310 protein-coding genes, 1 tRNA gene, 1 other RNA gene and 2 pseudogenes are annotated in these 335,199 nt (G+C 64.2%); 131 read left to right on the forward strand and 183 right to left on the reverse strand.

The window, feature by feature from the left end; translation table 11 throughout:
- Nucleotides 1–142: 142 nt before the first annotated feature.
- A pseudogene (locus tag Q7C30_RS11480) lies at nucleotides 143–1,397 on the forward strand (IS66 family transposase); the annotation flags it as partial.
- Complete coding sequence (locus tag Q7C30_RS11485; protein ID WP_317871575.1) at nucleotides 1,294–1,740, forward strand: tyrosine-type recombinase/integrase; 447 nt, start codon at nucleotides 1,294–1,296, stop codon at nucleotides 1,738–1,740. The pseudogene Q7C30_RS11480 and the gene Q7C30_RS11485, both read left to right, overlap by 104 nt.
- A gap of 183 nt (nucleotides 1,741–1,923) precedes the next feature.
- Here the strand turns inward: Q7C30_RS11485 and Q7C30_RS11490 are convergent, their stop codons facing one another.
- Both Q7C30_RS11490 and Q7C30_RS11495 read right to left on the reverse strand, forming a co-directional pair.
- Nucleotides 1,924–2,328 (reverse strand): hypothetical protein, encoded by a 405-nt coding sequence (locus Q7C30_RS11490; protein ID WP_317871576.1) that lies wholly within the window; start codon nucleotides 2,326–2,328, stop codon nucleotides 1,924–1,926.
- A gap of 13 nt (nucleotides 2,329–2,341) precedes the next feature.
- Nucleotides 2,342–3,142 carry a hypothetical protein gene (locus tag Q7C30_RS11495; RefSeq protein ID WP_317871577.1) on the reverse strand — a complete coding sequence of 267 codons (801 nt, stop codon included), beginning with the start codon at nucleotides 3,140–3,142 and terminating at the stop codon, nucleotides 2,342–2,344.
- 347 nt (nucleotides 3,143–3,489) lie between these two features.
- Between Q7C30_RS11495 and mutS the strand changes: the two genes are divergently transcribed.
- A complete protein-coding gene (gene mutS, locus Q7C30_RS11500; protein WP_317871726.1) occupies nucleotides 3,490–6,060 on the forward strand; it encodes a DNA mismatch repair protein MutS in 2,571 nt (856 codons plus the stop codon).
- A gap of 136 nt (nucleotides 6,061–6,196) precedes the next feature.
- The gene (gene fdxA / locus Q7C30_RS11505; protein WP_029613446.1) at nucleotides 6,197–6,520 is read left to right on the forward strand and encodes a ferredoxin FdxA; all 324 of its coding nucleotides are present in this window, start codon (nucleotides 6,197–6,199) and stop codon (nucleotides 6,518–6,520) included.
- 511 nt (nucleotides 6,521–7,031) lie between these two features.
- On the opposite strand, the gene rpoS is transcribed toward fdxA, so the two are convergent.
- The 8 genes from rpoS to Q7C30_RS11545 all read right to left on the reverse strand — a co-directional run bounded on the left by rpoS (nucleotide 7,032) and on the right by Q7C30_RS11545 (nucleotide 14,339).
- Entirely contained in the window at nucleotides 7,032–8,039 is a 1,008-nt protein-coding gene (gene rpoS / locus Q7C30_RS11510) for an RNA polymerase sigma factor RpoS (protein WP_317871578.1), read from the reverse strand.
- 109 nt (nucleotides 8,040–8,148) lie between these two features.
- A complete protein-coding gene (locus Q7C30_RS11515) occupies nucleotides 8,149–9,009 on the reverse strand; it encodes a peptidoglycan DD-metalloendopeptidase family protein (RefSeq protein ID WP_317871579.1) in 861 nt (286 codons plus the stop codon).
- A gap of 199 nt (nucleotides 9,010–9,208) precedes the next feature.
- A complete protein-coding gene (locus Q7C30_RS11520) occupies nucleotides 9,209–9,847 on the reverse strand; it encodes a protein-L-isoaspartate(D-aspartate) O-methyltransferase (protein WP_162889596.1) in 639 nt (212 codons plus the stop codon).
- Nucleotides 9,848–9,888: 41 nt separating this feature from the next.
- Entirely contained in the window at nucleotides 9,889–10,638 is a 750-nt protein-coding gene (gene surE, locus Q7C30_RS11525; protein WP_317871580.1) for a 5'/3'-nucleotidase SurE, read from the reverse strand.
- On the reverse strand, nucleotides 10,626–11,684 hold the full coding sequence (truD, locus tag Q7C30_RS11530) for a tRNA pseudouridine(13) synthase TruD (RefSeq protein WP_317871581.1): 1,059 nt from the start codon (nucleotides 11,682–11,684) through the stop codon (nucleotides 10,626–10,628). The genes surE and truD overlap by 13 nt, the downstream gene beginning before the upstream one ends.
- Nucleotides 11,681–12,154, reverse strand: coding sequence for a 2-C-methyl-D-erythritol 2,4-cyclodiphosphate synthase (gene ispF, locus Q7C30_RS11535; protein WP_039579552.1), 474 nt, complete (start codon nucleotides 12,152–12,154; stop codon nucleotides 11,681–11,683). The genes truD and ispF overlap by 4 nt, the downstream gene beginning before the upstream one ends.
- Before the next feature lie 218 nt (nucleotides 12,155–12,372).
- The gene (fghA, locus tag Q7C30_RS11540) at nucleotides 12,373–13,218 is read right to left on the reverse strand and encodes an S-formylglutathione hydrolase (protein WP_317871582.1); all 846 of its coding nucleotides are present in this window, start codon (nucleotides 13,216–13,218) and stop codon (nucleotides 12,373–12,375) included.
- 8 nt (nucleotides 13,219–13,226) lie between these two features.
- Complete coding sequence (locus tag Q7C30_RS11545; protein ID WP_039579556.1) at nucleotides 13,227–14,339, reverse strand: S-(hydroxymethyl)glutathione dehydrogenase/class III alcohol dehydrogenase; 1,113 nt, start codon at nucleotides 14,337–14,339, stop codon at nucleotides 13,227–13,229.
- A 104-nt stretch (nucleotides 14,340–14,443) separates the two neighbouring features.
- Here Q7C30_RS11545 and Q7C30_RS11550 point away from each other — a divergent pair, with 104 nt between their 5' ends.
- Nucleotides 14,444–15,340: a LysR substrate-binding domain-containing protein gene (locus Q7C30_RS11550; protein ID WP_029613439.1), complete on the forward strand. Its 897-nt coding sequence runs from the start codon at nucleotides 14,444–14,446 to the stop codon at nucleotides 15,338–15,340.
- Between the two features lie 26 nt (nucleotides 15,341–15,366).
- On the opposite strand, the gene ispD is transcribed toward Q7C30_RS11550, so the two are convergent.
- The 23 genes from ispD to rpsB all read right to left on the reverse strand — a co-directional run bounded on the left by ispD (nucleotide 15,367) and on the right by rpsB (nucleotide 41,245).
- The gene (gene ispD, locus Q7C30_RS11555) at nucleotides 15,367–16,074 is read right to left on the reverse strand and encodes a 2-C-methyl-D-erythritol 4-phosphate cytidylyltransferase (protein ID WP_317871583.1); all 708 of its coding nucleotides are present in this window, start codon (nucleotides 16,072–16,074) and stop codon (nucleotides 15,367–15,369) included.
- Complete coding sequence (gene ftsB / locus Q7C30_RS11560; RefSeq protein WP_029613437.1) at nucleotides 16,071–16,352, reverse strand: cell division protein FtsB; 282 nt, start codon at nucleotides 16,350–16,352, stop codon at nucleotides 16,071–16,073. The genes ispD and ftsB overlap by 4 nt, the downstream gene beginning before the upstream one ends.
- Before the next feature lie 163 nt (nucleotides 16,353–16,515).
- Nucleotides 16,516–17,805, reverse strand: coding sequence for a phosphopyruvate hydratase (gene eno / locus Q7C30_RS11565; protein ID WP_039579560.1), 1,290 nt, complete (start codon nucleotides 17,803–17,805; stop codon nucleotides 16,516–16,518).
- Between the two features lie 153 nt (nucleotides 17,806–17,958).
- Nucleotides 17,959–18,804 carry a 3-deoxy-8-phosphooctulonate synthase gene (gene kdsA / locus Q7C30_RS11570; RefSeq protein ID WP_029613435.1) on the reverse strand — a complete coding sequence of 282 codons (846 nt, stop codon included), beginning with the start codon at nucleotides 18,802–18,804 and terminating at the stop codon, nucleotides 17,959–17,961.
- Nucleotides 18,805–18,807: 3 nt separating this feature from the next.
- A complete protein-coding gene (locus Q7C30_RS11575) occupies nucleotides 18,808–20,436 on the reverse strand; it encodes a CTP synthase (protein ID WP_295485757.1) in 1,629 nt (542 codons plus the stop codon).
- Between the two features lie 269 nt (nucleotides 20,437–20,705).
- Complete coding sequence (gene tilS, locus Q7C30_RS11580) at nucleotides 20,706–21,989, reverse strand: tRNA lysidine(34) synthetase TilS (RefSeq protein WP_317871584.1); 1,284 nt, start codon at nucleotides 21,987–21,989, stop codon at nucleotides 20,706–20,708.
- Nucleotides 21,990–22,029: 40 nt separating this feature from the next.
- Nucleotides 22,030–22,977 (reverse strand): acetyl-CoA carboxylase carboxyl transferase subunit alpha, encoded by a 948-nt coding sequence (accA, locus tag Q7C30_RS11585; protein WP_039579571.1) that lies wholly within the window; start codon nucleotides 22,975–22,977, stop codon nucleotides 22,030–22,032.
- 106 nt (nucleotides 22,978–23,083) lie between these two features.
- Nucleotides 23,084–26,608, reverse strand: coding sequence for a DNA polymerase III subunit alpha (gene dnaE / locus Q7C30_RS11590; protein WP_317871585.1), 3,525 nt, complete (start codon nucleotides 26,606–26,608; stop codon nucleotides 23,084–23,086).
- Between the two features lie 92 nt (nucleotides 26,609–26,700).
- Entirely contained in the window at nucleotides 26,701–27,324 is a 624-nt protein-coding gene (gene rnhB / locus Q7C30_RS11595) for a ribonuclease HII (RefSeq protein WP_317871586.1), read from the reverse strand.
- Between the two features lies 1 nt (nucleotide 27,325).
- A complete protein-coding gene (gene lpxB, locus Q7C30_RS11600) occupies nucleotides 27,326–28,453 on the reverse strand; it encodes a lipid-A-disaccharide synthase (RefSeq protein ID WP_317871587.1) in 1,128 nt (375 codons plus the stop codon).
- A 1-nt stretch (nucleotide 28,454) separates the two neighbouring features.
- Nucleotides 28,455–29,231 (reverse strand): acyl-ACP--UDP-N-acetylglucosamine O-acyltransferase, encoded by a 777-nt coding sequence (gene lpxA, locus Q7C30_RS11605; RefSeq protein ID WP_029613428.1) that lies wholly within the window; start codon nucleotides 29,229–29,231, stop codon nucleotides 28,455–28,457.
- Nucleotides 29,228–29,668 carry a 3-hydroxyacyl-ACP dehydratase FabZ gene (gene fabZ / locus Q7C30_RS11610; protein ID WP_029613427.1) on the reverse strand — a complete coding sequence of 147 codons (441 nt, stop codon included), beginning with the start codon at nucleotides 29,666–29,668 and terminating at the stop codon, nucleotides 29,228–29,230. The genes lpxA and fabZ overlap by 4 nt, the downstream gene beginning before the upstream one ends.
- 113 nt (nucleotides 29,669–29,781) lie before the next feature.
- Nucleotides 29,782–30,837, reverse strand: coding sequence for a UDP-3-O-(3-hydroxymyristoyl)glucosamine N-acyltransferase (lpxD, locus tag Q7C30_RS11615; protein WP_039579583.1), 1,056 nt, complete (start codon nucleotides 30,835–30,837; stop codon nucleotides 29,782–29,784).
- Between the two features lies 1 nt (nucleotide 30,838).
- Complete coding sequence (locus tag Q7C30_RS11620) at nucleotides 30,839–31,342, reverse strand: OmpH family outer membrane protein (protein ID WP_029613426.1); 504 nt, start codon at nucleotides 31,340–31,342, stop codon at nucleotides 30,839–30,841.
- 43 nt (nucleotides 31,343–31,385) lie between these two features.
- Nucleotides 31,386–33,734: an outer membrane protein assembly factor BamA gene (gene bamA / locus Q7C30_RS11625; protein ID WP_029613425.1), complete on the reverse strand. Its 2,349-nt coding sequence runs from the start codon at nucleotides 33,732–33,734 to the stop codon at nucleotides 31,386–31,388.
- Nucleotides 33,735–33,810: 76 nt separating this feature from the next.
- A complete protein-coding gene (gene rseP, locus Q7C30_RS11630; protein WP_116888827.1) occupies nucleotides 33,811–35,163 on the reverse strand; it encodes an RIP metalloprotease RseP in 1,353 nt (450 codons plus the stop codon).
- 45 nt (nucleotides 35,164–35,208) lie between these two features.
- A complete protein-coding gene (gene ispC / locus Q7C30_RS11635; RefSeq protein WP_317871588.1) occupies nucleotides 35,209–36,399 on the reverse strand; it encodes a 1-deoxy-D-xylulose-5-phosphate reductoisomerase in 1,191 nt (396 codons plus the stop codon).
- Nucleotides 36,396–37,211: a phosphatidate cytidylyltransferase gene (locus Q7C30_RS11640; protein ID WP_317871589.1), complete on the reverse strand. Its 816-nt coding sequence runs from the start codon at nucleotides 37,209–37,211 to the stop codon at nucleotides 36,396–36,398. Before Q7C30_RS11640 ends, ispC begins: the two co-directional genes overlap by 4 nt.
- Nucleotides 37,211–37,966: a polyprenyl diphosphate synthase gene (gene uppS / locus Q7C30_RS11645; protein WP_029613421.1), complete on the reverse strand. Its 756-nt coding sequence runs from the start codon at nucleotides 37,964–37,966 to the stop codon at nucleotides 37,211–37,213. The genes Q7C30_RS11640 and uppS overlap by 1 nt, the downstream gene beginning before the upstream one ends.
- A gap of 15 nt (nucleotides 37,967–37,981) precedes the next feature.
- Nucleotides 37,982–38,539 carry a ribosome recycling factor gene (frr, locus tag Q7C30_RS11650; protein WP_029613420.1) on the reverse strand — a complete coding sequence of 186 codons (558 nt, stop codon included), beginning with the start codon at nucleotides 38,537–38,539 and terminating at the stop codon, nucleotides 37,982–37,984.
- Complete coding sequence (gene pyrH / locus Q7C30_RS11655; protein WP_029613419.1) at nucleotides 38,536–39,279, reverse strand: UMP kinase; 744 nt, start codon at nucleotides 39,277–39,279, stop codon at nucleotides 38,536–38,538. Before pyrH ends, frr begins: the two co-directional genes overlap by 4 nt.
- A 178-nt stretch (nucleotides 39,280–39,457) precedes the next feature.
- On the reverse strand, nucleotides 39,458–40,321 hold the full coding sequence (gene tsf, locus Q7C30_RS11660; protein ID WP_029613418.1) for a translation elongation factor Ts: 864 nt from the start codon (nucleotides 40,319–40,321) through the stop codon (nucleotides 39,458–39,460).
- Between the two features lie 186 nt (nucleotides 40,322–40,507).
- Nucleotides 40,508–41,245 (reverse strand): 30S ribosomal protein S2, encoded by a 738-nt coding sequence (rpsB, locus tag Q7C30_RS11665; RefSeq protein ID WP_039579597.1) that lies wholly within the window; start codon nucleotides 41,243–41,245, stop codon nucleotides 40,508–40,510.
- Between the two features lie 408 nt (nucleotides 41,246–41,653).
- On the opposite strand from rpsB, the gene map reads away from it, so the two are divergent.
- The 3 genes from map to dapC are packed head-to-tail and all read left to right on the forward strand — an operon-like array spanning nucleotide 41,654 to nucleotide 46,380.
- On the forward strand, nucleotides 41,654–42,436 hold the full coding sequence (map, locus tag Q7C30_RS11670; protein ID WP_029613416.1) for a type I methionyl aminopeptidase: 783 nt from the start codon (nucleotides 41,654–41,656) through the stop codon (nucleotides 42,434–42,436).
- 23 nt (nucleotides 42,437–42,459) lie between these two features.
- Nucleotides 42,460–45,159 carry a [protein-PII] uridylyltransferase gene (locus tag Q7C30_RS11675; RefSeq protein WP_039579599.1) on the forward strand — a complete coding sequence of 900 codons (2,700 nt, stop codon included), beginning with the start codon at nucleotides 42,460–42,462 and terminating at the stop codon, nucleotides 45,157–45,159.
- Between the two features lie 21 nt (nucleotides 45,160–45,180).
- A complete protein-coding gene (gene dapC / locus Q7C30_RS11680; protein WP_317871590.1) occupies nucleotides 45,181–46,380 on the forward strand; it encodes a succinyldiaminopimelate transaminase in 1,200 nt (399 codons plus the stop codon).
- A 9-nt stretch (nucleotides 46,381–46,389) separates the two neighbouring features.
- On the opposite strand, the gene Q7C30_RS11685 is transcribed toward dapC, so the two are convergent.
- Nucleotides 46,390–48,036 (reverse strand): Na+/H+ antiporter, encoded by a 1,647-nt coding sequence (locus tag Q7C30_RS11685; protein WP_317871591.1) that lies wholly within the window; start codon nucleotides 48,034–48,036, stop codon nucleotides 46,390–46,392.
- 270 nt (nucleotides 48,037–48,306) lie between these two features.
- On the opposite strand from Q7C30_RS11685, the gene Q7C30_RS11690 reads away from it, so the two are divergent.
- The 4 genes from Q7C30_RS11690 to Q7C30_RS11705 all read left to right on the forward strand — a co-directional run bounded on the left by Q7C30_RS11690 (nucleotide 48,307) and on the right by Q7C30_RS11705 (nucleotide 51,433).
- Nucleotides 48,307–48,654 carry an ArsC family reductase gene (locus Q7C30_RS11690; protein ID WP_039579606.1) on the forward strand — a complete coding sequence of 116 codons (348 nt, stop codon included), beginning with the start codon at nucleotides 48,307–48,309 and terminating at the stop codon, nucleotides 48,652–48,654.
- Nucleotides 48,655–48,689: 35 nt separating this feature from the next.
- Nucleotides 48,690–49,724: a 2,3,4,5-tetrahydropyridine-2,6-dicarboxylate N-succinyltransferase gene (gene dapD, locus Q7C30_RS11695; RefSeq protein ID WP_039579608.1), complete on the forward strand. Its 1,035-nt coding sequence runs from the start codon at nucleotides 48,690–48,692 to the stop codon at nucleotides 49,722–49,724.
- Nucleotides 49,725–49,820: 96 nt separating this feature from the next.
- Nucleotides 49,821–51,026, forward strand: a complete 1,206-nt coding sequence (locus tag Q7C30_RS11700) for a cysteine desulfurase (RefSeq protein ID WP_317871592.1) — start codon at nucleotides 49,821–49,823, stop codon at nucleotides 51,024–51,026.
- Nucleotides 51,023–51,433 (forward strand): SufE family protein, encoded by a 411-nt coding sequence (locus tag Q7C30_RS11705; RefSeq protein WP_317871593.1) that lies wholly within the window; start codon nucleotides 51,023–51,025, stop codon nucleotides 51,431–51,433. Before Q7C30_RS11700 ends, Q7C30_RS11705 begins: the two co-directional genes overlap by 4 nt.
- Before the next feature lie 24 nt (nucleotides 51,434–51,457).
- Here Q7C30_RS11705 and tcdA read toward each other — a convergent pair whose 3' ends face one another.
- A complete protein-coding gene (tcdA, locus tag Q7C30_RS11710) occupies nucleotides 51,458–52,267 on the reverse strand; it encodes a tRNA cyclic N6-threonylcarbamoyladenosine(37) synthase TcdA (RefSeq protein WP_029614932.1) in 810 nt (269 codons plus the stop codon).
- A gap of 235 nt (nucleotides 52,268–52,502) precedes the next feature.
- Here tcdA and Q7C30_RS11715 point away from each other — a divergent pair, with 235 nt between their 5' ends.
- From Q7C30_RS11715 to Q7C30_RS11730, 4 genes are all read left to right on the forward strand, one after another.
- Complete coding sequence (locus Q7C30_RS11715) at nucleotides 52,503–55,094, forward strand: glycosyltransferase (RefSeq protein ID WP_039579615.1); 2,592 nt, start codon at nucleotides 52,503–52,505, stop codon at nucleotides 55,092–55,094.
- Between the two features lie 103 nt (nucleotides 55,095–55,197).
- Nucleotides 55,198–56,349 (forward strand): succinyl-diaminopimelate desuccinylase, encoded by a 1,152-nt coding sequence (dapE, locus tag Q7C30_RS11720; RefSeq protein ID WP_039579616.1) that lies wholly within the window; start codon nucleotides 55,198–55,200, stop codon nucleotides 56,347–56,349.
- Nucleotides 56,349–57,161, forward strand: a complete 813-nt coding sequence (locus Q7C30_RS11725; protein WP_039579619.1) for a putative RNA methyltransferase — start codon at nucleotides 56,349–56,351, stop codon at nucleotides 57,159–57,161. The genes dapE and Q7C30_RS11725 overlap by 1 nt, the downstream gene beginning before the upstream one ends.
- A 19-nt stretch (nucleotides 57,162–57,180) precedes the next feature.
- A complete protein-coding gene (locus tag Q7C30_RS11730) occupies nucleotides 57,181–57,555 on the forward strand; it encodes a hypothetical protein (RefSeq protein WP_029614931.1) in 375 nt (124 codons plus the stop codon).
- A 118-nt stretch (nucleotides 57,556–57,673) separates the two neighbouring features.
- Here the strand turns inward: Q7C30_RS11730 and Q7C30_RS11735 are convergent, their stop codons facing one another.
- Nucleotides 57,674–57,883 carry a cold-shock protein gene (locus Q7C30_RS11735; protein ID WP_029614930.1) on the reverse strand — a complete coding sequence of 70 codons (210 nt, stop codon included), beginning with the start codon at nucleotides 57,881–57,883 and terminating at the stop codon, nucleotides 57,674–57,676.
- 231 nt (nucleotides 57,884–58,114) lie between these two features.
- On the opposite strand from Q7C30_RS11735, the gene plsB reads away from it, so the two are divergent.
- The 5 genes from plsB to Q7C30_RS11760 all read left to right on the forward strand — a co-directional run bounded on the left by plsB (nucleotide 58,115) and on the right by Q7C30_RS11760 (nucleotide 64,575).
- Entirely contained in the window at nucleotides 58,115–60,592 is a 2,478-nt protein-coding gene (gene plsB, locus Q7C30_RS11740) for a glycerol-3-phosphate 1-O-acyltransferase PlsB (protein WP_317871594.1), read from the forward strand.
- Between the two features lie 91 nt (nucleotides 60,593–60,683).
- The gene (locus Q7C30_RS11745; RefSeq protein WP_029614929.1) at nucleotides 60,684–61,370 is read left to right on the forward strand and encodes a DUF4197 domain-containing protein; all 687 of its coding nucleotides are present in this window, start codon (nucleotides 60,684–60,686) and stop codon (nucleotides 61,368–61,370) included.
- 237 nt (nucleotides 61,371–61,607) lie between these two features.
- A complete protein-coding gene (locus Q7C30_RS11750; RefSeq protein WP_317871595.1) occupies nucleotides 61,608–62,489 on the forward strand; it encodes an alpha/beta hydrolase in 882 nt (293 codons plus the stop codon).
- A gap of 110 nt (nucleotides 62,490–62,599) precedes the next feature.
- Nucleotides 62,600–62,673, forward strand: a tRNA-Gly gene (locus tag Q7C30_RS11755).
- 210 nt (nucleotides 62,674–62,883) lie between these two features.
- On the forward strand, nucleotides 62,884–64,575 hold the full coding sequence (locus Q7C30_RS11760; protein WP_317871596.1) for a SulP family inorganic anion transporter: 1,692 nt from the start codon (nucleotides 62,884–62,886) through the stop codon (nucleotides 64,573–64,575).
- Between the two features lie 35 nt (nucleotides 64,576–64,610).
- Here the strand turns inward: Q7C30_RS11760 and Q7C30_RS11765 are convergent, their stop codons facing one another.
- Complete coding sequence (locus tag Q7C30_RS11765) at nucleotides 64,611–65,675, reverse strand: glycerophosphodiester phosphodiesterase family protein (RefSeq protein ID WP_317871597.1); 1,065 nt, start codon at nucleotides 65,673–65,675, stop codon at nucleotides 64,611–64,613.
- 122 nt (nucleotides 65,676–65,797) lie between these two features.
- On the opposite strand from Q7C30_RS11765, the gene Q7C30_RS11770 reads away from it, so the two are divergent.
- The 4 genes from Q7C30_RS11770 to Q7C30_RS11785 all read left to right on the forward strand — a co-directional run bounded on the left by Q7C30_RS11770 (nucleotide 65,798) and on the right by Q7C30_RS11785 (nucleotide 71,058).
- On the forward strand, nucleotides 65,798–66,817 hold the full coding sequence (locus tag Q7C30_RS11770; protein ID WP_317871598.1) for a DUF4917 family protein: 1,020 nt from the start codon (nucleotides 65,798–65,800) through the stop codon (nucleotides 66,815–66,817).
- Nucleotides 66,818–66,901: 84 nt separating this feature from the next.
- Nucleotides 66,902–67,426, forward strand: a complete 525-nt coding sequence (locus tag Q7C30_RS11775; protein WP_029614926.1) for a sigma-70 family RNA polymerase sigma factor — start codon at nucleotides 66,902–66,904, stop codon at nucleotides 67,424–67,426.
- Complete coding sequence (locus Q7C30_RS11780) at nucleotides 67,426–68,376, forward strand: FecR domain-containing protein (RefSeq protein WP_317871599.1); 951 nt, start codon at nucleotides 67,426–67,428, stop codon at nucleotides 68,374–68,376. Before Q7C30_RS11775 ends, Q7C30_RS11780 begins: the two co-directional genes overlap by 1 nt.
- A gap of 114 nt (nucleotides 68,377–68,490) precedes the next feature.
- Entirely contained in the window at nucleotides 68,491–71,058 is a 2,568-nt protein-coding gene (locus Q7C30_RS11785; protein ID WP_317871600.1) for a TonB-dependent hemoglobin/transferrin/lactoferrin family receptor, read from the forward strand.
- Nucleotides 71,059–71,070: 12 nt separating this feature from the next.
- Here Q7C30_RS11785 and Q7C30_RS11790 read toward each other — a convergent pair whose 3' ends face one another.
- Together Q7C30_RS11790 and Q7C30_RS11795 are read right to left on the reverse strand one after the other, a co-directional pair.
- Nucleotides 71,071–72,279, reverse strand: a complete 1,209-nt coding sequence (locus Q7C30_RS11790; protein WP_317871601.1) for an SAM-dependent methyltransferase — start codon at nucleotides 72,277–72,279, stop codon at nucleotides 71,071–71,073.
- 68 nt (nucleotides 72,280–72,347) lie between these two features.
- Nucleotides 72,348–72,965 carry a membrane protein gene (locus Q7C30_RS11795; RefSeq protein WP_029615033.1) on the reverse strand — a complete coding sequence of 206 codons (618 nt, stop codon included), beginning with the start codon at nucleotides 72,963–72,965 and terminating at the stop codon, nucleotides 72,348–72,350.
- Between the two features lie 185 nt (nucleotides 72,966–73,150).
- On the opposite strand from Q7C30_RS11795, the gene bglX reads away from it, so the two are divergent.
- The 5 genes from bglX to Q7C30_RS11820 all read left to right on the forward strand — a co-directional run bounded on the left by bglX (nucleotide 73,151) and on the right by Q7C30_RS11820 (nucleotide 80,888).
- On the forward strand, nucleotides 73,151–75,442 hold the full coding sequence (gene bglX / locus Q7C30_RS11800; RefSeq protein WP_317871602.1) for a beta-glucosidase BglX: 2,292 nt from the start codon (nucleotides 73,151–73,153) through the stop codon (nucleotides 75,440–75,442).
- A gap of 80 nt (nucleotides 75,443–75,522) precedes the next feature.
- Nucleotides 75,523–77,283, forward strand: a complete 1,761-nt coding sequence (locus tag Q7C30_RS11805) for an ATP-binding protein (RefSeq protein ID WP_116888905.1) — start codon at nucleotides 75,523–75,525, stop codon at nucleotides 77,281–77,283.
- Nucleotides 77,277–78,611 (forward strand): sigma-54 dependent transcriptional regulator, encoded by a 1,335-nt coding sequence (locus Q7C30_RS11810; protein WP_295485670.1) that lies wholly within the window; start codon nucleotides 77,277–77,279, stop codon nucleotides 78,609–78,611. Before Q7C30_RS11805 ends, Q7C30_RS11810 begins: the two co-directional genes overlap by 7 nt.
- Before the next feature lie 222 nt (nucleotides 78,612–78,833).
- Nucleotides 78,834–80,153 carry an MFS transporter gene (locus Q7C30_RS11815; RefSeq protein ID WP_039579642.1) on the forward strand — a complete coding sequence of 440 codons (1,320 nt, stop codon included), beginning with the start codon at nucleotides 78,834–78,836 and terminating at the stop codon, nucleotides 80,151–80,153.
- A 129-nt stretch (nucleotides 80,154–80,282) separates the two neighbouring features.
- On the forward strand, nucleotides 80,283–80,888 hold the full coding sequence (locus Q7C30_RS11820; protein ID WP_029615038.1) for a flavin reductase family protein: 606 nt from the start codon (nucleotides 80,283–80,285) through the stop codon (nucleotides 80,886–80,888).
- On the opposite strand, the gene Q7C30_RS11825 is transcribed toward Q7C30_RS11820, so the two are convergent.
- On the reverse strand, nucleotides 80,889–81,122 hold the full coding sequence (locus Q7C30_RS11825) for a hypothetical protein (protein WP_039579645.1): 234 nt from the start codon (nucleotides 81,120–81,122) through the stop codon (nucleotides 80,889–80,891).
- Between the two features lie 61 nt (nucleotides 81,123–81,183).
- Complete coding sequence (locus Q7C30_RS11830; protein WP_029615039.1) at nucleotides 81,184–81,477, reverse strand: antibiotic biosynthesis monooxygenase; 294 nt, start codon at nucleotides 81,475–81,477, stop codon at nucleotides 81,184–81,186.
- A gap of 203 nt (nucleotides 81,478–81,680) precedes the next feature.
- On the opposite strand from Q7C30_RS11830, the gene Q7C30_RS11835 reads away from it, so the two are divergent.
- Complete coding sequence (locus Q7C30_RS11835) at nucleotides 81,681–82,604, forward strand: AraC family transcriptional regulator (RefSeq protein WP_039579648.1); 924 nt, start codon at nucleotides 81,681–81,683, stop codon at nucleotides 82,602–82,604.
- A gap of 7 nt (nucleotides 82,605–82,611) precedes the next feature.
- On the opposite strand, the gene Q7C30_RS11840 is transcribed toward Q7C30_RS11835, so the two are convergent.
- A complete protein-coding gene (locus Q7C30_RS11840) occupies nucleotides 82,612–83,226 on the reverse strand; it encodes an NAD(P)-dependent oxidoreductase (protein WP_029612883.1) in 615 nt (204 codons plus the stop codon).
- Nucleotides 83,227–83,255: 29 nt separating this feature from the next.
- Nucleotides 83,256–84,131 (reverse strand): MBL fold metallo-hydrolase, encoded by an 876-nt coding sequence (locus Q7C30_RS11845; protein ID WP_317871603.1) that lies wholly within the window; start codon nucleotides 84,129–84,131, stop codon nucleotides 83,256–83,258.
- 104 nt (nucleotides 84,132–84,235) lie between these two features.
- Here Q7C30_RS11845 and Q7C30_RS11850 point away from each other — a divergent pair, with 104 nt between their 5' ends.
- Together Q7C30_RS11850 and Q7C30_RS11855 are read left to right on the forward strand one after the other, a co-directional pair.
- On the forward strand, nucleotides 84,236–85,138 hold the full coding sequence (locus Q7C30_RS11850) for a LysR family transcriptional regulator (RefSeq protein WP_317871604.1): 903 nt from the start codon (nucleotides 84,236–84,238) through the stop codon (nucleotides 85,136–85,138).
- Between the two features lie 90 nt (nucleotides 85,139–85,228).
- Nucleotides 85,229–85,402 carry a hypothetical protein gene (locus tag Q7C30_RS11855; protein ID WP_162889558.1) on the forward strand — a complete coding sequence of 58 codons (174 nt, stop codon included), beginning with the start codon at nucleotides 85,229–85,231 and terminating at the stop codon, nucleotides 85,400–85,402.
- Between the two features lie 15 nt (nucleotides 85,403–85,417).
- Here the strand turns inward: Q7C30_RS11855 and Q7C30_RS11860 are convergent, their stop codons facing one another.
- On the reverse strand, nucleotides 85,418–86,287 hold the full coding sequence (locus Q7C30_RS11860; protein WP_317871605.1) for an oxaloacetate decarboxylase: 870 nt from the start codon (nucleotides 86,285–86,287) through the stop codon (nucleotides 85,418–85,420).
- Nucleotides 86,288–86,672: 385 nt separating this feature from the next.
- Between Q7C30_RS11860 and Q7C30_RS11865 the strand changes: the two genes are divergently transcribed.
- Nucleotides 86,673–88,127 carry an MDR family MFS transporter gene (locus tag Q7C30_RS11865; RefSeq protein ID WP_317871606.1) on the forward strand — a complete coding sequence of 485 codons (1,455 nt, stop codon included), beginning with the start codon at nucleotides 86,673–86,675 and terminating at the stop codon, nucleotides 88,125–88,127.
- Between the two features lie 71 nt (nucleotides 88,128–88,198).
- On the opposite strand, the gene Q7C30_RS11870 is transcribed toward Q7C30_RS11865, so the two are convergent.
- Nucleotides 88,199–88,831 carry a TetR family transcriptional regulator gene (locus Q7C30_RS11870; protein ID WP_029612890.1) on the reverse strand — a complete coding sequence of 211 codons (633 nt, stop codon included), beginning with the start codon at nucleotides 88,829–88,831 and terminating at the stop codon, nucleotides 88,199–88,201.
- 253 nt (nucleotides 88,832–89,084) lie between these two features.
- On the opposite strand from Q7C30_RS11870, the gene Q7C30_RS11875 reads away from it, so the two are divergent.
- The 5 genes from Q7C30_RS11875 to Q7C30_RS11895 all read left to right on the forward strand — a co-directional run bounded on the left by Q7C30_RS11875 (nucleotide 89,085) and on the right by Q7C30_RS11895 (nucleotide 97,035).
- Nucleotides 89,085–90,239, forward strand: a complete 1,155-nt coding sequence (locus Q7C30_RS11875) for an efflux RND transporter periplasmic adaptor subunit (RefSeq protein ID WP_039579661.1) — start codon at nucleotides 89,085–89,087, stop codon at nucleotides 90,237–90,239.
- 3 nt (nucleotides 90,240–90,242) lie between these two features.
- The gene (gene ttgB, locus Q7C30_RS11880; RefSeq protein ID WP_295485646.1) at nucleotides 90,243–93,395 is read left to right on the forward strand and encodes a multidrug efflux RND transporter permease subunit TtgB; all 3,153 of its coding nucleotides are present in this window, start codon (nucleotides 90,243–90,245) and stop codon (nucleotides 93,393–93,395) included.
- Complete coding sequence (locus Q7C30_RS11885) at nucleotides 93,392–94,846, forward strand: AdeC/AdeK/OprM family multidrug efflux complex outer membrane factor (protein ID WP_039579666.1); 1,455 nt, start codon at nucleotides 93,392–93,394, stop codon at nucleotides 94,844–94,846. Before ttgB ends, Q7C30_RS11885 begins: the two co-directional genes overlap by 4 nt.
- A 307-nt stretch (nucleotides 94,847–95,153) precedes the next feature.
- On the forward strand, nucleotides 95,154–96,407 hold the full coding sequence (locus tag Q7C30_RS11890; protein WP_317871607.1) for an OprD family porin: 1,254 nt from the start codon (nucleotides 95,154–95,156) through the stop codon (nucleotides 96,405–96,407).
- Between the two features lie 103 nt (nucleotides 96,408–96,510).
- Nucleotides 96,511–97,035 carry an Mpo1-like protein gene (locus Q7C30_RS11895; RefSeq protein ID WP_317871608.1) on the forward strand — a complete coding sequence of 175 codons (525 nt, stop codon included), beginning with the start codon at nucleotides 96,511–96,513 and terminating at the stop codon, nucleotides 97,033–97,035.
- 47 nt (nucleotides 97,036–97,082) lie between these two features.
- Here Q7C30_RS11895 and pcaC read toward each other — a convergent pair whose 3' ends face one another.
- From pcaC to pcaR, 9 genes are all read right to left on the reverse strand, one after another.
- Nucleotides 97,083–97,475, reverse strand: a complete 393-nt coding sequence (pcaC, locus tag Q7C30_RS11900; RefSeq protein WP_116888925.1) for a 4-carboxymuconolactone decarboxylase — start codon at nucleotides 97,473–97,475, stop codon at nucleotides 97,083–97,085.
- 10 nt (nucleotides 97,476–97,485) lie between these two features.
- Nucleotides 97,486–98,277: a 3-oxoadipate enol-lactonase gene (gene pcaD, locus Q7C30_RS11905; protein WP_317871609.1), complete on the reverse strand. Its 792-nt coding sequence runs from the start codon at nucleotides 98,275–98,277 to the stop codon at nucleotides 97,486–97,488.
- A gap of 11 nt (nucleotides 98,278–98,288) precedes the next feature.
- On the reverse strand, nucleotides 98,289–99,650 hold the full coding sequence (locus Q7C30_RS11910) for a 3-carboxy-cis,cis-muconate cycloisomerase (protein WP_317871610.1): 1,362 nt from the start codon (nucleotides 99,648–99,650) through the stop codon (nucleotides 98,289–98,291).
- Between the two features lie 9 nt (nucleotides 99,651–99,659).
- On the reverse strand, nucleotides 99,660–100,949 hold the full coding sequence (locus Q7C30_RS11915; RefSeq protein WP_317871611.1) for an MFS family transporter: 1,290 nt from the start codon (nucleotides 100,947–100,949) through the stop codon (nucleotides 99,660–99,662).
- 140 nt (nucleotides 100,950–101,089) lie between these two features.
- Nucleotides 101,090–102,295, reverse strand: a complete 1,206-nt coding sequence (pcaF, locus tag Q7C30_RS11920) for a 3-oxoadipyl-CoA thiolase (RefSeq protein WP_317871727.1) — start codon at nucleotides 102,293–102,295, stop codon at nucleotides 101,090–101,092.
- Complete coding sequence (locus Q7C30_RS11925) at nucleotides 102,292–103,071, reverse strand: CoA-transferase subunit beta (protein ID WP_039579685.1); 780 nt, start codon at nucleotides 103,069–103,071, stop codon at nucleotides 102,292–102,294. The genes pcaF and Q7C30_RS11925 overlap by 4 nt, the downstream gene beginning before the upstream one ends.
- A complete protein-coding gene (locus Q7C30_RS11930; RefSeq protein ID WP_317871612.1) occupies nucleotides 103,068–103,916 on the reverse strand; it encodes a CoA transferase subunit A in 849 nt (282 codons plus the stop codon). Before Q7C30_RS11930 ends, Q7C30_RS11925 begins: the two co-directional genes overlap by 4 nt.
- A gap of 202 nt (nucleotides 103,917–104,118) precedes the next feature.
- Nucleotides 104,119–105,465, reverse strand: coding sequence for an MFS transporter (locus tag Q7C30_RS11935; protein WP_317871613.1), 1,347 nt, complete (start codon nucleotides 105,463–105,465; stop codon nucleotides 104,119–104,121).
- 271 nt (nucleotides 105,466–105,736) lie between these two features.
- A complete protein-coding gene (gene pcaR, locus Q7C30_RS11940; RefSeq protein ID WP_295485625.1) occupies nucleotides 105,737–106,606 on the reverse strand; it encodes a pca regulon transcriptional regulator PcaR in 870 nt (289 codons plus the stop codon).
- A gap of 439 nt (nucleotides 106,607–107,045) precedes the next feature.
- Here pcaR and Q7C30_RS11945 point away from each other — a divergent pair, with 439 nt between their 5' ends.
- A complete protein-coding gene (locus tag Q7C30_RS11945) occupies nucleotides 107,046–107,252 on the forward strand; it encodes a hypothetical protein (protein ID WP_029613952.1) in 207 nt (68 codons plus the stop codon).
- 306 nt (nucleotides 107,253–107,558) lie between these two features.
- A complete protein-coding gene (locus tag Q7C30_RS11950) occupies nucleotides 107,559–109,031 on the forward strand; it encodes an inorganic phosphate transporter (RefSeq protein WP_029613953.1) in 1,473 nt (490 codons plus the stop codon).
- Between the two features lie 45 nt (nucleotides 109,032–109,076).
- On the opposite strand, the gene Q7C30_RS11955 is transcribed toward Q7C30_RS11950, so the two are convergent.
- Nucleotides 109,077–110,552, reverse strand: coding sequence for a helicase HerA-like domain-containing protein (locus tag Q7C30_RS11955; protein ID WP_317871614.1), 1,476 nt, complete (start codon nucleotides 110,550–110,552; stop codon nucleotides 109,077–109,079).
- Nucleotides 110,553–110,722: 170 nt separating this feature from the next.
- Between Q7C30_RS11955 and Q7C30_RS11960 the strand changes: the two genes are divergently transcribed.
- From Q7C30_RS11960 to Q7C30_RS11975, 4 genes are all read left to right on the forward strand, one after another.
- Nucleotides 110,723–112,597, forward strand: coding sequence for a methyl-accepting chemotaxis protein (locus tag Q7C30_RS11960; protein WP_039579697.1), 1,875 nt, complete (start codon nucleotides 110,723–110,725; stop codon nucleotides 112,595–112,597).
- 156 nt (nucleotides 112,598–112,753) lie between these two features.
- The gene (locus tag Q7C30_RS11965; RefSeq protein WP_317871615.1) at nucleotides 112,754–113,875 is read left to right on the forward strand and encodes a glycosyltransferase family 1 protein; all 1,122 of its coding nucleotides are present in this window, start codon (nucleotides 112,754–112,756) and stop codon (nucleotides 113,873–113,875) included.
- Nucleotides 113,868–114,632 carry a DUF2334 domain-containing protein gene (locus tag Q7C30_RS11970; RefSeq protein ID WP_317871616.1) on the forward strand — a complete coding sequence of 255 codons (765 nt, stop codon included), beginning with the start codon at nucleotides 113,868–113,870 and terminating at the stop codon, nucleotides 114,630–114,632. The genes Q7C30_RS11965 and Q7C30_RS11970 overlap by 8 nt, the downstream gene beginning before the upstream one ends.
- Nucleotides 114,629–115,621: a lysylphosphatidylglycerol synthase transmembrane domain-containing protein gene (locus Q7C30_RS11975; protein ID WP_317871617.1), complete on the forward strand. Its 993-nt coding sequence runs from the start codon at nucleotides 114,629–114,631 to the stop codon at nucleotides 115,619–115,621. Before Q7C30_RS11970 ends, Q7C30_RS11975 begins: the two co-directional genes overlap by 4 nt.
- A 158-nt stretch (nucleotides 115,622–115,779) precedes the next feature.
- Here Q7C30_RS11975 and purU read toward each other — a convergent pair whose 3' ends face one another.
- Nucleotides 115,780–116,631, reverse strand: a complete 852-nt coding sequence (gene purU, locus Q7C30_RS11980; RefSeq protein WP_039579703.1) for a formyltetrahydrofolate deformylase — start codon at nucleotides 116,629–116,631, stop codon at nucleotides 115,780–115,782.
- A 297-nt stretch (nucleotides 116,632–116,928) separates the two neighbouring features.
- Here purU and mvaT point away from each other — a divergent pair, with 297 nt between their 5' ends.
- Nucleotides 116,929–117,306, forward strand: a complete 378-nt coding sequence (gene mvaT / locus Q7C30_RS11985; protein ID WP_029613774.1) for a histone-like nucleoid-structuring protein MvaT — start codon at nucleotides 116,929–116,931, stop codon at nucleotides 117,304–117,306.
- A gap of 62 nt (nucleotides 117,307–117,368) precedes the next feature.
- Here the strand turns inward: mvaT and sbcB are convergent, their stop codons facing one another.
- The 3 genes from sbcB to Q7C30_RS12000 all read right to left on the reverse strand — a co-directional run bounded on the left by sbcB (nucleotide 117,369) and on the right by Q7C30_RS12000 (nucleotide 119,707).
- Nucleotides 117,369–118,805: an exodeoxyribonuclease I gene (gene sbcB / locus Q7C30_RS11990; protein WP_317871618.1), complete on the reverse strand. Its 1,437-nt coding sequence runs from the start codon at nucleotides 118,803–118,805 to the stop codon at nucleotides 117,369–117,371.
- A 49-nt stretch (nucleotides 118,806–118,854) separates the two neighbouring features.
- Entirely contained in the window at nucleotides 118,855–119,214 is a 360-nt protein-coding gene (locus Q7C30_RS11995) for a PilZ domain-containing protein (protein WP_029613776.1), read from the reverse strand.
- 109 nt (nucleotides 119,215–119,323) lie between these two features.
- Nucleotides 119,324–119,707, reverse strand: coding sequence for a hypothetical protein (locus Q7C30_RS12000; RefSeq protein WP_029613777.1), 384 nt, complete (start codon nucleotides 119,705–119,707; stop codon nucleotides 119,324–119,326).
- 289 nt (nucleotides 119,708–119,996) lie between these two features.
- On the opposite strand from Q7C30_RS12000, the gene pyk reads away from it, so the two are divergent.
- Nucleotides 119,997–121,451, forward strand: coding sequence for a pyruvate kinase (gene pyk, locus Q7C30_RS12005; RefSeq protein WP_039579708.1), 1,455 nt, complete (start codon nucleotides 119,997–119,999; stop codon nucleotides 121,449–121,451).
- A 71-nt stretch (nucleotides 121,452–121,522) separates the two neighbouring features.
- Here pyk and Q7C30_RS12010 read toward each other — a convergent pair whose 3' ends face one another.
- On the reverse strand, nucleotides 121,523–122,440 hold the full coding sequence (locus tag Q7C30_RS12010; RefSeq protein ID WP_317871619.1) for an iron-sulfur-binding ferredoxin reductase: 918 nt from the start codon (nucleotides 122,438–122,440) through the stop codon (nucleotides 121,523–121,525).
- A 328-nt stretch (nucleotides 122,441–122,768) separates the two neighbouring features.
- Between Q7C30_RS12010 and Q7C30_RS12015 the strand changes: the two genes are divergently transcribed.
- The gene (locus Q7C30_RS12015) at nucleotides 122,769–124,292 is read left to right on the forward strand and encodes a fumarate hydratase (RefSeq protein WP_039579712.1); all 1,524 of its coding nucleotides are present in this window, start codon (nucleotides 122,769–122,771) and stop codon (nucleotides 124,290–124,292) included.
- A gap of 60 nt (nucleotides 124,293–124,352) precedes the next feature.
- On the opposite strand, the gene Q7C30_RS12020 is transcribed toward Q7C30_RS12015, so the two are convergent.
- Both Q7C30_RS12020 and Q7C30_RS12025 read right to left on the reverse strand, forming a co-directional pair.
- A complete protein-coding gene (locus Q7C30_RS12020; protein WP_317871620.1) occupies nucleotides 124,353–125,225 on the reverse strand; it encodes a carbon-nitrogen hydrolase family protein in 873 nt (290 codons plus the stop codon).
- Nucleotides 125,222–125,812: a GNAT family N-acetyltransferase gene (locus tag Q7C30_RS12025; protein ID WP_029613781.1), complete on the reverse strand. Its 591-nt coding sequence runs from the start codon at nucleotides 125,810–125,812 to the stop codon at nucleotides 125,222–125,224. Before Q7C30_RS12025 ends, Q7C30_RS12020 begins: the two co-directional genes overlap by 4 nt.
- A 115-nt stretch (nucleotides 125,813–125,927) precedes the next feature.
- Here Q7C30_RS12025 and Q7C30_RS12030 point away from each other — a divergent pair, with 115 nt between their 5' ends.
- Nucleotides 125,928–126,326, forward strand: coding sequence for a nuclear transport factor 2 family protein (locus Q7C30_RS12030; RefSeq protein WP_029613782.1), 399 nt, complete (start codon nucleotides 125,928–125,930; stop codon nucleotides 126,324–126,326).
- A gap of 16 nt (nucleotides 126,327–126,342) precedes the next feature.
- Here the strand turns inward: Q7C30_RS12030 and Q7C30_RS12035 are convergent, their stop codons facing one another.
- The 5 genes from Q7C30_RS12035 to Q7C30_RS12055 form a co-directional block, all read right to left on the reverse strand.
- A complete protein-coding gene (locus tag Q7C30_RS12035) occupies nucleotides 126,343–126,921 on the reverse strand; it encodes a DJ-1/PfpI family protein (protein WP_317871621.1) in 579 nt (192 codons plus the stop codon).
- Nucleotides 126,922–126,999: 78 nt separating this feature from the next.
- Nucleotides 127,000–128,157 (reverse strand): phosphatidylserine/phosphatidylglycerophosphate/cardiolipin synthase family protein, encoded by a 1,158-nt coding sequence (locus Q7C30_RS12040; protein ID WP_317871622.1) that lies wholly within the window; start codon nucleotides 128,155–128,157, stop codon nucleotides 127,000–127,002.
- Nucleotide 128,158: 1 nt separating this feature from the next.
- Complete coding sequence (locus Q7C30_RS12045; RefSeq protein ID WP_317871728.1) at nucleotides 128,159–128,740, reverse strand: YceI family protein; 582 nt, start codon at nucleotides 128,738–128,740, stop codon at nucleotides 128,159–128,161.
- Nucleotides 128,741–128,780: 40 nt separating this feature from the next.
- Complete coding sequence (locus tag Q7C30_RS12050) at nucleotides 128,781–129,086, reverse strand: hypothetical protein (RefSeq protein WP_029613785.1); 306 nt, start codon at nucleotides 129,084–129,086, stop codon at nucleotides 128,781–128,783.
- On the reverse strand, nucleotides 129,083–130,171 hold the full coding sequence (locus tag Q7C30_RS12055; RefSeq protein ID WP_317871623.1) for a serine hydrolase: 1,089 nt from the start codon (nucleotides 130,169–130,171) through the stop codon (nucleotides 129,083–129,085). The genes Q7C30_RS12050 and Q7C30_RS12055 overlap by 4 nt, the downstream gene beginning before the upstream one ends.
- 187 nt (nucleotides 130,172–130,358) lie before the next feature.
- On the opposite strand from Q7C30_RS12055, the gene olsB reads away from it, so the two are divergent.
- On the forward strand, nucleotides 130,359–131,114 hold the full coding sequence (gene olsB, locus Q7C30_RS12060; RefSeq protein ID WP_039579723.1) for an L-ornithine N(alpha)-acyltransferase: 756 nt from the start codon (nucleotides 130,359–130,361) through the stop codon (nucleotides 131,112–131,114).
- The gene (locus Q7C30_RS12065; RefSeq protein WP_317871624.1) at nucleotides 131,114–131,902 is read left to right on the forward strand and encodes a lysophospholipid acyltransferase family protein; all 789 of its coding nucleotides are present in this window, start codon (nucleotides 131,114–131,116) and stop codon (nucleotides 131,900–131,902) included. The genes olsB and Q7C30_RS12065 overlap by 1 nt, the downstream gene beginning before the upstream one ends.
- 21 nt (nucleotides 131,903–131,923) lie before the next feature.
- On the opposite strand, the gene Q7C30_RS12070 is transcribed toward Q7C30_RS12065, so the two are convergent.
- On the reverse strand, nucleotides 131,924–132,496 hold the full coding sequence (locus tag Q7C30_RS12070; protein ID WP_317871625.1) for an ACP phosphodiesterase: 573 nt from the start codon (nucleotides 132,494–132,496) through the stop codon (nucleotides 131,924–131,926).
- A 152-nt stretch (nucleotides 132,497–132,648) separates the two neighbouring features.
- On the opposite strand from Q7C30_RS12070, the gene Q7C30_RS12075 reads away from it, so the two are divergent.
- Nucleotides 132,649–132,951: a helix-turn-helix transcriptional regulator gene (locus Q7C30_RS12075; RefSeq protein WP_029613789.1), complete on the forward strand. Its 303-nt coding sequence runs from the start codon at nucleotides 132,649–132,651 to the stop codon at nucleotides 132,949–132,951.
- Nucleotides 132,952–133,023: 72 nt separating this feature from the next.
- Nucleotides 133,024–134,073 carry an alkene reductase gene (locus tag Q7C30_RS12080; protein WP_317871626.1) on the forward strand — a complete coding sequence of 350 codons (1,050 nt, stop codon included), beginning with the start codon at nucleotides 133,024–133,026 and terminating at the stop codon, nucleotides 134,071–134,073.
- Between the two features lie 54 nt (nucleotides 134,074–134,127).
- On the opposite strand, the gene Q7C30_RS12085 is transcribed toward Q7C30_RS12080, so the two are convergent.
- The 3 genes from Q7C30_RS12085 to Q7C30_RS12095 form a co-directional block, all read right to left on the reverse strand.
- Entirely contained in the window at nucleotides 134,128–134,943 is an 816-nt protein-coding gene (locus tag Q7C30_RS12085) for an ATPase (protein ID WP_317871627.1), read from the reverse strand.
- Nucleotides 134,944–135,029: 86 nt separating this feature from the next.
- Nucleotides 135,030–136,025 carry an NAD-dependent epimerase/dehydratase family protein gene (locus Q7C30_RS12090; protein ID WP_317871628.1) on the reverse strand — a complete coding sequence of 332 codons (996 nt, stop codon included), beginning with the start codon at nucleotides 136,023–136,025 and terminating at the stop codon, nucleotides 135,030–135,032.
- A gap of 49 nt (nucleotides 136,026–136,074) precedes the next feature.
- Nucleotides 136,075–136,965, reverse strand: a complete 891-nt coding sequence (locus tag Q7C30_RS12095; RefSeq protein ID WP_039579736.1) for a LysR family transcriptional regulator ArgP — start codon at nucleotides 136,963–136,965, stop codon at nucleotides 136,075–136,077.
- Between the two features lie 125 nt (nucleotides 136,966–137,090).
- Here Q7C30_RS12095 and Q7C30_RS12100 point away from each other — a divergent pair, with 125 nt between their 5' ends.
- The 7 genes from Q7C30_RS12100 (at nucleotide 137,091) to Q7C30_RS12130 (ending at nucleotide 146,141) form a co-directional block, all read left to right on the forward strand.
- Nucleotides 137,091–137,690 (forward strand): LysE/ArgO family amino acid transporter, encoded by a 600-nt coding sequence (locus tag Q7C30_RS12100; RefSeq protein WP_039579738.1) that lies wholly within the window; start codon nucleotides 137,091–137,093, stop codon nucleotides 137,688–137,690.
- A 201-nt stretch (nucleotides 137,691–137,891) separates the two neighbouring features.
- Complete coding sequence (locus Q7C30_RS12105) at nucleotides 137,892–138,488, forward strand: Fe-Mn family superoxide dismutase (protein ID WP_029613794.1); 597 nt, start codon at nucleotides 137,892–137,894, stop codon at nucleotides 138,486–138,488.
- A 308-nt stretch (nucleotides 138,489–138,796) separates the two neighbouring features.
- Nucleotides 138,797–140,848, forward strand: a complete 2,052-nt coding sequence (locus Q7C30_RS12110) for an EAL domain-containing protein (RefSeq protein ID WP_317871629.1) — start codon at nucleotides 138,797–138,799, stop codon at nucleotides 140,846–140,848.
- Between the two features lie 160 nt (nucleotides 140,849–141,008).
- Nucleotides 141,009–142,343, forward strand: a complete 1,335-nt coding sequence (locus Q7C30_RS12115; RefSeq protein ID WP_116888948.1) for an imelysin family protein — start codon at nucleotides 141,009–141,011, stop codon at nucleotides 142,341–142,343.
- 187 nt (nucleotides 142,344–142,530) lie between these two features.
- Nucleotides 142,531–143,955, forward strand: a complete 1,425-nt coding sequence (locus Q7C30_RS12120; protein ID WP_317871630.1) for a di-heme oxidoredictase family protein — start codon at nucleotides 142,531–142,533, stop codon at nucleotides 143,953–143,955.
- 18 nt (nucleotides 143,956–143,973) lie between these two features.
- Nucleotides 143,974–145,038 carry an imelysin family protein gene (locus tag Q7C30_RS12125; RefSeq protein WP_029613797.1) on the forward strand — a complete coding sequence of 355 codons (1,065 nt, stop codon included), beginning with the start codon at nucleotides 143,974–143,976 and terminating at the stop codon, nucleotides 145,036–145,038.
- A gap of 2 nt (nucleotides 145,039–145,040) precedes the next feature.
- Nucleotides 145,041–146,141 (forward strand): DUF1513 domain-containing protein, encoded by a 1,101-nt coding sequence (locus Q7C30_RS12130; RefSeq protein ID WP_317871631.1) that lies wholly within the window; start codon nucleotides 145,041–145,043, stop codon nucleotides 146,139–146,141.
- A gap of 96 nt (nucleotides 146,142–146,237) precedes the next feature.
- On the opposite strand, the gene Q7C30_RS12135 is transcribed toward Q7C30_RS12130, so the two are convergent.
- The 5 genes from Q7C30_RS12135 to colR all read right to left on the reverse strand — a co-directional run bounded on the left by Q7C30_RS12135 (nucleotide 146,238) and on the right by colR (nucleotide 149,993).
- Complete coding sequence (locus tag Q7C30_RS12135; protein WP_317871632.1) at nucleotides 146,238–146,468, reverse strand: hypothetical protein; 231 nt, start codon at nucleotides 146,466–146,468, stop codon at nucleotides 146,238–146,240.
- Nucleotides 146,468–147,166, reverse strand: a complete 699-nt coding sequence (locus tag Q7C30_RS12140; RefSeq protein ID WP_029613800.1) for a lipopolysaccharide kinase InaA family protein — start codon at nucleotides 147,164–147,166, stop codon at nucleotides 146,468–146,470. Before Q7C30_RS12140 ends, Q7C30_RS12135 begins: the two co-directional genes overlap by 1 nt.
- 7 nt (nucleotides 147,167–147,173) lie before the next feature.
- A complete protein-coding gene (locus tag Q7C30_RS12145; protein WP_295485540.1) occupies nucleotides 147,174–147,854 on the reverse strand; it encodes a class I SAM-dependent methyltransferase in 681 nt (226 codons plus the stop codon).
- A 155-nt stretch (nucleotides 147,855–148,009) separates the two neighbouring features.
- Nucleotides 148,010–149,320: a HAMP domain-containing sensor histidine kinase gene (locus tag Q7C30_RS12150; RefSeq protein ID WP_317871633.1), complete on the reverse strand. Its 1,311-nt coding sequence runs from the start codon at nucleotides 149,318–149,320 to the stop codon at nucleotides 148,010–148,012.
- Nucleotides 149,310–149,993: a two-component system response regulator ColR gene (colR, locus tag Q7C30_RS12155; protein ID WP_039579755.1), complete on the reverse strand. Its 684-nt coding sequence runs from the start codon at nucleotides 149,991–149,993 to the stop codon at nucleotides 149,310–149,312. The genes Q7C30_RS12150 and colR overlap by 11 nt, the downstream gene beginning before the upstream one ends.
- Nucleotides 149,994–150,181: 188 nt before the next feature.
- On the opposite strand from colR, the gene Q7C30_RS12160 reads away from it, so the two are divergent.
- Nucleotides 150,182–150,907, forward strand: coding sequence for a phosphatase PAP2 family protein (locus tag Q7C30_RS12160; RefSeq protein ID WP_039579757.1), 726 nt, complete (start codon nucleotides 150,182–150,184; stop codon nucleotides 150,905–150,907).
- Nucleotides 150,908–150,923: 16 nt separating this feature from the next.
- On the opposite strand, the gene gspK is transcribed toward Q7C30_RS12160, so the two are convergent.
- Nucleotides 150,924–151,889 carry a type II secretion system minor pseudopilin GspK gene (gspK, locus tag Q7C30_RS12165; RefSeq protein ID WP_317871634.1) on the reverse strand — a complete coding sequence of 322 codons (966 nt, stop codon included), beginning with the start codon at nucleotides 151,887–151,889 and terminating at the stop codon, nucleotides 150,924–150,926.
- A 133-nt stretch (nucleotides 151,890–152,022) separates the two neighbouring features.
- Here gspK and tatA point away from each other — a divergent pair, with 133 nt between their 5' ends.
- From tatA to Q7C30_RS12185, 4 genes are all read left to right on the forward strand, one after another.
- The gene (tatA, locus tag Q7C30_RS12170) at nucleotides 152,023–152,226 is read left to right on the forward strand and encodes a twin-arginine translocase TatA/TatE family subunit (RefSeq protein ID WP_029613804.1); all 204 of its coding nucleotides are present in this window, start codon (nucleotides 152,023–152,025) and stop codon (nucleotides 152,224–152,226) included.
- On the forward strand, nucleotides 152,226–152,489 hold the full coding sequence (gene tatB / locus Q7C30_RS12175; protein ID WP_039579763.1) for a Sec-independent protein translocase protein TatB: 264 nt from the start codon (nucleotides 152,226–152,228) through the stop codon (nucleotides 152,487–152,489). Before tatA ends, tatB begins: the two co-directional genes overlap by 1 nt.
- Nucleotides 152,486–153,241: a twin-arginine translocase subunit TatC gene (gene tatC / locus Q7C30_RS12180; protein WP_317871635.1), complete on the forward strand. Its 756-nt coding sequence runs from the start codon at nucleotides 152,486–152,488 to the stop codon at nucleotides 153,239–153,241. The genes tatB and tatC overlap by 4 nt, the downstream gene beginning before the upstream one ends.
- Nucleotides 153,242–153,327: 86 nt before the next feature.
- A complete protein-coding gene (locus tag Q7C30_RS12185) occupies nucleotides 153,328–155,343 on the forward strand; it encodes an HET-C-related protein (protein WP_317871636.1) in 2,016 nt (671 codons plus the stop codon).
- A 133-nt stretch (nucleotides 155,344–155,476) separates the two neighbouring features.
- On the opposite strand, the gene Q7C30_RS12190 is transcribed toward Q7C30_RS12185, so the two are convergent.
- Both Q7C30_RS12190 and purL read right to left on the reverse strand, forming a co-directional pair.
- Nucleotides 155,477–155,788, reverse strand: coding sequence for a YqfO family protein (locus Q7C30_RS12190; RefSeq protein WP_039579771.1), 312 nt, complete (start codon nucleotides 155,786–155,788; stop codon nucleotides 155,477–155,479).
- The gene (gene purL, locus Q7C30_RS12195) at nucleotides 155,789–159,688 is read right to left on the reverse strand and encodes a phosphoribosylformylglycinamidine synthase (RefSeq protein WP_317871637.1); all 3,900 of its coding nucleotides are present in this window, start codon (nucleotides 159,686–159,688) and stop codon (nucleotides 155,789–155,791) included.
- A 310-nt stretch (nucleotides 159,689–159,998) separates the two neighbouring features.
- Between purL and mltF the strand changes: the two genes are divergently transcribed.
- Nucleotides 159,999–161,456: a membrane-bound lytic murein transglycosylase MltF gene (gene mltF / locus Q7C30_RS12200; RefSeq protein WP_317871638.1), complete on the forward strand. Its 1,458-nt coding sequence runs from the start codon at nucleotides 159,999–160,001 to the stop codon at nucleotides 161,454–161,456.
- 12 nt (nucleotides 161,457–161,468) lie between these two features.
- Here mltF and Q7C30_RS12205 read toward each other — a convergent pair whose 3' ends face one another.
- From Q7C30_RS12205 to Q7C30_RS12260, 12 genes are read right to left on the reverse strand one after another with little or no spacing between them, the layout of a single operon-like run.
- Nucleotides 161,469–162,128 (reverse strand): hypothetical protein, encoded by a 660-nt coding sequence (locus Q7C30_RS12205; RefSeq protein ID WP_317871639.1) that lies wholly within the window; start codon nucleotides 162,126–162,128, stop codon nucleotides 161,469–161,471.
- The gene (gene gspM / locus Q7C30_RS12210) at nucleotides 162,125–162,511 is read right to left on the reverse strand and encodes a type II secretion system protein GspM (RefSeq protein ID WP_317871640.1); all 387 of its coding nucleotides are present in this window, start codon (nucleotides 162,509–162,511) and stop codon (nucleotides 162,125–162,127) included. The genes Q7C30_RS12205 and gspM overlap by 4 nt, the downstream gene beginning before the upstream one ends.
- Nucleotides 162,508–163,572, reverse strand: a complete 1,065-nt coding sequence (locus Q7C30_RS12215; RefSeq protein WP_317871641.1) for a type II secretion system protein GspL — start codon at nucleotides 163,570–163,572, stop codon at nucleotides 162,508–162,510. The genes gspM and Q7C30_RS12215 overlap by 4 nt, the downstream gene beginning before the upstream one ends.
- Nucleotides 163,569–164,159 carry a prepilin-type N-terminal cleavage/methylation domain-containing protein gene (locus Q7C30_RS12220; protein ID WP_317871642.1) on the reverse strand — a complete coding sequence of 197 codons (591 nt, stop codon included), beginning with the start codon at nucleotides 164,157–164,159 and terminating at the stop codon, nucleotides 163,569–163,571. Before Q7C30_RS12220 ends, Q7C30_RS12215 begins: the two co-directional genes overlap by 4 nt.
- Nucleotides 164,156–164,524, reverse strand: coding sequence for a type II secretion system protein (locus tag Q7C30_RS12225; RefSeq protein ID WP_029613812.1), 369 nt, complete (start codon nucleotides 164,522–164,524; stop codon nucleotides 164,156–164,158). Before Q7C30_RS12225 ends, Q7C30_RS12220 begins: the two co-directional genes overlap by 4 nt.
- A complete protein-coding gene (gspH, locus tag Q7C30_RS12230; protein ID WP_317871643.1) occupies nucleotides 164,521–164,958 on the reverse strand; it encodes a type II secretion system minor pseudopilin GspH in 438 nt (145 codons plus the stop codon). The genes Q7C30_RS12225 and gspH overlap by 4 nt, the downstream gene beginning before the upstream one ends.
- Before the next feature lies 1 nt (nucleotide 164,959).
- Nucleotides 164,960–165,394 (reverse strand): type II secretion system major pseudopilin GspG, encoded by a 435-nt coding sequence (gene gspG, locus Q7C30_RS12235; RefSeq protein WP_317871644.1) that lies wholly within the window; start codon nucleotides 165,392–165,394, stop codon nucleotides 164,960–164,962.
- Nucleotides 165,395–165,408: 14 nt separating this feature from the next.
- On the reverse strand, nucleotides 165,409–166,611 hold the full coding sequence (gene gspF / locus Q7C30_RS12240; RefSeq protein WP_317871645.1) for a type II secretion system inner membrane protein GspF: 1,203 nt from the start codon (nucleotides 166,609–166,611) through the stop codon (nucleotides 165,409–165,411).
- Nucleotides 166,612–166,613: 2 nt separating this feature from the next.
- Nucleotides 166,614–168,023: an ATPase, T2SS/T4P/T4SS family gene (locus Q7C30_RS12245; protein ID WP_295485956.1), complete on the reverse strand. Its 1,410-nt coding sequence runs from the start codon at nucleotides 168,021–168,023 to the stop codon at nucleotides 166,614–166,616.
- 38 nt (nucleotides 168,024–168,061) lie between these two features.
- Nucleotides 168,062–170,017 carry a type II secretion system secretin GspD gene (gene gspD / locus Q7C30_RS12250; RefSeq protein WP_317871646.1) on the reverse strand — a complete coding sequence of 652 codons (1,956 nt, stop codon included), beginning with the start codon at nucleotides 170,015–170,017 and terminating at the stop codon, nucleotides 168,062–168,064.
- A 3-nt stretch (nucleotides 170,018–170,020) separates the two neighbouring features.
- The gene (locus tag Q7C30_RS12255; protein ID WP_317871647.1) at nucleotides 170,021–170,446 is read right to left on the reverse strand and encodes a pilus assembly protein PilZ; all 426 of its coding nucleotides are present in this window, start codon (nucleotides 170,444–170,446) and stop codon (nucleotides 170,021–170,023) included.
- Nucleotides 170,443–172,083 (reverse strand): lipoprotein UxpA, encoded by a 1,641-nt coding sequence (locus tag Q7C30_RS12260; RefSeq protein WP_317871648.1) that lies wholly within the window; start codon nucleotides 172,081–172,083, stop codon nucleotides 170,443–170,445. Before Q7C30_RS12260 ends, Q7C30_RS12255 begins: the two co-directional genes overlap by 4 nt.
- A gap of 224 nt (nucleotides 172,084–172,307) precedes the next feature.
- On the opposite strand from Q7C30_RS12260, the gene Q7C30_RS12265 reads away from it, so the two are divergent.
- Nucleotides 172,308–174,371: a PhoX family phosphatase gene (locus tag Q7C30_RS12265; RefSeq protein WP_304483770.1), complete on the forward strand. Its 2,064-nt coding sequence runs from the start codon at nucleotides 172,308–172,310 to the stop codon at nucleotides 174,369–174,371.
- 166 nt (nucleotides 174,372–174,537) lie between these two features.
- Here the strand turns inward: Q7C30_RS12265 and groL are convergent, their stop codons facing one another.
- The 5 genes from groL to Q7C30_RS12290 all read right to left on the reverse strand — a co-directional run bounded on the left by groL (nucleotide 174,538) and on the right by Q7C30_RS12290 (nucleotide 179,217).
- Nucleotides 174,538–176,181, reverse strand: coding sequence for a chaperonin GroEL (groL, locus tag Q7C30_RS12270; protein WP_029614824.1), 1,644 nt, complete (start codon nucleotides 176,179–176,181; stop codon nucleotides 174,538–174,540).
- A gap of 48 nt (nucleotides 176,182–176,229) precedes the next feature.
- Nucleotides 176,230–176,523, reverse strand: a complete 294-nt coding sequence (locus Q7C30_RS12275) for a co-chaperone GroES (RefSeq protein WP_029614823.1) — start codon at nucleotides 176,521–176,523, stop codon at nucleotides 176,230–176,232.
- Between the two features lie 264 nt (nucleotides 176,524–176,787).
- Nucleotides 176,788–177,249 carry an FxsA family protein gene (locus tag Q7C30_RS12280; RefSeq protein ID WP_029614822.1) on the reverse strand — a complete coding sequence of 154 codons (462 nt, stop codon included), beginning with the start codon at nucleotides 177,247–177,249 and terminating at the stop codon, nucleotides 176,788–176,790.
- A gap of 66 nt (nucleotides 177,250–177,315) precedes the next feature.
- The gene (locus Q7C30_RS12285; protein WP_039579798.1) at nucleotides 177,316–178,047 is read right to left on the reverse strand and encodes a DUF2470 domain-containing protein; all 732 of its coding nucleotides are present in this window, start codon (nucleotides 178,045–178,047) and stop codon (nucleotides 177,316–177,318) included.
- A gap of 162 nt (nucleotides 178,048–178,209) precedes the next feature.
- Entirely contained in the window at nucleotides 178,210–179,217 is a 1,008-nt protein-coding gene (locus Q7C30_RS12290; RefSeq protein WP_029614820.1) for a DUF481 domain-containing protein, read from the reverse strand.
- A gap of 151 nt (nucleotides 179,218–179,368) precedes the next feature.
- Between Q7C30_RS12290 and Q7C30_RS12295 the strand changes: the two genes are divergently transcribed.
- Nucleotides 179,369–179,722: an MGMT family protein gene (locus Q7C30_RS12295; RefSeq protein ID WP_029614819.1), complete on the forward strand. Its 354-nt coding sequence runs from the start codon at nucleotides 179,369–179,371 to the stop codon at nucleotides 179,720–179,722.
- A 43-nt stretch (nucleotides 179,723–179,765) separates the two neighbouring features.
- Nucleotides 179,766–181,313 carry an AmpG family muropeptide MFS transporter gene (locus Q7C30_RS12300; RefSeq protein ID WP_317871649.1) on the forward strand — a complete coding sequence of 516 codons (1,548 nt, stop codon included), beginning with the start codon at nucleotides 179,766–179,768 and terminating at the stop codon, nucleotides 181,311–181,313.
- A 63-nt stretch (nucleotides 181,314–181,376) separates the two neighbouring features.
- Here Q7C30_RS12300 and Q7C30_RS12305 read toward each other — a convergent pair whose 3' ends face one another.
- The 3 genes from Q7C30_RS12305 to Q7C30_RS12315 all read right to left on the reverse strand — a co-directional run bounded on the left by Q7C30_RS12305 (nucleotide 181,377) and on the right by Q7C30_RS12315 (nucleotide 184,263).
- Complete coding sequence (locus tag Q7C30_RS12305; protein ID WP_317871650.1) at nucleotides 181,377–182,621, reverse strand: MFS transporter; 1,245 nt, start codon at nucleotides 182,619–182,621, stop codon at nucleotides 181,377–181,379.
- Nucleotides 182,622–182,819: 198 nt separating this feature from the next.
- Nucleotides 182,820–183,662: a mechanosensitive ion channel domain-containing protein gene (locus Q7C30_RS12310; RefSeq protein WP_295481178.1), complete on the reverse strand. Its 843-nt coding sequence runs from the start codon at nucleotides 183,660–183,662 to the stop codon at nucleotides 182,820–182,822.
- A gap of 115 nt (nucleotides 183,663–183,777) precedes the next feature.
- On the reverse strand, nucleotides 183,778–184,263 hold the full coding sequence (locus tag Q7C30_RS12315; protein ID WP_039579816.1) for a YajQ family cyclic di-GMP-binding protein: 486 nt from the start codon (nucleotides 184,261–184,263) through the stop codon (nucleotides 183,778–183,780).
- Between the two features lie 98 nt (nucleotides 184,264–184,361).
- On the opposite strand from Q7C30_RS12315, the gene Q7C30_RS12320 reads away from it, so the two are divergent.
- The 3 genes from Q7C30_RS12320 to Q7C30_RS12330 are packed head-to-tail and all read left to right on the forward strand — an operon-like array spanning nucleotide 184,362 to nucleotide 187,908.
- On the forward strand, nucleotides 184,362–185,279 hold the full coding sequence (locus Q7C30_RS12320; protein WP_317871651.1) for a putative 2-dehydropantoate 2-reductase: 918 nt from the start codon (nucleotides 184,362–184,364) through the stop codon (nucleotides 185,277–185,279).
- Nucleotides 185,280–185,309: 30 nt separating this feature from the next.
- A complete protein-coding gene (locus Q7C30_RS12325; RefSeq protein WP_317871652.1) occupies nucleotides 185,310–187,340 on the forward strand; it encodes an ATP-binding protein in 2,031 nt (676 codons plus the stop codon).
- A gap of 1 nt (nucleotide 187,341) precedes the next feature.
- Nucleotides 187,342–187,908 carry a cob(I)yrinic acid a,c-diamide adenosyltransferase gene (locus Q7C30_RS12330; protein ID WP_317871653.1) on the forward strand — a complete coding sequence of 189 codons (567 nt, stop codon included), beginning with the start codon at nucleotides 187,342–187,344 and terminating at the stop codon, nucleotides 187,906–187,908.
- A 63-nt stretch (nucleotides 187,909–187,971) separates the two neighbouring features.
- Here the strand turns inward: Q7C30_RS12330 and Q7C30_RS12335 are convergent, their stop codons facing one another.
- The 4 genes from Q7C30_RS12335 to secA all read right to left on the reverse strand — a co-directional run bounded on the left by Q7C30_RS12335 (nucleotide 187,972) and on the right by secA (nucleotide 193,721).
- The gene (locus Q7C30_RS12335; protein ID WP_039579828.1) at nucleotides 187,972–188,916 is read right to left on the reverse strand and encodes a Nudix family hydrolase; all 945 of its coding nucleotides are present in this window, start codon (nucleotides 188,914–188,916) and stop codon (nucleotides 187,972–187,974) included.
- The gene (locus tag Q7C30_RS12340; protein ID WP_317871654.1) at nucleotides 188,913–189,545 is read right to left on the reverse strand and encodes a glutathione S-transferase family protein; all 633 of its coding nucleotides are present in this window, start codon (nucleotides 189,543–189,545) and stop codon (nucleotides 188,913–188,915) included. The genes Q7C30_RS12335 and Q7C30_RS12340 overlap by 4 nt, the downstream gene beginning before the upstream one ends.
- A gap of 54 nt (nucleotides 189,546–189,599) precedes the next feature.
- Nucleotides 189,600–190,817: a bifunctional glutamate N-acetyltransferase/amino-acid acetyltransferase ArgJ gene (argJ, locus tag Q7C30_RS12345; RefSeq protein ID WP_295481182.1), complete on the reverse strand. Its 1,218-nt coding sequence runs from the start codon at nucleotides 190,815–190,817 to the stop codon at nucleotides 189,600–189,602.
- A 168-nt stretch (nucleotides 190,818–190,985) separates the two neighbouring features.
- The gene (secA, locus tag Q7C30_RS12350) at nucleotides 190,986–193,721 is read right to left on the reverse strand and encodes a preprotein translocase subunit SecA (RefSeq protein ID WP_039579835.1); all 2,736 of its coding nucleotides are present in this window, start codon (nucleotides 193,719–193,721) and stop codon (nucleotides 190,986–190,988) included.
- A 313-nt stretch (nucleotides 193,722–194,034) separates the two neighbouring features.
- Here secA and Q7C30_RS12355 point away from each other — a divergent pair, with 313 nt between their 5' ends.
- Nucleotides 194,035–194,490 carry a DciA family protein gene (locus Q7C30_RS12355; protein WP_317871655.1) on the forward strand — a complete coding sequence of 152 codons (456 nt, stop codon included), beginning with the start codon at nucleotides 194,035–194,037 and terminating at the stop codon, nucleotides 194,488–194,490.
- Between the two features lie 59 nt (nucleotides 194,491–194,549).
- Here the strand turns inward: Q7C30_RS12355 and lpxC are convergent, their stop codons facing one another.
- From lpxC to rsmI, 18 genes are all read right to left on the reverse strand, one after another.
- The gene (gene lpxC / locus Q7C30_RS12360; RefSeq protein WP_029612152.1) at nucleotides 194,550–195,461 is read right to left on the reverse strand and encodes a UDP-3-O-acyl-N-acetylglucosamine deacetylase; all 912 of its coding nucleotides are present in this window, start codon (nucleotides 195,459–195,461) and stop codon (nucleotides 194,550–194,552) included.
- A 112-nt stretch (nucleotides 195,462–195,573) separates the two neighbouring features.
- Nucleotides 195,574–196,770 (reverse strand): cell division protein FtsZ, encoded by a 1,197-nt coding sequence (ftsZ, locus tag Q7C30_RS12365; RefSeq protein ID WP_029612151.1) that lies wholly within the window; start codon nucleotides 196,768–196,770, stop codon nucleotides 195,574–195,576.
- A gap of 57 nt (nucleotides 196,771–196,827) precedes the next feature.
- On the reverse strand, nucleotides 196,828–198,084 hold the full coding sequence (gene ftsA, locus Q7C30_RS12370) for a cell division protein FtsA (RefSeq protein WP_039579839.1): 1,257 nt from the start codon (nucleotides 198,082–198,084) through the stop codon (nucleotides 196,828–196,830).
- 14 nt (nucleotides 198,085–198,098) lie between these two features.
- A complete protein-coding gene (locus Q7C30_RS12375) occupies nucleotides 198,099–198,968 on the reverse strand; it encodes a cell division protein FtsQ/DivIB (RefSeq protein ID WP_039579840.1) in 870 nt (289 codons plus the stop codon).
- Between the two features lie 5 nt (nucleotides 198,969–198,973).
- The gene (locus Q7C30_RS12380; protein WP_029612149.1) at nucleotides 198,974–199,930 is read right to left on the reverse strand and encodes a D-alanine--D-alanine ligase; all 957 of its coding nucleotides are present in this window, start codon (nucleotides 199,928–199,930) and stop codon (nucleotides 198,974–198,976) included.
- Entirely contained in the window at nucleotides 199,927–201,381 is a 1,455-nt protein-coding gene (murC, locus tag Q7C30_RS12385) for a UDP-N-acetylmuramate--L-alanine ligase (protein WP_317871656.1), read from the reverse strand. Before murC ends, Q7C30_RS12380 begins: the two co-directional genes overlap by 4 nt.
- On the reverse strand, nucleotides 201,374–202,453 hold the full coding sequence (gene murG / locus Q7C30_RS12390; RefSeq protein WP_317871657.1) for an undecaprenyldiphospho-muramoylpentapeptide beta-N-acetylglucosaminyltransferase: 1,080 nt from the start codon (nucleotides 202,451–202,453) through the stop codon (nucleotides 201,374–201,376). Before murG ends, murC begins: the two co-directional genes overlap by 8 nt.
- Nucleotides 202,443–203,654, reverse strand: a complete 1,212-nt coding sequence (ftsW, locus tag Q7C30_RS12395; RefSeq protein WP_205419333.1) for a putative lipid II flippase FtsW — start codon at nucleotides 203,652–203,654, stop codon at nucleotides 202,443–202,445. The genes murG and ftsW overlap by 11 nt, the downstream gene beginning before the upstream one ends.
- A complete protein-coding gene (gene murD, locus Q7C30_RS12400) occupies nucleotides 203,654–205,000 on the reverse strand; it encodes a UDP-N-acetylmuramoyl-L-alanine--D-glutamate ligase (protein WP_317871658.1) in 1,347 nt (448 codons plus the stop codon). Before murD ends, ftsW begins: the two co-directional genes overlap by 1 nt.
- 6 nt (nucleotides 205,001–205,006) lie before the next feature.
- On the reverse strand, nucleotides 205,007–206,089 hold the full coding sequence (mraY, locus tag Q7C30_RS12405) for a phospho-N-acetylmuramoyl-pentapeptide-transferase (RefSeq protein WP_029612145.1): 1,083 nt from the start codon (nucleotides 206,087–206,089) through the stop codon (nucleotides 205,007–205,009).
- The gene (gene murF / locus Q7C30_RS12410; RefSeq protein ID WP_317871659.1) at nucleotides 206,089–207,456 is read right to left on the reverse strand and encodes a UDP-N-acetylmuramoyl-tripeptide--D-alanyl-D-alanine ligase; all 1,368 of its coding nucleotides are present in this window, start codon (nucleotides 207,454–207,456) and stop codon (nucleotides 206,089–206,091) included. Before murF ends, mraY begins: the two co-directional genes overlap by 1 nt.
- Nucleotides 207,449–208,936: a UDP-N-acetylmuramoyl-L-alanyl-D-glutamate--2,6-diaminopimelate ligase gene (locus Q7C30_RS12415; protein ID WP_317871660.1), complete on the reverse strand. Its 1,488-nt coding sequence runs from the start codon at nucleotides 208,934–208,936 to the stop codon at nucleotides 207,449–207,451. The genes murF and Q7C30_RS12415 overlap by 8 nt, the downstream gene beginning before the upstream one ends.
- On the reverse strand, nucleotides 208,936–210,666 hold the full coding sequence (locus tag Q7C30_RS12420; protein ID WP_162889597.1) for a penicillin-binding protein 2: 1,731 nt from the start codon (nucleotides 210,664–210,666) through the stop codon (nucleotides 208,936–208,938). Before Q7C30_RS12420 ends, Q7C30_RS12415 begins: the two co-directional genes overlap by 1 nt.
- Nucleotides 210,666–210,959 (reverse strand): cell division protein FtsL, encoded by a 294-nt coding sequence (gene ftsL, locus Q7C30_RS12425; RefSeq protein WP_029612141.1) that lies wholly within the window; start codon nucleotides 210,957–210,959, stop codon nucleotides 210,666–210,668. Before ftsL ends, Q7C30_RS12420 begins: the two co-directional genes overlap by 1 nt.
- Nucleotides 210,956–211,897, reverse strand: coding sequence for a 16S rRNA (cytosine(1402)-N(4))-methyltransferase RsmH (gene rsmH, locus Q7C30_RS12430; protein WP_317871729.1), 942 nt, complete (start codon nucleotides 211,895–211,897; stop codon nucleotides 210,956–210,958). Before rsmH ends, ftsL begins: the two co-directional genes overlap by 4 nt.
- A gap of 2 nt (nucleotides 211,898–211,899) precedes the next feature.
- On the reverse strand, nucleotides 211,900–212,355 hold the full coding sequence (gene mraZ / locus Q7C30_RS12435; protein WP_029612140.1) for a division/cell wall cluster transcriptional repressor MraZ: 456 nt from the start codon (nucleotides 212,353–212,355) through the stop codon (nucleotides 211,900–211,902).
- Nucleotides 212,356–212,665: 310 nt separating this feature from the next.
- An RNA gene (gene rnpB, locus Q7C30_RS12440) (RNase P RNA component class A) lies at nucleotides 212,666–213,025 on the reverse strand.
- A 67-nt stretch (nucleotides 213,026–213,092) separates the two neighbouring features.
- Nucleotides 213,093–213,968, reverse strand: coding sequence for a 16S rRNA (cytidine(1402)-2'-O)-methyltransferase (rsmI, locus tag Q7C30_RS12445; protein WP_317871661.1), 876 nt, complete (start codon nucleotides 213,966–213,968; stop codon nucleotides 213,093–213,095).
- Nucleotides 213,969–214,155: 187 nt separating this feature from the next.
- Here rsmI and Q7C30_RS12450 point away from each other — a divergent pair, with 187 nt between their 5' ends.
- The 5 genes from Q7C30_RS12450 (at nucleotide 214,156) to Q7C30_RS12470 (ending at nucleotide 217,898) form a co-directional block, all read left to right on the forward strand.
- Nucleotides 214,156–215,973 carry a penicillin-binding protein activator gene (locus Q7C30_RS12450; RefSeq protein WP_317871662.1) on the forward strand — a complete coding sequence of 606 codons (1,818 nt, stop codon included), beginning with the start codon at nucleotides 214,156–214,158 and terminating at the stop codon, nucleotides 215,971–215,973.
- The gene (locus Q7C30_RS12455; protein ID WP_029612138.1) at nucleotides 215,973–216,344 is read left to right on the forward strand and encodes a YraN family protein; all 372 of its coding nucleotides are present in this window, start codon (nucleotides 215,973–215,975) and stop codon (nucleotides 216,342–216,344) included. Before Q7C30_RS12450 ends, Q7C30_RS12455 begins: the two co-directional genes overlap by 1 nt.
- Nucleotides 216,345–216,432: 88 nt before the next feature.
- Nucleotides 216,433–217,026, forward strand: coding sequence for a phosphoheptose isomerase (locus tag Q7C30_RS12460; RefSeq protein ID WP_029612137.1), 594 nt, complete (start codon nucleotides 216,433–216,435; stop codon nucleotides 217,024–217,026).
- Complete coding sequence (locus Q7C30_RS12465; protein WP_039579865.1) at nucleotides 217,023–217,601, forward strand: BON domain-containing protein; 579 nt, start codon at nucleotides 217,023–217,025, stop codon at nucleotides 217,599–217,601. The genes Q7C30_RS12460 and Q7C30_RS12465 overlap by 4 nt, the downstream gene beginning before the upstream one ends.
- A gap of 78 nt (nucleotides 217,602–217,679) precedes the next feature.
- Nucleotides 217,680–217,898 (forward strand): YgdI/YgdR family lipoprotein, encoded by a 219-nt coding sequence (locus Q7C30_RS12470; RefSeq protein ID WP_029612136.1) that lies wholly within the window; start codon nucleotides 217,680–217,682, stop codon nucleotides 217,896–217,898.
- A 47-nt stretch (nucleotides 217,899–217,945) separates the two neighbouring features.
- Here Q7C30_RS12470 and Q7C30_RS12475 read toward each other — a convergent pair whose 3' ends face one another.
- The 7 genes from Q7C30_RS12475 to rplM all read right to left on the reverse strand — a co-directional run bounded on the left by Q7C30_RS12475 (nucleotide 217,946) and on the right by rplM (nucleotide 222,817).
- The gene (locus Q7C30_RS12475) at nucleotides 217,946–218,380 is read right to left on the reverse strand and encodes a ClpXP protease specificity-enhancing factor (RefSeq protein ID WP_029612135.1); all 435 of its coding nucleotides are present in this window, start codon (nucleotides 218,378–218,380) and stop codon (nucleotides 217,946–217,948) included.
- A 10-nt stretch (nucleotides 218,381–218,390) separates the two neighbouring features.
- A complete protein-coding gene (locus Q7C30_RS12480) occupies nucleotides 218,391–219,014 on the reverse strand; it encodes a glutathione S-transferase N-terminal domain-containing protein (protein WP_029612134.1) in 624 nt (207 codons plus the stop codon).
- A gap of 122 nt (nucleotides 219,015–219,136) precedes the next feature.
- Nucleotides 219,137–219,916: a cytochrome c1 gene (locus tag Q7C30_RS12485; protein ID WP_039579871.1), complete on the reverse strand. Its 780-nt coding sequence runs from the start codon at nucleotides 219,914–219,916 to the stop codon at nucleotides 219,137–219,139.
- Nucleotides 219,916–221,127: a cytochrome bc complex cytochrome b subunit gene (locus Q7C30_RS12490; RefSeq protein ID WP_029612133.1), complete on the reverse strand. Its 1,212-nt coding sequence runs from the start codon at nucleotides 221,125–221,127 to the stop codon at nucleotides 219,916–219,918. The genes Q7C30_RS12485 and Q7C30_RS12490 overlap by 1 nt, the downstream gene beginning before the upstream one ends.
- Nucleotides 221,127–221,720, reverse strand: coding sequence for a ubiquinol-cytochrome c reductase iron-sulfur subunit (gene petA / locus Q7C30_RS12495; RefSeq protein ID WP_029612132.1), 594 nt, complete (start codon nucleotides 221,718–221,720; stop codon nucleotides 221,127–221,129). The genes Q7C30_RS12490 and petA overlap by 1 nt, the downstream gene beginning before the upstream one ends.
- 261 nt (nucleotides 221,721–221,981) lie before the next feature.
- Nucleotides 221,982–222,374, reverse strand: coding sequence for a 30S ribosomal protein S9 (gene rpsI, locus Q7C30_RS12500; RefSeq protein ID WP_029612131.1), 393 nt, complete (start codon nucleotides 222,372–222,374; stop codon nucleotides 221,982–221,984).
- A 14-nt stretch (nucleotides 222,375–222,388) separates the two neighbouring features.
- Nucleotides 222,389–222,817: a 50S ribosomal protein L13 gene (gene rplM, locus Q7C30_RS12505; protein WP_029612130.1), complete on the reverse strand. Its 429-nt coding sequence runs from the start codon at nucleotides 222,815–222,817 to the stop codon at nucleotides 222,389–222,391.
- Between the two features lie 261 nt (nucleotides 222,818–223,078).
- Here rplM and Q7C30_RS12510 point away from each other — a divergent pair, with 261 nt between their 5' ends.
- Nucleotides 223,079–224,119, forward strand: coding sequence for an NADP(H)-dependent aldo-keto reductase (locus Q7C30_RS12510; protein WP_317871663.1), 1,041 nt, complete (start codon nucleotides 223,079–223,081; stop codon nucleotides 224,117–224,119).
- 315 nt (nucleotides 224,120–224,434) lie between these two features.
- Nucleotides 224,435–225,331, forward strand: a complete 897-nt coding sequence (locus Q7C30_RS12515; protein ID WP_162889598.1) for a GlxA family transcriptional regulator — start codon at nucleotides 224,435–224,437, stop codon at nucleotides 225,329–225,331.
- Nucleotides 225,332–225,465: 134 nt separating this feature from the next.
- On the opposite strand, the gene zapE is transcribed toward Q7C30_RS12515, so the two are convergent.
- The 3 genes from zapE to Q7C30_RS12530 all read right to left on the reverse strand — a co-directional run bounded on the left by zapE (nucleotide 225,466) and on the right by Q7C30_RS12530 (nucleotide 228,699).
- Nucleotides 225,466–226,560 (reverse strand): cell division protein ZapE, encoded by a 1,095-nt coding sequence (gene zapE / locus Q7C30_RS12520; RefSeq protein ID WP_029612127.1) that lies wholly within the window; start codon nucleotides 226,558–226,560, stop codon nucleotides 225,466–225,468.
- 128 nt (nucleotides 226,561–226,688) lie between these two features.
- Entirely contained in the window at nucleotides 226,689–228,038 is a 1,350-nt protein-coding gene (locus Q7C30_RS12525) for a tryptophan--tRNA ligase (RefSeq protein ID WP_317871664.1), read from the reverse strand.
- Nucleotides 228,039–228,063: 25 nt separating this feature from the next.
- Nucleotides 228,064–228,699, reverse strand: coding sequence for an alpha/beta fold hydrolase (locus Q7C30_RS12530; RefSeq protein ID WP_317871665.1), 636 nt, complete (start codon nucleotides 228,697–228,699; stop codon nucleotides 228,064–228,066).
- A 135-nt stretch (nucleotides 228,700–228,834) separates the two neighbouring features.
- Between Q7C30_RS12530 and Q7C30_RS12535 the strand changes: the two genes are divergently transcribed.
- Nucleotides 228,835–229,272, forward strand: coding sequence for a DUF1043 family protein (locus tag Q7C30_RS12535; protein ID WP_029612124.1), 438 nt, complete (start codon nucleotides 228,835–228,837; stop codon nucleotides 229,270–229,272).
- 63 nt (nucleotides 229,273–229,335) lie between these two features.
- Here the strand turns inward: Q7C30_RS12535 and Q7C30_RS12540 are convergent, their stop codons facing one another.
- Nucleotides 229,336–230,532 carry a methionine gamma-lyase gene (locus Q7C30_RS12540; protein WP_317871666.1) on the reverse strand — a complete coding sequence of 399 codons (1,197 nt, stop codon included), beginning with the start codon at nucleotides 230,530–230,532 and terminating at the stop codon, nucleotides 229,336–229,338.
- 127 nt (nucleotides 230,533–230,659) lie between these two features.
- Between Q7C30_RS12540 and Q7C30_RS12545 the strand changes: the two genes are divergently transcribed.
- Nucleotides 230,660–231,139 carry an Lrp/AsnC family transcriptional regulator gene (locus Q7C30_RS12545; protein WP_029612123.1) on the forward strand — a complete coding sequence of 160 codons (480 nt, stop codon included), beginning with the start codon at nucleotides 230,660–230,662 and terminating at the stop codon, nucleotides 231,137–231,139.
- A 195-nt stretch (nucleotides 231,140–231,334) separates the two neighbouring features.
- Here the strand turns inward: Q7C30_RS12545 and cysN are convergent, their stop codons facing one another.
- The 4 genes from cysN to Q7C30_RS12565 form a co-directional block, all read right to left on the reverse strand.
- Nucleotides 231,335–233,236 carry a sulfate adenylyltransferase subunit CysN gene (gene cysN, locus Q7C30_RS12550; protein WP_317871667.1) on the reverse strand — a complete coding sequence of 634 codons (1,902 nt, stop codon included), beginning with the start codon at nucleotides 233,234–233,236 and terminating at the stop codon, nucleotides 231,335–231,337.
- Between the two features lie 53 nt (nucleotides 233,237–233,289).
- Complete coding sequence (locus Q7C30_RS12555) at nucleotides 233,290–233,631, reverse strand: four helix bundle protein (protein ID WP_029612122.1); 342 nt, start codon at nucleotides 233,629–233,631, stop codon at nucleotides 233,290–233,292.
- A gap of 101 nt (nucleotides 233,632–233,732) precedes the next feature.
- Nucleotides 233,733–234,650 carry a sulfate adenylyltransferase subunit CysD gene (gene cysD / locus Q7C30_RS12560; RefSeq protein ID WP_029612121.1) on the reverse strand — a complete coding sequence of 306 codons (918 nt, stop codon included), beginning with the start codon at nucleotides 234,648–234,650 and terminating at the stop codon, nucleotides 233,733–233,735.
- Nucleotides 234,651–234,798: 148 nt separating this feature from the next.
- A complete protein-coding gene (locus Q7C30_RS12565; RefSeq protein ID WP_317871668.1) occupies nucleotides 234,799–235,557 on the reverse strand; it encodes a Nif3-like dinuclear metal center hexameric protein in 759 nt (252 codons plus the stop codon).
- Between the two features lie 181 nt (nucleotides 235,558–235,738).
- On the opposite strand from Q7C30_RS12565, the gene algW reads away from it, so the two are divergent.
- Entirely contained in the window at nucleotides 235,739–236,899 is a 1,161-nt protein-coding gene (gene algW / locus Q7C30_RS12570; protein WP_039579893.1) for a Do family serine endopeptidase AlgW, read from the forward strand.
- A gap of 54 nt (nucleotides 236,900–236,953) precedes the next feature.
- On the opposite strand, the gene Q7C30_RS12575 is transcribed toward algW, so the two are convergent.
- The 4 genes from Q7C30_RS12575 to Q7C30_RS12590 form a co-directional block, all read right to left on the reverse strand.
- Nucleotides 236,954–237,718 (reverse strand): amino acid ABC transporter ATP-binding protein, encoded by a 765-nt coding sequence (locus Q7C30_RS12575; RefSeq protein WP_039579896.1) that lies wholly within the window; start codon nucleotides 237,716–237,718, stop codon nucleotides 236,954–236,956.
- A 10-nt stretch (nucleotides 237,719–237,728) separates the two neighbouring features.
- On the reverse strand, nucleotides 237,729–238,826 hold the full coding sequence (locus tag Q7C30_RS12580) for an amino acid ABC transporter permease (RefSeq protein ID WP_317871669.1): 1,098 nt from the start codon (nucleotides 238,824–238,826) through the stop codon (nucleotides 237,729–237,731).
- A 10-nt stretch (nucleotides 238,827–238,836) separates the two neighbouring features.
- Entirely contained in the window at nucleotides 238,837–240,015 is a 1,179-nt protein-coding gene (locus tag Q7C30_RS12585; RefSeq protein ID WP_039579901.1) for an amino acid ABC transporter permease, read from the reverse strand.
- A 67-nt stretch (nucleotides 240,016–240,082) separates the two neighbouring features.
- The gene (locus tag Q7C30_RS12590) at nucleotides 240,083–241,111 is read right to left on the reverse strand and encodes an amino acid ABC transporter substrate-binding protein (RefSeq protein WP_317871670.1); all 1,029 of its coding nucleotides are present in this window, start codon (nucleotides 241,109–241,111) and stop codon (nucleotides 240,083–240,085) included.
- 335 nt (nucleotides 241,112–241,446) lie between these two features.
- Here Q7C30_RS12590 and Q7C30_RS12595 point away from each other — a divergent pair, with 335 nt between their 5' ends.
- Both Q7C30_RS12595 and rhlB read left to right on the forward strand, forming a co-directional pair.
- Nucleotides 241,447–242,103 (forward strand): alpha/beta fold hydrolase, encoded by a 657-nt coding sequence (locus tag Q7C30_RS12595; protein WP_039579906.1) that lies wholly within the window; start codon nucleotides 241,447–241,449, stop codon nucleotides 242,101–242,103.
- Nucleotides 242,104–242,205: 102 nt separating this feature from the next.
- Complete coding sequence (gene rhlB, locus Q7C30_RS12600; protein ID WP_317871671.1) at nucleotides 242,206–243,657, forward strand: ATP-dependent RNA helicase RhlB; 1,452 nt, start codon at nucleotides 242,206–242,208, stop codon at nucleotides 243,655–243,657.
- Nucleotides 243,658–243,667: 10 nt separating this feature from the next.
- On the opposite strand, the gene moaE is transcribed toward rhlB, so the two are convergent.
- The 5 genes from moaE to Q7C30_RS12625 all read right to left on the reverse strand — a co-directional run bounded on the left by moaE (nucleotide 243,668) and on the right by Q7C30_RS12625 (nucleotide 247,763).
- The gene (gene moaE / locus Q7C30_RS12605; protein WP_029614992.1) at nucleotides 243,668–244,117 is read right to left on the reverse strand and encodes a molybdopterin synthase catalytic subunit MoaE; all 450 of its coding nucleotides are present in this window, start codon (nucleotides 244,115–244,117) and stop codon (nucleotides 243,668–243,670) included.
- 2 nt (nucleotides 244,118–244,119) lie between these two features.
- The gene (locus tag Q7C30_RS12610) at nucleotides 244,120–244,365 is read right to left on the reverse strand and encodes a MoaD/ThiS family protein (RefSeq protein WP_029614993.1); all 246 of its coding nucleotides are present in this window, start codon (nucleotides 244,363–244,365) and stop codon (nucleotides 244,120–244,122) included.
- A complete protein-coding gene (moaC, locus tag Q7C30_RS12615) occupies nucleotides 244,365–244,835 on the reverse strand; it encodes a cyclic pyranopterin monophosphate synthase MoaC (RefSeq protein ID WP_039579913.1) in 471 nt (156 codons plus the stop codon). The genes Q7C30_RS12610 and moaC overlap by 1 nt, the downstream gene beginning before the upstream one ends.
- Before the next feature lie 102 nt (nucleotides 244,836–244,937).
- The gene (locus tag Q7C30_RS12620) at nucleotides 244,938–246,332 is read right to left on the reverse strand and encodes a PhoH family protein (protein ID WP_039579916.1); all 1,395 of its coding nucleotides are present in this window, start codon (nucleotides 246,330–246,332) and stop codon (nucleotides 244,938–244,940) included.
- Between the two features lie 303 nt (nucleotides 246,333–246,635).
- Nucleotides 246,636–247,763 carry a polysaccharide deacetylase family protein gene (locus Q7C30_RS12625; protein ID WP_317871672.1) on the reverse strand — a complete coding sequence of 376 codons (1,128 nt, stop codon included), beginning with the start codon at nucleotides 247,761–247,763 and terminating at the stop codon, nucleotides 246,636–246,638.
- Nucleotides 247,764–247,897: 134 nt separating this feature from the next.
- On the opposite strand from Q7C30_RS12625, the gene yaaA reads away from it, so the two are divergent.
- The 15 genes from yaaA to Q7C30_RS12700 all read left to right on the forward strand — a co-directional run bounded on the left by yaaA (nucleotide 247,898) and on the right by Q7C30_RS12700 (nucleotide 267,211).
- Nucleotides 247,898–248,677 carry a peroxide stress protein YaaA gene (gene yaaA, locus Q7C30_RS12630; RefSeq protein ID WP_039579921.1) on the forward strand — a complete coding sequence of 260 codons (780 nt, stop codon included), beginning with the start codon at nucleotides 247,898–247,900 and terminating at the stop codon, nucleotides 248,675–248,677.
- A 918-nt stretch (nucleotides 248,678–249,595) separates the two neighbouring features.
- A complete protein-coding gene (locus Q7C30_RS12635; RefSeq protein WP_317871673.1) occupies nucleotides 249,596–250,912 on the forward strand; it encodes a UDP-glucose/GDP-mannose dehydrogenase family protein in 1,317 nt (438 codons plus the stop codon).
- Nucleotides 250,913–250,975: 63 nt separating this feature from the next.
- Complete coding sequence (alg8, locus tag Q7C30_RS12640; RefSeq protein WP_317871674.1) at nucleotides 250,976–252,457, forward strand: mannuronan synthase; 1,482 nt, start codon at nucleotides 250,976–250,978, stop codon at nucleotides 252,455–252,457.
- Nucleotides 252,458–252,492: 35 nt separating this feature from the next.
- On the forward strand, nucleotides 252,493–253,659 hold the full coding sequence (locus Q7C30_RS12645) for an alginate biosynthesis protein Alg44 (RefSeq protein WP_317871675.1): 1,167 nt from the start codon (nucleotides 252,493–252,495) through the stop codon (nucleotides 253,657–253,659).
- Between the two features lie 11 nt (nucleotides 253,660–253,670).
- Entirely contained in the window at nucleotides 253,671–255,197 is a 1,527-nt protein-coding gene (algK, locus tag Q7C30_RS12650) for an alginate biosynthesis TPR repeat lipoprotein AlgK (RefSeq protein ID WP_317871676.1), read from the forward strand.
- Nucleotides 255,194–256,669: an alginate export family protein gene (locus tag Q7C30_RS12655; RefSeq protein ID WP_317871677.1), complete on the forward strand. Its 1,476-nt coding sequence runs from the start codon at nucleotides 255,194–255,196 to the stop codon at nucleotides 256,667–256,669. The genes algK and Q7C30_RS12655 overlap by 4 nt, the downstream gene beginning before the upstream one ends.
- An 18-nt stretch (nucleotides 256,670–256,687) precedes the next feature.
- On the forward strand, nucleotides 256,688–258,244 hold the full coding sequence (algG, locus tag Q7C30_RS12660; protein WP_317871678.1) for a mannuronan 5-epimerase AlgG: 1,557 nt from the start codon (nucleotides 256,688–256,690) through the stop codon (nucleotides 258,242–258,244).
- Between the two features lie 13 nt (nucleotides 258,245–258,257).
- A complete protein-coding gene (locus Q7C30_RS12665) occupies nucleotides 258,258–259,700 on the forward strand; it encodes an alginate O-acetyltransferase (protein WP_317871679.1) in 1,443 nt (480 codons plus the stop codon).
- Nucleotides 259,701–259,707: 7 nt separating this feature from the next.
- Nucleotides 259,708–260,811, forward strand: a complete 1,104-nt coding sequence (locus tag Q7C30_RS12670; protein ID WP_317871680.1) for a mannuronate-specific alginate lyase — start codon at nucleotides 259,708–259,710, stop codon at nucleotides 260,809–260,811.
- Nucleotides 260,812–260,928: 117 nt separating this feature from the next.
- A complete protein-coding gene (locus Q7C30_RS12675) occupies nucleotides 260,929–262,389 on the forward strand; it encodes an MBOAT family protein (protein WP_116889038.1) in 1,461 nt (486 codons plus the stop codon).
- Nucleotides 262,390–262,398: 9 nt separating this feature from the next.
- On the forward strand, nucleotides 262,399–263,556 hold the full coding sequence (locus tag Q7C30_RS12680; RefSeq protein WP_039579944.1) for an alginate O-acetyltransferase: 1,158 nt from the start codon (nucleotides 262,399–262,401) through the stop codon (nucleotides 263,554–263,556).
- Nucleotides 263,557–263,573: 17 nt separating this feature from the next.
- Nucleotides 263,574–264,221 (forward strand): alginate O-acetyltransferase AlgF, encoded by a 648-nt coding sequence (locus Q7C30_RS12685; RefSeq protein ID WP_039579947.1) that lies wholly within the window; start codon nucleotides 263,574–263,576, stop codon nucleotides 264,219–264,221.
- 33 nt (nucleotides 264,222–264,254) lie between these two features.
- Nucleotides 264,255–265,709 (forward strand): mannose-1-phosphate guanylyltransferase/mannose-6-phosphate isomerase, encoded by a 1,455-nt coding sequence (locus tag Q7C30_RS12690; protein WP_295487420.1) that lies wholly within the window; start codon nucleotides 264,255–264,257, stop codon nucleotides 265,707–265,709.
- Between the two features lie 194 nt (nucleotides 265,710–265,903).
- The gene (locus Q7C30_RS12695) at nucleotides 265,904–266,368 is read left to right on the forward strand and encodes a hypothetical protein (RefSeq protein ID WP_029615254.1); all 465 of its coding nucleotides are present in this window, start codon (nucleotides 265,904–265,906) and stop codon (nucleotides 266,366–266,368) included.
- A gap of 30 nt (nucleotides 266,369–266,398) precedes the next feature.
- Nucleotides 266,399–267,211, forward strand: a complete 813-nt coding sequence (locus Q7C30_RS12700) for an SDR family oxidoreductase (protein WP_317871681.1) — start codon at nucleotides 266,399–266,401, stop codon at nucleotides 267,209–267,211.
- A 21-nt stretch (nucleotides 267,212–267,232) separates the two neighbouring features.
- On the opposite strand, the gene Q7C30_RS12705 is transcribed toward Q7C30_RS12700, so the two are convergent.
- The 4 genes from Q7C30_RS12705 to Q7C30_RS12720 all read right to left on the reverse strand — a co-directional run bounded on the left by Q7C30_RS12705 (nucleotide 267,233) and on the right by Q7C30_RS12720 (nucleotide 272,432).
- Nucleotides 267,233–268,666, reverse strand: coding sequence for an efflux transporter outer membrane subunit (locus Q7C30_RS12705; protein WP_317871682.1), 1,434 nt, complete (start codon nucleotides 268,664–268,666; stop codon nucleotides 267,233–267,235).
- Complete coding sequence (locus Q7C30_RS12710) at nucleotides 268,663–269,724, reverse strand: HlyD family secretion protein (RefSeq protein ID WP_295487411.1); 1,062 nt, start codon at nucleotides 269,722–269,724, stop codon at nucleotides 268,663–268,665. Before Q7C30_RS12710 ends, Q7C30_RS12705 begins: the two co-directional genes overlap by 4 nt.
- A gap of 21 nt (nucleotides 269,725–269,745) precedes the next feature.
- Nucleotides 269,746–271,278 (reverse strand): MFS transporter, encoded by a 1,533-nt coding sequence (locus Q7C30_RS12715; RefSeq protein WP_317871683.1) that lies wholly within the window; start codon nucleotides 271,276–271,278, stop codon nucleotides 269,746–269,748.
- Between the two features lie 257 nt (nucleotides 271,279–271,535).
- Entirely contained in the window at nucleotides 271,536–272,432 is an 897-nt protein-coding gene (locus Q7C30_RS12720) for a LysR family transcriptional regulator (RefSeq protein ID WP_029613960.1), read from the reverse strand.
- 175 nt (nucleotides 272,433–272,607) lie between these two features.
- Here Q7C30_RS12720 and Q7C30_RS12725 point away from each other — a divergent pair, with 175 nt between their 5' ends.
- Entirely contained in the window at nucleotides 272,608–273,057 is a 450-nt protein-coding gene (locus tag Q7C30_RS12725) for a universal stress protein (protein ID WP_317871684.1), read from the forward strand.
- 112 nt (nucleotides 273,058–273,169) lie between these two features.
- Here the strand turns inward: Q7C30_RS12725 and Q7C30_RS12730 are convergent, their stop codons facing one another.
- Genes Q7C30_RS12730 through Q7C30_RS12745 form a run of 4 tightly spaced genes read right to left on the reverse strand, consistent with a single transcriptional unit; the run spans nucleotide 273,170 to nucleotide 277,859 of the window.
- A complete protein-coding gene (locus tag Q7C30_RS12730) occupies nucleotides 273,170–274,033 on the reverse strand; it encodes an HlyD family secretion protein (RefSeq protein ID WP_317871685.1) in 864 nt (287 codons plus the stop codon).
- Between the two features lie 10 nt (nucleotides 274,034–274,043).
- Entirely contained in the window at nucleotides 274,044–274,244 is a 201-nt protein-coding gene (locus Q7C30_RS12735) for a DUF1656 domain-containing protein (protein WP_029614886.1), read from the reverse strand.
- Nucleotides 274,234–276,393: an FUSC family protein gene (locus Q7C30_RS12740; RefSeq protein WP_039579969.1), complete on the reverse strand. Its 2,160-nt coding sequence runs from the start codon at nucleotides 276,391–276,393 to the stop codon at nucleotides 274,234–274,236. Before Q7C30_RS12740 ends, Q7C30_RS12735 begins: the two co-directional genes overlap by 11 nt.
- Nucleotides 276,390–277,859 carry an efflux transporter outer membrane subunit gene (locus Q7C30_RS12745; RefSeq protein WP_317871686.1) on the reverse strand — a complete coding sequence of 490 codons (1,470 nt, stop codon included), beginning with the start codon at nucleotides 277,857–277,859 and terminating at the stop codon, nucleotides 276,390–276,392. Before Q7C30_RS12745 ends, Q7C30_RS12740 begins: the two co-directional genes overlap by 4 nt.
- 179 nt (nucleotides 277,860–278,038) lie before the next feature.
- Between Q7C30_RS12745 and Q7C30_RS12750 the strand changes: the two genes are divergently transcribed.
- Entirely contained in the window at nucleotides 278,039–278,971 is a 933-nt protein-coding gene (locus tag Q7C30_RS12750) for a LysR family transcriptional regulator (RefSeq protein WP_039579983.1), read from the forward strand.
- A gap of 66 nt (nucleotides 278,972–279,037) precedes the next feature.
- Nucleotides 279,038–280,012 carry a D-glycerate dehydrogenase gene (locus Q7C30_RS12755; protein ID WP_039579986.1) on the forward strand — a complete coding sequence of 325 codons (975 nt, stop codon included), beginning with the start codon at nucleotides 279,038–279,040 and terminating at the stop codon, nucleotides 280,010–280,012.
- Nucleotides 280,013–280,027: 15 nt separating this feature from the next.
- On the opposite strand, the gene Q7C30_RS12760 is transcribed toward Q7C30_RS12755, so the two are convergent.
- The 4 genes from Q7C30_RS12760 to Q7C30_RS12775 form a co-directional block, all read right to left on the reverse strand.
- Entirely contained in the window at nucleotides 280,028–280,990 is a 963-nt protein-coding gene (locus Q7C30_RS12760) for a glycosyltransferase family 2 protein (RefSeq protein ID WP_039579988.1), read from the reverse strand.
- Entirely contained in the window at nucleotides 280,987–281,373 is a 387-nt protein-coding gene (locus Q7C30_RS12765; protein WP_317871687.1) for a GtrA family protein, read from the reverse strand. Before Q7C30_RS12765 ends, Q7C30_RS12760 begins: the two co-directional genes overlap by 4 nt.
- Entirely contained in the window at nucleotides 281,370–282,881 is a 1,512-nt protein-coding gene (locus Q7C30_RS12770; RefSeq protein WP_317871688.1) for a glucosyltransferase domain-containing protein, read from the reverse strand. Before Q7C30_RS12770 ends, Q7C30_RS12765 begins: the two co-directional genes overlap by 4 nt.
- Before the next feature lie 85 nt (nucleotides 282,882–282,966).
- A complete protein-coding gene (locus tag Q7C30_RS12775; protein WP_317871689.1) occupies nucleotides 282,967–283,872 on the reverse strand; it encodes a DMT family transporter in 906 nt (301 codons plus the stop codon).
- 172 nt (nucleotides 283,873–284,044) lie between these two features.
- Between Q7C30_RS12775 and Q7C30_RS12780 the strand changes: the two genes are divergently transcribed.
- Nucleotides 284,045–284,917, forward strand: coding sequence for an AraC family transcriptional regulator (locus Q7C30_RS12780; protein WP_317871690.1), 873 nt, complete (start codon nucleotides 284,045–284,047; stop codon nucleotides 284,915–284,917).
- 21 nt (nucleotides 284,918–284,938) lie between these two features.
- On the opposite strand, the gene Q7C30_RS12785 is transcribed toward Q7C30_RS12780, so the two are convergent.
- From Q7C30_RS12785 to Q7C30_RS12810, 6 genes are all read right to left on the reverse strand, one after another.
- Complete coding sequence (locus Q7C30_RS12785; protein ID WP_317871691.1) at nucleotides 284,939–287,332, reverse strand: TonB-dependent receptor; 2,394 nt, start codon at nucleotides 287,330–287,332, stop codon at nucleotides 284,939–284,941.
- A gap of 130 nt (nucleotides 287,333–287,462) precedes the next feature.
- On the reverse strand, nucleotides 287,463–288,440 hold the full coding sequence (locus Q7C30_RS12790) for a FecR domain-containing protein (RefSeq protein WP_317871692.1): 978 nt from the start codon (nucleotides 288,438–288,440) through the stop codon (nucleotides 287,463–287,465).
- Complete coding sequence (locus Q7C30_RS12795; RefSeq protein WP_029615014.1) at nucleotides 288,437–288,994, reverse strand: sigma-70 family RNA polymerase sigma factor; 558 nt, start codon at nucleotides 288,992–288,994, stop codon at nucleotides 288,437–288,439. The genes Q7C30_RS12790 and Q7C30_RS12795 overlap by 4 nt, the downstream gene beginning before the upstream one ends.
- The gene (locus tag Q7C30_RS12800) at nucleotides 288,991–289,317 is read right to left on the reverse strand and encodes a DUF3325 domain-containing protein (RefSeq protein WP_295487375.1); all 327 of its coding nucleotides are present in this window, start codon (nucleotides 289,315–289,317) and stop codon (nucleotides 288,991–288,993) included. The genes Q7C30_RS12795 and Q7C30_RS12800 overlap by 4 nt, the downstream gene beginning before the upstream one ends.
- Nucleotides 289,317–290,885: a PepSY-associated TM helix domain-containing protein gene (locus Q7C30_RS12805; RefSeq protein ID WP_317871693.1), complete on the reverse strand. Its 1,569-nt coding sequence runs from the start codon at nucleotides 290,883–290,885 to the stop codon at nucleotides 289,317–289,319. The genes Q7C30_RS12800 and Q7C30_RS12805 overlap by 1 nt, the downstream gene beginning before the upstream one ends.
- Nucleotides 290,882–291,187: a DUF3649 domain-containing protein gene (locus tag Q7C30_RS12810; RefSeq protein ID WP_295487369.1), complete on the reverse strand. Its 306-nt coding sequence runs from the start codon at nucleotides 291,185–291,187 to the stop codon at nucleotides 290,882–290,884. The genes Q7C30_RS12805 and Q7C30_RS12810 overlap by 4 nt, the downstream gene beginning before the upstream one ends.
- A 258-nt stretch (nucleotides 291,188–291,445) precedes the next feature.
- Between Q7C30_RS12810 and Q7C30_RS12815 the strand changes: the two genes are divergently transcribed.
- Nucleotides 291,446–291,790, forward strand: a complete 345-nt coding sequence (locus Q7C30_RS12815; protein ID WP_029615012.1) for an HPF/RaiA family ribosome-associated protein — start codon at nucleotides 291,446–291,448, stop codon at nucleotides 291,788–291,790.
- 160 nt (nucleotides 291,791–291,950) lie between these two features.
- Nucleotides 291,951–292,250, forward strand: coding sequence for a DUF3509 domain-containing protein (locus tag Q7C30_RS12820; RefSeq protein WP_039580015.1), 300 nt, complete (start codon nucleotides 291,951–291,953; stop codon nucleotides 292,248–292,250).
- Between the two features lie 3 nt (nucleotides 292,251–292,253).
- On the opposite strand, the gene Q7C30_RS12825 is transcribed toward Q7C30_RS12820, so the two are convergent.
- Nucleotides 292,254–292,727, reverse strand: coding sequence for a phosphate-starvation-inducible PsiE family protein (locus tag Q7C30_RS12825; RefSeq protein WP_037028783.1), 474 nt, complete (start codon nucleotides 292,725–292,727; stop codon nucleotides 292,254–292,256).
- A gap of 272 nt (nucleotides 292,728–292,999) precedes the next feature.
- Between Q7C30_RS12825 and Q7C30_RS12830 the strand changes: the two genes are divergently transcribed.
- Nucleotides 293,000–293,269 carry a YebG family protein gene (locus Q7C30_RS12830; protein WP_317871694.1) on the forward strand — a complete coding sequence of 90 codons (270 nt, stop codon included), beginning with the start codon at nucleotides 293,000–293,002 and terminating at the stop codon, nucleotides 293,267–293,269.
- 9 nt (nucleotides 293,270–293,278) lie between these two features.
- Here Q7C30_RS12830 and Q7C30_RS12835 read toward each other — a convergent pair whose 3' ends face one another.
- Nucleotides 293,279–294,298 (reverse strand): Glu/Leu/Phe/Val dehydrogenase dimerization domain-containing protein, encoded by a 1,020-nt coding sequence (locus Q7C30_RS12835; protein WP_317871695.1) that lies wholly within the window; start codon nucleotides 294,296–294,298, stop codon nucleotides 293,279–293,281.
- Nucleotides 294,299–294,522: 224 nt separating this feature from the next.
- Here Q7C30_RS12835 and Q7C30_RS12840 point away from each other — a divergent pair, with 224 nt between their 5' ends.
- Nucleotides 294,523–295,329 (forward strand): tetratricopeptide repeat protein, encoded by an 807-nt coding sequence (locus Q7C30_RS12840; RefSeq protein WP_029614663.1) that lies wholly within the window; start codon nucleotides 294,523–294,525, stop codon nucleotides 295,327–295,329.
- A gap of 1 nt (nucleotide 295,330) precedes the next feature.
- Here Q7C30_RS12840 and maiA read toward each other — a convergent pair whose 3' ends face one another.
- From maiA to hmgA, 3 genes are read right to left on the reverse strand one after another with little or no spacing between them, the layout of a single operon-like run.
- On the reverse strand, nucleotides 295,331–295,957 hold the full coding sequence (gene maiA, locus Q7C30_RS12845) for a maleylacetoacetate isomerase (RefSeq protein ID WP_317871696.1): 627 nt from the start codon (nucleotides 295,955–295,957) through the stop codon (nucleotides 295,331–295,333).
- A gap of 13 nt (nucleotides 295,958–295,970) precedes the next feature.
- Nucleotides 295,971–297,263 (reverse strand): fumarylacetoacetase, encoded by a 1,293-nt coding sequence (gene fahA, locus Q7C30_RS12850; RefSeq protein WP_317871697.1) that lies wholly within the window; start codon nucleotides 297,261–297,263, stop codon nucleotides 295,971–295,973.
- A 3-nt stretch (nucleotides 297,264–297,266) separates the two neighbouring features.
- Nucleotides 297,267–298,568 (reverse strand): homogentisate 1,2-dioxygenase, encoded by a 1,302-nt coding sequence (hmgA, locus tag Q7C30_RS12855; protein ID WP_317871698.1) that lies wholly within the window; start codon nucleotides 298,566–298,568, stop codon nucleotides 297,267–297,269.
- Nucleotides 298,569–298,761: 193 nt separating this feature from the next.
- Between hmgA and Q7C30_RS12860 the strand changes: the two genes are divergently transcribed.
- A complete protein-coding gene (locus Q7C30_RS12860; RefSeq protein WP_317871699.1) occupies nucleotides 298,762–299,541 on the forward strand; it encodes an IclR family transcriptional regulator in 780 nt (259 codons plus the stop codon).
- Nucleotide 299,542: 1 nt separating this feature from the next.
- Here Q7C30_RS12860 and Q7C30_RS12865 read toward each other — a convergent pair whose 3' ends face one another.
- From Q7C30_RS12865 to Q7C30_RS12885, 5 genes are all read right to left on the reverse strand, one after another.
- The gene (locus tag Q7C30_RS12865) at nucleotides 299,543–302,761 is read right to left on the reverse strand and encodes a DUF6543 domain-containing protein (RefSeq protein ID WP_317871700.1); all 3,219 of its coding nucleotides are present in this window, start codon (nucleotides 302,759–302,761) and stop codon (nucleotides 299,543–299,545) included.
- 288 nt (nucleotides 302,762–303,049) lie between these two features.
- Entirely contained in the window at nucleotides 303,050–303,967 is a 918-nt protein-coding gene (locus tag Q7C30_RS12870; RefSeq protein WP_317871701.1) for an SDR family oxidoreductase, read from the reverse strand.
- Nucleotides 303,968–304,084: 117 nt separating this feature from the next.
- The gene (locus tag Q7C30_RS12875; RefSeq protein WP_039580039.1) at nucleotides 304,085–304,990 is read right to left on the reverse strand and encodes an alpha/beta hydrolase; all 906 of its coding nucleotides are present in this window, start codon (nucleotides 304,988–304,990) and stop codon (nucleotides 304,085–304,087) included.
- A gap of 188 nt (nucleotides 304,991–305,178) precedes the next feature.
- Complete coding sequence (locus Q7C30_RS12880; protein ID WP_039580041.1) at nucleotides 305,179–305,865, reverse strand: LrgB family protein; 687 nt, start codon at nucleotides 305,863–305,865, stop codon at nucleotides 305,179–305,181.
- The gene (locus Q7C30_RS12885; RefSeq protein WP_317871702.1) at nucleotides 305,855–306,241 is read right to left on the reverse strand and encodes a CidA/LrgA family protein; all 387 of its coding nucleotides are present in this window, start codon (nucleotides 306,239–306,241) and stop codon (nucleotides 305,855–305,857) included. Before Q7C30_RS12885 ends, Q7C30_RS12880 begins: the two co-directional genes overlap by 11 nt.
- 96 nt (nucleotides 306,242–306,337) lie before the next feature.
- On the opposite strand from Q7C30_RS12885, the gene Q7C30_RS12890 reads away from it, so the two are divergent.
- Nucleotides 306,338–307,231 carry a LysR family transcriptional regulator gene (locus tag Q7C30_RS12890; RefSeq protein ID WP_317871703.1) on the forward strand — a complete coding sequence of 298 codons (894 nt, stop codon included), beginning with the start codon at nucleotides 306,338–306,340 and terminating at the stop codon, nucleotides 307,229–307,231.
- A gap of 3 nt (nucleotides 307,232–307,234) precedes the next feature.
- Here the strand turns inward: Q7C30_RS12890 and Q7C30_RS12895 are convergent, their stop codons facing one another.
- The gene (locus tag Q7C30_RS12895; protein ID WP_317871704.1) at nucleotides 307,235–307,690 is read right to left on the reverse strand and encodes a flavodoxin; all 456 of its coding nucleotides are present in this window, start codon (nucleotides 307,688–307,690) and stop codon (nucleotides 307,235–307,237) included.
- Nucleotides 307,691–307,889: 199 nt separating this feature from the next.
- On the opposite strand from Q7C30_RS12895, the gene Q7C30_RS12900 reads away from it, so the two are divergent.
- The 5 genes from Q7C30_RS12900 to Q7C30_RS12920 all read left to right on the forward strand — a co-directional run bounded on the left by Q7C30_RS12900 (nucleotide 307,890) and on the right by Q7C30_RS12920 (nucleotide 310,598).
- On the forward strand, nucleotides 307,890–308,495 hold the full coding sequence (locus Q7C30_RS12900; protein ID WP_029615005.1) for a hypothetical protein: 606 nt from the start codon (nucleotides 307,890–307,892) through the stop codon (nucleotides 308,493–308,495).
- 123 nt (nucleotides 308,496–308,618) lie between these two features.
- Complete coding sequence (locus Q7C30_RS12905) at nucleotides 308,619–309,191, forward strand: antibiotic biosynthesis monooxygenase (protein WP_317871705.1); 573 nt, start codon at nucleotides 308,619–308,621, stop codon at nucleotides 309,189–309,191.
- A gap of 32 nt (nucleotides 309,192–309,223) precedes the next feature.
- Nucleotides 309,224–309,958 carry a dihydromonapterin reductase gene (gene folM / locus Q7C30_RS12910; RefSeq protein ID WP_317871706.1) on the forward strand — a complete coding sequence of 245 codons (735 nt, stop codon included), beginning with the start codon at nucleotides 309,224–309,226 and terminating at the stop codon, nucleotides 309,956–309,958.
- Nucleotides 309,959–309,967: 9 nt separating this feature from the next.
- Nucleotides 309,968–310,264, forward strand: a complete 297-nt coding sequence (locus Q7C30_RS12915) for a DUF1244 domain-containing protein (protein ID WP_029615006.1) — start codon at nucleotides 309,968–309,970, stop codon at nucleotides 310,262–310,264.
- The gene (locus tag Q7C30_RS12920; RefSeq protein WP_317871707.1) at nucleotides 310,257–310,598 is read left to right on the forward strand and encodes a HopJ type III effector protein; all 342 of its coding nucleotides are present in this window, start codon (nucleotides 310,257–310,259) and stop codon (nucleotides 310,596–310,598) included. Before Q7C30_RS12915 ends, Q7C30_RS12920 begins: the two co-directional genes overlap by 8 nt.
- A gap of 25 nt (nucleotides 310,599–310,623) precedes the next feature.
- On the opposite strand, the gene Q7C30_RS12925 is transcribed toward Q7C30_RS12920, so the two are convergent.
- From Q7C30_RS12925 to Q7C30_RS12945, 5 genes are all read right to left on the reverse strand, one after another.
- Complete coding sequence (locus Q7C30_RS12925; protein WP_317871708.1) at nucleotides 310,624–311,310, reverse strand: N-acetyltransferase; 687 nt, start codon at nucleotides 311,308–311,310, stop codon at nucleotides 310,624–310,626.
- A gap of 160 nt (nucleotides 311,311–311,470) precedes the next feature.
- Nucleotides 311,471–312,682, reverse strand: coding sequence for an enoyl-ACP reductase FabV (gene fabV / locus Q7C30_RS12930; protein ID WP_029614389.1), 1,212 nt, complete (start codon nucleotides 312,680–312,682; stop codon nucleotides 311,471–311,473).
- 139 nt (nucleotides 312,683–312,821) lie between these two features.
- Nucleotides 312,822–314,498, reverse strand: coding sequence for a phosphoethanolamine transferase (locus tag Q7C30_RS12935; RefSeq protein WP_317871709.1), 1,677 nt, complete (start codon nucleotides 314,496–314,498; stop codon nucleotides 312,822–312,824).
- 14 nt (nucleotides 314,499–314,512) lie between these two features.
- Complete coding sequence (locus Q7C30_RS12940; RefSeq protein ID WP_317871710.1) at nucleotides 314,513–315,049, reverse strand: cytochrome b/b6 domain-containing protein; 537 nt, start codon at nucleotides 315,047–315,049, stop codon at nucleotides 314,513–314,515.
- Nucleotides 315,049–315,315 (reverse strand): PepSY domain-containing protein, encoded by a 267-nt coding sequence (locus tag Q7C30_RS12945; protein WP_116889088.1) that lies wholly within the window; start codon nucleotides 315,313–315,315, stop codon nucleotides 315,049–315,051. Before Q7C30_RS12945 ends, Q7C30_RS12940 begins: the two co-directional genes overlap by 1 nt.
- Nucleotides 315,316–315,465: 150 nt before the next feature.
- Here Q7C30_RS12945 and Q7C30_RS12950 point away from each other — a divergent pair, with 150 nt between their 5' ends.
- The 3 genes from Q7C30_RS12950 (at nucleotide 315,466) to Q7C30_RS12960 (ending at nucleotide 318,756) form a co-directional block, all read left to right on the forward strand.
- Nucleotides 315,466–316,131: a response regulator transcription factor gene (locus tag Q7C30_RS12950; RefSeq protein ID WP_039580070.1), complete on the forward strand. Its 666-nt coding sequence runs from the start codon at nucleotides 315,466–315,468 to the stop codon at nucleotides 316,129–316,131.
- Complete coding sequence (locus Q7C30_RS12955) at nucleotides 316,128–317,477, forward strand: ATP-binding protein (RefSeq protein WP_317871711.1); 1,350 nt, start codon at nucleotides 316,128–316,130, stop codon at nucleotides 317,475–317,477. Before Q7C30_RS12950 ends, Q7C30_RS12955 begins: the two co-directional genes overlap by 4 nt.
- A gap of 100 nt (nucleotides 317,478–317,577) precedes the next feature.
- A complete protein-coding gene (locus Q7C30_RS12960; RefSeq protein WP_317871712.1) occupies nucleotides 317,578–318,756 on the forward strand; it encodes an acetyl-CoA C-acetyltransferase in 1,179 nt (392 codons plus the stop codon).
- On the opposite strand, the pseudogene Q7C30_RS12965 reads toward Q7C30_RS12960, so the two are convergent.
- Nucleotides 318,756–319,868, reverse strand: a pseudogene (locus Q7C30_RS12965) (5-methyltetrahydropteroyltriglutamate--homocysteine S-methyltransferase); the annotation flags it as partial. The gene Q7C30_RS12960 and the pseudogene Q7C30_RS12965 sit on opposite strands and share 1 nt — an antisense overlap.
- A 231-nt stretch (nucleotides 319,869–320,099) precedes the next feature.
- Here Q7C30_RS12965 and Q7C30_RS12970 point away from each other — a divergent pair.
- The 7 genes from Q7C30_RS12970 (at nucleotide 320,100) to Q7C30_RS13000 (ending at nucleotide 328,798) form a co-directional block, all read left to right on the forward strand.
- Entirely contained in the window at nucleotides 320,100–321,581 is a 1,482-nt protein-coding gene (locus Q7C30_RS12970; RefSeq protein WP_317871713.1) for a methylenetetrahydrofolate reductase C-terminal domain-containing protein, read from the forward strand.
- Between the two features lie 81 nt (nucleotides 321,582–321,662).
- Complete coding sequence (locus tag Q7C30_RS12975; RefSeq protein ID WP_317871714.1) at nucleotides 321,663–322,616, forward strand: bile acid:sodium symporter; 954 nt, start codon at nucleotides 321,663–321,665, stop codon at nucleotides 322,614–322,616.
- A gap of 112 nt (nucleotides 322,617–322,728) precedes the next feature.
- Entirely contained in the window at nucleotides 322,729–325,200 is a 2,472-nt protein-coding gene (locus Q7C30_RS12980) for a PAS domain-containing protein (protein WP_317871730.1), read from the forward strand.
- Between the two features lie 181 nt (nucleotides 325,201–325,381).
- Complete coding sequence (locus Q7C30_RS12985; protein ID WP_240326881.1) at nucleotides 325,382–326,248, forward strand: hypothetical protein; 867 nt, start codon at nucleotides 325,382–325,384, stop codon at nucleotides 326,246–326,248.
- Nucleotides 326,199–327,257, forward strand: coding sequence for a GGDEF domain-containing protein (locus Q7C30_RS12990; RefSeq protein WP_080754760.1), 1,059 nt, complete (start codon nucleotides 326,199–326,201; stop codon nucleotides 327,255–327,257). The genes Q7C30_RS12985 and Q7C30_RS12990 overlap by 50 nt, the downstream gene beginning before the upstream one ends.
- A gap of 120 nt (nucleotides 327,258–327,377) precedes the next feature.
- Entirely contained in the window at nucleotides 327,378–327,875 is a 498-nt protein-coding gene (locus Q7C30_RS12995; protein ID WP_317871715.1) for a hypothetical protein, read from the forward strand.
- 137 nt (nucleotides 327,876–328,012) lie between these two features.
- Nucleotides 328,013–328,798 (forward strand): EAL domain-containing protein, encoded by a 786-nt coding sequence (locus Q7C30_RS13000; protein ID WP_317871716.1) that lies wholly within the window; start codon nucleotides 328,013–328,015, stop codon nucleotides 328,796–328,798.
- Between the two features lie 177 nt (nucleotides 328,799–328,975).
- Here Q7C30_RS13000 and Q7C30_RS13005 read toward each other — a convergent pair whose 3' ends face one another.
- Complete coding sequence (locus Q7C30_RS13005) at nucleotides 328,976–329,311, reverse strand: hypothetical protein (RefSeq protein WP_317871717.1); 336 nt, start codon at nucleotides 329,309–329,311, stop codon at nucleotides 328,976–328,978.
- Between the two features lie 171 nt (nucleotides 329,312–329,482).
- On the opposite strand from Q7C30_RS13005, the gene Q7C30_RS13010 reads away from it, so the two are divergent.
- Nucleotides 329,483–330,391 carry an NAD synthetase gene (locus Q7C30_RS13010; protein ID WP_317871718.1) on the forward strand — a complete coding sequence of 303 codons (909 nt, stop codon included), beginning with the start codon at nucleotides 329,483–329,485 and terminating at the stop codon, nucleotides 330,389–330,391.
- Nucleotides 330,388–330,825, forward strand: coding sequence for a hypothetical protein (locus tag Q7C30_RS13015; RefSeq protein ID WP_317871719.1), 438 nt, complete (start codon nucleotides 330,388–330,390; stop codon nucleotides 330,823–330,825). The genes Q7C30_RS13010 and Q7C30_RS13015 overlap by 4 nt, the downstream gene beginning before the upstream one ends.
- Before the next feature lie 156 nt (nucleotides 330,826–330,981).
- Here the strand turns inward: Q7C30_RS13015 and Q7C30_RS13020 are convergent, their stop codons facing one another.
- Nucleotides 330,982–331,206 carry a hypothetical protein gene (locus Q7C30_RS13020; RefSeq protein ID WP_317871720.1) on the reverse strand — a complete coding sequence of 75 codons (225 nt, stop codon included), beginning with the start codon at nucleotides 331,204–331,206 and terminating at the stop codon, nucleotides 330,982–330,984.
- 559 nt (nucleotides 331,207–331,765) lie between these two features.
- On the opposite strand from Q7C30_RS13020, the gene gstA reads away from it, so the two are divergent.
- Together gstA and Q7C30_RS13030 are read left to right on the forward strand one after the other, a co-directional pair.
- Nucleotides 331,766–332,377 carry a glutathione transferase GstA gene (gene gstA / locus Q7C30_RS13025; RefSeq protein WP_317871721.1) on the forward strand — a complete coding sequence of 204 codons (612 nt, stop codon included), beginning with the start codon at nucleotides 331,766–331,768 and terminating at the stop codon, nucleotides 332,375–332,377.
- A gap of 130 nt (nucleotides 332,378–332,507) precedes the next feature.
- Nucleotides 332,508–333,548: a DMT family transporter gene (locus Q7C30_RS13030; protein ID WP_317871722.1), complete on the forward strand. Its 1,041-nt coding sequence runs from the start codon at nucleotides 332,508–332,510 to the stop codon at nucleotides 333,546–333,548.
- Nucleotides 333,549–333,757: 209 nt separating this feature from the next.
- On the opposite strand, the gene Q7C30_RS13035 is transcribed toward Q7C30_RS13030, so the two are convergent.
- Nucleotides 333,758–334,192: a helix-turn-helix domain-containing protein gene (locus tag Q7C30_RS13035; RefSeq protein ID WP_317871723.1), complete on the reverse strand. Its 435-nt coding sequence runs from the start codon at nucleotides 334,190–334,192 to the stop codon at nucleotides 333,758–333,760.
- Between the two features lie 82 nt (nucleotides 334,193–334,274).
- Here Q7C30_RS13035 and Q7C30_RS13040 point away from each other — a divergent pair, with 82 nt between their 5' ends.
- Both Q7C30_RS13040 and Q7C30_RS13045 read left to right on the forward strand, forming a co-directional pair.
- Nucleotides 334,275–334,787 carry a DUF2938 domain-containing protein gene (locus Q7C30_RS13040; protein WP_317871724.1) on the forward strand — a complete coding sequence of 171 codons (513 nt, stop codon included), beginning with the start codon at nucleotides 334,275–334,277 and terminating at the stop codon, nucleotides 334,785–334,787.
- Nucleotides 334,788–334,855: 68 nt separating this feature from the next.
- Nucleotides 334,856–335,199, forward strand: a 344-nt coding sequence (locus Q7C30_RS13045; protein ID WP_317871725.1) for a transposase, incomplete at its 3' end; no start/stop codon positions are given.

Here is a 335,199-nt window from a genome sequence, read left to right on the forward strand (position 1 = left end):
CTACGGGTTTGGGATAGAGGTACACCTTTTCGACTTTGCTGTCGGGTCGCATCATGGTGGACGGGCTCCAGAAGGAAATCGGGAGCGCAGCATCGGGCATCAGTTATCTGCTTGGAATGTGGGGTTCATGGAGCGGATACGTAAACGCAAACCACTGCCGGCTGATTTGCCACGTATCGAAGTTGTCCACGAACTGCCCGAGCATGAACTGACCTGCGCTTGCGGCTGCCGCAAACATGCCATCGGTGAAGAAGTCAGCGAACAGCTTGAAATCGTCCCGATGCAGATTCGCGTCATCAAACATGTTCGCAAGGTGTATGGCTGCCGCGACTGCGAGTCAGCGCCCGTAACGGCGGACAAGCCCGCCCAGGTGATTGAGAAAAGCATGGCCAGCCCGAGTGTGCTGGCCATGCTACTGACCACCAAGTACGTTGACGGCTTGCCGCTTCACCGCTTCGAAAAAGTGCTGGGGCGCCACGGTATCGATATCCCGCGCCAAACCCTGGCACGCTGGGTGATTCAATGCAGCGAGCACTTCCAACCGCTGCTGAATCTGATGCGCGAAAGCCTGTTGAGCAGTCGGATCATCCACTGTGATGAAACACGTGTGCAGGTGTTGAAAGAGCCTGGGCGTGAGCCCAGTAGCCAATCCTGGATGTGGGTACAAACCGGCGGCCCACCTGATCGGCCAGTGATCCTTTTCGACTACGCCACCAGCCGAGCGCAGGAAGTGCCGACGCGCCTGCTGGATGGCTATCGCGGTTATGTCATGACCGACGACTACGCCGGTTACAACGCGCTGGCTGCACAGGACGGCGTGGAGCGGTTGGGCTGCTGGGCGCACGCACGTCGTAAGTTCGTCGAAGCGCAGAAAGTGCAGCCCAAGGGTAAAACTGGGCGGGCAGACATCGCACTGAATTTGATTAACAAGCTGTATGGTATCGAGCGCGACCTCAAGGACGGCAGCGATGAAGATCGTAAGGCTGCCCGCATGGAGCGCAGCCTGCCATTGCTGGCTCAGCTGAAAAGCTGGGTAGAGAAAACGCAACCTCAAGTCACGACGCAGAACCTTGGGCAAGGCCATCGGCTACTTGGCCAGCAACTGGAGCAAGTTGGAGCGCTACGTCGAGCACGGCTACTTGCCGATGGACAACAACGCGGCCGAGCGTGCGATCCGCCCGTTTGTCATCGGGAGAAAGAACTGGTTGTTCAGTGACACGCCCAGAGGGGCGACGGCCAGTGCGCAACTTTACAGCCTGGTCGAGACGGCCAAAGCCAACGGCCAAGAGCCCTATGCGTGGCTGCGCCACGCACTGGAACGCCTGCCGCAGGTGTCCTCAGTGGAAGACTACGAAGCGCTGCTGCCGTGGAATTGCACACCTCAAATACATAGCTGAGTGCTCTGCCCATCGTTGGTTAGGTGGGGTTCATGGAGCACTTACGGCAAGGAAGCGGGTGATCAATGAGTGGTTCGTGTCGACCGCCTGGAATACGAAATGGGCTGGCATCCAGCGCCGGGCAGGCATCCGGCAGAGGCGCCCGTACCAGACACGGCACACCTATGCCTGCTGGTGCCTCACGGCAAGGGGCAACCTGGCATTCATTGCCAAGCAGATGGGACACAAAGACTTCACGATGCTGGTGGAGGTCTATGCGAAATGGATGGATGACGAGTCGCCTACCGAGCTTGCTCGGATTTGGGATGGCATTCGGCGATCAGCGTCAGAGAGGGACAATTAAGCTACGCTACAAGAAGCTCACTAGGTAGCCGTCGCGGCTTCGCCGCTAGGCTACCTAGTGAGCGAATTGAAACGAGGAATGAGCCTTGGCTCCAATTAAGTATCATGTCAAGCCTTGGAGTCAATAGCCCGATGAGACCAAGCAAAAAAAGGCCCGTAAGGGCCTTTTTTTATCGCCTCAGGATCACGCGGCGCGTGCAGCTCTCAACTCTTCTACGAGAGCGATCATCAGCTCGCACCGCTTCAGGTGAGCATCAGCATCCAAAGCGGTAACATTGCTACCCAGTTGATAATCAGCCTTGCACCTCGCCTCATGCAGTGCCTTCAAGGCATACCCTACCCTCTTCATTTTGACTTGCAAGGTCTTATCTGAATAGAGGCCATCCGCGTAATACGCACGCAGGTTTTTGTGGGTCGGCCCAGTCTGACTACTAACTGGCGGCAACTTGACTTCATCAGCGTGCTGGAGCGCAACATGATAAAGAGAGTAGTATGCACGGGAGACACTATTGCGGAATCTAATTTCCGATGCGCCGTGGCTCAAAAAATCTTTTGCATCGTCAAGAAAATCCTTGTACGAGACGGACACAATTCTCTCCTATTTAAGCGGCGGTATGTTCGTACTCTTCAAGATCGAGCTGATCTTGATCACGTCGAACAACGTTGATGACGACCTTATCCCAGCTTTCTAGGCTCTCATCACTGAGAATACGATCCATCAGAGTCTCATTGACTCCCACCAGCACATCGGCGGAATTAACTTCTACATGATATTCAGCATAAATGTGCGGAACACCATCGAAGCTTGATACGCGCTGTACAATGTGAGTTGCACTCAAGTCAAACTCAAGCAGCGCTTGCTCTGCATGCTGCCCGAATCGACGATATTCCCCCAAAGAAACACCCATACCACTCAACTTATCAATGATACCTTGAGCAACTTGCACTTCGGGAATCTCCTGCGCATTGAAATCGGGATGGATCTTTTGCAGTTTACCCACCACATCTTCAAACCCTTCATAATCAAGAAGGAAATTCATAGTTTGAAAACGATGGGATGCAATCTGAATATCGCCAGGAGAAAATGCATCTGCGCGAGAAAAAAGCTCTTTGGCCAATGTAAGGTTGTTAACCTTTTTCATTGATACGCCGTAATTGAAAAGCCCTACTACATCGCACTTCAACTTCAAACTTTTCTCATGCAAAGCTTGCGCATCAGCACGGTTACCAGTCATGGCTGCCAACATGCCACCAAGCATATACGCTTCAGCAGCATCTACAGCCATAAGCTTTTCAATATCTCTTTGAAGAGACTTAACTTCAAAAGGGGATATTTCCGAACGTTTTGAGAGTTCCTCAATACGTTTGGTGATATCTTCACCTTTAGAGTTAGGAACGGGCATAAACCCTCCTCCGTGATGGCATTCCATGCCTCATAAACAGGCCCAGCGCGACCAAGATCTGTGGCGACAAACAACCCTCGCCAAGCTAGCTCGCGGGTGGCGATTTACTCATGGCCACACGTCACCAGTCAAGCAACGCTCCTTGCTTCAGAGAGAGGCGCCCCTATAAAGGTCCCGAAACCCGATGAAAGGTAGGGCGCTATCTGATACCCTTACAGGCCTTTTATTGGAGCCTAGCAAGCGACCTAGAAATAGGAAGGACTCCTCTCGAAAAAAGTACAGGGCTTAGCCCCGATTTTGCCCCAGCCGACGCCCTGACCGCAGCTAATCAACTGATGAATAAAGCAATTTCAGATTTTTCAGCACACACCCCGATGATGCAGCAGTATTGGAAGCTGAAAAACCAGCATCCAGACCAGCTGATGTTCTACCGCATGGGCGACTTCTACGAAATCTTCTACGAAGATGCGAAAAAAGCCGCGAAACTGCTGGATATCACCCTGACCGCTCGGGGCCAGTCGGCAGGTCAGTCGATTCCCATGTGCGGGATTCCCTTCCACTCGCTCGAGGGTTATCTGGCCAAGTTGGTCAAGCTCGGCGAGTCGGTGGTGATCTGCGAGCAGATCGGTGATCCGGCCACCAGCAAAGGGCCGGTCGAGCGTCAGGTGGTGCGTATCATCACGCCCGGCACCGTCAGCGACGAGGCTTTGCTGGACGAGCGCCGCGACAACCTGATCGCCGCCGTTCTGGGCGATGAACGCCTGTTCGGGCTGGCCGTGCTGGACATCACCAGCGGCAACTTCGGCGTTCAGGAAATCAAAGGCTGGGAGAATTTACTGGCCGAGCTGGAGCGTCTGAATCCGGTCGAGCTGCTGATTCCCGACGATTGGCCGCAAGGCCTGCCGGCGGAGAAGCGTCCAGGCGCGCGGCGCCGTGCCCCTTGGGACTTCGATCGCGATTCGGCGCGCAAAAGCCTGTGCCAGCAGTTCGCGACCCAGGACCTGAAAGGCTTCGGCTGCGACAAACTGACCTTGGCCATCGGCGCTGCCGGTTGCCTGCTGGCCTACGCCAAGGAAACCCAGCGCACCAGCCTGCCGCACTTGCGCAGCCTGCGCCATGAGCGCATGGACGACACCGTGATCCTCGACGGCGCCAGTCGCCGTAACCTGGAGCTGGACATCAACCTGGCTGGCGGCCGCGACAACACCTTGCAGTCGGTCATCGACCGCTGTCAGACGGCCATGGCCAGTCGCCTGCTCAGTCGCTGGCTGAACCGTCCTCTGCGCGACCTCAAGGTGCTACAGGCGCGCCAGGACTCGATTCGCTGCTTCCTCGATGGCTACCGTTTCGAAAAGCTGCAACCGCAGCTCAAGGAAATCGGTGACATCGAGCGCATCCTCGCGCGGATCGGCCTGCGCAATGCGCGTCCGCGCGACCTGGCGCGACTGCGTGACGCCCTCGGCGCCCTACCAGAATTGCAGAACGCCATGGCCGAACTGGAGGCGCCGCACCTGGCGCGTCTGGCGGCGATCACCGGCACCTACCCCGAGCTGGCGAGCCTGCTCGAACGGGCGATCATCGACAATCCTCCCGCAGTGATCCGTGATGGCGGCGTACTCAAGACCGGCTATGACAGCGAGCTCGACGAACTGCTGGCCATCAGCGAAAACGCCGGGCAATTCCTGATCGACCTTGAAACCCGCGAGAAAGCCCGCACCGGCCTTGCCAACCTGAAGGTGGGTTACAACCGCGTACACGGTTACTTCATCGAGCTGCCAACCAAGCAGGCCGAACAGGCTCCAGCCGACTACATCCGTCGCCAGACGCTCAAGGGTGCCGAACGCTTCATCACGCCTGAACTCAAGACCTTCGAGGACAAAGCTCTGTCGGCCAAGAGTCGCGCCCTGGCACGCGAGAAGATGCTCTACGACGGGCTGCTTGAAACCTTGATCAGCCACCTTGCTCCGCTGCAGGACAGCGCGGCCGCGTTGGCCGAGCTGGACGTGCTGAGCAACCTCGCCGAGCGTGCGCTGAACCTCGACTTGAACTGCCCACGCTTTGTCGACGAGCCGTGCATGCGCATCGAGCAGGGTCGCCACTTGGTGGTCGAGCAAGTGCTGACCACGCCCTTCGTGGCCAATGACCTGGGGTTGGATGATCGCACCCGGATGCTGATCATCACCGGACCGAACATGGGTGGTAAATCCACCTACATGCGCCAGACCGCACTCATCGTGCTGATGGCCCACATCGGCAGCTTTGTCCCAGCCGCGCGCTGCGAGCTGTCGCCAGTGGACCGCATCTTCACCCGTATCGGCTCGAGCGACGACCTCGCCGGCGGTCGTTCGACCTTCATGGTGGAGATGAGCGAAACCGCGAACATTCTGCATAACGCGACCGAGCGCAGCCTGGTACTGATGGACGAGGTGGGCCGCGGTACCAGCACCTTCGATGGCCTCTCCCTGGCATGGGCTGCCGCCGAGCGCTTGGCGCAATTACGCGCCTACACGCTGTTCGCGACCCATTACTTCGAGCTCACCGTATTGCCGGACAGTGAGCCGCTGGTGGCCAACGTGCACCTCAATGCCACTGAGCACAACGAGCGCATCGTCTTCCTGCACCATGTCCTGCCAGGTCCAGCCAGCCAGAGCTACGGCCTGGCAGTGGCGCAGTTGGCAGGCGTGCCGACGCCGGTCATCCAGCGCGCCCGCGAACATCTCGGTCGCTTGGAAACCGCGAGCCTGCCCCACGAACCGCCGATGACTCGGAGCACGAGCGAGCCGCAGGTACCGCATCAGAGCGATCTGTTCGCCAGCCTCCCGCACCCCGCCATCGAGAAGCTGGGCAAGCTGGATCTGGACGACATGACGCCGCGTCAAGCTATCGAAATGCTATATCAACTGAAAAACCTGTTATAACGGCGATCCGCGCAAGCTGGTAGAATCCGCCGCGGTTTGCCGGAGCTGCAGGTTATTAGCCTGGCCAGCAGTCACCGTGAACCGCGCCGCCCTCAAAGGAAGGGTGCGCCGCCGTCGCCTGAGGAGAGAATTAGAAATGACCTTCGTCGTCACCGACAACTGCATCAAATGCAAGTACACCGACTGCGTGGAAGTCTGTCCGGTGGACTGCTTCTACGAAGGCCCGAATTTCCTGGTCATCCACCCGGACGAGTGCATCGACTGCGCACTGTGCGAACCCGAGTGCCCGGCCCAGGCGATCTTCTCCGAAGATGAAGTGCCATCGGGTATGGAGAACTTCCTCGAGCTCAACGCCGAGCTGGCCGAAATCTGGCCGAACATTACCGAGCGTAAGGATCCGCTGCCAGATGCCGAAGAGTGGGATGGCAAGACGGGCAAGATCGCTGATCTGGAACGTTGATCCACTCAGCGTTGCAGAACGAAAAAAGGCCCGCCAGGGCCTTTTTTGATGTCTCGGATTCGGAATTACACCGGATCGGAGGCTGAATCGCAGACAAAAAAAGGGGCGGTTTGACCCGCCCACATTTTTTCCGTAGTCCCTGCTTGTCCCTTTCATCATCCTGATGAATCGCATCCTGCGATGTCCTTGGCGATCATCCTTGAAAGCCTGCGCCAGTCCGTCGGCGCAGTTCAGATACTACTGTTTTCCCTGAGGGGAGCAACCAGCGCACCTTACAAGATGCTACGACAGCAACACATTTACATACCTATAAAGTACTTATAAATCATAGAGTTATAAAAATACCCAAGCTGCAAACGACAATACTTTACTTACACTACGCATGAAGGCTTACAGCTTTGGTAAGTGATCTCCTACAGCCCAAACTGCAAAGCGACCAGCATGAAACATTTCCATCGCGCACAAAAATGCCCCGGAATCAGCGGGGCATTGTCGACTGGCCTGCAGGCGGTTACTGGAACAAGGATTCGCTGGAGAGCCCATTCTTCTCAAGAATTTCACGCAGACGCTTGAGACCTTCGACCTGGATCTGGCGAACCCGCTCCCGGGTCAGACCAATTTCCAAGCCAACATCCTCCAGCGTACTGCTCTCGTGGCCACGCAGGCCGAAGCGGCGGATCACGACTTCACGCTGTTTGTCGGTGAGTTCGCCCAGCCATTGGTCGATGCTCTGGGAGAGGTCATCATCTTGCAGCAGTTCGCAAGGATCGGTGGGGCGGTCATCGGTGAGCGTATCGAGCAGGGTTTTGTCCGAATCAGGACCCAGTGACACGTCCACAGAGGAGACCCGTTCGTTGAGGCCCAGCATGCGCTTGACCTCGGCCACCGGCTTTTCCAACAACCCGGCGATTTCCTCTGGGGATGGCTCGTGATCGAGCTTCTGAGTAAGTTCGCGCGCCGCCCGAAGATATACGTTGAGCTCTTTGACCACGTGGATTGGAAGACGAATGGTGCGGGTCTGGTTCATGATCGCCCGCTCGATGGTTTGGCGAATCCACCACGTGGCGTACGTGGAGAAGCGGAACCCACGCTCGGGGTCGAACTTCTCGACCGCGCGGATAAGGCCCAGATTACCCTCTTCGATGAGATCCAAAAGCGAAAGGCCACGATTGACGTAACGCCGAGCGATCTTCACCACCAAACGCAGATTGCTCTCGATCATGCGCTTGCGACCTGCAGGATCACCCTTCTGGGAAAGACGCGCGAAATGCACCTCTTCTTCAGGAGAGAGCAGCGGTGAAAAACCGATTTCGTTGAGGTACAGCTGCGTAGCGTCGAGCGCACGGCTGTAATCGATGTACTTGTGCTGTTTGAGCGATGGGCCGGACTTGGCCCTGGTCCGAACCGGAGGTACTACAGGTTCGTCTGACACCACATCCGTTTCCAAAACGATGCCTGTCTCCATCACTAGGAGGTCATCGTCGATGTCAAACTCCGGCGCTTCTTTGCTGAGAGCCATTGTTATAGTCCTTTGCTGAGTTCGAACCTCAGACTCTAGCGTCACCTGATTCCCTGGTAGCGCTAAAGCCTGTCCCCGTTACGTCCTCAGGAACAGGCTGGTGCAACAATCAACGGCGTGGCAGAAATTGTAGAGGGTCGACGGGTTTGCCCTGGCGGCGAATTTCGAAATGCAGCTTTACCCGATCAGTGCCTGTGGACCCCATTTCCGCGATCGTCTGCCCTGCCTTGACCTGCTGCCCCTCCCGAACCACGAGCCTGCGGTTATGGCCGTAGGCACTGACGTAGGTATCGTTGTGCTTGATGATGATGAGCTCGCCGTAGCCCCTCAAACCGCTCCCGGCGTAAACCACAGCACCGTCAGATGCAGCAAAAACAGGCTGTCCCAAATCCCCGGCGATATCAATGCCTTTATTCAAACTACCGTTTGAAGCAAATTTTCCAATCAACACACCGTTGGCCGGCCAGGTCCAGCCACCGACAGCACGTTCAGCCGCTGGCACTTGAGTCACGACCGGCGCAGTGGCAACAGAGGGGGCAGTTGCCGACTTGTCACGATTTGTTGCTGGAGAAGAGGATGCGCTGACAGGACGCCGAGTGACCGTGGTACGGCTCGACGACGATGGGCCTGAAGTGACTACCGTGGTACTGCCACCAGAGCCGCTGCTGAAGCGAATCGGCTGACCAGGACGAATGGTGTAAGGCGGCGCGATACCGTTGCGCGCGGCCAGCTCTTTGTAATCCCAGCCATAACGGAATGCGATGGAGAACAAGGTGTCACCCGGCTTGACCACATACTGGCCGGACGTCACGGTGGGACGCTTGGGCGCCGCGCTATTGCGATCGACCACCCGGGCGCCACTGGAACCGGAGCTGGAGCATCCCGCCAGCAGGGTTCCCATGGCCAGCGCAATCACCAGTAGCTTGAAACCCGACCAATCCTTGCGCTGCCGAATGATTGTGTGACCCACCCGCGCTCCCCTCATGGTGCCGAAATCTGGATAAGACGATATGCAATATTGTTGCAATTATAACCGAGGCCAACGTGATTGGCTGCTGCGCTCACGCGTGCGGCAATTGTAAGTGGGATTGCCTCATACCGCCTGATAGACAGGCAGGCGCCGCAAGAATTCGTTACGGATGCAAATATTGACGATTCGACGCTGGCCCTCAGGCCAGCGGACCATTGAGCAAAGGCACGAAACGCACAGCGCCCAGCGCCCGTCGAGAGAAACCGTGCTCCTCACGCACGATGAGCAGCAGTTGCTGAGCCTCCCCCGCTGGACCGACCGGAATCACCAGACGGCCACCCGGTGCCAACTGATCGAGCAGCGCCTGCGGCACTTCCGCTGCCACTGCGGTGACGATGATGCCGTTATAGGGCGCCAAAGCAGGCCAGCCCTCGCACCCATCCCCCCAACGGAACACCACGTTGCGCAGGTTCAATTCGACCAGTCGCTCCTTGGCGCGATCCTGCAGTACCTTGATGCGCTCGACCGAAAACACCCGCTCCACCAACTGCGCCAGAATGGCGGTCTGATAGCCCGAACCGGTGCCAATCTCCAGCACCTTGTCCAGCGGGCCGGCCTCGAGCAGCAATTCGCTCATATGCGCAACCATGAATGGCTGAGAGATCGTCTGGTTATGGCCGATAGGCAGCGCGGTGTCTTCGTAGGCCCGGTGCGCCAGGGCTTCGTCGACGAACAGATGGCGCGGTGTGCGGCGGATGGTCTCGAGCACTTGCGTGTTGGACACGCCCTCCTCGTACAGGCGCTGAATCAGCCGCTCGCGGGTACGCTGCGAGGTCATGCCGATACCGCCGCGGCGTTGCAGATCGTCCTGATCGCGCATCAGAGCAAGCCCTCCAGCCAGCTCTCCAGGCCTTCGAAAACCTCCTTGAAGGTTCGATCCAACTGCAACGGGGTAATCGAGACGTAGCCCTGCATCACAGCATGGAAATCGGTGCCCGGACCACCATCCTCGGCGTCACCGACCGCTGCGATCCAATAACCCTCCTTGCCCCGTGGGTTGATCACCTGGGTCGGGACTGCCGCACGCGCACGATGACCCAGGCGGGTCAGGCGCACACCACGGATATGCTCAAGCGGCAGATTGGGAATGTTGACGTTGAGCACGGTGCGTGGCGGCAGTTGCAGACGCGACTGCGCCGCCACGACCCGTCGAGCCACATGGGCCGCCGTCGGCAAGTTGTCTGGCTGGCGCGACAACAGGGAGAACGCCAGCGACGTACCGCCGAGAAAGCGTCCCTCCAGCGCAGCGCCGAGCGTACCGGAATACAGCACGTCGTCCCCCAGGTTCGCGCCCAGATTAATGCCGGACACCACCATGTCGGGGGTTTCTGGCAACAGGCCATTGATCCCCAAGTGAACGCAATCGGTCGGCGTGCCGTTGAGGCTGATGAAGCCGTTGCCCAGTCGCGTGGGGTGCAGCGGGCGGTCGAGCGTCAGCGAACTGCCAGCACCGCTCTTGTCTTGGTCCGGGGCGATCACCGTGCATTCGGCATGATCCTTGAGCGCATCGTAGAGCGCAGCGAGGCCGGGAGCGGTGACACCGTCGTCGTTGGAAATCAGAATACGCATGGGCTGTCCGTCTGCCCTGCCGGCACCAGATCCACAAGCTCGCGCACCACGACGGTGGCGAAGCATCCGGCCGGAAGGACGAATTCCAGTTGCAGGATATCAGGCTCGGGATAATGCCACGTCAGGCGCGCAATAGGGAGCCGCAGTATGCGCCGTTCGTGATCCAGTCCCGCCTTGCCCAGCCACTGACACAGCGCCGGTTGCCGTGCACCGACGGCGCTTTCCAGCGCCGCCACGGCGTCGCGGGTCGGCGGCAGCCCTGCGCCCCACATCGGTCCAGTGGGATGCAGATCCAGAATGGCCAGCCTTGGATCAGAACATTCCGCTTCGCTCGCCGGAAAGAAACTACGGCTATCGGTGAATGCCAGCAGGTCCCCGACCTGAGCGAGGTTCCAGGTCCCCTCGGTCACTCGCGCAGCCAGCACCTGATTGAACAGATAACTGCGCGCCGTGGAGAGCAACCGCGAACGCACGTTGCGCTGTTCCGGCAACGCTTCGCGAGCGGCCCAGCTCAGGGCGTCGTGGACATTGCCACCGGCATGACCAAAGCGCTGGCTACCGAAATAATTCGGCACGCCGTGCGTCTTGATCCGTTCCAGACGCGCATCCAGCGCCGAATGATCGGCATTGAGCGCCGTGAGCCGCAACCTGAAACCATTGGCCGAATGCGCACCACGCTGCAGCTTGCGCTGATGGCGAACCCGCTCGAGCACCCGCAGGCTCTCATCCTCGGCCCGGGACAGGTCCGGGTCGGCCTTGCCCGGCAGGTGAAGACTGAACCACTGGCGGGTCAATGCCTGGCGGTCTTTCAGCCCGGCATAGCTGATGGCACGCAACGGCACGCCTGCGGCACGAGCCAGGCGGCGAGCCGCCTCCTCGGTATTGAGCTCACGCTTTTCCACCCACAGCCACAGGTGCTCGCCCTGGCCAGACAGGGGAATGTCCAAGACTTCGTCGACTTGAAAGTCTTCGGCGGTCGCCTTGAGCACCGCGCAGCCCAGGGCCTCGCCGCTGGCGCGCGGGCCCAGCAGTTCCAATTCGGTCATGAGGCCAGCAGCAGGGCGACCGCATGCACGGCGATCCCCTCCTCCCGCCCGGTGAAGCCCAGCTTCTCGGTGGTGGTGGCCTTGACGTTGACCTGGTCGAGTTCGACCTGCAGGTCTTCGGCGATCAACTGGCGCATGGTTTCGATGTGCGGCGCCATCTTCGGCGCCTGGGCGACGATGGTGGCGTCGACGTTACCGACCTTCCAGCCCTTGGCCTGCACGACGGCGAGGACGTGACGCAACAGCACGCGGCTGTCCGCCCCTTTGAATTGCGGGTCGGTGTCGGGAAAGTGTTTGCCAATGTCGCCCAACGCGGCCGCGCCGAGCAAGGCATCGCTCAGGGCATGCAGCAGCACGTCGCCATCGGAATGGGCCAGCAGGCCGTATTTATGGGCAATACGCACCCCACCCAAGGTAATGAAATCACCGTCGGCAAAACGGTGCACATCGTAGCCGTGGCCAATACGCATAGAAAAACGCCCTGATTGAGTCAGGGCGGGATTCTACCTGTATTTGCAGCCGCAGGCTGCTCGGAAACGGCACGCTGCAAGCTACAAGCTACAAGCTGCAAGCTGCAAGCTGCAAGCTGCAAGCTACAAGCTACAAGCTACAAGAAGAAGCCAAGCCTAGCGCGGGCTGCTTCTCTCTTGCAGCTTGCAGCTTGCCGCTTGCCGCTTGCCGCTGTTTTTCAACCGTGCAAGGCACGGGCGTGATGGCGCAGGTGGTCATCGATGAGGCTGGCGATGAAGTAGTAGCTGTGGTCATAGCCCGGTTGCAGGCGCAGGGTCAGGGCATGCCCGGCCTTGCGAGCGGCCTGCTCGAGCGCCTGGGGCTTGAGCTGTTTGTCGAGGAAATCGTCACGATCGCCCTGATCGACCAGCAGCGGCGGGCAGTCGCTCGACTCTGCCAGCAAGACGCTGGCGTCCCACTCGCGCCAGCGCGAGCGGTCTTCGCCCAGGTAGCGGGAGAAGGCCTTCTCGCCCCAGGGGCAGTCCATGGGATTACTGATCGGCGAGAACGCCGAAATCGAGCGATAGCGCCCCGGATTGCGCAGCGCGCACACCAACGCGCCGTGCCCGCCCATGGAATGACCACTGATGCTGCGCTGCTCGGAGGCCGGGAAATGCGCCTCGATCAAGGCCGGCAACTCATGCACCACGTAGTCGTGCATCCGGTAATGCTGAGCCCATGGCTGCTGGGTGGCATTGAGGTAGAAACCGGCACCGAGGCCGAAGTCCCAGCCCCCATCAGGGTCGCCCGGCACCTGCTCGCCACGCGGGCTGGTATCCGGCGCGACGATGATCAACCCCAGCTCGGCGGCCAGGCGCTGGGCGCCGGCCTTCTGCATGAAGTTCTCGTCGGTGCAGGTCAGGCCACTGAGCCAGTACAGCACCGGCAGTTTCCCGCCCAGCTCAGCCTGAGGAGGCAGATAGACGGCGAATACCATGTCGCAGCCCAGCACTTTGGACGTGTGCCGATAGCGCTTGTGCCAGCCGCCGAAGCTTTTTTGACAGGAGATGTTATCCAGGCTCATGGCTGACCTCAGAAGTGGATCACGCTGCGAATGCTCTTGCCTTCATGCATCAGGTCGAAGGCTTTGTTGATGTCTTCCAGACCCATGGTGTGGGTGATGAAGGTGTCCAGCGGAATTTCGCCCTTTTCGGACATTTCCACGTAGCTCGGCAGCTCGCTGCGGCCGCGCACGCCGCCGAACGCCGAGCCGCGCCAGACGCGCCCGGTGACCAACTGGAATGGCCGGGTGGCGATTTCCTGGCCAGCGCCAGCGACACCGATGATCACCGACTCGCCCCACCCTTTGTGGCAGCATTCCAGCGCCGCACGCATCAACTGGACATTGCCGATGCACTCGAAGGAGAAGTCCACACCACCATCGGTGAGATCGACGATCACTTCCTGGATCGGACGATCGTATTCCTTGGGGTTGATGCAATCGGTGGCGCCCAACTGGCGAGCGATCTCGAACTTGGCCGGGTTGATGTCGATCGCGATGATGCGCGAGGCCTTGGCCTTCACCGCACCGATGATTGCCGACAGACCAATGCCGCCCAGACCGAAGACGGCCACGGTATCACCCGGTTTGACCTTGGCGGTGTTCAGTACCGCGCCGATACCCGTGGTTACGCCGCAGCCCAGCAGGCAGACCTTCTCCAGCGGAGCCTCCTTCTGGATCTTGGCCACCGAAATCTCCGGCAGCACGGTGTACTCGGAGAAGGTCGAGGTGCCCATGTAGTGGAACAGTTGCTGGCCTTTGTAGCTGAAGCGAGTGGTGCCGTCCGGCATCAGGCCCTTGCCTTGCGTGGCACGGATGGCCTGACACAAGTTGGTCTTGCCGGAGAGACAGAATTTGCATTTGCCGCACTCAGGCGTGTACAGCGGAATGACATGATCGCCCACGGCAACCGAAGTGACGCCCTCACCTACCGCCTCGACGATGGCGCCGCCTTCGTGGCCAAGGATCGAGGGGAAAATACCTTCCGGATCCGCGCCGGAGAGGGTATAGGCGTCGGTGTGGCAAACGCCACTGGCCACCACGCGCAGCAGCACTTCGCCCGCCTTGGGCATGGCCACGTCGACTTCGACGATTTCCAGGGGTTTCTTCGCTTCGAAGGCAACGGCAGCGCGGGACTTGATCATCAGGCTCTCCAGCAGGGTTCTATTGAGAGAGGCAGTGTAATTCACCACCTTTTGATAAATAATCCCAGCACTAGCAAAACATTATTGCCATGCAGGGATAATCAATGAGCAGCCGCTGGGAAGGGATCGATGAATTCGTAGCCGTTGCAGAGGCCGGGCAATTCACCGCAGCGGCCGAGCGCTTGGGTGTGTCTTCTTCACATATCAGCCGACAGATCGTCCGACTGGAAGAGCGTCTACAGACCCGCCTGCTATATCGCAGCACGCGTCGAGTGACCCTGAGCGAAGCCGGGCAAACTTTTCTACAGCACTGTCAGCGCCTGCAGGACGGACGTGAAGAGGCGCTGCGGGCGATGGGCGATCTGGCCAGCGAACCCAAGGGCTTGCTGCGTATGACGTGCGCCGTGGCCTATGGCGAACGCTTCATCGTGCCGCTGGTGACACGCTTCATGGCGCGCTACCCACAGCTGCGGGTGGACGTGGAATTGAGCAACCGTACCCTCGACCTGCTACACGAAGGCATGGACCTGGCCATCCGCCTGGGTCGCCTGCAGGACTCCAGGCTGATCGCCACGCGGTTGGCACCGCGGCGCATGTACCTGTGTGCCTCGCCGGCCTATCTGGAACGCTATGGCCGTCCCCACAGCCTGTCGGAACTGGCCCGACACAACTGCCTGGTCGGCAGTTCGGACCTGTGGGTGCTGCAGCAGGATGGACGAGAAATCAGCCAGCGCGTGCAAGGCAACTGGCGCTGCAACAGCGGTCAGGCAGTGCTGGACGCTGCGCTACAGGGCATGGGGCTGTGCCAACTGCCGGACTATTATGTGCTCGAACATCTGCACAGCGGCGCGCTGGTGTCACTGTTGCAGGCGCACCAGCCACCCAATACTGCCGTGTGGGCGCTGTACCCGCAGCAGCGGCATCTCTCGCCGAAGGTTCGACGATTGGTGGATTACTTGAAAGAGGCGTTGGCGGGATTACCGGAGTATCGACAAGACTGACGCACGGCGTTTGGAGCGCAGGCGCCTCAGCGCCGACCAGCCCAGCGCTGGCGCAACCATTCCAGATCCTCCGGGCGAGTGACCTTGATATTGTCACTGCGCCCTTCGACCAGGCGTGGAGCCAGCCCGGCCCACTCGACGGCGGACGCTTCGTCGGTCACCGCCACATCCGCGACCAGACACTCGGCCAGTGCACGATGCAGCAGACCGAGCCTGAACATTTGCGGTGTATAGGCTTGCCACACGGTACTGCGATCGATCGTGGCACTGACGCGGCCTTGGGCGTCAGCACGCTTGAGGGTGTCGCGAGCCGGTACAGCCAGCAGTCCGCCGACAGGATCTTCAGCCAGTTCCGACAGCAGTTTGTCCAGGTCACTACGAGCCAAGTTCGGCCTGGCCGCATCATGTACCAACACCCAGTCATCATCGGCAGCGCCTTGCGCATGCAACAGCAGCAACGCATTGAGCACCGAATCGGCACGCTCGCGCCCGCCTGTCGCGCGGCGGATGCGCGGGTCGCGGGCGCAGGGCAAGCCTGGCCAGAAGGGGTCGTCTTCGGTAACGCTGACCACCACGCCCTTGAGCAGCGGGTGGTCGAGAAAACAGTCGAGGCTATGCTCGAGGAGTGTCTGCCGACCCAGTTGCAGATACTGCTTGGGACGGTCGGCAGCCATGCGGGCGCCAACGCCCGCGGCAGGAATCACGGCCCAGAAGGCTGGCGTCTGTTGGGTCATTTCTGTGGCAACTGGTAGAGGGTTTCGCCCTCCTTCACCATTCCCAATTCGTGGCGAGCCCGTTCTTCCACGGTTTCCATACCTTTCTTCAACTCCAGCACTTCAGCGTCGAGCACGCGATTGCGCTCCAGCAGCCGCTCATTTTCAGCATGCTGGTCGGCGATCTGCTGCTGCAACTCGGCCACTTGCGCCAGACTGCCATTGCCTACCCACAGGCGATACTGCAAGCCTGCAAGCAACAACAGCAGAACGAGGAACAACCAATAGGGACTGCGCATGAAGGTATCCAGGATAAAAGGCCGCCGCAGGCCGCAGCGAGCTTCCGATAGCACGAAGCCTGGCCGAGGCCAGGCTTCGATGACAGAAACCAGTCTGAAAGCGCTGAAAGCTCAGTAAGAGCGTTCAGACAGCCACGGCTGCTGCCTTTTTACCATCTCTCGCTCAGCCGCGAAACTCGGCGCGGCCACGGTAGACGGCCTTGGCACCCAATTGTTCCTCGATACGCAGCAGCTGGTTGTACTTCGAGACGCGGTCGGACCGGCACAGCGAGCCGGTCTTGATCTGGCCAGCAGCAGTGCCCACAGCCAGGTCGGCGATGGTGGAGTCTTCGGTCTCACCGGAACGGTGCGAAATGACCGCAGTGTACCCAGCCGCCTTGGCCATCTGGATGGCTTCCAGGGTTTCGGTCAGCGAGCCGATCTGGTTGAACTTGATCAGGATCGAGTTACCGATGCCTTTCTCGATGCCTTCCTTGAGGATCTTGGTGTTGGTCACGAACAGGTCGTCGCCGACCAGTTGCACCTTGGCGCCGATCTTGTCGGTGAGAATTTTCCAGCCCGCCCAATCGGACTCGTCCAGGCCGTCTTCGATCGAGATGATCGGGAAGCGCTCGGTGAGACCTTTGAGGTAGTCGGCGAAGCCTTCGGCGTCGAACGACTTGCCTTCACCAGACAGGTTGTACTTGCCGTCTTCGTAGAACTCGGAAGCGGCGCAGTCCAGGGCCAGGGTCACATCGGTGCCGAGGGTGTAGCCCGCTTTCTCGACTGCTTCGGCGATGGCGGCCAATGCATCTTCGTTCGAGGCCAGGTTCGGGGCGAAGCCACCTTCGTCACCCACGGCGGTGCTCAGACCACGGGCCTTGAGCACGGCTTTGAGGTGGTGAAAGATCTCGGTACCCATGCGCAGACCGTCGGAGAAGGTCTTGGCGCCGACCGGCTGGACCATGAACTCCTGAATGTCGACGTTGTTGTCGGCGTGCTCGCCGCCATTGATGATGTTCATCATCGGCACCGGCATGGAGTACTGACCTGGGGTGCCATTGAGGTTGGCGATGTGCGCGTACAGCGGCAGGTCCTGGTCCTGTGCAGCAGCCTTGGCAGCCGCCAGCGACACGGCGAGGATGGCATTGGCGCCGAGTTTTGCTTTGTTCTCGGTGCCGTCGAGTTCGATCATCGCACGGTCGAGTGCTTTCTGGTCGCAAGGGTCCTTGCCCAGCAACAGATCACGGATCGGACCGTTGATGTTGCCGACGGCTTTGAGCACGCCTTTGCCCAGGTAACGGCTCTTGTCGCCATCACGCAGCTCGAGCGCTTCGCGCGAGCCGGTGGAAGCACCGGACGGCGCACAGGCGCTGCCGATGATGCCGTTGTCGAGCAGTACATCGGCTTCCACGGTGGGGTTGCCACGCGAGTCGAGAACTTCACGACCTTTGATGTCGACGATCTTTGCCATTGTTGTAAGCACTCCAGAATTGACGAAAACAACGCAGCTTGAGGAATTCTTGCCTTGCGCCAGGCGGACATGCGATCGGCAGGCCGGGCCAAGGACGCCTCCGACCGGCAGGTCGGAGGCGGAACGGGCGGTACTTTACCCGAGAAATGGGTTTTACGCGGTTTCTACCGTCGGAAAACTCTTCACCAGGTCGTCCAGTTGCTTGAGCTGCGCCAGGAACGGCTCCAGTTTGTCCAGACGAAGCGCGCAAGGACCATCGCACTTGGCGTTGTCAGGATCCGGGTGCGCCTCGAGGAACAGTCCGGCCAGGCCCTGGCTCATGCCCGCCTTGGCCAGGTCGGTGACCTGGGCACGACGGCCACCGGCCGAGTCGGCGCGACCGCCCGGGGTCTGCAGCGAATGGGTGACGTCGAAGAACACCGGGTACTCGAACTGCTTCATGATGCCGAAGCCGAGCATGTCGACCACCAGGTTGTTGTAGCCGAAGCTCGAACCACGCTCGCACAGAATGAGCTGATCGTTGCCGGCCTCCACGCACTTGGCGAGGATGTGCTTCATCTCGTGCGGCGCCAGGAACTGCGCCTTCTTGATGTTGATCACCGCGCCGGTCTTGGCCATGGCCACCACCAGGTCGGTCTGGCGCGAGAGAAACGCCGGCAACTGAATGATGTCGCAGACCTTGGCTACCGGTTCGCACTGGTAGGGCTCGTGCACATCGGTGATCACCGGCACGCCGAAGGTGCGCTTGATCTCTTCGAAGATCTTCAGCCCTTCTTCCATGCCCGGGCCTCGATAGGACGTGACCGAGGATCGGTTGGCCTTGTCGAAGCTGGCCTTGAACACATAAGGGATACCGAGTTTCTCGGTCACCCGTACATATGCTTCGCAGACCTTCAGAGCCAGGTCACGGGACTCCAGAACGTTCATGCCGCCGAACAGGACGAACGGCTTGTCGTTGGCGATCTCGATGTTGCCGACGCGAATGATCTTCTGGGTCATGGATCAGGCCTTGTTCTTCTGCTTCAGGGCAGCCTTGACGAAACCACTGAACAGCGGGTGGCCGTCGCGCGGGGTCGAGGTGAACTCCGGGTGGAACTGACAGGCGACGAACCATGGGTGATCCTTGGACTCGACCACTTCGACCAGTGCGCCATCTTCGGAACGACCGGAAACCACCAGACCCGCATCAACCAATTGCGGCAGCAGGTTGTTGTTCACTTCGTAGCGGTGGCGGTGACGCTCGGTGATCACGTCCTTACCGTAGCAATCGTGCACGTTGGAGCCGGCCGCCAGTTGGCAGTCCTGCGCACCCAGGCGCATGGTGCCGCCCAGGTCGGAGGCTTCGCTGCGGGTTTCGACTGCACCGGTGGCATCGGCCCACTCGGTGATCAAGCCCACGACCGGGTGGCCGCTGTTGCGATCGAACTCGGTGGAGTTGGCATCCTTCCAGCCCATCACGTTACGGGCGAACTCGATCACAGCCACCTGCATCCCCAGGCAGATACCCAGGTACGGCACCTTGTTCTCTCGGGCGTACTGCACCGCAGTGATCTTGCCTTCCACGCCGCGCAGGCCAAAACCGCCCGGTACCAGAATGGCATCGGCGCCTTCGAGCAGGCGGGTGCCCTGGTTCTCGATGTCTTCGGAATCGATGTAGCGCAGGTTGACCTTGGTGCGATTGGTAATGCCGGCGTGGCTCATCGCTTCGATCAGCGACTTGTAAGCATCCAGCAGTTCCATGTACTTGCCGACCATGGCGATGGTGACTTCGTGCTCAGGGTTGAGCTTGGCATCCACCACCTTGTCCCACTCGGACAGATCGGCACCGTTGCACTGCAAGCCGAAGCGCTCGACGACGAAATCGTCCAGCCCCTGGGCATGCAGCACGCCTGGGATCTTGTAGATGGTGTCGACGTCTTCCAGAGAGATCACCGCGCGCTCTTCAACGTTGGTGAACAGGGCGATCTTGCGACGCGAAGACGCATCGACCGGATGGTCGGAGCGGCAGATAAGGACGTCAGGCTGCAGGCCAATGGAGCGCAGTTCCTTCACCGAGTGCTGGGTCGGCTTGGTCTTGGTCTCGCCGGCCGTGGCGATGTATGGCACCAGGGTCAGGTGCATCAGCATGGCGCGCTTGGAGCCCACTTCGACGCGCAACTGGCGAATCGCTTCGAGGAACGGTTGCGACTCGATGTCGCCCACGGTACCGCCGATTTCCACCAGGGCCACGTCGGCATCGCCGGCACCCTTGATGATGCGGCGCTTGATCTCGTCGGTGATGTGCGGAATGACCTGGATGGTGGCGCCCAGGTAATCACCACGGCGCTCCTTGCGCAGCACGTGCTCGTAGATACGGCCGGTGGTGAAGTTGTTGTTCTGGGTCATGGTGGTGCGGATGAACCGCTCGTAGTGGCCCAGGTCGAGGTCGGTCTCGGCGCCATCCTGGGTGACGAATACTTCACCGTGCTGGAACGGGCTCATGGTCCCCGGATCGACGTTGATGTACGGGTCCAGCTTGAGCATGGTGACCTTGAGCCCCCGCGCTTCCAGGATGGCCGCCAGGGAAGCCGAGGCAATGCCTTTCCCCAATGAAGAAACAACACCGCCCGTGACGAATATGTAGCGCGTCATGAAAAACCCTAGAAGTCTGCGTTAAGGCGGTCAGCACCGCCGGAGAAAGCGAAGGAAGGCCGAAGCCCCCGATCACCTGCGTCAATTACAGTGCATCTCGAACAACTGCCGCGTCTGTACAGACCGGGGGTATCCCCAGTGTGGAGTTCGCTCGTCATTTTAAGAATCAGCCCAGCAAAAAACTGCTTGGTAATCGGCAACCGCTGTGATTTCGAGGAAGCCACAGAAGTTGTATCAAGAAGGGAGGGTAGTCTACCGGAATGTCGGCATCAGCTCAAACCTTGCACGCGGCCCGGCGGCTGCCACTGCAGTTGCCAGTCGCTCTGCACAAGCTCTGGCAGGTTGGCCACGGCCAACAGGCGTGGGCCTTGATAGAGTAGCGGCAGGCGTTGGCGGACGAAGTGCGGAAGCTGGCGCTCATTGAGCAGACGCTTGAGGTCGCGCTCGCCGCGCCCGGGCACATTCAGCCGCTCGCCGCCCTGGCGATAGGCAATGCGCAGCCCTTCGAGCGGTTTTGCCCCCTGCAGCCAAACCACGCCATTGCCAGGCAGGATCAACGGCTGATCGGGATCAGGCCAATACCATTGGCCTGACTTCCACTGACGCCAATCATCGGCCAGCCACCAGAGCCGCCCGTGGCTGCGCTGCAACTCGCCATCGGTCAGGCGCCAGATCGGCTGGGCATCAGGCGCAGCGTCGCGCAGCGCGTTCCAACCGGCCCAGTGCCTGGCGTCAGGCAGCCGGGTACGGCGACTGAGCCAGTACTGCAACGCATTGCGCTGACGCGCCGGCGACAACGCACGCACGGCGCCCAGATCCAGAGACGCGAGCCCCAGCCAAGCGAAGGGCGCGCCCTGCTCGGCCGAACGCAAATCCTCGGCAGCCAGTTCATCGAGCAGCCCCAGCGCCTCGCCCAGGTGCTCGGCACTGCGGGCCATCTGCTGACTGGCTTGCGGCCAACGCTGGCGCAGTTGCGGCATCACCTGAGCCCGCAGGTAGTTGCGCGAAAATCCGGCATCCTGATTCGAGGGGTCGTCGATCCAGCTCAACCCCTGCGCCTCGGCGTAACGCTGCAAGTGCTCGCGTGAGTCGGCCAGCAGCGGCCTGACCAACCTCCCCTGCCCCAACGTCCGCGACGACGGCATGGCCGTCATTCCACGCAACCCCGCCCCACGCAGGAGCCTGAACAGCAGGGTCTCGGCCTGATCGTCGAGGTGCTGGCCAGTGAACAGGACATCGCCCGGGCCAAGGCGACTGGCCAACGCGGCGTAGCGCGCGTCGCGTGCAGCCTGCTCCAGGCTGGCACCCGCTGCGACCACCACTGGGATGACCTCCAATTCGACGCCCAGGGCATCGCACACAGCGCGACAGTGCTCGGGCCAGGCATTGGCGGCAGTCTGCAGACCATGGTGAATATGGAGGGCGCGCAAGGGCGGCGCAGGATGACGACGACAGTGAGCCGCCAGGCGATGAAGCAGAACGGTCGAGTCGAGTCCGCCAGAGAAGGCGACGAACCAGGTGGGGGCGCTGAGCCAGGGGGTGAGGTCGAGCATCACAGCCTCACAAGGGGCGCATGGCGCCCCCGGGATCCTATCAGAGACCGTAGCTCATCAGGCGGTCGTAGCGGCGCTTGAGCAGGGCGTCCTGGTCAAGCTTGCCCAGCATGCCCAATTGCTCGAGCAGGTCGGCACGGATGCTGGCAGCCATGGCAGCCGGGTCACGGTGGGCGCCGCCCAGCGGTTCGCCGATCACTTTGTCGACGATGTTCAGGCTCTTCAGGCGCTCTGCGGTGATGCCCATGGCTTCAGCAGCGTCTGCGGCTTTGTCGGCGGTCTTCCACAGGATCGAGGCACAGCCTTCCGGCGAAATGACCGAGTAGGTGGAGTACTGCAGCATGTTGAGTTGGTCGCACACGCCGATGGCCAGCGCGCCGCCCGAACCACCCTCACCGATCACGGTGGCGATGATCGGCGTTTTCAGACGCGCCATGACCCGCAGGTTCCAGGCAATCGCTTCGCTCTGGTTGCGCTCTTCGGCGTCGATGCCGGGATAAGCGCCCGGGGTGTCGATGAAGGTCAGGATCGGCATCTTGAAGCGTTCGGCCATCTCCATCAGACGGCACGCCTTGCGGTAGCCCTCCGGACGCGGCATGCCGAAGTTGCGCCGCACCTTTTCCCGCACCTCACGACCTTTCTGGTGACCGATGACCATCACCGGTTTGCCGTCCAGGCGCGCGGTGCCGCCAACGATGGCAGCGTCGTCGGAGAAATGACGGTCGCCGTGCAATTCCTCGAACTCGGTGAAGATGTGCTCGATGTAGTCGAGGGTGTAAGGACGACGCGGGTGACGCGCCAGGCGCGCGATCTGCCAGCTGGTCAGGTTGCCGAAGATACTTTCGGTCAGGGTGCTGCTCTTGTCTTGCAGACGGGCAATTTCATCGCTGATGTTCAGCGAGTTGTCGTTGCCAACCAGGCGCAGGCCTTCGATCTTGGCTTGCAGGTCGGCAATCGGCTGTTCGAAATCGAGAAAATTCGGGTTCATAGGCATCCGTCTTGGGTCTACGGCCAGGCGGCCGGCCGGTTGATCCGTTTTGGCGCCATACCTTACGGGATGTGGCGCCTTGAGGTCGAGATTAAAATGCGTCGTTTCAACGGTATTGCAGGAAGACGTTCTCACGCCCGAACTGGTCACGCAGTGTCTGAATCAAGCCATCAGCGGGATCGATCGACCATTCGTCGCCAAACTGCAGCATGGCCTTGGCGTCGCTGCCGGTGTACTCGAGGGTGATCGGGCAGCCACCGCGATGACGCGTGATCAGCTCACCCAGCCACGTCAGGCGATCGCCCTTGAGCGCCTCATGGGCAATTTTCAGGCGCAGGCTCTCGGCCAGCTTGGTGCGCGCGTCTTCGAGCGTCATCACCTGCTTGACCCGCAGCCGCAGGCCACCGGAGAAGTCATCGTTGCTGACCTCGCCCTCGACCACCACCATTGCGTCGTTTTGCAGCAGCGCCTGGGCGGCCATGAAGGCGTCGGCGAACAGCGAGGCTTCGATGCGCCCGGAGCGGTCGTCGAGGGTGACGAAGCCCATCTTGTCGCCTTTTTTGTTCTTCATGACCCGCAGGGCAATGATCATCCCTGCTATGGTCTGAGTCTCGCGCGACGGCTTGAGATCGACGATGCGCTGGCGGGCGAAGCGGCGGATCTCGGCTTCGTATTCATCGATCGGGTGACCGGTGAGGTAAAGCCCAAGGGTGTCCTTTTCGCCTTTCAGGCGCTCCTTGAGCGTCAGGTCGCGCACCCTGTGGTGGTTGCCATAAACGTCGGAGTCCTCTTCGACGAACAGCCCGCCAAACAGGTCGATGTGACCGCTGTCGGCGGTGCGTGCAGTCTGCTCGGCCGCCTTGATCGCCTCTTCGAGCGCCGAGAGCAACACGGCGCGGTTGCGGTCGATGTTGGCGTGGTAGGCCTTGATCTCGTCATGGAAGTGCGGACCGAGACGGTCGAGCGCACCGCTGCGGATCAAGGCGTCGAGGGTGCGCTTGTTGATGCGCTTGAGGTCGACGCGGGCGCAGAAATCGAACAAGTCCTTGAACGGCCCGCCCTCGGCGCGCGCCTCGACGATGGCTTCCACCGGTCCCTCGCCCACGCCTTTGATCGCACCCAGGCCATAGACGATGCGCCCGTCCTCGTTAACGGTGAACTTGAAGTCGGAAAAATTCACGTCCGGGGCGTCGAGGCGCAGCTTCATGCTGCGTACTTCCTCGACCAGCACCACCACCTTGTCGGTGTTGTGCATATCCGCCGACAGCACCGCCGCCATGAACGGCGCCGGGTAGTGGGTCTTGAGCCAGGCGGTCTGGTAAGAAACCAGGCCATAGGCAGCGGAGTGAGACTTGTTGAAACCGTAGCCGGCGAACTTCTCTACCAGGTCAAAAATGTTTCCTGCGAGGTCCGCATCGATGCCGTTATTGGCACAGCCTTCGATGAAGCCGCCACGCTGCTTGGCCATCTCCTCGGGCTTCTTCTTGCCCATGGCCCGACGCAACATGTCGGCGCCCCCCAGGGTGTAGCCGGCCATCACCTGTGCAATCTGCATCACCTGCTCTTGATACAGGATGATGCCGTAGGTCGGCGCCAGCACCGGTTGCAGACCGTCGTACTGATAGTCAGGGTGCGGATAAGCCAGCTCGGCGCGACCGTGCTTGCGGTTGATGAAGTCGTCGACCATGCCCGATTGCAGCGGGCCAGGGCGGAACAGCGCCACCAGTGCGATCAAGTCTTCCAGGCAGTCGGGCTTGAGCTTCTTGATCAGCTCCTTCATGCCGCGCGATTCGAGCTGGAATACGGCCGTGGTTTCAGCCTTTTGTAACAGCTCGTAGGTCTTGCGGTCATCGAGCGGGATGAAGTCGATGTTGACCTCGGGCAGGTCCTTCTTGGCCTGCTCGCGGTTGATGATCTCCATCGCCCATTTGATGATGGTCAGGGTACGCAGGCCGAGGAAGTCGAACTTCACCAGGCCGGCGGCCTCGACGTCATCCTTGTCGAACTGGGTAATCAGGCCGCCGCCTTCTTCATCACAGGCGATCGGCGAGAAGTCGGTGAGCTTGGTCGGCGCGATCACCACACCCCCGGCGTGCTTGCCGGTGCCGCGGGTGACCCCTTCGAGCTTGAGCGCCATGTCCCAGATTTCTCGGGCGTCCTCATCGCCCTTGAGAAAGTCGCGCAGGATTTCTTCCTGCTCGTACGCCTTCTCCAAGGTCATGCCCACTTCGAACGGAATCATCTTCGACAGGCGATCGGCCAGGCCATAGGACTTGCCCTGCACCCGCGCTACGTCACGCACCACCGCCTTGGCAGCCATGGTGCCGAAGGTGATGATCTGGCTGACCGCATTGCGCCCATAGGCTTCGGCCACGTAGTCGATCACCCGGTCGCGGCCGTCCATACAGAAGTCGACGTCGAAGTCGGGCATGGAAACACGTTCAGGGTTGAGGAAACGTTCGAACAGCAGGTCATAGGCCAGCGGGTCGAGGTCGGTGATCTTCAGGACATAGGCCACCAGCGAGCCGGCACCCGAACCACGGCCAGGCCCCACCGGGACGCCGTTGTTCTTGGCCCACTTGATGAAGTCCATGACGATGAGGAAGTAACCCGGGAAACCCATCTGGATGATGATGTCCAGCTCGAACTTCAGCCGGTCCAGGTAGACCTGGCGCTTCTCATCGTAGTCAGGCGTGGTTTCCTTCGGCCAGAGTACCGCCAGACGCTCTTCCAGGCCTTCGTGGGACACGTGGCGCAGGTAGTCGTCGATACCCATGCCATTGGGCGTCGGAAAATCGGGCAGGAAGTATTTGCCCAACTGCACGGTGATGTTGCAGCGCTTGGCGATCTCCACGGTGTTGGCGATCGCGTCTGGCAAGTCGCTGAACAGCTCGGCCATTTCCTCGGCCGACTTGAGGTATTGCTGATCGCTGTACAGGCGTGGACGGCGCGGATCGTCCAGGGTCCAGCCTTCGCCGATGCAGACACGGGTTTCATGGGCGTCGAAGTCGGACTGCTTGATGAAGCGCACATCGTTGGTTGCCACCAGCGGCGCGCCGAGCTTGTCTGCCAGGGCCACGGCGGCGTGGACATATTCTTCGTCACGCGCGCGATTGGTGCGCTGCACCTCGACATAGAAGCGCTCGGGCAGCATCTGCATCCAGTCGCGCAGCAACGCCTCGGCCTCATCCTGACGGCCGGCCAACAGCGCCATGCCGATGTCGCCTTCACGCGCGGCGGACAAACCGATCAGCCCTTCGCTGGCCGGGACGATCCACTCGCGCTGGATGATGACCAGACCGTTGCGCTGACCATCGGTCCATCCACGAGAAATCAGCTCGGTGAGGTTGCGATAGCCTTCCGGGCTCATGGCCAGGAAGCAGATGCGCGACAGCGGCGCTTCCGGCTCGGCGCCGGCCAGCCACAGGTCGGCACCACAGATCGGCTTGATGCCAGCCCCCATGGCAGACTTGTAGAACTTGACCAACGAGCACATGTTGCTTTGATCGGTGATCGCCACCGCCGGCATGTTCATTCCGGCCAGGGCCTTGGCCAGCGGCTTGATCCGCACCAGGCCATCGACCAGGGAGAATTCGGAATGCACGCGAAGGTGAACGAAGGAGACCGGCATGGAGGATCCTGTGACAGCGATGAACGACAAAGGCGCGATTGTAGCGTAATTGGCCGCAAGGATTGCGACCGCTGCTCGCGCGGCGGGAGCGGTTAGATCAACGAAGAGATGCGCCCGACCCGCGCCTCATAGGCGGCACGAACCGGCGCGAAGGAACGCCGATGAATCGGCGTCGGGCCCAGCCGCGCCAAGGCTTCGAGATGTACTGGCGTTGGGTAACCCTTGTGTCCGCCGATGCCGTATCCCGGATAGATCAGCTCGAACGCGCTCATTTCGCGATCACGGGTAACCTTGGCCAGGATCGACGCGGCGGCGATGCCCGGCACTTGCGAATCGCCCTTGACCACCGGCGAGGCAGGCACGGCCAGCTGCGGACAGCGGTTGCCGTCGATCAACGCCAGTTTCGGCTGAATGCTCAGTCCTTCGACGGCACGCTGCATGGCCAGCATCGTGGCATGCAGGATGTTCAGTCGATCGATTTCTTCGACACTGGCGCGAGCGATACAGAAGGCCAGCGCCTTTTCGCAGATTTCCTCGAACAGCGCCTCGCGGCGTGCTTCGGTCAGTTTCTTGGAGTCGTTCAAGCCGAGAATCGGCCGATTCGGATCGAGGATCACCGCGGCAGTGACCACGTCACCGCACAGCGGACCCCGACCCACTTCGTCGACACCGGCAACGAGTTCCTCGACCAGCTTGAAATCCAGTCCCATCTGCATATCAGTGCTTCCCGAGCAAGGCCAGCACGGCCTCGGCAGCCTGGTTGGAGGCGTCGCGGCGTAAGGTGCGGTGGATCCGGTCGAAACTGTCGGTCTGCTCGCCACCCTCGCGCACCAGCGGTGCCAAGGTCGTGGCAAGGGCCTCAGGCGTGGCGGCGTCCTGCAACAACTCAGGCACCAACAGGCGCTGGGCGAGCAGGTTGGGCAAGGACACGTAGGGGCTGCGAACCATTCGCTTGAGAATCCAGAACGTCAACGGTGCCAAGCGATAGGCCACCACCATCGGACGCTTGTACAACAAGGCTTCAAGGGTGGCCGTGCCGGAAGCGATCAGCACCGCATCACACGCCGCCAGCGCCAGGTGAGACTGACCGTCGAGCAGCGTCAGTGGCAGATCGCGGCCTTGCAGCATCTGCTCGAGCTGCGCACGGCGTGCCGGGTTGGCACAGGGAGAGACGAAGTGCACTCCAGGAATCAATTGCTGCAAGCGCTTGGCCGTGTCCAGGAACACCTCACCCAAGCGTCCGACCTCACCACCGCGACTGCCCGGCATCAGTGCCACCAGCGGTCCATCGCCAAACCCCAGAGACGCGCGCGCAGCACTGCGATCGGCTTGCAGGGGAATAGTGTCGGCCAGCGGATGACCCACGAAGCGTACAGGCACGCCTTGCTCTTCGTAGAACTTCGCCTCGAAGGGCAGCAGGGTGAGCATCAGGTCGCAGCCTTCGCGGATCTTGAACACCCGCTTCTGCCGCCAAGCCCAGACGGAGGGACTGACGTAATGCACGGTCTTGATCCCGGCCTGACGCAGCTTCAATTCGATGGTGAGGGTGAAGTCCGGTGCGTCGATGCCGATGAACACGTCGGGCTTCTCGCCGATCAGCGTCTGGATCAGGTCCTTGCGGCGCTTGAGCAGTTCGCGCAAACGTCCCAGCACCTCGACCAGACCCATCACCGACAGTCGCTCCATGGGGAAGTAAGACTGCAGCCCTTCGGCCTCCATCAGAGGACCACCGACGCCAATGAACCGGACGTCGGGGTGACGTGCCTTGAGCGCACGCATCAGACCCGAGCCTAGGATGTCGCCGCTGGCCTCACCGGCGACCAGCGCTACGCAAAGTGAGGCCATGTCAGCGCGTGATGCCGCGGGCGGAACTGAGGATCGACTGACGGAACAACTCGACTTCAGGATTCAGAGCCGCCAACTCATCCAGTTCCTTGACTGCGTCCTCCACCGTCAAGCCCTGACGGTAAACGATCTTGTAGGCGCGTCGCAGGTTCTGGATCACGTCATCGCTGAAACCACGACGGCGCATGCCTTCGAAGTTCATGCTGCGCGCTTCGGCCGGGCTGCCGAACACCGTGACGAATGCCGGCACATCCTTGCCAATGGCCGTGCCCATGCCGGAAAAGGCGTGGGCGCCGATGTGGCAATACTGATGCACCAGGGTATAGCCAGACAGGATCGCCCAGTCACCTACATGCACATGGCCGGCCAGCGCCGTGTTATTGACCAGGATGCAGTGATTGCCGATCACGCTGTCGTGGCCGATATGGGCATAGGCCATGATCAGGTTGTGGTCACCCAGCGTAGTCTCGAAGCGGTCCTGAACGGTTCCACGGTGAATGGTGACGCCTTCGCGGATCACATTGTGATCACCGATCACCAGACGGGTAGGCTCGCCCTTGTACTTGAGGTCCGGGGTGTCTTCACCGATGGAACTGAACTGGTAGATGCGGTTGTGCCGGCCGATTCGGGTCGGCCCCTTGAGCACTACGTGCGGGCCGATGACGGTGCCCTCCCCGATTTCGACATCAGGGCCTACGATCGACCAGGGGCCAATCTCGACACCGTCAGCCACCTTGGCCGACGGATCGATGATCGCCCGCGGATCAATCGAACTCATAGGGAGCGTTCCGCACAGGTGATCTGGGCCGAGCAGACCGGCTTGCCGTCGACCAGAGCGCGGCACTCGAACTTCCAGATCATGCTTTTACGGCTGAGGAACGTGGCTTCGAGTACCAACTGATCGCCAGGCAGCACCGGCTGGCGGAAGCGCAGTTTGTCGGAGCCGACGAAGTAATAGAGCGTGCCATCGGCAGGCTTCGCATCGAGCATCTTGAACCCGAGAATCCCGGCTGCCTGGGCCATCGCTTCGATGATCAGCACGCCAGGCATGATCGGATGCGCCGGGAAGTGACCGTTGAAGAACGGTTCATTGATGCTGACATTCTTGTAGGCACGAATGCTCTGGGCCTCGAAGTCCAGGTCCGTGACCCGGTCCACCAGCAGGAACGGATAACGGTGAGGCAGGTATTCGCGAATCTCGTTGATGTCCATCATTTCGGGGGGAAGCCTGTAATAAGAATAGGGAGCGCAGGTGCTGACCACACGCTCCTTTTGCAGTCCAAAGAGGAGCCAGCGAGCGACTGTTCACTCTTGCTCAGGAAATGGTATCAGCCTTCTGATGCCGGCTGGCCACCTGAGGTCACGGTGTCGACACGTTTTTCCAGTTGCTGCAACCGTTTGGACATGTCGTCAAGCTGCCGAATCCGCGCAGCGCTCTTGCGCCATTCGGCCAGAGGCTGCATGGCGGTGCCGGAAGAATAGCCACCGGGCTCGGTAATCGAGCGGGTCACCATGGTCATGCCGGAGACGAAGACGTTGTCGCAGACATCGATGTGACCGACCATCCCGACGCCACCTGCGATCATGCAGTGCTTGCCGATCCGGGTGCTGCCTGAAATACCGACACAGGCAGCCATCGCGGTGTGGTCACCAACCTGCACGTTGTGAGCGATCTGGATCTGGTTGTCGAGCTTGACCCCATTGCCGATGCGCGTATCGGACAGCGCCCCTCGGTCCACCGCAGTATTGACACCGATTTCTACATCGTCGCCGAGCGTGACACCACCAATCTGCGCGATCTTTTGCCAGATGCCTTTCTCAGTGGCGAAACCGAAGCCTTCACCGCCAATCACTGCGCCGGACTGAATCACGACGCGCTTGCCGATGGTCACATCGTGGTACAGCGTGACCCGCGGCGCCAACCAGCCGCCCTCACCGATAACGCAACGAGCACCTACGAAACAGTGGGCACCGATGGTGACGTTCGCCGCGATGCGTGCGCCACTCTCGATCACCGCGAACGCGCCGACGCTGGCACTTTCATCCACCTGTGCATCCTCTGCCACCACGGCGCTAGGATGTATACCTGCCACAGCCTTGGGCTTCGGATCGAACAGGTGGGAGATGCGCGCGTAAGCCAGATAGGGATCAGGCACGATCACTGCGTTGCCGGTGAAGCCCTCGGCATCCTCGGCCGTGATCAACACAGCCGCCGCCTGACTCTCGTCGAGGAATTTGCGGTACTGACGATTAGCCAGGAAGCTCAACTGCCCGGGCCCGGCTTCCTGCAAGGTCGCCAGACCGGTGATCGCAAGCGACTCGGGGCCACTGAGTGTGGCCCCGAGGGTGTCGGCCAACTGGCCGAGCGTGATGGTCAGGGTCATATCAACGCGCTTGATTCATGCGCTCGATAACCTGGCGGGTGATGTCGTACTGAGGTTTGACATCGATTACCGCGCCACGCTCGAGCACCAGGTCGAAACCGCCTTTCTTGATGACTTCTTCCACAGCGCCATCGAGCTTGGGCTTGAGCTGCTTGAGCATGTCGCGGTCAGCAACGGCCTTGGCTTCGTTCAGTTCCTTGGACTGGAACTGGAAGTCGCGAGCCTTCTGCTTGAATTCAAGCTCCAGGCGCTCACGCTCGGGCTGCTGCATCTTGTCGCCGCCCTTGATCAAGCGGTCTTGAATGCCTTTGGCGCTGCTTTCGAGGGTCTTGAGCTGGTTGAGCTGTGGACCAAACTTTTTCTCGGCGTCAACGGCGTACTTCTTAGCCGCATCGGACTCGAGCAGCGCCATCTGGTAGTTCAGAACGGCAACCTTCATTTCGGCGAAAGCCGGGGTGGCGACCAGCGCCGCGGCCACTACGGCCAGTTGAGTCAACTTACGCACGATGCACTCCTGGATAAACCGTTGTCGTTAAGCAAGGGCCTGCTTAGAAAGTCTGGCCCAGAGAGAATTGGAATACCTGGGTTTCGGCGTTGTCCGGCTTCTTGACCGGCATCGCCAGGCTGAAACTCAGCGGGCCCAGCGCGGTGATCCAGGTTACCCCCAGGCCCACCGAGCTTGCCATGTCCGAGAAGCCGACCTTGGCGCAGTCCGGTTTGGAGCCACAATTGGTGTCGAAGACGTTACCCACATCCCAGAATACCGAGGTGCGCAGCGAGCGCTGATCCTTGACGAACGGCAGCGGGAACAGCAACTCGACACCGCCCTGCACCAGGACGTTACCACCGAAGGCCAACGGATCCTGATCGGGATCACGAATGGTGCCAGGGTTTCGACCCGAGCTAGGCGTGCTTCGTGGCCCAAGGGTGTTGTCTTTGAAGCCACGCACGGAGTTGAAACCACCCGCGTAGTAGTTCTCGTAGAACGGTAGACCCGAAGTGCCACCAAATCCATCGCCATAACCCAGCTCGGTGTGCAGACGCAGGGTGTAGTCATTGCTCAGAGGCTTGAACACCTGGCCGCGGTAGTCGAGCTTGTAGAACGACAGATCGCTGCCCGGAACGGTGGTTTCCAACGTCAGGCTTTGAGAGTGACCACGGGTCGCCAGGACACCTTTGTTCAGGGTGGATTCGGACCAGCCGATCGACGCCTTGAAGTTCAGGAAGCTATCGCCTTCCTTGTTGAGGAAGTCGAAGATCTCATCCACGGTATAGCGACCGGTTTTGATCTTGTCCTGCTGCACGGTCAGGCCGTAGGTCAGGCGCGAGGTTTCGCTGATCGGATACCCCAGGCTGACACCGGCACCCAGGCTGTCCACCGCATAGCTGGCCACGTCGACGTCGAGGTCGTCATAGTCGGTCTTGCGATAGAAGGCGTTGTAGCCCAGGCTCACGCCGTCTGGCGTGAAGTAGGGATCGACGAAACCGAAGTTGTAGCGGGTCTGGTACTGGCTGCGGGTCAAACCGATGGAGACCTTGTTACCGGTACCGAGGAAGTTGCTCTGGCTGATCGAGCCACCGAGAATCAAGCCGGCGCTCTGGGCGAAACCAACGCTGGCGGTGATCGAGCCGGACGCTTGCTCCTCGACCGCATAGTTGACGTCGACCTGGTCATCGGTGCCCGGCACAGGCGGAGTCTCGACGTTGACTTCCTTGAAGAAGCCCAGGCGCTCGAGACGGGTCTTGGACTGGTCGATGAGGTAAGTGGAGGCCCAGCCGCCCTCCATCTGACGCATCTCACGACGCAATACTTCGTCTTCGGTCTTGGTGTTGCCGCGGTAGTTGATGCGGTTGACGTAGGCACGCTTGCCCGGATCGACGACGAACATGATGTCGACGGTGTGATCCTGATCGTTGGGCTGCGGAACGCCATTGACGTTGGCGAAGGTGTAGCCTTCGTTACCCAGGCGTCGGGTAATCAGGTCGGACGTGGTGGTCATGACCTTGCGCGAGAACACCTGACCGGGCTGGACCAGCATCAGCGACTTGACCTGGTCTTCCGGCACCTTGAGGTCGCCGGACAGTTTCACGTCACGAACGGTGTACTTTTCACCTTCGTTGACGTTGACGGTGATGTAGACGTGCTTCTTGTCCGGCGTGATGGACACCTGAGTGGAGGCGATGTCCATGTTGATGTAGCCGCGGTCCAGGTAGTAGGAACGCAGGCGTTCCAGGTCACCGGACAATTTCTCGCGTGCATACTTGTCATCGTTCTTGAAGAACGACAGCCAGTTGGTGGTCTTCAACTCGAACAGTTGAGACAGCTCTTCATCGCCGAATACGGTGTTGCCCACCACGTTGATGTGCTGGATGGCAGCAACCGTACCTTCGTTGATCTTGATCTTCAGGCTGACGCGGTTGCGTGGCTGCGGCACCACTTCGGCGTCCACCTCAGCCGAGTAGCGACCCTGGGCCACGTACTGGCGCTGCAGCTCGTTACGAACGCCTTCGAGGGTCGCGCGCTGGAAGATCTCGCCTTCGGACAGACCGGACTGCTTGAGGCCTTTCATCAGGTCGTCGGTGCTGATCGCCTTGTTGCCTTCGATCTCGATGCTCGACACCGATGGGCGCTCGACCACGTTGATGATCAGGACATTGCCATCGCGATCCAGTTGAATGTCCTGGAAGAACCCGGTCTTGAACAGGGAACGGGTGGACTCCACCAAGCGCCGGTCATCGACCTGGTCGCCCACATTCAACGGCAACGCGCCGAACACACTGCCGGCGGAAACCCGCTGCAGGCCGTTGACACGAATATCGGAGATGGTGAAGGACTCGGCGTGAACTTCAGCGATCATCAGTGCGGAGAGCACCGCAGTTAGCAGCAGACGTTTCATGAAGTCCTTTTATTCCAACTGGCAATAAACAACCCGCCACCGCAGTACGGCGGCAGGTTCGCAATAGAGCGAAGCGTTAAAGTCGACCCAGATCGTTGATCAGGGCGAGCAACATCACCCCTATGACCAAACTGATACCGATCTGGACCCCCCAACCTTGCACCCGATCGGAAAGCGGACGACCGCGCGCCCACTCAATCAGGTAAAACAGCAAATGCCCCCCATCCAGTACCGGGATGGGCAGCAGGTTCAGAACCCCCAGGCTTATGCTCAGGTAGGCCAGGAAATTCAGGAAATCCCCAACGCCCGACTGGGCTGAAGCGCCCGCCACTTTAGCAATGGTTATCGGTCCGCTCAAGTTTTTTACCGAGAGCTCGCCGAAGAGCATTTTCTTCAGCGATTCGAGGGTCAGGACACTCATGTTCCAGGTCCGCGACAAGCCCTCGCCGACCGCTTCGAGCGGTCCATAGCTGACCTCGCGGAGCATGTTTGCCGGCCACTCGCCACCTTTGACGCCCGCACCGAGGTAGCCTGCTGCCGCCTGGCCCTCGCCCTTGCTGGCAAGGGTCACCGGCAGCTCCAACTGCGCGCCGTCTCGCTCGAGGCGCACCTGAACCTGGGTCTTGGGATGGGCACGGACCCGGTCGACGACTTGCTGCCAGTCGCTCACGGCCGTCCCGTCCAGCGCCAGCAGCCGATCGCCGGTCTTCATGCCCGCCGCGGCTGCCGGCCCTTTCGGATCGATCTCGGCCAGCACCGGCGGCAATACCGGACGCCATGGGCGCAAACCCAGTGACTGGATCGGATCAGGCTCGTCGGCCCCTTTGAGCCAATGGTCCAGGCTGATCTCATGCTGACGCTCGAGCGTGGCGCCCTCATCGCGCACACCGACGCGCAAGCTTCCGCTCTCGCCGAGGCGCCGAACCAACTGCAAGTTGACTGCAGACCAACCGTTGGTCGGCTTGCCATCGATGGAAACAATTTCCTGCCCAGGCATCAGACCCGCTGACGCCGCCAGGCTGCCCGACTCCACCGCACCGATGACCGGACGCACCTGTTGACTGCCGAGCATGGCGACCAGCGAAAAGAACAGGATCGCCAGCAGGAAATTGGCGATCGGACCGGCAGCGACGATCGCGATACGCTGCCCCACCGGCTTGCGATTGAACGACTGCCCGAGCAGTGCAGGTGGAACGTCGCCTTCGCGTTCGTCGAGCATCTTGACGTAACCACCCAGCGGAATCGCCGCGACGACGAACTCAGTGCCGTGGCGATCATGCCAGCGCAGCAGCGGCGTGCCGAAGCCCACCGAAAAACGCAGCACTTTGACCCCGCACTTGCGCGCCACCCAGAAGTGGCCGAACTCATGAAACGTGACCAGTACACCCAACGCCACCAAGGTGCCGATGATCATGTAGAGCGCTGTCATATCCATCTCCGAATGCTGTTCAGCCGGGCTTTTGGCCGACAGGGGTCAGCGACCGTGGCGCCTCAACCATGCCTGGGCATGCTCCCGGGCACGCTGGTCGGCGGCGAACACAGCCTCCAGCGAAGCCAGCGCGACGACCGGCTCCTGCTCGAGGACCTGCTCGATCATACTCGCGATTTCCGGGAAGCGGATACGCCCCTGGAGGAATGCCTCCACCGCCACTTCGTTGGCCGCATTGAGCACGGCCGGAGCGCTATTGCCGGCTTCGGCTGCCGCACGCGCCAGTCGCAAACACGGGAAGCGCTGCTCGTCGGGCGCCTGGAAATCCAGGCGCGCTATCGCGAACAGGTCCAGCGGCGCGACACCCGAATCGATTCGCTGCGGCCAAGCCAGCGCATTGGCGATCGGGGTACGCATGTCAGGATTGCCCAACTGCGCCAGTACCGAGCCGTCGACGTAGTCGACCAGCGAATGAATGACGCTTTGCGGATGCACCACCACTTCCACAATCGAAGGGGCGGCATCGAACAGCCAGCACGCCTCGATCAGCTCGAGTCCCTTGTTCATCATGCTGGCCGAATCGACGGAAATCTTGCGCCCCATCGACCAATTGGGATGAGCACAAGCCTGCTCGGGCGTGACATCCCTCAACGCGGCCGCCGAGGTTTCGCGGAAGGGCCCGCCGGACGCCGTCAGCAGGATGCGACGCACCCCCACCTGCGCCAGACCTCGGGAATAATCCCCAGGCAGGCACTGAAAAATTGCGTTGTGCTCGCTGTCGATGGGGAGCAGCACGGCGCCGCTGTCGCGCACCGCTTGCATGAACAGCGCGCCGGACATCACCAGCGCTTCCTTGTTGGCCAGTAACACCTTCTTGCCGGCGCGCACGGCTGCCAGGGTGGGACGCAATCCCGCTGCACCGACGATGGCGGCCATTACCGCGTCCACTTCGCTGGCGCAGGCGACCTGACAGAGCCCAGCCTCTCCTTCCAGCACTTCGCAGTCGCAACCTGCCGCCGCCAGCCCGTCACGCAGGCGAGACGCGGAACGGGCATCGGGCACGACCGCATAGGCTGGACGGTGTCGCAGGCAGAGTGCCAGCAACTCGTCCAGACGCGAGTAGCCCGTCAAGGCGAACACTTGATAGCGGTCGGGATGACGGGCGATCACGTCCAGGGTGCTCAGGCCGATCGAACCGGTCGCCCCGAGTACGGTGATGCGCTGCACTTGGCTCACATCACACCCCATTCGGCCGCCCAGAGCAGCACGGCGAACATGGGAATCGCCGCCGTCAGGCTGTCGATACGGTCGAGCACGCCGCCATGCCCAGGCAGTAGATTACTGCTGTCCTTGATGCCTTCGCGGCGCTTGAACATGCTTTCAGTCAGATCCCCAACCACCGACGACATGACCACGATCAGCGCGCCGACCAGGCCGAGCAGAATCTGTCCTATGCCCCAGTCGCGCACCAGACCGACCACCAGCGTAATCAGCAGGCTCACCGCCATGCCGCCGTAGACACCTTCCCAGCTCTTGCCAGGACTCACCTGCGGCGCCAGCTTGCGCTTGCCGAAGGCACGCCCGGAGAAATAAGCGCCAATATCCGCCGCCCAGACCAGCACCATCACCGACAGGATCAAGCCGTTACCCAGCGGCCAGTGCTTGAGCAGCACCAAGCCTTGCCAGGCCGGCAGCAGCACCAGCAGGCCGATCAGCAGCCGGCAGGCGGCACTGCCCCACAGTTCGCTGCTGCGTGGATAGGTCAGCACCAGCCAGGTCGCCAACCCCCACCAGATCACCGAAGCGCCCAGCACCCAGGGCGCCAGGTCGGGCATGAGGTAGAGCAGCATCAGCGCCCCGGCGACCACGGTGGCGTAGGCCAGACGCAGCGGCTGGGCGGTCAGCCCGGCCAGACGTGCCCATTCCCAGGCGCCGACGGTGACCACGAAACCGATGAACAGCGCGAAGTCGGCGCCGCCGAGCAGGAAGAATCCGCCCAGCGCGACCGGCAGCAGGATCAGCGCGGTAATGATGCGTTGTTTAAGCATTAAGCACGGGCTCCAGCTTCGACCTGCTCGCTGGTCTTACCGAAGCGGCGCTGGCGCGAAGCGAAATCGGCCAGCGCGGTGCGCATGGCCTCGTGTTTGAAGTCCGGCCAGTAGAGGTCGGAGAAATACAGTTCGGCGTACGCCAACTGCCAAAGGAGGAAGTTGCTGATGCGGTGCTCGCCACCGGTGCGGATGCACAGGTCGGGCAGCGGCAAATCGCCGGTCGCCAGGCAGGTCTGCAACAACTCAGGGGTAATGTCATCGGCCCTCAGGTGGCCAGCCTGCACTTCGCGTGCGAGACGTTGAGCCGCCTGGGCGATATCCCATTGCCCGCCATAGTTGGCCGCGACCTGAAGAATGAAGCGGTCATTGCCGGCTGTCAGCGCCTCGGCTTCGCGCATTGCCGCCTGCAATTCCGGATGAAAACGCGAACGATCGCCGATGATGCGCAGGCTGATGTTGTTGTCGTTCAGGCGCTTGGCTTCGCGGCGCAAGGCCGAAAAGAACAGCTCCATCAACGCCCCCACTTCATCGGCCGGACGCTGCCAGTTCTCGCTGGAGAAGGCGAAGAGCGTGAGCACTTCGACCTTCGCCTCGGCACAGACCTCGATCACCGCACGTACCGCATCGACGCCCGCCTTGTGCCCGGCAACACCGGGCAACAGGCGCTTCTTCGCCCAGCGGTTATTGCCGTCCATGATGATCGCGACATGACGCGGCACCACAGACGGTGCCGCCAGCTTGGTCTTATCCATGAAAAAACCCCGGCCTCAGACGGCCATCAGGTCCTTTTCCTTGTCTTCCGTAGCCTTGGCGATCTGCGCCTCGAAATCCTTGATCAGCTTGTCGATGTCGGCGCTGGCGCGACGCTCTTCGTCCTCGCTGATCGCCTTGTCCTTGGACAGCTTCTTCAAGTCGCCCAGCGCATCACGACGAATGTTGCGCACTGCCACACGTGCATCTTCAGCGGCCGCTCGGGCCTGCTTGGTGAAGCCCTTGCGGGTCTCTTCGGTCAGCGGCGCCATCTTGACCAGCAGCAGCTCGCCCAGGTTGGTCGGGTTGAGGTTCAGACCGGCACTGCCGATAGCCTTGTCGATTGCGGCCAGCATGTTGCGCTCGAAAGGCACCACTTGCAGCGTCTGGTTGTCCTTGACGGTCACGTTCGCCACGCCGGTCAGCGGGGTATCGGTGCCATAGTAGGGCACCATCACGCTACCGAGTACGCTTGGATGCGCCTTGCCGGTACGGATCTGGCCAAAGGCATGGGCCAGCGACTCCAGCGACTTCTTCATCCGCTCCTGAGCGTCTTTCTTGATTTCGTTGATCATTTTTGAACTTCCTCGATCAGAGTTCCTTCAGCACCACCATGCACGATATTCAGCAGGGCGCCGGGCTTGTTCATATTGAAGACACGCAGCGGCATCTTGTGATCACGGCAAAGGCAGATTGCCGTCAGGTCCATCACGCCCAGCTTGCGATCCAGCACTTCATCGTAAGACAGATGATCGAACTTCTCGGCATGCGGGTCTTTGAATGGGTCTGCAGTGTATACGCCATCCACCTTGGTTGCCTTCAATACCACGTCGGCATCGATTTCGATGGCGCGCAGGCAAGCGGCGGAGTCGGTGGTGAAGAAGGGGTTGCCGGTGCCGGCGGCGAAGATCACCACTTCCTTGGCGTTCAAGTGGCGCATGGCCTTGCGACGATCATAATGATCGGTCACGCCCACCATGGAAATCGCCGACATGACGACGGCGGTGATGTTCGCCCGCTCCAAGGCATCGCGCATGGCCAGAGCGTTCATCACGGTAGCCAGCATGCCCATATGGTCGCCAGTCACTCGGTCCATGCCGGCAGCACTGAGGGCCGCACCACGGAACAGGTTGCCGCCACCGATCACCAGGCCGACTTGAACGCCGATGCCGACCAGCTGGCCGACTTCCAGCGCCATGCGATCCAGGACCTTGGGGTCGATCCCGAACTCTTCCGAGCCCATCAGGGCCTCGCCGCTAAGTTTGAGTAGAATGCGTTTATAGCGAGCCTGATGACCACTACCCTGCTGAGCCATTGCGAATCTCTCCTGCGGCGTTTGTAAAAAATCTGGCGGGCTGTATCAGCCTACGCGTAACTCTAACGTGACGCAGCGTATGCGTCAGCGAACAGCGGCCTGATAAACCGCGCGCGCTTTGACAAAGAGGCTGCGCGCGTGAGCGGGCAGCCTCTTCGGGGCGACAGACGGGGCTGTCTTACTGCTTGGCGGCAGCGACCTGGGCGGCAACTTCTTCAGCGAAGTTGTCGACCGGCTTCTCGATGCCTTCGCCGACTTTGAAGTAGGTGAAGGAAACGATTTCGGCGCCGGCTTTCTTGGCCAGATCACCGACCTTGACTTCCGGGTTCATGACGAACGCCTGCTCTTTCAGCGAGGCTTCTGCCTTGAACTTGGTGATACGGCCGTTGATCATGTTCTCGACGATGTTTTCCGGCTTGCCGGCGATCTTGTCGGCGTTGAGTTGCAGGAAGACACCCTTCTCGCGCTCGATGGCCTCGGCGGAGATTTCCGACGAATCCAGGAACTCGGGGTTCGAGGCTGCAACGTGCATGGCAATGTTCTTCGCCAGCTCAACGTCACCGCCTTTCAGAACGACGACAGCGCCGATCTTGTTGCCGTGCAGGTAAGCACCCACGACGTCACCTTCAACGCGCACCAGGCGACGGATGTTGACGTTTTCGCCACACTTGGCGACCAGGGCCTCACGAGCAGCCTCACGCGAAGCGATCAGCGGAGCAGCGTCGGTCAGTTTCTGAGCGAAGGCCTCTTCCAGGCTTTCGGCGACGAAGTGCTTGAAGTCGTCTTGCAGGGCCAGGAAGTCGGTCTGCGAGTTCACTTCCAGCAGAACGGCGGATTTACCGTCGGTCTTGACTGCGATGGCGCCTTCAGCGGCGACGTTGCCGGCTTTCTTGGCGGCCTTGATGGCGCCCGAGGCACGCATGTCGTCAATGGCTTTTTCGATGTCGCCGCCGGCCTTTTCCAGGGCCTTCTTGCAATCCATCATGCCTTCGCCGGTACGCTCGCGCAGTTCTTTGACCAGCGCTGCAGTAATTGCTGCCATTTCAAAATCCTCTTGGAAAGTTTTTCAACCATTCCACCCGTGCATCACGGGCGTTCTAAATCTGCAAATCCACTGTCTTCACACCTGCCCGGCACATGATGCGCCCGTCTGCTGACAGGAGGATTTCAGGTGGCAAAAAGGGGGCCAAGCCCCCTTTTCGCGTACCAAGTAGACGCTGGGCGTCAATTACTCGGCCGCTGGTGCCGCCGCTTCTTCAGCGTAGACTTCGGTGCCGCCAGCAACGTTGTTGCGGCCGCGGATGACAGCGTCAGCCATCGAAGTCATGTACAGCTCGATAGCGCGAATGGCGTCATCGTTACCTGGAATGATGTAGTCGACGCCTTCCGGGCTGCTGTTGGTATCGACGACGCCGATGACCGGGATGCCCAGCTTGTTGGCTTCGGTGATCGCGATGCGCTCGTGATCAACGTCGATGACGAACAGTGCGTCAGGCAGACCGCCCATGTCCTTGATGCCGCCCAGGCTGCGATCCAGTTTTTCCAGATCACGCGAACGCATCAGGGCTTCTTTCTTGGTCAGCTTGGCGAAGGTGCCATCGTCGGCCTGGGTTTCCAGGTCGCGCAGACGCTTGATCGAAGCACGGATGGTTTTGTAGTTGGTCAGCATGCCGCCCAACCAGCGGTGGTCGACATACGGCGAACCGCAGCGTGCTGCTTGCTCGGCGACCAGTTTGCCGGCCGAACGCTTGGTGCCGACGAACAGGATCTTGTTCTTGCCCTGGGCCAGGCGCTCGACGAACGACAGTGCGTCGTTGAACATCGGCAGGGTTTTTTCCAGGTTGATGATGTGGATCTTGTTGCGCGCGCCGAAAATGTACTTGCCCATTTTCGGGTTCCAGTAACGGGTCTGGTGGCCGAAGTGCACACCGGCCTTCAGCATATCGCGCATGTTGACTTGGGACATGATAGTTCCTTGATAAGTCGGGTTGGGCCTCCACGTATCCCAATGACCAACCCACGAATCCTGAGATCCCGGGCACCCAGGCCATCGTGTCGACACGTGTGTGGGTTAGAGCTGACGGGGACACCCCCGAAAGCGGCGCATGTTATACCACAGACTCCCACGGGTAGAAAGAGCCGCGAGCTACAAGCTGCAAGCTGCAAGCTACAAGCTGCAAGCTGCAAGCTGCAAGCTGCAAGCTGCAAGCTGCAAGCTGCAAGCTGCAAGACGAAGCGCCGGGGATGACTCACCTGCTTGCGGCTTGCGGCTTGCGGCTTGCGGCTTATCGCTGCCGCGTGCCGCTGGCGGCTCTGATAGAATGCCGGTTTTCCCGTTTTGTTGGGCGCCGCTCGGCGCCGTAGAGAGCCTGTCATGACCGTTACCATCAAAACCGCAGAAGACATCGAGAAGATGCGCATCGCCGGCCGCCTGGCCGCCGAAGTTCTGGAGATGATCGAAGAGCACGTCAAGCCCGGCGTGACCACCGAGGAACTCAATCGCCTCTGCCACGACTACATCGTCGATGTCCAGCAAGCGATCCCCGCTCCGCTCGACTACAAGGGCTTTCCCAAGTCGATCTGCACCTCGATCAACCATGTCGTCTGCCACGGCATTCCCAACGACAAGCCGCTCAAGAACGGCGATACGCTGAACATCGACGTGACCGTGATCAAAGACGGCTTCCACGGCGACACCAGCCGCATGTTCCATGTCGGCAGCGTCGCGCCCTGGGCCGAGCGGCTGTCCAAGGTCACCCAGGAATGCCTGTACAAAGCCATTGAACTGGTCAAGCCAGGCTGCCGCCTGGGCGACATCGGCGAAGTGATCCAGAAGCATGCGGAAAAGAACGGCTTCTCCGTGGTGCGCGAGTTCTGCGGTCACGGCATTGGCCGAGTGTTCCATGAAGAGCCGCAGATCGTGCACTACGGCAAGGCCGGCACGGGCATGGAGCTCAAGGAAGGCATGACCTTCACCATCGAGCCGATGATCAACCAAGGCAAAGCCGACACCAAGGTGCTGGGCGACGGCTGGACGGCGGTGACCAAGGACCACAAGCTCTCGGCACAGTGGGAGCACACCCTCGTGGTGACCGCCACAGGCTACGAAATCTTCACCCTGCGCAAAGACGACACCATCGCCCGAACCTCGGCGTAAATTCAATTCAGGAAGGCGACCCGATGCCCCAGGTGGATCCCGAGTTGTTCGATCGCGGCCAGTTCCAGGCGGAGCTGGCGCTCAAGGCAAGCCCCATCCCCGCCTTCAAGAAAGCCTTGCGCCAGGCCGGCGAGGTGTTCGACAGGCGCTTTCGCGAAGGCGCCGAGATTCGCCAACTGATCGAGGATCGCGCCTGGTTCGTCGACAACATCCTGCAGCAGGCCTGGAATCAGTTCGACTGGGGCAACCTGAACGGCATCGCCCTGGTGGCGGTGGGCGGCTATGGCCGCGGCGAACTGCACCCCTGGTCGGACATCGACCTGCTGATCCTGCTCGACTGTGCCGAGCACGAACAGTACCGCGATGCTATCGAGCGCTTCCTGACTCTGCTGTGGGACATCGGCCTGGAAGTCGGACAGAGCGTTCGCACGGTCGAGGAATGCGCCGAACAGGCGCAAGCGGACCTGACGGTGATCACCAACCTGATGGAAAGTCGCACCGTGGCCGGCCCTGAATCCCTCCGTCAGCGCATGCTGGAAGTCACCAGTACCGCGCACATGTGGCCGAGCAAGGCGTTCTTCCTGGCCAAGCGCGCCGAACTTCAGGCCCGGCACCACAAATACAACGACACCGAATATAACCTCGAGCCCAACGTCAAAGGCTCGCCCGGCGGTCTGCGCGATATCCAGACCGTGCTCTGGGTCGCGCGCCGTCAATACGGCACGCTCAACCTCAACGCCCTGGCCGGCGAAGGCTTCCTGCTGGAAAGCGAGAACGAACTGCTGGCCTCCTCCCAGGCCTTTCTCTGGCGCGTGCGCTATGCCTTGCACATGCTCGCCGGGCGCGCCGAGGATCGCCTGCTGTTCGACCACCAGCGCAGCATCGCCACGCTGCTCGGCTATGGCGACGACAACCCCAAGCGCGCCATCGAGCAGTTCATGCAGCAGTACTACCGGGTGGTGATGAGCATCAGCCAGCTGTGCGACCTGATCATCCAGCACTTCGAGGAAGTGATCCTGGCCGATGACAGCGGTAGCACTCAGCCGCTCAATGCGCGCTTTCGCGTGCACGATGGCTATATAGAAGCGGTCAGCCCCAACGTGTTCAAGCGCACGCCCTTCGCCATGCTCGAAGTGTTCGTGCTGATGGCCCAGCACCCGGAAATAAAAGGCGTTCGCGCCGATACCGTGCGCTTGCTGCGCGAGCATCGTCATCTGATCGACGACAAGTTCCGCCACGACATCCGCAACACCAGCCTGTTCATCGAGCTGTTCAAGTGCGAGATCGGCATCCACCGCAACCTGCGCCGCATGAACCGCTACGGCATCCTTGGCCGCTACCTGCCGGAGTTCGGCCTGATCGTCGGGCAGATGCAGCACGACCTGTTCCACATCTATACGGTCGATGCGCACACGCTCAACCTGATCAAGCACCTGCGCAAGCTGCAGTACACCCCGGTGTCGGAGAAATTCCCGCTGGCCAGCAAGCTCATGGGGCGCCTGCCCAAGCCTGAGCTGATCTACCTGGCAGGCCTCTACCACGACATCGGCAAGGGCCGTCAGGGCGATCACTCCGAGCTTGGCGCCGTCGACGCCCAAGCCTTCTGCGAACGCCATCAGTTGCCGGCGTGGGACTCCAGACTGATCGTCTGGCTGGTGCAGAACCACTTGGTGATGTCCACCACCGCCCAGCGCAAGGACCTCTCCGACCCTCAGGTCATCCACGATTTCGCCTTGCACGTGGGCGACGAAACGCGCCTGGACTACCTCTACGTGCTCACCGTGGCCGACATCAACGCCACCAACCCGAGCCTGTGGAACTCCTGGCGCGCCAGCCTGCTGCGCCAGCTCTACACCGAGACCAAGCGGGCGCTGCGCCGAGGCCTGGAAAACCCGCTGGACCGCGAAGAGCAGATCCGGCAAACCCAGAGCGCCGCGCTGGACATCCTGATTCGCGAGGGCACCGACCCGGATGACGTGGAACAGCTCTGGTCGCAACTGGGCGATGACTACTTCCTCAAGCACACCGCCGCCGACGTGGCCTGGCACAGCGATGCGATCCTGCAGCAGCCGGCCGACGGTGGCCCGTTGGTGCTGATCAAGGAAACCACCCAGCGCGAATTCGAAGGGGGCACGCAGATCTTCATCTACGCCCCCGACCAGCATGATTTCTTCGCCGTGACCGTGGCAGCGATGGCCCAGCTCAACCTGAACATCCACGATGCGCGCATCATCACCTCCAGCAGCCAGTTCACCCTCGATACCTACATCGTGCTCGACAATGACGGGGGCTCGATCGGCGACAACCCGCAGCGGGTCAAGCAGATCCGCGAAGGGCTGACCGAAGCCCTGCGCAACCCCGAGGACTATCCGACCATCATCCAGCGTCGCGTGCCGCGCCAGCTCAAGCACTTCAACTTCGCTCCGCAGGTGACCATCCACAACGACGCCCAGCGGCCGGTGACCATCCTCGAGATCATCGCCCCGGACCGCCCCGGTCTGCTGGCGCGCCTGGGGCGAATCTTCCTGGAGTTCGACCTGTCGCTGCAGAACGCCAAGATCGCCACACTCGGCGAGCGCGTGGAAGACGTGTTCTTCATCACCGACGCCGACAACCAGCCCTTGTCCGACCCGCACCTGTGCAGCCGCCTGCAGGAAGCCATCGTCCAGCAGTTGCAGGCCGGCCAGACCCACGATAGCAGCGCCACCCGCGTGACCTTCTGACGATTACGAGACCTTGCGCCGATGAACCATGCCTTGACCCAGCTTCAGCCCTACCCCTTCGAAAAGCTGCGCGCCCTGCTGGGCAGCGTGAAGCCTGCGGCGGACAAACGCGCCATCGCCCTGTCGATCGGTGAGCCGAAGCACGAATCCCCGGCGTTCGTCGCCAAGGCCCTGGCCGACAACCTTGACAAGCTCGCGGTCTACCCCAGCACCCTGGGCCTGCCCGCCCTACGCCAGGCCATCGGCCAATGGTGCGAGCGGCGCTTCGGCGTACCGGCTGGCTGGCTGGACGCCGAGCGGCACATCCTGCCGGTCAACGGCACCCGCGAAGCACTGTTCGCCTTCACCCAGGCGGTGGTGAACCGGGCTGACGACGGCCTGGTGGTCAGCCCCAACCCCTTCTATCAGATCTACGAAGGCGCAGCGTTGCTGGCCGGAGCCACCCCGCACTACTTGCCGTGCCTGGAAAGCAACGGGTTCAACCCGGACTTCGGCGCCGTGCCAGCCGAGGTGTGGCAGCGTTGCCAGATCCTGTTCCTGTGCTCGCCGGGCAACCCGACCGGCGCACTGGTGCCGATGGACACCCTCAAGCAGTTGATCGCGCTGGCCGACGAGCATGACTTCGTGATCGCCGCCGACGAATGCTACAGCGAGCTGTACTTCGACGAAGAGGCGCCGCCACCGGGTCTGCTCAGCGCCTGCGCGGAGTTGGGTCGCAACGACTTCAAGCGTTGCGTGGTGTTCCACAGCCTGTCCAAGCGCTCCAACCTGCCAGGGCTGCGCTCAGGCTTCGTGGCGGGCGACGCCGAGATCATCAAGCCCTTCCTGCTGTACCGGACCTACCATGGCTGCGCCATGCCGGTGCAGACCCAACTGGCCAGCATCGCCGCCTGGCAGGACGAAGCCCATGTGCGTGCCAACCGCGACCAGTACCGCGCCAAGTACGAAGCGGTGCTGCAGATTCTGCAGCCGGTGATGAATGTCCAGCGCCCCGATGGCAGCTTCTACCTGTGGGCCAAGGTGCCGGGCTGCGATGCCGACTTCACCCGCGACCTGTTCCAGGCCGAGCACGTGACCGTAGTGCCGGGCTCCTATCTGTCCCGTGACGTGGACGGCGTCAATCCTGGAGCCGGGCGCGTGCGCATGGCGCTGGTGGCACCGCTGGCCGAGTGCATCGAGGCGGCGCAGCGGATCCGCGCGTTTCTCCAGGCTCGCGGCTGAAATGCTGCGCTAGCGCACCGTTCCCAGATTCGCCTCACTCATGTCCAGCTCGCCCAGCACCTGACGCACCACTTCATCGCCGACCAGGTGCTGGCGATGCAGGCTGTAAAGCTCCAGGCGCTGAGCGCGCAACGCGCGCAGGCGCAGGCGACGCTCCAGCAGGTCCATCTGCTCGGCCAGGGCGCGGGCTTCGGCCGTGTCACTGTAGCTTTTCAACTGGTCGCGGTACTCGGCCATCAGCCGTGCCTTGAGCTCGACGGCCTGGGTGGCCAGGGCCGCGTCCTGCTCGGCACCGGCGTCCACCACATCCTCGGCCTCCAGCGCATGCACAGCGGCCTCGGCGGTGCGTCGCCACGCCTCCTTCACCTCCTCATGCAGGCGCTCGTCGGGGCTCAGCGTGACACCGCGCAACAGCAGCGGCAGCGCGATGCAGGCACTGACCAGCGACAGCAAGATCACGCCGGCGGCAATGAAGATCAGCAGGTCGCGCTCGGGGAAAGGCTGGCCGGCACTGATCAGCAGCGGCACCGACATGACACCGGCCAGGGTCACCGCACCGCGCACGCCGCCGAGGGTCAACAGCCAGCAGGAGCGTGCACTGGGCACCATCACCAATGCCGGCTTGCCACGCCAGCGCCGCACCGCGCCGATGGCGCGCCAGACGCTCTGCACCCAGATGTAACGCAGCAGCACCAGCGCCACGAAGATCGCCACCACGTCCAGGCAACGCCAGGCCAAGGTCAGCCACAGCGACGTCTCGTGGCTGACGACCGCCTTGATGATGTCCGGCAGTTGCAAGCCCAGCAGCAGGAAGATCAAGCCATTGAAGGCGAATTCCAGCAGCGACCAGACACTGCGGTTGAGCAAGCGTGTACTGGTCTGGCGCGGCAGCAGGTCGAGCCAGCTCTGCATCATGCCCGCCGCCACCGCCGACAGAATACCCGACACGCCCAGGCGCTCGGCCAGCACATAGGCGGCGAAGGGCAACAGCAGCATGAACACCACGTGGGTCGCCGGATCGTCCCAGCCACGGGCGATCATCCAGGCGCGCAAGCGCCCCACCAGCCAGCTCAGCGCAACGCCCGCCGCCAGCCCGCCTATGGCCACCAGGACGAAGCTCAGGCTGGCGTCAGCCAGGGAAAACACGCCGGTGATGGCCGCCGCCAGGGCGAACTTGAAGGTCACCAGGCCCGAAGCGTCGTTCATCAAGGCCTCGCCCTGGAGCATGTGCATCAGCGGCTTGGGCAGACGGTCCTGGGTGATCGCCGAGACGGCCACGGCGTCGGTGGGCGACAGCACGGCGGCCAGGGCGAAGGCCACAGGCAAGGGAATGCTCGGCAGGATCCAGTGAATGAAGTAGCCCGCGCCCACCACGGTGAACAGCACCAGCCCGACCGCCAGCCCCACCACCGGCCCGCGCAGGCGCCACAGCTCGCGCTTGGGCATGCGCCAGCCGTCGGCGAACAGCAGCGGGGGCAGGAACAGAAACAGGAACAGCTCGGGATCGAGGGCCACATGCAGGCCCAGGGTCGGCCAGGCCAGCAGCGCTCCGGCGCCGATCTGCACCAACGGCAGCGGCAGCGGCAACAGGCGCCCGAGCAACTTGGAAACGCTCACCAGCATCAGCAGGATGAGGACGGTATAGGCTGATTGCATCGCAAGGTTTCCTGACTGCAGGGTGAAGAACTGACCAACGGATCGGCCATGGCCGATGTTACCGGCTCGCGGCCAGCGCTGCCGCTGAACGATGGTCGCAGGCGCATGGCGCGCTCTGGCCCCTGCTACTCGACCGGGCATGACATAAAGGGTTCCAAAGCACAGGGCAGCCAGCCGTGGCGCCCTCGGCATCGATCCCGCATAATCGCCCCACCCATTCTTCGAGGAGTATAGGGTCGGCTCGGCCAGCGCCGACGGCCCAGGCATTCAATGGCATACACTCTCTACGGCATCAAAGCCTGCGACACCATGAAGAAGGCTCGTACCTGGCTTGACGAACAGGCCATCGACTACGCCTTCCACGACTACAAGACCCAAGGCATCGACCGTGACAGCCTCGAGCGCTGGTGCGACGAGCATGGCTGGCAGGTCGTGCTCAACCGCGCTGGCACCACCTTCCGCAAACTCGACGACGCCAGCAAGGCCGATCTGGATCAGGCCAAGGCCGTCCAGCTGATGCTGGCGCAACCGTCGATGATCAAGCGTCCGGTGCTCGATCTGGGCGAGCGCACGCTGGTCGGCTTCAAGCCGGACCAGTACGCCGCAGCCCTCACCTGAATTCGCTCCATACCCTTTTCGTACGAGGTAATTGCATGTCCACCACTTTGTTCAGCCTGGCCTTCGGTGTCGGCACCCAGAACCGCCAGGGCACCTGGCTGGAAGTCTTCTACGCACAGCCATTGGTCGCACCGAGCGCCGAACTGGTCGCCGCCATCAGCCCGATCCTCGGCTACGAGGGTGGCAACCAGGCCATCGCCTTCAGCCCGGCCCAGGCCGCGCAACTGGCTGACGCCGTAAAAAGCGTGGACGCCAACCAGCATGCACTGCTGACCCGCCTGGCCGAAAGCCACAAGCCGCTGGTGGCGACGCTGATCGCCGAAGACGCCGCGCTCACCTCCACCCCCGAGGCGTACCTCAAGCTGCACCTGCTGTCGCATCGCCTGGTCAAGCCGCATGGCGTTTCCCTGGCCGGCATCTTCCCGCTGCTGCCGAACGTCGCCTGGACCAACCTGGGCGCCATCGACCTGAGCGAACTGGCCGAGCAGCAACTCGAAGCACGCCTGAAAGGCGAACTGCTGGAAGTCATCTCGGTGGACAAGTTCCCGAAGATGACCGACTACGTGGTGCCGAGCGGCGTGCGCATCGCCGACACCGCCCGCGTGCGCCTGGGCGCCTACATTGGCGAAGGCACCACCATCATGCACGAAGGCTTCGTCAATTTTAACGCCGGCACCGAAGGCCCAGGCATGATCGAAGGCCGCGTGTCGGCCGGTGTGTTCGTCGGCAAGGGCTCGGACCTGGGCGGCGGCTGCTCGACCATGGGCACCCTCTCCGGCGGCGGCAACATCGTCATCAAGGTCGGCGAAGGCTGCCTGATCGGCGCCAACGCCGGCATCGGTATCCCGCTGGGCGACCGCAACACCGTCGAAGCCGGCCTGTACATCACCGCAGGCACCAAAGTGAACCTGCTGGATGAACACAACGAGCTGGTCAAGGTGGTCAAGGCCCGTGACCTGGCTGGGCAAACCGACCTGCTGTTCCGCCGCAACTCGCTCAACGGCGCCGTGGAGTGCAAAACCCACAAGTCGGCGATCGAGCTGAACGAGGCACTGCACGCACACAACTGAGTGGCAGGCCGCGCGCCCACCCCCAGCGGTTCGAAGTGCTAAGATCGGGTCTGGCAATTACTGTCAGACCCGATTTTCATTCCAGGCCCCGCACTCATGTTCCAGCCCTCCCCCTGGCGTGCTGATTTTCCCGCCATCGCCGCCCTGCAACGCCAGCACCAGACCTATCTGGACAGCGCTGCCACCACGCAAAAGCCCCAGGCGCTGCTCGACGCCATGAGCCACTACTACACCCAGGGCGCCGCCAACGTTCATCGTGCCCAACACCTGCCCGGGGCCCTGGCGACCCAGGCGTTCGAGTCCAGCCGGGCCAAGGTCGCTGCCTGGCTCAATACGGGCGATGCCGGGCAGATCATCTTCACCCACGGCGCCACCTCCGCGCTCAATCTGCTGGCCTACGGTCTGGAGCATGGCCTGCAGCCGGGTGACGAAATCGCCGTCAGTGCACTGGAACACCACGCCAACCTGCTGCCCTGGCAGCAACTGGCGCAGCGTCGCAACCTGCGTTTGGTGGTCCTGCCGCTGGACGCCCAAGGCCAGATCGACCTGAACCAGGCACTGCAACTGATCGGCCCGCGCACCCGCCTGCTCGCGGTCAGCCAGTTGTCCAACGTACTCGGTACCTGGCAACCGCTGCCGGCTCTGTTGGCACATGCCCGCGCCCAAGGTGCGTTGAGCGTGGTCGACGGCGCTCAAGGGGTGGTCCACGGCCGTCACGACGTCCAGCAGCTGGACTGCGATTTCTACGTATTCTCCAGCCACAAGCTCTATGGCCCCGATGGCGTCGGCGTGCTCTACGGCCGCACCGAGGCCTTGCGCCAAGTACGTCATTGGCAATTCGGCGGTGAGATGGTTCAGGTGGCCGACTACGACCAGGCCAGTTTCCGCCCGGCGCCACTGGGCTTCGAAGCCGGCACCCCGCCGATCGCCGGGGTGATCGGGCTGGGCGCGTCCCTCGATTACCTTTGCACTCTCGACCCCGCCGCAGTGGCCGCCCATGAAGGCCTGCTGCACCGGCACCTGCTGCGCGGCCTGACCGAGCGCGACGGTGTCCGCCTGCTGGCCAGCCCGCAGGTCGCCCTGGCGAGTTTCGTCGTGGAGGGCGTGCATAACGCCGATATCGCCCACCTGCTCACCGAACAAGGTATCGCCGTGCGTGCCGGGCATCACTGCGCCATGCCGCTGTTGAAAAGCATGGGACTGGAAGGCGCGATTCGGGTGTCACTGGCGCTGTACAACGACAGCGACGACCTGCAGCGCTTCTTCGACGCCCTCGATCAAAGCCTGGAGTTGCTGCGATGAGTCTGCCGCAACAAGCCCATGAGGCACTCGAAACGTTCAACCGCTGCCAAGGCTGGGAGCAGCGTGCCAGGCTGCTGATGCAGTGGGGCGATCGGCTGCAACCCTTGGACGATGAGCACAAGGTCGAGGCCAACCGCGTGCATGGCTGCGAAAGCCGGGTGTGGCTGGTGGCCGAGCGCGTCGACGACCGCTGGCAATTCAAGGCCAGCAGCGACGCCCGCCTGTTGCGCGGTCTGCTGGCCTTGCTGCTGGCGCGCGTACAAGGCCTTGGCAACCACGCGCTGGCCGACGTGGACCTGCGCGCGTGGTTCACCCAACTGGGCCTGGAACGCCAACTGTCGCCCTCGCGCAGCAACGGGCTGCATGCCGTGTTGCAGCGCATGGCCGAACTGAGCGCCCACGCCTGAGGCGCACTACGCGCACCGCAACGGTCAGTCGGGCTTGGTCCGCTCCGACGGCCGTCGAGCACCGGCCACCAGCTTTTCCACGGCCTTGCTGACCGCCACCATGGCGAAGGTCGCGGTCACCATCATCACCGCGCCGAAGCCGCCGGCACAGTTCAGGCGCACGCCGTCGCCGACGAAGCTCTTTTGCAGGCACACGCTGCCATCGCCCTTGGGGTAACGCAGTTGCTCGCTGGAGAACACGCAGGGCACGCCATAGTTGCGGCTGACATTGCGCGAAAAGTTGTAGTCGCGGCGCAGGGTGGAACGCACCCGCGAAGCCAGGGGATCGTTGAAGGTCTTGTTGAGGTCGCCGATCTGGATCTGCGTCGGATCGATCTGCCCGCCTGCACCACCGGTGGTGACGATGGCAATCTTGCGCCGCCGGCACCAGGCGATCAGCGCAGCCTTGGCCTGCACACTGTCGATGCAGTCGATCACGCAGTCCAGGTCTTCGGTGATGTGTTCGAGCAGGGTCTCTCGGGTGACGAAGTCTGCCACCGCATGCACCGTACAAGCCGGATCGATGGCGCGCAGACGCTCGGCCATGACCTCGACCTTCGGCCGACCCACCTGGCCCTCCAGGGCATGGGCCTGACGGTTGGTGTTGCTGACGCAGACGTCGTCCAGGTCGAACAGGCTGATTTCGCCGACGCCACTGCGCGCCAGCGCCTCCGCCGCCCAGGAGCCGACGCCGCCGATGCCGACCACGGCCACATGGGCCTGGCGCAGGCGCTGCAGCCCTTCGTCGCCGTACAGCCGGGCGACGCCGGCGAAGCGTGGATCTTCTGTGCTCATGCTGCTACCCCGAAAAAACCGGGGCGCATTATAGGCCATGCGCGCCCGTCAGCCAGGTCTTGTCGACGCGATGCGTCCCCGGCAGCCCAGCATTAGGAAAGAGCCTGTCAATCCTGCTTTAATGTCCAATCGTAAGTCGGCTGTGGCCGGCTCGGGGCTGTTTCTGCACCGCCCACACTCGAACCTGGATTCGCCCTGGCTCTTGCCTGCACCTTGCCTGGAAGCTCACGCACTTATGTCATCACGCAAATTCGGTCTCAACCTGGTGATCGTCCTGGCCATCGCCGCGCTGTTCACCGGCTTCTGGGCGCTGATCAATCGCCCGGTATCGGCGCCGGCCTGGCCGGAACAGATCTCTGGTTTCTCCTATTCACCCTTCCGCCTCGGGGAGAGCCCGCAGAAGGGCCAATACCCCAGTGAAGACGAGATGCGCCAGGACCTGGAGCAACTGAGCAAGTTCACCGACAACATCCGTATCTATACCGTCGAGGGTACCCAGGCCGAGATTCCGCACCTGGCCGAAGAACTGGGCCTGCGCGTGACCCTGGGCATCTGGATCAGCACCGACCTGGAGCGCAACGAACGCGAGATCGAGAAAGCCATCGGCCTGGCCAACAGCTCGCGCAGCGTGGTGCGGGTGGTGGTAGGCAACGAAGCGCTGTTCCGCGAAGAGATCACCCCCGAGGCGCTGATCCAGTACCTGGACCGCGTGCGCGCGGCGGTGAAGGTGCCCGTGACGACCAGCGAACAGTGGCACATCTGGAAGGCGCACCCTGAGCTGGCCAAGCATGTCGACCTGATCGCCGCGCACATCCTGCCGTACTGGGAGTTCGTGCCGATGAGCGACTCGGTGCAGTTCGTCCTGGACCGCGCCCGCGACCTGCGTCATCAGTTCCCCCGCAAGCCCCTGCTGCTGTCGGAAGTGGGCTGGCCGAGCAACGGCCGCATGCGTGGCGGCGCCGATGCCACCCAGGCGGATCAGGCCATCTACCTGCGAACCCTGGTCAACACCCTGAACCGCCGCGGCTTCAACTACTTCGTGATCGAAGCCTACGACCAGCCCTGGAAAGCCAGCGACGAAGGCTCGGTCGGCGCCTACTGGGGCGTGTTCAACGCCGAGCGCCAGCAGAAATTCAACTTCGAGGGGCCGGTGGTGGCCATCCCGCAATGGCGCGCCTTGGCGGTGGCCTCGGTGGTGCTGGCGATGATCGCCCTGGCCGTGCTGCTGATCGACGGCTCGGCGTTGCGTCAGCGCGGTCGCACGTTCCTCACCTTCATCACCTTCCTGTGCGGCTCGGTGCTGGTGTGGATCGCCTATGACTACAGCCAGCAATACAGCACCTGGTTCAGCCTGACGGTGGGCGTGTTACTGGCCTTGGGCGCCATCGGCGTGTTCATCGTGCTGCTCACCGAGGCCCATGAGCTGGCCGAAGCGGTCTGGACTCACAAACGACGAAGAGAATTCCTGCCGGTACAAGGCGACACCGCCTACCGGCCCAAGGTGTCGGTGCACGTGCCCTGCTACAACGAGCCACCGGAGATGGTCAAGCAGACCCTCGACGCCCTCGCCGCCCTCGACTACCCGGACTACGAAGTGCTGGTGATCGACAACAACACCAAGGACCCTGCGGTCTGGGAGCCGCTCAAGGCCCACTGCGAAAAGCTCGGTGAGCGCTTCCGCTTCTTCCACGTCGCGCCGCTGGCCGGCTTCAAGGGCGGTGCACTGAACTACCTGATCCCGCACACGGCCAAGGATGCCGAGGTGATCGCGGTGATCGACTCGGACTACTGCGTGGATCGCAACTGGCTCAAGCACATGGTGCCGCACTTCGCCGATCCGAAGATCGCCGTGGTGCAATCCCCCCAGGACTACCGCGACCAGCACGAAAGCGCTTTCAAGAAGCTGTGCTACAGCGAATACAAGGGCTTCTTCCACATCGGCATGGTCACTCGCAACGACCGTGACGCGATCATCCAGCACGGCACCATGACCATGACCCGGCGTAGTGTGCTGGAGGAACTGGGCTGGGCCGAATGGTGCATCTGCGAAGACGCCGAACTCGGCCTGCGGGTGTTCGAGAAAGGCTTGTCGGCCGCCTATGCCCACAACAGCTACGGCAAGGGCTTGATGCCCGACACCTTCATCGATTTCAAGAAACAGCGCTTCCGCTGGGCCTACGGCGCCATCCAGATCATCAAGCATCATGCCGGCGCCCTGCTGCGCGGCAAGGGCAGCGAACTGACCCGTGGCCAGCGCTACCATTTCCTCGCCGGCTGGCTGCCCTGGGTGGCCGATGGCATGAACATCTTCTTCACCGTCGGGGCGCTGTTGTGGTCGGCGGCGATGATCATCGTGCCGCACCGCGTCGATCCGCCGCTGATGATTTTCGCCATCCCGCCGCTGGCGCTGTTCTTCTTCAAGGTCGGCAAGATCATCTTCCTCTACCGCCGCGCGGTGGGGGTGGACCTGCGCGACGCCTTCGCCGCCGCCCTGGCGGGCCTGGCGCTGTCGCACACCATCGCCAAGGCGGTGCTCTACGGCTTCTTCACCAGCAGCATGCCGTTCTTCCGCACACCAAAGAATGCCGACAGCCATGGTCTGCTGGTGGCCATCTCCGAAGCCCGCGAAGAGCTGTTCATCATGCTCTTGCTGTGGAGTGCGGCGGCCGGCATCTGCCTGGTGCAAGGCCTGCCCAGCTCCGATATGCGCTTCTGGGTGGCGATGCTGCTGGTGCAGTCGCTGCCGTACCTGGCGGCCTTGATAATGGCCTTCCTGTCCTCGCTGCCCAAACCGGCGCACACCGCGGTCGAGCCGCAGCAGGCTTGAGGCCCTGTGCAGCGCAGGGGTGCATCGCGCCCCCTGCGCCGGCCCGTTTGATATAAGATAACGCCCCCAGATTTTTCGCCTTGCCTTGCCCCCGGAGTTCTCCATGACGGCCCCAGCCGAGCTCTCGCCTACCCTTCAACTGGCCTGCGACCTGATCCGCCGCCCCTCGGTGACGCCGGTCGATGCCGACTGTCAGACCCAGATGATGAATCGCCTGGGTGCGGTCGGCTTCCAGCTCGAGCCGATGCGCATCGAAGATGTCGACAACTTCTGGGCCAGTCACGGCCAGCAGGACGGTCCGGTGCTGTGCTTCGCCGGTCACACCGACGTGGTGCCCACAGGTCCCGTGCAGCAATGGCAGCATGAGCCCTTCGACGCGCTGATCGATGCCGACGGCATGCTCTGCGGCCGCGGCGCCGCCGACATGAAGGGCAGCCTGGCCTCGATGGTGGTCGCCAGCGAACGCTTCGTGCGCGACTATCCCGATCACCGCGGCCAGGTCACGTTCCTGATCACCAGCGACGAAGAAGGGCCGGCGCATCATGGCACCAAGGCTGTGGTCGAGCGCCTCAAGGCACGCCAGCAGCGTTTGGACTGGTGCATCGTCGGCGAACCCTCGAGCACGTCCCTGCTCGGCGACGTGGTGAAGAACGGCCGGCGCGGCTCGCTCGGCGCGCACCTCACCGTGCGCGGCAAACAGGGCCACGTTGCCTATCCACACCTGGCGCGCAACCCGATCCACCTGGCGGCGCCCGCGCTGGCCGAGCTGGCGGCCGAGCATTGGGACCAGGGCAATGCCTTTTTCCCGCCGACCAGCTTCCAGATCTCCAACCTCAATGCCGGCACCGGCGCTACCAATGTCGTGCCGGGCGAATTGACCGCGCTGTTCAACTTCCGCTTCTCCACCGAGTCGACCGTAGAAGGCCTGCAGCAGCGCGTGGCGGCGATCCTCGACAAGCACCAGTTGGACTGGTCGATCGACTGGGCACTCTCGGGCCTGCCGTTTCTCACCGAGCCGGGCGAGTTGCTCGATGCGGTGTCGTCGAGCATCAAGGCCGTCACCGGCCGTGACACCCAGCCTTCGACCAGCGGCGGCACCTCCGATGGCCGTTTCATCGCCACCCTGGGCACCCAGGTGGTCGAGCTGGGGCCGGTCAACGCCACCATCCACCAAGTGGACGAGCGCATCCTGGCCAGTGACCTGGACCTGTTGACGGAAATCTACTACCAGACCCTGGTGCGGTTGCTCGCCTGATGCTGGCCTGCCCCCTCTGCCAGGCGCCACTGGCGCAGCTCGACAACGGCGTGGCCTGTGCGGCCGGCCACCGTTTCGACCGCGCTCGCCAGGGCTACCTGAACCTGCTGCCGGTGCAGCACAAGAACAGCCGTGACCCGGGCGACAACCAGGCCATGGTCCAGGCCCGCCGCGATTTCCTCGACGCCGGCCACTACGCGCCGGTGGCCGCGCGACTGGCGCAACTGGCTGCCGAACGCACACCCGGCGCGTGGCTCGACATCGGCTGTGGCGAAGGCTACTACACCGCACGAATCGCCGAGGCGCTCCCTGCCGCCGACGGCTACGCCCTGGACATTTCCCGGGAGGCGGTCAAGCGTGCGTGCCGGCGCGCCCCGCAGCTCACCTGGATGGTCGCCAGTATGGCCCGTGTGCCCATGGCCGATGCCAGCTGCGACTTCATCGCCAGCGTCTTCAGCCCCTTGGACTGGCGGGAAGCGAAACGCCTGCTGGCGCCGGGCGGCGGACTGATGCGCGTGGGGCCGACCAACGGCCACCTGATGGAACTGCGTCGCCTGCTCTACGATGAAGTGCGCCCTTACGCCGACGACAAGCACCTGGCTCTGGTACCAGCAGGCATGCAGCACGCCCACGGCGAGGTCCTGGAATTCACCCTGACCTTGCCCGAAGCCCAGGCCCGTGCCGACCTGCTGGCCATGACCCCGCACGGCTGGCGCGCCAGCGCCGAAAAGCGCACTCGCGTGATCGAGCAGCCCGCGCCACTCGAGGTCACGGTATCCATGCGTTATGACTATTTTGTGCGCCAAGACTGAGCACACCAGGAGCCCTGAAATGCGCCAACCCGATATCGAAATCTACCTCAAGGACGCAGACGTCGATCACAAGCAGATTGCCGCCTGGCTGACCGAGGCCCTGGGCCCGTGCAGCGAGTGGAAGCAGAAAGGCCAGACCTTCAAGTGCATGGCCGGTAACATCCCGGTCACTTGGTTACCCAAGGCTGTAGGGAAATGGAACAGCCTCTACCTGGAAAGCGACCAGACCCCATGGGTCGATGACATCGCCTGCGCCCGCGCCGCCTTCGCCGCGCTCAACGTGGAAGTGCGCTGCGCGCCGGGCAGTTGGGCCGAAGAAGACGGCGAAGAAGACGCCGACCGCTGGATCCGCATCAGCACTGACGGCGAAGAAGAAATCACCTGGCGCACGTGAAAGCAGCGGCGCGCTTCAGGAAAGCAGCGGCGAGCTTCAAGCTTCAAGCGGCAAGACCGGTGAACTCACGTCGGTATTGGCATCGCTTGCAGCTCGTCGCTCGCCACTCGTAGCGGTCTTAGAGGCCGACGACGTCCTCGGCCTGCAGGCCTTTCTGGCCCTGCACCAAGGAGTATTCCACCTGCTGTCCCTCGACCAGGGTGCGGTGACCCTCACCGCGGATGGCGCGGTAGTGGACGAAGACATCGGCTCCACCCTCGCGCTGAATGAAGCCAAAGCCCTTGGCATCGTTGAACCACTTCACGTTCCCAGTCTCACGAGACGACATCTGCAACACTCCGGATTTTTATTTTCAAGATCGCCGTGCAGACAGAGGATTTTCTTCCTCTGGCTACGCAGCTTGCGGAAATTTCCTGCAAAGTGCGGACCGAGTATCTGTCGGATAACAAAGATTTTTATGACATGGCTTCAAATGGCCGATTTTTGCTGAACTTATGCCGATACGGCAGCCTAACTTGCTGGTATATCTCCTGAAACATTTTCCCAGGGCAATCACCCCATGACCCGTTCTCCCCTGCGCCGCCTGATTTTCGGTGCCCTGCGTCGCGTCCTGTACCTGTGGGTGCGTTCCGAGACCATCAACCAGTCCTCGCTGACGCTCAACCTCGACCGCAGCCGACCGGTGTTCTACGCCCTGCCTTCACCCTCGCTCACCGACCTGGCGGTGATCGACCGCGAGTGCACCAAGGCGGGGCTGCCCCGCCCGGTACTGCCCGTGGCCGTCGGCCCGCTGCACGAGCCTGCGGCGTTCTTCTACTTGACCCCCGACCCGGACTGGCTCGGTCGCCAGGACAAGCGCGGCGCACCGCCGACCTTGCAACGGCTGGTGACCACCCTCAGCGAACACGCCGAGGAAGATGCACAGATCATCCCGGTCAGCGTGTTCTGGGGGCAGACGCCCGCGAGTGAGAACAGCCCGTGGAAACTGCTGTTCGCCGACAGTTGGGCAGTTACCGGGCGGTTGCGCCGGCTGCTGACCGTGCTCATCCTCGGACGCAAGACCCGCGTGCAGTTCTCCGCACCCATCCACCTGCGCGAACTGGTGCAGCACAACAAAGGCCATGAACGCACGGTGCGCATGGCCCAGCGCGTGATGCGGGTGCATTTTCGCAATCTGCGCACGGCGGTCATCGGCCCGGATATTTCCCACCGGCGCAATCTGGTCAAGGGCCTGGTCCACGACCCGCTGGTTCGCCAAGCCATCAGCGACGAGGCCGAGCGCGAGAAGATCCCCTACGCCAAGGCCGAAGCCAAGGCCCTGCACTATGGCAACGAAATCGCCTCGGACTATACCTACACCGCGATTCGCTTCCTTGAAGTGGTGCTGAGCTGGTTCTGGAACAAGATCTACGACGGCATCAAGGTCAACCACATCGAGCAGGTGCAGGAACTTGCCCCCGGCCATGAGGTGATCTATGTCCCCTGTCACCGCAGCCATATCGATTATCTGCTGTTGTCCTACCTGCTGTTCCGCAACGGCCTGACGCCCCCGCACATCGCCGCGGGCATCAACCTCAACATGCCGGTGATCGGCAGCCTGCTACGCCGTGGCGGCGCCTTCTTCATGCGCCGCACCTTCAAGGGCAATCCGCTGTACACCGCCGTCTTCAACGAGTACCTGCACACCCTGTTCACCAAGGGCTTCCCGGTGGAGTACTTCGTCGAGGGCGGACGCTCGCGCACCGGGCGCATGCTGCAACCGCGCCCCGGCATGCTGGCGATCACCCTGCGCAGCTTCCTGCGCTCCTCGCGCACGCCGATCGTCTTCGTACCGGTATACATCGGCTACGAGCGCGTGCTCGAAGGCCGCACCTACCTGGGTGAGTTGCGCGGGGCAAGCAAGAAGAAGGAGTCGATCTTCGACATCTTCAAGGTCATCGGCGCGCTCCGGCAGCGCTTCGGCGAGGTCTACGTCAATTTTGGCGAACCCATTCACCTGAATGGCTTCCTCGACCAACAACAGCCGGGTTGGCGCGAACAGGACCTGGCGCCGCAGTTCCGCCCGACCTGGCTCAACGACACCACCACGCACCTGGGCGCGAAGGTGGCCCAGCACCTGAACGGCGCGGCGGCGATCAATCCGGTCAACCTGGTGGCCTTGGCGCTGCTGTCGACCAGCCGCCTGGCCCTGGACGAGCGGGCGCTGATCCGCGTGCTCGACCTGTACCTGGCGTTGCTGCGTCAAGTGCCCTACTCCGCGCACGTCACCCTGCCGGAGGGCGACGGTCGCGCGCTGATCGAGCACGTCAGAGGCATGGAGCTGCTGTCCGAACAGAAAGATGCGCTGGGCCGCATCCTGTACCTGGACGAAGCCAACGCGGTGCTGATGACCTACTACCGCAACAACATCCTGCACATCTTCGCCCTGCCGGCGCTGTTGGCGAGCTTCTTCACCAGCAGCGCACGGATGAGCCGTGAGTTGCTCGGGCAGTACGTGCACGCGCTGTATCCGTACCTGCAGGCCGAACTGTTCCTGCGCTGGACACCCGAAGCGCTCGACGAAGCCATCGATCAATGGCTGGCTGCGCTGGTGGAGCAGGGGTTGCTGCGCGAAGAGCACGGGGTGTACCTGCGTCCGGCGCCGAGCTCACGGCAGTTCGTGATGCTCACCCTGCTGGCCCGCGCCATCACCCAGACCCTGCAACGCTTCTACATGGCCACCTCGCTGCTGCTCAACAGCGGCCAACACAGCCTGGACGCCGAGGAACTGGAAGCGCTGTGCGTGATGATGGCCCAGCGCTTGTCGATCCTGCATGGCCTCAATGCACCGGAGTTCTTCGACAAGACGCTGTTCCGTCACTTCATCCAGACCCTGGTCAGCGAAGGCGTACTGCAACCGGACGACAGCGGCAAGCTGGGCTACCACGACAAGCTCGGCGAACTGTCCGAAGGGGTGGCCAAGCGCGTGCTGTCGGCGGAGCTGCGCCTGTCGATCCGCCAGGTGGCGCTGCATCGGGACGATACCTCCGTCGCGTGATAGGGTGCATGTCTGATGCCCATCGGTGCGCGGATCGGAGCCGATCCGCTGCACCGAGTTCGATTCACTTTCTGCCCTCAAGGACGCCTTCATGATTCGTTCCTCCCTGCGCTTGACCACCCTGTGCGCCGGTCTGCTGCTGTCGGCCAGCGCCCTCGCCCTGTCGCTGGGCAACCTGTCCCAGCAAGATGCTGCCGGCGGCCTCAAGGACGCCCTGACCCAAGGCGCGCAGATCGCCGTCAAGCAACTGAGCACGCCCGGCGGTTTCAGTGACAATCCCGATGTGCGCATCGAGTTGCCCGGCAAGCTCGGCAAGGCGGCCCAGGCCATGAAAATGTTCGGCAAGGGCGACCAGGTCCAGGCTCTGGAAACCAGCATGAACAAGGCGGCCGAAGCCGCTGTGCCGCAGGCCCAGGCGATTCTGGTGGACGCGGTGAAGAAGATGAGCGTGACCGATGCCAAGGGCATCCTCAGCGGCGGCGACGAAGCGGCGACGAAGTATCTGGACAAGAGCAGCCGCGAGCAGATCCGCGCCAAGTTCCTGCCGATCGTCAAGCAGGCCACCGACAAGGTCGGCCTGGCCCAGCAGTACAACAGCTTCGCCGGCCAGGCCAAAGGCCTGGGCCTGATCAAGGACGACGCCAACATCGAGAACTACGTGACCGAAAAAGCCTTGGACGGTCTGTTCGAGATGATCGGCAAGCAGGAGCAGAGCATCCGCCAGAACCCTGCGCAAGCGGCCACCAGCCTGGCCAAGAAGGTCTTCGGCGCGCTCTGAGCCTCCCCGCATCCCTTTCGCGGCGTCCTCCCCGCGAAACACCGCCAGTCACCGCCCGGCCGACTGGCGCTGAGGCTGATCGCACACGATCGACCGCGGACGCCCACTTCCTTTCCAGGCGAATGCCTACCTGTCACATGCGACCTGCACCCTAGGGCTCTGTGCAGCGTGTTCGCGCGTTCGAGCCGACCGCCGCTACATGACGCGAGTGCCCTTTTTGCGCCAGGAGTCGATGACATGAGGCCAGAAATCGCTGTACTTGATATCCAAGGTCAGTACCGGGTGTACACGGAGTTCTATCGCGCGCAGACCGCAGAGCGGACCATCGTTCTGGTCAATGGCTCGCTGGCCACCACCGCCTCCTTCGCCCAGACCGTGCGCAGCCTGCATCCGCACTTCAACGTGGTGCTGTACGACCAGCCCTACGCCGGCAAGTCCAAGCCGCACAACCGCCATGAGCGGCTGCTGAGCAAGGAGACCGAAGCGCATATCCTGCTGGAGTTGGTCGAGCACTTCGGCGCCGACCACGTCATGTCCTTTTCCTGGGGCGGCGCTTGCACGCTGCTGGCTCTGGCGCACCAGCCGCAACGGGTGAACAAGGCGATCATCAGTTCGTTCTCGCCGGTGATCAACGGCCCCATGCGCGACTACCTGGAGCGGGGCAGCCAATACCTGTCGGCCTGCGACCGCCCTGGAGTGGGCAATCTGGTCAACGACACCATCGGCAAGCACCTGCCCTCGCTGTTCAAGCGTTTCAACTATCGCCACGTCAGCAGCCTGGACAGCCACGAGTACGCGCAGATGCACTTCCATATCCACCAAGTGTTGGATCATGACCTGCAGCGGGCATTGAACGGGGCGCGCAACATCGATATTCCGGTGTTGTTCATCAACGGCGAGCGTGACGAATACACCACGGTCGAGGACGCCAGGCAGTTCGCCCGGCATGTGGACAGGAGCGCGTTCAGCGTGATTCGCGACGCCGGGCACTTCCTGGACATGGAGCACAAGGCAGCCTGCGAAGACACCCGCAGCGCGATGCTGGGTTTTCTGCAACCGGCCCGTACACCTCGGCAGCGCTATGGCTATGAGGCGGGTCAGCAGGCGTTGGCGGGGTGAGTACAGCGTGGGGTGGGGCCTGCCAGCCGTAGACAAGCGCTGCTGCAAGGCTTTTTTGCTGCTTGGACTTTCCAGGACACCTGGATTCTGGTAAAAAGTCGGGCTGCGAAGCGGGTATAGTTTAGTGGCAAAACGAAAGCTTCCCAAGCTTTAGTTGAGGGTTCGATTCCCTCTACCCGCTCCACATTCTTCGCCCTGCGCATCTGATTGCAGCCCCCCAAAGAGCCCTCGGCTCTTTTTTCATTTCTACGCCCTTCGTTGACCTGCCCCATCGCTTTGCTCGCCGCAATCGGCTTGAATGCAGCCCCCACGACACGCTGCATGAGACTTGCAAGCGAAGCGGCTTCAGGTGCATATCGCGACTGCGCACCCAGAAAACATCAAAGGACTGCCCATGTTTCTTTCCCGCTGGCTGCCGGGCCTGGCCAACCTCCTGCACTACCGCCGCGAATGGTTCCGCGCTGATCTGCAAGCCGGCCTGTCGGTGGCGGCGATCCAGATCCCGATCGCCATCGCCTATGCCCAGATCGTCGGTTTGCCGCCGCAGTACGGTTTGTATGCCTGTGTACTGCCGATGATGGTCTATGCCTTGATCGGCAGCTCACGGCAACTGATGGTCGGCCCCGATGCGGCCACCTGTGCGATGATCGCTGGCGCCGTGGCGCCCTTGGCGATGGGCGATCCGCAGCGGATCGCCGAGTTGTCGGTGATCGTCACGCTGCTGGTCGGGGTGATGCTGATCGCTGCCGGCGTGGCCCGCGCCGGCTTCATTGCCAGTTTCTTCTCGCGGCCGATCCTGATCGGCTACCTCAATGGCATCGGCCTCAGCCTGATCGCCGGGCAACTGTCCAAAGTGGTGGGCTTCAGCATCGAGGGTGACGGCTTCATTCTCAGCCTGATCAATTTCGTCGAGCGCCTGGGCGAGATCCACTGGCTGACCCTGGTCGTCGGCCTGGGCGCACTGGCGCTGCTGATCTGGCTGCCGTGCCGCTATCCGAAACTGCCCGCAGCGCTGGTCACCGTCGCCGTGTTCACCCTGCTGGCGGGGCTGTTCGGGCTGGACCGCTTCGGCGTGGCCATCCTCGGCCCGGTGCCGGCCGGCATGCCCGAACTGGCCTGGCCGCAAAGTACCTTGGCCGAGACCAAGAGCCTGCTGCGCGACGCGCTGGGGATCGCGACGGTCAGCTTCTGCAGCGCCATGCTCACGGCACGCAGCTTCGCGGCCCGGCACGGCCATGCGATCAATGCCAATCACGAATTCGTCGCCCTGGGCGTAAGCAACCTGGCGGCGGGGCTCTCCCAGGGCTTTGCCATCAGTGGCGCCGACTCGCGCACCGCGGTCAACGACATGGTCGGCGGCAAGAGCCAACTGGTGGGCATCATCGCCGCCTTGGTCATCGCGTTGATCCTGCTGCTGTTCACCGCCCCCATGGCCTGGATTCCTCAGGCGGCACTCGGCGCGGTGCTGCTGATGGCGGGCTGGGGGCTGATCGACGTGAAGTCCCTGGGCAAGATCCGACGCCTGAGTCGCTTCGAATTCTGGTTGTGCCTGCTGACCACGCTCGGCGTACTCGGCCTCGGCGTGCTGCCGGGCATCGTCTTCGCCGTGACCCTGGCCATCCTGCGGCTGCTCTACACCATCTACCAGCCCACCGACGCCGTGCTGGGCTGGATGCCCGGCATCGAAGGCCAGGTCGATGTGCGCCAGCACCCGCAGGCCCGCACTGTGCCCGGCTTGGTGGTGTACCGCTTCGACGATGCCGTGCTGTTCTTCAATGCCGACTACTTCAAGATGCGCCTGCTCGAAGCCGTGCAACGCGAGCCCGATCCACAGGCGGTACTGTTCGACGCCGAAGCGGTGACCAGCATCGACGTCAGTGGCATTGCCGCCTTGCGGGAGGTGCGCGATACGCTCCAGGCACAAGGCGTGCACTTCGCCATCGCCCGCGCCCGCGGCACCTTCCTGCGCATGCTGGTGCGCTCGGGCATGGCCCACGAGATGGAGGACCGCTTGCTGTTCGGCTCGGTGCGCGCCGGGATTCGGGCGTATCGGGTTTGGCGCAATCGGGAGCGACGCGACCGCTGATCACGATCGCGCGCACCCGCGATTCATTCAGGCAATCAAAACCCTAACCCCTGCAACACCTGCCCTTCATCCGCCACCGCCGGTCGCTGGTAAAAGCGCAGCAACGCCCCGGCCCGGTTGGTGAAAATGCCATCCACCCCGGCGTCCATCGCCTTGGCGAAGTCTTCGCGATCGTCCAGGGTGTAGGCATGCACCAGCAGGCCACGCGCGTGGCTGGCCTGGTTCATCCACGGCTGGATCAGGTCGGTGTAACTCTGCTCGCCCAGGCGGCTACGCTGCGCGGAGGGACCGGTGCCGATGGCGCCGCCGGCCTTGGCGGCATCCAGCCAGCGCAGCAGCTCCTTGCGGTCCTTGGGCGCCTGACGCGCATAGAAACGTGCTTTGTCCTGCTCGCCCGAGTCGGCGAAGTCCTGGCCCGACTTGGGTTCGATGCTGCCCTTGCCTACCCACAGCAGCAGAATCTTCGGCACCTGCGGCATCTCCTGGTGCAGCAGGGCCAGGCTGTCGCGGTCGAAGGTCTGCAGGATCACTCGCCCAGGTCTGTCGAGCCAGCCACGGGCCTGAAGCCGTGCCTTGAGCTGTCGTTCGATGCCGGGAAACTGCTTGGGCACCTTGGTTTCGATGTACAGCCCCGGCTGACGCTCGGGATTGCCCTCGGCGATGTCGATCACTTCATCGAGGGTCAGGATCTGCTGCCCGGCGAAGCTCGCCCTGGCGCGCTGCGGGTAGGCCTGGTTGAACCAACTGCCAGCGTCCAGCGCTTTCAACTCGGCCAGGGTGAAGTCGCTGACCGGACGCCCGGCACGCCCAGGGAAGCGCGAGGCTACATCGCTGGTGCGCGCCAGCACATCGTCATGCACCACCACCAGCACATTGTCGCGGCTGCGTTGCAGGTCCAGTTCCAGGTAATCGGCGCCCAGCTCGCGCGCCAGCAGATAGGCCGCAGCGGTGGATTCAGGCGCGTCGAAGGACGCGCCACGGTGAGCGATCACCGCTGGATAGGGGATGGACTGGGCCTTGGCCAGGGCCGCACCGTCATCGGCTCGGACATCCATCGTCGACAACAGCAAGCCCAGCAGGGGCGCTACGCGTATACGCATGTTCAGATCCTCTCGGGCCGCACCCCGCACGCGCGGCGCAGCGGATTCCTTGGAGGGCCAAGCCTCTCACAGCTTCGATGACATGCTAAAGTCCCCGCTCACCGCTGCCCCACGGATGCTCGATGCCCTCTCTCGATTCTCAGCTCGCCCAATGGTCCGATCTCGATGCCCGCCACCCCTGCACCGCCCTGCTGCTGGGCAACGGCGCCAGCCGCGTGTTGTGGAAGCCGTTCGGCTATTTCTCGCTGTACGAGCAAGCGCAGAAGGCCGGGCGCAAGAGCGGTCTGGCGATCAGCGACCAGGCGCTGTTCAAGTCGCTGGGCACCGAGCTGTTCGAGCCGGTGCTGAGCATGCTCAATACCACGGTGCGCACCAATGCCGCCCTGGCGATCAACTCCACCGCGCCGCTGAACCGCTACTACTCGATCAAGGAAGCGCTGATCCACGCCCTGCGCGCCGTGCACCCGCCGCATGCGTTGTTGTCCAGCGCCACAATGGCCACGATCAACGCGGCCCTGCGTCAGTACCGCAGCGTCTACACCAGCAACTACGACCTGATTCTGCTGTGGGCGATGGAACAGGCACCGCAGGGTTTTGCCCGGCTGTTCGATGACGAAGGCTTCTTCGATGTGCGCCGCACCGCCAGCCCCGGCACCCGTGTCCTGCACCTGCATGGCGGCCTGCACCTGCTCAAGCTGCCCGACGGCAGCACGCGCCAGCGCAGCGCTATCGGCGCCGAACTGCTCGAAGGCGTTGCCGTGAACATTCCCGGCGAGGTGCCGCTGTTCGTCAATGAAGACCGCAGCGAGCACAAGCTGCGGGCCATCCGCCAGTCGGACTACCTGTCCTGGAGCCTGGCCCAGCTTGCGGGCGAACAGGGTGGCCTGTGCCTGTTCGGCCAGCACTTGGACAGCAGCGACGAGCACCTGCTGCTGGCCATTCGCCAGGCCAGGCCGAAACACCTGTGCATCGCCATCCGCCCTTTGAACGACGCCTCGATCCTCAACCAGAAGCAGCATTTCACCGAGCGCCTGGCCGGTGCGGTCGATGGCGCCCTGCACTTCTTCGACGCCAGCAGCCATCCGCTCGGCGCCGCCGAACTGGCCCTGCCCGTGCCCCTGACCCACGCCCGGCGCCTCTGAACGAGGCGTCACGCCTGGCTAGCAAATGTAAATAATTCTCGATAAGATCCGCACCCTTTCTCCAGGCCAGCCCGGAAAGCGTGCATGCAGCGCCTCAAGCCCGATCCCGCCACCGCCGACACCTGCCGCAGTTTCTACGCCGAAATCCTGCATTTCCTGCGCAAGCGCATGGACAACGCCAGCGATGCCGCAGACATGACCCAGGACGTGTTCGCCCAATGGCTCGGCTACCGTGACCGGACCAAGGTCGAGCAACCGCGTGCCTTCCTGTTTCGCATGGCACGCAACCTGCTGAGCGATCACTGGCGCCGGCAACAGGTGCGTCAGAGCGTGCTGGAGGAGACGACCATCGACCCCGCCACCAGCGCCAACGACCCCTTCGATCACGCCCAGCGCCGTCAGCGCTTGGAACAATTGCGCCAAGTCCTCGCCGAGCTCTCGCCGCGGCGACGAGAAGCCCTTATGCTGCACCGCTTTGAAGGCCTGACCCAGGCGCAGATCGCCGAACGCATGAATATTTCCGTAAGCATGGTCGAAAAGCACATCGCTGCGGCCCTGCTGCACTGCAAGCAACGGCTGGACAGTGAAGATGGCAGGGAGCAGCCGTAATGAGCCTCACCGACGAGACCGATCCACGCCCGCTCGACGCCCAAGCCGCCAGTTGGTTCACGCGTAACCGCAACGCGACAACGCGCGAGCAACGCAAGGCCTTCGCCCAGTGGATTCGCCATCCCGAGCACGCCCGCGCCTACCGTCAGTTCGAGCAACTGTGGGCAGACATGGCCGCGCTCAAGCAGGTCAACCACCCCGTCGCGCGGGTGCAGTACCGATCGCCGCGTTGGCGTCCACTGATCGCCACGGCGGCGGCGCTGCTGTGCGCGCTGCTGGCGGGTAACCTGGGCAGCGGCAGCACGCCGATACGCGAAACCCTGGTCGCCAGCACGATGCGCAGCCTGCACTTGCCCGACGGCAGCCAGCTGTACGTCAATGCCCGCACCCGTGTGCAACTGGACTTCACCGCGCAGCGACGGCTGATCACGCTGGAACAGGGCCAGTTGTACATCGACGTGGCGCCAGACAAGGAGCGGCCGCTGTTCGTCGATGCCGGCAGCGCGCTGGTGCGCGTGGTCGGCACCGGCTTCGACCTGCGTCGTGGCGCACGCGAGTTGACCCTGAGTGTCGCCCATGGCCAGGTCGCCTTCGAAACCTCCGGCGAGAACCAGGCGCCCATGCTGGTCGAGGCCGGCCAGCGCGTCACCTACGAGCCATCTCGTGGCAGCCTGCTGCGCCAGAACCTGGGCGAGCAGCGCGTGGCCGACTGGCGCGACGGTCATGTCAGCTTCAGGAACCGCGAACTGGCCAGCCTGATCGACGAACTGAGCCTGTACCGCCAGCAGCCGGTGCTGCTGGCCGATCCGAACCTGGCTCGCTACAAGGTTTCGGGCAATCTCGACGTACACGACCCCGACGCGCTGCTCAACGCGCTGCCTGCCTTGCTACCGGTGAAAACCGTGCGCCTGGGCGATGGCCGTTTGCGCATCGAGCACCGCGCGCATTAATTTGAGAATTTTTATCATTCGCAGGTGAGGATTTTTCCCAACACCGCGTCTCCTTCCCCGCCTGCCGGATGAACGGTGGGCTTTTTTCCGGCCATTTGCCGTTTGGGGGAATCCATGTCGTCTGCGTTGCGTCCGCTGCAAACCTTGCCCGTCCGTCCTACCCTGCTGGCCTTGTGCCTGAGCCTGAGCCTGGCCGCCCAGGCCGCGCCTGTGCAATTGGACCTGCCAGCGCAACCGCTGGCCCAGTCGCTGAGCCAACTGGCGCAGCAGGCGCAGGTTCAGTTGCTGTTCGATGAAGCGCTGCTCAGCGGTGCGCGTGCGCCGGCCCTGCGCGGCACCTTCGAGCCACAGGACGCCATCGCCCGCTTGCTGGCCGGCAGCCGCTTCGCCCTGGTGCGCGTGGGCGAGACTTTCGTGGTGCGTCAGCACGAGCCTGTCGCACCTGGCGAAGCCGCACAGGCGGATAACAGCATTCAGCTCGGCGCCCTGAGCATCGTCGGCGACGGACAGCAGATCGGCCCGCAGAACGTCGGGCGTTCGACCCTGGACCAGGAGCAGATCGACCGCTACCAGCCCAGCAACATCCCCAGCGTGATCGCCACCCTGCCCGGCGTGAACATGGGCGGCTCGGCCAAGCCGGGCGGTCAGACCATCAATATCTGGGGCCTGGGCGATGCCGAAGACGTGCCGATGACCGTCGATGGCGCGACCAAGAGCGGCTTCGAGCGCTACCAGCAAGGCACCGTATTCATCGAACCCGAGCTGATCAAGCACATCGAGGTGGAGAAAGGTCCGCACTCGGTCAAGACCGGCAACGGTGGCTTTGGCGGCAGCGTCAACATGACCACCAAGGATGCCGGCGACCTGCTTCAGGACGGCCGCAACAGCGGTGCCATGCTCAAGTACGGCTATGCCAGCAACGATCACCAACAGGTGTACAGTTCCGCGCTGTTCGGGCGCAGCGACGACGGCCGTATCGACGGCCTGGCCTACCTGACCAAGCGCGACGGCGGCGACATGAAGCTGGCCAGCAACCTGCCCGATCCCGACGGCGCTTACCCGATCAATCCTACCCGCCTGCCCAACAGCGCGCTGGACCTGGAAGGCGCACTGTTCAAGGGCAACCTGCACTTGAGCGACGAACACAGCCTGGGCTTCTCCTGGTCGCGCTCGCAGAGCGAACGCTGGGCGCCGTTCTCCTCCACGGCCTATCCGACACCGCCGAGCGCCGCCAATATCAGCCGCTACGGCTACGCCGCCGCACTGACCCGCTTCCTGGCCAACCGCACCACCACCGACACCACATGGTCGAGCACCTACGCTTATCAGCCGTTGGATAACCGTTGGGTCGATCTGGAGGTCAAATACTCCGACTCCGACACTCAGCAGACCGACGAGCGACCTGCGACCGCGTTCTTCCAGCCGGCCACCGGCGGGCGCAAGATGGATACCGAGTACCGCGACCGCATGCTTGCGGTCACCAACACCAGCCTGTTCGAGACGGCAGCGCTGGAGCACGCGCTGACGGTTGGCGCGCAGATCCGCCGGCACAACCGCGACACGCAGATGTGGATGCCTGGCAGCCTCTACGAAACTGCACGCTACAACTACGGCCACTACCAGCCCTACTTCATGCCCAGCGGCACGGTGCGCAGCCAGGGCTATTACCTGCAAGACGCCATCACCCTGGGCGATGTCACCCTCACCCCATCGCTGCGCTACGACCAGGTGACCAACGACGGCAAGCCCAACGATGCGCCGCTGTACGACAACCCCGCCGCCGGCCACGACTACAGCGCCAAGACCTACCGCGGCTGGTCGCCGCGCCTGGCACTGTTCTGGAAGGTGACGCCCAATGCCGCACTGTTCGCCGACTACAGCAAGACCTGGCGCGCGCCGGTGCTCGACGAGCAGTACGAAGTGCAGGGCAGCGGCAGCCGGACCGCCACCAGCCGCGACCTGGATCCTGAACGCATCACCGCATTGCGCGTGGGCAGCGTGTTCGACTTCGACAACCTGCTGTCGGCCAACGACAGCGCCCAGGTGCGCACCACCCTGTTTCGCAACCATATCGAGGACGAAATCTTCAAAGCCACCGGCATCGGCTGCCCACAGCAGTTGCTCACGGGCGGCTCCATCGCCAACACCTGCGGCGGCGGCCTGATGTCCAACTACCGCAACATCGGCGATGTGGTGATCAAGGGCTTCGAGATCGAGAGTTTCTACGACTCCACCTACCTGTTCGGCTCGGCGTCGTTTTCCTGGATCACGGGTCGGCACCAGGGCGCCTACACCAACCCCTGGGGACCGGACGTGTGGGCCAAGGACATCCCTGCGCCCAAGTGGATCACCACCCTGGGCGTGAAAATTCCGGCCTGGGACGCACGGGTCGGCTGGACCGCGCAGTTCGTGCGCAAGACCGACCGCCTGCCCAGCGACCGCTACTACAGCGGACCCGGCAGTGTGCTGGGCGACCGCTACTACGACCAGTACGCCAATGACCGCTATCAGATCCACGGCCTGTTCGCCAACTGGAAACCGCAGCAGGCCTACCTCAAGGGCACCGAGGTGAACCTCACGGTGGACAACCTGTTCAACGAGTCGGCCCGGCCTGAGCTGTCAGGGGAGAATGCGCTGATGCAGGGGCGCAATGCCAAGGTCAGCGTGACGCGGTTCTTCTGAGTGACGATACGCTCAGCCGGGGATCAGGCCGTCGGCACGCAGCAGGGTTTCCAGGCAGTGCTCCTGCACGCCGTAGAACGCCTTGAGCTGCGCGATCTTCTCCAGCAGCGTTGCGTTATCGCCGGCCTGGCGGCGCTTGACCGCCAGGATCATCTTGTTCTTGTTGGTGTGCTCCAGGGAGATGAACTCGAACACCTTGGTCTCGTAGCCGCAGGCCTCCAGGTACAGCGCACGCAGGCTATCGGTGAGCATTTCGGCTTGCTGGCCCAGGTGCAGGCCGTACTGCAGCATCGGTTGCAGCAAACCCGGGCTGTGCAACTGCGGGCGGATCTGCTTGTGGCAGCACGGTGAGCACATGATGATCGACGCGCCGCAGCGGATGCCGGTGTGGATGGCGTAGTCAGTGGCGATGTCGCAGGCATGCAGGGCGATCATCACCTCGATGGCCTCGGGCACCACGCTGCGCACGTCGCCGCACTCGAATACCAGGCCCGGATGCTGCAGACGCGCCGCGGCGGCGTTGCACAGTTCGACCATGTCCGCGCGCAGCTCCACGCCGGTCACCTGCGCTTCGCGGCCCAGGGTATTGCACAGGTAGTCGTGCATGGCGAAGGTCAGGTAGCCCTTGCCCGACCCGAAGTCGGCCACCCGCAGTGGTTGCGTCTGGGTCAGCGGCGCACTGGCCAGGGCATGGTCGAAGACTTCGATGAACTTGTTGATCTGCTTCCACTTGCGCGACATCGACGGAATCAGGGCGCCTTGCCCGTCGGTCACGCCCAGGTCGCGCAGGAACGGCCGCGACAGCTCCAGGTATCGCTTCTTCTCCCGGTCGTGGCCGCTGCTGGCCTGCTGGCTCGGCGCCTGGGCAGCGTGGCGCTGCAGCAGCGCCTTGCCTTTCTTGCTGAAGCCCAGTTGCACTTCGCCCTCGGCGGTGAACAGGTGAGCATTGCGAAACTGCTCGGGCAGCAGCTCGGCCACCAGCGTCAGCGCCGCGTCCAGGGGCAGGTTGCGGGTGATGTCGCGGGTCTGGTGGCGATACACCAGCGACAGGCAGGCCTGGCCCTTGAGCTGCACCGGTTTGGCAATGATGCGCTGCAGGCTGCCGTCGGCCCCGACAGGGCGCGCCAGCACCAGCTTGAGCAGGTGCTGGCGGTGCAGGGCGTCGCTCAGCAGGCTGAGAAATTGGTCGCGGGCGTCCGGCGCAGGTGTGGCGGAAGACATGAAAGGAGCAGCCTCGAAAATGCGTGATGGCCGGCATTCTACAGGGTTTACCGGCCGGCGCCCGAGGCTCAGTCCAGGACCACCAGTTGATTGGTCAGTTGATTACGCCGCCCGATCGAAGGCAGCGTGCGCCCCAGCAGTTCGCCACAGGCATCGATGCACTCGACGAAACCTTGCAGGGTGCTGCCCTGGTTCACCCGCTCGCTCAAACGCGCCACCAGTGCCGCACGGGCGGCATCGTCGAGGTGTCGGGCGGTGCCTTGATCGGTGAGGATGGTGACGAAGCGCTCGGCCTCGCAGACGAAGATCAGCACGCCACTGGTGCCGGCGGTGCGCTGCAGGTGCTGCTCGTGAAACTGCTGCTGGGCGAAAGCGGCGGCGCGGCGGCGGCGCAGCAGGCGCGGTGCCAGGCGGGCGGCCAGCCAGGGCGTGCGCAGCAACAGGCAGAAGGCGACGAACAGCAGCACTTGGGTCACCAGCAAGCCGCGCAGGCCCGGCCAGCCGAGCAACCACTGCAGCAGCGCCGGCAGCAGTACGGCCAACAGCGCGGCCCACAGCAGGGGCAGGTAAGGATAGTCGTCGGCGCGACGGGCCAGCACGGCCACCAGTTCGGCATCGGTGCGCTGTTCGGCGCGGGCGATGGCTTCGGCCACCTGGCGGCGTTGATATTCGTCGATGGGGATCATGCCCGGGGGTACTCGCTCGTTCTTATTGTCGTGGTCCCGGCGACGGGACGCCGGCAGTGTATCTCATCGGCACGCGCTTATAGGGCATAATCCGCCGCAGCCGCAGGGCGCAGTACGGCCAGCGCACCACAACAACAGTCGCCGCGAAGCCACAGCGGCGAGCAAATCGATGGATGATGGAATTGATGATCAAATTGCCGTTGCTGGGCCTGGCCATGGGCCTGGTCAGTCACGTGGCCCTGGCCGCCCCCTCCGCCCCGCCCCTGGAAGACAAGGCGGCCTTCATCGACCACCTGATCGGCCAGATGAGCGTCGAAGAAAAAATCGGCCAGTTGCGCCTGATCAGCATCAGTCCGGAAATGCCGCGCGAGAAAATCCGTGAGGAAATCGCCGCCGGGCGCATTGGCGGCACCTTCAACTCGCGCACCGCCCCGGAAAACCGCCCGATGCAGGACGCGGCGCTGCGCAGCCGGCTGAAGATCCCGATGTTCTTCGCCTACGACACCATTCACGGCGAACGCACGATCTTCCCGATCAGCCTGGGCCTGGCCGCGACCTGGGACATGGACGCGATCGCCAAGGTCGGCCGCACCTCGGCCATCGAAGCCTCGGCCGACGCCCTGGACATGACCTTCGCGCCGATGGTCGACATTGCCCGCGATCCGCGCTGGGGCCGCACCAGCGAAGGCTTCGGTGAAGACACCTACCTGACTTCGAAGATCGGTCAGACCCTGGTCCGCGCCCTGCAGGGCAAGAGCCCGGCCGAGCCGGACAGCATCATGGCCATCGTCAAGCACTTCGCCCTGTATGGCGCCGTGGAAGGCGGGCGCGACTACAACACGGTCGATATGAGCCTGCCGAAAATGTACAACGACTACCTGCCGCCGTACCGCGCCAGCCTCGACGCCGGTGCAGGCGGGGTGATGGTGGCGCTGAACTCGATCAACGGCGTGCCGGCCACTGCCGACACCTGGCTGATGAACGACCTGCTGCGCAAGCAGTGGGGCTTCAAGGGCGTGACCATCAGCGACCATGGCGCGATCCAGGAATTGATCCGCCACGGCGTGGCCCGTGACGGCCGAGAGGCGGCCAAGCTGGCGATCAAGGCCGGCATCGACATGAGCATGAACGACACGCTCTACGGCCAGGAATTGCCGGGTCTGTTGAAGTCCGGCGAAGTCACCCAGGCCGAGCTCGACCAGGCCGTGCGCGAGGTGCTCGGCGCCAAGTACGACATGGGTCTGTTCAAGGATCCCTACGTGCGCATCGGCAAACCCGACACCGACCTCAAGGACTACTACGGCGAAGACCGTCTGCACCGCGAGGCCGCCCGCGACGTGGCTCGACGCAGCCTGGTGCTGCTGGAGAACCGCGATCAGACCCTGCCGCTGAAGAAGGCTGGCACCATCGCCCTGGTCGGCCCGCTGGCCGACGCCCCCATCGACATGATGGGCAGTTGGGCCGCCGACGGCCGGCCCGAACACTCGGTGACCGTGCGCGAAGGCCTGCGCCGTGCCACCGAGGGCAAGGCCAAGCTGGTGTATGCCCGCGGTTCGAACATCAGCGGCGACAAGGCCATCGTCGACTACCTGAACTTCCTCAACTTCGCCGCCCCGGAAATCGTCGACGATCCGCGTCCGGCCGCCGTGCTGATCGACGAAGCGGTCAAGGCCGCGCGTCAGTCCGATGTGGTGGTGGCCGTGGTCGGCGAGTCGCGTGGCATGTCCCACGAGTCCTCCAGCCGCACCACCCTGGAAATCCCGGCCGTGCAGCGCGAACTGATCAAGGCCCTGAAAGCCACCGGCAAGCCGCTGGTGCTGGTGCTGATGAACGGCCGTCCGCTGTCAATCGCCTGGGAGCGCGAGCAGGCCGACGCCATCCTGGAGACCTGGTTCAGCGGCACCGAGGGCGGCAATGCCATCGCCGATGTGCTGTTCGGCGACTACAACCCGTCGGGCAAGCTGGCGATCACCTTCCCGCGCTCGGTCGGGCAGATCCCGATGTACTACAACCACCTGAGCATCGGTCGCCCCTACACCCCAGGCAAACCCGGCAACTACACCTCGCAGTATTTCGAGGAGCCTAATGGGCCGCTGTATCCGTTCGGCTACGGTTTGAGCTACAGCCAGTTCGAGCTGTCGGACCTGGCCCTGTCCAAGACGGCCCTCAAGCGCGGCGACACCCTGCAGGCGGAGGTGACGGTGAAGAACACCGGCAAGTTCGACGGCGAGACCGTGGTGCAGCTCTATGTCCAGGACGTCAGCGCGTCCATGAGCCGCCCAGTCAAGGAGTTGAAGCACTTCCAGAAGGTGCTGCTCAAGGCCGGCGAAGCGCGCACCCTGACCTTCGCCATCAGCGAGGACGACCTGAAGTTCTACAACGGCCAGTTGCAGCATGTCGCCGAGCCGGGACAGTTCAACGTCCAGGTCGGACTGGACTCGCAAGCGGTGCAGCAGCAGAGCTTCGAGCTGCTGTAGCGCGCAGGTACCGCTCCTGCAAGGGATCTGCAGGAGCGGCCTAGGTTCGACACGGCCAACAGCCCCCCCAGGATCCACCCATGCCCTCACCCCTGCGCGCCCTACGTCTGGGCCTGATCATCCTGCTGATCCTGATCGGCACCGCCCTGAGCGCCAGTTGGGCCATGCAGCACGCCAAGCGCCAGGCGATGCAGGCCGATGCACGGCGGGCCAGCGAACAGTTGACGCTCTACGCCAATGGCCTGCACACACTGATCGAACGCTACCGCGCCCTCCCCGCAGTGCTGGCGCTCGACCCGCAGTTGATCGACGCGCTGCGCGGCCCGGTCGGCGAACCCCTGCAGCGCGTGCTCAACCACAAGCTCGAACGCATCAACGGCGCGGCCAATTCCTCCACCCTGGAGCTGCTGGACCATACCGGACTGGCGGTGGCCGCCAGCAACTGGCGCCTGCCGACCACCTACGTCGGCTCCAACTACGGCTTTCGCCCTTACTTCAAGCAGACCCGCGTGAAGGGGCGCGGCAGCTTCTATGCCGTCGGCGTGACCAGTGGCGTGCCCGGCTACTTCCTCTCCAGCGCCGTGACCGACGAACAGGGGCGCTTCCTCGGTGCGATGGTGGTCAAGCTCGAATTTCCCGAGCTGGAACGCGAATGGCGGCAAGGCAACGACGACGTGCTGCTGGTCAGCGACGCGCGCGGGATCACTTTCATCGCTAACCAGAATGGCTGGCGCTACCGTGAGCTGCTGCCGTTGAGCGACGACGACCGCGCCGAACTGGCGCAGACCCGCCAGTACGACAAACAACCGCTGATACCGCTGCAGCATCAGTTGCTCAGCCGCTTCGACGAGCGCAGCACGCTGCGCCGGGTGAAGGGGCCGGAGGGCAGCGCCGACTACCTTTGGGAAAGCCTGCCGCTGACCACCGAGGGCTGGACCCTGCACCTGCTGCGCAAACCCCAGGTGAGCGAGGACGCCCGCAACGCCGCCTTGCTCGGCGCAGCGGTGTGGTTGAGCCTGGCCTTTGCCGTGCTGTTCGTCAGCCAGCGCCTGCGCATCGCCCGCCTGCGCCAACGCAGCCGCGAGGAACTGACGCGTCTGGTGGAAGCCCGCACCCGCGAACTGCGCACCGCCCAGGAAGGTCTGGTGCAGTCGGCCAAACTGGCCGCGCTGGGGCAGATGTCGGCGGCCCTGGCCCATGAAATCAACCAGCCACTGACCACCCAGCGCATGCAACTGGAGACCCTGCGCCTGCTGCTCGACCACGGTCGTATCGAACAGGCGCGCCAGGCACTGGAGCCGCTGGAACACATGCTCACGCGCATGGCCGCGCTCACCGGCCACTTGAAGACCTTCGCCCGCAACAGCCCCGGCGGGCTGCGCGAACGGCTGGACTTGGCCGGTGTGGTCGACCAGGCGCTGGAACTCATGGACACGCGTCTACGCAGCGAGCAGGTCGAGGTGGCGCTGTATCTGGCGCGCCCGGCCTGGGTGCGCGGCGATGCAATCCGTCTGGAGCAGGTGTTGATCAACCTGCTGCGCAACGCCCTCGACGCCATGCTCGACAAGCCTTACAAGCGCCTGGAAATCCGCATCGAAGCCGGCGACGGGCAGTGGCGCCTGAGCGTGCTCGACTCCGGCGGCGGCATCGCCCAGGCCGATCTGGCCAAGGTTTTCGACCCGTTCTTCACCACCAAGCCCGTGGGCGAAGGCCTGGGCTTGGGCCTGGCGATTTCCTATGGCATCGTCCATGAGGCGGGCGGTCAGTTGCAGGTCGACAATCTGCCTGGCGGCGCCCGCTTCACCCTGACCCTGCCCCGCGACCTGGAGCCTGCATGTTGAATTCAGTGATCGTCGTCGACGACGAAGCGAGCATCCGCACGGCGGTCGAGCAGTGGCTGAGCTTGTCCGGCTTCAGCGTGCAACTGTTTGCCCGAGCCGAAGAGTGCCTGGCGCAACTGCCCCCTCACTTTCCCGGGGTGGTCATCAGCGATGTGCGCATGCCGGGCATGGATGGCCTGCAGTTGCTCGAACGCTTGCACGCACTGGACGCCGAACTGCCGGTGATCCTGCTCACCGGCCACGGCGACGTGCCCATGGCGGTGGACGCCATGCGCAACGGCGCCTACGACTTCCTGGAAAAGCCCTTCACACCGCAGCACCTGCTGGGCAGCTTGCGCCGGGCGCTGGAGAAACGCCAATTGGTGCTGGCCAACCGCGCATTGCACCACCAGGCCGATTTGAAGGAACGCCTGCAAGGCACCTTGCTCGGCATGTCGCAAGGCTTGCAGCAGTTGCGCCGCCAGGTGCTGGAGTTGGCCGCACTGCCGGTCAACGTGCTGATTCGCGGCGACACCGGCAGCGGCAAGGAACGTGTGGCGCGCTGCCTGCATGACTTCGGTCCACGGTCAGAAAAACCCTTCGTGGCACTGAACTGCGCCGCCATCCCCGAAGCGCTGTTCGAAGCCGAACTGTTCGGCCACGAGAGCGGTGCGTTCACCGGCGCCCAGGGCAAGCGCATCGGCAAGCTGGAATATGCCAATGGCGGCACGCTGTTTCTCGATGAAATCGAAAGCATGCCGCTGGCCCAGCAGGCCAAGCTGCTGCGAGTGATTCAGGAGCACACACTGGAACGCCTGGGTGGCAATCAGAGCATCCGCGTCGACCTGCGGATCATTGCCGCGACCAAACCCGATCTGCTCGAAGAGGCCCGCGCCGGGCGCTTTCGCGAAGACCTGGCCTATCGCCTGAACGTCGCCGAGCTGCGGCTGGCGCCCTTGCGCGAACGGCGCGAGGACATTCCCCTGCTGTTCGAGCACTTCGTGCGCACCGCCGCCGAGCGTCTGGGCCGCAGTGCCCCGCCGCTGTCTGGCGCGATGCTGGCGCAGTTGCTGGCGCGCGAGTGGCCGGGCAACGTGCGGGAACTGGCCAATGCCGCCGAACGCCATGCCCTGGGTCTGGACTCGACACCGGTCGAACCTGCGCCGGGCGCGCACTCGCTCAGCGAGCAAATGGAGGCCTTCGAGGCACAGTGCCTGCGCGCGGCGTTGCGTCAGCATGGGGGGGAAATCAAGGCGGTGATGGAGGCATTGCAGCTACCGCGACGCACGCTCAACGAGAAAATGCAGCGTCATGGCCTGACCCGTGAGGATTTTCTCGATCCTCAATGAGCGGATTATTGCCCACGACTGCGCTTCGATAAGCGGAAATCCGCTCATGACGGGCGATACGTGCCATGTAGAGGTGCAGCGGGAAATCCTGCCAAGGCCTCAGCCACGAGGCCTAGCGCCCTGAAACGGCGCAGCGTGCTCCCATTTGGCACAGCTTCTGCAATCCCTTTTTCAAGCGCGACCCTGCGCGTCTCACAAAAACAACGAAAAAGGTATCCCCTGATGGATAACGCCACCACCCTGCCCACTGGGGCGGCCACTGCGCCCGCTGCCGAAAAGACCACCGCCAGTCGACTGAAATCGATCTTCAGCGGATCGATCGGCAACATGGTCGAATGGTACGACTGGTACGTCTACGCCGCCTTCTCGCTGTACTTCGCCAAGGCCTTCTTCCCGGCTGGCGACACCACCGCACAATTGCTCAATACCGCCGCCATCTTCGCCGTGGGCTTCCTCATGCGTCCGATCGGCGGTTGGCTGATGGGCCTGTACGCCGACCGCAAGGGCCGCAAGGCGGCGCTGATGGCCTCGGTCCTGCTGATGTGCGCCGGCTCGCTGGTCATCGCCTTGACTCCCGGCTATGAAACCATCGGCGTCGCAGCGCCCGTGCTGCTGGTCATCGCGCGCCTGATGCAGGGGTTGTCGGTCGGCGGCGAATACGGCACTTCCGCCACCTACCTCAGCGAAATGGCCAGCAAGGAGCGTCGCGGCTTCTTCTCCAGCTTCCAGTACGTGACCTTGATTTCCGGCCAGCTGATCGCCCTGGCGGTGCTGATCATCCTGCAGAACACCCTGACCACCGAGCAGCTGTACGCCTGGGGCTGGCGCGTACCGTTCGTGATCGGCGCGCTGTGTGCAGTGGTGGCGCTCTACCTGCGCCGCGGCATGGAGGAGACCGCCTCCTTCACCAAGAAGGAGAAATCCAAGGAAAGCCTGATGCGCACCTTGATGCGTCATCCCAAGGAACTGCTGACCGTGGTCGGCCTGACCATGGGCGGCACCCTGGCCTTCTACACCTACACCACCTACATGCAGAAGTACCTGGTCAACACGGTGGGCATGAGCATCAGCGACTCGACGACGATCTCGGCCGCGACGCTGTTCCTGTTCATGTGCCTGCAACCGATCATCGGCGGGTTGTCCGACAAGATCGGTCGACGTCCGATCCTGATCGCCTTCGGCGTGCTCGGTACGCTGTTCACCGTGCCGATCCTCAGCACCCTGCACACCATCCAGAGCTGGTGGGGCGCGTTCTTCCTGATCATGGCAGCACTGATCATCGTCAGCGGCTATACCTCGATCAACGCGGTGGTCAAGGCCGAGCTGTTCCCCACCGAGATTCGCGCCCTGGGCGTGGGCCTGCCGTATGCACTGACCGTGTCGATCTTCGGCGGCACGGCCGAGTACGTGGCGCTGTGGTTCAAGAGCATCGGCATGGAGACCGGCTTCTACTGGTACGTCACCGGCTGCATCGCGTGCTCGCTGCTGGTCTACGCGACCATGAAGGACACCAAGCAGCACTCGCGCATCACCACTGACTGAGTGACAGTGCTCGGGGCCGGGGTCGCACTCGCGATTCCGGCCTGCGTTTCAGACCATTCCCACCCCAGCCAAGGCTTGGCACACTAGGCGCTTCGTTCATCCCAGAGGAAGGGCCGCGGCCCTGTACCGATGTACTACTACGAACCCGCCCTAGGCCACGGCCTGCCCCATGACCCCTTCAACGCCATCGTCGGTCCCCGCCCCATCGGCTGGATCTCCTCCCATGATCGCGACGGCCGCCTGAACCTGGCGCCTTACAGTTTCTTCAATGCCTTCAACTACATCCCACCGATCATCGGCTTCTGCAGCGTCGGTCGCAAAGACAGCCTGAACAACATCGAACAGACGGGCGAGTTCGTCTGGAACCTGGCCACCCGTCCTTTGGCCGAGCAGATGAACCAGAGCTGTGCAGCGGTCGCGGCCGACGTCGATGAGTTCGACCTGAGCGGCCTGACACCCGCCGCCTCGAAGGTGGTGAGCGTGCCGCGTGTGGGCGAAAGCCCGGTGAACTTCGAGTGCAAGGTCACGCAGATCGTGCAGCTCAAGCGCGCCGACCAGGCGCTGGTGCCCAGCTGGTTGATCCTGGGCGAAGTGGTCGCCGTGCACATCGCCGAGCACCTGCTCAAGGACGGTCTCTATGACACTGCCGCCGCCGAGCCTATCCTGCGTGGCGGCGGCCCGGCGGACTACTTCGAACTGGGCAAGCTGTTCCAGATGCGTCGCCCACAGGCCTGATCACCAGATCAGTTCACCCGCGTCATCGACGCCCTGCAGGCGCTCCAGTTCAGCGCTGGCGGCCGCATCGGTCGCCACTGCCGAGGCCAGTACCTGGCCCTCGAGGATCTTGTGAAAACGCGGTGCACCGCCGCCGTTCAGGGCTTTCACCGCGATTGCCGGGTGATAGCCACCGCCCTCGGCTGGAACCATCGCCGAAACGGCTTCGAAACCTGGGAATTCTCTGCGTGCCATTACTGCCCTCCAGCAGTCGATCGAAGGGCGCGATTCTACTGCAAGCGCAAGACCGATGCGGTCAGTCGAAGGTGTGCAGGTCCATGCTTGCCACCACCCGCTCCTGCACCAGGTCGCCGAACAGCGTGAGGGTGGGCGAGGCGAAGTAGCGACTCATGGCCTGCTGGTCCTGCCAACTGCCGGTGAGCAGCCAGAGGTCGGCATCGGCCTGCGAGCGCTGCACGCTGAAGGCCAGGCAGCCGGGGCTGCGCTGCGAAGGCTCGAGCAGATCGCGCAGGCGCATGCCGAGTTCTGCCGAGCGGCCGCGGCTGGCACGGATGAAAGCCAAGTGGGTGACCGGTTGCTGCAGGGTCATGATCGATCTCCTTGAAAGCCGGCGAGACGGGAAAGCCAGGCTGCCAAGATTAGGATCCGCCCGATGCGGGGCGTTAGGCCAAAACTGCCGGTCGATTGCCTGATCCTGTCAGCGTGCAGGATCAGGCAATCGACAGGCAGTATCCGGCTAGCGCTTGGCGTTGCCCAAACCTATGCTGGCCCCGTCCCTGAAGGAATTCGACCATGACCACAGCCCTCGCCGCCCTCGATCCGACCCTGGAGCGCCAGCGTCAGGAACTCGCTGACCTGATCCTGCGGCACGCCGGCGATCCTCATGGACCGCCCTCGGCCATCGAGCAGTTGTACCTGTCACGCTACACCGACAACATCCGCTCCAAGCCCGGACTGGCGCTGCCCGCGCTGTGCGTGATGGCCCAGGGCAGCAAGAGCCTGTTCCTGGGTGATCAGCAGTATGCCTACGACCCCCTGCACTACATGGTGGTGTCGGTGGCCATGCCGATCAGTCGGGTGCGCCTGGACGCCAGCCCGCAACAGCCGGTGCTGGGCCTGCGCATTGACCTGGACGCCGCCGAGATCAGTCAGTTGATCGCCGAAAGCGGCCCGATGCTGGTGCCCAACGTGCAGTCCGGGCTCGGGCTGTACGTGGAGCGCACCGACCCGTCGCTGCTCGATGCCCTGCTGCGCTTGGTGCGCCTGCTCGACACCCCGCGTGATATCCCGATGCTTGCTCCGTTGTTTCGCCGCGAGATCCTTTATCGTCTGCTGCGCGGCCCGCAGGGGCATCGGCTGTACGAAATCGCCCTGGCCAACAGCCAGACGCACCGGGTGAGCCAGGCGATCACCTGGCTCAACCAGCATTTTCACTTACCGCTGCGCATCGAGGAGTTGGCCCGGGAAGTGAACCTGAGTACCTCGACCTTGCACCATCGGTTCAAGGCCGTGACCTCCATGAGCCCGCTGCAGTATCAAAAGCAACTGCGCCTGCAGGAGGCGCGGCGGCTGATGATCAACGATGGCCTGGAGGCCGCGGTGGCAGGTTACCGAGTGGGCTATGAAAGCCCTTCGCAGTTCAGCCGTGAGTACAGCCGGCTCTACGGCGCACCGCCGATCCGCGACATGGCGCGCTTGCGCTCGGGTGCCAGCTAGCGGCGAATCAGTAACCGACGGTGAAACGCTGACGCGAATGGGCCGGCTTCTCCAGTTCGTCGATCAGGGCGATGGCATAGTCGGCGAAGGTGATCCAGCTCCTGCCGTCGGCGCCGATCAGCAGATGGTCCAGGCCCAAGGTGTAGCGCCCGCTGCGCTCGCCTTCGACGAATTCGGCCGAGGGCGAGAGGAAGGTCCAGTCCAGCTCCGACGCTTGGCGCAGTGCGTCGAGAAAGCGTACCCCGGCACTCGCTTCGGCCTTGTAGGCGTCCGGAAAGTCAGGGCTGTCGATCACCCGTTGCCCGGACGGCAGCAGCAAACTACCGGCACCGCCGACCACCAGCAGGCGCTTGACCCCGGCGCGCTTGACCGGGCCGATGATTGCCTGGGGTTCGAGGGTGGAGAAATGCGCGGCACTCAACACCGCATCGACGCCGCTGACGGCCGCTTGCAGTGCGTCACCGTCTTTGGCGTCCAGCGCCTTGACCGTGACGCCTGGACGTCCTTGCAGCGACGACGGGTCGCGGGCGATGGCGACCACCTGATGGCCCCGGCGCACGGCCTCTTCCAGCAACTGGCTGCCGGCGCGGCCGGTGGCACCGATGATTGCGATCTTGCTCATGGGAAACACTCCATCAAGGTTGTAAGGGGTTACCACTTCATTTCACCTTTCGCGACCTTGGCGCTGAGCTCGAGCGAGCTTTCATCGGCCAGGTTCGGATAGCGCTGCTTCATGGCTGTGATCAGCGTCGCCGCATCGGCAGCCTTGGCGGTTTCGCTGTCGAAGGCGCGGATGTAATCGGCCGTGAAGCGCACGGCCTCCAGCGAGCGACTGCCCTGTCCCAGGTAATGGCCAGGGATCACCGTACGCGGCGCCAGGTGCTCGATGTGCGCCAAGGTCGCCAGCCAGTCGGTGTGGGATTGGGCTGACTGGGTGTCGGCCATCCACACATGGATGCCCTCGGACACCACCACACCGCCGACCACCGCTTTGATCGAAGGAATCCACACGAAACTACGGTCCGGCTGCGGCCCATCCAGGCCCATCACTTGCAAGGTCTGACCTTCCAGTTCCAGGCGATCGCCTTGCAGCACGTGCGGCACGATCAGCTTCGCAGGCTTGTCGTTGCCCATCTGCGGCCCCCAGTAAGCGAGCTTGGCTTCTCGGGTCTGGCGGATGTGCGCAACGGTAGCGGCGGAGGCTACCACCTTGGCCTTGGGGAAGGCGCGCGTCAGGGTGTCGAGACCGAAGTAGTAGTCCGGATCGCCATGGCTGATGTAGATGGTGGTCAGGCGCTTGCCGCTGGCGCGCAGTCGCTGCACCACCTGCTCGGCCTGCGACTTGCCGAATTGGGCGTCGATCAGCACCGCGTCGTGTGCACCGCTGACGATCACCGAGCTGACCGGAAACAGTCCATCGTGGCCGGGGTTGTAGACGTCCAGTTGCAGGGCTGGTCCGGCCTGGGCGTACCCAGTCAAGGCGGCGCAGGCCAACAGCAGGGCGCGGAGGGAAGAAAGAACGGACATGCGAAGATCCTGTGAATGAGAAGGATTGCGCACAGCTTAGTTGCCCAATTCGTTACAAAAAATGCGATGCTTGGACATAGTTTGTTTCTGAAATCGAGCGAATCATGGACCGTCTTACCGCCATGCGGGTGTTCGTCAATGTCGTCGATCTCGGCAGCCAATCGGCGGCTGCCGAGTATTTGCAACTGTCCAGGCCGGTCGTCTCGCGCTACCTGGCCGAACTGGAGACTTGGGTCGGCGCCCGCCTGATGCAACGCACCACGCGCAAACTGAGCCTGACGGCGGCGGGCCAGGAAACCCTGCCGCGCTGTCGGCAAATGCTGGAGTTGGCGGGGGATCTGCAAAGCGCCGTGCGTCAGCCCGACCAAGCCCCTCGTGGCGAGCTGCGCATCAGCGTCAGTACCTCGTTCGGCTACGCGCAACTGGCCGACGCAGTCGCCGACTATGTGCAGCGCTATCCCGGAGTGAAGGTGGAACTGCAGATGCTCGACCGTACGGTCAATCTGATCGAAGAGCGCATCGACCTGGCCATCCGCACCAGCAATGACCTGGACCCGAACCTGATCGCACGACGCCTGACCGTCTGCCGCTCGGTGGTCTGCGCCAGCCCCGCCTATCTCAGCGCCCACGGCGTACCCCAGCAGGTCGAGGATCTGGCCGCGCACAATTGCCTGACCCATGCCTACTTCGGCCATGGTGTGTGGCATTTCGAGGTGAACGGGGAGTCGGTGGCGGTGCCCGTGCAAGGCAATATCAGCGCCAACGAGGCACTGACCTTGCAGCGGGCGGCGCAGGCGGGTGCGGGCATCGCCATGCTGCCGACCTATCAGGCCGCCTCGGCCATACGCAGCGGCGAACTGGTCAATGTGCTGCCCCAGGCGCGTCCACGTGAGCTGAACCTGCATGCGGTGTACACCTCGCGCAAGCACATGCCGGCGACCTTGCGCAGCATGCTGGACTTTCTTGCGCAACGCTTCGGCGACGACTCGGAATGGGACTGCGACTGAACTGAATAGAGGATCATTCAGCAGGAGTGGTAGGGCTCATCTGACCTATGCTTGCAGGTATCCCTGTAAGCATTGCAGGAGGTCGACAAGATGGGCATCAAATCCAGACGCTGCGTCATCGTCCTGGCCCTGGTGGCCGTGGCCGGGCTTTACGCCTCGGCCTGTTGGCGCGTCGAACTGCTGCGCAGCCAGCCCGCTAGCGCAGCCAGTTGCAGCCACGCACACTGCATACCGCACACCGCGACCTTGAGCGCTCTCAGGTAGCGCGGCAGTTGCCGCTCACTCCTCGACGCTCATGTACTCCTTGGCCCAGCGGATGTATTCCTCGGGCTGCGTATAGGTGTGCGAAAGCTCGGTGGCGCTGAGGTTCTCGGACTTGTTCTGCTGACCGCGCTGCAGGCGCAGGCAGTCGTAGGTTGCCTTGATGGCAGCGAAGTACGCCGCGTGACCGTCCACCACGATGCGCACGCCCAGGCGCGCCAGGCGCTCGTCGTCGCGCAGATTGGGGTTGCCGTAGCTGACCAGCATCAGCGGCACGCTCAGGTGCTGGCTGATCTGCTCCAGTTGCTCGAAATCCTTCACGCCAACCATGCAGATGCCATCGGCACCCGCCTTCTGGTAGCTCTGGGTGCGGAAGATGATTTCTTCGGTGCTCAGTACCCCGGCATTGGTACGGGCGATGATCGACAGCGAGGTGTCGACCCGCGCTTCGAGCGCCGCACGAATCTTGCCAACGCCCTCTTCCACGGAAATCAGGTCGGTGGACTTGCGACCGAATTGGGCCGGCAGCAGGGTGTCTTCGATGGTCAGCGCAGCGACACCGGCACGCTCCAGCTCAGTGACCGTGCGCATCACATTCAACGCATTGCCGTAGCCGTGGTCGGCGTCGGCCAGCACTGGCAGTTGAGCGACGCGGCCGATGCGGGTGGCCTGCTCGACGAATTCGCTGAGGGTGATCAGGGCGAAGTCAGGCGCGGCCAGTACCTGCAACGAGGCGACGGAACCACCGAGGATGCCGACCTCGAAGCCCAGGTCGGCGGCGATGCGCGCAGACATGGGATCGAACACGGACGCTGTGTGATAGCACGAACCTGAGGCGAGGAGTTCGCGAAAGGCAAAACGCAGATCTTGGTGGGACGCTTTGGGCATGGTCACTCCGCATGAAGATGGAATTCGAACTGGCTGACTACCGACTCCTGCCGGGAAACACGCTGCCGGGTGTGGCGATGATCACAGGCACCATGCAGAGAGTGGAATAGACGGCGTGGGAATACGGCGATGCGGAAACCTGGAGCAATGTGCACCAAATGGGTGCAATCCAGTGTATTTCGGCTGCTTTGATCGCCCACGATATCACGCTGCCCTGATACTCCGGGTGAAAGCAGGTATGCCGATCGCGCATAGGCGATGCAGGTAGTACATAGGAAGCTACCTAACTCAGGTTACACTTTGCGACACGCTCGCCACGGCCCCGCACTTTGCATGAAGGCTGGCGACGCGCTTTTCTTCATCACCCGACCAGAAGGTGTGAACCGTGACCGCCGCCCTGCCCCCCGCCGTCTTGCGCAGCGTGCTCAGCGCGCTGATGCTGGCGATTCTTCTCGGTGCCCTGGACCAGACCATCGTCGCTGTCTCCCTGCCCGCCATTTCCGCGCAGTTCAACGACGTGGGCCTGCTGGCCTGGGTGATTTCCGGCTACATGGTGGCCATGACCGTGGCGGTGCCCATCTACGGCAAGCTCGGCGACCTGTATGGTCGGCGCCGGATGATCCTCACCGGTACCGCCGTGTTCACCCTGGCCTCGATCGGCTGTGCCCTGGCGCAGAATATGGAGCAACTGGTGCTGGCGCGCGTGCTGCAAGGCATCGGCGCAGGCGGCATGGTCTCGGTGAGCCAGGCGATCATTGGCGACTTCGTGCCGCCGCGTGAACGCGGGCGCTATCAAGGCTACTTCAGCAGCATGTATGCGCTGGCCAGCGTTGCCGGCCCGGTGCTGGGCGGCTGGCTCACCGCGTATCTGTCGTGGCGCTGGGTGTTCTGGATCAACCTGCCGCTGGGCGTGTGCGCCTGGTGGGTGATCCGCCGCGCGTTGCAGGGAATGCCGGTCAGACGGCGGCAGGCGCAGGTCGACTACCTCGGCGCGCTGTTGCTGACCGTCGGGCTGGGCAGCCTGCTGCTGGGCATCACCCTGGTCGGCCAGGGCGCAGCCTGGACCGCACCGGCGGTGCTGGTCCTGTTCGGCTGCGCAGCGCTGGGCGTGTCACTGTTCATCGCCCATGAACGGCGCTGCCCTGAGCCGCTGTTGCCCTTGAAACTGTTCGGCAATCGGGTGGCGGTGTTGTGCTGGTGCGTGATTTTCTTCGCCAGCTTCCAGTCGATTTCTTTAACCATGCTCATGCCGCTGCGCTTGCAGAGCATTACGGGGGCCGGGGCCGACAGCGCAGCACTGCATCTATTGCCGCTAGCCATGGGACTGCCGCTGGGGGCGTTCACCGGCGGCCGCCTGACCAGCCTCACCGGGCGCTATAAACCGCAGATTCTGGCTGGTGCGGTGCTGATGCCGCTGGCCATCGTCGGCATGGCCCTGACCGCGCCGCAGTCCGTCTGGCTGAGCGGGGCGTTCATGCTGCTGACCGGCATCGCCTGCGGATTGCAGTTTCCCACTTCGCTGGTGGGCACGCAGAGCGCGGTGGACATCAAGGACATCGGCGTGGCCACCAGCACCACCAATCTGTTCCGCTCGTTAGGCGGTGCAATGGGCGTAGCCTGCATGTCCAGCCTGTTGCTGGCGCTGTTGCAGGTCGGCGGATTGCACAGCGTCGGTAATCCTTTGCTCGGCAGCCTTCAGGGTAGCGTGGCCGATGCGTCGAATCAGGCGCACCTGACGCAGACGTTCAGCTATCTACTGCTGGCCAGTGCAGGGGTCGCGGTGCTGGGGCTGGTCGCGGCGCTGGTATTGCCGGATCGACAGCTGCGCGGTCATGACTGAGAGCGCATCAGGATCGATAATCCCCCGTTAATCCTGCGGGGAAAGACTTCCTCACAAACCTTCACAAAGTCTTATTTGCGCAGCGCGGGGCTCAAGCGCAGCATATCCAGCCCTGCATCGACCCATTTGTCCGCATCGCGCAACAACTCGAAGCTGTCCGGCAGTAGCAGCCAGCGCCCGATCAGACCGTCGATGTAGGCAAACATGGCGATGGCCGCCCGCTCGGTATCCAGATCGACGGGTAACTGGCCGCGCCGAGCGGCATTGGCCAAGGTTCTGCTGATGCCATCGTGGCATTCGGCGACAGCCTGCTGCCGTTGCTGGCGGATTTCACACATTTCATCGGTGAACTCGCACTTGTGATGCAAGATCTCATTGATGCGCCGGGTCCGGGCGTCGAGCACCAGCTCGCTGAACACTTGCACCAGCAATTTGCGCATGCAGCCGAGCGGGTCGGGTTCGTCCTCGCTCTCGCCAGCGCGTGCCAGGTGGTCATGGGTTTCGTGCAGGCTGTCGAGCAGTGCCTGCACCAGGTCGGCTTTGTTGCTGAAGTGCCAGTAGATCGCACCGCGGGTCACGCCGGCGATCTCGGCGATATCGGCCAGGGTGGTACGAGCGACGCCACGCTTGTAGAAGGCGCGCTCGGCCGCGTCGATGATCTGCGCGCGAGTCTCCTGTGCTTCCTCTTTGGTACGACGAACCATGGCAGCTCAACCTCATCAGAACCCCACGCGATGGGCGCGCGGGTTGTACCGGGCGCGCCTCTGCAGGGCGGGTCCCGAATGCATTGATCACGTATTGCGGTAGTAGCCAGATACCACCACCGCGCTATTTACAAACAACCATGAATGTAAGTATATTCGTTAGTAAGCTACTTATCCACCGGATAGCGTTTTTTCTGACAATACTCTTCCACTATTCTTGAGCTCCCCCTGCTCCTGCGACCCGAGGATCCTCATGCACTTCAAGCCAGCCGTTACCGCCCTGGTATCCGCCGTCGCCTTGGCCACCCTGCTCAGTGGCTGCAAGAAAGAAGAGGCCCCGCCTGCCGCGCAGACGCCTCAGGTCGGCGTCGTCACCTTGCAGCCCCAAGCCTTCACCCTGACATCGGAACTGCCGGGGCGTACCAGCGCCTACCGCGTGGCCGAAGTTCGGCCACAGGTCAACGGCATCATTCTCAAGCGCCTGTTCAAGGAAGGCAGCGACGTCAAGGAAGGGCAGCAGCTCTACCAGATCGACCCTGCGGTGTACGAAGCCAACCTGGGCAATGCCCAGGCCAACCTGCAGGCCACGCGCTCGCTGGCCGGGCGCTACAAGCAGTTGATCGATGAACAGGCGGTGTCCAAGCAGGAATACGACGACGCCAATGCCAAGCGTCTGCAGGCCGAGGCCACGCTCAAGAGCGCGCAGATCGACCTGCGCTACACCAAGGTACTGGCACCGATCAGCGGCCGCATCGGTCGCTCGGCGGTCACTGAAGGCGCGCTGGTGAGCAATGGCCAGAGCAACGCCCTGGCCACTATTCAGCAACTCGACCCGATCTACGTCGACGTTACCCAGTCCACCGCCGAACTGCTCAAGCTGCGCCGCGACCTAGAGAGCGGGCAGTTGCAGAAAGCCGGCGAGAACGCCGCCAAGGTCCAGCTCATTCTCGAAGATGGCAGCACGTTCGCGCGCGAAGGTCGCCTGGAGTTTTCCGAGGTCTCGGTCGACGAGTCCACCGGTTCCGTGACCCTGCGCGCCGTCTTCCCCAACCCGGACCACACGCTGCTGCCAGGCATGTTCGTGCATGCGCGCCTGCAGGCTGGGGTCAACGCCAATGCGATCCTGGCGCCCCAGCAAGGGGTGACCCGCGACCTCAAGGGCGCGGCCACCGCGCTGGTGGTGAACCAGGACAACAAGGTCGAACTGCGCCAGCTCAAGGCGACCCGCACCTTGGGCAACGAGTGGTTGGTCGAGGACGGCCTGAAGGCAGGTGACCGCCTGATCACCGAAGGTCTGCAGTACGTGCGTCCAGGTGCCGAGGTCAAGGTCAGCGAGGCCACCAACGTCAAGAAGCCGGGCAGCCCTGACCAGCCCAACTCGGCGAAAGCAGACGCCAAAGCGGAGTAAACCATGTCGAAGTTCTTTATCGATCGCCCGATCTTCGCCTGGGTGATCGCCTTGGTGATCATGCTGGTCGGGGCCCTGGCAATCCTCAAGCTGCCGATCAACCAGTATCCCAGCATCGCGCCGCCGGCCATCGCCATCGCCGTGACCTACCCGGGCGCCTCCGCGCAGACCGTGCAGGACACCGTGGTGCAGGTCATCGAGCAGCAGCTCAACGGCATCGACAACCTGCGTTACGTGTCCTCGGAGAGCAACTCCGACGGCAGCATGACCATCACCGCGACGTTCGAGCAGGGCACCAACGCCGACACGGCGCAGGTCCAGGTGCAGAACAAGCTGAACCTGGCCACGCCCCTGCTGCCACAGGAAGTACAACAGCAAGGTATCCGCGTCACCAAGGCGGTGAAGAACTTCCTGCTGGTGATCGGCCTGGTGTCCGAAGACGGCAGCATGACCAAGGACGACCTGGCCAACTACATCGTCTCCAACATGCAGGATCCGATCTCGCGTACCGCCGGTGTCGGTGACTTCCAGGTGTTCGGTGCACAGTACGCCATGCGTATCTGGCTCGACCCGGCCAAGCTCAACAAATACCAGATGACCCCGGTGGACGTGCGCACGGCCGTGACCGCGCAGAACGTCCAGGTGTCCTCAGGGCAACTGGGCGGCCTGCCTGCCATGCCTGGCACCCAGCTCAACGCGACCATCATCGGCAAGACCCGCCTGCAGACCGCCGAGCAGTTCGAGAAGATCCTGCTGAAGGTCAACAACGACGGTTCGCAGGTGCGCCTGGGTGACGTGGCCAAGGTTGGCCTGGGCGGCGAAAACTATGCCGTCAGCGCCCAGTTCAATGGCAAGCCGGCCTCCGGACTGGCAGTCAAGCTGGCTACTGGCGCGAACGCCCTGGATACCGCCAAAGCGCTGCGCAAGACCGTGCAGGACCTGGAGCCTTTCTTCCCGCCAGGGGTCAAGGCGGTTTTCCCGTATGACACCACCCCGGTGGTCACCGAATCGATCAGCGGCGTGATCCACACCCTGATCGAAGCGGTGGTGCTGGTGTTCCTGGTGATGTACCTGTTCCTGCAGAACTTCCGCGCCACCATCATCACCACGATGACGGTACCGGTGGTCCTGCTGGGCACCTTCGGCATCCTTGCCGCCGCAGGTTTCAGCATCAACACCCTGACCATGTTCGCCATGGTGCTGGCCATCGGCTTGCTGGTGGACGACGCCATCGTCGTGGTGGAAAACGTCGAGCGGGTGATGTCCGAGGAAGGGTTGCCGCCCAAGGAGGCGACCAAACGCTCGATGGAGCAGATCCAGGGCGCCCTGGTGGGTATCGCCCTGGTGCTGTCGGCGGTATTGCTGCCCATGGCCTTCTTCGGCGGTTCCACCGGGGTGATCTACCGGCAGTTCTCCATCACCATCGTCTCGGCCATGGGCCTGTCGGTGCTGGTGGCACTGGTCTTCACCCCGGCGCTGTGCGCAACCATGCTCAAGCCCCTGAAAAAAGGCGAGCACCATACCGCCAAGGGTGGATTCTTCGGCTGGTTCAACCGCAACTTCGATCGCAGCGTACAAGGCTATGAACGCAGCGTCGGCGGTATCCTGCGCAACAAGATCCCGTTCCTGCTGGCCTACGTGTTGATCGTGGTGGGCATGATTTGGCTGTTCATGCGTATCCCCACCGCATTCCTGCCTGAAGAAGACCAGGGCGTGCTGTTCGCCCAGGTGCAGACGCCGGCCGGCTCCAGTGCCGAGCGCACCCAGGCGGTGGTCGACCAGATGCGCGAGTACCTGCTCAAGGACGAAGCCGACACCGTGTCATCGGTGTTCACCGTGACCGGCTTCAACTTCGCCGGCCGTGGCCAGAGCTCGGGCATGGCCTTCATCATGCTCAAGCCTTGGGGCGAGCGCTCGTCGGAGAACAGCGTCTTCAACCTGTCGACCCGTGCGCAGCAGCACTTCTTCGGCTTCCGCGATGCCATGGTATTCGCCTTCGCCCCGCCTGCGGTACTGGAGCTGGGTAACGCAACCGGCTTCGACGTCTTCCTTCAGGACCGTGCTGGTGTCGGCCACGAGAAACTCATGGAAGCGCGCAACCAGTTCCTCGCCAAGGCCTCGCAGAGCAAGATCCTGGCCGGGGTACGCCCGAATGGCCTGAACGATGAACCGCAGTACCAACTGATCGTCGACGACGAACGCGCCAGCGCTTTGGGCGTGACCATCGCCGACATCAACAACACCCTGTCGATCGCCCTCGGCGGCAGCTACGTCAACGACTTCATCGATCGCGGTCGGGTCAAGAAGGTGTACATCCAGGGTGAAGCCAATGCCCGCATGAGCCCGGAAGACCTGCAGAAGTGGTACGTGCGCAACGGCAAGGGCGAAATGGTGCCGTTCTCCTCCTTCGCCAAGGGTGAATGGACCTACGGCTCGCCGAAACTCTCGCGCTATAACGGTGTGGAAGCGGTCGAGGTGCTCGGTGCACCGGCGCCCGGCTACAGCACCGGTGAGGCGATGGCCGAGGTCGAACGCATCATTGGCGAGTTGCCAAGCGGTGTGGGCTTCTCCTGGACCGGCATGTCCTACGAGGAAAAACTCTCTGGCTCGCAAATGCCCGCGCTGTTCGCCCTGTCGCTGCTGTTCGTGTTCCTCTGCCTGGCAGCGCTGTACGAAAGCTGGTCGATTCCGATCGCCGTGGTCCTGGTGGTGCCCCTGGGCATCATCGGTGCGCTGATCGCCACCAGCTTGCGCGGCCTCTCCAACGACGTCTATTTCCTGGTTGGACTGCTGACCACGATCGGCCTGGCGGCGAAGAACGCCATCCTGATCGTCGAGTTCGCCAAGGAGCTGCACGAACAGGGCAAGAGCCTGTACGACGCGGCAATCGAGGCGTGCCGCATGCGTCTGCGTCCGATCATCATGACCTCGCTGGCGTTCATCCTCGGCGTGGTACCGTTGACCATCGCCAGCGGCGCCGGTGCAGGCAGCCAGCATGCCATCGGTACCGGTGTGATCGGCGGCATGATCAGCGCAACCGTGCTGGCGATCTTCTGGGTACCGCTATTCTTCGTCGCAGTGTCGTCGCTGTTCGGCAGCAAAGAGCCGGAACACGACTTCACCCCTGAAACTCCACGTAATGAGGCTGGGCAATGACCAAGTCTTTGCTGTCCCTGACAGTCACCGCGTTCATTCTCGGCGGCTGCTCGCTGATTCCCGATTACAAGACCCCGGACGCTCCGGTGCCCGCGCAGTGGCCACAAGGCCCGGCCTACTCGCCGACCGAGTCGGCCGACGTGGCCGCCGCCGAGCAGGGCTGGCGCCAGTTCTTCAACGACCCGGCGCTGCAGAAGCTGATCCAGACCGCGCTGGTCAACAACCGCGACCTGCGCGTGGCGGCGTTGAACATCGACGCCTACCGTGCGCAGTACCGCATCCAGCGCGCCGACCTGTTCCCGGCGGTGTCGGCCACCGGCAGCGGCAGTCGCCAGCGGGTGCCAGCGGACATGTCGCAGACTGGCAGCTCGAACATCAACAGCCAGTACTCGGCGACCCTCGGGGTCAGCGCTTACGAGCTGGACCTGTTCGGCCGCGTACGCAGCCTCAGCGAGCAGGCCCTGGAAATCTACCTGTCCAGCGAACAGGCACGGCGCTCCACGCAAATCAGCCTGGTGGCCAGCGTGGCCAATGCCTACTACACCTGGCAGGCCGATAAGGCGCTGCTGGTGCTGACCCAGGACACGCTGAAGAACTACGAAGAAAGCTTCAACCTGACCCGTCGCAGCAACGAGGTGGGGGTGGCGTCAGCGCTCGACCTGAGCCAGGCGCGCACCGCCGTCGAAGGCGCACGGGTCAAGCTGTCGCAGTACCAACGCCTGGTGGCGCAGGACCTCAACAGCCTGACCGTGCTGCTGGGTACCGGCGTGCCGAGCGATCTGCCGGCTCCGCTCAAGCTCGATGCCGACCAGCTCGCCCAAGTGCCGGCAGGCCTGCCGTCGGACCTGTTGCAACGCCGGCCTGACATCCAGGAAGCCGAGCACCAGCTCAAGGCCGCCAACGCCAACATCGGCGCGGCGCGCGCGGCGTTCTTCCCGAGCATCAGCCTGACCGCCAATGCTGGCACCCTGAGCCCGGACATGGGCGGCCTGTTCAAGGGCGGCTCGGGCACCTGGCTGTTCCAGCCGCAGATCAACCTGCCAATCTTCAACGCCGGCAGCCTGCGCGCCAGCCTGGACTACTCGAAGATCCAGAAGGACATCAACGTCGCCAAGTACGAAAAGACCATTCAGACGGCCTTCCAGGAAGTCTCCGATGGCCTGGCGGCACGCAAGACCTTCGAGGAACAGTTGCAGGCCCAGCGCGATCTGGTGGCCGCCAACCAGGACTACTACCGCCTGGCCGAGCGCCGCTACCGCATCGGTATCGACAGCAACCTGACCTTCCTCGACGCCCAGCGCAACCTGTTCAGTGCCCAGCAGTCGCTGATCAGCGATCGTCTGTCGCAGTTGACCAGCGAGGTCAACCTGTACAAGGCCTTGGGCGGTGGCTGGTACGAGCGCACCGGTCAGGCCAATCAACAGGCTTCGATGCAGGCGCCCAAGGGCTGAGTGATCAGCCTTCGACACAGAGCCCACCCTTGCGGTGGGCTTTTTGTTGTCCGGTTGTCAGCGACCGCCTGCCGCCTGTGACCGCGGTTCGCCGCAGCGATGTCTGCGCGTCGACGCCCTGACGCGCTGGAGCGCAACAATACGTTCGATTACCGCCCCATTCCGCTCGACACGAATTGCCTGGCGCCAAGCCCATCACGCACCATCGGCTACGCAACGTTGCACAAGTTCATCAAGAAAAGCGTCGACCTATGGGCACTCCCGTAGGGCCTCGGCTCGCCCAATAAAAACAAGAGATCCAAGACAGATGAGCATTCTGCAACCTGCACGCCCGTTGCTGCCGGGCCTTCTGGCCCTGTCCTGCACCCTGCCCGCCTTCGCTGACGACGGCGGTTTCGCAGAGGATGCCAAGGCCACTCTCAACCTGCGCAACTTCTACATCAACCGCAATTTCGTCGATCCGGCCAGAGCTCAGGGCAAGGCCGAGGAATGGACGCAAAGCTTCATCCTCGATGCCCGCTCGGGCTTCACCCAAGGAACCGTGGGCTTCGGTGTCGATGTGCTGGGGCTGTACTCGCTCAAACTCGATGGCGGCAAGGGCACGGCCGGCACGCAGCTGCTGCCGGTGCACGACGATGGCCGACCGGCGGATGACTTCGGTCGCCTGGGCGTAGCGCTGAAGGCGCGGGTTTCGCAAACTGAACTCAAAGTCGGTGAGTGGATGCCGGTATTGCCGATCCTGCGTTCGGACGACGGCCGCTCGCTGCCGCAGACGTTCCGCGGCGGTCAGATCACCTCCAAGGAGATCGCCGGCCTGACCCTCTACGGCGGCCAGTTCCGCGGCAACAGCCCGCGCAATGATGCCAGCATGGAGGATATGGCGCTGTTCAGCCGCCCTGGCTTCACCACCGACCGCTTCAACTTCGCCGGCGGCGAGTACAGCTTCAACGACAAGCGCACCCAAGTCGGGCTGTGGCATGCCCAGCTCAAGGACATCTACCAGCAGCAGTACCTCAACCTGATCCACAGCCAACCCCTGGGCGACTGGACCCTGGGCGCCAACCTGGGCTACTTCATCGGCAAGGACGACGGTGCCGCCCGCGCCGGCAGTCTGGACAACCGCACGGCGTCGGCGATGCTCTCGGCGCGCTACCAGGGCCACACGTTCTATGTCGGCCTGCAGAAGGTCAGCGGCGACACCGAGTGGATGCGGGTCAACGGCACCAGCGGGGGCACCCTGGCCAACGACAGTTACAACGCCAGCTTCGACAATGCCAAGGAGCGCTCCTGGCAGGTCCGTCACGACTTCAACTTCGCCACCGTCGGGATCCCTGGGCTGACCCTGATGAACCGCTACATCAAAGGCGACAACGTACAGACCGGCACGGTCACCGATGGCAAGGAATGGGCGCGGGAAACCGAGTTGGCCTACGTCATCCAGTCCGGCACTTTCAAGGACCTCTCGCTGCGCTGGCGTAACTCCAGCATGCGACGTGACTTCAACACCAACTCGTTCGACGAGAACCGTCTGATCCTCAACTATCCGTTGAGCCTGCTCTGACAGGCGCGAAATCGCTACAGCGAGTCGCAAGCAGGCTATTCTGATGGGCAGCACTCACTTGTCCTAAAGGCACAAGGGATCCTGCCCTGATGGAGGCACAACCATGAAGACCCTCGTCGAACACCTGAGTCAGTACGCGGCCTACCACCGTGACCCGCGCAACATCACCACCCACTTCGTCGGCATTCCGCTGATCGTGCTGGCGGTCAGCATCCTGTTGTCCAGACCCGGCTGGAGCGTGGTGGGCCTCTGGTTGTCTCCGGCATTGCTGGTCGCGGCGGCTTCGGTGTGGTTCTACTTGCGCCTGGACCTGCGCTGGGGGCTGCTCATGGGCACATTGCTGGGGCTGTGCCTGTGGGCAGGGCAATGGCTGGCGCAACAGCAGACCGGCCTGTGGCTGAGCATTGGCCTGGGCCTGTTCGTGGTGGGCTGGATGATCCAGTTCATCGGCCACGCCTACGAAGGACGCAAACCGGCCTTCGTCGACGACCTGAGCGGCCTGATCATCGGGCCGCTGTTCGTGGTGGCGGAATTGGCCTTCATGCTTGGCCTGTGCCCCGACCTGAAACGCGCCGTGGAGGCCAACGCCGGGCCGGTGGCGATACGCCGCAAACCCGCAGCGACGTAACCGTTCAATGGCGTCGGCTGGCAAGCACGCATGGCCGACGTTGCGCCCTACTCGCGCGATTCAACGCCCAGCTCGTCCCACACCGACTCGGCCAGGTGGAACGTGGCATTGGCCGCCGGAATGCCGCAGTAGATTGCGCTCTGCATCAGCACTTCCTTGATTTCCTCACGGGTCACGCCGTTGTTGGCGGCCGCGCGCAGGTGCAGCTTGAGTTCGTCATTGCGGTTCATGCCGATGAGCATGGCGATGGTGATCAGGCTGCGGGTGTGGCGCGGCAGCCCTGGGCGGGTCCAGATGTCGCCCCAGGCGTGCCGGGTGATCATTTCCTGGAACTCGCCGTTGAAGTCGTTGAGCTTCTCCAGACTGCGGTCCACGTGGGCGTCGCCCAGCACCGCGCGGCGCACGTGCATGCCGGCGTCGTAGCGTTGTTTTTCGTCCATGGGGCGCTCCTCAGCGGGCCAGCAGAAAGTCGAGCACGCACCGGCTGAACGGCTCGCCGACCTCGACGTTGGACAGGTGCGCGGCCTGGAAGCCAGCGTACTGCGCGCCCGCGACATGCGCCTGGATGAACTGCCCGCCCGACGGTGGCGTGACCGCATCGGCTTCGCCGGAAATCACCAGCAGCGGCACCTCGATGGCGCCCAACTGGTCACGGAAATCGGCATCGCGCACGGCCGCGCAATTGGCCGCATACCCTTGCGGCGAGGTGCTGGCCAGCATCTCGGTGATGCGTGAAACCTGCTCGGCATGGGCCGCCGACCACGCCGGCGTGAACCAGCGCTCGATGGAGGCATCGCGCAGGCCACGCATGGCCGCCGCGCCGTCTCGCAGCACCGTTTCGATGCGCGGGTTCCAGGTGTCCGGCGAGCCGATCTTCGCCGCCGTATTGCACACCACCAGGCGCAGCAGGCGCTCACCGGCGTGAATGCCCAGCCACTGGCCGATCAACCCGCCCATCGACAGGCCGCAGAAGTGCGCGCGCTGGATGTTCAGGCCATCGAGCAAGGCCAGCACATCATGGCCCAGTTGTTCGATGCTGTACGGGCCTTCGGTGACCTGCGAGTCGCCGTGGCCGCGGGTGTCGTAGCGCAACACGCGAAAATGCGGGGTCCACAACGGCATCTGGGTGTCCCACATGTGCAGGTCGGTGCCCAGCGAGTTGGACAGCACCAGCACCGGGGCGTGCTCGGGGCCGTCGAGTCGGTAGTTCAGTACGCCATCGGGCAGTTGCAAATGCGCCACAGCGGTCTCCTTCAGACAGTCAAACGTTGATGTTCAGCCACCGCGCGCGCCACCCAGACGCGGGCCTGACCGAGGTAATGGGCGGGATCGAGCAAACGGTCGAGTTCTTCGTCGCTGAGCTGCTCGGTCACCTGGCGCTCATCGCCGAGCACGGCGCGCAGGTGGCGCCCCTCGGCTACGGCGCGCTGGCAGCACTGCTCCAGCAGATGGTGGGCGGTATCGCGCCCCAGGCGTTGCGCCAGCACGATGCTCACCGCCTCGGCCAGCACCAGACCTTGGGTCAGTTCCAGGTTGCGGCCCATACGCTCGGCGTCCACCTCCATGCCCTCGGCGATCAGCCGTGCCTGCTGCAGCGCGCCAGACACCAGGCAGCAGATCTCCGGCAGGGTTTCCCACTCGGCATGCCACAAGCCAAGGCTACGCTCGTGCTCCTGGGGCATGGCGGCGAACAGCGTCGAGAGCAGGCCGGGCACGCGGGTCGCGGCGCCGATCAACACCGCCGCGCCTACTGGATTGCGCTTGTGCGGCATGGTCGAGGAGCCGCCTTTGCCGGGCGCCGAAGGCTCGAACAGTTCACCGGCCTCGGTCTGCATCAGCAGGCTGACGTCGCGGCCGAACTTACCCAGGCTGCCGGCGATCAGGCCCAGCACCGAGGCGAACTCCACCAGCCGATCGCGCTGGGTGTGCCAAGGCTGTTCGGGCAAATTCAGGCGAAGTTGCGCGGCCAGCGCTTCGGCCACCGGCAGCGCCTTGCTGCCCAGCGCGGCCAGGCTGCCGGAGGCGCCACCAAACTGCAGGCAGGTCAGGCGCGGGCGCAGCTCGCGCAGGCGCTGGCGGTGACGCGTCAGCGCACCCAGGACACCGGCCAGTTTCATGCCCAGGGTCACAGGCGTTGCATGCTGCAGCCAGGTGCGCCCCACCAGCGGCGTATCGGCATGCTGCAGGGCCTGCCGGGCCAGGGCCTCGGCCAACCCAGCCAGCTCGACTTCGATCAGGTCCAGCGCGTCACGCAATTGCAGCACCAGGCCAGTGTCCATGGCGTCCTGGCTGGTGGCGCCTAAGTGGACGTAACGCTCGGCCTCGGGCACACCGCTGGCGACCACTTTGCCCAGCGCCTTGACCAACGGAATGGCCGAATTGCCGGCCACCGCGATGGCCTGGGCCAGGGCCTGGACATCGTAGCGCTCGGCCTTGCACGCGGCTTCGATGGCCGGCACCGCCGTGTGCGGCACCAGCCCGACACTCGCCTCGGCGCGGGCCAGGGCCGCCTCGAAATCGAGCATGCCCTGTAGCCGGCCACGGTCGGAGAAAATCGCGCGCATCGCCGGGGTGGTGAAGTAAAGATCGAACAGCTGATTATCCGCCTGACTCATCGAAACGCCTCAGTGATCGTGGTGCAGGTACGCCGCCTGCTTGGGCAGGCGCAGGCTGAACAGGAAGGCGATGGCCATCATTGCCGTCACGTACCAGTAGAAGGTGTTCTCCATGCCCAGGCTCTTCAAGCCCAAGGCCACGTACTCGGCGGAACCGCCGAACACCGCATTGGCCACCGCGTAGGCCAGGCCGACGCCAAGGGCACGCACCTGCGGCGGGAACATCTCGGCCTTCACCAGGCCGCTGATGGAGGTGTAGAAACTGACGATGCACAGTGCCAAGGTCACCAGCACGAACGCCATGAACGGACTGCTTATCGTTTTGAGCGCCATCAGCAGCGGCACGGTGAACAGCGTACCCAACGCACCGAACCACAGCATCGAGTTACGTCGACCGATGCGGTCGGAGAGCATGCCGAACAGTGGCTGCAGGATCATGAATAGAAACAGCGCGCCGGTCATCACGAAGCTCGCGCTCTTGGCGTCCATGCCGGCCGTGTTGACCAGGTACTTCTGCATGTAGGTGGTGAAGGTGTAGAAAATCAGCGAGCCACCCGCGGTGTAGCCCAGCACCGTGATGAACGCGGCGGTATGGTTGCGGAACAGCCCGGCGATGCTGCCGGCGTCCTTGTCCTGACGGGTCTCGGCGCTGCTGGTTTCCTTGAGCGAACGGCGCAGCATCAGCGAAATCAGCGCAGCGACGGCGCCGACCACGAACGGAATGCGCCAGCCCCAGGCGCGCAGCTCTTCATCGCTGAGCAGTTGCTGCAGGATCACCACCACCAGCACCGCCAGCAATTGGCCGCCGATCAGGGTGACGTACTGGAACGAGGCGAAGAAGCCGCGTTGGCCGCGCAGCGCCACCTCGCTCATGTAGGTCGCGGTGGTGCCGTACTCGCCGCCCACCGACAGGCCCTGTACCAAGCGGGCGAACAGCAGCAGTGCCGGGGCCCAGGCGCCGATGCTGGCGTAGGTCGGCAAACAGGCGATCAGCAGGGAACCGGCGCACATCATCAGCACCGAGATCATCAACGAATGCTTGCGTCCGTGACGGTCGGCCAGGCGACCGAAGATCCAGCCGCCGATCGGTCGCATCAGAAAGCCCGCCGCGAACACGCCGGCGGTGTTGAGCAGTTGAACGGTGGGATCGTCCGAGGGGAAGAAGGCGGGGGCGAAATAGATGGCGCAGAAGGCGTAGACGTAGAAGTCGAACCATTCCACCAGATTGCCCGAGGAGGCACCGACGATGGCGAAGATGCGGCTTTTGCGCTCTTCGCCCGTGTAATGAACTGAGGTCATGGGTTGCTTGCTCCTGGAGGGATACCGTGAAGTCTAGACATACCCGGTAACAGTCTCGTTCCGCCTCGGGTCTGACCAGTGGCCATGCGTCGTATTGACCGGCCCCATCACGGTTGAATCCGCGATGAGGCCGACGCGCATCAGACCCGCTCGATCGCCAACGCCAGGCCTTGCCCCACGCCTACGCACATGGTCGCCAGGCCCTTGCGCCCGTCGCTCTTCTCCAATTGATGCAGCGCAGTCAGCACCAGACGCGCGCCGCTCATGCCCAGCGGATGACCCAGGGCGATGGCGCCGCCGTTGGGATTGACCTGCGGCGCATCGTCGGCCACACCAAGCTCGCGCAGTACCGCCAGTCCTTGGCTGGCGAACGCTTCGTTGAGCTCGATGACATCGAAGTCGGCCACGGCGATGCCCAGGCGCTCGCACAGCTTGCGCACCGCCGGCACCGGGCCGATGCCCATCACACGGGGCGCGACACCCGCACTGGCCATGCCCAATACCCGGGCGCGCGGGGTGAGGCCATGTTTTTTCACCGCCTCGGCGGAGGCCAGAATCAATGCCGCTGCACCATCGTTGACCCCCGAGGCATTGCCGGCCGTGACGGTCTTGTCGGGCCCGTTGACCGGTTTGAGCCGGGCCAGCGCTTCCAAGGTGGTGTCAGGACGCACGTGCTCATCCTGCTCGACCCAGGTCTCACCCTTCTTGTGGGCGATGCGCACTGGCACGATCTCCTCAGCGAAGAAGCCGGCGGCTTGGGCGGCGGCCGCTTTCTGCTGGCTGCGCACAGCGAAGGCATCCTGGTCGGCGCGCGACACCTGATAGTCGTCGGCCACGTTATCGGCGGTCTCGGGCATGGCATCGACGCCGTACTGGCTTTTCATCAAAGGATTGACGAAACGCCAGCCGATGGTCGTGTCTTCCAGCTTCATGGCACGCGAATAGCCGCTTTCGGCCTTGCCCATGACGAACGGCGCGCGCGACATCGACTCCACGCCACCGGCAATGGCCAGCTCCATCTCACCACTGGCGATGGCACGGAACGCTGTGCCGACCGCGTCCATGCCCGAGGCACACAGGCGGTTGAGGGTGACCCCGGGAACGTTCTCCGGCAGCCCGGCCAGCAGCAGCGCCATGCGTGCGACGTTGCGGTTGTCTTCGCCGGCCTGATTGGCACAGCCGAGGAACACTTCGTCGAGCTGCGCCCACTGCACCTGTGGATTGCGCTCGATCAGCGCCTTGAGCGGGACGGCCGCCAGGTCGTCGGCGCGAACGCTGGCCAGGGCGCCGCCGAAGCGGCCGATGGGCGTGCGGATGGCGTCGCAGATGAATACCTCACGCATCAGGCTTCTCCTGCGGTTTGGCCGTGGGCGGCGGCGGTACGCGCTTCCAGGTCGCGCAGCGCGGTCAGTTCGTGGTCGCTCGGCGCTTGCGTGGTCTGCACGCTGTCGGCAAAACGGATGGCCCAGCCAGTGGCGGCGACGATCTGCTCGCGCGTCACGCCTGGATGAATCGAGGTCACCACGAACTCATGGCTGCCGGCTTCCGGCTCCATGATGCACAGGTCGGTAATGATCCCCACCGGGCCCTCGCCCGGCAGGCCCAGGCGCTTGCGCGAGTCGCCGCCTTCGCCATGGCCGACCGACGTCATGAAGTCGAGCTTGTCGACGAAGGCGCGCTTGGACTGCTTGAGGATGATCAGGACCTGCTTGGCGGAACCGGCGATCTCCGGCGCGCCGCCCGCGCCCGGCAGGCGGGTCTTGGGTGCATGGTAGTCGCCGACCACGGTGGTGTTGATATTGCCGAAGCGGTCGACCTGCGCGGCGCCGAGGAAGCCGACGTCGATGCGTCCGCCCTGCAGCCAGTAACGGAAGATCTCGCCAGTCGGCACCACGGTGTCGGCGGTCTCGGCCAACTCACCGTCGCCGATCGACAGCGGCAACACGCTAGGCTTGGCGCCGATGGGGCCGGACTCGTAGATCAGCACGACGTCGGGCGAAGAGGTCAACCGTGCGAGGTTGGCGGCCTTGGACGGCAGGCCGATGCCGACGAAGCAGACCGCGCCGTTACGCAGGCGTCGGGCGGCAGCCACGGTCATCATTTCCGAGGTGGAGTAGCTCATTGTGCGGCCTCCAGCGTGCGCTTGAATTCGGTGAAATCGGCGGTGCCGCGGATGTAGGTGTCGATCCAGGCGGTGAAGGCTTCGCGGTCGCGCGCGATCGGATCCCAGGCCTGGTAGAAGCGATTGTCACGCTCGTAGTAGCCGTGGGCATAGGACGGGTGCGCACCGCCCGGCACCAGGCACACGGCGCTCAGGGCCCAGTTCGGCAGCACGCAGGCGTTCATCGGTGCCTGCAGGTCGTCGACAATCTCCTCGACGGTGACGATGCAGCGCTTGGCCGCCAGCGCGGCTTCCTTCTGCACACCGAGGATGCCCCACAGCAAGACGTTGCCCTTGCGGTCGGCTTTCTGCGCATGGATCACAGTGACGTCCGGGCGCACCGAAGGCACGGCCGCCAGTACTTCGCCGGTGAACGGGCAGGTGACCGACTGGATCAGCGGGTTGACCTTCGGCAGGTCGGAGCCGGCGTAGGCGCGCAGCACCGCGAACGGCAGGCCGGAGGCCCCGGCGACGTAGGCATTGGCCAGGTCAGCGTGGCTGTGCTCTTCGATTTCCAGGGCGTGCGGCCATTGCTTCTCGACCGCGTCGCGCAGGCGGTGGAGCGAGCCGACACCGGGGTTACCGCCCCAGGAGAAGATCAACTTGCGGGCGCAGCCAGCGCCGATCAGTTGGTCGTAGATCAGGTCTGGGGTCATGCGCACCAGGGTCAGGTCACGCTTGCCCTGGCGAATGATCTCGTGGCCGGCGGCGGTGGGAATCAGATGGGTGAAACCTTCGAGGGCAACACAGTCGCCGTCGTTGACGAACTGCTTCACGGCGTCGTGAAGCGAGAGGATTGCTGCCATTGCAGACTCCTGGTCAGGCTGAGTCGGGTACGGGTGCAGCGGGGCTGCGATGGGTTCAGAGTAAGGAGGCTGGTGGAGCGCTACAATCCGATAATCGACCTTTTGGGCGGTTATCGAACGGTTTGAATGGTGAGTCCGTGCTATCGATGCAGGCCCGTATCGAAGGTGAGACGGCGCGCTCACCCTCGACCGGCGCCCTCGATCACGTCGCGTCGGCGTGACTCACCAGTCCTTTCACGATCACGCCCACGGCCGCCAACGCAGCAGGCACCAGCAAGGCGGTGAGCACCTGCTCGAAGGTCCAGCCGAGCCCCAGCAAGGTCGCGCCGCTCCAGGCCCCGAGAATCGCACCGAAGCGACCGATACCCAGCATCCACGACACGCCCGTGGCGCGCCCCTGGGTCGGATAGAAGCGCGCCGCCAGCGACGGCATGGCCGACTGTGCACCGTTCACGCACATGCCCGCGACCAGCACCAGCACGGCCAGCAGGGTGATGTTGCCCAGGCTCTGGCCGACGGTGTAGGCGAAGACCCCGGCCAGCAGGTAGAACAAGCCGATCACCTTGTGCGGATTGAAGCGGTCCATCGCCCAACCCACGGCGACCGCGCTGAGCACACCACCGAACTGGAACAACGCGCCGATGAAGGCGGCCTGCTCCATGCTCGCGCCGCTGTCGCGCATCAGCGTCGGCAGCCAACTGGTCAGCAGGTAGACGATCACCAGGCCCATGAAGTAGGTCAGCCACAGCAGCACCGTCCCCAGCCCATAGGTGCCGGAGAAAATCACCGCGAAGACGTTGCGCGTGGCCACGGCCTTTTGCTCCGGCACGCTGAAGCTCGCCGCCTGGGCCACCACGGCCGGGGCAATCGGCGCCAGGGTGCGGCGCACCTTGTCGGTGCCACGATTGCGCACCACCAGAAAGCGCGCCGACTCCGGCAGCCACACCAGCAATACCACGGCAAGCAACAGCGGCAGCACGCCGCCGAGCACCAGCAGGCTGTGCCAGCCGTAGGCCGGGATCAGCTTGGCAGAGACGAAGCCACCGCCAGCCATGCCCAGGTTGAAGCCGCAGAACATGCTGGTGACCAGCAACGACTTCAGGCGCTCAGGGGTGTACTCGGACAACAGCGTGGTGGCATTGGGCATGCCGGCGCCCAGGCCCAAGCCGGTGAGAAAGCGCAGCACCAACAACTGGTCGACGTTGGTGGCGTAGGCCGAGGCCAAGCTGAAGCCGCCAAAGACCAAAACGGCGCCTACCAGCACGCCCTTGCGGCCGAAACGATCAGCCAGCGGCCCCGAGCCCAGCGCACCGAAGACCATACCGATCAGTGCCGCGCTCATCACCGGACCCAGACTGGCCCGATCGATACCCCACTCTTGGGACAACGCCGGGGCGATGAAGCCCATGGCGGCGGTATCCAGTCCGTCGAGGAAGACGATGAGGAAACACAGGATCACCACCCGCCACTGATAACGCGACAGCGGCTGGGCATTGATGAAGGACTGGACGTCGAGGCACTGGCCGACGGCGGATTGCGGTGTGTTCATAGTGGTTATCCAGAAGAGGGGCGCAAGTACACCGCTGCGCCAGGCAAGGCACAGGGCTGGTGGGACCGGGTACGGGCGTTGCGATCAACTGGGTCGGCGGGCAACTGCGCCAGGCAGCGAGGGGACAATGGTCATGGAGGTCTCTCGTGTTGTTATTGTGCGGTCGGCGCTGCCGACCGTTGCGAGAAACAGTAATCAGCGCCAGACGGGGGCGCAATCGCTGCACAGCGACATTGTGCGTTTATCGAACAGGAACTGCTGCGTTGGTCATTCAACCGAACAACTGATGGCAGAGGTCGCGACTGGCCGCCAGCAGGATCGGCAGAAAGCGCTGCTCCAGCTCGTTACGAGTAACCCGGCCGACATGGGTGCTGACGTTCAGCGCCGCCAGCACCTGCCCGGACGCGTCGTAGATGGGCACGGCGATCGAACGCAGGCCCTGCTCCAGTTCCTGATCGACCACGCACCAGCCTTGGGCGCGGACCTGCTGGATGCAGGCGAACAGCGACTCCGGGTCGTTCAGCGTACGGGTGGTACGGGCCTTGAGGTCGGCGCGCTCGAAGTATTCGCGAAGGCTGGTGTCATCCAGCGCGGCGAGGAGGATACGACCCATCGAGGTGCAGTAGGCCGGTAGACGACCACCGACCGAGAGGTCGACCGATATCAGACGCTCCACGGTCGCCGAGCGGGCGATATAGAGAATATCGTCGCCTTCCAGCGTGGCCATGTTCGCCGCTTCGTGAAGCTGCTCGCTGATGCGGTCCAGATAGGGTTGGGCAGAAACGGCCAGGGGTGTGGAGGACAAATAGGCATGGCCGAGTGTCAGCACCTTGGGCAGCAGCGAATACGTGCGCCCGTCGGAGGTGGCGTAGCCCAGTTTCATCAGGGTATGCAGGCAACGGCGCACGGCGGCGCGGGGAATTTCTGTGCGGTGGCTGATCTGCGCGATGGTCAGGTGGCGCTTGCGCTCCTGAAACGCCTGGATGACTGCCAGGCCGCGCGCCAGCGAGGTCATGAAGTCGGGATCGCCCGTGAATGCCTGGATACGTTTGGCCGGGGACGCCACGATGGGCGGAGCCAGCGCGGGAGCCACTGGCGGCAGTGGATCGCTGGGCGGGAAAGACGGGGTTTCATCGTTCATCGGCAGACCTCAAAAAAACGGCGCTTTGTGCGATTATCGAACAAACGGCCGATAATCGCAATTGACCGCCGACACGTTTGCTTATACCTTTCCAGTGCCCTTGTGGCTTCTTTGGAGAGACTGGTCAGGTACCCACCGTTGAAGACTCGAGGCAGCGGCCTTGCCCCACGGCGAGGCCGTTTTTATTTGGGCGACTCAGCGCTCGAACTTTTCCAAGACGTCCTCCTCAAACTTTCCAACACACGTGTGCCTTGGCCGACGCGTTAGTTCGACGTACTTCACAGCCTCCGGCAAGTTCACCAGGAACTGCGTGTGCGGGCGTGGAGCACTGGTTATACTCCGCGGCGCCGGCCCTGCTCGGTGTTGAACATGGAACCCAAAGCCTTTCGCAGCCGCAGCGCTCGCCCCAGGCTATTTCAACTTAATTCAGGTCGATACTGTGACGAAAGATGAACTGCGCGCCGAACTCGAGCGCCAGGCAGAACGTTACAAGGATGTTTATGGTGGCGAAGTCACCACCTATGCTGCCCAACCGGAACCGGAACGCAAACCTTGGCGCAAACGTGCCAGCTTGCTGGACCAGGCATTTTCCGAAGAACTGGAAAAGATGGAAAAGGAACTGCGTCCAGTTGAACCGGAGCGTTGATCCTGCGTTCACCGGACGTCTGTTTTTTACGGAAGCTGACGTCCGGTGAGGCAATTCAAACGGCTCAGAAATACGTGCACATAAATTTCATACGACCGTTTTAAACGACAGATACCCTCCGGTGCTTGAGCGTTACCCTCCGATTCGCTGGATTTTGCGCTTTTTAGCGCAGTCGCCAGGAATTGATACGCATCAACGCTTTTCTGGATTCGAGGGTGAAATCGTTCCGCCAACGCGTCAGGGGTGCATCGATTGCCATGGTTTTCTGGCATAATCCGCCCCCCCTACGACCGCCAGACAACCTTCATGATCGATTTATTCAGCGGACTGGATGCCTGGGTAGCCGTGAGCCTGGTGCTCGCCCTTACCTTCGTGCTTGCCTTCGAGTTCATCAATGGCTTTCATGACACCGCCAACGCGGTGGCGACCGTCATCTACACCAAAGCCATGCCGCCGCACCTGGCCGTGTTCTTCTCGGGTGTCTTCAACTTCCTCGGCGTATTGCTCGGCGGTGTCGGGGTGGCCTATGCCATCGTCCACCTGCTGCCGGTCGAACTGCTGATCAACGTCAATACCGGGCACGGACTGGCGATGGTGTTCTCGTTGCTCGCAGCCGCCATCACCTGGAACCTGGGCACCTGGTACTTCGGTATCCCGGCTTCCAGTTCCCATACCCTGATCGGCTCGATCCTCGGTGTGGGCCTGGCCAACGCGCTGCTCAACGACATCGCGCTGGGCGATGGCGTCAATTGGCAGAAGGCGATCGACATCGGCCTGTCGCTGGTGGTTTCGCCGATCGCTGGCTTCGCCATCGCCGCCCTGGTGCTGATCGGCCTGAAATGGTGGCGCCCGCTGTCGAAAATGCACAAGACCCCGGACCAGCGCCGCAAGCTCGACGACAAGAAGCACCCGCCTTTCTGGAATCGCCTGGTGCTGGTGATCTCGGCCATGGGCGTAAGCTTCGTGCACGGCTCGAATGATGGCCAGAAAGGCATCGGCCTGATCATGCTGGTACTGATCGGCATCGTGCCGGCCAAGTTCGTCCTCGACCTGAACAGCACCACCTACCAGATCGAACGCACCCGCGACGCGACCCTGCACATGAGCCAGTTCTACCAGCGCAATGCCGCCACCCTCGGTGAGTTCCTGGCGTTGGGCAAGGCCAAGTCGACCGATCTGCCGGAGCAATTCAGTTGCAACCCGCAGCAGACCGAGCCGACCATCGCGGCGCTGCAGACTTCGCTGCAAGGCGTGACCGACTACCGCGACCTGAGCGCCGAGCGCCGGGTCGAGGTGCGCCGTTACCTGCTGTGCCTGGACGACACCGCGAAGAAGGTCGGCAAGCTGCCGGGCCTGGACAGCCGCGAGAAGTCCGATCTGGACAAGCTGCGCAAGGACCTCACCGCCACCACCGAGTACGCGCCGTTCTGGGTGATCGTCGCAGTGGCGCTGGCGCTGGGCCTGGGCACCATGGTCGGCTGGCGCCGCGTGGTGCTCACCGTCGGCGAGAAGATCGGCAAGCAAGGCATGACCTATGCCCAGGGCATGTCGGCGCAGATCACGGCGGCCTGCGCCATCGGCATGGCCAACGTGTTCAGCCTGCCGGTGTCGACCACCCATGTGTTGTCCTCGGGTGTCGCCGGCACCATGGTCGCCAACAAGAGCGGCCTGCAGAGCAGCACGGTGAAGACCATCCTGATGGCCTGGGTGCTCACCCTGCCCGCCTCCATGGGACTGGCCGCCGGCCTGTTCTGGCTGGCGTCCAAGGCCATCGGCTGAAGCGTATTGCGATAGGAACGGCGCTCGGCCGTTCCTATCGTCTGCTCAACGCTTCTTGCCGCCCAGCAACGACCCCATCAACCCCCGCACCAACTGCCGACCCAACTGGTTGGCGGCTTGGCGTACCGCCGATTTGATCGCCTGCCCCGCTGCGCCCTGCAGAAACTCCCCGGCCTTGTCGGCGAAGCTCTCCTGCTCGGCCTGGGGCTGTGGTGCCGGCTCGACCGGCTCACCCTTGCGCTGGGTGAGCCGTTCATAGGCCGACTCGCGATCGATCGGCTGGTCATAGCGCCCGGCCAAGGGCGAAGCGGCGATCAGCGCGCTGCGTTCGGCCGCCGTCAGCGGCCCGATGCGCGATTGCGGCGGGGCCACCCGCACACGCTGCACCACCTCGGGCGTGCCCTTGTCCTGCAGCGTGCCCACCAAGGCCTCGCCAATGCCCAACTCGGTCAACACCGCCAAGGTGTCGAACGCCGGGTTCGGGCGAAAACCCTCGGCCACGGCGCGCAGCGCCTTCTGCTCGCGGACGGTGAAGGCCCGCAGCCCGTGCTGGATACGCAAGCCCAGCTGGGCGAGCACCGCATCCGGCAGATCGCTCGGTGACTGGGTGACGAAGTACACCCCGACGCCTTTCGAGCGGATCAGCCGCACCACTTGTTCCAGCCGGTCCTGCAAGGCCTTGGGCGTGCCGTTGAACAGCAGGTGCGCTTCGTCGAAGAACAGCGCCAGCACCGGTTTGTCCGCGTCGCCGCGCTCTGGCAGTTGCTCGAACAGTTCCGCCAGCAACCAGAGAAGGAACGTCGCATAGACCTTGGGCGCTTCGTGCACCAGGCGACTGGCGTCGAGCAGGTGAATGCGCCCGCGACCGTCGGCATCGACCCGCAACAGGTCCTCCAACTGCAGTGCCGGTTCGCCGAACAAGGCCTCGGCGCCCTGCTGCTCCAGGGTTGCCAGGCGCCGCAGCAACGCCTGGGTGGAGCCTGTGGTCATCAACGCCCGGTCATCGCCGAGCAGTTGCGGGTTGTCCCTCAGGTGCGCGAGCAGCGCCTTGAGGTCCTTGAGGTCGAGCAGCAGCAAGCCTTCTCGATCGGCGACCTTGAACGCGGCATACAGCGCCGCTTGCTGGCTGTCGGTGAGCTCCAGCAGGTTGCCCAGCAGCAACGGCCCCATTTCGCTCAAGGTAGTGCGCAGTGGATGACCGCTTTGCCCCGCGATGTCCCACAGCGTCACCGGATAAGCCCGCGGTTGGTGCTGCAGCCATGGCATGTCGGCGATACGCTCGGCCACCTTGCCCACAGGCGCCCCGGCAGCGCCCAGCCCGCACAGATCACCTTTGATGTCGGCGGCGAAGACCGCCACCCCGGCATCGCTGAACACCTCGGCCAGGCGCTGCAGCGTGACCGTCTTGCCCGTGCCGGTGGCCCCGGCGACCAGGCCGTGACGGTTGGCCAGACGCATGGCCTGGCCAACGGGCAGGCCGTCAAGACCGGCACCTACAACGATTTGCGAAGAATCTGACATCTTCTTTGTTCCTCTTCTCAAGCTTTGCCCCAAGGCGGCCGATAGCCAGAGGCGTTAATGGCCCAACTGCAGGAAGCAACCCACCAGGCCCGCAAAATTGTTGCGCTGTTCTTTCTGCTGCTGTGCGTTGTGCGAGCGACCCGATAAACCTTAGCGGACCGGATTACGTCATGAACAAAAGCCTTCGTTTCAGCCACAAGATTCTCTTGGCGGCGTCCCTTATCGTGATACTGGCCTTCGCGCTGTTCACTCTGTACAACGATTACCTCCAGCGTAATGCCATTCGCGAAGACCTGGAGAACTACCTGGTGGAAATGGGTCAGTCCACCTCGACCAACATCCGCAGCCTGTTCGAAGGGCGTATCCGCCTGGTAGAGAACCTGGCGCAGAACATTGCCCAGAGCCCCAGCGACGCCGAAACCCTGATGGGTCAAAAAGCCCTGATCTCCAGCTTCCTCACGGTTTACCTGGGCAAGGTCGACGGCGGCTTCAGCGTGCGCCCCGACAGCAAGATGCCGGACGGATACGATCCGCGCGTGCGCGGCTGGTACAAGGACGGCATGAATGCCGGCGGCCCGATCCTCACCGAACCCTACATCGACGCCACCACCGGCAAGATGGTGATCGGCGTGATCGACAAAGTCTCCACCAGCGTCGGCGTGGTCGGCGGCGACCTGGCGCTCGATGGTCTGGTGCAGATCATCAACTCGCTGAACTTCGGCGGCCTGGGCTATGCCTTCCTGGTCAACGACCAGGGCAAGATCCTGGTGCACCCTGACAACGCCCTGGTGATGAAGCCGCTGACCGAAGCGTTCCCGCAAAACACCCCGAAATTGACCGGCAAACTCACACAAGTCGAGGTCGACGGCCACCAGCGCCTCATTACCTTCACCCCGATCCAGGGTCTGCCGTCGGCCAACTGGTACATCGGCCTGTCGGTGGATAAAGACAAAGCCTTCAGCATGCTCAGCACCTTCCGCACTTCTGCGGTGATCGCCACCGTGGTGGCGGTGGTGATCATCATCGCCCTGCTCGGCCTGCTGATCCGCGTCCTCATGCAGCCGCTGATGACCATGACCCGCGCCATGGAAGACATCGCCGAGGGTGAAGGCGATCTGACCAAACGCCTGACGATCCATAATCACGACGAATTCGGCGTGCTGGGCAGTGCCTTCAACCGCTTCGTCGAACGCGTGCATGGCTCGATCCGCGAAGTGTCGTCGGCCACAGAGCAGGTCAACGAGGTGGCCATGCGGGTGATCAGCGCCTCCAACTCGTCGATGCACAACAGCGACGAGCAGGCCAACCGCACCAACAGCGTGGCCGCCGCCATCAATGAACTGGGCGCCGCGGCCCAGGAAATCGCCGGCAACGCCGCCCAGGCCTCGCAGCATGCCAGCTCGGCACGGCTGCTGGCCGAAGAAGGTCAGCAGGTGGTGGAGCGCAACATCCAGGCGATGAATCGCCTGTCGGACCTGATCGTCAGTTCCAGCGCCAACATCGAAACCCTCAACGACAAGACCGTGAACATTGGTCAGATCCTCGAAGTCATCACCAGCATCTCCCAGCAGACCAACCTCCTGGCACTGAACGCCGCGATCGAAGCGGCACGTGCGGGCGAAGCGGGACGAGGGTTCGCCGTGGTCGCCGACGAAGTGCGCAATCTCGCCCACCGCACCCAGGAGTCGGCGCAGCAGGTGCAGTCGATGATCGAAGAGCTGCAAGTCGGCGCCCGCACTTCAGTGGAGACCATGGACCAGAGCCAGCGCCACAGCCAGGACAGCATGCAGATCGCCAACCAGGCCGGTGAGCGCCTGGGCAGCGTGACCCAGCGCATCGGCGAGATCGACGGCATGAACCAGTCGGTCGCCACCGCCACCGAGGAACAAACTTCCGTGGTGGAGTCGATCAACATGGATATCAGCGAAATCAACATGCTCAATCAGGAAGGCGTGGAAAACCTGCAGGCTACCTTGCGTGCCTGCTCCGACCTTGAGCAGCAGACCGTCCGCCTCAAGCAGTTGGTCGGCAGCTTCCGCATCTGATCCGCCACTCGCCGCGCTGTCTGCGACACCCGTCGCAGGCAGCGCAGCGTGCCCCACCCCGATCGAACGAACCCGTCCCAGCCAAGGTCAATCATTAGGCGCGTCACCCCCGGCCTGTTACCGCCGGATGACAGACCCGAAGACGATCCCGGAGGGATGCTGATCGTGCACATCGCTGACATCACCATGTTCTATGCCCCCGCCAGCGGCGGCGTACGGACCTATCTTGATGCCAAACACCACCGTCTCGATGCCATGGCCGGCGTGCGTCACAGCCTCCTCATTCCCGGGGCCCACGCCCGCCATGCCGACGGCATCTATCACGTGCCGGCGCCGCCGCTGCCGTTCGGCAAGGGCTACCGTTTCCCCGTGCGTCTGGCGCCCTGGTGCAATGTGCTGCGGCGCTTGCAGCCAGACCTGATCGAAGTCGGCGATCCCTACCTCACCGCCTGGGCGGCGCTGGAGGCGCGGCGGCAGTTGGATGTGCCGGTGATCGGCTTCTACCATTCCGACCTGCCCCTGTTGGTCAGCAACCGCATGGGCAACTGGTTCACCCCCAACGTCGAGGCCTATGTCAGCAAGCTGTATGGCAACTTTGATCGGGTGTTGGCGCCCAGTCAGGTGATGGCCGACAAACTGCGCCGTCTTGGCGTACGCGAAGTGCATGTGCAGCCACTGGGTGTCGATCTGCAGATGTTCCATCCGAGCAAACGCGACGATCAGGTTCGCGCCGAACTGGGCTTGCCCGATACCACGCGCTTGCTGGTGTTCGCGGGTCGCGGGTCGCGGGAAAAAAACCTGCCGGTGCTGCTCGAGTGCATGCGCCAACTCGGCAGCCCCTATCATCTGTTACTGGTGGGCTCGGGCATGCCGGCCAGCGTGCCGGAGAATGTCAGTGTGATCGACCACTTCTGCCCGGCCGATGAAGTCGCGCGCCTGCTCGCCAGCGCCGACGTGCTGGTGCATGCCGGCGATCAGGAAACCTTTGGCCTGGTGATTCTCGAGGCCATGGCCAGCGCCATACCCGTGGTCGCGGTGCGCGCAGGTGCGTTCGGCGAAATCGTCAACGACCAGTGCGGCCGCCTGTGCCGCCCAAACGATGCCCGCGCCATGGCCGATGCCGTGCGTGAAACCTTCGAGGGGGACGTGCGCGCCCTGGGCGCGCAGGCCCGGCGCCATGTGGAGCAGCACTATGCCTGGGACTGCGTGGTCGATGGCCTGTTGCAGCACTACCAGGCGGTGCTCGGTCACCAACCCCAGGTGCGTGCCCATGCGTGACGCCCACACCTCTGCGCGCAGCCTCATGCTGGTGCTGCACGACGTCGCCCCGGAAACCTGGCCGGACTACCAGCCCTTCGTCGAGGCCATCGACGCCCTGGGCGAGGTGCCCATGACCTGGTTGGTGGTGCCGGACTTCCATCACCGCAATGCCCTGTATCGCTCACCGACCTTCTGTCGCTTGCTCGACCGTCGCCTGACACGCGGTGACGAGCTGGCGCTGCACGGTTTCTACCACGCTGATGACGGCCCCGCACCGCGCGGGCCAGGCGAATTCTTCATGCGCAGGATCTACACCCATGAAGGTGAGTTCTATGCGCTGGAGCAGCAGGAGGCGATGCAGCGCCTGGAGGCAGGCCTGGAGTTGTTCACGGCCTTGGGCTGGCCGGTGTCCGGCTTCGTCGCCCCGGCCTGGCTGATGAGCGAAGGCACGCGCCAGGCCCTGCGCCAATTGCCCCTGCGCTACACCAGTACCCCGCAGCATCTGTACAGCCTGCCGGATTTCACCGCGATCGAAGCACCGGGCCTGGTCTGGAGTGCGCGCAGTGCCTGGCGCCGGGGTCTGTCGCGAGTGCTTTGCGACTGGCAGGTGCGGCGTTGGCACAAGGCCGAGACATTGCGCCTGGGCCTGCATCCAGTGGACATGCGCCACGCCAGTTCGCGCGACTACTGGCTGCGCACCGTGCGCGAGCTGGTCGAGCAAGGGCGCCAACCTTTGACCAAATCCGCCTGGCTGGAGCGCAGGTTGTCTGCATGAACCGCCTGCTCTGGCTAGGCCTGGCGTTGCTGGTGGCTGTGCTGGTGCCCGCCTGGCTTGGCGGCGGCGAGCTGTTGCCGCGTCTGCAGCGATTCGATCCCGGACTGATGATGACCCTGCTGGGCATGATCGTGCTGTGCTGGATCATCAACGCGGCGCGCCTGCGCCTGCTGCTCGGCCAGCAAGGCGCGCAACTGGGCAGACTGCGCAGCCTGGGCGTGGTGATGGCCACGGAATTTGCCATCTGCACCACCCCCGGCGGCAGCGGTGGCCCGCTGACGTTGATGACCCTGCTGGCGCGCGAGCGCATCGGTGCGGCGCGCAGTGGCGCGGTGTTCGCCATGGACCAGTTGAACGACCTGCTGTTCTTCTTCTGCGCCATGCTGGCCATCGCCGGCTATGCCCTGTTCCACAGCCTTGGGCGTAGCCAGGAAGGCATGTTGCTGGGCAGTGCGGCCTTGCTGTGCGTGGCGTTGGCGGTGATCGTGCTGCTGTCGCGCTATCGGCGCGCGATGATGCGCGGTAACGGGCGTCTGCTGCGGCGTCTGGGCGTCTCGGCAGCGCGGCGGCGGCGCTGGGCGCGCAAGCTGTTGCATTTCGTCCACGCGCTGATCGACACCTGGCGCTTGCCCAAGCGCATCCTGGTGCTGGTCTTTGCGCTCACCTGCGTGCACTGGAGCCTGCGCTACAGCGTGCTGTATCTGGTGCTCAAGGGGCTGGGTGTGGACCTGGCGTGGATTCCGAGCTTTCTGGTGCAGATGCTCTCGCTCAGCGCCGGTCAATTCAGCCTGCTGCCAGGCGGTGCGGGGGCCGCCGAGCTGACCTCGGCCACCCTGCTGTCACCGCTGGTAGGTAGCTCGACGGCGGCGGCGGCGATCCTGATCTGGCGCGCCATCACCTACTACTTCTACCTGCTGGCCGGGGGGCCGGTGTTCGTCTGCCTGCTGGCGCGTCCGCTGCTGGAGCGCTGGCGTCGTCAGGCCGGTTGAGCTGCGCCCAGAGCTGGGCGGCGCCCTCGAACGCCGTGCCGAGCTCATCGCTCAGCGCATCGGGGTCATAGCGGGCCAGACAGCCTTCGCCAAGGGTTGGCGGGGGCTGGGCAGCGGCTTTGTCACGCGGATCGGCCATCGACGCCCCTGCGCCTAAGTCAGTCGAACACCACGGTCTTGTTGCCATGGACCAACACGCGGTCTTCCAGGTGGTAGCGCAGGCCACGGGCCAGCACCATTTTCTCCACGTCACGGCCGAAGCGAACCATGTCCTCGATGCTGTCGGCGTGATTCACCCGCACCACGTCCTGCTCGATGATGGGACCGGCGTCCAGCTCTTCGGTCACGTAATGGCACGTGGCACCGATCAGCTTGACCCCGCGCAAGGCCGCCTGATGATAAGGCTTGGCGCCGACGAACGATGGCAGGAAGCTGTGGTGGATGTTGATGACCCGCTGCGCATAGTCCTGGCAAAGTTGCGGCGGCAGGATCTGCATATAGCGCGCCAGCACCACCACGTCGGCACCGTACTCGGCGACCAGACGCGATACTTCGGCGAAGGCCGGTGCCTTGTCCTTCGGATCGACCGGCACGTGATGGAATGGAATGCCATGCCACTCGACCATGCTGCGCAGGTCGTCGTGGTTGGAAATCACGCAGGGAATGTCGCAGTCCAGCTCATCGGTGTGCCAGCGGTGCAGCAGATCAGCCAGGCAGTGGGACTCGCGGCTGGCCATCAGCACCACGCGCTTCTTCTGCGCCGAATCGGTGATGTGCCACGCCATGGAGAACTCGTCGGCGATCGGCGCGAAGGCTTCGCGGAAGGCTTCCAGGCCGAACGGCAAGGATTCGGCGCGGATTTCATGGCGCATGAAGAACCAGCCGCTCTGCTCGTCGGAATGGTGGCTGGCTTCGGTGATCCAGCCGTTGTACAGGGCCAGGAAGTTACTGACCTTTGCCACGATGCCGACACGGTCGGGGCAGGCAATCGTCAGGCGATAGGTGCGCATCAATGAAAACTCCGAATACTTCGCAAAGGCGCATATTCTAGCCACCTGCCGAGAAAAACGCAGTAGTCATCGACGGGGCGGTCGCCGCTGGGGTAGCGCTTGATGCAGTGTCGACGCGCGACCCTGCGCATAGAAAAAGGCGCAGCATTACCCGGTTAAATTTTCTTAATCTTCACCGTGTTAATTGTTGCTTCAACACATTTCAACATGCCCACTGATTATTACTTGTTTACTTGCGAGTATCGCCTGTCTATTATTGACGCACTGTCTCCCTGTACATTTACCAAGGAACACCCCATGTCCCTGATCAACGAATACCGCGCCACTGAAGAAGCCATCAAGGAACTTCAAGCTCGTCTGGCCAACCTGTCGCAAGATGACAAGCTGAAAAAAGAGCTGGAATTCGAAGGCAAACTGCGCACGCTGATGGGCGAATACTCCAAGTCGCTGCGTGACGTCATTGCCCTGCTCGACCCAGAGTCCAAACTGAGCAAAGCCCCACGCGGCGCGGTCAAGACCACCGGCACCAAGCGTGCACGCAAGGTCAAGCAGTACAAGAACCCGCACAATGGCGAAGTCATCGAAACCAAAGGTGGCAACCACAAGACCCTGAAAGAGTGGAAAGCCAAATGGGGCGGTGATGTGGTCGAAGGTTGGTCCACGTTGCTGGACTGATCCTGCAGTTGCTGATCCCGTACAAAAAACGCCAGCGCATTGCTGGCGTTTTTTATTGTCTATCACTCTGTCAGGCTGTAGTCCGAACGCAATTGCCGCGCATGCACCAGCCACGCCTCGAGCACCGCGCGTCCGCCCTCGCCAGCCCCCTCCATGTGCGCTCCCGCCGCCTGCTCGAAAGCCTTCAACGTGTTGGGTGCGCCCATTCCGGGATCCATCAGGCGTTGCTGACAGAAACGTTGCCAGCGCTGCTGCTCCTGCGCATTCAGTGTCTCGTTGAAGTTGCGCGCCCGATAACGGAACAGCAATTCAGGCAGGCGCTGATCGTCGAACATCCACTGCCCGTCGGCCAAGTGCCGCGGCTCACTGAGTCGAACTTGCTCGCACAGGCGTCGATCACGGTCGCCAATAAATCCGTCATACAGTTGTTGTTCGGGATCTTCGCTCGGGGCAAATTCCTCGGCGCCGTAGATCTCCACAAGCTTGTCTTGCCACGCCCCCTGCTGCTGAATCAATCGTTCGGCGCGCTCGTTCACGTGCGACATATCCAGGCCTAATCGTTGTTGATCGACCGGGCGTAACACACTCAAGGGTGCCACCACTGGGCATTTATTGATGTGCACCAACTTCAGGGGAACGGGTAGTTCTCCGTCAGCCATTTCGTCGCGACGCCGGTACAAACGGCGACGCAATGCTTCGGCACTTTCCCCTATCAAAGGCAGGGTTTCCATGTGCAGGTCGCACACTATCAGGGCATTACGGTTGCGCGGATGCCAAGCCAACGGTAATACCACGCCCAAATAACTGCGCTCGCTGGAGAAGCGACCCGAAATATGCACCAGGGGTTGCAGCAGTTGAATCTGCTCCATCACCTTGTGCTTGCTACGCAACTGGAACAGCCAGTCGTAAAGCCTGGGCTGTCGTTCACGTACTCTTCGCGCCAAGGCGATGGTAGCCCGCACATCGGACAGCGCCTCATGGGCCTGACCATGTTCGATGCCATTGGCCTGGCTGAGCAACTCCAGGCGCAAGCTGGTGCGGCCGTCCTGCTGTGGCCAGACGATGCCCTCCGGGCGCAAGGCATACGCGGTGCGCAGCACGTCGATCAGGTCCCAGCGGCTGTTGCCGCCCTGCCACTCGCGCGCATAAGGATCGAAGAAATTGCGGTACAGGCTGTAACGCGTCACTTCGTCGTCGAAGCGCAAGGTGTTGTAACCGGCGCCACAGGTGCCCGGGCGCGCCAACTGGGCGTGCACGCGGGTCATGAAATCCGCTTCGCACAGGCCTTCGTCGGCCAACTGTCGCGGGGTGATGCCCGTGACCAGGCAGGCCGCCGGATGCGGCAGGATGTCGTCGGAGGGACGGCAATACAGGTTGACCGGTTCCTCGATCTCGTTCAGGTCGAAGTCGGTGCGCACCCCGGCGACCTGCAGCGGTCGATCGCAGCGCGGGTTGATGCCGGTGGTTTCGTAATCGTGCCAGAAGATGCTGGAGCTCACGGTGTCGTCCTGTACAAAGTTCGCGGACGAGTCTACCGTACGAACAACCTCAGGCCGACTCGTTGAGCGGCCTGAAGCTGAAGAACTCGCGCAGCGAGCGCACGAACTCGTCGTACTCGCGCGGCGCCTGCAACAGCATGAAGCCTGCATCGTAATAGCCGGGGGTCTGATCCTCGCGGCTCCACAGGCAACTGGCGGTCAGGTTGATGAACTGGTGACCGCCCCCTGCAAGCGGCACGCGCAGTTGCAGCTCGAAATCCGGGCCGACCATGATGGGCAGTTGGCTGATCACCATGACGCCATGCTCGGAGGCGTTACCCAGAAAACCGATCTCCTGATCGGTGAACCGGTTGAACACTCTGAGCACGTAGGGCAGTTGGTGTCGATCGATCTGTCGTTCGGTGAACATGATTCTCCGTACCTTTGCCAAATGAGCAGGTACCGTCGGCGCGTTGAAGGTACTGTAGAGCCTAGCTCAGCCTGCGGCGCAGGCACGTTGAAATCATCGGTCGAGGCAATCAGCGCCAGGGCGCGGCGGGTGCTGCCTGTGTGACAGCCGCTTCGCCCCGCAGATGGCCAAGCTGCTGCAACGTCTGCAGACGCGCCTGGGCGCGATAGGCGTACTCGTTCTGCGGGTAGCGCTGGATCAGGAACTGATAGGTCTGCGCCGCATCGACGTAGAGTTTCTGCCGCTCCAGACACTGCCCACGCAGCATCGCCACTTCGGGGTGAATGAACGGCCGCGCCCGGCTGGTGCGGTCGACCTGCGACAGCTCCAGCATCACACGTTGGCAGTCGCCGCGGTCATAGGCCCGGTAGGCATTGTTCAGATGGTGGTCCATGGACCAACGGGTGCAGCCAACGACACTGGCCGCCATGACTAAAACGATCAGGGCTCGCATGGGAATCTCCTTTGCTGCACAGCCTATCGGCCGCGTCCAAGGATTCTTCAGCCGCAAGCGACAAGCTGCAAGCTGCAAGCTGCAAGCTGCAAGCGACAAGCGACAAGCGACAAGCGACAAGCGACAAGCGACAAGCTGCAAGCTGCAAGCAAAACCAGCCCCCGCCGCCACCCGCGCTTTTTCTTGTAGCTTGCCCCTTGTAGCTTGCAGCTTTTCCCCCCGCCTCCTGAGTGACTACAGCCAAATTCAGGAGTAGCCTTTCGCTGCGCTTCACTATAGGAGTCTGTGCATGACCATCCGCCGTACCAAAATCGTCGCCACCCTGGGCCCCGCCAGCAACTCGCCCGAAGTGATCGAACAACTGATCCTCGCTGGCCTGGACGTGGCACGTCTGAACTTTTCCCATGGCACTCCGGACGAGCACAAGGCCCGCGCCCGGCTGATCCGTGACATCGCCGCCAAGAATGGCCGCCATGTCGCGCTGCTCGGTGACCTGCAAGGCCCGAAGATCCGTATCGCCAAGTTCAGCAACAAGCGCATCGAGCTGAAGATCGGTGACACCTTCACCTTCTCCACCGCTCACCCGCTCACCGAAGGCAACCAGGACATCGTCGGCATCGACTACCCCGACCTGGTCAAAGACTGCGGCGTGGGTGACGAGTTGCTGCTCGACGACGGCCGTGTGGTCATGCGCGTCGAAACCGCCACTGCCGATGCCCTGCATTGCGTGGTGATCGTCGGCGGTCCGCTGTCCGACCACAAAGGCATCAACCGCAAAGGTGGCGGCCTGACCGCTCCGGCGCTGACCGAGAAAGACAAGGCCGACATCAAGCTGGCCGCCGAAATGGACCTGGACTACCTGGCCGTGTCCTTCCCGCGCGATGCCAAGGACATGGAATACGCTCGCAAGCTGCGTGATGAATCCGGCGGCAGCGCTTGGCTGGTGGCCAAGATCGAACGCGCCGAAGCCGTGGCCAACGACGAAACCCTCGACGGCCTGATCGCCGCCTCCGACGCGGTGATGGTCGCCCGTGGCGACCTGGGCGTGGAAATCGGCGACGCCGAGCTGATCGGTATCCAGAAGAAGATCATCCAGCACGCCCGCCGCAACAACAAAGCGGTGATCGTCGCGACCCAGATGATGGAGTCGATGATCCAGAACCCGATGCCGACCCGTGCCGAAGTGTCCGACGTGGCCAACGCCGTGCTGGACAACACCGATGCGGTGATGCTGTCGGCCGAAAGCGCCGCCGGTGCCTACCCGATCGAAGCCGTGCAAGCCATGGCGCGCATTTGCCTGGGCGCCGAAAAGCACCCGACCAACCAGCGCTCCAGCCATCGCCTGCACACCACGTTCGAGCGCTGTGACGAGAGCATCGCCCTGGCGGCCATGTACACCGCCAACCACTTCCCGGGCGTGAAGGCGATCATCGCCCTCACCGAAAGTGGCTACACCCCGCTGATCATGTCGCGCCTGCGCTCGCACGTGCCGGTGTTCGCCATGTCGCCGCACCGCGCCACCCAGGCTCGCGTCTCGATGTTCCGCGGCGTCTACCCGATCGCCTTCGATCCGGCTTCGCAGCCGGCCGACAAGGTCAGCCAGGCAGCGGTCGACGAGCTGCTCAAGCGTGGGCTGGTCGAGCAAGGTGACTGGGTGATCCTGACCAAAGGCGACAGCTACCACACCATCGGTGGCACCAACGGCATGAAGATCCTGCACGTCGGTGATCCGCTGGTCGGCTGACCCTCAGCCCGAGGCGCTCTTACGGCCCATCGCGAGTAACGCCGCGATGGGCCGTAAGGCGCGCCATCCCTTCAAGCCCTCTCGCTGAACACTTCGGCCAGCACCTGGTTCCTCGGCACCCCGGCCAGGAACAGCCGACGCGCCACCTGCTCCACCCACTGCGGCGAACCACACACCAGCGCCACCGTCTGGCGCGACGACACCTGAAACCCCGCCAGCGCCTGCTCCGCACCTTCTCGGCTCACCTGCTCGACGTGCACCCGCTCCCCAGCCAATGCCTGCAATGCCTCGGCCAGGTAAGGTGTGCGCGCCACATGCAGGATCCTGATCGGCCCCTCATGCCCCTGACGCAGTGCTTCGCGCAGGATGCTCCACAACGGCGCCAGTCCCGTTCCCGCCGCCAGCAGCCACAACGGCCGCGTCTGCCAGTCTGGATCGTACTGCAGCGCGCCACCGCTCAATGCGCCCAATGCCAATGCATCACCCACCTTCAGGCCCCGCGCCTGGTCGCAGAACGCACCGGGTCGGCGGCAGTCGATGTGGAACTCGAGCAAGGCGTCTTCGCCTGGCAGGCTCGCCAGCGAATAGGGCCGCGCCACCGGGCCCAACCACAGCAGCAGATGCTGGCCGGCGCGGTAACGCAGCGCCCGCGCCGGACGCAGGTGCAGGCGCAGCACATCACCCAGCCAGTGCACCGCGCTCACCTCAGCCGGCACGCCATCGGTCTGCGGGTCGAACACCGCCACTCGAAGGTCGCCCGTCACCTGACACTGACAGGCCAGGCGCCAGCCCTGTTCACGGGCGTCCGTGCCCAGCGCCTCGGGCCGCGCATCGTCGGGTAGCCCGTCCAGGCAGCGCACCAGGCACGCCTGGCAACTGCCGGCGCGGCAGCTATAGGGCACGTTCAGGCCGGCGCCGTTGAGGGCGTCGAGCAGGTTGCTGCCGGAGGGCACCGCCCAGCAGCGGTGGCCCACGCAGAGTTCGGGCATTCGGGGTTTCTCCGCCGATTGAGTGGTCATCGTCGCGCCATAGGAGCGCCCGGATGACGCTGTTCGTGTAAGAGCGGCCTGGTATCGCGACACCGCGGCAACGATTCTAAGCCCCCTCGCCTGCTTGGCGCTGCAAAACTGCGGCCAGCATCCGACCGACCTTGGTCCAGCGCGCGTGCAGGTGTACCGCGCCAGGATGCGCGCTATACTGCCGCGCCCTTTTTGCGCCGGCCTGACCTGCCGGCGCGCCTTGCAAGGTGATTCGACGCGCTGGTCGGCGGTGTCGAGGCCTTTACGAATGTTCCCGTCTTCAAGAGGAGCGCGCAGCATGACCGTGATCAAGCAAGACGACCTGATTCAGAGCGTGGCCGACGCCCTGCAATTCATCTCGTACTACCACCCCGTCGATTTCATCCAGGCGATGCACGAGGCCTACCTGCGCGAAGAGTCGCCAGCAGCCCGCGACTCGATCGCCCAGATCCTGATCAACTCGCGCATGTGCGCCACCGGCCACCGGCCGATCTGCCAGGACACCGGCATCGTCACCGTGTTCGTGCGCGTGGGCATGGACGTACGCTGGGACGGCGCGACCCTGAGCCTGGACGACATGATCAACGAAGGCGTGCGCCGCGCCTACAACCTGCCGGAGAACGTCCTGCGCGCCTCGATCCTGGCCGACCCGGCCGGCGCGCGCAAGAACACCAAGGACAACACCCCGGCAGTGATCCACTACTCCATCGTGCCCGGCGACAAAGTCGAAGTGGACGTGGCCGCCAAAGGCGGCGGCTCGGAGAACAAGTCGAAGATGGCCATGCTCAACCCGTCCGACTCGATCGTCGACTGGGTGCTCAAGACCGTGCCGACCATGGGCGCTGGCTGGTGCCCGCCCGGCATGCTCGGCATCGGCATCGGCGGCACCGCCGAAAAGGCCGCGGTGATGGCCAAGGAAGTGTTGATGGAATCCATCGACATCCATGAACTGAAAGCCCGTGGCCCGCAGAACCGCATCGAAGAGATCCGCCTGGAGCTGTTCGAGAAGGTCAACCAACTGGGCATCGGCGCCCAGGGCCTGGGCGGCCTGACCACCGTGCTCGACGTCAAGATCATGGATTACCCGACCCACGCCGCCTCCCTGCCGGTGTGCATGATCCCCAACTGCGCGGCCACCCGTCACGCCCACTTCGTGCTCGACGGCTCCGGCCCTGCGGAACTCGAAGCGCCGTCGCTGGACGCCTACCCGGAAATCGTCTGGGAAGCGGGTCCGAGCGCGCGCCGGGTCAACCTCGACGACATCACCCCGGAAGAAGTCGCCAGCTGGAAGCCAGGCGAGACCGTCCTGCTCAACGGCAAGATGCTCACCGGCCGCGACGCCGCGCACAAGCGCATGGTCGAGATGCTCAACCGTGGCGAAGAACTGCCGGTGGACCTGAAAGGCCGCTTCATCTACTACGTGGGTCCGGTCGATCCGGTCGGTGACGAAGTGGTCGGCCCAGCCGGCCCGACCACTGCCACGCGCATGGACAAGTTCACCCGCCAGATCCTCGAACAGACCGGTCTGCTGGGCATGATCGGCAAGTCCGAGCGTGGCCCGACCGCCATCGAGGCGATCAAGGACAACAAGGCCGTGTACCTGATGGCCGTCGGCGGCGCGGCCTACCTGGTGGCCCAGGCGATCCGCAAGTCCAAGGTCCTGGCATTCGCCGAACTGGGCATGGAAGCGATCTACGAGTTCGAGGTCAAGGACATGCCGGTCACCGTGGCGGTGGACAGCAACGGCGAGTCGGTGCACATCACCGGTCCCGCCTTGTGGCAGAGCAAGATCGCCCAGAGCCTGGCGGTGGAAGTGAAGTGATACAGCGGTAACAGCGGCGTAGCCATTGCGGATCAATCCGCAGTGGCTATCGCTTCACCCTCACCCCAGCCGCTCGACCTGCTCCGGCCAATCTCGCCTGGTAAAGACCTGCCCCTCTCGCCGCACCCGCCTCACCTCGTCCACATCCACATCGCACACCAACCACTGGCTCTGCTCAGGACACAGCGTGACGCTCTGGGCCAGCACCCCATCGCTGGGCATGCCATGGTCCGGCGGCACATATAAACCGGCGCGGCCGATGTTCTCGTCCAACGCTGGCGACCAGGGCGCCAGCCCCACCGTCGGGCTCTGCAACACCGCCACCTGGTTCTCCAGCGCCCGTGCCTGGGCGCCGATGCGCACGCGGTGATAACCGGCCTCGGTGTCGGTGCAACTCGGCGCCAGGAGCAAGTCGGCACCCTGCTCGGCCAGACGCCGTGCCAACAGGGGAAATTCAGTGTCGTAGCAGATCAAGATGCCCAGGCGCCCCAGCGCCGTATCGAACACCTTCAGGCCCTGCCCGGCGGCAATGTTCCAGTGCTCGCGCTCGAAGCGGGTCATCATCAGCTTGTCCTGAAAACCCAGCGCACCGCTTGGACCGAACAGCCAGGCACGGTTGCGATAGCGGCCATCGGGGTCGAGCACCGGCAGCGTGCCAGGTTGCAGATACACACCCAAGTCTTTGGCGAGGCCCTCGCACAACGCCCACCAAGGCGCGACCAAAGGCTGGATACCGACGATCGAACCATGCAGGTCACTGCGCTGGTCAGGCGGTAACTGGCCACTGAGCGCCAGCCCTGCGTACTCGGGCAGCAGCAACAGTTGGGCACCGCTGCGCGCCGCTTCGACGCACAGGTCGCGCAGATGGTCGGCGTAGGCATCCCAGGTTTCATGCAGTTCGATGGCGTACTGGCACGCTGCGAGCCGAATCATGGCAACAGGTCCTTGAGCCAGAACGACAGGGTCTTGTCCGACGCATCGTCCTGATCCAGGTCGCGCCAGGCATAGGTGGTGCGCAACGAAGGCTGATGAAGAAAGCCGCGGTTGCGCCAGAAACCATGCAGTGGCTTGTAGTCATCGGGCCGCAGCGGGTGTCCGTTGGGACGCTCCACGGTGCAGAACGTGCAGTAGTGAAAACCGCCGAGCTTGTGCGCATAGGATTCGCGCTCGATGAAGAAGCGCACGCCCAGCCCGCGCCCCCGATAGGCCGGCAACAGCACGGACTCACCGAAGTAGTAGACGGTATCCGGGTCGCGGCCTTGATCCAGAAAAGGCTGGCGAAAGGCATCGGTTTCGTCGCCCAGGGGCAGGCCGGTGGAGGCGCCCACCACCTGGCCGTCGTCCACCGCCAGCACCACCAGGCTGCGCTCGGAGGCCATGTAGGTGGCGAGGTAGTCGGATTCGTACTCCGGCGTGCCGTCATAGAGGTAGGGAAACTCGCGAAACACCGTCAGGCGCAGGCGAGCGAGGTCATCGAGGTAAGGCGCGATGGCAGCGCCGTGCAGCAGGCGTATTTCCATGCGGGACGGTCGTTTTGTCGATAGGGATGACGCGCTCGGCTAAGCCGGGCCTGAAGGGAAACCCTATCATCGGCGGCACGCTCGGCCCTTTCCCCTCCGCGACAGGTATTTCTCCATGACCGCTACCGAACTCGTCACCGCCTACTACGCCGCCTTCAACGCCGGTGACATGCCGGCCTTCCTCGCCCTGCTCAGCGAAGACGTGATCCACGACATCAACCAGGGCGAGCGGCAGATGGGCAAGGCCCGCTTCGCCGCCTTCATGGACAAGATGAACCGCTGCTACCGCGAGCGCCTGGCCGACATCGTGGTGATGCAGAACGCCGACGGCAGCCGCGCCGCCGCCGAGTTCACCGTGCACGGCGAGTACCTGGCCGACGACGAAGGCCTGCCCGCCGCCAACGGTCAGACCTACGTGTTGCCGGCCGGGGCGTTCTTCTATATTCACTGCGGCAAGATCGCCCGGGTGAGCAACTACTACAACCTCAACGATTGGCTCGAGCAGGTGAGCTGAAGCCGGTCACCCCCACTCACGAAATGCGCGTACCCAGCACCTTGAGAAACGCTGCCAGCCAGGCCGGATGCGCAGGCCAGGCGGGCGCGGTGATGAGGTTGCCATCGACATGGGCCTGGTCCACGGCGATGTCCACGAATTGCCCACCGGCCAGCTTCACGTCCGGCGCACACGCCGGGTAAGCACTGCACTGCCGTCCCTGTAGCACGCCGGCAGCGGCCAGCAGTTGCGCGCCATGGCACACCGCGGCAATGGGTTTGCCGGCCTGGTCGAACGCTCGCACCAAGGCCAGCACGCGTTCGTCCAGGCGCAGATATTCCGGGGCGCGTCCGCCAGGGATCACCAGGGCGTCATAGCGTTCGGCACGCACCTGGACGAAATCGAAGTTCAGGGCGAACTGGTGACCCGGCTTCTCGCTGTAGGTCTGGTCGCCTTCGAAGTCGTGGATGGCCGTGCGCACCGTCTGCCCGGCGATCTTTTCCGGGCAGACCGCATGCACGGTGTGGCCCACCATCTGCAGGGCCTGGAACGGCACCATCGCCTCGTAGTCTTCGACGTAATCACCCACCAGCATGAGAATCTTCTTGGCCGTCATCGCATCCACTCCTTCGTGTGCAGGGAACATTCCCTGCACCATAGTCGGCTTCGTCGATGACCGATACTGCGCGCCGCGTCAGCTGCGCCGGTCGAGCAGAATCACCACCAGTCGGTCGAGCCAGCCCCAGAGCCGCTGCTGCACCCGACGCCACAGTGGCCGGGCTTTCCAGTGATCCAGGTCGACCTCTTCGCTCAGCGCGAAGTCGCGCTGGAAGCTGGCCACCACCGTTTCGGTGAACGGCCGATCCAGTGCTTCCAGATTGGCTTCCAGGTTGAAGCGCAAGTTCCAGTGATCGAAGTTGCATGAGCCGATGCTGACCCAGTCGTCCACCACCGCCATCTTCAGGTGCAGGAAGCACGGCTGGTACTCGAAGATGCGCACGCCGGCGCGCAGCAGGCGTGGATAGTAACGATGGCCGGCATAGCGTACCGACGGGTGATCGGTGCGCGGGCCGGTGAGCAGCAGGCGCACGTCGACGCCGCGTTGCGCGGCGCGGCGCAACGAGCGCCGCACGCTCCAGGTCGGCAGGAAGTACGGTGTGGCTAGCCAGATGCGCTGCTGGCCACCACTCACGGCGCGCACCAGCGCGCGCAGGATGTCGCGGTGCTGGCGGGCATCGGCGTACGCCACCCGGCCCAGGCCCTGACCCTGCGCAGGCATCCTCGGCAGGCGCGACAGACCGAAGCCTTGGGGCGGACGCCAGGCTGTGCGGCGGTGGTTGGCATGCCACTGGCGGTCGAACAGCAGTTGCCAGTCGAGCACCACCGGGCCCTGCATGCGCACCATCACCTCGTGCCACTCGCTGGTGGCATGACCCGGCGTCCAGAACTCATCGGTGACCCCGGTTCCCCCGACAGCCGCCCACTGCTCGTCCACCAACAACAACTTGCGATGATCGCGGTACAGGTTGCGCAGGCCGCGGCGCCAGTGCAGAGGGTTGTACAGCCGCAGTTCGACGCCCGCGGCGTGCAACCGCTGGCGCAGGGCCGTCGCAAAGGCCAGGGCACCGTAGGCGTCGAACAGGCAGCGCACGCGCACGCCGCGTGAAGCTGCATGCTCCAGTGCCTCCACCACCGCCTGGGCGCAGGCGCCCGCTTCGACCAGGTAGAGCTCAAGGTCGACCTGACGCTCGGCGCGCTCGATCGCCGCGAGCATGATAGGAAAGAACTCGGGGCCGTCGACCAGCAGTTCGAACTGGTTGCCATCCCGCCAGGGGAAGACCGGCCCTGGCATGTCAGCGGGCGGTGAAGATCAGCACCGCATTGACCGGTACCGACGGGTTGATCGACTTGAGCCCGGCGAAACTGCGCAGCGTTTCCAGACTCGGCAGCAGGTCGAAATCCCGGGCCTGCAACACCAGCGGTTCCAGGGTCACCACCTGAAAGCGGCGCTCGTCCAGACGCGTGACCAGCAGCAAGGCATTGTAGGTGTGGGATTGGCCGCGCAGCGTCACTGTCACCGGCAGGCGCAGCTCCAATTGGGCGCCATTGGCCAAGTCGCTGACCGGGCGCAGGTCCAACTGGGCGCTCACCGTCGCCTCGGGAAAGCGCGCCACCTCGAACAGACCGTCACGCATGCGTTCGTCGCGCAGCGGGATGCCGCTGCTGACCGAATCCATCTCGATGCTCAGCCCCGCCGCGCCCTTTCGGTCGATGGTGCCGTGCAACACCAGGAAGCGGTGCACGTCGGCGGTGTCGCCGTTGTTACCGGTGATGAACGACAGGCGCGAGGACTCACCGTCCAGGTGCCAGTTGGCGTGGGCAGGCAAGCACAGGGCCAGGAACAGCGCGGGCAGCAGACGCAGCAGCATGGAGATACCTCGGAAAGCGAGACCGCCAACCTTACCGCGTGGCCATTCACGGCAGCAAGCGACAACCCTCGCGCGGCCCCTGCCACGCCGCCTGGCTCTGACGGCCCAGCCCTTGGGCGAGCACGCGGCGGGTGTCGGTGTGCTCCTCCAGGCGCGTGAGCGGCAGGTACTGCTTCACATAGCCCCGGCAATAGCCCTCGTCCAAGCCCATGACGAAGCGGCATGAGCAGTACTCCTTGGCCGAGTAGGCCGGCAGGATGCCGGGGAAATCCACCAGTGCCTGGCGCTCGAACCAGGCCCAGATCGCCATGCCCAGCAGGGCTATCGACAGCACCCCGTACCGACGCTTCATCGAACTTCCTCCCCCAGTGCGGCCAGCACACGCTTGAGCAACTCGTCATGGCGGTAGCTGCCATCGCGGTCGTCCGCGTAGCGAACGATCACCAGTTTCTGCGTCGGCAGGATGTACAACGCCTGCCCCCAGTGGCCGAGCGCGGCGAAGGTGTCGGTGGGGGCGTGAGGCCAAGAACGCGGCTGGGCGGGCAGCGGCTGATTCAGCCACCAGTGACCACCCGGGTTGGCCTCGCCTGGCACCGGCTCGGCCTGGGGGAACAGCGTACGGTTGAACGTCACCCAGTCGGCGGGCAGCAACTGCCGGTCGCGCCACCGCCCCTCGCGCAGCATCAGCAGGCCGATGCGCGCCAGGTCGCGGGCGCTGAGGTAGAGGTAGGAGGAGCCCACGTAGGTGCCAGCGCCGTCGCGTTCCCACACCGCATGGGCAATGCCGAGGGGCTCGAACAGTGCCTGCCAGGGATAGTCGGCGTAGCGCTCCGGCGCCAGCATGCCGCGCAGCGCGGCGGCCAGCAGGTTGCTGTCGCCGCTGGAGTAGACGAAGCGCCGCCCGGGCGTCTCGGCCTGCGCCTGGCCCGCCGCATAGGCGGCCATGTCGTGGCGGCCGCGGGTATAGAGCATGGCCACCACCGAAGAGTTGAGCGGCGCGTACTCGTAGTCTTCCTGCCAGGCAAGACCACTGGCCCAGTGCAGCAGATCCTGCAGACGCACCTGCGGGTGCGCCGCGAGTGCCGGGTAGTAGCGCGCAGCCGGATCGCCGAGCTGGAAGCGTCCTTCCCCCTGGGCGATGCCCAGCAGCGTGGCCAGCACACTCTTGCTGATCGACCAGGTCAGGTGTGGCGTGTCGGCGGTGGTGGGCGCTGCGTAGCGTTCATGCAGGATGTGGCCATCGCGCACGATCAACAGGGCGTCGCTGCGCACGCCACGGCGCTCGACGTCATCGCGCGGGGCGAAGGCGTAACGATCCACCGCTTGCCAATCATAGTGTGCGGGATCTTCCAGCCATTGGCTGTCGGGCCACGCCGTGGCCAGCGCCGGCAAGGCGAACAGCTGCAAATAGCACCACAACCCTCTGTTCCAGAACATCAGCATCTCCCGCCGCAGGCACTGCGTGCAGCCTCCCATCTGCGCATGACAATCCGGCGGCGGCGCACCGCCCAGCCTGTCACGCAAGCATCACCAAAGCGTCATGGAGGTGACACTGCCTCTACCTAGGCTGACCTTGCACAACAAAGCCGACCGGCCGCCCTTGGCTGGCTTATGGAGACTCGCAATGACTCGGATCGCTCGCTCTGGCGACAACAGCACTGAACGCCGTCTGCAAGCCGAACGCCTGGTCGGCGCCGCGGCCCTGCAGGAAGCCCAGGCCCTGCGCTACAAGGTGTTCAGCGCCGAATTCAAGGCCAAGCTCAAGGGCGCCGAACACGGCCTGGACATGGACGACTACGACATCCATTGCCGCCACATCGGCGTGCGCGATCTGGCCACCGGGCAGTTGGTCGCCACCACCCGCCTGCTCGACCACCAGGCCGCCAGCAGCTTGGGGCGTTTCTACAGCGAAGAAGAATTCAGCCTGCACGGGCTGCTGCAACTGCAAGGCCCGATCCTCGAGCTGGGCCGCACCTGCGTCGATCCGGGTTACCGCAATGGCGGCACCATCGCCGTGCTCTGGGGCGAGTTGGCCGAGGTGCTCAACGAGGGCCGCTACAGCTACCTGATGGGCTGCGCCAGCATCCCCATGCAGGATGGCGGCGTTCAGGCCCATGCGATCATGCAGCGCCTGCGCGAACGCTACCTGTGTAACGAACACCTGCGCGCCGAACCGAAGAAGCCGCTGCCGTCGCTGGCTTTGCCGAACAACGTCATCACCGAGATGCCGCCGCTGCTCAAGGCCTACATGCGCCTGGGGGCGAAGATCTGCGGCGAACCGTGCTGGGACGAAGACTTCCAGGTGGCCGACGTGTTCATCCTGCTCAAGCGCGACGACCTCTGCCCGCGCTACGCCCGTCACTTCAAGGCGGCGGTCTGATGCCGAGCGTGCGGGCCAGTGCCCGCCTGGTGCGCCTGATGCTGGTGCTGCTGCTGGGCGTGGCCATGGCCACGCTCATCGCCGTCGGCGAACGTCTTGGCCTGCGCGCCGGCAGCGAACGCCGCCAGCGCTGGAGCTGCTGCTTCATGAAACAGCTGGTCGGCGCCCTGCCCTTCGAAGTGCGGGTGGTCGGCACCTTGCCGCAGCAGCCGATGCTGTGGGTCAGCAATCACATTTCGTGGACCGACATCCCATTGCTGGGCATGCTCACGCCGCTGTCGTTCCTGTCCAAGGCCGAAGTGCGCCAGTGGCCGCTGGCCGGCTGGTTGGCGGAGAAGGCCGACACCTTGTTCATCCGTCGCGGCGGCGGCGACAGCCAGCGCCTGCGCGAGCAGATCGGCGCGCGCCTGGGCCAGGCCTGCCCGCTGCTGATCTTCCCCGAAGGCACCACCACCGATGGCCGCGCCCTGCGTACCTTCCACGGGCGCCTGCTGGCGGGCGCCATCGATCACGGCACACCGGTCCAGCCAGTAGCGATTCAATACCTGCGTGAGGGCGAGCCGGACCCGATTGCGCCGTTCGTCGGCGACGACGACTTGCTGTCGCACCTGCTGCGGCTGTTCGGCCAGGCGCCTGGTCAGGTGCTGATCCACCTGCTGCCGCCCTTGCACAGCCAAGGCAAGGAACGCGCGGTGCTGGCATTGCAGGCTCAGCAGGCGATCCACCTGGCGCTGTATGCCGAGCATGACAGCGAGCCGCTGCCGCAACGCCAGGCCAGGGCGGCGTGAGGCATCGCGGGCGCGGCGCGCTCAGCGTCGCGTTGCCGCGAATGCCTGCAACTGCGGGTAGAAGGCGCGGAAATCAGCCGTCAGTGGCTCGTACAACGCTTCCAGTTCAGCCATCACGCCGAGCAGCGCTTCGGGCCGCGACAGCCGTCGCCCAATGCCTCGAAACACCGCCTCCAGCGTCGCGAAATCGGCATAGGCCCCCAACCAGTCATCTGCGGCCATGAACGGCGCAATCCGCGCCAGGCGTCCTGGCAACTCGGGCTCGGCTAGCAGCACCTGGTAGAAGCGCTCGGTGAACAGCGCCAGCGGCTGCTGGGCGTAATCCTGCCAATGCAGGGCCAGGCAATGGTCGAAGAACACGTCGAGCACGATGCCGGCAAAGCGCCGCCGCGCTTTGGGAAAGCGCGCCAGCGCGGCCAGCACCAGGGGATGGCTGTCGGTATAGGTATCGATGTGACGGTGCAGCCTGATCGCCGCTTCGAGTTCGGGAGCGAAGCGGCCTTGCAGCGAACCTTTGACGAAATCGCCATACAGGCTGCCGAGCAGTTGCTGGGGCGAAGGGCCGCCCAAGTGGAGGTGTGCCAGATAATTCATGGCGGCAGTCTAGCACCGCCGCCGCACATATCGTTATAACGCGATATAACGATTTCGAACCAACTCAGAACGGCTCGGTCTTTGTATATCGTGAGCAGACGATCTATATTTCGCTCTATCGCGATATATCGCTACAGACCACGAGCCCAGCCATGCCCCTCGACCTCGACGACATCATCAAAGCCCTGGCCCATCCGGTCCGCCGAGACATTCTCAATTGGCTCAAGGACCCCGCCGCGCATTTCCCAGAACAGCATCACAGCACCGAGTTCGGCGTGTGCGCCGGGCAGATCGACCAGCGCTGCGGCCTGTCCCAATCGACCGTGTCGGCGCACCTGGCCACCTTGCAGCGCGCTGGCCTGATCAGCAGCCAGAAGGTCGGGCAATGGCATTTCTTCAAACGCAACGAGTCGACCATCCAGGCCTTCCTCGAACAGATGAGCCAGGAGCTTTGACCGTTACCCCACTTGTGCGGCGCCCTCGGGCGCTGCCTTCACCGTCCACCCTACCCTTGCGAGGCTTCTGACATGACCACGCTTTTCGATCCGATCACCCTGGGCGACCTGACCCTGCCCAACCGCATCATCATGGCCCCGCTGACCCGCTGCCGCGCCGACGAAGGCCGCGTGCCCAATGCGCTGATGGCCGAGTACTACGTGCAGCGTGCCAGCGCTGGGCTGATTCTCAGCGAAGCCACCTCGGTGACGCCCATGGGCGTCGGCTACCCGGACACCCCCGGCATCTGGTCCACCGAGCAGGTGCGCGGCTGGCTCAACGTGACCCAGGCGGTGCACGCTGCCGGCGGGCGAATCTTCCTGCAACTGTGGCATGTCGGGCGCATCTCCCACCCGTCCTACCTCAACGGCGAACTGCCGGTGGCGCCCAGCGCGATCAAGCCTGAAGGCCATGTGAGCCTGGTGCGTCCGCTGAGCGACTACCCCACGCCGCGCGCGCTGGACACCGAAGAAATCGCCGACATCGTCGAGGCCTACCGGGTGGGCGCAGAGAACGCCAAGGCCGCCGGCTTCGACGGCGTGGAGATCCACGGCGCCAACGGCTACCTGCTCGACCAGTTCCTGCAGAGCAGCACCAACCAGCGCACCGACCAGTACGGCGGTTCGCTGGAAAACCGTGCGCGGTTGATGCTGGAAGTCACCGATGCGGTGATCGAGGTGTGGGGCGCTGCGCGCGTCGGCATGCACCTGGCGCCACGGGCCGATGCCCATGACATGGGCGACGCCAACCGCAGCGAGACCTTCACCTACGTTGCGCGGGAGTTGGGCAAGCGCGGCATCGCCTTCATCTGCTCGCGCGAGAAGGAATCCGACGACAGCCTCGGCCCGCAGATCAAGGCAGCGTTCGGCGGTCCTTACATCGTCAACGAGCGCTTCACCAAAGCCAGCGCCAATGCCGCCCTGGCCAGCGGCAAGGCCGATGCCGTGGCGTTCGGCGTACCCTTCATCGCCAACCCGGATCTGCCAGCGCGTCTGGCGTCCGATGCTGCGCTGAACGAGCCGCACCCTGAAACCTTCTACGGCAAAGGCCCGGTGGGTTACATCGACTATCCACGCCTGTGAGCCGTCGCCACACGTCAGGGCCGCTTGACGGTCCAAGCGTGTGGCATGCGCCCGTCAGGGCCGGGCGTTGATCTGCTGCTGCAGGTTCTGGATCTGGCTCTGCAAGGTGTTGAGACTGCGGGTGGTCTGGCCACGGAAGGCATCGAATTCCTGCACGGACGCCCCCGCAGCCTGCGCGGCCGGACGGTTGTCGGCCTGGCTCTTGAGCACCAGCACATCCTGGGCGAGGCTGTCGATGGCCGCGCCTTGCTTCTTCAGGTTGGCCACCTCGCCACTGAGACTCTTGAGCTGACCATCGAGCTTGCCACCGTCCACCTGACCCGACTTGAGCGCCGCCAGCTCGCCATTCACCGCCTTGAGCTGCTCTTGCAACTGGGCCTGCATCTCGGTGAGCGCTTTCTGCTGCGCGGCGGTCTGCTCCAGCACCTGCTCCAGACGCTTGCCCATATCACCCGCCTGACCAGCGACACCTTCCTGCTGCTTGCCCTGCTCGGCCAACGCCGCCTGCAACTGGCTGATCTGCTGCTTCAGGGCTTCGCTGCCAGAGCTGTTGCTCGACTCGCTCGCCTCCACTTTGCCGCTGATCACCTGCAACCGACCCGCCGCTTCTTCGCTGATGCGGGCGAAACTTTCCTGGGTGGCGACCAGTTGCTGCTCCATCAGCGAAATCTGCTGATAACTCCACCAGCCAAGGCCGCCGAGGGCAACGAACGAGGCCACCAGCAGCGCCCACAGTGGCCCGCTGCTGGCGGGACGTTCGGCCTTCTGGCGCACGCGGGCCACACGGGTCGGCAGCAGTTCGTCATCGTCGGGCGTACCGGCTCTGAGAACAGGAACGTCATCGAAATCATCGTGGGCATCGTTGCGCATGGGTTAGGTCGACCGAACTGATAGCAAAAAGGCGCATTATAAACAGAGCAGGCGACGTCGTGATGACCGTGACCGGTTCGGCGGATTCAGCGCGAGCCCGGCAGGTGCTGCCACCACGTGCAGAATTCATCCAAGGCGGTCCACAGACTGACCTTGGGGCGATAGTCCAGATTATGCCGGGCGCGGCTGATATCGAGGGTGAAATCCTGGCTCATCACCTGCACCGCCGTGCGGCTCAAGGTGGGTTGCGGGCGGCCAGGCCAGAGCAGGCAAGCGGCCTCGTTGACGGCGGCCATGCTGTAGGCCAAGCCGTAGGAGCGGTAGCGGGTGACCTGCGGCAGTTGCATCTGGCGCATCACGTAATTGACCACATCCCACACCGGCAATGGCTGGCCGTTACTGATGTTATAGACCTGGCCGAGGGCCGGCGCGTCGGCGAACAGGGCGCTGAGCAACGCCTCGTTGAGGTTGTGCACGCTGGTAAAGTCGACCTTGTTCAGACCATTGCCGATGATCGCCAGGCGACCCTTCTGCTGCAGGCGCATCAGCCGCGGGAAGATGCTGGCGTCGCCGGCCCCGGTGACCAGGCGCGGGCGCAGAGCCAGCACCTCGAGACCGAACTCCTGGGCACCGAAGACTTTCTGTTCGGCCAGGTGCTTGGTCAGCGCGTAGTGGTCGTGGAAGCGCCGCGGCACCTGGTCCTCACGCACCTCCAACCGCGAGCGGCCGGTGAAGCAGATCGACGGCGAGGACAGGTGCACCAGGCGCCGTACATGCTCTTTCAAGCAACCTTCGACCACGTTCTCGGTGAGCACCACGTTGCCGTGATGGAAGTCCTGATAACGCCCCCAGGTGCCCACGGCCCCGGCGCAATGCACCACCGCCTCGACGCCCTGACACAACCGCCGAGCCACCTCGGCATCGCCCAGGTCACCCGGAATGAACTGCGCGCCGCGCTTGACCAGATGCTCGACGCCCTCGGCGCGACGGCCGTTGACCCTTACCTGCAGGCCCTGCTCCAGGGCGAAGCGCGCAAAGCGCCCGCCGATGAAGCCGCTTGCGCCGGTGACCAGAATTCGCATGTAAGACTCCGCCTTGCCAGATTACAGATGCAGTTGACGCTGCCCGTGCCTACAAGGGCACCAGCCACGCCGGCGCCGCCTGGCGCAGGTGTTCGGTCAAGTCGCCGAGCAGTTGCCCGCCATTGCGCCAATGATGCCAGTACAACGGCACGTCGATGGGGGTATCGCTGCAGATTTCCACCAACTGGCCGCTGGCCAACGGCTCGCGCGCTTGCAACTCAGGCACCAGTCCCCAGCCAAGTCCGGCTTCGGTCAGACGCAGAAAACCTTCGGAGGATGGACACAGGTGATGGATGAAGCCGTCGCCCAGGCCCAGGGACGCGAGGTAACGGTGTTGCAGGAAGTCGTCGGGGCCGTAGACCACGGCGGGCGCGCGGGCCAGGCGCGCGACCTCGAAGCCGCGAGGGAAATATCGGGCCATGAAGGCCGGACTGGCCAGCGCGCGGTAACGCATCGCTCCTAGCGCCAGACTGCGTGCGCCGGCCACTGGCCGTTCGCTGCCACACAGGCAGGCCGCCACTTCGCCGGCGCGCATGCGCCGCAGGCCGACGTCCTGGTCCTCCACCACCAGGTCCAGCAGCACCTGCTGGCCAGCGCAGAAATCGCCCACCGCACCTGCCCACCAGGTGGCCAGGCTGTCGGCATTCAACGCAATACGCAGGCGCTCAGGGATGCCCTGCTCGTCCAGTGCCGGCACCTGACGCTGCAGGTCGCGCTCGAGCAGGCGCACCTGCTGGACATGGTTGAGCAATTGCCGCCCGACCTCGGTCGGGCTTGGCGGCGTGGCGCGCACCAGCACTGGCTGGCCGACCCGCGCCTCGAGCAGTTTGATGCGTTGCGACACCGCCGATTGCGACAGGCCCAGCACCTGAGCAGCCCGCTCGAACCCACCCTGCTCGATGACGGCCGCCAGTGCGGCGAGCAATTTGTAGTCGAACATCGATTTCACTAATGCCTAATCAGCTTTATTTGTTTTTCTTATACCTCTGCGCTCCGCACAATGGCCAGCCTCTTCTCATGTAACCCGCGTCGCACCGTGCAGTGGCGCTCTTGGAGTCTATGGCCATGTGGCAAAGTTATATGAACGGCATGTTGGTGGCCTTCGGCCTGATCATGGCCATCGGTACGCAGAACGCGTTCGTCCTGGCCCAGAGTCTGCGCCGCGAACACCATGTGCCCGTGGCGCTGCTGTGTGTGGCCTGCGACGCGCTGCTGGTGGCCGCGGGTGTGTTCGGGCTGGCCACCGTGCTGGCCCACAACCCGATGTTGCTGGCGGCGGCGCGTTGGGGCGGCGCGCTGTTCCTGATCGGGTACGGCGCCAAGGCGCTGCAGCGCGCCTGCTCGAAACAGAGCCTGGCGCAGCAGGAGGGCCAGGGCCTGCGCTCACGGCGCGCGGTACTGCTCAGCGCCCTGGCGGTGACCCTGCTCAACCCCCATGTGTACCTCGACACCGTGCTGCTGATCGGCTCGCTGGGCGCCCAGCAGAGCGTCCCCGGCGCCTATGTGGCAGGGGCTGCGAGCGCTTCGCTGGTGTGGTTCTTCACCCTCGCGCTGGGCGCCGCCTGGCTCGCGCCCTGGCTGGCGCGCCCAACGACCTGGCGACTGTTGGACCTGATGGTCGCGGTGATGATGTTCGCGGTGGCAGCGCAGTTGATTCTCGGCTGATCGCCACGCGGCCTCCTGTCGCTGTCGCCACCCTCGCGCCGGAACCCTTAATCCCTATAGTTGTTGCGTGGTTATGCGCGGGGGCCGGTGCTATGATCGAACGCTTACGTCGCAAAGAGTAAAGACTCGCCGACGTACAAAGGGCCGCCCGTGATCGGCCCTGCGCAAACCGCGAACTAGACCTGAATCAGGAGATCCACCATGGCTTTTGAATTGCCGCCGCTGCCCTACGCCCACGATGCCCTGCAGCCGCACATCTCCAAGGAAACCCTGGAGTATCACCACGACAAGCACCACAACACCTACGTCGTGAACCTGAACAACCTGGTCCCAGGTACCGAATTCGAAGGCAAGTCGCTGGAAGACATCGTCAAGACGTCGTCGGGCGGCATCTTCAACAACGCCGCGCAGGTCTGGAACCACACCTTCTACTGGAACTGCCTGGCGCCCAACGCCGGCGGCCAGCCGACTGGCGCCCTGGCCGATGCCATCAACGCTGCCTTCGGTTCCTTCGACAAGTTCAAGGAAGAGTTCACCAAGACGTCGGTCGGCACCTTCGGCTCCGGCTGGGGCTGGCTGGTGAAGAAGGCTGACGGCTCCCTGGCCCTGGCCAGCACCATCGGTGCCGGCAACCCGCTGACCAGCGGCGACACCCCGCTGCTGACCTGCGACGTCTGGGAACACGCCTACTACATCGACTACCGCAACCTGCGTCCGAAGTACGTCGAGGCGTTCTGGAACCTGGTCAACTGGGCCTTCGTGGCCGAGCAGTTCGAAGGCAAGACCTTCAAGGCCTGATCAGCTCCAGCTCCACGAAAACCCGGCATTTGCCGGGTTTTTCGTTTTCGGGTGTGCGCCCTTGCAGCCGTACTGCACGGAGGGAGGCATTATCCGCCCCTCACGCTCTTGCCCCGCGCCCATAGCGCGCTAACATCAACCATCTGGAAAGTTGACGCAGGACATTCAAGTCCCCGGGTCGCTTAACCGATACAATCATCAGGGTGCATCCAGCGACGGGCTCCTCGCCTGCCGCGGCAATCGGTCGATAGTGTATTGCCAGGGTTGATGGCAAAATAATGGCATGCGCATGGATTAAGGAACCCCCTTTGAAGCTGGAATTTCGGAACAGCTTGTCCGTCAAGTTGCTCAGGGTCGTGCTGCTGGCGGCGCTCGCGGTGGGCGTGGTGCTCAGTTGCGCGCAGATCGTCTATGACACCTACAAGACCCGCCAGGCCGTCGACAACGACGCCCAGCGCATCCTCGACATGTTCCGCGATCCGTCCACCCAGGCGGTCTACAGTCTCGACCGAGAGATGGGCATGCAGGTCATGGAAGGTCTGTTCCAGGACCAGTCGGTGCGCATGGCCTCCATCGGCCACCCCAACGAGACCATGCTCGCGCAGAAATCCCGCCCGCTGCAGGACATGCCACTGCGCTGGCTGACCGACCTGATCCTCGGCCAGGAACGCACCTACACCACGCAACTGGTCGGTCGTGGCCCCTACAGCGAGTACTACGGCGACCTCAGCATCACCCTCGACACCGCCAGCTATGGCGAGGGCTTCCTGGTCAATGCGGTGATCATTTTCATCTCCGGCGTGCTGCGCGCCCTGGCCATGGGCCTGGTGCTTTATCTGGTCTACCACTGGCTGTTGACCAAACCGCTGTCGAGGATCATCGAGCACCTAACCCAGATCAATCCGGATCGACCCAGTCAGCACCAGATTCCCCAGCTCAAGGGCCATGAACGCAACGAACTGGGGCTGTGGGTCGACACGGCCAACCAACTGCTGGCCTCCATCGAGCGCAACACCCACCTGCGCCACGAAGCCGAGACCAGCCTGCAGCGCATGGCTCAGTACGACTTCCTCACCGGCCTGGCCAATCGTCAGCAACTGCAGCAGCAGTTGGACAAGATCCTGGCCGATGCCGGACGTCTGCAGCACCGGGTGGCGGTGCTGTGCGTGGGACTGGACGACTTCAAAGGCATCAACGAGCAATTCAGCTACCAAGTGGGCGACCAATTGCTGCTGGCCCTGGCCGACCGCCTGCGTGCCCACAGCGGTCGGCTCGGTGCCCTGGCGCGCCTGGGCGGCGACCAGTTCGCCCTGGTCCAGGCCAATATCGAACAGCCCTACGAAGCGGCGGAACTGGCGCAGAGCATTCTCGACGACCTGGACACCCCGTTCGCCCTCGACCACCAGGAAATCCGCCTGCGCGCCACCATCGGCATCACCCTGTTCCCCGAAGATGGCGACAGCACCGAAAAGCTGCTGCAAAAAGCCGAGCAGACCATGACCTTGGCCAAGGCCCGCTCGCGCAACCGCTACCAGTTCTACAGCGCCAGCGTCGACAGCGAAATGCGCCGCCGCCGCGAGTTGGAAAAGGACCTGCGCGAGGCGCTGCCGCGTAACCAGCTGTACCTGGTGTACCAGCCGCAGATCAGCTACCGCGACAACCGCGTGGTGGGCGTCGAGGCGCTACTGCGCTGGCAGCATCCAGAGCTGGGCATGGTGCCGCCGGACCAGTTCATTCCCCTGGCCGAGCAGAACGGCAACATCATCAGCATTGGCGAATGGGTGCTCGACCAGGCCTGCCGTCAACTGCGCGAATGGCACGACCTGGGCTTCAGTGACCTGCGCATGGCCGTCAACCTGTCCACCGTGCAATTGCACCACGCCGAGCTGCCACGGGTGGTCAACAACCTGTTGCAGGCCTATCGCTTGCCGCCGCGCAGCCTGGAATTGGAGGTCACCGAAACCGGCCTGATGGAAGACATCAGCACCGCCGCCCAGCACCTGCTCAGTCTGCGCCGCTCCGGCGCGCTGATCGCCATCGACGACTTCGGCACCGGTTATTCCTCGCTCAGTTACCTGAAGTCGCTGCCGCTGGACAAGATCAAGATCGACAAGAGTTTCGTCCAGGATTTGCTCGACGACGATGACGACGCCACCATCGTTCGCGCCATCATCCAACTGGGCAAGAGCCTGGGCATGCAGGTCATCGCCGAAGGCGTGGAAACCGCCGAGCAGGAAACCTACATCATCGCCCAAGGCTGTCACGAAGGTCAGGGCTACCACTACAGCAAGCCGCTGCCGGCGCGTGAACTCACGGCCTTCCTCAAGCAGGCCCAGCGCAACCAGGTGTCGGTGCTCTGATCGGCAGCGACCTCGAAGGTCGCGGCAACGCCATTTTCGCGAAAAGCGCGACTGACGCTTTACATCAAATGCAAATCTTTCGCATCATGTGCCGGTTCAGCGTGCCATCACGCACCGGCCGCACCACATGGTCCAACCACACGACGCAGGGATACTCACAATGATTCGAATGCCTCTGGCCTCCGCCAGTCTGCTGGCCATCGCCATCGCTCTCGCCGGTTGCGGCGAAGGCAAGGACGACAAGGCTGCCGCCCCGCAAGCCCAGGCACCGGCTGCCAGCACCGCTGCCAGCGCGCCGGCAGCGGTCGACGAGGCAGCGGCCAAGGCCGTGGTCAAGCAGTATGCCGACATGGTCCACGCGGTCTACAGCGACTCGCTGAGCACCGCCAAGCACCTGCAAACCGCCATCGACGCATTCCTCGCCCAACCCAACGACGACACCCTCAAGGCCGCCAAGCAGGCCTGGGTCGATTCGCGCGTTCCGTACCTGCAAAGCGAGGCCTTCCGCTTCGGCAACACCATCATCGACGACTGGGAAGGTCAGGTGAACGCCTGGCCGCTGGACGAAGGCTTGATCGACTACGTCGACAAGAGCTACGAGCACGCCCTGGGCAACCCGGCAGCCAACGCCAACATCATCGCCAACCCGGAAATCCAGGTGGGCGAAGACAAGATCGACGTCAAGGACATCACCCCCGAGAAGCTCGCCAGCCTGAACGAGCTCGGCGGTTCGGAGGCCAACGTCGCCACCGGCTACCACGCCATCGAATTCCTGCTCTGGGGCCAGGACCTCAACGGCACCGGCCCTGGCGCCGGCAACCGTCCAGCGTCGGACTACCTGGAAGGTCCAGGCGCCACCGGTGGTCACAACGACCGTCGCCGCGCCTACCTCAAGGCGGTGACCGATCTGCTGGTCAGCGACCTGCAGGAGATGGTCGACAACTGGGCACCGAACGTCGCCGACAACTACCGCGCCTCGCTGGAAGCCGAGCCGGTCAAGGACGGCCTGCGCAAGATGCTGTTCGGCATGGGCAGCCTGTCGCTGGGCGAACTGGCGGGCGAGCGCATGAAAGTCTCGCTGGAAGCCAACTCGCCTGAAGACGAGCACGACTGCTTCAGCGACAACACCCACTGGTCGCACTTCTACGACGCCAAGGGCATCCGCAACGTCTATCTGGGCGAGTACACCCGTCCCGACGGCTCCAAGGTCAGCGGCCCGAGCCTGTCGTCGCTGGTGGCCAAGATCGACCCGGCCACCGACGCTACGCTCAAGGCCGACCTGCAGGACACCGAGGCGAAGATCCAGGTGATCGTCGACCACGCGCTCAAGGGCGAGCACTACGACCAACTGATCGCTGCCGACAATGCCGCCGGCAATCAGATCGTGCGCGACGCCATCGCCGCCCTGGTCAAGCAGACCGGCGCCATCGAGCAGGCCGCCGGCAAGCTGGGCATCGACAACCTGAACCCGGATACCGCAGACCACGAGTTCTGATTCGGGCAAGGTGACTAAAAAGGGCGGCCTTCGGGTCGCCCTTTTTCATGGAGCAGGCGTGGCGGGCGATCCTGGTCCTGTGCACTGGCAACAGGCTTTTCACCCGGTAGTTGCAAATTGCTCTTATTCAAACATCCCCGTTTTGCTAAGCTTGCCGCCGGTTTTTCGCTCATGCTCAGGATTGTCGATGTCCTCGCCGCTGTCCCGACTGCCCCTCTTGCTGCTGGCTAGCGTCCTGGCCGCCTGTGACGACGCCCCGCGCTTCACCCAGGCCGAGCCCGGCGAAGCCCTGTCCGGCGGCCAGGCGACGGTGCTGCGCAGCGACCGCAATGCCTATTCCATGCCATCGGCCAATCTCACGCCCGAGCGGCGCCTGGATTTCAGCGTCGGCAACAGCTTCTTCCGTAATCCCTGGGTCATCGCGCCGTCCACCACCACCGCACGCGACGGCCTGGGCCCGCTGTTCAACACCAACGCCTGCCAGAACTGCCATGTGCGCGACGGTCGCGGGCACCCGCCCGAGGCCGATTCGAACAATGCCGTGTCGATGCTGGTGCGCGTGTCGATTCCTGACCAACCCGCCTACGTCAAGGAAATCCAGCGCCTGGGCGTGGTGCCCGAGCCGGTCTACGGCACTCAATTGCAGGACATGGCCATTCCCGGCGTGCGCCCCGAGGCCAAGGTGCGGGTGGACTACAGCGTCGAGCCGGTCACTTTCGAGGATGGCTACCAGGTCGAATTGCGCCGCCCGCGCCTGCAGATCACCCAGCTCGGGTACGGCCCGATGCACCCCGACACCCGTTTCTCCGCGCGCATCGCGCCACCGATGATAGGCCTCGGCCTGCTCGAAGCCATTCCCGAAGCCGCGATCCTGGCCAACGAAGACCCGCAGGACCGCAACGGCGACGGCATTCGTGGCCGCGCCAATCGGGTCTGGGACGACGCCCAGGGCAAGACCGTGGTCGGCCGCTTCGGCTGGAAGGCCGGGCAACCGAACGTCAACCAGCAGAACGTGCACGCCTTGGCCGGCGACATGGGCCTGACCAGCACCCTCAAGCCCGAGGACGACTGCACAGCAGCGCAGGTCGAGTGCCTGGCCGCGCCCAACGGTGACGGCCTGAACGGCGAGAAGGAAGTCAGCGACAACATCCTGCGGCTGCTCACCTTCTACACCCGCAACCTCGCCGTGCCCGCGCGGCGCAAGGTCGATGCACCCCAGGTCCTGACCGGCAAGACCTTGTTCTTCCAAGCGGGCTGCCAAGGCTGCCACACCCCGCAATTCACCACCGGCAGCAACAGCGAGCCGGAGTTGGCCAATCAGCTGATTCGCCCCTACAGCGACCTGCTGCTGCACGACATGGGGCCGGGCCTGGCCGACAACCGCAGCGAGTTCGCTGCCGGTGGTCAGGACTGGCGCACCCCGCCGCTGTGGGGCATCGGCCTGAGCGAAACCGTCAGCGGCCACACCCAGTTCCTGCATGATGGCCGCGCGCGCAACCTGCTCGAAGCCGTGCTCTGGCACGGGGGCGAAGCCGAGGCCGCACGCCGTCACGTACTGACCTTCGATGCCGAGCAGCGCGCCGCGCTGCTGGCGTTCCTGAACTCACTGTAATCGCGCAAGGAGCCGGGCATGTTCCGACCCAAACTGTTGTTCACCAGCCTCGCCGCCATCGCCCTGGGCGCCTGCTCGCCGCAGGATCCGCAAGCCGTCACCTCGGCCGCCATCGCCCAGCAGGTGATCCTGCCCACCTACAGCCGCTGGGTCGAAGCCGACCGTCAGCTGGCCGCCAGCGCGCTGGCCTACTGCGAAGGCAAAGAGAGCCTGGACAGCGCCCGCGCCGACTTCCTCAACGCGCAGAAAGCCTGGGCTGAACTGCAGCCGCTGCTGGTCGGACCGCTGGCCGAAGGCAACCGCGCCTGGCAAGTGCAATTCTGGCCAGACAAGAAGAACCTGGTCGGTCGCCAGGTCGAGCAACTGGTGGCTGGCGACACGCCGGTCGATGCCCAGGCGCTGAGCAAGGCCAGCGTGGTGGTGCGTGGCCTGTCGGCCTACGAGTACATTCTCTTCGACAGCAAGCCGGACATCGCCAGCGCCGAGCAGAAGGCGCGCTACTGCCCGCTGCTGGTGGCCATCGCCGAGCACCAGAAAGCCCTGGCCGAGGAGATCCTCAAGAGCTGGAACAGCACCGACGGCATGCTCTCGCAGATGACCAAGTTCCCCAACCAGCGCTACGCCGATTCCCACGAGGCCATCGCCGATTTGCTGCGGGCCCAGGTCACCGCACTGGACACGCTGAAGAAGAAACTCGGTGCCCCCATGGGTCGCCAGAGCAAAGGTATCGTCCAGCCACTGCAAGCCGAGGCCTGGCGCAGCCATTCCTCGCTCAAGAGCTTGGAAGCATCGCTCAAGGCGGCTGAAACGGTCTGGACCGGCGTCGACAACAAGGGCCTGCGCGGACTGCTGGGCAAGGACCAGAGCGCGCTGGCACAAAAGATCGACGATGCCTACGCCACTTCAGCCAAGCTGCTGGCCGACAATCAAAAGACCCTGGGCGAACTGCTCGCGGACGATACCGGCAAGCAAACCCTCAACCAGATCTACGACAGCCTCAACGTTGTCCACCGCCTGCACGAAGGCGAATTGGCCAAGGCGTTGAACATTCAGCTGGGCTTCAATGCCAACGACGGTGACTGATCATGCTGCGACGCCAGGCCCTCAAACTCGGTAGCGTACTGCTCAGCGCCCTGACGCTCGGCGGCTGGACGCTGATGCGCAACAAGGGCAGCGAGCCGCTGTTGCTGTCGGCGCGCGACGACACCGAGGGCGGCCACTATGCCGTGGCCTATCGCCTCGACGGCACTCAAGTGTTCGCCACCCAAGTGGCCCAGCGTTGCCATGCCATCATCCATCACCCCGAACAGCCGATCGCGCTGTTCGTGGCCCGCCGTCCCGGCACCGAGAGCTACCTGATCGACCTGCGCGACGGACGCCTGCTGCAAACCCTCGCCTCGCAGCCGAACCGGCATTTCTATGGCCACGCGGTCATCCACAAGGACGGCCAATGGCTGTACACCACCGAGAATGACACCCGCGATCCTGGACGTGGCGTGCTGGGGGTGTACCGGTTCGAGGGCGAGCGTCTGGTGTACACGGGTGAACTGTCCACCCACGGTATTGGCCCTCACGAGGTGGCCTGGATGCCCGACGGCGAAACCTTGGTGGTGGCCAACGGCGGCATTCGCACCGAGGCCGAAAGCCGGGTGGAAATGAACCTCGATGCCATGGAACCGAGCCTGGTGCTGATGCAACGCGACGGCACGCTGCTGAGCAAGGAAACCCTGAACCAGCAGATGAACAGCGTGCGCCATTTGGCGGTGGGCACCGACGGCACCATCCTGGCCTGCCAGCAGTTCATGGGCGGTGCCGAGGAGACCGCCGAGCTACTGGCGATCAAGCGCCCCGGTCAGCCGTTCCAAGCGTTTCCGGTAGCGGATCGGCAGTTGCAGTCGATGGCCCAGTACACCGCCAGCGTCGCGGTGCACAGCGACCTTCGCCTGGTAGCGCTGACCGCGCCGCGGGCCAATCGACTGTTCATCTGGGACATGGACAGCGGCGCGGTGAAACTCGATGCGCCGATGCCTGACTGTGCCGGCGTTGGCGCTGTCGCAGACGGTTTTGTGGTGACCTCCGGGCAAGGGCGTTGCCGGTTCTACGACTGCCGACAGCGCGAGCTGGTGGGTCAGCCGCTGAACCTGCCTTCAGGATTGTGGGATAACCACCTGCATCTGGTGGGATGATCCAGGCCTGCCCGGGCCACGTTGCTGAGACAGCATGTTTTCGGCAAAAACGCAAAGGGCCGCGAAGCGGCCCTGAAGTGCTGGAAAATCCAGGCGTCAGCCAAACGGCCTCAAGCCTTGGCGCATGCCGAACAGAAACAGCAATAGATCATTATCCGGTTTCGCCTGCCGCTGCTCCGCCTTGGCCACACGCGGCAACGCGCACTGGCCGGCAGCATCGCTCTTGCTGAACACCGTGGGCCGCGCTTCGCCCCAAGAGGCAGCAGCGACGGTGGTCACACCCAACGCCCCGACCAGGAACAAAGCTCGAGCTATTTCTAGTTTCATTACCCTAACCCTTTGACAGCGCTGCCAAACGCACTCTGATAAAAGTAGAGCAGAGTTTCAAATTCTGCCGTGTTCAGCGACGAATGGCGCCGAAGCTGGCGCAAGTCGTTGTAGGCAGCACGCTGACAACTGATGCGTCGGCGGCATTTTTCCAGATCCAGCAACGCCACTTCAGCGCGCATCTGATCATCCTCGCCGATCACCTTTACAAAAACATGCTTGCCGTACAGGCAGCCGTGTTGCCAATGCCCCAGGTGCATGCGCGCCAGATTGGCCGCCAGTTCTTCGAGCATGCGCTCGTGCAGCACCTGCGGGTAACGCTCACGGGCGCCCTCGGCATGCCACGTATCCAGGTCGACGAACCCGTCCAGCGCCTCGCTGACCAACAGCGCACGCCATTGCTGGTCGGCGTCGCGCTCGGCACCGGCGAACACGATGCGCGGAACACGTACCCCCAGTTGTTCGAAACTGGTGAGCGCATCCAGCTCGCGCAACACCGTCGGACGGCCAAACGGGTGCAACAGGCTGCGATAGATATGGCCTACCTGACGCTTGGCGTAGAGCAGGTGACCGCTACCATCGTCCAGACGCTGAACGCCGCTTTCGCCACCGCGGCGCTGGTTCGGCGCTTCGACCCACTCGCCCTGCTGCTGCCAGTAATAGTCGAACCGCGACGTCTGATCCCGAACTGTTGCCATGAAGCCGTTACCCCTTGCGTAATACATAAACTCGCCACATGGCATAGAACGGGAGGAAGTCCAGTCGTTCCTGAATCCTGAAGCCCGCCGAAACAAATTCCTGCTCAACCGTAGCAGCAGGTAACACAAAGCGATTCTGGTAACTGTCCTGCTCCACCTTGGCGCGGCGGCGTGCCTCGAGCTTCTGCCGGCGCCAGGCTTTGAAGTTGCCATCCACCCACAGCGAAAGTATCACGCTGTCGCGACTAACCCGCTGAAATTCAGAAAGAATCTGCTTGCGGTGAGCGGGATCGCCGATGTGGTGCAGCAGACGCATACAGAAGATGCTGTCAACCGCGTTATCAGGCAAATCGATGGCAAAGGCGGAAGTCTGCAAAGGTCGTACCCGCGCCACTACCTCTGGCGATTGCGCGGCACAGGCTGTCTCGATCATCGCCGCCGAGTTGTCGGCGCCAATGATCACGCGGTTGGGCTTTTCTGCCAGCAACGGCCAGAAGCGGCCGGCACCGCACGGCAAATCGAGCACCAGACCCGGTTCACCGGCCAGCGTCAGGGCGCGCCGGGCGAGTTGCTCGTCGCGCGCGTGGGACAGCCGCCGGGCCAGCCCTTCCTGGTGCTTGAGCAAGTACTCCCGCGCGTGTTGCTGATCGTACTTTTCGGAAAACGCGAGTTTGATAGGGCTACGCATGGACGGTCTCCTGAATCGATGCCGGCCACCTTAGGCGGGCAAGCGTCGGCATCAGGTCATGACCGTGTGAAAAATCTGTCACACCAAGGAGATAGGTCTTACGAGATATGTCGAAGAGGGTATGAGATCAGCGGGGCTTGAACAGCCCCGCGCTGCTACTGGGCCGGCTCTTGCTCTTGGAGCACCGGGCTGCCCTGGCTGAGATCGACCTGAAAGCGACAGCCGTGGGGCGAGGTCGCGGTGAGGGTCACCCGCCAGCCCTGGTCATCGCAGATCCGCTGTACCAGCGAAAGGCCCAGGCCGAGCCCTTCGCCACGCCGCTCGTCGCCGCGTACGAAGGGCTTGAACATGGCCTCGCGCTGTTCCTCCGGAATGCCCACACCGCTGTCCTCGACGCTGAAGCCACTGGCTTCCAGGCTCAGGCGGATATAGCCGCTGTCGGTGTAGTGCGCCGCATTGCGCAGCAGGTTGCCCATCACCGATTGCAGGAAGGTGGCGTTGTACAGGGTGGCACTGGCGCTGACCCGACCGTCGTAGTACAGCGTCAGGCCTTTCTGCTCGATGGTGTCGCGCCAGACACCGATCAGGTCGTCGCCCACCTCGCGCAGGCTCGCCCGCGAGGCCACCGCCCCTTCGTCGCGCTGGGCACGCGCCAACATCAGGAAGGTCTTGACCAGCTCGCGCATTTCCTCGGTGGCCCGCGCGATGCGCTCCACCTGGCTGCGTGACCGGCTGTCCAACCCTGGATTTTCCATCAGCAACTCGCACGAGGTGGCCAGCACCATCAGCGGGGTGCGCAACTCATGGCTGACGTCGCTGGTGAACAGGCGCTCGCGGGTCAACGCATCGCGCAGCCGACCCAGGGTGTCGTCGAAGGCCACGGCCAATTGGCCGACTTCATCGGCCGCGTAGTCCGGTGCCAGCGGCGGTGCCAGGCCGAGCAGTTGATCGCGATGACGCACCTGGCGAGCCAGGCGGATCACCGGCGCCATCACCCGGCGCGCCAGCAGCCAGCCGAGGAAGGCCGCCAGCGCCAGGCTGAGCACGAAGCCCACGGTCACCACGGCGAACAGCACCCGTTCGCGCTCCTCGAAGTCACTCTGGTCCTGCAGCAGGACGTAGTGGCGGCCGTCCACCACCTCGACCATGGCGTGGTAGGACAGTTGGTCGCGGAACACCTCATGGAAGCCGGCTTCCAGATGGCGCAGGTCCTTGGGCAACTCGAAATCGTCGCGCCCGCCGTCGAAGTAGAACAACTGGTCCGGACGCGGGCGATGGCTCCAGTCGCTGACACTGTCCATGCGCAGCAGGCGCTGCAGATCGCCACCGAGCACCGAGGAAATAAGGCGCTCTTCGACCAGGTGGACGGTGGCGACGATGCCGAAGGCGAACGCCCCGGCGACCAGCGCGCTCATCAACGCGAAGGCGATGATGATGCGCTGGGCAAGGCTTTGCTTAAACTCCATCGCGACCCTCGGCGAGGCGATAGCCGACGCCATGGACGGTATGCAGCAGGGGCTTTTCGAACGGTTTGTCGATCACTTGGCGCAACTGGTGCACATGGCTGCGCAGGCTGTCGCTGTCGGGGCAGTCATCGCCCCACAGGGCCTCTTCGAGCACCTCGCGGCGCAGCACGTGCGGGCTTTTCTGCATGAGCACCGCCAGCAGTTTCAGGCCCACGGGGTTGAGTTTGAGCAGCTTGCCCTGCCGGGTTACCTCCAGAGTGTCCAGGTCGTAGCTCAGGTCGGCCACTTGCAAGGTGCGCCGCCCGCCGCCCTGGGCGCGACGCAGCACCGCTTCGATGCGCGCCGACAGCTCGGACAGGGCGAACGGTTTGAGCAGGTAATCGTCGGCCCCGGAACGGAAGCCCTGCAGGCGGTCGTCCAACTGGTCGCGGGCGGTGAGCATGATCACCGGGGTGTCGCGGCGGGCGTCTTCGCGCAGGCGCTTGCACAGGGTATAGCCATCGATGCCCGGCAGCATGATGTCGAGCACGATCAGGTCGTAGTGTTCGGTGGCGGCCAGGTGCAGGCCCGACAGGCCGTCCTGGGCGCAGTCGACGGTGTAGCCTTTCATGCCCAGGTAGTCGGCCAGGTTGGCGAGGATATCGCGGTTGTCTTCAACCAGTAGAATGCGCATCGGGGTCTCCTGTGCGGCGCTTCGCTGTGCGCGGCAGGCGCAGCTTACGGCCAATGGCCAGGCATCGCCAGCCTTGACGAACATTCAAGGCAACTGACGTTTTTTTCACGCAAGCTTCACGCACCCAGCATAGCGACAGCCCGAGAATGCCCGATCTTTTGCCTTAAGCCCGTGCCTCAGGAGCCGCCATGCACCCCACCCGTCCCCGTCCGATCAATCTCTGGCTGTACCTGGGTGTTCCGCTGGCGGTCGCGGTGGCGCTGCTGTTGCTCGAACTCACCTCCCTGGACATGGACCTGGCCAAGCTGATGTTCGATCCCTCGGCCGGTCAATTCATCGGGCGGCGCAGCTACTTCCTGGAGACCGTGCTGCACGACTGGGTCAAGCAGGCAGTGATCGGCGTAGGACTGCTCTCGGTCGGTGCGTTGATCCTCAGCTTCCTCTGGTCGGGCCTTTCCAGTTGGCGCCGCGAGTTGGGTTGCCTGGTGCTGGCGCTGGCCATCTCCACCGGCATGGTCACCCCGCTCAAGCAATTGACGGGCGTGCAATGCCCATGGAGCCTCACCGAATTCGGCGGCAAGGAAACCTACAGCAAGCTGCTCGAAACCCGTCCGGCCACCGACAAGCCAGGCCTGTGCTGGCCGGGCGGGCATGCCACCACCGGTTTCAGCCTGTTCGCCCTGTTCTTCGTGCTGCGCGACCGCAAGCCACGCCTGGCCCGCGCCGCATTCGGCCTGGCCGCAGGCCTGGGCATCGTGCTGTCACTGGGCAGGATGATGCAGGGCGCGCATTTCCTCTCGCATAACGTCTGGACGGCGGTGTTCTGCTGGCTGATCGGCCTGGGCTGCTATTACCTGCTGCTGTATCGCCGTGGGTCGACGCAAGCCGCGCTGGCCGAACGCCGGTTGGCATGAGGCCGGGCCGACTCACTCAGGGCAGGGGCTCGCGCGCCCTGACCCGTACCTGCTGCGCCGGCACCCGGGCATGCCATTGCACCACGCCGAGCGCCTCCACCTGGAACTGGCTGCGCACCACCTGCCCCGCTTCCTCGAAGGACAACTGCAACAGGAAATGCCCGCTGTTGAGCAGCAACCCTTCGCTGAGCCGGGTGAAGGTCTCGTCGTCCACCGCCCCCAGCGCCTGACGCAGCGCCGAAGCATCGACATACCCAGAAGGCGGACGATTGCTGACGATCCGGCTCAGCAGCGCGCGTGAAAAGCGGCCTTCGTAGAGTGCTTCGAGCAAGGGCAGGTGTTGCAGGTCGAGGGCGTTGGCATTCAGCCGCCAAGCGCTGGTCAGCGGCAGCGCGCAGAGCATCGGGTAGCGCGCCTGGCGCAGCGCATCGGGTTCGAGCAGCAGGTTGAGCTCACTGGTATCGAGCATGGGCTGGTTGGCGGCCAGGCGCGGCGGGCGCTGACGCAGGTACTGCGCACTCTCGGCGCCGTGCAGGCGGCTGTCGCTGTCGGGGTCCAGCCAGTCGGCCAAGGCATCGACCAGCCGCTCGGCGGCCAGGTCGTCACCGAGCAGGCGCCGCAGTTGCCGTTCGGCGCGCTCGGCATCCTCGCCGAGCAGCGCGTTGACATTGAAGCAACTGTGCTGGTCGCGCACCTGCAAGCGCGCCGTGCCTGCACCGAAGTCATAGCTCAGTGCCTGACCGCGCAGGGCCTGCCAGAACAGCGGACTGGCGCGCCAGGCTGGATCGCGCAAGGCCTGGCTGGCATAGGCCAGGCCCGCCTGTTCCATGGCGCGGATCTGCACGCGCTGGCGCAGCAAGCGGGTTTCGTCCACCTGGCGCCGTCCCTCCTCCACCAGCCAGGCCAGACCCGCCGCCAGCATGCCCAATGCCAGCATCACCATCAGCAGGGCCACGCCCCGTTGTCGTTCGGCACTGTTCACAGGGCGCCTCGTCGTTCATCGAAGGCGACAGTCAACAGGGCGGGTGTTGCAGAGAGATGGCAGCCGTCACCTGAGCGTCATCTGAGCCAGGCAGGATTGGCGCTCTTTTCGCGACCTGACGGAGTTTTCGCACATGGGTGGTATTGGCATCTGGCAACTGGTGATCGTGCTGTTGATCGTCTTCCTGCTGTTCGGCACCAAGCGCCTCAAAGGCCTGGGCAGCGATGTCGGCGAGGCCATCCAGGGCTTTCGCAAGTCGATGGGCGGCGAGAGCGACAGCAAAGCTGCAGCCGACACCCAGGTTCAGGCGCAACAGTCGACGGAACGCCAGGGCTGATGTTCGAGGTCGGCTTCAGCGAGCTGCTGCTGGTGGGCATCGTCGCGCTGCTGGTACTCGGTCCCGAGCGATTGCCGGTGGCGCTGCGTAGCGTCGGTCGCGGTCTGGGCCAGGCGCGCCGGGCGATGAACCAGTTGCGCGCCCAGGTCGAGCGGGAGATCGACCTGCCGGCACTGGACAGCGCGCCGCTGCGCGCGCTCGAACAGGAGATCCGTGAAGGCGTGCGCCTGACCGAGGCCCCGGCCAAGGAGCCCACGCCATGAGCCTGGTACTGCCCGAACACAGGGCCCTGCCGCTGACCGAGCACCTGCGCGATCTGCGCCGGCGCCTGCTGCGCATGCTGCTGGCCCTGGCGCTGGCGTTCGCCGCGCTGTTCCCCTTCGCCCAGACGCTCTACACCCTGGTTTCCGAACCCCTGCGGCGCTACCTGCCCGAAGGCGCGAGCATGATCGCCACCAGCGTCACATCACCCTTTCTCACGCCGTTCAAACTGACCGCGGTGTGCGCCGTGTTCATCAGCATGCCGCTGCTGCTGCATCAGGTCTGGGGCTTCATCGCCCCGGGTCTGTACCGGCGGGAAAGACGCATTGCCGTGCCGCTGCTGGTGTCGAGCATCCTGCTGTTCTACGGCGGCATGGCGTTCGCATTCTTCCTGGTGTTTCCACTGATGTTCGCGTTCTTCGCCAGCGTGACACCGGACGGGGTGGCGATGATGACCGACATCGGCCAGTACCTGGACTTCATCCTGGCACTGTTTCTGGCGTTCGGCCTGGCATTCGAAATCCCGGTGGCCACCTTCATCGTGGTCTGGGCGGGGCTGACCGATGTCTCCAGCCTGCGCCGCAGTCGCCCTTACGTGATCGTCGGGTGCTTCGTGGCCGGGATGATCCTGACGCCGCCCGATGTGTTTTCCCAGACCCTGCTGGCCGTGCCGATGTGGCTACTGTTCGAGGCGGGCCTGCTGGCCTGCGCCGCGCTGCGCTCGCCGCAGCCCGCCGGCGAAACCTCGGCATAGCCTGCACAGCGGGAAGGGGTTGCAGGCTCCAAGCAGCCCAGCGCTACTCACATGCTGGAGACTTCACCTGCCGATGAGTCTCCCCCATGACCGCCGCGACCCTGCACACCACCTTCGCCCTGGACCGTCTGACGCAACTGGCCGAGCACCTTTCTTCGACGCAGTTCCACTCGCTGCTAGCCCCGGTGTTCGGTGACGACCTGCCTGCCACGTGCTACCAGCGACTGCATGACGCACTGCGCAACGGCACTGTGCGTAACCCCAGTCACCGGATCGACCCTGAATTGCCCGGCAAAGCCTGCTACGACAACCTCACCCGCTGCATCCACCTGCACCCACAACTGATCGCCGATGCGCGCCAGGCGCCGCAGATGAGCTGCGAGCTCGCCACCGTGCTGCTCCACGAGTTCGGCCATCATCTGGACAACCTGCTGCGCCACGATTACGCGCCGCTGCGCGAGCAGGGCACAACGCTGGCCGAGGACGCCGCGCTCGAGGAAGGCGCACGTTTCGCTCATCTGTTCAGCTCGGCTGCGCATAGCCAGCCTGGGCTGCACTGGGTCGCACGACTGGTCGAAGGCCAACGCAGCCTCAGCTTCGAAGTCGAGGGGCAGGCATTGCAGGTGTACCTAAGTCAGCACCAGGGTGAACAGGCGCAACGGATCGAAGCCGCCACCAGTTCGCGCGAAGGCTTTTCGGCTGGACGTGGCGACAAGAACCGTCCAGAGCTGTCATGGGGTCACGAGTCGATCGAGGAGGACCTGAAGCTGGCCGGTTTCAACGCCCAGCAACGCCACGCCATCTACTTCGGCAACTGGCTGCGCGACTATTCGCAGTTGCTCGACCCCAAGCTGGTCAGAGCAATCGACGCGCCCAAGGACTTCCCGGCCAAGCTGTCGCGGGAGGTGCTGACGCAATTGGTCGACCTGCTCGCGCTCAGGGCCTTTCCCAAGCTGCAAGAGACGCCGCAAGGGCGCAGCGAGTACACCGTCACCCCACAGATGCTGGGGGTCTATCGGCCCAGCGAACACATCGACAACCCGTTCAACCCCAGTCCTGCAGCCTCGGATCCACGCCGCATCGACCCGGATTTCGAAGCACCTGTGGGCAAGGACGATGCGTTGTTGCAGGTCGATGCGAAGACCTCGATGAAGCGCTACATCAGCACATCGGTCGAATTCATGTGCGAACGCCTGGGTGTGGCCATGGCCGAAGGCCCGACCGCCAAGGGATTGCGTGAGTTCGGCGCTGCCTTGCATGTGCTGGAGGACTACTTCGCCCACTCCAACTACGCCGAACTGGCCCTGCGCCAACAAGGCCACGACACGGTGCTGACCTGGACCGCACAGGCCGACTGCACCCACGGCTGGCCAGTGGTGACCGGCATGTTCGGCGGCAGCGATGTGATCGCCAGCCTCGCCGAGCCCATGGCCAAGGTGCTGTTCCCGGTGTCCGCCGGCTTCAAGGAGATCACCCCCGGCCAGCGTGCCGACGAAGAACTGGCGCTGCTGATCCTGCTGCGCGATCACCCCGATCCGAAGTGGCAGGAATACCTCAAGACCTCACTGGAGGTGCGCGACACCCTGGCAGATATCCCCGGCTTCAATGGCGTGCGCCTGGTGTCATGGATTCTCGGCTCCCCCCTGCGCGGGGTAGCGGACCTGACCAAACTCGGCTACCAGGCCATTCTCAACCTGGCCGGCAACACGGTGGACGACATCCAGACCCTCACCCAGGGCAACCCGATGCTCACCGGCTCCACCCACCCGACCCACTCGCAATTGGCCAAGGACCATGACGTCCACCCACTGCACACCTTGGCGACACTGATGGCCCGCGTGGCGGTGCGCGAGGTCGGCTTTGCGCTGTACAAATACTGGGAGGGGGGCCGCCTGCGCGATCCGGTGAAGGTCGCTCGCGCCTTTTTCACCCATCCCAACGACAGCGACTGGCAGCACGAGCTGGTCCGTAAATGGGCCAGCGAGCATCCCGACAACATTCGTCAGGCCAGCGACGCCAGCGTGTTCGAAAAGCTCCAGATTCCCCACACCCCAACCGTGGACAAATCGGTCTGGGAACGTCTGGCCGGGCTGTTCGACTGACCGCCTGAAAACGACAAGCCCCGGCAGAAGACTGACGGGGCTTGTCGATTGCAGTGCGTCAACGCGAGAACGACGACGCTAGGCTCTGTTTTCAACGCAGGATGAACGAGTATCAAGGCTTTTCAGACAGAGCCTAGTAGTCGGCCAGCGGCCAGACCTCGTACGCCGGCGTCTGGTAAGGATGGCTGTGCTTCAGTGCGGCGACCACCTGAGCGACATGCTCATCGGCCACCACCAACTCGACCTTCCACTCCTCCACCGCCTCGACCTGACCGGCTCGCCCGATGAACGGCTGGCTGCCATCCAGCGGGCGAAACTGGCCCTGGCCCAGGGTTTGCCAGGCGCAGTGGTCATAGTCGCCGATACGCCCGCCACCGGCAGCGAACACAGCGGCCTTGACCACCTCGACATGGCTGGCAGGCACGAAAAAGGCCAGCTTGAACACTCAGTTCACCCACACCCGCGCGTTGCGGAACATGCGCATCAGCGCGGCATCTTCCTGCCACTCGTCCGGGCGCCAGGAGTTCTGCACGGCACGGAACATCCGCTCAGGGTGCGGCATCATGATGGTCACGCGGCCGTCGCGGCTGGTCAGGCCGGTGATACCCCGGGGCGATCCGTTCGGGTTCGCCGGGTATTGCTCGGTCACCTTGCCGTGGTTGTCGACGTAGCGCAGGGCCACGCAACCGGACACGTCGGCTTCCAACAGTGCCTCTTCGCTGGCGAACTCGGCATGGCCCTCGCCGTGGGCGATGGCGATCGGCATGCGCGAACCGGCCATGCCCTGCAGGAAGATCGAGTTGGACTTCTGCACCTCGACCATGGCCACCCGCGCTTCGAACTGCTCCGAGCGGTTACGCACGAAGTGCGGCCAGTACTCGGTGCCGGGAATCAGCTCATGCAGGTTGGACATCATCTGGCAGCCGTTGCACACGCCCAGGGCGAAGCTGTCGGTGCGCTCGAAGAACGCCTGGAAGGCGTCGCGGGCGCGGCTGTTGAACAGCGCCGACTTGGCCCAGCCTTCACCGGCACCGAGTACGTCGCCATAGGAGAAGCCGCCACAGGCGACCAAGCCCTTGAACGCCTCGAAGTCGACGCGACCGGCGAGGATGTCGCTCATGTGCACGTCGATGGCCGCGAACCCGGCGCGGTCGAAGGCCGCCGCCATCTCGACCTGACCGTTGACGCCCTGCTCGCGCAGGATCGCCACTTGCGGACGCACGCCCTTCTTGATGTACGGGGCGGCGACATCCTCGTTGACGTCATAGCCCACCTTGACCGACAGCCCGGGGTTGTCTTCCTCGAGCAGCGCGTCGAATTCCTGGTCGGCGCACTCGGCGTTGTCGCGCAGGCGCTGGACCTGGTAGCTGGTCTCGGCCCACTGGCGCTGCAGCAGGCGACGGTCGTCGTCGAACAGCACTTCGCCATTGAGGCTGATGGACACCTGGCCATTGTTGACCGGCTTGCCGATCACCGCCACGCACTGCTCGCCGATGCCGGCAGCGCTGAACTGGGCCAGCACATCCGGGGTGGCGTCCTGGCGTACCTGGATGACGGCACCGAGTTCTTCGTTGAACAGGATGGCGGCGACGTCGCTACGGCTGTCGGTCAGCGGATCGAGGTGCAGGTCGAGGCCGCAGTGGCCGGCGAAGGCCATTTCCAGCACGGTGACCAGCAGTCCGCCGTCGGAACGGTCGTGGTAGGCCAGCAGGTGGCCGTCCTCATTCAGGCCCTGGATCACCGCGAAGAACGCCTTGAGGTCTTCGGCGTCGTCCAGGTCCGGTGCCTGGGCTCCGAGCTTGCCGAAGGTCTGCGCCAGGATCGAGGCGCCCATGCGGTTCTTGCCACGGCCCAGGTCGATCAGGATCAGGTCGGTCTCGCCCTTGTCCATGCGCAACTGCGGGGTCTGGGTCTTGCGGATGTCGGTCACCGGGGCGAAGCCGGTGATGATCAGCGACAGGGGCGACGTCACGCTCTTGTCGACGCCTTCATCGGTCCACTGGGTCTTCATCGACATCGAGTCTTTACCGACCGGAATGGTGATGCCCAGTTCCGGGCACAGCTCCATGCCGACGGCCTTGACGGTGTCGTACAGGCGGGCGTCTTCGCCGGGATGGCCGGCCGCGGACATCCAGTTGGCCGACAGCTTGATGTCGGACAGCTTGTCGATACGCGAAGCGGCCAGGTTGGTGACCGTCTCGCCGATGGCCATGCGCCCGGACGCCGGGGCATCGAGCAGGGCCAGCGGGGTGCGCTCGCCCATGGCCATGGCTTCGCCGGTGTAGACGTCGAAGCTGGTGGCGGTGACCGCGCAGTCGGCCACCGGCACCTGCCATGGCCCGACCATCTGGTCGCGGGCCACGAGCCCGGTGATGGTGCGGTCGCCGATGGTGATCAGGAAGCTCTTGCTGGCCACCGCCGGGTGGTGCAGGACGCGCTCGACGGCGTTGTCCAGGTCCAGCTCGCTAGGGTCGAAATCATCGCCCAGTTCGGCTTCGCGGGTGACCGAACGGTGCATGCGCGGCGGCTTGCCCAGCAGCACGTCGAGCGGCATGTCCACCGGGGTGTTGTCGAAATGGCTGTCGGTGACGGTCAGGTGCGGCTCGGCGGTGGCTTCGCCGACCACGGCGAACGGGCAGCGCTCGCGCTCGCAGATGGCCTGGAAGCGCTCGAAGTCTTCGGCGCTGACCGCCAGCACGTAGCGTTCCTGGGATTCGTTGCTCCAGATTTCGTGCGGGGCCATGCCCGGCTCGTCGTTGGGCACGTTGCGCAGCTCGAAACGACCACCACGGCCGCCGTCGTTGACCAGTTCGGGGAAGGCGTTGGAGATGCCGCCGGCGCCCACGTCATGGATGAAGGCGATGGGGTTGGCGTCGCCCAACTGCCAGCAGCGGTCGATGACCTCCTGGCAGCGCCGCTCCATTTCCGGGTTTTCCCGCTGCACGGAGGCGAAGTCCAGATCGGCCGAGCTGGCGCCGGTGGCCACCGACGAGGCAGCGCCGCCGCCCAGGCCGATGAGCATGGCTGGGCCACCGAGCACGATCAGCTTGGCGCCGACGGTGATCTCGCCTTTTTGCACGTGGTCTTCGCGGATGTTGCCCATGCCGCCGGCGAGCATGATCGGCTTGTGGTAACCGCGCACCTCTTCACCGTGGTGAGTATTGACGGCCTGCTCGAAGGTCCGGAAGTAGCCGGTCAGCGCCGGACGACCGAATTCGTTGTTGAACGCCGCGCCGCCCAGCGGACCCTCGACCATGATGTCGAGGGCATCGACGATGCGCTCCGGCTTGCCGTAGGCCTGCTCCCACGGCTGCTCGAAGCCGGGGATACGCAGGTTGGACACGGTGAAGCCGGTGAGACCGGCCTTGGGCTTGGCGCCACGGCCGGTGGCGCCTTCGTCGCGAATCTCGCCGCCGGAACCGGTGGAGGCGCCGGAGAACGGGGCGATGGCGGTCGGGTGGTTGTGCGTCTCGACCTTCATCAGGATGTGCACCGGCTCCTTCACCGCGCCGTACTGGCGGGTTTCAGGGTTCGGGAAGAAGCGGCCGGCGACGCTGCCGACGATGACCGAGGCGTTGTCCTTGTAGGCCGACAGCACGCCTTCGCTGTGCATCTGGTAGGTGTTCTTGATCATGCCGAACAGGCTCTTTTCCTGAGCCTGGCCGTCGATGTCCCAACTGGCGTTGAAGATCTTGTGACGGCAGTGTTCGGAGTTGGCCTGGGCGAACATCATCAGTTCGATGTCGTTCGGGTTGCGCTTGAGGCCTTGGAAGGCGTTGACCAGGTAATCGATCTCGTCTTCGGCCAGGGCCAGGCCCAGCGCGACGTTGGCTTTGGCCAGGGCGTCGCGACCGCCAGCGAGGATGTCCACCGAGGTCATGGGCTTGGGCTGGGCATGGCTGAACAGGTCGGCGGCCTGCTCCAGTTGGCCGAGCACGCGCTGGGTCATGCGGTCGTGCAGTTCAGCCGCGACACACGCGGCATCGGCCTCGCTGAGGTTCCCGGCGACGTAGTAGGCGATGCCGCGCTCCAGGCGCTGGATCGACTGCAGGCCGCAGTTGTGGGCGATGTCGCTGGCTTTGGAGGCCCAGGGCGAAATGGTGCCCAGGCGCGGCACGACCAGGAACAGGCGGCCGTTGGGCTCCTGTACCGGTACGCTCGGACCGTACTTGAGAAGACGCCCCAGCACCTGCTGCTGGTCGACGGTCAACTCGCCGTCAACGTCGGCGAAGTGGGCGAATTCGGCATACAAACCAGAAACAGCGGGGACTTTCTGGCTCAGTTGCTCGAGTAATTTACCGTGGCGAAAGGCAGAAAGGGCAGGAGCGCCGCGCAGGATCAACATCGTCGGGACAGCCTCAGGAAGGGGTGTACTTGGAGGCCGTGCATTCTAGCCTAAATGAATGGCTTTCGGCACCCGCTGTACGCCATGCCGGCCGGGCGGTTGAACCGGACTTTCGGGTCAGAAAAGCAGCTGCAAGCTACAAGCTATAAGCGGCAAGAAAGAGCGAATTGTGCCGCGCCCGCTTTTCTTGCAGCTTGCCGCTTACCGCTTGTAGCTTGCCCCTTGCTGCTTGCAGCTCACAAGCTGCTATCAGACTCCCTGGTCGTTGTCGAGATATGGCGCCAGCAGTGCTTTGCGTATACTGCACCCCATGTTCGCCCACACTGCTTTGCGCCAGCGTTGCGCCAGATGGCTTTTCGCAACCGGACTCTTCCTGATGCTCGGTGCCTGTGTTGAAAAACCCAGCACTCTCGAGCGTGTGAAGGAGGACGGTGTGCTGCGCGTGGTCACTCGCAACAGCCCGGCCACCTACTTCCAGGACCGCAACGGCGAAACCGGCTTCGAGTACGAATTGGTCAAGCGTTTCGCCGACGATCTCGGCGTGAAGCTGGAGATCGAGACCGCCGATAACCTCGATGACCTCTTCGCCCAGCTCGGCAAGCCGGCCGGCCCGGTGCTGGCCGCCGCCGGGCTGGTCAGCGGTGCGCAGCGCCAGACCCAGGCCAAGTTCTCCCATCCGTACCTGCAAGTCACCCCTCAGGTCATCTACCGCAACGGCCGCTCGCGTCCCACCGAACCCAAGGATCTGGTAGGCAAGAAGATCATGGTGCTCAAGGGCAGCAGCCATGCCGAACAACTGGCCGAGCTGAAAAAACAGTATCCGACGCTGGAATACGAAGAATCTGACGCGGTCGAGGTGGTGGACCTGCTGCGCATGGTCGACGAGGGCCAGATCGACCTCACCCTGGTCGATTCCAACGAGCTGGCGATGAACCAGGTGTACTTCTCCAACGTGCGCGTGGCCTTCGACCTGGGCGACGCTCGCGACCAGCGCTGGGCGGTGGCGGCCGGCGAGGACAATAGCCTGCTCAACCAGATCAACGACTTCATCGACAAGGCGCAGAAGAACGGCACCCTGCAACGCCTGAAGGACCGTTACTACGGCCATGTCGACGTGCTCGGCTATGTGGGCGCCTACACCTTCGCCCAGCACCTGCAGCAACGCCTGCCCAAGTACGAAAAGCACTTCAAGAGCTACGCCAAGACCGAGCAGGTCGACTGGCGCCTGCTGGCAGCGATCGGCTATCAGGAATCGATGTGGCAGCCGGAGGTCACCTCCAAGACCGGCGTGCGCGGCCTGATGATGCTGACCCAGCGCACCGCCCAGGCGATGGGCGTGTCCAACCGGCTCGACCCACGGCAGAGCATCATGGGCGGCGCCAAGTACTTCATGCTGATCAAGGAGCAACTCGACGACAGCATCGCCGAGCCGGATCGGACCTGGTTCGCGCTGGCCGCCTACAACGTCGGCACCGGTCACCTGGAAGACGCCCGCACCCTGGCCAAGCGCGAAGGGCTGAACCCGAACAAGTGGCTGGACGTCAAGAAGATGCTGCCGCGCCTGTCGCAGAAGCAGTGGTACAGCAAGACCAAGTACGGTTATGCCCGCGGCGGTGAACCGGTGCACTTCGTGGCCAACATCCGCCGCTATTACGACATCCTCACCTGGGTGACCCAACCGCAGCTCGAAGGCCAGGTCGCCGAGGGCAACCTGCATGTACCGGGCGTGAACAAGGACAAGCCGGCCGAACAGTCGCCGCCGATGTAACCCGCGCCCGCGCTACCAGCGCCACTGCCGCTCGCCACTGCTGGCCTCAGGCCCCAGCCATTGGGCGCCACGCAGCAAGGGTGTCAGCGCCGCCTGGGGCTGCACCGCGAAAGTCAGCCGACCCCGCCGAGCCCCCAGGAAAGCCTCCAGATCGATCCGGTGCTGCCCCGCCAGCGCCAGCGCCCCCTGCACCCGCCAGTCGTCGTCGCACTGCAACTGTAACCAACCCTCCCCCAACGCCATCGACCAAGGCGCGACCAGGGCCAGCGACTGCGTCTGCAGCCGTCCTGCCGCGTGTTGGCAGCGGCGCCAGGCACCGTCGATGTCCAGCCGTCCTTGCCAATGACCGGCCAATCGATAGTCCGCCGCAACGCTCGCCGTAGCACCCAGCGCCGCCAACTGCGCGTGCCAACGCCAGGGCCAGCCGGCGATCTGCACCTGCCAATCCTGACCTTGATACCCCAGGCGCATCTGCGCCCGCAGTCGCCACGGCTGAACCTGCCACTTCAGCGGACCGGCATCGCCCACTTGCGCAGCCTCTCCATGCCACAGGCTGCCGCTCACGCCCTGGGCCGGTAGCCCAGCCATCGCCGCCAGCCAGCGAGCAGGCCACTCGGCCACCAGCGTCAGCGCAAAAACCAACAGCGGCCACAGCAGCACGCGCGCCTTCATGGCCGTAACCGCAGGTCGAAGCGCAAGCGTTTGCCGTCCTGCTCCAGCCCCCACTGCAACGGCTGCACACCTTCGGCCTGCAAGGCCTGCAGCCAGGCCAGCAACGGCTGCGCGTCGTCGACGTTACCGCGCACTCGCCAGTCGCCGTCCTGCGGTTCGATCTCGCAAAGGCTGATGGCGCGGCTCTCGGCCGATTGGCGCAACGCGTCCAGGCCCATGGGCGGACCGTGTTGCAGGCGCACGGCAGACTCGGCCAATGCGCGCCATTGGCGCAGCTCGGCCCAGCGGGCCAGGCCCTCGCGCACCAGCAGCACACCGACCAGCAGGCCAATCAGCAGCCAGGCAAACAGCAGGCGTTGACCACGGGTGAAGGTGAGACTCATGCGCGGCTCCCCAAATCGAATATCACCGCCGGGCTTTGCACCTGAACGGTGGCACCGACCGCAGCGGCCATGTCCTGCCACGGCGGCGCCGCGCCCTCGCCCTCCAGTTGCACGGACCAGCGCTGGCCATCGAAGCGCACGGCGCGCAAGCGCCAGTGCGGATGAGCAAGCAGCCAAACGTTGACCTGCTCTTGCAGCACCTGCAGACGGCGCAGGCGCAAGGCCGCGTCATCATCATCCTGCTGCAGGGTTCTGAGCCGCTGCGCGGCCTGGCGCGGCGAGGCTTGCGCGCCGGTCACGGCCAGCACCTGTTGACGAAAGACCTCGGCCTGACGCCACTGCTGACCCAGCCACAGTCCGCCCCAGACCACGGCAAGCGCCGCACAGGCGATCAGCGTACGGCGCTGCAACGGCGTCGATTGCAGCGACCGGCGCGCTCGACGCAGTGGCCGCAGGCTCGGCAAACGCTCCAGATCCGCCCAGTGCGGTGGCCAGTCGCCTGTGAAGCGCAAAACCCCGTCATCGTCCCAAGGCACGTCGCCCAGCGCCTGCGGCCAGGCCAGCCACTGCTCGCGACCCTCCTGGGAGATCCGCGCGCATAGGTCCTGCGTGCCCTGCTGCCAATGCCAGCCCTGCCCTGGCCGTGGCGCCGACGGCAGTTGAAATTCAGCCCAGCAGCGCTCGACCTGCAAGCCCCAGGCCGCGCACTGCGACAGCCATTCATCGAGCCGATGGCGAGCGGTCACCACCAGACGCAGTTGCCCCGCCGTCCGGCCGATGCACGCACAGTCAACGGCGTCCAAGTCCTGCACCAGGCGATCCTCCAGCAGCAGCGGCCATTCTTCACGCTTGAGCCCAGGCGGCGCCGCCAACTGGAAATGACTGCACGCCTCACCCGGCACCACCAGGGCTACCCGGGCACCGGGGATCTGCGGCGCACGCCCCTGCCCCTCGACGCGTCCTTCACCAGGTTCCTGCAATCGCCAGCGCCAGCCGTGCTCGCCGGGACACAGCAACAACCAGGGACGCGGCGCTGCCCGCCAGCGGCGTTTAACCTTCATGAGCGCCCCCAGGGCAGAACGAATGTGCAGACATACGGTGCTCCGTCACGTTGCAGATGCAGGCGCACGCCTCGTCCGGGGTGCGTCGGCTGATCAGCCGGCCAGGTCAGCCAACTGCCGGCCTGGAAGTACAGGATGTTCATTTCGCTGACCCGCTCCAGGTGCTCGCGCAGCACCCACAAAGGGCGCTCGGCGGCGTACAGGTCGGCGGAGGTTTCCACCAGCAGACGTTGCGCCTTGTCGTCGAAACGCAGGCGCTGGCGCTGCAACCGCGAGCCGCCCTCGGCCTGTGGCCAGGCGGCCGCAGCGACCCACAGCAACTGCTGGTTCTGGGCCTGCCAGTCGAGCCAGCGCGTGGCCAGCGGCAAGCGCTGCTCGTACAACTGACGCAGTACCGGGCTGTCGAAACGGCGCTCCAGCGCCAGGCAGAACTCCAGCACATCGCTGTCATCGGACTGTCCGGCCAGGCGCTCGCGCACGCTGAGCCAGCCCTGCACAAGGGCGGCCAGCAGCAAGCCGAGGACCACCGTCAAGGCCAGCGCCACCATCAGCTCGATCAGGGTCAACCCCGCCTGGCGCCGCTTCATGGACGCTCCAGGAACAGCGTGTATTGCCCCAACGGCAGACGCTGGTCGCGGTCGGCGAACAACCGTAATTCGCCACGACGCAGGTCGCGCACACCCGTGCTGCGCAGTTGCAGGTGCCAATGGCACACCTGCCCGCCCTGCTGCAGTTGGCCACTGCCGACATCGCTCGACGGCCAATACTGTTCCACGCTGAACCGCGCCAGCAGCTCGCGGGCGCACAGTGCGCCGAGCCGATGCTGCTGCACGCCTGCCTGCACCGCCAGGCGCTGACGCAGCACCTGGCTGGTCATCACCGCCAGTACCGCCGCAATGCCCAGCGCGACGCACACCTCCAGCAACGTGAATCCCCGCTGCCGCGCTTTCATGGAAGCGCCACCACCTGCAAACGCCCGTCCCGGGCCCAACTCCAGCGCTGCGCGCCTTCGGGCCAGCGCCACTGCAACGTGCCGGGCCGAGCCCAGCCGTCAGGGGTGAACACCAGTTGCGGCGCCTCGGCGGCCAGCCAGTCCGGGCGTAACTGCGCGGGCCACTCGCCCAACGCCACCGGTTCCACTCTCCAGCCATTGCCATCATGGCGAACGAACTCCGGGCGTTTGCCGCTCCAGCGCAAGCCGCGCAACTGCCCACCGTGGCGGGCCAGGCCAGACTGCTCGCGCACCGCCGCCGCCAAACGCTGCAAGGCCTGCTCGGCGGCCGAATGACCGTTGTCGAGCCAGACCACGCTCAGCCCGCTCATCAGCCCGGCAATGGCCAGCACCACCAGCAGTTCGAGCAGGCTGAAGCCGCGTTGGCCCGGCATCTCAGAGCGCCCAGTTGCCCAGGTCGGCGTCCATCCCTTCGCCCCCGGCCGCGCCATCGGCGCCGAGCGAATAGACATCGACCCGGCCATGCTCACCGGGCATGCGGTACTGATAAGGCGTGCCCCAAGGGTCTTCAGGCAGACGGCGAATGTAGCCATCGCTGCGCCAGGCGCGGGGCAGCGGTTCCTGGGTCGGCTTCTTCACCAGCGCAGCCAACCCCTGCTCGGTGCTGGGAAAGCGCAGGTTATCCAGACGGTACATGTCCAAGGCCTGTTCCAACGTGGCCAGGTCGGCCATGACTTTCTGGCGCATGGCCTTGTCCTGGTTGCCCAGCACGCTGGGCGCGACCACGGCGATGAGCAGGCCGATGATGAAGATCACCACCATGATTTCCATCAGGGTGAAACCGCGCTGGCGCTTGGCGCGTGGGGGCATGAGGGGACTCCTTTTCACAGTTGCAGACCCTGGTTGAGCTGCATGATCGGCAACAGCACCGCCAGCACGATGAACAGCACCACGCCGCCCATCACCAGGATCATCAGGGGTTCGAAGAGCGCCATGGCGGTGTCCACCTGGCGCGCGAAACCGCGCTCCTGGTCGTCGGCCACGCGCTCGAGCATGTCGGACAGGGTGCCGCTGGCCTCACCGCTGCCGACCATGTTCACCAGCAGCGGCGGGAACTGGCCGCAGGCATCGAGCGCCCGGTGCAGGCTGGTGCCGCCCTGCACCTGCAGGCGCACCTGCTCCAGGGCCAGGCGGATGCGCTGGTTGGCCACCGTGTCGCTGGCCACCTGCAAGGCTTCGAGCAGCGCCACGCCGCTGCCGCAGAGAATCGCCAGACTGCGCGCCAGGCGCGCGCTTTCCAGCACCTGCAACAACGCGCCGATCCGCGGCAGACGCAGCAACCACTGGTCACGACGCAGGCGCCAGTGCGGCTTGCGCAGCAGCCAAGCGCCCAGTACGGTCGACGCCATTGCCGCGCCCAGCAGCCAGGGGCCGGCGCTGACCAGCCCCTGGCTGAGGCCAATCAGCAGCGAGGTGATCAACGGCAAGGCTTGCCCGGAGTGGGCGAACTGCTCGGTCAACTTGGGGACGACGAATGTCATCAGGCCGACCACCACGGCCAGCGACACGCCCATCAGCACGCAGGGGTAGATCAGCGCAGTGCGGGCCTTGTGCTGCTGGCGCTGGACCTGCTCGAGATGATCGGCCAGGCGCGTCAGCACCTGGGCCAGGCGCCCGGAGCGCTCGCCGGCCTCGACCAGGGCACAGTACAAGCCGCTGAACGGTGCGCCCTGCCGGGCCAGGCTACGGGCCAGGCCGAGGCCTTCGGCGAGGGCGCCGCGCACCGCCACCAGCACCGCCTGCAACGCCGGGGCACGCAGTTGCCGTTCGAGGGTGGCCAGGGCGTCGACCAGCGCGATGCCCGCGCCGGTCAGCGTGGCCAACTGCCGGGTCAGCTCGCACAGTTGGGCACGGGTCAGGCGCTGACGACGCGGTTGCAGCGCTGCGCCTTGATGACGCTGCAACGACCGCGCGAACAGACCCTGGTCGCGCAGCAACTGCCGGGCATGGCGTTCGCTGTCGGCCTGCACGCTGGCCTTGTGGGTCTTGCCCGCCATGTCCACGGCCTGGTAGCGATAGGTCGGCATGCTCAGCCCTGCACCACGCGCAGCACTTCGGCCAGGCTGGTGTCGCCGCGCGCCAGGCAGTCGCTGGCCATGGCCACCAGGCTCTGGCGCCGGGAGGCCAGGTAGTGCTGCATCGCGACTTCGCTGGCGCCTTCGTACAGCAGCGCGACCAGTCCTGCATCCAGCTCGATGAATTCGTACAGCCCCAGGCGGCCGACATAACCACTGCCCTGGCACGACGCGCAGCCCACCGGATGATGGGTGCTGTGCAACGCCGCCAACTCCGGCCACAGGCGTTGCTCGGCCGGCTGTAGCGGTCGGGCCTCGGCACACGAACACAGCCGCCGAACCAGACGCTGGGCCAGCACGCCGCGCAGGCTGGAGGCGATCAGGAAAGGTTCCACGCCCATGTCGCGCAGCCGCGTCACCGCGCCGACGGCGCTGTTGGTGTGCAGGGTCGAAAGCACGAGGTGCCCGGTGAGGCTGGCCTGCACCGCGATCTGTGCGGTCTCCTGGTCGCGAATCTCGCCCAGCATGATCACGTCCGGGTCCTGGCGCAGGATCGCGCGCAGGCCGCTGGCGAAGGTCAATCCGGCGCGTGGGTTGATGGCCGTCTGGCCAATGCCGGCGATGGCGTACTCCACCGGGTCTTCGACGGTGAGGATGTTGCGGCTGCCGTCATTGAGGCTGTTGAGGCTGGCGTACAGCGTGGTGGTCTTGCCCGACCCGGTCGGCCCGGTGGACAGCACGATGCCATTGGGCCGCGCCAGGCAGGTGCGCAGCCCGTGCAGGGCAGCCGCCGGCATGCCCAGGTTGTCCAGCGCCAGCAGGCTGGCCTGCTTGTCGAGCACGCGCATCACCACGCGTTCGCCATGGATGCCCGGCAGCGTCGACACCCGCACATCCACCTCGCGACCGGCCGCACGCAGGCTGATCCGCCCGTCCTGGGGCTGGCGCTTCTCGGCGATGTCCAGGCGCGCCATCACCTTGATCCGCGACACCAGCATCGCCGACAGCGCACGCGGTGGGCGCAACACTTCGCGCAGATGGCCGTCGACCCGCAGACGCACCACCAGGGTCTGTTCGAAGGTCTCGATATGAATGTCCGATGCACGCAGACGCAGGGCCTGGCCGAACAGGCCGTTGATCAGGCGAATCACTGGCGCCTCGTCGTCGCTTTCCAGCAAATCCTCGATGCGCGGCATTTCGCTCATCAGGCCGTCGAGGTCGACCTGTTCGCCGATGCCTTCGATCAACGCCGCGGTGGCCGAGTCGCCGGCCTGGTACAACTGGCCGAGACGCTCGTCGAACGCCGCGCGGTCCAGGTGCTGTACAGCGCTGGGCTGGCCGTGCACGCGCAGCAGTTCCTGTACCTGGTCGCTGTCGGCATCCTCGCGCAGCCAGAGCTGCCAGCCTGGCTCGTCGCTCGCCATCGCCACGCCGCTGTGCCGCGCTACGCGGTAGGCCAGCCTCACCAGTTGCCGCCTTCCAGGCGCGCGCGGCTGGCGGGAAAGGCCTGCAACAGACCACCGCCCTCGGCCAGTTCGGGCATCTGCAGCGGCGTGTCGCGTTGCAGGCTGCGGTACTTCTCCTGGCTCAGGCCGGCGAGGCTCGGCCCGTCGCGCAGGATGCGCGGGCGGATGAACACCATCAGGTTCTGCTTGACGTTGCGCCGGCTGTCGGAGCGAAACAGCCGGCCCACGCCTGGAATGTCGCCGAGCACTGGCACGCGTTGGTCGCTGGCAGTGGATTCGTCGCTGATCAGGCCGCCGAGGATCACCAGGCCATTGTCGTCGACCATGACCTTGGTCCTGATCTCGCGCTTGTTGGTGATCACATCGCTGGCAGCGCTGGAATCGGCGAGGGACGACACCTCCTGGACGATGTCCAGGCGCACGCTGTTGTCGCTGTTGATCTGCGGCTTGATGCGCAGCTTCACCCCCACTTCCTTGCGCTCGATGGTCTGGTAAGGGTTGGCGTTATTCTGGGTCACGGACCCGGTGACGAACGGCACTTCCTGGCCCACCAGGATCGACGCCTCGGCGTTGTCCAGGGTCAGCAGGGTCGGGGTGGACAGCAGGTTGAACCCGGTCTTGCCCTTGAGCGCGTTGATCAGCATGGCGAAGTTGAAGCCACCACCGAAGTGGCCGATACCGGCCGTCGCGCCGGTGGTGGCCGACAGCAGCTTGCCCAGTCCCTGGTTGTCTCCGGCGGCAGCCGCTCCAGCGATATTGGCGATGTTCACCCCATTGCTGCCGAAGTTGACGATACCTGCGCCGAACTTCTGGTCGGCGAACAGCCATTGCACCCCCAGCTCCTGGGCACTGCTGTCGGAGATCTCGGCGATGATCGCCTCGACCACCACTTGGGCACGGCGAATGTCCAACTGCTCGACGATGTTGCGGTAAGCGGCCAGCTCGCTGTCCGGGCCGACCATGACCACGGCGTTGGCGCCTTCTTCATATTCCAGGCGAACCCCTGCATCGCTGGTCGTGCGCACGGCCGCCTGCTTGCCCTCGCCCACCGCCGCCTCGGGCACTGCGCCGTCCTGACCGAGGCCGCGCAGCACTTTCACCACCTCGCCCGCATTGGCATGGCGCAGGTAGATCACCTGGGTATTGCTGCTGCGCAGGTTGTCGCCGGGCCGGTCGAGTTGGCCGAGCAAGGCGCGCACGCGCTCGCGGCTGTCGGCGCTGCCGCGCACCAGCAGGGCATTGCTGCGTGGATCGGCCACCACCTGGGCGCTGTCGGCCCCCTGCTCGCGGGCCAGCAGACGGGTGAGCAGCGGCGCGGTGTCGGTGGCGCTGGCGTGCTGCAAGGGCATGACCTGCAACGGCTCGTCGCTGACCTGGTCGAGCTGACGCAGCAATTTATCGATACGCTCCAGGTTGCTGCGCCAGTCGGTCACCACCAGCAGGTTGGCCGCCGGATACGGCGTGATCACGCCCACGCGCGGGTCGATCAGCGGCTTGAGGATGCCGAGCATCTGCTCGCTGGCGGCGTTGCGCACATTGAATACCCGTGTGGCCACACCGTCACTGTTCTTGCCCTGTTTACCGGCATGCTCCACCGGCACCGGTTCCAGTCGCGCCGCTTGGTCGGGGACGATCTTCACGCTGCCGTTGGGCAGGTCGACGGCAGCGAAGCCCTGGGCCCGCAGTTGCGCCAGGAAGATATCGTAGATGGCCTCGGCATCGTGCCGGTCCACGGTGCGCACCGTGACCTTGCCGGTGACCCGTGGATCGACGATGAAGGTGGTGCCGGTGATGCGCGAGACGCTGTCGATGAACTCGCCCATGTCGGTGTCGACGAAGTTCACCTCGTACTGCGGCACGCCGTCATCGTCCACCTCCGGCGCCTCGGCCCACACCGAAGCACACCACAGGCCCAGGCTCAGCACGCTGGCCACACAGCATCTTGCGATCATCGCTCACCCTTGCCGCTTGAAGCCGGTCACGGCAGGCCGTGGCGGCCAGGGCAGGCGCTCACGCCGCCCCTGGTTGTCGAAAATCAGGCCATCGGCGTCGATGGCCTGCAACACGATCCCCGGCGCCAGGCGCTGGCCACGACCGAGGGTGCGCACCTGCTGACCGAAGCGCAGCACCACCACGCTGGCCGACAGTGGCTCGGCCTTGAGCCCACCCAGATACTGCAACGGCAGGCGCGTCAGCGGGATACCCCCCTGCTCCGCCGGCGCGTGCCAGTGGCCGACAAGCAGGCCCGGCAGTTCGCTGGGTGACTGGCGCGCGGCAGTCACAGGCTGCGGCTCGCGGCTCAGTTGCAACAGGCACTGGGCCGCGAGCCAACCGGCGAGGGTCAGCAGCACGACGCTGCTCAGTCGCGGGCGTAGGCTCACGCGACGTCCTGACGGGGGTGCCAGCCCGGGTGGCCCTGGACATAGCGCATCTGCGGCAACTGCAGCGGTGCCAACTGCCAGTCCGGCGTCTGCCGCGCCAGCCAGGCCTCGACCTTCTGCCACAGCGGCTCGCCGGCCTGGGCGTCGAAATGCAGGCCGAAGGTGCGGCACAGGCCCTGTACCGTCGTCAGCCCGGCGATGCGTTTGCCCGAAGGGCTGTAGCTGACCTGCCAGGCCTGCCCCTGCCAACGCGGCAGATCCTGGCTGTTGTCCAAGAGCAGCGGGTCGCCGAACAACTGCTCGGCGGCGTTTTCCAGCACCTGTTCCACCTGGCGCGCCGGTGCCTCGACCACGGGCGCCGGGTAACCTCCGGTGAGACTGATCAGGTGCTCGCGGGTGATCGCCTGGCCGGCGCCCAGGGGATAGTCGTAACGCAAGCCGGGCAACAGCACCGGCATGCTCGAATCGTCGGCCAGGGCCTGGTGCAGCAGGCGGTCCCAACTGCCACCACGGGTGTCGCGCCGCCACAGGGCTTGAGGCGCGCGGGCCAGCGGCTGGTCGAGCCAGGCGGCGTGCCCGGCGCGCTGTTGTTCGAGCGCGGCGCGTAACTGATGGGCCCGGGTCTGGGCGGCAGCATTCAACTGGTTGAAGAAGGTGGGGATGAAGCGGGCGTCGAAGCGCCACTCGCCGGCTTGCTGCCGGCATTGCAGGCGATAGACGCCGCTGGCGCGACACCCGGCGAACAGCACGGGTACCTGACGGCCGGACGCTTGCGTCACCTTCACCGGGGCGGGCCACAGGTCCTGGCCACGGGCGCAGAGCATCACGTCGATCTGACCGATCCGTTCGGCCAGCCACAGACCTGGGCCGGTGCCGACATCGGCCAGCGCAATCACCAGATCCGCCTCGCGCCGGGCCTGCTCGAAGCTGGGCAGCAGCGATTGATACCACTGTTTGAGCGAGGCTTTCTGATCCTGGGCGTAGGGATCCGTCACGCCGACCACGGCGATCCGTGCGCCGCCGCGCTGGAAGATCCGCAGCGGCTCCAGGCCCAGTGCGCTAGCCTGCTCGGCCGCGAGGCCGGCACCTAGGGTCACGGCCGAGGATTGTCGATACAGCGCCGCGCAGCGTTGAGGCCACAGCACGCGTTCATCGCTGCTCACCCGCACGTCGCTGGCCAGCAGGCGACTGCCCTGCACGCCGCTTTCGCCCTGAGTGAGGTAGGCCAGGCCGCTGCCGTTCCAGCCCTGGCCGTTTTCCAGGGTCAGGCAGCGCTCGTCGCCGGCTTCGCGGCGCAGTTGCTCCAGCAACGCGGCAAGCACCGCATAACCGCCCGTTGGGGTCTGACCGGCTCTATCGGCGTCGAGCAACGGCGCCAGTTCGGCATGACCGCTGCTGGCCTGGCGACCGGTCATCCACGGTGCGCGGCCCAGATGGCTGACCGGTCCCAGGCGGGTCGCCGGCACCACCGGCAGACTTGGCTCGCGGGCATCGAGGGTATCGGCAACGTACAACAGCTCCACCGAAGCCTCACGGCTGCGCGCTTCAGGGAATGCCGAGCAGGCGCCGAGCAAAGGCGCCAAGGCCCCGACACCCATCCACCCCATGACTTCGCGCCTGCCCATACTGCTTGCCATCGACACCGTCATCCTCGACCCACTTCATGTTGGGCCACGGATATTGGGCAGGCTGCGTGACAGTTTGATGGCAGACATCGGACACGCCTGGCGAAAAGGTTAGACAAATCTTGTTACTAATAGCGCCAGGTTTTAAGCGGTCATTAACATTTCTGCCAATGAATCATCACACTTGCCGCCTAGAGTCGCGGTTCCCTCTGTTCAACCACTACAAGGAACCCCTGATGAGTCGAGAAAGCGGCGACAACCTGGACCGGAACCCCAGCAGCAACCTGCCGATGGCCAGCGTGATGGATGCCTACCTCAGCCGTCGCACGGTGATGCGCGGCAGCCTCGGTGCGGCCATCGCGATGATCGCAGGAACCGGCCTGACCGCCTGCTTCGACGGGGGTGGCGGCAGCTCCCACCATGACGCGCCGACCACTCCGCCGCCGACCACCGAACCCCCGGCCAAGCTCAAGCTGGGCTTCCAGTCGATCGCCGGCTCGCGCACCGACGCCTGCGTGGTCGCCGCTGGCTACAGCGCTTATGTGATCGCGCCGTGGGGCACCCCGCTCAACAGCAATGGCAACCCGTGGAAGTCCGACGGCAGCAACACCTCGACCGACCAGGCCAATGCCATGGGCATGAACCATGACGGCATGCACTTTTTCCCCATCAATGGCAGCTCCGACGACGGTCTGCTGGCGATCAACTTCGAGTACATCGAAACCGACGCCTTGCACCCGAACGGTCCGACCGTGGATGCCGCAGGCAAGCGGCCGGTGGAGGAAGTGCGCAAGGAGATCAACGCCCATGGCGCCGGCGTGGTGCGCTTGAGCAAAGTCAACGGGCGCTGGCAGGTGGTGCAGAACGACCCGCTCAACCGGCGCTTCACCACCGCCTCGCTGATGGATATCGCCGGGCCGATGCGCGGCACCGATCACGTCAAGACCAAGTTCTCGCCGACCGGCACCCAGGCCCGCGGCACCAACAACAACTGCGGCAACGGCTACACCCCGTGGGGCACTTACCTGACCTGCGAGGAGAACTGGCCGGGCATTTTCGTCAACAAGGCCACGCGTCCGGCCGATCAGGTGCGCATCGGCGTCAGCGCCACGCGGGGCCAGTACCGCTGGGAAACCGCTGCGGGCGATGCCAGTGAAGTGCAGGACGAATTCACCCGTTTCGATGTCACCCCGACTGGCGCCAGCGCCACCGACGACTACCGCAACGAAGCCAGCACCTATGGCTATATCGTCGAGATCGACCCCTACAACAGCGCCACGCTAGCGGTGAAGCGCACCGCCTTGGGCCGCTTCCGCCACGAGGGCTGCTGCCCGGGACTGCCGGTGGCCGGTAAGCCGCTGGTGTGGTACACCGGCGACGACTCGAACAACGAGTACCTGTACAAGTTCGTCTCCGAGGCGGTCTGGGATCCGGCGGACGCCAAGCCCGCCGACCGCCTGGCCACCGGTGCCAAGTACCTGGACAAGGGCAAGCTCTACGTGGCGCGCTTCAATGCCGACGGTTCGGGTGTCTGGCTGCTGCTGGACGTGGCCACGCCAACCATCGCTGGCAGCACCTTGGGCGCGCAGTTCGGCGACCTGCCGGGCATCATCCTCAATACCCGTGGCGCAGCGGACGCGGTGGGCGCAACGCCCATGGACCGTCCGGAATGGACTGCGGTCAACCCGCTCAATGGCGACGCCTACCTGACCTTGACCAACAACAGCGCGCGTACTGCGGCCAAGGTCGATGCGGCCAACCCGCGCGGGCCGAACCGTCATGGGCACATCATTCGCTGGCACGACAGCGACGATCACCAGCGTTTCACCTGGGATATCTTCGTGTTCGGCGCCAATGCGGGCGGGGCACCTGAGATCAACCGGTCCGGGCTGACCGAACTGAACCAGTTCGCCAGTCCCGACGGCATGAGCTTCGATAGCCGGGGGGTGTTGTGGTTCGAGACCGATAACGGTGAGAGCAGTGTCACCAGTTACACCAACGATCAACTGCTGGCGGTGATTCCGACTGACCTGGTCGATGCGGCCGGTAAGCAGGTGCCGGTCAATGCGCAGAACCAGGTGGACTTGCGGCGGTTCTTCGTTGGGCCCAATGGGTGTGAGGTGACGGGGATTACCTTTACGCCGGATAACAAGACGTTGTTCATCAATATTCAGCATCCGGGGAATTGGCCTTATACCGATAAGGCGACCGATGTGACGCCGGCGGGGGGGAAGGTTCGGCCGCGGGCCTCTACGGTGGTGATTCAGCGGGATGATGGGGGGGTGATTGGGACGGCTTGAGGTTTCTGAGGTTTTGGGTTTTTTGGGGTGATTATCCGTTGGCTTTGGTGGGGTTTAGTCACCGGATATTCACCCAAAACCACCTCCCAGAAATCCCTCAACCAGAGAAAACGAAAAAGCCCCACACAAGGCGGGGCTCTTCGTTTACAGCAAGGTGGGGAGGACCTTACATCATGCCGCCCATACCACCCATGCCACCCATATCCGGCATGCCACCACCGGCCGGCTTGTCTTCCGGCAGATCAGCAACCATCGCCTCGGTAGTGATCATCAGACCACCGATCGAAGCAGCCGCTTGCAGGGCCGAACGAGTCACCTTGGCAGGATCCAGAATACCCATCTCGATCATGTCGCCGTACTCGCCAGTCGCAGCGTTGTAGCCGTAGTTACCCGAACCCTGCTTGACCTTGTCGGCCACCACGCTCGGCTCGTCACCGGCGTTGGCGGTGATCTGACGCAGCGGTGCTTCGACAGCGCGACGCAGCAGTGCGATACCAACGTTCTGGTCTTCGTTGTCACCTTTCAGGTCGGCGATCGCAGCCAGGGCGCGAACCAGGGCAACACCGCCGCCAGGCACCACGCCTTCTTCGACGGCAGCACGGGTAGCGTGCAGGGCGTCTTCGACACGGGCCTTCTTCTCTTTCATTTCGACTTCGGTGCCAGCACCGACCTTGATCACGGCAACACCGCCGGCCAGCTTGGCCAGACGCTCTTGCAGCTTCTCACGGTCGTAGTCGGACGAGGTCTCTTCGATCTGCGCACGGATTTGCTTGACGCGTGCTTCGATGTCGCCGTCTACACCCGCACCGTCGATGATGGTGGTGTTTTCCTTGGACAGGATCACGCGCTTGGCGTTACCCAGGTGCTCCAGGGTAGCGGTTTCCAGCGACAGGCCGATTTCTTCGGAGATGACCTGGCCACCAGTCAGGACAGCGATGTCCTGCAGCATGGCCTTGCGACGGTCGCCGAAGCCTGGGGCCTTGACCGCAGCGACCTTGACGATGCCGCGCATGTTGTTGACCACCAGGGTAGCCAGTGCTTCGCCTTCGACGTCTTCGGCGACGATCAGCAGCGGACGACCCGCTTTGGCCACGGCTTCCAGAACCGGCAGCAGTTCACGGATGTTCGAGATCTTCTTGTCGACCAGCAGCAGCAGCGGGCTGTCCAGCTCGGCGACCATGGTGTCAGGCTTGTTGACGAAGTACGGCGACAGGTAGCCACGGTCGAACTGCATGCCTTCGACGACGGACAGTTCGTTTTCCAGACCCGAACCTTCCTCGACAGTGATCACGCCTTCCTTGCCGACTTTTTCCATGGCTTCGGCGATGATTTCACCGATGGAGTTGTCGGAGTTGGCGGAGATGGTGCCGACCTGAGCGATGGCCTTGGAATCGGCGCACGGCTTGGACAGGTTCTTCAGCTCGGCGACGACGGCGGAAGTGGCCTTGTCGATACCGCGCTTGAGGTCCATCGGGTTCATGCCGGCAGCGACAGCCTTCAGGCCTTCGTTGACGATGGCCTGGGCCAGAACGGTGGCGGTGGTGGTGCCGTCACCGGCCGCATCGTTGGCCTTGGAAGCGACTTCCTTGACCAGTTGCGCGCCCATGTTCTCGAAGGCGTCTTTCAGTTCGATTTCCTTGGCGACCGAAACACCGTCTTTGGTGATGGTCGGCGCGCCGAAGCTCTTGGCCAGGACCACGTTGCGGCCTTTCGGGCCGAGAGTCGCTTTTACCGCGTCAGCCAGAACGTTGACACCAACGAGCATTTTCTTGCGAGCGGAATCGCCGAATTTTACGTCTTTAGCAGCCATGATCGTTTAATCCTTGGAATTCTGTGGAGTAACGGGAAGTCGGGGAAATCAGCCTTCGATGACGGCCAGGATTTCGTTCTCGGCCATGACCAGCAGGTCTTCGCCATCGACTTTCACGGTGTTGCTGCCCGAGTACGGGCCGAAAACCACTTTGTCACCCACTTTCACGGCCAGCGCGCGCACTTCGCCGTTATCCAGGACACGACCGGTGCCAACGGCGACGACTTCGCCACGGTTGGGTTTTTCAGCGGCCGAACCTGGCAGGACGATACCGCCAGCGGTTTTCGATTCTTCTTCGCTGCGACGGATGACGACGCGGTCATGCAGAGGACGAAGCTTCATTGTCGATCTCTCCTAATGTGTGGTTTTCATCGGCCGGTGTGACACCGGCGGGTTGAGCTATCCGGCGTTGCCGGTGGGGGCCCGCACCGGGCGAGCCCCGCATGTCATGTCTGGTGTCGCCACCAGAAACCTTGCGGTGACCACTACATGAGGTCGCGCAGTTCGATTACAAGGGTGAAGCTGGAAATTTTTTTCTCCCAGCCGCCTATAAATGAACAAGCCCGCGCCACCGAAATGGCACGGGCTTGATAGACAGGGGCCTGGTTACTGATCGCGGCGCTCGTACTCGCCCTCGATGACATTGGGGCGATGACCGCCATCACGCGGCTGCCCATGCAGCGGGTCATCCTGGAACGCACGCTGGCGGGTGGCCTGGGCCTCGGCACGCTGGCGCAGTTTGCGCGCCGCCAGATGGCGAGTGAAGGGCAGCAAGCACAGCAGACCCAGCACGTCGCTGATGAAACCCGGCAGCAGCAGCAAGCCACCACCGACCGCCAGCATCATGCCCTGGAACATGTCTTCGGCAGGCAACTCGCCACGCTGCAGGCTCTCACGGGCACGTAGCGCCGTGGCCAGGCCCGCGATGCGCATCACCAGCAGCCCCAGGGCCGAGCCGGCAACGATCAGCAGCAAGGCTGGGAAGAAGCCAATCGCGGCGCTGACTTTGACGAAGACGAACAACTCCAGCACCGGAAAAATCAGGAACAGCAATAGAAAAGCACGCATCAAGGATTCCTCGACGGAAGTGAACCTTCCAGTAAGACCATCAGATGGATGCCGATGCTGCGGATTTCAACCCCGATTCATTTCGTAAACCGGCCAGCGGTCAGCACGCGCCAGCAAAACCAAGGCTTCGCGTACTTGTGTCGGGGTATTGCAAATGCTGGGAAACGCCAGCCAATGGACCGCATGGCCGATGCGCAGGTGCAGCCCTTCGCTGTCGATGCCGACCAGTTCGGCAGGCACACGGCGCGGCAGGCCACAGAGCTCGACATAATGCGCGATGGCGCTGGCATGGTCGCTGTTCATGTGCGCAATCATGCTGGCCTCGACCGCGCCCGCGAAGGGGTTGGCCAGGGTCACCTGATCGAGCCAGTGAATGGCGCCAAAGCCGCCGATGTAGCGGTGACGCACCGGCTCCAGCACCCAGAAATCGAAGTCGTGGGCCTTGTGGTAGTCGCTGGCATCGGGGAAGTAGCGGTAGTAGCGGTCGGCAGCAGCCTCGATGGCTGCCGACTCGACCAGCTTGCGCGCCTCGGCCATCACCGTCAGGCGCCCCACGGCCTGCACATCCTCGGCCTCGCGCTCGCCCACCAGCAACGAGCACTTGGGGTCTTGCTGCAGGTTATGGGTGTGCTGGGCAATGCGGCTGATCAAGAGCAGCGGCCGCCCTTGCTCATCAAGGCAATAAGGCACCACCGAACCGAAGGGAAAGCCGGGCATGGACTTGGACAGGGTCGACAGCACGCCGCGGTATTCCTTGAGCAGCAGCTCCCGAGCGGGTCGAATGGCGTGGGTACTCACAGCGGGTCTCCTTGGCGGTCAGCTACGGGAAGCAGCTGCAAGCTATTAGCTACAAGCGGCAAGAAAAAGCAAGCGTGGGACGTGCCTCGGCGGCCCCCCACCACTCTTCTTGCCGCTTGCAGCTTACCGCTTATGGCTTGCCGCTTGTGGCTTGCCGCTGCCTTACCAGGCGACGCCGAAGCCTGCGGTGTAGCGGGTCTTGTCCAGGTCGCTGTCGCGGGTGCCGCGGATCAAGTCTTTCTCGGCCTTGAGGTTGAGGGAGGCCCAATCGGTGACCTTGTAGCGCAGGCCCATTTCGGCATCCAGCGAGTAATCGGCCACCGAACCGATCGGCTTGCCAAGCTCGCCGTTGGTGAAGAACTCGACCTTCTTGCCGATCAGGTAGCGGTTGTAGTCCCACTTCACGGCGGCGGAATAGAAGTTGTCCTTGCCGCCGTCGCTGTACTCGTAGTCGGTGCGGTTGATCAGCGTTCCGAGCGAGAAGGCGCCCAGTTCGTTGTCCCAGAACTGATAGCCCGGGCCGGTACCGACCGTGCGCTGGCGCGCCAGGTCTTCGATCATGTCGCGCTTGTACTCCAGGCGACCCTGCCAGAACCACTTCTCGGTGAGGAAGCGGTCCAGCGCGTACTCGGCGCTCCAGTTGTTGGTGGTGGTCACGTCATCCTTGGTTTCGCGGTTGTACTCGCCTTCGGCGGTATGCCGCCAGCGGCCGTGGCGGGCGGTGGTCTTGAAGTCGATGTCGTAGTCGTCGGTGTTCTTCTCGGCGCGCTTGTAGTCCAGCGCCAGGTCCACGTTGCCCTTCCACATGAAGTCTTCCACCAGCGGGCGCGGCTTCATGATCTGCTCGATGCTGGCGAGCTCGACGGTCTTGGGCGCCTCGCCGTTGGCCAGGATCACCTTGCCGGACTCGGCAGGCTTGAGCGACTTGGCTTTCTCGCCGGTCTCGGCATCCTGCTTGACCAGCAACTCCTGGTCGCTTTCCAGGGTCTTGATCTGCTTCCAGTCCAAAGCGATGTTGCCGCCATAAGGCGTCTGCAGTAGCAATTTGCCGCCATCGAAGACCTTGATCTTGCCGGTCAGGCGGTCACCGTTTTTCATCCAAACGGTATCGGCGAGGACGGGCGCTGAAAGGGAAGCGGCGAAGACGCACAGCAGGGCTCTAGAATACATAGGCAAATTTGCGTTCGATTGGCTGGAAACGTCGGGCATTATCCAGATACCCGAGATCGGAGCAAGGAAAGACCAGACCTATGCCTACGAGTTCAATTCTCATTTCGCTCATTCATTTGGGTGCTTTCCTTCGCAGCCCAGGAATAGCCTGATGTTGGAACAATCGATTCCGCACAATGGGGACCCTCAAGTCCGACGAACGGCACTCTATGTGGTGCTCGATCAAGTGCCCGCAGGCAAGGTGGTCAGCTACGGCCAGTTGGCGGAAATGGCCGGTCTGGGGCGAGCGGCGCGCTGGGTCGGGCGTACCTTGGGCCAGTTGCCGAGCGACACGCGTCTGCCCTGGCACCGCGTGCTGGGCGCCGGCGGACGACTGAGCCTGGCACCGGGCACCCCCTCTGGCGACGAGCAGCGCGCCAGGCTGCGCGCAGAGGGCGTGAATGTCGCCAACAATCGCGTGGATATGTCGCGCCATGGCTGGCGCCCGATGGAGCACAGCGGTTAGAGTGCGCGCTTTGTTTTCGCAAATTTGAGGCAGATGTTGGCCCATGCCCCGTAAAACCTGGCGCGCTGCGCTCGCTGCCTATGCCAGCCCGTCAACGCTGGTGCTGTTGTTGCTCGGCTTTGCCGCTGGCCTGCCCTACATGCTGGTGTTTTCCACGCTCTCGGTGTGGCTGCGCGAAGCGGGAGTCGCCCGCGAAACCATCGGCTACGCCAGCCTGATCGGTCTGGCCTATGCCTTCAAGTGGGTCTGGTCACCGCTGCTGGACCAATGGCGTCTGCCGGTACTGGGCGGCATGGGCCGACGTCGCTCCTGGTTGTTGCTGTCACAAGTGCTGGTGGTGGTGGGGTTGATAGGCATGGGCCTGTGCGACCCGCAGAAGCACCTGTCTTGGCTGATTGCCCTGGCGGTGCTGGTGGCGTTCGCCTCGGCCACCCAGGACATCGCCGTCGATGCCTACCGCCTGGAAATCGCCGACGACCAGCGCCAGGCCGCCTTGGCGGCCAGCTACATGGCCGGCTATCGGGTCGCTGCACTGCTGGCCACCGCAGGCGCGCTGTTCTTCGCCGAATGGTTTGGCTCCACCGGTTTCAGTTATCTGCACAAAGCCTGGACCGGCACCTATGTCCTGTTCGGCGCGCTCATGCTGCCCGCGCTGTTCACCACCTTGGTGATGCGCGAACCGGCGGTGCCGCTGCGCACCCAACTGTCGGCCGCGCGCTATGGCCTGATGCACCAGTTGGCCTCGGTGTTCGTGCTGATCATCCTGTTGGTGTCGGTACCGGCAAGCTTCACCCAGATGTTCAACACCGACTGGGCCAGCGTGGTGTTCGGCAATGCGACGATGCTCGACCTGCTGCGCGAAGACCGTGCCTTCCTGCGCCTGATCCTGTACGCGCTGCTGACCTGGGCCTGCCTGTCGTCCATGGGCCGGCGTGGCCTGGCGCCGGTGCTGACGCCGGTCAACGACTTCATCGTCCGCTACCGCTGGCAGGCCCTGCTGTTGCTGGGGTTGATCGCTACCTATCGGATGTCGGACACGGTGATGGGCGTGATGGCCAACGTGTTCTACATCGACATGGGTTTCACCAAGGATCAGATCGCCAGCGTGAGCAAGATCTTCGGCCTGATCATGACCTTGGTGGGTGCTGGCGTCGGCGGGCTGCTGATCGTGCGCTTCGGCATCTTGCCGATCCTGTTCATCGGCGGCATCGCCTCGGCGGCCACCAACATCCTGTTCGTGATGTTGGCCGACATGGGACCGAACCTGGAGATGCTGGTGGTGACCATCTCGCTGGACAACTTCAGCTCAGGGATGGCCACCTCGGCCTTCGTCGCCTACCTGTCGAGCCTGACCAACCTGAAGTTCTCTGCCACCCAATACGCGCTGCTGAGCTCGATCATGCTGCTGCTGCCACGCCTGATCGGCGGCTACTCGGGCGTGATGGTGGAGAAGTTCGGTTACCACAACTTCTTCATCATCACCGCCCTGTTGGGCGTGCCGACGCTGATCCTGATTGCCCTGCACTGGCATCAGGAGATCAAACGCGGCAAGCAGGTCGAGGCGCAAACCCAGACGAGCGAGCAGCCCTGATCGATCGCCGCGCCGGCCCCGGCAGGCGCGGCGCCGCGCAGCAGCGATCGATTCACGCGCGCCTCAACCCGCGACGACCCCTTCCCCGCCCCGCCAGCCAACGATGAACCACAGCGGCCAGATCGCCAGTGCACCGGCGATCCCCGCCGCCAGCGCGAAGTGCAGCAAGCTGGCGCCGGCGCCGATCATCGCCAGCAACGCGCCGCCGAGCCCCAGCAGGGCGATGGTGATCATGCCCAGCATGGCCGAAACCAGCCCCTTGCTCTGCTCGCTGGCAAACAGCGTCATGCGGTACAGCACCGCGTTGGCCACACCCAGGCCCAATGCGTACAGCGACATGCCGGCCACTACGCTGATCACCGTCGGTCGTAGCCAGGTCGCCAGCACCAGCAACCCCAGACCCGCCAGGTAAGGCCACAGCGCACCGCGCACCAACGCGGGTAGCGGGTAACGGTCGGCAATCCGGTTGATGATCAGATTGCCCAGGATCAACCCGCCGAACACCGGCAATTGCCACAGGGCGTAATCCAGAGTGCTCAGCCCTTCGTCATGGATCAGCAGCACCGGCGACAAGCCGATCCAGCCGATCAGTGGCAGCCCCACCAGACCCAATGCCGCGCTGCCAGCAACGAACTGACGGTTCTTCAGCAGTTGCCCGTAGCCGGCCAGCAGCGGCAGCAGATGGATCGGCGTGAACGCCAGGCGCGAGCCATCGCGACGTTCCACGCCCAAGGTTTCGGGCATCAGCCGGTACAACAATCCCCAGCACAGCAAGGCACCGACGGCGAAGACCACGAACAGCCAGCGCCAGTCCAGCCATTGCAGCAGCAAGGTGCCGACCAGCGGTCCGAGCAACGGCGATAGCAGCGCGATGTTGGCCAGCAGCGCCATCATCCGCACCGCGTCCGCCTCGCTGAAGGCTTCGTTCAGCGCCGGATAACTCACCGTCACCACGAAGCCCAGGCCGATGCCCTGCAGCAGGCGCAGCAGGTTGAACAGACCAATGTCCTGGACCCAGAAGGTCGCCAGGCAGGCAATGCCGAAGAACATGCAGCCACCCAGCAGCAGCGGGCGACGGCCATAGCGGTCGGCCAAGGGTCCGATCAGCCACTGCAGCAGCACGCCGCCGAGCAGGTAGAGGTTCAGCGCATGGGGAATGAACTCGGGACTGGCCTGCAGGTGGTCGACCACCACCGGCATGGCCGGCATCACGGCGTCGCTGGCCAGGTAGGTGAGCAACTCGAACAGCGCCAGGGTGAGGCCGAAGAGCAGCGCGCGCAGAGGGGTGATGTACAGCAGTGGTTTCATGGTGGGGTATCGCGGCAAGGCCAAGGGAGGGCCAGGGTATATGCCATAAACGGCGGGCCAGTGTTGTGAGCAAGTGTAAAGGTGCGATTCGCTGACCCTGCTGAGACGGCAAAAGGCCGCGCTGGCTAGGGAAGATTCCCTGCAAGCGCGGCCTCGTGCCGCTGCGAAGCCGGCTATGCGCCGGCCTTGGAGACGCGCTTATTGCGCAGCCGCCTCCTGCACCACGCGAATCACCCGCTGCGGGAACGGGATGTCGATGCCCTCGGCCTTGAGTCGGTCACGGGCCTGCTCGTTGAGCATGAACATCATGTCCCAGTAGTCGGAGGTCTTGGTCCACAGGCGCAACGACACGGTGATCGAACTGTCGCCCAGGTTCGACACCACCGCCACCGGCGCAGGATCGGCCAGTACGCGCGGATCCTTGGCCAGCTCCAGCAACACATTGCGCGCTTTCTGCAGGTCGGCTTCGTAATCGACGCCGACATCGAACACCACCTTGCGCGTCGGCTGGCGGTTGGTGTTGGTGATGATGCCGTTGGACAGGCTGCCGTTGGGCAGGATCACCGTCTTGTTGTCACCGGTGCGCAGCACGGTATGGAAGATCTGGATGCTGTCGACGGTGCCGCTGACGCCCTGGGCTTCGATCCAGTCGCCGATGCGGAACGGTCTGAACAGCAGGATCAACACGCCGCCGGCGAAGTTCGCCAGGCTGCCCTGCAGCGCCAGACCGATGGCCAGTACCGCACCCCCCATGGCAGCGACGAACGAGGTGGTTTCGATGCCGATCATCGAGGCCACGCTGATCGCCAGCATCACTTTCAAGGCGATATTGGCCAGGGTGCGAATGAAACCCTGCAAGGCCGGATCGGCGACGCGCAAGCCCACCAGCCGTCCCAGGCGGTCACTGATCTTGCTGGTGACCCACCAGCCGATCGCGAGTGTGAGCAGCGCCAGCAACAGGCGGCTGCCGTAGGCCATGATCAAGGGAATCCAAGTCTGGGACTGGCGAACCAGTTGGTCGACTTCGGCGTTCAAATCCATGTTCTTCTCCTGAATGCCTGACGGCAGGTCTTGAATGAAGCAGGCCGCCGTGCGTCCAGCGGCCCGGAACCGATGGACCGCTCATGCCGCCATCGGGTTCCTGGGAAAAGCCTGATCAATCGCGGAAGTTGTTGTACTGCAACGGCATCTCGAATTCCTTGGTGCGCAGCAGGGCAATGGCTTCCTGCAGGTCGTCACGCTTCTTGCCGGTGATGCGGACCTGCTCGCCCTGGATGGCGGCCTGGACCTTGAGCTTGGCATCCTTGATGGTGGCGACGATCTTTTTCGCCAGGTCCTTGTCGATGCCCTCGCGGAACTTGGCTTCCTGCTTCTTCTCCTTACCGGAGGCGTAGGGGTCTTGGGTTTCCAGGCACTTCACGTCGATCTTGCGCTTGACCAGTGCCAAGCGGAGGATCTCCAGCATGGCCTCGAGCTGGAACTCCTCCTCAGCAGTCAGCAGTATGGTCTGATCTTTGTCCTTGAACTCGAAGGTGCCCTTGCCCTTGAGGTCGTAGCGGCGGTCCAGATCCTTGATAGCGTTGTCGACCGCGTTCTTCACTTCGTGCTTGTCCAGTTCCGATACCACGTCGAACGACGGCATGGGTGTTCTCCATAAAAAAGCGCGCTCGATGCGAAGATGGAGCGCGTCGGGTTTGACGGTTAAAATGCCCGCTCATTATAACGGGTTGCGAAACGCAGATGAGCAGCACCTGGCACATTCTCGGCGCCGGCAGCCTCGGTAGCCTCTGGGCCTGCCGCCTGGCGCGGGCGGGCAAAGCCGTTCAGTTGCTGCTGCGCGACCACCAGCGCCTGGCCGCCTACCGGGCCGCCGGTGGGCTGACGCTGGTCGAAGCGCAGCAGACCACCTCGTTCGCCATTCCCGCGCAGTGTTGCGACGACAGCGGCCCGATCCATCGTGTGCTGGTGGCCTGCAAAGCGTATGACGCTGCGGCTGCCGTCGCCTGCATCGCCCCACGGCTGGCGAGCGACGCGCAGTTGATCCTGTTGCAGAACGGCCTGGGCAGCCAGGACGAGGTGGCGGCGCTGGTCCCCCAGGCGCGTTGCATTTTCGCTTCCAGCACCGAAGGCGCGTACCGTGAGCAGGACTGGCAGGTGCGCTTCGCCGGCCAAGGCTTCAACTGGCTGGGCGACCCGCTGAATCCAGCCCAACCGGACTGGTTCGTCGACCTGCAAGACGCCGGCATCCCCGCCGAGTGGACCGTGGACATCCTCACTCGCCTGTGGCGCAAGCTGGCCCTGAACTGCGCGATCAACCCGCTGACAGTGCTGCACGACTGCGCCAACGGCGGCCTGCTCGGGCACCTGGACGCAATCGACAGCCTGTGCCGGGAGCTCGGCGAGTTGCTCGAACAGGCCGGCCAACCCCAGGCCGCGCAGGATCTGGCCGAGGATGTGCAGCGGGTGATCCTGGCCACCGCTGCCAACTATTCTTCCATGTACCAGGACGTGCAGGCCGGACGCCGCACCGAGGTGCACTACCTGCTCGGCTACGCCTGCCGGGTCGCCAAGCGCCATGCCGTGGCGACACCTGCCCTGGAACGCCTGCACCAGCGGTTGGTCGATAAGCTGCAGGCGCGCAACCTGCCCTGCGACTGACGTCGCCCACCCTTCCACACGGACCTTGCCATGACCTTGCGCCAACGCCTGGAAAACCTCCCGGTCGGGCAGAAACTGCTGGCCGCGCTGCTGGTGCTTTTGGTGACCATTCTGCTGGTAGCCAACCTGGCCTTCATCAGCGCCGCCTACTGGATCACTCAGGACAGCATGGGCCCGCAAGCCCTGCAGACCATCGGCCGCCTGGTGGCCAATCCACAGCTTTCGGCGCAGGCCAGCGAATCCGCGGAGGACGCCCATTCCCTGCTCAAGGAATTGGACAGCTACACGCCACTGCGCGCCGCGGTCGTCTATGGCAGCGATGGCAAGCTACTCGCCCAGCTCCAGCATGGCCAACCGCTGAGCCTGCCCAAGCGCTACCGCAACATCGACGGCTGGCGCCTGACCGAATTTCGCAATACCCAGTTGATCGCCCTGCCGCGCCCCGGCCACCCGCCCGCGCACCTGCTGCTGGTGGCCAGCAGCGAGCTGCCAATGGCCTTCTACACCGGCACCCTGTCGGCGAGCCTGGCGATCCTGGTGTTCAGCGTGCTGCTGTGGGTGGTCATCGCCCGGCAGATCAAACGCCTGATCACCCAGCCGATCAACCGTCTGGAAGAGTTGTCGCGCCAGGTCACCCGTGAAGAGAGCTACGCCCTGCGCGCCCAGCGCGGCAACGACGACGAGATCGGCAGCCTGGCCGCAGCCTTCAATACCATGCTGTCGCGCATCGAGGCGCGCGAAGACCAGCTCAAGCGTGCCCGCGACGAGTTCCAGTCGGCCTATGACCAGGCCCAGGGCCTGGCTGAGGAGACCCGCCACACCAACCGCAAGTTGGAGCTGGAAGTGCAGGTGCGCAGCAAGATCGAGAAGAAGCTCACCGGCTTTCAGAACTACCTCAACAGCATCATCGACTCCATGCCTTCGGCGCTTATCGCCCTTGACGAACAGCTCTACGTCACCCAGTGGAACCAGGAGGCCACGGCGCTCTCCGGCACGCCGCTGCACGAGGCGCTGAACCAGCCGATCTTCATCGCCTTCGAGCCACTCAAGCCGTTCCTGCCGCAACTCAAGGACACCGTGCAGAAGCACCGGGTGGCCAAGATCGACCGGGTCACCTGGCCCAAGGACGACGAGCCGCGCCACTACGCCCTGACCTTCTATCCCCTGACCGGCGGCGGCGGACGCGGCGTGGTGATCCGAATCGACGACATCACCCAGCGCCTGTCGCTGGAGGAAATGATGGTGCAATCGGAAAAGATGCTCTCGGTGGGCGGTCTGGCGGCGGGCATGGCGCACGAGATCAACAACCCGCTTGGCGCGATCCTGCACAACGTGCAGAACATCCGCCGGCGATTGTCGCCGGAGTTGCCGCGCAATCAGCAGCAGGCCGAGGAGTTGGGCATCGAACTGGCTACCGTCAACCGCTACCTGGACAGCCGCGAGGTGCCGCAACTGCTCGAAGGTATTCGTCAGGCAGGCGCGCGCGCAGCGAAGATCGTCACCCACATGCTCAGTTTCAGCCGCCGCAGCGATCGACAACTGGCGCCCTGCGACCTGCCCGCCCTGATCGACCAAGCGCTGGAAATTGCCGGCAACGACTTCGACCTGACCGGCGGCTTCGACTTCAAGGGCCAGGCCATCGTCCGCCAGTTCGATCCCGAGTTGGGGCCAGTACCGTGCACGGCGAACGAACTGGAGCAGGTGCTGCTCAACCTGCTGAAGAACGCCGCGCAGGCCATTCACCAGCGCCCGGCGCCCAGCGAGCCGGGGCGCATCGTGTTGCGCACACGGCTCAATCCCCCGTGGGCCGAGATCCAGGTGGAAGACAACGGCGTGGGCATGCCCGAGTCGGTGCGCAAGCGCACTTTCGAGCCGTTCTTCACCACCAAGGAGATCGGCCAGGGTACGGGCCTGGGACTGTCGGTGTCGTACTTCATCATCACCAACAACCACAAGGGGCAGATGGAGGTGCACTCCACCCCGGGCCAGGGCACCTGTTTCACCCTGCGCCTGCCCCTCAGTCAAGCGGGCGCGCACCGCTCGCAGCAGACGGAGGCATGACATGGGCTATCGCCTGTCGAAGATCTACACCCGCACCGGTGACCAGGGCGAAACCGGCCTGGGCGATGGCCGCCGCGTGCCCAAGGACCACCCGCGCATCGAGGCCATCGGCGAGGTGGACATGCTCAACAGCCAGTTGGGCCTGCTGCTGGCGGGACTGGCTGAACACGGATTGGTCGAACTGAGCGAGGTGCTCGAACCTTGCCAGCACCGGCTGTTCGACCTCGGTGGCGAACTGGCTATGCCCAGTTACCAGGCGCTGAACCAGGCGGAGGTGGGCCGACTTGAAGCGGCCATTGACCGTTGGAACGACGAACTGGGACCGTTGAAGAACTTCATCCTGCCCAGCGGCTCGGCCTTGGTGGCCCAGGCCCACGTGTGCCGGGCGCAGGCCCGTAGCGCCGAGCGGCGGTGTCAGCAGCTCAACGCCCTGGAGCCGTTGGAAGGGGTGGGGTTGGCGTACATCAATCGGCTGTCCGATCTGCTGTTCGTGGCGGCAAGGATTATCGGAAGACGCCAGGGTATTGCTGAGGTGCTGTGGCAGGCGGCGGAGAAACCGCAGGGCTAGACGGGCGGCGGCAGAACGTGGGCCGCAGCGCGGCCCTGCCCTGCTGCACCAGAGCCAAACTCGTCAGACCTCAGGCCAGAACGCCCGAATGCCTGCAACGCCCTGCCCGCCCACCTGCCAGGCACGCGCTCGGTCCTCAGGACCGACGCCACCCAACAGAAACACCGGATGCTCGAACCCAGCGATCAACCGCTGCGCTTCGCCCCAACCGATTGGCGTCGCGTCGGGGTGCGTTTGCGTCGGCTGCACCGGCGACAGGGTGACGAAGTCCACCCCCATCTGCCGGGCCAGTTCCAGCTCCTCGGCGCCATGGCACGAGGCCGCCAGCCAACGGTCGGTGGGAAACGGACGGCCTTTGGCAGCGTACTTGCGCAACTGCGCCGCAGTCAGGTGCCAACCAGCGGAAGGAAAGTCGCCCAGCCACTCCAACGGCCCCTTGAGCATCAACTGCGCCTTGCCCGCGCACAGTCCTACCGCATCTACCGCCACATCGCGGTACTGCGGGTCGTACATGTCCGGGGCACGCAGTTGAATCAAGCGGATGCCATCAGCCACCGCCTTCTGGATACCGCGCAGCAGTTGCGGCGTTTCCAGGCCGTCCGGGGTGATCAGATAGCGGTCGGGCAACCGCGCTGCAGCGACGATCGGTGTGTTGGCCTCGGGGAAGCTGTACTGCGGCAACTCGCGCGGCGACACCCAGGCCAGCGGCTGGCCCTCGGCACCGTGGGGCTGGCCGCTGAACGCGGTGACCTCACGCACATCCAGCAGCACTTGCTTGTCCGGATAATCGTGACTGACCTGGATCAGCGGACGCGAAGCGCCGACTTCGATGCCCAGCTCCTCGCGCAGCTCACGGGCCAGCGCCGTCTCGACGTCTTCACCCGATTCGACCTTGCCACCGGGAAACTCCCACAAGCCGCCCTGATGCTGGGAGTCGGCACGCCGGGCGATCAGGATGCGGCCATCCTCGCCGCGAATCACGGCTGCCGCGACATGCACCCGCTTCATCCGGCACGCTCCGCCAGACCGGCTTGCTGCCAGGCCTGGAAGGCCGGCCAGTTGTAGATCGTCTCGATGTAGGCCGCAGCCTCCGCCGGCACGGTCACGCGATAGGTGCGCAAACGCACGGCCACCGGGGCGAAGAAGGCATCGGCCAGGCTCGCACGACCGAACAGGAAGGGACCGCTGTCCTTGGCCACCAGGCGGCACTCGGACCACAGCGCGACCATGCGGTCGATGTCGGTCTGCACGTCGAGCGGCACACTGTCCAACGCCTGATTGCGCGACAGGTCGAACGGCATGGCACCGCGCAAGGCGAAGAAGCCACTGTGCATCTGCGCACAGGCCGAGCGGGCCTGAGCGCGCGCGGCCACGTCCGCCGGCCACAACTGCGCCTGGGGATGCTGTTCGTTGAGGTACTCGGCGATGGCCAGGGAGTCGGCGATGGTGCCGTGTTCGGTCTTGAGTACGGGTACTTTACCCGTGGCCGAATGGGCCAGAAGACGCGTGGAGGTATCGGCCTGGTTAAGTTTGACGAGCGTTTCCTCATAAGGCACGCCGGCCAGTTCCAGAGCCAGCGCACCGCGCAGGGACCAGGAGGAATACAGCTTGTCGCCGATGATCAGGTGATAGTTCATGGGGTCGGCTCCATCGATCGGAAGAGGTGGGGCCGCCCTGCGGCCCCGGGTGTATCAGGTACGGTACTCGGCGTTGATCTTCACGTACTCGTGGGACAGGTCAGTGGTCCAGATCGTCTCGCTGCACTGGCCCCGGCCCAGCTCGATACGGATGGTAATCTCTTCCTGAGCCATCACCGCCGAGCCCTGCTCCTCGGTGTAGCTCGGGCTGCGCCCCCCCTGGCTGGCGATGCACACGTCCCCCAGGTAGACATCGATCAAGCTCACGTCCAACTGCGGTACCCCCGCGCGGCCGACGGCCGCGAGAATGCGCCCCCAGTTCGGATCGGAGGCGAACAGCGCGGTCTTGATCAGCGGTGAGTGGGCCACGGCATAACCGACGTCCAGGCACTCCTGGTGATTACCGCCGCCGTTGACCTGCACGGTGACGAACTTGGTCGCCCCTTCGCCGTCGCGCACGATGGCCTGCGCCACCTCCATGCACACCTCGAATACCGCCTGCTTCAGCGCCTCGAACAGCGCGCCGCTGGCCTGGGTGACCTCCGGCAGGTCGGCCTGACCAGTGGCGATCAGCATGCAGCAGTCGTTGGTCGAGGTATCGCCATCGATGGTGATGCGGTTGAACGACTTGTTGGCGCCGTCGAGCATCAGGTCCTTGAGTACGGCCGGGGCGACCTTGGCGTCGGTGGCGATGTAGCCGAGCATGGTGGCCATGTTCGGGCGGATCATGCCCGCGCCCTTGCTGATCCCGGTGACGGTGACGGTCACGCCGTCATGCTGGAACTGGCGGCTGGCCCCCTTGGGCAAGGTGTCGGTGGTCATGATGCCGGTGGCGGCTTCAGCCCAGTTGTTTTCCGACAGATCGTCCAGCGCCGCCTGCAAGGCGCCCTCGATCTTCTCGACCGGCAGCGGCTCGCCGATCACACCGGTCGAGAATGGCAGCACCGCTTCGGCAGGCACGCCCGCCAGCTCAGCGAGCTTGGCGCAGGTGCGCTCGGCGGCGGCCAGCCCCGGCGCGCCGGTACCGGCGTTGGCGTTGCCGGTGTTGGTCAGCAGGTAGCGCACAGGACCGTGGACACGTTGCTTGGAGAGGATCACCGGCGCCGCGCAGAAAGCGTTGAGGGTGAACACGCCGGCCACGCTGGAGCCTTCGGCGCAGCGCATGACCACCACATCCTTGCGTCCGGGGCGCTTGATGCCCGCCGAGGCGATGCCGAGTTCGAAACCGGGAACCGGGTGCAGGGTAGGCAGGGGACCGAGACCGACAGCCATTGGAACGCTCCTTGGAAATGAATGGATTGCGAAAAGCAGGGCCGCTTTGCGCCCCATCGCGGCACAAGGCCGCTCCTACAGTGATTTGAAATACCTGAAGACGCGGCCTTGTGCCGCGATGGGGCGCGAAAGCGGCCCCGGATGTTACGTCACCGCGAGAGGATCAGATCACTCGATCTGGCCGTGGCAATGCTTGAACTTCTTGCCCGAGCCACACCAGCACGGCTCGTTGCGACCCAGCTTCTGCTCGTTGCGAACCGGCATGGCAGCCACGGCCACCTCAGCGCCCTCTTCGCTCAACGGCTCGCTTTCCAGGCCTGGCGCAGGCGCATGCTGGAATTGCATGCGGCTGGCCAGTTCCTCGGCTTCGCGGCGCAGACGGGCCTCTTCCTCGACCGGATCTTCGCGGCGCACCTGAACGTGGGACAGCACACGGATGGTGTCGCGCTTGATCGACTCCAGCAGCTCCTGGAACAGAGTGAACGACTCGCGCTTGTACTCCTGCTTCGGGTTCTTCTGGGCGTAGCCGCGCAGGTGGATACCGTGACGCAGGTGGTCCATGGTCGACAGGTGGTCTTTCCACAGGTCATCCACCACGCGCAGCAGGATCTGCTTCTCGAAGGTGCGCAGGGCATCGATCCCGGCCTGGTCTTCCTTCTCGGTGTAGGCGGTGGTGATTTCGTTCAGCAGCTTCTCGCGCAGGGTTTCCTCGTAGAGGTGGTCGTCCTCGTCGAGCCACTGCTGGATCGGCAGCTTCATGGCGAAGTCACTGGACAGCGACGCTTCCAGACCGGCGACATCCCATTGCTCAGGCAGCGATTGCGGCGGAATGTGCTGGCTGATGGTAGCGTCCAGCACTTCCTTGCGGAATTCGCCGATGGTGTCGCCAATGTTCTCGGCGGCCAGCAGGCTGTTACGCATGTGGTAGATGACCTTGCGCTGCTCGTTGGCCACGTCGTCGTATTCGAGCAGTTGCTTGCGGATGTCGAAGTTACGGCCTTCGACCTTGCGCTGCGCCTTCTCGATGGCGTTGGTGACCATGCGATGCTCGATGGCTTCGCCGGACTGCATGCCCAGGGCCTTCATGAAGTTCTTCACCCGATCGGAGGCGAAGATACGCATCAGGCTATCTTCCAGCGACAGGTAGAAACGGCTGGAACCGGCGTCGCCCTGACGACCAGCACGGCCGCGCAACTGGTTGTCGATGCGGCGCGACTCGTGGCGCTCGGAAGCGATCACGTGCAGGCCACCGGCTTCCAGCACTTGCTGGTGACGCTTCTGCCAGTCGGTCTTGATGTGGGCGATCTGCTCTTCGGTGGGGTTGTCCAGGGCGGCGACTTCGGCCTCCCAGTTACCGCCCAGCAGAATGTCGGTACCGCGACCGGCCATGTTGGTGGCAATGGTCAGCGCACCCGGCGCACCGGCCTGGGCGATGATCTCGGCTTCCTTCTCGTGGTACTTGGCGTTCAGTACCTTGTGCTCGATGCCTTCCTTGTGCAGCAGGTTGGACATGTGCTCGGAGGTCTCGATGGTCGCAGTACCGACCAGCACGGGACGCCCCTTGGCCATGCTCTCCTTGATGTCGGTGATGATCGCCGCGTATTTCTCCTCGGCGGTCAGGTACACCAGGTCGTTGAAGTCCTTGCGCGCCAACGGCTTGTTCGGCGGAATGACCATCACGTTGAGGCTGTAGATCTGGGCGAACTCGAACGCTTCGGTGTCGGCGGTACCGGTCATGCCGGACAGCTTGGTGTACAGACGGAAGTAGTTCTGGAAGGTGGTCGAAGCCAGGGTCTGGCTCTCGGCCTGGATGTTCAGGTTTTCCTTCGCCTCGATGGCCTGGTGCAGGCCCTCGGACAGGCGGCGACCCGGCATGGTCCGGCCGGTGTGTTCATCGATCAGCAGGATCTGACCGTCCTGGACGATGTACTCGACGTTGCGGTGGAACAGCTTGTGGGCACGCAGACCGGCGTAGACGTGGGTCAGCAGGCCCAGGTTGTGCGCCGAGTACAGGCTCTCGCCCTCGGCCAGCAGGCCGACCTGGGTGAGCATTTCCTCGATGAACTGGTGACCGGCTTCGTTGAGCTCGACCTGGCGGCTCTTCTCGTCGATGGTGAAGTGACCTTCCTGGGTCACCTGGCCTTCGACCTCCTCGATGTGCTGCTTCAGGCGCGGGATCAGGCGGTTGATCTCGGTGTACAGCTTGGAACTGTCTTCGGCCTGGCCGGAGATGATCAGCGGGGTACGCGCTTCGTCGATGAGGATCGAGTCCACTTCGTCGATGACCGCGAAGTTCAGCTCACGCTGGAACTTCTCGTCCTGGCTGAAGGCCATGTTGTCGCGCAGGTAGTCGAAGCCGAACTCGTTGTTGGTACCGTAGGTGATGTCGGCCGCGTAGGCGGCGCGCTTTTCTTCCGGCGGCTGGAAGGCCGAGACGATGCCGATGGTCAGGCCGAGGAACTCGTACAGCGGACGCATCCAGTTGGCGTCGCGACGGGCGAGGTAGTCGTTGACCGTGACCACGTGCACGCCTTTGCCGGACAGTGCGTTGAGGTACACCGCCAGGGTGCCGACGAGGGTCTTGCCCTCACCGGTACGCATCTCGGCGATCATGCCCTCGTGCAGGGTCATGCCGCCGATCAACTGGACGTCGAAGTGGCGCATGCCCATGACGCGCTTACCGGCCTCACGGGCCACGGCGAAGGCTTCGGGCAGCAGTTGGTCGAGGGTTTCGCCTTTGGCCAGGCGCTCTTTGAACTCTGCGGTCTTGCCGCGCAGTTGTTCGTCGGAGAGGGCCACCATCTTCTCTTCGAAGGCATTGACGGCACTCACCGTCTTGAGCATGCGCTTGATCTCACGCTCGTTCTTGCTTCCAAAAAGTTTTTTCAACAAAGGCGCAAACATATCGGCTGGTTCTTCCACACTTAGGGATGGAGGGCGGCCCCGAGAGTCGCCCGTGCAGCCCTTGGGCCGCATGCGAACGAGCATTCTACCCGGAAACGATGGTGAGGAAAGTGGTGGATTTCCACGATGCTGGCACAGCGCTTTTAGCGGGGCTTACCTAACATAGGGATATTTTTTCCAAGTTCAAGGCGCCAGATCATGAAAGCTGCGATTGCCGCACCTGCCCCCGTGCATCGGTGCGCTGAGGCACGCCGCACAACGTCGGCGATGCCATCTGTTAGACTGCCGATCTTGTAACCTCGTGCGTACCCCGATGGTCTATAAACCGCCTTCTGCCCAGCCCCCCGCCACCCTGCTGCGCCAGGCCAGGCCACTGCGTCTGCTGCTCAACCAGGCCGAGCGCCTGGAGCACCTGCAGCGCCTGCTGGAAAGCCAACTGCAGCCGGCCGCCCGCGAGCATTGCCATGTCGCCTCGTGGCGCGATGGTTGCCTGCTGCTGGTGGTGACTGACGGGCACTGGGCGACCCGCCTGCGCTATCAACACAAACGGCTGCTGACGGCCCTGCGCGGCATGGACGCCTTCGGCAACCTGCAGCGCATTCGCTTCCAGGTACAGCCGCCGGTGGCAGCGCCGAAACGACCGATACACGCCAGTGAGTTATCGCCCCAGGCCGCGCAAAGCCTGCGCGAAACCGCCGAAGCCATCGAAGACCCGAAACTCCGCGCAGCGCTCGAGCGCCTTGCCGCCCATGCGCCAGACAACAGCTGATCGCAGAATGAAAAAAGGCCACCCGAAGGTGGCCTCAATGAACTAGAGAGTGTTCGAACTTACACGGCCGCAACAGGGCGCATGTAGGAGATCGGTGCCGTGCTGGCATCTTCGAAGGTGACCACTTCCCAGGCATCGGTTTCGGCGATCAGCTTGCGCAACAGTTGGTTGTTCAGCGCGTGTCCGGACTTGTAGCCCTTGAACTCGCCGATCAGGCTGTTGCCCAGCAGGTAGAGATCGCCGATGGCGTCGAGGATCTTGTGCTTGACGAATTCGTCTTCGTAACGAAGGCCGTCCTCGTTGAGCACACCGGTCTCGTCGACCACGATGGCGTTCTCGACGCTGCCACCGAGCGCCAGATTATGCTGGCGCAGGTACTCGATGTCGCGCATGAAGCCGAAGGTGCGTGCGCGGCTGACTTCCTTGACGAAAGACGTGCTGGAGAAGTCGACGCTGGCGCTCTGGGTCCGGTTGCGCAGGACCGGATGGTCGAAGTCGATCTCGAAGCTCACCTTGAACCCGTCGAAGGGCATGAAGGTGGCGCGCTTGTCGCCCTCCTCCACGGTCACTTCGCGCAGGATGCGGATGAACTTCTTGGCGGCGTCCTGTTCTTCCAGGCCGGCGGATTGAATCAGGAATACGAAGGGTCCGGCGCTGCCATCCATGATCGGCACTTCCGAGGCGGAGAGCTCGACGTAGGCGTTATCGATGCCCAGGCCCGCCATGGCGGAGAGCAGGTGCTCGACCGTATCGACCTTGATGTCACCGTTGACCAGCGTCGTCGACATGGTGGTCTCGCCGACGTTGGCCGCACGTGCCGGGATCTCGACCACAGGGTCAAGGTCGGCACGGCGGAAGACGATGCCGCTATCCACCGGTGCCGGCTTCAGAGTCAGGTAGACCTTCTCTCCGGAGTGCAGGCCGACACCTGTGGCACGAATGGTATTCTTCAGGGTGCGTTGTTTGATCATGGCATTGGCCGCTTTAGCGCTAATTGCGAATTGGTATCAACAAAGGCTGGGAATGATAGCAGACCCGGCCTTTGCTGAACACCAATCACCCTCATAGCCCTGATAAATTCCATCAATCGGCCTGGCGACGCAGGAAGGCCGGGATGTCCAGGTAATCCAGATCGTCCTGTGGGTTGAGTTTGGCCGCAGCGGCAGCACCGGCGTGAGCCTGGTTGCGCATCACGGTCGGACGCTCCAGCTCACGGTAATTGACCGATGGCTGTTCTGGACGCACGGGCGCCGGATTGGACGCTTCGTACACCTGTTGCGCGGTCTGCAGGGTGTTGTCCACCACTTTGACCGGCTTCTCGATACGCGCACCCAGGCCGGTAGCGACCACGGTGACGTGCAGCTCGTCGCGCATGTCCGGATCGATCACGGTACCGACCTTGACCATTGCGTGGTCGGAGGCGAAGGCTTCGATGATGCTACCCACATCGGAGTACTCACCCAGCGACAGGTCAGGACCTGCGGTGATGTTCACCAGGATGCCGCGGGCGCCCTGCAGGTTGACGTCTTCGAGCAGCGGGTTGCGGATCGCCGCTTCGGTGGCCTCGCGGGCACGGTTCGGACCGCTGGCGCAGCCGGTACCCATCATGGCCATACCCATTTCGCCCATCACGGTGCGCACGTCGGCAAAGTCGACGTTGATCATGCCGGGACGCTTGATGATGTCGGAGATACCGCGCACGGCACCGGCGAGCACATCGTCCGCCTTGGCGAACGCCGACAGCAAGCTGGCGTCCTTGCCCAGGATGGTCAGCAGCTTCTCGTTGGGAATGGTGATCAACGAGTCGACGCTTTCAGCCAGCATGCGAATGCCTTCGTCGGCGATCTGCATGCGCTTGCGGCCTTCGAAGGGGAACGGACGGGTCACCACTGCAACGGTGAGAATGCCCATTTCCTTCGCCACTTCGGCGATGATCGGCGCTGCACCGGTACCGGTACCGCCGCCCATGCCGGTGGTGATGAACACCATGTTGGTGCCCTGCAGCACTTCGGCGATGCGCTCACGGTCTTCCAGCGCGGCCTGACGACCGACTTCCGGATTGGCACCTGCGCCCAGGCCCTTGGTGACGCCGGTACCCAGTTGCAGGATGGTGCGTGCACCGATGCTCTTCAGCGCCTGTGCATCGGTGTTGGCGCAGATGAACTCCACGCCCTCGATGTTGCTTTTGACCATGTGGTTGACGGCGTTGCCACCACCACCACCGACGCCGATCACTTTGATGACCGGGCTTTGCGGGACGTTGTCTACGAGCTCGAACATTTTCCCTCTCCTTACAGTTCTCTAGTTTTTTAGCGCCTACCACTACTGCTTTGAAACTTAGAAATTGCCTTGGACCCAGCGCTTGAAGCGCTCAAGCACCGGGGCCTTCGGTTCATCGCCATAGCTGTTGCTGCTGCTGTTGCCGGTCAGGGGCAGGTCCTCGGTCTGCTTGTGCAGGCCGTAGGTGAGCAGTCCCACGCCGGTTGAATAGATCGGGTTGCGCACCACATCGCTCAGCCCCCGAACGCTGTGCGGCACGCCAAGGCGTACCGGCATGTGGAAAATTTCTTCGGCCAGCTCCACCGCGCCTTCCATCTTCGCGGTACCGCCGGTGAGGACGATGCCGGCCGGCACCAGGTCTTCGTAGCCACTGCGGCGCAGCTCGGCCTGGATCAGGGTGAACAGCTCGTCGTAACGCGGCTCGACCACCTCGGCCAGGGCCTGGCGCGACAGTTCGCGCGGCGGACGATCGCCGACGCTCGGCACCTTGATGGTTTCGCCGGCACCCGCCAGCTTGGCCAGGGCGCAGGCGTAGCGGATCTTGATTTCCTCGGCGTACTGCGTCGGTGTGCGCAGGGCCATGGCGATGTCGTTGGTGACTTGGTCGCCTGCAATCGGAATCACGGCGGTGTGACGAATCGCGCCTTCGGTGAAGATGGCGATGTCGGTGGTGCCGCCGCCGATGTCCACCAGGCACACGCCCAGTTCCTTCTCGTCGTCGGTCAGCACCGAGTAGGCCGAGGCCAGTTGCTCGAGGATGATGTCGTCGATTTCCAGGCCACAGCGGCGCACGCACTTCTCGATGTTCTGCGCTGCGTTGACCGCGCAGGTGACCACGTGGACCTTGGCCTCCAGGCGTACGCCGGACATGCCCAGGGGCTCACGCACGCCTTCCTGGTTATCGATCACGTAGTCTTGCGGCAGTGTGTGCAGCACGCGCTGGTCGGCAGGAATGGCCACGGCCTGGGCGGCGTCGAGTACGCGCTCCAGGTCGGCGACGCTGACCTCGCGGTCGCGGATCGCGACGATACCGTGGGAGTTCAGGCTGCGGATATGATTGCCGGCCACGCCGACGAACGCCGAGTGGATACGGCAGCCCGCCATCAACTGCGCCTCTTCCACCGCGCGCTGGATCGACTGCACGGTCGATTCGATGTTCACCACCACACCTTTCTTCAGGCCGCGGGACGGATGAGTACCGATCCCGACGATCTCCAGGGTGCCGTCCGCCGCCACTTCGCCCACCAGGGCGACGACCTTGGAGGTGCCGATGTCCAGCCCGACGATCATTTTGCCGCTATGCGCGTTTGCCATGGTCCTGCCTCTCTCTAATTCTTCGCAACGGCGGGTTGGGCCGTCGTCGGTGCAATCGGTTCCCGCCAGCCAACGGCTAATCCGTTGGCGTACCGCAGATCGACGCGGGCGATGTTGGCGATCTGCTCTTTGAGTGTCTTGTCGTAAATGGCAATGAACCGGCGCATCTTCTCCACCAGATGATCGCGTCCCAGCAGCAGCTCGATGCCTGGACCGGTGCTACCCGCACCCGTGGTCAGGAACCAGCTGCCTCGCTCGCGCAGCTCCAGGCGAGCGATGGAGAACCCGAGGGGACGCAGCATCTGGCTCAGTACCTGATACTGCTGCATGACTTGTTGCTGAGCGCGCTGCGGGCCGAACAACTGCGGCAGGTGCTCATAGTTGGCCAGCTCGCGCGGGGTGAAGGCCTGGCCCTGGTTGTTGAGCAAGGCCTCGTCGCCCCAGCGCGCGACAGGCAGTTGTTCCTCGAGGCGAATCACCACCTCGTTGGGCCAGACCCGACGCACTTCGGCGTGGGCGATCCACGGCATCTGCTCGAGCTCGGTGCGCATCGCCGGCAGGTCGACGCTGAAGAAGCTCGCCGCCACGTAGGGCGCAATACGCTGCTGCACCGCCTGCTGGCTGATGTAGCTGAGGTCGCCCTGCACGGCGATCTTGGTGATCGGCCGGTCGGCATAGGGCATCAGCCTGATCGCCCCCTCATAGGCGCCGAAACCGGCCGCCACCAGCAGCACCGGCCACAGCAGGCGCTTGAGCCCGCCGAAGTTCGGCCGAGGCAGGCGCGCCGATACGGGCTCGTCGGCCACCAGTCGGCTGGCACCGCGCGGTACCGGCTTGCTACGGCCGGTCACGGGTTGCTGCTGACGTATCATTGCGCCTTGCATGGTGATTAACCTCGCGTCGCTACGCTGTCGGCCAGGATCGCCAGCACCAGTTGCTGGAAGTCCAGTCCGGCCGCGCGGGCCGCCATGGGCACCAGGCTATGATCGGTCATGCCCGGTGCGGTATTGACTTCGAGCAGCCAGAACCGGCCCTGCTCGTCCTGCATCACGTCCAGACGGCCCCAACCCTCGATGCCGATGGCATCGCAGGCGCGCGCGGTCAGGTCGATCAGTTCCTGTTCCTTGTGGCGGTCCAGCCCGCACGGAATGCGGTACTGAGTGTCGTTGGCGACGTACTTGGCGTCGTAGTCGTAGAACACGTGCGGGGTACCCAGCGCGATCGGTGGCAGCACCTGGCCGCGCAGCACCGCGATGGTGAACTCCGGACCGTGGATCCACTGCTCCACCAACACTTGGGAATCGTAGCGAGCGGCGTCCTGCCAGGCAGCGACCAGTTCCTCGACGTTGTTCACCTTGGCCATGCCGATGCTCGAACCTTCATGGGCAGGTTTGACGATCAGCGGGAAGCCCAGTTCCTTGCCAGCCTCGACACAGTCGTTTTCAGTGCTGAGCACGGCGTGACGCGGGGTCGGAATGCCCAGGCTCTGCCACACCTGCTTGGTGCGCAGTTTGTCCATGGCCAGTGCCGAAGCCAGGATGCCGCTACCGGTATACGGAATGCCCAGGCACTCCAGCAGGCCTTGCATGCTGCCGTCTTCGCCGCCACGGCCATGCAGAATGATGAACGCGCGATCGATCCGCTCGTGCTGCAGGCGCTCGAGCAGGTCGTCGCCGACATCGATGGCCACCACGTCCACACCCGCTGCCGTCAGTGCCTCGATCACCGCAGCGCCGGATTTCAGCGACACCTCGCGCTCGGCGCTTTTACCCCCGTAGAGCACGGCCACCCGGCCGAAGGCCTTGATGTCGAGGGTGGAGTGCAGTTTGTCGTACGCGGTACTCACAGCGATTTCTCCTGCTGGGCGACGGCGCCAGCGAACAACGGGCTTTTCATCAGTTGTGGCGCCAGGCCGCCGACATCGCCGGCGCCCTGGCAGATCAGGATGTCACCGGCGCGCAGCAGCGGCTTGACCAGGGGCGCGAGTTCGGCGCCGCGCTCGATGTAGATCGGGTCGAGCTTGCCGCGCTGGCGGATGCTGTGGCACAGCTGACGGCTGTCGGCGCCCGGAATCGGCTCTTCACCGGCCGGGTACACCTCCATCAACAGCAGCACGTTGGCATCGCCCAGCACCTGTACGAAATCGTCGTACAAATCGCGGGTCCGGCTGTAGCGGTGCGGCTGGTAGACGATCACCAGGCGCCGGCTCGGCCAGCCACCACGCACGGCCTTGATCACGGCCGCCACTTCGGTCGGGTGATGACCATAGTCGTCGACCAGCATCACGCTGCCACCTTCGACCGGCAGTTCGCCGTATACCTGGAAGCGTCGCCCAACGCCCTGGAAACCCGACAAGCCCTGGACGATGGCCTCGTCGCTGATGCCCTCGTCGGTGGCGATGGCGATGGTGGCCAGCGCATTGAGCACGTTGTGGTTGCCGGGCATGTTCACCGACACCTCCAACGGCTGGCGGTCGCGGCGCAGCACGGTGAAGTGGGTCTGCATGCCCTGCTGGCGGACGTTGATGGCGCGAATGTCGGCCTCGTCGCTGAAACCGTAGGTGACGGTCGGACGTTTGACCTGGGGCAGGATTTCACGCACCACCGGATCGTCCAGGCACATCACCGCCAGACCGTAGAACGGCAGGTTGTGCAGGAACTCGACGAAGGTCTTCTTCAGCTTGTTGAAGTCACCTTCGTAGGTCGCCATATGGTCGGCGTCGATGTTGGTGACCACCGCAACCATCGGTTGCAGGTGCAGGAAGCTGGCATCGCTTTCATCGGCCTCGGCGATCAGGTAGCGGCTGGTCCCCAGTTGCGCATTGGTGCCGGCGGCGGTCAGGCGCCCCCCGATGACGAACGTGGGGTCCAGGCCACCGGCTGCGAACACCGACGCCAGCAGGCTGGTGGTCGTGGTCTTGCCATGGGTGCCAGCCACGGCGATGCCGTGACGGTAGCGCATCAGTTCGGCGAGCATCTCGGCGCGTGGCACTACCGGAATACGACGTTCCAAGGCAGTGGCGACCTCCGGGTTGGCCGGGTTGATGGCGCTGGACACCACCAGCACGTCGGCGGTGGCGGCGTTTTCGGCGCGGTGACCCACGAATATCTCGGCGCCGAAGGACTCCAGGCGCTGGGTGACCGGCGAGGCCTTGAGGTCCGAGCCGGATACTTCGTAGCCCAGGTTCAGCAGTACTTCGGCGATCCCGCACATGCCCACGCCGCCGATACCGACGAAGTGGATACGGCGGATGCGGCCCATCTTGGGTTGCGGCATGGCTTTCTGGCTTTCAACCATGGGCCACCTCCAGACAGATGTCGACTACGGTGCTGGTTGCGGCAGGTTTGGCCAGGCGGCGAGCGGTGCCGGCCATGGTGTCGAGTTTCTCGGGTTGCATCAGCACCTCGTTCAGGCGTTCAGCGAGCTGCGCTGCGCCAGTTGTCGCTTGTGGCAGCAGGAAGGCGGCGCCTTCCCGAGCCAGGTATTGGGCGTTGTGGGTCTGGTGGTCGTCGATGGCGTGGGGCAAAGGCACCAGCATCGAAGGCAGGCCCGCCGCCGCGAGTTCGCTGACGGTCAGGGCTCCGGCCCGACACACCACCATGTCTGCCCAGCCGTAGGCATGGGCCATGTCCTTGATGAAGGGCTCCACCTGGGCTTCGATCCCGGCCTCGCGATAACGCTCGGCGGTGATCTCGGCGTGTGGCTTGCCGGCCTGGTGGAACACCTCGGGACGGAGGTCGACGGACACTTCGGACAGGGCCTTAGGCAGCAATTTGTTCAATGGTTCCGCACCCAGGCTACCGCCGAGCACCAGCAGCCGTGCGCGGCGCTCGGCCAGGGGCAGGCGTGGCGACTCCAGGAACAGTTCGCGGCGTACCGGATTACCGGTGGTGCGGCGTTTCTCGCTGGCCTCGAAGGTGTCGGGGAAGGCTTCGCAGACCCGCGCAGCCAACGGCACAAGCAAGCGGTTGGCGGTACCGGCGCGGGCGTTCTGCTCGTGGATCACCAGCGGCACGCCGCACAACCGCGCGGCGACGCCGCCGGGGCCTGTGACATAGCCACCGAAACCGAGCACGCACACCGGCTGCAGTTCGCGGATGATTCGCCGTGCCTGCAGCACGGCCTTGACCAAGGTAAACGGCGCCTTGAGCAGGGACAGCTTGCCCTTGCCGCGCAAACCGCTGACCTGGATCAGGTGCAGCGGCAGGCCAGCCTGCGGCACCAGCTCGTTCTCGATACCGCGAGGGGTACCCAGCCAATGCACGCTGTAGCCACGGGCCTGGAATTCACGCGCGCAGGCCAGCGCCGGGAACACGTGCCCGCCAGTGCCACCGGCCATGATCAAGACGTTCTTGCCGTCAGCGCCCATGACTGGTCTCCTCGGCAAAATCGCTTTCCTTGAACTCGTGCTCTTCGCTGCCCAGGTGTGTTCGGCTCTCCCATTCGATGCGCAGCAGCAGCCCGACGCAGGCGCAGCAGATGACCAGCGAACTGCCCCCGTAACTGAGGAACGGCAGGGTCAGGCCTTTGGTGGGCAGCAGACCGACGTTCACACCGATGTTGATGAGGAACTGGCCGATCCACAGGAACGCCAGGCCGAATGCCATGTAGGCGGCGAAGAATTGTTTGGCCTTTTCTGCCCACAGACCGATGTAGAGGGCGCGAATGGTGACGAACACGAACAGCGCCACGGTGCACAGCGAGCCGACCACACCCAGTTCCTCGGCCAGTACCGAGAACACGAAGTCGGTGTGCGCTTCGGGCAGGTAGAACTGTTTCTGCACGCTGTTGCCAAGGCCCACGCCCAGCCACTCGCCGCGACCGAAAGCGATCAGCGCCTGGGTGAGCTGGTAACCGGAACCGAACTGATCGGACCAGGGGTCGGTGAAGGTGATCAGACGCGCCATCCGATAAGGCTGGGCCTGCACCAGGACGAAGACCGCGACCACCGCCAGTACCACCATCAGCGAGAAGCGGAACAACCCCACCCCACCTAAGAACAGCATCGCGGCCGCAGCGCCCATCATCACCACCGTGGCGCCGAAGTCCGGCTCCATCAGCAGCAGGCCGGCCATCGGCAGCAGCACGATGAACGGCTTGAAGAAGCCCATCCAGCTCTCGCGCACTTCGGTCTGCCGGCGTACCAGGTAACCAGCCAGGTAGATCACCACGAACACCTTGGCGATTTCCGATGGCTGTACGTTGAAGAAGCTGAAACCGATCCAGCGCATCGAGCCGTTCACTTCACGGCCAATGCCGGGCACCAGCACCAGCACCAGCAGGCCGAAAGCGCCGATCAGCATCATGAAGCCCATGCGCTGCCAGGTGGCGATCGGCACCATCATGGTCACGCCGCAGGCGCCAAGGCCCAGGGCGACGTACACCAGGTGGCGAATCATGTGGTACAGCGGGTTGCCCGACTGCACCGCGGCCACTTCCGATGAAGCCGAGGTAATCATCACCAGGCCCAGGCCCAGCAGCGCCAGGCAGCCGGCCAGCAGCGGGAAGTCCAGGTCGATGCCACGCCCGCTGATCAGCGGCGACGGATACGGCTTGATGATGCCGAAAATCATGCCAGCCCCTCCGCTGCCTGGGCGAACAGACGCCCGCGTTCTTCGAAATTCCTGAACATGTCCAGGCTGGCGCACGCAGGCGACAGCAGTACCGCATCGCCCGGCTCGGCGAGTTCAGCGCAGCGCTGCACGGCCTCCTCCAGGCTGGCGACTCGCACCAGCGGCACCGCGCCTTCGAGCGTCTCGCTCAGGCGTTGGGCATCACGCCCCAGCAGCACCACGGCGCGGCAATGCCGCCCGGTCGGCTCGCGCAGGGCGGCGAAATCAGCCCCCTTGCCGTCACCGCCGGCGATCAGGACCAGCTTGCCTTCGATGTCTGCGCCCAGGCCTTCAATGGCCGCCAGCGCGGCACCGACATTGGTGGCCTTGGAATCGTCGTACCAGTTCACACCGTTGCGCTCGCGTACCCATTGGCAGCGATGAGCCAGGCCGGTGAATTCGCGCAGCGCCTCGAGCATCGGCTCGAACGGCAACCCCGCTGCATGGCCCAGGGCCAACGCCGCCAGGGCGTTGCTCTGGTTGTGCGCACCGCGGATCTTCAGTTCACGCACCGGCATCAACGATTGAAATTCGAACGCCAGGTACTTCTCGCCATTCGCTTCTCGCAGGCCGAAAGCCTTGAAGTCCGGCGCGTTGAGACCGAATGTCCAGCAGGGACGCCCTTCGACCGGCAGCGGCCGACTCAAGGCGTCCTGACGGTTCACCACCACCTGGCGAGCGCCTCGGAAAATGCGGTGCTTGGCCAGGTGATAGGCCGGCAGACCGCTGTAGCGGTCCATATGGTCTTCGCTGATGTTGAGCACGGTGGCCACTTCAGCGTTGAGCTGATCGGTGGTTTCCAACTGGAAGCTCGACAGCTCCAGCACGTACAACTCGACGCTGTCGTCGAGCAGATCCAGTGCCGGCGTGCCGAGGTTACCGCCGACGGCCACGCGTTTACCGGCCTTGGCCGCCATCTCGCCCACCAGAGTGGTGACCGTGCTCTTGGCGTTGGAACCGCTGATCGCCACGATCGGCGCCTTGGCCTGACGAGCGAACAATTCGATATCGCCGGACAGCGTCACGCCGCGCGCGGCGGCCTGTTGAAGCGCTGGCGTGGACAGGGCCAGGCCGGGGCTTACGTACAAGGTGCTGGCGCGGCACAGGAAGTCGACGTCCAGCTCACCACAGCGTACTTCCACCTGCGGGTAGTCACGGCGCAGGGTGTCCAGTTCCGGCGGTTGCTCGCGGGTGTCGGCGACCGCAAAGGCGATGCCCTGGCTCGCCAGGAAGCGAACCAGGGACATGCCGCTCTTGCCGAGGCCGACAACGATGCGGAATTGGTCGGAAGCGATCAGTGACACGCTCGTTTACCTCAGTTTCAGGGTGGCAAGGCCGACCAGCACCAGAATCACGGTGATGATCCAGAATCGGACGATCACGCGCGGCTCGGGCCATCCCTTGAGTTCGAAGTGGTGATGAATCGGCGCCATGCGGAACACGCGCTTGCCCGTGAGCTTGAAGGAGGCGACCTGAATCACCACCGACAGGGTTTCCATGACGAACACACCGCCCATGATGAACAGCACGATTTCCTGACGGACGATCACGGCGATGGTGCCCAGCGCAGCGCCCAGCGCCAGCGCGCCGACGTCGCCCATGAACACCTGGGCCGGATAGGTGTTGAACCACAGGAAGCCCAGGCCGGCGCCGATCAGCGCGCCGCAGAACACGATCAGTTCGCCTGAACCCGGCACGTAAGGAATCAGCAGGTACTCGGCGAACTTCACGTTGCCCGACAGGTAGCAGAAGATGCCCAATGCGCCGCCGACCATCACCGTCGGCATGATCGCCAGACCATCGAGGCCATCGGTCAGGTTGACCGCGTTGCTCGAGCCGACGATGACGAAGTAGGTGAGGATCACGAAGCCGGCACCCAGCGGGATGGTGAAGTCCTTGAGGAACGGCACAATGAGGGTGGTTTCGACGCTGGTGGGCGCGGTCATGTAGAGGAACACCGCAGCGCCCAGGCCGAATACCGATTGCCAGAAGTATTTCCAGCGGCTTGGCAGCCCCCGGGAATTCTTCTCGATCACCTTGCGGTAATCGTCGACCCAGCCAATGGCGCCGAACAGCAGGGTGACGATCAGCACCACCCACACATAGCGATTGCTCAGGTCCGCCCACAGCAAGGTGCTGATGGCGATGGCCGAGAGGATCAGCGCGCCGCCCATGGTGGGCGTGCCGGATTTGGACAGGTGCGATTGCGGGCCGTCGTTACGCACGGCCTGACCGATCTGGCGAATCTGCAGGGTACGAATCATCCACGGCCCCAGCCACAGCGCCAGGGACAGCGCAGTCAGCACGCCCAGGATCCCGCGCAGGGACAGGTACTGGAAGACCGCGAAGCCCTTGTAGAACTGTTGCAGATACTCAGCCAACAGCAGCAGCATTAATGTTTCTCCCCGCTGGTCTCGCACAGTGCAGCCACGACGTGTTCCATCGCAGCGCTGCGCGAGCCCTTGATCAAGATAGTGGTTTCGCCGGCGGACTCGACCTGTACGGCGTCGATCAGCTCGGCTTGTGTGGCGAAATGGCGGCCATGGGCGCCAAATGCCTGGACCGCGTGGGCCATGTTGGTACCGGTGGCGTACAACGCATCGATCTTGCCCTGCGCGTACTCGCCGACCTGACGGTGGCCTTGCTCGGCCCACTGGCCCAGTTCGCCGATATCCCCGAGCACCAGGACGGTACGGCCGGAAAAGCCGGCGAGTATATCAATGGCCGCGCAGACCGAGGTGGGATTTGCGTTGTAGGTGTCGTCGATCACCCGCACGCCACTCGGGGCGATCTGGGCGACCGAACGGCCCTTGACCGGCTGCACCGCCGCCAGACCTGCCGCGATGCCCGGCAGGCTCACGCCGACAGCGTGGGCAGCGGCAGCGGCGGCCAGGGCGTTGCTGACGTTGTGCACGCCCAGCAGATTCAGTTGCACCGCTGCGCTGCCCGCCGGGCTGTGCAGGGTGAACGAGGGACAGCCACGGGCATCGCGACCGATGTCGCTGGCGTGGAAGTCGGCGCGCGGGTCGCTCAGGGCGAAGCTCAGCACTTTGTGCTGGCCGGCGCGCGCGTGCCAGATCGGGAACGCCTTGTCGTCCAGGTTGAGCACGGCAGTACCGCCCTCGCCCAGCCCTTCGAGGATTTCGCCCTTGGCCTCGACGATTTTCTCAGGACCGCCGAACTCGCCTACATGGGCGGTGCCGGCATTGTTCAGAATCACCACCTGCGGCTGGGTGAGGCCGACGGTGTAGCGAATTTCGCCGATCCGCGAGGCGCCCAGCTCGATCACCGCAGCCGTGTGCTCTGCGGCGATTTCCAACAGGGTCAGCGGTGCGCCGAGGTCGTTGTTCAGGTTGCCGCGGGTCGCGTGCACCGGTCCGCGCGTGCGCAGGACGCACGCGAGCATTTCCTTGACCGTGGTCTTGCCGCTGGAGCCGGTAATGGCCACCACGGGCTTGTCGAAGGCAGCACGGTTCAACGCGCCCAATTGACCCAGTGCCAGACGGCAGTCAGCGACGCGCAACTGCGGCAGGTCGACACCGTCGATTTCACGCTCGACCAGTGCCGCGACTGCGCCCTTGGTTTTGACATCGGCCAGATAATCGTGGCCGTCGAAACGCGGACCAGCCAGCGCAACGAACAGTTGCCCTGGCATCACGCTACGACTGTCGATGCTCACGCCGGTAAAGCTTGCGTCGGCACCGACCAGATGAGCACCCAATGCTGTGGTCAGCTGGCTGAGTGTCATTGGCTTAAGCATGTGGAGCCTCCCAGGCTGAAAGGGCCTTCTCGGCTTCGAGCAAATCGGAGAACGCCAGGCGTTCGCCATGGATCTCTTGGTAGTCCTCGTGCCCCTTGCCCGCCAGCACGATCACGTCGTGCGCAGCGGCGCTGGCGATCAAATGGGCAATGGCCTGGCCACGACCGCCCATGAACTCGACGGCGTCGGCGGCGCGCAGACCGGGACGGATATCATCGAAGATCCTCAGCGGATCTTCAGTGCGTGGATTGTCGTCGGTGACCAGCACCCGATCGGCCAGGCGCTCGGCCACTTCGGCCATCAGTGGACGCTTGCCGCGGTCACGGTCGCCGCCACAGCCGAACAGGCACAGCAGCTGGCCCCGGGCGTGCGGACGCAGGGCTTGCAGCACCTGCTCAAGCGCGTCGGGGGTGTGGGCGTAATCGACCACCACCAGCGGCTTCTCGCCGCCGCCCAGGCGCTGCATGCGACCCACCGGGCCCTGCAATTGCGGGATCACCTTGAGGATGTCGTCCAGCGGGTACTCCAGCGCCAGCAGCGTGGCCACTGCCGCCAGCATGTTGCTCAGGTTGAAGCGGCCCAGCAGTTGACTGCGCAGGGTATGCTCGCCTTGGGCAGTGACCAGGATCGCGCGCACGCCATCGTCGTCGAAGCAGGCTTCGCGGCAGTACAACGAGGCGTCCCGGTTTTCCAGGCTATAGCTGAGCAATCGGGTCTCGATATGATCGGCAGCAGGCCGCTGGGCGTAGGCCTTGGCCAGGCGCCGACCGAAGTCGTCGTCCAGATTGACCACCTGACAACGCAGGCTCGGCCAAGCGAACAGCTTGGCCTTGGCCGCCTCGTAGGCCTGCATGCTGCCGTGGTAGTCCAGGTGATCGCGCGACAGATTGGTCATCACGGCGATGTCGAACGCCAGCGCCGCCACCCGGCCCTGTTCGAGGGCATGGGAGGAAACCTCCATGGCCACGGCCTTGGCGCCGGCCTTTTTCAAGTCGTTGAGCGTCGACTGCACGGCGATGGGATCTGGCGTGGTCAGTCGGCCGCTTTGCAGCTCACCGTGAAAACCGGTACCCAGGGTGCCGATCAGGCCGCAACGCTGACCCAGCAGGTCGAGCGCCTGGGCCACCAGTTGAGTGACGCTGGTCTTGCCGTTGGTGCCAGTGACCCCGATGAGCTCAAGCTGACGGCTCGGCTCACCGTAGAAGCGCCCGGCAATCGACGACAGCTGGCCAATCAGGCCCTTCACTGGAATCAGTGGAACATCGGTCAGCGGCAGTACGGTGGCGCCCTGCTCTTCATAAGCAATGGCGGCTGCGCCACGCGCCAGGGCATCGGCGATATGGACGCGCCCGTCGAGCTTGGCCCCGGGCACCGCCAGGAACAGATCGCCGGGGCGCACGTTACGGCTGTCGAGGGTCAGCTCGCGGATCAGCGGATCGCGGCTGGCGTGGGCGAACAGTTTGCTCAATGGCATCGTCATCAGCCACGCCCTCCATTGGCGGATACTGCACTGGCCTGCTGGGCATTGGCCGGCGGCAGGTTGTCAGGCGGCACGTTCATCAACCGCAGGGTGCCGGACATGACCTTGCTGAACACCGGCGCAGATACCAGGCCACCGAAGTAACCGCCCTTGCCCGGCTCGTCGATGACCACGACGATGGCATAGCGCGGGTCGCTCATCGGGCCGAAGCCAGCGAACAGCGAACGGTAGGCGTTTTCGGTGTAGCCCTTGGAGCCCACGGTAGCCTTACGCGCGGTGCCCGACTTGCCGGCCACGTGGTAGAACGGCACCTGGGCACGGAACACGCCGCGCGGGGCCTCGATGACCTGCTGCAGCATGCCTTGGATGGTCTTGGCGGTTTCTTTCGGAATGGCCTGGACGGTGTCGGGCTGTTTGTCGACCTTGAGGATCGACAGCGGCACCATCTTGCCGTCGTTGGCCAATGCGGCGTAGGCATGCACCAGTTGCAGCGCGGTGACCGACACGCCGTAGCCGTATGACAGGGTGGCCGTTTCGGCCTTGCGCCATTCGCGGTGATTGGGCAGGTTGCCGACCCGTTCGCCCGGGAAGCCCAGGCCGGTGTATTGACCCAGGCCGACCTGCGACATCACCCGGTAAATGGCTTCGCCGCCAATGTCGAAGGCGATCTTGCTCATGCCGACGTTACTGGAGTTGATCAGGATGCCGGTGAGGTCGAGGATCGGCCCTTCACTCTTGGACACGTCTTTAATGGTGTAGCGACCGATCTGCAGACTGCCGGGATACACCTCGACCTTGTCGGTCGGCTTCCAGCGGCCGCTTTCCAGCGCCGCGCTCATGGAGATCGGCTTGACCGTGGAGCCTGGCTCGAACACGTCGATGATCGCGCGGTTGCGCATGGCTGCCGGGAACATGCTGCGGCGGTTGTTGGGGTTATAGGTGGGCTGGTTGACCATCGCCAGCACCTCGCCGGTCTTGACGTCCATGATCACCAGACTACCGGCCTTGGCGTCCTGCTCGGCGATGGCGTTGCGCAGCTCGCGGGTCGCCAGGTATTGCAGGCGCAGGTCGATCGACAACGCCAAGGTCTTGCCGGCCTTGGCGTTCTTGGTCACTTGGATGTCCTTGATCAGCCGTCCGCGACGGTCCTTGATCACTTGTCGCTTGCCAGGCACGCCGGCGAGCCACTCGTCGTAGGCGAGCTCGACACCTTCGCGGCCGTGGTCGTCCAGGTCGGTGAAGCCCACCATGTGCGCGGTCACATCACCTGCTGGGTAGAAGCGACGGAACTCTTCCAGCCCGTATACACCGGGTACTTTCAGGTCGAGCACCTGTTGCCCCTGCTCCGGCGTGAGGCCACGGACCAGATAGATGAATTCCTTGTTGGCTTGCTGGGTGAGGCGCTCGATCAGTTGCTGCGGGTTCTGCCCGAGCACCGCGGCCAGTTGCGGCCAGCGCTCCTTGGAAGCCTGCATTTCCTTGGGATTGGCCCACAACGTGGTGACCGGCGTACTGACGGCCAGCGGTTCACCGTTGCGGTCGGTAATCAGACCACGGTGTGCGGGAATCGGGATATGACGCAGGCTGCGGGCATCGCCCTGGCCCTTGAGGAAGTCGCGGTCGACCACCTGAAGGTCGATGATGCGCCAACTGATGGCGCCGACCATGAGCGCGAGCAGGCCCACCACGACGCGGAAGCGCCAGGGATACAGTGCCCCCTCGAGCTTCATCATGGCGTCACCATCCGCACTTCGTCGGCATTGGGCACACGCATTTTCAACTGGCCCGAGGCCAGGCTCTCGATGCGACTGTGGGCAGTCCAGGTGCTTTGCTCGAGAATCAGCCGGCCCCACTCGGCTTGCGCCTTATCGCGCTCGCTGAGTTCGTTGTAAAGGGTGTTGAGCAGTTGGCGGTTCCAGTGCGCGCTGTAGGAGACGGCAATGGCCGAGCCCAGCACACCGACGAACAGCAGCAGCATCAGGAAGCTTCCGCCCGGCAGCGGCTTGGCGAACAGCCGGCTCACCGCAGTTTCTCCGCCACGCGCATGACGGCGCTACGCGCCCGCGGGTTGGCCTTGAGTTCTTCATCGGAGGCGAACTGCGCCTTGCCGATCAGGCGGATCTTCGGTTCGAAGGCTTTGTGCTGAACCGGCAGGTTGCGCGGCAGGTTGTCTGTTTCGCCCTTGACCAGCTTGCGCATGAACAGCTTGACGATGCGGTCTTCGAGCGAATGGAAGCTGATGACCACCAGGCGACCACCCACCTCCAATGCGTCGAGCGCTGCTTCGAGGCCGGCTTCAAGATCGCCCAGTTCGTTGTTGACGTGGATGCGCAGCCCTTGGAAAGCACGCGTGGCCGGGTTCTTGCCCTTCTCCCAGGCGGGGTTGGCGACCTTGAGCACTTCGGCCAGATCGGCGGTGCGGGTGAACGGCTGCTGTTCACGGCGCTGGACCACGGCACGGGCCATGCGCTTGGCGAAGCGCTCTTCGCCGTATTCCTTGAACACCCGGGCAATGTCCTCTTCTGCCGCCGAGGCAATGAATTCGGCGGCGCTGACGCCCTGGCCGGGGTTCATGCGCATGTCCAGCGGACCGTCGTTGAGGAAGCTGAAGCCGCGCTCAGGGTCATCCAACTGTGGCGAGGACACGCCCAGATCGAGCAGTACACCGCTGACTTTGCCGTGCAGCTCGCGCGTGCGTACTTCATCGCCCATCTCGGCGAAGCTGCGCTGCACAATGACAAAGCGGCCGTCTTCGGCCGCCAGCGCTTGCCCCGTGGCAATCGCTTGTGGATCTTTGTCGAAACCCAGCAGCCGCCCCTGCGGCCCCAGTCGACTGAGCATGAGACGGCTGTGGCCGCCCCGCCCGAACGTGCCGTCCAGATAGCAACCGTCGGCGCGCAAGGCCAGTGCCTCGACAGCTTCGTCGAGCAGGACGGTAATGTGGTTGAAGCCGCTATCTATGGTCACAGGATCAGGTCACGCAGTTCGTCGGGCATGGCGCCCGGTTGTTGGATAGCGGCGAGGTCGGCTGCCGAAACCGCGTTCCAGGCATCCTCATCCCACAGCTGGAATTTGTTCAGTTGACCCACCAGCATCGCCTTCTTGTCGAGCCGGGCGTACTCACGCAGGCGAGGCGGCACCAGGAAACGACCACTGCCATCGAGCTCCAGGTCCACCGCGTTGCCAATCAGCAGACGCTGCAGGCGACGGTTTTCCTCACGCAACGATGGCAAGGCACGCAACTTGGCTTCTATCTGCTCCCACTCGTCGAGCGGATAAACGCACAGGCAAGGATCTACAGCGTCGATGGTCACGATGAGCTGGCCGTTGCAACGCGAATCGAGCTCGTCACGGTACCGGCTCGGCATGGCGAGACGGCCCTTGGCATCGAGACTGACGGCGTTGGCTCCGCGAAACACGGCTGCGATTCCCCACAATGTTATCGTTTTTGTGCCAGAAAACCCACTTCGTCCCACTTTCTGCCACTTGCGCACACTATAGGAATCCGCCCGCCGCACCGTCAAGGCACGTTCATAAGGAAAACCCTTACAGGACCGAGATTTAGCGCAACAAAGGAAGGGGGAAAGACTACCGGGAGACAAAATTGACGGAAAAAATCACGCGCACTCAAATGGATAGAGTGTGAAGTTAAAGTGATTTATTAAGAGTAAGAACTTTTCGGCATTACCACAGGGGATCTGCTATCGATTGCAGCAGAGAAAGGGGAAGGTGGAGAGTCGATCTGTAAGCCGGGTTTTGTCGAGGACAGTCATTCCTCTACGACGGCCATCACTGGACGCCTCTAGCAACCTACCCGGTTCCGACGCGGGCCACGCCATAAGGAACCCTATTTGGTCTTGCTCCGAGTGGGGTTTACCTAGCCACGAACTGTTGCCAGTCGTGCGGTGCGCTCTTACCGCACCTTTTCACCCTTACCGGCACCGAAGTGCTTAGGCGGTTGTTTTCTGTGGCACTTTCCGTAGGCTCACGCCTCCCAGGGGTTACCTGGCACTCTGCCCTGCGGAGCCCGGACTTTCCTCCCCCTACTTTTGCGGAACAAAAGCAGGCAGCGACTGTCCGATCGACTCTCCGCCGACAAGGGTAACGGCAGGCGGGCGCAAGAACAAGCCTTCACTTAAATAATATCATTAAGCCACTACTGGCTTTTTTGTTTATCCAATGCCGCCTGATAAAGAAGATTCTTACGCACGCCGGTAATTTCAGCCGCCAACGCTGCTGCGCGCTTGAGCGGCAACTCTGCCAATAGCAGGTCCAATACGCGCTGGGCTTCGCGACTGATGGCCTGCTCGTCCTGAGGCGCCGTCCAGCCTGCCACCAGCACGACGCACTCGCCGCGCTGCTGGTTGGAATCGGCGGCGACGAACTCGCGCAGCTCGCAAAGCGGCAAGCCCTTGAGCGTCTCGAACGTTTTGGTGAGCTCGCGCGCCAGCAATGCCGGACGCTCATCGCCGAACACCGCCTGCATGTCTTCCAGGCATTCAAGAATCCGGTGCGGCGCTTCGTAGAAGATCAGCGTACGCGGCTCTTCCCGGACCTGCTCGAGGCGAGCGCGACGTCCGGCCGACTTGGCTGGCAGGAAGCCTTCGAAAATGAAACGGTCCGAGGGCAGGCCGGCCGCCGAGAGCGCGGCGATCAGGGCACAGGCGCCCGGCACCGGCACCACCTTGATACCGGCCGCGCGCGCCTGACGCACCAAATGGTAGCCAGGATCGGAAATCAACGGCGTGCCGGCGTCGGACACCAGCGCCACATCATCGCCTGCCAGCAGTCGCGCGATGAAGCGGCTGCCCTCGTCGCGCTCGTTGTGCTCATGGCAGGCGGCCAGGGGAGTATCAATGCCGAAATGCTGCAGCAGGCGTACCGAATGGCGGGTATCCTCGGCGGCGATCAACGCCGCACCGGCCAGCACCTTGAGCGCCCGGGCGCTCATGTCATCGAGGTTGCCGATGGGCGTGGCCACGATGTAAAGCGTCCCGGCGGTAGATTGTGAAACCCCTGCAACATCCGTCACTGCGCGCACCTGTCTTGCCGATCAAAGGCGCCATTGTAGCCCGAGCACTTGCAACAGCGCGCAAACAACTTCGAACTCGGACCGCGACAAGCGACCTATAGTGAAGCTTCACCGTCAGCGACATCGCGCCCCGGCCAGTGCTTGGGTACAATCGCCCACCTCCTTGATCGAGTAACAGGATCCTTACATGATCGCTTGCCTGCGGCTGCTCTCAGCCTTATGTCTCGCTGCCCTGCTGGCAGCCTGCGCCAGCTCGCCCTCATCCAGCCTGGGCGAGTTACCGCGCACCCCGGACGCCAGCATCGAGCAGTTGCTCGAGAAGGCCGCGTCGAGCAAGTCCGCCGAAGACGCCGCACTGCTGCGCCTGAGCGCGGCCGACATGGCCTACCGGCAGAAGGACTTCCCGCGCGCCGCGCGCATCCTCGAACAGGTGCCACTGGAGGGCCTCAAGCCTGCCCAGCAAATCTTCGCCAGCACCCTCGCTGCCGAACTGGCGATGAGTCGCAATCAGCCCAAAGCTGCCCTCACTGCCCTGGCGCACCCAAGCCTGCAACATGTCGGCGAACTGCCCGAGCCACAGCAAGTGCGTACTTACAGCGTGCATGCCGCTGCCTTGGAAGCCGACGGTCAGGCCCTGGCCGCCGCCCAACAGCGCGTCCTGCTGGCGCCACTGCTCAGCGGCGAACCGGCGGCGAAGAACAACGACGTCATCTGGTCGCTGGTCGCCTCGCTGCCTGCCGAACAACTGCAGCAGCCGAGCGCCGACGCAACCCTGGCCGGCTGGACCAGCCTGGCCCTGGCAGTCAAGAGTGCCGGCACCCTGGAACAGCAGCAGGCGGCCATCGACGCCTGGCGTCAGCAGCATCCCGACCACGCCGCCGCCAAGCAACTGCCTGAAGCCTTGGTCAAGCTCAGGCAACTGGCCAGCCAACCGCTGACCAAGATCGCCCTGCTGCTGCCCCAGGAAGGCCCTCTGGCAGGCGTGGCCCGCGCCCTGCGCGACGGTTTCATGGCCGCCCACTTCCAGGCACAGCAGTCCGGTCAGCCAGCTCCGGCCGTGCAGGTGTTCGACAGCTCGCGCCTCACCTCGCTGGATGATTTCTACCGCCAGGCCCAGGCCGCAGGCGTGCAGTTGGTCATCGGACCTCTGGAAAAGCCGCTGGTCAAGAAACTCGCCGATTACCCGCAATTGCCCATCACCACTTTGGCACTGAACTACGCCGAAGCTGGGCAGAAATCCTCGCCACAACTGTTCCAGTTCGGTCTCGCTGCCGAAGACGAAGCCCGAGAAGTGGCGCGTCGAGCCCACGCAGATGGTCTGGTGCGCGCCGTGGCCCTGGTGCCGAGCGGCGAATGGGGTGACCGTGTGCTGGCAGCCTTCCGCCAGGACTGGGAAAGCAACGGCGGCACTTTGCTCGCCGCCGAGCGCATCGCCCAGCCCGTGGCCCTGGCTCAGCAAATTGCCGACCTGTTCCAACTGCGCCAGAGCGAAGGTCGCGCCAAGAGCCTGCAGAGCGCCGTGGGCGGTAACATCGCAGCCCAACCGTCGCGTCGCCAGGACATCGACTTCATCTTCCTCGCCGCCACGCCACAGCAAGCGCAGCAGATCAAGCCCACGCTCAACTTCCAGTACGCTGGCGACGTGCCGGTCTATGCCACGTCCAACCTGTACAGTGCCAGCGGCGATGTGAACCAGTACAACGACATGAACGGCATCCGCTTCTGCGAAACGCCATGGCTGCTGGACACCGGCAACAGCCTGCGCCAGCAGGTAGTGCAACAGTGGCCGCAAGCCGGTGGCAGCCTCGGACGCTTGTACGCCATGGGTGTTGACGCCTACAGCCTGGCACCACGCCTGGGTCAGCTCAAGGCCCTGCCCGACAACCGCATGCAAGGCCTGTCCGGCAGCTTGAGCATCAACGCCAACCAGCGTGTCGAACGCCAACTGCCGTGGGCAGAATTCGCCGGTGGCCAAGTCAAACGCCTGCCGGACACGCCACGCTGATGCACCACGCATCGCCCGCCAGCGCCGGGCTTGCTGCGGAATGCCAGGCCCTGGCCTTTCTTCAGGGTCATGGCCTGCAACTGCTGACGCGCAACTGGCGATGCAAGGGAGGCGAGCTTGATCTGGTCATGCTCGACGCCGATACAGTAGTATTCGTCGAAGTCCGCTACCGTTTGCATGCGGGCTTCGGCGGCGCCCTGGAGAGTATCGACGGGCGCAAGCAGAAACGCCTGGCGCTGGCCGCCACCGAGTTCCTGCAGAAGGAGTCGCGCTGGGCCCATCGCCCCTGCCGCTTCGACGTCGTCGCCCTGCAGGGCAGCCACCACGCAGGTCGGCCGCTTCAATGGCTGAAAAACGCCTTCGAATGCTGAACCCATTCCGATTTCTTTGCTCTATGTTTCGCGGGCCGGCCCCTGTTGCGCGTCGCGCAGGCCTCCGCCGCACTTAAGGTCACACCAGATGGACATGCAATCCCGAATCCGCCGGCTGTTTCAGGCCAGCATCGATACCAAGCAACAGGCAATGGACATCCTGGCACCCTACATCGAGCAGGCCAGCCTGGTCATGGTCAATGCCCTGCTCAACGAGGGCAAGATGCTCGCCTGCGGCAACGGCGGCTCGGCAGGCGATGCCCAGCATTTTTCCTCGGAACTGCTCAACCGCTTCGAGCGCGAACGGCCGAGCTTACCGGCCATCGCCCTGACCACCGATAGCTCGACCCTGACCTCGATCGCCAACGACTACAGCTACAACGAGGTGTTCTCCAAACAGATTCGCGCCCTGGGTCAACCCGGCGACGTGCTGCTGGCCATTTCCACCAGCGGCAACTCCGCCAACGTGATCCAGGCGATCCAGGCGGCACATGATCGTGAAATGATTGTCGTAGCATTGACCGGACGTGACGGCGGCGGCATGGCCTCGCTGCTGCTGCCCGAGGACGTGGAAATCCGCGTTCCAGCCACGGTCACTGCGCGTATCCAGGAAGTCCACCTGCTGGCGATCCACTGCCTGTGCGATCTGATCGACAGCCAACTGTTCGGGAGTGAAGAATGATCCCCAAGCGCCTCGGCCTGATGGCCCTGACCCTGTGCCTCGGCATCACCGGCTGCAGCTCGGTGCTGAACGAGACCCGCAATTCGCCTATCGAGGATGACCGCAGCACCCGCACCCTCGGCAGCAAGATCGACGACTCGCTGATCGAGACCAAGGTCTCGGTCAACGTGGCCAAGGCCAGTCCTGACCTGGACAACGGCTCGCACGTGGTGGTCAGCAGCTATAACGGCATCGTCCTGCTCGCCGGCCAAGTGCCGCGCGCTGACCTCAAGAGCCTCGCTGAGCAGACCGCCAGCCAAGTGCAGCGCGTCAAGAAGGTACACAACGAGCTGCAGGTGATGCAGCCTTCGTCGATCCTGGCACGCAATAACGATGCCTGGCTGACCACCAAGATCAAGACCCAGATGCTCGGCGATCCCAACGTCTCCAGCTCGCGCATCAAGGTGATCACCGAAAATGGCATCGTCTATCTCCTGGGTCTGGTGACCCAGCAACAAGCCAACGCGGCCACCAATGTGGTACAAGGTGTGTCGGGTGTGCAGAAGATCGTCAAGCTGTTCGAGTACATCGACTGACATCCAGGCGCGGCAGTACCGATGCTCGCGCCATCGCGCACATGAATTCGTCTCGTTTCTGACCATTCAGGAAAAGCCATGAAGAAGTCTTTGCTGTCCCTCATCGCCATCGCCGGGTTCGCTGCCCTGGCAGGTTGCTCCACCCCGAGCGTGATCACCCTCAACGACGGCCGCGAGCTGCAGACCCTCGACAAGCCCAAGTTCGATGACGATTCGGGCTTCTACGAGTTCAAGCAGCTCGATGGCAAGCCGACCCGCATCAACAAGGATCAGGTCCGCACCATCAAAGACCTGTAATCCGGGCTTGAAAGCAAAAAGGCGATCCTTCCGGATCGCCTTTTTTGTTACTTGACCACCTTCAAGCTTGGTCGACCGCTGGGTCGCGGTGGCTGACCTCCACCTTCCGGTGGACCGTCGTCATCGGGCTGGACGCTATCGTCTTCCTCGAGCGCCTCATCCTCCATCAGCGCAGGCTCCAGCTCGAAGACCATGCCCTGGCCGTTCTCGCGTGCATAGATGCCCAGAATCGCGGCGCTCGGCACGTAGAGCGAATGGGCCACGCCACCGAAACGCCCCTCGAAACTCACCGCATCGTTGTCCATGTGCAGGTTGCGCACGGCGCTGGGCGAGATATTCAGCACGATCTGACCATCGCTGGCAAAGCCTTGCGGGACCTGGACCGCTGGATACTCAGCATTGACCAGCATGTGGGGCGTGCAATCGTTGTCGACGATCCACTCGTACAGTGCTCTAACCAGATAGGGGCGACTGGAGTTCATCAACGGCTCCTTAAAGCTTGCGCATTTCACGTTCGGTAGCGGACAGGCTCGCCTGGAAAGGCTCGCGGGCGAACTGTCGCTCCATGTAATCCAGCAGCGGCTTGGCTTGCCGCGGCAGTTCGATACCCAGTACCGGCAAACGCCAGAGGATGGGCAGTAGACAGCAATCGACCAGGCTTTGCTCCTCGCTCATGAAGCAGGCGAACTCGCCGAACAGTGGCGAGACGCCGGTCAGGCTCTCACGCAGCGACTTGCGCGCCTCGCTGCGCGAGGTTTCGCCGGTCCGCGCATCGAGAATGAGATCGGCCAGCGCACACCAGTCACGCTGGATGCGGTGCATCAGCAGCCGACTGTTGCCACGCGCCACCGGATACACCGGCATCAGCGGCGGATGGGGGTAACGCTCTTCGAGGTATTCCATCACCACGGTCGGCTCGTACAAGGCCAAGTCGCGATCGACCAGGGTCGGCACGCTGCCGTAGGGGTTCACTTCGACCAGCTTGGGCGGCAGCCGATCGGCGACGACGTCGACGATCTGCGCATTGACGCCCTTCTCGGCGAGCACCAGGCGCACACGATGGGAATAGTGGTCGGCGGGGTCGGAATAGCAGGCTAACCTGTTGGTTGCGCCCATGTAGCGGCTCCTCGCGGGGGTATGCGTGTGAAACTGCAAATGCAAACGCGCCCTGGAGGGCTGCCGTGCATTCGCATGGCAGCGCCCCAGGGCGCGTTCAACTACCAGCAACTACTGCGTGATCAGTGCACGTCCTTCCAGTATTCGCGCTTGAGCAAGTAGGCGAACACGAAGAAGAAAGCCAGGTACAGCAGGACATAAGTGCCGATGCGCTGACTTTCCAGTTTGACCGGGTTGGCCGAATAGGCCAGGAAGGTCACCAGGTTCTTGACCTTCTCGTCGAACTGCTCGGCCGTCAGGGTACCGGATTTCGGCTCCACGGTCAGCTGATCGCAGGCTTCATGGGTCAGCGGAGCGCCGGTCAGCGGGTCGAACTGCTTCTTGCCATCGACCACGGTCTGGATCTGCTTGCAGCCGATCACCTGATTGCCCTGCAGGCCCACCAGCACGTTGGGCATGCCGACGTTGGGGAAGACCTTGTTGTTCACACCGTAGGGGCGCGACGGGTCCTGATAGAAGCTGCGCAGGTAGCTGTACAGCCAATCGTTGCCGCGGACCCGGGCGACCAGCGTCAAGTCCGGCGGCGCCGCGCCGAACCAGGTCTTGGCGTCATCGGGACGCATGCCGATCTTCATGTGGTCGCCGATCTTGGCGCCCGTGAACACCAGGTTTTCCAGCATCACCTCATGCGGGATACCGAGGTCGTCGGCGACTCGCTCATAACGCTGGAACTTGGCGCTGTGACACCCCATGCAATAGTTGGCGAAGGTCCGAGCGCCATCCTGCATCGCGGCCTTGTCAGCCAGGTCGATATCGACCTTATCCAGCTCAACGCCATGCTCAGCAGCGAACGACAGGCCAGGCATCAATGCCAGGCAAAGTACTGCAATCAACTTTTTCATCAGCCAGTCACCCTTTCCGGAACCGGTTTGGTCTTCTCGAGCCTCGTGTAGAAGGGCATCAGCACGAAGTAGGCGAAATACAGCACGGTGCAGATCTGCGACAGCAGGGTTCGCCCGGGCGTTGGCGCCAGCACGCCGAGGATGCCGAGGATGATGAAGGCCACGCAGAACACCAACAGGAACAGCTTGCTCAGCCAGCCCTTGTAGCGCATCGAGCGCACTGGACTGCGGTCGAGCCAGGGCAGCACGAAGAGCACCGCGATCGCCGCGCCCATGGCGATGACACCGAAGAGCTTGTCAGGAACCGCGCGCAAGATGGCGTAGAACGGCGTGAAGTACCATACCGGGGCGATGTGCTCAGGCGTCTTGAAGGCGTTGGCCTGCTCGAAGTTCGGTTTTTCCAGGAAGTAACCACCCATTTCCGGGAAGAAGAACACTACGGAGCAGAATACGAAGAGGAAGACCACCACCCCGACGATGTCTTTGACGGTGTAGTACGGGTGGAACGGAATGCCGTCGAGCGGGATGCCGTTTTCGTCCTTGTGCTTCTTGATGTCGATGCCGTCTGGGTTGTTCGAACCCACTTCGTGCAGCGCCAGGATGTGCAGCACCACCAGGCCGAGAATGACGATCGGCAGGGCCACCACATGCAGGGCAAAGAAGCGGTTCAGCGTGATGCCGGAGATCAGGTAGTCACCGCGGATCCACTGCGTGAGATCGTCACCGATCACCGGAATGGCACCGAACAGCGAGATGATCACCTGGGCACCCCAGTAGGACATCTGGCCCCAGGGCAGCAGGTACCCCATGAAGGCCTCGGCCATCAGCGCCAGGTAGATCAGCATGCCGAACAGCCACACCAGCTCGCGCGGCTTCTGGTACGAACCGTAGAGCAACCCACGGAACATGTGCAGGTACACCACGATGAAGAACGCCGAAGCGCCGGTAGAGTGCAGGTAGCGCAGGATCCAGCCGTACTCGACGTCGCGCATGATGTACTCGACCGAGGCGAAGGCCTCTTCAGCCGAGGGCGTGAAGCTCATGGTCAGCCAGACGCCGGTGACGATCTGGTTGACCAGCACCAACAGCGCCAGGGAGCCGAAAAAGTACAGGAAGTTGAAATTCTTGGGCGCGTAGTACTTGCTCAGGTGCTCTTCCCACATCTTGGTGGCGGGGAAGCGCGCATCCACCCAGTCCATGAACTTGCTCATCATGCGTTCTCCTGATCGACGCCGATGACGATGATGTCGTCAGACTCGTACGAATGCGGCGGCACGGGCAGATTGAGCGGCGCCGGCTGCGACTTGTACACGCGACCAGCGAGGTCGTAGTGCGAACCGTGGCAAGGGCAGAAATAGCCGCCCACCCACTTCGGACCCAGGTCGGCTGGCGCCACTTCCGGACGGAAGGTGGGCGAGCAGCCCAGGTGCGTGCACAGCCCGACGAGGATGAGGATTTCCGGCTTGATCGACCGGACCTGCGGATCGACGTAGGTCGGCTGCACCGACTCCTTGGACTGCGGATCGGAGAGCTCGCCCGTGAGCTTTTGCAGATTCCCGAGGATCTCCGGCGTTCGCCGCACGATGAACACCGGTTGCCCACGCCATTCAGCGACCATCTGCTGCCCTGGCTCGATCTTGGCAATATTGACCTTCACAGGTGCCCCAGCCGCCTTGGCCTTGGCGCTTGGGAACCATGACCCCACGAACGGTACCGCAGCCCCGACCGCCCCTGCAGCCCCCACCACGGATGTGGCAGCTACGAGGAAGCGGCGCCGGCCTGCGTTGACGCCGTCATTGCTCATTCAATCCTCTCCCATCAGCTTTCTTCTCGCCCGTCGCAACAGGCGTCTATTAGTAATGTCTGTGGCGCTAAAAATTGGTCGCCATGGTAGGAAACAAGTCCACACACTGACAAGGTGATTAGCGCTGCCAAGGACACAACCCGCGCTTTGCTTGATCTACGTCTATGTGGCAAGCGCCCGCGAATCCGCTGGGGAGAAATGGCAGACATAAAAAAAGCCCGGTTCCAAAGAACCGGGCTTTTTTCGACTGCCGAAGCGGTATTAACGCTTGGAGTACTGAGGACGCTTACGCGCTTTACGCAGACCCACTTTCTTACGCTCGACTTCACGAGCGTCGCGGGTGACGTAGCCAGCACGACGCAGAGCGCCACGCAGGGTTTCGTCGTATTCCATCAGAGCGCGGGTGATACCGTGGCGGATCGCACCGGCTTGACCGCTGACACCACCACCGGCGACGGTGACGTAGATGTCGAACTTCTGGGTGCTCTCGGTCAGCTCCAGCGGCTGGCGAACAACCATGCGAGCGGTTTCGCGACCGAAGAAGGTGTCCAGAGGACGGTTGTTGATGGAGATGTTACCAGTGCCCGGACGCAGGAAAACGCGAGCGGTTGCGGTCTTGCGACGGCCAGTGCCGTAATTTTGAGTCGCCGACATAATGAACTATCCCGTTAGATCTTCAGTTCTTGAGGCTGCTGAGCAGTGTGAGGGTGAGCAGCACCCGCGTACACTTTCAGCTTGCGGTACATGTCGCGACCCAGCGGGTTCTTCGGCAGCATGCCTTTGACCGCGGTCTCGATGACACGCTCAGGGGCCTTGTCGATCAGCTTCTCGAAGCTGATTTCCTTGATGCCGCCCGGGAAGCCGGAGTGGGAGTAGTACATCTTGTCCGAAGACTTGGCACCAGTGACACGAACCTGCTCGGCGTTGATGACGACGATGTAGTCGCCGGTGTCAACGTGAGGGGTGTACTCTGCCTTGTGCTTGCCACGCAGGCGACGAGCGATTTCGGTAGCCAGACGACCCAGGGTCTGACCAGCGGCGTCAACTACGTACCAGTCGCGCTTTACTGTTTCCGGTTTAGCAGTAAAAGTTTTCATTCTCTAAAGCCTCAGAGGCCGCCCAGCGAAAAATAGACGGCGAATCTTACTGGATAGTGCACAGCTTGCCAAGGGCAAGCGCGCAGCCTCGCATTGGGCGCTAAGTGGGGGCTCGGGTCGGCGCGTCCAATGTTCGACAAAGGTTCCTCCTGCATGGTGGTGCATCACTTCCGCCACACGGAGAGGGTCGTCATTATCCAGATTGCACTGAGAATATCAACCTGCTTTGATGGCTTATTTCAACTGCAGAGAGCCTTCCCCATGCATTACCGCAAGCTCGGCCGTACCGACCTCGACGTCAGCGCCCTGTGCCTGGGCACCATGACCTGGGGCGAGCAGAACGTCCAGGACGAGGCCTTCGCCCAGATCGGCCTGGCCAAGGCCGCCGGCATCAACTTCATCGACACCGCCGAGATGTATCCGGTGCCGCCGCGCCCGGAAACCTACGCCGCCACCGAGCGCATCATCGGTAACTGGTTCCGCGCCAACGGCGACCGTGACGACTGGATCCTCGCCAGCAAGGTGGCCGGTCCTGGCAACGGCATCAGCCATATCCGCGACGGCCAGCTCAAGCACAACCGCCAGCACATCGTCGCGGCGCTGGATGCCAGCCTCGAACGCCTGCAGACCGATCGCATCGACCTCTACCAATTGCATTGGCCAGAGCGCTCCACCAACTTCTTCGGCAAGCTGGGCTACCAGCACCAGCCCAATGACCTGTTCACCCCGCTGGAGGAAACCCTGGAGGTGCTCGACGAACAGGTGCGCGCCGGCAAGATCCGCCATATCGGCCTGTCCAACGAAACGCCCTGGGGCACCCTGAAGTTCCTGCATCTGGCCGAGGCCCGCGGTTGGCCACGGGCGGTATCGATCCAGAACCCCTACAACCTGCTCAACCGCAGCTTCGAGGTGGGACTGGCGGAAGTGGCGATCCGCGAGCAATGCGGCCTGCTGGCTTACTCCCCGCTGGCTTTCGGCATGCTGACGGGCAAGTACGAGGAGGGCGCCCGCCCCGAGAACGCCCGCCTGACCCTTTTTAGCCGCTTCGCCCGCTACTCCAACCCGCAGACCGTGGCCGCCTGCAGCCGCTACGTGCAACTGGCCCGCGAGCACGGCCTGGACCCCGCACAGATGGCCCTGGCCTTCGTCACCGGCCAGCCCTTCGTCACCAGCAACATCATCGGCGCCACAGACCTGAAGCAACTGCAAAGCAACCTCGCCAGCGCCGACTTGGTGTTGAGCGACGAACTCCTGGCAGCGATCGAAACCCTGCACCAGCAGCAGCCCAACCCCGCACCTTAAGGAAGCGGCAAGCTGAAAGCGGCAAGCTGCAAGCTGCAAGAAAAAGCAGGACGTGGGTGCGTGGACTATCGCTTTCATCTTGCAGCTTGCCGCTTGCCGCTTGCCGCTTGCAGCTTGCAGCTTGCAGCTTGCAGCTTAAAGCTTGCAGCCAACCGGAAAACATAAGACGATCCAGCCGGTGATTGACCACTTTCCCCTATAAGAACAACGACGATGATGTTTACCCAACCCTCCGCGTCATTGCGGCGCGTCAGCATCCTGGCAATCGATAAAGTCTTCGCATCGACACTGATGCAGGCCAAGGACTTCTTCCACTTGGCCAGCCTGCGCTACAGCAAACAGCTGGGCCTGGGCCTGCAGTCGATGTTCGAGATTCACCTGGTAAGCCCCGACGGCCAGCCCGTCAACAGCTTCAGTGATGTTCAGTTGCCCGTGGACGGGGCACTGGGTGACGCCGACGTGATCATCCTTCCGGCCTTCTGGGAAGACTTCGACATCCTGCTCGCCCGCTATCCCCAAGTGCTGCCCTGGCTGCGCGAGCAGCATGCCCGCGGCGCCGTGCTCTGCGGCGAAGCCAGTGGCGTGCTCTGGCTCGCCGAATCGGGGCTGCTCGACGGCAAGGAGGCGACCACCTACTGGCGCTTCTTCAACAGCTTCGCCGAGCGTTTCCCGAACATTCGCCTGAACCAGGACAAGCACCTGACCGACGCCGACAACCTGTACTGCGCAGGGGGCACCACCTCGGCCTGCGATCTGTACATCTACCTGATCGAGCGTTTCTGCGGGGCGAACGTGGCGCGCGCCGTGGCCCGCGACATCCTCTACGAGGTGCAGCGCAACTACACCCCAGGACGCATGGGCTTTGGTGGCCAGAAGCTGCACCAGGACCTGATCATCCTGCAGGTCCAGCACTGGCTGGAGGAGCACTTCGCCGACAAGTTCCGCTTCGAGGACGTGGCGCGCAATCATGGCATGAGCATTCGCAACTTCATGCGCCGCTTCCAGGGCGCCACTGGCGACAAACCGCTGCACTACCTGCAGCGCCTGCGCATCGAAACGGCCAAGGGCCTGCTCTCCAGCACCCGCAAGAGCATCAAGACCATCAGTTACGAAGTCGGCTACGACGACGCCAGCTTCTTCGCCCGTCTATTCCGCCAGCACACCGAACTGTCCCCCAACCAGTATCGCCAGCAATTCATGCAGGAGGCCTAGGCCTCCTGCAGCGGCAAGCTGTGAGCTTCAAGCTACAAGAAAAAGCCAGAGCAGATCGCATTCTGCTCTGGCTTTTTTCTTGCAGCTTGCAACTTGAAGCTTGTCGCTTGCCGCTTGCCGCTTGCCGCTGCCCGCTAGGGCTTGTGTGCGCGCGACAGGAATTCGTGGGACTGCATTTCCAGCAGGCGGCTGAGGGTGCGCTGGAATTCGAAGCTCAGGCGACCGCCAGTGTAGAGGTCTTTGAGCTCGACCTCGGCCGAGATGATCAGCTTGACGTTGCGGTCGTAGAACTCGTCGACCATGTTGATGAAACGCCGGGCGATGTCGTCGGTGGTGACGCCCATCTGCTCGACGTTGCTCAGCAGCACGGCGTGGAAGATCTTGCCCAACTCGATGTAGTCGTTCTGGCTGCGCGGGCCGTCGCACAGCGCGCGGAAGTCGAACCAGGCGACATCGTCGCAGGTGCGCAAGGCATGGATCTCACGGTTCTCGATCACCAGCACATCGTTCTCGACGGCCTGGGTGCACTCCGGCGTCAGCGCCTTGAAGCTGGCGCGCATGCTCTGCTCGGCGGCCTCGTTGAGCGGGAAATGGAACAGCTCGGCCTGCTCCAGGTGACGCAAGCGATAGTCCACGCCACTGTCGACGTTCACCACCTCGGTGTACTGCTTGATCATGGCGATGGCCGGCAGGAAGCGCGCGCGCTGCAGGCCATCCTTGTACAGGCCGTCCGGCACGATGTTGGAGGTGGCCACCAACGACACGCCGTTCTTGAACAACTCTTCCATCAAGGTGCCGAGAATCATGGCATCGGTGATATCGGAGACGAAGAACTCGTCGAAGCAGATGACCCGCGCTTCCTGGGAGAAGCGCTTGGCGATGATCGTCAGCGGATTCTTCTCACCCTTGAGGGTCTTCATTTCCTCGTGCACGCGCTTCATGAAGCGGTGGAAGTGGGTACGCATCTTCTCCTTGAACGGCAGCGCCTCGAAGAAGGTATCGACCAGGTAGGTCTTGCCCCGCCCTACCCCACCCCAGAAATACAGGCCTTTGACCGGCGTCTGCTCCTTCTTGCCGAACAGCTTGCCGAGCATACCTGGCTTGTTGTTCTGCGCGGCGATCAGGTCGTCGTACAGGCGCTGCAAATGACGCACCGCCGTTTCCTGCGCCGCGTCATGGAAGAAGTCGGGGCGTTTGAGATCTGCTTGGTATCGTTCTAGGGGCGTCATGATTTCGTTAGCGAGGCAACAAAAAACGGGCCGTCACTGTAGCGAGCGGCCCGCATAATGGCAATTGGCGTTGCGGCGGATTGATCCGGTCGGAATGACCCGGTCAGGTTGACCCGATCGGGAATGACTCAGTCGACCTGTGGCGCAAGCGCTTCGCGCAGACGTTGTACAGCAGCATCGCGACCCTGCTCATCGACCGCCTGCGGCCCTTCGGCCACCTGCTCGTCCGCCAGCCACAGCGAGAAGCCCAGGCCCTCGACCCGCACATCAGCGTCGCCGCCCTGCTGCAGTTGCTTACTCACCGCACCCGCGCTCTTGCCGTCGGCGAAGCGCTTGGACAGCAGCAACTGCTCACCGTCGGCGGCCAGCAGGCGGAAGCGGAAGCTGCCGTCTTCGTCGCGGAAGCTAACGAAGCGCGCACTTTTGACCGCCTTTTTCTTGCCTTCGGCACTGGCCTGAACGCTGCTGCGGAACGAACGCAGGCCGACCGATTCGCGAAGTTGCTCGAGGAACGGCGTGGCGATCTTGCGGGCTTTGGCAGCGCCCGCCAGGAGGATGTCTTCGAGATCGGCGGGGCGCGCGATGAGCTGATGATAGTGCTCGCGCTTCTCGGCCAGTTGACCGTCGAGCAGTTGGAACAGACGCTGTTTCGCTTCGCCCCAGCCCAGGCCTTGCAGCAGCTCCTCGCGGAACTCGCCTGCCTGGTCCACGCTGGCGAAGGCCTGGTACAGGGTGAACAGGTGCGCGTTGTCCGGATCCTTGGCCTCGCCCGGGGCGCGCGAATCGGTGACGATCCGCGAGATGGCGTCCTTCATGTCCTTGGCGCTGGTGAACAACGGGATGGTGTTGTCGTAGCTCTTGGACATCTTGCGCCCGTCCAGGCCCGGCAGCGTGGCCACGCTTTCCTCGATCAGCGCCTCGGGCATGACGAAGAACTCCTTGCCCTGGCCGAACAGGTGGTTGAAACGCTGGCCGATGTCGCGGGCCATTTCCACGTGCTGGATCTGGTCACGGCCGACCGGGACCTTGTGCGCGTTGAACATGAGGATGTCGGCGGCCATCAGTACGGGGTAGCTGTACAGGCCCATCGACACACCGGCGTCCGGGTCTTCGCCGGTTTCCAGGTTCTTGTCCACCGACGCCTTGTAGGCGTGGGCGCGGTTGAGCAGGCCCTTGGCGGCAACGCAGGTCAGCAGCCAGGTGAGCTCGGGAATTTCCGGGATGTCGGACTGGCGGTAGAAGGTGACCTTGTTAGGATCCAGGCCGCCGGCCAGCCAGGTGGCGGCGATTTCCAGGCGCGAGCGCTGGATGCGCAGTGGATCGTCACACTTGATCAGGGCGTGGTAGTCGGCCAGGAAGTAGAACGAGTCGGCACCGGGCTGCTGGCTGGCAAGGATCGCCGGGCGGATGGCGCCGGCGTAGTTGCCCAGGTGCGGGGTGCCGGTGGTGGTGATACCGGTGAGAATGCGCGTGGTCATGGGAGATCGCTTGTTCAGGCTTGGCTCAGTTCGAAAGACGCGGCAGCAGCAGATCCTTCAGATCGGTCAGCTTGCCATGGAAGAAGTGTCCGCATTCTGCCACTTTCAGCAGCTCATGGGGGCGCGTCAGCGCGTCGGACCATTCATAGACCAACCGAGGCTCGACCACCTCGTCGGTGTCAGGCTGGATCACCGTCAGCGTGCAGCGCTGCGCCAACGGGAACTGCTCGGTCAGGCGCATCACCGCCGGGGCGACCATGAACAGGTGCGCCAGCTCCACGCCAGCCGCCTCCAGGCGACCGGCCAGGCTGGCCGCGACGAAGCCACCGAAGGAGAACCCCATCAGCACTAGCGGCAGGCCAGGATGGCGCTCGCGCAGCCAGGCCGCTGCCGCTTCGGCATCGGTCACTTCGCCGGCGCCCATGTCGTGGCTGCCAGCGCTCTGGCCGACGCCCCGGTAGTTGAAGCGCAAGGTGACGTAGCCGGCGTCACGGGCGGTACGTTGCAGGGTCGAGACCACCTTGTTGAGCATGGTGCCACCCTGGACTGGGTTGGGGTGGCAGATCAGCACCGCGCCACGGGCGTCGGCCACATCCAGGTACAGCGCCTCCAGAGGACCGCAGGGGCCATCGATGAACAAGGGGGTTTCGCGGACAAGCAAGGCACTACTCCGTGACCTTGGCAAAGGTCGATTCGTCTAGGAGGGGAATTCTGTTCTGATTTGCGATCGCTCGCGGTATACAGCGCAGGTCTGAGCCGTTAACGTAAAGCAAAGCCGTTTATAGAGGAAGGACTCGTGGAACACTCGCTCCTTGTTTGGTTGCTGCCGACCGTGGCACTGGTCGTTGGTGTCGTCGTCGGTTTCGCCCTGGCCCGCCTGCTTCCCAATGCGGCTCCCAGCAGCACGCAACGCCAGTTGGACGACATCCAGCAGCGTTTCGACAATTACCAGAACGAAGTGGTCACCCACTTCAACAGCACCGCTTCGCTGGTGCGTAAACTCACCCAAAGCTACCAGGACGTGCAGGAACATCTGGCCGACGGCGCCAATCGCCTGGCCCTGGACGAACTGACGCGTCAACGTCTGCTGGCCTCGCTGCACCCCGATGCCGCCCACGGCCCGCGTGATCGCCTCACGCCACCGAAGGACTCTGCCGAGGTGCCGCTGGACTACGCGCCGAAAGCCCCGAATTCGCCCGGTATGCTGGACGAGAGCTACGGCCTGAAGCGCTGAAACTCGAACCAGGCCGCTTGCAGCGGCCTTTTTCAGGTCTCGACGAAGGTGAGAAACGGCGTTTCAAGCACTCGCCCGTAACGCCTGACCCAGGTCGGCCAGCAAGTCCTCGATGTCCTCAAGCCCCACCGACAACCGCACCAGCCCTTCGGAAATGCCGTGTTCGGCCCGCTCCTGGGCGGTATAGCTGGAATGGGTCATGCTCGCCGGATGCTGGGCCAGCGACTCGGCATCGCCCAGGCTCACGGCCCGGCTGAACACCTGCAGCGCGTTCATGAACCGTCGTCCGGCCTGCTGCCCGCCCTTGAGTTCGAACGCGATCATGCCGCCGGGCAGGCGCATCTGGCGCTGTGCCAGACCGAACTGGGGAAAACTCGACAGGCCAGGGTAGCGAATCACCTCGACCTGCGCCTGGCGCTCGAGGAACTGCGCGACGCGCAACGCGTTGCTGCAGTGACGCTCCATGCGCAGCGCCAGGGTCTTGAGGCCGCGCATGAGCAATGCAGCGTCCTGCGCCGAGAGCACCGCGCCGGTCATGTCCTTGAGGCCTTGCAGGCGAATGCGCTCGATCAGTGCCTGGCGCCCCAACACCAGCCCGGCGGTGAGATCGCCATGACCGCTGAGGTACTTGGTGGCCGAGTGCACCACCAAGTCCGCCCCCAACTCCAGTGGCCGTTGCAGATAAGGCGTGCAGTAGGTGTTGTCGACCGTCACCAGTAGCTCATGCCGACGGGCCACGCCGACCACTGCGGGGATGTCGACCAGGTGCATGTTAGGGTTCGCCGGGGTCTCGAAATAGATCATGCGCGTCTGCGGGGTGATCGCCGCCTCGAGGGCGGCGAGGTCGTTCAAGTCGACGTGACGGATCTTCACGCCGAACTCGCCGAGGCCGTGGTGCAGGAACGCGAAGGTGCAGCCATAGAGGGTCTCGCCGACGATCAGCTCATCGCCAGGGCGCAACAAGGTCCACAGGGTCGAGGTGATGGCGCCCATACCCGAGGCCAGCGCCAGCCCGGCCTCGGCCCCCTCCAGCGAGGCCATGCGTTGCTCCAGCAAGGCCAGGGTCGGGTTGGAAATACGGCTGTAGACGTGCCCGGCCTGTTCGCCGGCGAAGCAGGCCGCGCCATATTCGACGCTCGCGAAGGCGTAGGTGGCAGTTTGATAAACCGGCGGCACCAAGGCGCCGCCGTGGGACTGAGGGTCGTAACCCTGGTGAATGGCGCGGGTGGAAAATCCTGGCTTGTCGCTGTCGGCGCGCATGGCATCGGCCTCGTTGTTGTTTGTTCTAAGCTTATGCCCGGTGACAGGCGAAACTATTCCAAACTGTCACGCCGCTGAAAGAATTCCTGGAATGGAAACACTCAATAGAACGAACAAAGGGCATAACATGCCAACGCCTCTGGACCGCACCGACCGCGCTCTTCTTAACGCGCTGCAGAACAACGCTCGCCTGACCGTGGCCGAGCTCGCCGACCAGGTGTCGCTGACCACCTCACCCTGCTGGCGGCGGGTCAAGCTGCTGGAAGAAGCCGGCTACATCACGGGCTACCAGGCCACGCTGTCACCCAAGGCCCTGGGCTACGGCGTTACGGCCTTCGTCAGCATCATGATGGAGTCACACAACAAAGAAGCCGCTCGAGTGTTCGAGCAACGGCTGATGGAGATTCCGCAGATCGTCGCCTGCCACAACGTGTCTGGACGCTATGACTTCCTGCTGGAAATCCTGGCCCACGATCTTGAATCGTTCGGCGAATTCGCCCGCGAAGTGCTGCAGACGCTGCCGGGGGTGAAGGAGATCTACTCGAGTTTTTCGTACAAGGCGGTGAAGCAGCGGCGGGTGATTCCGGTGGCGGAGCGACCGTTATAAACCCGCTCAACCGTCGGCCAGCGTTCTGCCGCTTTGGGCGCGTACGACTTAGGTGAAGCGCTCGGGCGTCGAATCGGCGCCCGTATGGATTCAGTAAAGACTTGGCCGACAGCACCGGGCTGCTGCGCAACCCCGTGACTGTCGGCCGATCACCCAACTGGCGCGGAACCTGGAGTCCGCGTCCTAACGCAGCGCTTAGAGGGCGCCGCGCTGGCGCAGCACCTCAAGCACCTGCTTCACGCCGTCCTCGACGCTGGTGCCCTGGGTATCGATCACCAAATCCGCATCCAGCGGCACATCGAACGGGAAGCTCTCGCCCGGGATGTTGTCGCCACCGGCAGCATACAGCCCCTGCGGGTCGCGCTCGCGGCAGACCAGCGGCGAGGCCTGCACGTAGACGGTGACCAGGCGTTCCTTGCCGATCAACGCCTTGGCCTGCTCACGGCCTTCGGCATCCGGGGCGACGAACGCTGCCAGGGTCAGCAGACCGGCTTCGTTGAACTGGCGCGCCACATGGGCGGCACGGCGCCAATTCTCGGTACGCCCGGCGCGATCCTGCGGCAACCCCTTGTTCAAGTCATGGCGCAGGTTCTGCCCGTCGAGCACGTAGACCGCGCGGCCCATGTCGAACAGCTTGCGCTCCACGGCATAGGCCAGCGTGCTCTTGCCGGCGCCGGACAAGCCGCTGAACAGCACGGTCGCCGGCTGCTGGCCGAAGCGCAGGGCGCGTTCCTCGGTCGAGACATGCGCGGCCTTGCCGTGCTGACCGGCGCCGCCATGTGGCAGTACAGGCTCGGCGATGATCATGCCGGCACCGACGGTGCCGTTGGTCAGGCGGTCGATGACGATGAACGCCCCGGTGGTGCGGTTGCTGTCGTAGCCGTCGAGGGCGATGGCAGCGTCCAGCGATACCTTGACCCGGCCGATCTCGTTCAGTTGCAGCGCGCTGGCGGCGCCCTTCTCCAACGTGTTCACATCGACCTTGTGGGCGATGCTGGCGATCGAACCCGGCACATAGCTGGTGGCGCGCTTGATGTCGTACTTCTTGCCCGGCAGCATCGGTTCTTCGGCCATCCACACCAGCATGGCGTCGAACTGGTCGGCCACCTGCGGCACGTTGTCGGCATGCACCAGCAAGTCGCCACGGGAGATGTCGATCTCGTCTTCCATGGTCAGGGTCACGGCCTGGCCAGGCCCGGCGTTCTCCAGCTCACCTTCGTAGGTGACGATGGACTTGACCCGGCTGCTCTTGCCCGACGGCAGCACCACGATCTCATCGCCCTTGTGCACCACGCCACTGGCCAGGGTGCCGGCGAAGCCACGGAAGTTCAGGTTCGGACGGTTGACGTACTGCACCGGGAAGCGCAGGTCGGTGAAATTGCGGTCGGCCGCCACTTCCACGGTTTCGAGGATTTCCATCAGCGCAGGGCCGGTGTACCACGGCGAACGCTCGCTGCGGTTGACCACGTTGTCGCCCTTGAGCGCCGACATGGGCACGAAGTGCAGGCTGCTCGGCTTCAGGTCGATGGCTTCGGCGAACGCCAGGTAATCGGCCTTGATCGACTCGAAGACCTGCTCGTCGAAGCCCTTGAGGTCCATCTTGTTGACCGCGACCACGATGTGCTTGATGCCCAGCAGCGAGGCAATGTAGCTGTGGCGGCGGGTCTGGGTCTGCACGCCATAGCGGGCATCGACGAGGATGATCGCCAGGTCGCAGGTGGACGCACCGGTGGCCATGTTGCGGGTGTACTGCTCATGGCCGGGGGTGTCGGCGATGATGAACTTGCGCTTGGCAGTCGAGAAGTAGCGGTAGGCGACATCGATGGTGATGCCCTGCTCGCGCTCGGCCTGCAGGCCATCGACCAGCAGCGCCAGATCGACTTCCTCGCCGGTGGTGCCGGACTTCTTCGAGTCACGGGTGATGGCCTCGAGGTGGTCCTCGTAGATCATCTTCGAATCGTGCAGCAGGCGCCCGATCAGGGTGCTCTTGCCGTCATCGACGTTGCCGCAGGTGAGGAAACGCAGCAGTTCTTTGCGCTCGTGCTGAGCCAGGTAGGCGAGGATATCCTCGCTGATCAATTCGGATTGGTGACTCATTTCATTCGAGCTCCAAGCTGTAAGCGTCAAGCGGCAAGCCTGTCGGCGTACAACTAGTTAGACATTCTGTTGATCAACCCACTCAGCATTCTGGAGAGCTCGCGGGTTTCATTAATCCAGCCGCTAGCCAGCCCAGCGTCGATGTAACCTATCTCACCACCGATCATCAGCTGCGTACGCAACTCCCCGCAGGACGCTTTCGCAACGCTGAGATACCAAACCTTCTCTCTGCTCCCGCGCCGCTCCATGCCCTCGGCAATATTGGACGGGATGGAAAGTGCTGACCGCGTGACCTGATCCTTGAATCCATAATCACGACACCCAGCCAGTATCCGGTACAACTCAATGGCCAAACGCTTACTTCGTTGCCAAACTGCCAGCTTCTCAAAATCCATTACGAGCACTCCGAGCCGCCCGCAATACGGCGGCAATCCACAAGTCTCAAACGCTACGCGTTCAGCTTCTGTCTTGCAGCTTGCCGCTTGTAACTTGAAGCTTAGAAATACCCTTGGCGTTTCTTGTCTTCCATGGAACCGGCGCCATCGTGGTCGATGACACGGCCCTGGCGTTCAGACGTGCGCGTCAGGAGCATTTCCTGAATGATGTCGGTGAGCGTCTCGGCTTCCGACTCGACAGCACCCGTCAGTGGGTAGCAGCCCAGGGTTCGGAAACGCACCTTCTTCTTGACGATGCGGGCTTTCTCTTCATCGGTCAGATGCTCGAGGATGCGCTCGTCGTCGATCATGATCAGGGTGCCGTTCTTCTCGATGACTTCGCGCTCGGCGGCGAAGTACAGCGGCACGATCGGGATGCCTTCGAGGTAGATGTACTGCCAGATGTCCAGCTCGGTCCAGTTCGACAACGGGAAGACGCGGATCGACTCGCCCTTGTTGACCTTGCCGTTGTAGACGTTCCAGAGCTCCGGACGCTGGTTCTTCGGATCCCAGCGGTGCTTGCTGTCGCGGAACGAATACACGCGCTCCTTGGCCCGCGACTTCTCTTCGTCGCGGCGCGCACCGCCGAAGGCGGCGTCGAAGCCATGCTTGTCCAGCGCCTGCTTGAGGCCCTGGGTCTTCATGATGTCGGTGTGCTTGGCACTGCCGTGGGTGAAGGGGTTGATGCCCTGCGCCACACCCTCGGGATTGACGTGGGTGATCAGCTCCAGGCCCATTTCCTCGACCATCTTGTCGCGGAAGCGGTACATCTCCTGGAATTTCCAGCGGGTGTCGACGTGCATCACCGGAAATGGCAGCTTGCCCGGGAAGAAGGCCTTACGCGCCAAGTGCAGCATCACGGCGGAGTCCTTGCCGATCGAGTAGAGCATCACCGGATTGTCGAACTCGGCGGCCACCTCGCGAATGATGTGTATGCTTTCCGCCTCCAGCTGTTTCAAGTGCGTCAGTTTGTCGACCATGGCTACTCACGAAAAACGATCTTATGGACGGCCAGCGGGCCGTGTTCGAGCGGAGCACTTTATCACAGCGTCTGATTCTATTTAGGCGGTCAGTTAGATCGAAAGGGTCTAATGATATGACTGCCGGTTTGGCCTTCGTACGCGGTATTCAAATCGGATTGGGGCAGTCGATGAACAGGTGTTCGAGGGCGAAGCGCCTGGCCAGATAGTCGCCCAGCGCCTGTACGCCATAGCGCTCGGTGGCGTGATGCCCGGCGGCGATGAAGCTGACGCCGTTCTCGCGGGCACTGTGGAAGGTCTGCTCGGACGCCTCGCCACTGATGAACAGGTCCACACCGGCAGCGATGGCAGCATCGATGTAGCCCTGCCCGCCGCCGGTGCACCAGCCCACCCGGCGAATCAGGCCCGGGCCCTCGATCAATAGCGGCTCACGGCCCAGCGCCTCATGCACGCGACGGGCGACATCGCTGGCGGCCATGGGCTCGGCCAGCGAACCGATCAGGCCGATCACCCGTGGGTTGTCCGGATCGAGCGGGCCTTCGACGGTGATGTCGAGTTGCCGCGCCAACTGCACGTTGTTGCCGACTTCCGGGTGCACGTCCAGCGGCAGGTGGAACGCCAGCAGGCTGATGTCGTGCTTGAGCAGGGTCTTGATGCGGCGCTGCTTGATACCGGTGATGCACGGGCTTTCGCCCTTCCAGAAATAACCGTGGTGCACCAGCACCAGGTCGGCGTCGGCCTCGACCGCCGCGTCGAGCAAGGCCTGGCTGGCGGTTACGCCGGTGACGATGCGCCTGACCTGCGCACGCCCTTCGACCTGCAAGCCATTGGGGCAGTAATCCTGGATCTTGGCGCTGCCGAGGTAGCGCTCGGCTTCCTCGACCAGGGTGCTCAGGGCGACGGCCATCCACATATCTCCTCGTAATTCGCTGCTTCAACGGGCGCCAGGCCTCGTATACTGGCCGCCATTATGGGCTGTCGCGGTAGCCGGGGGAACCGGAGCCTGCGGCGCGGGCAAAGCCGCGCCTACAGGTGTATCATCGCGCGCGTTCGCGTTCAGGCCCCCGCCCCACTCCAGGATTTTTTCGATGTTCAAGGCTCTGCGTTACTTTGGCTGGCCCCTGCTCACTGGCGTGCTGATCGCCGCACTGATCATCCAGCGGTTCCCGGAATGGGTCGGCCTGCCCAGCCAGGACGTCAACCTGCAGCAGGCGCCGCAGACTTCGCGGATCGTGCAAGGCCCGGTCAGCTATGCCGACGCCGTCACCGTCGCTGCCCCAGCCGTGGCCAACCTGTACACCACCAAAGCGGTGAACAAGAACGCTCACCCGCTGTTCGAAGACCCGCAATTCCGCCGCTTCTTCGGCGATAACCTGCCCAAGCAACGGCGCTGGGAGTCGAGCCTGGGCTCGGCGGTGATCATGAGCCGCGAAGGCTACCTGCTGACCAACAACCACGTCACCAGCGGCGCGGACCAGATCGTGGTGGCGCTCAAGGACGGCCGCGAAACCCTGGCGCGGGTGATCGGCAGCGACCCGGAAACCGACCTGGCGGTGCTGAAGATCGACCTCAAAGATCTGCCGGCCATCACCATCGGCCGCTCCGACAACGTGCACATCGGTGATGTCTGCCTGGCCATCGGCAACCCCTTCGGCGTCGGCCAGACCGTGACCATGGGCATCATCAGCGCCACAGGCCGCAACCAACTGGGGCTGAACAACTACGAAGACTTCATCCAGACCGACGCGGCCATCAACCCGGGCAACTCCGGCGGTGCGCTGGTCGATGCCGACGGCAACCTGATCGGCATCAACACCGCGATCTTCTCCAAATCCGGCGGCTCCCAGGGCATTGGCTTCGCCATCCCGGCCAAGCTGGCGTTGGAGGTCATGAAGTCGATCGTCGAGCACGGCCAGGTGATTCGCGGCTGGCTGGGCATCGAAGTGCAGCCGTTGTCGCAGGAACTGGCCGAGTCGTTCGGCATGCAGGGGCGTCCCGGCATCGTCGTGGCCGGCATCTTCCGTGACGGTCCGGCCCAGCGCGCGGGCCTGCAACTGGGTGATGTGATCCTGAGCATCAACGGCGAGCCGGCCGGTGATGGCCGCAAGTCGATGAACCAGGTGGCGCGGATCAAGCCGAACGAAAAGATCAGCATCGAGGTGATGCGCAATGGCAAGCAGCTCAAGCTGATCGCCGAAGTGGGCCTGCGCCCGCCACCAGCGCCGGTGGCCAAGCAGGAAGAGAAGTAAGCCAACCCCACGCCTCCAGAAGCGGGCAAGCCGCTTCTGGAAGGCCCCCCGCCATCAGTGCAGGATCTGGCTCAGGAACAGCTTGGTGCGGTCGCTGCGCGGGCGGTCGAAGAAGTCGTCCGGCGCGGCCTGCTCGACGATCTCGCCCTTGTCCATGAAGATCACCCGATTCGCCACGGTGCGGGCGAAACCCATCTCGTGGGTCACGCAGAGCATGGTCATGCCGTCTTCGGCCAGTCCGACCATGGTGTCGAGCACCTCCTTGACCATTTCCGGATCCAGCGCCGACGTCGGCTCGTCGAACAGCATGATCTTGGGTTTCATGCACAGCGCGCGGGCGATGGCCACCCGCTGCTGCTGACCGCCGGACAACTGCCCCGGATACTTGTGCGCCTGCTCGGGAATGCGCACCCGCTCCAGGTAATGCATGGCGATTTCCTCGGCCTTGCGCCGTGGCAGCTTGCGCACCCACATCGGCGCCAAGGTGCAGTTCTCCAGAATGCTCAGGTGCGGGAACAGGTTGAAGTGCTGGAACACCATGCCGACCTCGCGACGGATCGCCTCGATCTGCTTGAGGTCGTTGGTCAACTCCACGCCATCGACCACGATGCGCCCCTGCTGGTGTTCCTCCAGCCGGTTGAGGCAGCGGATGGTGGTGGACTTGCCCGAGCCCGACGGGCCGCACAGGACGATGCGCTCGCCCTGGCGCACGTTGAGGTTGATGTCCTTGAGCACATGGAACTGGCCGTACCACTTGTTCACGCCCTGCATCTGGATGATGCCTTCGGGGCCGGCGCTGTGTCTGATCGCTTCACTCATCTCGAAACTCCTAACGCTTGTGGCCAGTGTCCAGCTTGCGCTCCAGGTGCATGGAGTAGCGCGACATGGCGAAACAGAAAATCCAGTAGACCAGGGCGGCGAATACGTAGCCCTCGGTGGCCATACCCAGCCAGGCAGGGTCTGCCGTGGCCTGGCGGGTGCTGTTGAGCAAGTCGAACAGGCCGATGATGATCACCAGGCTGGTGTCCTTGAACAGCGCGATGAAGGTGTTGACGATGCCCGGAATCACCAGCTTCAAGGCCTGCGGCAGGATCACCAGGCCCATGGCCCGCCAGTAGCCCAGGCCCATGGCGGCGGCGGCCTCGTACTGCCCTTTGGGGATGGCCTGCAAGCCGCCACGCACCACTTCGGCGATGTACGCCGACTCGAACAGGATGACGAAGATCATGGCCCGCAGCAGTTTGTCGAAGCTGGTGCCCTCAGGCATGAACAGCGGCAGCATCACCGACGACATGAACAGCACGGTAATCAGCGGAATGCCGCGCCAGAACTCGATGAAGGTCACCGAGACCGCCTTGACCACCGGCATGTTCGAGCGCCGGCCCAGCGCCAGCAGAATCCCCAGTGGCAAGGCGGCGGCGATGCCCACGGTGGCGATCACCAGCGTCAGCATCAACCCGCCCCACTGCGAAGTCGGCACGCTGCTCAGGCCGAAGCTGCCGCCGTGCAGCAACAGGTAGGCGAGGATCGGATACAGCACCAGGTAGCACAGGCCGTAGGGCAGTTTTCGCGGAAAACGCCGGATGAACAGCGGCGCGGCGCCGATCACGCCCAGCCACACGCTCAAATCCACCCGCCAGCGCAACTCGCTGGGGTAGTAGCCATACATGAACTGGCCGAAACGCTGCTGGATGAACACCCAGCAAGCGCCCTGCCCGCTGCAGTCGGCGCGGGTACTGCCGGTCCAACTGGCGTCGAGGAACGCCCAGTGCAGCAGCGGCGGCACGATCAGCCAGATCAGGTACAGCGCGAACAGCGTCAGCAGGGTATTGGCCCAACTGGAAAACAGGTTGGCCCGCAGCCAGGCGAGCACGCCGACGGTCTTCACCGGTGGCGGCATGTCGGGTTTGAAAACATGGGTAGTCATGCGCCGGCCCTCACCGTTCGATCAGCGCAATGCGCTTGTTGTACCCGTTCATCAGCAACGAGATGCTGATACTGATGGTCAGATATACGCCCATGGTGATCGCCATCACCTCCACCGACTGGCCGGTCTGGTTCAGCACCGTACCGGCGAACAGCGACACCAGTTCGGGGTAGCCAATCACCGCCGCCAGCGACGAGTTCTTGGTCAGGTTCAGGTACTGGCTGGTCAGCGGTGGAATGATCACCCGCATGGCCTGGGGGATGATCACCTTGCGCAGGGTCGGCCCTTCGCGCAGCCCCAGCGAGCGCGCCGCCTCGGTCTGGCCATGGCTGACCGAGCGGATGCCGGCGCGAACGATCTCGGCGATGAACGCTGCGGTGTAGATCGACAGCGCCAGGGTCAACGCCAGGAACTCGGGAATCAGCACCCAGCCGCCGGTAAAGTTGAACCCTTTGAGCTGCGGCACCTGCCACTGCAGCGGGTTGCCGAACAGCAGCACGCACACCCCCGGGATACCGACCAACAGCAGCAGGCCGACCCAGAATTTGTGAAACGGCTGGCCGGTTTCATCGAAACGCCGGTTGGCCTGGCGCACCATCACCACGATTGCCACCAGCGCCAGCAACAGGGACACCACGAACGGCCAGAAGCCTTCGCCCATCGACGCACCGGGCATGTTCACACCGCGGCTGCTGATGAAGAACAGGTCATCGATGTTGATGCTGCCGCGCGGTCCCGGCAGCGCCGTGAACACGGCGAAGTACCAGAACAGGATTTGCAGCAACGGCGGGATGTTGCGGAAGGTCTCGACGTACACCGCCGCCAGCTTGCCGATCACCCAGTTCGACGACAGCCGCGCCACGCCGATGATGAAGCCGAGCACGGTGGCCAGGACGATGCCGATGGCACTGGCCAGCAGGGTATTGAGCAACCCCACCAACAGCACGCGGGCGTAGGTGTCGGTCTCGTTGTAGTCGATCAGGTGCTGGGCGATGCCGAAGCCGGCACTGCGCTCGAGGAAATCGAAGCCCGAGGTGATCCCTCGGTGCTGCATGTTGGTCTGGGTGTTGTGAATGAGGAACCAGCCCAGGGCGATCACGGCCACGACCGTGACGACCTGGAACAGCCACGCACGCACGCGCGGATCGCTCAGGGACAGCCCTTTGCGCGCGCCGGTTGGATTGTTCATGAAAGGCACCGAAAGCAAGGAAGTGGAACGACCCGCGACGGCCACATGCCATCGCGGGTGACGGCAATCAGCGCACCGGTGGCGCGTACTGGATGCCGCCGTTGTTCCACAGGGCGTTCAGCCCGCGGTCGATCTGCAGCGGCGTGCTCTTGCCCAGGTTCTTCTCGAACACTTCGCCGTAGTTGCCCACCTGCTTGACGATCTGCACCACCCAGTCCTTGGGCAGCTTGAGGTCCTTGCCGTACTCACCGTCGGCGCCGAGCATGCGCGCTACGTCCGGGTTCTTGGTGGACTTGGCCTCGGCTTCGACGTTCTTGGAAGTCACACCGGCTTCTTCGGCGTTGAGCATGGCGAACAGCGTCCAGCGCACGATGCTGAACCAGTCTTCGTCACCCTTGCGCACTACCGGTCCGAGGGGCTCCTTGGAAATGGTTTCCGGCAGTACCACGTAGTCGCCCGGCGCGGCCAGCTTGGAGCGCTGTGCGTAGAGCTGCGACTTGTCCGAGGTGAGCACGTCGCAACGCCCGGACTCGAGCGACTTGGCGCTCTCGTCGGAGGTATCGAAGGTGATCGGGGTGTACTTCAGGCCATTGGCGCGGAAATAGTCGGAAACGTTCAGTTCGGTGGTGGTGCCGGCCTGGATGCAGATGGTGGCGCCGTCGAGTTCCTTGGCGCTTTTCACGCCGAGCTTGTTGTTGACCAGGAAGCCGATACCGTCGTAGTAGGTAACGCCGGTGAACACCAGGCCCATGCCGGAATCGCGCGAGCTGGTCCAGGTGGTGTTGCGCGACAGCACATCGACTTCACCGGACTGCAGCGCGGTGAAGCGCTCCTTGGCGTTGAGCTGGCTGAACTTGACCTTGCTGGCATCGCCGAACACGGCCGCCGCCACGGCGCGGCAGACATCGGCGTCGATGCCGACGATCTTGCCCTGGGCGTCAGGGACGGAGAAGCCCGGGAGGCCGTCGCTCACGCCACACTGGACGAAGCCCTTCTTCTGCACCGCATCGAGCGTGGCCCCGGCCTGTGCGGTGCTCACGGCACCGAAGGCGGCGGCAGCGGTCAGGACTGCCAGCGTGGTTTTCAACATCTTCATCAACAACCTCCAAATGCTCTTGTTGTATCGAGCCGGAATTGCACCGCGCCCTCATGAGGCGCATCCGACCCTGGTTGGCGTGTTATTCGGGTCAATTGGCGCAACGGGCCGTTCTGTGACAGCCTTTCCTGCAAGTGGACGGTGTTACCGGTCCGGTTTCGCCCCGTGCAGCGACATGGACATAGCAAGGGGCGTACCACAGTGACCGCCTAAAGCGTTTAAGCAGACGTCAAGAGGGTAAAGTTGCAGCGTTGCGACATGCAGTTATGGCCCTCGCCATCCACGCCGCCTTTTCACGCACTCAATGAGTTCCCACGCACTTTTTCGGAGCATTCATGACCCAACCGTTGATCCTCGAACCCCAGAATACGGCCGATGCCTGTGTGATCTGGTTGCACGGCCTGGGCGCCGACCGTTACGACTTCCTACCGGTGGCCGAATTTCTTCAGGAACGACTGCACAGCACGCGCTTCATCATGCCCCAGGCGCCGACCCGCCCGGTGACCATCAACGGCGGCTATGCCATGCCCAGCTGGTACGACATCAAGGCCATGAGCCCGGCGCGGGCCATCGACGAAGCGCAACTGGACGCCTCCGCCGCGCAGGTCATCGACTTGATCGAAGCCGAACAGGCCAAGGGCATCGACCTGGCCCGCATCGTCCTGGCCGGTTTCTCCCAGGGCGGCGCAGTGGTGCTGCACACCGCGTATATAAAGTGGCAAGAGGCCCTGGGCGGCGTCATCGCCCTGTCGACCTACGCCCCGACCTTCAGCGACACGCACCAGCTCAGTGCCTGCCAGCAGCGCACGCCCGCCCTGTGCCTGCATGGCGTGCACGACCCGGTGGTCATTCCCTCCATGGGGCGCACGGCGTTCGAGTACCTCAATACCTGGGGCGTGGCGGCGCGCTGGCACGAATACCCCATGGAACACGAAGTGCTGGTGGAAGAACTGAGCGACATCCACGACTGGCTGGCGCAACGGCTTCAGTGATTTCCCACGCGCCTGTAGTCGCGGGCGCATTGCACTACGCCGAGTGGGGTTCTTGCATTACACTGCCCGGCGTACATTCCTTAATCAATTGACGAGACGACCGTGCTCAAGGCACTCAAGAAGATATTCGGCAAAGCCGACGCCGCCCCGCAGGCCGTCGCGCCCTCTGCCCCCGTGACAGCCCAAACGCCGCAGCCCACTGCCGCCAGCGCGCCCAGCCCTCAGGCGGAGCCAGCGCCTCAGGCCACTGCACCGGTCGCCCGGACCCCGCGGGAAAAACCGCGCCGCGAGCGCAAGCCCAAGCCGCAGGCCAGCCTGTGGAAACCGGAAGATTTCGTGGTCGAACCCCAGGAAGGCAAGACCCGCTTCCACGACTTCAAGCTCTCCGACACGTTGATGCATGCCATCCACGACCTGGGTTTCCCCTACTGCACGCCGATCCAGGCGCAGGTGCTGGGCCACACCCTACGCGGCCAGGACGCCATCGGTCGGGCCCAGACCGGCACCGGCAAGACCGCCGCGTTCCTCATCTCGATCATCGCGCAACTGCAACAGACGCCGCCGCCCAAGGAACGCTACATGGGCGAGCCGCGCGCATTGATCATCGCGCCCACCCGTGAACTGGTGGTGCAGATCGCCAAGGACGCCGAAGCCCTGACCCGCTACAGCGGGCTCAGCGTGATGAGCTTCGTCGGCGGCATGGAATACGACAAGCAGCTCAAGGCCCTGGAGAAACGCCACTGCGACATTCTGGTGGCCACGCCCGGGCGCCTGCTGGACTTCCAGCAACGCGGCGAAGTGCACCTGGACATGGTCGAGGTGATGGTGCTGGACGAGGCCGACCGCATGCTCGACATGGGCTTCATTCCGCAGGTGCGGCAGATCATCCGTCAAACCCCACCCAAGAGCGAACGTCAGACCCTGCTGTTCTCCGCCACCTTCACCGACGATGTGATGAACCTGGCCAAGCAGTGGACCACCGATCCTGCCATCGTCGAGATCGAGCCGGAGAACGTGGCCAGCGAAACCGTCGAGCAGCACGTCTATGCCGTGGCCGGCAGCGACAAGTACAAGCTGCTGTACAACCTGGTGACGCAGAACGGCTGGCAGCGGGTGATGGTCTTCGCCAACCGCAAGGACGAGGTGCGGCGCATCGAGGAGCGCCTGGTGCGCGATGGCGTCAACGCCGCGCAACTGTCCGGCGACGTGCCGCAGCACAAGCGGATCCGCACCCTGGAGAACTTCCGTGAAGGGCGCGTCACCGTGCTGGTGGCCACCGACGTGGCCGGACGCGGCATTCACATCGACGGCATCAGCCATGTGATCAACTTCACCCTGCCGGAAGACCCGGACGACTACGTGCACCGCATCGGCCGCACCGGGCGTGCGGGCACCAGCGGGGTGTCGATCAGCTTCGCCGGCGAGGACGACGCCTACCAACTGCCGGCGATCGAGGAACTGCTGGGGCGCAAGATCAAATGCGAGATGCCGCCGGACGCGTTGCTCACGCCGGTGCCGCGCAAGGCCCAGGCGAGCGCCAACCCGTCGGTGTAGACGCGCCTGGCTACTGCCAGCGCTCGACCGCGTCCTGGTCGCTCTGGCGGCCTTCCACCCAGCGCGGCCCCTCCTGGGTGGTTTCCTTCTTCCAGAAGGGCGCGCGGGTCTTGAGGTAGTCCATGATGAAATTGCAGGCGTCGAACGCCGCCTGCCGGTGCGCGCTGGCCACGCCGACGAAGACGATCGGCTCGCCCGGCTCCAGCGCGCCGATGCGATGCAGCACCTCGACCTTCAACAACGGCCAGCGCTGCTGCGCCTCGTCGACGATCTTGCCCAGCGCCTTCTCGGTCATGCCCGGATAGTGCTCGAGGAACATCCCCGCCACCTCGCGCCCGTCGTTGAAGTCGCGCACGTAGCCAACGAATCCCACCACCGCACCCACGCCGACATTCGCCGCGTGCAGGGCATTGAGCTCGTAGCCCGCATCGAAGACGGCCTGCTGAACCCGTATGGCCATGCTCAGCCTCCCGTTACCGGTGGGAAAAAGGCCACTTGGTCGCCCTCCTCCACGGGCTCGTCGAGCCGGCACAATTCCTCGTTGCGGGCGCACATCAGGTTCTGCTCGGCCAGCACCGCGTAGGCGCCGCCCTTGGCCAGCAACGCCTGGCGCACATCGTCGAGCACCTGGAAATCGCCGTCGAGCGACTCGCCGTCGAGCCCGAGCCGCTCGCGGTAGCGGGCGAAATACAACGTCCTGATCTTCATCACACAGGCACCTGGTAGTGGCCGCTCTTGCCGCCGATCTTCTCCAGCAGGCGCACCTGCTCGATGACCATGCCTTTGTCGACGGCCTTGCACATGTCGTAGATCGTCAGGGCGGCGACACTCGCGGCAGTCAGCGCCTCCATCTCCACCCCGGTTTGCCCGGCCAGCTTGCAGCGGGCGAGGATGTGCACGGCGTCTTCGCCGTCGGCGCGCAACTCCACCTTGACGCTGGTGAGCATCAGCGGATGGCACAGTGGGATCAGGTCGCTGGTTTTCTTCGCCGCCTGGATACCCGCGATGCGCGCCACGGCGAACACATCACCCTTGGGGTGCTCGCCCTCGACGATCATGCGCAGCGTGGCCGGCAACATGCGCACCCGCGCCTCGGCGCTGGCCTCACGTGAGGTCACGGCCTTTTCAGTGACGTCGACCATGTTGGCACGCCCCTGGGAATCGAGATGAGTCAGCACTGCTCTGCTCCTGTGAAGAGAGTGCAGAGTGTAAACCGCTACTGGGCGAATGTGCAGGCAAAGCGCCCCAGCGCCGGCGAACCGGCGTTGAGGCGTTGGGGGCTACATATGCGACTCGGCGTACTCGGCCAGCACCGAGCGCGGCACACCCTGCAGGGTGATGTGCACGCCGTGGGGGAAATCCTTGAAGCGCTCGGTGAGGTAGGTCAGGCCCGAGCTGGTGGCGGACAGGTAGGGGGTGTCGATCTGTGCCAGGTTGCCCAGACATACCACTTTCGAGCCGGAGCCGGCACGGGTGATGATGGTCTTCATCTGGTGCGGGGTGAGGTTCTGGCATTCATCGATGAGGATCAGGCTCTGCTGGAAGCTGCGCCCGCGAATGTAGTTCAGCGACTTGAACTGCAACGGCACGCGCTCGAGGATGTACTCCACACTGCCATGGGTGCTCTCGTCATCCATGTGCAAGGCTTCGAGGTTGTCGGTGATGGCGCCCAGCCAAGGCTCCATCTTCTCCGCCTCGGTGCCCGGCAGGAAACCGATCTCCTGGTCCAGGCCCTGCACGCTGCGGGTGGCGATGATGCGCCGGTAGCGCTTGCTGACCATGGTCTGCTCGATGGCAGCGGCCAGCGCCAGGATGGTCTTGCCCGAGCCGGCGGCGCCGGTCAGGTTGACCAGGTGGATGTCCGGGTCGAGCAGGGCGAACAGCGCCAGGCTCTGATGGATGTCGCGCGGCTTCAGGCCCCAGGCCTCCTGATGCAGCAACGGTTCCTGATGCAGGTCCAGCAGCAGCAGTTCCCCTTCGCGCACCCCCTTGATCCAGCCGACGAAACCTTGCTCGTCGATGATGAACTCGTTCACGTGCACCGCCGGCAGCGGCTCGCTCAGTTGCACGCGATGCCAGGTACGGCCGCGCTCCTGGCGGGTGTCGACCTTGCTCACGCGGTCCCAGAACGAGCCGCTGACCGAATGGTAGCCCTTGGACAACAGCGACACGTCGTCGACCAACTGGTCGGTGCTGTAGTCCTCGGCGGCGATGCCGCAGGCCCGCGCCTTCAGGCGCATGTTGATGTCCTTGGTCACCAGCACCACGTCCAGGTCGCCGCGCCGAGCCCGCAGCTCCAGCAACTGGTTGATGATGATGTTGTCGTTCAGGTGTTCGGGCAGCAGCCGCGACGGCTCGTGGCGCGGACTCATCAGGATCGACAGGAAACCCTTGGGGCCGCTCTTGCCACGCTGGATCGGCACGCCCTGTTCGACGTCGGTGGGCGAGGCCTCGCCCAGGGTCTGATCGATCAGGCGGATGGCCTGGCGGCATTCGGCGGCGATGGTCTGCTTGCCGGTCTTGAGCTTGTCGAGTTCCTCCAGCACCGTCATCGGGATGGCGACATGGTGCTCCTCGAAATTGAGCAAGGCGTTGGGGTCGTGTATCAGGACATTGGTATCGAGGACATACAGGATGGGCTTGTTGGAGGAAGGGTTGCGTCCTTGGTCATCCATACTCGGTCACCTTATGTGAAAGCAGGACGGCACAGGCGTACTGCGCCGCAGAGTGACCGCCGTTCTCCCCGTATCCGCGTCGTTACGGGCGGGGAGCGCACCTGGCAGAAGGAGGGCCTGGATGACGCCACCTGTGCTGCAGGAATCGGCTGTCTGGCTCCTTCATACCGCAAAAAGCGTGACGGAAAAAAGACTTTTTACGCGCACATGAAGTTTATTTTGCTGAATGACGAAGCGCCCTTGGCGTGATCCGCAACGACGACTACAGTCAGGGATGGAGCCGTTTTTTCTCCTGCACGACCGTCAGCGCGCCGTCGCGTAGGCGTGGCAGTCTTCCCAGCCGATGCCGCTCTGCGCCGTGTGCTGCAGCAGCCAGTCGAGCGCAGGCTGGACCTTGGGCTGGCTGTCGTGGAACTGGATCACGCCCTTGCGCCACAACAGCATCAGCGTCAGCACGCGCTGCGCCGATTGCTCGGCGTCCAACGCGGTGTCGTCCTGGGCATCGATGTCCCACAACGAAACCTGTAGCCCCTGCGCGGTCATGAAGCCTTCGCCATCGGCGCGGCGCTGGCCATAGGGCGGTCGAAACAGGGGGACGTACTGCTCGGGCATCAACGCTTGCACCTGCGCCTGGCTGCGCCGCAGCGAGTCCTGCCAGTCCTGCCACTGGGCATGCGAGCGGTATTCCCAGCCCTGGATGCCCACGCACTGCCCGGCGTACAAGCTCGCCACATCCGCGCCCTGGTTGGCGTCGCGGCGCTGCTGCACGCGGCTGCCGAGCACGAAGAAGGTGCCGCCCAGCTTCTGCCGGCGCAGGTAGTCGGCGAGTGTATCGCTGCTGCTGCCCACCGGGCCCGGGCCTCCGGCGAAGGTCAGCAGGAACACCCGATCGTTGAGCTCGTCGCCGCTGCGCTCGCGGCTGGAGAGACGTTCGACCTCGCTGCTGGTCTGCGGAAACAGCGCGGCCTTGCGCAATTGCTCGTCCAGGTAGCGCTGGTTGAAGCGATGACTGGGCTCGACCCACCCCTGGTAGAACTCGCCCACCTCGCTGGCGAAGGTCGCCGAGCGCGTGCGCAGATCCGCCATCGAGTCCACGGCGTAGCAGAACGACGCATCCTCCTCGCAGCTCAGTTGCGCCTGCTGGTAGTTTTCCCACAGGCGCTGCCACATCCGCGCCCGCACCGCGCGCACCACCGACAGGTTGATCTGGCGCAGCCCCAGGCGCGCCGCCAGGCTGCCTTCATCGAGCATCTCGCTTTCATGCAGCACCTGAGCGAAGGAAAGGATCTGCGCCCGCGAGGCCACATCGAACAGGACCGGGCTGTCGAGCTGTTCCGGCCACAGGCTGCGGTCGAAACTGACCGCCAGCGGCGGGGCGGCCTGCGCCGCCGTAGCGAACAGCGCGAACAGAAGAGCGAGGGCGATGCGCACGAGCAGTCTCCGCAAAATGAACTGACGCACTATAGCGTCACAGCCGCCGATGGTCTGTGCCTATGGCAGGCATAGTTTGGCGCGCCAGCGCAGGCCCCCGTAGAATCACGCCAACCTTTCCAGGAGCCGACCCCATGTTGACGGTGATTTCCCCCGCCAAGACCCTCGACTACGACACCCCACCCGTCACTCAGCGTCATACCCTGCCCCAGCACCTGGATCATGCGCAGATCCTCATTGAGCAACTGCGCGATTTTTCGCCGGCGCAGATCGCCGAACTGATGCACCTTTCCGACAAGCTCGCCGGCCTCAACGCCGCCCGCTTCGGTAGCTGGACGGCCGACTTCACCCCCACCAACGCCAAGCAGGCGCTGCTGGCCTTCAAGGGCGACGTGTACACCGGGCTGGACGCCGAAAGCCTGAGCGAAGACGACTTCGCCTACGCCCAGCAGCACCTGCGCATGCTCTCGGGCCTGTACGGGCTGCTGCGTCCTCTGGACCTGATGCAGCCCTATCGCCTGGAGATGGGCACCAAGCTGGCAAACGCTCGCGGCAAGGACCTCTACGCCTTCTGGGACACGCGCATCAGCGAATGGTTGAACCAGGCCCTGGCCGACCAGGGCGATGACCTGCTGCTGAACCTGGCCAGCAACGAGTACTTCGGTGCGGTGAAGAAAAACGCGCTCAAGGCGCGGGTGATCGACGTCGACTTCAAGGACCTGAAGAACGGCCAATACAAGATCATCAGTTTCTACGCCAAGAAAGCCCGTGGCCTGATGAGCCGCTTCGTGATCCAGGAACGCATCGCCGACCCCGAGCAGCTCAAGGGCTTCGACGTCCAGGGCTACTACTACAGTGCCGAGCAGTCGCGGCCAGACCACTTGGTGTTCCTGCGCGACCAGCCCGAGCCCTGACCCCACCGCCCCGCCACTCCCAGGCGGGGCTAATCGGTGACCCACACCCACCCCGCCTCCAGGCCCTGGACCTGCACGCCCGCCACCTGCGGGAGGTCCACGTATCGTCACGAACAATGAGCCTCGATCCCTGGTCACGAAAGCCACAAAAACCCGGCGGTTAAATGCAGCCGTCTGTGGTCGTCGTCAGCTCAGCGAAAATTCGACACCAGGAACGCCAAAAAAATGGTCGCCAAAAAACCATCAACCCTGTCTGTGGCCTAGGCCCATGAACGACCACTCGTAAATTTCCGACTTTTTTTGAAAAAAAATTTCCGATGCTGGCATATAACCATCCCACCTCGTTTTGCCCCTTTATATATCGGGACGAAACCGGACCGTGCCATCAGAATGAAAGTATTTATCATTGAAAAAATATTTAGAAATCTTTCATCTGCGCCGAACCCACCCCGGAACTTACCTTCCGAGCACCGCTCATACCACCCGTAACGATTCACCAGCGTGCAACGTGAGAGATGACTTACAGCTAACTTAAGGCCGGTTTCCACTGCCGGCCCCGACAACTTCGGCTACCGCTTCGGGTATACCCAGCGGCCGGTCCAAGAAGGAGAGACGCGCCCCTTACTACTCGTCCTAGTGGTTGATTTCAAAGGATTTACTCACTTGAAAGAACAAGCACAGCAACGCACCGTATAAGGCGTTGCAATAAAGACGGCTGCATTCAAGGGCACGCCTTTTAATTACTGGCCATTTAATTGCCAAGTTTGAGCGCACTGCAGTATGCGCTCCGGATTCGTTCATGCCTGCGCCCGGTGAAGTGTCACTTCGCCATGGATCCGTGCGCCTGCAAGAGCAGGTCAATCAACCCGGCTCGGTTCTGTGAAAGAACCGGCGCGATATACACACGAGGTGAATACGATGCGTATCAGCATCTTTGGTTTGGGTTACGTAGGTGCCGTCTGTGCAGGTTGCCTGTCGGCACGCGGTCATGAAGTGATCGGCGTGGACGTGTCCACCACCAAGATCGACCTGATCAATCAGGGCAAGTCGCCCATCGTCGAGCCGGGCCTGGAGCACTTGCTGCAACAGGGCATCGCCAATGGCCGACTGCGTGGCACCACTGACTTCGCCGAAGCGATCCGCGCCAGCGACGTGTCGATGATCTGCGTCGGCACCCCCAGCAAGAAAAATGGCGACCTGGGCCTTGAGTACATCGAATCGGTGTGCCGCGAGATCGGCTATGTGCTGCGCGACACCACCCGCCGCCACACCATCGTGGTGCGCAGCACCGTGCTGCCGGGCACCGTGAAGAACGTGGTGATTCCAATCCTGGAAGACTGCTCCGGCAAGAAGGCGGGCGTCGATTTCGGCGTGGCGGTCAACCCCGAGTTCCTGCGCGAAAGCACCGCGATCAAGGACTACGACCAGCCACCGATGACCGTCATCGGCGAACTGGACAGCGCCAGCGGCGACGTGCTCCAAGCCATCTACGAAGAGCTCGACGCGCCGATCATCCGCAAGCCGATCGAAGTGGCCGAGATGATCAAGTACACCTGCAACGTCTGGCATGCCACCAAGGTCACCTTCGCCAACGAAATCGGCAACATCGCCAAGGCCGTGGGCGTCGATGGCCGCGAAGTGATGGACGTGGTCTGCCAGGACAAGGCCCTGAACCTGTCGCAGTACTACATGCGCCCTGGCTTCGCCTTCGGCGGCTCGTGCCTGCCCAAGGACGTGCGCGCCCTCACCTACCGCGCCGCCAGCCTCGACGTCAAAGCACCGCTGCTCGATTCGCTGATGCGCAGCAACGAGTCCCAGGTGCAGAACGCCTTCGACATCATCGAAAGCCATGACAAGCGCAAGGTCGCCCTGCTTGGCCTGAGCTTCAAGGCCGGCACCGACGACCTGCGCGAAAGCCCGCTGGTGGAACTGGCCGAGCGCCTGATCGGCAAGGGCTACGAGCTGAACATCTACGACCAGAACGTCGAGTACGCCCGTGTTCATGGCGCCAACAAAGACTACATCGAGTCGAAGATCCCGCACGTGTCCTCGCTGCTCAACGCCGACTTCCAGCAGGTGATCGACGGCGCCGACATCATCGTCCTGGGCAACCGCGACGAGCAGTTCCGCGCCCTCGCCCAGCAGGCGCCGGCAGGCAAGCAGGTGATCGACCTGGTCGGCTTCATGAGCAAGCCCACCAGCACCGCCAGCCGCACCGAAGGCATCTGCTGGTAAGCCAGCCCGACGCGGGGCCACCCGGCCCCGCCTTTTCCCGATTTCTCGCGACGGATGCTGAACATGCAAAGGCTCCAGACAGTGCTGCTGCAGTGCGCCGGATGGCTGCTCTTCATGAGCCTGCTCATGCTGATCGCCCTGGCCCTGCCCAGCGATATCTTCGACTCGCAATCGAAGCACTTCATCTTCCTGGTCGGCGCTGTCGGCATCTGGCGCTACTCCATGGGCGCCACCCATTTCATCCGCGGCATGATCTTCCTGTACCTGGTCTACCCCTACCTACGCCGCAAAGTGCAGAAGCTGGGCAAGGCCGCCGATCCGTCGCACGTGTACCTGATGGTCACCAGCTTTCGTATCGATGCGCTGACCACCGCCCAGGTGTACAGCTCGGTGATCCGCGAAGCGATCGACTGCGGCTACCCCACCACCGTGGTCTGCTCGCTGGTGGAGAAGTCCGACGAGTTGCTGGTCAAGAGCCTGTGGGCCAAGTACAACCCGCCCGAGCATGTGGCCCTGGACTTCGTGCGTATCGCCGGCACCGGCAAACGTGACGGCCTGGCCTATGGCTTTCGCGCCATCTCCCGCTCGCTGCCGGACGAGAACGCCGTGGTGGCGGTGATCGACGGCGACACCGTGCTGGCCGAAGGCGTGGTGCGCAAGACCGTGCCGTGGTTCAAGCTCTACCCCAACGTCGGTGGCCTGACCACCAACGAATTCTGCGAAGTGCGCGGCGGCTACATCATGAGCGAGTGGCACAAGCTGCGCTTCGCCCAGCGCCACATCAACATGTGCTCGATGGCCTTGAGCAAGCGCGTGCTGACCATGACCGGGCGCATGTCGATGTTCCGCGCCAGCGTGGTCACCAACCCCGAGTTCATCGCCGACGTCGAGAGCGACTCGCTGATGCACTGGCGCCTGGGCCGCTTCAAGTTCCTCACCGGCGACGACAAGTCCAGCTGGTTCAGCCTGATGCGCCTGGGCTACGACACCTTCTATGTGCCGGACGCGGCGATCAACACGGTCGAACACCCGCCGGAAAAGAGCTTCCTCAAGGCCAGCCGCAAGCTGATGTACCGCTGGTACGGCAACAACCTGCGGCAGAACTCCCGCGCCCTGGGCCTGGGCCTGCGGCGCCTGGGGCTGTTCACCAGCATCGTGCTGTTCGACCAGCGCGTGTCGATGTGGACCAGCCTGCTGGGCCTGACCGTGGCGCTGATCGCCAGCTTCAAGTTCGGCCTGCAGTTCCTGCTGGTGTACCTGCTGTGGATCGGCATCACCCGCCTGATCCTCACCGTCATGCTGCTGTGCTCGGGCCACAGCGTCGGCCCGGCCTACCCGCTGATCCTCTATTACAACCAGATCGTCGGCGCGCTGATGAAGATCTACGTGTTCTTCCGCCTCGACAAGCAGTCCTGGACCCGTCAGCCGACGGCCCTCAAGCGTGACCTCGCCAGCTTTCAACAATGGTTCAACACCTGGTCCTCGCGGACCATGACCTTCTCGGCGGCCAGCATCTTCGTCGCTGTGCTGTTCATGGTCGTGTGAGCCCAACCCGGATCGATGCAAAGGAACAAATCGCCATGAATAACGCTGTCAACGTCAACGTCGTGCATGAGTCCGAGGCCCAGCGCCAGCACGCTCGCGTGCGTATTCCCGCCAAGCTGCGCTACCTCGACGGCGAGCGCCAGCAGCAGGAGGTCAAGGTCGACGACCTGTCCGCCGGCGGCCTGTCGTTCCATGCCAAGCGCGCCCTGCCGGTCGGCGAACTGCTGCGCGGCCGCCTGCAGTTCGTGGTCGACAACCTCGGCCTGGCGATGGACGTCGAGCTGCTGGTGCGCTCCAGCGACACCAGCAGCGGGCGCATCGGCGCCGAGTTCCAGAACCTGGAACCGCGCGACATCGCCACCCTGCGCCACATCATCACCAGCCACCTGTCCGGTGAGCTGATCAGCGTCGGCGACGTGCTCAGTACCCTGCAGCGCGACAACTTCACCAAGGCGCGCAAGCAGAAGGACGCCGGTTCCGGCCTGTCGCCCTTCGCCCGCCTGCGTGCGGTCAGCGTCACCCTCGGCGTGTTCGTGGTCGGCATCGCCGCCTTCGGCTTCGTCGCCAAGTCGCTGTACGGCCTGTACTTCGTCAGCCACGCCGAAGCCGGGGTGGTCGCCGTGCCCACCACCACCATCACCATGCCCCGCGACGGCAGCCTGCAGGGCCTGGTGCAGACCGGCGCGCAGATCGGCAAGGGCGCGCCGCTGGCCACCTTCAACACCAGCATGCTGGACCTGCTCAAGGGCCACCTGGACGACTCGCAACTGGAGCCGGCCAAGGTCGAGGAGCTGTTCGGCAAGCAGCTCTCCGGCACCCTCACCAGCCCCTGCGACTGCGTGGTCGCGCGGCAACTGGTGGACGACGGCCAGTACGCCAGCAAAGGCCAGCCGGTGTACCAGTTGATCCCGCGCACCACCCACCCAACGGTCGAAGCACGCTTCAGCTATCGCCAGTTCGACGAGGTCAAGCCCGGCACCCGGGTCAATTTCCAGGTGGCTGGCGAAGACCAAGTGCGCACCGGCGTAATCGTCGGCAGCAGCAGCCTGGACACCGACAACCTGGCCTCGGACATCCGCGTGCAGATCGAGCCTGACGGCGCGTTGCCCGCAGAGCTGGCCGGGCGTCCGACCTCGGTGAACAGCGACCGTGGCCCGTCGATGGACTGGCTGATCGACCGCGCCGTGGCGCGCGGGCTGTAAGGGGACCGGGGATGAAGCCTTTGAACGGTGTTTCTTCTGTGGGGGCGATGCTGGCTCCCACCGGTACGGCGCTGGAGACGACCGCTGTGGGCGCGGGCTCGTCCTGCGGCTGGGCGCGCAGCGCCCGCCCACTGACCTGGTGCGCTCTGGCCGCCGCCATCGCCCTGGCCGGCTGCGCCGGCCTGCCCGACCAGCGCCTGGCCAACGAAGCGCTGAAACGCGGCGACATCGCCACCGCCCAGGCCAACTACAAGGCCCTGGCCGACCTGGGCTACAGCGATGCCCAGGTGGGTCTGGCCGATATCCAGGTCGGCAGCCGCGATCCGGCGCAGCTCGAACAGGCCGAAGCCACCTACCGCGCGGCCGCCGCCACCTCGCCGCGGGCTCAGGCGCGTCTGGGCCGCCTGCTGGTGGCCAAGCCCGGCAGCACCCAGGCCGAGCGCGAAGAAGCCGAAACCCTGCTCAAGCTCGCCGCCCAGCAAGGCGAGGGCAATACCCTGATTCCGCTGGCCATGCTCTACCTGCAATACCCGCAGAGCTTCCCGGACATCAACGCCCAGCGCCAGATCGACCAGTGGCGCGCCGACGGCAACCCCGAGGCGGGCCTGGCCCAGGTGCTGCTGTACCGTACCCAGGGCAGCTACGACCAGCACCTGGACGACGTCGAGCAGATCTGCCAGGCCGCGCTCAGCGCCGCCGACGTCTGCTACGTGGAACTGGCCACCGTCTACCAGAAGCGTGGCCAGAGCGACCGCCAGGCCGCCCTGCTCGACCAGCTCAAGTCGGCCCACGCCCGTGGCACGGTGCCGGCCACCCGGGTCGACAGCGTCGCCCGGGTGCTGGCCGACCGCAGCCTCGGCCAGACCGACGAGAAGACCGCCCAGGCCCTGCTCGAATCGGTCGCCCCGAACAACCCCGCGTCCTGGGTGAGCTTGGCGCAACTGCTCTACGACTTCCCCGAGCTGGGCGACACCGAGCAATTGCTGGCCTACCTCGACAAAGGTCGCGACGCCGAACAGCCGCGCGCCGACCTGCTGCTGGGCCGTCTGTACTACGAAGGCAAGCAGGTGCCGGCCGATGCACACAAGGCCGAGCAGCACCTGCAGGCCGCGGCCGATGCCGGCGAAATCAGTGCCCATTACTACCTCGGCCAGCTCTACCGCCGTGGCTACCTGGGTCAGGTGGAACCGCAGAAGGCGGTCGATCACCTGCTCAGCGCCGCCCGTGGCGGTCAGCTCAGCGCCGATTATGCCCTGGCCCAGTTGTACAGCGAAGGCCACGGCATCCGTCCCAATCCGGGCAACGCCTGGGTGTTCGCCCAGCTCGCCCAGCTCAACCCCACTGAGCAGTCCAGCGAGCTGCTGCAACAGCTCGAACCGCAGCTCGACGCCGAGCAGCGCAGTCAGGCCCAGCGCCTGCTGGAGCAGGAAAAGACCGCGCGGGCCGGGATGCTCCAGGCCAGCACCAGCAGCCTGGCCCTGGACGCCCTGCAGGACGGCAACGACCAGAACGACGCAGACGCCGAGGATTCGCTATGACGCTCAACCCCTTCGTGAAAGCCGGCATCGGCCTGAGCTTCGCCCTGTTGTGGTCGCTGCCGACCCTGGCCGCCGAGACCGCCGCCAAGAACTTCGGCCTGGAGGTCAAAGTCACCGGTCAGTCCGAAGACGACCGCGACCTGGGCACCCGTCCCGGCGGCGACGTCAACGGCCTGGGCCTGGACCTGCGCCCCTGGGTCTACGGCGAGCGCGGTAACTGGAGCGCCTATGCCATGGGCCAGGCCGTGACGGCCACCGACACCATCGAAACCGACACCCTGCGCCAGAACGACGACGGCACCGCCGTGGACACCGGCGACGACAGCCGCAAGCCGGACAAGAGCTACCTGGCCCTGCGCGAGTTCTGGGTCGGCTACAGCGGCTTCACGCCCTACCCCGGCGAGCAACTGCGCTTTGGTCGCCAGCGCCTGCGCAGCGACGACGGCATGTGGCGCGACACCAACATCGAGGCGCTGAACTGGAGCTTCGACACCACCCTGCTCAAGGCCGACCTGGGCGTGGCGCAGCGCTTCAGCGAATACCGCACCGACCTCACCGAACTGGCCCCCGAAGACAAGCACCGCACCCATGTCTTCGGTAACGTCACCACCCAGTGGACGCCCGGGCACTGGGTCGGCCTGCGCGCCCATCACACCCACGACAGCGGCAGCCTGAACAACCCTGGCGAGCGCGTCGATGCCCTGGACAAGACCCGCACCGGCGATCTCACCTGGCTGGGCCTCGAAGCCAACAGCGATGCCTACAACTGGCGCAACGACCACACCGTCAACTACTGGGGCAGCCTGACCTGGCTGACCGGCAACCGCGACACCCTGAGCAGCCAACTGGTGGGCGACGAGCAGGTCGCCACCGGCACCCGCAGCGGCGACGTCAACGCCTGGGCCACCGACCTGGGCATCCGCCTGCGCCTGGACCCCAACTGGCAGGTCGGCGCGGCCTATGCCCGCGGCAGCGGCGGCGGCAGCGACGGCTCGAACAACTTCGAGCAGACCGGCCTTGAAAGCAACCGCTCCAACTTCACCGGCACCCGCTCGCGCATGCACCGCTTCGGCGAAGCCTTCCGTGGCGAGCTGGGCAACCTGCAGGCCGCCACCCTGTTCGCTTCCTGGCAACTGCGCGAGGACTACGACGCCAGCTTCATCTACCACAAGTTCTGGCGCGTGGACGGTGAGCAGAACATCGGCTCCAGCGGTATCAACGCGGTGGTCAACGACGACGGCATCAACCGTCCGCTGGTCAATGGCGAGAAAGACCTGGGCCAGGAAATGGACGTGGTGGTGACCAAGTACTTCAAGCAGGGCCTGCTGCCCGCCTCGCTGAGCCAGTCGATCGACGAGCCCTCGGCGCTGGTACGCCTGCGCGCGGGCGTGTTCAAGCCCGGCGATGCCTACGGCAAGGAAGCAGACTCGTACATGCACCGCGCTTTCGTCGACGTGATCTGGCGCTTCTAAGGCCGGCCAAGGACTTTTATGAACCTGCACCCGAACCTTCGCCACAGCCTGCTGGCCAGCGCCCTGCTGCTGGCCTGCGGTGTGGCCGCCGCGGAACCTGCGCTCACCGCCAAGGGGCTGCAACAGGCCAAGACCTACACCGTGGCCGCCGCGCCCAGCGAACCGTTGCAGATGGACCCACCGACGCTGCCCGACCTCTCCGGCTACACCGCCGAGGCCGTGCAGCGCAAGATCGACCGTCGCCACAAGGGCAAGATCAGCGTGCGCCGCATGCTCCAGGAAGATGCGCTCAAGGAGTTCATCGGCGGCGACAACAAGGCCGCCGAGTGGGTCCAGCGCCAACACGGCATTCCCCAAGCGATTTTCGTCGACGACGGGCATGTGGACCTGACCGAACTGAGCCGCAAAGTGCCCGCCCAGTACCTGCGCGAGACCGCGCCGGGCGTGTACCTGGCGCGCCTGCCGATCGTGGTCGGACGCCACGGCGTGCTGGAGATCGACGGCAAGGTCAAGGAGCTGCGCCTGTCCCAGGAGGGCGGCGCGTTCCTGATCAACGACGGCAAGCTGTTCGTGCGCGACACCCAGGTCACCGGCTGGCGGGAAAAGGACAACGGCCCGGCCACGTTCCGCTCGCCCAAGGAATTCCGCCCGTTCCTGCTCAGTTGGGGCGGCACCGAGACCTACATCGTCAACAGCAAGATGGCCAGCTTCGGCTACGCCAAGTCCAAGTCCTACGGGGTGAGCATTTCCCAGTACACGCCGAACATGGCCAAGCAGATGGGCCGCCCCGAACCGACCGGCTGGATCATCGGCTCCGAGTTCAGCGACATGTGGTACGGCTTCTACTGCTACGAGACCCAGGGCTTCGTGATCAAGGACTCGACCTACCGCGACAACATCGTCTACGGCATCGACCCGCACGACCGCTCGCACGGCCTGATCATCGCTGGCAACACCGTGCATGGCACCCGGAAGAAGCACGGCATCATCGTCTCGCGTGAGGTCAACGACAGCTGGATCATCAACAACAAGAGCTTCGACAACAAGCTCTCGGGCGTGGTGATCGACCGCAACAGCATCAACAACCTGGTGGCCTACAACGAGATCTACCGCAACCACACCGACGGCATCACCCTCTACGAGAGCGGCGACAACCTGATCTGGGGCAACCAGGTGATCAACAACCGCCGCCACGGCATCCGCGTGCGCAACAGCGTGAACATCCGCCTGTACGAGAACATCGCCATGGCCAACGGCCTGGTCGGGGTCTACGGCCACATCAAGGACCTCACCGACACCGACCGCGACATCGCCCTGGACCCCTTCGACGCCAAGGTCTCGCTGATCGTGGTCGGCGGCGAACTCACCGCCAACGGCTCCGGCCCGCTGTCGATCGACTCGCCCCTGTCGGTGGAGCTGTACAAGGTGGCCATGCTCGCCCCGCGCAAGTCCAGCGGCATCAGCCTCAACGGCGTGCTCGGCGAGCGCCAGGACGAAATCCTCGACCTGCTGGTGCGCCAGCAGAAGGCCGTGCTGATCGACCCGGTCGAGCGCCAGAGCGAAATGATCGATTAAGGAAGCCCAGACCATGACCCCACACTTGATCAAACTGCTCGGCCTGTCCGCCGCCCTCCTGGCCATCAGCCAGGGCGTGCGCGCCGAGCAGGTGCAGGCGCCGAGTTTCAGCGCCGAGCCCTGCTGCCAGCTGTGCCCCGAGGCGCATGACGCCAGCCGCTACGTGACCCGCTACCAGCAGAACTTCACCACGCTGGTGCAGGCCCAGGGCGACTGGCTGTTCCGTACCCGCGAAGACCTGCGCACCGAGTTCGACACCACCCCCGGCGGCTACAAGCGCCTGCAGCAGGTGCACGATGCGTTCAAGAAGCGCGGCATCGAACTGGTGATGGTGTACCAGCCCACCCGTGGCCTGGTGAACCGCAACATGCTCAAGCCCGAAGACAAAGCCGCCTTCGACTACCAGAAGGCCCTGCACAACTACCAGGCCATGCTGCAGCGCTTCGCGAAGATGGGCTACAACGTGCCTGACCTGTCGCCCCTGACCAACGAGCAGTTGGCCGCCGCCGACCAGGGCAAGGACTTCTACTTCCGCGGCGACCAGCACTGGACGCCCTACGGCGCCCAGCGCGCGGCGCGCATCGTGGCCGACACGGTGCACCAGATGCCGGCGTTCGAGGGCATCCCGCGCAAGGAATTCGAGACCCGGAAATCCGGGCGCATGGGCAAGACCGGCACCCTGCACAACGTTGCCGGGCAGTTGTGCGGCACCAGTTACGCGGTGCAGTACATGGACCAGTTCACCACCGAGCCCAAGGGCGAAAGCGGCGGCGACGACCTGTTCGGCGACTCGGGCAACGCCCAGATCACCCTGGTCGGCACCAGCCACAGCGGCAAGAACTACAACTTCGCAGGCTTCCTCGAACAGGCCATCGGCGCCGACGTGCTCAACGTCGCCTTCCCCGGCGGTGGCCTGGAAGGCTCGATGATCCAGTACCTGGGCAGCGAGGAGTTCCACAAGAACCCACCGAAGATCCTGATCTGGGAATTCTCCCCGCTCTATCGCCTGGACCAGGAAACCATCTGGCGGCAGATCCTCGCCCTGCTCGACGACGGCTGCGACGACCGCCCCGCGCAGATGAGCGCCAGCGCCACGCTCAAGCCCGGCAAGAACGAATTGCTGGTCAACGGTCGCAATGGCGTGATCAAGGACCTGGTCAACCGCAACCACCAGCTCGACATCCGCTTCGAGGATCCGTCGGTCAAGGTGCTGCAAGCCACCCTCTGGTACCTCAACGGTCGCCACGAGGACATCAAGCTGGAGAAACCGGAGACCTCCGACACCGACGGGCGCTTCGTCTTCCAGATGCGCGAAGACGAGGACTGGGCCAGCCAGAACCTGCTGGCCCTGGAAGTCCAGGGACCGGAAAGCGGCGCCCAGAAGGTCGAGGCCAAACTCTGCAAACGCAACAACTTCGCCGGCAGCGCGCGCCACACCGCGCAAGCCGGCCAGTGAGGCGAACATGACGGCATTCACGCGCACCCTGCGTCCTGCATTACTGACCCTGGCCCTGTTCGGCGGCGTCGCCCACGCGGCCCTGGTCCCGCCCCAGGGCTACTACGAGGGCATCGAGAAGCTCAAGGTCAGCGACGGCAACTTCCGCTGCGAACCGGCGCCCAAGCCCTACACCGGCGCGCTGCAATTTCGCAGCAAATACGAAGGCTCGGACAAGGCCCGGGCCACCCTGAACCTGGCTTCCGAGCGAGCCTTCCACCAGTCCACCGCCGACATCACCACGTTGGAGAAGGGCGTCAGCAAGATGGTCGGTCAGTACATGCGCGACGGACGCCCGGCGCAGCTCGACTGCGTGCTCGGCTGGCTCGACCGCTGGGCCGAGGCCGATGCGCTGGAGTCCACCGACTTCAACCACACCGGCAAGTCCATGCGCAAATGGGCGCTGGGCAGCATGAGCGGCTCCTGGCTGCGCCTGAAATTCTCCAGCGCCCAGCCCCTGGCTGCGCACCGCGCCGAGGCCCAGCGCATCGAGCGCTGGTTCGCCAAGCTGGCCGAGCAGACGGTGCGCGACTGGAGCGACCTGCCGCTGGAGAAGATCAACAACCACAGCTACTGGGCGGCCTGGTCGGTGATGGCCACTGCCGTGGCCACCGACCGCCGCGACCTGTTCGACTGGGCGGTCAAGCAATACAAGGTCGGCGTCAACCAGATCGACGACCAAGGCTTCCTGCCCAACGAGATCAAGCGCCGCCAGCGCGCCCTGGCCTACCACAACTATGCCCTGCCGCCGCTGGCGATGATCGCCAGCTTCGCCAAGGCCAACGACGTCGACCTGCGCAGCGAGAACAACTTCGCCCTGCAGCGCCTGGGCGAAGGCGTGCTGGCCGGCGCTCGCGACCCGGTGCATTTCGCCGAGCGCGCCGGGGTCAAGCAGGACCTCAAGGACCTCAAGGTCGACAGCAAGTACGCCTGGCTCGAACCCTGGTGCGCGCTGTACCAGTGCGTCGGCGACACCCAGCAGCGCAAGCACGGCATGCAGCCGTTCAACAGTTTCCGCATGGGCGGCGACATGACCCGGGTGTACGACCCGAACGCAGAACGCAAGAAATGAAATGACCCCTGTGGGAGCGGGCTCGCTCCCACAGGGACCAAGGTGATCCGCCGCGTTTTCGTGGGGGGTTTGGGGGGCGCTGTGCCCTGGCTGCTGTGAATAAAAAGGAGAACCGGGATGGTCTTTTCGTCCAACGTGTTCCTGTTCCTGTTCCTGCCGGTTTTCCTCGGCTTGTACTACTTGAGCGGCAACCGTTATCGCAACCTGCTGCTGCTGGTCGCCAGCTACATCTTCTACGCCTGGTGGCGGGTGGACTTCCTCGCGCTGTTCGCCGGCGTGACCCTGTGGAACTACTGGATCGGCCTGAAAGTCGGCGCCGCCGGCGTGCGCAGCAAACCTGCCCAGCGCTGGTTGCTGCTGGGCGTGGGCGTGGACCTGGCGATTCTCGGCTACTTCAAGTACGCCAACTTCGGCGTCGACAGCCTCAACGCGATCATCGCCTCGTTCGGCCTGGAACCGTTCATCCTCACCCATGTACTGCTGCCGATCGGCATCTCGTTCTACATCTTCGAGTCGATCAGCTACATCATCGACGTGTACCGCGGCGACACCCCGGCCACGCGCAACCTGATCGACTTCGCTGCGTTCGTGGCGATCTTCCCGCACCTGATCGCCGGTCCCGTGCTGCGCTTCAAGGACCTGGTGGAGCAGTTCAACCACCGCACCCACACCCTGGACAAGTTCTCCGAAGGCTGCACCCGCTTCATGCAGGGCTTCATCAAGAAAGTGTTCATCGCCGACACCCTGGCGGTGGTCGCCGACCACTGCTTCGCCCTGCAGAACCCGACCACGGGCGATGCCTGGCTCGGCGCGCTGGCCTACACCGCGCAGTTGTACTTCGACTTCTCCGGCTACAGCGACATGGCCATCGGCCTGGGCCTGATGATGGGCTTTCGCTTCATGGAGAACTTCAAGCAGCCGTACATCAGCCAGTCGATCACCGAGTTCTGGCGGCGCTGGCACATCAGCCTGTCGACCTGGCTGCGCGACTACCTGTACATCACCCTGGGCGGCAACCGCAAAGGCACCCTGGCCACCTACCGCAACCTGTTCCTGACCATGCTACTGGGCGGTCTGTGGCACGGCGCCAACTTCACCTACATCATCTGGGGCGCCTGGCATGGCCTGTGGCTGGCCATCGAACGGGCGCTGGGCATCGACACCAACCCGCAGCGCTTCAATCCGATCAAGTGGGCCTTCACCTTCCTGCTGGTGGTGGTCGGCTGGGTGATCTTCCGCGCCGAGAACCTGGAAGTGGCCGGTCGCATGTACGGCGCCATGTTCAGCTTCGGCCAGTGGCAACTGTCGGAACTCAACCGCGCCCAGCTCACCGGCTTGCAAGTGGCCACCCTGGTGGTCGCCTACCTGAGCCTGGCGTTCTTCGGCCTGCGCGACTTCTATCGCAACGCCACCCCGCCGATTGCGGCGCGCGTGCCGGCGCAGGTCCACGGCGACGGCACCCTGAGCCTGGACTGGACCCGGGTGATGACCCGCGCCCTGGTGCTGCTGCTGTTCGTTGCCTCGATCCTCAAGCTTTCGGCGCAGAGCTACTCGCCGTTCCTGTACTTCCAGTTCTGAGGGGATGACATGAACCGGACACTTCGCATCACTTATTCGTTGTCGTTCCTGGGCCTGCTGGTCGGGCTGGGCGCCTGGTCGCTGGGCGGCCTGGACAGCTTTACCCGCACGCAACAGATGACCCTGCTCGACGGCAAGTTGGCCAAGGCCGCCGAGACCCACTACGACGAACAGTTCCCGATCAAGCGCGTGGGCACCAACCTGTGGGCGGCGCTGGACTTCACGCTGTTCAACGAAGGCCGTCCCGGCGTGGTGCTGGGCCGTGACCAGTGGCTGTTCAGCGACGAGGAGTTCAAGCCCGACGCCAGCGCCGGCCAGCAGATGCAGGACAACCTGGCGCTGATCCGTGGCGTGCGCGATACCCTGCAGCAGCGCAACATCGAGCTGGTGCTGGCGATCGTGCCGGCCAAAGCGCGGGTGTACGCCGAGTACTTGGGCAAGGAACAGCCGGCCAGCCTGCACGGTGAGCTGTTCAACCAGTTCCACGCCCAGGCGCGCCAGGCCAACGTGTTCGCCCCCGACCTGCTGGCGCCGCTGCAGCAGGCCAAGGCGCGCGGCCAGGTGTTCCTGCGCACCGACACGCACTGGACGCCGATGGGCGCCGAAGTGGTCGCGCAGAGCCTCGGCGAAGCGGTCAAGCGCCAGCAACTGCTCAAGGCCGAGCCCCAGGCCTACATCACCGAGGCGGGCAAGAGCGCGCCGTACAAGGGCGACCTGACCAACTTCCTGCCGCTCGACCCGCTGTTCAGCGACCTGCTGCCACACCCCGACACCCTGCAGCAGCGCACCACGCGCCCCGCCCAAACCCAGGGCGAAGGCGACGACGCGCTGTTCGCCGACGCGTCCATTCCGGTCGCCCTGGTGGGCACCAGCTACAGCGCCAACCCGCACTGGAACTTCCTCGGCGCGCTGCAGCAGGCGCTGCACAGCGACGTGGCCAACTACGCCGAAGACGGCCATGGCCCCATCCAGCCGATGCTCAAGTTCCTGCAGAGCGACGCCTTCAAGAACACCCCGCCGCAGGTGGTGGTCTGGGAATTCCCGGAACGCTACCTGCCCATGGGCACCGACCTCAGCAGCTTCGATCCGCAGTGGATCGCGCAGTTGAAGAACACCCGTCAATCCGAAGCACACCTGGCCCTGTCGTCCACCCGGACGACCCACTGAAAGAGAGGAACACGCACATGACTCGCAAGCCATCCATCGCCAAAGCCCTCACCCTCGCGGCCGGCCTGTCCCTGGCATCGCTGCAGGCCTTCGCCGGCGCCGACGCCGCCCTGTACGGCCCCAGCGCACCGAAAGGCTCGACCTTCGTGCGCCTGTACAACGCCGGCTCCGCACCGACGGCAGCCTCGGTGGGCAACACCCAGATCAAGCAGGTCGGCGCCCAGGCCAGCAGCGACTTCAGTTTCCTGCCCGGCGGCGACTACACCGCCCAAGTGGGCGGCCAGAGCGTGCCGGTCAAGCTGGCCGCGGACAAGTACTACACCCTGGTCAACAACGCCAGCGGCACCCCGCAACTGGTCGAAGAACCGCCGTTCAAGAACAAGCAGAAGGCGCTGGTGCGGGTGCAGAACCTCAGCGACCAGGCCCTGACCCTGAAGACCGCCGACGGCAAGACCGAGGTGGTCAAGTCGGTGGCGGCCAAGGGGCGCGGCGAGCGCGAGATCAATCCGGTCAAGGTCAACCTGGCCTTGTTCGAAGGCAACAAGAAAGTCGGCGACGTCAAACCCGTCGCTCTGGAGCGCGGCGAAGCGGCCGTGCTGTACGTCACCGGTTCCGGCACCCGCCTGTCGCCGGTGTGGGTCACTCGCCCCGTGGCTAGCAACTGATCCCTGCCTCTCAACGACTATTGGAGAAACACGATGATCCCGGTAATTCTTTCTGGTGGTAGCGGTTCGCGTCTGTGGCCTTTGTCGCGCAAGCAGTTCCCCAAGCAGTTCCTGGCCCTGACCGGCGAGCACACGCTGTTCCAGCAAACCATCGAGCGCCTGGTGTTCGAGGGCATGGACACCCCCATCGTGGTCTGCAACAAGGACCACAAGTTCATCGTCCAGGAACAGTTGGGCGCGCTGAAGCTCGACACCCAGGCGATCCTGATGGAGCCGTTCGGCCGCAACACTGCGCCGGCGGTGGCGATGACCGCGATGAAGCTGGTCAATGAAGGGCGCGACGAGCTGATGCTGGTGCTGCCGGCCGACCATGTGATCGAGGACCAGAAGGCCCTGCAACGCGCCCTGGCCCTGGCCACCGTGGCCGCCGAGCGGGGCGAGATGGTGCTGTTCGGTGTGCCGGCGACCAAGCCTGAGACCGGCTACGGCTACATCCGCTCCAGCCAGGATGCGCTGCTGCCCGAGGGCGTGGCGCGGGTCGCGCAGTTCGTCGAGAAGCCCGATGAGAAACGCGCCAACGAGTTCGTCCGCGCCGGCGGTTACTTCTGGAACAGCGGCATGTTCCTGTTCCGCGCCAGCCGCTTCCTCGAAGAACTGAAAAAGCACGACCCGGACATCTACGACACCTGCCTGCTGACCCTGGAGCGCAGCGAAGAAGACGCCGATGCGCTGAGCATCGACGAGGCCACCTTCGCCTGCTGCCCGGACAACTCCATCGACTACGCGGTGATGGAAAAGACCCAGCGCGCCTGCGTGGTGCCACTGTCGGCCGGCTGGAGCGACGTGGGCTGCTGGTCGTCGCTGTGGGACGTGCACGAGAAGGACGATAACGGCAACGTGACCAAGGGCGATGTGGTGGTGCAGGACAGCCACAACTGCATGATCCATGGCAACGGCAAGCTGGTGTCGGTGATCGGCCTGGAGAACATCGTGGTGGTCGAGACCAAGGACGCAATGATGATTGCCCATAAGGACAAGGTCCAGGGCGTCAAACAGATGGTCAACACCTTGGACGAGCAGGGCCGCAGCGAGACCCAGAATCACCTGGAGGTCTACCGTCCGTGGGGCTCCTACGACTCGGTGGACATGGGCGGGCGTTTCCAGGTCAAGCACATCACGGTCAAGCCCGGCGCCAGCCTGTCGCTGCAGATGCACCACCACCGCGCCGAACACTGGATCGTGGTGAGCGGCACCGCCGAGGTGACGTGCGACGAGAACGTGTTCCTGCTGACCGAGAACCAGTCGACCTACATCCCCATCGCGTCGGTGCACCGCCTGCGCAATCCGGGCAAGATCCCGCTGGAGATCATCGAGGTGCAGTCCGGCAGCTACCTGGGCGAGGATGACATCGAGCGCTTCGAGGACGTCTACGGCCGCACCTCCACCCCGGTCGAACGCGGCGTCTCGGTCAAGACGATCGCGCAGTAGGCCTGGGCCTACGGCCAGCTTTGAGCGGCAAATAAAAGCTGCAAGCGGCAAGCGGCAAGCTGCAAGTAGAAGCGGGCCGGTGGGGCGTTCGAAATCGAGCGCTCACCACCGTCCCGCTTTTTCTTGTCGCTTGCCGCTTGCCGCTTGCCGCTACAAGCTTGTAGCTTGTAGCTTTCCGAAGGCCTGGGCACGTCATGATCATCGGTGCGTTTCTCATCCTTACCTGGTTGGTGCTGCTGCTGCGTTATCCGGGCAAGGCCTTGCCGATTTCGCTGGCGGCGCTGTGCGGACTGGGGCTGGTCGCCCTGGTCGTGGTCTGGCAGGACAGTCGTGAAGCCTCGCAACTGGCGCGACTGGACATTCGCCTGAGCTATGCGCCTGGGCAATGTCCTGCCGATCGGGCGCTGCACGTCAGCATGAGAAACGCCAACCAAGCCCCGCTCAGCGAACTGCGCTGGCGCGTGGGCGCTTATGCGCCGGGCGATACCGTCAACCTCGCTGAAAACACCTACGCTGCGCCGCGCTATCGCGGGCCGGGTGAACTGCAGGCCGGCGCCGAGTGGAACGACTGCCTGCCGCTGCCGCCGCTGCGCGCCGGGTATCGGCCGCAAACCCTGGAGTTTCGCGCCGAGCATCTGCAAGGCACCTTCGCCAATTGATCCGACCTGCCCCAACTAAAGGCTTTGACCATGACTACCGTGCTCATCACCGGTTGCTCCAGCGGCATCGGCCGCGCCCTGGCCGACGCCTTTCGCGATGCCGGTCACGAGGTCTGGGCTACGGCCCGTAAAGACGCCGACGTTCAGCGTCTGCACGAAGCCGGCTTCAGCGCCCGCCAGCTCGACGTCAACGACGCCCAGGCCCTCGACCGCCTGGCCGAGGAACTGCCGCGCCTCGACATCCTCATCAACAATGCCGGTTACGGCGCCATGGGACCGCTGCTCGACGGCGGTGTCGAGGCGCTGCGCCAGCAATTCGAAACCAACCTGTTCGCCTTGGTCGGCGTGACCCGCGCGCTGTTCCCGCTGCTGCGTCGCTCCCGTGGCCTGGTGGTGAACATCGGCAGCGTGTCCGGCGTGCTGGTCACCCCGTTCGCCGGGGCCTATTGCGCATCCAAGGCCGCGGTGCACGCCTTGAGCGATGCCCTGCGCCTGGAGCTGGCGCCGTTCGGCATTCGCGTCATGGAGGTGCAGCCGGGGGCCATCGCTTCGCAGTTCGCCAACCATGCCCAGCACTCGGTCGAACAGCTGCTGGCGGTAGACTCGCCATGGTGGCCGTTGCGCGAACAGGTGCAGGCACGGGCGCGGGCTTCGCAGGACCGCCCGACCCCGGCCAGCGTGTTCGCCCAAGGGCTGCTGGCCGCGACCCAGCGCTCGCCGGTGCCGGCGCTGGTGCGCCTGGGCAATGGCAGCAGCGCACTGCCGCTGATTGCCCGGTGGCTGCCGCGACGGCTGCTGGACTGGGTGCTGCGCAAGCGCTTCGGTTTGCTGCGACCGCTTTAAGCAGCGCGGCGGCGCTCGACCTCAGCCCAGATCGAACGCCTGCCAACCGCCACCGAGCGCCTTGTACAGCCCCACCAACGCCTGCGACACCGCCGCCGAACTGTCGATCCACTGCTCTTCGCTGGCCAGCAGCGCCGACTGCACCGACAGCACGTTGAGAAAGTCCACCGCCCCTTCCACATACTGACGCTGCGCCGTTTCCAGCGCGATGCGGTTCTGCTTCACCGCTTCGGCCAGATGGTCGCGCCGCAACTGGCTGGCGTTGTACAGGCGCAGCACATCGTCGATCTCGTGCCAGGCGCCGAGCACCACCTTGCGGTAGTTCAGCGCCGCCTCCTGTTGCTGGGCCTCACGCAACTGCAACTGTCCTGTGAGCCGTCCACCTTCGAAGATCGGCAACGACACCTGCGGCCCGAAGGCGAAGCGCCGCGCATCCCAGGCGCCGAAGTCGGCGAGCTGCAGCGACTGGAACCCGGCGCTGCCGGACAAGCGAATGCTCGGGTAGAAGTCGGCCTTGGCCACCCCGATGCTGGCGGTGGCAGCGTGCAGACGGGCCTCGGCCTGGCGGATGTCCGGGCGCCGCTCGGCCAGTTGCGACGGGATGCCGATGGCGAAGCGCTGCTGCGGCGCCGGCAGCTCGCCGGGCGCCAGCAGGGTGCTCTGCAAGCTGCGCGGCGGTTCGGCGGCCAGCAGGCTGAGGGCATTGATCAGGTCGTCGCGACGCGCCTGCAAGGTCGGCAGCCGCGCCTCGATCATCGCCACCTGGGCGTTGGCCTGGGCCACGTCGAGCCGGGTGGCGACGCCTTCGGCCTGGCGCTGTTCGGAGAGTGTCAGGCTGTGCCGGGCCAGGTCGAGGTTGTCCTCGGTGATCTGCAAGGTGTGCTGCACGGCGCGCAACTGAATGTAGTCGCCAGCGGTTTCGGCCAGCAGCGCCAGCAGCACGGCATTGCGGTCGTTCTCGGCCACCGCGACATTGGCATCGGCCGCCTCCACCTGACGCCGCACGCGCCCCCACAGGTCCAGCTCCCAGCCGGCCACCAGATCCCCCTGCCAGAGGTTGTAGGCCGACTTGCCGGCGTTGCCGGACGGATCGTTCAGGCCCTCGGCACTGTTGCGCGAGCGGCTGTAGCCGGCCTGGGCCGCCACCGACGGCGCCTGGTCGGCGGCCACGCTGCTGCGCAGCGCCCGGCTCTGCAGCAGGCGCGCGCTGGCCATCTGCAAATCCAGGTTGCGGGCCGCCACCTGCTCGATCAGGGCACTCAGGCGCGGGTCGTGGAAGCTCTCCCACCAACGCTGTTGCAGCGGCTCGGCCAGGGGTTGGCTGACGGCCTGCTCGCCTTGCACGGCGCCCCACTGCTGCGGCGCCTGACTGTCGGGGCGCTGGAAGTCCGGGCCCAGGGTGCAGCCGCTGAGCAGCGCGGCGAGTAACAGGGTGACGGCTGGCTGGCGGCTCATCGTGCGCTCACCTGTTTACCGGCGAGGCCGTCATCCTGCGTATCGATGGTCGCCTCCACCGACATGCCCACCCGCAGGCGCTCGCGCAAGGGCTGGTCGTCATCGAAGACGATGCGCACCGGGATGCGCTGCACCACCTTGGTGAAGTTGCCGGTGGCGTTGTCGGGCTTGACGGCGGCAAAGGTCACACCGGTGGCCGGAGCGATGCTCTCGACCCGCCCGTGCAAGGTTTCGCCCGAAAAGGTGTCGACGCTGATGCGCACCGCTTGGCCCGGCTGGACGTGGGTGAGCTGGGTTTCCTGGAAGTTGCCCACCACGTAGGCCTGCTGCAGCGGCACCACCGACAGCAAGCGCGCGCCTGGATTGACGTAGGCGCCCACGCGCAACGCGCGTTCGCCGACCATGCCGTCCACTGGCGCGACGATGCGCGTATAGGACAGGTCCAGCTCGGCCTTCTCCACCCCGGCCTCGGCGCGTTTGAGCTGGCCGTCGGCACTGCCGACCTGGGCCTGGAGAATGTCCACCTGCTTGCGCGTGGCCAGCAGCGCCGCCTGGGCGTTGGCCAGCCGTGCCCGCGCCTGGTCGACCCGGCTGCGCGCCTGCTGGGCGTTCTGCACCGTGCCGGCGCCCTGCTCGGCCAGGCGGCTGTAACGGGTCACTTCATGGTCGGCGAAGCCGACTTCGGCCTGCGCCGCCTTCACCGCCGCCTCGGCCTGGGCGATCAGCGCCGCCTGGCGATCCAGTGTTGCGCGGGCATCCAGGCTCTGCGCCTTGGCCACCAGCAACTGGGCCTGGGCGGCATCCAGCGCGGCCTGGTAATCGCGGGCGTCGAGGGTGGCCAGCAACTGACCGGCCTTGACCTGCTGGTTGTCCTCCACCAGCACCTGCTTGACGAAGCCCGCCACCTTCGGCGCGACCACGGTGTAGTCGGCGGTGACGTAGGCGTCGTTGGTGCGCTGCTGGTGGTCGCTGCCCAGCAGCCAGGGGCCGACCACGGCGGCCAGCAGGGCCACGGCGAGCACCGCCGCGATGATGAGTGTCTTGCGCGTATGGGTCATTTTCGCTTGTCTCGAACGGGGTCAGGCCACGGCACGGGGTGGGTAGACCCGGGTAGGCACGAAGGGAATCAGGCAGATCAGGGCAACGGCGACAGCCACCATCACCAGGTAAAGGTCGGCACTGGTCAGCACCAGGGCCTGCTGATGCAGGCGCCCGGCCAGGTTGGCCGCCGTGTCGTCCACCAACGGCGCGTTACCCAGGCTGTCGACCAGGTGGTTGGAATGGAAATGCCGGCGCAGGGTGCCCAGCGCATCGAGCAGGCCGGCGGCGACCGCCGCCGACAGCCCTTTGACCGTGTTGAACCAGGCCGAGGCGAACGGGCCATCCTGCGGACTCATGCCGGTGGTGGAGAGCATCAGCAGCGGCAGCACCGCCATCGGCTGACCGAACACCTGCAACAGGTAATACGGGTAGAAGTCGCCGCGAATCCACTGGCTGGTCAGCAGGCTGCTGCCCAGGCACGAAGCCGCGAGCATCGCCAGCCCGGCCGCCAGCACCCAGCGGCAGTCCACCGCGCGGATATTGCACAGCGCGGCGGTGAGCGGCAGGGCCAGCAGTTGCGGCAGCGCCACCAACAGCATCAGCGGGCTGGTCTGCGCCGGGCGATAGGCCTGGATCTGCGCCAGGTAGGCCGAAGGAATGCTGGCCACCCCCGAGAGCACGATCAGCACCCCGGCCAGGGTCATCAGGGCAAAACTGAGGTTTCGCCGCGACAGCAGGCGCAACTGGAAGAACGGCAGCGGTTCGGACCATTCGTTGTACAGGAACAGCACCAGCAGCAGGCTGCCTCCGCCGAGCAGCCAACAGATGAGCGGCGAGTCGAACCAGCCCCAGCGGTCGCCCAGCGACAGGCCCAACACCAGGCTGCTGATGGCCGGCAAGCCCAGCAGCACGCCGCGCCAGTCGAACTGGGCGAAGCGTTCCAGGCGCAGCGGATCCTGCGGCAACCCCCAGGCCACGCAGCCCATGGCCAGCAGCGACGGCAGGATGATCTGCCAGAACGCCCACTGCCAGCCGACGTACTCGGTCCACAGCCCGGCCAGCGGCGTGCCCAGGTTCGGCCCGAAGGTGGCGGTGAGGGCATAGCAGGCCAGCCCATAGACCTTGATCCCCGGCGGCAGGAAACGCAGCGCCACGCTCATCAGCATCGGCGGCAATGCGCCGGAGGCGAAGCCTTGCAACACGCGCAGCAGCATCAGGCTGTGCAGGTTGGGGGCGAACGGCTGCACCAGGCCGAGCCCGGCAAAGGCGGCAATGGCGATGAGGGTGAAGCGGCGCAAGGAAAAGGTGGTGGCCAGCCAGGGCGAGAAGGCCATGGCCGACACCGACGCCGCGGCATACACCGCCAGCAGCCAGGCCCCTTCATCGGCGCCGATGCCCATGGCCCCGCGTATATCGGCCAGGGCAATCTTGGTCACCCCTTCATTGAGCCCGGCACACAGCACCGCCAGCAGCACGCCGAACAGCCCCACCACCACCCGCAGGCCAAACGGCGACTGCGCAGGCGCTGCCGCCACCGGGGCGGCGATAGCAGGTGCGGTCAGGGCACTCATGATTAAGACATCTCCAGCAACAATTCTTGACTGGAGGGATTTTAGAGGCGGCCAATGCTTACGAAAACTGACTTGTCGGAAGGTTAGAATTGCGCCGGGCGCAACTCTAACCAGCGGCAAGCTTCGAGCGGCAAGCTGCAAGTAAAAGCGGATCGCGGCGCTTTTGATTTTTCTTGCAGCTTGCAGCTTGCCCCTTGCAGCTCGCCTTTTCCGCTTGCAGCTCGCCTTTTCCGCTTGCAGCTTAAAGCTAAGCGCCGCTAGGCGGCGCAGTCCTTGACGGTGCGGCGTAGCCAGCGGTGGGCGGGGTCGTTGTCGAAGCGGGGGTGCCAGGCTTGCATCACTCGCACTTTTTCCAGGGGGACCGGGATCTCGAAGGCGCGCAGCGGCAGGCCGAATTCCAGGACATTGCCGAGGATGTTGGCCGGCATCGGCAGGATCAGGTCCGACACTGGCAGCGAGAACATCGCTGAGTGGAAGCTGGGGGTGATCAGCGCGATTCGCCGTTGCAGCTTGTGGTTGGCCAGCTCCACGTCGATCGGGCCATTGGCGCGGCCACGGCGCGAGACGCTGATCTGTGGATACAGGGTGAAGCGCTCGGGGGTGATGGGCTGCGCGAAGATCGGATGCTGCTCGCGGGCCAGACCGACGAAATGGGTGTCGAACAGATGCTGCACCTTGATCTCCGGGCCCAGGTCGATGCTCGAACTCACCACCAGGTCGATCTGGCCCTGGCGCAGCACCAGGTCGTCGTCGCCGTGCGCCTCCGGCACGAAGCGCAGCACCGTGCGCGGCGCCTGTTCCTGCATGACATGCAGCAGGCGTGCGCCGTACAAGGCGACGAACAGGTCGTTGGTGCGGATATTGAACGTGCGCTCCAGGCCTAACAGGTCTACGTCCTCGCCGCTGTTGAACACCAGCCCGGCCTGCTCCACCAGCGCCCGCACCTGATCGCGCAGGGCCATCGCCCGAGGGGTAGGCACCAGGCCGCGCCCGGCGCGCACCAGGATCGGGTCGCCGAGCGCCTCGCGAATGCGCCCCAGGGTCCGGCTCATGGCGGCAGGGCTCAGGTTCATACGCTGCGCCGCGCCCACCACGCTGCCCTCGTCGAGCAAGGCGTCGAGGGCGACCAGCAGGTTCATGTCCGGAAGTTGCATGGGCGATTACCGTGATCCGTGTGTGAAGCGCGATGGTAGCAGGTCGCACGATTGCGTCTGGTGCAATGACGACATGCGCGGCAGGCGCTTTATCGTGGCAGGCAAAGGCGCAAGAATGCGAGCGGCCGTTTGCGGGTCAATCGCTGCGGCGAACCCTACCCCGCCAGGAGTTTCCATGCCTCAGCCGATCCTCATCGCCATCGACGCCTCCCCCGCCAGCACCGCGCTGATCGACCTCACGCGTCGCTACTGCCGCCCCGACCAACACCGCCTGCACGTGCTCCTGGCCATCGACCCGACCTTCGCCGTGCACGCGCGCCCGGCGACCTACTCCGAAGAGGAGCGCGAGGAATATCCTGCGGCCTGCGACGAGCAGCAACTGGCCGAGCGCGCCCTGCAGCAGGCCGTGGCCACCTTGCGCGAGGCGGGCTTCGACTGCGAGAGCGCCATGGTCGCTGGGCAGCCACAGGACGCTATCGTCGCCAAGGCCCAGGCACTGGACTGCGCCCTGATCGTCATGGGCCACCGGCACCTGTCGCGGCTGGGGCGACTGCTGGACCCGTCGATCAGTGCCAAGGTGATCGACCGGGTGAAGGTGCCAGTGCTGGTCTGCCCCGCGTCCTGACACCTGCCCACAGCCTGTCGCGAAGGCCTGGCGCGCAGCGCGCCGTCATCAGTCATCGCGGGGTTTCAGGATGATTTCGGTCGCCAGGTGTTGCGGCCGCTTCGCGGCGGACTCAGTCTTCAATGCTCGGCGTCACCACCACCGTACAGGTGGTGCCCGCCGCCAGCAGATAGCCCTCGGGCACCTCGTCGATGTGAATGCGCACGGGCACCCGCTGGGCCAGGCGCACCCAGTTGAAGGTCGGGTTGACGTCCGCGACCAGCTCGCGGCTCTGCGGGTTGTCGCGGTCGTAGATACCTCGGGCGATGCTCTCCACATGCCCCTGCAGCACCTCGCCGCTCATCATCTGCAACTCGGCCCGATCGCCCGGCTTCACATGGGGCAGCTTGGTCTCCTCGAAGAACCCGTAGACCCAGAACGACTGCTCGTCCACCACCGCCATCACCGCCTCGCCGCTGCGGGCGTAGTCGCCCTGATGGACGTTGAGGTTGGTCACGTAGCCGTCCACGCTGGCGAGGATCTCGGTGCGCTTGAGGTTCAGCTCAGCTGCCGCCAACTGCGCCTGGGCCTGCTGGTAATCGGCCAGCGCGGCGTTGGCGAGGTTGCTGGCGTCGTCGCGGTTCTCCTTGGAGATCACCAGGTTGTCCAGATCGGCGCGGCGGCGGGCGTTGTCCTTGCGCATCTCCCAAGTGGCCTTGCGCGAGGCCACCAGCGCGCGCGCCTGATCCAGCGCCACCCGGTAATGCTCGGGGTCGATGCGAATCAGCACATCGCCCTTCTTCACCCGCTGGTTATCGTGCACCGGCACCTCGACCACATAGCCAGGTACGTCGGCAGCGACGTTGATGATGTCGGCGCGTACGCGGCCATCGCGGGTCCAGGGGGTGGTCATGTAGTGCAGCCACAACTGGCGACCGATCACCACCGCAGCGGTGAGCACCAGCAAGGTGGCCAGCAGGCTGAAGAACTTTTTCATTGGGGCATTCTCACCAGTAGACCGACAGCGCCATCACGCCGAACAGGCAGACGAACAGGGACAGGCGCAGCAGCGCCGGGTGCCAGAAAAAACGGTAACCGTCATGGCTGGCGATGAAGCGGTCCAGGCCCCAGGCCAGGCCCGCAGCGAGCAAGAACATCAAGGTCATGGTGGGCAGGTACACGCCATGGAAGGCGATCTCACGGGGCATGGTGCAATCCTTTGGCCGGGGCCAGGGGTGACTGGGGGTCGAGCAGGGAGCTGCGGATGAAGTGCAGGTAACTCTGGGCGCGGCGCAGCACCGAGGTGTCGAAGTGCCGGGCGAACGGTTCGTCGGTGGCCTGCACGCGGCTGATGGCGTGATCCACGGCCACCAGCGCACGCTCGTGGTTGGCGGCACTGGGTTGCAGGAACAGCCGCGCCAAGGCCCGGCCCATCACCCGGATCGCCTGGCGCCACGCCTGCGACTCGGCGTAGGCCGGGTGCACCGGGGCGTTGGCCTGCTCCTTGCGCAACTCGATGATGGCGTGGCCGACCTCCGACACCACGAACATCCAGTCCATCAGTTCGGCCTGCACCTGCGGCTTGCCAGCGGCCAGACCGTAGGCCTGGTGCAGCAGGTCGCGGGTGCGGCTCTCGAACGCCGACCCCAGGCCGCGCAGGCGCCCGCCGATGGCGAACAGCACCTGCTCGCGCAGCGCCTGCTGCAAGCGGCTCCACAGCCAGCGGCTGTTCGGCGGCAGGATGATGGCCCCGGCCGCAGCGCACACCAGCATGCCGATGACCATGCCCAGGTAGTCGTTGATGAAGCTGTACGGGTCGTAGACCGTGAGGTTGTTCGGCACCGAGCCGATCGAGAAGAACACCAGCAGGCCCACCCCGTAGCCGGCATAGGCCGGGCGCGAGGCGAGAAACGCACCGAGCGCGAACACCGGCGCCAGCACCAGGCACAGCAGGGTGAAGCCGTCGATCCAGGGGAATACGAAGAAGGTTTCGAAGAAGCCGATGAAGGCTCCGAGCAAGGTGCCGCAGGCCATCTGGAACGCCATCCGCCGCGGGTTGGGCGAGGCCGCCGAGAGCCCAGCGGTGACCGTGGCGACCAAGGTCATCATGGCGCCGCTGGGCCAGTCGCTGAGCAGCCAATAGCTGCCCAGCAGCAACAGCACGGCAGCGCCGCGCACCCCGGCGGCCAGCGACACCAGCCAACTGGTCTGGGCCACGTAGGGCTCGTCCCAGCGTTCGCGCTCGTGGTTGTGCGCCGCCAGCGACGCGTGGGTCTGGGCGTAGCTGTAGAGCTCGTCGATCAGGCGATAGAGCAGCTCGTAGGTGGTGTGGAAATCCAGCAGGTCGGCTTCGCTGGGTGACGTCTCCAGGTAGGCAGCGCGCAGGCTGCGCACCTGGGTTTGCAGGCCGTCCTTGTAGGCGGCCAGTTCCAGGGTCAGGCGCAGGGCGTCAGGGTCGGTCAGGTAGCGGTTCACGTAGGGTTCGAGCAACGCCACCAGGGTCTGCACGCCTGGTTCGATGGCCACGACGATCTGCGCAGGCCCGCGCGCCCGCAGCCGCTCCAGCAGCCGGTGCAGCGCGTTGAAACGGGTGGTGATGGCCATGAACTCGCTGTTCATGCGCATCAGCCGGCCGGAGCGGCGGCGCATGTGCGGGTCTTCGAAGGCGGTGACGTTGCGCAGGCTTTCCAACCCCACGGCTTCGGCGATGAAGCGCACGTTGCGGGTCTCGAGCTGGGCGCGCTCGCTGTGGCCGCGCAAGGCTTCGACCATCACCCCGGCGTACACGCCGAAGCGCTGGTAGAGCGCGTGGCGCATGGCCGCGCTGGCCGATTGCGGCAGGATCGCGGCACTGACCAGGGTGGAGACGAGGATGCCCAGGGAAATCTCCAGCAGGCGCCACACCGCCGCCATGAACGCCTGGTCCGGGTGCTGCAGCACCGGCAAGCCGATCATCGCGGCGGTGTAGCCGGCCAGCACGAACCCATAGGCGCGAAAGGTGCGATAGCGCATGGCCCCGGCCGAGCACAGGCCCACCCACAGCGCCAGGCTGGGCAGGAACAGCTCGGTGTTCTGCGGGAACAGCGCGATCAGCGTGACCATCATCGCCGAGCCGGCCAGGGTGCCAAGCAGGCGGTAGAAGCTCTTGGCGAACACATGACCGCTCTGCGGCTGCATGACGATGAACACCGTGATCATCGCCGTGCGCGGCTGCGGCAATTCCAGACGCATGGCCAGCCAGAGGGTCAGGAAGGCGGCGGCCAGCACTTTGAAGATGTAGATCCAGGTGACGCCGTCGGTGCGCGCCCAGGCGAAGAAACCGCGGCGCCACTCAAGGCGCGCCAGCCAGTCCCTCATCGCGGCGGCTCCGACGGCACATCAGCGCCGGCGCCCAGCCCGCCACCCAGCGCGGTGACCAGGTCGGCATGCACGCTCAGGCGCGCGGCCTGCACCTGCTGCTGCACCTGCTGCTGGCGAAACAGCAGGGTCTGGGCATTGAGCACGTCGAGGTAGTCGGTGAGCCCGCGCTGGAACGCCAGGGTGGCCATGTCGTAGGTCTTCTGCGCGGCGGCGACCGACTCGGTGGCAAAACGCGCCTGCTGCTGCAACGACTCGCGGCGGATCAGTCGATCGGACACCGCTTTCAAGGCGTCGATCACCGTGGCGTTGTAGTGCGCCACTGCCAGGTCGTACTCGGCCGAGGCCGCGCCCAACTGCGCGCGCAGGCGGCCGCCGTCGAAGATCGGCAGGCTGATGGCAGGGCCCACGTTATAGCTGAACTTGCGGCCGCTGAGAAACGCCAGCGGGCCACCGCCAGTGGCCATGAAGCCCAGACCGCCGACCAGGTCGACATTGGGGAAGAACGCGGCGTGGGCCACATCGATACCCCGGGCCTGGGCTTGCACCTGCCAGCGGCTGGCGACCACATCCGGGCGCTGGCCGATCAGCTCGGCGGGCAACGCCGACGGCAGGGCCAGCGGCGCGGCCAGCGACAGGCTCGGCCGCGCCAGGCGGGCGCCCTCCCCCGGCCCTTTGCCGGCCAGCGCCGCCAGTTGGTTGCGACTCAGTGCGATGGCCTCGTCGAGGCCGTCGAGTTGGCGATGGGTTTCCGGCAGCGGCGCCTCGGCCTGGCTCACGTCCAGGTGGGTACCGATACCGGCGGCCAGGCGACGCTGGGCCAGGTCGAGAATCTGCTGCTGCTGGGCCAGCTCGGCGGCGACGATGTCGCGCCGGGCGAACTGCAGGCTCAGGTCGATGTAGGCACGCACCACATTGTTCTGCAGCTCCAGGGCCGCCTGCCGGGCTTCGGCGACGCGCACGTGGGCCTGGTCCACGGCCTGCTCGCTGGCGTTGCGCTCGGCGCCCCACAGGTCCAGGGCGTAGCGCAGGCCGAGGTGGGCATCGTTGTCCCAGGTGTTGGCGCCGGACAGCGCGCCGGGGCCATAGAACTGATCGTCCGGCCAGTTGTGGCGCTTGAGGGTGAGCGCGCCATCGCCCTGAAGCTGCTCGCGCGATTCGACTACGCCCGCCATGGACCGGGCCTGACGCACACGGGCGGCGGCCATGGCCAGGGTCGGACTGCCGGCCAGGGCCAGTTCGATCCAGCGGTCCAGTTGCGGATCGCGGTAGGCTCGCCACCACTGCTGGGCTGGCCAGGCGGCGTCCTGTGCGGCCGCGTCGATGGCGTGGTCGATGCTCAGTTCATTGGGTTGCAGGGTGTGGCTTTGCGGGGCGATGCCCAAGGTGGCGATGCAGCCGCTCAAGGTCAGACTGAGGGCACAGGCACTGAGCGTTCGAAACGCTCCGAGGTGGCGACGCGGCACTGCGGCGATTTCCCGAGGATGAGGTGGTGGGCCGGGCAATTCTAGGGGCGGGTTTCATTGGCGATAAGCACGTATTCCTGCGAATCTTTGTTACCGAAACAGCGATAATCCGGCTTTGGTCGCACGTGCTTTTTTGTCGCGGCATGTCACAATTTCGCCCTCTAAATCGAGAGTGACCCATGGACACCCTGCAAAACATGCGTGCTTTCAGTTGCGTCGCCCAGCTCGGCAGCTTCACCGCCGCTGCCGGGCAATTGGACACCACCACCGCGAACGTGTCGCGGGCGGTCTCCAACCTGGAAGCCCATCTGCAAACCCGCCTGCTCAACCGCACCACCCGCCGCATCGCCTTGACCGAGGCCGGCAAGCGCTACCTGATGCGCTGCGAACAGATCCTCACCTTCGTCGAAGAAGCCGAGGCCGAGGCCAGCGACGCCCATGCCCGTCCGGCCGGGCAATTGAAAGTGCATTCGATGACCGGCGTCGGTCAGCACTTCGTGGTCGATGCCATCGCCCGCTACCGCGAAACCCACCCGGACGTCACCTTCGACCTGACCATGGCCAACCGCGTGCCGGACCTGCTCGACGAGGGCTATGACGTCTCCATCGTGCTGGCCACCGAGCTGCCCGACTCGGGTTTCGTCTCCCAGCGCCTGGGCATCACCTACAGCATCGTCTGCGCCTCGCCGGACTACGTGGCCCGCCACGGCAGCGCGCAAAAGCCCGCCGAACTGCTCAAGCACCAATGCCTGCGCATGGTCAGCCCGGTCATTGCCCTGGAGAAGTGGCTGTTCAACGGCCCCGAAGGACAAGAGGTGGTGAACGTCACCAGCTCGCCGTTCCAGGTCAATTCCGCCGACGCCATGAAGACTGCGATCCGCAGCGGCATGGGCGTAGGCGTGCTGCCCATCTATTCAGCCATCGACGGCCTGCGCGACGGCAGCCTGGTGCGGGTGATGCCCGAGTACCGCCTGCAGGAGCTGAACCTCTACGCCATCTACCCCTCGCGCCAGTACCTGGACGCGAAGATCAAGACCTGGGTGGAGTACCTGCGCAATTCGCTGCCGGAGATCCTCGCCGCGCATGAGGCCGACCTCAAGACCCACCTTTAGAAAGCGGCTGGCGCTTTTCTCGCCGCCGTAAACGCGTAGCGTGTAGCGCTTCCCAAGGAGTAGCCCATGAAAAAGACCGTCCTGGCTTTCAGCCGTATCACGCCGGCCATGGCCGAGCGCCTGCAGCAGGATTTCAACGTGATCCTGCCCAACCCCAAGCTCGGCGACATCAGCGCCCAGTTCAACGAGGCGCTGCCCGAGGCCCACGGGCTGATCGGCGTCGGCCGCAAGCTGGGCCGCGCGCAGCTCGAAGGCGCGGGCAAGCTCGAGGTGGTGTCCAGCGTCTCGGTGGGCTACGACAACTACGACCTGGACTACTTCAACGAACGCGGCATCGCCCTGACCAATACCCCCGACGTGCTCACCGAAAGCACCGCCGACCTGGGCTTTTCACTGATCATGGGCTGCGCCCGGCGCACCGCCGAGCTCGATGCCTGGACCAAGGCCGGGCACTGGCAGGCCAGCGTCGGACCGGCGCAGTTCGGCAGCGACGTGCACGGCAAGACCCTGGGCATCGTCGGCCTGGGCAACATCGGCGCGGCCATCGCCCGACGTGGACGGCTCGGCTTCGGCATGTCGGTGCTGTACGCCGGCAACAGCCGCAAGCCGGCGCTGGAGCAGGAACTGGGCGCGCAATACCGCAGCCTGGAGCAGTTGTTGGGCGAAGCCGATTTCGTCTGCATCGTGGTGCCGCTGTCCGACGCTACGCGCAAGCTGATCGGCGCCCGCGAACTGAAACTGATGAAGCCCAGCGCGTTCCTGATCAACATCGCCCGAGGCCCGGTGGTGGACGAGGCAGCGCTGATCGAAGCGCTGCAAGCCGGTACGATTCGCGGCGCCGGACTGGACGTGTACGAGAAAGAGCCGCTGGCCGACTCGCCGCTGTTCACGCTGCCCAACGCCCTGACCCTGCCTCACGTAGGATCGGCCACCGCCGAAACCCGCGAGGCCATGGCCAACCGCGCCCTCGACAACCTGCGGGCGGCGCTGCTCGGCGAGCGGCCGCGCGATCTGGTCAATCCGCAGGTGTGGAAGGGCTGAGGCGATCGGCGCCGGCTACACGGACGGCGTCGTCACCGGGGCGCGCGGCTGCCGCCGCCGCCCCTGCACCTTGCGCACCACGTAGCGCGGACGGTGCTTGGTCTCCTGGTAGATGCGCCCCACGTACTCGCCCAGGATGCCGATACCGATCAGTTGCACCCCGCCGAGGAACAGGATCGCCGACAGCAGCGACGGATAGCCTGGCAGGTCCACGCCCCACAGCACCTTCTGCACGATCAGGTACACGGCGAAGAACAGCGCGAACAGCGACACCGCAGCGCCGATGTAAGTCCACAAGCGCAGCGGCACCGTGCTGAACGAGGTGATGCCGTCCAGCGCCAGGTTCCACAGCCGCCACAGGCCGAACTTACTCTCCCCCGCCACCCGTGGCGGGCGGTCGTACTCGATGATCTCGGTGCGAAAGCCCACCCACGACAGCACGCCCTTCATGAACAACTGCTGCTCCGGCAACTGGCGGATCGCCGCGACCACCTTGCGGTCGAGCAGGCGGAAGTCGCCGACGTTCTCCTCGATATGGGTAGACGCGATGCGGTTGTGCAGCCGGTAGTACAGGCGCGCGGTCCAGCGTTTGAGTGGGGTGTCGGCGTTGCGGCTGCGGCGCTTGGCCAGGACCACGTCGGCGCCCTGGCGCCAGCGCTCGACCATCTGCGCGATCAGCTCGATGGGGTCTTGCAGGTCCACGTCGATCGGCACCATGGCATCGCCATCGGCGTACTCCAGCCCGGCGAACAGCGCCGACTCCTTGCCGAAGTTGCGCGAGAAGTTGATCACCGTCACCCACTCGTCGCGCAGCGCCAGTTCCGCGCACAGGGCTTCGGTGTCGTCGCTGCTGCCGTCATTGACGAACAGGATCTCCACCGTCATGCCTTGCAGCGACGGCTCGGCGCGCACGGTGCGGTAGAAGTGCTCGAGGGTGTCCTGCTCGTTGTACACCGGCACGATCAAGGTGATGTTCATGGCGTCCTTCCTCTGAAGACCACACGGCGTGAAAAGCTGTAGCCCAACACCAGGCTCAGCGCGGAAAAGCTCGACAGCGTCAACCACGGCGACAATTGCGCCCAGTCGGAAATCGCGCCCAGGGCCAGGCTCAAGGCGCCCATGCCGGACATGAAGAGCAGGTAGCGGCGCTTGCTGGGGCGTGCGGCGAAGGTGTAGCGGGCGTTGACGTAGTACGACAGGCTTGCGGCGGTCAGGAAGGCCAGCAGGTTGCTGGTGGCCTGGCGCAGGCCCAGCAGCAGGTATAGGCCTAAGAACACTGCCCAGTGGGTCAAGGTGTTGCCTACCCCGACCAGGGCATAGCGACGCATCTGCCGCCACAGGCCATGCACGGGTAGGGTCATGGCAGTGTCCAGGGGCGGCGCTGCGGCTTGGTCACCACGTAGCCCTGCTGGTCGATCAGGTAGATGCGATAGAAGCGGTTGTCGACCACCGGCGTGCCGCCCCGAGCCGCCAGCGCGTCGGCCTGCCAGGCCGGTGGCGGGCTCTGGTTGGCGCTGCTGTTGAGGTAGAACTGGCCCATGCCGACCTGCGTCATCATCTCCGGCAGCAGGACGAAATCGGAACTGCGAATGAACGCGAGCAGCGGCGCCCGCGCCAGCGCACCAGAGGCGGCCGGCAGCCAACCGTCGGACTGGTTCGACTCGAGCAGATAGAAGGCCCGCGCCTTGTCCAGCTCGGGGTGGCTGAGGATGTCCTGGCCGATGTACTGGGCGATGGCCGCCGTCTGCGCTTTCTGCGCCTCCAGCACGCGGCCATAGGCATAGGCCAGCGACAGCATCGATAACAGCGGCAGGCCGAGGATAAGGGCGCGGTGGGGCGAGGCCTCGCCCAGACCGCGCCGAGCGAGGTAAAGCAGCAGTACCAGCACGCAGGCAAAGCCCATCAAGGTGCGTGCACCATGAATGAAGTAGGCGAAGATCAGCATGATCCCCGAGGTCATGCTCAACAGTACCAGCAGCACCAGCAACAGGCCGATGCCCCGCACCAGCAACCCGCCCACTCCGTACACGCCGCGTAGCGCCGGAACCGAGCGCAATACGCCGATCAGCGCCAGCAGCCCAAGCCCGATAGCCAGGATCAGGTTGCCGGGCGTGAACAGCAGCGCGACATGCTCGAACACCACGCCCAGCCGCCGCAGCACTTCGCCGGGCCATGCCGAATCGAACGCCAGCAACGCCAGGCGCTGCCCGGACATCCACGGCAACGCCAGCAGCAAGTACAGCACCCCGCCCGACAGCGCCTGAAGCAACCGCCGCCCCGCTGCCCCGAGCACCCTCGTCAGTTCATCGCCACGCAGCAGCCCGCGTACCGCCTCGATGCAGCACAGGCCGACGAACAGGTTCAGCGTCACCTGATAAAAACCCAGGCCGCAGGCGATGAGCGCCGCGCCAGCCAGCAGGCGGCGCGGCCCGACGGTAATGGCCAGGATCATCGCCGACATCCCCAGCGCCATGGCCGGGCCGTCGTACTGGTACGACAGGTTCTGCAAAAAGAACGGGCTGTACCACAGCGGCAGCACCACCAGCAGATCGCTGGGTCGCGGCTCGACGAAATAGTGCACGGCCAGTCGTGCCAGCGCGTAGGCCGCCACGGGCAAGGCCAAGAGCAATGGCAGAGGAAACAGGTTGATGGCACCACCGGCAAAGCTCAGCCCGGCGTGCAGCCACTGGGTCAGCAGACGGCCCTCGCCGCTCCAATGACCGATGGCGGTCTGCGCCCGCCAGACATCGTCGAGGTACATCGCGTCGGCGAGGATCAGCGGCAACACATGCAACGCCAGCGCGCACAGGCAGATCAACTGCGCCTGGCGCAGGGTGAGCGGGCGATTCCATGACGAGACTGACTGCATGACCTACCTGGCGGGATCTGGGGGAGTGGGCCAAGTGTAGACACTCCCGCGCTGGCGTCTGCTGCAACCCCGCCAGGCACGCCCGTCACTTCATCGCCAATGCCGCGCCTGGCGCCTTGATCGGTCGTGGCTTGCGAAACACCAGCACATTGCCGGCCATCACCGCCACCAGGCCCAGCAGCGCCGGTGGCGTCCACTGGTAACCTTCGGCGAAGGCCGAGACGTTCAGCGCCACCAGCGGGAACAGCACGGTGCAGTATGCCGCACGCTCCGGCCCCAGGCGCCCGACCAGGGTGAGGTAGGCGGTGAAGGCAATCACCGAGCCGGGAATCACCAGGTACAGCAGCGAGCCGATATAGCGCGCGTTCCATTCCACGCTGAACGGCACGCCGCTGACCAGGCAGTACAGGCCCAGCAGAGTCGCACCGTAGACCATGCCCCAGGCGTTGGTGGTCATCGGCCGCAGGCCCGCCTTCTGCTGCAGGCTGGAGAGCAGGTTGCCCGCCGAGAAACACAAGGTGCCGAACAACGCCAATGCCAGGCCGACCAGGGTTTCGGTACTGGCGGTATGGTCCGACAGTTCAGGCCAGAACAGCAGCCCCAGGCCGAGCAGCCCCAGCGCACCGCCGCCGAGCACATTGGCGGCGATGCGCTGGCCGAAGAACAGCCGCGCGTTCAGGGCGTTCCACAAGGTCGCCGTGGAGAACACCACGGCGATCAGCCCACTGGCGATCCATTGGCTGGCGGTGAGAAAACACATGAAGTTGACGCAGAACAGGCACAGGCCCTGGGCCAGACAGATCAGGTGCCCCCGCCGCCCCATCGGTTGCAGGCGGCGGGTCAGCAGCAGGACGGCGAACAGGATCAACCCGGCCAGCGCGAAGCGGTAGACGATCGAGACCGGGATGGCCACAACGCCCAATTGCAGCTTCAGGGCGATCCAGGTGGTGCCCCAGATCAGGACGGTGAGCAGGTACAGGGACAGGTTCATGGCGTGGATCCTTGCGCGAGAAGTGACGGCTGGGCGTGCGCGGCCCGACCTCGACCGCCGCAGTCTTCACCGGCTGGCGCCACCGCGCTTGCACAAACTTGCGCTTTTGCGCTGCGCCCTCTGCGCAACGCGCCCGCCGCGCAGTAGGATGCGAGTCATGAGGAACCCGCCGATGCCGCCACTTCATCAACTGCACGTGTTCAATGCCCTGCACAGCTCGCCGCGGGCGCGCCTGGAGTCCAGCGCGCAGCTCGGCGAGGGGCTGGCCGTGGCCTTGTGGAACAACCGGGACGACACCCGCGACTATCAGGCGCCGAGCCACCACACGCTGTCGTGCTACATCGCCGACGGCACGGGCACCTATCGCCGCCAGCGCCCCGCCGACAAAGGCGCGCCGGGCAAGCTGTGCATCATGCCGGCCGGCCATGAGTCCAACTGGGTGATCGACGGCAGCATCCGCCTGGCCCACCTGTACATCAGCGAAGAACGCTTCGCCCTCGGTTGCCTGCGCCTGCTGGACCGCGAGCCGCGGCAGATGCAGTTGCACGAAGCGATCTTCATCGACGAGCCGCAGCAAGCCTTGCGCTTTCGTCAATTGATCGACCTGGGCTGGGACGAGCCGGGCGAGCGCCTGCTGGCCAGCAGTCTGGCGCATGCCATCGTCGACCACGCCGTGCTCGGCCAGGTCGGCCTGCGCCAGGGCCTGCGGCTCAAAGGCGGGCTGGCGCCGCACCAGCGCAGGCACCTGACCGACTACATCGAGGCGCATCTCGACCAGCCGCTGGCCCTGGCGGATCTGGCGCAGCGTTGCAACCTCTCCGAATATCACTTCGCGCGGATGTTCCGCGAAAGCTTCGGCCTGCCACCGCACCAGTACTTGCTGGCGCGGCGCCTGGAGCTGGCGTGCCGCCTGCTGCGCCAGGGCGACCTGCCGCTGGGGCAGGTGGCGCTGCTGTGCGGCTTCGCCAGCGCCAGTCACTTCAGCAACCGCTTCCGCCAGGCCCTCGGCGCTACGCCTGGAGCGTATCGCGCCGCGTTTGCCTGAGCCTGCGCGCTCAGCGGGGCGTCAGAACTCCAAGGTGCTCGACAGACTGACCTGCCGTGCATCGCCGAGGGCGACGAAGTAACGGTTCACCGCCGAGCTGTAGTAGACCTTGTCGAACAGGTTCTTCACGTTCAGTTGCAGGCGCACCTTGTGCGCGTCCAACTGGGTTTCGTAGCTGGCGAAGGCGTCGGCCACGGTGTAGGCCGGCAGGTCGAAGTCGTTGCTCGGGTTGCCGGCACGCTCGCCCACGTAGCGCGCACCGGCGCCCAGGCGCAGGCGGTCGCCGCCGAACAGGCTGCCGTAGTCGTACACCGCCGACAGCGAGCCGCTGTGGCGCGCCACGTTCTGCAGGCGATTGCCCTTGAGCGCCGGATCCTTGGTGACCTCGGCGTCGGTGAAGGCGTAGCTGCCGATCAGGCTCCAGCGCTCGCTGAGCTGGCCACTCAGGTCGAGTTCGACGCCGCGCGAATTGACCTCGCCGGCGTTGCTGTAGAGGGTTTCGCCCGAGCGTGGATCGAGGTTGGCCACCAGCACGTTGCGCTTGGTGATGTCGAACAGCGCCAGGGTGCCGGTGATCTGACCCGGAATATCGAGCTTGGCGCCCAGCTCCCAGGCCTTGCCCTGCTCCGGCGCGATGGAGGCATCGAGCACGCGCCCACCGGTCAACGGCGCAATGCTGGAATTGGGCTTGAACGACTCGCTGTAGCTGCCATAGAACGACAACTGCTCGTCGACCTTGTAGACCAGCCCGGCATGCGGAGTCCAGGCGTGGTCGCGGGTATCGGTATTGGCGTTGAAGGGGCGTCCGCGTCCGGCGAGTTGGTCGTACTGCTGCAGGCGCACGCCAGCCACGGCGATCCAGTGATCGTCCAGGTGCACGGCGTCCTGGGCGAACAGCGAGTCGGTGCGCAGCTTGTCGGTCTGGTCGCTGTCACTGGCGCGCACGGTCGTGCCTTCCGGCTCACGACCATAGATCGGGTTCAGGTAGCTGAACCTCGAACGGCTGGCCTGGCGGATCAGGTCGGCGCGGTAGACCTTGCGGTCTTCGTGGTCCATGCCCAGCAGCAGGTCGTGCTGCATGCCGGCCAGTTGCACGTTGCCGGTCAGGCTCAAGGTGGCGAACTGGTCGCGACTCATGGCGCCATGGGTGCCGTCGATACTGCGGTTCAAGGTGCCAAGGGCATCGTTGACGCCGGTCACCCGCACCTGGCTGGCATCGTAGGTTTCGCGGTTGAAGCTGTAACCCATGTGCACTTTCCAGTCGTCGGCCAACTGATGGTCGACTTCCAGGCGATACAGGTCCGAGCGCCCTTCCATGTCGTTGAACTTCTCGTCCAGGCGACGCGTGGCCGGGATGTCCAGCGGGTGGTTGGTGCGGTTGCTGATCGCCGTGCCACGGTCGAATGGCGAGAGGAACTCGCGGTGCTCGTAGGCGAAAGTCACCTGGGTGTCTTCGCCGTACCAGGCCAGCGACGGCGCCACCAGCGACTCGCGGTGCACGCCGAAATTGCGCCAGTAGTCTTCGTCCTCGTGGTCGACGATCAGGCGATAGGCCAGGTTGCTGTCGCCCAGCGCGCCGGTACTGTCGAAGCTGCCGCCACTGCCGTTCTTGCCACTGCCGTAGCTGGAGCCGCGCACGGTCAAGGCGTTGTACTGCTGCATCTGTGGGCGCTTGCTGACCACGTTGATCACCCCACCCGGATCCTGGATGCCGTAGAGCAGCGAGGCCGGGCCTTTGAGCACTTCGACCCGCTCGGTGGTGGCGTTGAGGCTGCGGCCCTGCACCAGCGGCATGCCGTCGCGCATGATCGAGCCGTCGCGGTTGTCGCCGAAGCCGCGCTTCATCACCGTGTCGGCGGTGCCGCCGAAGTTGTTGCCCTGCGTGATGCCGCTGACGTTGGCCAACGCGTCGTCGAGGTTGCGCGGGGCCTGGTCGCGCAGCACCTGGGCAGACACCACGTTGATCGCGTGGGGGATCTCCAGGTTCGGGCCCTGGCCGCGCATGATCGAGGCGCTGGCCGGCGGCTGGTAACTGAAGTTGTCCAACTGCGAGGTGACGTTGGTGGCTTGCAGGCTGACGGCGCCAGCGGTATCCATCGCCTCCAGGGTGAAGGTGCGGGCGTCGAGACGACGCCAGATCAAACCCGACTGGCCGAGCAACTGCTGCAAGGCCTGTTCGGCGCTCAAGGCGCCGTTCAGCGCCGGTGCCTGCTGGCCGGACAGCGCCAGGGTGTACACCACGCTCTGCCCGGTGGTCTGGCTGAACGCCGCCAGTGCCTGGGCCAGAGGCTGGGCGGGCTGGGCGAAGGTGAACAGCTGGACCTGCTCGGCCGCACGGGCCAGTGGCGCCTGCGTCAGCAGGGACGAGGCGCAAAGACCGAACCAGAGAGGGACGCAACGCGGGGTGAACTTCATGGACGCAGACCTGTGAGGAAACGGGTTGGTTGCGAATGAATCGCACTTTCACTCACTACACGGATGCGAGCCCGTTCCACCTCACCCGCTTTTGAAAATATTTTTCGACGGCGCCCCGGGCCTGCTGCACTCAGCGAATGATCGTCACCCGGCCCAAGAAGGTCTGCGGCGTGAAACCCAGCACCTTGCCCAGTGACGCCAGGGCCTGCAACGGCTCCTGTACCGGGAAACTGCCGCTGACCGGGCGCTGCGCCAACGCGTCGTCGAGCAGCAGCAGGCGTCCTGGGTAATAGCGCTGCAGGTCGTCGACCACCTGCGCCAACGGCACTTGGTAGTAGTTCAGCCAGCCCTGACGCCACGCCAGCCGGCTGTCGCTGTCCACCGTCTGCATTTCTCCGGCGTGACCCTCGGCATAACGCAGTTGCTGATTGGCGACCAGTTCGCGCGGTGTCGCGCCCGGCGCCGGCGTCACCGCCACGCGTCCGCTGCGCACGGTGACCTCGGCGCTGTCGCCGCGCTCGCGCACCTCGAACTGCGTGCCCAGCACCCGTACTTCGCCGCCAGCGGCCTGCACCAGGAATGGCGCGCCGGTGTGGGTCACCTCGAAGAACGCCGCACCGCGCAACAGGCGCACACGGCGCTGGCCGGCGGCGAAGTCCAGGGCCACGGCGCTGCCGGCATCCAAGGTCAGGCGCGAACCGTCGCTGAGCGTGACCTGCCGCACCTGCGCCGCGCTGCGGTAATCGGCGCGCAGATCCTGCAGCCAGAACTGCGGCTGCCAGCCGGCCAGGCTGCCCAGCGCCAGCACCAGGCAGGCCGCCGTCGCCAGCGCGGCTCCCCGCCAGCGCCGACGCGCCGATGACGGGCGCATGGCCTGGAGATACTGCTGCAGTTGCGCCTGCTCCTCTTCGGCCAGGCGCAGCGCCGGGCCCTCGCTCTGGTGCCACAGTGCCTGGGCCTCGGCGTAGGCGTCACGGTGCGCCGGGTGCGCCAGCAACCAGCGTTTGAACGCCGCGCCGTCGGCGGCGGCTGGCTGCTCGTTGATACGGCTCAGCCAGCCCAGGGCCATGCGCGACTGCTCGGCGGTGATCGGCTCGGACGGACTCATCGGCGCTCGCTCCCTGGCCTGCGCGTTGCGGTGGCGGGCTCGGCGACACTCGCCTTGCACGCTTCGAGGGCGCGCATCATATGCTTTTCCACCGCGCTCTGGGACAGCTGCATGGCCTTGGCGATCTCGCCGTACTTGCAGCCGTGAATACGGTTGAGCAGGAAAATCTGCCGGGTGCGCTCGGGCAGATCGCGCAGGGCCTGTTCGATTCGGCGCAGGTCGTGATCGACCTCCAGCGCCTGCTCGGGCGCCTGGGCCGACGGCTCTTCATCGTCCAGATAAAGCCCCTCGGCCACCCGCCCGCGACTGCCTTCGCTGCGCAAGTGGTCGATGGCCAGGTTACCCGCGCAGCGCAGCAGGTAGGTGTCCAACGCTTCGACCTTGACCGTGGGTCGGCGCCAGAAGCGCAGGAACAGTTCCTGGACCAGGTCCGAAGCCGTGGCGCGACAGCCCACGCGTCGACTGACCAAGGCCTCCATGCGCCCACGCTGGGCCAGGAACACCTGAACGAAGCGCGCCCGACCACCGGCCTCGTCGAGTTCCGGCTCGCTCACGCGGCGAACACCGCCAGCAGCGGCGCCAGCACCAGGCTGGCGCCCGCCAGGCCCAGCAGCACGCGCGGCAGGTAGGGCAGGCCGAACACCCACAGGGTCAGGCCGGCCATCAGCAGCGCCGTCCACTCCACCAGCCCCAACGCCAGCCCGCGCACGTGCACGGCCAACAGCAGCGCCAGCAGCAACAGCGTCGCGCCGCCCACGCGCAAGACCCGCAATTCCACCGCGCGTGGCTTGCGTGCGAGCAACTCGGTGAAGTGCTTGTCCATGGCCAGGCACAGGGCGACCAGCGCCGCGAAGTTGAACAGGGCAACGCTCAGCATCAGTTCGCTTCCAGAGTGGGACCGGCAGCCTTGTCACGGCCCGCGCGCTTGGCCACGGGCTTGGGCGCGCGCAACATCTTCGCCCCCGCCCAGGCCAGGAACAGCCCAGTGCCCAGGGCGGTGAGGTCGAAGCCGGCCATGGCCCAATCGCCCACGGCGATCGAATGGTTCAGGCCCTGGCTGGTGGTGAGGCCGTTGAGCAGCGGCAGCAGGCCGAACGCCGCCGCGCCCAGGGCCAACTGCTCGCCCCAGGCACGCCGGCCGGGACGCAGCGTGGCATGCACCAGCGACAGTCCCCAAGCCACGAAGAAGGCCCTGATCTCCCACTCGGCGCGGCCTTCCAGCGCCACCGGCACCAGCCGATTGGCCCAGAAGAACGCGGCCACGCCAAGCAGCAGCCCGGCCATGCTGGCGATGTTGAGCACCTCGACCAGGCGCAGTTCGGGCGGCTGACGCTCGCGCTTGGCGTGCTTGAGCTGGCGCTTGCCCAGCCACATCACCAAGCCCGTGCCGATGACCGCCGTGCCGGCGACGCCGAACACGAAATACAGCCAGCGCAGCCAAGGGCCAGCGAAATTGCCCATGTGCAGGCCGACGAAGGTGAAGGAGGTCATCATCGCCGCGCTTTCCGCCGCGCCCTGCGACAGCAGCGCGCCGTCGGCGCCGTTGAAGGTCCAGTTGGCGCTGCGCCTGTAGGCGACGCTGTCGGCCGAGGCGCGACTGAGGGTCACCCGCGCGCTGGCATCGCCCGGATTCTCCACACGAATCAGATTGATCTGTGCGCCCGGCGCTTGCTCCAGCACCTTGTGATACAGGGTCGAGAGCGGCACCTGCGGGGCAACGCCGACGCGTTCGATGCTTTCGTCGCGCCCGAACAAGTCGTTGAAGTAACTGTTGGTGTCGCCATAACTGGCGAGAATCCCGGCAGGCATCACCATGTACATGAAGATCACCAGGCTGCTGTAGCTGATCATCAGGTGAAACGGCAGCACCAGCACGCCGATGGCGTTGTGGCCGTCCAACCACGAGCGCTGGCCCTTGCCGGGTCGGAAGGTGAAGAATTCCTTGAAGATTTTCTTGTGGGTGATGATGCCGGTCACCAGCCCCAGCAGCATGATGAAGGCGCAGAACGTCGACAACCAACGGCCCCAGGGGTGTGGCATCTCCAACTGGAAATGGAAGCGATAGAAGAATTCGCCTCCCCGACTGTCGCGACCTTCGACCGGCTGGCCGCTGGCAGCATCCAGTTCCTGACCGTTGAAACCGCGCCGCCCCGAATGCTCGGGCTCGCGATAGCCAACGCTCAAGGCCGCCTCGCGCTCGCTGGGCAGGCGAATGAACCAGGTGCTGGACTGGGCGGCATGGGCTTGCAGGTAGCGCTGGGCCAGATCGAGGCTCGCGGCCCGGTTCAACGGATGGCTCTGGATCTCCGGCTTGGTCCAGTGGGTGATCTCTTCCTTGAAGTACGACAGCGTGCCGGTGAGGAAGATGGCGAACAGCAGCCAGCCGAAGATCAGCCCGGTCCAGGTGTGCAACCAGGCCATGGCCTGACGGAAGCCTTCCTTCATGGCTGCTTCACCCACCAGGCCAAGACACCGACCGCGCCCAGCACCAATGCCGGCAGCAGCACGCCCAGCCAGGCGCGCAGCGCGCTACGGCAAGCGAAGCACCAGAGGAAGGCGAGCACGTAGAACACGAACGACAGCATCATCCCGGTCAGCGCCGCATCGACCTGGGCACCCGGCATCAGCAGGCTGGTGCAGACACTCACCGCCGAAGCCAGCAGATAACCGCCGAACAAGGCGGCGAGGCTGCGCGAGGTGACGGCCAGGCGATAGCGCAAAGGCAGGCCGGCGGCTTGGCTTTTCATAGTGCGGCGGTCCGAAGCGAAGATGAAGACGTGCAATAGTAATGATTTCAATTCTCATAAGCAAAGCTTCGAGAAGGTCCGCTTCCAGAGACTCGCCCGTCGCAGCGTGGGTGCGAATGCAACAGAACATTTATTTTCAGCCAGGGGTTGAAATCCCCTGGCGCTTGCCTGACTTTAGAGTCAAGAGGCGAAGCATTTCCAGGGGCCTCAAGGGCCTGAGCACGCCTCCACGCGAGCAAGCTGAATAAGGATTGAATCATGCAAATCCAGGTCAACAGCAGCAACCATATCGACAGCAGCAGCCGTCTGAACGAATGGGTCCGCAGCACGCTGGAAAGCACGCTGCAGCGCTACGAGGATGACCTCACCCGCATCGAGGTCCACTTGCGTGACGAGAACGGCGACAAGGCCGGTCCGCAAGACAAACGCTGCCAAATGGAGGCGCGGCCAAAAGGCCATCAACCGATTTCCGTCAGCCACACCGCCGATTCGCTGGACCATGCGATCGAAGGCGCGGCGAACAAGCTGAACAATGCCCTGGAACATCTGTTCGGCAAGCTGCGCAGCAAGCGCAGCGTGTTGCAGCCCGTCGAAGAAGAATGAGGGTTCACTGAAAACGCCCGGTGCACTGCACCGGGCGTTTTCGTGTGTGGCCTTCAGGGCATGCAGGGCGCCCTGATGCGGGCTCACATCAGCGACGGCGCTGAACCATCTGCCCTGTCCTTCGGTCAATGCTTGCACACCTTTGCGAAGATGCAGGCCCATGACCAATCCCTTCGACCTGATCAGCGACGCCTTTGCCCCGCACTACCGGGTCAACCTCAGTATCGAACGCCTGGACGGCAGCATCATGCTGACCCTGTCCAAGGACACCGGCGTGGTCGCCAAACGCCTGATCAGCGCCGCGCAGCGCAACGACCCGGTGCGCCTGCGCCGTGTGGTCGACAGCATCCGCCTGGGACTGGCCATCGAGCAGGGCGAAGACGCGCTGGAACTGCTGGCCGCCATGACCGACCGCGGTGCCCATGAGCGGGTACTGCAGATGGCGGGCATCGCGCGCTAAGCGTCAGACCTTGCCGTCGTCCATGTCCTTGCCGCTGGCGTCGATCACCCGGGTCGACGGATAGCGGTACGAGGCGTAGCGCACCACCAGGATCGCGAACGCCAGCAGCAGAATCCCTCCGCAGACGTACAGCAGGCCCACGTCCGGCGCCTTGTGGTGCGACACATCGCCGATCAGCAGGCGGGTGAGCGCGGTAATCGCCACGTAGAGCAGGAAGCGGATGGGCATGTGGTTGGTCTTGAAATAGATCCCCACCATCGCCCCGAGCTCCAGGTAGATGAACAACAGCAGGATGTCATCGACGCTGATGCCGCCCTTGGACAGCATGTCGATGAAGGTCAGCACCGCAGCATAGGCGGTGATCGCCCCGATGCCGAACAACGCCAGGTAGTGGAAGGACTCGACGCACAGGTTGCCCAGTGAGTCGGCGGAGCCGTGCAGGCCCTTGCGCAGCTTTTCAGCCCATTTGATGTTCACGATCGTTCGATTCCCCATGACGACAGGCAGCATGATGCGTCAGCCTTGTGACGCTTGTGGCATGCAGTTAAAGGGCCAGGCCCCGTGCTTGGAAGGCGGCCGAGCGCCGCACGACACCTGTGGTCATCAGTTGGCGACAGGGCGCCCGCTAAAATCAAATGGCCACTCGCCAGGTCAGTGGCGATAGACTAGGCTCGACACTGTATAAAAATACAGTTATCGTGCACCCCATATTTTCCAACCCACATACGCAAAAGGCACAGAGGTGATGAATGGCCGTCGAAGTGGTGTACCGCAGCAGCCGCGACCCGGAGCGCTTGTTCATGGATAAAGCCGAAGCCGATCGCCATGACAAGATGCTCGAATTGGCCGAGCGCCTGGCCGAAGTCCTGCAAAAAGCCGTGCCGTCGCTGAACGAGCAGCAGGTGGAGGAAGCGGGTATCTACATGGCCAAGAACCGCGACGTGTTCGCCCGCGCGTTCAAGAGCCAGCCCGACGCATTGGCCGAGTTGCTCGAAGACACGCCTGCCGAAGCCGGATAGGCCGGAATCTCACCCATACAACAGCCGCTCGGCAAGCCAGTGCGCCACGCGCGCAGGCGAGCGTTTTTCGGCTTGGGCGTGGGCGAACACTTCGGTCAGCCGCTCGGGAATGCGGGCCAGATGCGCGGTGATGGTGCGTGGGTCGGCGCCACGGTGGGTCAGGGCCACGTGAATCAGGCCACCGGCGTTGATCACATACTCCGGCGCATAGAGAATCCCGCGCGTCTCCAGTCGGTCGGCCACCTGCAAGTCGGCCAGTTGCTGGTTGGCGGCACCGGCCACCGCTGCGCAGCGCAAGGTCATCACGTTCTGTGCATTGAGCACCGGTCCGACACCACAGGGTGCGAACAGGTCGCAGGGCGTGCTGATCAGCGCGTCGTGCGCCACGGGGTGCGCATCGAGCTGCTCCACCGCCAGCCTCACCCGCCCGGGGTCCAGGTCGCTGACCAGCAGTTCGGCGCCTGCCGCATGCAGTTGCTCGGCCAGTGCATAGCCCACGTTGCCCAGGCCCTGCACGGCCACCCGCAGCCCTTCGAAGTTGTCGCTGCCCAGGCGCGCCATGGCCGTGGCGCGAATGCCTGCGAACACCCCCAACGCTGCGTGCGGCGAAGGATCGCCACAGGCTGTCGTGCTGCTGACATGGGGCGTGGCTCGGGCGATGCAGTCCATGTCCAGGACGGACGTGCCACTGTCCACCGCCGTGATGAAACGCCCTTGCAGGGTGTCGACGAAGCGCCCGAATGCCTCGAACAACGCCGCCCGATTCTCGACATGGACATTGCGCAGGATCACCGCCTTGCCCCCGCCGAACGGCAAACCGGCCAACGCCGCCTTGTAGCTCATCACCTGCGCCAGTTGCAGCGCCTCGCTCAGTGCACGCTGCTCATCGGCGTAAGGCAGGTAGCGACAGCCGCCCAATGCCGGTCCCAGGTGCTGGCTGTGGATGGCCACCACGGCCTTGAGGCCCGTGTCCGGATCGGTCCACAGGTGCAGGGACTGGGTGCGGGTGCTTTGCATGAGCGCGAACATCGACGGGCTCCCCTTCGCGGTGCTCATCCAGTATAGGCAGTTCGCCATCGCCCGGGCGTCGGCCAGACCACTGGACGAACGCGCCTACCGAGGCTACACCTCAAGTGTCCTGTCTCGAACATGTGCTGCTCAGGTTTGCCAGTGACCGCTTCCCCCCAAGCCACTCGGCCCAACTGAAACCGCGGATTTTCGAGACAGGGCATTTGTGTGTGCGGAGAAGTCCCATGAACCCACGTCACGCCTGCCTGGCCTGCCTCGACCGCTCACCGGTCGCCCTGTTGGAAGCCACCTTGTGGATCGCTGCGGAGCACCACCGCGACGTGGATGTGCCTGCCTGCATCAGCCAATTCAACGGCCTGTATCAGGACATCAATGCCCGCCTGCCGATGCTGCCAGTGGTCGAGCTGGCGCAGCCGCTGTTGCGCCAACTCAGTGCCCTGGGTTTCCAGCAAGACGAGTTCCATCCGCTGCGGCCTCAGGCTGCGCTGATGGACAACGTGCTGCAGCGCCGACGCGGCCAGCCGTTGCTGCTGGCGATTCTGACGCTGGAGCTGGCACGACGCTTGTCGATTCCGCTGGAAGGGGTGAACTTCCCCGGCCACTTCCTGCTGCGGGTGCCGGGGGCGGATCATCTGCTCGACCCCTGCGGTGGCCGACGCCTGTACCCCAACGACTGCCGCGAACTGCTGGCCCGCCAGTACGGTCCGCAGACGACCCTGAGCGCCGAGCACCTGCGCGGCGCCACGCCAGCGCTGATGTTGCAGCGCCTGTCACGCAACCTGCGCCAGTTGCACATCAGCAACGACAAGCCCCTGGCCGCGCTGATCGATGCCGAGCGGGTGATGCAGTTGGGGCCGGTACAGGTCACCGACTACCTGACCCGCGCCGCGCTTTACCAGCAACTGGATTGTCCCCAGGCCGAGCGCTTCGACCTGGAGCACGCGCTGCTGTTGACCGATGATCCGATGCAGCGCCTGAAACTCAGCGATCGCCTCGGACAACTGCCCACGGCCACGCGCTCGATCCACTGATTCAAGGCGTATCGGCTTGATTCGCCGGATGCGCGGCGATGAATGCCGGATGCTGCCCGGCCAGTGTGGCGACGCGACGAATGCGCGCAAACGGCGCCAAGTCGACCTCGAATCGCTCAGCCGCGTACACCTGTGGCAGCAGGTACACATCCGCCAGCGCCGGCGCCGTGCCGAAACAGAAGCCCTCATCGCCGATCAGCCGTTCCACCGCCGCCAACCCCTGGCTGATCCAGTGGCTGATCCACTGCTTGACCTGCACCTCGTCGTGGCCGAGCTGACGCAGGTGGTTGAGCACGCTGACGTTGTGCAGCGGATGCACGTCGCAGCCGATGAGCGCGGCCACCGCGCGTACCCTGGCGCGTGCCTCGGCTCCCTGGGGCAATAGCGGAGGGTCGGCAAAGCACTCTTCCAGGTACTCGATGATCGCCGACGACTGCACCAGCAGCGCGCCGCTGTCGCAGCGCAGCGCCGGCACCCGGCCCTGCGGGTTGAGTGCCAGGTAGTCGGCGCCGCGCTGCTCGCCCTGCAGCAGATTGACCGGCAGCGCCTGATAGCCAAGGCCTTTGAGCGCCAGGGCGATGCGCACCCGATACGACGATGTGGAGCGGTAGTAGGTGAACAGTTGCATCGCCCTGCCCTCCTCAGTTGGCCGCGACGATCCTGCCGCGACACTCGCCGAAGCCGATGCTGGCAGCGCCTTCACGGCTGCAACGGGCACGCAGGATGATCTCGTCGCCGTCCTCGAGGAATGTGCGCACCTCGCCGCTGGCCAGTTGCACCGGCTGCTTGCCGCCCTCGGTGATCTCCAGCAGGCTGCCGAACGAGCCGGGCTCGGCGCCCGACAAGGTGCCGGAACCGAAAAGGTCGCCCGGCTGCAACTGACAGCCGTTGACGCTGTGGTGAGTGACCATCTGCGCCACGGTGAAGTACATGCTGCGGCTGTTGCTCAAGGTCAGGCGATGGGCCGGCAGGCCTTCGTCGCGCATGCGCTCGGTGAGCAGCAGCACTTCCAGCTCGATGTCCAGGGCACCTTGGGCTTGGTCGCGTTCGTCGTACAGGTACGGCAGCGGCTGCGGATCGCCTTGCGGACGCGGTGCCTGGGCGCTGCGGAACGGCGCCAGGGCCTCGGCCGTCACCACCCAGGGCGACAGCGTGGTGATGAAACTCTTGGACAGGAACGGACCGAGCGGCTGGTACTCCCAGGCCTGGATGTCGCGCGCCGACCAGTCGTTGAGCAGGCAGTAGCCCGCCACGTGCTCGGCGGCATCGCCAATGGCGATGGCTTGGCCCATCTCGTTGCCCTGGCCGATCCAGATGCCCAGTTCCAGCTCATAGTCCAGCCGTGCGCAGGGACCGAAGGTCGGTTCGCTGTGCCCGGCCGGCAAGGTCTGACCCTTGGGACGGCGCACTGGAGTACCGGAAGGGCGCAGAGTGGACGCACGGCCATGGTAGGCAATGGGCACATGCTTGTAGTTGGGCAGCAGCGGGTTGTCTGGGCGGAACAGCTTGCCGACGTTGCGGGCGTGCTCGATGCCCACGTAGAAATCGGTGTAGTCACCCACCTTGGCCGGCAGGTGCATCTGGCACGCGTGCGCCGCATGCAACGCGCTGGTCAGCGCCTGCTGATGCGCACTGTGTTCGCCCAGCAATGCCTGCAAACGCTCGCGCAAGGCCACGCGCGGCCCTCGACCAAGGGCGAAGAAGACATTCAGCGCACCGCCTCGGGTGGCCTCGACGGCCGCCTTGGCCTCCCCCTCCAGAAGGCCCAGGGCCAGCACCGCCTCCAGATCGAGAATCGCATCACCGATGGCCACGCCGCAGCGTGGCGTCTGGCCCGCTGGGCTGAAAATGCCCAACGGCAGGTTCTGCAGGGGGAAATCGCGATGCCCGTTGGCGTGTTCGACCCAGCTACGGGCCATGGCGGTTTGGTTCATCGGTCATCTCCGGTTCGGGTTGAAGGTGCTCGGCAGGCTTGCCCAGCAGCGGTCGTAGTCGGTTTGCAGCTGCGCGCTGTCGAGGGCCTGCTGGCTGGGTCGCAGCACCTGGCTGGTCTCGAACATGAAGGCCATGGTCTGTTCGATCTTGTGCGGCGCCAGTTGGGCAGCGATGGCCTTGTCACAGGTTTCGGCATCCGGACCGTGGGCGCTCATCACCCCGTGCAACGAAGCCCCGCCGGGCAGGAAGCCTTCGGCCTTGGCGTCGTAGGCGCCGTCGATCAGGCCCATGAACTCGTTCATCAGGTTGCGGTGGAACCACGGCGGGCGGAAGGTGTTCTCGGCCACCATCCAGCGCGGCGGGAAAATCACGAAGTCCAGGTTGGCCAGGCCCTGCACGCTGCTGGGCGAGGTCAGCACGGTGAAGATCGACGGGTCCGGATGGTCGAAGCTGACGGTGCCCAGGGTGTTGAAACGCCTCAGGTCATACAGATACGGCACGTTGCTACCGTGCCAGGCGACCACGTCCAGCGGTGAGTGCTGCAACTCGCACGCCCAGTGCTCGCCGAGGAATTTCTGCACCAGTTGCACCGGCGCCTGGCGGTCTTCGTAATGCGCCACCGGCGTGAGGAAATCACGCGGGTTGGCCAGACCGTTACTGCCGATCGGCCCCAGGTCGGGCAGGCGCAGCGGCGCGCCGTGGTTTTCGGCGATGTAGCCGCGGGCCTGGCCGTCGAGCAGTTCGACACGAAACTTCATGCCGCGCGGGATCACCGCGATCTGCTGCGGCTCGACCTGCAACACACCCAGCTCGGTGGCGATGCGCAGTCGGCCCTGTTGCGGCACCAGCAGCAACTCGCCGTCGGCGTCGAAGAACACCCGGTCCATGCAGCGGTTGGCCGTATACAGGTAGATGCTCACGCCAGCAGGGCTGCTGGCCTCGGCATTGGCCACCATGGGTCGCCAGCCTTCGATGAAGTCGGTGGGCGCGTCGGGAATCGGCTGAGGATTCCAGCGCAGGCGATTGGGATTGCCAGGTGCGAGCGGGCCAGCCAGGGGTTGGCGCTCAAGGCGCTCGAAGCGTGGGTGCAGCGCCGAAGGTCGGATGCGATACAGCCAGGTGCGACGCAGTTCGCTGCGCGGCATGGTGAATGCGGTGCCGGACAGGAGTTCAGCGTACAGGCCGTAGGGCGCTTTCTGCGGCGAGTTCTGCCCGACCGGCAGGGCACCAGTCAGCGCTTCACTGGCGAACTCGTTGCCGAAGCCGCTCAGGTAGGTGAGATCGGCAGAGGTGTCGCGGGTCATCAGGGCCTCCGGGCTCAGGGAGCCGTCGCTGGCGGGCGGTGTCGCTTCGGCTCGGCACAGCCCGAGCACTGTTGGCGCAACCCACACCCTGGAAAATTATTTTTATCGTAATCCAATTACGAATAACGTAATTTGCCGCTACGCCCGCGTCAAGCTATAAAGGCGCCACGACGACTCCCGGACCCGCCCGACAATGGCCAAAGACACGCCCGCTCCCGACAACCCCAAGCAGAAAGTGCGTTCGGCCGAAGTCGGCACCGACATCCTCAAGGCCCTGGCCGAGCTGTCGCCCTCCACTGCGCTGTCGCGCCTGGCCGAGCACGTGCAGATGCCGGCGAGCAAGGTCCACCGGTACCTCCAGGCGCTGATCGCCAGCGGCTTCGCCGAACAGGACCCGGTCACCAACCACTACGGCCTGGGCCGCGAAGCCCTGCGCGTGGGACTGGCGGCGCTGGGCAGCATCGACGTGCTCAAGGTGGCCGCGCGGCCCTTGTCCGACCTGCGCGATGCACTGAACGAAAGCTGCTTCATCGCCGTGTGGGGCAACCAGGGCGCGACGGTGGTCAACATCGAGCCGGCGGTACGTGCGGTCACCGTGGTCACCCAGATCGGCTCGGTGCTGCCGCTGCTCAGTTCGTCCACCGGCCTGGTGTTCGCCGCGCACTTGCCGGAACGCGAAACCCTCGAGTTGCGCGACCGGGAATTGGCCCTACTGGGGCAACGCGTCGAAGACTACGTCGAGACGTTGGCGCAGATCCCTGAACGAGGCCTGCACCACGTCCACGGGTTGCTGATGCCGGGGGTCGATGCCCTGTCGGCCCCGGTGTTCAACGCCCTCGGCCAGATCGCCGCGGTGATGACCGTGGTCGGCCCCACCTCGATGTTCCATGCCGATGCCGCAGGGCCAGCCGCGGTGCAATTGCTCCAGGCTACTCAGGCAGTGAGTCGGCGCATGGGCTTCGAGCCTCGCTGACTCAAGTGTTCCAGGTCTTGAGCTCCACCAGCTTGAGCAATTCGTCGTCGAAACCGTCGTACAGGGCGGGCAGCACTTCCGAGGCAGCATCCGCCCCGAAGTCGTCCGCCAATTGCACGATCCATTTGCCGTACGGCACCTTTTTCACCACGATGCTTGGCGCCTGCAGTTGCTGGCCCAACAGGCCGCGCAAGGACTGCGACACGCGGCCGAGCACCCGCCCCAAGGCGCCGCTGGAAGCGAACAGCCCCAGCGCGCCCACGCCCAGTCGGGTGTAGAACGCGGCACGGTCGCCATCTTTCCAGGCTTGCCCCGCACTGAAGAACGACCTCACCGCGCACCCGATGCCCACCAGCATGTTCGCTGGCGGAATAGGGATGGTCAGCAGCCCCGCCGCGACGATCACCCACTCGACCACCAGCGACGAGACCCGCTCCGCCACGCTGGTGCTATGGCGATCGGCATCGGCGATCAGACGCCGCACACGGGGCGCCAGATCGTCGGCCAGGTCGCGCAACGGCTCATCCCGGTAAGCCTGAATGGCGCGCATCACCACCTCGTGGCCCCCATCACCGTCACGCATGAACCGTTGATGCAGGCTGCCCATCCTGGGCTGATTGCGCCAGGAGGCACGGGCGTAGAAATAATCGCCCAGCCGATCTTCGCGCCAGCGTTGGGCCAAGTGCGTTCGGGAACGATAGGCCGGCCCCTGGGCGACGTCTGGCAGGTAGAGCGCTTCCCCGGCCTCGGGTTTGGAGGCGCGGTACAACCGGTAGGCGCCTTCGATCCGACAGCCGTCCAGCCTCAAGTCGACCACCGCGAAGTCGTCGGCGATCTGCGCCGTGGCCAGACTCTCGACGCCCTCGAGCAGCCAACCGGCGACCTGTTCCGGGATCTGCCCCTGCATCCGTTGACACAGCAGGTCGCGGCGCATCTTCAGCGACACCAGCAACCGGTGCAGCTCACGCTGGCGGGTGTAGCCCGGCGCCGCCGGGTCGAGGTAGCGACCTTTGAGCAACTCGATGTAGCGTTCACCGAGCCTGGCGCTGCGCACATAGCTGGCCAGCACGACGCGATCCAAGTGCGAGACATCCTGGCCGAGCTGGGTGGTGGAATCGATCCGCGCGAACTGAGCGAAGTTGTAGCGGGTGTCATGGCCTTTCATGACCAGCTCGGTGAGGCTCAAGCTGCGATCCTCGTCCAAATGCACGGTCACCTTGTCCGGATCGATGCGTCCGGCACGATTGCCGGGCAAGCTATTGATGTACTGGCTCACCTCGTGCCGAGCGTAGTCCTGGAAGCTGACCAAGGGCGTCGCGAGGCGGTACACCGCCAACACCTGTTCCAGCTCTTGATCGGTATCGCCGAGCGCTTGGCGCAGCGCGACGCTCGCCTCGAGGTACCACGGTGGCGTTGCCGCCAGCAGATCCTCGGGCATGGCCTGGCAGCGTCGCGCGCACACGGCTTTCAGCACCTGCGACCACGTCTGTGAATCGATCCAATGCACGTTGACGGTCTGCGGCGTCCACAGCGTCGGTTTGCGAACGACCTCGGCAAGCTGGCGCGACAGCGCCTCGCGGTCAGCCAGCGCCGATTGCTCCACCAGGTACTCGACCCCCGATGCCTGGGCCGTCCAGCCTCCCACGGCCAAGGACAGCGCCGTGAACGATGGGTAGACGAGAAAATCGCCATCGGGCGAACCCGGCGCGTAAAGCAAATGCGTGCTGCCATCGGTCAGGTACAGCAGGTGCTTGAGCGCGGACGTCGCCTGATCGATGCGCAGCAGCCCGGCCTTGATGCCCCGCTGCGCCATCTGGTCGGCGATGGCGGCCTCGATCAGGTCGCAGGCGGGGGCAGGCGCACCTTGGAATCGCGCCGCGCAACTGGCCAGCGCCAGACGTGCAGCAATGGCCGCCTGCACGTCGAGCTGGGTCTGTTCGTGCTGATACAACTGCTTGATCGCTTCGATGTAACGCACGCGCAAATCGAGGGTGTCGATCATGCGCTGTACGCTGGCGACGTCCAGGGCCGATGCCAGCAGCGGGTCGAGCACCTTCACCGCCAGGCGCTCGCCCCGGTAGCCGCCGCGCAACGCCCAGTTAAGCAGCGTCGTGCGCCCACTGCCGTCGCCGGCGTCGGTGGTGGCGAACCGACGCTCTATCTCAAGCTGCACCGTCGCAGGGTCCAGGGTCAGCGCCAGGTGCTTCTGCAGGTAATCGGACACGGCCTGCTGGGCGTAGGCATCGACACTGGCCAGCGTCCCCAGGTGTGCGACACACTGCTGCTCGGCCTGCAGCATTTGCTGTTCGAGCTGGACATAGCGCTCCAGGTCAGCGCCGCGCAGGTTGCGCCGCCATTGCGGCAGCAGGCTGTGGCGATAGGCGGCCATCTGTGCGGCGGCATACTGCTGAGCCTGGGCGACGAACGCATCCAGGCGCGCGGCGGCATCCCACTGGGCGACCGTCTGGACGGTGTCGGCATGCCGTTGCAACGCCCTGCTCGACAGCATCGCCTGCACCTGACCCAAATCCTCCACCACCGCTTTGTATAGCGAACGCTCCAGAGGCTCGAATTCCAGGTCGCAATCCTGCGCGTCCCGCAGGTGTTGCCGATTGGTCTCGCTCAGCAGTTCGAACCAAACGCCCCCCTTCAACAACGCGGCCCGCAGGTGCCGGGCCACGCGCTTGGGTTGAGCATCGAACCACACGCCGGTGGCCACGCAGTGCACCAGCAGATCGGTCGGCGCCGCGTCGGGCGCCGAGTCAGGGAGACCGGCATAGGTGCCCGGCAGTGCAATGCGTTGCTCGCCCGCCACCAACCACACCCGTTGCAACTCGCAGGCCTCTCCCCGGGTCAGCAGCAACGCCTCGACAGCCTCGCGTTCGCTCTGGCGGGTGTGCACGAACGTCAACGCTTCGAGATCGACCAGGCGCAGCAGCAGCGACGCCAACGAGGCGGTGTCCGGCTTGACCACCGAGTGGGTTGCCCACCACTGCGCCAGCGCGGCGCTGCGACCTGACCGCGCAGCGTCCAGGCCCTCGACTCCCTCCAGTGCTGGAGCGATCGTGTGCAGATGGGGGGCGGTACGCAAACAGCGCTGCACCTGCAAGCAGCACCTGGCCAGCTCCAGCAGCAGGTCCTCACGCGGCGCCTGCGCGTCGACCGCCGCCTGACCATCAGGCCCTAGGGGAAAAAGCTCGAAACCGAGTGAATCAATCATCGCCGACGCTCCGCTGTGGAAAGTCGCGATGGTGAGCACGGCGCAGCCAGGAGTCAGTCGGGAAGCGCTGCCCGACTTTTACCCCAGAGGTAAAGGTGAATGTCGCAAGACGCTATTTTTCCCGATGGATCAGAGGCTTATCCTGCGCATCGCTGGGTCGCGCGAACGGCACCATCCCCCTCCGTCGTTCGCCTGCCCCAGGTTCACCGACGTTGATTTTGAAGCTCCTTGATCTGACGTCTCGATTGGCCGCTGCCCGTGCAGCGGCTTTTTTTCGTCTTCGCGGCGCTACTGATCGGCGGGATAGCGCTCAAGATTGGCCATCATCTGCTGCAACGCCTGCAAGCTGTCTTCAGGGTGCATGGCGCCGTCGAAATCGCCGATCTGCGCCCAATGCTCGGCCACCTGTTCCGGGGTAAAGCCAGCGTTCGGGTCGAAACCCACCCCCAGGCTACGCTCCCAGCGCACCTTGCCCACCCATCCACCGCCCACTTCGTACAACTGGCCGCTGTCCTGGCACTGTTCGCTGCCCAAATACACCACCAGCGGACTGACCAACTCGGGCCGCAGCCGCTCGAACACCTGCGGCGCAATCAGACCCTCGGTCATGCGCGTGCCCCCAGTAGGGGCGATGGCATTGACCAGAATGCCGTGCTTGCGTCCTTCCAGTGCCAGGGTGCGGGTCAGGCCGTACAGGCCGAGCTTGGCCATGCCGTAGTTGGCCTGACCGAAGTTGCCGTAGATGCCAGAGGTGGACGCGGTGAAGATCACCCGACCCCAGTTCTGCCCGCGCAGGTGCGGCCAGGCGGCATGGGTCACTCGATAGGCACCTTCGACATGGACGCGGTAAACCGAGTCCCAGTCGGCCGCGTCCATCTTGTGGAAGGTCTTGTCGCGCAGGATGCCGGCGTTGTTCACCAGCACGTCGAGGCGCCCGAAGCTGTCCAGGGCCTGCTCGACGATGCGCGCGCCGTCGCTCACCGAGTCGTGGTTGGCCACCGCTTGACCGCCCGCAGCGCGAATGTCCTCGACCACGCGGTCGGCTGCCGAGGCGCTGGCGCCTTCGCCGTGGGTGGAGCCGCCCAGGTCGTTGACCACCACCCGTGCCCCGCGCGCAGCGAACAGCCGCGCGTGGGCCCGGCCCAGGCCGCCGCCGGCCCCCGTGACGATGACCACACGGTCTTGCAGGCTGATCGGCTCGCTCATGCTCATGGCTCCAGGCAGGACAGGAAAGTCTGGAGTGTCGGTCAGCACCGGGCGACGGACAATCAAGCGCACCCGCCCTGAATGACCGTCGATAACACCCAGCGATGATCGCCGCGCTCAGGACCAGGCTACCCGCTGCGGCAGCCACTTCAGCGGCTGCTCGCGAAACGCCAGGTAATGACGCAGCACCTGCGCCGGCGCCTCGGTATGCGGGAAGTGGCCGATCCCCGGCAGCAACACGGCGTCGGCCTCGGGCAGCAATTGCCGGTAGCGCTCCACCACGCGCGCGCCGTGCAGCGGATCGACCGCGCCCTGGATCAGCCGCAACGGCACACCTGGCGCTTGCAACGCGTCCACCCAGCGCTGCCGGTATCGATGACGCTCCGGCACCCAAGCCATCAGCTTGTGCAGAATGCGTGTGCCACGGTTGGACAGCAGCAGGCTCCAGCAGTCGTCCAGCGCACTTTCGCTGGGGTGCGTGCACGGTCCGTACAACTGGCTGACCGTGTCGACCAGGTCGTCACGCCCGAACGAGCGCGCCACCAGCCAGCCCAGCGGACTGAGCAGCAGCTTGTGGATCAGCGGCGAAGGACACAGTTCAGGGAACAACGGGCTGTTGAGCAAGGCGCAACTGGCGATGTTCGCCCGGCCTTCGTGGTGACGCGCCAGCAGTTCCTGGGCGACGCTGCCGCCATAGTCGTGGGCGAGCAAGTGCACCGGCTGGACGATGCGCAGGTGCTCGAGCAGTGCCTGTTGCAGGTCGGCCTGCTCGATCAGGCTGTAGCGGTGATCGAGCGGCTTGGCCGAATCACCGAAGCCCAGCATGTCGCACGCCACTACGCGAAAGCGCTGCGCCAGGGGTGCCCACAGGTAGTGCCAGTCCCAACTGGCGGTAGGAAATCCGTGCAGCAGCAGCAAGGGCGCGCCCTGCCCTGCTGTCCAGTAACGAATGCTCTGGCCCCGAAAGATGAAACTGCGCCCACGGGTACGCCAGACGCACAATGGAATCTCGGCCAAAGGCATCGGAATAGTCCCGCTGGTCAGGTAATGACGGTGTCGATGAAGGTGTACGACAAGGCTGCGTTCATTGCATTGCACCTCGGCACTTGCATGTGCTCTCTGTGTCGAAGCCCAGTCTAGTCAGGCCCTCACGCGGCGGAACTTGCCTTGGCAGCCAGCTTGATGACCGTGCGGGACAGGGGCACGAACGGTCACAGCAGGTGCAGCAGCAAGGGCGCGGCGAACAAGTTGAGCAGACCGGTGAGCACCATCACCAGCCCCGCCACCGAGCCCTCTTCGCCGCCCACCTCATGGGCGCGGCTGACTCCGGCGCCGTGGGCGCCAACACCATAGAGGGCGCCTCGCGCCAAGGGCGTGCGCAGCGGCAGCACCTTGAGCAACACGCCGCCGAACAGCGCCCCGAGCACGCCGGTGAACAGCACGAACACAGCCGTCAGTTCCGGCACCCCGCCCAGGTCGTGGGCCATCGGCATGGCGAAGGGCGTGGTGATCGAACGCGGCAGCAACGAACGACTGACCGCATCGTCCAGCGCCAACAGATGCGCCAGGCCCCAGGAACTGCCGATAGAGGCCAGGCTACCGGCGAGCATCCCCAGCAACAGCGCCGGCCAGTGCCGGGCCAGCATCGCCCGCTGCTGCCAGATCGGCACAGCGAAGGCCACCGTCACTGGGCCGAGCACGCCGACCAGCCACTGGGTGTCGCGCGCATAGTCGGCATACGCGGTGTGCAGCGGCACCGCCACCGCCAACAGCAGGACCGGCACCAGCACCAGCGGCGACAGCAGGTAGCGCCCGGTACGCCCGTACAGCCAGCGGCTGAACAGGTAGGCCAGCAAGGTCAGCGCCAGCCAGAACAGCGACATCGGCTCAAGATTCATGGCGCAGGCTCCAGCGGCACACCAGTTCCACCGTGGCAGCGGTCACCACCATCACCACCAAGGTGCTCAAGGCGATCACCAGTAGAATCCGCCACCCCTCGCTGCGCACCAGACTGCCGTAATCGAGCAGGCTCATCAGCGCAGGGATGAAGAACAGCAGCATCTGCGCCATCAGCCAGCCGGCGCCACGCTGCAAGGTGCCGGGCTGCACGGCGCCGATGGCGAACAGCACCAGCAGCAGCGCCATGCCCATGACACCGGCCGGAATCGGCCAGCCGGACCAGGCTGCCAACCGGCCGCCGATCAGGTACAGCACGAACAGCACGGCGAGTTCGCCGAGCAGGCGCAACAACGGGGTGCAGCGGGAAAGATTCATAGTGGGATCCTCGACATGCGCGCAGTGTAGAAAGCCGCTGCCCAGGCCAGAAGCGAATTGTTAGACTGCCTGCCATTCCAAAATGGAATTCAAAAGATGGACTTCAAACAGCTCCGCAGCTTCATCGAGGTGGTCAACCGAGGCGGCTTCACCCAGGCCGCGCTGACGCTGCATATCAGTCAGTCGGCGGTGAGCAAGCAGGTGGCACAGCTTGAGGCCGATCTCGGCCAGCCCCTGCTGGAACGCCAGGGCTCGCAACTTCACCTCACGGCCGCCGGGCGCATCGTGCTCGAGCGTGGCGAAGCCCTGTGGCGTGGGCGCCAGGCCTTACTCACCGAACTCGACGACCTCAGCCAACTGGCCCGCGGCGAACTGCGCCTGGGCTTGCCGGTGATCGGCGGGGAAGCGCTGTTCGCCAGCCTGTTCGCCGAGTACCGGCGGCGCTACCCGAACATCCGCGTGCAATTGATCGAAGGGGGCAGCCGTATCGTCGAACAGGCCGTGCGCAGTGGCGAACTGGAACTGGGGGGCAGCGTCACGCCGAGCGATCCGGCATTCGCCCGCCAGCCGTTCTGCAACGAACCGCTCGACGCGCTGCTGCCGGCCGGGCATGCCCTGGCCGGGCGCGATGGGGTAACGCTGAGCGAGCTGGCAGACACACCGTTCCTGCTCTACGACCGCAGCTTCATGCTCAATGACAAGCTGCTCAGCGCCTGCCAACAGGCCGGTTTCACCCCCAAGGAAGGTGGGCGCAGCGGCCAGGCCGACTTCCTCGCCGCCTTGGTCGCCGCTGGCCAGGGCGTGGTACTGCTGCCCAGCGTGGTCGCCCGCCGCCTGCAGCGCGATGGCGTGGTACGCCTGCCGCTGCTGGCACCGGATCACCTGCGTTGGGACATCGCCTTCATCTGGCGCCAAGGCGCTTACCTGTCGCACGCCGCGCAGGCCTGGCTGGACCTGGTGCGCGAGCGTGGGCCGCTGGCGGACCGCTGAAGATCAACCTTTGAGCAACGCCGCCAGTTGCGCCAGCCACGGCTCGGCATCCGCTTCCGGGGTCACTGTCTCGCTGGCGTCCAGGCGCAGCATGGGCTGCACTTCGTGCACGCCCAGTTCGGCGAACAGTTCGCGCATTTGCTCGCCGCCGCCGCAGTAGGTGTCGCCGTAGCTGGAGTCGCCCAGGGCGATGACCGCGCCCGGCAGCCCGCGCCATTCGCCGGGCAGCACATCGCGCAGGGTGGCATACAGCGGCATGAGGTTGTCTGGCAACTCGCCCATGCCGGTGGTCGAGGTCACGGCCAGCAAGGCTTCGGGCGCGAAGCCGCGAAGGTCGTCGAGGCTGACGCGGGCGGCATGCCAGGCCTCAAGACCGGCGGCCTTGAGCAGCGATTCAGCGTGGCGGGCAACTTCTTCGGCGGTGCCGTACACCGAGCCGGAAATAATGGCGACTTTCATCAACAGAGGATTCCGAAACCGAGTAAAAGCGTAGGATACTAGCACTCGACGCCGGGAAAATGCCTAATGCTGCCGGTCGTTCAGGCCGGGTAGGAGGGTCGAGCGCGATGACCGCCTGTCCAGCGGCCTGAACCTTTGCCAGCATTTTCAGTCCATGACTGCGTAAAACTCCGTGAACACGCCTGATTCGAGCCCGATCATGCCAGCCGACGCCCTCCTCACCCAGGATGAGCTGGATTTCATCCAGGACATGCAGCATGTGCCGCAGTTGAACCAGCCAGCGCCTAGCGCGAGCCTGCTGGTCAACGGCGACCCGCGCCTGCAGCAATTGCTCACCCGCCTGGTGGCCAGCGAGCAGGTCACGTTGCAGGCGCAGTTGGACAACCAGCAAATCAGCATTCCCCTGCAATTGGTCGAGGACGAATTCCACGCGGTGCACCTGCAACTGGGCTCCCCGGAAATCTACGAAGAAGGCCCCAGGCTGCGGCCCTGGCGCCTGTCGCTGGCCCCACCCACGGCCCTGCTCGATGCACAGGGCAAGTCCAGCACGCTGTGGGTACGCGACATCTCGTTCAAAGGGGTGCTGTTGGAAGTGCGCGGCAAGCGCCCGCCACCGGCTCGCTTCGAGCTGTTCTTCGCCCCGTGCGGGCTGCAACCGATCGCCTTGATCGGCACGCTGCGCCGGTGCATCGACGCCGACCTGGCGGCCTACGACCTGGCCCACAGCGCGCCTGATGAAATCGACCGGCTGCGCGAATACATCCTGCAGGCGCATCCCGAATTGAACGCTCGCACCTCGGCCTGACCGATCACCTCGACGGCTGTCATACTCCGCGCCCGATTCTTGCATACCAGCCTGCGTCGCCCACCATCCCGGGCACAGGCCAGGGGCCGGCTACCCGCCAGCCCCGTCGTCAGGAGATACACGATGTCTACCGTACCCGTCACCCTCATGGTGTCGCGCCGCGCCGCCGATGGCCGCTACCAGGATCTGCTGGCCTGGCTGCACGAAGGTGAGCAATTGGCCACCGACTTTCCCGGCTACCTCGGCTCCGGCATCCTTGCCCCACCCGCCGAGGACGACGCCTTCCAGATCATCTTTCGCTTCAGCGACGAGCCCACCCTGCACGCCTGGGAGCACTCGGCCTCGCGGCGAGCCTGGCTGCAACGCGGCGACGGGCTGTTCGAACGTCCCGAAGAGCGGCGCGTGAGCGGCATCGAGGGCTGGTTCGGCACCGAAACAGTGCGCACGCCGCCGCGCTGGAAGCAGGCCACGGCCATCTGGTTGGCGTTCTTCCCAGTGTCGCTGCTGTTCAACCTGCTGTTCGGCCACTGGTTGGCGCCGCTGCCCTTGCTGCCACGCGTGCTGGTCAGCACCTTGGCCCTGACGCCCTTGATGGTGTACCTGTTCATCCCCCTGTCCACTCGGCTGCTGGCCGCGTGGCTGCATGCGCCGCGCCGCACGCCGCAGGCACCGCGCGACGGCCTGCGCAGCCGCTGAGCGGGCGGCTCGCAAGCCTGCACAGTTCGGGTATGCTGGGGCCCGAACGAACGGACGAACAGACTGCCCCGCACATGAACAGCCCAATCCTCATCACCGGAGCCAGCCAGCGCGTCGGGCTGGCCCTGGCGCTGGCGCTGGCCGAGGCCGGCCATCAGGTGGTCAGCGCCAGCCGCCGCCTGCAGCCACAGGCGGCTCACCCGAACATCCGGCAATTCCAGGCCGATCTCACCCGCGAAGCCGACCGCCTGGCGCTGATCGAGCACCTGCAGCAGCACTACGACGGCCTGCGCGCGATCATCCACAATGCGTCGCTGTGGCTGGACGACGACCTGCAGAGCCTGGACACCATGTTCCGCCTGCACGTCGAGGCGCCCTACCACCTGAACCTGGCCCTCGGCGAGCACCTGGCCAAACTGGACAAGGCCGACATCATCCACATCTGCGACGAGACCTCTTCGCGCGGCAGCAAGAGCCACATCGGCTATGCCGCCACCAAGGCTGCGTTGCAGAACATGGTGCTGTCGTTCGCCGAAAAGTACGCGCCCACGGTGCGCGTCAACGGTATCCTGCCCGGCCTGCTGATCCTCAAGGAGGGCGGCGACGAACAGTATCGCCAGCAGACCCTGAAAAAGGCCCTGCTGGAATTCGAACCCGGCGCCCAGCCGCTGATCGAGGCGGTGATGTTCCTGCTCGACAGCCAGTACAGCACCGGCAGCCAGGTGGTCATCAACGGTGGCCGCCATCTGAAGAACCGCATGACCTGAGGCAAGACCATGACCGAGCAACAGCAACTCGAACTCGAAGCCGCCGCCTTCCGGCGCCTGGTCGATCACCTGCAACAGCGCACCGACGTGCAGAACATCGACCTGATGAACCTCTCCGGCTTCTGCCGCAACTGCCTGTCCAAGTGGTACAAGGCCGCTGCCGACGAGCGCCAGGTCGAGCTGAGCCTGGACGACGCCCGCGAGGCGGTCTACGGCATGCCCTATGCCGAGTGGAAAGCCCTCCACCAGAAAGAAGCCAGCGCCGAGCAGAAAGCGGCGTTCGAACAAGGAAAACCCCGTGACTGACCTGAACACCCTGCGTAGCCGTCTGGCCAGCGGCGAACATGCCTTCGCCGACACCCTGGACTTCGTCGCCGCGAACTACCAGTACCAGCCCCAGGCCTTCGATAACGGCGGCGTGAAAAGCGCCGCCGGGCAGAATGAAGGTTCGTGCAAAACCCTCGGCCTGGCCCTGCTCGAAGGTCTGAGCGACCAGGAAGCGCTGCTGGCGTTCGGCGAGCACTACCGCAGCGTGCTGGCCACGCCCGAAGGCAGCGACCACGCCAACATTCGCGCACTGATGGTCCACGGCCTGGCCGGCGTGACCTTCGAAGCGCCGCCGCTCACGCGCAACGCCTGAGGCGGCACGCGCGGCGGCTGTCCCCTCAACCGGACGACAGCGGCCGCGTCACCCCGGGGGTGCGCAACGCCTCCAGGCGCGCCCCGCGATAGCGCGTCTGCCGGGAGAACTTCCAACGCCCGAACAGCCCGTAGATATGGGTCACCCGGCCCTGCTCGCGGTAGCCCATGCGCAGGTGCATCTTCATCGCCGGCACATTGTGCGTCTCCACCACATCCACCAGCTTGCGGTAGCCCCTGTCGTGCATGAGCTGCCACATATCGGCTTGGGCGGTCACCGACAGTTCGCTGCCGAAGTAGCGCCGGGTCATTTCGCCGCCGAATTGGAAGTATTCGCCCGGCTCGATGGCGAAGGTGCAGCCGTAGTAATGGCGGTCGTGGTAGTCGCCGGTACTGGCCCAGATGAACGCGACCGCCTGCCCTTGCTCGTCCACGTACATCAGACCCGTATGCCCTTCCCGGGCCAGCTCGGCCATGGTCTGCACGCGATCGGCGAAGTTGGCGGCGAATGCCTCGACGTTGTCCGGTGTGATTTCGAGTCGGGTGACGGGGGGATGGGCGCGTAGCCGGTGTTCAGGCGCCGGCGTGGTCAGGTCACGCTCGGTCCAGAGCAATTCCCAGTGAAAGAAGACGTAGCGCTCGAAGAGGGTCTTGCACACACGCTTGAAGCCTTTCTGACGGATGCGCTGTTGTAGTTTTTCTAATACGCCCATGCATACTCCTGTGGCCCGCGCAAAATGAGCGGCCAGTAGCTGCTGTATAGAACAGGGAGGTCAAGGGAAGCGGCAGGGATTGCCAGGGAAGTTGTTACAAGGTATTTCAAAAATAAAGGCCACCGCACCGCCAGATGTGGCGGCGCGGTGGTCGTCTGGCTTACAGCTCGACGCAGTCGAAACGCACGTCGGTGGCCACGTCCTGGTCGTAGTCGACATCGGCGCGCTCGAAGCCGAACAAGTTGAGGAACTGCTTCTTGTAACCGGCGTAGTCGGTCAGCTCGAACAGGTTCTCGGTGGTCACCTGTGGCCACATGGCCTTGCAGGCGTCCTGCACGTCATCGCGCAGTTCCCAGTCGTCCAGACGCAGGCGCGCCTTTTCATCGACTTCGGCCGGGGCGCCATCGGCGCGGTACAGGCGATCGCGGAACATGCGGTCGAGCTGGTCCTGGGTGCCTTCGTGGACGCCCTTCTCCTGCATGATCTTGAACACCATCGACAGGTACAGCGGCATCACCGGAATGGCCGAGCTGGCCTGGGTGACCACCGACTTGAGCACGGCCACGTTGGCCCCGCCCTTCACGTCGGCGGCCAGCTTCTTGTCCAGGCGCAGCGCAGTCTCGTCCAGGTCTTGCTTGGCCTGGCCCAGGGCGCCGTGCCAGTAGATCGGCCAGGTGATCTCGGTGCCGATGTAGCTGAAGGCCACGGTGCGCGCGCCTTCGGCCAGCACGTCGGCGCCGCTCAGGGCGTCGATCCACAGTTGCCAGTCCTGGCCACCCATGACGGTGACGGTGTCGGCGATTTCCTGCTCGGTGGCCGGCTCGATGCTGGCCTCGATGATGCTGTCCTTGTTGGTGTCGATGGCGGTCGACTTGTACGGCTGGCCGATCGGCTTGAGCGCCGAGCGCACCAGTTCGCCGGTCTGCGGCAGTTTGCGCACAGGCGAGGCCAGGGAGTAGATGACCAGGTCGACCTTGCCGCCCATCTCGTTCTTGATCAGCTCGATGACCTTGGCCCGCGCCTCGTCGGAGAACGCGTCACCGTTGATCGACTTGCTGTACAAGCCGTCGGCCTTGGCGAATTTATCGAACGCGGCGGCGTTGTACCAGCCAGCGGTCCCGGCCTTGGTCTCGGTGCCTGGTTTTTCGAAGAACACGCCCAGGGTGTCGGCTTTGAAGCCGAAGGCTGCGGTGATGCGCGCGGCCAGGCCATAGCCACTGGAGGCGCCGATCACCAGGACTTTCTTCGGACCATCCTCGCGCACGCCCAGTTTGCGGGTGGCTTCGATCTGGTCACGGACGTTGAGCTCGCAGCCCTTGGGGTGAGTCGTGGTGCAGATGAAACCGCGTACCTTGGGATGAATGATGGCCAATGTCTGTACCTCGTCAGGTTTATGCTGGGGAAGCGCCGTCGAGGGCGATTCCGTTCGATCAGGGGGTGAGACTACCCCCACAGGTCATCCGACACATATTACGGAGTGCCTGGGCGAGATTCCATGCCCGATGCCCTGCTCACGACCCACAGCCCTGCAGCCGCGCCTTGCCCAGCCATTGACTCAATTGCATCGGCGGCAGGTGCACCAGCCCCGCCGGGGTTTCGCACACCGGCTGGATGAAGTTGTCGCTGAACAGCAGCTTGCCGTGCACGAAATGCTCGTTGGCGCGCAGGTTGGGGTTGTCGATGCGCGTACCGAGCCGAGCCGCCAGCCACTTGCCGATCTCGTAGTGGCTGATCCAGCGTTCGCGCTTCAGCGCCTCCAGCGCCTGCTGCGGCGCGTCGCGGCTGATGACGATCATCGGCACGTCGCTGACTTCCGGCACCAGGTCGTTGTGCCCCCACTGGCCGTTCTCGCCCAGGCGCTGGCCATGGTCGCCGGTGATCACCAGGTAGCGCTCGCCGTCGAGCTGGTCGAAGCGGGCGATCAGCTCTTCGAGCAGCCCGTCCAGGTAATGGATCGAGTTGTCGTAGGCGTTGCCCTGGGCCTGCGCGCCCTGGTCCGGCCACGGCACCTTGCCGCCTTGATGCACGTAGTTCTGGGCATAAGGCAGATGCGCAGTGCGCAGGTTGAGCACGACGAAATTGCGTTCGGCGAAGCGCTGGCGGTCGAGAATCTCCAGCAGCGCATGGTCCTGACGTTCGAGAAATCGCAGCGGGTGGTCCTCGCGGGTGATCGACACGTCCAGGTAGCGGCTGCCCAGGTGCGCCAGCAGCCGCGACTCCTGCGAGGAAATCCAGTGCGTGCGCAGGCCGGCCTGGCGGGCGAGGCGGAACAGATTGACCTGGCCCTCGCGCAGCAAGTGGTCCTGGCCGGGCTCGCGGATCGGGTTGAGCAGATAAGGCAAGCTCACATCGGTCGCCACGCCCGCCGACACCCCGGGACGCAACACGGCACTGGGATGCTCGCGCAAGTAGGCCTGAAGCTTGGGCGTGGTTTGCCGTGAATAGCCGTACACGCCCATGCGCTCGCTGCGCAGCGAATCGGCCACCACCAGCCACACATGCTTGGCCGTGCTGGGGATCGCGCTCAACCGGTACGGCGCGAACGGCGCCGGGGGCAGGCTCGGCTCGCTGCGCAGCGCCAGGCGCACGGCCCAGGCGGAATAGGCATTGAGGCTGTTGTGCAGCCCACTGCGGGTCGGCCCCGGGGTGAACGAATCGAGGTTGCGGTAGGTGGCCCGGTACGGCTTGGCCAGCAGTACCAGGGCGATCAGCACCAGCGCCCAGCGGCTGGCGGGCAGGGTCACCCGCGAAGGCACCTGCCAGTGCAGCGCAATCGCCAGGCTGTAAGGCAACAGCACGCTGAACGCCGCATGCCAGTGCGCGCCCAGGCTGTACCAGGCGGTCTGCCCGACTTCGCCAGGCTCGCGCAGCAGGCTGCGGATGTCGATGGCGCTCAGCGGCTCGCCGAAAAAGCTGATGTTGGCCAGTTGCAGCAGTTGCATGCCGGCGAACACTGCCAGGATCGCCACCACCAGCCCGCGCAGGTTGCACAGCCACAGGGCCAGGCAGAACACCCACAGCCCGGCCACCCAGCCGGCCTCGAGTTCGGCGCGGTTGTTGGGGCTGAACCGTTGCTGGATGAAATCGTCGGCCAGCAGCAGCACGCAGCTCAGGCTGGCCAGGACGAGCAGGCGCAGCCAAGCGGCGGCGCTGTCATTGCGCCGAATGAAGGTGAAGAACATCGACATGAAGGCTCTCGCGGTCAGTGATCGTCAGGTACGCGGCGACGGCCGGTGAGCATCGACAGCGGCAGGTTCTCGCGCAAACGCAGGCTCTCCACCAGCGCCGCCAGCAGGTGCACGCACACCAGCACCAACAGTCCGTCGGCCAGCCAGGCATGCAGGTTGGCCGGCCAGTCCGCGCCCCACAGCGCGTCCACTTCGCGCATCAGAAAGCCGCTCAGGCCCAGACCGCCGATGCAGCCGAGCATCGCCAGCATCACCAGCGCGCCAATCGGCGAATGGCCCAGGCGGTGAAACGGTTGCCCGCGCAGCAAGGCCTTGGCATGGTCCGCCAGGCGCGCCGGCGTGGGCCAGAAATCGGCCCAGCGGGCGCTGCGTGGACCGACGAAGCCCCAGAGCACACGCAGCGCCAGACAGCCCGCCGCGTAGTAGCCCAGCCATTGATGCCAGCGCTCGCCCTCCTCGTTGAGGAAGTAGTTGGCGACGAACACCGCGGCGAACGACCCGTGACACAGTCGCAGCAGCGGGTCCCACAGCCGCACGCTGGCCGCGCACATCAGTCTTCGATCTCGGTCTTCACTGCTTTGCCGGAGACCGGGTCATGGTAGATCTCGACCTTGCGCCCGTCCTTGTCGAAGCCATAGATCTCGTAGCAGTTGCCTTGGGTGACCTTGAACTTGTTGATGGTGTAGCCCTGGTCTTTGAGTGTGGCCTGGAACGCCGCCGGATCCTGCCAGGTGGCCTTGTCGGCGGTGGTGCATTGAGTGGCGGCGAAGCTGGCGCTGCTGCCCAGCAGCAGGGCGAAGGCGAGGAAGGTACGCATGGCATCGAACTCATGTAGTGAAGGTGCCACGCACGATGGGCCGCCAAGCTTAATGCCAGCTTAGTCAGTCATCACTGGTTACATTTCACTGGACGAGGGTCTGGCCGCAAGGCCCATCATGGCGGCTTTCACGGGAAAGAGACCCCTGGCATGCGCGTCCTGCTGGTTGAAGATGATCAGTCCCTGGCGCAGGGCATCCGCAGCGCCCTGCGCGACGAAGGCTATACCCTCGACTGGCTGGCCGACGGGCTGAGCGCTGCGGCGGCGCTGCGTGCCGAGCATTTCGACCTGGTGCTGCTCGACCTGGGGCTGCCGCGCTGCGATGGCCTGAGCCTGCTGCGCGACCTGCGCGCTCAGCCCGACGGCGATGTGCCGGTGCTGATCCTCACCGCCCGCGACGCCACCCGCGACCGCATTCTCGGCCTGGACGCCGGCGCCGACGACTACCTGGTCAAGCCCATCGAGGTGGACGAGCTCAAGGCGCGCATCCGCGCCCTGCTGCGCCGCAGCCAGGGTCGTGCGCAGCCATTGATCGAGCACGCCGGGGTCAGCCTGGACCCGGCCCGTCACGCCGTGAGCTACCAGGGCACACCGGTCACCCTCACCGCCATGGAGTTCCAGTTGCTGCACCAACTGCTGGCCCGCCCCGGCCATGTGCTGACCCGCGAACGCCTGGCCGACGGGCTCTACGGCTGGCAGGAGAACGGACCGGGCAACACCCTCGAAGTGCTGATCCACAACCTGCGGCGCAAGCTCGACAGCCGGCTGATCCGCACCGTGCGCGGCGTCGGCTACCTGATCGAGGGCACGCCATGATCGCCATGCGCACGCGCATCCTGCTGCCCACCCTGTTATTGGTGGTCATCGGCAGCCTCGGGCTGGTGCTCAGCGTGCTGCGCGACCACCACCGGGAAATCGAGAACGTCTACGACGCCCAACTGGTGCAGGCCGCGCGAGTGCTCCAAGGCCTGCTGCGACAGATGCCCGCCGACGCCGACTGGCAGGCGATCCGCCAGGCACTGGATCAGGCCATGGACCAGTCCAGCGCCTCGATCCTCAGTCATCCCTACGAAATCAACCTGGCCTTCCAGGTCTGGCGCAGCGACGGCGAACTGCTGATGCGCTCGGCCGACGCCCCACCGCTGGAAACGCCGCCTGCCCCCGGCATCCACGACGTGCTGTACCTGGGCCAGGACTGGTGCGGCGTGCTCCTTCAGGACAGCCAGCGCGGGCTGCTGATCTGGGTCGGCGAGCGCGACGACCTGCGCCAGGACCTGATCCAGCGCATCGCCGACCAGGCGCTGGCCCCGGCGCTGATCGGCATTCCGAGCCTGGCGCTGTTGATCTGGCTGCTACTGGGCTGGGGCCTGCGCCCGCTGCGCCGCCTCACCCGCCACTTGCGCGCGCGGCCCATCGACAGCCTCGAACCGCTGTCGAGCGCCGCGCTGCCCGTAGAGCTGGCGCCCATGGCCGATGCCCTGAACCATCAACTGCTGCAACTCACGCGCCTGCTGGAGCGCGAACGACGCTTCATCGCCGACGCCGCCCACGAACTGCGCACGCCCTTGGCGGTCTTGGCGATCCACGCCAGCAACGCCCGCCGGGCGGCGGACCCGGCAGCCCGCGACGAAGCGCTGGCCTTGCTCGAACAGGGTGTGACCCGCGCCACGCGCCTGGCCAGCCAACTGCTCACCCTGGCCCGCCTCGAACCGCTGACCCAGGCCCGTCAACGTATCGAGCTGGACGCTTTGGCCCGCGAGGAGCTGGCCGAACTGACCCCGCTGGCGCTGCGCCGCGACGTGGAGCTGGTGCTGGACGAAGACGGCCCCAGCCCGATACACGCCGACCCGACGGCCATGACCGTGATGCTGCAGAACCTGGTGGGCAACGCGCTGCAATTCAGCCCGCCCGGCAGCGAAATCACCGTGACCTTGCGCCGCCAGCCGGGCTGGACCGAGTTACAGGTGCTCGATCAAGGCCCCGGCGTCGCCCGCGAAGCGCTCACCCGCCTGAGCGACCGTTTCTACAGCGCCAACAACCCGGCCGGCGCCGGCCTGGGGCTGGCGATCGTGGCGCTGGTGATCGACCAGCTCGATGGCGCACTGGAGTTCTTCAACCGCGAGGGCGGCGGCTTCGGCGTGCGCGTGCGCGTGCCGAGCTGATTCATTTGCAAAGCCGATCAATGGCAAAGAAAAACAAACTTCTCAAATCAGCGCCCGCCAGGGATGCTGTGCCATCCTTCACCGTCTGCGGAGAACAACAATGAAAGAAGTCGCCATCGTCGCCGCCACCCGCACTGCCATCGGCAGCTTCCAAGGGGCCTTGGCCAACGTCTCGGCCGTCGACCTGGGCGCTGCGGTGATCCAGCGCCTGCTGGCCCAGGCCGGCCTGGACCCGGCGCAGGTCGACGAGGTGATCCTCGGCCAGGTGCTCACCGCAGGCGCCGGGCAGAACCCCGCGCGCCAGGCGGCGGTCAAGGCTGGCCTGCCCCACGCGGTGCCGGCACTGACCTTGAACAAGGTCTGCGGCTCGGGCCTGAAGGCCGTGCACCTGGCGGCCCAGGCGATTCGCTGCGGCGATGCCGAGGTGGTGATCGCCGGCGGTCAGGAGAACATGAGCCTGGCGCCGTACGTGCTGCCCTCGGCACGCACCGGCCAGCGCATGGGTCACGGTCAACTGGTCGACAGCATGATCACCGACGGCCTGTGGGACGCCTTCAACGACTACCACATGGGCATCACCGCCGAGAACCTGGTGAGCCAATATGGCATCAGCCGCGAGGCCCAGGACACCTTTGCCGCCGAGTCCCAGCGCAAAGCACTGGCGGCCATCGAGGCCGGGCGCTTCGAGGACGAGATCACGCCCATTCACATTCCCCAGCGCAAAGGCGAACCGCGTGTGTTCGACACCGACGAGCAACCGCGCCCCGGCACCACGGCCGAGTCGCTGGGCAAACTGCGGGCGGCGTTCAAAGCCGATGGCAGCGTCACGGCGGGCAACGCTTCGAGCCTGAACGATGGCGCCGCTGCGGTGCTGCTGATGAGCGTGGAAAAAGCCCAGGCGCTGGGCCTGCCGGTGCTGGCCACCATCAGTGGCTACGCCAGCGCCGGGGTGGACCCGGCGATCATGGGCATCGGCCCGGTGTCGGCGACCCGTCGCTGCCTGGACAAAGCCGGTTGGCAGTTGGCGGACCTCGACCTGATCGAAGCCAACGAAGCCTTCGCCGCCCAGGCCCTGGCGGTGGGTCAGGAACTGGGCTGGGACGCCGCTAAGGTCAACGTCAACGGCGGCGCCATCGCCCTGGGCCATCCCATTGGCGCCTCGGGCTGCCGGGTGCTGGTGACCCTGCTGCACGAGATGATCAAGCGTGACGCGAAGAAAGGTCTGGCCACCCTGTGCATCGGCGGTGGCCAAGGCGTGGCGCTGACGCTGCAGCGCTAGGCCGCCGTCTTCTGCAGGACCGCCAGCTCCGGGGCGCTGGCGGCCTTGGCCAGTTGCACCACTTCCCGGCATTTCTGCACGGCGAAAGCCAGCGCGCTTTTCGAATCGACGCAGTGGTCATCGCCCTGCTCCACCGCACCGTGCAGCAGCGGGCACGACGGCGCCACCCACAGTCGGTCGCCCAGGCGCTCGGCGGCATGGCGCAGCACCTCGAAGGCGTTGTCCAGGTCGCAGGCACCGACGTTGCCGCCGTTGACCACCCCCAGCGACAGCACCTTGTAAGCCGGCAGACGGTCGAGGACGATCGGGTACTGCTCAGGGGCGCGCACCAGATCGATGTGCAGGCCATCGACCGGCAGGTTGGCGGCCAGCCCCAGGTTGCCGGCAAGCCCGTCGAAGTAAGTGGCCACCAGCTTTTTCAGCGGTGCGCGTTGCAGGATGTTGTAAACGCGCTCGTAGGCATTCTTCCAGTCCTGGGGCAGGTCCAGTCCCAGGATCGGCTCGTCGATCTGTACCCATTCCACGCCTTGGGCAGCCAGGCGATTGAAGATGTCGTCGTACAGCGGCAGCAGGCGATCGACCAGTTCGAGCGTGACGAACCCGGCGTCCTTGGCCTTGCCCAGCCACAGATAGGTCAAGGGGCCGAGCACCACGGGTTTCACCGCATGACCCAGGGCCTTGGCCTCTTCGACCTCCTCGAACAACGGCTCCCAGCTCAGGGCGAAACGCTGGTCAGCGCTCAATTGCGGGACCACGTAGTGGTGAGGGGTATCGAACCACTGGGTGGTGTCCTGGCCATGGGCAGCGCCACGGGCCAGGTCGGACAAGGAGTGCAAGGTCGGGGCAACGCCTTGCGCCTGACCGAAGCGCTCGGGAATCACACCGAAGGCCAGCGAATGGGTCAGCACGGGGTCACACCAGGCGAAGTCGCCGACCGGCAGCAACTCGATACCGGCGTCTTTCTGCGCCTGCCAATAGCTGGCGCGCAGCGTGCGACCGACGGCACGCAGGCCGGCTTCATCCAACTCACCCGCGCAGAAGGCGTCCAAGGCTTTTTGCAACGCATGATCATGTGCGATGCGTGGAAAACCCAGGTTATGTGCCAGTGCCATTGTCCTACCCCTGCCGTGGAAAATTCGATGAAGCGAATTCTGGCGGTACGCAGAACGTGAGACAAACTCACAAAATTTGAGATCAAGTTCATTTTTCCTCATGTTTGACCTAATCTCTGCGTCGCGCCCTGGCGCCTGTGTCTGTTCCAGAGCGGTCGCGTACGCGTGCAGACAAGCCGCCGCGCTGCGCCCAGGCGACACTGTGATCCTGCCCGTCCTTCGGTATTTTTCATGAGCCTGCTCAGACAAGCCCTGCACGACCACTCCTTCGTCTGTGTCATGGAGTTCGTGCCCAAGCCCTCGGCCAAGCGCTTCGCCGAGCTGGCCAGCATCATGGCCCGCGAGCACCTGTGCGGCTGGCCGCTGGCGGTGTCGATCGGCGATCGCGTCGGCAGCGCGCTGGACCTGTCGCCGCTCGACGCCTGCCAGAGTTTCGAGACGCCGGTGCCGACGCTGCTGCACTTTTCCGGCAAGGACCGTGAGCGCCAGGAACTGCTGGCGCAGTTGCCGCGCATGGATGCCGCCGGCCTGGATCAGTTGCTGGTGCTGACCGGCGACCGCCTGCCCGGTCACACGCCGGGGCAGCGTCCGGTGCGTTACCTGGAGTCGGTGGCGGCGCTGCAGATCGTGCGCCAGGCGCGCCCCGACTGGCTGCTGGGCGCGGCGCTGAATCCGTTCAAGTACCGCGAGGAGGAAGGCGGTGCGCAGTATTTCAAGGCCGAAAAGAAGCTCGCGGCCGGGGCCGACTTCTTCATCCTGCAACTGGGCTTCGACTTCCAGAAATACCGCGAGGCCCAGCGCTGGATGCAGCGCCAGCCCACGCCCCGGCCCATGCTGGCCTGCATCATGGCGCTCACTGAAGGTCGGGCGGCGATGCTCGAGCATGTCGCTGGCGTCACCGTCAGCCCGGCCATGCGCCGGGTGCTGGCCGCCGAGGCCGCCGTGTCCAAGGCCTTCGCCAGCCAGCGCGGCATCGAGCGCCTGGCCTTGCAGATCATCGGCCTGCGTTTGTTGGGCTATGCCGGAATCAACCTCTCCGGGATGCATTCGCTGGAGCAGTTCGTGGCGCTGGAGCAGGCGCTCGACACCCGCCTGGCGCAGGTGCAGACGCTCGATGACTGGCAGACAGCCTGGGACCAGGCCTGGCAGATGGCGGGCGTGGAAACGGTGAGCTTCCACCCGCCTGGCCACCCTTGGCAGGAAGGCCAGCGCGGGGTGCGTGCATCGGCGCTCGAACAGACCCGCTACCACCTGCTGTCGGCCCTGCACCATCAACTGTTCGACCGCCAGACGCTGCTCAGCAGGGCATTCGGCTGGGGCGTGCGCCAGCCCCTGTGGTCCGCGCCCAAGGCGGCGCGCCTGCTGCACCGGCTGGAGCGCAGCCTCAAGCGGCCGCTGGTGGGGTGCGATACCTGCGGGCAGTGCCGGTTGCAGGACACCCTGTACATCTGCCCGGAAACCTGCCCCAAAGGCCTGGCCAACGGGCCGTGTGGCGGAACGCAACTGAACCGCTGCGAGTTCGGCGACCGCGAATGCATCCATAGCCGCAAGTACCGCACGGCGGTGACGGTGGGGCAGACCGAAGTGCTCACGCAGCGCCTGATTCCGTGCGTGGAGGTGGGCGGGCGGCAGCGCAGTTCGTGGCCTCGGTGGTTTGCCGAATCCGCGACGAGCGTGGGCAACGAGGCTCGGCAGGAATTGACGCAGGGCTAGCCTGGCGCGGGCCAGAACCGCATTGCCCGCCATCCCTGGCATCATGAGCCGCCCAGTCCACCCGCCGATCAGGATGCCCGCGTGACCCGCGACCAACTCGAAACCCAGCAGATTCCCGTCTACCTCGTGACCGTCTGCATCGCCCTCGCCATCGGCCTGCTCGCGCCGGGTGTGGGCGGCACCCTGCAGGCGCTGATCACGCCCGCCATCGCCGTGCTGATGTACGCCATGTTCCTGCAGATTCCATTTCTGGACCTGCGCCAGAGCCTGTCCAACCGGCGCTTCATCGCCGCACTGCTGCTGGCCAACTTCGTCCTCGTTCCGCTGCTGGTGTGGGCGGCCACCCGTCCCCTGCTGGACCACCCCGCCCTGCTGATCGGCGCCCTGCTGGTGCTGCTCACTCCGTGCATCGACTACGTGGTGGTGTTCACCCACCTGGGCCGGGGCGACGCACGCCTGACGCTGGCGGCCACGCCGCTGCTGCTGGTGCTGCAACTGCTCCTGCTGCCGCTGTACCTGGCCGTCATGCTCGACGGCTCGCCACCTGTGGCACTTTCCGTCGCGCCGTTCGTCGAAGCCTTCATGCTGCTGATCGTCCTGCCGCTGACCCTGGCCGTGCTGAGCGGCGCCGGGGCTCGTCGCTCGGTCGTGTTGGCGCGCTGGAACGCGGCCTGGGCCTGGCTGCCCGTACCGGCCATGGCGCTGGTACTGCTGGCCGTGATCGGCTCGCAGATCGCCGCGCTGGCTGCGGATGTCACCCGCCTGTTGCCGCTGATTCCGCTGTACATCGGCTTCATGGTGCTGGCGCCTGTGCTCGGTTGGGCCTGCGCCCGCTGCCTGCGTCTCCCGGCCGAGCAGGCGCGTGCGGTGAGCTTCAGCGCCGCCACGCGCAACTCGCTGGTGGTGTTGCCGCTCGCCCTGGCCCTGCCGGAGCCGTTGAGGGCGCTGGCCGCCGCCGCGGTGATCACCCAGACGCTGATCGAATTGATCGGCGAGCTGGTCTATGTACGACTGATTCCGCGGCTGGTGCGCTAAACACCGGGCCGTCGGCAAGCAAGGCAAAATGCTATCATCGAGAAGCCTTTCGTGAGTGCTTCAAGTGGAAACGACCGTGAACGACCTGACCCGCGAACAACTTGAAGCCGAGGTGGCGCGCCTGCGCGAAGCCCTGACCACGGCCGGCCTGGACGTCGAGCACCTGGACGAAACCAAGGAACGCTATCGCCTGGCGGCCAAGGCCACCAACGACGCGATCTGGGACTGGGACCTGGTGTGCAACCATGTGCAGTGGAACCCTGCCCTGGAACAGGCCTACGGCCATTCGCCCGCGCAGATATTGGCGACCGGCGAATGGTGGTTCGAGCACATCCACCCCGAAGACCGCGCCCGCGTGCACACCTCGATCCACGCCGTGATCGATGGCGAAGGCAGTGCCTGGACCGACGAGTACCGCTTCCGCCGCAGCGACGGCGGCTATGCCGATGTGCTCGACCGAGGCCACGTCATCCGCAACGCCCAGGGCCAGGCCGTGCGCATGATCGGCGCCATGCTCGACCTGACCCACACCCGCTCGGCCGCCACCGCCCTGCGCAAGAGCGAGGAGCGCTTTCGCACCATCGTCGAGACCATCGAAACCGCGTTCGCCATCGTCGAGGTCAAGTTCGACGAACGCGACGAACCGGTCGACTACCGCTTCATCGAGGTCAACCCGGCCTTCGAGCGCGAGTCGGGGGTCAACCTGCGCGGCAAGTGGGTCACCGAATACGCGCCAGACCTGGAAAGCTTCTGGTTCCAGACCTACGGCCATGTCGCCAAGACCCGCGAGCCCGCCACTTTCGAGAACTACGCCGAGGCCTTCGGCCGCTGGTTCGACGTGCGCGCCGTGCCGGTGGGCGACCCCAGCGAGCGGCAGATCGGCATCTTCTTCAACGACGTCACCGCCCGCCGCAATGCCCAGGAACGGCTGCGCGAAAGCGAGGAACTGGCGCGCTCGAACATCGAGCGGGTGCAACTGGCCCTGGCCGCCGGGGCCATCATCGGTACCTGGCACTGGGACTTGCCCACCAACTGCTTCACCGTCGACCCGGCCTTCGCCCAGGCCTTCGGCCTCGACCCGGCCCTGGGCCGCACAGGGCTGAGCCTGGAACAGGTGATCGCCACCGTGCACCCGGACGACCGCGCCGGGTTGATCGCCGCCATCGACGACGCCATTGGCCGGGGCGGCGCCTACGCCCACCAGTACCGCGTGCGCCGCGCCGACGGCTGCTACTACTGGCTGGAAGCCAACGGCCGGGTCGATTACGCCGATGGCAAGCCCAAGGATTTCCCCGGCGTGCTCATCGATGTCGAGGACCGGCGCACCCTGGAGGCCGAGCGCGACCGCGCCACCGCCGCCCTGCGCGCCCTCAACGACACCCTCGAACAGCGGGTAGCCGAGCGTACCGCCGAGCTGATGCAGGCCGAGGAAAAACTGCGGCAGTCGCAGAAGATGGAAGCGGTCGGGCAGCTCACCGGCGGCCTGGCCCACGACTTCAACAACCTGCTCACCGGCATCTCCGGCTCGCTGGAACTGATGAATGCGCGTCTGGCCCAGGGTCGCTTGACCGACCTGGACAAGTACATCGCCGCCGCCCAGGGCGCCGCCCGCCGCGCCGCTGCCCTCACCCACCGGTTGCTGGCGTTCTCCCGGCGCCAGACCCTCGACCCGCAGCCGACCGACGTCAACGCGCTGATCATGGGCATGACCGACCTGATCCAGCGCACGGTCGGCCCGGCCATCAGCATCGAGACGCTCGGCGCCAGCCATCCGTGGCCGGCGCGGGTAGACCCCAGCCAACTGGAAAACGCCCTGCTCAACCTGTGCATCAATGCCCGCGACGCCATGCCCGACGGCGGTCGCGTGCGCATCGAGACCGCCAACCGCTGGATCGACCATGAGGTGGCACGCAGCCTGGACCTGGTCCAGGGCCAATACCTGTCGCTGAGCGTCAGCGACACCGGGACCGGCATGAGCCCCGACGTGGTGGCCAAGGCCTTCGACCCGTTCTTCACCACCAAGCCCCTCGGCCAGGGCACCGGCTTGGGGCTGTCGATGATCTACGGCTTCGCCAAGCAGTCCGGCGGCCAGGTGCGCATGCAGTCGGAGGTGGGCGTCGGCACCGAAGTGAGCATTTACCTGCCGCGCTACGTGGGCGATGTCGAGCGCGAACAGAACCTGGAAGAACAGTCGCACGATGCCGCGTCGCGCGCGGGGCAGACCATCCTCATCGTCGACGACGAGCCGACCATTCGCATGCTGCTCACCGATGTGCTCCGCGACCAGGGCTACGCGGTGATCGAGGCTGCCGACAGCGTCGCCGGGCTCAAGGTGCTGCGCTCGGACGTGCACATCGACCTGCTGATCAGCGACGTCGGCCTGCCCGGCGGCATGAACGGCCGGCAGATGGCCGACGCCGGCCGCGAACTGCGTCCGGGCCTGGGCATCCTGTTCATCACCGGCTACGCCGAGACCGCCGCCGTGGGCGATGGCCAGTTGGAAACAGGGATGCAGGTGCTGACCAAACCCTTCGCCGTGGAAGAGTTGGCGGCGCGGGTGCGGGCGGCGATGGGCGAGGTGTGAACCTCGCCTGCCGCACCTGAACATACTCACCGGCTGATCGCCGCCATCGCGCTGGCGCGAAACATTTTTGGGGTGGACCGGGACACCCAGAGCAACCCCGTATACTCGCACCTGGCCAAATGATGGCAATGATTGTCACTTCTGTCGGGTACGCGGGGAATCGATGAAGCGAGCCGAATTGATGGGTCGATTGCAGCACGGGATCGACGAATGCTACCGAGGCGACATCGATGAAGCGGTCACTCGCCACCTGGAGCTGATGCTCGGCCACTACCGGCGCAAACCCTTCTTCTACAAAAGCCTGATGAAGTACGACCGGTTGATGGTGGTGATGGCGCTGCTGTGCTTCCACTTCCGCGACCCGCTGACACCGCTGTCACGGGTCAAGGAGTTCTGCGAGCAGCGCGGCTACCTGTCGCGCAACAGCCTCGAATCGTACTTCTCGTTCTTCATGATCACCGGTTACATGCATGTCTGGACGCACCCGGAGGACGCCCGGCTGCGCCTGTACCGACCGACACGCACGGCGCTGGAAGAAGCCGTCAATGTCACCCGCGCCTATCTGCTGCCCGCCCAGTTGCTGCGCCCAGGCGCCCTGACGCTGGACCTGGAGAACCCGCAGCCCTGGCTGCGCGACTATTTCGTCAGGCTGGGCCAGTTGCTCGAGGCCGATCTGATGCTCGACAGCCTGCTGCCGGGCGCCAAATGGATCATGAACAAGGACGGCGGTCACCTGCCGATGCTGGCGCTGCACCTCGACGCCCTGGCCCATCGCTCGGTGGGCGGCGGCTACAAGGTCTCGACCTACGCCGAGCTGTCGGCGCGCCTGTGCGTGTCCAAGACCCACCTGATGCGGCTGGTACGCGAAGGCGAGCAAAAGGGCTACTTCCGTTGTGTGGGCACGCTGGTGGAAATGCGACCGGCCTTCGCCGAGCTGGTCAGGCACACCATGGCAATCAATTTCGCCGTCGCGCAGGTCAGCATGGAGTTGTGTGTGGATGCCCAGGAATCTCGAATCGCTCAGCCCGATGCCCAGTGTCTCGGCTAGCCATGAACAGCGTATCCGGCTGCTGCTGCGCCAGGGCATCATTGCCGTCCAGTTGCTGGTGATCGTCACCTGGGGCCTGGTGCATGTGATGCTGGCCGAACGCCTCAGCCGGCCCGGCGCCTGGGTCACCCTGGCGACGTTGTCAGGGCTGTTTCTGATCCAGACCTTCACCGTTTCCCACCGCGTCTGGCGGTTTTCCGGGCTGCTGTTCGTGTTGGCAGCGGTCAGCGGCTTTCGCCTGATCTTCGAGGAATACCCGCTGCTGTACGAACACTACGCCCTGCCCCTGACGGTGCTGGCGGTGGTCGGTGCCTCGCTGCTGATTCGCGGACCGATGGATTACCTGGTGGTCGCCTCGCTCACCTGGCTGCTGGTCTGGCCCTTCGCCGGCTCCGCGCACGACAGCGCGCGCTGGAGCTATCTGGCGCTGTTCGTGACCTTTTCCATTGGTCTGGGCTGGATCAACAGCCGCACTTACCTGCGCGCGCTGCAGGTCACCCTAGACGTGGAGCAGCACTACCGCACGCTGTCGGAGACCGATCACCTGACCGGCCTGCTCAACCGCCGCGCGCTCATGGAGCGCTTCGAGCGTTTCGTCGCCAGCCACCCGGCGGGCTACTTCATGATGATCGACATCGACGACTTCAAGCGGGTCAACGACAGCCTCGGCCATGCGGCGGGCGACCAGGTGCTGTGCCTGCTGGCCCGGCGCCTGAAAGCCAAGGCCGGGGCCGACTACGTCGGCCGTCTGGGCGGCGAGGAGTTCGGCATCATTCTCAATACCCAGGACGCTTCGCGGGCCGTGGCCTGGGCAGAAAGCCTGCTACAGGAGGTACGTCAGTCGCGCGACGCACCCGCGCCCTTCACCTTCAGCGCGGGCCTGGTACCCTTCGTCCACGGCCAGGCACTGTCGGACATCCTCATCCATGCCGACCGCAACCTGTACCGGGCCAAGCGCGCCGGCAAGGACCGCGTGCAACTGGGCAGCCCCACCGGCCTGCCGGTGTGACACGCGCGCCGGTGAGTCGTTGCCGGGGCGGATGAATTAGGCCCCGGTCGGCGAGTCGATGGTTTCCAACGCCCCTTCCTGCCGTTACTCTCGGCACTCTTCATTGCCCGAGCCACCCCGATGCGTCGCTTCCTCATTCCCCTCGTGCTGGCCTGCACCAGCGCGCTCGCCCAGGCGCAGACCAGCGCGCCGGCGGCCTGGACCCTCAAGGACCAGTTCGACACGGCCTACACCCTGGACCCAACCACACGCGTGGTGCTGATCGCCCGCAGCCACGCCACCGCCAACCTGGTCAACAGCGCCGTGGAGCACACCCAGCCCGGCTACCTGGATGCCCGCAAGGTGGTCTTCGTCGCCGACATCGCCCGCGTGCCGGGGCTGGTGCTCAAATTCCTGGTGCCGAACATGCGCTCGGCCAACTACCGCATCCTGCTCGACCGCGACGGCCAGGTGGCCGAACGTTACGCGGGCGATCGCGAGACGGTGCAGTGGTTGGACATGGACCAGGGCAAGGTGGTGCGCGAGCGTCATTTCGAGGATCTCGCCAGCCTGCGCCAGGCCCTGGCCTCGCTGGTGCCGCCGCAGGGTGACGGGCAAGCGGCGCAGACGCGTCCGTAAGCGGCTTTGTTCAGCGTCGTTCGGCACGTCTGCGACAGGCGGTGGTCCAAGCTCTGACCGAGATCGAATAAGCACGGGAATTGCGCCACCAGAGCGCCAACCCACAGCCGACTTCACTGCCTTAGCCCGGAGCCGCCATGAGCCAGCCCATCTTTCCCCAACCGTTCGAAGCCATCGGCTGTGCACAATGCCGCAACCTGAAAAGCCTGGGTTTCGACATCACCATGGCATTCCAGCCCATCGTCCATGTGCCCACGGGCAAGCCCTTCGCCTATGAGGCGCTGGTGCGGGGGCTGAACGGCGAAGGCGCGGCGGACATCCTGGCCAAGGTCTCGGCCGACAACATGTACCGCTTCGACCAGGCCTGCCGGGTCAAAGCCATCGAGCAAGCCGCGGCAATGGGCCTGAATCGCCTGGACCACTGCAAACTGAGCATCAATTTCCTGCCCAACGCGGTCTACCGCGCCAGCACCTGCATCCGCGCCACCCTGGAAGCCACCCGCACCTTCGACTTCCCGGCCGACAAACTGATCTTCGAAGTGACCGAAGGCGAGCGCGTGGAGGATCCCGAGCACCTCAAGTCGATCTTCGCCGAATACAAGAACCAGGGCTTCACCACCGCCATCGACGACTTCGGCTCGGGCTATTCGGGCCTTAACCTGCTGGCCGAGTTCCAGCCGGACATTCTCAAGCTGGACATGGCCCTGACCCGCCGCATCAGCAAAGACCCCGTGCGCCAGGCCATCGTCGCCGGCATCGTGCTAGTGGCCCTGCGCCTGGACATCACGCTGGTCGCCGAAGGCATCGAGACCCAGGCCGAGTGCGATGCCCTGTCCGACCTGGGGGTGGAGTTGATGCAGGGTTATCTCTTTGCCAAACCTGAAGTGAATGCATTGCCGCTGGTGGAGCGGCTGCGCGGCTGAGCGCCAGGCGCGGCGGCTCGGTAGCGATGCGATCAAAGCGGCCCGGCTAGGCGCGAGTTGTCATCCGCCGAGAATGCGCACACCTGTAGCGATTGGCACAGCCGCGTCAGTTGCTGTTCGACTTGGCTGAGCGCAGCGTCGGACCACGCGGCGCCGAACTTGAGCGATTTCTGTGCTCTATAGCTCGATGAATGTGTCGTGGTCCTGGTAGTAGTTCAGTGCCCTGACGTAGTCCTCGTGCCGGGCATCAGGCCTGGACTGTTGCAATGACCACACCACATCTGCGAACTGCTGACCTGAGTAAAGGTAGCTCAGGCCTTCATGCTGAACAGCTGGCGGATACACCTCACGATCGTGCTCGACATCGGGATAGCCGGCAACGAAGTAGCGGCCGGCCAAGTCGAGGTCGTCCTGATCCTCGCCGTAGAGGCAAAAGTAGTCGCCCTGTTCACCCTCCACCTTCACCGCCTCGATAATGTCGGCCAGCCCGTGGAAAGCATTCAGTTGCAGCATGAGCGTCTCCTTTTACTGTGCTTCAAGTACGGTATCCACCTATTTTCGTACAGGCAAGCGGGCGACTTCCGACATACGCAACGACGATGAATTCCTAATCTCGCGATCCAGCCAACGTCGAGCGGGCGCTGCTCTGCCGGGCAGCCTCCACGTCTGGCACAGGATCGTCGTGTGGACCGGATAAATATCGAAAATATCCCTGGATCGTCATTCCGCGCAATCGCCTTGGCTCGCACGGAATTACTCATCAATACGCAAAAGCTGTTCGCGGCGATTGATAGAGATTTCAACATAGCAGGGGCAGGCGTGGTGTATGTCGACCCGCACTACAAACCTTTGGTATTACGAGAGTTTCAACCCCTCTGCAGCCCTCCCCCCAAGAAGTTGCTGATTCATAAGCTTCTACACCCCGTTGCCCCCGAGCAATACATACAGCGGCATGCAAATGATCCACGGCAGTCGCGGCTGCTTCAGGAGTTGGCGAACACAAGCTTGAGTTGTGCCGGAGCCGTGGGCGGAGTCGTGATGATGTATGCGGGCGGCGCGTTGAGTTTCTTTACCGGGGGTGCTGGATTTCTCATTAGTGCTGCAGGATATGCCGCCACCGGTGCCTCTTTACTGCAGTGTGCCATTGGAGGCAGACGCCTTTACTCAGAGCTCACTGATCCCGCACAAAACGACGCGCTGAATGACGAGCTTTGGTATAAAATTATTTCCCCGCTACTGGATACTATTGTGCTCCTTGGCATAGCGACTTCTGCATTGACTATCATCAAACACCTTCAGGTTATGAGGCGCACGACTGGCCTAAGCTGGTTCGCTTTAGGAAAAAGACTAAATCGTCTACAACTAAAAAAATTAATGACCGAGACATTATCAATCAGACATCCGTCGCTCACAGCCAAACAGATAAAACTCAAGCAGCGCTTAGGCATTTTCCCCAAACGCTTCACGCCTACGGAAATCAGGAAAGCCACAATGATACTCATGGGTGAATCGTTCAACAGTGCCATGAGTTTAGCGAGTAGTGGAGCCGTACAGCACCTTGTGATTACGTTATTCGAGGACATTCCGGAATGACAATTCTGACCTTTAATTTTCTGCGCTTCATGAGGCGATTTTATCCTGTCGCTATCACGGGAATATTGTTCACCTTGGTAGCCATGGTCATAGCAACTGATGCCATCGCCGCATTCTTTTTCAAATCTGCTTCCACCTATCACCTTTACTCCATCGGCATGCTGGCGGCGGGCGCGTTCACAGTGGGGCCTGCTCAATACGCTGTCATGCGCGGCACCAGTGAAGCGACATGGGTAATCGTCGCCTTGCTGGTCTTTTACTTGCTGGCCAGCGCGTTGATGTACTTGACGCAAGGAATGGAGATCTTCTCTGTGATCGGCATGCTGTCATCTTGCGCGGCCCTCGCCTGCTTCAACAGCCGCCGCTACCGCCAATTATGCAAGCGGGTAAAGGTGATTCGTCGAATGCGTGAACGCTTGCCACACACGTTCTGAAATCCACACCATCAGACACTGTCGCGCGCGTCTTATGGGAGCAGCCTCGTGTCGCCACAGATCCGCGCAGGGTTACAGGCCGCAAGGCTGTGGACTTTCCAGGCAACGCCTGGAGAACACCCCTGTCACTTCACCGCGAGGCAACTCCCCTACCGCCTACCGGCCCTTTCCTCCACAGCCGTCGAACAACGCACCGCATTGCTCTGCCATCAACCGGCTGATGATACGGATCGCCTGATGAATGCCCGCCGTACTGCGCACACCCAACTGCGGATTGTGCTCGCACTCGAGCAAGTCATCCTGCTGGACCAGCGCCTCGCCCAGTAACTCGAGTGTCCAGGCATAGGATTGAATGGTCGAAAGCCGCTCCCGGTCAGTCATGACGCACCTGCCTGGGCTGTTGCTTGAATTCGGTATGAGCGGGGTATGGAGGGGCGCCACGTGCAGAGCGGCGGAGAACGGATGCGAGGATCCTGCGAGGGATAGCGGTGGGCATGCATGATTTCCTTTTCAGTTGAACACCACGTCAATCGTCGCCAAACGATTGGGTGGCAGCTGTACGCAGGTTGGCGAACCGAGGAAAAGGAACCCGGCAGACCCGAAGGTCTCCCACGCACAGCCGCCATTGCACGAAAATGCGGACACAAAAAAAGCGCCTGCAATCGTGATCGGGGCGCCGATGCGCCTTTTACATTCGGGTCGCCAAACCCGATCGCGGAGATTGCCGCGACAGACAGAATTTAGGCCTATCGCTGGCTCAGCGCAAGCCGCTGAGGGCGTGCGCCGCGCGGCGAGGTAAGTTTTGGGAACCGTCCGACGCGCCACAACCCTGAGGCCACACTCACGTCACAAGATCAGCAGCCAGTGACACAGCCCCTGCATCTATGGGACAAAGCGTGCACCGATCCAGTACCGCGCCGCCTTTATCAAGGAGATCGACATGAAACTGTACTTCGCACCCAAGGCTTGCTCATTGTCTCCCCATATCGTTCTCCGGGAACTGGGTCTGCCGTTCGAGCTCATTCGAGTCAACAACAAGACCAAGGCCACGGCGGACGGCAAAGACTTCCGCGACATCAACCCCAAAGGCTACGTCGCCGCGCTGGTACTGGATAACGGGCAGGTGCTCACCGAAGGTCCGGCAATCGTCCAATACCTGGCCGACCAAGTGCCCGGCAACAGCCTCGCCCCCGCCAACGGCACTTGGGAGCGCGTTCGTCTACAGGAAATGCTCAACTTCATCAGTTCGGAAATCCACGGCGGCTGCGGGCCATTGTTCAACCCCGATCTCCCGGAGCCGGTAAAGGAAATCTTCCGCCAGAAGCTGTCCAAGCGATTGGACTACCTCAACAAAGACCTGACACAAAAAGACCATCTGCTCGGCAACTTCGGCCTGGCCGACGCTTACCTGTTCACCGTCCTGAAATGGCTGCCGTTCCTGAATATCGACATTCAGCACTGGCCGCACTTGACTGCATTCGTGGAACGCATCGAAGCCCGTCCAAGCGTGCAGGCAGCCATGGCTGCGGAGGACGCCACTCAGCCGGTGTGATCTGAAAGGCAGAAGCGGGTGGGTGACCGCTTCTGCCGTCCTTCAGCACTGAACGCCTTTTCACACAACGCTCGTCCCAGCAGCGCTATGCTGCCTTCCTGCACGCCCACGCCTGACAGGTCCGCCCATCATGAATTCAAGCGTGTTCTACGCCTTAGCCGCCGCCGCATTGTTCGGCGCCAGCACGCCACTGGCCAAGTTGCTGGGTGCGGACACGCCGCCCATCTTGCTGGCAGGCCTGCTGTATCTCGGCAGCGGCCTGGGCCTGGCGCTCGTGCGCCTCGTTCGTGATCACGGCTGGCAACGCTCCGGACTCACCGCCCAGGAATGGCCCTGGTTGATCGGCGCTATTGTCTTCGGCGGCGTGCTCGCCCCCGTCGCGCTGATGTTCGGCCTTACCCGCACAGCCGCAGCCACGGCCTCGTTGATGCTCAATCTCGAATCCGTTCTCACCGCCGTGTTGGCCTGGGTGGTGTTCAAGGAAAACGCAGACCGCCGGATCGTGATCGGCATGCTCGCGATTGTCTTGGGCGGTATCGTTCTGTCATGGCCGCACTCGCGCTCAGAAGCACAAGACTGGATCGGCCCCTTGGCAGTCGCGTTCGCCTGCCTTTGCTGGGCAATCGACAATAACCTCACGCGCAAAGTCTCCGCCTCAGACTCACTCTTCATCGCCGGCAGCAAAGGTCTTATCGCCGGCGTGGTCAATTGCAGCCTGGCGCTGATGATCGGCGTACAACTTCCCACTTTGTCAGTGCTGGCGCCGACGCTACTGGTGGGGTTCCTCGGTTACGGCGTCAGCCTGGTGTTATTCGTGCTGGCCTTGCGTGGCCTGGGAAGTGCGCGCACCGGCGCCTATTTCTCGACGGCGCCATTTCTCGGCGCCGCGGTCTCGATCCTGATACTGGGCGAGTCGGTATCGATGCGCTTTTTAATCGCTGCCGCACTCATGGCCCTGGGCGTGTGGATTCACCTGAGAGAACACCATACCCACGAACATCAACACGACTTCCTCGAACATGGCCATCGCCATATTCATGACGAACACCATCGGCATGAGCATGACTTCGAATGGGACGGCGCTGAACCCCATAGTCATGTGCATCGGCACAAGCCGCTGCGACACAGTCATCCGCACTTTCCGGATGTGCATCATCGGCATGAGCACTGAGCATCACACTCGCTCACAATGAATAACGCCACGGCCCGTGCTCGACACCACCAGCAAGGATGGGCCTCACCGAGAGAACCCAACCGGGTGCAGCCCTCCCACTCCGATAGTTGCCACATGCTGCTAGCCCATGGGTGAGGACTCGACTTTGACCTGCTCCATGAGCGCTGCCAGTCGCTTTAGATGCTTGGTTTTCGATGAGCTCATGTTCAGGCCTGAGCGTTCGCCGAAAGGTTAAGCCGCCCTTGCTCTAACTTGCTTCTCACCCAGTACCCCGCAGCAGCAATCTTGATGATTCTCTGGAATTTGGGACAACTGAGATGATCGCGCTCGGGACACTTCGCCGCATGCCGCAACCCCTTGCTCATGGCCTGCAGACGTTTGATACGTGCATCCAGTTCATCTGCCTTGGCGAGCAACCTACTGCGATCGACCTGCCCCTCGACCAACATGGCCCCCACCTCCTCCAACGAAAAACCCGCCGCTTGCCCGAGCGCGATAAGTGCCAGACGGTCTATCACGTCCGCCGCGAACTGCCGCCGTTGCCCGTGACCGGCCAGCGAAATGAGCAAGCCCTTCTTCTCGTAGTAACGCAATGTCGAAGCGGGCACGCCGGTGCGCCGGGCGACGTCTGCAATGTCCATTTTTGCCTCTTGAGTTGAAGTCGACTTCAACTTGTATGCTGCGCGGCGTACAGATCGACGTCAATCAACGAGAGGGTTTCACATGACGATCACTGCACTGTTTTTCGCAGCACTGGCTATTGGCATAGGCGCCACCGTGGTGATGGATGTGTGGAGTTTGATCTTGAAGCGACTGGGCGTCGCCACACTCGACTTCGCGATGGTCGGCCGCTGGGCGGGGCACTTGCTGAAGGGGCGTTTCAAGCACCCGGCGATTGCCAAAGCGGAGCCGGTGCGGCATGAACGATGGGTGGGCTGGGTGATTCATTACGCCGTTGGCGTGATGTTCGCGGTGGTGCTGATGGCTGTCATGGGCACGGGTTGGTTGTTGACACCTACGCTAGGGCCGGCGCTGGTGGTTGGGGTCGTTACAGTCGTTGCACCGCTCTGCATCCTGCAGCCGGCCATGGGGGCGGGGTTCTTCGCGTCTAAAACTCCGACGCCGTTGGTCAATTGCATCAAGAGCTTGGTCACGCACCTGATGTTCGGGGCCGGACTTTTTCTCAGTGCCCAAGTGTTGGCAGGACTAATACGGCAGATAAGCGTGGGGCCATAGGCGATCCAGCAAGCGCGGGTATGTCAGAAATTTTGTGTTCGGGCATAACATGAGCGAGAGGTGCATGTATGCCAACCAAGAAGAACCCCCTGCGTGACCTACCAAAAATCCCCAAGGAGCTGCTCGAGCAGTTCGGTGAGGGCCTGATGACTGCGGAGGCTATCGAAGACGTCTCTGCGGCGTTCAAGAAGGCGCTCATCGAACGAGCCTTGAACGCCGAGCTCAGTCACCATCTGGGCTATCCGCCGGGCGCTCAGCGTCCAGAGGATGGAACCAACCAGCGCAATGGCAGGACTGGCAAGACGGTTCTGACTGGAGAGGGGCCGCTGCGGCTGGATATCCCCCGTGATCGAGACGGTAGTTTTGCGCCCATTCTGATTCCCAAGCATGAGCGTCGTTACACCGGTTTCGA

The organism is Pseudomonas sp. RAC1 (assembly GCF_030658255.1).
GTDB lineage: Bacteria > Pseudomonadota > Gammaproteobacteria > Pseudomonadales > Pseudomonadaceae > Aquipseudomonas > Aquipseudomonas boreofloridensis.

Bases quoted from the DNA above. Each gene is read 5' to 3' on its own strand.
- Q7C30_RS11485 (WP_317871575.1), top strand. From the start codon at position 1,294: ATGCGTGGCTGCGCCACGCACTGGAACGCCTGCCGCAGGTGTCCTCAG.
- Q7C30_RS11495 (WP_317871577.1), bottom strand. From the start codon at position 3,142: ATGCCCGTTCCTAACTCTAAAGGTGAAGATATCACCAAACGTATTGAG.
- fdxA (WP_029613446.1), top strand. From the start codon at position 6,197: ATGACCTTCGTCGTCACCGACAACTGCATCAAATGCAAGTACACCGAC.
- rpoS (WP_317871578.1), bottom strand. From the start codon at position 8,039: ATGGCTCTCAGCAAAGAAGCGCCGGAGTTTGACATCGACGATGACCTC.
- Q7C30_RS11520 (WP_162889596.1), bottom strand. From the start codon at position 9,847: ATGACCTCGCAGCGTACCCGCGAGCGGCTGATTCAGCGCCTGTACGAG.
- surE (WP_317871580.1), bottom strand. From the start codon at position 10,638: ATGCGTATTCTGATTTCCAACGACGACGGTGTCACCGCTCCCGGCCTC.
- truD (WP_317871581.1), bottom strand. From the start codon at position 11,684: ATGACCGAATTGGAACTGCTGGGCCCGCGCGCCAGCGGCGAGGCCCTG.
- ispF (WP_039579552.1), bottom strand. From the start codon at position 12,154: ATGCGTATTGGCCACGGCTACGATGTGCACCGTTTTGCCGACGGTGAT.
- fghA (WP_317871582.1), bottom strand. From the start codon at position 13,218: ATGAGCCTGGATAACATCTCCTGTCAAAAAAGCTTCGGCGGCTGGCAC.
- Q7C30_RS11545 (WP_039579556.1), bottom strand. From the start codon at position 14,339: ATGATCAAGTCCCGCGCTGCCGTTGCCTTCGAAGCGAAGAAACCCCTG.
- Q7C30_RS11550 (WP_029613439.1), top strand. From the start codon at position 14,444: ATGAGCAGCCGCTGGGAAGGGATCGATGAATTCGTAGCCGTTGCAGAG.
- ispD (WP_317871583.1), bottom strand. From the start codon at position 16,074: ATGACCCAACAGACGCCAGCCTTCTGGGCCGTGATTCCTGCCGCGGGC.
- ftsB (WP_029613437.1), bottom strand. From the start codon at position 16,352: ATGCGCAGTCCCTATTGGTTGTTCCTCGTTCTGCTGTTGTTGCTTGCA.
- eno (WP_039579560.1), bottom strand. From the start codon at position 17,805: ATGGCAAAGATCGTCGACATCAAAGGTCGTGAAGTTCTCGACTCGCGT.
- kdsA (WP_029613435.1), bottom strand. From the start codon at position 18,804: ATGACCCAGAAGATCATTCGCGTCGGCAACATCGAGATCGCCAACGAC.
- Q7C30_RS11575 (WP_295485757.1), bottom strand. From the start codon at position 20,436: ATGACGCGCTACATATTCGTCACGGGCGGTGTTGTTTCTTCATTGGGG.
- tilS (WP_317871584.1), bottom strand. From the start codon at position 21,989: ATGCTCGACCTCACCCCCTGGCTCAGCGCCCCCACCTGGTTCGTCGCC.
- accA (WP_039579571.1), bottom strand. From the start codon at position 22,977: ATGAACCCGAATTTTCTCGATTTCGAACAGCCGATTGCCGACCTGCAA.
- dnaE (WP_317871585.1), bottom strand. From the start codon at position 26,608: ATGCCGGTCTCCTTCGTTCACCTTCGCGTGCATTCCGAATTCTCCCTG.
- rnhB (WP_317871586.1), bottom strand. From the start codon at position 27,324: ATGCAGATGGGACTGGATTTCAAGCTGGTCGAGGAACTCGTTGCCGGT.
- lpxB (WP_317871587.1), bottom strand. From the start codon at position 28,453: ATGGCCTCACTTTGCGTAGCGCTGGTCGCCGGTGAGGCCAGCGGCGAC.
- lpxA (WP_029613428.1), bottom strand. From the start codon at position 29,231: ATGAGTTCGATTGATCCGCGGGCGATCATCGATCCGTCGGCCAAGGTG.
- fabZ (WP_029613427.1), bottom strand. From the start codon at position 29,668: ATGATGGACATCAACGAGATTCGCGAATACCTGCCTCACCGTTATCCG.
- lpxD (WP_039579583.1), bottom strand. From the start codon at position 30,837: ATGACCCTGACCATCACGCTCGGCCAGTTGGCCGACACCCTCGGGGCC.
- bamA (WP_029613425.1), bottom strand. From the start codon at position 33,734: ATGAAACGTCTGCTGCTAACTGCGGTGCTCTCCGCACTGATGATCGCT.
- rseP (WP_116888827.1), bottom strand. From the start codon at position 35,163: ATGACAGCGCTCTACATGATCATCGGCACCTTGGTGGCGTTGGGTGTA.
- Q7C30_RS11640 (WP_317871589.1), bottom strand. From the start codon at position 37,211: ATGCTTAAACAACGCATCATTACCGCGCTGATCCTGCTGCCGGTCGCG.
- uppS (WP_029613421.1), bottom strand. From the start codon at position 37,966: ATGGATAAGACCAAGCTGGCGGCACCGTCTGTGGTGCCGCGTCATGTC.
- frr (WP_029613420.1), bottom strand. From the start codon at position 38,539: ATGATCAACGAAATCAAGAAAGACGCTCAGGAGCGGATGAAGAAGTCG.
- pyrH (WP_029613419.1), bottom strand. From the start codon at position 39,279: ATGGCTCAGCAGGGTAGTGGTCATCAGGCTCGCTATAAACGCATTCTA.
- tsf (WP_029613418.1), bottom strand. From the start codon at position 40,321: ATGGCAGCAATTACTGCAGCGCTGGTCAAAGAACTGCGCGAGCGTACC.
- rpsB (WP_039579597.1), bottom strand. From the start codon at position 41,245: ATGTCCCAAGTCAACATGCGCGATATGCTGAAGGCCGGTGTGCACTTC.
- map (WP_029613416.1), top strand. From the start codon at position 41,654: ATGACCGTTACCATCAAAACCGCAGAAGACATCGAGAAGATGCGCATC.
- Q7C30_RS11675 (WP_039579599.1), top strand. From the start codon at position 42,460: ATGCCCCAGGTGGATCCCGAGTTGTTCGATCGCGGCCAGTTCCAGGCG.
- dapC (WP_317871590.1), top strand. From the start codon at position 45,181: ATGAACCATGCCTTGACCCAGCTTCAGCCCTACCCCTTCGAAAAGCTG.
- Q7C30_RS11685 (WP_317871591.1), bottom strand. From the start codon at position 48,036: ATGCAATCAGCCTATACCGTCCTCATCCTGCTGATGCTGGTGAGCGTT.
- Q7C30_RS11690 (WP_039579606.1), top strand. From the start codon at position 48,307: ATGGCATACACTCTCTACGGCATCAAAGCCTGCGACACCATGAAGAAG.
- dapD (WP_039579608.1), top strand. From the start codon at position 48,690: ATGTCCACCACTTTGTTCAGCCTGGCCTTCGGTGTCGGCACCCAGAAC.
- Q7C30_RS11700 (WP_317871592.1), top strand. From the start codon at position 49,821: ATGTTCCAGCCCTCCCCCTGGCGTGCTGATTTTCCCGCCATCGCCGCC.
- Q7C30_RS11705 (WP_317871593.1), top strand. From the start codon at position 51,023: ATGAGTCTGCCGCAACAAGCCCATGAGGCACTCGAAACGTTCAACCGC.
- tcdA (WP_029614932.1), bottom strand. From the start codon at position 52,267: ATGAGCACAGAAGATCCACGCTTCGCCGGCGTCGCCCGGCTGTACGGC.
- Q7C30_RS11715 (WP_039579615.1), top strand. From the start codon at position 52,503: ATGTCATCACGCAAATTCGGTCTCAACCTGGTGATCGTCCTGGCCATC.
- dapE (WP_039579616.1), top strand. From the start codon at position 55,198: ATGACGGCCCCAGCCGAGCTCTCGCCTACCCTTCAACTGGCCTGCGAC.
- Q7C30_RS11725 (WP_039579619.1), top strand. From the start codon at position 56,349: ATGCTGGCCTGCCCCCTCTGCCAGGCGCCACTGGCGCAGCTCGACAAC.
- Q7C30_RS11730 (WP_029614931.1), top strand. From the start codon at position 57,181: ATGCGCCAACCCGATATCGAAATCTACCTCAAGGACGCAGACGTCGAT.
- Q7C30_RS11735 (WP_029614930.1), bottom strand. From the start codon at position 57,883: ATGTCGTCTCGTGAGACTGGGAACGTGAAGTGGTTCAACGATGCCAAG.
- plsB (WP_317871594.1), top strand. From the start codon at position 58,115: ATGACCCGTTCTCCCCTGCGCCGCCTGATTTTCGGTGCCCTGCGTCGC.
- Q7C30_RS11745 (WP_029614929.1), top strand. From the start codon at position 60,684: ATGATTCGTTCCTCCCTGCGCTTGACCACCCTGTGCGCCGGTCTGCTG.
- Q7C30_RS11750 (WP_317871595.1), top strand. From the start codon at position 61,608: ATGAGGCCAGAAATCGCTGTACTTGATATCCAAGGTCAGTACCGGGTG.
- Q7C30_RS11760 (WP_317871596.1), top strand. From the start codon at position 62,884: ATGTTTCTTTCCCGCTGGCTGCCGGGCCTGGCCAACCTCCTGCACTAC.
- Q7C30_RS11765 (WP_317871597.1), bottom strand. From the start codon at position 65,675: ATGCGTATACGCGTAGCGCCCCTGCTGGGCTTGCTGTTGTCGACGATG.
- Q7C30_RS11770 (WP_317871598.1), top strand. From the start codon at position 65,798: ATGCCCTCTCTCGATTCTCAGCTCGCCCAATGGTCCGATCTCGATGCC.
- Q7C30_RS11775 (WP_029614926.1), top strand. From the start codon at position 66,902: ATGCAGCGCCTCAAGCCCGATCCCGCCACCGCCGACACCTGCCGCAGT.
- Q7C30_RS11780 (WP_317871599.1), top strand. From the start codon at position 67,426: ATGAGCCTCACCGACGAGACCGATCCACGCCCGCTCGACGCCCAAGCC.
- Q7C30_RS11785 (WP_317871600.1), top strand. From the start codon at position 68,491: ATGTCGTCTGCGTTGCGTCCGCTGCAAACCTTGCCCGTCCGTCCTACC.
- Q7C30_RS11790 (WP_317871601.1), bottom strand. From the start codon at position 72,279: ATGTCTTCCGCCACACCTGCGCCGGACGCCCGCGACCAATTTCTCAGC.
- Q7C30_RS11795 (WP_029615033.1), bottom strand. From the start codon at position 72,965: ATGATCCCCATCGACGAATATCAACGCCGCCAGGTGGCCGAAGCCATC.
- bglX (WP_317871602.1), top strand. From the start codon at position 73,151: ATGATCAAATTGCCGTTGCTGGGCCTGGCCATGGGCCTGGTCAGTCAC.
- Q7C30_RS11805 (WP_116888905.1), top strand. From the start codon at position 75,523: ATGCCCTCACCCCTGCGCGCCCTACGTCTGGGCCTGATCATCCTGCTG.
- Q7C30_RS11810 (WP_295485670.1), top strand. From the start codon at position 77,277: ATGTTGAATTCAGTGATCGTCGTCGACGACGAAGCGAGCATCCGCACG.
- Q7C30_RS11815 (WP_039579642.1), top strand. From the start codon at position 78,834: ATGGATAACGCCACCACCCTGCCCACTGGGGCGGCCACTGCGCCCGCT.
- Q7C30_RS11820 (WP_029615038.1), top strand. From the start codon at position 80,283: ATGTACTACTACGAACCCGCCCTAGGCCACGGCCTGCCCCATGACCCC.
- Q7C30_RS11825 (WP_039579645.1), bottom strand. From the start codon at position 81,122: ATGGCACGCAGAGAATTCCCAGGTTTCGAAGCCGTTTCGGCGATGGTT.
- Q7C30_RS11830 (WP_029615039.1), bottom strand. From the start codon at position 81,477: ATGACCCTGCAGCAACCGGTCACCCACTTGGCTTTCATCCGTGCCAGC.
- Q7C30_RS11835 (WP_039579648.1), top strand. From the start codon at position 81,681: ATGACCACAGCCCTCGCCGCCCTCGATCCGACCCTGGAGCGCCAGCGT.
- Q7C30_RS11840 (WP_029612883.1), bottom strand. From the start codon at position 83,226: ATGAGCAAGATCGCAATCATCGGTGCCACCGGCCGCGCCGGCAGCCAG.
- Q7C30_RS11845 (WP_317871603.1), bottom strand. From the start codon at position 84,131: ATGTCCGTTCTTTCTTCCCTCCGCGCCCTGCTGTTGGCCTGCGCCGCC.
- Q7C30_RS11850 (WP_317871604.1), top strand. From the start codon at position 84,236: ATGGACCGTCTTACCGCCATGCGGGTGTTCGTCAATGTCGTCGATCTC.
- Q7C30_RS11855 (WP_162889558.1), top strand. From the start codon at position 85,229: ATGGGCATCAAATCCAGACGCTGCGTCATCGTCCTGGCCCTGGTGGCC.
- Q7C30_RS11860 (WP_317871605.1), bottom strand. From the start codon at position 86,287: ATGCCCAAAGCGTCCCACCAAGATCTGCGTTTTGCCTTTCGCGAACTC.
- Q7C30_RS11870 (WP_029612890.1), bottom strand. From the start codon at position 88,831: ATGGTTCGTCGTACCAAAGAGGAAGCACAGGAGACTCGCGCGCAGATC.
- Q7C30_RS11875 (WP_039579661.1), top strand. From the start codon at position 89,085: ATGCACTTCAAGCCAGCCGTTACCGCCCTGGTATCCGCCGTCGCCTTG.
- ttgB (WP_295485646.1), top strand. From the start codon at position 90,243: ATGTCGAAGTTCTTTATCGATCGCCCGATCTTCGCCTGGGTGATCGCC.
- Q7C30_RS11885 (WP_039579666.1), top strand. From the start codon at position 93,392: ATGACCAAGTCTTTGCTGTCCCTGACAGTCACCGCGTTCATTCTCGGC.
- Q7C30_RS11890 (WP_317871607.1), top strand. From the start codon at position 95,154: ATGAGCATTCTGCAACCTGCACGCCCGTTGCTGCCGGGCCTTCTGGCC.
- Q7C30_RS11895 (WP_317871608.1), top strand. From the start codon at position 96,511: ATGAAGACCCTCGTCGAACACCTGAGTCAGTACGCGGCCTACCACCGT.
- pcaC (WP_116888925.1), bottom strand. From the start codon at position 97,475: ATGGACGAAAAACAACGCTACGACGCCGGCATGCACGTGCGCCGCGCG.
- Q7C30_RS11910 (WP_317871610.1), bottom strand. From the start codon at position 99,650: ATGAGTCAGGCGGATAATCAGCTGTTCGATCTTTACTTCACCACCCCG.
- Q7C30_RS11915 (WP_317871611.1), bottom strand. From the start codon at position 100,949: ATGACCTCAGTTCATTACACGGGCGAAGAGCGCAAAAGCCGCATCTTC.
- Q7C30_RS11925 (WP_039579685.1), bottom strand. From the start codon at position 103,071: ATGAGCTACTCCACCTCGGAAATGATGACCGTGGCTGCCGCCCGACGC.
- Q7C30_RS11930 (WP_317871612.1), bottom strand. From the start codon at position 103,916: ATGGCAGCAATCCTCTCGCTTCACGACGCCGTGAAGCAGTTCGTCAAC.
- Q7C30_RS11935 (WP_317871613.1), bottom strand. From the start codon at position 105,465: ATGAACACACCGCAATCCGCCGTCGGCCAGTGCCTCGACGTCCAGTCC.
- pcaR (WP_295485625.1), bottom strand. From the start codon at position 106,606: ATGAACGATGAAACCCCGTCTTTCCCGCCCAGCGATCCACTGCCGCCA.
- Q7C30_RS11950 (WP_029613953.1), top strand. From the start codon at position 107,559: ATGATCGATTTATTCAGCGGACTGGATGCCTGGGTAGCCGTGAGCCTG.
- Q7C30_RS11955 (WP_317871614.1), bottom strand. From the start codon at position 110,552: ATGTCAGATTCTTCGCAAATCGTTGTAGGTGCCGGTCTTGACGGCCTG.
- Q7C30_RS11960 (WP_039579697.1), top strand. From the start codon at position 110,723: ATGAACAAAAGCCTTCGTTTCAGCCACAAGATTCTCTTGGCGGCGTCC.
- Q7C30_RS11965 (WP_317871615.1), top strand. From the start codon at position 112,754: ATGCTGATCGTGCACATCGCTGACATCACCATGTTCTATGCCCCCGCC.
- Q7C30_RS11970 (WP_317871616.1), top strand. From the start codon at position 113,868: ATGCGTGACGCCCACACCTCTGCGCGCAGCCTCATGCTGGTGCTGCAC.
- Q7C30_RS11975 (WP_317871617.1), top strand. From the start codon at position 114,629: ATGAACCGCCTGCTCTGGCTAGGCCTGGCGTTGCTGGTGGCTGTGCTG.
- purU (WP_039579703.1), bottom strand. From the start codon at position 116,631: ATGCGCACCTATCGCCTGACGATTGCCTGCCCCGACCGTGTCGGCATC.
- mvaT (WP_029613774.1), top strand. From the start codon at position 116,929: ATGTCCCTGATCAACGAATACCGCGCCACTGAAGAAGCCATCAAGGAA.
- Q7C30_RS11995 (WP_029613776.1), bottom strand. From the start codon at position 119,214: ATGTTCACCGAACGACAGATCGATCGACACCAACTGCCCTACGTGCTC.
- Q7C30_RS12000 (WP_029613777.1), bottom strand. From the start codon at position 119,707: ATGCGAGCCCTGATCGTTTTAGTCATGGCGGCCAGTGTCGTTGGCTGC.
- pyk (WP_039579708.1), top strand. From the start codon at position 119,997: ATGACCATCCGCCGTACCAAAATCGTCGCCACCCTGGGCCCCGCCAGC.
- Q7C30_RS12010 (WP_317871619.1), bottom strand. From the start codon at position 122,440: ATGCCCGAACTCTGCGTGGGCCACCGCTGCTGGGCGGTGCCCTCCGGC.
- Q7C30_RS12015 (WP_039579712.1), top strand. From the start codon at position 122,769: ATGACCGTGATCAAGCAAGACGACCTGATTCAGAGCGTGGCCGACGCC.
- Q7C30_RS12020 (WP_317871620.1), bottom strand. From the start codon at position 125,225: ATGATTCGGCTCGCAGCGTGCCAGTACGCCATCGAACTGCATGAAACC.
- Q7C30_RS12025 (WP_029613781.1), bottom strand. From the start codon at position 125,812: ATGGAAATACGCCTGCTGCACGGCGCTGCCATCGCGCCTTACCTCGAT.
- Q7C30_RS12030 (WP_029613782.1), top strand. From the start codon at position 125,928: ATGACCGCTACCGAACTCGTCACCGCCTACTACGCCGCCTTCAACGCC.
- Q7C30_RS12035 (WP_317871621.1), bottom strand. From the start codon at position 126,921: ATGACGGCCAAGAAGATTCTCATGCTGGTGGGTGATTACGTCGAAGAC.
- Q7C30_RS12040 (WP_317871622.1), bottom strand. From the start codon at position 128,157: ATGCCAGGGCCGGTCTTCCCCTGGCGGGATGGCAACCAGTTCGAACTG.
- Q7C30_RS12050 (WP_029613785.1), bottom strand. From the start codon at position 129,086: ATGAAGCGTCGGTACGGGGTGCTGTCGATAGCCCTGCTGGGCATGGCG.
- Q7C30_RS12055 (WP_317871623.1), bottom strand. From the start codon at position 130,171: ATGTTCTGGAACAGAGGGTTGTGGTGCTATTTGCAGCTGTTCGCCTTG.
- olsB (WP_039579723.1), top strand. From the start codon at position 130,359: ATGACTCGGATCGCTCGCTCTGGCGACAACAGCACTGAACGCCGTCTG.
- Q7C30_RS12065 (WP_317871624.1), top strand. From the start codon at position 131,114: ATGCCGAGCGTGCGGGCCAGTGCCCGCCTGGTGCGCCTGATGCTGGTG.
- Q7C30_RS12070 (WP_317871625.1), bottom strand. From the start codon at position 132,496: ATGAATTATCTGGCACACCTCCACTTGGGCGGCCCTTCGCCCCAGCAA.
- Q7C30_RS12075 (WP_029613789.1), top strand. From the start codon at position 132,649: ATGCCCCTCGACCTCGACGACATCATCAAAGCCCTGGCCCATCCGGTC.
- Q7C30_RS12080 (WP_317871626.1), top strand. From the start codon at position 133,024: ATGACCACGCTTTTCGATCCGATCACCCTGGGCGACCTGACCCTGCCC.
- Q7C30_RS12085 (WP_317871627.1), bottom strand. From the start codon at position 134,943: ATGCGCAACGATGCCCACGATGATTTCGATGACGTTCCTGTTCTCAGA.
- Q7C30_RS12090 (WP_317871628.1), bottom strand. From the start codon at position 136,025: ATGCGAATTCTGGTCACCGGCGCAAGCGGCTTCATCGGCGGGCGCTTT.
- Q7C30_RS12095 (WP_039579736.1), bottom strand. From the start codon at position 136,965: ATGTTCGACTACAAATTGCTCGCCGCACTGGCGGCCGTCATCGAGCAG.
- Q7C30_RS12100 (WP_039579738.1), top strand. From the start codon at position 137,091: ATGTGGCAAAGTTATATGAACGGCATGTTGGTGGCCTTCGGCCTGATC.
- Q7C30_RS12105 (WP_029613794.1), top strand. From the start codon at position 137,892: ATGGCTTTTGAATTGCCGCCGCTGCCCTACGCCCACGATGCCCTGCAG.
- Q7C30_RS12115 (WP_116888948.1), top strand. From the start codon at position 141,009: ATGATTCGAATGCCTCTGGCCTCCGCCAGTCTGCTGGCCATCGCCATC.
- Q7C30_RS12120 (WP_317871630.1), top strand. From the start codon at position 142,531: ATGTCCTCGCCGCTGTCCCGACTGCCCCTCTTGCTGCTGGCTAGCGTC.
- Q7C30_RS12125 (WP_029613797.1), top strand. From the start codon at position 143,974: ATGTTCCGACCCAAACTGTTGTTCACCAGCCTCGCCGCCATCGCCCTG.
- Q7C30_RS12130 (WP_317871631.1), top strand. From the start codon at position 145,041: ATGCTGCGACGCCAGGCCCTCAAACTCGGTAGCGTACTGCTCAGCGCC.
- Q7C30_RS12135 (WP_317871632.1), bottom strand. From the start codon at position 146,468: ATGAAACTAGAAATAGCTCGAGCTTTGTTCCTGGTCGGGGCGTTGGGT.
- Q7C30_RS12140 (WP_029613800.1), bottom strand. From the start codon at position 147,166: ATGGCAACAGTTCGGGATCAGACGTCGCGGTTCGACTATTACTGGCAG.
- Q7C30_RS12145 (WP_295485540.1), bottom strand. From the start codon at position 147,854: ATGCGTAGCCCTATCAAACTCGCGTTTTCCGAAAAGTACGATCAGCAA.
- Q7C30_RS12150 (WP_317871633.1), bottom strand. From the start codon at position 149,320: ATGGAGTTTAAGCAAAGCCTTGCCCAGCGCATCATCATCGCCTTCGCG.
- colR (WP_039579755.1), bottom strand. From the start codon at position 149,993: ATGCGCATTCTACTGGTTGAAGACAACCGCGATATCCTCGCCAACCTG.
- Q7C30_RS12160 (WP_039579757.1), top strand. From the start codon at position 150,182: ATGCACCCCACCCGTCCCCGTCCGATCAATCTCTGGCTGTACCTGGGT.
- tatA (WP_029613804.1), top strand. From the start codon at position 152,023: ATGGGTGGTATTGGCATCTGGCAACTGGTGATCGTGCTGTTGATCGTC.
- tatB (WP_039579763.1), top strand. From the start codon at position 152,226: ATGTTCGAGGTCGGCTTCAGCGAGCTGCTGCTGGTGGGCATCGTCGCG.
- tatC (WP_317871635.1), top strand. From the start codon at position 152,486: ATGAGCCTGGTACTGCCCGAACACAGGGCCCTGCCGCTGACCGAGCAC.
- Q7C30_RS12185 (WP_317871636.1), top strand. From the start codon at position 153,328: ATGACCGCCGCGACCCTGCACACCACCTTCGCCCTGGACCGTCTGACG.
- purL (WP_317871637.1), bottom strand. From the start codon at position 159,688: ATGTTGATCCTGCGCGGCGCTCCTGCCCTTTCTGCCTTTCGCCACGGT.
- mltF (WP_317871638.1), top strand. From the start codon at position 159,999: ATGTTCGCCCACACTGCTTTGCGCCAGCGTTGCGCCAGATGGCTTTTC.
- Q7C30_RS12205 (WP_317871639.1), bottom strand. From the start codon at position 162,128: ATGAAGGCGCGCGTGCTGCTGTGGCCGCTGTTGGTTTTTGCGCTGACG.
- gspM (WP_317871640.1), bottom strand. From the start codon at position 162,511: ATGAGTCTCACCTTCACCCGTGGTCAACGCCTGCTGTTTGCCTGGCTG.
- Q7C30_RS12215 (WP_317871641.1), bottom strand. From the start codon at position 163,572: ATGAAGGTTAAACGCCGCTGGCGGGCAGCGCCGCGTCCCTGGTTGTTG.
- Q7C30_RS12220 (WP_317871642.1), bottom strand. From the start codon at position 164,159: ATGAAGCGGCGCCAGGCGGGGTTGACCCTGATCGAGCTGATGGTGGCG.
- Q7C30_RS12225 (WP_029613812.1), bottom strand. From the start codon at position 164,524: ATGAAAGCGCGGCAGCGGGGATTCACGTTGCTGGAGGTGTGCGTCGCG.
- gspH (WP_317871643.1), bottom strand. From the start codon at position 164,958: ATGCCGGGCCAACGCGGCTTCAGCCTGCTCGAACTGCTGGTGGTGCTG.
- gspG (WP_317871644.1), bottom strand. From the start codon at position 165,394: ATGCCCCCACGCGCCAAGCGCCAGCGCGGTTTCACCCTGATGGAAATC.
- gspF (WP_317871645.1), bottom strand. From the start codon at position 166,611: ATGCCGACCTATCGCTACCAGGCCGTGGACATGGCGGGCAAGACCCAC.
- Q7C30_RS12245 (WP_295485956.1), bottom strand. From the start codon at position 168,023: ATGGCGAGCGACGAGCCAGGCTGGCAGCTCTGGCTGCGCGAGGATGCC.
- gspD (WP_317871646.1), bottom strand. From the start codon at position 170,017: ATGATCGCAAGATGCTGTGTGGCCAGCGTGCTGAGCCTGGGCCTGTGG.
- Q7C30_RS12260 (WP_317871648.1), bottom strand. From the start codon at position 172,083: ATGGCAAGCAGTATGGGCAGGCGCGAAGTCATGGGGTGGATGGGTGTC.
- Q7C30_RS12265 (WP_304483770.1), top strand. From the start codon at position 172,308: ATGAGTCGAGAAAGCGGCGACAACCTGGACCGGAACCCCAGCAGCAAC.
- groL (WP_029614824.1), bottom strand. From the start codon at position 176,181: ATGGCTGCTAAAGACGTAAAATTCGGCGATTCCGCTCGCAAGAAAATG.
- Q7C30_RS12275 (WP_029614823.1), bottom strand. From the start codon at position 176,523: ATGAAGCTTCGTCCTCTGCATGACCGCGTCGTCATCCGTCGCAGCGAA.
- Q7C30_RS12280 (WP_029614822.1), bottom strand. From the start codon at position 177,249: ATGCGTGCTTTTCTATTGCTGTTCCTGATTTTTCCGGTGCTGGAGTTG.
- Q7C30_RS12290 (WP_029614820.1), bottom strand. From the start codon at position 179,217: ATGTATTCTAGAGCCCTGCTGTGCGTCTTCGCCGCTTCCCTTTCAGCG.
- Q7C30_RS12295 (WP_029614819.1), top strand. From the start codon at position 179,369: ATGTTGGAACAATCGATTCCGCACAATGGGGACCCTCAAGTCCGACGA.
- Q7C30_RS12300 (WP_317871649.1), top strand. From the start codon at position 179,766: ATGCCCCGTAAAACCTGGCGCGCTGCGCTCGCTGCCTATGCCAGCCCG.
- Q7C30_RS12305 (WP_317871650.1), bottom strand. From the start codon at position 182,621: ATGAAACCACTGCTGTACATCACCCCTCTGCGCGCGCTGCTCTTCGGC.
- Q7C30_RS12310 (WP_295481178.1), bottom strand. From the start codon at position 183,662: ATGGATTTGAACGCCGAAGTCGACCAACTGGTTCGCCAGTCCCAGACT.
- Q7C30_RS12315 (WP_039579816.1), bottom strand. From the start codon at position 184,263: ATGCCGTCGTTCGACGTGGTATCGGAACTGGACAAGCACGAAGTGAAG.
- Q7C30_RS12320 (WP_317871651.1), top strand. From the start codon at position 184,362: ATGAGCAGCACCTGGCACATTCTCGGCGCCGGCAGCCTCGGTAGCCTC.
- Q7C30_RS12325 (WP_317871652.1), top strand. From the start codon at position 185,310: ATGACCTTGCGCCAACGCCTGGAAAACCTCCCGGTCGGGCAGAAACTG.
- Q7C30_RS12330 (WP_317871653.1), top strand. From the start codon at position 187,342: ATGGGCTATCGCCTGTCGAAGATCTACACCCGCACCGGTGACCAGGGC.
- Q7C30_RS12335 (WP_039579828.1), bottom strand. From the start codon at position 188,916: ATGAAGCGGGTGCATGTCGCGGCAGCCGTGATTCGCGGCGAGGATGGC.
- Q7C30_RS12340 (WP_317871654.1), bottom strand. From the start codon at position 189,545: ATGAACTATCACCTGATCATCGGCGACAAGCTGTATTCCTCCTGGTCC.
- argJ (WP_295481182.1), bottom strand. From the start codon at position 190,817: ATGGCTGTCGGTCTCGGTCCCCTGCCTACCCTGCACCCGGTTCCCGGT.
- secA (WP_039579835.1), bottom strand. From the start codon at position 193,721: ATGTTTGCGCCTTTGTTGAAAAAACTTTTTGGAAGCAAGAACGAGCGT.
- Q7C30_RS12355 (WP_317871655.1), top strand. From the start codon at position 194,035: ATGGTCTATAAACCGCCTTCTGCCCAGCCCCCCGCCACCCTGCTGCGC.
- lpxC (WP_029612152.1), bottom strand. From the start codon at position 195,461: ATGATCAAACAACGCACCCTGAAGAATACCATTCGTGCCACAGGTGTC.
- ftsZ (WP_029612151.1), bottom strand. From the start codon at position 196,770: ATGTTCGAGCTCGTAGACAACGTCCCGCAAAGCCCGGTCATCAAAGTG.
- ftsA (WP_039579839.1), bottom strand. From the start codon at position 198,084: ATGGCAAACGCGCATAGCGGCAAAATGATCGTCGGGCTGGACATCGGC.
- Q7C30_RS12375 (WP_039579840.1), bottom strand. From the start codon at position 198,968: ATGCAAGGCGCAATGATACGTCAGCAGCAACCCGTGACCGGCCGTAGC.
- murC (WP_317871656.1), bottom strand. From the start codon at position 201,381: ATGGTTGAAAGCCAGAAAGCCATGCCGCAACCCAAGATGGGCCGCATC.
- murG (WP_317871657.1), bottom strand. From the start codon at position 202,453: ATGGGCGCTGACGGCAAGAACGTCTTGATCATGGCCGGTGGCACTGGC.
- mraY (WP_029612145.1), bottom strand. From the start codon at position 206,089: ATGCTGCTGCTGTTGGCTGAGTATCTGCAACAGTTCTACAAGGGCTTC.
- murF (WP_317871659.1), bottom strand. From the start codon at position 207,456: ATGCTTAAGCCAATGACACTCAGCCAGCTGACCACAGCATTGGGTGCT.
- Q7C30_RS12415 (WP_317871660.1), bottom strand. From the start codon at position 208,936: ATGACGATGCCATTGAGCAAACTGTTCGCCCACGCCAGCCGCGATCCG.
- Q7C30_RS12420 (WP_162889597.1), bottom strand. From the start codon at position 210,666: ATGAAGCTCGAGGGGGCACTGTATCCCTGGCGCTTCCGCGTCGTGGTG.
- Q7C30_RS12450 (WP_317871662.1), top strand. From the start codon at position 214,156: ATGATCGCTTGCCTGCGGCTGCTCTCAGCCTTATGTCTCGCTGCCCTG.
- Q7C30_RS12455 (WP_029612138.1), top strand. From the start codon at position 215,973: ATGCACCACGCATCGCCCGCCAGCGCCGGGCTTGCTGCGGAATGCCAG.
- Q7C30_RS12460 (WP_029612137.1), top strand. From the start codon at position 216,433: ATGGACATGCAATCCCGAATCCGCCGGCTGTTTCAGGCCAGCATCGAT.
- Q7C30_RS12465 (WP_039579865.1), top strand. From the start codon at position 217,023: ATGATCCCCAAGCGCCTCGGCCTGATGGCCCTGACCCTGTGCCTCGGC.
- Q7C30_RS12470 (WP_029612136.1), top strand. From the start codon at position 217,680: ATGAAGAAGTCTTTGCTGTCCCTCATCGCCATCGCCGGGTTCGCTGCC.
- Q7C30_RS12475 (WP_029612135.1), bottom strand. From the start codon at position 218,380: ATGAACTCCAGTCGCCCCTATCTGGTTAGAGCACTGTACGAGTGGATC.
- Q7C30_RS12480 (WP_029612134.1), bottom strand. From the start codon at position 219,014: ATGGGCGCAACCAACAGGTTAGCCTGCTATTCCGACCCCGCCGACCAC.
- Q7C30_RS12485 (WP_039579871.1), bottom strand. From the start codon at position 219,916: ATGAAAAAGTTGATTGCAGTACTTTGCCTGGCATTGATGCCTGGCCTG.
- Q7C30_RS12490 (WP_029612133.1), bottom strand. From the start codon at position 221,127: ATGAGCAAGTTCATGGACTGGGTGGATGCGCGCTTCCCCGCCACCAAG.
- petA (WP_029612132.1), bottom strand. From the start codon at position 221,720: ATGAGCAATGACGGCGTCAACGCAGGCCGGCGCCGCTTCCTCGTAGCT.
- rpsI (WP_029612131.1), bottom strand. From the start codon at position 222,374: ATGTCGGCGACTCAAAATTACGGCACTGGCCGTCGCAAGACCGCAACC.
- rplM (WP_029612130.1), bottom strand. From the start codon at position 222,817: ATGAAAACTTTTACTGCTAAACCGGAAACAGTAAAGCGCGACTGGTAC.
- Q7C30_RS12510 (WP_317871663.1), top strand. From the start codon at position 223,079: ATGCATTACCGCAAGCTCGGCCGTACCGACCTCGACGTCAGCGCCCTG.
- zapE (WP_029612127.1), bottom strand. From the start codon at position 226,560: ATGACGCCCCTAGAACGATACCAAGCAGATCTCAAACGCCCCGACTTC.
- Q7C30_RS12525 (WP_317871664.1), bottom strand. From the start codon at position 228,038: ATGACCACGCGCATTCTCACCGGTATCACCACCACCGGCACCCCGCAC.
- Q7C30_RS12540 (WP_317871666.1), bottom strand. From the start codon at position 230,532: ATGCGCGCCGACAGCGACAAGCCAGGATTTTCCACCCGCGCCATTCAC.
- Q7C30_RS12545 (WP_029612123.1), top strand. From the start codon at position 230,660: ATGCCAACGCCTCTGGACCGCACCGACCGCGCTCTTCTTAACGCGCTG.
- cysN (WP_317871667.1), bottom strand. From the start codon at position 233,236: ATGAGTCACCAATCCGAATTGATCAGCGAGGATATCCTCGCCTACCTG.
- Q7C30_RS12555 (WP_029612122.1), bottom strand. From the start codon at position 233,631: ATGGATTTTGAGAAGCTGGCAGTTTGGCAACGAAGTAAGCGTTTGGCC.
- cysD (WP_029612121.1), bottom strand. From the start codon at position 234,650: ATGGTCGACAAACTGACGCACTTGAAACAGCTGGAGGCGGAAAGCATA.
- Q7C30_RS12565 (WP_317871668.1), bottom strand. From the start codon at position 235,557: ATGGCCGTCGCCCTGAGCACCCTGGTCGAGGAAGCCGAGCGCTACCTC.
- algW (WP_039579893.1), top strand. From the start codon at position 235,739: ATGTTCAAGGCTCTGCGTTACTTTGGCTGGCCCCTGCTCACTGGCGTG.
- Q7C30_RS12575 (WP_039579896.1), bottom strand. From the start codon at position 237,718: ATGAGTGAAGCGATCAGACACAGCGCCGGCCCCGAAGGCATCATCCAG.
- Q7C30_RS12580 (WP_317871669.1), bottom strand. From the start codon at position 238,826: ATGACTACCCATGTTTTCAAACCCGACATGCCGCCACCGGTGAAGACC.
- Q7C30_RS12585 (WP_039579901.1), bottom strand. From the start codon at position 240,015: ATGAACAATCCAACCGGCGCGCGCAAAGGGCTGTCCCTGAGCGATCCG.
- Q7C30_RS12590 (WP_317871670.1), bottom strand. From the start codon at position 241,111: ATGAAGATGTTGAAAACCACGCTGGCAGTCCTGACCGCTGCCGCCGCC.
- Q7C30_RS12595 (WP_039579906.1), top strand. From the start codon at position 241,447: ATGACCCAACCGTTGATCCTCGAACCCCAGAATACGGCCGATGCCTGT.
- moaE (WP_029614992.1), bottom strand. From the start codon at position 244,117: ATGGCCATACGGGTTCAGCAGGCCGTCTTCGATGCGGGCTACGAGCTC.
- Q7C30_RS12610 (WP_029614993.1), bottom strand. From the start codon at position 244,365: ATGAAGATCAGGACGTTGTATTTCGCCCGCTACCGCGAGCGGCTCGGG.
- Q7C30_RS12620 (WP_039579916.1), bottom strand. From the start codon at position 246,332: ATGGATGACCAAGGACGCAACCCTTCCTCCAACAAGCCCATCCTGTAT.
- yaaA (WP_039579921.1), top strand. From the start codon at position 247,898: ATGTTGACGGTGATTTCCCCCGCCAAGACCCTCGACTACGACACCCCA.
- Q7C30_RS12635 (WP_317871673.1), top strand. From the start codon at position 249,596: ATGCGTATCAGCATCTTTGGTTTGGGTTACGTAGGTGCCGTCTGTGCA.
- alg8 (WP_317871674.1), top strand. From the start codon at position 250,976: ATGCAAAGGCTCCAGACAGTGCTGCTGCAGTGCGCCGGATGGCTGCTC.
- Q7C30_RS12645 (WP_317871675.1), top strand. From the start codon at position 252,493: ATGAATAACGCTGTCAACGTCAACGTCGTGCATGAGTCCGAGGCCCAG.
- algK (WP_317871676.1), top strand. From the start codon at position 253,671: ATGAAGCCTTTGAACGGTGTTTCTTCTGTGGGGGCGATGCTGGCTCCC.
- Q7C30_RS12655 (WP_317871677.1), top strand. From the start codon at position 255,194: ATGACGCTCAACCCCTTCGTGAAAGCCGGCATCGGCCTGAGCTTCGCC.
- algG (WP_317871678.1), top strand. From the start codon at position 256,688: ATGAACCTGCACCCGAACCTTCGCCACAGCCTGCTGGCCAGCGCCCTG.
- Q7C30_RS12665 (WP_317871679.1), top strand. From the start codon at position 258,258: ATGACCCCACACTTGATCAAACTGCTCGGCCTGTCCGCCGCCCTCCTG.
- Q7C30_RS12670 (WP_317871680.1), top strand. From the start codon at position 259,708: ATGACGGCATTCACGCGCACCCTGCGTCCTGCATTACTGACCCTGGCC.
- Q7C30_RS12675 (WP_116889038.1), top strand. From the start codon at position 260,929: ATGGTCTTTTCGTCCAACGTGTTCCTGTTCCTGTTCCTGCCGGTTTTC.
- Q7C30_RS12680 (WP_039579944.1), top strand. From the start codon at position 262,399: ATGAACCGGACACTTCGCATCACTTATTCGTTGTCGTTCCTGGGCCTG.
- Q7C30_RS12685 (WP_039579947.1), top strand. From the start codon at position 263,574: ATGACTCGCAAGCCATCCATCGCCAAAGCCCTCACCCTCGCGGCCGGC.
- Q7C30_RS12690 (WP_295487420.1), top strand. From the start codon at position 264,255: ATGATCCCGGTAATTCTTTCTGGTGGTAGCGGTTCGCGTCTGTGGCCT.
- Q7C30_RS12695 (WP_029615254.1), top strand. From the start codon at position 265,904: ATGATCATCGGTGCGTTTCTCATCCTTACCTGGTTGGTGCTGCTGCTG.
- Q7C30_RS12700 (WP_317871681.1), top strand. From the start codon at position 266,399: ATGACTACCGTGCTCATCACCGGTTGCTCCAGCGGCATCGGCCGCGCC.
- Q7C30_RS12705 (WP_317871682.1), bottom strand. From the start codon at position 268,666: ATGAGCCGCCAGCCAGCCGTCACCCTGTTACTCGCCGCGCTGCTCAGC.
- Q7C30_RS12710 (WP_295487411.1), bottom strand. From the start codon at position 269,724: ATGACCCATACGCGCAAGACACTCATCATCGCGGCGGTGCTCGCCGTG.
- Q7C30_RS12715 (WP_317871683.1), bottom strand. From the start codon at position 271,278: ATGAGTGCCCTGACCGCACCTGCTATCGCCGCCCCGGTGGCGGCAGCG.
- Q7C30_RS12720 (WP_029613960.1), bottom strand. From the start codon at position 272,432: ATGCAACTTCCGGACATGAACCTGCTGGTCGCCCTCGACGCCTTGCTC.
- Q7C30_RS12725 (WP_317871684.1), top strand. From the start codon at position 272,608: ATGCCTCAGCCGATCCTCATCGCCATCGACGCCTCCCCCGCCAGCACC.
- Q7C30_RS12730 (WP_317871685.1), bottom strand. From the start codon at position 274,033: ATGAAAAAGTTCTTCAGCCTGCTGGCCACCTTGCTGGTGCTCACCGCT.
- Q7C30_RS12735 (WP_029614886.1), bottom strand. From the start codon at position 274,244: ATGCCCCGTGAGATCGCCTTCCATGGCGTGTACCTGCCCACCATGACC.
- Q7C30_RS12740 (WP_039579969.1), bottom strand. From the start codon at position 276,393: ATGAGGGACTGGCTGGCGCGCCTTGAGTGGCGCCGCGGTTTCTTCGCC.
- Q7C30_RS12750 (WP_039579983.1), top strand. From the start codon at position 278,039: ATGGACACCCTGCAAAACATGCGTGCTTTCAGTTGCGTCGCCCAGCTC.
- Q7C30_RS12755 (WP_039579986.1), top strand. From the start codon at position 279,038: ATGAAAAAGACCGTCCTGGCTTTCAGCCGTATCACGCCGGCCATGGCC.
- Q7C30_RS12760 (WP_039579988.1), bottom strand. From the start codon at position 280,990: ATGAACATCACCTTGATCGTGCCGGTGTACAACGAGCAGGACACCCTC.
- Q7C30_RS12765 (WP_317871687.1), bottom strand. From the start codon at position 281,373: ATGACCCTACCCGTGCATGGCCTGTGGCGGCAGATGCGTCGCTATGCC.
- Q7C30_RS12770 (WP_317871688.1), bottom strand. From the start codon at position 282,881: ATGCAGTCAGTCTCGTCATGGAATCGCCCGCTCACCCTGCGCCAGGCG.
- Q7C30_RS12775 (WP_317871689.1), bottom strand. From the start codon at position 283,872: ATGAACCTGTCCCTGTACCTGCTCACCGTCCTGATCTGGGGCACCACC.
- Q7C30_RS12780 (WP_317871690.1), top strand. From the start codon at position 284,045: ATGCCGCCACTTCATCAACTGCACGTGTTCAATGCCCTGCACAGCTCG.
- Q7C30_RS12785 (WP_317871691.1), bottom strand. From the start codon at position 287,332: ATGAAGTTCACCCCGCGTTGCGTCCCTCTCTGGTTCGGTCTTTGCGCC.
- Q7C30_RS12790 (WP_317871692.1), bottom strand. From the start codon at position 288,440: ATGAGTCCGTCCGAGCCGATCACCGCCGAGCAGTCGCGCATGGCCCTG.
- Q7C30_RS12800 (WP_295487375.1), bottom strand. From the start codon at position 289,317: ATGCTGAGCGTTGCCCTGTTCAACTTCGCGGCGCTGGTCGCCCTGTGC.
- Q7C30_RS12805 (WP_317871693.1), bottom strand. From the start codon at position 290,885: ATGAAGGAAGGCTTCCGTCAGGCCATGGCCTGGTTGCACACCTGGACC.
- Q7C30_RS12810 (WP_295487369.1), bottom strand. From the start codon at position 291,187: ATGAAAAGCCAAGCCGCCGGCCTGCCTTTGCGCTATCGCCTGGCCGTC.
- Q7C30_RS12815 (WP_029615012.1), top strand. From the start codon at position 291,446: ATGCAAATCCAGGTCAACAGCAGCAACCATATCGACAGCAGCAGCCGT.
- Q7C30_RS12820 (WP_039580015.1), top strand. From the start codon at position 291,951: ATGACCAATCCCTTCGACCTGATCAGCGACGCCTTTGCCCCGCACTAC.
- Q7C30_RS12830 (WP_317871694.1), top strand. From the start codon at position 293,000: ATGGCCGTCGAAGTGGTGTACCGCAGCAGCCGCGACCCGGAGCGCTTG.
- Q7C30_RS12835 (WP_317871695.1), bottom strand. From the start codon at position 294,298: ATGTTCGCGCTCATGCAAAGCACCCGCACCCAGTCCCTGCACCTGTGG.
- Q7C30_RS12840 (WP_029614663.1), top strand. From the start codon at position 294,523: ATGAACCCACGTCACGCCTGCCTGGCCTGCCTCGACCGCTCACCGGTC.
- maiA (WP_317871696.1), bottom strand. From the start codon at position 295,957: ATGCAACTGTTCACCTACTACCGCTCCACATCGTCGTATCGGGTGCGC.
- fahA (WP_317871697.1), bottom strand. From the start codon at position 297,263: ATGAACCAAACCGCCATGGCCCGTAGCTGGGTCGAACACGCCAACGGG.
- hmgA (WP_317871698.1), bottom strand. From the start codon at position 298,568: ATGACCCGCGACACCTCTGCCGATCTCACCTACCTGAGCGGCTTCGGC.
- Q7C30_RS12860 (WP_317871699.1), top strand. From the start codon at position 298,762: ATGGCCAAAGACACGCCCGCTCCCGACAACCCCAAGCAGAAAGTGCGT.
- Q7C30_RS12865 (WP_317871700.1), bottom strand. From the start codon at position 302,761: ATGATTGATTCACTCGGTTTCGAGCTTTTTCCCCTAGGGCCTGATGGT.
- Q7C30_RS12870 (WP_317871701.1), bottom strand. From the start codon at position 303,967: ATGAGCGAGCCGATCAGCCTGCAAGACCGTGTGGTCATCGTCACGGGG.
- Q7C30_RS12875 (WP_039580039.1), bottom strand. From the start codon at position 304,990: ATGCCTTTGGCCGAGATTCCATTGTGCGTCTGGCGTACCCGTGGGCGC.
- Q7C30_RS12880 (WP_039580041.1), bottom strand. From the start codon at position 305,865: ATGAATCTTGAGCCGATGTCGCTGTTCTGGCTGGCGCTGACCTTGCTG.
- Q7C30_RS12885 (WP_317871702.1), bottom strand. From the start codon at position 306,241: ATGAATCTTTCCCGCTGCACCCCGTTGTTGCGCCTGCTCGGCGAACTC.
- Q7C30_RS12890 (WP_317871703.1), top strand. From the start codon at position 306,338: ATGGACTTCAAACAGCTCCGCAGCTTCATCGAGGTGGTCAACCGAGGC.
- Q7C30_RS12895 (WP_317871704.1), bottom strand. From the start codon at position 307,690: ATGAAAGTCGCCATTATTTCCGGCTCGGTGTACGGCACCGCCGAAGAA.
- Q7C30_RS12900 (WP_029615005.1), top strand. From the start codon at position 307,890: ATGCCAGCCGACGCCCTCCTCACCCAGGATGAGCTGGATTTCATCCAG.
- Q7C30_RS12905 (WP_317871705.1), top strand. From the start codon at position 308,619: ATGTCTACCGTACCCGTCACCCTCATGGTGTCGCGCCGCGCCGCCGAT.
- folM (WP_317871706.1), top strand. From the start codon at position 309,224: ATGCTGGGGCCCGAACGAACGGACGAACAGACTGCCCCGCACATGAAC.
- Q7C30_RS12915 (WP_029615006.1), top strand. From the start codon at position 309,968: ATGACCGAGCAACAGCAACTCGAACTCGAAGCCGCCGCCTTCCGGCGC.
- Q7C30_RS12925 (WP_317871708.1), bottom strand. From the start codon at position 311,310: ATGGGCGTATTAGAAAAACTACAACAGCGCATCCGTCAGAAAGGCTTC.
- Q7C30_RS12935 (WP_317871709.1), bottom strand. From the start codon at position 314,498: ATGTCGATGTTCTTCACCTTCATTCGGCGCAATGACAGCGCCGCCGCT.
- Q7C30_RS12940 (WP_317871710.1), bottom strand. From the start codon at position 315,049: ATGTGCGCGGCCAGCGTGCGGCTGTGGGACCCGCTGCTGCGACTGTGT.
- Q7C30_RS12945 (WP_116889088.1), bottom strand. From the start codon at position 315,315: ATGCGTACCTTCCTCGCCTTCGCCCTGCTGCTGGGCAGCAGCGCCAGC.
- Q7C30_RS12950 (WP_039580070.1), top strand. From the start codon at position 315,466: ATGCGCGTCCTGCTGGTTGAAGATGATCAGTCCCTGGCGCAGGGCATC.
- Q7C30_RS12955 (WP_317871711.1), top strand. From the start codon at position 316,128: ATGATCGCCATGCGCACGCGCATCCTGCTGCCCACCCTGTTATTGGTG.
- Q7C30_RS12960 (WP_317871712.1), top strand. From the start codon at position 317,578: ATGAAAGAAGTCGCCATCGTCGCCGCCACCCGCACTGCCATCGGCAGC.
- Q7C30_RS12970 (WP_317871713.1), top strand. From the start codon at position 320,100: ATGAGCCTGCTCAGACAAGCCCTGCACGACCACTCCTTCGTCTGTGTC.
- Q7C30_RS12985 (WP_240326881.1), top strand. From the start codon at position 325,382: ATGGGTCGATTGCAGCACGGGATCGACGAATGCTACCGAGGCGACATC.
- Q7C30_RS12990 (WP_080754760.1), top strand. From the start codon at position 326,199: ATGCCCAGGAATCTCGAATCGCTCAGCCCGATGCCCAGTGTCTCGGCT.
- Q7C30_RS12995 (WP_317871715.1), top strand. From the start codon at position 327,378: ATGCGTCGCTTCCTCATTCCCCTCGTGCTGGCCTGCACCAGCGCGCTC.
- Q7C30_RS13000 (WP_317871716.1), top strand. From the start codon at position 328,013: ATGAGCCAGCCCATCTTTCCCCAACCGTTCGAAGCCATCGGCTGTGCA.
- Q7C30_RS13005 (WP_317871717.1), bottom strand. From the start codon at position 329,311: ATGCTGCAACTGAATGCTTTCCACGGGCTGGCCGACATTATCGAGGCG.
- Q7C30_RS13015 (WP_317871719.1), top strand. From the start codon at position 330,388: ATGACAATTCTGACCTTTAATTTTCTGCGCTTCATGAGGCGATTTTAT.
- Q7C30_RS13020 (WP_317871720.1), bottom strand. From the start codon at position 331,206: ATGACTGACCGGGAGCGGCTTTCGACCATTCAATCCTATGCCTGGACA.
- gstA (WP_317871721.1), top strand. From the start codon at position 331,766: ATGAAACTGTACTTCGCACCCAAGGCTTGCTCATTGTCTCCCCATATC.
- Q7C30_RS13030 (WP_317871722.1), top strand. From the start codon at position 332,508: ATGAATTCAAGCGTGTTCTACGCCTTAGCCGCCGCCGCATTGTTCGGC.
- Q7C30_RS13035 (WP_317871723.1), bottom strand. From the start codon at position 334,192: ATGGACATTGCAGACGTCGCCCGGCGCACCGGCGTGCCCGCTTCGACA.
- Q7C30_RS13040 (WP_317871724.1), top strand. From the start codon at position 334,275: ATGACGATCACTGCACTGTTTTTCGCAGCACTGGCTATTGGCATAGGC.